409 protein-coding genes, 1 tRNA gene and 6 pseudogenes (1 of these 416 only partly in view) are annotated in these 461,373 nt (G+C 66.9%); 224 read left to right on the plus strand and 192 right to left on the minus strand.

The features are described 5' to 3' along the window. From M3330_RS14155 to M3330_RS14175, 5 genes and pseudogenes are all read left to right on the plus strand, one after another. A protein-coding gene (locus M3330_RS14155) for an IS630 family transposase (RefSeq protein ID WP_255025005.1) crosses the window boundary here: on the plus strand, positions 1-191 show its 3' end. It extends 901 nt beyond the left edge of the window; the window shows 191 of its 1,092 coding nt (coding positions 902-1,092); its start codon lies beyond the left edge, outside the window; its stop codon occupies positions 189-191. A 454-nt stretch (positions 192-645) separates the two neighbouring features. Further along, the gene (locus M3330_RS14160) at positions 646-1,272 is read left to right on the plus strand and encodes an ATP-binding protein (RefSeq protein WP_255025073.1); all 627 of its coding nucleotides are present in this window, start codon (positions 646-648) and stop codon (positions 1,270-1,272) included. Beyond that, complete coding sequence (locus M3330_RS14165; RefSeq protein ID WP_255025075.1) at positions 1,233-1,748, plus strand: hypothetical protein; 516 nt, start codon at positions 1,233-1,235, stop codon at positions 1,746-1,748. The genes M3330_RS14160 and M3330_RS14165 overlap by 40 nt, the downstream gene beginning before the upstream one ends. Then, positions 1,745-1,879, plus strand: coding sequence for a hypothetical protein (locus M3330_RS14170; RefSeq protein ID WP_255025077.1), 135 nt, complete (start codon positions 1,745-1,747; stop codon positions 1,877-1,879). The genes M3330_RS14165 and M3330_RS14170 overlap by 4 nt, the downstream gene beginning before the upstream one ends. A 213-nt stretch (positions 1,880-2,092) precedes the next feature. Further along, positions 2,093-2,272 (plus strand): annotated as a pseudogene (locus M3330_RS14175) (hypothetical protein); the annotation flags it as partial. A 136-nt stretch (positions 2,273-2,408) separates the two neighbouring features. On the opposite strand, the gene M3330_RS14180 reads toward M3330_RS14175, so the two are convergent. The 11 genes and pseudogenes from M3330_RS14180 to M3330_RS14230 form a co-directional block, all read right to left on the minus strand. Further along, the gene (locus M3330_RS14180; RefSeq protein WP_255028911.1) at positions 2,409-2,849 is read right to left on the minus strand and encodes a DUF1931 family protein; all 441 of its coding nucleotides are present in this window, start codon (positions 2,847-2,849) and stop codon (positions 2,409-2,411) included. Between the two features lie 13 nt (positions 2,850-2,862). Continuing rightward, the gene (locus M3330_RS14185) at positions 2,863-4,578 is read right to left on the minus strand and encodes an FAD-dependent oxidoreductase (protein WP_369683121.1); all 1,716 of its coding nucleotides are present in this window, start codon (positions 4,576-4,578) and stop codon (positions 2,863-2,865) included. Next, positions 4,556-4,822 (minus strand): UBP-type zinc finger domain-containing protein, encoded by a 267-nt coding sequence (locus tag M3330_RS14190; RefSeq protein ID WP_006551064.1) that lies wholly within the window; start codon positions 4,820-4,822, stop codon positions 4,556-4,558. Before M3330_RS14190 ends, M3330_RS14185 begins: the two co-directional genes overlap by 23 nt. Next, positions 4,819-5,271 carry a thioredoxin gene (trxA, locus tag M3330_RS14195; protein ID WP_039957929.1) on the minus strand — a complete coding sequence of 151 codons (453 nt, stop codon included), beginning with the start codon at positions 5,269-5,271 and terminating at the stop codon, positions 4,819-4,821. The genes M3330_RS14190 and trxA overlap by 4 nt, the downstream gene beginning before the upstream one ends. A 14-nt stretch (positions 5,272-5,285) precedes the next feature. Next, complete coding sequence (clpB, locus tag M3330_RS14200) at positions 5,286-7,916, minus strand: ATP-dependent chaperone ClpB (protein WP_200358827.1); 2,631 nt, start codon at positions 7,914-7,916, stop codon at positions 5,286-5,288. Beyond that, on the minus strand, positions 7,898-8,227 hold the full coding sequence (locus tag M3330_RS14205) for a chaperone modulator CbpM (protein ID WP_006930777.1): 330 nt from the start codon (positions 8,225-8,227) through the stop codon (positions 7,898-7,900). The genes clpB (M3330_RS14200) and M3330_RS14205 overlap by 19 nt, the downstream gene beginning before the upstream one ends. Further along, the gene (locus M3330_RS14210; protein WP_006930779.1) at positions 8,224-9,144 is read right to left on the minus strand and encodes a DnaJ C-terminal domain-containing protein; all 921 of its coding nucleotides are present in this window, start codon (positions 9,142-9,144) and stop codon (positions 8,224-8,226) included. The genes M3330_RS14205 and M3330_RS14210 overlap by 4 nt, the downstream gene beginning before the upstream one ends. Before the next feature lie 5 nt (positions 9,145-9,149). Beyond that, entirely contained in the window at positions 9,150-9,674 is a 525-nt protein-coding gene (locus M3330_RS14215; RefSeq protein ID WP_200358825.1) for a nucleotide exchange factor GrpE, read from the minus strand. A gap of 8 nt (positions 9,675-9,682) precedes the next feature. Further along, positions 9,683-11,563 (minus strand): molecular chaperone DnaK, encoded by a 1,881-nt coding sequence (gene dnaK / locus M3330_RS14220; protein WP_039584650.1) that lies wholly within the window; start codon positions 11,561-11,563, stop codon positions 9,683-9,685. Between the two features lie 759 nt (positions 11,564-12,322). Beyond that, a pseudogene (locus M3330_RS14225) lies at positions 12,323-12,430 on the minus strand (ATP-binding protein); the annotation flags it as partial. Further along, entirely contained in the window at positions 12,385-12,852 is a 468-nt protein-coding gene (locus M3330_RS14230) for a hypothetical protein (protein ID WP_255029075.1), read from the minus strand. The pseudogene M3330_RS14225 and the gene M3330_RS14230, both read right to left, overlap by 46 nt. A gap of 205 nt (positions 12,853-13,057) precedes the next feature. Here M3330_RS14230 and M3330_RS14235 point away from each other — a divergent pair, with 205 nt between their 5' ends. Genes M3330_RS14235 through M3330_RS14250 form a run of 4 tightly spaced genes read left to right on the plus strand, consistent with a single transcriptional unit; the run spans position 13,058 to position 15,697 of the window. Further along, complete coding sequence (locus M3330_RS14235; RefSeq protein WP_033097545.1) at positions 13,058-13,882, plus strand: IclR family transcriptional regulator; 825 nt, start codon at positions 13,058-13,060, stop codon at positions 13,880-13,882. 35 nt (positions 13,883-13,917) lie between these two features. Continuing rightward, entirely contained in the window at positions 13,918-14,712 is a 795-nt protein-coding gene (locus M3330_RS14240; protein WP_024102200.1) for a 2-keto-4-pentenoate hydratase, read from the plus strand. Beyond that, positions 14,709-15,497 carry a 2-keto-4-pentenoate hydratase gene (locus tag M3330_RS14245; protein WP_255025098.1) on the plus strand — a complete coding sequence of 263 codons (789 nt, stop codon included), beginning with the start codon at positions 14,709-14,711 and terminating at the stop codon, positions 15,495-15,497. The genes M3330_RS14240 and M3330_RS14245 overlap by 4 nt, the downstream gene beginning before the upstream one ends. 2 nt (positions 15,498-15,499) lie before the next feature. Continuing rightward, complete coding sequence (locus M3330_RS14250) at positions 15,500-15,697, plus strand: tautomerase family protein (protein ID WP_255028912.1); 198 nt, start codon at positions 15,500-15,502, stop codon at positions 15,695-15,697. A 414-nt stretch (positions 15,698-16,111) separates the two neighbouring features. Here M3330_RS14250 and M3330_RS14255 read toward each other — a convergent pair whose 3' ends face one another. Both M3330_RS14255 and M3330_RS14260 read right to left on the minus strand, forming a co-directional pair. Further along, complete coding sequence (locus M3330_RS14255; protein ID WP_145690806.1) at positions 16,112-17,137, minus strand: AraC family transcriptional regulator; 1,026 nt, start codon at positions 17,135-17,137, stop codon at positions 16,112-16,114. Positions 17,138-17,503: 366 nt separating this feature from the next. Then, positions 17,504-18,502: a helix-turn-helix domain-containing protein gene (locus M3330_RS14260; protein WP_255025100.1), complete on the minus strand. Its 999-nt coding sequence runs from the start codon at positions 18,500-18,502 to the stop codon at positions 17,504-17,506. A gap of 208 nt (positions 18,503-18,710) precedes the next feature. Here M3330_RS14260 and M3330_RS14265 point away from each other — a divergent pair, with 208 nt between their 5' ends. Beyond that, a complete protein-coding gene (locus tag M3330_RS14265; protein ID WP_006551048.1) occupies positions 18,711-20,216 on the plus strand; it encodes a 4-hydroxyphenylacetate 3-hydroxylase family protein in 1,506 nt (501 codons plus the stop codon). Positions 20,217-20,244: 28 nt separating this feature from the next. Further along, a complete protein-coding gene (gene nphA, locus M3330_RS14270; RefSeq protein WP_033098461.1) occupies positions 20,245-20,772 on the plus strand; it encodes an NADH-dependent flavin reductase in 528 nt (175 codons plus the stop codon). Positions 20,773-20,840: 68 nt separating this feature from the next. On the opposite strand, the gene M3330_RS14275 is transcribed toward nphA, so the two are convergent. From M3330_RS14275 to M3330_RS14295, 5 genes are all read right to left on the minus strand, one after another. Beyond that, positions 20,841-21,266 (minus strand): tautomerase family protein, encoded by a 426-nt coding sequence (locus M3330_RS14275; protein WP_006551045.1) that lies wholly within the window; start codon positions 21,264-21,266, stop codon positions 20,841-20,843. 25 nt (positions 21,267-21,291) lie between these two features. Then, complete coding sequence (locus tag M3330_RS14280; RefSeq protein ID WP_024102192.1) at positions 21,292-22,044, minus strand: SDR family NAD(P)-dependent oxidoreductase; 753 nt, start codon at positions 22,042-22,044, stop codon at positions 21,292-21,294. A gap of 87 nt (positions 22,045-22,131) precedes the next feature. Continuing rightward, positions 22,132-23,610, minus strand: a complete 1,479-nt coding sequence (locus M3330_RS14285) for an aldehyde dehydrogenase (RefSeq protein WP_255025101.1) — start codon at positions 23,608-23,610, stop codon at positions 22,132-22,134. Between the two features lie 14 nt (positions 23,611-23,624). Continuing rightward, positions 23,625-24,611 carry a 4-hydroxy-2-oxovalerate aldolase gene (dmpG, locus tag M3330_RS14290; protein WP_255028913.1) on the minus strand — a complete coding sequence of 329 codons (987 nt, stop codon included), beginning with the start codon at positions 24,609-24,611 and terminating at the stop codon, positions 23,625-23,627. A gap of 65 nt (positions 24,612-24,676) precedes the next feature. After that, a complete protein-coding gene (locus M3330_RS14295; protein WP_255025112.1) occupies positions 24,677-25,555 on the minus strand; it encodes an acetaldehyde dehydrogenase (acetylating) in 879 nt (292 codons plus the stop codon). Positions 25,556-25,777: 222 nt separating this feature from the next. Between M3330_RS14295 and M3330_RS14300 the strand changes: the two genes are divergently transcribed. Further along, positions 25,778-26,872 carry a VOC family protein gene (locus tag M3330_RS14300; RefSeq protein ID WP_039586482.1) on the plus strand — a complete coding sequence of 365 codons (1,095 nt, stop codon included), beginning with the start codon at positions 25,778-25,780 and terminating at the stop codon, positions 26,870-26,872. Positions 26,873-27,271: 399 nt separating this feature from the next. Continuing rightward, entirely contained in the window at positions 27,272-27,454 is a 183-nt protein-coding gene (locus M3330_RS14305) for a hypothetical protein (RefSeq protein ID WP_138941515.1), read from the plus strand. Between the two features lie 603 nt (positions 27,455-28,057). Here the strand turns inward: M3330_RS14305 and M3330_RS14310 are convergent. Together M3330_RS14310 and M3330_RS14315 are read right to left on the minus strand one after the other, a co-directional pair. After that, positions 28,058-29,098 (minus strand): NADH:ubiquinone reductase (Na(+)-transporting) subunit F, encoded by a 1,041-nt coding sequence (locus tag M3330_RS14310; protein WP_019290748.1) that lies wholly within the window; start codon positions 29,096-29,098, stop codon positions 28,058-28,060. A gap of 97 nt (positions 29,099-29,195) precedes the next feature. Beyond that, positions 29,196-30,410: a cytochrome P450 gene (locus M3330_RS14315; protein WP_255028914.1), complete on the minus strand. Its 1,215-nt coding sequence runs from the start codon at positions 30,408-30,410 to the stop codon at positions 29,196-29,198. 1,339 nt (positions 30,411-31,749) lie between these two features. Here M3330_RS14315 and M3330_RS14320 point away from each other — a divergent pair. Both M3330_RS14320 and M3330_RS14325 read left to right on the plus strand, forming a co-directional pair. Continuing rightward, positions 31,750-32,721 (plus strand): LLM class F420-dependent oxidoreductase, encoded by a 972-nt coding sequence (locus M3330_RS14320; RefSeq protein WP_019290753.1) that lies wholly within the window; start codon positions 31,750-31,752, stop codon positions 32,719-32,721. A 133-nt stretch (positions 32,722-32,854) separates the two neighbouring features. After that, positions 32,855-33,772: an alpha/beta fold hydrolase gene (locus M3330_RS14325; RefSeq protein WP_052040164.1), complete on the plus strand. Its 918-nt coding sequence runs from the start codon at positions 32,855-32,857 to the stop codon at positions 33,770-33,772. On the opposite strand, the gene M3330_RS14330 is transcribed toward M3330_RS14325, so the two are convergent. Beyond that, the gene (locus tag M3330_RS14330) at positions 33,742-34,917 is read right to left on the minus strand and encodes an MFS transporter (RefSeq protein ID WP_255025118.1); all 1,176 of its coding nucleotides are present in this window, start codon (positions 34,915-34,917) and stop codon (positions 33,742-33,744) included. The two genes, M3330_RS14325 and M3330_RS14330, sit on opposite strands and share 31 nt — an antisense overlap. Positions 34,918-35,058: 141 nt before the next feature. Between M3330_RS14330 and M3330_RS14335 the strand changes: the two genes are divergently transcribed. From M3330_RS14335 to M3330_RS14400, 14 genes are all read left to right on the plus strand, one after another. Next, positions 35,059-36,456 (plus strand): amidase, encoded by a 1,398-nt coding sequence (locus M3330_RS14335; protein WP_255025120.1) that lies wholly within the window; start codon positions 35,059-35,061, stop codon positions 36,454-36,456. 21 nt (positions 36,457-36,477) lie between these two features. Further along, positions 36,478-37,581, plus strand: coding sequence for an XdhC family protein (locus tag M3330_RS14340; protein WP_006551033.1), 1,104 nt, complete (start codon positions 36,478-36,480; stop codon positions 37,579-37,581). A 54-nt stretch (positions 37,582-37,635) separates the two neighbouring features. Continuing rightward, positions 37,636-39,339 (plus strand): PucR family transcriptional regulator, encoded by a 1,704-nt coding sequence (locus M3330_RS14345; RefSeq protein ID WP_255025121.1) that lies wholly within the window; start codon positions 37,636-37,638, stop codon positions 39,337-39,339. A gap of 177 nt (positions 39,340-39,516) precedes the next feature. Next, positions 39,517-40,965, plus strand: coding sequence for a uracil-xanthine permease family protein (locus M3330_RS14350; RefSeq protein WP_006551031.1), 1,449 nt, complete (start codon positions 39,517-39,519; stop codon positions 40,963-40,965). An 87-nt stretch (positions 40,966-41,052) separates the two neighbouring features. Then, the gene (locus M3330_RS14355; protein WP_019290758.1) at positions 41,053-41,967 is read left to right on the plus strand and encodes a xanthine dehydrogenase family protein subunit M; all 915 of its coding nucleotides are present in this window, start codon (positions 41,053-41,055) and stop codon (positions 41,965-41,967) included. Next, entirely contained in the window at positions 41,964-42,635 is a 672-nt protein-coding gene (locus M3330_RS14360) for a (2Fe-2S)-binding protein (protein ID WP_006551027.1), read from the plus strand. The genes M3330_RS14355 and M3330_RS14360 overlap by 4 nt, the downstream gene beginning before the upstream one ends. Continuing rightward, positions 42,632-45,160 (plus strand): aerobic carbon-monoxide dehydrogenase large subunit, encoded by a 2,529-nt coding sequence (gene cutA, locus M3330_RS14365; RefSeq protein WP_255025122.1) that lies wholly within the window; start codon positions 42,632-42,634, stop codon positions 45,158-45,160. Before M3330_RS14360 ends, cutA begins: the two co-directional genes overlap by 4 nt. Next, a complete protein-coding gene (locus tag M3330_RS14370) occupies positions 45,157-45,834 on the plus strand; it encodes a carbon monoxide dehydrogenase subunit G (protein WP_006551024.1) in 678 nt (225 codons plus the stop codon). Before cutA ends, M3330_RS14370 begins: the two co-directional genes overlap by 4 nt. A gap of 196 nt (positions 45,835-46,030) precedes the next feature. Beyond that, on the plus strand, positions 46,031-48,133 hold the full coding sequence (locus tag M3330_RS14375) for a hydantoinase/oxoprolinase family protein (protein WP_230811178.1): 2,103 nt from the start codon (positions 46,031-46,033) through the stop codon (positions 48,131-48,133). Beyond that, a complete protein-coding gene (locus M3330_RS14380; protein ID WP_006551022.1) occupies positions 48,130-50,082 on the plus strand; it encodes a hydantoinase B/oxoprolinase family protein in 1,953 nt (650 codons plus the stop codon). Before M3330_RS14375 ends, M3330_RS14380 begins: the two co-directional genes overlap by 4 nt. Continuing rightward, a complete protein-coding gene (locus M3330_RS14385; protein WP_255025126.1) occupies positions 50,082-50,930 on the plus strand; it encodes an SDR family oxidoreductase in 849 nt (282 codons plus the stop codon). The genes M3330_RS14380 and M3330_RS14385 overlap by 1 nt, the downstream gene beginning before the upstream one ends. Before the next feature lie 26 nt (positions 50,931-50,956). Next, positions 50,957-51,772 (plus strand): enoyl-CoA hydratase, encoded by an 816-nt coding sequence (locus M3330_RS14390; RefSeq protein ID WP_255025128.1) that lies wholly within the window; start codon positions 50,957-50,959, stop codon positions 51,770-51,772. A 57-nt stretch (positions 51,773-51,829) separates the two neighbouring features. Continuing rightward, on the plus strand, positions 51,830-53,347 hold the full coding sequence (locus M3330_RS14395) for an acyl-CoA synthetase (protein ID WP_064851683.1): 1,518 nt from the start codon (positions 51,830-51,832) through the stop codon (positions 53,345-53,347). A 40-nt stretch (positions 53,348-53,387) separates the two neighbouring features. Then, the gene (locus tag M3330_RS14400; RefSeq protein WP_255025138.1) at positions 53,388-54,539 is read left to right on the plus strand and encodes an acyl-CoA dehydrogenase family protein; all 1,152 of its coding nucleotides are present in this window, start codon (positions 53,388-53,390) and stop codon (positions 54,537-54,539) included. Between the two features lie 30 nt (positions 54,540-54,569). Here the strand turns inward: M3330_RS14400 and M3330_RS14405 are convergent, their stop codons facing one another. The 5 genes from M3330_RS14405 to M3330_RS14425 all read right to left on the minus strand — a co-directional run bounded on the left by M3330_RS14405 (position 54,570) and on the right by M3330_RS14425 (position 58,588). Further along, positions 54,570-55,409, minus strand: coding sequence for an alpha/beta fold hydrolase (locus M3330_RS14405; RefSeq protein WP_033098434.1), 840 nt, complete (start codon positions 55,407-55,409; stop codon positions 54,570-54,572). Positions 55,410-55,484: 75 nt separating this feature from the next. Beyond that, a complete protein-coding gene (locus M3330_RS14410; protein ID WP_024102171.1) occupies positions 55,485-56,084 on the minus strand; it encodes a bifunctional 2-polyprenyl-6-hydroxyphenol methylase/3-demethylubiquinol 3-O-methyltransferase UbiG in 600 nt (199 codons plus the stop codon). Between the two features lie 475 nt (positions 56,085-56,559). Then, on the minus strand, positions 56,560-57,099 hold the full coding sequence (locus M3330_RS14415) for an acyl-CoA thioesterase (RefSeq protein ID WP_019290767.1): 540 nt from the start codon (positions 57,097-57,099) through the stop codon (positions 56,560-56,562). A 33-nt stretch (positions 57,100-57,132) separates the two neighbouring features. After that, positions 57,133-57,612 carry a MarR family winged helix-turn-helix transcriptional regulator gene (locus tag M3330_RS14420; RefSeq protein ID WP_019290768.1) on the minus strand — a complete coding sequence of 160 codons (480 nt, stop codon included), beginning with the start codon at positions 57,610-57,612 and terminating at the stop codon, positions 57,133-57,135. 43 nt (positions 57,613-57,655) lie between these two features. Further along, a complete protein-coding gene (locus M3330_RS14425; protein WP_228045189.1) occupies positions 57,656-58,588 on the minus strand; it encodes a DNA-3-methyladenine glycosylase in 933 nt (310 codons plus the stop codon). Between the two features lie 155 nt (positions 58,589-58,743). Here M3330_RS14425 and M3330_RS14430 point away from each other — a divergent pair, with 155 nt between their 5' ends. After that, positions 58,744-59,262, plus strand: coding sequence for a ribonuclease H (locus M3330_RS14430; protein WP_033098456.1), 519 nt, complete (start codon positions 58,744-58,746; stop codon positions 59,260-59,262). A gap of 12 nt (positions 59,263-59,274) precedes the next feature. On the opposite strand, the gene M3330_RS14435 is transcribed toward M3330_RS14430, so the two are convergent. From M3330_RS14435 to M3330_RS14445, 3 genes are read right to left on the minus strand one after another with little or no spacing between them, the layout of a single operon-like run. Next, the gene (locus M3330_RS14435) at positions 59,275-60,033 is read right to left on the minus strand and encodes an ABC transporter ATP-binding protein (RefSeq protein WP_019290770.1); all 759 of its coding nucleotides are present in this window, start codon (positions 60,031-60,033) and stop codon (positions 59,275-59,277) included. Next, the gene (locus tag M3330_RS14440; RefSeq protein WP_255025158.1) at positions 60,030-61,040 is read right to left on the minus strand and encodes an iron chelate uptake ABC transporter family permease subunit; all 1,011 of its coding nucleotides are present in this window, start codon (positions 61,038-61,040) and stop codon (positions 60,030-60,032) included. Before M3330_RS14440 ends, M3330_RS14435 begins: the two co-directional genes overlap by 4 nt. Continuing rightward, entirely contained in the window at positions 61,027-61,632 is a 606-nt protein-coding gene (locus M3330_RS14445; RefSeq protein WP_308257102.1) for an iron chelate uptake ABC transporter family permease subunit, read from the minus strand. The genes M3330_RS14440 and M3330_RS14445 overlap by 14 nt, the downstream gene beginning before the upstream one ends. Here M3330_RS14445 and M3330_RS14450 point away from each other — a divergent pair. After that, complete coding sequence (locus tag M3330_RS14450) at positions 61,622-61,840, plus strand: hypothetical protein (RefSeq protein WP_006551008.1); 219 nt, start codon at positions 61,622-61,624, stop codon at positions 61,838-61,840. The two genes, M3330_RS14445 and M3330_RS14450, sit on opposite strands and share 11 nt — an antisense overlap. A gap of 127 nt (positions 61,841-61,967) precedes the next feature. Beyond that, complete coding sequence (locus M3330_RS14455) at positions 61,968-62,846, plus strand: amidohydrolase family protein (protein WP_006551007.1); 879 nt, start codon at positions 61,968-61,970, stop codon at positions 62,844-62,846. A 16-nt stretch (positions 62,847-62,862) separates the two neighbouring features. Here M3330_RS14455 and M3330_RS14460 read toward each other — a convergent pair whose 3' ends face one another. Continuing rightward, entirely contained in the window at positions 62,863-64,500 is a 1,638-nt protein-coding gene (locus M3330_RS14460) for a class I adenylate-forming enzyme family protein (protein ID WP_200360261.1), read from the minus strand. Between the two features lie 304 nt (positions 64,501-64,804). Here M3330_RS14460 and M3330_RS14465 point away from each other — a divergent pair, with 304 nt between their 5' ends. The 5 genes from M3330_RS14465 to M3330_RS14485 all read left to right on the plus strand — a co-directional run bounded on the left by M3330_RS14465 (position 64,805) and on the right by M3330_RS14485 (position 70,334). After that, entirely contained in the window at positions 64,805-66,199 is a 1,395-nt protein-coding gene (locus M3330_RS14465; protein WP_255028915.1) for an ABC transporter substrate-binding protein, read from the plus strand. Between the two features lie 65 nt (positions 66,200-66,264). After that, positions 66,265-68,535, plus strand: a complete 2,271-nt coding sequence (locus M3330_RS14470) for an ABC transporter permease (protein WP_247848046.1) — start codon at positions 66,265-66,267, stop codon at positions 68,533-68,535. Continuing rightward, entirely contained in the window at positions 68,528-69,271 is a 744-nt protein-coding gene (locus M3330_RS14475; RefSeq protein WP_006551003.1) for an ABC transporter ATP-binding protein, read from the plus strand. The genes M3330_RS14470 and M3330_RS14475 overlap by 8 nt, the downstream gene beginning before the upstream one ends. Continuing rightward, positions 69,268-69,972 carry an ABC transporter ATP-binding protein gene (locus tag M3330_RS14480; protein ID WP_006551002.1) on the plus strand — a complete coding sequence of 235 codons (705 nt, stop codon included), beginning with the start codon at positions 69,268-69,270 and terminating at the stop codon, positions 69,970-69,972. The genes M3330_RS14475 and M3330_RS14480 overlap by 4 nt, the downstream gene beginning before the upstream one ends. Continuing rightward, entirely contained in the window at positions 69,969-70,334 is a 366-nt protein-coding gene (locus M3330_RS14485) for a hypothetical protein (RefSeq protein ID WP_019290778.1), read from the plus strand. Before M3330_RS14480 ends, M3330_RS14485 begins: the two co-directional genes overlap by 4 nt. Before the next feature lie 71 nt (positions 70,335-70,405). Here the strand turns inward: M3330_RS14485 and M3330_RS14490 are convergent, their stop codons facing one another. Next, positions 70,406-71,719, minus strand: a complete 1,314-nt coding sequence (locus M3330_RS14490; RefSeq protein ID WP_006551000.1) for a bifunctional o-acetylhomoserine/o-acetylserine sulfhydrylase — start codon at positions 71,717-71,719, stop codon at positions 70,406-70,408. 377 nt (positions 71,720-72,096) lie between these two features. Here M3330_RS14490 and M3330_RS14495 point away from each other — a divergent pair, with 377 nt between their 5' ends. After that, positions 72,097-72,936, plus strand: a complete 840-nt coding sequence (locus M3330_RS14495; protein ID WP_006550999.1) for an IclR family transcriptional regulator — start codon at positions 72,097-72,099, stop codon at positions 72,934-72,936. A gap of 106 nt (positions 72,937-73,042) precedes the next feature. Here M3330_RS14495 and M3330_RS14500 read toward each other — a convergent pair whose 3' ends face one another. From M3330_RS14500 to M3330_RS14510, 3 genes are all read right to left on the minus strand, one after another. Next, entirely contained in the window at positions 73,043-73,975 is a 933-nt protein-coding gene (locus M3330_RS14500) for a diiron oxygenase (RefSeq protein WP_006550998.1), read from the minus strand. Positions 73,976-74,093: 118 nt separating this feature from the next. After that, the gene (locus tag M3330_RS14505) at positions 74,094-74,522 is read right to left on the minus strand and encodes a hypothetical protein (protein WP_039586521.1); all 429 of its coding nucleotides are present in this window, start codon (positions 74,520-74,522) and stop codon (positions 74,094-74,096) included. Next, positions 74,519-75,616 carry an adenylate/guanylate cyclase domain-containing protein gene (locus tag M3330_RS14510; RefSeq protein WP_082937593.1) on the minus strand — a complete coding sequence of 366 codons (1,098 nt, stop codon included), beginning with the start codon at positions 75,614-75,616 and terminating at the stop codon, positions 74,519-74,521. Before M3330_RS14510 ends, M3330_RS14505 begins: the two co-directional genes overlap by 4 nt. Before the next feature lie 140 nt (positions 75,617-75,756). Here M3330_RS14510 and M3330_RS14515 point away from each other — a divergent pair, with 140 nt between their 5' ends. Together M3330_RS14515 and M3330_RS14520 are read left to right on the plus strand one after the other, a co-directional pair. Continuing rightward, positions 75,757-76,593 (plus strand): DUF6319 family protein, encoded by an 837-nt coding sequence (locus M3330_RS14515; protein ID WP_255025169.1) that lies wholly within the window; start codon positions 75,757-75,759, stop codon positions 76,591-76,593. Between the two features lie 48 nt (positions 76,594-76,641). Further along, positions 76,642-77,304 (plus strand): hypothetical protein, encoded by a 663-nt coding sequence (locus tag M3330_RS14520; RefSeq protein WP_006550994.1) that lies wholly within the window; start codon positions 76,642-76,644, stop codon positions 77,302-77,304. Positions 77,305-77,338: 34 nt separating this feature from the next. Here M3330_RS14520 and ilvD read toward each other — a convergent pair whose 3' ends face one another. Both ilvD and M3330_RS14530 read right to left on the minus strand, forming a co-directional pair. Beyond that, positions 77,339-79,036 carry a dihydroxy-acid dehydratase gene (ilvD, locus tag M3330_RS14525; protein ID WP_064851672.1) on the minus strand — a complete coding sequence of 566 codons (1,698 nt, stop codon included), beginning with the start codon at positions 79,034-79,036 and terminating at the stop codon, positions 77,339-77,341. After that, on the minus strand, positions 79,033-79,599 hold the full coding sequence (locus M3330_RS14530) for a TIGR03086 family metal-binding protein (protein ID WP_064851671.1): 567 nt from the start codon (positions 79,597-79,599) through the stop codon (positions 79,033-79,035). The genes ilvD and M3330_RS14530 overlap by 4 nt, the downstream gene beginning before the upstream one ends. Positions 79,600-79,713: 114 nt before the next feature. Between M3330_RS14530 and M3330_RS14535 the strand changes: the two genes are divergently transcribed. From M3330_RS14535 to M3330_RS14545, 3 genes are all read left to right on the plus strand, one after another. Continuing rightward, positions 79,714-80,718: an aldo/keto reductase gene (locus M3330_RS14535; RefSeq protein ID WP_064851703.1), complete on the plus strand. Its 1,005-nt coding sequence runs from the start codon at positions 79,714-79,716 to the stop codon at positions 80,716-80,718. Between the two features lie 40 nt (positions 80,719-80,758). Beyond that, positions 80,759-82,033: a nitrate/nitrite transporter gene (locus tag M3330_RS14540; RefSeq protein WP_064851670.1), complete on the plus strand. Its 1,275-nt coding sequence runs from the start codon at positions 80,759-80,761 to the stop codon at positions 82,031-82,033. 172 nt (positions 82,034-82,205) lie between these two features. After that, positions 82,206-82,898 (plus strand): GTP pyrophosphokinase family protein, encoded by a 693-nt coding sequence (locus tag M3330_RS14545; protein WP_006550989.1) that lies wholly within the window; start codon positions 82,206-82,208, stop codon positions 82,896-82,898. Between the two features lie 85 nt (positions 82,899-82,983). Here the strand turns inward: M3330_RS14545 and M3330_RS14550 are convergent, their stop codons facing one another. The 9 genes from M3330_RS14550 to M3330_RS14590 form a co-directional block, all read right to left on the minus strand. After that, entirely contained in the window at positions 82,984-83,913 is a 930-nt protein-coding gene (locus M3330_RS14550; protein WP_255025178.1) for a hypothetical protein, read from the minus strand. Beyond that, positions 83,910-84,437, minus strand: a complete 528-nt coding sequence (locus M3330_RS14555; RefSeq protein ID WP_219129542.1) for an LpqN/LpqT family lipoprotein — start codon at positions 84,435-84,437, stop codon at positions 83,910-83,912. Before M3330_RS14555 ends, M3330_RS14550 begins: the two co-directional genes overlap by 4 nt. After that, complete coding sequence (locus M3330_RS14560; RefSeq protein ID WP_230811164.1) at positions 84,434-85,378, minus strand: hypothetical protein; 945 nt, start codon at positions 85,376-85,378, stop codon at positions 84,434-84,436. The genes M3330_RS14555 and M3330_RS14560 overlap by 4 nt, the downstream gene beginning before the upstream one ends. Next, entirely contained in the window at positions 85,375-86,373 is a 999-nt protein-coding gene (locus M3330_RS14565) for a hypothetical protein (RefSeq protein WP_255025179.1), read from the minus strand. Before M3330_RS14565 ends, M3330_RS14560 begins: the two co-directional genes overlap by 4 nt. Next, a complete protein-coding gene (locus tag M3330_RS14570; protein WP_254707489.1) occupies positions 86,370-86,645 on the minus strand; it encodes a hypothetical protein in 276 nt (91 codons plus the stop codon). The genes M3330_RS14565 and M3330_RS14570 overlap by 4 nt, the downstream gene beginning before the upstream one ends. Before the next feature lie 290 nt (positions 86,646-86,935). Next, positions 86,936-87,784, minus strand: coding sequence for a 3-hydroxybutyryl-CoA dehydrogenase (locus M3330_RS14575; protein WP_006553692.1), 849 nt, complete (start codon positions 87,782-87,784; stop codon positions 86,936-86,938). A gap of 59 nt (positions 87,785-87,843) precedes the next feature. Beyond that, positions 87,844-89,001, minus strand: a complete 1,158-nt coding sequence (locus M3330_RS14580; RefSeq protein ID WP_006553691.1) for an acyl-CoA dehydrogenase — start codon at positions 88,999-89,001, stop codon at positions 87,844-87,846. Positions 89,002-89,124: 123 nt separating this feature from the next. Further along, entirely contained in the window at positions 89,125-89,871 is a 747-nt protein-coding gene (locus tag M3330_RS14585) for a TetR family transcriptional regulator (protein WP_006553690.1), read from the minus strand. A 36-nt stretch (positions 89,872-89,907) separates the two neighbouring features. Then, a complete protein-coding gene (locus M3330_RS14590; RefSeq protein ID WP_255028916.1) occupies positions 89,908-91,488 on the minus strand; it encodes an acyl--CoA ligase family protein in 1,581 nt (526 codons plus the stop codon). A 195-nt stretch (positions 91,489-91,683) separates the two neighbouring features. Here M3330_RS14590 and M3330_RS14595 point away from each other — a divergent pair, with 195 nt between their 5' ends. Then, complete coding sequence (locus M3330_RS14595; protein WP_006553688.1) at positions 91,684-92,544, plus strand: LuxR C-terminal-related transcriptional regulator; 861 nt, start codon at positions 91,684-91,686, stop codon at positions 92,542-92,544. Between the two features lie 16 nt (positions 92,545-92,560). Here the strand turns inward: M3330_RS14595 and M3330_RS14600 are convergent, their stop codons facing one another. Beyond that, the gene (locus tag M3330_RS14600) at positions 92,561-93,340 is read right to left on the minus strand and encodes a 3'-5' exonuclease (protein ID WP_255025186.1); all 780 of its coding nucleotides are present in this window, start codon (positions 93,338-93,340) and stop codon (positions 92,561-92,563) included. Positions 93,341-93,447: 107 nt separating this feature from the next. Continuing rightward, a complete protein-coding gene (locus M3330_RS14605) occupies positions 93,448-94,032 on the minus strand; it encodes a hypothetical protein (RefSeq protein ID WP_033098417.1) in 585 nt (194 codons plus the stop codon). A 58-nt stretch (positions 94,033-94,090) separates the two neighbouring features. On the opposite strand from M3330_RS14605, the gene M3330_RS14610 reads away from it, so the two are divergent. The 9 genes from M3330_RS14610 (at position 94,091) to M3330_RS14650 (ending at position 101,896) form a co-directional block, all read left to right on the plus strand. Next, a complete protein-coding gene (locus M3330_RS14610; RefSeq protein WP_255025189.1) occupies positions 94,091-95,155 on the plus strand; it encodes an ATP-dependent DNA ligase in 1,065 nt (354 codons plus the stop codon). Position 95,156: 1 nt separating this feature from the next. Continuing rightward, a complete protein-coding gene (locus M3330_RS14615) occupies positions 95,157-96,209 on the plus strand; it encodes a DNA polymerase domain-containing protein (RefSeq protein ID WP_255025190.1) in 1,053 nt (350 codons plus the stop codon). A gap of 117 nt (positions 96,210-96,326) precedes the next feature. Next, complete coding sequence (locus tag M3330_RS14620) at positions 96,327-96,878, plus strand: DUF6764 family protein (protein ID WP_006553684.1); 552 nt, start codon at positions 96,327-96,329, stop codon at positions 96,876-96,878. Between the two features lie 106 nt (positions 96,879-96,984). Next, positions 96,985-98,244 carry a serine hydrolase gene (locus tag M3330_RS14625; protein ID WP_006553683.1) on the plus strand — a complete coding sequence of 420 codons (1,260 nt, stop codon included), beginning with the start codon at positions 96,985-96,987 and terminating at the stop codon, positions 98,242-98,244. Between the two features lie 92 nt (positions 98,245-98,336). Further along, complete coding sequence (locus tag M3330_RS14630) at positions 98,337-98,561, plus strand: dodecin (RefSeq protein ID WP_006553682.1); 225 nt, start codon at positions 98,337-98,339, stop codon at positions 98,559-98,561. Positions 98,562-98,686: 125 nt separating this feature from the next. Continuing rightward, complete coding sequence (locus M3330_RS14635; protein WP_071935822.1) at positions 98,687-100,363, plus strand: FAD-dependent oxidoreductase; 1,677 nt, start codon at positions 98,687-98,689, stop codon at positions 100,361-100,363. A 28-nt stretch (positions 100,364-100,391) separates the two neighbouring features. Further along, positions 100,392-100,655 carry a hypothetical protein gene (locus M3330_RS14640; protein ID WP_006553680.1) on the plus strand — a complete coding sequence of 88 codons (264 nt, stop codon included), beginning with the start codon at positions 100,392-100,394 and terminating at the stop codon, positions 100,653-100,655. Beyond that, positions 100,652-100,879, plus strand: a complete 228-nt coding sequence (locus M3330_RS14645; protein ID WP_006553679.1) for a hypothetical protein — start codon at positions 100,652-100,654, stop codon at positions 100,877-100,879. The genes M3330_RS14640 and M3330_RS14645 overlap by 4 nt, the downstream gene beginning before the upstream one ends. A 48-nt stretch (positions 100,880-100,927) precedes the next feature. Then, the gene (locus M3330_RS14650) at positions 100,928-101,896 is read left to right on the plus strand and encodes an LLM class flavin-dependent oxidoreductase (protein WP_255025191.1); all 969 of its coding nucleotides are present in this window, start codon (positions 100,928-100,930) and stop codon (positions 101,894-101,896) included. 26 nt (positions 101,897-101,922) lie between these two features. Here M3330_RS14650 and M3330_RS14655 read toward each other — a convergent pair whose 3' ends face one another. Further along, the gene (locus tag M3330_RS14655) at positions 101,923-102,360 is read right to left on the minus strand and encodes a PaaI family thioesterase (RefSeq protein WP_200358775.1); all 438 of its coding nucleotides are present in this window, start codon (positions 102,358-102,360) and stop codon (positions 101,923-101,925) included. A 57-nt stretch (positions 102,361-102,417) separates the two neighbouring features. After that, a complete protein-coding gene (locus M3330_RS14660; protein ID WP_255025193.1) occupies positions 102,418-103,755 on the minus strand; it encodes a wax ester/triacylglycerol synthase domain-containing protein in 1,338 nt (445 codons plus the stop codon). 140 nt (positions 103,756-103,895) lie between these two features. Here M3330_RS14660 and M3330_RS14665 point away from each other — a divergent pair, with 140 nt between their 5' ends. The 6 genes from M3330_RS14665 (at position 103,896) to M3330_RS14690 (ending at position 110,087) form a co-directional block, all read left to right on the plus strand. Next, positions 103,896-104,525 (plus strand): hypothetical protein, encoded by a 630-nt coding sequence (locus tag M3330_RS14665; RefSeq protein WP_019290804.1) that lies wholly within the window; start codon positions 103,896-103,898, stop codon positions 104,523-104,525. A 211-nt stretch (positions 104,526-104,736) separates the two neighbouring features. Next, positions 104,737-105,678 (plus strand): Ig-like domain-containing protein, encoded by a 942-nt coding sequence (locus M3330_RS14670; RefSeq protein ID WP_006553674.1) that lies wholly within the window; start codon positions 104,737-104,739, stop codon positions 105,676-105,678. 115 nt (positions 105,679-105,793) lie between these two features. Next, complete coding sequence (locus M3330_RS14675; protein WP_052040160.1) at positions 105,794-106,720, plus strand: carbohydrate ABC transporter permease; 927 nt, start codon at positions 105,794-105,796, stop codon at positions 106,718-106,720. 23 nt (positions 106,721-106,743) lie between these two features. Further along, positions 106,744-107,610 carry a carbohydrate ABC transporter permease gene (locus M3330_RS14680; RefSeq protein ID WP_228045187.1) on the plus strand — a complete coding sequence of 289 codons (867 nt, stop codon included), beginning with the start codon at positions 106,744-106,746 and terminating at the stop codon, positions 107,608-107,610. Between the two features lie 24 nt (positions 107,611-107,634). Further along, on the plus strand, positions 107,635-108,963 hold the full coding sequence (locus tag M3330_RS14685) for an ABC transporter substrate-binding protein (RefSeq protein ID WP_039585301.1): 1,329 nt from the start codon (positions 107,635-107,637) through the stop codon (positions 108,961-108,963). Between the two features lie 11 nt (positions 108,964-108,974). Beyond that, positions 108,975-110,087, plus strand: a complete 1,113-nt coding sequence (locus M3330_RS14690; protein WP_006553670.1) for an ABC transporter ATP-binding protein — start codon at positions 108,975-108,977, stop codon at positions 110,085-110,087. On the opposite strand, the gene M3330_RS14695 is transcribed toward M3330_RS14690, so the two are convergent. The 3 genes from M3330_RS14695 to M3330_RS14705 are packed head-to-tail and all read right to left on the minus strand — an operon-like array spanning position 110,053 to position 111,678. Further along, positions 110,053-110,541: an SRPBCC domain-containing protein gene (locus M3330_RS14695; RefSeq protein ID WP_255025194.1), complete on the minus strand. Its 489-nt coding sequence runs from the start codon at positions 110,539-110,541 to the stop codon at positions 110,053-110,055. The genes M3330_RS14690 and M3330_RS14695 overlap by 35 nt on opposite strands. 3 nt (positions 110,542-110,544) lie before the next feature. Continuing rightward, complete coding sequence (locus tag M3330_RS14700; protein ID WP_255025195.1) at positions 110,545-110,886, minus strand: helix-turn-helix transcriptional regulator; 342 nt, start codon at positions 110,884-110,886, stop codon at positions 110,545-110,547. 30 nt (positions 110,887-110,916) lie between these two features. Beyond that, positions 110,917-111,678: a DeoR/GlpR family DNA-binding transcription regulator gene (locus M3330_RS14705; protein ID WP_064060819.1), complete on the minus strand. Its 762-nt coding sequence runs from the start codon at positions 111,676-111,678 to the stop codon at positions 110,917-110,919. Between the two features lie 206 nt (positions 111,679-111,884). Here M3330_RS14705 and fgd point away from each other — a divergent pair, with 206 nt between their 5' ends. Genes fgd through M3330_RS14720 form a run of 3 tightly spaced genes read left to right on the plus strand, consistent with a single transcriptional unit; the run spans position 111,885 to position 114,865 of the window. Continuing rightward, positions 111,885-112,889 carry a glucose-6-phosphate dehydrogenase (coenzyme-F420) gene (gene fgd / locus M3330_RS14710; protein ID WP_138844654.1) on the plus strand — a complete coding sequence of 335 codons (1,005 nt, stop codon included), beginning with the start codon at positions 111,885-111,887 and terminating at the stop codon, positions 112,887-112,889. A gap of 20 nt (positions 112,890-112,909) precedes the next feature. Then, the gene (gene pgi / locus M3330_RS14715) at positions 112,910-114,562 is read left to right on the plus strand and encodes a glucose-6-phosphate isomerase (RefSeq protein WP_255025197.1); all 1,653 of its coding nucleotides are present in this window, start codon (positions 112,910-112,912) and stop codon (positions 114,560-114,562) included. A gap of 3 nt (positions 114,563-114,565) precedes the next feature. Beyond that, entirely contained in the window at positions 114,566-114,865 is a 300-nt protein-coding gene (locus M3330_RS14720) for a WhiB family transcriptional regulator (protein WP_006553755.1), read from the plus strand. 13 nt (positions 114,866-114,878) lie between these two features. Here M3330_RS14720 and M3330_RS14725 read toward each other — a convergent pair whose 3' ends face one another. Then, on the minus strand, positions 114,879-116,282 hold the full coding sequence (locus M3330_RS14725; RefSeq protein ID WP_006553754.1) for a PLP-dependent aminotransferase family protein: 1,404 nt from the start codon (positions 116,280-116,282) through the stop codon (positions 114,879-114,881). Between the two features lie 37 nt (positions 116,283-116,319). On the opposite strand from M3330_RS14725, the gene M3330_RS14730 reads away from it, so the two are divergent. Together M3330_RS14730 and M3330_RS14735 are read left to right on the plus strand one after the other, a co-directional pair. Beyond that, positions 116,320-117,201, plus strand: a complete 882-nt coding sequence (locus tag M3330_RS14730; RefSeq protein ID WP_006553753.1) for a DMT family transporter — start codon at positions 116,320-116,322, stop codon at positions 117,199-117,201. Between the two features lie 125 nt (positions 117,202-117,326). Next, positions 117,327-118,745, plus strand: coding sequence for a DUF4038 domain-containing protein (locus M3330_RS14735; RefSeq protein WP_255025202.1), 1,419 nt, complete (start codon positions 117,327-117,329; stop codon positions 118,743-118,745). A 28-nt stretch (positions 118,746-118,773) separates the two neighbouring features. Here M3330_RS14735 and M3330_RS14740 read toward each other — a convergent pair whose 3' ends face one another. The 5 genes and pseudogenes from M3330_RS14740 to M3330_RS14760 form a co-directional block, all read right to left on the minus strand. After that, the gene (locus tag M3330_RS14740) at positions 118,774-119,424 is read right to left on the minus strand and encodes a TetR/AcrR family transcriptional regulator (protein ID WP_006553752.1); all 651 of its coding nucleotides are present in this window, start codon (positions 119,422-119,424) and stop codon (positions 118,774-118,776) included. Positions 119,425-119,759: 335 nt separating this feature from the next. Then, positions 119,760-119,948: a ferredoxin gene (locus M3330_RS14745; RefSeq protein ID WP_006553751.1), complete on the minus strand. Its 189-nt coding sequence runs from the start codon at positions 119,946-119,948 to the stop codon at positions 119,760-119,762. Then, positions 119,945-121,237, minus strand: coding sequence for a cytochrome P450 (locus M3330_RS14750; RefSeq protein WP_006553750.1), 1,293 nt, complete (start codon positions 121,235-121,237; stop codon positions 119,945-119,947). Before M3330_RS14750 ends, M3330_RS14745 begins: the two co-directional genes overlap by 4 nt. A 369-nt stretch (positions 121,238-121,606) precedes the next feature. After that, positions 121,607-122,011, minus strand: a pseudogene (locus M3330_RS14755) (MFS transporter); the annotation flags it as partial. A 76-nt stretch (positions 122,012-122,087) separates the two neighbouring features. After that, positions 122,088-123,374 (minus strand): MFS transporter, encoded by a 1,287-nt coding sequence (locus M3330_RS14760; RefSeq protein WP_255028917.1) that lies wholly within the window; start codon positions 123,372-123,374, stop codon positions 122,088-122,090. 639 nt (positions 123,375-124,013) lie between these two features. Here M3330_RS14760 and M3330_RS14765 point away from each other — a divergent pair. Together M3330_RS14765 and M3330_RS14770 are read left to right on the plus strand one after the other, a co-directional pair. Further along, positions 124,014-125,348 (plus strand): cytochrome P450, encoded by a 1,335-nt coding sequence (locus M3330_RS14765; RefSeq protein WP_033096344.1) that lies wholly within the window; start codon positions 124,014-124,016, stop codon positions 125,346-125,348. Between the two features lie 359 nt (positions 125,349-125,707). After that, positions 125,708-126,430, plus strand: a complete 723-nt coding sequence (locus M3330_RS14770; RefSeq protein WP_006553745.1) for a M23 family metallopeptidase — start codon at positions 125,708-125,710, stop codon at positions 126,428-126,430. 99 nt (positions 126,431-126,529) lie between these two features. Here the strand turns inward: M3330_RS14770 and M3330_RS14775 are convergent, their stop codons facing one another. Then, positions 126,530-128,500, minus strand: coding sequence for a M13 family metallopeptidase (locus M3330_RS14775; protein ID WP_006553744.1), 1,971 nt, complete (start codon positions 128,498-128,500; stop codon positions 126,530-126,532). 112 nt (positions 128,501-128,612) lie between these two features. Between M3330_RS14775 and M3330_RS14780 the strand changes: the two genes are divergently transcribed. Further along, positions 128,613-129,818 carry a serine hydrolase domain-containing protein gene (locus tag M3330_RS14780; protein ID WP_019290817.1) on the plus strand — a complete coding sequence of 402 codons (1,206 nt, stop codon included), beginning with the start codon at positions 128,613-128,615 and terminating at the stop codon, positions 129,816-129,818. Between the two features lie 242 nt (positions 129,819-130,060). Here the strand turns inward: M3330_RS14780 and M3330_RS14785 are convergent, their stop codons facing one another. The 4 genes from M3330_RS14785 to M3330_RS14800 all read right to left on the minus strand — a co-directional run bounded on the left by M3330_RS14785 (position 130,061) and on the right by M3330_RS14800 (position 133,603). Next, entirely contained in the window at positions 130,061-130,984 is a 924-nt protein-coding gene (locus M3330_RS14785) for a PaaI family thioesterase (RefSeq protein WP_019290818.1), read from the minus strand. A 125-nt stretch (positions 130,985-131,109) separates the two neighbouring features. Then, positions 131,110-131,721, minus strand: coding sequence for a DUF1707 domain-containing protein (locus tag M3330_RS14790; protein WP_006553741.1), 612 nt, complete (start codon positions 131,719-131,721; stop codon positions 131,110-131,112). Between the two features lie 53 nt (positions 131,722-131,774). Beyond that, the gene (locus tag M3330_RS14795; protein WP_019290820.1) at positions 131,775-132,431 is read right to left on the minus strand and encodes a response regulator transcription factor; all 657 of its coding nucleotides are present in this window, start codon (positions 132,429-132,431) and stop codon (positions 131,775-131,777) included. Beyond that, entirely contained in the window at positions 132,428-133,603 is a 1,176-nt protein-coding gene (locus tag M3330_RS14800) for a sensor histidine kinase (RefSeq protein WP_255025219.1), read from the minus strand. The genes M3330_RS14795 and M3330_RS14800 overlap by 4 nt, the downstream gene beginning before the upstream one ends. Positions 133,604-133,746: 143 nt before the next feature. On the opposite strand from M3330_RS14800, the gene M3330_RS14805 reads away from it, so the two are divergent. Together M3330_RS14805 and M3330_RS14810 are read left to right on the plus strand one after the other, a co-directional pair. Further along, positions 133,747-134,280: a hypothetical protein gene (locus M3330_RS14805; RefSeq protein ID WP_039585044.1), complete on the plus strand. Its 534-nt coding sequence runs from the start codon at positions 133,747-133,749 to the stop codon at positions 134,278-134,280. Between the two features lie 118 nt (positions 134,281-134,398). Then, positions 134,399-134,869: a VOC family protein gene (locus M3330_RS14810; RefSeq protein ID WP_255025220.1), complete on the plus strand. Its 471-nt coding sequence runs from the start codon at positions 134,399-134,401 to the stop codon at positions 134,867-134,869. A 9-nt stretch (positions 134,870-134,878) separates the two neighbouring features. Here M3330_RS14810 and M3330_RS14815 read toward each other — a convergent pair whose 3' ends face one another. Further along, positions 134,879-135,898: a sigma-70 family RNA polymerase sigma factor gene (locus tag M3330_RS14815; RefSeq protein ID WP_303627209.1), complete on the minus strand. Its 1,020-nt coding sequence runs from the start codon at positions 135,896-135,898 to the stop codon at positions 134,879-134,881. Between the two features lie 186 nt (positions 135,899-136,084). Between M3330_RS14815 and M3330_RS14820 the strand changes: the two genes are divergently transcribed. From M3330_RS14820 to M3330_RS14850, 7 genes are all read left to right on the plus strand, one after another. Then, positions 136,085-137,521, plus strand: coding sequence for an AarF/ABC1/UbiB kinase family protein (locus M3330_RS14820; RefSeq protein WP_051121662.1), 1,437 nt, complete (start codon positions 136,085-136,087; stop codon positions 137,519-137,521). Positions 137,522-137,633: 112 nt separating this feature from the next. Beyond that, positions 137,634-138,443 carry a crotonase/enoyl-CoA hydratase family protein gene (locus M3330_RS14825; RefSeq protein WP_255025221.1) on the plus strand — a complete coding sequence of 270 codons (810 nt, stop codon included), beginning with the start codon at positions 137,634-137,636 and terminating at the stop codon, positions 138,441-138,443. A gap of 40 nt (positions 138,444-138,483) precedes the next feature. Then, positions 138,484-139,641, plus strand: a complete 1,158-nt coding sequence (locus tag M3330_RS14830) for an acyl-CoA dehydrogenase family protein (protein ID WP_255025222.1) — start codon at positions 138,484-138,486, stop codon at positions 139,639-139,641. A gap of 2 nt (positions 139,642-139,643) precedes the next feature. Further along, positions 139,644-140,675: an AMP-binding protein gene (locus M3330_RS14835; RefSeq protein WP_255025223.1), complete on the plus strand. Its 1,032-nt coding sequence runs from the start codon at positions 139,644-139,646 to the stop codon at positions 140,673-140,675. Beyond that, positions 140,672-141,280 (plus strand): TetR/AcrR family transcriptional regulator, encoded by a 609-nt coding sequence (locus M3330_RS14840; RefSeq protein ID WP_232333390.1) that lies wholly within the window; start codon positions 140,672-140,674, stop codon positions 141,278-141,280. The genes M3330_RS14835 and M3330_RS14840 overlap by 4 nt, the downstream gene beginning before the upstream one ends. Then, complete coding sequence (locus M3330_RS14845) at positions 141,277-142,422, plus strand: acyl-CoA dehydrogenase family protein (RefSeq protein ID WP_006553729.1); 1,146 nt, start codon at positions 141,277-141,279, stop codon at positions 142,420-142,422. Before M3330_RS14840 ends, M3330_RS14845 begins: the two co-directional genes overlap by 4 nt. Further along, positions 142,419-143,459 carry an acyl-CoA dehydrogenase family protein gene (locus M3330_RS14850; protein ID WP_255025225.1) on the plus strand — a complete coding sequence of 347 codons (1,041 nt, stop codon included), beginning with the start codon at positions 142,419-142,421 and terminating at the stop codon, positions 143,457-143,459. Before M3330_RS14845 ends, M3330_RS14850 begins: the two co-directional genes overlap by 4 nt. 113 nt (positions 143,460-143,572) lie before the next feature. On the opposite strand, the gene M3330_RS14855 is transcribed toward M3330_RS14850, so the two are convergent. Next, on the minus strand, positions 143,573-146,185 hold the full coding sequence (locus M3330_RS14855) for an AMP-binding protein (protein ID WP_039958456.1): 2,613 nt from the start codon (positions 146,183-146,185) through the stop codon (positions 143,573-143,575). 224 nt (positions 146,186-146,409) lie between these two features. Then, the gene (locus M3330_RS14860; RefSeq protein ID WP_052039944.1) at positions 146,410-146,832 is read right to left on the minus strand and encodes an STAS domain-containing protein; all 423 of its coding nucleotides are present in this window, start codon (positions 146,830-146,832) and stop codon (positions 146,410-146,412) included. A gap of 293 nt (positions 146,833-147,125) precedes the next feature. Here M3330_RS14860 and M3330_RS14865 point away from each other — a divergent pair, with 293 nt between their 5' ends. After that, positions 147,126-148,352, plus strand: coding sequence for a DICT sensory domain-containing protein (locus M3330_RS14865; protein ID WP_255025227.1), 1,227 nt, complete (start codon positions 147,126-147,128; stop codon positions 148,350-148,352). A gap of 16 nt (positions 148,353-148,368) precedes the next feature. Here M3330_RS14865 and M3330_RS14870 read toward each other — a convergent pair whose 3' ends face one another. The 3 genes from M3330_RS14870 to M3330_RS14880 all read right to left on the minus strand — a co-directional run bounded on the left by M3330_RS14870 (position 148,369) and on the right by M3330_RS14880 (position 151,204). Continuing rightward, positions 148,369-149,379, minus strand: a complete 1,011-nt coding sequence (locus M3330_RS14870) for a DICT sensory domain-containing protein (RefSeq protein WP_006553724.1) — start codon at positions 149,377-149,379, stop codon at positions 148,369-148,371. 134 nt (positions 149,380-149,513) lie between these two features. Then, positions 149,514-150,290, minus strand: a complete 777-nt coding sequence (locus tag M3330_RS14875) for a CoA-transferase subunit beta (protein WP_255025228.1) — start codon at positions 150,288-150,290, stop codon at positions 149,514-149,516. After that, positions 150,287-151,204, minus strand: coding sequence for a CoA transferase subunit A (locus M3330_RS14880; RefSeq protein WP_255025229.1), 918 nt, complete (start codon positions 151,202-151,204; stop codon positions 150,287-150,289). Before M3330_RS14880 ends, M3330_RS14875 begins: the two co-directional genes overlap by 4 nt. A gap of 72 nt (positions 151,205-151,276) precedes the next feature. On the opposite strand from M3330_RS14880, the gene M3330_RS14885 reads away from it, so the two are divergent. Further along, positions 151,277-152,173 (plus strand): LysR family transcriptional regulator, encoded by an 897-nt coding sequence (locus M3330_RS14885; protein WP_255025230.1) that lies wholly within the window; start codon positions 151,277-151,279, stop codon positions 152,171-152,173. A 52-nt stretch (positions 152,174-152,225) separates the two neighbouring features. On the opposite strand, the gene M3330_RS14890 is transcribed toward M3330_RS14885, so the two are convergent. Beyond that, positions 152,226-153,641, minus strand: a complete 1,416-nt coding sequence (locus M3330_RS14890) for an MFS transporter (RefSeq protein ID WP_255025231.1) — start codon at positions 153,639-153,641, stop codon at positions 152,226-152,228. 205 nt (positions 153,642-153,846) lie between these two features. Here M3330_RS14890 and M3330_RS14895 point away from each other — a divergent pair, with 205 nt between their 5' ends. Both M3330_RS14895 and M3330_RS14900 read left to right on the plus strand, forming a co-directional pair. Next, positions 153,847-155,067 (plus strand): CaiB/BaiF CoA-transferase family protein, encoded by a 1,221-nt coding sequence (locus tag M3330_RS14895; RefSeq protein ID WP_019290835.1) that lies wholly within the window; start codon positions 153,847-153,849, stop codon positions 155,065-155,067. Between the two features lie 184 nt (positions 155,068-155,251). Further along, entirely contained in the window at positions 155,252-155,545 is a 294-nt protein-coding gene (locus M3330_RS14900; protein WP_006553718.1) for a WhiB family transcriptional regulator, read from the plus strand. 5 nt (positions 155,546-155,550) lie between these two features. Here M3330_RS14900 and M3330_RS14905 read toward each other — a convergent pair whose 3' ends face one another. Further along, complete coding sequence (locus M3330_RS14905) at positions 155,551-156,243, minus strand: SDR family NAD(P)-dependent oxidoreductase (RefSeq protein ID WP_255025232.1); 693 nt, start codon at positions 156,241-156,243, stop codon at positions 155,551-155,553. A gap of 212 nt (positions 156,244-156,455) precedes the next feature. Between M3330_RS14905 and M3330_RS14910 the strand changes: the two genes are divergently transcribed. The 4 genes from M3330_RS14910 (at position 156,456) to M3330_RS14925 (ending at position 160,613) form a co-directional block, all read left to right on the plus strand. Then, complete coding sequence (locus M3330_RS14910; protein WP_019290836.1) at positions 156,456-157,169, plus strand: dienelactone hydrolase family protein; 714 nt, start codon at positions 156,456-156,458, stop codon at positions 157,167-157,169. 130 nt (positions 157,170-157,299) lie between these two features. Further along, positions 157,300-159,234 carry a 2-oxoacid:acceptor oxidoreductase subunit alpha gene (locus M3330_RS14915; RefSeq protein ID WP_200360254.1) on the plus strand — a complete coding sequence of 645 codons (1,935 nt, stop codon included), beginning with the start codon at positions 157,300-157,302 and terminating at the stop codon, positions 159,232-159,234. Then, on the plus strand, positions 159,231-160,301 hold the full coding sequence (locus tag M3330_RS14920) for a 2-oxoacid:ferredoxin oxidoreductase subunit beta (protein WP_006553715.1): 1,071 nt from the start codon (positions 159,231-159,233) through the stop codon (positions 160,299-160,301). The genes M3330_RS14915 and M3330_RS14920 overlap by 4 nt, the downstream gene beginning before the upstream one ends. A gap of 129 nt (positions 160,302-160,430) precedes the next feature. Beyond that, a complete protein-coding gene (locus M3330_RS14925; RefSeq protein WP_019290838.1) occupies positions 160,431-160,613 on the plus strand; it encodes a hypothetical protein in 183 nt (60 codons plus the stop codon). A 69-nt stretch (positions 160,614-160,682) separates the two neighbouring features. On the opposite strand, the gene M3330_RS14930 is transcribed toward M3330_RS14925, so the two are convergent. Continuing rightward, positions 160,683-161,750: a MaoC family dehydratase gene (locus M3330_RS14930; RefSeq protein WP_255025235.1), complete on the minus strand. Its 1,068-nt coding sequence runs from the start codon at positions 161,748-161,750 to the stop codon at positions 160,683-160,685. A gap of 5 nt (positions 161,751-161,755) precedes the next feature. Then, positions 161,756-162,631 carry a CoA ester lyase gene (locus M3330_RS14935; protein ID WP_006553713.1) on the minus strand — a complete coding sequence of 292 codons (876 nt, stop codon included), beginning with the start codon at positions 162,629-162,631 and terminating at the stop codon, positions 161,756-161,758. A 211-nt stretch (positions 162,632-162,842) separates the two neighbouring features. Between M3330_RS14935 and M3330_RS14940 the strand changes: the two genes are divergently transcribed. The 3 genes from M3330_RS14940 to M3330_RS14950 are packed head-to-tail and all read left to right on the plus strand — an operon-like array spanning position 162,843 to position 165,248. Further along, positions 162,843-163,994, plus strand: coding sequence for an acyl-CoA dehydrogenase family protein (locus M3330_RS14940; RefSeq protein WP_200358751.1), 1,152 nt, complete (start codon positions 162,843-162,845; stop codon positions 163,992-163,994). Positions 163,995-164,020: 26 nt separating this feature from the next. Continuing rightward, on the plus strand, positions 164,021-164,767 hold the full coding sequence (locus M3330_RS14945; protein WP_255025238.1) for a GntR family transcriptional regulator: 747 nt from the start codon (positions 164,021-164,023) through the stop codon (positions 164,765-164,767). Positions 164,768-164,795: 28 nt separating this feature from the next. Then, positions 164,796-165,248, plus strand: coding sequence for a MaoC family dehydratase (locus M3330_RS14950; protein ID WP_255025240.1), 453 nt, complete (start codon positions 164,796-164,798; stop codon positions 165,246-165,248). A gap of 3 nt (positions 165,249-165,251) precedes the next feature. Here M3330_RS14950 and M3330_RS14955 read toward each other — a convergent pair whose 3' ends face one another. From M3330_RS14955 to M3330_RS14970, 4 genes are all read right to left on the minus strand, one after another. Then, on the minus strand, positions 165,252-166,373 hold the full coding sequence (locus M3330_RS14955; protein ID WP_255025242.1) for a sorbosone dehydrogenase family protein: 1,122 nt from the start codon (positions 166,371-166,373) through the stop codon (positions 165,252-165,254). Between the two features lie 56 nt (positions 166,374-166,429). After that, a complete protein-coding gene (locus M3330_RS14960) occupies positions 166,430-166,867 on the minus strand; it encodes a MaoC/PaaZ C-terminal domain-containing protein (RefSeq protein WP_217579460.1) in 438 nt (145 codons plus the stop codon). Further along, positions 166,864-167,310 (minus strand): MaoC family dehydratase N-terminal domain-containing protein, encoded by a 447-nt coding sequence (locus tag M3330_RS14965; protein WP_255025244.1) that lies wholly within the window; start codon positions 167,308-167,310, stop codon positions 166,864-166,866. Before M3330_RS14965 ends, M3330_RS14960 begins: the two co-directional genes overlap by 4 nt. Before the next feature lie 92 nt (positions 167,311-167,402). Continuing rightward, positions 167,403-168,464: an alanine racemase gene (locus M3330_RS14970; RefSeq protein ID WP_024102079.1), complete on the minus strand. Its 1,062-nt coding sequence runs from the start codon at positions 168,462-168,464 to the stop codon at positions 167,403-167,405. A 71-nt stretch (positions 168,465-168,535) separates the two neighbouring features. On the opposite strand from M3330_RS14970, the gene M3330_RS14975 reads away from it, so the two are divergent. Genes M3330_RS14975 through M3330_RS14990 form a run of 4 tightly spaced genes read left to right on the plus strand, consistent with a single transcriptional unit; the run spans position 168,536 to position 172,334 of the window. Further along, positions 168,536-170,356 (plus strand): amidohydrolase family protein, encoded by a 1,821-nt coding sequence (locus M3330_RS14975; RefSeq protein WP_255025245.1) that lies wholly within the window; start codon positions 168,536-168,538, stop codon positions 170,354-170,356. Further along, positions 170,353-170,994 (plus strand): TetR/AcrR family transcriptional regulator, encoded by a 642-nt coding sequence (locus M3330_RS14980; protein WP_006553702.1) that lies wholly within the window; start codon positions 170,353-170,355, stop codon positions 170,992-170,994. The genes M3330_RS14975 and M3330_RS14980 overlap by 4 nt, the downstream gene beginning before the upstream one ends. Continuing rightward, the gene (locus M3330_RS14985; protein WP_019290848.1) at positions 170,984-171,856 is read left to right on the plus strand and encodes an alpha/beta fold hydrolase; all 873 of its coding nucleotides are present in this window, start codon (positions 170,984-170,986) and stop codon (positions 171,854-171,856) included. The genes M3330_RS14980 and M3330_RS14985 overlap by 11 nt, the downstream gene beginning before the upstream one ends. A 4-nt stretch (positions 171,857-171,860) precedes the next feature. After that, complete coding sequence (locus M3330_RS14990; protein ID WP_255025247.1) at positions 171,861-172,334, plus strand: nitroreductase family deazaflavin-dependent oxidoreductase; 474 nt, start codon at positions 171,861-171,863, stop codon at positions 172,332-172,334. A 7-nt stretch (positions 172,335-172,341) separates the two neighbouring features. Here the strand turns inward: M3330_RS14990 and M3330_RS14995 are convergent, their stop codons facing one another. From M3330_RS14995 to M3330_RS24495, 6 genes are all read right to left on the minus strand, one after another. Beyond that, complete coding sequence (locus M3330_RS14995) at positions 172,342-173,163, minus strand: ABC transporter permease (RefSeq protein ID WP_006553699.1); 822 nt, start codon at positions 173,161-173,163, stop codon at positions 172,342-172,344. Then, complete coding sequence (locus tag M3330_RS15000) at positions 173,160-174,332, minus strand: ABC transporter substrate-binding protein (RefSeq protein WP_255025251.1); 1,173 nt, start codon at positions 174,330-174,332, stop codon at positions 173,160-173,162. The genes M3330_RS14995 and M3330_RS15000 overlap by 4 nt, the downstream gene beginning before the upstream one ends. Continuing rightward, positions 174,329-175,069, minus strand: coding sequence for an ABC transporter ATP-binding protein (locus tag M3330_RS15005; RefSeq protein WP_033096325.1), 741 nt, complete (start codon positions 175,067-175,069; stop codon positions 174,329-174,331). Before M3330_RS15005 ends, M3330_RS15000 begins: the two co-directional genes overlap by 4 nt. Beyond that, the gene (locus tag M3330_RS15010) at positions 175,045-176,094 is read right to left on the minus strand and encodes an acyl-CoA dehydrogenase family protein (protein WP_006553696.1); all 1,050 of its coding nucleotides are present in this window, start codon (positions 176,092-176,094) and stop codon (positions 175,045-175,047) included. Before M3330_RS15010 ends, M3330_RS15005 begins: the two co-directional genes overlap by 25 nt. Before the next feature lie 7 nt (positions 176,095-176,101). Continuing rightward, positions 176,102-176,617 (minus strand): DUF4242 domain-containing protein, encoded by a 516-nt coding sequence (locus M3330_RS15015; protein ID WP_016694511.1) that lies wholly within the window; start codon positions 176,615-176,617, stop codon positions 176,102-176,104. Between the two features lie 114 nt (positions 176,618-176,731). Further along, positions 176,732-176,824, minus strand: coding sequence for a putative leader peptide (locus tag M3330_RS24495; RefSeq protein WP_363890111.1), 93 nt, complete (start codon positions 176,822-176,824; stop codon positions 176,732-176,734). Between the two features lie 159 nt (positions 176,825-176,983). Here M3330_RS24495 and M3330_RS15020 point away from each other — a divergent pair, with 159 nt between their 5' ends. Then, positions 176,984-177,514 (plus strand): TetR/AcrR family transcriptional regulator, encoded by a 531-nt coding sequence (locus M3330_RS15020; protein WP_232333447.1) that lies wholly within the window; start codon positions 176,984-176,986, stop codon positions 177,512-177,514. A gap of 26 nt (positions 177,515-177,540) precedes the next feature. Here the strand turns inward: M3330_RS15020 and M3330_RS15025 are convergent, their stop codons facing one another. Then, entirely contained in the window at positions 177,541-178,659 is a 1,119-nt protein-coding gene (locus tag M3330_RS15025; protein WP_255025257.1) for an energy-coupling factor ABC transporter permease, read from the minus strand. A gap of 134 nt (positions 178,660-178,793) precedes the next feature. Here M3330_RS15025 and M3330_RS15030 point away from each other — a divergent pair, with 134 nt between their 5' ends. Together M3330_RS15030 and M3330_RS15035 are read left to right on the plus strand one after the other, a co-directional pair. After that, a complete protein-coding gene (locus M3330_RS15030) occupies positions 178,794-180,020 on the plus strand; it encodes an acyl-CoA dehydrogenase family protein (protein ID WP_033096324.1) in 1,227 nt (408 codons plus the stop codon). A 166-nt stretch (positions 180,021-180,186) separates the two neighbouring features. Then, a complete protein-coding gene (locus tag M3330_RS15035) occupies positions 180,187-180,939 on the plus strand; it encodes a TetR/AcrR family transcriptional regulator (RefSeq protein WP_024102069.1) in 753 nt (250 codons plus the stop codon). 16 nt (positions 180,940-180,955) lie between these two features. Here the strand turns inward: M3330_RS15035 and M3330_RS15040 are convergent, their stop codons facing one another. Then, on the minus strand, positions 180,956-181,768 hold the full coding sequence (locus M3330_RS15040) for an alpha/beta fold hydrolase (protein ID WP_255025258.1): 813 nt from the start codon (positions 181,766-181,768) through the stop codon (positions 180,956-180,958). A 22-nt stretch (positions 181,769-181,790) separates the two neighbouring features. Beyond that, complete coding sequence (locus M3330_RS15045) at positions 181,791-183,326, minus strand: ABC-F family ATP-binding cassette domain-containing protein (RefSeq protein ID WP_039585018.1); 1,536 nt, start codon at positions 183,324-183,326, stop codon at positions 181,791-181,793. A gap of 193 nt (positions 183,327-183,519) precedes the next feature. Here M3330_RS15045 and M3330_RS15050 point away from each other — a divergent pair, with 193 nt between their 5' ends. From M3330_RS15050 to M3330_RS15060, 3 genes are all read left to right on the plus strand, one after another. Next, positions 183,520-185,289: a penicillin-binding transpeptidase domain-containing protein gene (locus M3330_RS15050; protein WP_255025259.1), complete on the plus strand. Its 1,770-nt coding sequence runs from the start codon at positions 183,520-183,522 to the stop codon at positions 185,287-185,289. Positions 185,290-185,367: 78 nt separating this feature from the next. Further along, a complete protein-coding gene (locus M3330_RS15055) occupies positions 185,368-187,047 on the plus strand; it encodes an NTF2-like N-terminal transpeptidase domain-containing protein (RefSeq protein ID WP_050993558.1) in 1,680 nt (559 codons plus the stop codon). Between the two features lie 104 nt (positions 187,048-187,151). Next, positions 187,152-187,826 (plus strand): sulfite exporter TauE/SafE family protein, encoded by a 675-nt coding sequence (locus tag M3330_RS15060; protein WP_255025262.1) that lies wholly within the window; start codon positions 187,152-187,154, stop codon positions 187,824-187,826. A gap of 21 nt (positions 187,827-187,847) precedes the next feature. On the opposite strand, the gene M3330_RS15065 is transcribed toward M3330_RS15060, so the two are convergent. The 5 genes from M3330_RS15065 to M3330_RS15085 all read right to left on the minus strand — a co-directional run bounded on the left by M3330_RS15065 (position 187,848) and on the right by M3330_RS15085 (position 193,314). Next, positions 187,848-189,320: a peptide MFS transporter gene (locus tag M3330_RS15065; RefSeq protein ID WP_033096407.1), complete on the minus strand. Its 1,473-nt coding sequence runs from the start codon at positions 189,318-189,320 to the stop codon at positions 187,848-187,850. A 129-nt stretch (positions 189,321-189,449) separates the two neighbouring features. Further along, positions 189,450-189,830: a DUF3054 domain-containing protein gene (locus tag M3330_RS15070; RefSeq protein WP_006552707.1), complete on the minus strand. Its 381-nt coding sequence runs from the start codon at positions 189,828-189,830 to the stop codon at positions 189,450-189,452. Positions 189,831-189,964: 134 nt separating this feature from the next. Next, positions 189,965-190,519, minus strand: coding sequence for a YceI family protein (locus M3330_RS15075; protein ID WP_039585015.1), 555 nt, complete (start codon positions 190,517-190,519; stop codon positions 189,965-189,967). Between the two features lie 89 nt (positions 190,520-190,608). Beyond that, a complete protein-coding gene (locus tag M3330_RS15080) occupies positions 190,609-191,730 on the minus strand; it encodes a YbhN family protein (protein WP_228044692.1) in 1,122 nt (373 codons plus the stop codon). An 84-nt stretch (positions 191,731-191,814) separates the two neighbouring features. After that, the gene (locus M3330_RS15085) at positions 191,815-193,314 is read right to left on the minus strand and encodes an adenylate/guanylate cyclase domain-containing protein (protein WP_039585012.1); all 1,500 of its coding nucleotides are present in this window, start codon (positions 193,312-193,314) and stop codon (positions 191,815-191,817) included. Positions 193,315-193,488: 174 nt separating this feature from the next. Here M3330_RS15085 and macS point away from each other — a divergent pair, with 174 nt between their 5' ends. The 3 genes from macS to M3330_RS15100 all read left to right on the plus strand — a co-directional run bounded on the left by macS (position 193,489) and on the right by M3330_RS15100 (position 196,054). Continuing rightward, complete coding sequence (gene macS, locus M3330_RS15090; protein WP_006552703.1) at positions 193,489-194,691, plus strand: MacS family sensor histidine kinase; 1,203 nt, start codon at positions 193,489-193,491, stop codon at positions 194,689-194,691. Continuing rightward, positions 194,691-195,317, plus strand: a complete 627-nt coding sequence (locus M3330_RS15095) for a response regulator transcription factor (protein WP_006552702.1) — start codon at positions 194,691-194,693, stop codon at positions 195,315-195,317. The genes macS and M3330_RS15095 overlap by 1 nt, the downstream gene beginning before the upstream one ends. A 62-nt stretch (positions 195,318-195,379) precedes the next feature. Beyond that, positions 195,380-196,054, plus strand: a complete 675-nt coding sequence (locus M3330_RS15100) for a DUF1707 domain-containing protein (protein WP_006552701.1) — start codon at positions 195,380-195,382, stop codon at positions 196,052-196,054. Between the two features lie 57 nt (positions 196,055-196,111). On the opposite strand, the gene M3330_RS15105 is transcribed toward M3330_RS15100, so the two are convergent. Genes M3330_RS15105 through trmB form a run of 3 tightly spaced genes read right to left on the minus strand, consistent with a single transcriptional unit; the run spans position 196,112 to position 200,913 of the window. Continuing rightward, positions 196,112-199,468: an MMPL family transporter gene (locus tag M3330_RS15105; RefSeq protein WP_033096321.1), complete on the minus strand. Its 3,357-nt coding sequence runs from the start codon at positions 199,466-199,468 to the stop codon at positions 196,112-196,114. Positions 199,469-199,477: 9 nt separating this feature from the next. Then, complete coding sequence (locus M3330_RS15110; RefSeq protein ID WP_006552699.1) at positions 199,478-200,170, minus strand: NYN domain-containing protein; 693 nt, start codon at positions 200,168-200,170, stop codon at positions 199,478-199,480. Beyond that, positions 200,167-200,913: a tRNA (guanosine(46)-N7)-methyltransferase TrmB gene (trmB, locus tag M3330_RS15115; protein ID WP_006552698.1), complete on the minus strand. Its 747-nt coding sequence runs from the start codon at positions 200,911-200,913 to the stop codon at positions 200,167-200,169. The genes M3330_RS15110 and trmB overlap by 4 nt, the downstream gene beginning before the upstream one ends. Before the next feature lie 135 nt (positions 200,914-201,048). On the opposite strand from trmB, the gene M3330_RS15120 reads away from it, so the two are divergent. The 6 genes from M3330_RS15120 to M3330_RS15145 all read left to right on the plus strand — a co-directional run bounded on the left by M3330_RS15120 (position 201,049) and on the right by M3330_RS15145 (position 206,315). Further along, positions 201,049-201,693, plus strand: a complete 645-nt coding sequence (locus tag M3330_RS15120) for a hypothetical protein (RefSeq protein WP_039585086.1) — start codon at positions 201,049-201,051, stop codon at positions 201,691-201,693. Beyond that, on the plus strand, positions 201,690-203,075 hold the full coding sequence (locus M3330_RS15125; RefSeq protein ID WP_255025271.1) for a hypothetical protein: 1,386 nt from the start codon (positions 201,690-201,692) through the stop codon (positions 203,073-203,075). The genes M3330_RS15120 and M3330_RS15125 overlap by 4 nt, the downstream gene beginning before the upstream one ends. 38 nt (positions 203,076-203,113) lie before the next feature. Then, positions 203,114-203,491: a DUF6802 family protein gene (locus M3330_RS15130; protein ID WP_255025273.1), complete on the plus strand. Its 378-nt coding sequence runs from the start codon at positions 203,114-203,116 to the stop codon at positions 203,489-203,491. A gap of 280 nt (positions 203,492-203,771) precedes the next feature. Further along, positions 203,772-205,604: a phosphoenolpyruvate carboxykinase (GTP) gene (locus tag M3330_RS15135; RefSeq protein WP_006552694.1), complete on the plus strand. Its 1,833-nt coding sequence runs from the start codon at positions 203,772-203,774 to the stop codon at positions 205,602-205,604. 342 nt (positions 205,605-205,946) lie between these two features. Beyond that, positions 205,947-206,162 carry a hypothetical protein gene (locus M3330_RS15140; RefSeq protein WP_255025276.1) on the plus strand — a complete coding sequence of 72 codons (216 nt, stop codon included), beginning with the start codon at positions 205,947-205,949 and terminating at the stop codon, positions 206,160-206,162. Positions 206,163-206,174: 12 nt separating this feature from the next. Continuing rightward, a complete protein-coding gene (locus M3330_RS15145) occupies positions 206,175-206,315 on the plus strand; it encodes a hypothetical protein (RefSeq protein WP_255025277.1) in 141 nt (46 codons plus the stop codon). 64 nt (positions 206,316-206,379) lie between these two features. Here M3330_RS15145 and M3330_RS15150 read toward each other — a convergent pair whose 3' ends face one another. Then, the gene (locus M3330_RS15150) at positions 206,380-208,137 is read right to left on the minus strand and encodes an AAA family ATPase (protein ID WP_369683122.1); all 1,758 of its coding nucleotides are present in this window, start codon (positions 208,135-208,137) and stop codon (positions 206,380-206,382) included. Between the two features lie 133 nt (positions 208,138-208,270). Between M3330_RS15150 and M3330_RS15160 the strand changes: the two genes are divergently transcribed. After that, the gene (locus M3330_RS15160) at positions 208,271-209,362 is read left to right on the plus strand and encodes an IS630 family transposase (RefSeq protein ID WP_255025005.1); all 1,092 of its coding nucleotides are present in this window, start codon (positions 208,271-208,273) and stop codon (positions 209,360-209,362) included. 99 nt (positions 209,363-209,461) lie between these two features. Here the strand turns inward: M3330_RS15160 and M3330_RS15165 are convergent, their stop codons facing one another. From M3330_RS15165 to M3330_RS15180, 4 genes are all read right to left on the minus strand, one after another. After that, positions 209,462-210,718: an IS701 family transposase gene (locus M3330_RS15165; RefSeq protein WP_006554210.1), complete on the minus strand. Its 1,257-nt coding sequence runs from the start codon at positions 210,716-210,718 to the stop codon at positions 209,462-209,464. 122 nt (positions 210,719-210,840) lie between these two features. Then, positions 210,841-211,317, minus strand: a complete 477-nt coding sequence (locus M3330_RS15170) for a glyoxalase/bleomycin resistance/extradiol dioxygenase family protein (protein ID WP_019290872.1) — start codon at positions 211,315-211,317, stop codon at positions 210,841-210,843. 59 nt (positions 211,318-211,376) lie between these two features. After that, on the minus strand, positions 211,377-212,546 hold the full coding sequence (locus M3330_RS15175; RefSeq protein ID WP_033096319.1) for a zinc-dependent alcohol dehydrogenase: 1,170 nt from the start codon (positions 212,544-212,546) through the stop codon (positions 211,377-211,379). Beyond that, positions 212,546-213,112, minus strand: a complete 567-nt coding sequence (locus tag M3330_RS15180) for an SRPBCC family protein (RefSeq protein ID WP_006552689.1) — start codon at positions 213,110-213,112, stop codon at positions 212,546-212,548. The genes M3330_RS15175 and M3330_RS15180 overlap by 1 nt, the downstream gene beginning before the upstream one ends. Before the next feature lie 461 nt (positions 213,113-213,573). Between M3330_RS15180 and cysK the strand changes: the two genes are divergently transcribed. After that, on the plus strand, positions 213,574-214,509 hold the full coding sequence (gene cysK / locus M3330_RS15185; protein ID WP_033096318.1) for a cysteine synthase A: 936 nt from the start codon (positions 213,574-213,576) through the stop codon (positions 214,507-214,509). 8 nt (positions 214,510-214,517) lie between these two features. Beyond that, complete coding sequence (epsC, locus tag M3330_RS15190; protein ID WP_016932540.1) at positions 214,518-215,096, plus strand: serine O-acetyltransferase EpsC; 579 nt, start codon at positions 214,518-214,520, stop codon at positions 215,094-215,096. 88 nt (positions 215,097-215,184) lie between these two features. On the opposite strand, the gene M3330_RS15195 is transcribed toward epsC, so the two are convergent. After that, positions 215,185-216,633: an aldehyde dehydrogenase gene (locus M3330_RS15195; RefSeq protein ID WP_255025285.1), complete on the minus strand. Its 1,449-nt coding sequence runs from the start codon at positions 216,631-216,633 to the stop codon at positions 215,185-215,187. Between the two features lie 74 nt (positions 216,634-216,707). Further along, positions 216,708-217,229 (minus strand): nucleoside deaminase, encoded by a 522-nt coding sequence (locus tag M3330_RS15200; RefSeq protein WP_064256136.1) that lies wholly within the window; start codon positions 217,227-217,229, stop codon positions 216,708-216,710. A gap of 110 nt (positions 217,230-217,339) precedes the next feature. On the opposite strand from M3330_RS15200, the gene M3330_RS15205 reads away from it, so the two are divergent. Next, positions 217,340-217,756 carry a hypothetical protein gene (locus M3330_RS15205; protein ID WP_006552684.1) on the plus strand — a complete coding sequence of 139 codons (417 nt, stop codon included), beginning with the start codon at positions 217,340-217,342 and terminating at the stop codon, positions 217,754-217,756. Positions 217,757-217,762: 6 nt separating this feature from the next. Here the strand turns inward: M3330_RS15205 and M3330_RS15210 are convergent, their stop codons facing one another. The 3 genes from M3330_RS15210 to M3330_RS15220 form a co-directional block, all read right to left on the minus strand. Beyond that, positions 217,763-218,194 (minus strand): CBS domain-containing protein, encoded by a 432-nt coding sequence (locus tag M3330_RS15210; protein ID WP_024102052.1) that lies wholly within the window; start codon positions 218,192-218,194, stop codon positions 217,763-217,765. Between the two features lie 106 nt (positions 218,195-218,300). Then, a complete protein-coding gene (locus M3330_RS15215; RefSeq protein WP_033096316.1) occupies positions 218,301-219,203 on the minus strand; it encodes an ROK family protein in 903 nt (300 codons plus the stop codon). A gap of 22 nt (positions 219,204-219,225) precedes the next feature. Continuing rightward, a complete protein-coding gene (locus tag M3330_RS15220; protein ID WP_255028920.1) occupies positions 219,226-219,981 on the minus strand; it encodes a class I SAM-dependent methyltransferase in 756 nt (251 codons plus the stop codon). A 166-nt stretch (positions 219,982-220,147) separates the two neighbouring features. On the opposite strand from M3330_RS15220, the gene M3330_RS15225 reads away from it, so the two are divergent. Beyond that, a complete protein-coding gene (locus tag M3330_RS15225) occupies positions 220,148-221,377 on the plus strand; it encodes a glycosyltransferase family 4 protein (RefSeq protein WP_120280375.1) in 1,230 nt (409 codons plus the stop codon). Here the strand turns inward: M3330_RS15225 and M3330_RS15230 are convergent. After that, positions 221,288-223,042 carry a hypothetical protein gene (locus tag M3330_RS15230; protein ID WP_255025292.1) on the minus strand — a complete coding sequence of 585 codons (1,755 nt, stop codon included), beginning with the start codon at positions 223,040-223,042 and terminating at the stop codon, positions 221,288-221,290. The genes M3330_RS15225 and M3330_RS15230 overlap by 90 nt on opposite strands. 120 nt (positions 223,043-223,162) lie before the next feature. Between M3330_RS15230 and M3330_RS15235 the strand changes: the two genes are divergently transcribed. Next, positions 223,163-224,386: a polysaccharide biosynthesis protein gene (locus M3330_RS15235; RefSeq protein WP_230810603.1), complete on the plus strand. Its 1,224-nt coding sequence runs from the start codon at positions 223,163-223,165 to the stop codon at positions 224,384-224,386. A 28-nt stretch (positions 224,387-224,414) separates the two neighbouring features. Here M3330_RS15235 and M3330_RS15240 read toward each other — a convergent pair whose 3' ends face one another. After that, positions 224,415-225,650: a DUF3068 domain-containing protein gene (locus M3330_RS15240; RefSeq protein ID WP_072740554.1), complete on the minus strand. Its 1,236-nt coding sequence runs from the start codon at positions 225,648-225,650 to the stop codon at positions 224,415-224,417. A 246-nt stretch (positions 225,651-225,896) separates the two neighbouring features. Here M3330_RS15240 and M3330_RS15245 point away from each other — a divergent pair, with 246 nt between their 5' ends. After that, the gene (locus M3330_RS15245) at positions 225,897-227,069 is read left to right on the plus strand and encodes an acyltransferase (RefSeq protein ID WP_255025295.1); all 1,173 of its coding nucleotides are present in this window, start codon (positions 225,897-225,899) and stop codon (positions 227,067-227,069) included. On the opposite strand, the gene M3330_RS15250 is transcribed toward M3330_RS15245, so the two are convergent. The 4 genes from M3330_RS15250 to M3330_RS15265 all read right to left on the minus strand — a co-directional run bounded on the left by M3330_RS15250 (position 226,958) and on the right by M3330_RS15265 (position 233,144). Beyond that, positions 226,958-231,244, minus strand: coding sequence for an alpha-(1->3)-arabinofuranosyltransferase (locus M3330_RS15250; RefSeq protein WP_255025297.1), 4,287 nt, complete (start codon positions 231,242-231,244; stop codon positions 226,958-226,960). The two genes, M3330_RS15245 and M3330_RS15250, sit on opposite strands and share 112 nt — an antisense overlap. Further along, positions 231,225-231,398: a DUF2613 domain-containing protein gene (locus tag M3330_RS15255; RefSeq protein WP_006552672.1), complete on the minus strand. Its 174-nt coding sequence runs from the start codon at positions 231,396-231,398 to the stop codon at positions 231,225-231,227. Before M3330_RS15255 ends, M3330_RS15250 begins: the two co-directional genes overlap by 20 nt. 140 nt (positions 231,399-231,538) lie before the next feature. Beyond that, on the minus strand, positions 231,539-232,621 hold the full coding sequence (locus tag M3330_RS15260; RefSeq protein WP_255025298.1) for an isochorismate synthase MenF: 1,083 nt from the start codon (positions 232,619-232,621) through the stop codon (positions 231,539-231,541). 55 nt (positions 232,622-232,676) lie between these two features. Continuing rightward, positions 232,677-233,144, minus strand: coding sequence for a universal stress protein (locus M3330_RS15265; protein ID WP_019290888.1), 468 nt, complete (start codon positions 233,142-233,144; stop codon positions 232,677-232,679). 113 nt (positions 233,145-233,257) lie between these two features. Between M3330_RS15265 and M3330_RS15270 the strand changes: the two genes are divergently transcribed. Beyond that, a complete protein-coding gene (locus M3330_RS15270) occupies positions 233,258-234,436 on the plus strand; it encodes a glycoside hydrolase family 3 N-terminal domain-containing protein (protein WP_024102046.1) in 1,179 nt (392 codons plus the stop codon). 75 nt (positions 234,437-234,511) lie between these two features. Next, on the plus strand, positions 234,512-235,120 hold the full coding sequence (locus M3330_RS15275) for a TetR/AcrR family transcriptional regulator (protein ID WP_006552668.1): 609 nt from the start codon (positions 234,512-234,514) through the stop codon (positions 235,118-235,120). A gap of 114 nt (positions 235,121-235,234) precedes the next feature. Here the strand turns inward: M3330_RS15275 and M3330_RS15280 are convergent, their stop codons facing one another. Together M3330_RS15280 and M3330_RS15285 are read right to left on the minus strand one after the other, a co-directional pair. Continuing rightward, positions 235,235-236,092 carry a MaoC/PaaZ C-terminal domain-containing protein gene (locus M3330_RS15280; protein WP_006552667.1) on the minus strand — a complete coding sequence of 286 codons (858 nt, stop codon included), beginning with the start codon at positions 236,090-236,092 and terminating at the stop codon, positions 235,235-235,237. After that, on the minus strand, positions 236,093-237,439 hold the full coding sequence (locus M3330_RS15285; RefSeq protein WP_019290889.1) for a 3-oxoacyl-ACP reductase: 1,347 nt from the start codon (positions 237,437-237,439) through the stop codon (positions 236,093-236,095). Positions 237,440-237,563: 124 nt separating this feature from the next. Between M3330_RS15285 and M3330_RS15290 the strand changes: the two genes are divergently transcribed. Both M3330_RS15290 and M3330_RS15295 read left to right on the plus strand, forming a co-directional pair. Beyond that, the gene (locus M3330_RS15290) at positions 237,564-238,877 is read left to right on the plus strand and encodes an acetyl-CoA C-acetyltransferase (RefSeq protein WP_006552665.1); all 1,314 of its coding nucleotides are present in this window, start codon (positions 237,564-237,566) and stop codon (positions 238,875-238,877) included. Positions 238,878-239,107: 230 nt separating this feature from the next. Continuing rightward, the gene (locus M3330_RS15295; protein ID WP_255025300.1) at positions 239,108-241,807 is read left to right on the plus strand and encodes a VanW family protein; all 2,700 of its coding nucleotides are present in this window, start codon (positions 239,108-239,110) and stop codon (positions 241,805-241,807) included. Between the two features lie 231 nt (positions 241,808-242,038). On the opposite strand, the gene M3330_RS15300 is transcribed toward M3330_RS15295, so the two are convergent. After that, positions 242,039-243,874 carry an acyl-CoA dehydrogenase gene (locus tag M3330_RS15300; RefSeq protein WP_006552663.1) on the minus strand — a complete coding sequence of 612 codons (1,836 nt, stop codon included), beginning with the start codon at positions 243,872-243,874 and terminating at the stop codon, positions 242,039-242,041. Positions 243,875-243,971: 97 nt separating this feature from the next. Beyond that, positions 243,972-244,580 carry a bifunctional 2-polyprenyl-6-hydroxyphenol methylase/3-demethylubiquinol 3-O-methyltransferase UbiG gene (locus M3330_RS15305; RefSeq protein ID WP_006552662.1) on the minus strand — a complete coding sequence of 203 codons (609 nt, stop codon included), beginning with the start codon at positions 244,578-244,580 and terminating at the stop codon, positions 243,972-243,974. A 163-nt stretch (positions 244,581-244,743) separates the two neighbouring features. Here M3330_RS15305 and M3330_RS15310 point away from each other — a divergent pair, with 163 nt between their 5' ends. Then, on the plus strand, positions 244,744-245,766 hold the full coding sequence (locus M3330_RS15310; RefSeq protein WP_255025304.1) for a beta-ketoacyl-ACP synthase III: 1,023 nt from the start codon (positions 244,744-244,746) through the stop codon (positions 245,764-245,766). Between the two features lie 41 nt (positions 245,767-245,807). Continuing rightward, positions 245,808-246,515 (plus strand): HNH endonuclease family protein, encoded by a 708-nt coding sequence (locus tag M3330_RS15315; RefSeq protein WP_024102037.1) that lies wholly within the window; start codon positions 245,808-245,810, stop codon positions 246,513-246,515. 16 nt (positions 246,516-246,531) lie between these two features. Here the strand turns inward: M3330_RS15315 and M3330_RS15320 are convergent, their stop codons facing one another. After that, the gene (locus M3330_RS15320; RefSeq protein WP_255025307.1) at positions 246,532-248,652 is read right to left on the minus strand and encodes a thiamine pyrophosphate-dependent enzyme; all 2,121 of its coding nucleotides are present in this window, start codon (positions 248,650-248,652) and stop codon (positions 246,532-246,534) included. A 19-nt stretch (positions 248,653-248,671) separates the two neighbouring features. Beyond that, a pseudogene (locus tag M3330_RS15325) lies at positions 248,672-248,914 on the minus strand (cytochrome P450); the annotation flags it as partial. Between the two features lie 85 nt (positions 248,915-248,999). Here M3330_RS15325 and M3330_RS15330 point away from each other — a divergent pair. From M3330_RS15330 to M3330_RS15340, 3 genes are read left to right on the plus strand one after another with little or no spacing between them, the layout of a single operon-like run. Next, the gene (locus M3330_RS15330) at positions 249,000-249,899 is read left to right on the plus strand and encodes an alpha/beta fold hydrolase (RefSeq protein ID WP_006552657.1); all 900 of its coding nucleotides are present in this window, start codon (positions 249,000-249,002) and stop codon (positions 249,897-249,899) included. Beyond that, entirely contained in the window at positions 249,884-250,345 is a 462-nt protein-coding gene (locus M3330_RS15335) for a CrcB family protein (protein ID WP_255025310.1), read from the plus strand. Before M3330_RS15330 ends, M3330_RS15335 begins: the two co-directional genes overlap by 16 nt. Beyond that, complete coding sequence (locus M3330_RS15340; RefSeq protein WP_019290900.1) at positions 250,342-250,710, plus strand: CrcB family protein; 369 nt, start codon at positions 250,342-250,344, stop codon at positions 250,708-250,710. Before M3330_RS15335 ends, M3330_RS15340 begins: the two co-directional genes overlap by 4 nt. On the opposite strand, the gene aroD is transcribed toward M3330_RS15340, so the two are convergent. The 3 genes from aroD to M3330_RS15355 form a co-directional block, all read right to left on the minus strand. Beyond that, positions 250,711-251,481 (minus strand): type I 3-dehydroquinate dehydratase, encoded by a 771-nt coding sequence (gene aroD, locus M3330_RS15345; protein ID WP_064852310.1) that lies wholly within the window; start codon positions 251,479-251,481, stop codon positions 250,711-250,713. A 42-nt stretch (positions 251,482-251,523) separates the two neighbouring features. After that, positions 251,524-253,167 carry an MDR family MFS transporter gene (locus M3330_RS15350; protein WP_255025313.1) on the minus strand — a complete coding sequence of 548 codons (1,644 nt, stop codon included), beginning with the start codon at positions 253,165-253,167 and terminating at the stop codon, positions 251,524-251,526. 117 nt (positions 253,168-253,284) lie between these two features. Then, positions 253,285-253,608 (minus strand): hypothetical protein, encoded by a 324-nt coding sequence (locus tag M3330_RS15355; RefSeq protein ID WP_024102029.1) that lies wholly within the window; start codon positions 253,606-253,608, stop codon positions 253,285-253,287. A 110-nt stretch (positions 253,609-253,718) separates the two neighbouring features. On the opposite strand from M3330_RS15355, the gene M3330_RS15360 reads away from it, so the two are divergent. Then, a complete protein-coding gene (locus M3330_RS15360) occupies positions 253,719-255,293 on the plus strand; it encodes a hypothetical protein (RefSeq protein ID WP_255025316.1) in 1,575 nt (524 codons plus the stop codon). A gap of 4 nt (positions 255,294-255,297) precedes the next feature. On the opposite strand, the gene M3330_RS15365 is transcribed toward M3330_RS15360, so the two are convergent. Together M3330_RS15365 and M3330_RS15370 are read right to left on the minus strand one after the other, a co-directional pair. Next, positions 255,298-255,678 (minus strand): hypothetical protein, encoded by a 381-nt coding sequence (locus M3330_RS15365; protein WP_016696235.1) that lies wholly within the window; start codon positions 255,676-255,678, stop codon positions 255,298-255,300. A gap of 66 nt (positions 255,679-255,744) precedes the next feature. Next, positions 255,745-259,056: a bifunctional proline dehydrogenase/L-glutamate gamma-semialdehyde dehydrogenase gene (locus tag M3330_RS15370; RefSeq protein ID WP_255025319.1), complete on the minus strand. Its 3,312-nt coding sequence runs from the start codon at positions 259,054-259,056 to the stop codon at positions 255,745-255,747. Positions 259,057-259,236: 180 nt separating this feature from the next. Here M3330_RS15370 and M3330_RS15375 point away from each other — a divergent pair, with 180 nt between their 5' ends. Further along, positions 259,237-260,022, plus strand: a complete 786-nt coding sequence (locus M3330_RS15375; protein ID WP_006552648.1) for a DUF1206 domain-containing protein — start codon at positions 259,237-259,239, stop codon at positions 260,020-260,022. Positions 260,023-260,025: 3 nt separating this feature from the next. On the opposite strand, the gene M3330_RS15380 is transcribed toward M3330_RS15375, so the two are convergent. Further along, positions 260,026-260,454: a hypothetical protein gene (locus tag M3330_RS15380; protein WP_006552647.1), complete on the minus strand. Its 429-nt coding sequence runs from the start codon at positions 260,452-260,454 to the stop codon at positions 260,026-260,028. 236 nt (positions 260,455-260,690) lie between these two features. Between M3330_RS15380 and M3330_RS15385 the strand changes: the two genes are divergently transcribed. Beyond that, entirely contained in the window at positions 260,691-261,197 is a 507-nt protein-coding gene (locus M3330_RS15385; protein WP_255025322.1) for a VOC family protein, read from the plus strand. 92 nt (positions 261,198-261,289) lie between these two features. On the opposite strand, the gene M3330_RS15390 is transcribed toward M3330_RS15385, so the two are convergent. Next, entirely contained in the window at positions 261,290-261,712 is a 423-nt protein-coding gene (locus tag M3330_RS15390; RefSeq protein ID WP_064851718.1) for a hypothetical protein, read from the minus strand. 100 nt (positions 261,713-261,812) lie between these two features. Here M3330_RS15390 and M3330_RS15395 point away from each other — a divergent pair, with 100 nt between their 5' ends. Beyond that, positions 261,813-262,055 carry a DUF2630 family protein gene (locus M3330_RS15395; protein ID WP_006552644.1) on the plus strand — a complete coding sequence of 81 codons (243 nt, stop codon included), beginning with the start codon at positions 261,813-261,815 and terminating at the stop codon, positions 262,053-262,055. A 62-nt stretch (positions 262,056-262,117) separates the two neighbouring features. Here M3330_RS15395 and M3330_RS15400 read toward each other — a convergent pair whose 3' ends face one another. Beyond that, positions 262,118-262,255 carry an alpha/beta fold hydrolase gene (locus M3330_RS15400; RefSeq protein WP_255025326.1) on the minus strand — a complete coding sequence of 46 codons (138 nt, stop codon included), beginning with the start codon at positions 262,253-262,255 and terminating at the stop codon, positions 262,118-262,120. Positions 262,256-262,460: 205 nt separating this feature from the next. Between M3330_RS15400 and ahpC the strand changes: the two genes are divergently transcribed. The 3 genes from ahpC (at position 262,461) to M3330_RS15415 (ending at position 265,860) form a co-directional block, all read left to right on the plus strand. Then, a complete protein-coding gene (gene ahpC, locus M3330_RS15405) occupies positions 262,461-263,024 on the plus strand; it encodes an alkyl hydroperoxide reductase subunit C (protein WP_006552642.1) in 564 nt (187 codons plus the stop codon). A 146-nt stretch (positions 263,025-263,170) separates the two neighbouring features. After that, on the plus strand, positions 263,171-264,766 hold the full coding sequence (gene ahpF / locus M3330_RS15410) for an alkyl hydroperoxide reductase subunit F (protein WP_255025328.1): 1,596 nt from the start codon (positions 263,171-263,173) through the stop codon (positions 264,764-264,766). A 287-nt stretch (positions 264,767-265,053) separates the two neighbouring features. Further along, positions 265,054-265,860 (plus strand): hypothetical protein, encoded by an 807-nt coding sequence (locus M3330_RS15415; protein WP_228045173.1) that lies wholly within the window; start codon positions 265,054-265,056, stop codon positions 265,858-265,860. A gap of 161 nt (positions 265,861-266,021) precedes the next feature. On the opposite strand, the gene M3330_RS15420 is transcribed toward M3330_RS15415, so the two are convergent. The 3 genes from M3330_RS15420 to M3330_RS24500 all read right to left on the minus strand — a co-directional run bounded on the left by M3330_RS15420 (position 266,022) and on the right by M3330_RS24500 (position 266,393). After that, positions 266,022-266,092: transfer RNA gene (locus M3330_RS15420), tRNA-Gly, on the minus strand. After that, positions 266,083-266,280: a hypothetical protein gene (locus M3330_RS15425; protein ID WP_024102017.1), complete on the minus strand. Its 198-nt coding sequence runs from the start codon at positions 266,278-266,280 to the stop codon at positions 266,083-266,085. The genes M3330_RS15420 and M3330_RS15425 overlap by 10 nt, the downstream gene beginning before the upstream one ends. Next, positions 266,277-266,393, minus strand: coding sequence for a hypothetical protein (locus M3330_RS24500; protein ID WP_369683123.1), 117 nt, complete (start codon positions 266,391-266,393; stop codon positions 266,277-266,279). Before M3330_RS24500 ends, M3330_RS15425 begins: the two co-directional genes overlap by 4 nt. 108 nt (positions 266,394-266,501) lie before the next feature. Between M3330_RS24500 and M3330_RS15430 the strand changes: the two genes are divergently transcribed. The 3 genes from M3330_RS15430 to M3330_RS15440 all read left to right on the plus strand — a co-directional run bounded on the left by M3330_RS15430 (position 266,502) and on the right by M3330_RS15440 (position 268,914). After that, positions 266,502-267,137 (plus strand): TetR/AcrR family transcriptional regulator, encoded by a 636-nt coding sequence (locus M3330_RS15430; RefSeq protein WP_006552639.1) that lies wholly within the window; start codon positions 266,502-266,504, stop codon positions 267,135-267,137. A gap of 34 nt (positions 267,138-267,171) precedes the next feature. Next, positions 267,172-267,762: a dCTP deaminase gene (gene dcd, locus M3330_RS15435; protein ID WP_016696219.1), complete on the plus strand. Its 591-nt coding sequence runs from the start codon at positions 267,172-267,174 to the stop codon at positions 267,760-267,762. A gap of 87 nt (positions 267,763-267,849) precedes the next feature. Beyond that, on the plus strand, positions 267,850-268,914 hold the full coding sequence (locus M3330_RS15440; RefSeq protein ID WP_255025334.1) for a beta-mannosidase: 1,065 nt from the start codon (positions 267,850-267,852) through the stop codon (positions 268,912-268,914). Here M3330_RS15440 and M3330_RS15445 read toward each other — a convergent pair. The 4 genes from M3330_RS15445 to M3330_RS15460 are packed head-to-tail and all read right to left on the minus strand — an operon-like array spanning position 268,906 to position 275,490. Further along, entirely contained in the window at positions 268,906-270,552 is a 1,647-nt protein-coding gene (locus M3330_RS15445) for a glycosyltransferase family 39 protein (protein WP_217579471.1), read from the minus strand. The genes M3330_RS15440 and M3330_RS15445 overlap by 9 nt on opposite strands. Further along, the gene (locus tag M3330_RS15450; protein WP_033096294.1) at positions 270,549-272,024 is read right to left on the minus strand and encodes a glycosyltransferase; all 1,476 of its coding nucleotides are present in this window, start codon (positions 272,022-272,024) and stop codon (positions 270,549-270,551) included. The genes M3330_RS15445 and M3330_RS15450 overlap by 4 nt, the downstream gene beginning before the upstream one ends. Beyond that, complete coding sequence (locus tag M3330_RS15455; RefSeq protein WP_255025338.1) at positions 272,009-273,493, minus strand: archaeosortase/exosortase family protein; 1,485 nt, start codon at positions 273,491-273,493, stop codon at positions 272,009-272,011. Before M3330_RS15455 ends, M3330_RS15450 begins: the two co-directional genes overlap by 16 nt. A gap of 5 nt (positions 273,494-273,498) precedes the next feature. Continuing rightward, complete coding sequence (locus M3330_RS15460) at positions 273,499-275,490, minus strand: hypothetical protein (RefSeq protein ID WP_255025339.1); 1,992 nt, start codon at positions 275,488-275,490, stop codon at positions 273,499-273,501. A 176-nt stretch (positions 275,491-275,666) separates the two neighbouring features. On the opposite strand from M3330_RS15460, the gene M3330_RS15465 reads away from it, so the two are divergent. From M3330_RS15465 to M3330_RS15505, 9 genes are all read left to right on the plus strand, one after another. Beyond that, positions 275,667-276,809 (plus strand): glycosyltransferase family 4 protein, encoded by a 1,143-nt coding sequence (locus M3330_RS15465; protein ID WP_064060413.1) that lies wholly within the window; start codon positions 275,667-275,669, stop codon positions 276,807-276,809. Positions 276,810-276,892: 83 nt separating this feature from the next. After that, positions 276,893-277,054, plus strand: a complete 162-nt coding sequence (locus M3330_RS15470) for a hypothetical protein (protein ID WP_019290926.1) — start codon at positions 276,893-276,895, stop codon at positions 277,052-277,054. A 218-nt stretch (positions 277,055-277,272) separates the two neighbouring features. Next, positions 277,273-277,599 (plus strand): SelT/SelW/SelH family protein, encoded by a 327-nt coding sequence (locus tag M3330_RS15475; protein ID WP_039584985.1) that lies wholly within the window; start codon positions 277,273-277,275, stop codon positions 277,597-277,599. Between the two features lie 108 nt (positions 277,600-277,707). Next, positions 277,708-278,364 carry a hypothetical protein gene (locus tag M3330_RS15480; RefSeq protein ID WP_039584983.1) on the plus strand — a complete coding sequence of 219 codons (657 nt, stop codon included), beginning with the start codon at positions 277,708-277,710 and terminating at the stop codon, positions 278,362-278,364. A gap of 129 nt (positions 278,365-278,493) precedes the next feature. Continuing rightward, on the plus strand, positions 278,494-279,288 hold the full coding sequence (locus M3330_RS15485; RefSeq protein WP_006552627.1) for a hypothetical protein: 795 nt from the start codon (positions 278,494-278,496) through the stop codon (positions 279,286-279,288). Positions 279,289-279,380: 92 nt separating this feature from the next. Next, positions 279,381-280,895 (plus strand): hypothetical protein, encoded by a 1,515-nt coding sequence (locus M3330_RS15490; RefSeq protein WP_024102007.1) that lies wholly within the window; start codon positions 279,381-279,383, stop codon positions 280,893-280,895. Between the two features lie 118 nt (positions 280,896-281,013). Continuing rightward, positions 281,014-281,172 (plus strand): hypothetical protein, encoded by a 159-nt coding sequence (locus tag M3330_RS15495; protein ID WP_024102006.1) that lies wholly within the window; start codon positions 281,014-281,016, stop codon positions 281,170-281,172. A gap of 73 nt (positions 281,173-281,245) precedes the next feature. Further along, entirely contained in the window at positions 281,246-281,893 is a 648-nt protein-coding gene (locus M3330_RS15500; protein ID WP_024102005.1) for a PhoU domain-containing protein, read from the plus strand. Positions 281,894-281,935: 42 nt separating this feature from the next. Continuing rightward, the gene (locus M3330_RS15505; RefSeq protein WP_024102004.1) at positions 281,936-283,135 is read left to right on the plus strand and encodes a MalY/PatB family protein; all 1,200 of its coding nucleotides are present in this window, start codon (positions 281,936-281,938) and stop codon (positions 283,133-283,135) included. A gap of 16 nt (positions 283,136-283,151) precedes the next feature. Here M3330_RS15505 and M3330_RS15510 read toward each other — a convergent pair whose 3' ends face one another. Further along, the gene (locus M3330_RS15510) at positions 283,152-284,273 is read right to left on the minus strand and encodes a glycosyl hydrolase (protein WP_024102003.1); all 1,122 of its coding nucleotides are present in this window, start codon (positions 284,271-284,273) and stop codon (positions 283,152-283,154) included. Positions 284,274-284,438: 165 nt separating this feature from the next. On the opposite strand from M3330_RS15510, the gene M3330_RS15515 reads away from it, so the two are divergent. Continuing rightward, positions 284,439-285,521 carry a GNAT family N-acetyltransferase gene (locus tag M3330_RS15515; RefSeq protein ID WP_024102002.1) on the plus strand — a complete coding sequence of 361 codons (1,083 nt, stop codon included), beginning with the start codon at positions 284,439-284,441 and terminating at the stop codon, positions 285,519-285,521. On the opposite strand, the gene M3330_RS15520 is transcribed toward M3330_RS15515, so the two are convergent. The 5 genes from M3330_RS15520 to M3330_RS15540 are packed head-to-tail and all read right to left on the minus strand — an operon-like array spanning position 285,522 to position 292,354. Beyond that, positions 285,522-286,631, minus strand: coding sequence for a cellulase family glycosylhydrolase (locus M3330_RS15520; RefSeq protein ID WP_242411662.1), 1,110 nt, complete (start codon positions 286,629-286,631; stop codon positions 285,522-285,524). A gap of 7 nt (positions 286,632-286,638) precedes the next feature. Then, complete coding sequence (locus M3330_RS15525; RefSeq protein ID WP_242411661.1) at positions 286,639-288,186, minus strand: flippase; 1,548 nt, start codon at positions 288,184-288,186, stop codon at positions 286,639-286,641. A gap of 12 nt (positions 288,187-288,198) precedes the next feature. Then, positions 288,199-289,281, minus strand: coding sequence for a glycosyltransferase family 1 protein (locus tag M3330_RS15530; RefSeq protein ID WP_024101999.1), 1,083 nt, complete (start codon positions 289,279-289,281; stop codon positions 288,199-288,201). Next, positions 289,164-290,561: an O-antigen ligase gene (locus M3330_RS15535; RefSeq protein ID WP_144376954.1), complete on the minus strand. Its 1,398-nt coding sequence runs from the start codon at positions 290,559-290,561 to the stop codon at positions 289,164-289,166. The genes M3330_RS15530 and M3330_RS15535 overlap by 118 nt, the downstream gene beginning before the upstream one ends. Beyond that, positions 290,558-292,354, minus strand: a complete 1,797-nt coding sequence (locus tag M3330_RS15540) for an alpha/beta fold hydrolase (protein ID WP_024101997.1) — start codon at positions 292,352-292,354, stop codon at positions 290,558-290,560. Before M3330_RS15540 ends, M3330_RS15535 begins: the two co-directional genes overlap by 4 nt. A gap of 177 nt (positions 292,355-292,531) precedes the next feature. Between M3330_RS15540 and M3330_RS15545 the strand changes: the two genes are divergently transcribed. The 3 genes from M3330_RS15545 (at position 292,532) to M3330_RS15555 (ending at position 296,078) form a co-directional block, all read left to right on the plus strand. Continuing rightward, complete coding sequence (locus M3330_RS15545; RefSeq protein ID WP_051424855.1) at positions 292,532-293,647, plus strand: glycosyltransferase; 1,116 nt, start codon at positions 292,532-292,534, stop codon at positions 293,645-293,647. 357 nt (positions 293,648-294,004) lie between these two features. Then, entirely contained in the window at positions 294,005-295,525 is a 1,521-nt protein-coding gene (locus tag M3330_RS15550) for a sugar transferase (protein WP_024101995.1), read from the plus strand. A 94-nt stretch (positions 295,526-295,619) separates the two neighbouring features. Then, complete coding sequence (locus M3330_RS15555) at positions 295,620-296,078, plus strand: DUF6098 family protein (protein WP_024101994.1); 459 nt, start codon at positions 295,620-295,622, stop codon at positions 296,076-296,078. A gap of 90 nt (positions 296,079-296,168) precedes the next feature. Here the strand turns inward: M3330_RS15555 and M3330_RS15560 are convergent, their stop codons facing one another. The 3 genes from M3330_RS15560 to M3330_RS15570 all read right to left on the minus strand — a co-directional run bounded on the left by M3330_RS15560 (position 296,169) and on the right by M3330_RS15570 (position 300,559). After that, the gene (locus M3330_RS15560; protein WP_024101993.1) at positions 296,169-298,211 is read right to left on the minus strand and encodes a CocE/NonD family hydrolase; all 2,043 of its coding nucleotides are present in this window, start codon (positions 298,209-298,211) and stop codon (positions 296,169-296,171) included. Positions 298,212-298,223: 12 nt separating this feature from the next. Continuing rightward, on the minus strand, positions 298,224-299,516 hold the full coding sequence (locus tag M3330_RS15565; protein WP_024101992.1) for an acetyl-CoA carboxylase biotin carboxylase subunit family protein: 1,293 nt from the start codon (positions 299,514-299,516) through the stop codon (positions 298,224-298,226). A 128-nt stretch (positions 299,517-299,644) separates the two neighbouring features. Then, positions 299,645-300,559, minus strand: a complete 915-nt coding sequence (locus M3330_RS15570) for a manganese catalase family protein (protein ID WP_024101991.1) — start codon at positions 300,557-300,559, stop codon at positions 299,645-299,647. 196 nt (positions 300,560-300,755) lie between these two features. Between M3330_RS15570 and M3330_RS15575 the strand changes: the two genes are divergently transcribed. Both M3330_RS15575 and M3330_RS15580 read left to right on the plus strand, forming a co-directional pair. Next, positions 300,756-301,277 (plus strand): hypothetical protein, encoded by a 522-nt coding sequence (locus M3330_RS15575; RefSeq protein ID WP_024101990.1) that lies wholly within the window; start codon positions 300,756-300,758, stop codon positions 301,275-301,277. Further along, on the plus strand, positions 301,277-301,756 hold the full coding sequence (locus M3330_RS15580) for a DUF421 domain-containing protein (protein WP_024101989.1): 480 nt from the start codon (positions 301,277-301,279) through the stop codon (positions 301,754-301,756). The genes M3330_RS15575 and M3330_RS15580 overlap by 1 nt, the downstream gene beginning before the upstream one ends. A gap of 24 nt (positions 301,757-301,780) precedes the next feature. On the opposite strand, the gene M3330_RS15585 is transcribed toward M3330_RS15580, so the two are convergent. Both M3330_RS15585 and M3330_RS15590 read right to left on the minus strand, forming a co-directional pair. Then, on the minus strand, positions 301,781-302,362 hold the full coding sequence (locus M3330_RS15585) for a hemerythrin domain-containing protein (protein ID WP_024101988.1): 582 nt from the start codon (positions 302,360-302,362) through the stop codon (positions 301,781-301,783). Positions 302,363-302,381: 19 nt separating this feature from the next. Continuing rightward, positions 302,382-302,534 (minus strand): hypothetical protein, encoded by a 153-nt coding sequence (locus M3330_RS15590; RefSeq protein WP_019290944.1) that lies wholly within the window; start codon positions 302,532-302,534, stop codon positions 302,382-302,384. 148 nt (positions 302,535-302,682) lie between these two features. On the opposite strand from M3330_RS15590, the gene M3330_RS15595 reads away from it, so the two are divergent. The 7 genes from M3330_RS15595 to M3330_RS15625 all read left to right on the plus strand — a co-directional run bounded on the left by M3330_RS15595 (position 302,683) and on the right by M3330_RS15625 (position 310,202). Next, positions 302,683-302,880, plus strand: coding sequence for a hypothetical protein (locus M3330_RS15595; RefSeq protein ID WP_006552608.1), 198 nt, complete (start codon positions 302,683-302,685; stop codon positions 302,878-302,880). A 50-nt stretch (positions 302,881-302,930) separates the two neighbouring features. Then, on the plus strand, positions 302,931-303,158 hold the full coding sequence (locus tag M3330_RS15600) for a hypothetical protein (RefSeq protein ID WP_024101987.1): 228 nt from the start codon (positions 302,931-302,933) through the stop codon (positions 303,156-303,158). A gap of 4 nt (positions 303,159-303,162) precedes the next feature. Further along, positions 303,163-304,161, plus strand: a complete 999-nt coding sequence (locus tag M3330_RS15605; RefSeq protein ID WP_024101986.1) for a zinc-binding alcohol dehydrogenase family protein — start codon at positions 303,163-303,165, stop codon at positions 304,159-304,161. 172 nt (positions 304,162-304,333) lie between these two features. Then, the gene (locus tag M3330_RS15610) at positions 304,334-304,747 is read left to right on the plus strand and encodes an SPW repeat protein (RefSeq protein WP_024101985.1); all 414 of its coding nucleotides are present in this window, start codon (positions 304,334-304,336) and stop codon (positions 304,745-304,747) included. A 253-nt stretch (positions 304,748-305,000) separates the two neighbouring features. Then, a complete protein-coding gene (locus M3330_RS15615; RefSeq protein WP_277915644.1) occupies positions 305,001-305,405 on the plus strand; it encodes a GAF and ANTAR domain-containing protein in 405 nt (134 codons plus the stop codon). 217 nt (positions 305,406-305,622) lie between these two features. Then, positions 305,623-309,081 carry an indolepyruvate ferredoxin oxidoreductase family protein gene (locus M3330_RS15620; protein WP_024101983.1) on the plus strand — a complete coding sequence of 1,153 codons (3,459 nt, stop codon included), beginning with the start codon at positions 305,623-305,625 and terminating at the stop codon, positions 309,079-309,081. 35 nt (positions 309,082-309,116) lie between these two features. Continuing rightward, positions 309,117-310,202 carry a Glu/Leu/Phe/Val dehydrogenase gene (locus M3330_RS15625; protein WP_193902621.1) on the plus strand — a complete coding sequence of 362 codons (1,086 nt, stop codon included), beginning with the start codon at positions 309,117-309,119 and terminating at the stop codon, positions 310,200-310,202. A 144-nt stretch (positions 310,203-310,346) separates the two neighbouring features. On the opposite strand, the gene M3330_RS15630 is transcribed toward M3330_RS15625, so the two are convergent. Then, positions 310,347-310,853, minus strand: a complete 507-nt coding sequence (locus M3330_RS15630; protein WP_006553105.1) for an Lrp/AsnC family transcriptional regulator — start codon at positions 310,851-310,853, stop codon at positions 310,347-310,349. A 219-nt stretch (positions 310,854-311,072) separates the two neighbouring features. On the opposite strand from M3330_RS15630, the gene M3330_RS15635 reads away from it, so the two are divergent. Then, the gene (locus M3330_RS15635; RefSeq protein WP_024101981.1) at positions 311,073-312,608 is read left to right on the plus strand and encodes an amino acid permease; all 1,536 of its coding nucleotides are present in this window, start codon (positions 311,073-311,075) and stop codon (positions 312,606-312,608) included. A gap of 104 nt (positions 312,609-312,712) precedes the next feature. Next, a complete protein-coding gene (locus tag M3330_RS15640; protein ID WP_006553103.1) occupies positions 312,713-312,862 on the plus strand; it encodes a hypothetical protein in 150 nt (49 codons plus the stop codon). Positions 312,863-313,289: 427 nt separating this feature from the next. Here M3330_RS15640 and M3330_RS15645 read toward each other — a convergent pair whose 3' ends face one another. Continuing rightward, entirely contained in the window at positions 313,290-313,679 is a 390-nt protein-coding gene (locus M3330_RS15645; RefSeq protein ID WP_024101979.1) for a hypothetical protein, read from the minus strand. Between the two features lie 223 nt (positions 313,680-313,902). After that, positions 313,903-314,577: a PaaI family thioesterase gene (locus M3330_RS15650; protein ID WP_041803454.1), complete on the minus strand. Its 675-nt coding sequence runs from the start codon at positions 314,575-314,577 to the stop codon at positions 313,903-313,905. Positions 314,578-314,990: 413 nt separating this feature from the next. Here M3330_RS15650 and M3330_RS15655 point away from each other — a divergent pair, with 413 nt between their 5' ends. Next, the gene (locus tag M3330_RS15655; RefSeq protein WP_024101977.1) at positions 314,991-316,943 is read left to right on the plus strand and encodes an APC family permease; all 1,953 of its coding nucleotides are present in this window, start codon (positions 314,991-314,993) and stop codon (positions 316,941-316,943) included. Here M3330_RS15655 and M3330_RS15660 read toward each other — a convergent pair. After that, the gene (locus M3330_RS15660) at positions 316,864-317,649 is read right to left on the minus strand and encodes a MerR family transcriptional regulator (protein WP_041803838.1); all 786 of its coding nucleotides are present in this window, start codon (positions 317,647-317,649) and stop codon (positions 316,864-316,866) included. The two genes, M3330_RS15655 and M3330_RS15660, sit on opposite strands and share 80 nt — an antisense overlap. Before the next feature lie 54 nt (positions 317,650-317,703). Between M3330_RS15660 and M3330_RS15665 the strand changes: the two genes are divergently transcribed. After that, on the plus strand, positions 317,704-318,183 hold the full coding sequence (locus M3330_RS15665; RefSeq protein WP_024101975.1) for a DUF6194 family protein: 480 nt from the start codon (positions 317,704-317,706) through the stop codon (positions 318,181-318,183). A 22-nt stretch (positions 318,184-318,205) separates the two neighbouring features. Here the strand turns inward: M3330_RS15665 and M3330_RS15670 are convergent, their stop codons facing one another. From M3330_RS15670 to M3330_RS15685, 4 genes are all read right to left on the minus strand, one after another. Continuing rightward, positions 318,206-318,733 carry a hypothetical protein gene (locus tag M3330_RS15670; protein WP_024101974.1) on the minus strand — a complete coding sequence of 176 codons (528 nt, stop codon included), beginning with the start codon at positions 318,731-318,733 and terminating at the stop codon, positions 318,206-318,208. 82 nt (positions 318,734-318,815) lie between these two features. Beyond that, positions 318,816-319,577: a DUF899 family protein gene (locus tag M3330_RS15675; protein ID WP_024101973.1), complete on the minus strand. Its 762-nt coding sequence runs from the start codon at positions 319,575-319,577 to the stop codon at positions 318,816-318,818. Positions 319,578-319,630: 53 nt separating this feature from the next. Continuing rightward, positions 319,631-320,503: an alpha/beta fold hydrolase gene (locus M3330_RS15680; protein WP_024101972.1), complete on the minus strand. Its 873-nt coding sequence runs from the start codon at positions 320,501-320,503 to the stop codon at positions 319,631-319,633. Positions 320,504-320,789: 286 nt separating this feature from the next. After that, positions 320,790-321,272 carry a helix-turn-helix domain-containing protein gene (locus tag M3330_RS15685; RefSeq protein ID WP_024101971.1) on the minus strand — a complete coding sequence of 161 codons (483 nt, stop codon included), beginning with the start codon at positions 321,270-321,272 and terminating at the stop codon, positions 320,790-320,792. An 89-nt stretch (positions 321,273-321,361) separates the two neighbouring features. Here M3330_RS15685 and M3330_RS15690 point away from each other — a divergent pair, with 89 nt between their 5' ends. Together M3330_RS15690 and M3330_RS15695 are read left to right on the plus strand one after the other, a co-directional pair. After that, positions 321,362-321,796, plus strand: a complete 435-nt coding sequence (locus tag M3330_RS15690; RefSeq protein ID WP_006553096.1) for a PaaI family thioesterase — start codon at positions 321,362-321,364, stop codon at positions 321,794-321,796. A gap of 44 nt (positions 321,797-321,840) precedes the next feature. Continuing rightward, positions 321,841-322,059, plus strand: a complete 219-nt coding sequence (locus M3330_RS15695) for a hypothetical protein (protein WP_051424854.1) — start codon at positions 321,841-321,843, stop codon at positions 322,057-322,059. A 316-nt stretch (positions 322,060-322,375) separates the two neighbouring features. On the opposite strand, the gene M3330_RS15700 is transcribed toward M3330_RS15695, so the two are convergent. From M3330_RS15700 to M3330_RS15715, 4 genes are read right to left on the minus strand one after another with little or no spacing between them, the layout of a single operon-like run. Further along, positions 322,376-323,173 carry an enoyl-CoA hydratase gene (locus tag M3330_RS15700; protein ID WP_024101969.1) on the minus strand — a complete coding sequence of 266 codons (798 nt, stop codon included), beginning with the start codon at positions 323,171-323,173 and terminating at the stop codon, positions 322,376-322,378. A 40-nt stretch (positions 323,174-323,213) separates the two neighbouring features. Further along, positions 323,214-324,683: a CotH kinase family protein gene (locus tag M3330_RS15705; protein WP_024101968.1), complete on the minus strand. Its 1,470-nt coding sequence runs from the start codon at positions 324,681-324,683 to the stop codon at positions 323,214-323,216. Beyond that, positions 324,683-325,360, minus strand: a complete 678-nt coding sequence (locus tag M3330_RS15710; RefSeq protein ID WP_006553093.1) for a DUF4956 domain-containing protein — start codon at positions 325,358-325,360, stop codon at positions 324,683-324,685. Before M3330_RS15710 ends, M3330_RS15705 begins: the two co-directional genes overlap by 1 nt. Positions 325,361-325,388: 28 nt before the next feature. Next, the gene (locus tag M3330_RS15715) at positions 325,389-326,231 is read right to left on the minus strand and encodes a polyphosphate polymerase domain-containing protein (protein ID WP_024101967.1); all 843 of its coding nucleotides are present in this window, start codon (positions 326,229-326,231) and stop codon (positions 325,389-325,391) included. A 133-nt stretch (positions 326,232-326,364) separates the two neighbouring features. On the opposite strand from M3330_RS15715, the gene M3330_RS15720 reads away from it, so the two are divergent. Both M3330_RS15720 and M3330_RS15725 read left to right on the plus strand, forming a co-directional pair. Further along, entirely contained in the window at positions 326,365-327,072 is a 708-nt protein-coding gene (locus M3330_RS15720) for a response regulator transcription factor (protein WP_024101966.1), read from the plus strand. Further along, positions 327,069-328,499 carry a HAMP domain-containing sensor histidine kinase gene (locus tag M3330_RS15725; RefSeq protein WP_024101965.1) on the plus strand — a complete coding sequence of 477 codons (1,431 nt, stop codon included), beginning with the start codon at positions 327,069-327,071 and terminating at the stop codon, positions 328,497-328,499. The genes M3330_RS15720 and M3330_RS15725 overlap by 4 nt, the downstream gene beginning before the upstream one ends. On the opposite strand, the gene M3330_RS15730 is transcribed toward M3330_RS15725, so the two are convergent. From M3330_RS15730 to M3330_RS15740, 3 genes are all read right to left on the minus strand, one after another. After that, positions 328,493-329,857: an MFS transporter gene (locus M3330_RS15730; RefSeq protein WP_024101964.1), complete on the minus strand. Its 1,365-nt coding sequence runs from the start codon at positions 329,855-329,857 to the stop codon at positions 328,493-328,495. The genes M3330_RS15725 and M3330_RS15730 overlap by 7 nt on opposite strands. 36 nt (positions 329,858-329,893) lie before the next feature. Further along, positions 329,894-332,254, minus strand: a complete 2,361-nt coding sequence (locus M3330_RS15735) for a cytochrome P450/oxidoreductase (RefSeq protein ID WP_024101963.1) — start codon at positions 332,252-332,254, stop codon at positions 329,894-329,896. A 174-nt stretch (positions 332,255-332,428) separates the two neighbouring features. Next, positions 332,429-333,109, minus strand: coding sequence for an IclR family transcriptional regulator (locus M3330_RS15740; protein ID WP_024101962.1), 681 nt, complete (start codon positions 333,107-333,109; stop codon positions 332,429-332,431). Positions 333,110-333,623: 514 nt separating this feature from the next. Here M3330_RS15740 and M3330_RS15745 point away from each other — a divergent pair. The 3 genes from M3330_RS15745 to M3330_RS15755 all read left to right on the plus strand — a co-directional run bounded on the left by M3330_RS15745 (position 333,624) and on the right by M3330_RS15755 (position 336,927). Beyond that, a complete protein-coding gene (locus M3330_RS15745) occupies positions 333,624-335,153 on the plus strand; it encodes a sugar transferase (RefSeq protein ID WP_024101961.1) in 1,530 nt (509 codons plus the stop codon). A 171-nt stretch (positions 335,154-335,324) separates the two neighbouring features. Beyond that, positions 335,325-336,383 (plus strand): MBL fold metallo-hydrolase, encoded by a 1,059-nt coding sequence (locus M3330_RS15750; RefSeq protein ID WP_255025386.1) that lies wholly within the window; start codon positions 335,325-335,327, stop codon positions 336,381-336,383. Positions 336,384-336,489: 106 nt separating this feature from the next. Beyond that, complete coding sequence (locus M3330_RS15755; protein ID WP_024101959.1) at positions 336,490-336,927, plus strand: SRPBCC family protein; 438 nt, start codon at positions 336,490-336,492, stop codon at positions 336,925-336,927. Here the strand turns inward: M3330_RS15755 and M3330_RS15760 are convergent. Together M3330_RS15760 and M3330_RS15765 are read right to left on the minus strand one after the other, a co-directional pair. Then, positions 336,918-338,036: a cell wall metabolism sensor histidine kinase WalK gene (locus M3330_RS15760; protein ID WP_024101958.1), complete on the minus strand. Its 1,119-nt coding sequence runs from the start codon at positions 338,034-338,036 to the stop codon at positions 336,918-336,920. The two genes, M3330_RS15755 and M3330_RS15760, sit on opposite strands and share 10 nt — an antisense overlap. Continuing rightward, entirely contained in the window at positions 338,033-338,719 is a 687-nt protein-coding gene (locus M3330_RS15765; protein WP_024101957.1) for a response regulator transcription factor, read from the minus strand. Before M3330_RS15765 ends, M3330_RS15760 begins: the two co-directional genes overlap by 4 nt. 190 nt (positions 338,720-338,909) lie before the next feature. Between M3330_RS15765 and M3330_RS15770 the strand changes: the two genes are divergently transcribed. The 4 genes from M3330_RS15770 to M3330_RS15785 all read left to right on the plus strand — a co-directional run bounded on the left by M3330_RS15770 (position 338,910) and on the right by M3330_RS15785 (position 344,845). Beyond that, positions 338,910-339,569, plus strand: a complete 660-nt coding sequence (locus M3330_RS15770) for a DUF305 domain-containing protein (RefSeq protein WP_024101956.1) — start codon at positions 338,910-338,912, stop codon at positions 339,567-339,569. A gap of 48 nt (positions 339,570-339,617) precedes the next feature. After that, positions 339,618-341,684, plus strand: a complete 2,067-nt coding sequence (locus M3330_RS15775; RefSeq protein WP_024101955.1) for a heavy metal translocating P-type ATPase — start codon at positions 339,618-339,620, stop codon at positions 341,682-341,684. A 268-nt stretch (positions 341,685-341,952) separates the two neighbouring features. After that, positions 341,953-343,392, plus strand: coding sequence for a sugar transferase (locus tag M3330_RS15780; protein WP_024101954.1), 1,440 nt, complete (start codon positions 341,953-341,955; stop codon positions 343,390-343,392). A 532-nt stretch (positions 343,393-343,924) separates the two neighbouring features. Then, positions 343,925-344,845, plus strand: coding sequence for an SDR family oxidoreductase (locus M3330_RS15785; protein WP_024101952.1), 921 nt, complete (start codon positions 343,925-343,927; stop codon positions 344,843-344,845). Between the two features lie 70 nt (positions 344,846-344,915). On the opposite strand, the gene M3330_RS15790 is transcribed toward M3330_RS15785, so the two are convergent. Further along, positions 344,916-345,296 carry a hypothetical protein gene (locus tag M3330_RS15790; protein ID WP_024101951.1) on the minus strand — a complete coding sequence of 127 codons (381 nt, stop codon included), beginning with the start codon at positions 345,294-345,296 and terminating at the stop codon, positions 344,916-344,918. 270 nt (positions 345,297-345,566) lie between these two features. Continuing rightward, positions 345,567-346,370, minus strand: coding sequence for an aspartate dehydrogenase domain-containing protein (locus tag M3330_RS15795; RefSeq protein ID WP_242411658.1), 804 nt, complete (start codon positions 346,368-346,370; stop codon positions 345,567-345,569). A gap of 725 nt (positions 346,371-347,095) precedes the next feature. Between M3330_RS15795 and M3330_RS15800 the strand changes: the two genes are divergently transcribed. Both M3330_RS15800 and M3330_RS15805 read left to right on the plus strand, forming a co-directional pair. After that, the gene (locus M3330_RS15800; RefSeq protein WP_006898371.1) at positions 347,096-347,389 is read left to right on the plus strand and encodes a transposase; all 294 of its coding nucleotides are present in this window, start codon (positions 347,096-347,098) and stop codon (positions 347,387-347,389) included. Next, complete coding sequence (locus tag M3330_RS15805; RefSeq protein ID WP_204650704.1) at positions 347,386-348,270, plus strand: IS3 family transposase; 885 nt, start codon at positions 347,386-347,388, stop codon at positions 348,268-348,270. Before M3330_RS15800 ends, M3330_RS15805 begins: the two co-directional genes overlap by 4 nt. Here the strand turns inward: M3330_RS15805 and M3330_RS15810 are convergent. Then, complete coding sequence (locus M3330_RS15810; protein WP_255025396.1) at positions 348,242-348,700, minus strand: helix-turn-helix domain-containing protein; 459 nt, start codon at positions 348,698-348,700, stop codon at positions 348,242-348,244. The two genes, M3330_RS15805 and M3330_RS15810, sit on opposite strands and share 29 nt — an antisense overlap. Before the next feature lie 230 nt (positions 348,701-348,930). Here M3330_RS15810 and M3330_RS15815 point away from each other — a divergent pair, with 230 nt between their 5' ends. Beyond that, complete coding sequence (locus tag M3330_RS15815) at positions 348,931-349,344, plus strand: hypothetical protein (protein ID WP_255025397.1); 414 nt, start codon at positions 348,931-348,933, stop codon at positions 349,342-349,344. Between the two features lie 162 nt (positions 349,345-349,506). Here the strand turns inward: M3330_RS15815 and M3330_RS15820 are convergent, their stop codons facing one another. Beyond that, positions 349,507-350,472, minus strand: a complete 966-nt coding sequence (locus tag M3330_RS15820; protein ID WP_080678590.1) for a UTP--glucose-1-phosphate uridylyltransferase — start codon at positions 350,470-350,472, stop codon at positions 349,507-349,509. Positions 350,473-351,058: 586 nt separating this feature from the next. On the opposite strand from M3330_RS15820, the gene M3330_RS15825 reads away from it, so the two are divergent. Further along, the gene (locus M3330_RS15825; protein ID WP_080678495.1) at positions 351,059-352,393 is read left to right on the plus strand and encodes a UDP-glucose/GDP-mannose dehydrogenase family protein; all 1,335 of its coding nucleotides are present in this window, start codon (positions 351,059-351,061) and stop codon (positions 352,391-352,393) included. Between the two features lie 34 nt (positions 352,394-352,427). On the opposite strand, the gene rfbB is transcribed toward M3330_RS15825, so the two are convergent. After that, positions 352,428-353,435: a dTDP-glucose 4,6-dehydratase gene (gene rfbB, locus M3330_RS15830; protein ID WP_024101948.1), complete on the minus strand. Its 1,008-nt coding sequence runs from the start codon at positions 353,433-353,435 to the stop codon at positions 352,428-352,430. A 63-nt stretch (positions 353,436-353,498) separates the two neighbouring features. Here rfbB and rfbA point away from each other — a divergent pair, with 63 nt between their 5' ends. The 11 genes from rfbA (at position 353,499) to M3330_RS15875 (ending at position 367,903) form a co-directional block, all read left to right on the plus strand. Next, on the plus strand, positions 353,499-354,371 hold the full coding sequence (rfbA, locus tag M3330_RS15835) for a glucose-1-phosphate thymidylyltransferase RfbA (RefSeq protein WP_024101947.1): 873 nt from the start codon (positions 353,499-353,501) through the stop codon (positions 354,369-354,371). Positions 354,372-354,373: 2 nt separating this feature from the next. Next, positions 354,374-354,973 carry a dTDP-4-dehydrorhamnose 3,5-epimerase gene (rfbC, locus tag M3330_RS15840; RefSeq protein WP_024101946.1) on the plus strand — a complete coding sequence of 200 codons (600 nt, stop codon included), beginning with the start codon at positions 354,374-354,376 and terminating at the stop codon, positions 354,971-354,973. Between the two features lie 922 nt (positions 354,974-355,895). After that, positions 355,896-356,918: a glycosyltransferase family 4 protein gene (locus M3330_RS15845; protein ID WP_080678494.1), complete on the plus strand. Its 1,023-nt coding sequence runs from the start codon at positions 355,896-355,898 to the stop codon at positions 356,916-356,918. A gap of 82 nt (positions 356,919-357,000) precedes the next feature. After that, positions 357,001-358,266: a glycosyltransferase gene (locus M3330_RS15850; RefSeq protein WP_144376951.1), complete on the plus strand. Its 1,266-nt coding sequence runs from the start codon at positions 357,001-357,003 to the stop codon at positions 358,264-358,266. Beyond that, positions 358,263-359,771 (plus strand): lipopolysaccharide biosynthesis protein, encoded by a 1,509-nt coding sequence (locus M3330_RS15855; RefSeq protein WP_041803450.1) that lies wholly within the window; start codon positions 358,263-358,265, stop codon positions 359,769-359,771. Before M3330_RS15850 ends, M3330_RS15855 begins: the two co-directional genes overlap by 4 nt. A 92-nt stretch (positions 359,772-359,863) precedes the next feature. Continuing rightward, the gene (locus M3330_RS24505) at positions 359,864-360,670 is read left to right on the plus strand and encodes a polysaccharide pyruvyl transferase family protein (RefSeq protein ID WP_369683125.1); all 807 of its coding nucleotides are present in this window, start codon (positions 359,864-359,866) and stop codon (positions 360,668-360,670) included. Next, the gene (locus tag M3330_RS24510; RefSeq protein WP_080678491.1) at positions 360,671-362,617 is read left to right on the plus strand and encodes a glycosyltransferase; all 1,947 of its coding nucleotides are present in this window, start codon (positions 360,671-360,673) and stop codon (positions 362,615-362,617) included. Beyond that, positions 362,607-363,980, plus strand: a complete 1,374-nt coding sequence (locus M3330_RS15860) for an O-antigen ligase (RefSeq protein ID WP_144376949.1) — start codon at positions 362,607-362,609, stop codon at positions 363,978-363,980. Before M3330_RS24510 ends, M3330_RS15860 begins: the two co-directional genes overlap by 11 nt. Before the next feature lie 84 nt (positions 363,981-364,064). Next, complete coding sequence (locus M3330_RS15865) at positions 364,065-365,090, plus strand: polysaccharide pyruvyl transferase family protein (protein WP_041803448.1); 1,026 nt, start codon at positions 364,065-364,067, stop codon at positions 365,088-365,090. A gap of 614 nt (positions 365,091-365,704) precedes the next feature. Next, a complete protein-coding gene (locus M3330_RS15870; protein WP_041803832.1) occupies positions 365,705-366,811 on the plus strand; it encodes an IS110 family transposase in 1,107 nt (368 codons plus the stop codon). A gap of 111 nt (positions 366,812-366,922) precedes the next feature. Continuing rightward, positions 366,923-367,903 carry an IS481-like element ISRae1 family transposase gene (locus M3330_RS15875; RefSeq protein WP_080678490.1) on the plus strand — a complete coding sequence of 327 codons (981 nt, stop codon included), beginning with the start codon at positions 366,923-366,925 and terminating at the stop codon, positions 367,901-367,903. A gap of 34 nt (positions 367,904-367,937) precedes the next feature. Here the strand turns inward: M3330_RS15875 and M3330_RS15880 are convergent, their stop codons facing one another. Further along, entirely contained in the window at positions 367,938-369,038 is a 1,101-nt protein-coding gene (locus M3330_RS15880; protein ID WP_080678489.1) for a glycosyltransferase, read from the minus strand. A gap of 58 nt (positions 369,039-369,096) precedes the next feature. After that, the gene (locus M3330_RS15885; protein WP_255028921.1) at positions 369,097-370,878 is read right to left on the minus strand and encodes a DUF4012 domain-containing protein; all 1,782 of its coding nucleotides are present in this window, start codon (positions 370,876-370,878) and stop codon (positions 369,097-369,099) included. A gap of 256 nt (positions 370,879-371,134) precedes the next feature. Here M3330_RS15885 and M3330_RS15890 point away from each other — a divergent pair, with 256 nt between their 5' ends. Together M3330_RS15890 and M3330_RS15895 are read left to right on the plus strand one after the other, a co-directional pair. Next, positions 371,135-389,917 (plus strand): non-ribosomal peptide synthetase, encoded by an 18,783-nt coding sequence (locus tag M3330_RS15890; RefSeq protein WP_255025405.1) that lies wholly within the window; start codon positions 371,135-371,137, stop codon positions 389,915-389,917. Further along, positions 389,917-391,677, plus strand: coding sequence for a polysaccharide biosynthesis tyrosine autokinase (locus tag M3330_RS15895; protein WP_255025406.1), 1,761 nt, complete (start codon positions 389,917-389,919; stop codon positions 391,675-391,677). The genes M3330_RS15890 and M3330_RS15895 overlap by 1 nt, the downstream gene beginning before the upstream one ends. Here M3330_RS15895 and M3330_RS15900 read toward each other — a convergent pair. Continuing rightward, a complete protein-coding gene (locus tag M3330_RS15900; protein ID WP_024101937.1) occupies positions 391,648-392,163 on the minus strand; it encodes a low molecular weight phosphatase family protein in 516 nt (171 codons plus the stop codon). The two genes, M3330_RS15895 and M3330_RS15900, sit on opposite strands and share 30 nt — an antisense overlap. Positions 392,164-392,344: 181 nt before the next feature. Between M3330_RS15900 and M3330_RS15905 the strand changes: the two genes are divergently transcribed. Further along, complete coding sequence (locus M3330_RS15905) at positions 392,345-393,760, plus strand: Hsp70 family protein (RefSeq protein ID WP_255025410.1); 1,416 nt, start codon at positions 392,345-392,347, stop codon at positions 393,758-393,760. A 9-nt stretch (positions 393,761-393,769) separates the two neighbouring features. On the opposite strand, the gene M3330_RS15910 is transcribed toward M3330_RS15905, so the two are convergent. Both M3330_RS15910 and M3330_RS15915 read right to left on the minus strand, forming a co-directional pair. After that, positions 393,770-395,053 (minus strand): YibE/F family protein, encoded by a 1,284-nt coding sequence (locus tag M3330_RS15910; RefSeq protein WP_255025414.1) that lies wholly within the window; start codon positions 395,051-395,053, stop codon positions 393,770-393,772. Between the two features lie 328 nt (positions 395,054-395,381). Continuing rightward, positions 395,382-396,632: a pyridoxal phosphate-dependent aminotransferase gene (locus M3330_RS15915; protein WP_051121643.1), complete on the minus strand. Its 1,251-nt coding sequence runs from the start codon at positions 396,630-396,632 to the stop codon at positions 395,382-395,384. Positions 396,633-396,804: 172 nt separating this feature from the next. Here M3330_RS15915 and M3330_RS15920 point away from each other — a divergent pair, with 172 nt between their 5' ends. From M3330_RS15920 to M3330_RS15935, 4 genes are all read left to right on the plus strand, one after another. Then, positions 396,805-397,008: a cold-shock protein gene (locus tag M3330_RS15920; protein ID WP_006553044.1), complete on the plus strand. Its 204-nt coding sequence runs from the start codon at positions 396,805-396,807 to the stop codon at positions 397,006-397,008. Positions 397,009-397,221: 213 nt separating this feature from the next. Continuing rightward, a complete protein-coding gene (locus M3330_RS15925; protein WP_064256517.1) occupies positions 397,222-398,394 on the plus strand; it encodes an alkane 1-monooxygenase in 1,173 nt (390 codons plus the stop codon). Then, a complete protein-coding gene (locus tag M3330_RS15930; RefSeq protein WP_006553042.1) occupies positions 398,381-398,944 on the plus strand; it encodes an alpha/beta hydrolase-fold protein in 564 nt (187 codons plus the stop codon). The genes M3330_RS15925 and M3330_RS15930 overlap by 14 nt, the downstream gene beginning before the upstream one ends. 94 nt (positions 398,945-399,038) lie before the next feature. Further along, positions 399,039-399,989 carry a hypothetical protein gene (locus M3330_RS15935; protein WP_006553041.1) on the plus strand — a complete coding sequence of 317 codons (951 nt, stop codon included), beginning with the start codon at positions 399,039-399,041 and terminating at the stop codon, positions 399,987-399,989. A gap of 58 nt (positions 399,990-400,047) precedes the next feature. Here the strand turns inward: M3330_RS15935 and M3330_RS15940 are convergent, their stop codons facing one another. After that, positions 400,048-403,236 (minus strand): (Fe-S)-binding protein, encoded by a 3,189-nt coding sequence (locus M3330_RS15940; RefSeq protein ID WP_255025420.1) that lies wholly within the window; start codon positions 403,234-403,236, stop codon positions 400,048-400,050. Between the two features lie 434 nt (positions 403,237-403,670). Between M3330_RS15940 and M3330_RS15945 the strand changes: the two genes are divergently transcribed. The 3 genes from M3330_RS15945 (at position 403,671) to M3330_RS15955 (ending at position 407,294) form a co-directional block, all read left to right on the plus strand. Beyond that, positions 403,671-404,351 (plus strand): hypothetical protein, encoded by a 681-nt coding sequence (locus tag M3330_RS15945; RefSeq protein ID WP_019291010.1) that lies wholly within the window; start codon positions 403,671-403,673, stop codon positions 404,349-404,351. A gap of 532 nt (positions 404,352-404,883) precedes the next feature. After that, on the plus strand, positions 404,884-406,539 hold the full coding sequence (gene istA, locus M3330_RS15950) for an IS21 family transposase (protein ID WP_247848311.1): 1,656 nt from the start codon (positions 404,884-404,886) through the stop codon (positions 406,537-406,539). Beyond that, positions 406,536-407,294 (plus strand): ATP-binding protein, encoded by a 759-nt coding sequence (locus M3330_RS15955; protein WP_007633699.1) that lies wholly within the window; start codon positions 406,536-406,538, stop codon positions 407,292-407,294. Before istA ends, M3330_RS15955 begins: the two co-directional genes overlap by 4 nt. A gap of 230 nt (positions 407,295-407,524) precedes the next feature. Here the strand turns inward: M3330_RS15955 and M3330_RS15960 are convergent, their stop codons facing one another. From M3330_RS15960 to M3330_RS15980, 5 genes are all read right to left on the minus strand, one after another. After that, positions 407,525-408,832 (minus strand): S1 family peptidase, encoded by a 1,308-nt coding sequence (locus tag M3330_RS15960; RefSeq protein WP_255025430.1) that lies wholly within the window; start codon positions 408,830-408,832, stop codon positions 407,525-407,527. A gap of 166 nt (positions 408,833-408,998) precedes the next feature. Next, complete coding sequence (locus M3330_RS15965) at positions 408,999-410,330, minus strand: S1 family peptidase (protein ID WP_200358608.1); 1,332 nt, start codon at positions 410,328-410,330, stop codon at positions 408,999-409,001. 138 nt (positions 410,331-410,468) lie between these two features. Continuing rightward, positions 410,469-412,046: a hypothetical protein gene (locus tag M3330_RS15970; RefSeq protein ID WP_033096239.1), complete on the minus strand. Its 1,578-nt coding sequence runs from the start codon at positions 412,044-412,046 to the stop codon at positions 410,469-410,471. After that, complete coding sequence (locus tag M3330_RS15975) at positions 412,037-414,514, minus strand: LuxR C-terminal-related transcriptional regulator (RefSeq protein ID WP_255025433.1); 2,478 nt, start codon at positions 414,512-414,514, stop codon at positions 412,037-412,039. The genes M3330_RS15970 and M3330_RS15975 overlap by 10 nt, the downstream gene beginning before the upstream one ends. 9 nt (positions 414,515-414,523) lie before the next feature. Continuing rightward, the gene (locus tag M3330_RS15980) at positions 414,524-416,371 is read right to left on the minus strand and encodes an Hsp70 family protein (RefSeq protein WP_255025435.1); all 1,848 of its coding nucleotides are present in this window, start codon (positions 416,369-416,371) and stop codon (positions 414,524-414,526) included. Between the two features lie 237 nt (positions 416,372-416,608). On the opposite strand from M3330_RS15980, the gene M3330_RS15985 reads away from it, so the two are divergent. From M3330_RS15985 to M3330_RS16000, 4 genes are all read left to right on the plus strand, one after another. Continuing rightward, entirely contained in the window at positions 416,609-418,621 is a 2,013-nt protein-coding gene (locus M3330_RS15985) for an IniB N-terminal domain-containing protein (protein ID WP_255025437.1), read from the plus strand. 71 nt (positions 418,622-418,692) lie between these two features. Next, positions 418,693-420,510: a dynamin family protein gene (locus tag M3330_RS15990; RefSeq protein ID WP_064061282.1), complete on the plus strand. Its 1,818-nt coding sequence runs from the start codon at positions 418,693-418,695 to the stop codon at positions 420,508-420,510. After that, positions 420,507-421,970 (plus strand): dynamin family protein, encoded by a 1,464-nt coding sequence (locus M3330_RS15995; RefSeq protein WP_064256526.1) that lies wholly within the window; start codon positions 420,507-420,509, stop codon positions 421,968-421,970. The genes M3330_RS15990 and M3330_RS15995 overlap by 4 nt, the downstream gene beginning before the upstream one ends. 95 nt (positions 421,971-422,065) lie before the next feature. Further along, positions 422,066-422,842 (plus strand): MerR family transcriptional regulator, encoded by a 777-nt coding sequence (locus tag M3330_RS16000; protein WP_255025450.1) that lies wholly within the window; start codon positions 422,066-422,068, stop codon positions 422,840-422,842. 55 nt (positions 422,843-422,897) lie between these two features. Here the strand turns inward: M3330_RS16000 and M3330_RS16005 are convergent, their stop codons facing one another. After that, positions 422,898-423,809 (minus strand): hypothetical protein, encoded by a 912-nt coding sequence (locus M3330_RS16005; RefSeq protein WP_039585586.1) that lies wholly within the window; start codon positions 423,807-423,809, stop codon positions 422,898-422,900. A gap of 388 nt (positions 423,810-424,197) precedes the next feature. Here M3330_RS16005 and dnaK (M3330_RS16010) point away from each other — a divergent pair, with 388 nt between their 5' ends. The 5 genes from dnaK (M3330_RS16010) to M3330_RS16030 all read left to right on the plus strand — a co-directional run bounded on the left by dnaK (M3330_RS16010) (position 424,198) and on the right by M3330_RS16030 (position 429,968). Beyond that, complete coding sequence (gene dnaK, locus M3330_RS16010) at positions 424,198-426,039, plus strand: molecular chaperone DnaK (protein WP_024101921.1); 1,842 nt, start codon at positions 424,198-424,200, stop codon at positions 426,037-426,039. Beyond that, on the plus strand, positions 426,036-426,680 hold the full coding sequence (gene grpE, locus M3330_RS16015) for a nucleotide exchange factor GrpE (RefSeq protein ID WP_006553027.1): 645 nt from the start codon (positions 426,036-426,038) through the stop codon (positions 426,678-426,680). Before dnaK (M3330_RS16010) ends, grpE begins: the two co-directional genes overlap by 4 nt. A 32-nt stretch (positions 426,681-426,712) precedes the next feature. Then, positions 426,713-427,885: a molecular chaperone DnaJ gene (dnaJ, locus tag M3330_RS16020; protein WP_033096234.1), complete on the plus strand. Its 1,173-nt coding sequence runs from the start codon at positions 426,713-426,715 to the stop codon at positions 427,883-427,885. After that, on the plus strand, positions 427,885-428,289 hold the full coding sequence (locus M3330_RS16025) for a heat shock protein transcriptional repressor HspR (RefSeq protein ID WP_024101918.1): 405 nt from the start codon (positions 427,885-427,887) through the stop codon (positions 428,287-428,289). The genes dnaJ and M3330_RS16025 overlap by 1 nt, the downstream gene beginning before the upstream one ends. Before the next feature lie 143 nt (positions 428,290-428,432). Continuing rightward, positions 428,433-429,968 (plus strand): FAD-binding protein, encoded by a 1,536-nt coding sequence (locus M3330_RS16030; protein WP_255025452.1) that lies wholly within the window; start codon positions 428,433-428,435, stop codon positions 429,966-429,968. An 80-nt stretch (positions 429,969-430,048) separates the two neighbouring features. Here the strand turns inward: M3330_RS16030 and M3330_RS16035 are convergent, their stop codons facing one another. The 5 genes from M3330_RS16035 to M3330_RS16055 form a co-directional block, all read right to left on the minus strand. After that, entirely contained in the window at positions 430,049-430,501 is a 453-nt protein-coding gene (locus M3330_RS16035) for a hypothetical protein (protein WP_006553023.1), read from the minus strand. Positions 430,502-430,597: 96 nt separating this feature from the next. Next, positions 430,598-431,587, minus strand: a complete 990-nt coding sequence (locus tag M3330_RS16040; RefSeq protein ID WP_019291024.1) for an LLM class flavin-dependent oxidoreductase — start codon at positions 431,585-431,587, stop codon at positions 430,598-430,600. A gap of 114 nt (positions 431,588-431,701) precedes the next feature. Then, the gene (locus M3330_RS16045) at positions 431,702-432,196 is read right to left on the minus strand and encodes a flavin reductase family protein (protein WP_016695963.1); all 495 of its coding nucleotides are present in this window, start codon (positions 432,194-432,196) and stop codon (positions 431,702-431,704) included. Positions 432,197-432,274: 78 nt separating this feature from the next. Further along, positions 432,275-432,664, minus strand: coding sequence for a nuclear transport factor 2 family protein (locus M3330_RS16050; protein WP_255025456.1), 390 nt, complete (start codon positions 432,662-432,664; stop codon positions 432,275-432,277). A gap of 105 nt (positions 432,665-432,769) precedes the next feature. Then, the gene (locus M3330_RS16055; RefSeq protein ID WP_255025457.1) at positions 432,770-433,672 is read right to left on the minus strand and encodes an LLM class F420-dependent oxidoreductase; all 903 of its coding nucleotides are present in this window, start codon (positions 433,670-433,672) and stop codon (positions 432,770-432,772) included. A gap of 31 nt (positions 433,673-433,703) precedes the next feature. Here M3330_RS16055 and M3330_RS16060 point away from each other — a divergent pair, with 31 nt between their 5' ends. From M3330_RS16060 to M3330_RS16070, 3 genes are read left to right on the plus strand one after another with little or no spacing between them, the layout of a single operon-like run. Next, positions 433,704-434,393: an alpha/beta hydrolase fold domain-containing protein gene (locus M3330_RS16060; RefSeq protein ID WP_255025459.1), complete on the plus strand. Its 690-nt coding sequence runs from the start codon at positions 433,704-433,706 to the stop codon at positions 434,391-434,393. A gap of 47 nt (positions 434,394-434,440) precedes the next feature. Further along, the gene (locus M3330_RS16065) at positions 434,441-436,153 is read left to right on the plus strand and encodes a 3-ketosteroid-delta-1-dehydrogenase (RefSeq protein WP_255025461.1); all 1,713 of its coding nucleotides are present in this window, start codon (positions 434,441-434,443) and stop codon (positions 436,151-436,153) included. Between the two features lie 29 nt (positions 436,154-436,182). Further along, entirely contained in the window at positions 436,183-436,692 is a 510-nt protein-coding gene (locus M3330_RS16070; RefSeq protein ID WP_255025463.1) for a hypothetical protein, read from the plus strand. Positions 436,693-436,717: 25 nt separating this feature from the next. Here the strand turns inward: M3330_RS16070 and M3330_RS16075 are convergent, their stop codons facing one another. Next, positions 436,718-437,509 (minus strand): FAD-binding oxidoreductase, encoded by a 792-nt coding sequence (locus M3330_RS16075; RefSeq protein WP_019291028.1) that lies wholly within the window; start codon positions 437,507-437,509, stop codon positions 436,718-436,720. Positions 437,510-437,706: 197 nt separating this feature from the next. Here M3330_RS16075 and M3330_RS16080 point away from each other — a divergent pair, with 197 nt between their 5' ends. Continuing rightward, entirely contained in the window at positions 437,707-439,260 is a 1,554-nt protein-coding gene (locus M3330_RS16080; protein WP_255025470.1) for an AMP-binding protein, read from the plus strand. Positions 439,261-439,359: 99 nt separating this feature from the next. Here M3330_RS16080 and M3330_RS16085 read toward each other — a convergent pair whose 3' ends face one another. From M3330_RS16085 to M3330_RS16100, 4 genes are read right to left on the minus strand one after another with little or no spacing between them, the layout of a single operon-like run. After that, positions 439,360-439,884: a hypothetical protein gene (locus M3330_RS16085; RefSeq protein ID WP_255025472.1), complete on the minus strand. Its 525-nt coding sequence runs from the start codon at positions 439,882-439,884 to the stop codon at positions 439,360-439,362. Between the two features lie 55 nt (positions 439,885-439,939). Then, positions 439,940-440,218, minus strand: coding sequence for a hypothetical protein (locus M3330_RS16090; protein WP_033096226.1), 279 nt, complete (start codon positions 440,216-440,218; stop codon positions 439,940-439,942). 32 nt (positions 440,219-440,250) lie between these two features. Next, the gene (locus tag M3330_RS16095; protein WP_006553011.1) at positions 440,251-440,952 is read right to left on the minus strand and encodes a hypothetical protein; all 702 of its coding nucleotides are present in this window, start codon (positions 440,950-440,952) and stop codon (positions 440,251-440,253) included. Then, entirely contained in the window at positions 440,949-441,251 is a 303-nt protein-coding gene (locus tag M3330_RS16100) for a hypothetical protein (RefSeq protein ID WP_006553010.1), read from the minus strand. The genes M3330_RS16095 and M3330_RS16100 overlap by 4 nt, the downstream gene beginning before the upstream one ends. A gap of 138 nt (positions 441,252-441,389) precedes the next feature. Between M3330_RS16100 and M3330_RS16105 the strand changes: the two genes are divergently transcribed. The 3 genes from M3330_RS16105 (at position 441,390) to M3330_RS16115 (ending at position 443,243) form a co-directional block, all read left to right on the plus strand. Further along, positions 441,390-441,968, plus strand: a complete 579-nt coding sequence (locus M3330_RS16105) for a hypothetical protein (protein WP_006553008.1) — start codon at positions 441,390-441,392, stop codon at positions 441,966-441,968. Positions 441,969-442,013: 45 nt separating this feature from the next. After that, a complete protein-coding gene (locus M3330_RS16110; RefSeq protein WP_255025478.1) occupies positions 442,014-442,580 on the plus strand; it encodes a hypothetical protein in 567 nt (188 codons plus the stop codon). A gap of 96 nt (positions 442,581-442,676) precedes the next feature. Then, positions 442,677-443,243, plus strand: coding sequence for an ester cyclase (locus M3330_RS16115; protein ID WP_039585569.1), 567 nt, complete (start codon positions 442,677-442,679; stop codon positions 443,241-443,243). Here the strand turns inward: M3330_RS16115 and M3330_RS16120 are convergent. Continuing rightward, entirely contained in the window at positions 443,224-444,384 is a 1,161-nt protein-coding gene (locus M3330_RS16120) for an FAD-binding oxidoreductase (protein WP_255025483.1), read from the minus strand. The genes M3330_RS16115 and M3330_RS16120 overlap by 20 nt on opposite strands. Positions 444,385-444,654: 270 nt before the next feature. Here M3330_RS16120 and clpB (M3330_RS16125) point away from each other — a divergent pair, with 270 nt between their 5' ends. The 4 genes and pseudogenes from clpB (M3330_RS16125) to M3330_RS16140 form a co-directional block, all read left to right on the plus strand. Continuing rightward, positions 444,655-447,210, plus strand: coding sequence for an ATP-dependent chaperone ClpB (gene clpB, locus M3330_RS16125; RefSeq protein ID WP_039585568.1), 2,556 nt, complete (start codon positions 444,655-444,657; stop codon positions 447,208-447,210). A gap of 67 nt (positions 447,211-447,277) precedes the next feature. Beyond that, the gene (locus tag M3330_RS16130; protein ID WP_255025486.1) at positions 447,278-448,207 is read left to right on the plus strand and encodes a hypothetical protein; all 930 of its coding nucleotides are present in this window, start codon (positions 447,278-447,280) and stop codon (positions 448,205-448,207) included. A gap of 29 nt (positions 448,208-448,236) precedes the next feature. After that, positions 448,237-448,896, plus strand: a complete 660-nt coding sequence (locus tag M3330_RS16135) for a hypothetical protein (protein ID WP_006553002.1) — start codon at positions 448,237-448,239, stop codon at positions 448,894-448,896. Between the two features lie 131 nt (positions 448,897-449,027). After that, positions 449,028-449,531 (plus strand): annotated as a pseudogene (locus M3330_RS16140) (SDR family NAD(P)-dependent oxidoreductase); the annotation flags it as partial. A 27-nt stretch (positions 449,532-449,558) separates the two neighbouring features. Here the strand turns inward: M3330_RS16140 and M3330_RS16145 are convergent. Then, positions 449,559-450,443, minus strand: coding sequence for an IS3 family transposase (locus M3330_RS16145; RefSeq protein WP_204650704.1), 885 nt, complete (start codon positions 450,441-450,443; stop codon positions 449,559-449,561). Beyond that, positions 450,440-450,733: a transposase gene (locus tag M3330_RS16150; protein WP_006898371.1), complete on the minus strand. Its 294-nt coding sequence runs from the start codon at positions 450,731-450,733 to the stop codon at positions 450,440-450,442. The genes M3330_RS16145 and M3330_RS16150 overlap by 4 nt, the downstream gene beginning before the upstream one ends. Before the next feature lie 71 nt (positions 450,734-450,804). On the opposite strand from M3330_RS16150, the pseudogene M3330_RS16155 reads away from it, so the two are divergent. From M3330_RS16155 to M3330_RS16180, 6 genes and pseudogenes are all read left to right on the plus strand, one after another. Then, positions 450,805-451,089, plus strand: a pseudogene (locus tag M3330_RS16155) (short-chain dehydrogenase); the annotation flags it as partial. 184 nt (positions 451,090-451,273) lie between these two features. After that, positions 451,274-451,861: a LemA family protein gene (locus M3330_RS16160; protein ID WP_064852465.1), complete on the plus strand. Its 588-nt coding sequence runs from the start codon at positions 451,274-451,276 to the stop codon at positions 451,859-451,861. Between the two features lie 86 nt (positions 451,862-451,947). After that, complete coding sequence (gene pyrE / locus M3330_RS16165) at positions 451,948-452,487, plus strand: orotate phosphoribosyltransferase (RefSeq protein WP_006552999.1); 540 nt, start codon at positions 451,948-451,950, stop codon at positions 452,485-452,487. A 4-nt stretch (positions 452,488-452,491) separates the two neighbouring features. Next, the gene (gene galT, locus M3330_RS16170) at positions 452,492-453,607 is read left to right on the plus strand and encodes a galactose-1-phosphate uridylyltransferase (protein WP_255025492.1); all 1,116 of its coding nucleotides are present in this window, start codon (positions 452,492-452,494) and stop codon (positions 453,605-453,607) included. Continuing rightward, positions 453,604-454,725 carry a galactokinase gene (gene galK, locus M3330_RS16175; protein WP_255025494.1) on the plus strand — a complete coding sequence of 374 codons (1,122 nt, stop codon included), beginning with the start codon at positions 453,604-453,606 and terminating at the stop codon, positions 454,723-454,725. The genes galT and galK overlap by 4 nt, the downstream gene beginning before the upstream one ends. Before the next feature lie 40 nt (positions 454,726-454,765). Next, positions 454,766-455,494 carry a lysoplasmalogenase family protein gene (locus M3330_RS16180; RefSeq protein WP_033096220.1) on the plus strand — a complete coding sequence of 243 codons (729 nt, stop codon included), beginning with the start codon at positions 454,766-454,768 and terminating at the stop codon, positions 455,492-455,494. Here the strand turns inward: M3330_RS16180 and M3330_RS16185 are convergent. After that, on the minus strand, positions 455,485-455,925 hold the full coding sequence (locus M3330_RS16185) for a hypothetical protein (RefSeq protein WP_019291044.1): 441 nt from the start codon (positions 455,923-455,925) through the stop codon (positions 455,485-455,487). The genes M3330_RS16180 and M3330_RS16185 overlap by 10 nt on opposite strands. A gap of 67 nt (positions 455,926-455,992) precedes the next feature. Here M3330_RS16185 and M3330_RS16190 point away from each other — a divergent pair, with 67 nt between their 5' ends. From M3330_RS16190 to M3330_RS16205, 4 genes are all read left to right on the plus strand, one after another. Continuing rightward, positions 455,993-456,775 (plus strand): SDR family oxidoreductase, encoded by a 783-nt coding sequence (locus M3330_RS16190; protein ID WP_024101893.1) that lies wholly within the window; start codon positions 455,993-455,995, stop codon positions 456,773-456,775. A 59-nt stretch (positions 456,776-456,834) separates the two neighbouring features. Further along, positions 456,835-457,443: a hypothetical protein gene (locus M3330_RS16195; protein ID WP_200360236.1), complete on the plus strand. Its 609-nt coding sequence runs from the start codon at positions 456,835-456,837 to the stop codon at positions 457,441-457,443. A gap of 2 nt (positions 457,444-457,445) precedes the next feature. Next, positions 457,446-458,132 (plus strand): RNA methyltransferase, encoded by a 687-nt coding sequence (locus M3330_RS16200; RefSeq protein ID WP_019291047.1) that lies wholly within the window; start codon positions 457,446-457,448, stop codon positions 458,130-458,132. Positions 458,133-458,209: 77 nt separating this feature from the next. Next, the gene (locus M3330_RS16205; protein WP_255025501.1) at positions 458,210-459,352 is read left to right on the plus strand and encodes a glycoside hydrolase family 76 protein; all 1,143 of its coding nucleotides are present in this window, start codon (positions 458,210-458,212) and stop codon (positions 459,350-459,352) included. A 73-nt stretch (positions 459,353-459,425) separates the two neighbouring features. On the opposite strand, the gene M3330_RS16210 is transcribed toward M3330_RS16205, so the two are convergent. Together M3330_RS16210 and M3330_RS16215 are read right to left on the minus strand one after the other, a co-directional pair. Continuing rightward, entirely contained in the window at positions 459,426-460,160 is a 735-nt protein-coding gene (locus M3330_RS16210) for a VTT domain-containing protein (RefSeq protein WP_006552990.1), read from the minus strand. 64 nt (positions 460,161-460,224) lie between these two features. Beyond that, complete coding sequence (locus M3330_RS16215; RefSeq protein WP_255028922.1) at positions 460,225-461,220, minus strand: DUF368 domain-containing protein; 996 nt, start codon at positions 461,218-461,220, stop codon at positions 460,225-460,227. Between the last annotated feature and the right edge of the window lie 153 nt (positions 461,221-461,373).

Consider the following 461,373-nt stretch of genomic DNA (forward strand, 5'->3'; position numbering starts at 1 on the left):
TTGCGGAGCTGACGAACAAGAAGCTTCGCCGCTCCGCCCACCGATCCGTGCGACACCTCAACGCCGACATTCGCGCCTGGATCGATACCTGGAATGAGAATCCGCGACCCTATGTGTGGGTGAAGACCGCGGATCAGATCCTCGAATCCATCGCGAACTACTGCGACCGAATTAACGACTCAGGACACTAGATGACGAGCGCCGTGTGTCCTGTCGGTGTGGGGTGGGGTTCTGCGGGGGCGACGTTACTGCCGGATCGGGTGCTTTATTTCGGGTGCGAAGGGTTGCGTCGGAGGATTCGTTAGTGCGGATGACAAGTCTTCTATGAGGGTGGTGGCGGTTGCGACACTGAGGTGCCGCAGTCCCCTGACAGGGAGCAGGGGCTCGTATAGAGCACTGCGGCACCTCGTTTTGCCTACGGCGTCGGCGTAGCGGGAATGGCTCCGTCCGCAACCAGGGGCATCGCCGCCGCCGACCTCGCTCCAGTCGGGTCAGGCGACGGGTTTGAGCGCTGTGTATCCAGGCACGGTCGGGATTCGGATGGTTCCGGCGGTAGGCACTTCTGCGCGAGATCTCGCAGATCTGTGAGGCGATCCGCGCCCTCCAGGATGGGCGTCCAGGAGCGTGCCGAGCTGATGTCATCTCGTGAATCGGGGACTTTATGGGAAAGTATTGGAAAAGTCCATATCTCTCTATGCTGTTCCATACGGATCTAGAACTGAACCCCTTCAAGCCCGGGTCAGGATTGCGGCCTCCCGCGCTGGAAGGTCGGGACAAACAGATCGGGCGTTCGACTTGCTCGTCGCGCGAAGCAAGCGACGCAACTACGACCGGGGCATGGTCCTGTCCGGCCTGCGTGGAGTCGGTAAAACGACTTTGTTGAACACTCTCGCCGAACATGCCGACCGGGAAGGTTGGCTGACTATCGGCATCGAAGCACGACCCAACGCTGCCGGTACCGCCGCTGTGCGCGCCAAACTGGGCCAGGAACTGACTGTCGGCTTGCGCCGATACAGCCGCAAGCACAAAATTCGGAAGCTCGTCGATCCCCTGATCGAGCTGGCCCGCGGATTCTCCGTCGAAATCGGCCTCGGGCCGGCCACCGTCAACGTCGGCACCTCTCAACCCGCAGCCTCGAGCGGCGACATCGACCTCGACATTGAGGAACTCGTCGAAGCGATCACCGCCGCACTCAAACTCGGGGCAGCGCCTTCGGCCTGTTCATCGACGAAATGCAGGACCTCGACGCGGACCTGCTCTCGGCGCTGTTGACCGTCCAACACCGGGCCAGCCAGCGCGAATGGCCATTCTTCCTCATCGGCGCCGGCCTTCCCAACCTGCCTGCCATCCTGGCCGAGTACCGCTCCTACGCCGAACGTCAATTCCTCTACAGCACAGTCGGCCCCCTCGACAGAGACGCCGCCGCCGATGCGCTGAGGATCCCGGTTCGTCAACACGGAGGTGAGTTCACCGACGACGCGCTCGAAGTGCTCGTCACCGCCAGCGGCGGCTACCTGTACTTCCTGCAGGAGTATGGCAAGGCCATCTGGAACCTCGCACCGGAGGCGCCGTTTCAGACAGAAGATGCAGAACTTGCCGTCGAGGTCGGGCGGCGCCACCTCGATGAAGGTTTCTTTCCTTCCCGGTGGAATCGGGCTACGGACAGCGAACGCCGCTATCTGACGGCCATCGCCGCCACCGGTGAAGATGCACCGCGGTCGGGCAAGGTGGCCGAACTGATGGGGTGACCACCAGCGGTGTCAGCGACGTCCGCGAATCCGCGATCAAGAAAGGCCTGATCTGGGCGCCCGAGCACGGTCGGATCGCGTTCACCGTGCCCGGCATGGCGGATTTCATCCGGCGCCAACCCACCGTCTGACCCGTGCACCCGGCTGCAGAACTGGGACACCCACCGTCGCTCGTTGTGAAAGTTGCTTCATCACAACAGCACAGCGAACGGCAGGAGCAGTCATCAAGCGCACGACCGTCGGTGGAGACGAACGAGACGCCGTCACCCGCGTGAGCCGCTGGGTCACCAACTGCAAGCCTGGAAACGTCACGCCGATAATGGAACGCGCCCACCGCCGGGAACGTCGAGCAATACATCGGCGACTCGAAGATCGACTCGCGGTACGAGAGCACCATGGTCATCCAGGCGCAGGACTTCTTCCGGAAGATCGCCTGCGATCGCGGTGTGGCACGCATCCACGCCGCCGGCGAGATCAGGAAGTTCGTCGACTCGGATTCAGCCGACGCGCGTCGCAAGCCCGAGCATGTCCTGTGGGCCATCGTGTTCGAGGACGCAACGTTGTAGCGGTCCATTCCGCCTTTGTATCTCCGCCAGATCACATCGTCCTCGATGTGTCTGGCACGTTTGTCCGCCATCAGTGCCCGGTCGCTGGCTGGGTTCAGAGGAGTTGATGGAAGATGTCGAAGGCGACGCTCCATTCGGCGGTCCCGGGGTTTTTGCGGTCCGGCTCGACCGTGACGAAGGTATGCGCCAGCGCCACGCTCAGGCCTCCGGCGATCAGCGGCAGTCGTTGCTCGGTCTCCTCGGAGAGAGCCACGTCCAAGGGTGGCCGGGCCGCCAGTTGGTCGAGCAGGGGCTGTAGTTCGATTTCTTCGTCCAGCTTCTCGAACCGGTGGATGCTTTCCTGCAGCCCCTTGGTGATCGGCAGGTCCCACGGTTCGATCACGTCCCGCAGGTTTGCCTTTGCCGAGGCCTTGCCGATGAGGATCACGTCGTAGATCTTGTCGTCGATGAAATCTGTATAGCGTTTGAGATCGTTCCGGTCGACGTGCAGTCCAGCCGCTACCCGGAAGAACCGCTGGAATTTCACGGTGCCCATCACTGGCATGTCGTCAGCTCCTCTCGAAGTATTCATGGATTTGGCGAACCGCCATCGCTCCTTCACCGACAGCGGATGCGACCCGTTTTACCGAGCCGCTGCGGACGTCACCCGCTGCGAACAGACCGGCCCGGTTCGTTTCGAGTGTTCTCGACGGCGGGGCGTCGATTCTCTGGTTGCCGTCCTCACGGGCGGGGACGGCGTCCACGCCCGTGAGGACGAAGCCGTGATCGTCGAGCGCGATCGCGTCGGCCAGCCACCCGGTATGCGGCATCGCCCCGATGAAGACGAACAGAGCGTGCACCCGGATCCTGGCCTTGTCGCCCGTGCGATTGTCCTCGACCACAATCTCTTCGAGGTGCTTCTCGCCGTGGACCTGACGAATCTCGGTGTTCCGGTGCACGGTCACGCGCGGATGGCGTTCGATCTGGTCGACGAGATACCGGGACATACTTTTTCCGAGGTCGTGGCCGCGGATGAGGAGGTGAACGTGGGAAACTTGGTCTGCGAGGAAGACGGTGGCCTGGCCGGCGGAGTTTCCGCCGCCGACGATGGCTACAGGGTCGGTGCCGCACAGCCGCGCTTCCTGATTGGTTGCGGCGTAATACACGCTTCTCCCCTCCAGTGCCTCGATTCCCGGAACCTCCAACTTGCGATATCGCGCCCCGGTGGCGAGCACGACCGCCCGGGCGCGGATCTCGCCGCCGTCCGCCAGTTGGAGCACATGGTGCCCGCCCTCGGATCCCAAACCGGTCACCTCCGCCGACACGAGAAGGCGGGTACCGAACTTCCCGGCCTGAATCACGGCCCGCTCCGCCAATTCGGCACCGGAGATCCCCGCCGGAAAGCCCAGGTAGTTCTCGATCCGGGAGGAGGTGCTAGCCTGCCCACCTGCAGCGATCGACTCCAGTGTCACCGTGTTCAACCTGTCGGATGAGCCGTACACGGACGCGGCCAGACCCGCCGGTCCGGCACCTACGACGACGAGGTCGCATACGTCGTGCGCTGCGTCCGGGACCGGAAGCCCGACGATGCGGGCGAGTTCGGCGTTCGTCGGATTGCGCAGCACCTTCTCGCCGTGCCAGATCACGACGGGAGTGTCCTCTGGGGCGACACCCAGGCTTTGCAGCAGTTGCTCCGCCCGTTCGTCTTGCTCCAGATCGATCCATTTGTGGGGCAGCCGGTTGCGCATCGCGAACTCGCGAAGCCGCAACGTGTCCGGGGAATAGCAGGAGCCGATGATTCGGAACCCCGAACCGAGCCCGATCAGTAGGTGCCGGCGCACCAGGTAGGCCCGCAGGATCAGATCGCTGAGCACGAGGTCGTGGGCGACGAGCTCGCGCACCCGCTCGGCTGGGACGACGAGCACCTCGCCGTCCTCGATCGCCTCGGCGGTGAAGAACGCCACCTGGCCATCCAGCAGTCCGAGCTCGCCCAGGAATCGGCCCGGACCGTGCAGGCGCAATATCCGACGCTCACCGTCCTCGGCGCCCTCGTCGATGATCGCGACCTTGCCGGAAAGGACGACGAAGAAGTCGCTGCTGCGGGTGCCCGCTCGAATCAGCACCTCGCCGGCGTGAACCGATCGACGTGTGCCTCCGGTCTCGAGCGTCGCTACCTGGGCGTCCGTCAACCGCGGGAATGCCCCGACTGCATCCGGAGTCTCGTCGTCGACGAGCTGACCGTCGCCGAGGCGGGGGGCGTCCTCAGACGAAGTTCTGGTCGACATAACACCAGCGCCAATCTTCACCGGGTTCCATCGACTGGACGATCGGATGGCCAAGGGTGTGAGCGTGTGCGCTCGCGTGCTTGCCCGGCGAGGAGTCGCAGCATCCGACGTGTCCGCACGACAGACACAGCCTCAGATGTACCCACGGGGTGCCGAGGCGAAGACATTCCTCGCAACCTTGTGGAGTGCGGGGCGCCACGGCCCGGATCGCGGTCACGTGCGGGTCGGCATGGACCGAGGTCATGGCTTCGCCTCCTTGCCTGCTTTTTCCGAGAGCGCCTGATCGAGCCATGTGCGCAACACCGGTACCGGAGCGGCGCCCGCCTGACGAGCGAGGACTTCACCCCGGTCCATCACCAGCAGCGTCGGTACGGCGCGGACGGTGAACCGTTCGGCCGTCTGGGGTGCAGCGTCCACGTCAACCTTGACGAGCTTGATCTGACCTGCGCGTTCTGTGGCGAGCTGCTCGAGCGCGGGGCTGACCATTCGGCACGGAGCGCACCACGTCGCCCAGAGGTCAACGAGTACAGGCACCGAGGATTTCTCGGCGACCTCCGCGAAGTCGCCATCCCCTGCCGAGGCGATCCAGGGCAGCGGCTCGTGGCAATTTCCGCAGCGGGGTCTCCCGTTCCCGGCCGCCGGTACCCTGTTGACCTTGCCGCAGTGTGGGCACTTCACCTTGTCGGATCCCATGACGACACCCCTTCTCAGGTCGCGATGGCGGGTTCCGTATATGCGACGGACAGTTCGCCGTCATCGACCGTGACATCGATGGTGCCGCCCGGTTCGATTTCGCCGCGCAACAGCGCACGACCTATCCTGGTTTCGACCTCATGGGCGATATACCTGCGCAGGGGTCGTGCACCGTAGACCGGGTCGAAACCGTGTTCGGCGATGAGCCGGCGTGCTTCCGGTGTGATATTCAAGTGTATCTGTCTCTCTGACAATCTGTTCCGAAGATCGGTGAGTTGTAGCTCGACGATGTGCTCGATCTGGGGCAGCGTGAGCGGGGTGAACAACACGATGTCGTCGATCCGGTTGAGGAACTCGGGACGGAAGTGCCCGCGCAGTTCCGCCAGCACCCGCGCCCGGGCGTCCGGCTTGATCTCGCCGTCCGCTGTGACTCCGTCGAGGAGATGCTGGGATCCGATGTTCGAGGTCATGATGATCACCGTGTTCCGGAAATCGACCTGCCTGCCTTGAGAATCGGTGATCCGGCCGTCGTCGAGCACCTGTAGAAGGGTATTGAAGACGTCGGCATGGGCCTTCTCGATCTCGTCGAAGAGCACCACGGAGTACGGCTTGCGACGCACCGCCTCAGTGAGCTGACCCCCCTCGTCATACCCGACGTACCCGGGGGGCGCACCGATGAGCCTACTCACCGTGTGCCGTTCCTGGTACTCGCTCATGTCCAGGCGCACCATGTTGTCTTCGCTGTCGAAGAGGGCGCTGGCCAGCGTCTTTGCGAGTTCGGTCTTTCCCACGCCCGTCGGTCCCAGGAAGATGAACGAACCGATCGGCCGGCGCGGATCACGGATGCCGGACCTCGCCCGGATCACCGCGTCTGCGACCAGTTGCACCGCCTCGTCCTGACCGACGACCCTCTCGTGCAGGATCTCGTCGAGCTTCAACAGTTTCTCCCGCTCGCCTTCCTGCAGTCGAGCGACCGGGATACCCGTCCATGCGGCCACGATTTCTGCGATCTCGTCTTCGGTGACCACCTCGCGCAGCAACGGATTGCGGCCTTGCCTGGTGGCCAATTGCTCCTCCGCCGCCTTGAGTTTGCGTTCGAGTTCGGTGATCTCGCCGTATCGCAGCTCGGCGGCCCGATTGAGGTCGTAATTGCGTTCGGCCTCCTCGGCTTCGTGTCGCAATCGTTCCAGCTCTCCCCGTAGCTCCTGCACCCGACGGATCGCTTGGCGCTCTGCCTCCCACTGAGCGTGCCGGGCGTCGGTCTCGGCCCGCAGATCGGCCAGTTCCTTACGCAACTCCTCGAGGCGTGTCTTGCTGGCGGCGTCCGTTTCCTTGGACAGGGCGGCCTCTTCGATCTCCAGCCGGGTCACTTTCCGGGTGAGTTCGTCGAGTTCGGCGGGCATCGAGTCGATTTCGGTTCGTAGCCGGGCGCACGCTTCATCTACCAGGTCGATCGCCTTGTCCGGAAGGAAACGGTCGGTGATGTACCGGTGCGAGAGGGTCACGGCGGCCACCAGTGCGCCGTCCTGGATCTTCACGCCGTGAAACACCTCGAGGCGTTCTCGAAGTCCGCGCAGAATCGAGATTGCATCCTCGGCACTGGGCTCGTCGACGAGAACGGTCTGGAATCGACGCTCCAATGCTGCATCGGATTCGATGTGCTTGCGATACTCGTCGAGAGTGGTGGCACCGATCATGTGCAGTTCGCCGCGGGCGAGCATCGGTTTGAGCATGTTGCCGGCGTCGAGAGATCCCTCGCCGCCGACCGATCCTGCGCCGACGACGGTGTGTAACTCGTCGACGAACAACAGGATGCGCCCCTCGGCCGCTTTCACCTCGGACAGCACCGCCTGCAGCCGTTCCTCGAACTCGCCGCGGTACTTCGCGCCGGCCACCAGGGAACCCATGTCGAGCGAGAAGATCGTTTTGTCGCGTAGGCCCTCGGGCACGTCGCCGCGGACGATCCGCTGGGCGAGTCCCTCGACGATCGCGGTCTTGCCGACGCCGGGGTCGCCGATCAGCACCGGATTGTTCTTCGTTTTCCGGCTCAGGATCTGCGTTACCCTGCGGATTTCGGCGTCTCGCCCGATGACCGGATCGAGTTTGCCTGCTCGGCCCTCGGAGACGAGGTCGCGTCCGTACTTCTCGAGCGCCTCGTACGCCCCCTCCGGGGTGGCCGAGGTGACGCGCTGGTTGCCGCGCACTGTGGTCAAGGCGGCGAGGAAGGTCTCTCGTGTGACCCCATGGCTGGTGAGAACCCGTCCGGCCGCACTGGTCGACCCCTCCTCGGAGAGGGCCATCACGAGATGCTCCACCGACACGTAGGAATCCTTGAGTCGCTTTGCCTCTCGTTCGGCGGCGTCGAGCAGTCTGGCCAGGCGCTGGGTGATCATCACCTGACCGGGCGTCGCACCGGGGCCGCTGACCTTCGGCCTACGCATGAGTGCCTGTTCCAGATCGGAGCGTAGGGCGTCGACGTTCGCACCGGTCTGCTCGAGCAGTCGCGGTACGAGCCCTTCCTGCTGATCGACCAACGCGAGCAGCAGGTGCTCTCCGTCGACCTCGGTGTGGCCCATTCTGGTCGCGATGTTCTGGGCCTCCTGCAGGGCTTCTCGTGACCTTTCAGTCAGACTGCCGGTGTCCATGGGGGTGTCTTCCTTCCGTGGGACGCTGCTTCGAGTTTCTCGATTCGATCCAGCAGATCGAGCACGAGCCCGATTGCCGAGTAGTTCAGGCCTAGACCCGTCCGCAACCGTTGGATGCGGGCAGCGTGGGCCACTGCTGACGGTTCGAACAATATTTCGCCGCCGGGGTCGCGGCGTGCGTCGATCAGGCCGAGAGCCACGAGTTTTCTTGCCAGGTCGGGGTGCAGCCCGGTACGTTCGGCGAAGACATCCAGCGACATTCCGGTACGGCGAACCAATATGTACTGGGTGCCCGGGGTCGGGGTGCTCATGGCTGTTTCCTCGGGTCGAAGTTCGATTCGGCGGCCAACTGTTCGAACAGCTCGCGTTCACGTGCTGTCGGTTTCGATGGCACCATCACCTTGATCTCGGCGTAGAGGTTGCCGTTGGAGCCTCGCGGGTTGGGCATGCCTTCTCCGCGCAGGCGCAGCTTCCTACCTGTCGACGAGCCCGGTACGACTTTGACTTTCGCCTCACCGCCGGGAGTGGGAACGGCGACCGTCGCGCCGAGTGCTGCTTCCCAGGGGGAGACGGGAAGGTCGACGTAGATGTCCCGGCCCTGTACGCGGAACCGGGAATGCGGTTTGATCCGGACCACGAGGTACAGATCCCCGGGCGGTGCGCCGCCGTTGCCTCGGCCCCCTTGCCCAGCCAGCCGGATTCTTTGGCCGTCGAGGACACCGACCGGAATGTTGACGTCGTATCGTCGTCCGTCCAGACGGAGAGTGCGTTTGCCGCCCCGGTACGCCTCTTCCAGGGTCAGTTCCAGTTCCGCTTCCTGATCGGCGCCGGGAATCGGGCCGTACGCGCCACCGCCGCCGAACATCTGTCCGAAGAGGTCCTCGAAGTCGACGCCCCCCTCGCCGTCTGTGCCGTGTCCGAAGTGCACCCTCCGGCCCCCACCGCTGTACCTTCCGCCGCCGTACCCGCCGGCGCTTGCCCGGACCCGTTCGTCGTAGTCCTCGGGTACCCGACGGAAGTCGTCCCCGAATCGGTCGTAGCGTTTCCGGGTGTCTGGGTCGGATAACACTTGGTAGGCCTCATTGATCTCTTTGAACTTGTCTTCCGCAGTGGGGTCTTTGTTGATGTCGGGGTGATATTTGCGGGCAAGTCGGCGGTAGGCCTGCTGGATTTCGTCGGTGTCGGCGCTGCGCGGGACCCCGAGCGCTTCGTAGTAGTCACGCGCCATGGCGCTCACTCCTCAGGTCGGCTGACGACCACGGTGGCGGGACGCAACTGCTGTCCGTTTTCTCCGTAACCTGGCCGCAAGACCTCGATCACGGTTCCGGAGGGAAGGTCGGGTTGGGTCACCACACTGACTACTTCGTGGAGTTCCGGGGTGAACGGCACACCGACCTCGTCGTGGCGCTCGAAGCCGAGCCGTGACAGTATCTGCACCGCTTGGTCCCGGATTGCCTTCACACCCTCGACGACGGCCTGAGGATCGCTATCCGCATGGGCCAGCGCGAGCTCCAAGTTGTCCAGGACAGGCAGCCACGCCGCCGATACCCTCGCTGTCTCCGCGGCGCGTTCACGGTCGAGATCGTTGGCATACCGCTTGCGCAGGTTGTCCAGATCTGCGAGTGCTCTGCGCCAGCGGTCCTCGAGTCGAGCCAGCTTGGCTTCGGTATCGGTGTGATCAGGCCTCGTCTCGGTCTGGTCCGTGTCAGTACGGTCGGTAGCCTGCTCGGTCGTCGAATGATCAGCAGATCTGTCCATCAGGTGCCTTAGCTCCGATCGAACTCGGCGTCGATCACGTCGTCGTCATCCGACGACGCAGCGTCTCTTCCGCCGGTCTGGTATCCCTCGCCGCCGTTTTGAACCGCTGCAAGCCCGTAGAGCAACTGCTGCAGCTCCGAGGTCAGTGGCTCTACCTCCGAGGGTGGAGCACCGTCTTCTACAGCCTTCCTCGCGTCGGCGATCAACATCTCGGCACGCGCTTTCTCGTGCGGTGGCGCACTGTCACCCAGTTCGGCAAGTCGCCGTTCCACCTGGTAGGCAACCGAATCGAGGGCGTTACGTGCGTCGACCGCCTTGCGCAGCTCCTCGTCCTCACGCCGGTTCCGTTCGGCCTCGGCGAGCATGCGCTCGACCTCGCTCTGGTCGAGGTTGCCCTGTTCGCTGATCGTGATGCTCTGCTCCTTGCCGGTGTCTTTGTCACGGGCGGTGACGTTGAGAATGCCGTTGGCATCGATATCGAATGTGACTTCGACCTGCGCCTCGCCGCGTGGCGCAGGTCGGATGTCTTCCAGCCGGAACCGGCCCAGCACCCGGTTGTCGGCGGCGCGTTCGCGTTCGCCCTGCAGGACTACGACGTCCACGGCGGACTGATTGTCTTCCGCTGTGGAGAACACTTCGCTGCGTCGGGCGGGGATCGTCGTGTTGCGCTCGATGATCTTGGTCATTACCCCGCCCTGCGTCTCGACGCCGAGGGACAGTGGGGTGACGTCGAGCAACAGTACGTCGGAGACCTCACCTTTGAGCACGCCTGCCTGGACCGCGGCACCGAGCGCCACGACCTCGTCCGGGTTGACGCCCATGTGGGGATCCTTACCGCCGGTGAGCCGGCGAACGAGTGCCTGTACCGCCGGAATGCGTGTCGAACCACCGACCAGGATCACCTCGTGGATGTCGTTGGCGGTGATCTTGGCGTCACTCATTGCCTGCTTTACCGGACCGAGGCAGCGTTCCACCAGATCTGCCGTCAGATCCTCGAACTTCGATCGCATGATCGTGGTGGTGAGGTGTTTGGGGCCGTTCGCGTCTGCGGTGACGAAGGGCAGGTTGACCTGGGCTTGAGTTACCGAGGACAACTCGACCTTGGCCTTCTCTGCCGCCTCGAAGAGTCGTTGCAGCGCTTGTGGATCCTTGCGTAGATCGATGTTCTCCGCGCTCTGGAACTCGTCGGCGAGGTAGTCCACCAGGCGCCGGTCGAAATCGTCTCCGCCGAGGTGGGAGTCGCCGGCCGTCGAGCGAACCTCGACTACTCCCTCGCCGACATCGAGCAGGCTCACATCGAACGTGCCGCCGCCGAGGTCGAAGACCAGTACGGTCTCGTGGGTCTGTTTGTCCATGCCGTACGCCAATGCCGCCGCGGTCGGCTCGTTGATGATCCGCAGGACCTCGAGGCCCGCGATCCGGCCGGCGTCCTTGGTGGCGTTGCGCTGCGCGTCGTTGAAGTAGGCCGGAACGGTGATGACCGCTTCCTTGACCTTCTCGCCAAGGAACTTGCTGGCGTCGTCGACGAGTTTGCGCAGCACCAGGGCACTGATCTCCTCTGGTGCGTACTTCTTACCTCGCACGTCGAATCGTGCCTCACCGTTGTCGCCCGGTACGACGTCGAAGCTGACCGCTTTGGCCTCCTCGGAGATCTCGTCGAAATGACGTCCGATGAAGCGTTTCGCCGAGTAGATCGTGCCCTTCGGGTTCAGGATCGCCTGTCGTCGGGCCAGCTGACCCACCAGGCGCTCGCCGCTATCGGTGAATGCCACCACCGACGGCGTCGTCCGCGCACCCTCGACATTGGAGATCACCACCGGTTCGCCGCCTTGCCAGCTTGCGATGACCGAGTTGGTGGTGCCCAAGTCGATGCCTACCGCAGTTGCCATGATTCATTCCTTTCGATTGGTCCGGCCCGGTGAGTCGGCGGACGGCTCGGTCCGCGACTTCGACGTCGGCGAGGACTTCGGAGTGCCGTGGTTGTGTAGGGACATGGTCGTAAGGACTGGGAACGAGGTGAAGTCGCGCTGGCTGCCCTGTCCTGTGATGCGTGCATGAGCAGGCCGAACGGAGCGCCGACAACGGCACCGAAGATCGGCGCGTAGAAGCTGAGATCGAGGCGGGTACACGGCGGCCGGCCTCGGTGGAGTAATCCAAAGATCCAGCCTAATGGTGTAGCTGTCCACGCGCCCGCGGCGGCGCGGGCGCGGTCCAGCGGTAGTTCAGTGTGCCGATGACCTATTCGACGTGTGCTGCCGCTGCCGCGGATGCCTGGGGTTTTGCGTAGGGGCAGTCCCAGTGTCATCCGATGCGGTTCGGCCGCAGTGAGAATTGTCGCGTCAGGATTGCGTGAGTCCTGCATGTACCTGGCCTCTACTCGGTCCGGGGCACTTCTCAGTATCGCCCAGAACGGTGCCTACCGTCATGGAATGGGGGAATCGACGCAGCGGGTTCAAGTATTGGTCGTAACCCTGCTGATTGGAGAGAAGTGTGCGGATGGGACGAAGAGAGCAAGACGGGAGTCGAGTGTCGACAACGCTTGAATTCGAGGCCGATGCGACGGTGGAGAACGAGAGCACCGTGTCGGTGTGTGGCTAGTCTGCCTAATTCTCCATTCTGATCCTGGGAAGACTGTCGATCCCGCGTCCTCAAAGGCGGTAGCCGGCACCTTTGAGCGTCAACACGTCGGCGTGATGGACGATCCGGTCGATCATCGCGGCGGCGACGGCCTGATCACCGAAGACTCGACCTGACCTTCGTCGCCCGGCGGGACCGCTCCGCGGGGCATCGTGGCTTTCGACGCCGCGACCCGATCGGCGAATCTCGCCGAAATATAGCGACGCACAGTTGATTCCGATACCGGGACACCGTGGTCGTCGCGCAGTCGTTGCGCGATCGTTGCTACGGTCACCGACTCGTCGAGCTGGCCTTCGATCCAGGTGTGGTGGGCGGCGATCGCCGGCCAGGTCACCGCCCGCGCCGTCGGGTCCACCACTTCGGGGAACCAGACCGCGATCAACTCGCGCCACAGGTTCTCGTCGAATCTGTAGCCGTCGCCGGGGGCAGCCCCGCCTCCAGCGCAGGGGCCAGGTACTTGCGGATGGGGAATTTCATGACCGCTGACAACCGCAGGAACCGCATGGTTCGATCCGGTCAGCGGAGACGAGGGAAGCGACACGCGGGCCGAGATATCTGTGCGCCTCGGGGGATCGAAGGTCGCGGTTGGTGGCTGTCGGTCGTGAACTCGTGCGCTCGAGGTCATTCATTCGTGCGCTTCAGGACATGTTCGTTCTCTGCTCGGCCACCTAGTGTTCCACCTCACAGCGATGCGACGGGGTTGCTCAACCGTCATCCAGATTGAACTTTGAAAGGTGGCTGTCGGCGTGGCTGGTCTGCAAACAGTGCAAAAGATTGGTCCGGTGCTCGATCTGTTCACAGTTCAGCGTCCGGAATGGGGTGTTTCCGAAGTTGCAGCGGCCATCGACGTGCCCCGGTCGAGTGCTCATGCATTGCTGGCCAGTCTCGTCGACACCGGGTTGTTGCAGTGCCGGAATCGCGGCCGATACCGGCTCGGCTGGCGCATCGTCGAATTGGGGGAAACACTCCGCAGCACTGTGGACGTACGGTCCTGTTCCGCTCCTGTGTTGGAAGAGCTGGTCGAAAACTATGGAGAAACGACACACCTGGCCATCATGGAACGCTGGAGTGTCCTCTACGTCGACAAGGTGATCGGTACGCACAACATCACCGTGCAGGGGGCTCGAGTGGGCACCCGGCTCGATGCCCACTCCACAGCTGTGGGCAAGGTCCTGCTCGCGCAACTCGACAAGACTGAATTGCAGCGGTACTTGACAGCGCGTCCGTTACGTCGATTGACACCGTCGACGACTACGAGTCCGCATGCGCTCGCCGATGCTCTCGAAATGACTCGCATGGCTGGTGTCGCGGTGGACATGGGCGAGACGGTGTCGGAGGTGCACTGTGTCGCCGCACCGGTACGAGACGACATGGGTTCGGTGGTTGCTGCAGTGAGCATAAGTGTTCCGGCCACCCGATTCGCTTCGCGGCGAGCTCAACTCGAGCGTGCTGTGATCGCTGCCGCCAACAAGATCACTCGCTCTATTGCCGAGGCGGCGGACATCGTTCCACTCGAATCCCGGAACCACCCATCGCTGGAGCCGGTCGGTAGCTGTCCCCGAGCGTCCTGACATCTGTATCAACCGCACGACACAACCGAGGAACTATGGATATTGCTGTTCAGAAGGCAGCGGATCGTCTGCTCGACGCGTATCGCACCGCCGAGCCGATCGACCCGCTGACGCCCGAGTATCCCGACGCGTCCCTAGAAGTGGCATACCGCATCCAGCAGGCGCAAGTAGAGCAGTGGACATCGGCCGGCGATGTAGTCAAGGGACACAAGGTAGGCCTCGCGTCGCGAGCAATTCAGCGACAGATGGGGGTCGACCAGCCCGACTTCGGGCATCTCACCCAGAGCATGTTTCATCTGGAGCACCATCCCATCGCCAGCGGCACATTTCTGCAACCGCGTATCGAACCGGAGATTGCATTCGTCCTTGGTCGTCCACTGGCCGGCCCAGGCGTGACTGCCGCAGAGGCAGCGCGGGCAGTGGATTTCGTCCTGCCTGCGCTGGAGATCGTGGATTCGCGGATCAAGGATTGGAAGATCGGAATTTTCGACACCATCGCCGACAACGCTTCATCCGGCGGGGTCATACTCGGCAGTTGCCCGGTCTCGTTGGACCAGCTGGATCTGCGTCTGGCTGGCTGTAACCTGCACATCAACGGCGAGCTCGTCGCAACCGGTGCCGGTGGCGCAGTTCTCGGGTCACCGCTCAGTGCGCTGGTGTGGCTGGCCAACACGGTGGGTCCGCTCGGCGTGACCCTCGAGCCGGGGCACGTGGTGCTGCCCGGCTCGATGACCGGTGCGTATCCTGTCGCACCCGGCGATTCCATCGTTGCGACTATCAGTGGGCTCGGCACCGTCACCGCCGTGCTCGGCGGAAAGGACGAACAGTGACCGAGCAACTATGGAGCCCGGCCAAAGTGGCCGATGTTCTTATACGAGCGGAGGATAGCGGCGTCGCGCAGACGTCGATTCTCGCAGAATGGGACGGTCTCGATCTGGCCGCGGCATATGAGGCTCAGAATATTGCGCTGCAAATGCGGATCTCGCGGGGGGAGAGGGTCACCGGTGTCAAACTGGGTGTGACCTCCAAGGCGAAGCAGCGTCAGGTGGGAGTCGACTCGCCGTCGACGGCGTGGTTGACGGACGCGATGATCCTTCCGATCGGTGAGCCGGTGCCCCGGGAGAAGATGATCCACGCGCGTGCCGAACCGGAGATTGCGTTCGTCATGGGACGTCGACTCGAAGGGCCCGGGGTCTCGGCGGCGACTGCGCTCGCGGCGGTCGACCATGTGGTCGGTGCGATCGAAATCATCGACAGCCGGTTCTCGGGTTACAAGTTCTCCATGATGGATGCTGTCGCGGACAACAATTCGTCCGGCCGGTACGTCACCGGTCCCATCAGTGTGCGGCCGGACTCGCTGGACCTCGGTCTCGAAGCCTGCTTGCTCGAAGTGGACGGAGAGATCGTCGATTCGGCGACAGGAGCTGCTGTGCACGGCCATCCGGCGGAGGCGCTGGCTTTCGCGGCGAACACCCTCGCCGAGCGTGGCCTGGCAATCGAGCCGGGCTGGGTGATCCTCACCGGGGGGATGACGGATGCGGTTCCGGTCCGGCCGGGGGCGCGGATCGCTGCTCACTTCACTCATCTCGGTACCGTAAATGTGTCAGGAGGCTGATGATGCCGCTCATCGAGGTGACTATTTCCGCAGGGCGTTCGCCCGAACAGCTCCGCGCACTGATACATGAACTCACCTTTGCCGCCCAGCGGGCCGTGGACGCGCCGTTGAGCAACATTCGGGTGGTGCTGCGTGAAGTTCCGGCTACTCACTTTGCCGCCGGTGATGTGACGATTGCAGAACGATCTCCTGCTCAATGACTTTCGTTTGATTCTCCCGAACGATTCTCGTGTCAATGCAAGCGAGTCGGGACAAGACGATGAGTGCAAGGGACACGTAGACCGGAGTTGGGGCGGACTGCCCTGTTCCTTTTCTCGTTCGGGGAGTCGCTATGACGACGGCACGTCGTCGCCGGCAATGCCTTGACCGGGGACAGACGAGCAACGTCGCAGATGGCTGCGGTTGGACGTTGCAGGCGAGATCGTCGGAAATCTACGAGGGAGTCGACGAGATTCAACGCTGGTGCTGGCGCGTCCGATTTGCGGACGCGCCAGCACGCCGGGTAGACGAGATTGCTCAACAGCTTGCCGGCGGTTGCTGAACACCGTTGCGGGAGTTCGAAAACCGCTATTGGATACACGATGACGGCTACAGGTCAGAACGTGGCGGTCTGGTCACCTGTTGTCGCTGCTGGTGCTGGTGCCGAGTTGCTGCATGCGGAAATGCAGTGGGCTGGTCCCGAAGCGACGTCGGAACGCTCGACTGAAATGCGAGACATCGCGGAAACCTACGCGGACGCTGATGGTAGAGATCGTGGCGTCGGTGCTCAGCAAGAGTTTGCGAGCTCGCTCGAGCCGTTGTTGATTCAGCCATGTGCGTGGTGTCGTGCCTGCTGCGCTGAATAGTTTGTGGATGTACCGTACGGACATTCCCAGTTCGGCTGCAAGGTCGCTGATCGAGTAGTCGGGGTCTGTCATGTGTCGTTGCATTGCCTGCTGTATGACTCGAAAGTCCTTGTTGTGAACTCGTTTGGTGGTGTTGAACGGAGTTGTGCGTTCACTGATGGCGGATACGAGTAGGTCCATCGCGCACGCGGCAACGGAGGCTGAGGAGTTGGGCGAAAGAAGGGAGTCGTCAGTTGCCATGTCGACGAATAGGCGAGAGACGTATCGGCTGATGCCGCTGCGGCCGGAAAAACCTTCACCGGTAATCTCCGCTACGGCTTCCAGGGGAAGATGTGGCGCAAACACCGCGCGCGGCGCGCGGACGACAATCTGCTCGAACTCGGTCTGGGCGTCGACGATGAACGGCGCCGATGAGTCGAGGATTCCGAACGCCCCGCTTTCGAGCTTTGCGGACCGAGAGTGTTGACCGATGACCGCTGTACCGCTCGTGATCAAGCACAGTAGGTAGTCGTCGTTGGGATCGGACGAGATCATGTTCGGGGTGCGGATTACTGTGTGTGGGTCTGCGCGTACGACACTGACTGTGACGTCGACGAAGGGACGCACCGATAGTTCCGCCCCGAACGAGTCCGATATGTCAGGCCAGTCGACGTCGAGTTCGCAGTATGTCGAGTCGAGTGTGTCTATCCACCGCGAACGTACCTCGCTCGATTCGAGCTCGCGTGTGCTGATTACGACCTTGGCGCTGGCCTTGTCGGTGCAATCGGAGTCATTGTTCTGTGCACTGTCGGTCATGTCGCTGCTCACCTCCATATTTTAGTGTTGCAGATCACACCGGCTTCGAATATAGGAGGTATTCGCTCCCCGGAGTCACGCCCACAGCTTCCGCGTCCGCACTCGTCCCGAACGGAGTAGATCGTGACCCGCGCTGCTCCGCCTGGGGCGATTGGATCACCTGAAGGAGTGACACCGACCGGACCCCATGACGCTCGACTTCGCCGCGAAGCACCCGTGTCCTACGTCCGCGTAGTCGGCATGCATCTGGTGTCGATCTCGCGAACTGTCTCGACGGAAGAGTTCGCGGTAGAGGGCGCAGGACCGGCTCGACTGTCGGCATGAGCCGGGGAGGTGACCCGGAGCGAATCGGGCCACCTGTGTAGGTCAGCGGTGTTCGGTTCGATAACGGCCAGGGCTGGAACCGTATGCGGCGCGGAATGTGCGGCTGAAGTGGGACACATCGCGAAAGCCTGATTGCTCACTCACTTCGGCGACTGTCAGATCGGTGCTCAGGAGGTACTTACGTGCTCGCTCCACCCGTGTGCGGTACAGCCAGGCGCGAGGGGCCGTGCCTTGCTCACGGAAGAGGTTCTGAATGTGTCGCACAGACATCCCCGCTTCTGCAGCGACCCTGGATAGTGATAAAGCGGGATCGTGTAGCTGTCGCTCGACGATCCGCTGCACTTCGGCCAGATCACGCGCGTGACTGATCTTCGTCGGGTCGGTCTCGGTGGCGCTGTCGGTGAGGGCGGTGACCAGCAGGTCGAGAGCGACGGATGATATCGAGACCGCTGACCTCGTCGGCAGTGTCCGGTCCTGTTCGGCGACGTCGAGGAGGAACCTGCTCACGAGTCGGCCCGTTCCCGAGATCCCACTGATGGGCAGCCCGGTTCCCTGCTCGAGTACTCGCTGGGGTAACCGCGCTTCGAGCAGGGGTCTGGGAGTGTCGATGACGACCTGACGAAAATTCGACTCGGCTTCGAATTCGAACGGGGCGGCGCAGTCCAGTAACGCGAACGATCCCTGCTCGAGAACTCCGCTGCGTCCGTTTTGGGTGACGCGGACGTTACCGTCGGTCACCACCAACACGAGGAAGTCTCCCGCGTCGTCCGAACGCACCATCGCCGGCGAACGGATGACCGAGTGGACGTCCGCGCGCATCGTGCTGACATGCAGTTCTCCGATGGGATGACCGCCCCATTCTGCGATGAACGGTTGGCGTGGATTGGGCCATGCCACGTCCGACTCGCAATAGAGGGTGCCGACTGTGTTCGCCCACAGATTACGGCCTTCCGCGGAGTCGAGTCCTCGCGTATCGAGAGATACCACAGTGGGTTTGGTGGATTTACGCGTGGAGTCACTCCATCGTTCGCGCTCAGTCATGTTTATCGGTACCTCCGGAATCTAGTGTTCCGTGTCACAGGGAGCTGGCTCTGTACGGACCGTCGAGTGCGGAATTGCCTCGGAGCGGCGCCTGGATTCGCATCGGCCGAGAACACCGTCTCGGTCTGAGCTCGACAACAGGAGTGAGCACGTGACGACGCCAACTATTCTCGAGACCTCCACCGGAACCCCCAACGATGTCCGGCCGATGACCGGCGCGGAGTACATCGAGTCCTTGAAGGATGGACGCGAAGTGTATTTCCGCGGAGAACGTGTCCCGGATGTCACGACTCATCCGGCTTTCCGGAATTCGGTTCGCTCGATCGCTCGGATGTACGACGCGCTTCATACCCCCGAAGCCCAGGGGGTGCTGGCGGTGCCGACCGATACGGGTAACGGTGGATTCACGCACCCGTTCTTCAAGACCGCCCACAGTTCCGACGATCTTCTTCTGTCCCGCGACGCGATCGTCGCGTGGCAACGTGAGGTGTACGGGTGGATGGGCCGGTCGCCCGACTACAAGGCATCTTTCCTCGGGACCCTCGGTGCCAACGCGGACTTCTACGGTGAGTACAGGCAGAACGCACTCGACTGGTACAAGAAGGCGCAGGAGCGGGTGCTCTATCTCAATCACGCGATCGTCAATCCGCCCATCGACCGTGATAAGCCTGCCGACGAGACCGCGGACATCTGCGTACATGTGGTGGAGGAAACCGACGCCGGCGTGATCGTTTCCGGCGCCAAAGTGGTGGCGACCGGGTCTGCGATCACCAATGCCAATTTCATCGCCCATTATGGACTTCCGCTGCGCAACAAGAAGTTCGGGTTGATCTTCACTGTTCCGATGGACTCGCCGGGCTTGAAGCTGTTCTGTCGGACGTCCTACGAGATGAACGCTGCAGTGATGGGCAGCCCGTTCGATAATCCCTTGTCGAGCCGCTTCGACGAGAACGACGCGATCATGGTGTTCGATCGTGTGCTGGTTCCGTGGGAGAACGTGTTTGCCTATGACGCGGACACCACGAACGGATTTGTGACGAAGTCCGGGTTCATGGCTCGGTTCATGTTCCATGGTTGTGCACGCTTGGCGGTCAAGCTCGACTTCATCGCCGGCTGTGTTCTGAAGGCGGTGGAGACGACAGGTACCAACAATTTTCGTGGTGTCCAGATGCAGATCGGCGAGATCCTCAACTGGCGCGATATGTTCTGGGGCTTGTCGGATGCGATGGCCAAGTCTCCCGATGAGTGGGTGAACGGGGCTGTGCAGCCGAACCTGAACTACGGTCTGGCCTATCGCACGTTCATGGGGGTGGGCTATCCGCGGATCAAGGAGATCATCCAGCAGACGCTCGGTAGCAGCTTGATCTACCTGAATTCGCATTCGAGCGACTGGGGTAACCCCGACATCCGGCCCTACCTCGACCAGTACGTGCGCGGGTCCAACGGCATCACCGCGATCGATCGTGTGCAGCTGCTCAAGCTGCTGTGGGATGCCGTGGGCACCGAGTTCGGAGGTCGGCACGAGCTGTACGAGCGCAACTACGGTGGCGACCACGAGGCCGTCCGCTTCCAGACATTGTTCGCCTACCAGGCCCAGGGACTGGATACCGAGCTCAAGGGCTTCGCCGAGAAGTGCATGTCCGAGTACAACGTCGACGGGTGGACACGTCCGGACTTGATCAGCAATGATGATCTGAAGATCGTGCGTGGTTGAACGGGACGCGACGATGACGAGCACGACCATGACCGACAACACCCCGAACGGCGGGATCGAGGTCACACCCCTACAGATGCGGAAGGCCCTCGGCCGGTTCGCCAGCGGCGTCACCATCGTCACCACCGCCGAAAGCGAGGACGACGCGTCGGTGCACGGTATGACGGCCAACGCATTCACCTCCGTTTCGCTCGACCCCCCGCTTGTTCTGATATCCATCGCGAACCGAGCCAAGATGAACGAGCGGATCAACAAGACCGGCAAGTACGGTGTTTCGATCCTGGCGACAGATCAGGAGCCGTTGTCACTGCACTTCGCAGGAGCTGCCCATCAACCCGATCTGGTGCGATTCGTCTGGCGCCGGGAGGTTCCTCTCCTCGAAGGCGCGCTGGTGCACCTGGCCTGTTCGGTGGACGCCTCGTATCCCGCCGGTGACCACATGTTGCACGTGGGCCGAGTGGAGCAACTGTGGTATGACGACGGACATCCGCTCGTCTTCTACACCGGTAGCTTCCGGTCGCTCGAGTTGCTGCGCGACGACCCGTGGGGGTTCTGAAGTAAACCCCTCGGACAGGGGGTGGGATTGCCGAAGGTCGATCCCACCCCCTTGCGGTGTCGGGTAGATCAGATGGACGATCCGCTGTCCGCGCGAGCGGCGATTTCGTCGGCGCGTACCCCCGCTGCTGAGTGGCCGCCGATGAACCAGTTCGCCGGGTCCACCTCGATGATCCGACCACGGACGGCCGAACGCGGCACCCCGAGTACATCGACGATCAGGTCGGTGAACCGGGCCGCGAGCTCCTCGCGCTGTGCGCGAGGACGACCCGCCAGCACGATGGCTGTAAAGTACGGTGCAGCCGTGCTGCTCTCGGAGGCAACCGCGCCGGCGACCGCGACATCATCGGTGGTGTAGCGGACGATGAAGGTCCGAACTCGCTCGAGCGGGGAGTCGAGAACCTCCGAATAGCAGTGGCTCGCCTCGACAAGCAGACGGTGCCGCTGCTCGACGGTGAACCGTCCGTCGAGCAGATGGAAATGTGCAACAGGCATGAGAGGGCCTTTCGGGAGTGGTGCTCTACTGGACGCCGTGGCGTGTGCCGGCGTCGACGTTGAGGACGCTGCCGTGCAGCACGCTCGCCTCGGGGGCGAGCAGCATCTCGAGGATCCAGCCGAGCTCGTCCAGCGTCGGTAACCGGCCGAGCGTGGTCTTGGCGCGGTAGCGCTCCCAAATGGTGTCGAGATCGCGGCCGGTCTCGGCTGCTTCGGTTTCGACGAATTTGCGGAGCCGTGGCGTGTCGACCGGGCCGGGCGCGATGGTGTGTGTGGTGATGCCCTTCGGTCCGTACAGGGCGCTGAGCTGGCGCATCAGATTGAACACTGCGGCGTTGACGGTGCCCGGCGCGGCGTCGAGCGGGCCGGGTTCGAAACCGAGCGATCCGGCGACGGCGACGAATCGCGATCCGGGGACCAGCTGGCCGCGGACTGCGTGCAGCAGCCGTACCAGCCCGCCGACCTTGATGTTCGCCCCTACAGCAAGCTCGCCGGGGCTGATGGTGTCGGCGGAACCACGTACCGGCAGACCCGCGGCGAACACGGCCATCCGGATCGGCGCGTCGACATAGGCGGAGATCGCCTCGATCGCACTGTCGTCGCTGATGTCGGCGACACAGGGGATGATCAGGCTGTTTTCGGCTGCAAGGGTTTTGAGGTCTTCGGCGTTGCGCGCGACCGCGATCACGCGTAGGCCTCGACGGACCAGGCGTCGGGTGAACTCGGTGCCCATCGCACCGGTGGCGCCGACGACGACACACAACTTGGGGCAGGTCACGGGTGATTACTCCTCGGGGAGAAGCGGGGACGGCCGGTGCAGCACCTACTGCACCGGCCGCCCACGTGGATGAGTCGAAGGACCGGATCAGCCGCGCAGCCGAAGGGTCACGGCGCGCGGTTCGGTGAAGAAGTCGCGGGAGTACTGACCGCCTTCACGTCCCAGGCCGCTGGCGCCTTCGCCTCCGAAGGGGAGACGCAGGTCGCGTTCGAAGAAGCAGTTGATCCATACGGTGCCGGCCTTCCAGCGCGCGGCCATCCGGTGGGCGCGGTCGAGGTTCTGGGTGAACAGCATCCCGGCCAGGCCATAGCGTGAGTCGTTGGCGATGCGCAGTGCCTCGTCTTCTGTGTCGAAACCCAGGACGGTTTCGACGGGCCCGAAGATCTCCTCTTGCGCGGTCCGGGAGTCATTGGTCAGCCCAGTGATGACGGTGGGGGGATAGTAGAAGCCCTTGGCGTGGGCGTCGCCGGTCAGACGGGCGCCGCCGGTGACGGCTTTCCCGCCTTCCTGCTGCGCGAGTTCGACATAGCCGTGGACTTTGTCGAGATGGCGTTGTTCGATGAGCGGGCCGATGAAGTTCGACGGATCCTTCGGATCGCCGACGCTGAGCTTGTTCGCCTCGTCGACGAACCGCTCGAGGAACTCGTCCATGATGCTGTTCTGCACGAGCAGTCGGGATCCGGCCAGGCACACCTGTCCGTTGCCGCCGAAGATCGCACGGATCGACATCGGTACGGCCACGTCGAGGTCGGCGTCGGCGAAGATGATGTTCGCGGACTTTCCGCCCATCTCGGCCGAGACCGGCGTGTGGTTGGGTGCTGCTGCCTGAAGGATCTTGACTCCTGTGGCACTCGACCCGGTGAAGGTGATCCGGTCGACTCGCGGATCGGAGGTCAGCGGGCCGGCGACGGCTTCGCCACCGAAACCGTGTACTACGTTGAGTACTCCGTCGGGCAGTCCGGCTTCGAGTGCGAGTTCGGCGAAGCGGTGTGCAGTCAGTGGGGTTTGGGGTGCCGGTTTGAGGATTGCGGTGTTACCGAACGCCAGGGCGGGCGCGATCTTCCAGGTGGCCAGCATCAGGGGTGCGTTCCAGGGGCTGATCGCCGAGACCACGCCGGCAGGCGGGTAGAGCACGTAGGACAGCAGATCCCCGTCGGGGTAGGCCTCGTTGGCGGCCATCGACGCGTAGTCGGCGAAGAACCGCAGGTTGTGCGCCACGCGCGGGATTTCGGCGTGCAGGGACTGGTTGATGCCCTTACCGCCGTCGCGGGTTTCGAGCTGGGCGAGCTCCTCGCGGTGCTCGTCGACCTTGTCGGCAACCGCGTGCAGGATCTTCGCCCGCTCCTTCGGCGACATCTGCGGCCAAGGCCCGTTGTCGAAGGCGTTGCGGGCGGCGGTGATCGCGGCTTGCCCGTCCTCGGTGGTGCCCTTGGGCACGACACCGAGCAGCGACCCGTCGTGCGGATCGATCGATTCGAAGGTGGCTCCGTCCGATGCCTGCTTCCACTCGCCACCGATAAGATGACGGACATGCGTGGTCAACGGCGCGTTCTGGGTCTGGGTCATGACAGTCTCCCGTGTCAGACTCCGGCGCGAGCCGGGAGTTCGTAGGTGCGGCCGGCGAGTTCGGAGGCGACGTCGATGATCATGTCCTCCTGACCGCCGATAACGCCGCGACGACCGAGTTCGAGCAGGATGTCGCGGGTGGAGACACCGAACTTCTTCGCGGCGCGTTTGGTGGGATGAAAGAACGTCGAGTAGACACCGGCGTAGCCAAGAATCAGGGCGGTCTCGTCGACGATCTGCGGTTCTTTCATCAGCGGCGCGACGACGTGCTCGGCGGTATCGATGAGCGGGAACAGATCGACGCCGGTCTCCCATCCGGCCCGCTCGAACGCAGCGGCCAGTACCTCGGTCTGGGCGTTGCCGGCGCTGGCACCGAGCCCGCGCAGCGACCCGTCGATGAACGTCGCCCCGTTCTCCGCGGCGGTCAGTGCGTTGGCGATACCGACCCCGAGGTTGTTGTGGGCGTGAAACCCGATATCGGCGGAGATCGCTTCACGCAGCGCGGCGACACGCTCGCCGGCGTGCTGCGGCACCATGGCACCGGCAGAGTCGACGACGTAGACGACGTCGGCGCCGTAGGAATCGAGTTTGGCGGCCTGCTCGGCGAGCGGCTCAGCTTCGAGCTTGTGGCTCATCATCAGGAACGTCATGACGTTCAGACCTTGTTCCTTGGCCCATTCGATCGGTTGCTGGCCACAGTCGGCTTCGGTGCAGTGCACCGCCACCCGGACGGTCTTGATGCCCGCGTCGATCGCGCCTTGCAGTTCGGCGAGGGTGGCGATGCCCGGCACGTAGAGCGCGGCGATGTCGGCGTTGTCGACGGCGTCGACTGCGGCGCGCACGTACTCGGGGTCGGTGGCGGCGGCGAAGCCGTACTGGATCGACGACGCACCAAGACCGATGCCGTGGGCGACCTCGATGGTCGGAATCCCGGCCTGATCGAGACCGCGGGCGATGTCGGCGACATTTTCGGGGGTGAACTGGTGCGAGACCGACGACATGCCGTCACGCAGCGTGGTGTCGACGAGGGTGACCTTGCGACGTGCGTCGGTGGTGGCGGTGGTACTCACTGGGCTGCTCCCTTGACGAGATTGCGCTGGGCCATGACGTCGGCGACCTGGACAGCGGCGGCGGTGATGATGTCGAGATTTCCGGCGTAGGTGGGCAGGAAGTCTCCGGCGCCGACGACCTCGAGCATGACGGTGACCAGGTCGCCGTCGACGTCGACCAGGCGCAGGGTATAACCGGGGACGTATTGCTGAACCTTGGCGACCATGTCGATCACCGCGCGCTCGATCGCGACCGGGTCGGGGTTGCGGACCTTGGCGTAGACCGTGTCGCGCATGTTCATCGGCGGTTCGGCCGGGTTGATCACCGAGATGGCCTTGGCGCGATCGGCTCCGGCGACCTGGGCAAGTGCCTTGCCGGTTTTCTCGCTGAATTCGCTGAGGTTCTGCCGGGTGCCGGGTCCGGCGCTGTGCGAGGCGATGGCAGCGACGATCTCGCCGTAGGACGCGTCGGCGACCTCGTTGATGGCATACAGGATCGGGATGGTGGCCTGGCCGGCGCAACTGACCATGTTCACGTTCGGCGCGTCCAGGTGCGTGCTGAGGTTCACGGCCGGCACCACGTACGGGCCCACTGAGGCAGGTGTCAGATCGATCGCGCGGATGCCGGCTTCGGCGTAGCGCGGGGCAGCGGCGGCGTGGACTTTCGCTGATGTCGCTTCGAAGACCACGTCGGGAAGGTCGGGCCGGTTGAGTAGCCAGTCGATTCCCTTTGCGGAGGCCTCGAGGCCTTCCTGTCGGGCTCGTTCGAGCCCCTCGCTGGTCGGATCGATACCGATCATGTACATGGGATCGACGTGCTCGGATCGCAGCAACTTGTACATCAGGTCTGTTCCGATGTTGCCGGATCCGACGATCGCAGCTTTCAATCGACTCATCTGTGCGGCCTTCCCTGAACTCTCGGGTAATGGGCTCGACGCTAGGAAGGGGTTGCTGGTCGGAAGGCGGAAATCCCGTGGTCCTGAACATGTGCGCGGTCGGGAACGTCCCTGTTCGGTTATCCCGGATGTCAGCGACTGCCTGGTTTACATCGCCGCAAGCTCGTGGTCACCACCACGGCCCGGTGCAGCTCGCCCGGACAGCTCAGATCAGGAGTAGCCATGACCGAACTCACTGCTCGATTCGATATCGCGCATCTCGCCCGCACCGAACTGTTCACTCCCAAGCCGCAGGAGACGCTCGACTTCTTCACCAAGTTCCTCGGCATGTATGTCACTCATCGGGAGGGTCAGTCCGTATACCTTCGAGGCTACGAGGATCCGTACCAGTGGAGCTTGAAGGTCACCGAGGCACCCGAGGCAGGAATGGGTCACGCCGCGCTGCGCGCGAGCTCTCCGGAAGCACTCGAACGTCGGGTGGCATCGCTCGAGCAGGGCAACGTCGACGGTAAGTGGAGCGAGGACCAGTTCGGTTACGGCAAGACCTTCGAGTTCCAGTCCCCGGATGGACACAACCTGCAGTTGTTGTGGGAGGTCGAGAAGTACGTCGCCCCGACGGCACTGCAGAGCAAGATCCTTTCGCGTCCTTCCAAGAAGCCGCTGTCGGGTATTCCGGTCAAGCGCATCGATCACCTCAACCTGATGGCGTCGAATGTCACCGCGCTCAAGGAATCGTTCGAGCAGCACCTCGGGTTCCGGACCACTGAACGTGTCGTCGACGGCAACGTCGAAATCGGGGCGTGGATGAGCTCGAACCTGCTCGGTCACGAAGTTGCCTGTATGCGCGACATGACCGGTGGGAACGGCAAGCTTCATCACGTAGCGTTCTACTACGGCACCGGACAGCACCTGGCCGACGCGGTCGAGATGTTCCGTGACTATGACATCCAGATCGAGGCTGGTCCGGATAAGCACGGCATCACCCAGGGGCAGTTCCTGTACGTGTTCGAGCCCGGTGGAAACCGTATCGAGCTGTTCGGTGAAGCCGGCTATCTGCATCTTGATCCTGACGCTGAGACCAAGACCTGGCAGATGTCCGACATCGATACCGGTCTCGCTGTTGGCGGTGCGAAGCTGCCGTGGGAAACGTACTTTACGTATGGCACTCCCAATCCGCTCGCGCTGGATCAGCACATCGAGAAGTTCGCCCACTTCGGTCCCGGCGCGCCGATCGAGGATCCGGATGTGGCTGCTGCCGAGCAGGCCATCCCGGACGACATCGACCACTCGCGGGCGGTTTCCGGTTCGCCCGCCTGATTGGGATCGTGCACCCGCTCAACCGCAATCGTGTGATTGTTGTTGAGAGCCTGAGGTCTCCGATGTGGACAGCGAGTTGAACAACTCTCCACATCGGAGACCTTTGTGTGTACAGGAGCGCTTCCCATACAGAATTGCCGTTGGTGTAGTCGAATCGACGGACTGAGGGGCGATGTCCATCGGCGGGTGGTCTCGAATGAGGTCCGGGGCGGTCGAGTTCTTCCTCTGCTGTGAAGGAAATCGGTGTCGGTTCGGGATGACGGCATTGAGCGTCAACTCCACCCTGGGAAGGGATGCTGGCGCTGATGGCGAAGTTCGCAGGGATACCGTCGCAGCCCAGCTGGGTCCGTTGAGCAGTGCTACCAGATGTCTTGTCTCCCTATCCTGTCAGGAGATGTCATGGAATATCCCATTCGTTATCGAGTATCAGATTCGACGACCGAATCGGTGACCGCACGCGATCTCGAGGTAGTGCTGCAAGCGCTGACCGGTCGCCCTATGGAGGCCGTTGATATCGAGGCTGTCGAGTCTGCTCTCGACCTCGAGAGGATGTCTCGTGTGGGTATCCCGCATCAGTTGTGAAGACATACTGTCGAATTCGATGGTGCATTGCTCTGGTGCACAGTAGAACTGGCCTGTACGAGATGCTTGTGCTCGCCTAGAGCTGTGGCGGGCAGGGGTAGGACTGCGAAAAAGGCCGGCAGTCGCGATACCAAGGATTGTGACGAAGGCCGGGGTGATGGCCGCCCCTGGTTCGGAGGGGCGATTGCCTGTGAACACGGTGGTCAAGACTGATGGACCGATGCCGTTGGTGAACTGCAGCAGAGCGCAGAGCGAGCTGCCGGGCGAGCCAGCCTCCTCGGATTACTCGGGCTGAAGGCAATATTTCCCGCCACTTGCCATGCTCGATAAATCGGGACTCGGAACATCCGAGGACGCGAGCTGGATACGGTGACGCCTAACCGCGCAGGACCGTGCATCCGCCGACGTCACTGAAGTCGCGCAATTGGGGTTCTTGCATGCTCGGCGGTTCACGGGGGCGGGGTTGCAGAACGGCCTTCGGGTCCAGCTTTGCGGAAGATCTGCGGGTTACGTCCCCGGGCGAATGAACTGGCAACGAACAAAGTCTGGGGCAGCGAGTACATACGCGCTGCCCCAGACTCTTGTCGTGGTGGATCCTGAAGGTCAGAGCACTGCCGGCGCTGTGCTGGTTGCGGGCGTGATGGCGAACTCCTCGCGGAAGATCAATCGAGGAGCCATACGCCTGCGCTTGAGTGCCTTGACTGCCGCATCGACCATCGCGGGTGGGCCGCAAAGGAATGCGCTCATCCCCTTGCACGAGGGAAAGTCGCTGACCACGACATCGGTGACCAGCCCGGTTGCCCCTTCCCACTGCTCCTCGCTGAGAACGGGTCGGTAGTGGAAATGCGGGTGCCGGTGTTCGAGATCGCGGAAGAATTCGACATCGTAGAGGTCTTCCCGCCGGCGGCCGCCGTGGTAGAGGAACAGTTCTGGGACGAGGTCCTCGACGAGGGCGTGTTGGACGATCGATTTCAGTGGAGCCAACCCCGTCCCACCGCCGATCAAGATCGCCGGTTCATCCTGTTTCGCGACGAGATTGAACTGCCCGAGGGGGCCGCGCAGCGAGACTCGTTCCCCGAGCGTCATTGAGCGGAAGATCCACCCATCGGTCGACAACCCGCCCGCGGTGAGCTTGATGTGAAATTCCAGCCGCCGAGTCTCGGTCGGAGGATTAGCCATCGAGTACTGCCGCGCCCCTGCGTGCTCAGGAACGATGAGTTCGGCGTACTGACCGGCATTGAACTGCATCGGAGTGTCCAACTCGATCACCAGTCTGCGCGTGTTGGCAGCGATGTCGTCCAACACGACGACGGTGCCTTCATAGTCGCGTAGAGGATGACGAGGCACGCCGTCATCGCTGACGTTGCCGAGCGGCTCGACGGTCAAGTCCGAGCGGGGAGTGGCCATACACCCCAGAGCCAGTCCTTCGGCCCTTTCCTCGACGGTCAGGGTGTACTCCGGGGTCTGACGGTGGTCGACCTCACCGCGCAGCACCTTGAGTTTGCATGTCCCGCAGGTTCCCTGAGTGCACGAGTGGGGCAGCCACTCGTTGGCCCGCAGGGCAGCATCGAGAATGGATTGGGTTTCTTCAACGGCAATGTCCGTGTTCTTTCCCTCTATACGGACCAAATATTGATCAGACATTTCCGGTAGCGCTCCAATTCAATATCGATAACCTCGGGTGTTCCCGATGCTCGCCGTATCTGTGCAGATGATTCAGGAGGGGTGAGGTCGAAGTCGCCTACACTTCCCATTCGACAAACAGCTGCTTGGGGCCGCGGAAACCCCATCCCCAAAAGTCCACCTCGTGGGTTTCGTCTCGTTCGATGTTCGGAATTGCCTCGAGCAATTCTTCGAGTCCGATTCGGACGACTGCATTGGCGAAATAGGTTCCGGCGCATGCGTGTTTTCCGCCGCCGAAGGTCATGTTCGGCACCAGGGCACGATCGAGGTCGTATTCGGTGGGGGCGTTGTACGCGTTTTCGTCCTGATTGGCCGAACCGTACGACAGCATCACGATTGAACCCTCAGGAAGCGTGACCCCGCCCACGGTAACTTCTCTCGCGGCGCGCTTGACCGCGGCGGACCAGATCGGGGCAACCCAGCGCATGCCCTCGGATGCGGCGCGGGGGATCAGAGTCGGATCGTCGATGACACGTTCGAGCTGGTCCGGTCGGCTGAACAGTCCGGCCAAGGTCGTGGCCATGGCATGACCGGGCTCCTGCATTGCTCCGAGCAGGAAGACATACAGGTTGGGGTAGATGACGTCGCGACTGCGGGTCTGGCCCTCCGGCATCCCGTCGTGCAGCCAGTGCGAGATGGCTGAATGGTCCGGTTCGACGATCCACTTGTCGATCTTCGGGTCGACATGCGCGATGATTTCCGCTTTGGCGCGGTCGCCGGGGGCGAACCCTTCGGGGTTGGCGAACTCACCGTTTTCGTCGACTGCCGCATTGGTGAACGACACGCTCAGATTGTGGAACCACTCGCGCAGTTTTTCGGTGCTGACATCCCCGAGACCGAGCAGGTCGCCCAGTGCGCGGACACTCACCGGCTCGCAGTAGGCGGCGACGATATCCGCGTGCCCGTCGTTCTCGAACTCGGCAATGCGCTGTCGCGCAAACGGTCGGACGAGATCGTCGATGTACTTGTCGACGGCTGAGGGCTGCAGGTGTGGTTCGACCATTTCCCTCAGGTTGCGGTGCTCGTCTCCGTTGGTATTCAGCAATGCCTGAGGGCCGAAGGTGCGGCCGCCGGCAGCGGAGATCACCGCAGGCCAGGTTGTGTCGTCTTTGGAGATCTCAGCACACAGTTCTTTCGTCGAGACGATGTGCATGCCGAGGGCGGGAACGTAGGCAATGGGTGCCTCTTTGCGGAGGCGCTCGTAGAACGGGTATGGATCGGCCTCGAGCTCCTCGATGGTGATTTCGTCGATGAAGCTGCGGGTGGAAGTCATCATGCTCCTTCTGATTTCGGGTGCTTTGAGCCGGGAGGCGGGCTGAGGCGGCTGTGAGCTGCTTCGGTTGACCAGGCGGAGGTGATCGTCGGGTCAGCGAAGCGCTGGTAAATGTCTGTGAGCTGGCCGCGACAAACGTCAGTTGGGTGTGCCGATTATCGGGATGTCTGATGGGACCTGATCGCTAGCGTGTGCTGCGCTCGAGAGCGTCGAGAGAGCTGGTACGAAGTGCTGCACGGTCGAGTCGTGTGTCAGGGGCCTCGTTCATCCTCGGACGCCACTGGCGCGGATCTTCGTAGCAGCGCAGACAAGCTGCTCGGACCTCACTATGGGGCCCCGTCCACGCCTAGAAACCGCGTAAAGACGATCTCAGTTCCCCGGGGTTGGAGGCTCAGTGGTTTCGCGTGCGCCAGAGATTGGATATCGAACCGGTCGCGGCGGTCACTCATGCGTCGTTCTCCTTCGTCACCTGCGGCGGAGTGAGAGGTGGTGTGGCGGCCGGCGGGTGGCGGCGCGCACACGAATAGCGTCGGGCATGAGCCCGCAGGATCCGGCTTCCCAACTTCACCGAACCGCGTCGGTTTGTGTCTGATGTCACGAGGATGGTCGGAATCGTCGGCTGTGCGTCGCACTGTTCGGGATAGCCGAACGGAAAGGGTGAATCGTCGGGACATTTTCGGCTGCACCGGAAATGAGACGTGTCAGGGATGATTCGGGGAGCATCCCTGAGCTTCGTTGTTGGGTCCGGTCGAAAAGTGAGCAGCTGGCCCCGAGGTGGTCGCACTCCATCGTGTGCGACACGCACCTGCACATCTGGAGGCTGTGCCGTCGACTCGATATGTCAATAGGGCGCGGGGCGGCGCCCACTGTCTGCCAAACCCCGACGATTCCTCGAGCTGTTTGCCCGCCGATAGGGCGTACACACCGTCGCTCGACAGGTTGGAGCCCGACCTGCCGCCGGGGAGTTGGGCCGACGGCTAAATCCTCGAGTGGGACGGCAGATCGATCACGACCGTCGCCCCACTCGACCGCCTCGTCGTCCGCGAGATCAGTTCCCTCTGTCTGCCCGAAGACTAGCGGATCCAGATCGCGGACCTCCGTCGGGACGGCATCAGCGTGGTCGGAACTGTCCGACTTCCGAGCGCCGTCAACAGGATTTAGCCTCAATGCACCGATCGGCTGATGCGGTCGTCGTGACTTCCTTTGCGCACCTTCGGACAGAGTCTGGACACAGCTGACCGGACACCGAGGACCGGAGTGGGCGCGGGGCGGGCTCGATCGCCCGGGGCGGGACACGCCCGGATATGACCTGAACCACAGTGTGGCTAGGGTGACGGTCATGACGGAGAACACGACACGACGATGGGGCCTGACCGTCCCGCTCGACGGCATCCCCCTGCCCGACCAGCGACGCATCATCGAAGAGCTCCCCGATCTCGGGTACACGGACGTGTGGTCGTCCGAGGCCGGCGCTGCCGATGCGTTCACCCCGCTGACCCTCGCGAGCGTGTGGGCTCCCGGCCTGCGCCTGGGTACCGCGATCGTCCCCGTCTACACTCGCGGCCCCGCGACGCTGGCCATGTCGGCCGCGAGCCTCGCCGCCGCCGCACCCGGCCGCTTCGTGCTCGGGGTGGGCACCTCCTCCGACGTCATCGTGGAGAAGTGGAACGGCATCCCCTTCGAGGAACCGTTCAAGCGTGCCCGTGACACCCTGCGGTTCCTGCGTGCGGCGCTGGCGGGGGAGAAGGTCTCCGAGAAGTACGACACCTTCGCCGTCGACGGCTTCCGGGCCGGCGTCGTACCCGACCCGGCGCCGCCGGTGCTGCTGGCGGCACTGCGCCCGGGCATGCTGCGTCTGGCCGGGCGTGAGGCCGACGGCGCCATCATCAACTGGCTGTCCGCCGACGACGTCCGCACCGTGGCGCCCTACGTCCACGAGGGCGGCGAGAACAAGGAGATCGTCGCGCGGATCTTCGTGCTCCCCGGCTTCGACACCGAGACCGCCCGCGCCATCGGCCGCCGCATGATCGCCGCCTACATGAACGTCCCCGTCTATCGGGCCTTCCACGAATTCCTCGGCCGTTCGGACGATTTCGCCGGCATGTGGAAGGCGTGGGCGGAAGGCGACCGCAAGGCCGCCCTCGAAGCGATCCCGGACCACGTGGTCGACGCCCTCGTGATCCACGGCGAACCCGAGGCCTGCCGCGAGCATGTGGAGCGCTACGTCGAGGCAGGTGTGACCACCCCGGCCATCGCCCTGGTGCCCTCGGGCGATCCCGCACCGATGATCCGGGCGCTCGCCCCGCGCTGACGACCGGACGTCACGATTCGATGTCGGCGGTTAACGGCACCCGAGGGCGACGCGACAACTCCTGCAGATGCGCTGTGCAGGAGGCGAGATGGCCGAGCCGACGTCGAGTACGGACCCGAACACGATCGCTCGTGTGACCGTGGTTGCCGACGACGGAGTGCCGTTGGCCACCACGGTGACCGGATCGCGGGATGCGGGTCTGACCCTCGTGTGCCTGCACGGCCACTGCCAGGACGCCGCGAGCTGGGATGCCGTCTGCGAATCGGTGGACCTGCCGGGTCTGCGCATCGTCCGCTACGACCAGCGAGGACACGGTCGTTCCGGGACCGGCGACGTCACGGCGTGCACGGTCTCCGGGATGGCCGACGACCTCGACGCGGTGCTCCGGACCCTCGCGCCGGACGGACCGGTGGTGCTGGCGGGATATTCGATGGGCGGCATGGTCGCACTGTCCTACGTCCGTCGTCACCCTGACGCCGTCGGCGACCGCATCGTGGGTGTCGGCCTGTTCGCCACCGCAGCATCGGGACTCGCGGACGGCGGTATCGGACGCTATCTGCGGCATCCGGCCGCCTTCATCGTGCACCGGGCGGTGTCGCGTGCACCGCGCGTCATGGAGTTGTCGAAACGCGCCGGGGGCCGGGTGTGCACGGTTGCCGCACGCAGGCGCACGGAGGAATCGTGGCTGCGGGTGGTCGGATCGGCGCTGTCGAACGAGACCTCCGTCGTCACCTGGTCGCGACTGCTGGCCGACTTCGCGGTGCTCGACGAGTCCGCCGCCCTCGATGTGCTCGCCAGAGTGCCGGTGGTCGTCGCGGCGGGCACGGAGGACGTCTTCGTGCCCTTGTCGTTGTCGGAGATGATGACGGCGCGGCTGCCGCACGCGAACCTCGTGCGGTTCGTCGGTGCCGGTCACCGCGTGCTCGCCGACCGTCCCCAGGAGGTCGCCGGTGCGCTGTCGGATCTGCTCGGGCACGTGCGCGCCCTGGACCCCGTCGGCCTGGACCCCGTCGGCCTCGCTCAGCGCGAGCCGACGAGGGTCGCTTCCTGATCGGCGAGCAACTTCCGGGGGACGAGCGCGAGCACGAGCAGTGCCACGGCGACCGCGAAGCATGCGACGAACCCGACGTGGGGTGCGGCGAGCGAGATGACGAAGGGCACCGCGAAACCCAGATAGATCAGGCAGTAGAAGACGGCGACGGTCTGCGCCAGCTCGTCCGGCGGAGCGATGTGCTCGACGGTGACGAGACCGGAGACGAGCAGCATGCCGTAACCCCCGCCGAGAAGGACGGCGGTGACGAGGACGGCAAGCACCGATACCGGGCCGTCGACGAGCACTGCGACGCCGGCGGTCACGAAGCCCAGCACACCGAGACCCACCCCCGTCCAGACGCCACGGTCCTCACCGTGCCGGGTGATGCGCCGGGCCACGGGCTGGATCAACGCACCGGTGAGCAGGGTCAGGGCGGCGACCACGCCGGTGAACGCGACGGCCACGCTGTCCACGCGGTCCGAGACGATCGGCGGCATCGTGGCGAACGAGACGGTCGCGCATCCGAAGACCCACGGGGCCCACGGCACGACACCCCAGCGGAAGCGCGGGGACGACAGCGTCGACAGGCGCCACGAGCCCTGCACGGTGCGGGGCCGGTGGGCGTCGGGGACGGTCCACACCAGTACCAGCGCGACCACCATCAGAGCGATGTGCACGAGATAGGGCAGACGGTCGGGGGCGAGCAGCCACTGCGCGATGAGGCCGGCGAACAGGGCGCCGCTGCCGAATCCCGCCGACAGTGAGACGGCGGCTCGGCGCGCTCCCACACCTGGACCTTCGCTCAGTTCCTTCATCCACGCGGTGCCTGCTCCGAACGCCATCCCGGATGCCAATCCGGCGAGGACCCGGCCGAGATACAGCAACGCCGGGATATCGGCGCCGAGAAGCAGGACGATCGACGACACGATGCTCACCGGGATCATCGCCCGGATCACCGGACGACGCCCGATCCGGTCGGCCACGCGCCCGAAGTAGAGCAGGGCGGGGATCAACCCGACGATGTAGGAGCCGAGCATGGCGGTGAACGAGTCGCTGCCGAGTCCCAGGTGGTCGCGGTAGACGAGCTGCATCGGAGCGAACTGATTGGCGCCCCAGCTCACCGCGAATACGGCGAACGCGAGACGAGCCCAGGACGGAATCATTCCCCGATCCTCTCAGGCCCGTTCCGGCGGGAAAGTATCAACTCTTCACACCGCGGCGACCGGCTTCCTGTGGAGTGTGGACGTAGGAGGGGCCCGGAGCCGGCCATAGCGTTCTCGTCGAACGCAGACCAAGGAGGGCCAGTGGCGGTAGACGGTCGATCCCCGACGCTCGACACCGAGCGCACCGGCACGTGGACCGGCGCCGACGCGCGGTCGATCGCCGCCGTGGTCCGCAACCGCGAGGTCACCGCCCGTCGGGTCGTCGAGGACCATCTCGCCCTGATCGCCGAGCAGAACACGCGCCTCAACGCGATCGTCACCGTCGCGGCGGAGAGTGCCCTCGCCGAGGCCGACGCCCTCGACCGACGCCTCGACCGCGGCGAGGTGGTCGGTCCGCTCGCCGGGGTGCCGTTCACCGTCAAGGACCTCATCGCCACCGCAGGCGTGCGCACGACGGCCGCCTCGAGGGCGCTGGCCGACAACGTCCCCGTCGTCGATGCACCGGCCGTCGCCGCGATGAAGGCGGCCGGCGCGATCCTCGTCGGCAAGACCAACACGCCCGAATTCGGGACCTCCGGGCTCACCGACAACGAGATGTTCGGACCGGCCGTGAACCCGCTCGGCAGCCCCGAGTCGCCGCGCTCACCCGGCGGATCCAGCGGGGGCGAAGCCGCGTCGATCGCGTCGGGCATGAGCGTCCTCGGATTGGGCACCGATTTCGGCGGGTCCGTGCGCTGGCCCGCGCACTGCACCGGCCTGTGCTCGATCCGCCCCACCGTCGGCCGGGTGTCCGCGGACGGCCAGTACCCGGGGGTGCTCGTCGGCGATCATGTGCGTGCCAATCCGACGACGGTGCACGGCGCGCTGCAGACCGTCGGGCCCATGACACGGAACCTCGGCGACCTCGTCCTCGCCCTGCGCATGATCTCCGAACCGCACGTCGCGTGGACCGACCCGGAGACCGTCGACGTCGACACGCTGACGATCACCTGGGCGCCCGGGGAGGGCACCGTGCCCGTCGACGACGAGATCGAGGACGTCGTCCGCGAGAGCGCGCGGCGCCTCGGTGCCTGTGAATACCGCGGGTCGGCCCTGGTAGAGGGGAACGAGTTGTTCGGGCGGCTGAGGGCCACCCAGACCCACGCCGACATCGACGCGCTGGCGAGGACCGACCGCTTCGGTGCTGTCATCCGCGACCTGCTGTCCACGGCCGGTCGCGCCGAACATCGGGAGGTGGAGGGCCTCTGGGCGTGGCGCACCGCGCTGATCCATCGCCTGCTCGACGAGATGGGCGACGTGCTGGTGCTGCCGGTCGCGTCCATCGGGGCGCCTCCGCTCAGCGACGATCGTTTCGCTGTCGGCGACCGGCTGCTCACCTGGCAGGAGGCACTGGCGAGCTGCCGCACGATCAGCGTCACCGGCCTCCCGTCCGTCGTCGTCCCTGTCGGGCGGACGAGTGACGGCATGCCCATCGGCGTGCAGGTCGTCGCGCGCCCCTTCCACGACCACGTCGCGCTGGCCGTCGCCGCGCGTCTGTGACACACCGGTAAGGAGACCGCTGTGCGGGACATTCTCGACGAGCTGTCGCGATGGTTCGACGACGGTGAGACGTTCGCGCTCGCAACCGTCGTGCGCACCTGGAAGTCGTCGCCGCGCGAACCCGGCGCCGCGATGGCCGTCTCGCGGTCGGGCGAGGTGGTGGGCAGTGTCTCGGGAGGGTGCATCGAAGGCGCGCTGTACGACATCGCGGGTGACGTGCTCGCCGACGGGCGTGCACGGACCGAGGTCTTCCGCGTCACTGACGACGACGCCTTCGGAGTGGGTCTGACCTGCGGCGGCACCATCGAGGTGTTCGTGCAGCGGGTCGATGCCGCGACCTATCCCGAGTTCCCCGAGGTGGCACGGCGGATCGGGGCTGGAGAGCCGGTCGCCGTCGTTACCGATCGGGAGTCCGCCGACCATCGTGTGGTCACCCTCGACGGGGACGACGGCACCGACGTCGGGGACGAGGTGCGCCTGCGCCTGTCCTACGGCGATTCGGAGGTCTATGTCGACGAGGGGCGTGCGCAGATCGTGGCGATCTTCGCGCCGCGACCGAGGATGTACGTCTTCGGTGCCATCGACTTCGCGTCCGCCCTGTGCACGCTGGGGAAGTTTGCCGGTTACCGCGTGACGGTGATCGACGCCCGGCCCGTCTTCGCGACGCCCGCCCGATTCCCCGACGCCGACGAGGTCGTGGTGGCGTGGCCGCACGTCTTCCTCGAGTCGGCGCCGATCGACCCCACCACGGTTGTCGCGGTGCTCACCCACGACGAGAAGTTCGACATCCCACTGCTCGAACGGGCCCTCCGCTGCGAGGCCGGATACATCGGGGCGATGGGCAGCCGCTCCACGCACGAGCGCCGGGTCGCCCTGTTGCGCGAGGCCGGTCTGTCCGCCGACGAACTGGGACGGCTGCACTCGCCGATCGGACTCGACCTCGGGGCGCGCACCCCGGAGGAAACGGCCGTGTCGATCTTCGCCGAGGTCCTCGTGAGCACGCGCGGTGCCACCGGACGCAGCCTCGCGACACTGCGCGGACCCATCCACCGGGTCCCGGCGGGACGTGCTGCCCGACCTGCAGCTTGTCCGCCTGCGATTGACGGTGTTGCCACAGCCCTCTAATGTCACGTGTCTCCCACGCAGGGGTGAACGACTGGCAGGTGGACGGGTATTGCTGTGACGGTGCGCAAGGCTGAGAAACCGGGGCCCAGCGCAGCCGAACCGGATCGCAGCGCAGCCGATCCGGAGGACAGCGCAGCGGTCGCATTCGAACCCTGCCCGCTCACGGACGTCGTCTCCTCGGGCTTCCTCGTCGCACCGACGGTGATCGCCGGTGACGTCTCCACGGCGCGAGCCGTCACCGGGGTCGCGGTGATGATGCTCCCCGAGATCGGTCCCTGGTTGCGTCCGGGACTGCTGCTCGTCACCTCCACCACCGTGCTCGCGCGACTCGCCGTGCCGATCGCCGACTTCCTGGCGCGGCTGGACCGGAGCGAGGTCTCGGCTCTGGTGGTCCGACTCGACACCGGACACCCGCTGCCGCAGGGTCTCACGGACGACGTTCCCCTCCCTGTGCTGACGACGCCGGAGGAGGTCGTCGCGGATCACCGTCTCGCGCGGGATCTCCGCGACATGGCTGTCGCTCAGGTGGAAGCGGTCTTCGAGGCGGATCACCTCCGTCGCGGGCTGCTCGAGATCGTCATGGCGGGTGGTGGGCACAGGGCGCTCGCCGAAGGCATCTCGCGCCGGCTCGGCGGGGCGGTTCTGATCACCACGCCCGACGGACGCCAGACCTACAGGGCCGGAAAAGAGTCCGATTTCGCCTGGCTGTCCTCGACGGCGGCTGTCGACGCGACTGGCCGGGTGCGGACCGATTCGATCGAGGGCGGGCTCGGTCTGCACCGATTCGGCAACGAGTACGTGGCGATCGCCGCGATCTCCGCCAATGGCATAGACCACGGCCGGCTCGTGTTCTTCTGTCCCGCACGCGATCTCTCCGCGCCGGATCTGTATCTCGTGGAGCAGGCGGCGACGGTGTGTGCGCTCGTCGTCAGTCGTGAACTCGCAGTGTCGGCGGTCGAGGAGAAGCACCGGGCCAACTTCGTCCGGGACCTGTTGCGCGGCCGCGCCGGTGAACCCGAACAGGTGATCGTGCACGCCCAGATGTTCGGCTGGAATCTCGACCGCCCGGTGGTGGTGGTCGCCGTCGAACCCGATCGCGTGGACGACAATTCCTCGGCGGCACCGGCGCGACTGCCCGTCGTGGAACGGCAGGCCCGCGCGTTCGCGGGTGCGCTCGCCGGCCGCGATTCCGGAGCGTCCGTCACGGCCCTGGCGACCGAGACCGTCGTGCTCATGGGTGAGGGCAGCGACACGATGACCCTCGTGCACGAACTCGTCGCCCAGGTGCGCGGAGCCGGTGGGGGAGGACGTCGCCCGTTCGGTGTGGGGGTCTCGCGTGCGTCGTCGTCCACCGACGACCTGCCGGTGCTCTACGCCCAGGCGCGCACGGCACTCGAAGTGGGGCGCAAGATCTCCGGGCCGTGGGCGGTGACCCATTTCGACGATCTGGGTGTGTACCGGTTGCTGAGCCTCGTCGAGGACACCGAGGAACTCGAGTCGTTCGCGCGCGAGACGCTCAAGGAACTGACCGACGGCACGGCCGAGGCGCAGGACATGTGCCGTACCCTCGAGGTGCTCCTCGCCACCAACATCAACATCGCAGAAGCCGCGCGCCAGTTACATTTTCATTACAACACTCTGCGCTATCGTGTGGCGAAACTCGAAAAGATCCTCGGTCCCTTCACCGAGCAGCCCGAACTGCGGCTGGACCTTTCGCTCGCCCTCAAGATCATCGCGATGCGCGGGATCGATTCCTGACGATCAACCACCGATCTTGCCAATTTCGGAAGGTCGCTCCTGGCAGATTCCTCCCACGCCGGGCCGGAGCTGCTCCGTTAGCGTTTGCGGCTACCGAAGTACACGTGTGATCGGTAACACAGGCGTAACGATCCACGTGAACGCTATCGGCACCCACACTCTGCTGAAAGGTCCGATATGCCCATCTGGACAGTGCACGGAGACGGCAAGAACATAGAACCGGGACAGGTCGTGGCGCCGATGGAGCGCCTGAGTTGGGGCCGCACCATCGGCCTGGGCGGCCAGCACGTGGTGTCGATGTTCGGCGCCACCTTCGTCTTCCCCATCATCATGGGACTCAACCCGCAACTCGCAGTCATGCTTTCGGGCTTCTGCACCCTGTTCTTCCTCGCTGTCGTCAAGGGCCGGATCCCCAGCTATCTCGGTACCTCCGCGGCCTTCGTCGGCGGCATCGCCGCGATCTACGCCCAGGGCGGGTCGCCGTCGGAGGTCACCGGTGCGATCATGGTCTCCGGGCTCGTGCTCGCCGCGATCGGTGTGGTGATCCACTTCCTCGGCGGCTCGCTGGTCTTCAAGATCCTGCCGCCGGTCGTCACCGGCGCGGTGGTCATGCTCATCGGCTTCAACCTGGCGCCGGTGGTGGCCGGTACCTACTGGCCGCAGGATCAGTGGGTCGCGCTGACGGTGATGATCGCGCTGATCGTGGGCAGTGTCGTGCTGCGCGGCTTCCTCGGCCGCGTCGCCATCTTCCTGGCATTGCTGTTCGGCTACGCACTGTCGTGGATCCTCGACCGGATCAGCGGACCGATCACCTCCTACGACGCCGGTGCCGACGCCGTCACCGAACACTTCCGCGTGAACTGGGACGGCGTCGCGTCCGCGCCGTGGTTCGGTCTGCCGCCGTTCACGGACGAAGCCGCCGGTGTCGTCGGCATCCATGCCCCGTCGTTCAGCCTCACCTTCATCGTGCTCGTGCTGCCCGGCGTCATCGCCCTGATCGCGGAGAACGCCGGACACGTCAAAGCGGTCGCCGAGATCACCAAGACCGATCTCGACCCCATGATGGGACGCGCGCTGGCCGGTGACGGTCTCGCCACGGCCCTCGCCACCGGTGTCGGCGGTTCCCCGACGACGACCTACGCGGAGAACATCGGCGTCATGGCCGCGACCCGCGTGTACTCGACGGCCGCCTACGCCGCGGCCGGTGTCATCGCGATGCTCCTCGGCTTCTCCCCGAAGTTCGGCGCGGTCATCTCCGCGACCCCCGGCGGCGTGCTCGGCGGCATCACCGTGGTCCTCTACGGCATCATCGGCCTGCTCGGCGCCAAGATCTGGAAGGAGAACGGCGTCGACTTCGGCGACCCGCGCAACCTCATGCCCGTCGCGGCCGGCCTGATCATCGCCATCGGCGACACCAGCCTCGAGTTCACCGACACGTTCTCGCTGAGCGGCATCGCGCTGGGCACCATCGTCGTTATCGGTCTCTACCACCTGTGCCGGGTCATCGCCCCCAAGGACATCGCCCCCGAGGATCCCGATACCCCCTCCGATCAGGGAGAACCGGTCCGGACGGAGCCCGATCCCGACGGGGAGAGCGGCGCCGGGAGGCTGAAGGAGTTCGCGTGACCTCTATTACATCTGACATTGTCGACCGGTGAGCTTTGTCACTTCTCCACGAAACGCCGATCACACTATGCGGGCAGGATCTGTTCAATGAAACCGTCGCCACTCACCTACCACCGACCGCGGTCGATCGATGAAGCCTGCGAGATCCTCGCGGGGGTCGCGCACGAGGGCAAAGTGCTCGCCGGCGGCCAGTCACTGATTCCACTGCTGTCGATGCGCCTGGCGGCACCGGCTCACCTCGTCGACATCGGCTCGATCCCGCGCCTCGACGCGATCTCCGCTTCACCGGAACTCGGCGTCACCTTCGACGCTCTCACCACCCACACAGCGCTCGAATCCGATTCGACGGTCGCGCAGGTCCAGCCCCTGCTGGGCCGCGCGCTCCGGTTGGTCGCACACCCGACCATCCGCAATCGCGGAACGACCGTGGGATCGATCGTCCACGCCGATCCGTCCGCGGAGATGCCGGCCGTGCTGTCGCTGCTCGGGGGAACGCTCACCGTTCGCTCCGTCCGCGGAGTCCGGCAGATCCCCGCCGCCGAGCTGTTCGCCGGGCCGCTCGAATCGACCCTCGAGGCCGACGAGATCGCCACCAGCGTGACGGTGCCGGCTGCGCGGCCGGGTACCGGCACCGCCATCGACGAGATCGCACGACGCCACGGCGACTACGCACTCGTCGGCGTGGTCGCGCAGGTGGAGGTCGAGGACGGCGCGGTGACGTCCGCCCGGATGACCTACGTCTCCGCGGGAGAACTCGGGCAGGTCGTCGACTACACCGACATCCTGCGCGGAGCCTCGGCGCACGACGAGCGCGACCCGCTCTGGCAGCAGGTCGCGGAGAAGGCACGCGAGACCGTCGAGACGGAGGCGGACATCCACGCCACCGACCGCTACCGGTCGCAGCTGGTGGCGGCACTGACCGGCCGTGTCGGCTTCGCGGCCGCGCAGGACGCGATCCGCGACGACACACGGGTACCGATGCACACGGGAGGAAGTCGATGACGAGCTCGATCCACAAGGGTGGTCGCGATGCCTCGCGGCGGACCGTCGCCGAACAGGTCGACGAGCTGCAGGCGGAGACCGGCGAGCACCACGTCGCCGTGACCTTCACCCTCAACGGCGTGACGCAGACCGTGGTGCTGCCCTCGCGCACGCTGGCATCGGACGCGATCCGTCATCACCTCCGCCAGACCGGGACCCATGTGGGATGCGAGCACGGTGTGTGCGGCGCGTGCACGGTGCTGCTCGACGGCAAGCCGGTGCGGTCGTGCCTCGTGCTCGCTGCGAGCCTCGAGGGCCGCTCGGTGACGACGGTCGAAGGGCTCGTCGAACCGGACGGCACCCTGCATCCCGTGCAGGAGGCGTTCGTCGACTGCCACGGTCTGCAATGCGGTTTCTGCACACCGGGATTCGTCACCACGATCGCCGCCTTCCTCGAGGAGAACCCGTCGCCCACCCACGAGGAGGCGACCGATGCGATCGCCGGCAACCTCTGCCGGTGCACGGGCTACCAGAACATCCGGGCGGCCGTGCTGCGCGCCGCCGAGATCAAGCGCGAACGGTCCGGAGGCTCACCGCTCGGCCCCGACAGCGAGGCGGCACGCGCCTCGCTCGACGCCAAGGTCCGCGGCGCCACCGCTCCGGTCGGAGGAAAGGCAGGACGAGCATGACCAGCGTCTCCGATTCGCCCGTCTCCACCTCGGTCTCGACGAGCACGGCAACCGACCTCGCCCCCGCCGACATCGGTGGTGCCACCGAGTCGGGCAAGTCGTTCGGCAAGCCCATCCCGCGTGTCGAGGACAACCGGCTCGTCAGCGGTAATGGCCGCTATCTCGACGATCTCGGGCACGGCGCGCTCGCCGCGGCCTTCGTCCGGTCGCCGCACGCGCACGCCCGCATCCTCGACATCGCCGTCGATGCGGCTCTCGAACTGCCGGGCGTGCACGCCATCTACACCTACGACGATCTCGAGGCCGACTCGCCCGAGATGGCCGAGAATCTCCCACTGCTCATCCCGCACCCCGCGATCACCGCTCCGCGCAACGGATATCCGCTCGCCAAGGACGAGGTGAACCATGTCGGTGAGGCGATCGTGATGGTCGTGGCCGACAACCGGTACATCGCCGAGGACGCCTGCGCGCTGATCGACATCACCTACGAGGCCCTTCCGGCCGTGGTCGGTGTCGACACCGCACGCAACGCCGAGCACGTCGTCCATCCGGATGTGCCCGACAACGTCGCGGCGCACCTCCAGCACGGGTTCGGCGACATCGAGGCGGAACTCGCCGCGGCACCGCACACGTTGACCCTCGACCTCGAGATCGAACGTTCGGCGTCGATGCCGATGGAGGGCAAGGGCGTCTACGCCCGCTGGGACGACGACGAGAAGGTGCTGACCTTCTGGACGTCCACCCAAACCTCGACGTCCGCCCGTGCTGCGATCGCCGCGCGACTGGGCATGGCGCACAACAAGGTCCATTGCATCGCCCCCGACGTCGGTGGTGGTTTCGGTGTGAAGATCGTCCACCCGTGGCCCGAGGAGGTCATGGTCACCTGGGCCGCCCGCAAGCTGGGGCAGGCCGGGATCTCCAGCGAGGTCAAGTGGGTCGAGGACCGGCGCGAACATTTCATCTCGAGCGCCCACGAGCGCGGGCAGGTCCACGAGGTCACCGTCGGGTTCGACGACGACGGCAGGCTGCTGGCCTTCGACTTCTCGATCTGGCACGACAACGGCGCGTACCTGCCGTACGGAATCATCGTGCTGCTCAACACCTCCACCCAGGTGCTCGGCCCCTACAAACCGCGCGCCTTCCGGGTGGACGCCTATTCGCTGTACACCAACACGGTCATCGTCACGCCCTACCGCGGCGCGGGACGACCCCAGGGCGCGTTCGCAATGGAGCGGGCGATGGACGCCATCGCCAAGCATCTCGGCAAGGATGTCCTCGAGGTCCGCGAGACCAACTTCATCCGCCCCGAGGAGATGCCCTACGACTTCCACCTGATCTTCCAGGACGGCCGTCCCCTCATCTACGACACCGGCGACTACCAGGCCGGAATGGACAAGCTCAAGAAGCTCATCGGCTGGGACGAGTTCGCCGAGTACAAGGAACGTGCCCGCGCCGAGGGCCGCCGCGTCGGAATCGGTGTTGGAGCGTACGTCGAGGGCACGGGACCGGGCCCGTACGAGGGCGCCCACGTGCTCATCGAGACCTCGGGCAAGGTCAAGGCCGCCACGGGCCTGACCACCCAGGGCCAGGGACACCAGACCTCCTTCGCGCAGATCGTCGCCGATGATCTCGGTGTGCCGGTCTCCGATGTCGAGATCGTCACCGGCGACACCCGCCGATTCGGGTACGCGGTCGGCACGTTCGCCTCGCGCGGTGCCGTGATGTCCGGATCTGCCTTCCACGTCGCCGCGCAGATGGTGGCGGAGAAGGCGAAGAAGATCGCCGCGGACCACCTCCACGCCGACGTCGCCGATCTCGAACTGCGCGAGGGGCACGTGTGCGTGGTGGGCACCGAACCCGGCGCGGAGGGTACCTCGATCCCACTCGGTGTCGTGGCCGTACTGTCGAACCCGCTCCGCTACGCCTTCGACGACGCATCCCGTCGCGCAACGGGATTCACGAACGCCGAGACCGACATGTCGGTGCCGCCCGTCCTCGAGGGTGAGCAGCCCGGCCTGGAGGCGACCGGCTACTACTCGCCGCCCACCTCGACGTTCGCGTCGGGAATCCACGCGGCGATCGTCGAGACCGATCCCGTCACCGCCGAGATCCGGGTGCTCCGGTACGCGGTGGTGCACGACTGCGGCAACGTCATCAACCCGCGCATCGTCGAAGGCCAGGTGCAGGGCGCGGTTGCGCAGGGCATCGGCGGCGCACTCTATGAGAAGATCGTCTACGACGAGCACGGGCAGATGCTCAACGCGTCGTACATGGACTTCCTCATGCCCTTCGTGACGGAGATGCCCGGCTCTCTCGAGATGGACCACACCGTCACCCCGTCCGCGCTCAATCCCCTCGGGATGAAGGGCGCAGGTGAGGCCGGTGTCATCCCGACGTCGGCGGTGATCGCCGCGGCCGTCGAGGACGCGGAGGGTATCCCGATCACCAGCATGCCGATTTCCCCCTCGGAGTTGTTCGAGCTGCGTCTGACCCACGCGGCGTCCCGAAACAAGGAGAACGAATGAGAATCGCCGGTACCGCGCAACTGCAGGCACCTCCCGACGTGGTGTACGACAGCCTGCAGGACGGCCGTGTTCTCGCGGCGACGATCCCGGGCGTGCAGTCGCTCGAGCAGATCAACGACAACCACTACAAGCTGTCCATCACCGCCGGAGTGGCCTCCATCAAGGGCACCTACGACGGGGAAGTGGTTCTGTCGCAGCAGAATCGCCCCGAATCGTTCGTTATGACGGCATCGGGATCCGGTGCCCCGGGAACGGTCAAGGCCGATGTGACGGTGCGTCTCGAAGAACGCGACGGCGGCACCGTGCTCACCTACGACGCGGACGCGGTCGTCGGCGGCATGGTCGGTGGTGTCGGACAACGGATGATCACCGGTGTCGCCAAGAAGATGGCCGGTGTGTTCTTCAACGGCATCGACGGTGTGATCGCCGACGGTCTGCCGGCGGCGCCGAGTGCGGCCGAAGCCGAAGTTGTCGCGGGCGTGAACGGAGCCGAGGTGGCCGAGGTCGCCGAGGGTGCGGGTGTGAAGACCACCGCGCTGCCCGTGGCCGCTGCGTCCGCTGCACCGGTACCGGCCGGAACACCTTCGGTAGCAACCGTTCTGCTGTCCGCGGGAGTGGGCGCCGGTATCGCGCTGGCGGGCGTCGCCCTGGGAGCGATCCTCGCCCGACGCTGACCTTCTCGTCGAATCTCCACGGCACCCCCGGGCCATCACGGCCCGGGGGTGCCGTCGTCTGCAGGTGGCAGGTGCACGAACCCCGAACTCCAGGCGACGAGTTCGGCGAGATGTGACAAAGAAACACCGCCGCTCAGGGGGTGGAATGTCATCAGACGTCAGGTGGGACACCGGCGAGACGAACCCAGGAGGAAACATGGGATCCAGGAAGATTCGGGTCGGTATCGATACCGGCGGAACATTCACGGACGTGGTCGCGGTGGACGACGAGTCCGGCGCCATCGTCACCACGAAGACCCCGTCGACACCGCAGGATCCGGCTATCGGCTTCCTCGCAGGCATCGAGAAGGTCCTCGCGCAGCTCGGCGAGACCGGCGACGCGATCGACGCCGTCAGTCACGGCACCACCGTCGCGACCAACAAGCTCCTCGAAGGCAAGGTCGGCACCCTCGGATTCATCACCACCGAGGGCTACGAACACGTCCTCGAGATCGCCCGCCAGTCGGTCCCCGACGGCTACGGCAACTCCTACTTCTGGGTCAAGCCCGACCGCATCGTGCCGGCCGACCGTGTCCGCACCATCCGCGGTCGTCTCGCGTACAACGGCAGCGAGATTCGTCCCCTGAACGAGGACGACGTCCGCGCCGCCGCCCGCTTCTTCAAGGACCGCGAGATCCGCACCGTCGGCGTATGCCTCATGCACTCTTACGCCAACCCCGAGCACGAGCGCCGCGTCCGCGACGTCCTCATGGAGGAGTACCCGGAGGCGACCGTGAGCATCTCCAGCGAGGTGCTGCGCGAGTACCGCGAGTACGAGCGGTCCATCACGACCCTCGTCGACGCCGCGGTCAAGCCCAACATCCGCAACTACGTCAACAACATCGCGAACCGGCTCCGCGAGTTCTCCTCCGCCGAGGGCGAACAGCGCGACATCCCGTTCTACGTGATGAAGTCCAACGGTGGCGTGCTGTCGGCGAAGGAGGTCGTGCACCAGCCGATCACGACCGTGCTCTCCGGCCCTGCAGCCGGTGCCCTGGGTGCGGCCCTGATTGCCGGCGTCGCCGGTGTCGACCAGGTGCTGACCTGCGACGGTGGCGGCACCTCCACGGACGTCACCGTGGTCGTCGGCGGCGAGCCGGCACTCACCACGGAAGGTCGCGTGGGTGTCTACCCGTCCAAGATCCCCATGATCGACGTGGTGACCGTCGGCGCCGGCGGTGGCTCCATCGCGTGGATGACCCCCGAGGGCACCCTGCGCGTCGGCCCGCAGTCGGCGGGCGCCGATCCCGGACCCCTGTGCTACGCCAAGGGTGGCAACGAGCCGACCATCACCGACGCCCACGTCCTGCTCGGTCGCATCCCTCCCCACCTGCTCGGCGGTGAGATCCCGCTCGACACCGAACTCGCCCGCAAGGGCGTCGAGGAGCTCGCACACCGTCTCGGCCTCGAATTCGAGGCGTGCGCCACGGGCATTCTCGAAGTGTCGGCCTGGAACCAGGCCAACGCGCTGCGCCAGATCACCGTCAAGCGTGGTCTCGACGTCCGCGACTTCACCTTGGTGACCTTCGGCGGCTCCGGGTCGCTGCTGGCCTGTCGCCTCATCGACATCCTCGGTCTCAAGGACGTCCTCGTGCCGCTCGAGCCCGGCAACGTCTCGGCCTTCGGGCTGCTGACCGTCGATGTCCGCAACGACTATGTGCAGACGCACGTCAGCCGCCACGACCGGTTGGAGATCGAGAAACTACAGGCCGGACTCGACGCCCTCGCGGCCGAGGCCGAACGTGCCCTGGAGGACGAGGGATTCGGGCCCGATCAGCGGCAGTACGCCCGCTCGGCGGACCTGCGCTATTTCGGCCAGGCCTTCGAGGTGCGTGTGCCGGTCGGCGACGGCCCCATCACCCAGGAACTGATGGACGAGGCGGCCGAACGCTTCCACCAGGCCCATCGCGAGCTCTACGGCTACGACTTCCGCAACGATCCCCACCAGCACGTGGAATGGGTCAACCTCCGCGTCAGCGGTATCGGCCCCATCAAGCGACCGGAACTCGCCGAGATCGCCCCGGGCACGGGGGCGGACGACGCGCTCACCGGCACCCGTCAGGCGTACTTCGACGAGTGGGTCACCACCCGCGTGTACGACCGCGCCCGCCTCGGCGCCGGCGACGAACTCGAAGGTCCCGCCGTGATCGAGGAATTCAGCTCGACCATCCCGGTTCATCCCGGATTCCGCGCTCGCATCGACACTTTCGGCAACATCCGCCTCAGCAAGACGTCCGACTCGAACGGAGCCACCCGATGACTGCGACTCTCGAACCCGCCGCGGCCACGACCCGCAAGCCCTTCCGGCTGACCGACGCTTCGGGTAGCGCTCCCGATCCGGTGCTGGTCGAGATCGTCGCCGGCTACCTCGCCAGTGTCGAGATGGAGGTGGAGACCTCCATCTCCCGGACCTCGCGCTCGCCGATGATCCGCGACGCCCACGACTTCCGTGCCGGCATCCACGACCGCAACCTGCGCAAGCTCACCGGTCGTTCGTACTCGGCGCTCGTGCATCCGGTGGCGCGGGACTTCCCGCTCGAGACGATGAAGCCCGGCGACGTCTTCTTCCACAACGACGTCTACCTCTCCGAAGGCGGCATCGGGCACCTGCCCGACCTGTGCGTCACGGTCCCGGTCTTCGCGACCCGCCCCGGCGACACCGAGCCTTCGGTGGTCGCGTTCGTGCAGGCCTTCGGCCACCACGACGACATCGGCGGTTGCTGCCCGGGCTCCATGCCCTCGGGTGCGACCACCGTGTACGAGGAGGGACTGATGGTCCCGCCGATCAAGCTGTGGGACCAGGGCGTTCCCAACGAGGCGGCGCTGCGGATCATGACCCGCAACTCCCGCATGCCCGATTCGCTCGCCGCCGACCTCGACGCCGAGTGCTCGGCGTGCCTCATGGGTGCGCGTCGACTGTCGGAACTGTTCGAACGCTACGGTGTCGAGACCGTCGAGGCCTGCTTCGACGCGATCCTCGACGCCACCACGGAGACCTACCGCCGCGAGATCCTCAGCAAGATCCCGGTGGGCACGTACACCTGGGAGGACTACGCCGAGCACGACGGTGTGGACGAGCCCATGCTGCACGTGCAGCGCATCACCCTCACCAAGACCTCCCCGGAGGACGAGGGCGGCGAGCGTCTGATCCTGGACTTCAACGGCACCGGTCCGCAGGCGAAGGGCCCGATCAACCACTGCGGTGACTACGCCGACGGCAACTTCCTCATCAAGTGGCTGGCGCCGATCCTCCGCAACCTGGCCGACACCCCGGACCGCATGGCGGAACTGGACGTCAACGAAGGTGTCGTGCCGCTGATCGAGATGAGGTTCCCGGAGCCGGGCACGCTCATCACGCCGATCTTCCCCGCTCCCACCAACGCTCGCACGTTCGTGATCCTGCGTCTGCTCGGTGTGCTCTCCGGTGTGGTCGCCAAGGCGGTCGACGGCAACATGCCTGCCGACCAGGAGACCATCCGCTACACCGGTGTGTACGGCGAGGACTTCGACGGCCACTCCTACCTCATGCGTGAGGTGCTCGGCGGCGGCTCCGGCGGCCGGCACTACGCCGACGGTGAGGACACCATCCACGTGGTGCCCGACTCGCGGAACCTGCCCACGGAGTTCACCGAGAGCCGTTTCCCGTTCATCGTCGAGAAGCTGGGTCTGGCAATCGATTCCGGTGGGGCCGGCCGCTACCGCGGTGGTCTCGGCTACGAGAAGCACATCCGCATGCTCAAGGATGCGAACTTCATGTCCATCGCGGACCGTTCGATCCTCGCCTGCTGGGGCGTCAAGGGCGGCAAGGCCGGCAAGCCGTTCTCCGTCACCCTCGATCCCGGCGGCCCGAACGAGCGCGAGTTCGACGCCCTCACGGACGCCGAGCCGATCAAGGCCGGCGAGGTCGTGCGCATCCGCACCACCGGTGGCGGTGGCTGGGGCGACCCGCTCGATCGTCCGATCGACGAGGTGGTCCGGGACGTGCTGTGGCGCAAGGTGTCCGTCGAGGGCGCCCGCGACGACTACGGCGTGATCCTGAAGGACACCTCGGCGGAGGAGCCCGTCGCCGACGTCGAGGCCACCGAGGCGCTGCGTGCGCAGATGCGCGCCGAGCGCGGCGAGGAAGAGCCCTTCTTCGACCGCGGTCCCGGTTACGCCCGCCTGTCGGGTGGTGCCGAGTTCGCCGAGTACGACTTCATCGGCAACTGATGTCGACGACGGCCACTTTCTCCCGCGGCACCGATCTCGCAGTGATCGGTGCCGCGGGGAAGACCGGAACGGCTGTCATCGCGGCGCTGGAGACAGCAGACACGACCCCCGTCCGCCGAGTGGTGCACACCGCTCGGCAGGCGGGGGATCGTGCTGTCGACCTCGAGACCGGTGCCGGGCTCGTCGACGCCCTGTCGGGCTGCCGTGGCGTCTACTTCATCGCCCCGAACATGCACCCCGACGAACCGGCGCTGTTCGAACGGTTCCTCACGGCGGTGGCCGAGGCAGGTGTCGATCACGTCGTCTACCACTCCGTCGCCTGGCCGTACACGCCGGCGATGCCGCACCACCTCGACAAGGCGCGTTGCGAGGACATCCTGCACGCTTCCGGGGTGCGGTGGACCGTTCTGCAGCCCTGCGCGTACACGGAGAACTTCGCATCCGTCCTCGACGGCTCGGTCGATGCACTCGACGTCCCCTACGACCCCGACGCGCCGTTCTCGTTCGTCGCCCTGTCGGACGTCGCGACGATGGCGGCCCGTGTCCTCGTCGAGGGTACGGACATCCACCACGGCGCCACCTACGAGCTCGGGGGACCGGACTCGGTGAGTGTGCGGCAGCTGTGCGCGGTCGCCGGGCGGTCGGTGGAGATCGAGCAGGTGTCCGTCCCGGTGTGGATGGAGCGCCACGGCCGCGACCTGCCCGCGGATACCCGGGAGCGTCTGGCGGCGATGTTCGACTTCTACGACGATCACGGCTTCGTCGCGGGAAGCGCCGTGACGGCGGCGCTGCTCGGTCGGGCGCCCGCCCGCGTCGCGGATCTCGTCTCGTCGATGCCGCGCCGGTAACCCGCCGGTGGTGTAGGAAAGGGAACGTGACGGATCGCTCTGCGGACGGCCCCGACGCCGTCGACACCCTGCCCCCGCCCGTGCTCATCGCTGTCGACGAGGCCAGCGGTATCGGGGTGCTCACCCTCGACCGCCCGGAGCAGCGCAACCCGCTGTCGGTGGAGACGATGCGCGAGGTCATCGCCGGTCTGACGGCGCTCGCGGCCGACACGAAGGTGATCGTGGTCCGCGCGGAAGGCCCGGTGTTCTCGGCCGGGCACGACCTGCGGCAGATGATCGGACGCACGCTCGACGAGGAACGCGCGATCTTCGAGACGTGCAACGAGATGATGCGGACCGTGCAGTCGATCCCTCAACCGGTGATCGCATCGGTGCAGGGCACGGCGCTCGCGGCGGGATGCCAGCTCGTCGCTGCGTGCGATCTCGCCGTCGCTGCCGGCGACGCTCGCTTCGGTACCCCGGGTGTGCGGATCGGGTTGTTCTGCTCGACGCCGATGGTCGCGGTCAGCCGCGTGATCGGCCGGAAGCGGGCGCTGCAGATGCTGCTGACCGGCGACACCATCGACGCGCAGACCGCCGCCGACTGGGGCCTGGTGAACTACGTCGTCGAACCGGAGACGCTGGAGACCGCGACCACTGAGCTCGCCCTGAAGATCGCCACGTCGTCCCCCGAGACGATGCGGATCGGCAAGGAGGCGTTCTACCGGCAGATCGATCTGCCGCAAGAGACGGCCTATGCCGCAATGGCGGAGACGATGGCGTCGAACGCGATGATCGACGACGCGCAGGAGGGGATGACGGCCTTCCTCGAGAAGCGGGCACCGGTCTGGAAGGATCGCTGATCCCGAGCGATCGCTAGGTCTGGACTAGTTGGTTGGACGTCCTATAAAGTTCACTGCATGACCCCCGACCCGCGTCAGAGCACCGTCGACGGCATCCTCCACCGCACCGCCGCGCGCTATCCCGCCCGCGTCGCACTCCGCTTCGGCGACCGGCAGTTCACCTACCGGGAACTCGACGACGCCGTCACCCGTGCCGCTGCGCACCTGCTCTCGTTGGGCCTGTCCAAGGGCGACCGCGTGGCCGCCTACGGCACCAACTCCGACGGCTACGCGATCGGATATCTCGCCGCTGCCCGCGCCGGCCTGGTGCACGTGCCGATCAACTACGCACTGCGCGGCGAGGAACTGTCGTACCTGCTCGGTCAGTCGGGCGCGAAAGCCGTGCTCGTCGACCCCGTGTTGCGCGACAATCTCGACGCCGTCCTGGCCGACGTGCCGGCCGAGACCGTCGTCCCGCTCCGCGACGCCGACGACTCCCTGGTGACGGTCGCGCAGACCGGCGACGTGCCGACGCTCGACGTCGCCGTGGCCGACACCGACCTCGTCCAGCTCCTCTACACCTCGGGCACGACGTCGAAGCCCAAGGGCGCCATGATGACCCACCAGGCGCTCACCTTCGAATACATGTCGTCGATCGAGGCGCTCGACCTGTCGGCCGGCGACGACCCGCTCGTGTGCATGCCGCTCTACCACTCCGCGGCGATGCACGTCTTCCTCATCCCGTACTTCGCGGTCGGTGCGACCGTGCGGCTGCTGCCCGCACCCGACGTCGCCGAGATCCTGCGGCTGGTGGAGGAGGAGCGCATCGGATCGCTGTTCCTCGCCCCGACGGTGTGGGTGCCGCTGACCAACCATCCCGACCTCGACGAGCGCGACCTGTCGTCGCTGCGCAAGGCGCAGTACGGAGCGTCGATCATGCCCGTCACCGTCCTCGAGCGACTCCGCGGCCGCTACCCGGAGCTCGGCTTCTACAACTGTTTCGGCCAATCCGAGATCGGTCCGCTCGCCACCGTCCTCCGCCCCGAGGAACACGACGCGCGCCCCGCCTCGTGCGGCCGGGCCGTGCTGTTCGTCGAAACCCGCGTCGTCGACGCCGACGGCAACGACGTCCCCGACGGTGAACCCGGTGAGATCCTGTACCGCTCACCGCAACTGTGCCTGGGCTATTGGGAGAATCCCGCCGCGACGGAGGAGGCCTTTCGCGACGGCTGGTTCCACTCCGGCGACCTCGTCACCCGCGACGCCGAAGGCTTCATCACCGTCGTCGATCGCATCAAGGACGTCATCAACACCGGTGGCATCCTCGTCGCCTCACGTGAGGTCGAGGACGCGATCTACACGCATTCGGCCGTCGCGGAGGTCGCGGTGATCGGTACTCCGGACGAGAAATGGATCGAAGCGGTGACCGCGGTGGTCGTCCTCAAGGACGGTCACGAGCTCGACGAGCCCACCTTGATCGACCACGTCAAGCAGCGCCTCGCACCGTTCAAGGTGCCCAAGGCCGTTCGCTTCGCCGACGTCCTGCCGCGTAACCAGAGCGGCAAGCTCCTCAAGCGCGAACTGCGCGGATCCTGACCACTCCGACCGAACACTGCGAAAAGGAAATCCGAACCCGATGCCGAAGAAGCACGTCGCCTCCTGGTACGACGACGAGGTCTCTGCCGTCTACGATCTCGCGCGCGAGTTCTTCGATCGCGAGGTCATGGGCAAGGCCGAGAAGTGGGATTCGCAGCGTCGTATCGATCGTGAGGTGTGGCTCGAGGCCGGCAAACTCGGTCTGCTGTGCTGCTCGATCCCCGAGGAATACGGGGGTGGCGGCGGTACCTTCGCGCACGACCTCGCGGTGTTCGACGCGCAGGGCTACTCCGGCGATCTCGCGTTCGGCAACTCCGTGCACAGCGGCATCGTCGCGCACTACATCCTCGAATACGGCAACGAGGAGCAGAAGAAGACGTGGCTGCCGGGCATGGCCACCGGCGAGATCCTCGGTGCCATCGGCATGACCGAACCCGGCGCGGGTTCGGACCTCAAAGCGATCAAGACCACCGCGGTGCGCGACGGCGACCACTACGTCGTCAACGGCTCGAAGACCTTCATCACCAACGGTTCTTCGGCCGACGTCATCGTCCTCGCCGTCAAAACCGACCCGAAGGCAGGCGCCAAGGGTGTGTCGCTGCTCATCGTGGATCTCCGTGACGCCCCGGGCTTCTCGGTGGGCCGTGTGCTCGACAAGGTCGGCCAGCACGCCGCCGACACCTCCGAGCTGTCGTTCGTCGACGTGCGCGTGCCCGTGACGAACCTGCTCGGCGAATCCGAAGGTCTCGGCTTCGGTCAGCTCATGGCACAGCTCGTGCAGGAACGTCTGATCATCGGCGCGCAGGCCGCCGGTGCGATGGACCGGGCCGTCGAGGAGACCGTCCGCTACACCAAGGCGCGACAGGCATTCGGGCACAGCCTGTTCGAGGTCCAGAACACGGCCTTCGAACTCGCCGAGTGTCAAACCATCGCCCGCACCTGCCGCATCTTCCTCGACCACTGCATCGAGCAGCACCTGAAGGGCCAACTCGATCCGTCCGATGCCGCGATGGTCAAGTACTGGCTGACCGACAAGCAGTGCGAGGTCATCGACCGGTGCGTGCAGTTGCACGGCGGCTACGGCTACATGCGCGAATACCTCATCGCGCGGATGTACGAGGACGCGCGCGTCCAGCGGATCTACGCCGGCGCGAACGAGGTCATGAAGCAGATCATCGCGCGGGCGCTGTAACCGCCGAGTCGTATCCGGATGCGGGACGTCTCAGCGGGCTGTGGCGGTCAAGAACTCTTCGATCGCCGCCGTGAGCTTCTCGGGCTGGTCTTCGGCCAGCAGGGTGTAGCTGTCGTCGATTTCGACCAGCCGCGCGTCGGGGAAGGCCTCGGCGAGGCGTCGCCCGTGATCGCGCGGCATCATGCGGTCCTCGGTGGCCCACACGACCAGCACCGGCCCGGAGAATTGCGCCGCTTTCGCAGCGATCTCGAGCAGCTGTTGCTTGGGCGGGGCCGAGAGTGCGTACTTGGCCAGATCACGCCGGATGTTCCGGTCGACGGTGGCCGGGCGGAACCAGGCGTCCATGACGGGTCCGGGTACCGGACGTTTGCTCATCCATCCCCAGGTGCCGGGGCCACGCCGGCCGAACTTCGTGCCGAGCACCGCCATGAGCAGGCGTACCCCACCCGGAAGCTTGACCAGCGGCAGGAGTCGTTTCACCGGGCCGGGAGGGTAGTTGTCGAATGCCTCGCACGCGGCGAGCACGAGTCGCGAGACCCGTTCGGGATTCGACACGGCGAAGAAGGCCTGGGCGCCGCCCCAATCGTTCTGGATCAGCGTGACGTCACGCAGGTCGAGAGCGTCGAGGAACTCCCCGATGAGATGGCCCATGCCGACGAGGGTGAGGTCTGCCTCCGGGCGCATCGGTATGCGGTGCGAGCCGAGAGGCCAGGTCGGCGCGATGCAGCGGTAGGTGCCGCGGAGTTGTTCCACGACGTTTCGCCACGCGGTTCCGTCCATCAGTAGACCGTGGATGAACACGAGAACCGGTCCGTCGCCACCGGTGTCCTCGTACTCGATCGTTCCTGCCGAAAGCTCGATGTCGAACACGCGATCCCCCTTCGCGTCGAGTCGTCGAGATACTTCCACAGTTCGACGCCGATCACCGGGATTTCACTGATTCCCTCAGAGGGGCTTGGTCCAGTCCAGCGTGTAGCGGTAGTAGAAGCGTCGATGGATACGGCTTCCGGGCAGCACCATCGCGGCCGCGCGACGGATATCGGCGAGTGACTCGCGGGGTTGTTCGGTCGTCATGCCGGGGTAGCCGGATTCGCGGTGGATGGTGCTCGCTACGCGAACGGGAAGAACAAGGGCCCCGGCGACGAGCCGATCGATCACGGTCTTGTTGGCAGACAGCCCCACGATGCGCAGGCTCCCTCCCGGGGCCAGAAGTTCTCGCATGCGTTCGAGCGCGATGATCAGCGGCATGTGATGGAGGGTGGCGACGCACGTGATCAGGTCGAAGCGCCGATCATCGAGTTCCGACGAGGTGAGGACATCTCCCTCGACGACGTGCGCGTCGGGGGTGTCGGCAAGGCGTGCGCGCGCTCGGGCGACAGCCGAGTGATCCGAATCGATGCCGGTGACCGATGCAGCTGCCGTGGCGAGTTTCCGAAGGAGAAGTCCGTCGCCGCAGCCGATATCGAGGACGCTGCTGTCACGGTGCGGAACCGCTGCGAGCAACTCCGAGTGGAAGGCCGTGTTGTGATTCCAATACTCGGTCACGATGCTCCTTTCTCGTCGTCGGGAACGTGTCAGGGTGCATGAGGTCGGGTCCGCGGAATCGCCGACGGTATCGAGCGTGAACTCGACGCATCGGGCTGGGGCACCTGCCACATCGTCGGGAACTCCCTCCGTGGACAGGTCGGGTTCGAACTCGAACGCCATGGCCGTGCACGTTCGCCGGCTGCTGCCAGTCCGAGTCGCGGTCGGAAACGTTTCTCATGGAGGGAGTTCCGTATCGGCTTGTCGTTCATTGCGCAGTTTCCGTTGGCGGCAGCGGCGCGGGTGCTCGGTGAGCGGGCCTGGGCACGGCTCCAACGACCGATCCTCCGGAACGCGAGCCGGCGACTCGACGCCGTACCACCCGAGGATGCTGCGAATGTCGTCCGCGCAGTGTCCCACTGCCCGATCTACCTCACGAGGCTGCTCGCCGGCCTTCGCGACGGGCCGTTGACGGACCTTCACCGGGTGAAGGCACCTACCACGGCCGGCTCGTGGTGAGATACTTCGCCATCTCCTGACTCTGCGCGCGGTGCATGCGGCGGTGCTCCGCCCGCTCGTCACCGGACTCGTTCAGCTTGCGTTCCTCGTCGGATTCGGGCAGCACCGGTGGGACCTGCATGGTTCGACCGCCGTCGTCGACGGCGACGAAGGTGAGGAAGGCGGTGGCGGCGATGCGCCGCTCCCCGCTGCGCAGATCTTCGGCGGTGACCTTGACGAAGACCTCCATCGAGCTACGTCCGGTCCACGTCACGAACGACTCGAGGCACACCGAATCGGACGGACGGACGGGTTCGAGGAAGGCCACGGAATCGGTCGACGCCGTCACAACCGAGGCACGACTGTGACGGGTCGCCGAGATCGACGCGGTCATGTCGATGTCGCTCATCAGCTTCCCGCCGAACAACGTGTTGTGGTCGTTGACGTCGTTGGGAAACACCCTGCTGGTCTTGACGACTCGCGATTCTCGGCAAGGTTTGGCCTGCACGCCGATGGTCCTTTCGTAGATCGTGCTCACGGCGGGATCTCCGCCGGATGCACCTCTACAAGCCTACGACTGCTGCGCGGAAATCGGCGCAGGCCTGGTGTGATACTCGACAATTCTGGTCAGCATGGCGGTGAGCTGTGCGCGTTCGGCCGCGTCGAGGGGAGCGAACGCCTCGTCCTGCGCTGCGGTGAGCATCCGGTCGAGATCGAACAGTCGCCGGCGCCCGCGCTGGGGGAGGGTGATGATGTTGCGTCGCCGATCGGTCGGGTCGGGTGCTCGTTCGACGAAACGCCGGTCGACGAGTGCGTCGACGGCGGCGGCGACGTCGCTGCGATCGAGTCCGCAGCGACGGGCGAGGTCGATCTGACTGGACGGACCGTGTACCTCGAGGGCGGCCAGGATCCGGTAGTGGTGACCTCGGGCATCGGCGGAATCGAGGCGGTCGAACACGACGCGATGCACGTGGCGCGCCGCCAGGGTCATCAGATAGCTCGGGAGGTGTCCGAGCCGATCGGGGCCGGCCGCGTCGTGGGTGGCGGACATGTGACCGAGTCTACGATTACGGGCCCTGTGGATCGAGACCCCGTCACCGCCGACGGTGGTCGGTGATGGGGGTGCGAGGGCCGCGTTTCGGAACCTGCGCGTACCCACCGGACTCCACGATCAGTCGAACCGCCCGATAGCGTTGCGGGCGCAGGGGTTCGAGGTATTCGATCATGCCGGGATCGTCGAGGGGCTTACCGAGCAGCGCCCATCCGACGACCTTCGCGAGGTGGTAGTCGCCGACGGAGAGCGCATCGGTGTCGCCGAACGCGCGCTGGGCGACCTCCGCGGCCGTCCACACGCCCACCCCCGGCACGACCCGCAACTTCCGTCGGGCGTCGGCGGCCGGTTCATGCACGAGGCGCTCGAGGGAGTCGGCGACCTGCGCGCACCGCACCACAGTGCGTGCGCGGCCGGGGTCGACGTTCGCCCGATGGAACTCCCAGGACGGCACGGTCCGCCAGGTCGCCGCGGAGGGCGGCACGCGCATGCCCTCCGGGGCCGGACCGGGCGCCGGATCGCCGAACCACGTGACGAGACGACGCCAGGACGCGAACGCCGCCACCCCGTGCACCCGCTGTTCCAGGATGGCCGGCACCAGGGATTCGAGCACCCGGCCCGTGCGGGTGATGCGCAGGGCAGGCATGCGTCGGTGCGCCTCGACGAGCAGGGGATGCTCGGGTACGAAGCCGGATGGGTCGTCGTCGGCGCCGAGCAGCGCCGGAAGCCGATCGACCAACTCGGATGCGCCCGGACCCCACGCCAGACACCGCGCGCCGTGCGGACCGTCCTGGGTGAGTCGGTACGTCACGGCACCGGTGTTCATCCGGGAGGTACGCCAGACGGCGCCGGCGACGACGCGATGACACGGATCCCACGGCCCGCGCTGCAGCGGGCGCAGGGTGCGCACCACGTCGACCGGCCACGGCACGCGCACGCGGGTGTCGAGGGGTGCTTCGTCCGCCACGCTCGCGATGCGACGGCCTCGCTCGTCGGACACGGTCACCGTCCTACCGTACTCTGTGCGCTGGAGCGGACTTTCGCGACTCTGTGCGCTGGAGCCGACTTTCGCGACTCTGTGCGCTCGAGCCGACTTTCGTGGTGTCGGAGGGTGCGGCTATGGTCGGGCGCATGATCATCGTGAGCACCGACGGATCCTGCCTTCGCAATCCCGGTGGCGCCATCGGGTGGGCGTGGGTCAATCACGAGGGGCCCAGCGCGTCGGGCGGTGAGCGTTCGGGCACGAATCAGATCGCCGAGCTCCGGGCGGTGCTCGAGGCACTGCGCGCGCATCCCGGCGCCGAGCCGATGATCATCGAATCCGATTCGCAGTACGCGATCAAGTGCGCCTCCGAATGGCTGCCCGGATGGAAGCGCAAGGGTTGGAAGACGGCCACCGGCGCGCCGGTGAAGAACCTCGAACTCGTGCGCGCCATCGACCGCGAGCTCACCGACCGCACCGGTCCGGTGCGGTTCCGCTGGGTGCGCGGCCACGTCGGCAACCACTTCAACGAGATGGCCGACACGCTCGCCGGCCAGGCCGCCCGCGAGATCGCGGCGCAGCCCGGACCGATCGAGGTGCCGAGCACGCCCGTGGTCGCGCACAAGCCGCCGAAGTGCGCCGACGACGCCGAATTGACCTTGTTCTGAGCGAAGTTCCGCTCAGCGCGCGTAGACCGCGGTGGGTTGCCCGTTGATCGCGTGGACGGTCACGGGGGTATCGAACACGTCGGTGAGGATCTCGTCCCGCATGATCTCGTCGGACGTGCCGCTGGTGACGATCAGGCCGTCGCGCAACGCGATGATGTGATCGGAGTACGCGGCGGCGATGTTCACGTCGTGGATGACGAGCACGATCGTCTTGCCCAGTTCGTCCGCTGCCCGCCGCAGCTGACGCATCATCAGCACGGCGTGCTTCATGTCGAGGTTGTTGAGCGGCTCGTCGAGCAGCACGTACTTGGTGTCCTGTGCCAGCACCATCGCCACGAAGGTGCGCTGCCGCTGACCGCCGGAGAGCTGGTCGAGGAAGCGGTCTGCGAGGTCGGTGAGGTTGAGGAATTCCATCGCCTCGTCGACGTGCCGCACGTCTTCCGCGGTGAGTCTGCCCTGGCAGTGCGGGAATCGACCGAAGCCGACCAGTTCGCGGACCGTCAGGCGCGCGGTGATGTGGTTCTCCTGCCGCAGGATCGACAGATGCTTGGCCAGCTCCCGGGTCTTCGTGGAATGCACGTCGAGTCCGCCCACGGTGACGGTGCCGCTGATGGGTTGCAGCAGTCGGCCGATGATCGTCATGAGCGTCGACTTGCCGGCACCGTTCGGTCCGATCAGGGAGGTGATGCCGCCCTCGCGGATCGTGCCGGAGACGGGTCCGAGGACCCGCTTGTCCTGGTACGACATCGAGACGTCGTGGAACTCGATCACAGCGTTCCCTTTCTCAGGAGCATGAACAGGAACAGGATGCCGCCGACGAACTCGATGATCACCGTCAGGAACCCGCCCGCGTAGAAGATGTGCTGCATGAAGAACTGGCCGAAGGCGAGGGTGATCACGCCGAGCAGGAACGCCATGGGCATGACGTACTGGTGCTTGTACGAACCGGCGATCTGGTAGGCGAGGGTGGCGACGAGGAAGCCGAAGAAGGTCATGGGCCCGGCCAATGCGGTCGCGAACGCCACGAGCAGCGCGATGAGGACGAGCATCAGCGTCAACTCGCGCTTGTAGGCGACACCGATGTTGGTTGCGGTGTCGCGGCCGAGCAGCAGCGCATCGAGACGGTGGCGACGGCGCCACAGGATCACCCCCACGACGATGCAGATGCCGAATGCGAGGGGCAGATAGTCGCCGGGTACGGACGACAGGCGACCCATCAGCTCGACCGAGAGCATGTCGTACTCGGTGGGGGAGAGCACCCGCTGGATGAACGTCGAGAGACTGTCGAACGCCATTCCGAGTACGACGCCGACGAGCAGCATCAGGAACAGGCTGCCGAAACGGCCGGAGAACAACCAGCGATAGAGCAGCGTCGCCAGTGCCACCATGAGCCCGGTCTGGAGGAGGAGCTTCGGGATGCCTTCGGAGGTCGCGATCGCGGTGGCTCCGAAGAAGAAGACCGTCAGCGTCTGCATCAGCGTGTACAGGGAATCGAACCCGATGATGGACGGCGTGAGGATGCGGTTGTCGGTGACCGTGTGGAACACGACGGTCCCCATGCCGTGCGCGAACGCCGCGACCACCATGGCTCCCAGGGCGGTGAGCCGGCGAGGGAAGGTGAAGTCGAACGAGCCGCGGATGAACAGGAACAGATAGCAGGCGACCGCTACGGCGGCGATCGCGGCGACGATGGCCAGGCGCACTCCCGGCGACAGGCGACGGCGCTCACCCTTGCCGGACGGGACGGCCCGGGCGCGTACGGAATCAAGCACTGACATGACGACGCTGCCTCAGAACGAGAGTGATGAAGACGACGGCGCCGACGACGCCGAGGACGACGGACGCGGGAATCTCCATGGGGGCGACGATCGTGCGGCCGACGAGATCGCACGCGAGAAGTAGTCCGGCGCCGATGACGGCGACCCAGGGCAGGTTCTTGTGCATGTCGTCGCCGAGCATCATCGACACGAGATTCGGGACGATCAGGCCGAGGAACGGGATGAAGCCCACCACCACGGTAGTGACGCCGGTGGCGATCGCGACGAGCATGACGCCGAGGAAGACGACCTGCTCGTACTTCAGCCCCACGTTGGTGGCGAGGTCTCTACCGAGACCGGCGATGGTGAACCGGTCGGCGAGGAGATAGGCGAGGACGGCGACGGCGAGCACCGCCCACAGCGGTTCGTAGAAGCCGCGAACCACGCTGCTGAAGCCACCCGAACGCCACGCCGACATCGACTGCAGCAGGTCGAAGTTGCCGGCGAGGAAAGTGGTGATCGAGCCGACCACGGCACCGAGCATGATGCCGACGAGCGGCACGATGATCGACGACTTCAGCGCGATCCGGCGCAGGACGACGATGAACACCATCGTTCCCGCGAACGGTCTCGATGGTGACGGTCGCGCCGTTCTCGGCGTCGGCGCTGTCGATACCGCTGTCACCGCAGGCGGTCAGGACGAGCGCCCCGGCGCGGGCCGGTGCGAGGAGCAGGCGCTTGAGATTCAGTTTCACGGGGTGACGTCCGAGGAAGGGTCGGACGGCGTGCTGACATGCGCCAAGACGCTCGCGGATCGGTAATTCAAGTTTCACATAGTATTGGTAAGGCAAACCTTTGTCCTGCTGGGGGTATGTGACAACGATCTCCCGGAGCGAATATCAACTACTCACGTCACCCCTGCTGAGGGTCGCCGGATAGGGTCGCGGCATGAACGAAGTCGAGTCGGTCGCACGCTTTCGGAGCACCCACGGTCTCGATCACCTGATCGACGTCCACACGCACTTCATGCCCCGCCAGGTCATGGACAAGGTCTGGGCGTACTTCGACTCCGCAGGCCCGCTCGTCGGACGGCCCTGGCCGATCACCTACCGGCACGACGAGGAGGAACGCGTCGCGCGTCTCCGTGACTTCGGGGTACGCCGGTTCACCGCCATGCTGTACCCGCACAAGCCGGAGATGGCGGCGTGGCTCAACTCGTGGGCGGCCGACTTCGCGGCCCGGACCCCCGACTGTCTCCACACCGCCACCTTCTACCCGGAGGCCGAGGCGAAGGAGTACGTCGCGTCGGCGATCGAGGCGGGCGCGCGCGTGTTCAAATCCCACATCCAGGTCGGCGATTACTCGCCGCTCGATCCGCTCCTCGACGACGTGTGGGGCCTGCTCGAGGACTCGGGCGTGCCCATCGTCGTGCACTGCGGGTCGGGCCCGGCGCCCGGCACGTACACCGGTCCGGCTCCGATGCAGGAACTCATGCGCCGGTACCCGCAGCTGACGGTGATCGTCGCGCACATGGGTCTGCCCGAGTACCGCGAGTTCCTCGACCTCGCGGAACAGTACGAGCGGGTGTATCTCGACACGACGATGGCGTTCACCGATTTCGTCGAGGAGGACACACCCTTCCCGAGGGATCAGCTGCCGCGTCTCGACGCGCTGCGTCGGAAGATCCTGCTCGGCACGGATTTTCCGAACATTCCGTACGACTATCTGCACCAGCTCGAGGTGCTCGAGCGCGTCGCGCCCGACAGCGAGTGGATCCGCGCGGTGTGCCGCGACAACGCCACGTCGCTGTTCGGGCTCGGCGAGTGATCGACGGGTTCGCCGGTCAGACGGTGATCGAGCGTCGGACGATCTTGCCGGTCGCGTTGCGGGGGAGCAGATCCTGCGTGATCCGCCAGACAGTAGGGACCTTGTAGTAGGCCAGTCGCTCGGCGCAGAAGGCTCGCAACTCGTCCTCGGTGATCGTGCTGCCGGGTCGCAGCACGACGACGGCGGCGATCTCCTGTCCCAGATCCTCGTGGTCCACGCCGATCACGGCGCTCTCGACGACGCCGGGGTGCTCGTCGAGGCACTGTTCGATCTCCGTGGGATAGACGTTCTCGCCGCCGCGCAGGATGAGATCGGACCGTCGGCCCGTGAGCCGCAGACGTCCGTTCTCGATCGTGCCGTAGTCGCCGGTACGCAACCATCCCTCCGGGGTGATGGCCGCGTCCGTTGCGGCCGGATCCTCCCAGTAGCCGAGCATTACGTAGGGACTGCGGACGCAGATCTCACCCTCGGTGCCGTCGGGCACCCGTTCGCCGAACGGATCGCGGATCTCCATGCTCACCGTGATGATGGGGGAGCCGAGGGTTCCGGGGAAGGCCTCGATTTCCGGGGCCGTCGCCATGGCGATCGCGGTGCTGCACTCGGTCAGCCCATAGCTGTCCACCAGAGCCTGTCGCGCGAAGGGGAACTTCGCCTGCAGGCGTTGCTTGAACTCGGGGGAGGACGGAGCAGAAGCCAGCGCGAACGCAGTGAGCGAGCCGAGGTCGTACTTGTCGGTGTTCTCGTGCTCGAGCATGCGCGAAGCCATCGTCGGCACCGCACCCCAGTTGGTCACCCTCTCGCGCTCGATGAGCGTGAAGACCTTGTCGACGTCGAACCCGCCTTCCGTCATGACAGCGGCGCTTCCCGTTGCGAGTCGCGGCACCGCAAGGTTGTGCAGGCTCGCGATGTGGAACAACGGTGAGGTCAGGAGATACCGGTTGTCGTTGGGCACCGAGTCGTCATAGGGGCGCTGCTGCATCGCGGCAACCAGCGCGTCGGAGTATCGGTGATAGTCGACGACGGCGAGCACGTTGCGGTGGGAGTGCAGTGCCCCCTTGGGACGCCCACTGGTACCGCTCGTGAACAGGATGACCGCGGGATCGTCCTCCTCCACGTCCGCCGACGGCAGTTCGGCGCCGGACGCCGCGGCCACGATCCGGGGCACGTCCTGCTCGGTGGTGAGCAGATCGAACCCGGAGACCCCCGCTCTCGCCAGCAACGCGGCGCGCTTGGCGTCGGCGACGATCACTTTGGGCCGCACCAGGTTCACGCCGTACGCGATCTCGGGCGGCGTCCACCAGGAGTTCAGGCCCACTGCAATTGCACCCAGGCACTGAGCGGCCCAGAAGGTGATGATCCATTCGGGAGAGTTGGCCGCGAGAAGCGCGACGCGGTCGCCCTTCTTCACGCCGTGCTCGTCGCGCAGGACGGTCGCCAGGGCGGCGACGGCGTCGGCGTGCGCGCTGAACGAGAGGCGGCGATCGGCCGTCACGAGGTAGTCGCGGTCGCCCCATTGCCGGGACGCGGCGACGAGGTCGCCGATGCGGCGGTCGCGGTTGCGCATGACCTGCATCCGGTTGCCGCGCACGTCCTCTTCGACGATTTCGAATCGGCCACCGGGGCCGGTGAGCTGGGAAACGACCATCTGCAACATCTGCTGCAGATCTGCTTGTGCTGTCAAGGATTCGCCTTTCTCGGTCCCGCACGGTTTCGTCGCGCAGCAGGGCGTACACAGGGGGATCGGAGAACTGTTTCGGGTGACGTAGTGCATCGAACACTAGGCGCTGTGTTCACTGTCACAGATTTGTCCCGGTCAGTGAGAGTGGCCCAGGTCTCACTCTGTGGGGTGGCTACCTTCGCGACACCCGGCCTACCGTCCGGCGCCCCGGAATTGCGCTTCAGCCCAGACCGAGACCAAGGAGTCCATCGTCGTGAAACTCAGCGCTGCCTCGAAATCGATGGCGGGTCTGTTCGCCGTCGTAGTAGCGACGTCCGCTTGTGCGTCGGACCGCGGCGCCGACCCGTCGGCGGGCGCCCTCGCTCCGGCGGCAGACGTCGCAGCGGCGGCCCCCACGGCCGAGGAATCGTTCGGAACCCTCGTGTCTCCGTGCGGGCCGGGGGATGCGGCAGGAAGCACCGACCAGGGAGTGTCGGATACCGAGATCCGCATCGGATACGGCGACGACCGGGGCTACTCGAAAAGTCCCGGACTCAACAAGGAGATCGGTGACGCCGTCTCCGCGATGATCGACTGGTGCAATGCCCAGGGTGGCATCAACGGTCGCACGATCGTCGGTACCCACTACGACGCTGCGATGACGCAGGCCAACGCCGTGATGCAGAACGCGTGTGCGAGCGAGTTCATGATGGTCGGTCACGGCTTCGCCATGGACCAGACGTCCGAGCAGACTCGGGTCGCGTGCAATCTCGCCGCTGTCCCCGCCTTCACCGTGTCCCCCGACGCGGCCAACGGCCCGATGACCTACCAGGGCGTCCCGTTCCCGGTCGACTACGCGAACGGCTCGCAGTGGTTCCAGATCGCCGAGATGTACCCGGACCTGGTCGGCGAGTTCGACGTCATCGACAGCACGATGCCCACGATCATCTCGGCGAGCACCAAGATCCGGTCCATCGCCGAGGCCGCCGGCTTCACGCTGAAGAACTGCGGTGTCACGCTCAACTACGAGGGCGAGTCGAGTTACGCGCCCTTCGCCGAGAAGTTCAAGCAGTGCGGCGTCAAGGGCCTGTGGACGTCCCGTTCTCCGGTGCCGGCCGAGTTCAACTTCGTGAAGGCACTCGACCAGGCCGGCATCGACCCGATCCTGCTCGGTGAGGCCACCTGGTACGGCAACGCCGCCCAGGCGTGGAACGGGGAGAGCGGTCTTCTCGACAACCTCCACGCCGGCATGACCTTCCAGATGATCGAGAACGCTGATGCCGTACCGGCCGTGAAGAAGTACGTCGAGCTGGTCACCGAGCAGGACGGCAAGACCGCGCTGCTCGGCATGCAGGCCACCTCTTCGTTCCTGTTGTGGGCTACCGCTGCGGACGCCTGCGGATCGGACCTGTCCCGTCAGTGCGTCATCGACGAACTGTCCCGAATCGACGAGTGGGACGGCGGCGGGCTGCACGCCGTCACCGATCCCGGGAACAACATGCCGGCAACCTGCGGGCTCGTCGTGAGGCTCACCGGCGCCGAATACACCCAGGCGTTCCCCACGGAGGCCGGCACCTTCAAGTGCGACGACCGCTACCGCGTCGCAACCGATCCGAGCATGTGGGGCACCGAACTCGGACCCGACCGCGTCGCGACGAAATACCTGAACCCGAACATCATCAGACCGACCGTCTGATCCGAGCGCCCGGTGCCGGCGAGGCCTGACACGCACTCGCCGGCACCCCGACCAGAGGTACTCGTATGGACACCTTTCTGACCTTCACGATCGTGGGGTTGGTGCTCGGATCGGTTTACGCGATCGCTGCATCGGGCCTCGTTCTCACCTACAACACGTCCGGCATCTTCAACTTCGCGCACGGCGCACAGGCGATGCTCGGTGCGTTCGCCTACTGGCAACTGCGCTACGGCTGGGGGCTGCCCACACCCGTCGCGTTGCTTCTCGTCCTCGGCGTCCTCGGCCCGATGACGGGCCTGTTGCTCTACGTCGTGATCATGCGCGGCATGCGTGACACCGCCGAGGTCACCAAAATCGTCGTCACCGTGTCGATCCTGCTCGGCATGGTCTCGGTGTCGCACTGGTTCTGGCATCCGGAGACCGCACGCACCATGACGATGTTCTTCGGCGACCAGGCAAGGATCGACCTCTTCGGCGTCACCGTTCGCTACCACGAATTGATCTGTCTCGCCGCCGCGGTGCTCATCGCCGTGGGACTGCGGATCATGTTCGTGCGCACCCGCGTCGGAGTGGCGATGCGAGGGGTGGTCGATGATCCCGATCTGCTGCGCCTGAACGGGCACGACCCCGACCGGCTCGCCGCGCTGTCCTGGATGATGGGTTCGACCCTCGCGGTGCTGGCAGGTGTCCTCGTGACACCGATCAACGGTGGCACCCTCGAAGCGAACATGCTGACCCTGCTCGTCATCGACGCGTTCGCGGCGGCGATGTTCGGCCGGCTGCGCAGCATTCCGCGCACCTTCGCCGGTGCGCTGTTCCTCGGCCTGGCAGCCACATACGTGCTCGCCTACTTCCCGACCGCGTGGACGTGGACGTCGAATCTGCGGGTGTCCCTGCCGATGATCGCGCTGTTCGTGGTTCTCGTCGTACTGCCGCAGGATCGGTTGCGCGGTGCCGTCACCCGTACCCGGGAGCGCTACCACGTGCCGTCGGTGCGCAAGGCGATCGCCTGGGCGGTCGCGCTCGTCGTCATCGTCTATGCCATCCGTCTGCTCATGGTGACGTCGGCGGTCACGACCCTCACGATCGGCATGGCCTTCGCGATCATCGCGTTGTCGCTGACCCTGCTGACCGGATACGCGGGCGAGATGAACCTCGCGCCGGTATCTTTCGGTGCCATCGCGACGATCGTGGCGTTCCACTTCGGTATCTCCGGGAGCGGACTGGCTGCCCACCTGAACCTGTGGGGCGTGGCGCTCGGCGTCGCCGTCACGGCCGTGATCGGCGGGCTCATTGCGCTTCCGGCCCTGCGGTTGCGCGGCCTCTATCTCGCCCTGGCCACGATGGCGTTCGGTGTGTTCCTGTCGAACATGGTGCTGCGCGACACCACCCAGCACGAGCTGTTCGGCATCAGGTTCTCGCTGTTCACCGACGGCAACATCGCGATCCCGCCGTTGAAGGTCGGCCCACTCGACCTGCGGAACGAGACGGCCTTCCTCATGACGGTGACGGTGATCTTCGCCGTTCTCGGCGTGGGCCTCATCGCCCTGCGCAACAGCGGCTACGGCCGCCGGCTCGCAGCGATGAAGGACAGCCCCGCCGCGGCGGCGATGCTCGGCCAGAGCCTGGTGCGTCTGAAGCTCGGAGTCTTCACCCTGTCGGCGGGCATCGCCGGACTGGGCGGGCTGTTCATGTCGAGTGCGATGGGCTCGGTGTCGAACGAAAGCTTCTCGATCATGGTGAGCTTGTCGCTGCTGATGCTCACCGTCGTGGCCGGTATCGGTTACGTCTCCGGTGCGCTGTTCGGTGGTCTGATGTCGGGTATCGGCTTCGCCGTCATCATGGTTTCGTTCTCCGATCTCGCTGCGGGACAGCCGGAACTGGCCGGAATGTGGACCTTCCTCGGTCACGTCGCCGCAGTGAGCCCCGCGCTCATCGGTATCGGCGTCGCGGCCAACCCGAGCGGCAGCGTCCACCAGATGGTGGAGGGCTACCGTCACCTGAAGAACGCGGAGCCCGTGCTGGTCGGGGGTGCCGCGGTGGTGCTCGTGTCCTACCTGCTCGCGCTCGTCGGCGTGCTCGACAACTGGTGGTTCGCGTCGATCACCATCGCGACGGTGTTCATGCTTCCGGTCGTGGGACAGTGGCTGATGCCCGAAGCTGTGCTCGGCGCAGAGGAAGCGCAACGTCGCGCGCCGCTGGTTCCCGAACGGATCGGAATCGACGAGCCCTACAACGAGCAGGCACGGGACGAGATCGACCGTGAACTCGGCATCGACGAACTTCTGGCCGCACGTGCCACCGGGTCGGAGAAGGAACTGATTCCTCATGGCTGAGACACCCATTCTGGAAACACGCGGAATCACAGTCCGATTCGGCGGACACGTCGCGGTCAAGGACGTGAGCCTCGGAATCGAACCGGGAACGGTGACGGGCCTGATCGGACCCAACGGGGCCGGGAAGACGACCCTGTTCAACACGATCACCGGCCTGCAACGGCCGACGGTAGGCAAGGTCTTCCTCGATGGTCGTGACATCACGTCGCTACCGCCCTACAAGCGGGCCCGCATGGGTATGGCCCGCACGTTCCAGCGTCTCGAGTTGTTCGTGTCGCTGTCCGTGCGCGACAACCTCCGAGTGGCCGGGGACATCCACAATGCCAACGGACGCAACAAGATCGATCTGGACGAGGAAGTCGACCGGCTCCTCGAGCTGACCGGCCTGGCCGATATCGCGAGCACCGACGTCTCGGACGTACCCACCGGCCGCGCCCGCGTCGTGGAGGTCGCCCGCGCGTTGATGACCTCGCCGCGGGTGCTGCTGCTCGACGAACCCGCCTCCGGGCAGACGGAACAGGAAACGGAGGCGTTCGCCGCCCTGCTCCGCGATCTGGCCGATTCGGGTCTCGCGATCTGCCTCGTCGAGCACGACATTCCGCTCGTGATGAAGATCTGCTCCCGGATTCACGTGCTCGACTACGGCGCGGTGCTGGCCAGTGGCGTCCCGGACGAGATCAAGAACGATCCGGCAGTGATCAACGCCTACATCGGCACCGAGGAGGAAGCGGTATGAGCGTCGAACCGTTGCTCGAACTGTCGGGTGTCCGGGCCGGATACGGTGCGATCGAGGTGCTGCACAGCGTGGATCTCATACTCGAACCGGGCGCGGTGGTCGCCCTGCTCGGGCCCAACGGCGGAGGTAAGACGACGACCCTGCGCGTGTGCTCGGGTATCCATCCGGTCTCGTCGGGTGAGTTCCGGCTGGCCGGCCGTGTCGTCAACGGTGTGTCCGCAGCGGAATTCGCACGTCTGGGGGTGTGCTCGATTCCCGAGGGACGCGGCATCTTCCCCAACCTCACCGTCCGCGAGAACCTGTGGATCGGAACCGGCACCGGTGTTCCTCTCGCAGACCTCGAAGAGGTGGCGTACACGCGATTCCCGGTTCTCGGTGAGCGCCGATCACAGCTGGCCGGTTCGATGTCCGGCGGCGAACAGCAGATGCTTGCGCTGTCGCGGGCGCTCGGTACCCATCCCACGGTGCTGTTGCTCGACGAACTGTCGATGGGTCTGGCACCGCGCATCGTCTCCCGGATCTACGACATCGTCGGCGAACTCGCCGCCGAGGGGGTGTCGATTCTCGTAGCCGAACAGTTCGCGCGAGCGGTGCTCCCGATCGCCACCAGTGCCGCGCTGATGTTGCAGGGCCGGGTGGTGCGCACGGGCGATCCGGCGGAGATCGAAGAAGAACTTTCCACCACCTATCTAGGAGGATGACCATGACCGCACTCGCCGACGAGCGACGTGAACAGTTCAAGAAGGACGTTGCAGCGCTGGGTCTCGACGCTCCCCGCCCGGATTCGGGAGGAAAGGCCCGCATCGTCGGCCTGGCCCTGATGGTGATCGGCGCCATCGCGATCTTCGTCGTCTACATTGCGTCGCTGACCCTCTCCGATACCCGTGACCTGCTGTCCTACCAGTTGCTCGCTCTCGGCTTCGTGGCTGTCACTCTGATCGGTGTGGCGGTCCATCTCGCCGCCGCGGTCACTCGTGTCCTGCGTCTGTGGCTGGTCAGGCAGTTGCTCGAGAGCAGCACGCAGGCCGAGCGGATCGCGCAGGCGCTCGCACGCAACGACTGAGCGCACATACGCCGAACGCGGCGACGGCCCACCCCGAGGGATGGGCCGTCGCCGTTGTCGATGTGCCGGAATCAGCTGCCGGCAGCCTCGAGACCGGTGGTGATGTCGGCAAGGATGTCGTCGATGTTCTCGATGCCCACGGCGAGTCGCACGAGACCCGGGGTGACACCCGCGGCGATCTGCTCCTCGCCGGTGAGCTGCGAGTGGGTGGTCGACGCGGGGTGGATGACCAGCGAACGGACGTCGCCGATGTTCGCGACGTGGCTGTGCAGGGTCAGCGCGTTGACGAAGCGCTTGCCGGCGTCGATGCCGCCGGAGAGCTCGAACACCACGATCGCACCGGCGCCGCGCGGGGTGAGCTGCTGGGCGCGGTCGTACCACGGCGAGGACTTCAGGCCGGCGTAGGCGACGGAGGTGACCTCCGGGCGTCCCTCGAGGAACTCGGCGACCTTCTGTGCGTTCTCCACGTGCCGCTCGATGCGCAGACTCAGCGTCTCGATGCCCTGCGAGATGAGGAAGGCGTTGAACGGGGAGACCGCCGCGCCCATGTCGCGCAGCAGTTGCACGCGCGCCTTGAGTGCGTAGGCCGGAGCGCCGAGGTCGGCGAAGACGACACCGTGGTAGCTCGGGTCGGGGGTCGTGAAACCGACGTGGCGGCCCTGCGTCCAGTCGAACGTGCCGCCGTCGACGATGACACCGGCGATGGCCGTGCCGTGGCCGCCGAGGTACTTGGTGGCCGAGTGCACGACGATGTCGGCACCGTGCTCGAGCGGGCGGAGCAGGTAGGGGGTCGCGACCGTGTTGTCGACGATCAGCGGTAGCCCGTTCTCGTGGGCGACACCCGAGATGCCGGGCAGGTCGAGGATGTGGTTCTTCGGGTTGGCGATCGTCTCGCCGAAGAACGCGCGGGTGTTGTCGCGGACGGCCTCGCGCCACTGGTCGAGGTTGTCGGGATCCTGGACGAAGGTGACCTCGATGCCGAGCTTGGGCAGCGTGTAGTGGAACAGGTTGTACGTGCCGCCGTAGAGATACGGGCTCGACACGATGTGATCGCCGGCCTGCGCCAGGTTGAGGATCGCGAAGGTCTCGGCGGCCTGTCCGGACGCGAGGAGGAGGGCGGCGACGCCACCTTCGAGGGCAGCGATGCGCTGCTCGACCGCGTCCTGCGTCGGGTTCATGATGCGGGTGTAGATGTTGCCCGGTTCGGCGAGACCGAACAGCGCCGCGGCGTGATCGGTGTTGTCGAAGGTGTAGCTGGTGGTCTGGTAGATGGGCAGGGCCCGGGCCTTCGTGTCGCCGCCGGCGGGCTGTCCCACGTGGATCTGCTTGGTCTCGAAGCTCCAGTTCGCGCTGGGATCGGTTGCTTCAGGGGTGGTGTCGCTCATGGCTCTGCTCCGGATTCGGGATGTGTTCTGATCGTCGACATGCTGACCTTCGGGCCCGCTACACGACATCACCGTACGGCGGTGTGGAGGGGGCAGGAACGGGTGCGGCGGTCAGCGGGCCAGGCACCCGCGGATACACGAGAGTTGGGCACGACGGTGCGGCGACCGGCTCGCGCGCTCGTACGTCTTGCTCACGGTCCCGACAATATCCTGTCCGCACGATTCCGACCAGACTCATAGGAATTCGCTCTCGCCAGGAAACTGACTCCGGAGTACCTACAGTCTGTGTGTACCCCTTCCGGTGTGACCTCTGTTACTGCTAACGTTCTGGAACAGATTCCAGTTTCATGAGGCGCGCAGGGTCGTGGCCAGGACTTATGGAGGTGCAGTTGACCGCCGTCGACTCCGCGCTCGAGCCCGTCGGAACCTCGTCGAAACGAGAACTTCCACCATCGATGGTCGATCGGATGACCCTCATCCTGGAGGCCTTCGACAGCCGCGGCGCACTCACTCTCGAAGAGGTCACCTGTCGCTCCGGGTTGCCCCGTTCGACGGTGCACCGCATCCTCGATCACCTCGTGCGTCGCGACTGGATCGAGCACGCATCCTTCGGCTACTGCCTCGGCCCGCGTGCCCTCGGTCTCGGTGGCAGCGACACGGGCCACCGCCGCATCCGGGAGGCCGCTGCGCCGCATCTCCACGACCTGGCGATGCAGACCGGCGCCGTCGTCCACTTGACGGTCCTCGAGGGCAACGAGGTGCTCTACCTCGACAAGGTTGGTGGACAGTTCGCGTCGAGCGTGCCGTCACGGGTGGGCGGTCGGTTCCCCGCCTACGCCACCGCGGCCGGCAAGTCCATCCTCGCGTGGCTCGAGCCCGAACGCATCGACGCGCTGTACGGCAAGACTCTCGTGCCGTGCACCGAGCGCACCATCCGCGATCACGTCGCACTGCACCAGGAGCTCAACCGCATTCGCAAGCGTCGTGGCGTCGCGTTCGAACGTGAGGAAGCTGCGCGGGGCATCGGATGCGTGGGCGTCGCGCTCCGCGGCGTCGACGGCCCGGTCGCCGCCCTGTCGCTGGCAGCGGACGCGCGTTCGACTCGCCTGGAGTGGGTGGCGCCGATCGTCGCCGATACCGCTCGAAAGATCACGCGCACGCTGTTCCCGGAGCAGGAGCGCGATGACAGCCTGCGGGCCACCGAGAAGGTGGGCTGACGCCTTTCGGTTTTCGCCACGAAGGACTGTGCGCAGTTCTCGTCGGAAATCCCTCGAAGAGATCGACGAGAACTGCGCACAGTTCGTTGTATGGCCGTAGGCCGTATCAGAGCAGGTGGACCTTCTTGTAGAGGATCTTCGACGGTCCGCCGATGAGGCCGACGTTGTCGAGGAAGGTCATCAGCTTCGCGCCGGACTTGCGCACGCGATCGTGATAGTGCTTGTTGCCCTTCGCCTCTTGCAGAGCGCGCTCGCGATCGAGGCCCGCATTGGCGTAAACGTCGGGGTGGATCATGCTCTTGACGACGAAGAACACCACGAGCGCGGTGTTGAACCGCTCGAACGCGAGTCGCGTGCGGCTCGCACCGGCGAGTCGGCGTGCGACCTCTTCGCGGGCGAAGCGGATGTGGCGCGCTTCCTCGAGGACGTGGATCTTCGACACCGCGCGGGTGACGGGCTGCACCCGCTCGTCGCGCATGAAGTCGCGCTGCATCATGTCGAGGATCTCCTCGGCAGCCATGACCGATGCATAGGCGTTGGCGCCCTTGAAGAAATGGCCCCACAGGCGACCGAGCTGGTGGATGTAGCGGGCCGGACCGTAGCCCGGCATGTTCAGCCGTTCGCCGGCGCGCGCGAACATCACCGAGTGGCGGCACTCGTCGGCGACCTCGGTGAGGGCGAACTGGACGTGACGCGAATGCTTGTCGCGGTCGTAGACGTCGCGCAGGAGCATCTGCATGAGCAGGATCTCGAACCACAGGCCGACGCTCGAAACGCTCGCGGCCTCATGCTTGGTCAGCTCGATGCGCTGTTCGTCGGTGAGCTCGTCCCACAGTGCGGTGCCGTAGAGCGTGCTCCATTCGGGGGTCATTCCGAACTTGTCGTCGGGGACGGGGGCTTCCCAGTCCACCTCGACGACCGGGTCGTACGACTTACGTGCGGACGAGGCGAGCAGTCGTCCGGCGGTTTCTTCGCGATCGGACAGTGCGACGCCGGGGATGAAGCCCTTGCTGGTCTCGCGGGTGAGCGATGCGGTCATGCCTCCACCTTTTTAGTGTGACGACTAGTAACTGTTATCCAGGTTAGCGTGATCACGCGCACAGCACAATGCCCGCGACCTGCGTCGCGGGCATCGAGAAAGAAAAGAGAGAAGAGGGTTACGAGCGCCGGGGTGGCCAGAAGGCGGAGATCAACGCTCCGACCAGCAAGATCGCGGCGACTGCCCACGATGCCTGTTGCAAGCCGTCGAGGAAGGCGTTCTGTGCGAGTTCGGCGAGTTGCTCGCCCTGCGGACCCGCATGCTCGGCGACCTGTATCGCGGCGGCGAGCGAATCCTGCACGGCGGCCCGGGCCGGCTCGGGGATCATCGGCGCCACCGGATCGATGCCGTGCCCGTAGGCTGCGGCCAGGACGCTGCCCGTGATCGCAACACCGATCGCCGCACCGATCTCGCGGGTCGCGTCGTCGACCGCCGCATGGGGGCGGTACTTCGTGGTCTCCTCGAGGGCGAAGGAGGTCGGAAGAAGTATCAGTGGGTATGAGGGAGTATCGGGCTTCTCGTCGACTGTTGTCAGCCTGCCGGTCACAGACCCATGTCCTCGTCGTGCAGACCCTCCACGCCCACCGCCGCCTTCTTCTCCTCGCGCGGACGACGCAGGACGTACAGCCGCGAATGCTGGAAGTCCCGCAGCCGCAGCGTGCGCACCGTCTGGAAGCGGAACTCCTCGCAGTCGGAGAGGGCGTCGGCGAGGTTCTCGTCGACGAGGATCGTGCCCGGCCGCGCCGCGCCGGTGAGACGGGCCGCGATGTTGACGACCGAACCGAACAGGTCGCCGAAGCGCGGCAACGCCTGGCCCCACGCCAGTCCGATCCGCAGGTCCGGATAGTCCTTCTGGGACCTGAACGAATCCTGCAGTTCGAGGGCGATCCGTGCGGCGTCGACCGGACGTTCGGCCGCGAACATCACCTCGTCGCCGACGGTTTTGATCACCCAGCCGTTGTGCCGGGCGATGACGTCGGAGACCTCCGATTCGAAGTAGTCGAGCAGCTCGCTCAGCGCGGCCGCATCGATCTGCCGGGTCAACCGTGTGTAGCCGACCATGTCGGCGAAACCGACGACCAACTCGTGGAGCTCCCCGGAATCCTGCGGGCGCGCGGCGGCCCGGGCGGTCGTGGCCACCAGGTGCCGACGCCACATGTGGCTCTGGAGGCTCACCGTGAGCTCGGTCGTGCGATCGACGATGTGGTCGATCAGCGCGCGGATCTCCTCTTCCTGCGGGGGAGTCTCCGTTTTCGCGTAGGCGGAGGCCAACTGGGTGAAGACGTGGGTGTTGAGCAGATTCAGTTGCCACTCGGTCAGCCGCGACATCGACTGTCCGATCGACCGGGCCGCGGGCACCTCGAGGCTTTCGTCGATCGCGCCGCTCGCGATGATGGCCGCCGTCGCACGCAGGGCCTCGACGTCGCCGTCGGTGAACATCACGACGTCGGGATCGGGATCGACGGTCAGACCGAGTGCCTGCCACAGCCGGCGCACCCGCGCAGGTGCGAGCCCGCACAACTCGGCCACCTCGTTCAGGGTGTAACGAAGAGGACCACCGAGCAGCGCGTTCTCCAGCTGTGACTGGATCACGGACAGCACGTCGGTTCCTGAGGCAGGTGCCGGATCGGACGGGGTCACTCCTCCATCCTTACCGTGCCCCGGGCCCATGCGCGCGGCAGGTCGTATCGAACAGGTGTACAGGCGTGTCGTACGGATGTGCGACAGTGACCGACATCGAAGCCCTGCCGACCCTTCGGCGAACCGAGAAAGGACGTCGCATGTCGCCCCGCAGACGCGCGGACCACCTGACGGAGGAACAACTCGGAGAGCTCGGTGCCGCTCTCGCCGAGGGGCGCCGCGCGACCGTCTACCTCGTCGAGGGCATTCCGAGTCTCGGCATCGACCCGGGGACGTCGGCGCGGGTGGTATCGATCAGCGGCAGCACCGTGATGGTGCGGCCGAAGGGCGTCGACGACGAGTTGCCGTTCGAGACCGACGAACTGCGCGCCACCCGCGAGCCGGCCGGAACGAAGCGCGCACCGACGAAGACCGCGCGCACGTCCGGTGGTGCGAAGCCCGCTCCGGCGAAGGCAGCTCCCGCGAGGGTGCCACCTGTGCAACCCGCGACCCCACGGGCTACCGCATCCAGGCCTGCTGCACAGAAGCCTGCCCCCCAGAAATCCGAGAGCCCAGCAGTCGCTGCGGTTCCCCGCGCCCAGGAGAAGAAGCCCGTGACCCAGGCGACCCCCGCTTCGTCCGACACTCCCGCCTCCCGGCCGCCGGCACCGGCGAAGCCGAAGGCCCCGGCCCGCAAAGCGAAGAAGGCGCCGTCGATCACGATCACCGTCACGATCGACCCGGAGAACGAGTGGACGGTGGGGGTCGCGCACGGCACCCGCAAGGTCGGTAAGCCCGCAACGGTCGCACCCGACGCCGTCGAACGTGCGGTGAAGGAACTCGGCGATCCCACGGCCACCGAGGCCGTCCAGTCGGTGATCGAGGAGGCGCGTCGCGCGGCCGAGGAGCGGGTCGCGCAGCTCAGCCGCGAGCTCGAGGAGGCCCGTCAAGCTCTGGAAAGCTTGGGCGCAACCCGGAAATCCGGCGGAAACCTCTAGTACGCTCAGCCCGACGGCTGCCGGACGGCGCAGCGCAGGAGGGCCTCCATGTTCAGAAAACTGGTTGTTGCAATCGCGAGCGCGGTCGCGCTGGTCGGCGCGGGTTCCGGGGTGGCCGTCGCGGCTCCTCCGGTCACCCTCGGTGGCGGTTCGGGCATCACTCTCGGAGACAACGGGCAGGACATCTTCGACTGCACGCTCACCACGATCGGCAACGACGCCGCCGGACGCCTCGTGGGTCTCACTGCCGCGCACTGCGGCTCTCCCGGCATGACGGTGAAAGCCGAATACGACCTCGCTGCCGGCTCGGTGGGCCGCATCGTGTCGACCAACGAACGGCTCGACTACGCCGTGATCGAGTTCGACCGGAGCAAGGTCGTTCCGGTCAACCGCGTCGGCAACGTGACGATCACCGGCCTCGGTGCCCCCGCGGGCTTCCCGAACATCGCTTGCAAGGAAGGCCGCACCACGGGCAACACCTGCGGCATCGTCTGGGGCGACGTGTTCGGCTCGCAGGAGACCTGGACGCAGGTGTGCGTCATCGAAGGCGACTCGGGCGCACCGCTCGTGGTGGGCACGACGCTCGTCGCGATGGTCAACGCCTACCTGCTCGCGCCATGCGCCGGCCCCGAGGTCGGAACGAACATCGACGTGATCATGGCCGACATCAACGGTCGGGGCGGGCCGGGCGCAGGTTTCCGTCCGATCTAGCAGCACCCCCGGAGCGGGAGGGTTCACCCGACCCTCATCCGCACACCGCACCGTTCGATGCGGAACCGACCAGCTTCGTGTACTTCGCCAGTACACCCCGGGTGTAGCGCGGCGGCAGTGGCTCCCAGCACTGTCGCCGCGTTTCCATTTCCTTCTCGTCGACCAGCACGTCGAGCAGGCCGTTCGAGACGTCGAGACGGATCCGGTCGCCGTCGCGGACGAAGGCGATGGGGCCGCCGTCGACGGCCTCCGGGGCGACGTGCCCGACGCACAACCCGGTGGTACCACCGGAGAATCGTCCGTCGGTGAGCAGCAGGACGTCCTTGCCTAGCCCGGCGCCCTTGATCGCACCGGTGATCGCGAGCATCTCGCGCATGCCCGGGCCACCCTTGGGACCCTCGTACCGGATGACCACCACGTCGCCTGCGGTGATGGTGCCGTCCTCGAGCGCGTCCATCGCGGCGCGTTCGCGTTCGAAGACCCGCGCCGTTCCCTCGAAGACCGACTCGTCGAAGCCTGCGGACTTCACCACCGCTCCGCCGGGAGCGAGACTGCCCCGCAGGATCGTGATGCCCCCCGTGGGGTGGATGGGGTCGCTCAGGGCACGCAGCACCTTGCCGTCCGGGTCGGGTGGCCTGATGCCGGCGAGGTTCTCGGCCACGGTGTTCCCGGTGACGGTGAGGCAGTCGCCGTGCAGCAGACCCGCGTCGAGCAGCGCCTTCATGATGACCGGGACGCCGCCGATGTGGTCGACGTCCTTCATCACGTGCCGGCCGAACGGTTTGACGTCGGCGAGATGCGGCACCCGCGCGCCCACGCGGACGAAGTCGTCGAGGCTCAGATCCACCTGCGCCTCGTGCGCGATCGCGAGCAGGTGGAGCACGGCGTTCGTGGATCCCCCGAAGGCCATGACCACCGCGATGGCGTTCTCGAACGCCTCCTTGGTGAGGATGTCGGAGGCCGTGATTCCGCGACGCAACAACTCGACCACCGCCTGTCCGCTGCGCCGGGCGAAACCGTCGCGGCGACGATCGGTGGCGGGTGGGGATGCGCTTCCCGGCAGCGACATACCGAGCGCTTCGGCCGACGCGGCCATCGTGTTCGCGGTGTACATGCCGCCGCAGGCGCCCTCACCGGGGCAGATGGCGCGTTCGATCGCGTCGAGATCGGTCTCGGACATCAGGCCTCGCGCACACGCCCCGACCGCCTCGAAGGCATCGATGATCGTCACGTCGCGTTCGGTGCCGTCGGACAGTTTCGCGATGCCCGGCAGGATCGACCCGGCGTACAGGAAGACGGCGGCGAGATCGAGGCGGGCGGCAGCCATGAGCATGCCGGGCAGGGACTTGTCGCATCCCGCGAGCAGCACCGAGCCGTCGAGTCGCTCGGCCTGCATCACCGTCTCGACGCTGTCGGCGATGACCTCACGGGAGACCAGGGAGAAGTGCATACCCTCATGCCCCATCGAGATCCCGTCGGACACGGAGATGGTGCCGAATTCGAGCGGGTAACCGCCCGCGGCGTGCACGCCCTCCTTCACCGATCGCGCGAGGCGTTCGAGCGGGAGGTTGCAGGGGGTGATCTCGTTCCACGACGACGCCACACCGATCTGCGGCTTGCCCCAGTCCTCGTCTCCCATCCCCACCGCACGGAGCATGCCGCGCGAGGCGGCCTTCTCCATGCCGTCGGTGACGTCGCGGCTGCGGGGCTTGATATCGGGTCGGTCCGTCATGACGCCTTCCTGGGGTCGCGGCCGGTGAGGGCGATGAGCCGGTCCTGCGGGGACGCGTCGTCGGGGACCGGGACGGGATCGGCGAACAGACCGCTCGAGGCGAGCATGTTCTTCTGCGGTTCGATGTCGGCGAGCACGGCGTCGACGAGGTCGGCGTCGAGCGTTTCGTCGGCACCGATGGCCCGGGCGAGATCCCAGGTGTGCACGGTGATGTCCGCGACCTGCTGTTTCATGTAGTCGAGGCACGGGACGGTGCCGTAGGACAGGTGGACCTCCTGGGACGGTGACGCCATCGCCCACGCGGCGGTCGCCTGCTCGGCGAAGCGTGCCCATTCGGCGGCGAGATCGTCCCCGATCGGTTCGAGTGCGGCCTTCGCGTCGTCGAGGGAACGGCCGGAGAGCAGCGGCTGGATCCAGCGCTGCTCGTCGACCATGTGCCACACCAGGTCGGTGACGTCCCACTCGGTGTCCGGGGTGGGTGCGTGCCAGTCGCGGATCTGCGCGACACGGTCGTCGAACTCGCGACGCGCGGTTCGTTGCAGGGAGAGCCAGTCGGTCACCATGGATCTCAGCCTAGGGCGCGGGCTGCTCGGATCACGGCGATTTCAACTCCTGCGATCATGCGCGGGATGCGGGACGATCGGGAGTCGCACCGTGTCGTCGTCGAGGAGAAGTACATGCCTGTCCCCACCGTCCAGCTCGCGCCCGGTCTCGTCGTCAGCGCCCAGGGTTACGGCGCGATGTCCGTCGCCCCCGCATACGGCGAGGTGAATCTCGACGAGGCACTCGCGACCCTGCACCACGCCGTGGATCTGGGCATCACCTTCATCGACACCGCCGACGTCTACGGCGACGGCACCAGCGAGAAGGTGGTCGGCACGCTGCTCGCCGACCGGCGGGACGAGGTCCAGCTGGCGACGAAGTTCGGTCTCGTCGGCGCGGTCGGCGGCACGGGCACCGCCAACCGTCGCATCAACGGCCGTCCCGAATACGCGAAGCAGGCCATCGACGAGTCGCTCGGGCGTCTCGGCGTCGACCACGTCGACCTGTACTACCTGCACCGCGTGGATCCTGACGTGCCGGTCGAGGATACGGTCGGTGCCCTCGCCGAACTCGTGCAGGCCGGCAAGGTGCGGCACATCGGACTGTCGGAGGCCACGGGCGACGAACTGCGTCGCGCGCACGCCGTCCACCCGATCGCGGCGATCCAGTCGGAGTGGAGCATCGTCTCGCGCGACGTCGAACGGCACGTGGTGCCCACCGCCGCCGAACTCGGTATCGGCTTCGTGCCGTACTCGCCGGTGAGCCGGGGGCTGCTCACCGACGCCTTCGATCCCGGACAGGTCGCCGAGAACGACCTGCGCAAGCGCTTCCCGCGCTTCGACGCCGACGCCCTGCCGACCAACCTCTCGGTCCGTGAAGAGGTGCGGGCGGTTGCGAAGGAGGCGGACGCGACCATCGCGCAGATCGCCCTGGCATGGCTGGACGCGAAGGGGCGCGAGTTCGGGTTGCCGTCGGTGTCGATCCCCGGCACCCGCTACGCGAATCGCGTCACCGAGAACGCCGGAGCGCTCGACGTGACGCTCACCGACGAGCAGGTTGCACGGCTGGATCGTCTCGCCGGCAAGGTCGCCGGTCCGCGTGCGGCCGACCCGATGTGGGTGTCGCTCGGACGTGAGTAATCAGCACCGTTAACAGACCGACGCGTATCGTCCTTGTGACATGAGGGCATGGCTGGTCTGGGGTATCGGAGTCTTCGCCTACATCGTCGCCGTCCTCCACCGGACGGCGTTCGGCGTCTCCGGACTCGCCGCCACCGAACGCTTCGAGATCTCACCGTCGGTGCTGTCCGGCTTCGTCGTCCTCCAGCTCATCGTCTACGCGGGGATGCAGATCCCGGCCGGTGTGCTCCTCGACAGGTTCGGTTCGCGGCGGATGATCGCGACCGGCGCCGTGATCCTCGCCGTCGGTCAGGCGATCCTCGCCCTCACCGAGTCGCTGCCGGTCGCGTATCTGGCCCGAGTGCTGGTCGGTGTCGGTGACGCCCTGACGTTCATCTCGGTGCTGCGGCTCGTGCCGGTGTGGTTCGCGCCGCGCCGCGTGCCTGTCGTTTCGCAGCTGACGGGCATCTTCGGCCAGCTCGGCCAGGTGCTGTCGGCGGTGCCGTTCGTCCTGCTGCTCACCGGCACCGGATGGACGGCCGCCTACGGCAGTGCCGCGGCGCTCGGCCTGCTCGCGTGCGTGCTGGTGTTCGCGGTCGTGCGCGACACCCCGCCCGGTGAGACGCGCGAAGCCACCGCGTCAGGGCTGCGGGAGGTGATCGGCGGGCTCGGCACGGTGTGGCGGCGCCCCGGCACCAAGCTCGGCTTCTTCACCCACATGGGCACGCAGTTCTCGGTGACGACCTTCGCGCTCATGTGGGGCGTGCCGTATCTGGTCTCCGCGCAGGGCCTGTCACCCGCGGCGGCCGGCTCGATGCTGACCGTCTCGGTGGTCACCGCCATCTCCGCCGGACCCATCCTCGGCGTGCTGTCGGGACGCTTCCCGACCAGACGCTCGTGGCTTGTGCTCATGATCATCCTCGCCAGCGCAGTGACGTGGTCGGCGGTGCTCGCCCTGCCCGGACCCGCACCGCTGTGGCTGCTCGTGGTGCTCGTCGTCGTCATCTCGGTGGGCGGGCCGGGATCGATGATCGGCTTCGACTACGCCCGCACCTTCAATCCCGGGACCGCGCTCGGCACGGCCAACGGCATCGTCAACATCGGTGGCTTCCTCGCGACGCTGCTGGTCGTGCAGACGATGGGCATCGTGCTCGACCGGCTCGGCGGCTACACCTTCGACGCCTTCCGCGTCGCGTGGTTCGCGCAGTACCCGATCTGGGTGATCGCGCTCATCGGGGTGCTCGTGACCCGAGGACGCGCCCGCCGCGAGGCCGGCATCGAAGCGCGTTCGCTGCGGGCGGTCGTGCTCGACCGACTCGGTCGGGGTAAGCGCTGAACTCGGTTGGGGCAAGCACTGGGCTTCGAGGCGTCCGGATGCCTCGATCGACGATCGGCGGGAGTCCTGTTCGAGTGGACCGTCTCGCATCACTGCAGGTCAGGGCGGTCAGAACCGCCTGTCGTGGTCGGACTGGCAGACTCGATCCCGGAAGTGATCGAGGAGGAATCGAGTGAAGACGACGGTGGGCGAACCCGAACCGGGACTACCGACACCGGACGACGTGCAGGCACCGCTGGTCGCAGTGGAGCATCTCGCGCAAGATCTGCGACGCGCACTCATGGTGTACAAGTTCGGCATCGACGAGATGATGACGAAGATCAACATCCTGCGCGAGGAGTTCACCTACGCCCGCGAGTACAACCCGATCGAGCACGTGAAGTCGCGGTTGAAGAGTCCCGAGTCGATCCTCGCCAAGGCGGAACGGAAGGGTGCGCCCGCCTCGCTCGACGGCATCCGCGAGGCCGTCCGCGATATCGCAGGCATCCGCATCACGTGCAGCTTCACGTCGGACGTCTACCGGATCATCGACATGATCACGAGCCAGCTCGACGTGACGGTCGTCGAGATCGAGGACTACATCGCGCGCCCGAAACCCAACGGGTACAGCAGCGTGCACGTGATCGTCCAGATCCCGGTGTACATGTCCGACCGGGTCGAGCGCGTCTACGTCGAACTGCAGATCCGCACGGTCGCCATGGACTTCTGGGCGAGCCTGGAACACAAGATCTACTACAAGCACGATCGCGAGGTACCGGACGAACTGCGCGAGGAGCTCCGCCTCGCCGCGGAAACTGCGCGCGATCTGGACCTGCGGATGGAAGCACTGCACCGCCGCGTCCACGGCCCGAACAACGGAAAATGACCGAGGTACGCAACGTGGGGTGAAGGCTCGCAACGTGGTCGGTCACTGTCGGCGTTGCGAACCCACCACCGGTGTTGCGTGCCCATCACCATTCCCGCTGTTGACGCGGAATCTTCCGCGCGATACGTAAGCGTTCCCGCACCGGGAGGGGACGAAGGAGTTCTGGGGCCTCGGGTGTGGTGACGAGATGGCGATCTTCGGGACACCCATGGAGGCGGTCGATGAGTCCGAGCAGCGTGTTGGGATCGCTCACGAGAACGTACGCCGGCACGGTGAACGAATCCGGCTTGTCGTGCGCCACGCGAGGCGGAGTCGGTTCGTAGCCGGGTACGTGGAGACGGATGAGTGGATTGTGCGTAGACGCCCCGCGGCCCGAGACGGTGTAGACATCGGCATCCACTTCCTGGATCTCGTCCCATCGAACGAACACGTCCGAAACGCCACGCCGCACGAGCCATGTCGTGCGGCGGCGAATACCGTCGGCATGGAGACGGGTGGATCCCCGGGGGTGGATCAAGAAGGGTAGAGCGCACACCGCCACGGTTGCACATGTCGTCCATGCGATGAACGAGCCGGAGTGGGGGAGCTCGTGTCTCGCAAGAAGCATCGCTCCGTCCGGTCGGTTCGACGCACGAATCATGAATGCGCCCGACACTGTGATGCAGGAGAACACAGCGGACAGCTGAACGGGAAGTATTCTCACGTAGGGAATCTCGATGCCGGGGCCGTGAATGTCGTCTCGGCACTGCCGGATCCTCGGATGCAAACCGAATCGGTGGAAGCCGGCCCGCTCGAAGCCCCAGGCCGAACCTAACGCCGTCATCAGAGCGAGACAGAACCCCAGGGCGATGGCTCCGAGGTCATCCGCTCGCCGATCGTCCATGGTCTTCTGCAGCACAAGGATTCCGGCCCCGGCCAGGAACACGCCGAGGCAGAGCGATCCCGTACGAAACCGTTGCGGCCAAGCAGGTTCGGATCGTTCTCCGTACGGGCACGGCTCGATGGAATCGCTCACCGGATTCTCAGTCCCTCGTGGATTGCATGCAGATGAGCGATAAGAGACTCGGCGTTGTCGGAACGTGCGGTTGCCGTCAGTTGCGTCAGGTAGCGATCGTACTCGTGGTCGATCACGAGATATCGCGTCACGGCGGTGTACTCGACGTCGTCCACTCGATAGGAGCCTTGGACGATCACCGATCGGTGCCCGCGGAAATCGGATGTGTCGCGGAACCTCTCCCTCCATGCGGGCAGTTCGCGAACTTCATTCCCCGCGACCTCCAGCAGTTCGTCCGTCGGCCGCCATTTCGACAGTGCGCCGTGGAGGAGTACGGCGTTGGGTGCCCAATCATCCATGACGGACTGGGGAGCTACGAGAACCGTATGTGCGTGCGGAAAGACATCGCGGGGGAGTGTGATCCAGCCTTCCGGCGCCTGGGATTCCGGTTGCGGGTGCCGCGGATCGTCCGGGTCGCAGGGGCTCAGTTCGACTTCGCGTGCTGCGAGGTAGTCGGAGAGCGTCGTCTGAAGCGAAGCATTCATCGAGACGCCTCCTGGTGGCGTGCCATCCGGAATCGCCCTCGCAAAGGCGGTGGTCTGAGAAGTTCGGCCGCGTCCTCCCGAGCGAGGAGTGTGCGGTCGTGTGGACGTTCATGCATTCGTCGGGCCAGGGCCAGGAGTGTGTTGGGTTCTGCGATGAGCCAAGTGCAGACGATGGCGAGAATGTGTTCTTCGTCGTGGGGGATGCGCGCTTCCGGGGGAATCCGTCCGGTCGTGTGGATGTGGATCATCGGAGTCCGGACGTCGCCGTATCCGGAACGGGTCACGATATCCGTTCCGGCGATGCCCTCGATATCGTTCCAATGCACAAATTGCACGGTGGCATTGTTTCGTCGGAGCTTGCGAGAACGTACGACTCTTTCGATTCCGTGTGGATACAACCCCAGTGTGGTGGGAAGTCGGAACCAGATGAACGCCGCCGCCATGAGCAAGAGAACGATCCCACCCACGAGCGCGAAGATTGCAGTGGTTCGGGGGTCGTAACCATGCGGCAACTCGGATCTGTCGGTGATGTAGACGTTCAGAGCAGAGATGGCCAAACCGGTAAGGCCGTTGAAGATAAGCATGGCAACAGCCAGGCTGGGAAGGGTGAGTCCTCCCGGCACAACGATTCCGATTCCGAGTTCAGAATGTTTATTACTCCTGACCCGCTTGGAATGCAATACATTTCGAATCCCGCCGTGCCTGAACGCTGCGACACTCATGAGTAGCATCGACGTTCCGAACACTACCGAGCCGATTGTGGATATCGATTCTTCGTGCCCGACGTTCACCAGTGCATCCCCGAGGGACCATACAGCCAGAACAGCAGCGAAGACCCCGCCCATGCACCACCCGATTCGCAGTTGCTGCGGCCAACGAGGGTCGAAGAACGAATCGATGTGAGTTCGATATCGGTCCGGCGGAACGTTTTCGGTCGTCACCACAACTCCTGGATTTTCTTGGATGCGTACCATGTGGCTGCGCCGCCACCTATGAGGCCGGCAACGAAGCCCGCTGCAGTGCCGACTCCCGGGACGACCGAACCGCCCACTGCCCCGATGAACGCCGCTGAAAGTTTCGATGCGGCTACGGCACCGAGCATGCCGGCAACGGTTCCGGCGCTCTCGGAGACTATTGCCTCGGTGGGATCCATCCCTCCCTTGATGTCGTTGACGATCGCAGGAACGGTGCCTACTGCAGCGGCAGCCGGGTTCATTCCGCGCGCGATGTTGCGTGCGACATCGTCGCCCGAGGCCACCGCCGCGTCGGTCAGGAGTTCCTTGGTAGCTCCGGACATTGCGCTGATGGACGACGCTGCGATGGTGGATGGCCAGTCCGGCCACCAGGAGAACTCGCCGTTCTCGTTCTGCACGACCTTCCCCGGCACCGCGGCATCCCTGGCTGCTTCGAGTACCGCAACGGCGGCGGTGATGCGATCGGCAGTTTCGGTTGCGGCTCGCGACGCCTGTTCGAGAGCGCCGGTGACGGTGTGGGTCAGTTCCGTTGCTTCGTGTTCGAGGCGGACGCGGGCCTCTGCGACGGCTTCGGCCGGCAGCGTCGCCGAGAGGATGTGGATCTGGTCGGAGGGGTCGACGGTGCCGTCGTCGTGCACGGTGAACCCGGACTGTTCGGCGCCACCCACGACCGACAGGAGGTGCAGGCGGGTGCCTTCGACGAGCCACGCGCCGGTGCGGTACGCCTCCGCGACCTGCAGGAGGGCTTCGGCGATGGCGCTGCCCAGCGAGCGTTCGCGGACCACTCGCGCGGCGGCGGCACGCGCGGCGTCGCCGGACCATCGCTCGGCGAGCACATCCTGCTCGGTGAGCAGACCTTTCATGCGGTCGTCGAGTGTGTCGACGAGCACGTCGAGGTGGTCGGCGGTGATTCGCAGCGCGTCGGGATTCCAGGACCGGACCGCAGCGACTCCCGGTCTCATCCGTGCTGATCCATCGCCGAGAGTGCAGCCACGAAGTCCGTCTCTGCGACGACGTAATCGTTCGCGGCGCCGTCGGTGATGTCGACGATCTCGCGCAGGCGACTGCACACGTTGCCGAGTGCTTGATCGGTGGCGGTGAAGGCTCGTGCGCAGACGGCCGCGAATTCTGTTCCGGGAAGTGCTGATTGCGACACGGCATACGGTTCGCCGACGTCCCAGTCGTTCATCGCGTCGGCGGTGTCCGCCACGAAGGCTGCGAATGTGCGCAGCACTTCAGGATCTACGTGCAATGTCACCACTGCCCCCCGACAGAATCCCCCGATACGTCCGGGTGGGGACGATAGCAGACGGCGCCCTCACGGAGCCGGAGCGGACCGTCGGGCGACTTCGAGCGGGGCATCGGTCGTACGCGAGGTACGCAACACGTAGTGAAGGTTCGCAACGCCGGCAGTTGCTGGCCGTGTTGCGAACCCGGAACTGTTGTTGCGTACCTCCCGGCTGTCCGGATGCGCAGACGCCCCCGCCGTTCCGAGAAGGAACGGCAGGGGCGTCCGAGTGAGGCCTACTTGTAGCTGTAGAAGCCCTCGCCGGTCTTGCGACCCAGGCGACCCGCGTCGACCATGCGGCGCAGCAGTGCCGGGGGTGCGTAGTGCGGCTCGGCGAACTCGTCGTACAGCGACTGCGCGGCGTTGAGGGTGATGTCGAGGCCGACGGTGTCGATGAGGGTCAGCGGTCCCATCGGGTAGCCGCAGCCGCCCTTCATCGCGGCGTCGATGTCTTCCTTCGTCGCGTAGCCCGACTCGAGCATGCGCACTGCCGAGCACAGGTACGGGATGAGCAGGGCGTTGACGATGAAACCCGCACGGTCGCCTGCGCGCACGGCCGTCTTGCCGAGGGTGTTCTTCGCGTAGTCGAACACCGTGTCGGCGGTGGCCTCGTCGGTGGTGAGCGCCGAAATGATCTCGACGAGCGGCATCACCGGCACCGGGTTGAAGAAGTGCACGCCCACGACCTTGCCGGGCCGCTGCGTCGCCTGCGCCATCTTGATGACGGGGATCGACGACGTGTTGGTGGCGAGGATGCCTTCGGGCTTCACGATCTTGTCGAGCTCGGAGAAGATCTCCACCTTGAGAGACTCGATCTCGGGGGCGGCCTCGACGACGAGGTCGCGGTCGGCGAACTCCTTCAGGTCGAGGGTGACGCGGATCCGTCCGAGGACCGCGTCGGCGTCCTCCTGCGTGATCTTGCCGGACTTGACGCCACGTCCGATCGACTTCTTCAGACGCTCGCGTGCCGCGGCGGCGAACTCCTCGGTGGTCTCCTTGACGAGGACGTCGCTACCGGCCTTGGCGCACACCTCGGCGATACCGGCACCCATGGTGCCGCCACCGATCACGCCTACCTTTTCCACTGCCACTGCGGTAACTCCTGATCGCTTCGATGTTCCGGGGGTAACCTACGCGACCGGTGTCAGCGCAGCAGCGCGCGCGACATGACGACGCGTTGGATCTGGTTGGTGCCCTCGTAGATCTGCGTGATCTTCGCGTCGCGCATCATGCGCTCGACCGGGAAGTCGGTGGTGTAGCCGGCGCCACCGAACAGCTGCACGGCGTCGGTGGTGACCTCCATGGCGACGTCCGACGCGAAGCACTTCGCGGCGGCCGAGATGAAGCCGAGGTTGGGCTCGCCGCGCTCGGCGCGAGCGGCGGAGGTGTAGACCATCAGGCGTGCGGCCTCGACCTTCATCGCCATGTCGGCGAGCATGAACTGCACACCCTGGTTGTCGGAGATCGGGCGGCCGAACTGCTTGCGGTCCTTGACGTAGGCGGTCGCCGCGTCGAGGGCGCCCTGGGCGAGGCCGACGGCCTGCGCACCGATGGTGGGGCGGGTGTGGTCGAGGGTCGCGAGAGCGGTCTTGAAGCCGGTGCCCGGCTCGCCGACGATGCGGTCGCCGGGGATGCGGCAGTTCTCGAAGTACAGCTCGGCGGTGGGGGAGCCCTTGATGCCGAGCTTCTTCTCCTTCGGTCCGACGACGAAGCCCTCGTCGTCCTTGTGGACCATGAAGGAGGAGATGCCGTTGGCGCCCTTCTCGGGGTCGGTGACGGCCATGACGGTGTACCAGGTGGACTTACCACCGTTGGTGATCCAGCACTTGGAGCCGTTGAGGATCCAGTCGTCGCCGTCGGCCTTGGCGCGGGTGCGCATGGAGGCGGCGTCGGAGCCGGCTTCGCGCTCGGACAGCGCGTAGGAGGCCATCGCGCCGTTGACGATGTCGGGGAGGACCTTGGCCTTGAGTTCGTCGGAGCCGCGGAGGATCAGGCCCATGGTGCCGAGCTTGTTGACGGCGGGGATCAGCGAGGAGGAGCCGCATACTCGGGCGACCTCTTCGATGACGATGCAGGCGGCGATCGAGTCGGCGCCCTGGCCTTCGAACTGCTCGGGCACGTGGATGGCGTTGAAGCCCGACTTGTTGAGGGCGTCGAGGGCTTCCTGCGGGAAGCGGGAGTTCTCGTCGACGTCCTTGGCGTAGGGCGCGATCTCCTTCTCGGCGAGCGCGCGAATGGCCTCGCGCAGCGCGTCGTGCTCCTCGGAGAGCTTGAACAGATCGAAGTCGGGATTGAGGGCCATGACGGCGGACTCCTAACGGCACGCGGTGCCAGATTTGCGAACGTAGCTCCCTCGACGATATCGGGGCGAGGGTTCGCGACGTGACGGAATGAGTCGATTGTAACCACGGCACTCAGTGCCAGGTCAACGGCGCTGCTGTGCGCCTTCGAGTTGGAGCCGAACCTGCTCGGCGATCTCGGCCGGTGTCAGGTGGGCCGGATAGGTCACCACCGCGACCGCCGGCGGAGCCGGCGCGACCTTCCCGTTCGTCGCGCCTTCGGGCACCGGAACCACCCCGTACGTGCGGCGGAGCTCGAGCAGCTCCTGCTCGAGGCGTTCGGCAGTGGCGGTCTCGTCGCCGCGGATCATCGCGCGCAACACGAAATTGTGCGTGGCGGTCATCGCCGCCGCGAAGCTGACGGTGCGCACCGGCTTCTCCGTCGGGACGGCGGCGCGCAGGAAGTCGGTGAACAACCGCTCGTAGCGGTAGGTGGTGACGAGTTCGCGCTCCCGCAGCGCCGGCACCCGCTGCACCACCCGATACCGCCACACCGCCAGCTCGCGCCGGTCCCGGAAGTGACCGAAGACGAGCTTGGCCCCCTCGCAGGCCGCCGCCCACGGATCGTCGAAATCCTGCGAGAGGTACTCGGCGACCTGCTCGAGCAGCGACTCGTGATCGGCGAAGATCACGTCCTCCTTCGACCGGAACTGCCGGAAGAAGGTCCGCCGCGACACCCCTGCGGCCGCGGCGATCTGCTCGACGGTGGTCGACTCGTAGCCGAACTCGGAGAACAAACGGATCGCCTGCGTGACGACATGCACCCGGAACTGGGCGGGATCGGGGCCCGTCGAATCGAGGCGACGGGTGCTGTTACCGGTACCGGATGTCATGGCGTCGAGTATCCAATGCAGTCGTGAGGGGTCGGCTCACCCCTCGGCGGCTTCGGCCGATCGCAGCTCGAACTTCAGGATCTTGCCGGTCGAGGTGCGGGGCAGCTCCAGCGGGAAGACGATGTCGCGCGGCACCTTGTACCCGGCGAGCAGCGTGCGCGTGTAGTCGATGATCTCCTCGGCCGTGACCGATTCGCCCTTCTTCAGGATCACGAACGCCTTGGGACGCTCACCCCACTTCTCGTCCGGAACGCCGACGACCGCGACGTCGAGCACCGCCGGGTGGCTGACGATCGCCTGCTCGACCTCCACGGTCGAGATGTTCTCGCCGCCGGAGATGATGATGTCCTTCGCGCGGTCCTTGAGCTGGATGTATCCGTCCGGGTACATCACGCCGAGGTCGCCGGTGTGGAACCAGCCGCCGCGGAATGCCTCCTCGGTCGCGTCCGGGTCCTTGTAGTAGCCGAGCATGACGTTGTTGCCGCGCAGCACGATCTCGCCCATGGTCTCGCCGTCGGCGGACACGTCGTTCATGTCCTCGTCGACGACCCGCGCGGTCTCGGCCTGCAGCATGCCCACACCCTGACGGGAGAGCAGCGCGGCGCGTTCGTCGGCCGGCTTGTCGTCCCAGCTGTCCTGGTACTCGCAGATCGTGTACGGGCCGTACACCTCGGTGAGTCCGTAGACGTGGACAACCGTGATGCCGATCTGTTCGAGCTGGGCGATCACCGTCGGCGACGGCGGCGCGCCGGCCGTGGTGATCCGCAACGGACGGTCGAGTGGATGAGCCTGCTCGGCGTTCGCGATGGTCGAGCACACCGCGGGCGCACCGCACAGGTTGGTGACACCGAGGTTGTCGATGGCATCCCAGATCGCGTCGGCCCGCACCGCCCGCAGGCAGATGTGGGTGCCCGCCGCAGCGGTCACCGCCCAGGGCGTACACCAGCCGTTGCAGTGGAACATCGGCAGTGTCCACAGATACTTGCTCTGCCCGTCGAAGCTGTTGTGGAAGGTCTCGCCCAGCGAGTTCAGGTACGCGCCGCGATGGGTGTACATCACGCCCTTGGGTTTGCCGGTCGTGCCCGAGGTGTAGTTGAGGGTGATGACGCCGAGCTCGTCGTCGACGCTCCACGGCAGCGGCGTCGCATCGAGCGAGTCGGCCTGCGCGAGGAACTCGTCGTACCGGGCGGTGGCCACCCCGGCGGGTACCTCGGGAGCGGGCACGGTGGAGTCGGGGACCTCGATGATCTCGGCGACGCCCGGAACGTTGTCGCGGACGTTCGCGACCGATCCGAGCAGTTCGGAGTCGACGAACAGCAGCTTCGTCTCGGAGTGGTCGAGGATGTACTCGAGTTCCGGCCCGGCCAGGCGCGAGTTCAGCGCGACCAGCACACCGCCCGCGAGCGGAACCGCGAAATGCGCGATGAGCATCTCGGGCACGTTCGGAGTCAGGTACGCGATCTTGTCGCCCGGCTCGATACGGCTGCGCAGCACGCGCGCGAGCCGCTGCGCCTCGTCGGCGAACTCGGCGTAGGTGTACGTGCGGTCGCCGTGGATGATCGCGGTGCGATCCGGGAACACCGCCGCGGACCGTTCGAGGAAGCGCAGCGGGCTCATCTGGCTGTAGTTCGCGGCTCCGGTCGAGCCGGGACGGACGGGGGCGATGGACACGGATACCTCCGGGGTGGCCTACTCGGATTCCGGCGTCTTCTGTGATCGTTGCAACACCGGGCGATGTGCAGGTTACAAATCGTGGAACTGGCCCCTCTACCCTCGAAAGTGGGTGTTCGGAGGGAAGAGCAGGAGCAATCGATGGATGTCGCCGTGCCGGGTGTGTTGCGTCCCGACGATCTCGACACCCTCCGCGCCACGCTGCGCGACCTCGAGGCGACGACGGAACTACCGGTGCTCTTCGGTGGCGCGGTGCAGGGCTCGGACGTCGTCCTGTCCGGATTCGTCGGAACCCGCGGTCGTGCCCTGCGCAATCTGGTGATCGCCGCCGAACGTGGACTCGGCGGTCGGGTGGTCGTCGAACAACGACCCGGCGCGGTCGCCGACTACTTCACCTCCCCGCACATCACCCACCACTACGACCGGCAGGTCGCCGGGGAGGGAATCGAGTCGTTGCTCGCCGTGCCGGTCGTGGTGCGCGGACGCACCCGGGCGGCGATCTACGGCGGGCTGAGGGTCAACCGGCCCATCGGCGACGTGGTGGCGGAGAAGGTCGTGCGGTCGGCCGCGGAGCTCGCGCGGGAGATCGAGATCCGCGACGAGGTCGATCGCCGCGTGTCGCTGATCGGGAACACGCGGGCCGCGCACGGCGCCACCGTGCCTGCCTCCGTCTCCGAAGCGCTGACGGAAAGCCTCGTGGCGCTGCGGGCGATCGCGGCGCGCACCGACGACCCGGTGATCAGGGAACAGGTGCGGAACGTCGAGGAGACACTGGCCCGGGCGCGCGACGGTGCGTCGCAGCCGCGGACGCATCTGACCGCGCGCGAGCACGACGTGCTGAGTCATGTGGCGCTGGGCTGCCGCAACGCGGAGATCGCCGACAGGTTGTCGCTGCGCGTGGAGACGGTGAAGACCTATCTGCGCAACGCCATGGACAAACTCGATGTGCGCAGTCGGCACGCGGCGGTCGTCGAGGCGCGGCGGCAGGGACTGCTGCCCTGATCGACCGCACTCCTGATCAGCGGCGGCGCAGTCGCCGGAAGAACCCGCGGATCGCGCGCAGCGCGCGCCGGAACCTGGTCTCGGTCGCGGGACGCTCGAGGACATCGGTACCCACCGGCGTGGGGAGCCGGACGGGCCAGCTGTCGTCGACGTCGACGACCTCGCGACCCAGCCCGCGCAGGTACTCGGCAAAGCTGCGTTGCCGTTCGGCGTGCCAGGCGGCCTGATCGGCCATGATGTCGAGTTCGGCGAGCTCGGGGAATCTCCCCACGAGCGCGCGGGTCAGGTGGCCGGCGGCGAGCGCGTCGGCCTCGGCCTCGTGCGGATTCGGCAGCGACACCCCGTACGCCTCGCACACCGCCTGCAGTGTGCGCCTGCCGGGCCGGCTGCGGTCCATCTCCCGGTCGATGACGTACGGGTCGACGACCGTGCCGATGTCGAGCCCCGTCAGGCCGAGCCGGCGTCCTTCGGCGTCGAGGACCGTCAGGTCGTAGCTGGCGTTGAATGCGACGACGATGTGGCCGCGCGCCCACGCGTCGCTCACGGCCTGCCGGATCTGCTTGTATCCCTCGAGATAGTCGAGTCCTTCGGCGCGGGCGTGGGCGGTGGTGATGCCGTGGATCGCGGTGGTCTCCTCGGGTATCGCGATACCCGGGTCGAGCAGCCACGAGCGTGTGCCGATGCGATCGCCGTCGAAGGTCGCGACGCATGCCGTGACGATGCGGGCGTTGCGGGGATCCCGGTCGGTGGTCTCGAGATCGAACGCGCAGATCGGTCTGTCCGGCCAGTGCGTCATGTTCCGTCCTCGCGTCCGTCGGATGATGATCTGTCGAACGCATTGTTGCGGGAGGCACCGACATGCTCCGTCGCGGCCGCGACGGGCATCCGCACAAGGAGAGAACCTCAGATGGTGTCGGTGCAGACCACGAAGTTGCGTTCCCGGTACACGAACCCCCCCTCGGACGTGGAGCAGTCGTTCACGTCGGAGGTGTCGAACAGGATCTCGGTGACCTCCTCGCCCTGGACCGCGGGCTCACCGCAGTCGATGCGCTGCGGATCCTCGCCGCCGAGGTCGATGCAGTCGCCCACCACCCAGTCGATGTCGAGACACAACGCGCCGACCTCGATGCCGCCGAAGGACTCGTAGTAGGTCTGGTCGATGTCGCCGGGGCACATGGCACTGGCATCGACGACGTCGACGACCTTGTAATTCGAGCTCGGGCTGCCGCACACCGCGTAGTCGATGGTCGCGTCGTCGACCGTGCCGCCGAGCGCGACGCATTCGCCGACTGCGACGTCGACGCTCAACTCGGTCGACGACGACGCCGACGGGGTCGTGGTGGGTAGGGAGAAGGACGGCGCCGTGGACGTGTCCAGGGCGTTCGCGGCGGGCACGGCCTGCCCTTCGACCTGGGTCGCGCATCCTCCGAGCACCCCTGCTGCCGCCAACGCCATCGCGGCACCGGCCGCCCCTCGGAGAATGTTCATGGTCGAAGAGCCTACGGAAGTGCTGCCGGTACCCGTACAGGGTGGAACGATGTGCCGCATGGACCTGCCTGTGGTGCCGCCGCTCGCCCCGATGCTCGCCAAGGTCTCCTCCACCGTCCCCTCCCAACCCGAAGACGGTCCCGACGAGTGGTCCTACGAACCCAAATGGGACGGTTTCCGGGCGATCGTCTTCCGCGACGGTGACGAGGTGGTTCTCGGCTCGCGCGGAGGCAAGGACCTCGTGCGCTACTTCCCGGAACTCGCCGACGCCGCGCGCGCCGAACTGCCCCGCAGGTGCGTGGTCGACGGGGAGATCGTCGTCCCGCGCGAACACGACGGCCGCACCCGACTCGACTGGCAGGCGCTGTCCGAGCGGATCCATCCGGCCGCCAGCCGGGTCACGATGCTCGCCGAGCAGACACCGGCCGTGTTCGTCGGTTTCGATCTGCTCGCTCTCGCCGACGAGAATCTCATGGAGACCCCGTTCGCGGAGCGGCGCGCGCGGCTGCGGTCCGAGATCGGCGGGGGTAAGAGCTGTCATGTCACGGTGGCCACGACCGACACCGATACCGCCCGCCGCTGGTTCGAGGAGTTCGAAGGGGCCGGCCTCGACGGCGTGATCGCCAAGCGACTCGACGGGCTCTATGTGCCCGACAAGCGGGAGATGCTCAAGCTCAAACATGCCCGCACCGCCGACTGCGTCCTCATGGGCTACCGCATGCACAAGAGCGTCGAGGGAATCGGGTCGTTGCTGCTCGGGCTCTATCACGACGGCGAACTCGCGATGGTCGGCGGAGCCTCGGCGTTCACGCGGGAGCGGCGCGAGGAACTGCTCGCCGAACTGCAACCGCTGCGACTCGGGGACGACGTCGTCGAGCAGGGTGAACCGACGCGGTGGCGTTCGGCGGTGGACCGCAGCTGGGTGCCGTTGCGTCCCGAATGTGTCGTGGAGGTCGCGTACGACCAGATGGAAGGTGTGTCGGGAGCGGGGATGCGGTTCCGGCACGCAGCGAAGTTCCTGCGGTGGCGTCCCGACCGTGACCCCGAGAGCTGCACGTTCGACCAGCTGGAGGTGCCGGTGCGCTACGACCTGTCGGATGTGCTCGACCGGACGGAGGACTGACATGGCCACGAAGCGTTCGCCCGCGGAGGAGTTGGACGTCGACGGCTCGCCCGTGCGGTTGTCGAACCCCGACAAGATCTACTTCCCGCAGCTCGGCGCCGCGGGTGGCACGAAGCGGCACCTCGTGGAGTACTACCGCAGGGTCGCCACCGAGTTCGACGCACCGATCCTGACGGCTCTGCGCGATCGGCCGACGCATCTGCAGCGCTTTCCCGACGGCATCGAGGGGGAGGAGATCTATCAGAAGCGGGCACCGGTCAAGCGACCCGACCACGTGGCGACCTGCGAGATCACGTTCCCGTCGGGGCGTACCGCCGATGCGCTGCGTGTGTGTTCGGCTGCCGACGTGGTGTGGGCGGCCAATCTCGGGTGCGTGACCTTCCATCCGTGGCCGGTGCGCTGCGGCGACACCGACCGTCCCGACGAATTGCGCATCGACCTCGACCCGCAACCGGGAACCGATTTCGGCGACGCGCGGGCCGTGGCGCTGGAGGTCGTGCGCCCGCTTCTCGACGAACTGGGACTCGCCGGATATCCCAAGACGTCCGGTGGGCGGGGACTCCACATCTATCTGCGGATCGTGCCCGAATGGGATTTCGTCGGAGTCCGTCGTGCGGGGATCGCGCTCATGCGTGAGATCGAGCGGCGCAGCGACGGGCGGGCGACGACGGCGTGGTGGAAGGAGGAGCGCGGAGAGCGGCTCTTCCTCGACTACAACCAGAACGCGCGCGACAAGACGATCGCCTCGGCCTACTCGGTCCGTCGCACCCCGATCGCGACCGTCTCGACTCCGCTGACCTGGGACGAGCTGGTCGACGCCGAACCTGACGACTTCACGATCGCCACGGTGCCGGATCTGCTGGCGAAGCGCGGCGATCCGATGGCGGATCTCGATGCGCATGCGCACTCGCTGGACGTTCTGCTCGAGATGGCCGAACGGGACGAGGCGAACGGTATCGGCGACCTGCCGTATCCGCCGAATCACCCGAAGATGCCGGGGGAGCCGAAGCGCGTCCAACCATCCCGCGACACCGACCGGACAAAGGACACGTGAACCGGAACGTTCGGGGAATCGCGTCCCTGTCGTGACCTCGAGTATGAGTCCTCCCGAGGTGCGAGTCCATAAACTGTCCGAGAGAACAGTCACTCGAGGTTCGGAAGGGTCGATGTCGTGATTCGCTCGTGGGCGTCCGGTCGGGTTCTCGGCGTCGGGGCAGTATTCGCTGCCGCCATCGGGGTCGGTTTCCTCATTCCTCAGACCGCGTCCGCGGCCACGACGTGCACGGCACCGCCGGGTGCCCCGGCCGAGATCGTGCAGATCGACGGGGGCGAAGCGTGTGGTGCGTCCACCGACGGCACCGCCGAGGCGTGGAGCTATGCCGAGCGGGGCGTGGGATTCGCCGATGCCCGCAGTGCCGCACAGGTGGTGGCCGCCGGATTCGACGGCGGTGTCGGCGCCGGGGAAAGCACGTCGGGACGGCTGTTCGCGATCGGCGTGGGGGAGGAGGCCCTGGCGCTCGGTGTGCTCGAAAGTCCGGGCACGGCGGTCGTCGCCGCGGGTCCGCAGTCGCAGGCCTATGTGGGCGACGCCGACGATCCGGTGTTGTGCGAGGGCACGGCGGCGGCCGCGTTCGAACTCGAGGCCGCACGCGGGTGTGTCGTGCTGGGCGACTTCCGGTACTTCACTCCTGGCGCGCAGACGCCGCCGTCGCCCCTGCCGTAGATTCGGCGCGTCTCGCCGGGATCCTCGACAGACAGACTGTACGTAAACCCTTCCTTTACGTTCCGTGTCGTCGTAGCCTGTCGCACATGCCGATGGAGGTGTCGCGATGACGACCGGAGCAGTCTTCGAACCTGCCGGGGCGACAGCGTCGTTCGCACCGGTGCACGTCCCGGGGCGGATCGACGCCCGGCCGGGCCCGGCGGCGCCGACCGAGATGGTCGTCGATGCGCGATTCCTGCGGCTGGCCGACGCGTTCTTCTCGCTGTACAAGCGGCCCCGGGACGGCGGCGGCGCACTCACCGCCTATCTCCACGGTGAGAAGGTCCTCGACATCTGGTCCGGCTGGTCGGCCCCCGACAAGCGGTGGAGCCGCGACACCATGGCGTTGTCGTTCTCGACCGGCAAGGGCGTGGCGTCGACCGTCGTGCACCGTCTGGCCGAGCGCGGAGTGATCGACTACTTCGCGCCCGTTGCACAGTACTGGCCGGAGTTCGCCGCGAACGGCAAAGATGACATCACCGTCGCGGACGTCATGACCCACCGATCCGGCCTGCACCGGGTGCGCGGTCTGGTTCCGGGGACGCGCGGGATCCTCGACTACGAGACGACCGTCGCGGCACTCGAGCAGGCGGCACCGGATCGACGGCGGCGACGCGGCTCGGGCTACCACGCCGTCACCTACGGATGGCTCGTCGCCGAACTCGTGCAGCGGGTGACCGGTCTGCCCTTCGTGGAGGTCGTGGAGCAGGAGATCGCCCGGCCCCTCGGCGATCCCGATTTCTGGTACCGCGTGCCTCACGACGAACGGGGCCGTATCGCGAAGCTCTTCCCGCGGCTCGCCCCGGTCGGCCTGCACTGGGGTGCGAGCGCCGCGGTCCTGTCGCGACTCGAACCGACCCGCGGTCTCGCCGAGGCCGCGATGCCCGACGGCTTCGACAGGCTCGTCGGCGACCCGGCCGTGCACGACTCGGTGATGCCGGGCTGGAACGGTGTGTTCACCGCCCGCTCGCTCGCGCGTATGTACGGGGCGATAGCCGCCGGCGGGACGATCGACGGCGTGAAGTTCCTCGACGCCACCACGATCGACGAGATGTCGCGCGTGCGGGTGCGCAGCCGGGACTACGTGCTCGGTGTGCCGATGGCGTGGCGGCTCGGCTACCACCAGCCCATCTTCGCGAGCATCCAGCGTCCGCGCGGTGCGCTCGGGCACTACGGAGTGGGTGGCTCGGGGGCGTACGCCGATCTCGACACCGGTCTGTCGCTCGCCTTCGTCACCAACCGGCTCGGTGCCGGCGCGATCCCGCTCGGGGACCTGCGTCTGGCGCGGCTGGGCGAACTCGCCCGGTCGCTCGCGCGTCGTGCCTGAATCTTTCTGTCATTTTCGTGGTTCCGGGGACGGGGGTCCCTCGAGGGCGGGACGATCCGAATCGGAGCATCGTCGATTCGAGGAGTTCAGCCATGAGTCATGTCTACCGGGTGATCGAGGTCGTCGGATCGTCGACGACGGGAGTCGACGACGCGATCGCGAAAGCGGTGGCGCGAGCAGCGGAGACCACGCGGCATCTCGAGTGGTTCGAGACGGTCAACATCCGGGGCCACATCGACGACGGCCGGGTGGCCCACACGCAGGTCACTCTCAAGATCGGTTTCCGCATCGAGTCGAGCGCCGAAACGGACATCTGAGGCACCTCGACAGCCGGAAATTCGATGATATGTTTTTGAGAACGTGGTTCTCGACCGAAACTGGAACGTGTACTAGTCTGAGGCTCGTTCGTTGTCCGGAATCGGCACTGTAGGCAGGTACAACTGTGGCTTATGTAATCACCCAGGCGTGCTGCAACGACGCCTCGTGTGTCGAGGTCTGCCCGGTCAACTGCATCCACCCGACACCCGACGAAGCACCCTTCGCGACCACGGAGATGCTCTACATCGATCCCGACACGTGCATCGACTGCGGGGCCTGTGTCGACGAGTGCCCGGTGGATGCGATCGCCGCCGACAACGAACTCACGCCGGCGCAGGAGCCGTATCTCGAGATCAACGCCGAGTACTACCGTCGCTACCCGATCGGACCGGACTGGCCCGAGCTGCGCACGCGCCGCAAGCTGCCCGCCGAGCTGGGCACCCTGCGGGTGGCGATCGTCGGCTCGGGTCCTGCGGCGTGCTATGCCGCGATGGATCTGGTGACGCACTCGGCGGTGCAGGTCGACATCTTCGACCGCCTGCCCACCCCCTACGGGCTCGTGCGTGCCGGTGTGGCCCCCGATCATCAGAGCACCAAGGGAGTCGGCGACCTCTTCCGCAGCGCCATCGGCCACAAGAACACCCAGTGCTATTTCAACGTCGAGGTCGGCACCCACATCACCCACGAGGAACTGCTCGCGCACCATCACGCCGTGATCTACGCCGTCGGTGCCGCAGGCGACCGCACGCTGGGCATCCCGGGAGAGGACCTCGTGGGCAGCCGCGCCGCGACCGAGTTCGTCGCCTGGTACAACGGACACCCTGATTTCGCCGACCACACCTTCGATCTGTCGGCCGAACGCGCGGTGATCATCGGCAACGGCAACGTCGCCCTGGACGTCGCGCGAGCCCTGGTGATGGACCCCGACGAGCTCGCGCGCACCGACATCGCCGAGCACGCGCTCGAGGCGCTGCGGAAGTCGAACATCCGCGAGGTCGTGGTCGTGGGCCGGCGCGGCCCGGCGCAGGCCGCCTACACCAACCCGGAGCTGCTCGCGCTCGGCTCGCTGCCCGGTGTCGATGTGGTCGTCGACCCGGTCGAGGTCGAACTCGACCCGGTCAGCCGCGCGCTGATCGACGATCCGGAGGTCGAACCCCGCCTGACGCTCAAGGTGCGGCAGGTCGAGGGCTTCGCGCAGCGCACTCCCACCGAGGGCAACAAGCGGATCGTGCTGCGCTATCTCGCCTCGCCGGTGGAGATCTCCGGCGACGGTGTTGTCGAATCGATCACCCTCGAGCGCAACGAACTGGTCGAGGTCGACGGCCGTCTCGAGGCCCGCCCGACCGGACAGACCGAAATCCTCGAGGCGGGATTGGTGCTGCGTTCGATCGGTTACCGCGGCACCGCGCCGGCCGGTCTGCCCTTCGACGAGCGGCGCGGGGTCATCCCGAACGAGGGCGGCCGGGTGATCGACGCCGAGGCCGGAGCACCGGTGCCCGGTGTCTACACCGCCGGTTGGATCAAGCGTGGTCCCAGCGGCGTGATCGGCACCAACAAGCAGTGCTCTGCCGAAACGGTCGAGAAGATCCTCGACGATTTCGTCGAGGGCAAGCTGCCCGAGCCGGTCGCCGATCGGGAGAAGCTGGCGGCGCTGGTCGCCGAGCGGCGTCCGGAGCACATCGATTACCGGGGCTGGCTGCAGATCGACAAGCAGGAGAAGGCCCGCGGATCGGCGGCGGGACGCTCGCGCCTGAAGTTCGTCTCGATCGAGGAGATGCTCGCAGCGTCGCGGATCGAGTAATCCCGTCCGGTGGCGGGAACCCGGCCCCATGGCTCAGCACTCCCACCCGGCAGTCGCTGCGTCGGGACGATGGATCGATACCGACGGGATCCGCTACCCGTCCGGCGACACCCACGCATGGACGCCCGGCACCAATCAGACCCTGTGCGGGGTGCCGCTCTCCCGTGCCCGACTCGACCGCTTTCCGCACGTGCCGTGGAGCGACGCGCTGTACCTGGCGGAGCTGGGTGAACACGGAGTCGTCCCGTGTCGTCGCTGCACGGCGGCCACCCGCAACGACCGGCCGCGGTGACAGGGGCGATCGGCACCGGGCGCGTACTCGCCGAGATGGCGATCCGAGCGGGTGATGCCCGCGACCAGGTCGTCGCGGTCGGAGACGCGATCGCCGATCTCCTGCTGTACCTCGCCGATGCACACGGTGTCGCCGCGGCGCAGAAGGCCTCGGAGCACGGGCAACTCCACTTCCACGGGGACCGGATCGCAGCCGGACGCGCTTGGGGTCCCGAAGATCCCTGACCTGCAGGGAAGATCCGGGACGGTCGCGGTGTTGAGACGACCGTGCAGGTGGCGTTGTCGTTGCTGGACCGCTCCCGGACCCGGGAGGGGCAGCCGGACGCTGCCGCATTGCAGCAGACCCTGCGTCGCGCCGAACTCGCCGAGGCGGCCGGCTACCACCGCTTCTGGGTGGCCGAGCACCACGCCGTCCCAGGCATCGCGTCGGGAGCTCCACCGCTGCTCATCGGCACGATCGCGGAGCGGACGAGCCGGATCCGAGTGGGATCCGGCGGCGTCATGCTGCCCAACCATCAACCGATCGTCGTCGCCGAACAGTTCGCGATGCTCGAAGCGATGCACCCCGGACGGATCGATCTGGGTGTCGGTCGTTCCCTCGGATTCACCGCGCCTGTGCGCGATGCGCTGCGGACCCACAAGGCCGACGCGGACGACTTCGCCACCGACATCGAGGAACTGCGCGGTTATCTGCACGGCACCGCCGAAGTGACGGTGCGTCCTCGACTGTCCGAGCCGCCTCCGATCTTCGTCCTCGGCACCGGGCAGGGTATGCGGCTGGCGGCGCGTCTGGGCCTGCCCGTCGTCGTCGCCGGACCGCTTCTGCGGCAGGGATCGGAACCGTTCGACCGTTATCGCGCCGACTTCCGCCCGGCCACACCCGGCGCTGAGCCCTATGTTGTCGTCGGCCTGGACATCCTCATCGCCGATACCGAAGCCGAGGCTCGGGAACTGCAGCTTCCGGAGGCCTGGGCGATGGCCGTCTCACGCGAAGAGGGGGCGTTCCCGCCGCTGTCCCCGATCGAGGAGATCCGCCGGCAGCCGATGACCGAGCGGCGCCGCCGCATCGTCGACGAGACCGCGAAGGGTTCGCTGGCCGGCACCGAGGACCAGGTGGCCGAAGGGCTCGAGAAACTGCTCGCCTCCACCGGGGCGAACGAGGTGCTCAGCTCCGCATCCACTTTCGACACCGACGCCCTGTACGACTCCGATGCGCGACTGACGAGGATCTTCGGTCTCTGAACGGAGGGTGGAACAGATTGTCCCGCTCAACGATTCAGATCGATCAGGCGAGCGCTGCCCTGCGCCGCCGCACACATCTTCTCCGTCCCGTCCTCGGTGACGGCGTAGATCTCGCAACGACACAGTGCCTGCCTGCGACTGGTGCTGACGATCGTGGCGACCGCGCGTAGGAGTGCGCCCCCGGCGGGCCGCAGGTAGTCGAGGCTCATGCCGGTCGTCACGATCGACGGCCCGAGGGCCGTGCCTGCGGCGAACGTGAGCGCATTGTCGGCCGCGTAGGCCAGAACACCTCCGTGCGCGAAGCCGAACTGCTGGAGCAGTTCCTCCCTGAGCGGTATTTCCAGGACTGCCCGGCCGCGCTCGTACTCGGTCAGACGGGCTCCGATCAGGGCGCTGAACGGTTGCGATGCCAACACCTTCCGGGCATCGGCGAGGGTACGGATCTCGGCGATCTCCTCCGACATGCACAGCAAGGTACTCCGCTCCTCGGTTCCCGACCGCCACATCGGAGCGGCCGGCAGTCACTGTGCGGAGGCGACGATCGAGCGGAACTGTTCGCGCAGGGCCTCCGTGAGGTCACGGTGTTCGGGGACGAGATCGGGGTCGACGACGACCGCCACGGTCAGCGTGCCGGCATAGGACAGGGCCGCGAAAGCGACCGCGACGTTGCCCGCGGTGACGATCATCGGCACCATCGACGCGACAGGCACTCCGGCAACGGTGAGCGTCGACGACGGTCCCGGCAGGTCGGACAGGAACGAGTTGACCCGGCGCTGCCGGTCCACGAACCGGCGGAACGCCCCGACGGCCGCAAGGGCGCGGAAGACCGGACCCAGTAGTTCGGCAGACAGGCCCCGCACGTTCGCCTTCTGCAGTCGGGTCGTGCGGGAGACGGATACCGACCGGTGCTCCGGGGTCCCGTCCAGCGGTACCCGGACGGGCATGACGCCGACGCGATTGCCCAGTTGCCCACCCGTGGCAGCGGTGCGGGCGGAGACCGGCACCGAGATCATCAGCTCGGACGGGAACTCGCCGCGCTTGTGCAGGATGGTGGCGAGGGCGCCCCCGACGGCGACCAGCAGCACATCGTTGATCGTTGCGTCCCACTGCCGTCCCGCCCGACGGAGCGTGTCCAGATCCACCTCGACGGTCCTGAGCGCCAGACGAGACCCGATGGGCGCGTTCAACGAACACCGCGGGGCACGTCCGCCGGCGCCCCTCCCGAGTTCTGTCCATGCTGCAGGAAGACGTGCGACGGCTCGCGGTGCCCGGCGGAGCGCCCGCAAGTGACCGATTACATTGTCGTAGAACAACTCTCGTCTGGTTGGTTGCGTTGAAGCGCGCTGTTCGGGCATGGGCGGTGTGCTGTCCATGCCGTCGACGAGATGCGCCAGGATCGACAGACCACCGATCCCGTCGGCCAGGACGTGGTGCAGCACCATCACCAACGCCGTGTGCCCGTTCGGGTCCGCGATGTCGGTGACGAGCAGCGCGCGCCACAACGGTTGCGATCGGGGCAGCGGCCGGGTAAGGGCGTCCGCGGCGAGCGTCAGTGCGGCGTCCCTGTCGCGGGGACCGGGGCACCGCACCTGGGAGAAGTGGGCATCGATGTCGAAGTGGGCGTCGTCGAGCCAGTAGGGACGCCCGAGTCCGAAGGCCGGCTCGATCAGGCATTGCCGCAGGCGTCGAACCCGGACGAGGCGTTCGGCGAGCACGGTCATCAGTGTCGTGGGGTTCGTCAGGTTCTCACCGGCGAAGAAGATCGCAGCACCGACATTCATGGGTACCCGTCCCACGTCCGAGACGAGTTCGATCAGGTCTCCGGGACCGATGCGGTCGATGCCGTTCGAGGCCGCCACCCTTCGAGGATGACAGACGCACGCTGTCCGTCTATTGCCTACGGCCGAGTAGGGGAGCAGTGTGAACACGGGTGGTTTCGGGTGGGGGGTCGCGCCGAAACGACCGGCGACGCCGCGTCGGCGCCGCCCTGAGGAGAGGGGTGCCGATCGTGTTTGCACGCTCCACCACAATTCATGCGCATCCGTCGTACATCGACGCCGGGATCAAGCACGTACGCGACATCGTGATGCCTGCCCTGGCGGACATGAACGGTTGCCTGGGGCTGTCCCTGCTGATCGACCGCGGCTCGGGCCGATGCATCGCCACCAGCTCCTGGCGGGACGAGGACGTGTTGCGCTCCAGCGAAGGCATGGCCCGCATGCTCCGGGACGAGGCGGCCCGGATGTTCCATGCCACCACGGACGTGGCCAACTGGGAGATCGCCGTCATGCACCGCGATCACCACTCGACCCGTGGGTCCTGCTGCAGTGTCACCTGGGTCGACATCGATCCCGCGCAGGTGGATCGCGGTGTGGACATGTGGAAGATGGCCGCGCTGCCGCGGATGGAGGAACTCGAGGGTTTCTGCAGCGCCAGCCTGATGCTCGACCGTGCCGGTGGTCGCGGGGTGACCTCGTTGACGTTCGACAGTGCCGAGGCGATGGACCGCACCAGAGCACATGTCGACGACATCCGCTCCGAGGTGACTCGGGCAGCAGGCGCCAGGGTGCTCGATACCGGTGAGTTCGAGCTCGTCATCGCCCACCTCGACGTCCCGGAAACGGTGTGACCGCGGGTCTGCGGCGCGGGTGATATCCGTTCACCCGCGCCGTAGCCGTCCGCATTCGTAATAGACCACTCGGTCCGCTGAACTGGGAAAACGCCGAGACCGTCCGCATTCGAATTGCCCGTCCGTAACCGTCCTGTGTCTAATGAACGGGTACGAGCACGCCGCGCAGGGGAAGTAAGGCGCGGCGCACCGCTGAACGATGGGTTGTGGAATGTTCGAAAAGCGAGCTTTGTCGAACGGTCGCCGCACGGGCCGCCGATCTGCGCGGATCGGTGCTGCACTCGTGGGCGCAGCCGCCGTGGCACTGGCCACCGCCGGTCCTGCGAGCGCGGCACCGCTGTGGCCCGGTGGGCCCGAGGTGCCGAGTGTCCAAGAGCTGATCGAAGGGCTCACGCCGCCCGGGGTGACGCCGCCGCAGCTTCCGCCCCAGCTCGCTCCCGAGCCGGCCGCCCCGTTCTCCGCTCCGTCCGTCAACCCGTCGAACGGGGAGACGGTGGGTGTCGCGCAGCCGATCATCATCCGCTTCAACGAGGCCGTCGGAGATCGTGCAGCCGCCGAACGCGCCATCCGCATCACCACGCAGCCGCCCGTCGACGGGCACTTCTACTGGGCGTCGAACACGCAGGTCCGCTGGAAGCCGTTCGAGTTCTGGCCCGCGAACACCGCGGTGACCGTGAAGGCCGGCGACACTCAGTCGTCGTTCACCATCGGTGACGCTCTGGTGACGGTCGCCGACAACAACACCAAGACCATCACCGTCACCCGCAACGGCGAGGTCGTCCGCACCATGCCGACGTCCTTCGGCAAGCCCGGCCACGACACCCCGAACGGCACGTACATCGTCGGTGAGAAGTACCGCGACATGTACATGGACTCGTCGACCTACGGGGTGCCCGTCGACAGCCCCGAGGGATATCGCACCTACGTCGAGTACGCGACGCGGATGTCCAACAGCGGAATCTTCCTCCACGCCGCACCGTGGTCGGTCGGCGCTCAGGGCAACACCAACGTCAGCCACGGCTGCCTCAACGTGAGCACCGAGGACGGCAAGTGGTTCTACGAGAACGCCAAGAAGGGCGATCCCGTGATCGTGCAGAACACGGCCGGTGGAACCCTCAACGGCTGGGACGGTCTCGGCGACTGGAATCTCTGACACCGACGCACATCTCCGACGCCCCCTGCTTCCGGTTCGTAACGTTCGTCCGGAATAGCAGGGGGCGTCGCCCTTTCGTAACCCATGGTTCGTTCTGTCGGCACACACTGCTCCGGTGTCACCGAGTCCGGAACGAACCCTGCCGCAACACGAACGCGGCCTCCGCCACCGCCCGTGGCGCGATTACGCGCTCTTCGCGGCATTGGTCGGGCCCAATCTCGCGCTGTTGATCCTGTTCACCTACCGGCCTCTCGCCGACAACATCCGGCTCTCCTTCTTCGAGTGGAACATCGCGAGCCCGAACTCGACCTTCGTCGGACTCGCCAACTACCGAGAATGGTTCACGCGTCCCGACAGTTGGGAAATCGTCGGCAACACCATCGTGTTCACCGTGGCGACCGTTGCCGGTTCGATGGCACTGGGACTCGGGCTCGCACTGCTTCTGGACCGTAGGCTCCATGGACGCAATCTCGTGCGGTCGGCGCTGTTCGCACCGTTCGTCATCTCCGGTGCGGCCGTCGGAATCGCCTTCCAGTTCGTCTTCGATCCGAACTTCGGTCTGGTGCAGGACGTCCTGACCCGGGTGGGAATTCCGACGCCGGACTTCTACCAGGACTCCAACTGGGCGTTGGTGATGGTGACCCTGACGTACATGTGGAAGAATCTCGGCTACACATTCGTCATCTATCTCGCTGCACTGCAGGGACTCCGGCCCGAGTTGAGCGAAGCCGCCGCCATCGACGGTGCCTCCCGAGGAACGAGCTTCCGGCGCGTCGTCCTTCCGCAATTGCGGCCCACCACCTACTTCCTGTCGATCACCGTGCTGCTCAATTCGTTCCAGGTCTTCGACATCATCAACGTCATGACTCGTGGGGGTCCGTTGGGGACCGGCACGACCACGATGGTCTACCAGATCTACGACGAGTCGTTCCGCAACTTCCGTGCCGGCTACGGCGCCACCGTTGCCACCATCATGTTCCTGGTACTGCTCGCGGTGACCGTTTATCAGGTGCGCATCATGGACCGAGGAGGTCACTCGTGACCGCTGTCGCGGAGAAGTCTGTCGTGCACCTGGTCGCACCCGCGGATGAAACGCGTTCGCACCGAAGACGAGAGCGCGCCGTCACGGCTTTGGCCTATGTCGCCATGGTGCTCGTGCTGCTGGTGGTGGCTCTGCCCTTGTACTGGATTGTCGTGACATCGTTCAAGGAGCGGCCCGACATCTACACGCTGCCGGTGACCTGGTGGCCGAGCGTCTTTCATCCGCAGAACTACACGGAGGCAACCGAATCTGTGCCGTTCGGGTTGTTCCTGCGCAACTCGATCGTCATCACGACGATACTGGCGACGGTGAAGTTCGTCCTCGGAGTGTTCAGTGCGTTCGGTCTCGTGTTCCTGCGGTTCCCCGGCAAGAACATCGTCTTCCTCGGCATCATCGCCGCGCTGATGGTGCCGAACCAGATCACCGTCATCTCCAATTATGCGCTCGTCGCGGACTGGGGTTGGCGCAACACCTTCCAGGGCATCATCGTGCCGTTGGCAGGCGTGGCTTTCGGAACGTTCCTCATGCGCAACCATTTCCTGTCCATTCCGGCCGAGATCATCGAAGCCGCACGGATGGACGGAGCGGGCCCGTTCCGGCTGCTGTGGCGCGTGGTCCTCCCCGTATCCGGCCCGACCATGGTCGCGTTCGCGCTCATCACCGTCGTGAACGAGTGGAACGAGTATCTATGGCCGTTCCTGATGGCCGACGACGCATCCGTTGCGCCGTTACCGATCGGGCTGACACAACTCCAGAACAACGACGGTGTCACGAACTGGGGTCCGGTCATGGCCGGCACCGTGCTCGCGATGCTGCCGATTCTCGTGATTTTCCTTGTGCTGCAAAAGCACATGATCAAGGGCCTCACCTCCGGTGCGGTCAAGGGCTGAATCCTCAGGGAGCTGGGAATGGACATCAGGAACATCGACAGGCGTCGTTTCCTCGGGCTGACCGGTCTCGTGGCTGCGAGCGCTGCGCTGACCGCATGTGCAGGGACGGGCGGTGGCTCGTCCCAGACTTCGGGAACGGGATCGGTATCCGGCGATGCATCGCGGATCAGCTTCTGGTCCAACCACCCCGGCAAATCCCAGGACGTGGAGAAGGAGCTGATCCGGCGGTTCCAGGACGCGAACCCGGGCATCACGGTCGATCTCATCGACGGTGGCAAGAACTACGAGGAGGTCTCACAGAAGTTCAACGCCGCGCTCTCCGGCGGCGACCTGCCCGACGTGGTCGTGCTGTCGGACGTGTGGTGGTTCAACTATGCGATCACCGGTGCGATCACCCCGCTCGACGATCTGTTCCGCGAGGTGGGAGTGGACACCGGCGACTACGTCGATTCCCTGCTCGCGGACTATCTCTACGAGGGGAGTCACTTCGCTCTTCCGTACGCGCGGTCGACTCCGCTGTTCTACTACAACAAGCAGGTGTGGCAGCAGGCCGGACTTCCCGATCGCGGACCCGACACCTGGGAGGAGTTCGACGAGTGGGGTCCCCGCATCCAGGGGGTGGTCGGCGACGGCAGGCTCGCGCACGGCTGGGGCAACGCCAAGGATTACCTCGGATGGACCTTCGAGGGCCCGATCTGGACCTTCGGTGGTGCCTATTCCGACGGATGGGACCTGAAGTTCACCGACGAGAAGACAATTGCGGCAGGTGAATTCCTGAAGCGCATGATCCACGACAAGAAGTACGCCGCGGTGACGACCGATATCGCGAACGACTTCTCCGCCGGTCTCATCGCCTCCACGATCGCGTCCACGGGAGACCTGTCGGGTATCACGCAGAACGCGTCCTTCGAATTCGGGACGGCCTTCCTGCCGGCTCCCGAAGGCGTCGCGGGATGCCCCACCGGTGGTGCGGGTCTGGCGATTCCGTCCGGTATCTCCGACGAACGCAAGCGCAATGCCCTGAAGTTCGTCGAGTTCGTCACCAACGGCGACAACACCGCGTACTTCTCACAGAACATCGGTTACATGCCGGTCCGGAAGTCCGCGGTGGACAACCCCGCCATGAAGGAGTACCTCGAGGACAACCCCAACGCACGGACCGCGGTCGACCAGCTGGCCGTCACGCGCTCCCAGGACTACGCCCGGGTGTTCGTCCCCGGTGGCGATCAGATCATCGGGACCGGCCTGGAACGGATCGCACTGCAGAACGCCGACGTCGCAACGACCTTCGCCGACGTGCAGCAGCAGCTGCAGGCGGTCGTCGACAGGCAGATCACCCCCAACCTGAAGTAGAAGGAACACCATTGGCTGCCATCGCCTTCCGCAACGTCACCCATCGGTATCCCGGTGCCGATCGTCCTGCCGTGGACCGACTGGACCTCGACATCGAGGACGGGGAATTCCTCGTCCTCGTCGGGCCCTCGGGATGCGGCAAGTCGACGAGCCTGCGCATGCTCGCCGGTCTCGAGGCGGTCGACTCCGGGCGCGTGGAGATCGGTGGTCGTGACGTCACAGGACTGCCACCGAAGGCCCGTGACGTCGCGATGGTTTTCCAGAACTATGCGCTCTACCCGAACATGACCGTGGCGGAGAACATGGCCTTCGCTCTGCAGAACGCGGGGATGAAGAAGGACGAGCGCACGGCCCGAGTGCTCGAAGCCGCCCGGATGCTCGAACTGGAATCACTGCTGGACCGCAAGCCCGGAAAGCTGTCGGGTGGTCAGCGTCAGCGTGTCGCGATGGGGCGCGCGATCGTCCGTCACCCGGCAGTGTTCTGCATGGACGAGCCGCTTTCGAATCTCGATGCGAAACTGCGGGTCAGCACCCGCGCGCAGATCGCCGAGTTGCAGCGGTCGCTCGGCACCACCACCGTGTACGTGACCCACGACCAGGTCGAGGCGATGACGATGGGAGATCGTGTCGCCGTCCTGGAGAACGGCCGCCTTCAGCAGGTCGCGTCGCCTCGGAAGTTGTACGACGAGCCGGTGAACACCTTCGTCGCCGGGTTCGTGGGGTCGCCGGGGATGAACCTCGTCGAGGCAGCTGTACACGACGGGTACGCCGAACTCGGAGCGCTGCGAATCCGCGTTCCGCGTTCGGTGGATTCCGATCGCGTGGTGATCGGGGTCCGTCCGGAATCGTGGACGACCGTGGGGGCGTGGCGATCCGACTCCTGGTCGCTACGGACGGTCCTGGTCGAGGAACTCGGTGCCGAGTCGTTCGTGTACGCGGTGCCGAAGGACACCGTGGACGGAGATGCCGACAGGATCGTCGTCCGGTGGGATCGGCATGTGCCCGTCTCGTCGGGTTCCGAGATCCACGTGATCCCGAAACCCGACGAGGTGTACTTCTTCTCCGCACGGACCGGGGTTCGGCTCGGTGCTACTGCTCCGCTACCAATGCGTCGATCTGGTTGATGGCGGACGAGGCGCCCTCGACCACGCCCATGTCCAGAACCTGCTGGAGCGCTTCGGCGCTCTCGTAGGTGCTGACATAGGTTGCGCGCGTGCCGCCCTCGAACTCCTCGAAACTGTAGACGCACCGTGAGACGGGTGGTTCCGGCTTCGGGGTGAAGTCCGGCTCCGCGAAGCCGTCCAGGAACGAGAAGCCCGTCGGTTCGTCGACGGTCGTGATATCCCAGTAGCCGGCGTACTTCTCACCATCGGGGCCGGTCATGAAGTAGGTGGTACGGGTGCCGGGCTTCAGATTGTGGTCGACCACCGTCGCGGGGAAGGTCGGGGGTCCCCAGATCTTCTCCAGCTGACGGGGATCGGCGTAGACCTGCCAGATGCGGGACACCGGGGCGGCGAACTCCGCGGTGATGGTCAGGGTCGGCTGGTCGGAGTCGTGCCGGACGTCGGTTACAGGCATTTCTCAGCCTTCCTCGGAGGATTCGGATGCGATGAGTTCGTCGATGCGCGCGATGCGACCGCGCCAGAGCTGCTCCATCTCGGTGAGCATGGACGCCACCGACCGCACTGCCGCCACGTCACCACTGGCCAACTGCTCGCGACCGCTGCGTCGCTTCACGAGCAGACCGGCCTTCTCCAGCACGGCGACGTGTTTCTGTACTGCGGCGAAGGACATGTCGTAGTTCACTGCGAGAGCGGACACCGAGTGCTCCCCGGCCAGGACGCGTCGCATGATGTCTCGTCGGGTCCGGTCGGAGAGCGCGTGGAACAGGGCATCGGCCCGGTCCTCGTCGTCTCCGCTCACATCCCAAATGTACAACCGAATGATTGTATGTCAAGAGTTCGAAGCGATCACGAGTCGGTCGCCGTAGGCTGCCCGCTTCTCCTCGTCGAGGCCGCCGTCGGTGACGATGCACGAGACCTCGTCGAGGCTCGCGACCCGGGCGAGCGCGCGCTCTCCGAACTTCGAACGATCCGCCACGACGATCGTCTTCTCGGCCGACCGGATCATCGCCCGCTTGATCGGGATCTCCAGCGTGTTGGTGTTGGTGATGCCGGCAGTGGGGTGCACGGCGTCGGCACCGAGGAACGCCCAGTCGGCCGAGTAGTCCGAGAGGAACTGCACGGCATGGTCGCCGACCAGGGTGTAGACCGAGCCGAGGAGCTCGCCTCCGGACACGAGAAGCCGGACATCGGGAAATGCCGCAACGTATTTCGCGATACGCAGGTCATTGGTGAGGACCGTCAGTGACGCCTTGTGTCGCAGTGCGACCGCTACCTCGTAGGTTGTGGATCCACTGTCGAGCACCACGCTGTCGCCGTCGGACACCATGGCGGCCGCTACCGCCGCGATCGCCACCTTCTCCTCACGGCGTACGTCCTTCTTGAGGGCGTACGGCACCTCGAGGCCCGCGCCCTCGACCGCTCGGGCGCCCCCGTGCGTGCGCTCGACCTTCCCTTCACGGGCGAGCGAATCGAGGTCGCGACGGATCGTGGACGCGTCGACGCCGAGATCGGCCGAGAGGGTCTTCGCATCGACATATCCGTCGGCGAGGATTCGGTGGAAGATTTCACGTCGCCGTGCGGTCGCTGACACGATTGCTCCTAGGGCTCTGGGCACTCGAATTTCTGGGTACTCGGACGCCGTGGTCGGGGGTCGGTGCACGACCATAACGCACGGGCGACACACCTTTGCGTGGATATTGACACTGTCTGCGCTCAGTGTGCATGATTTCGTGCAGGATTTGCGCGATAGTGCGTGATCGTTTCGCTGGCACCACGTTGTTCGGAGGTTGCACGGTAATGCTGAAGTTGGGATACAAGGCGTCGGCGGAGCAGTTCGGGCCGCGCGAGCTGGTGGAGTTGGGTGTGTTGGCCGAGGCGCACGGGATGGATTCGGCGACGGTGTCGGATCATTTCCAGCCGTGGCGGCACAACGGTGGGCATGCGCCGTTCTCGTTGGCGTGGATGACCGCCGTGGGGGAGCGCACCGAAAGGTTGCAGCTGGGCACGAGTGTGCTCACGCCGACGTTCCGGTACAACCCGGCGGTGATCGCGCAGGCCTTCGCGACGATGGGGTGTCTGTATCCGGGACGGATCTTCCTCGGGGTCGGCACCGGCGAAGCACTCAACGAGATCGCCACCGGCTACGCCGGCCAGTGGCCGGAGTTCAAGGAACGCTTCGCCCGGCTGCGCGAATCGGTGCGGTTGATGCGTGAGCTGTGGCGCGGAGACCGGGTCGATTTCGAGGGCGAGTACTACACCACCAAGGGGGCGTCGATCTACGACGTGCCCGAAGGCGGCATCCCGGTCTACGTCGCCGCCGGCGGCCCGGTCGTGGCCCGCTATGCCGGACGCGCGGGGGACGGGTTCATCTGCACCTCCGGCAAGGGCATGGAGCTCTACACCGACAAGCTGTTGCCGGCCGTCGCCGAGGGGGCGGAGAAGGCGGAGCGGGATGTCGCGGGGATCGACAAGATGATCGAGATCAAGATCTCGTACGACACCGATCCGGACAAGGCGTTGGAGAACACCCGCTTCTGGGCACCGCTGTCGCTCACGCCGGAGCAGAAGCATTCGATCGATGATCCGATGGAGATGGAGGCGGCGGCGGATGCGTTGCCGATCGAGCAGGTCGCCAAGCGGTGGATCGTGGCGTCGGATCCGGACGAGGCGGTCGAGCAGGTCAGGGCGTATGTCGATGCGGGGTTGAATCATCTGGTGTTCCATGCGCCGGGTCATGATCAGAAGCGGTTCCTGGAGTTGTTCGAGCGCGACCTCGCCCCGCGCCTGCGCGCACTGGCGTGACGAAAGGCGTTGGCAGAAACATGGATACGGAAACACAGGATGTGACGACCACGGAGGCCTGGCGAGCCCTCGATGCCCATCGCGACGAGATCGCCGCGGTGTCCCTGCGGGAGCTGTTCGCGATCGAACCGCAGCGCGCGCAGGCGTTGACCTCGCACGCCGGGGATCTGGTGGTCGACTTCAGCAAACAACGTCTCACCGGTCGCACTCTCGAACTGCTCCTCCAGCTGGCGGAGCAGACGGGTGTGGCCGCGGCTCGGGAGGCGATGCTCTCGGGTGCGCACATCAACGTCACCGAGGATCGGGCGGTGCTGCACACCGCCCTGCGTCTGCCACGCGATGCGCAGTTGATCGTCGACGGGGTCGATGTCGTCGCCGATGTCCATGCCGTGCTCGACCGGATGGGCGAGTTCACCGACCGCCTCCGCAGCGGCGACTGGCGCGGCGCCACCGGGCAGCAGATCACCACGGTGGTCAACATCGGCATCGGCGGCTCCGATCTCGGCCCGGCGATGGTCACCCGCGCACTGCGGCGCTTCCACGACGGGCCGGCGACGCGGTTCGTCTCCAACGTCGACCCCGCCGATCTGACCGCGGCACTGGCCGACCTGGACCCGGCGACGACCGTGTTCATCGTCGCGTCGAAGACGTTTTCCACCCTCGAAACCCTCTCCAACGCCACCGCCGCCCGCCGCTGGCTCGTCGACGCCCTCGGGGAAGATGCGGTGGCGAAGCATTTCGTCGCGGTGTCGACGCACACCGAGCGGGTGGTCGAGTTCGGCATCGACCCGGCGAACATGTTCGAATTCTGGGACTGGGTCGGCGGCCGTTATTCGGTCGGCTCGGCGATCGGGCTGGCGGTGATGTGCGCCATCGGACGCGAGCGGTTCGCCGAGTTCCTCGCCGGCATGCACACCATCGACACCCACTTCGCCACCACCGCCCCGGCACAGAACGCACCGTTGCTGGCCGGGTTGATCGGGGTGTGGAATGCGAGCGTCCTCGGCCACCGCTCGCGGGCGGTGGTGCCCTATGCGCAGGATCTGGCGCGGCTGCCGGCCTATCTGCAGCAGCTGACCATGGAATCGAACGGCAAATCCGTGCGCGCCGACGGCACACCGGTGGTGTGTCCGACCGGGGAGGTGTTCTGGGGTGAGCCCGGTACCAACGGTCAGCACGCCTTCTTCCAGCTGTTGCACCAGGGCACCGAGATCGTCCCCGTCGACTTTCTCGGCCTGGCCCGTAGCGGCGACGACCTGCCCGCCCGCGACGGGCGGACCAGCATGCAGGTGTTGTTGCTGGCGAACATGTTCGCCCAGGCCAAAGTGTTGGCCTTCGGGCGTGATGCCGACGAGGTCCGCGCCGACGGCGTCGACGAGGCGTTGGTGGCGCACAAGGTGATGCCCGGGGATCGGCCGTCGACGACGATCCTCGCCCCGGAACTGACCCCGTCGGTGGTCGGGCAGATCATCGCCTTCTACGAACATCAGACCTTCGTCCAAGGCGTCGTGTGGGGGATCGACTCGTTCGACCAGTGGGGCGTCGAACTCGGCAAGACCCAGGCCACCGCCCTGCAGACGGTGCTCGCCGGCGACGAGATCCCAGAGACCGGCGACGCGTCCACCGACCACCTGATCGAGGTCTACCGCACCCTGCGCAACGGAGGGAGGTAAGACATGCCCGCGCTGAAGTTGCTCTATCTGCCGCCTCCCGTTACCGAGGAATGGGATTGGCAGATGGACGCGGCTTGTCGCGACGCAGACGGATCGTTGTTCTTCCACCCGGACAACGAGCGGGGCGACGCGAGGGAGAACCGGATGGCTTCGGCCAAGAAGGTCTGCGCTCGTTGTCCGGTGCGGGAGAAGTGCCTGCAGTACGCCCTCGATTCCGGTGAACGCTACGGGATCTGGGGTGGGCTCACAGAGGACGAACGCACCCGGGTGAGGAAGGCCCGCCGGCGCCGCACGAGCCGGTGACGTCCGCTCGCCCTCACCCGCCGGAGACGACTTTCCCGATGACCCGCGCGGCCTCCCGGAAGGCCGCCGGATTCGGTCCTGCGTAGTTGAGCCGGAGGTACTGACCGGTGGGCTCCGCCGGGAACCACTCGTCACCTGCCGCGACGAGCACCCCGGCGGCCTCGCACTCGTGCGCGACGGCCTCGGCGTCGACGTCGTCCGGGAGCCTGCCCCACAGGTTGAGCCCACCGGACGGTAGCCCGTCGACAGCCACATCCGGTGCGAGCTCACGAAGTTCGCTCACGAGAAGGTTGCGGCGCGATTCGAGCTCGCGCCGCACCGCCCGCAGATGGGTCTGCCATGCCGGCTGGGTGACGACGTCGAGCGCGACCGTCTGGAGAACGCCGCTCACATAGACGGATTCGGCCTGCACGTCGGCGAGGATGCGTTCGCGAGCCGGTCCACGCGCGACGATCGCCGCGACCCGCACCGACGGCGCGACACTCTTGGTCAGGGAGCGGACATAGACGACGTGGCCCGAATCGTCGCGGGCGAACAGCGGAACGGACGAGGCCGAGATCCCGAAGTCGTGGGCCCAGTCGTCCTCGATGACGAACGCTCCCGCATCGCGCACGACGTCGAGGACCCGCTCGCCGGTCGACGACGGCCATTGCGCCCCGGTGGGATTCGCGAAGTTCGGTTGTGCGTAGAAGGCGCGGGCCCGGGTCCGATCGAAGGCGCGGGCCAATTCGTCGGGATCGGGCCCGTTGGGTCCGCTGGAAACCGGTACGAGCTGCACGCCGGCCTTCGTGGCCGCGAGAATTGCACCCCAATAGGTCGGTGACTCCACGATGAGGGGATTACCGGCGCCGACGAGTGCGCGGAAGATCGACCCGAGCCCGCTCTGACTGCCGGGGGTGATGATCACGTCGCCCGCGGACGGCGGGGCCGTGCGCGCGTTCGTCGCTTCCGACAGCTCCGCGGCGAACCACTCCTGCAGTTCGGGAAGTCCTGCAGCAGGTGTCCGTCCTACGGCGGCGTCGCTGCGGGCTGCGCGTGAATATGCTCCGCGGACAAGGCGTTCGGGAAGCAGCGTGCGGTCGGGATAGCCGGAGTGGAGTGAGACCACATCGTTGGACACGGTGCGCAGGGCGGCGGAGGCGCGAGGCAACGAGGGAGCCGTTCCGAGCGCTTCCGTCTGCCAGCTGTGATCGATCGTGTTCGACGTGCGGATCCGGCGGACGAAGGTTCCCACACCGGTGCGACTCTCCACGAGACCCCGGGTCTGGAGTGTCTTCAATGCTTTCTGCACCGTGACGGGGCTGACGCCGTACTGCGCGACGAGCGATCTCGTCGACGGCAACCGGGCGCCGGGTGCTGCGGTGGCGATCCACCGGGTCAGTTCCGCGACGAGCTGGGAACTGCTACTGTTCGACATGAGATTGAAGAGTAGCGCTATCGTGTCCGGCAGGCCAGTGCTATCGTCCGATCCTCGCGGGCTCGCCTGGGGTCTGCTCGGCGTCGCAGGCTTCTCCCTGACCGTGCCGCTCACCCGCATCGCCGTCGAGAACGGGGCGATGTCACCGCTGTTCGTCGCCGCCGGCCGCGCGGTCGTCGCGGCGGTTCTCGCCGCTCTGGCGCTCGCGCTCACGGGGCAACGACTCCCGAACACGCATCAGTGGCGCAGGATCGCCGTCGTCACAGGTGGGGTGGTGATCGGATTCCCCATGCTCACCTCGTACGCCCTGACCATGGCACCGGCGAACCACAGCGCGATCGTCATCGCGATCCTTCCGGCTGCGACCGCGGTGGTCGCGGTGTTGCGGGCCCACGAACGGCCGCCCACCCCGTTCTGGGTCGCGGCGGGTGCGGGGACGGTCGCCGTCATGGCCTTCGCGGGCCTGCGTGGCGGAGGTGCCGCGGGATTCGGTCGAGCCGATCTGCTGTTGCTCGGCGCAGTGGTCGCCGCCGCCGTCGGTTACGCAGAAGGCGGGCTGCTGGCGCGGGAGATCGGTGCGTGGCAGACGATCTCGTGGGCACTGGTGCTGGGGTCACCGTTGATGGTGACACTCACCCTGGTCTCGCTCGCCGACGGACCGCCGCAGGGTGGGGTGACGCACTGGGCGTCGTTCGCGTACCTCGGCATCGTCAGCATGTTCCTCGGGTTCTTCGCGTGGTACCGAGGTCTGGCCATCGGGCCGATGGCTCGGGTCGGGCAGGTGCAACTGACCCAGCCGATCATGACGGTCGGCTGGGCCGCCTGGCTGCTGGGAGAACCATTGACATGGGCAGTGTTTGCGGGCGGTGCCGTCGTCGTGCTGTGCGCCGGCACCGCCGTCCGCGTCCGTCGGAATTGAACGTCGGTCCTTGTCGAGGAAGAAGTCCCCAGCGCGGGTTGTCGCCGACGACGGGTTCCGTGTTTTCGCTCGGAGCCACGATCTCCTCCGTAGCCTGGACGTACCACGGGCGCGGTGGGGTGACGATGAAACAGGCAGTCCTTGTGATGGTGTTGCTGCTGGTCGCGGCCTGTTCGAACGCGGGAGAGCAGGAACAGCGGACGAACGTCCCGGCGGTCGAAGCGGCCTGCGATGCCGCCGACCACCGCTTCGTCTCGTCCGTCGGCGCCGATGGCCGCCATTTCGAGGATCAATACGGTGATCCCGTCCTCGTCCGCGGCGACTCGCCGTGGTCGGGGATGGCCGACTGGTCGCCCGAGCAGGCCGAGTTGTATTTCACCGACCGCGAGATCAACGGGTTCAATGCCTCGATCATGTCGGCGATCGTCGTGCCGGTGAACGGCGGCCCGAGCTACGAAGGCGCCACCTTCGACGGCATCGAACCGTTCGTCGACGGCGACATCACGCAGTGGAACGAGGTGTACTGGTCGCGTGTCGACGACTACCTCCGGATCGCGTGCCGCCACGGGAACACGGTATTCCTGTATCCGATGGACGGATGGAACCTCACCCACGTCTTCGCGTCGACCACGCCGGAACAGGCCTTCGAGTACGGACGGCGGTTCGCGCAGCGGTACGCGGAATTCCCGAACATCGTCTGGATGACCGGCGGGGACTACTCACCGGAGGCGGAGGATCTCGCGGCCGGTGCCGAGTCGGATCTCGTGCTGCACGCGATGCTCGACGGGATCCGTGATGCCGGCTCCGACGCACCGTTCACGATCCAACTGGGGTGGGACAAGCTGCTGTCCACGGATCACCCGTTCTGGGAACCGGTCGTGGACTGGAACTTCGTCTACACCTACGCGCCCACCTATCAGGCCGTCCTGCAGGCCTACGAGCGTGCCGACGGAACCCGCGACCCGCGACCCGCACTGTTCTCGGAGGGCAACTACGAAGGTGAGAACAACCAGGAGGACACGGCACCGACCACCGACGAGACACTCCGACGTCAGGCGTTGTGGGCACTGACCTCCGGTTCGCCCGGCGAGTTCCGGGGTTCCGACGACTGGGAGTTCCCGGACGGGTGGGAAACCCGTCTGGATACTCCCGCTGTCGCACAGCTGCGAGCGATACGTGAACTGTGGCAGTCGTGGCCGTGGTGGGAGCTCGTGCCGGATATCGACGAACCGCTCGTCGTCGCAGGTCGCGGCACCCCGTGGACGAGTGACGAGATGATCGACGTTCTCGACGACGAGTACGTCACCGCTGCCCGGACACCCGACGGTTCACTCGCCGTCGTCTACCTTCCGACGCAGCGCACGATCCGGCTCGATCCTGCGTTGGTACCGGAGGAGGCGACCCTCGAGTGGGTCGACCCCGCCGACGCGACCGGGCCTCGGCAGCCGGCGACTTCCGACGAGAACGGCGACATCCCTATACCGGGGCCGAACACGGATGGAGACGGGGATCGGCTTCTCGTGATCACCGAGCGAGAGGGATGAACTTTGCTGTTCGAGAATGCTGCTCTCGTCAGCGGGCGGCGAATCCCTGCGAGCAGAAACTCCATACCTCGTCGGCCGAGATGAGAAGGGTCGTGGTGTCGTCGCCACCGCTCGACTGGGCAATGGACATCACGGTCTGCATTGTCATGGCGGCCATTCGCTTCGCGTTCGTTCCCTCGCGAAGGCTGCCCTCGGCATCGACCTTCTCCATCAGCTCCGTGAACAGCGTGAGCATCGGTGCGTGTGCGACCTTCACCTCGGCAGGATGGGTGAGCACCAGCTGCGGCGCGAGGTCGGTGAACAGGGGTCGCGGGGCCGCCGGATCGGGTCGGGACGACTCGAACAGCAGTTCCACTGCGACGCGCAGCTGATCGAGAGGATCCTTCTCGTCGACGGCAGCGGCACGGATCTGATCGGCAGAGCGGCTCAGAGCATCCTCGAAGAGTGCCAGCAACAGCTCGTGCTTACCGTCGAATTGTAGGTAGAAGCTGCGAAGCGACTGCTTCGACCGGTCGACAACTTCCTGAACCGTGAAGTCGGTGCTGCCCTTTTCCGCGATGATCGCCTGTGCGGCATCGAGAAAGCGCTGAACGCGCTGCTCGGCGCGCAGCTTCGCGGTCCGGATGGAACGCTCCACCGCGCGCTGCTTCCAGGCCGGCTCTTCGCTGGCGCCCGTCACTGCCCGGATCGCCCTGTGTCGCGTGGAGTGGACATGGGGACACTGTACCGGAGGATAGGGAGGCAACGCGGGGCCGTCCTTCCGCTTTCCGTCCCGACTCGAGACTGTTGCTATCAGAAAAAGAAACCTTGTTCTCATCCCGATACGGCTGATTCGGGGCCGGAAAGAGGCAAGTCGGAATGCGCACCCGGGACGGAATCCGCTGCCGTTCTCGCCATCCGCTGCGGCAATTCGCTGGTTGTCAGGATGGCCGTGAGACATCCTGACAACCAACGCGGGGATCGGAGCGCACCCGGCCGGACGCCGGACCCGTCGAAGAACGGCGCGCTCTGATCTCAGTCGAGCCGGATCGCCCTTTCGGGGCAACCCCCTGCGGCCTCCCGCACGGAGTCCTGGTGTTCGGCCGGGACCTCGGACATCAGGGTGACGGCGTATCCGCCGTCGCTCAGGTCGAAGACCTCCGGGCAGGCCGCGAGGCAGACGCCGTGTCCGCGGCAGGCGTCGTCGTCGACGACGACCTTCACTTCGACTCACCTTCCGCCGGCGTGTACTCGAGGTGCAGGGCGAGCAGGCCGCGCAGGATGAAGGTCGGCAGGTAACCGAACTTCCGGTCGTCCTCGGGGCCGTGCACTTTCTCGGAGATCCGGATCTCGCTGGTGCGCTCGAGCAGGCGCGCGATGCCCACGCGTCCTTCGGTTCGGGCGAGCGGGGCGCCAGGACACGAGTGCACGCCGCGACCGAACGCGATGTGGGTGCGTGCGTTGCGGCGATCGATGTCGAACTCGTTCGGGTCGGAGAACTGGCGCGGGTCGCGGTTGGCGGCGCCGTTGACCAGCATCATGATCGTGCCGGCCGAGACGTCGACCCCGCCGACGGTGGTGGGGGTCTTCGCGAGCCGGAAGTCGCCCTTGATCGGGCTCTCGAAACGCAGCGTCTCTTCGATGAAGTTCGGGATGCGATCGGGCTCGCTGCGCAGGGTCTTCTGAAGTTCGGGCTGCTCGGCGATGATCCGCAACGCGGAACTCAACAGACGCACGGTGGTCTCCTGGCCGGCGGAGAACACGTTCGCGGCGATACGCAGGACGTCGTCGACGGGCGGCAGGGTGCCGTCGGGGAAGGTTGCGGTGGCGAGGCCCGTCAGCACGTCGTCGGTGGGGTTCGCGCGGCGGTCCTCGATGTACTGGCCGAACTTCTTGTACAGGAACTCGAGCGGGTTGAGCTTCAGCGTCTCACCCTCGGTGCTGCCGAGCGAGAAGCCTTTCTCCACTTGGATCTTCAGGCCCTCGATGAATTCTTGATGGTCACTCTCCGGCACGCCCAGCAGGTCGGCGATGACGAGCATCGCGAACGGAGCGGCGAAGCCGGTGATGTAGTCGCCCTCGCCTCGGGCGAGCAGATCGTCGAGGAGGCGGTCGGCGATGCGCTCGATGAAGGCCTCGTTCTCCTTGAGGCGCTTGGGCGTGATGAGCCGCATCAGCAGGCCGCGATGGTCGGTGTGCTGCGGGGGATCCATGGTGGGGAGCTGGTCGTTCATCGGCAGCGAGGGGCGGTGCTCCTCGATGAAGTCGGTGATGTCGTCGCTCTCGGGGCAGGCCGGAAGGCCGGAGAACGGACCGGTCACCGAGATGCACGACGAGAAGGTCTGCTCGTCGCTCAGGACCTGGATCGCCTCTTCGTAGCCGGTGACCATCATGACGTTGTGGTGGGGTTCGCGCGTGACCGGGCATCCCTCGCGCAGGGCGTCGTAGTAGGGGTACGGGTCCTCGACGAGTTCCGGATCGGTGAAGAAGTTCTTCGTCTCGATGTCGGTCATGGTTCCTCCCGGGGCAGGCGGTGGCTGTGATGGAGTTCGGCTTCGCCACGCGGCGTCGCGCGCTCGAGTCCGTATCTCGACCGCACATCCAACCACGGGTTCGAAAGTTGGGCGCGAGAGGATCTTTCGTGCATTTCGGACTTGTGATGGATAACGTGACGACGATCGATGTGCTGTGTTCGATCTTGAAATGTGTGTAACCGCAGAAGCGACAACATGCCCGTACTCGAGCCTCGGAAAGTTCGGGTACGGGCACGGGATGTGTTCATCGTCGGAATGTCCGATGGGTGACTTCACGCCGACGATGGGTCGGTGGAGTCGACGGGAGGAAGAGCGACGCGACGACCTTCGCGTATCGGCGGTATCCGGTCAGCGGCGCAGATCGGCACCGCGAAGGGCCGGCGTGCTCGCCGAGGTATCGGATCGACGGAGCGACCGGACATGGTTGACCGCGAGCGCGGCGAACACGATCACGCTGCCGCACGCCCCGAGGGCGAACGCGAGCGTGATGCCTCCGTCGGTCGGATGCAGGTCGGCGCCCATGTGTGCGGCAAGGACGGCGCCGGACAGGGCACTGCCGAAGGCGCCGCCGACGGTGCGGAGGACCTGGTTGAAACTGACGGCGCTGCCGAGCTCGGTGTCGGCCACGCTGCGTGCGATGAGCGCGGGCATCGCGGCGTAGGTCGTGCCCATGCCGACGCCGAACAGGAACATCCCGACGAGGATCTCCCACAGCCGGTCGTGTTCGAACCACAGCAGGAAGGCCGAGACGGTGCCACCGTCCACATCGACGACCGGGTCGTCGATTCACGAGCCGTCTCCGAACCTCGAACCTCGAACCGGGGCAACATCAGTGATGGGACAAGGCCGCGGGGCGTGCTTCGGTATCGATACCCGGGATACCGCGTCCCCGCAGCGATGCGCCCGCGGTCTCCGCCACGAAGTAGAGGGCGACGAGACCGACCGCGCACGCGCCCATCATGTAGAAGGCCGGCATGAGATCGTTGCCGGTCCGCTCGACGAGCCATTCGTTGATCGCGGGAGCCGTACCTCCGAAGATCGAGGTGGCCACGTTGTACGAGATCGCGAACCCGGCGAACCGGACCTGCGTGGGGAACATCGCGGGGAAGGTCGCCGAGATGGTCGACAACTGCATCACGTACAGCAGGCCGAGCACGGTGAAGCCGAGGATCGCCCAGCCGAAGCCCACCGACATCAACATGTACATCGGCACGGCGAGAACGAACAGACCACCCAGCGACGTCGCCCAGAGGGGCTTGCGCCCGATGCGGTCCGACAAGGAGCCGGAGAACGGGATGACCGCCATCATCGCGAGCTGACCGATCAACACCAGGATCAGTGCCGAAGTGGTCGTCAGACCGATCCGGTCCTCGAGATAGGTCGACATGTAGCTCAGCAACGTGTAGTTGCAGACGTTCAGCGCGATGACCAGACCCATCATCGTGATGATCGGTCGCCAGTAGCGGGTGAGCAGGTCCTTGAACTCGGCGCCGACGCTGGCCTCCTCCTGGTGCGCCTCCTCCAGTTCCTTGAAGACCGGCGTCTCGTCGAGCTTCGAACGAAGGTAGAGGCCTACCAGAGCGAGCGGGCCGGCGACGAAGAACGGCAGGCGCCAACCCCAGGTCGACATGAACGCATCGGTGGACATCAGATCGATCATCAGGACGAGGAACGCACCGACGGAGAAACCACCCAGCGTGCCGAACTCGAGGAAACTACCGTAGAAGCCACGTTTGTGGTCGGGGGAGTACTCGGCCATGAAAGTCGCTGCGCCACCGTACTCACCGCCGGTGGAGAACCCCTGGATCATGCGCAACAGCACGAGCAGCAGAGGTGCCCAGAACCCGATCGACTCGTACGACGGGACCGCGCCGAGCAGAACCGTCGAACCACCCATCAACAGGATGGTGAGCGCCAGGATCTGGCGCCGACCCAACCGGTCGCCGAGTGGACCCCACACGAAACCGCCCAGCGGCCGCATGACGAAGGAGACCGCAAAGACACCCAGCGTGAGCAGTGTCGCGGATTCGAGATCGCCGGGGAAGAACGAATCGGCGATGTAGGTGGCCGTGTAGGCATAGACGCCGTAGTCGAACCACTCGGTGAAATTACCCATGGCCGACGCACCGATGGCGCGCCGTATCTTCGCCGGCGGCTCGTCGTGAGCGTCCGGCTTGGGGTCGACAGAACCGTTCTTCACTTTGGTCCCCCCTGCGATCGAGGTCAGTGCCTCGGCGGATACCCGAGTCGACAGTCAGGCGGACAATCTGCTGAGCGGGCGTACCGACGAGGCATAACCGTGCCCGCTCACGCCGGCCCGCTGCGGAGTCGACGGTTGCGGCGGTGGCCTCCGGGATCGTCGAGATAGCCCTGCATCACGTTGTATCCGCGGATTAGCACCTCGCTGTCGTCGGCGATGCTCACTTCCACACCGTCGCAGGGTTTTCCGACGGTCGTGGCGATCTGTTCGATGCGCACTGGGAGGCGGCCGACAAGGTGCTCTCGCGGCAAGCAGGCGCGCGGAAAATAGGGCACAGGGGAAATCGGGACGGGTAGTTGTCACTGCAGCGCCGAACGTTTGCGCGCCCTGAAGACAGTTGCACGCCGTCCGAAGGCGTGCTTCTGTCCGCGGACCGTGCAAGCCTGCTCGTTCCGGGGTTGCGGTGATCTCCCTCTGCGGGTCCGGACGGACGTTTGGATGTGCTCCCGACGGGAAGCCTTCACAAGTCCTGCCCCTCCGACGCCGGGAGCACCTGTGCCTGCAACGACCGCGACCGTTTCGCCCACCGACGCCGCTCGGCTCCTCGGGCAGGTGGCCGTGCCGTTCGTGGCGGTGGGACCGATCGCTCGTCGGCGTTGGGCGATGAAGCTGCTCGAGAAGAACCAATCCGATGCCGGCGTCGTCCGCCTGGTCGCCGATCTACGGAAGCGGCACGGTGACGGACCGGTGGTCGTGCCGATCCCCGGCCGCACCCTCGCGATCGTCCTGACGCCCGAGGATGTGGACCGGATCCTGCGCACCGACACGGCATCGTTCACTGCGGCCAACAAGGAGAAGGTGGCCGCACTCAGCCCGTTCCAGCCCAACGGTGTGCTCATCTCCCGAGGGAACATCCGCGCCCAGCGACGCGCGTTCAACGAGTCGGTCCTCGAACCGGAACACGCCCTGCACCGTCTCGCGGCCGAATGGGTTCCCGTGATCGAGCAGGAGGCGCAGGATCTGCTCGAGCATGCGAGGTCGCGCGGTGAACTCGACGCCCCGGATTTCGTGAAGACCTGGTGGCGCCTCGTTCGGCGACTCGCGTTCGGCGACGCCGCCCGCGACGACGAGAGCATCACCGACCAGTTGTGGACGCTGCGCTCGAACGGGAACTGGTCGTTCGCGCATCCGCTCCGGCACCGCCTGCGCGATCGGTTCACCCAGAACCTGCACCGTCATGTCACGGCGGCTCCGTCCCAGAGTCTGGCCGGGGTGGTCCGGGACCTCGCAGCGCCGGCGTCCGTCGACCCGATCGGGCAGATGCCGCACTGGTTGTTCGCGTTCGACGCCGCAGGCATGGTCAGCGCCCGAACCCTGGCGGTGTTGTCGACCCATTCCGAGCAGCGTCTGCGCGTCGAGTCGGAATTGTCGGGAACCGAAGCCGGGACACCGCAGGTCTACGAGTACCTGCGGGCCTGCGTGCTGGACACGACCCGGCTGTGGCCGACCACTCCGGTGATCCTCCGGGACTCCGTGGAAGAGACCACGTGGAGCGACGGTGCGGGTGGTACCTCCACGATTCCCGCCGGTACGGGCTTCGTGATCCTGTCCTCGGCCTTCCACCGCTCCGACGACCTGCCGTTCGCCGACACCTTCGAACCCGAGATCTGGCTCGACGGCCGCGCCGAGCGCTATCCCGCGCTCGTGCCGTTCAGCGCCGGACCGACGGTGTGCCCCGGGCGCAGCATCGTGCTGTTCGCGGCGAGCACCTTCCTTGCGACTCTGCTCCGGTCCGCCGAGTTCACCGTGGTGTCGGATATGAAGCCGGATCCGGCGCGTCCGCTGCCCGCGACGTTCGACAATTTCGGTCTGCGTTTCGCGGTGCGGTAGGGCTCTCTCGGCTGGGGCCGCAATACCGCCTCGATACCCCCTCGGAGATTGTTCCCCGTTATCCGATGGCGTGACGTCACTCACGGTTCACCCCGGTTTTGCGACCAACGCGTGAGGTCGATGGTGGCGATGTGAATCGAGTAGGGCAAATCGGGCGCTTTTTGTCCGATACCGGTCGGTTTGGAGTCAAGTCGACACGCTGAGGTCGTCAAAGGTCGAAGTACTCTGTGATGGAATCGTGACCCTTTCGTTACCGAGGGCCTGTCCCAGAGGAAACTGCTGTGATCCGAAATCCTGAATCCACCCACACCCGAGAAGCCACCGATCTGCGACGGCGCGCAACCCGCGCCGGCAGGTGGATGGCAGTCGCGGTCCTCGCGAGCGCCGTCACCGTCGGCGGAACGACGGTCGCGAACGCCGCAGGCGACCGGGTCCGCGTCGAGTCCGCCACCGCATGGACGGGCGCCGGGGAGAACCTCTCGACCGCACCGCAGGTGCTGAAGGTCGCCGGTGTCGACGCATCCCACTACACCGAGAAGCTGAACCGCGCCGCCGAGAGGGAAGCACAGCGTGTCGTCGAGGCGATCGCTGCCCAGGAGGCAGCACAGCGTGCCGAGGCCGAGCGGATCGCCCGCGAGGCCGCCGAGCAGGCCGCTCGTGAGGAGGCCGCGCGTCGCCCCGCGCTCGCCTTCCCCGCTGCAGGAACGCTGACCTCGGGCTACGGTCCGCGCTGGGGGACCAACCACAACGGTATCGACGTCGCCAACTCGATCGGCACGCCCATCCTCTCCGTCACCGACGGCGTCGTGATCGAATCCGGTCCGGCCTCGGGCTTCGGCCTGTGGGTGCGCATCGCGCAGGACGACGGCACGACCGGTGTCTACGGCCACATCGATCAGTCCCTCGTCTCGGTCGGCCAGCACGTCCGCGCCGGTGAGCAGATCGCCACAATGGGCAACCGCGGCCAGTCCACCGGCCCGCACCTGCACTACGAGGTGTGGCAGCCGGGCGGCGCCAAGGTCGACCCCATCCCGTGGTTCCACGCGCGCGGCGTTCCGGTGCCGAGCTCGCACCTCGGCTGATCCGGTAGGCGACAGCCCGAGAACGGCCCCCGAAACGAACGCCCCCGAAACGACCACTGCCCCGACGCTGTCCGCGTCGGGGCAGAGTCGTGCGTGGAGTTACCAGATGCGCACGCGCTCCGAAGGATCGAGATACAGCCTGTCGCCCTCGGTGACGCCGAACGCCTCGTAGAACGCGTCGATGTTGCGGATCACGCCGTTGCAGCGGAACTCCGGCGGCGAGTGCGGGTCGACGGCGAGGCGTCGTGACGCCTCCTCGTCGCGAACCTTCGTACGCCACACCTGCGCCCACCCGAAGAACACGCGCTGCAGTCCGGTCAGGCCGTCGATGACGGGCGCGGGCTTGCCGTCGAGCGCGATCTCGTAGGCCTTCAACGCGATCGACAGGCCACCGAGATCACCGATGTTCTCGCCGATCGTGAAGCTGCCGTTGACACGCTGTCCGGGAAGGGCCTTCGGCTCGAACTCGTCGTACTGCGCGATGAGGGCCGCGGTGCGCTTGCCGAACTCCTCGCGGTCCGAATCGGTCCACCAGTTCTCCAGATTGCCGTCGCCGTCGTACTTCGCGCCCTGATCGTCGAATCCGTGGCCGATCTCGTGCCCGATGACCGCGCCGATACCGCCGTAGTTCGCGGCGTCGTCGGCATGCAGGTCGAAGAACGGGGGCTGGAGAATCGCGGCGGGGAAGACGATCTCGTTCATCCCCGGGTTGTAGTAGGCGTTGACCGTCTGCGGGGTCATGAACCACTCGCCGCGATCGACCGGACCACCGAGCTTGCCGAGATCGCGGTCGTATTCCGCGGCGTACCCGCTGCGGTAGTTGCCCACCACGTCGTCCGGGGTGATCGTCACAGCGGAGTAGTCGCGCCAGGTGTCGGGATAGCCGACCTTGGGGGTGAACTTCTCGAGCTTGCGCAGCGCGGCCTCGCGCGTGGCCGGGCTCATCCATTCGAGGTCGGTGATGGACTGCCGGTACGCCTCGGTGAGATTGTCGACGAGCACCTGCATGCGCGTCTTCGCCTCGGCGGGGAAGTGCCGTTCGACGTAGAGCTTTCCGACGGCCTCGCCGAGCAGGTCCTGCACGAGCGACACACCGCGCTTCCAGCGGTCGCGGATCTCCTGCGTACCGGTGAGCGTGCGGCCGTAGAACGCGAAGTTCTCGTCGACGAACGCCTCGGACAGGTACGGAGCCCGCGCGCGCAGCACCCGCCACACCGCCCAGGCCTTCCAGTCGTCGAGGTCCTCGTCGGCCCACAACGTCGCGAACGTCTCGAGGAAGCTCGGCTGACGAACGACGATCTCGGCCCACTGTTCGGTGGTCGCGCCGGTCGCGGTGATCCATCCCGTCCAGTCGAACTGCGGAAGATCGGTGCGCAGCGAGTCGAGGGTGAGCAGGTTGTAACTCAGGTCGGCGTCGCGACGCTTGACGACGTCCCAGTGCCCAGCGGCCAGCCTCGTCTCGAGCGCGACCACCTTCGCCGCGTCGTAGGGCAGGTCGGCGAGGGCGAACATCCGGCCGATGTGGGCGGTGTACTGGTCACGGATCTCGGCGTAGCGGTCCTCGCGGTAGTACGACTCGTCGGGCAGCCCGAGCCCGCCCTGCGAAACGTGCATCAGGTACCGCTCGGAGTTCTTCGAATCGGTGTCGACGTAGTGTGCGAGCGCACCCGTCACGCCGGCGCGCTGCAACCCGCCCAGTACTGCCGCGAGCGCGGCGCGGTCGGCAGCGCCGGAGACCGCCCGGAGTTCCCCGCGGATCGGATCGAGACCGGCTGCCTCGATCGTCGCGGTGTCCATGAACGAGGTGTACAGGTCGCCGATCTTCTGGGCGTCGGTGCCCGGCTCGGCGCCGGACGCCGCGGCCTCTTCGATGATGGTCCGCACGTCGACCTCGGCCTTGTCGGCGAGCGTGCGGAAGGCTCCGTCGAGCGCGCGGTCGGCGGGGATCTCGTGTTCGGCGAGCCATCGGCCGTTCACGTGTTCGAAGAGGTCGTCCTGGGGGCGGACCCGTTCGTCGACGTGTCCGAGATCGATGCCGGAGCGAATCTCCGAGTTCTGCGCGAGGGTCATGCTCCCATCCTTACACCGGAAGGACAGGTCGTGCAGTCACCCTGCGGACCGGACCGCCGCGGAAGTGGGAGAACACCCTCGGGAGCGTTTACATACTCCTACCATCGCCCTCATGACCGAAGGTTCCACGACGGAGCCGCCCGTGGCGACCCCGTCCACACAGATGCTGGTCGATCCGCGCTTCATGCCTGTCGCGGATCTGTTCTTCCGGATGTTCTACAAGCCGAGCCAGGGCGGCGGCGCTCTCGCCTGCTATCTCCACGGCGAACCCGTCCTCGACATCTGGGCGGGCTGGGCCGCGCGCGACAAGCGGTGGACCCGCGACACCGTGGTGCTGTCGTTCTCCACCGGCAAGGGGGTGGCCAGCACGGTGGTGCACCGCCTCGCCGAGCGTGGCCTGCTCGACTACGACGCAGCCGTGGCCGAGTACTGGCCGGAGTTCGCCGCGGCCGGCAAGGAGACGATCACCCTGCGACAGCTCATGTCGCATCGCGCCGGACTGCACAGGTCCCGCGGTCTCGTGCCCGGCAGGGAAGGACTGCTCGATTCAGAGGCGGTGGCCGCCGCGCTCGCCGCCTCCCCACCCGATCCACGACGTTTCCACGGGCCGGGTTATCACGCCGTCACCTACGGCAACCTCGTCGCCGAGATCGCATCGCGCGTGACCGGGGTGTCCTTCCAGGAACTCGTGCGCACCGAGATCGCCGAGCCGCTCGGCACGGACGAGTTCTGGTACCACGTGCCCGAGGACCAACGGCACCGCATCGCCCGGGTGTTCCCCAAGGTCAACTTCCTGCCGGCACCGTGGACGACGGCGTCGGCGGTGCTGTCGCACGCGCCGGGCGTGCGGGGTCTCGCCGAGGCAGGCATGGCGGAGGGCTTCGACGAGTTGATGCGCAGTCCGTCCGCGCACGACGCCGTCATGCCGGGATGGAACGGTGTGTTCACCGCTCGGGCCCTGGCCCGCATGTACGCGGCGATCGCGAACGGCGGAGCGATCGACGGTGCCCGCCTGTTGAAGGAGGACACCGTCGGCCAGTTGCTCGAAGTGCAGACCCGGCGACGCGACTACGTCCTCGGCATCCGGCCCAACTGGCGGCTGGGTTACCACCCCGGATGGGTCGCCCTGAGGCAGCAGCCGCTGCGGTCGGTCGGCCACTACGGCTTCGGCGGCTCGGGAGCGTTCGCCGACCCGGAGACCGGACTGTCGGTCGCGTTCGTCACCAACCGCATGGGCAACACCTTCACCACGATCTCCGACGGCCGGTTCCCGAGGCTCGGCGCCGCGGCGGTGACGGCCGCGCGCAGAGCAGCGTGATCAGACGTCGACACCCACGTTGACCGCGGCGAGGACCCGGTCACCCTCACGTGCGGTGACCGTCGTCCCCGTCGGGTCGTGGATCGAGTCGGTGTCGTTGCGAGTGTCGCGGCCGCTGTGCTCGGTGTACGGCTCGCCCGTCCTCGTTCATGATCTCTCCTCCGTGCGTCCTCGTTCCGACCATCGTGCGTCCGGACGCTCGAGGCACGGTGCGAGAGAGCTGGGAGATTCCCGCGAATCCGTTACGCGCGGGGGAACAGCTGGACGTTGGCGTGTGCGCGCACGTAGACGGTGCCGTCGGCGGCGCACAGCGTCGTCTCGAAGGACGCGAGTCGCCGTCCGGCCCGCACCGCTTCGGATCGCAGTTCGATGACCGGCCCGGGGACGGCGGGCGAGCGGAGGTAGTCGAGGCCGATCTCCAGCACGCGATAGTCCTGATCGATGCCGGTCAGCGTCTGTGCGGCCAGGCCGGTGACGGCCTCCGCCATCGACACGAGCACACCGCCCTGCACCGAACCGATCACGTTGGCCATCCACTCGCGCGGCGACAGCCGGGCCTGCACGACGCCGCGCTCGGCGGCTGTCACCTCGAGTCCGAGCAGCCCGGCGAGCGGTCCGCGCGGAAGAGTCCCGGTGGAGATGCCCGTGACGATGTCGAGGCCGGGCAGTTCGGCCAGGATCGCCACATCGGACCACGGTTCCGGCTCGTCCCGCTCCGGCACGGCCTCCGACGCCTCGGCGCCGAGTTCCATCGGCGTGCGCCCGACGACGATGGAGCGGCCGACCAGGTGCGCGACGAGAGCACCCTGCTCGTCGCGCACGTCGGTGCCCGACACGGCGGTGGACTCGTCGAAGAACAGGCTGCTGCCGTGACCGACGAGGGCCCCCGAGGCGGGGAAGGGGTGGGCGAGCGTCGCCGTCACGTGCGACAGCACGCTCTGCGGTCGCTCACCGGTCTCCGCGAATCGCGCGATACCGGCGGGTGCGCCCGCGGCGACGTCGGTGAAGACGCCGATGGAGGCGAGCGTGGTCTGCCCGCGGTGGTCGAACAGGTGCGATCCGACGGACTGGGTGACCGAGACCGACGCGTCGTCGGCGACCTCGATGCCGACGCCCATGAAACGACCCGGACGATCGACGGTGAACTGTGCGGTCTCGATTGCCATTCCTTGCTTCTACCAGGAACAGCGCAATAAAGAGCAATCGGGGAGTGGTTCGTCCCGGTCCGCGATCACCGGTCGACCCCGCTCTGCGGTCACCCCTCGGCTCAGCTCCGTGACTGTCGGTCGCTTCAGCTCCGTGGCGTCTCCGGACCGCGACGACCCTCGAGTTCCCGGATCCGCTTCGACGCCTCCTCGAGCCGCTTCTTCCGTTCGGCGGCCTCCGACTTCTTGAGCTCTTCGTAGACCTTCTCGTCGTCGTCGCTGTACTTCAGGATCAACCGCGGAACGCTGAGCGTGACGATCAGCGACGGCCACACGATCCACGCGTAGCTCCAGTCGAGAGCGATCTGCAGGACGAGGAAGGTCACGAGCGTGACGCCGATGATGATCCAGTCCAGCGTCTCGACCATGCTGCCCCGTTCGCGGAGCGAGGCCAGTTCGTCCTCCGGGGACTGGGGTGCCGTCGCAGAGGAGCTGTCGTGGCTGACCGCCGGCGCGGAGGAGTCGTGGGTCATCCGGATGTGACCGTCGACCTGTTCGAGGGGAACACCGCCGGGTAGCCCCCGGAAGGAGGGGAGCAACGCCGAAAACGTTCGCGCCGAAGATATCTCTCCGGATCGTTCGTAGAACTCGGCGCTGTCGAGCCGGCCCGCGGCGTAGTGTTCGCCGAGTGCGTTCAACGCGTGCATGCGTTCGGCGTCGCTGAGCAGCAGGTCGTCGTGATCGGAAGTGCCGGTCATTGTTTTTCCCGCGCTTTCGGAGTCGGTTGTCGAATCCTGGTGCATCCCCGATCCTAGAGCTGATGGTCGGGCATGTCCCGGGCGAGGATGGCCGCCTGGATCCGCGATTGCAGCCCGAGTTTGTGGAGCACCCGGGCGACGTGTGTCTTCGCCGTGTTCTCACCGATGCCGAGGCGAGTGGCGATCTGGCGGTTGGACAATCCCTCGCCCAGGCACGTGAAGACCTCCTGTTCGCGTGCGGTGAGGGCGTCGATATCCGGACCGTCCGGAACATCCTCCCGCCGAGTCGATTTCGAGACAAACGCGTCGATGACGGTTCGCGTGATCTGCGGTGAGAGCACGGACTCCCCGGAGTGCACCGCCCGGATCGCGTCGAGCATGGCATCCGCCGAGGCGGTCTTGAGGAGGTATCCGGCCGCTCCGGCCCGAAGACTCTCGAAGACGTACTCGTCGATCTCGAAACTCGTCAGCACCAGCACCCGGGCACTCGTCTCCTCCGTGATGGTGCGGGTCGCGGCGATCCCGTCGACGTGCGGCATGCGGATGTCCATGAGGACGACATCCGGGGCGAGGGCGCGCGTCTGCGACACCGCGACGGCACCGTCGGCGGCTTCGCCCACCACCTCGATGTCCTCGCTCGTGTGGAGCAGGAGCCGCAGGCCCGCGCGGATGGCGCTGTGGTCGTCGGCGAGCAACACCCTGATCGTCACGTCGTACTCCTGTTCGCGATCGGCAGTTGCACGTATGTCCTCCATTCGTTCCCGTCGCGACCGGAGCGGGCGTGCCCGCCCACCGCGGCGGCGCGTTCGGCGATGTTGCGCAGGCCGTGCCCGGCGCCGCGGGCCGGTGACGGGTCCGGGGTGTCCGGGTCGCCGATCGGGTTCACCACCTCGATCCCGAGGCGGCCGTCGGCGTCGTCGAAACGAAGGGTCACCGGCCGTCCGGGTGCATGCTTGACCGCGTTCGTCAGGGTCTCCTGGACGATGCGGTAGGCCGTGAGATCGACCTCCGCGTCGAGGTCTGCGGGTGGACGACCGTCGATCCGGACGGAGGTGCCGGCGGCGCGTGCGGAGGCGGTGAGCGGTTCGAGGTCGGCGAGGCGACCCGCGGTGGTGATCTCGTCGGTGTCGTCGCTGCGCAGCAGACGCACCATCGACTGCATCTCCTGCAGGGCGGCCACGCTGCCGGAGCGCACGGACTCGAGCACGGTCAGCGCTCGGTCGGGATCGGAATCGCGGAGGCGGAGCGCGGCCTCGCTCTGGATCGCGATCGACGACAGGTGCCCAGCCACGACATCGTGCAGGTCGCGGGCCAGACGCTGCCGCTCGGTGGTGATGGCGGCGCGACGGTCCAGTTCCGCGACCCGCGAGAGAGCCTCGGCGCGTGCCCGTTCGATCTCGGCGGCGTCCCGATGTGTGCGGACGGATCGGGCCCACCAGATCGGGACGACGATCACGAGCGCGGCGATCGACACGGCCCATACGGCGATGCGCAGTTCTCCGAAGTACACACCGAGCGCGACGGCGCCGACGACGATCGGGACCAACGGGGCGCGTTCGAGGAAGCGACTGGTCCGCGCCGAGCCGAAGAGCGTTGCGGTGTACAGCAGGTCGCCGTATGCGATCCAGACCGGCAGCGAAGGGCCGACGACGAGGTCGACCAGTACCGGAACCGTGCCCAGCAGGAGTGCGAGAAGCGGTCGCGTGCGGCGCATCGTCATCGGTGCACACACGCACGCGAGCAGAACCAGCCACACCCACAGCGGCTGCGGCGGCCGATCCTCGACGAGCACACCGAGATCCAGGGCGTACAACAGCGAGCCACCCGCGAAGTACGCGAGGGCGACGAGCAGGGAGTTGTAGCGCGGGTTCACGAATCCCACTCGAATCTCGGATTCACGGTTGTCCACGGCAACGATTCGACCACAACCGGGGGAGGATCAGGGTCGGCGTCACCCGAAGTGATGAGGCATTTGCCGCCCATCGGGCGACGCGCGCGGGGGGATGTGCGCGCGATTCTGAGGTCATGTTCAGCCACATCGCCGCTTTCATCGTCGGGTGCGAGATCGCGTTCTGGGTCGTGCTCGCGGCCGGCCTCGTGTGCCGGTATCTGCTCCGGCTCCGGAGGACGGGCACGGTGCTGCTCGCCCTGATCCCGCTGATCGACGTCGTTCTGCTCGCGGCCGTCGCGGTGGATCTGCACAACGGGGCGGAGGTCGGCTGGGTCCACCGCGCCGCGGGTATCTATCTCGGTGCGAGTGTCGCCTTCGGGCCGAGCGTCGTCCGGTGGGCCGACCGGCGGTTCGCCTATCACCTCGCGGGTGGTCCGAAACCGGAACGCGCTCCGAAGGAGGGCCCGGAGGCCTTCCGCAAGGAATGTGTGGACTTCGGGCGATGGCTGCTCGCGGCCGGGATCAGTGCGGCAGCCGTGCTCGGGCTCGGGTCGACCGTCGCGAACGGCGAACAGGCCTCGGCGCTGTACGGAATCTTCCCCACCCTCGCCACGATCACGGTGATCTGGCTGATCACGGGCCCGGTCTGGGTGCTCGGTAAACAGTGACGACCACACCGCGCCGAGAAATCTCGGGGTGCGCGATGAGTTCTCACGGGGCGGCCGGTCTGTATCGGTGACACCCGCACCGCGTCCCGCACAGGACGGGCCGACCACAGGAGAAACCATGTCGCGCATGCTGTTCGTCAATCTCGCCGTCGAGAACATCACCGCCACCCGCGCATTCTTCGACACGCTCGGATTCACCTTCAACGACATGTTCTGCGACGAGAACACCGCGTGCCTGGAGATCAACGAGCAGACCTACGTGATGTTGCTCGAGAAGCCGCGATTCCGCGACTTCATCAACGACGACATCTGCGACACCACGAAGGCGCATGAGGCGCTGATGTGCGTCTCGGCCGACAGTCGCGACGGCGTCGACGCGCTCGTCGACGGCGCGATCGCGGCCGGCGGCAGCGAATGGGTGACGACCGGGGCCGAGAAGGCGAAGGAGGACATGGGCGACTACGCGTACCAGCGGGCCTTCCGCGACCTCGACGGCCATGTCTGGGAGGTCATGTGGATGGACATGTCGGCTGCGGCGCAGGCCTGGGCTCCGGAGGACGCCGAGGAGAACGCCACCGCAGAAGCCTGACCGCGACCGTCAGCGGGCTGCCGGGTCCTCCGGCAGCCCGAATCGCGCGAACAACGCCGTGGTGTCGTCGGAGAAGAAGACGGTGGCGTGCGCGACCCTACTGTCGACGATGTCGAGCACCTGCAGTTGGAAAGGGTGGTGGCGGCCGTCCTCCCCTCGCATGTACAGCCCGAACGCCGGCTGGCCGTTGGCCACGGTGGGAAGCAGTATCTGGTCGCCGGGACCCTTCGCGGGGCAGTTCTCCTTGATGAGGGTGACGATCGCCTCGGGGCCCTGGTACCAGCCTTCGAAGGGCGGCATCTCCCAGACGGCGTCCTGGGTGAGCATCTCGACGAGCGAATCGATGTCGTACTTCTCGAAGCCGTCGACCCAGCGCTGCAGTAACGCCTTCGTCTCGGCGCTGTCGGGTTCGGCGAGGTCGTCGTCCCGGACCTGGGCGTCCTTCAGCTGCGCACGTGCCCGCTGCAGAAGACTGTTGACCGCCGCCGTCGACGTGTCGAGCGCGGCCGCGACCTCGGTGGCGCGCCACTGCAGGACCTCGCGGAGCAGCAGGACCGCGCGCTGGCGGGCGGACAGGTGCTGCAGAGCAGCGACGAACGCGAGGCGGACGGAATCGCGGGATGCAGCGATGGTGGCGGGATCCGACGGATCGTCGGTGGCGTACCCCACGGGGAACGGCTCGAGCCACGGCACCTCGGGACGGGTGACCAGATCGTCGGTGGGATCGGAACGGGGCGCGCCGAGCCCGGTGGGCAACGGCCGACGGCTACGACCTTCGAGCGCCGTCAGGCACACGTTGGTGGCGATACGGTGCAGCCACGTGCGCAGTGAGGAGCGGCCCCCGAAGTTCTCGTAACCGCGCCAGGCGCGCAGGTAGGTCTCCTGGACCAGGTCTTCCGCATCGTGCAGCGACCCGCTCATGCGATAACAGTGGGCGAGCAGTTCGCGACGGAACGGCTCGGCGAGTTCCATGAAATCGGTCGACGTCGATGTCGAACCGGCAGATTCTTCGAGCAGTTGTTCGGTCATGAGCGCGATACCCCCGGCTGGTCGGACCCGAATCCGCTACCCGTCAGAGAGTAGTCGGGGGCACCGACAGAAGACAGATGATCGCCGGGTCTCGATCGGGGCGCCGGATGCAGGTACCGTGCACGAAGTCGCGCCGAGGTGAGCGCGTGGTGGACGGAGTGGGGACAGGTCGTGCACGAGTACACGCTGCGCGAAGGCGTATCCGGAGCGCGGGGTCACAGCAGGCCCGAGCGCAACGGGCCCGTCGGCCCCTTCGCCGACGTCCTTCCACCCGGGGCACTGGACGTCGAGCGGCCTCCGCTCGACCGGTTCGGGCCGGCCGAGCTCGGACGGGCCGTGGTCGTCGCCGCCGTCCTGATCGCCTTCGTGGTGTGGGCGGTGTTGCGGTGGACCGTCCGGCCCCGGCAGCACAGCGTCGTCGAAGCGGCCGCGCACGGCACCGTCGACGCCTTCGAACATCTCGGGCCGACCTTCGTGAAGCTGGGCCAGCTCATCGCGTCGTCACCCGGACTGTTCCCCGCGGCCCTCGCCGACGCGTGCCTGCGCATGCTCGACGACGTGCCGACCTTCCCTTCCGAGCAGGCCCGCGCGGTGATCGAGGAGGATCTCGGACACCGCATCGACGAGATGTTCGAGTCGTTCGACGATGTGCCGCTCGCCGCGGCGTCCGTGGCCCAGGTGCACGGGTGCGTGCTGCGCGACGGCCGACGGGCCGTGGTGAAGGTGCAGCGACCGGGGATCGCGCACCGCATGCTCGTCGATCTGCGCGCCGCCTACATGGGCGCGAAGCTGCTGCAGCTCTTCGAGTTCTTCCGTATCGCGAACACTCCGGGGATCATCCGCGATCTCTACAACGCGACGATGACCGAGCTCAACGCGGCGGTCGAAGCGGATCGTCAGGATCGTTTCCGCCGCAACATCTCCGCGTTCGGCGACAACGTCTACGTCACGGTGCCCGAGGTGTACTGGCAGTGGTGCGGTCCGCGGGTGATCTGCATGGAGCGCCTGCAGGGCAAGCCCGTCGACCGGGTGGTGCCGGGCCAGGACGATCTCGACACCTCCCTGCTCGTGCGCCGCGGAGTGAAGGTGTGGATGGAGGCGGTGCTCTGTCACGGCCCGTTCCACGGCGACGTGCACGCGGGCAATCTCTGGCTGCTCGACGACGGACGTGTCGCGCTGCTCGACTTCGGCATCGTCGGCGAACTGCCCGAGAAGTGGCGCGCGCTGCTGCGGGCGTTGTTCCGCGCGGCCCTGCTCGACGGGGACTTCACGGCGGTCGCGCAGAGTGTGCGGGCGCTCGGTGTCGCCGCCGACCTCGACGTCGACGACGCGGCGGTCGGCCGGCAGGTTGCCGAGATCTTCGGTCCGCTGCTCGGTCAGGACGTGGGGGAGTTGCGGCTCAGCGAACTGATCGGTGCGCTCGTCTCGCTCGGCCGCAAGTGGAACACGTCGACGCCCGAGGAACTCGTGTTGTTCGGGAAGCAGCTCGGATATTTCGAGCGCTACGCGACCGCGCTGGCGCCGGGCTGGGTGCTCGGCCGCGATCCCTTCGTCTTCCGGAACATCTTCCCGGACGAGGTAGCCATAAGAATCGCCGAATCGAACGTGAGCCTGCCCGACTGAGCCACGAGCCCGTTCGGTCTTTACAGGATCCGACCGGCCCCGTAATTTGAACGATCGTTCGACCAAATTATGGTGCGAGCCACACACTGGCTACCGGAAGGACCGCGACCGCATGGCAACTTCGCAGGACGTCGTACTGAGCACGCGCGACGGAAACGTCGTGACCTGGACGATCAACCTTCCGGAGGCGCGCAACCCGATCTCGGGTGACGACGTCGTCGACCGTCTCGTCGAGCTCGTCGAGGAGGCCAACCGCGACATCGACACCCGCGTCGTCATTCTCACCGGCGCCGGATCGGCCTTCTCCGCCGGCGGCAACGTCAAGGACATGGACGAACGTCGCGGCATGTTCGGCGGCAGCCCCCACGCCCTGCGCGAGGGCTACCGTTACGGCATCCAGCGCCTGCCCCGCGCCATCTACCACTGCGAGGTCCCGATCATCGCCGCGGTCAACGGACCGGCCGTAGGCGCCGGCTGCGACCTCGCGATGATGTGCGACATGCGGATCGCCTCGTCGAAGGCGTTCTTCGCGGAGAGCTTCGTCAAGCTCGGCATCATCCCCGGCGACGGCGGCGCCTGGCTGCTTCCGCGCGCGGTCGGGGCGGCGCGCGCCGCCGAGATGGCCTTCACCGGCGACCGCGTCGACGCCGCGACGGCATTCGACTGGGGCATGGTCTCGCAGGTCGTCGAACCCGAGCAGCTCCTCGACGCCGCGAATGCGCTCGCCGCCCGCGTCGCCGTCAACCCCCCGAGCGCACTGCGGATGACGAAGAAGTTGCTGCGCGAAGGTCAGCGCGTCGATCTCGACACGCTCCTCGAACTGTCGGCCTCCTTCCAGGCGCTCTCGCACCACACCGAGGACCACCGCGAAGCCCTCTCGGCGTTCCTCGAACGACGCACCGGCGACTTCACCGGCAACTGACCTTCCCCTCTCCTTGCCCCCACACCCCGGAGGACAAGCCATGCAGCGGACGATCTTCACCGAAGAACACGAGCAGTTCCGGAAGATGGTGCGCGACTTCATCGAACGTGAGGTCGCGCCGTATCGCGAGGAATGGGACGAGATGGGTCGCCCGCCCCGCGAATTCTTCCGCCGGCTGGGCGAACTCGGCATCCTGGGGATCCAGGTCCCCGAGGAGTTCGGCGGAGGGGGCGAGTCCGGCTTCAAGTTCAACACGATCGTCTTCGAAGAGGTTGCGCGCGCCGGAGTCTCGTTCGGCTCCTACACCGTGCACGCCTGCCTGATCCTGCCCTACCTGCTCGAGTACGCGACCGAGGAGCAGAAGCAGCGCTGGCTGCCCGGCTTCGCCGACGGCTCGATCATGACCGCGATCGCGATGACCGAGCCCGGCACCGGCTCCGACCTCGCCAACATCGCGACCTCGGCGAAGCTGTCCGAGGACGGCAAGCACTACATCATCAACGGCGCGAAGACCTTCATCACCGGCGGCGTCACCGCCGACCTCATCCTCACGGTCTGCCGTACGAGTCCGTTCGATCCCGAGAACCGCCGCGGCGGCCTGTCGATCATCGCGGTGCCCACCGACACCGAGGGCTTCGCGGTAGGCCGCAAGCTCGACAAGATCGGCCTGCACCAGCAGGACACCGCCGAGCTCTCGTACACCGACGTGAAGGTGCCGGTCGAGAACCTCCTCGGTGAGGAAGGCGCGGGCTTCGGCTACCTCACCCACAACCTGCCGCAGGAGCGTCTGAGCATCGCTCTGAACCAGGTCGGCTTCGCCGAGGCCGCCATCGCCCACGCGATCGCATACACCAAGGAACGCAAGGTCTTCGGCAAGCCCGTCGCCTCGTTCCAGAACACCAAGTTCGTGCTCGCCGAGTGCTCGGCCGAGACCCAGGCCGCGCGTGTCTACGTCGACCACTGCCTCGAACTGCTCGACCGCAAGGAACTGACGGTCGCCGATGCGGCCCGCGCGAAGCTGTTCTGCACCGAGGTCTCCGGTCGCGTCATCGACAAGTGCCTGCAACTGCACGGCGGCTACGGCTACATCACCGAGTATCCGATCGCCCGGCTGTACGCCGACACCCGCGTGACCCGGATCTACGGTGGCACCAGCGAGGTCATGAAGACGATCATCTCCAAGGATCTGGGGCTGTAGGCATGTACCCGGGCCGTTACGCCGCCGTCGCCCCGGATCGGCCCGCCGTGCACGAGGCCGCGACCGGCCGGACACTCACCTATCGGGAGCTCGAGGGCGCGTCCGTCCGGTTCGCGCACTGGCTGCGCGCACACGACGTCGGGAAGGGCGACCACATCGCGGTCGTCACCGTCAACGACGCCACTGCGTTCGAACTATACTGGGGGGCAGTTCGTTCGGGCGTCTACGTCACCTTCGTCAACACGCATCTCGCTCCCGTCGAGGCCGCGTACATCGTCGACGACTGCGACGCGAAGGTGCTCGTCGTCTCGGCGCCGCTCGCCGACCTCGCCGAGGCGATCGTGCCGCTCACCCCGAAGGTGACGCACCGTGTCGCCTTCGACGAGAACACCGTCTACCTGTCGCCGGCACCGATCTACCACGCCGCGCTCTTGCGGTACGGCGTGTCGGCGCAGGCGCTCGGTGGCCCGGGCACACTCGGCCTGGCGCGCATCTGCGACGAGAACGGCAATCGGCTACCCACCGGCGAGATCGGCACCGTCTACTTCGAGCGGGACGACTTCTCGTTCGAGTACCACAAGGATCCGGACAAGACGGCGTCCACCAGGCACCCTTTCGAGAAGAACTGGTTCACCACAGGCGACGTCGGATATCTCGACGAGGACGACTATCTGTTCCTCACCGGAAGGGACAAGTTCACGATCATCTCGGGCGGGGTGAACATCTACCCGCAGGAGATCGAGAACGTCCTCGCGCTGCACCCGTCGATCGCGGATGTCGCGGTGGTCGGCGTGCCGGATGCGGACCGCGGTGAACGTGTCGAAGCGTTCGTGCAGCTCGTCCCCGAGGCAGAGGGATCCGACGACGCCGAGGACGACATCATCGGGTTCTGCCGGGAGCGCCTCTCGCGTTTCAAGTGCCCCCGGCACGTGCGGTTCGTCGACGAACTGCCGCGCACGCCGACGGGCAAGATGGTCAAGGGCAGGCTCGGCGAGCTGATCGCGCAGTACGCCGATACCGGAGCGTTGTCGTGAGAGTGCTGTCGCCGAAGCAGCGCGTCTTCATCGAGGCGGGCCGGAAAGAGTTCGTGCGCAACGGATACGGCTCGTCGTCGATCCGGACCATCGCGCAGGAGGCAGGCGTGAGCCTGTCCGCCCTGTACTACCACTACAAGAACAAACAGGATCTGCTGCTGGCGATCCTGCTCGACGGCGTCGACACCTACGACGCGGTCTGTGACGCCGAACTCGCCCGCGTCGGCGACGATCCGGTCGAGCAGATCCGCGCGTTCGTCAAGGGGAACGTCATCTTCCGCACGCAGTTCCCCGAGCAGGGACGCATGATCGCGACGGAGGTGCGCAATCTCGAACCCGAGGGTGCGCTGCTGTACGAGGAAGGCCGGCGCGCCGGCCGAAGGCGGATCCGCGACATCATCGATCGCGGTGTCGCACAAGGTGTCTTCACCACGAAGTATCCCGACGACTGCCGCCGATCGATTCTGGCGATGGTCTCGGCTATCGCCAACTGGTACGACCCCGCGGGTCCGGACGGCCCGGACGAGATCGCAGAACGCTACGCGGACCTGTCGCTGGCGCTGCTGTGTCCCACCATCACCGGTGGAGAAGGAGATCAACGATGAGTGCACGACTCGTGCCGAGGGCGGGCACCCCCGACCCGGCACTGACGGAACTCCGTGCCGAGGTACGGGCGTTCCTGAAGGAACAGATCGACGCGGGCGTGTTCACCCCAGGCATCGACACCTGGCTGACGCGATGGAACCCCGAGTTCACGCGCGCACTCGCCGCTCGCGGTTGGGTCGGCATGACGATCCCCGTCGAGTACGGCGGACACGGACGAACCTTCATGGAGCGCTTCGTCGTCACCGAGGAGCTGCTCGCGGTGGGCGCGCCGGTCGCCGCCCAGTGGGTCGCCGACCGCCAGGCCGCACCGTCGCTACTGAAGTACGGCACCGAAGAGCAGAAGCAGCGGTTCCTGCCGGGCATCGCGGCCGGTGAGATCTGCTGGGCCATCGGAATGTCCGAGCCCGACTCCGGATCCGACCTCGCGAGCGTCAAGACGAAGGCCACGCAGGTGGACGGTGGGTGGCGGATCTCCGGCACCAAGTTGTGGACGTCCGGGGCCCACCACGCCGACGCCTTCTTCGGCCTCGCGCGGTCCGCCCCGCTCGATCCCGCGCACCGCCACGACGGGCTGAGCCAGTTCATCGTGCTGCTCGACTCCCCGGGCGTGACCATCCGGCCGATCCTGTCGATGTCCGGCGACCACCACTTCAACGAGGTGCTGCTCGACGACGTCTTCGTCCCGGACGACCTGGTGCTCGGACAGATCGGCGCCGGCTGGGAACAGGTGACGAGCGAGCTCGGATACGAGCGCAGCGGTCCCGAACGTTTCCTGTCGACCTTCGGGGTGCTCGAATCCCTCGTACACGGTGTGGCCGACGGCAGCGTCGAAGCGGACACCCGCATCGGAGCGACCATCGGGCGCATCGCGGGTCTGCACCGCATGTCCACCGCGGTCTCCGAGTCCCTCGAACGTGGCGAGAACGCCGAACTCGCGGCGTCGGTAGTGAAGGTGCTCGGCACGAAGACCGAAGGGGACCTGGCGGATCTCGCCGACGAGGTCGCGGGATACACCGCGGCCGACGCACATCTGGCCGAGCTCGTCCGGGCAGGAGTCATGCAACGACCGGGCTTCACACTGCGCGGCGGCACGAGCGAGATCCTCCGCGGGGTCATCGCACGAGGATTGGGGATGAGATGAGCGGGCAGGACGCACTGCAGTCGACGGAACTGCGCGACTTCGCACAGATGCTGTCCGAGGTGTTCACCTCGGGCGACGACCACCGCATCGGTGACGTCGTCGAACTCGATCGTGCCCTGTGGAGCACCCTCACCGAGCTCGGCCTCGATCGGCTCACCGGTTCGGAGGACAGTGGTGGAAGCGGCGCGGGATGGCTCGAAGCCGCCCTGCTGCTCGAAGCTGCCGGCAGTGCTGCTGCTGCCGTGCCGGTGGCCGAGAACGATCTGCTCGCGGGTTGGCTCCTCGAGCAGGCAGGCCTCGAGGCGGTGCCGGCCGTGCGTACCGCCTCGGTGCTCGACGCCGACGGCCGCGCACGCCACGTGCCGTGGGCCCGGTTCGCGGACTCGATCGTCGTGTTGTGGGAGTCACCGCAGGGATGGCAGGTCGCCGAGGTCGCTCGCGGCGATGTCGAGATCGTCGAGGCCGTGAACCTGGCGGCGGAGCCCCGCGACCACGTGTGCGTCGACCTGTCGGCACTGTCGGGACGTGACGTTCCGGCGGGCACCGCCGACGAGTTCCGCTACCGGGGCGCGCTCGTCCGTGCGCTGGCCACCGCGGGTGCGATGGATCGGGTTCTCGAGCTCGTCGTCGATCACACCACTGCCCGCGTGCAGTTCGGTCGTCCGCTGGCCAAGTTCCAGGCGGTGCAGGCGCTCGTCGCCGACATCGCCACCGAGGCCTCGCTCGTGCACGCCGCCGCGGATGGTGCGGTCGATGCCGTTCTCGCCGGTGGTTTCGATGACGCGTCGACCCGCTTCGCGATCGCGGCGGCCGCGTCGTGTGCCGGGCATGCGGCGTCGGTCGTCGCCCGCAACGCGCATCAGGCGCTCGGTGCGATCGGCTTCACGATGGAACACGAGCTGCATCGGCACGCCAACCGGATCCTGTCGTGGCGCAGCGAATTCGGCACGGTCGCGTCGTGGGATTCCGAACTGCTCGCCGCGGCCGGTGAAGCCGGGGACGTGTGGGCGTTGATCACGGGTGGCCCGGCACGCTGACGAGCACGAGACATGTCGGTGCATGCTTCAACGCGGTCTTATCGATGTCGTTCACAGGGGCGAGGACTGCACACCACGCGTCCCGGGATCTTCGAACCAGTAGCAGTGACAGTTCACGCCACCGGGGATCTCCCCGGCATCTCCGCAGCGTGGGACGGGGGCGAACCACTGCTGGTACCGGCCGGATTCGGATCGGATTTCGCCCTCGCAGCACCGACCCGTCGACGCAGAGCAAGGGTGACCGTCACGGCTTGCCAGAAGAGAATGCCGACCAGAATCGACAGGGCGAACGCCAACCAGGGATGGTCCTCTCGCAGCGGCAGATACACCTGGAAGTGCGTCAGGTAGATGTAGAGCGACGCGCTCGCCAGCACCCCTGCGATCCGGCTCAGCACAGGTGGGCAGGGAACGGACTCGAGCCACACCAGCAGGCCCAGCCCACCGATGACGAGAAGTTCTCGCTGGAGATCACCCGAGAAGTATCCGGGCACCGTGGCTGCGATCACCGCCGTGACGATCATTCGGTGCCACACGGTCGTCGACGTAGCGGCAGCCCAGCCCAGGGCGAACAACCAGAAGACCATCGACGCGCTCAGAATCAGATTGTTGCCGTCCCCGAGCTCGATCACCCGGTAGCGGGGGAGCAGACCCACACCCACCAAGGCCATCGCGAACCAGAACGAGTGCCTGCGCTCAACACGGTCGATGAGCGGGATGGACAACACCGCGATGACTACGAGCAGGATGTACACGATCGCTTCGATGAACCAGTACCGCCATTCGGGCGTCCACCCGTCGGGGCCGAGAATGCCGTTGAGCAACAACGCACTGGTCACGAGATAGTCCCCGGTCAGTGCGATCACGACGCCGAGCCACACCATGCTGGGTACGGCAATTCGGGCGACGCTGCCCAGGACATGTCGCACCCGTTCGGTACGGGGAGTGGCGAGATGAAAGCGTGCGAAGTTGTATCCGGCGACCCCCAGCAGCACATGCGCGCCGCCGAGAACCCCGAACAACCGGATGTGCGAACCGACGATCAGCACGATCGCAACAGCGCGGAGCAGCACGTTGGTCTCGACCGCCCGCCACCATCGTCGCCGGGGCGTAGGCACGAAATCCTTGATCGCGGTGGTGTGCCAGTTCTGGGGTAGATAGCCGAGCATGCGCTCGAGCCGCAGAGACATCTGCACATAGGACAGCGAGTCGCCGCCCAGGCTCACGAACGAGCTGTCGTCGGTGACCTGCCCACTGTGCAGCACCTCGGCATACAGGGTCCGCAGGGCGGCCGTGTCCACGACGGTGCTCTCTGCCTCGGGTGAATCGGGCGTCGCGTGGTGCACGAGCTCGGCCACTGCCCGAAGGTCGGGTTTGCCCGTGCCGGTCCGCGGAAGCTCGTCGACGAGACACACACGCACGGCCGCGACGGGAAGACCACAGGCCCGTGCGCTCGCGGACCGGATCGCCTCGAGATCGCTCGCACCCTCGACCGCCACGATCATGTCGTCCGTCCCGCCGACACAGCATGCTGTCAGTCCCTGTTCGGCGAGGGTCGACTCGACCTGCTGCAGGTCGATCCGTAGCCCGAAGATCTTGACGAAACGGCTGCGTCGGCCCACCACCTCGTACACGCCGCCGTCGATCTGCCGCGCGAGGTCGCCGGTCCGCAGTTCACCCTCGAGGACGTCCCCGAGACCCAGATCCTCGGGCGTGTGCGCGTAGCCGAGCATCACGTTCGGCCCCGTGTAGATCAGTTCACCGGTGCCGTCCGGAGCGTCCGGTATCGGCTCGAGCCGGAAGGATCCACCGGGAACAGCTCGTCCGATCGACTGCGGATAGTCGGAGGCGAGTTCCGGAGGCAGGTACGCCATCCGTGCGGTCGCCTCCGTCTGCCCGTACATGACGAAGAAATCCCAGCCCCGCTCACGGCCCGACTGCGTATAGGCGCGGACCCGATCCGGTGAGAGTCGACCGCCGGCCTGGGTGATGTAGCGCAGGTCGGGTAGGTCCAGTTCGTCGAATCCGAACCGATCGAGCAGATCGAACGTGTAGGGCACGCCGGCGAAGCTGGTGCCGCGGTGGTCTCGGAACAGCTCCCAGAACGCCGGGTCGGTCACCGAGCGGCTCGTGAGGATCACTGCGGCTCCGCGCAGTAGGTGGCTGTGGATGACAGAGAGCCCGTAGCAGTAATGCATCGGCAGCGTCGTCACTGCCCGGTCGGTACTACGGATGTCGAGGTACTCCGCGATCGACTCTGCATTGGACTGCACGTTGCGATGGGACAGGCGGACGAGTTTCGGGGAGCCCGTCGAGCCGGAGGTGCTCAGCAGCAGCGCCAGGTCGGGGTGCAGTACATGCGCAGAACCGTCACCCCGTTCCTCGATCGTCACGGTCCCGTCGATACTGCGCACCACCACGTCGGGTCGGTATGCGGCGATCAGGCCTTCGAAGGCTGCGGGGTGGTCGCCCGGCGCCAGCAGAACCGGATGTCCGGCGAGTAGGGCTGCAAGGTAGACGACAAGAACATCGATCTCGTTGGCACCTGCGATCAACACCAGTCGGCGGGTGTTGCCCAGCCGGGCAGTTGCCCGATGGACTCGGTCGGCCAGGTCGCTGTAGGTGACGGTTTCCTGCTGGGTGATCAAGGCTGGGGCGTCACCGAAGTCTTCCAGATGGAGGACGAAACGCACGCGAGGATGTTCCTTGCGGAAGAACGGGCTGAGCACCGATAGAGTGTAAGGGCTGCCAAACCTGACAACCGAGGGCTTGAATTGGCCTTTACCACCACCTTATGGGGTTCGCCCCCCCACACACACATGTCGCCGCGGTCGTGGGTGGATCCGATGCTGCAGTCGTGTCCGAGGTGTTGCGACGCGCGCACGTGGCGGGCGCACTGCTACAGCAGTCGGTTGCACGCCGGCCGGACGCCGTCACGCGCCCCTTGCTGTGATCAGGCAGCGGGTGCTGTGCCCGCGTCGCAGGGTGCGGCATCGGCTGTGACGTCGAGGTCGGGAGCGAGGATGTCGAGCAGCATGCGCACCTGGCGTGTGGGTGCGACGACGTGGAAACGGCCGGGCCGGATGTGAACGGCATCGGCGAGCATCGAGGCGACCTCGGAGTACATGAAGGTCACCTCGGACAGGTCGACGACGACGTGGTCGCCCGAGTGTGCGAGGTCGCCGAGAGTGGAGGCGAACTCCGCTCGGGCGGTCATGTCGAGATCTCCCTTCGCCCGCAGGACGCTGCAGCGACGGGAGGGCGAGTGGACGTCGAGACGGTAGCGCGGTGCTCGGGCGACCGTCTCTGCACCGACTCGTGAGAGTGCGCCGGTGTGGGTGACGATCCTGCGGGTGGTGCTCGTACGTGTGCTCATTGCGGTCTCCTGTCGGCGTGGATTTCGTGCCGTCCGGTGCGGGCTGGATCACGAGCAGACGGTCGGCCTGCTGGGGTCGTGGTGAGAACGTCGGGGTCCGGTGAGAACTCGCCTCGGGCTTGCACAGAGCCTGTCCGACGGATGTCGCTTCGCCACCACCCGTTCCATAACGGAACGATAACGAAACATCACAGTTCTGTAACGTAGGCGTTCGGAGCTGCGAAAATATCCTATGTTCCTGGCTCCGTCGGCCCGAGCGGACGATCGGTGGCCGGAGATGCGATGCTGGATCCATGAGCGCTGTTCCTGCCGACGCTGCCGCCGACGCGGAGGCCGCGTTCGGCGGCCTCGTCGTGGAGACGGAGCTCGCCCCCATCCACCGGCTCGGCAGCGGTGCGCTGTCCGCCGTCGAACTGCAACTGCGTGGTCCGGGAGGATCATCGTTGCACGATGCGACCGCTCTGAGCGAGGCCGCCCGGGCGATGCATCAGAAGTCGGAACTGGACCGGATCAAGTGGCGCAGGGCCGGACGGCAAGCCGAGTCGGCGGTTCCGCATCTGGTGACCGTCGATCTCGATTCGCTCGACGAACTCGGCGCGCCCGGGGATCGAGGGGGCCCGACCACGGTCGCTCTCATCACCGAGCAGGCGCTGATCGCCGCCCCTGCCAGGACGCTGCGCACCATTGCGGCGGCGCGCACCGCCGGCATGCTCGTCGCGGTGGACGGTGTGGGAGCGCGTGCTCAGGCCCTCGCGCTGCTGCCGCTCGTCGAACCGGATGTGATCATCACGTCGCCGGCCCTGATCGCGCGTGCGGCCGACGCCTCGACGGCGAGGATTGCCCACGCCGTCGCCGCGTACATCGAATCCAGCAGCGCGGTCGTCATCGCGCAGGGCGTCGATTCGGAACTGCATCGCCGCCGCGCTCTGGGATTGGCCGCCGAATACGGAATGGGCGCGCTGTATCCGACAGTCGGATCGACCGGTGATGCCGCGCAAGCGGATTCGGATGTCGAACCGATATCGCTGCGTCCGCGACGGGCCGTTCCCGGCGGCCCCGAACTCACTCCCTTCGCTCTGGCGTCCGAAGGACGCAGACGCACAAGTAGTTTCAAGCGACTTCTGGTGTCGATGAGCAAGCTGCTCGAGACCAACGCGGTGGGAGCCGGACCGGAGACGATCGTGCTCGGCACCTTCCAGCGCGCCGAGCACTTCACCCCGACCTCCCGGGTTCGATGGGCGCAGCTCGCCGAGCAGGTCGCCTACACCGGGGTCTACGGCGTCGGAATCGATCCCTACGTCGACTCCGCGGTACACCACGCGCCGTTGGACCCGAACGATCCGATCGTCGACGAATGGAACGTCGTCGTCCTCGGTCCGCACTTCGCGTGCGTACTCGCCGCGCTCGACATGCACACCGACGCAGAGGATCTCGACCGCGAGTTCCGCTACGTGCTGTCCTACGACCGCGGCACCGTGATCCGGTGCGCCCACAGCATCCTGGCGCGTTTCGAGGGGTGACCCGAGGGAGAGCGGCTCAGGACGAGGGTGGGACCTCCAAGGGGACCGGTCGGGGACGGGACAGGGTCGCGCGCGCCGCGCGGGCGACGGCCTCCCGGTCGTAGGAGACGACGTACTCGAACTCCCGCTCGCCGCCGGCCGTTCGACGGTGCAGGTCGAGGGCAGAGAGCGCGCACGCGAACGACTCTCCCAGGAGGATGACGTTCCACTCGTCGACGAGGGGATCGTGCGGCTCGATCGGGACGAGGTCCGGGCCCGAGGTGCTCGTGCCGAACCCGACCGCGAAGACCGCGACGTGCGCGAGGGTGTCGGCCATCGACAGCCATCGTCTGCGTGCGGCCCCGGTGAAGTGGTCGTGGTGCTGGAAGGTGCCGAGGGCGATCGTGTCGGGTCCGGCCTCCCCGGCTCGCGCCTCGAGGTCGGCGCTCATGGACACGAGCAGACCCTTGCCGCTCCGCACGCGTTCCCGACCGGCAGACAGGATGCGGAAGGGCGCGGCGGTCGCGTCGTCGAGCGGCGCACTCCAGGTGGGTTCACGGAACAACCCGCCGCGCGGCGACGAAGGGCCGGCTTCACCCTCCGCAACGTGTAGTGCTGTACCGCAACCGAAATCGATACCGTGGGCGAGGGCCGCCTCGCGATGAAGGTCGGAGTCGACGCCCTCGGCGAGAACGACGGAGTTCGTGCGCTCGCAGTGGGCCCGCAACGACAGCAGGGTAGTGGCGGCCCGCAGGTCGGATGCGACGAGCGCCTCGGCCGGTACGACGACCACCTCCGGCTCGACCAGAGCCAGGACGACCGTGGCGCGGGACGCCGATTCCGCGATGCGTACCGCCACGGCGAATCCGCGCTCGCGCACAGCGGCGATCCGGTGCAGGACCGTCGGGGGATCGGCGAACACCTCGTGCTCGTCGACCAGTGCGACGGCATCGCGTCCGGCCACCGGCCTGTGCGCGAGGTCGGTCAACGGCATCACAGCCGCGACGACCGTGCCGTCCACAAGGTCGTGGATCGTGCTCGCGTGCATGACGTGCCGCCTTCCCGCATCACGCGGCGGTCCGTCCGCCGAGCATCACGCCGGACGCGCGCAGGCTCGCAGGATCCGGGGCGTCGTCCGTTGCGGACATCCTGCCAGCCGACACGTCGGTCACGTCGACGGGATCACCGCAGATACAGGCGGACCTTGTCGATCTCGTTGCGCAGCAGGTCGATCTCCTCGGCGGTGGGATCCTCGGTCAGCGTCAGCTCGTCGGAGACCTTCAGATCCCAGCCGGTGGCGGCGCGGACCTGGTCGACGGTGACACCGCGGTGGATGCTGGTCAGTTCGAGTTCGTCGAAGGAATCTTGCCGCGACAGCACGCCCAGACTGGTGAACACCTTCGTCACCCCGCGGCCGCGGGGCATGATGCCGACGCCCGCCTCACGGGCGCGCACCGGGCTCGAGGTCGTGCAGAAGTCCAGTTCGGCGGGGAAGGCACTCGGATCGTGGCGTCGCATGATCACGAACACCTCGCCGGCGTTGGGCATGATCTCGACGGCTCCGCCGCCGCCGGGCAGGCGCACGGTGGGCTTGTCCCAGTCGCCGATGATGCTGGTGTTGAGGCTGCCGTCGCGGTCGATCTGCGCCGCCCCGAGGAACCCGACGTCGACGTTGCCGCCTTGGAGCACGTACCCGAACAGCGACGCCATGGACACCACGGATTCGGCGCCGGAGACCACGACGGAGTCGGCGATGCCCTCGGCCATCGCCTCGGGGTGCGCACCGCAGACCCCGGATTCGTAGATCAGCTCGACGTCGGGGTTCGACGTGCGGGCGGCGAGGTCGACGGCGAGGGTGGGCAGACCCACCCCGGCGAAGACCCGGGCCTTGCCGGCCAGGGCCCGCGCGGCGACGGAGACGATCAGTTCGGTGGTGGAGAAGGTTTCGGTGGTGGTCACTTTCGGCTCCCGTAGTCGACGGTCCCGGAGGGGCGCGGCGCGACCTCGAGGTCGGCCCAGTACTCTTCGCCCAGTTTCTCGAGGTATTCGGCGTGATCGGCGGTGGTGAGGACCCATTCCTTCAACCAGGTGCGCAGTTGCTGGGGGTCCTTGCTGATCGCGGTCCATCGGCGGTAGAACGCGCAGTCGCGGTCGTAGTAACCCTGCGCGTAGGAGGGGTGCGCTCCGCGCGGGCTCAGCACCACCGCGTCCACCGCGTGCGAGGGGACGAGGGTGCGGCTGGGATCGGAGCGGATCACGTCATCGTCGACAATCTCTTCGACCGCCACGATGGCCTTCTTCGCAGCGTAGACCGCTTCCTGCTGCACACCGGCGATGCCCCAGATCTGGACGTTGCCGGAGCGGTCGGCGCGCTGCGCGTGGATGATCGTCACGTCCGGGTTCAGCGGAGGCACAACGTAGACGCTGCCGCCGCTGAAGGGATCCTCGACGAGCCGGATGTTCGGGTTGATCCTCGGCAGGTCGCTGCCGGCATACGAGCGCAGCGGGAAGAAGGGCAGCCCGGCCGCGCCGGCCTGATAGCGGCAGACCATGCCGTAGTGGCTGTACTCCTCGACCTCGAGTGCGACGGGGTCGTGGCTCTCGATGCGCCGGCGGATCTCGTACAGCGACCCGGCCGAGCCGCTGGCGAAGAACGAGGCGACGAGCTTCGACACGCAGTCGGCGGCGATGAGCTGATCGGAGATGATGTCGGGGGTCATGCGGCACAACGCCAGGTCGCGCCTGCCCTGCCGGATGATCTCGTGCGCCGCGGCGAACGGGATGAGGTGCGAGAAACCCTCGAGGGCAACGGTCATGCCGTCCTCGACATAGGTGGCGATCGCCTCGCGCAGGGTCATGAGTTTGTCCGGCATACCCGGTCGTCCTCCGTGTGGTCGGTAATTCGGTGTCGGATATCAGGCGCCCGCAGGCGCAATAATCGACGGGTGGAGATCCAGCAGGTGAAGGCGTTCCTGGCGGTGGCGGAGGAACTGCATTTCGGTCGCGCGGCGCAACGGCTGCACATGGCCCAGCCGCCGCTCAGCCGCACGATCCGCAGGCTCGAGAAAGAACTCGGAGCCGAACTCTTCGAACGCAACACCCACAGCGTGCGGTTGACGGAGAGCGGTCGCGCGCTCGTGGAGCCGGCCCGGAACATCCTCGACGCCTGCCGGCTCGCCGAGATGGCGGTGACCGCCGCGGGGTCGGGTCAGACCGGCAGGGTCCGTATCGGTTTCGCCGGTTCGTCCTCGCACTATCTCGTGGGCCGGTGGGCGAAGCTCGTGCGGCGCACTCATCCCGGTATCGAATTCGTGCTCGACAGTTCGGCGTACGCGAGCGAGGCGCTCAACAAGCTGGCCGCGGGCAAGCTCGACATCGGCATCGTGCGCCTGTTGTTCTTCCCACCGGGGATCGCGTCGCGCGTCGTGGCCCGAGAGAACCTCGTCGTGGCGCTGCCCAAGGAGCACCCGCTCGCCGACCGTGAGCAGGTCCGGCTCGAGGACCTCGCGCACGAGGCGTGGGTGATGCTGCCCGCCGAACCCGGATCGATGCTGCGCGAGCTGTTGCTCCGTATCGCCCACGACGTCGGATTCACGCCCAGAATCGTTCAGAGCGACCCGGATTCGCTGTCGCTGATCGCCCTGGTCTCGGCCGGGGTGGGATGTTCGATGACGGTCTCGTCGGTCGCGGCGAACGTCATCAACCCCGAGGTCGTGTTCGTTCCTCTCGCAGATCATCCCGAGCCGCTCGACGTGCGGCTCGTGTGGCGGGAGGACGACGACAGTGCCGCGCTGCGGGAGGTTCTCCGCCTCTCCGAGGAAGCGCTGCCGACTCCGGATTGACCGGGGCCGGCCGGCGACTGCGCCGGCCGGCCCCGAGTGCGAGCGATCCGTCCTAGGCATGGACGCGATCTCGTGGGGTGTCGTCGGTTCCCGGAGTACGGCGGTCGTGCTCGGCCGCCTCCGACTGCTCGAGGGCGAGTTCGTCGGCGTCGGACTTCTCGGCGACCGAGGGGGCCTTCGGGTCGTATCCGGTGCGCTCGAGCAGTGCCAGGGTGCACACGAGGGAAACCGCTGCGTAGCAGGCCGCCGCGATGGCCACGCCGGTGACGTCACCGGACGAGTTGAGCAGGTACTGGGCGAGAACCGGGGTGCCACCACCGACGATCAGCGAGCACAGCTGGTAGGCGAGCGACAGGCCCGAGTACCGGATGTTTGCAGGGAAGGCGCGGGCCAGGATGCCGGCGATCGCGCCGTAGAACATCGAGTGCGGAATCGTCGCGAGGCACATACCGATCACGGCGACCGCGAAGGTCTCGGTGCGGATCGCGAAGAACATCGCCGGCATGAGGAACAGCTCCGGGACGATCATCAGGAGCATGGCCCTGCGCATGTCGATTTTCGACACCAGCACGGCACCGAACGGCTGCACGATGAACTGCACGACGAGGGCGATCGCGATGATCGCGAGGAAGGTGCCACGCTCGTAACCGAGTTCGCTCGTCGCCCACGACAGGGCGAAGGTGTTCTTGAAATAGGTCACCTGGGCGAGGGGCAGTGCACCGGCGCCGAGCAGGACCAGGACCCAGTGCTTGCGCAGCACTTCCTTGATCGGGAGCTTGACGGTCTTCTTGCGTGCCAGAACGGCTTTCATCGCGTCCGATTCCTCGAGCTCGAGGCGGATCACCATGCCTATGACGACCAGCGCGCCCGACAGCAGGAACGGGATGCGCCAGCCCCACATCATGAACTGCGGGGTGGGCAGCGCTGCGAGGAAGAAGAAGGCCATCGTCGACAGCAGGTTGCCGGCTGGCGAACCCTGCTGCGCGAACGCCGAATACAGGATTCCCTTGCCCTTCGGGGCGTTCTCGCTGGCGATGAGGACGGCGCCGCCCCATTCGCCGCCGACCGCGACGCCCTGCACGATGCGCAGGAAGACCAGCAGGACCGGCGCCCACATTCCGATCTGCGAGTAGGTGGGGAGCAAACCGATGCCCACCGTCGCGATGCCCATCATGACGAGCGTGATGACGAGGGTGTTCTTGCGTCCGAGGCGGTCTCCGAGATGGCCGAAGATGACGCCACCGAGTGGGCGGGCGAGGAAGCCGGCCCAGAGGGTGACGAACGCGAGGAGGGTCGCGACACCGCTCGAGAGTTCGTCCGAGAAGAAGACCTGGCCGAACACCAGCGCGGCGGCCGTGCCGTAGATGTAGAAGTCGTACCACTCGATGGTGGTGCCGATGAAGGAGGCGATACCGGCCTTGCGGGCCTTCCTCGCGATCTCCTGATCGGTGGGTGTGGACGAACTCATGCGCCCTCCGTCTGCTACGCCCCCGGACGAGGCGGGTGGAATGTGGTCTGCGTCTCAGCAGAGAGTGGCAGGGCTCGGATTTCCAGTCCAATACCCAATAGGACTCGAATCGATACCGCAGAGGTATTACTGAGGAGTCCGTGTTCGTCCTGGTAGACATGCAGCGACGCCGGATGGGGGAACCGCGAACGCGAAAGGACATCAGGTGACGAGCGACCGAACCGATCGGACCGAGGTGGAGGTTTCCGCCGGCCTGCCGCTGGAGGGCATCACTGTGGTGAGCCTCGAACAGGCGGTCGCCGCGCCCCTCGCGACGCGCCATCTCGCAGACCTCGGAGCCCGTGTCGTCAAGGTCGAACGCGTCGGCGACGGCGACTTCGCGCGCGCCTACGACGGTGCCGTGCACGGCCTGGCCGCACACTTCGTCTGGCTCAACCGCGGCAAGGAATCGTTCGCGGTGGATCTCAAGGCTCCCGAGGGCATCGATGCGGTGAAGGCGCTGATCCGCGGTGCGGACGTCTTCTTGCAGAATCTCGCTCCCGGCGCGGTGGAGCGTCTCGGACTCGGTGCCGACGACCTGCGTGCCGACCACCCGGAACTGGTGGTGGTCAACATGTCCGGTTACGGCACCGACGGACCGATGCGCGACCGCAAGGCCTACGACATGCTCGTGCAGTCCGAGACCGGCCTGTGCTCGATCACCGGCACGCCCGAGACTGCGGTGAAGACGGGCATCCCCACCTCGGACATCGCCGCGGGCATGTATGCGCTCACCTCCATCCAGGCGGCGCTGTTGCGCCGGCACCGCACGGGCGTCGGCGCGACGATCGACGTGTCGATGTTCGACGCGACCGCCGAATGGCTCGGTTATCCGATGTACCTGCAGATGTATCAGGGACGCCAGGTGCCGCGGATGGGTCTGTCGCACACCTCGATCGCGCCGTACGACAAATACCCCACCTCGGACGGCGAGATCCTCATCGGCGTGCAGAACGACCGGGGCTGGCGCACGCTCACCGATGTGCTCGGCATGCCCGAACTGGGCGATGATCCGCGCTACGCCACCAATCTCGAGCGGGTGCGTCGCCGCGAGGACGTCGATGCGCTGGTCGGGCAGGCCACCAAGCAATTCACCAGTGCGGAGCTCGACGGCAAGCTCGCCGACGCCGGTGTGCCCGCCGCGCAGCTGCGGGATCTGCGCGGGCTCATCGAGCACCCCCAGCTCTCGACGCGCGATCGCTGGCGTGAGGTGCAGACCGAGGCGGGGACGGTGCGTGGCATCCTGCCGCCGATGAACTTCCGCGACGTCGAACTGCCGATGGGCGCGGTGCCGGGGCTCGGTCAGCACACCGACACGGTGCTCGCCGCTCTCGGGCTCACCGACGAGCAGATCGCGGGCCTGAAGAAGGCCGGCATCGTCGGCTGATCCGCCCTGTCTCGTCCGCTCATCAAATGTGCGGCCATAGCGTCCGGTGCTTATAGGTATCCGAAGCGACTGGCATCGTCGATTCTGATGGATCCGCGCTGCTCAAGGATTGACGATCCCCGCCGGGTACCGAAAAATGGCCGTACAAACACTCGTTCGACGAGTGCGGGTCCGCGATGACCCGATGGGCAAGGAGGCGGCGATGTACGGATCCGGCGACCGTGACTGGGTGGTCGCGGCGCGGTGCCGCGGGGTGGACACGTCGATGTTCTTCCCTCAGCCCGAGGACGGCCGTGGTGCGGTGCTCCGGGCCGAGCGGCAGGCGAAGGAGGTCTGTCGCTCCTGTCCGGTGATCGACGCGTGCCGAGTGCACGCCGTGCGCACCGGAGAGACGCACGGCGTGTGGGGCGGCATGAACTACGCCGAACGGCGAGCGTTCGAACGTGCGATGAAACTCGGTCGCCTCCAGTCGGTCTGACGCTGTCAGCCGACATTGGTGACGGGGATCAGACCACCGGTGACGGAGGCGCCCGCATCGGAGATCAGGAACTCGATGACCTTCGCGATGTCGGCCGGCTTCGACCAGCGGCTCGTGTCGGCGTCGGGCATCGCGGCGCGGTTGGCCGGGGTGTCGATGACGACGGGCAGCAGCGCGTTGACGCGGATGTGGTCGTCGCGGTACTCGAGCGCCATCGTCTCGACCAGCGCCGACACCGCAGCCTTGGAAGCGATGTAGGGGGCGCCGCCCGGGAAGGGGTTGAGCGTCGCGGCGGTGGAGATGCAGACGATCGATCCACCGCCGCGGCGGATCAGGTGGGGCAGCGCCGCCTGGCTGACGGAATAGGCGGTGCACAGGTTGAGATCGAGCTGGGAGTCGAGGACCTCGATCGGAGTCTCGTGCACCCGAGGTCCGGAGGTGAAGCCGCCGACAAGATTGACGACGCCGAAGAGGGGAGCGTCGGGGTCGTCGCACGCCAGGTTCAGGGCGTCCTCGAGCTGTTGCTCGTCGGAGACGTCGGCCTGGACGAGTTGGAGGTTCGGATGCGTGCCCACGCGCTCGAGCTCGTCACGGACCAGCCACGGCACCACGACCCGCCATCCGGTGTCGAGGAGATGTTTCGTCACGGCGCTGCCGAGGCCGCCGGTGCCACCACTGACCAATACGGTGCGAGCCATCTGCCGGTATCCCTTTCGAGCGAGCCGTCTGCCGTGCTCCAACCGTACGTCGGTGCGCGAGAGGAACGATACCGCAGATCGGAAATGATGTTCTTTTCTGGTGGGTGGGACGGACGGCCCCTGAGCTGCAGTGACGGGTGGATGTGCTGCCCGCTGAACGACTTCGTACGAAGATCATGACGAACAAACGACGCAAAGTGGAAGGACGGTCGATGACCGACATCGAGGCAGAATTCGTTCACATCGGAGGTCTGCGCGCCTATCTGGCCAGGCCGCTCGGCGGTGCCACCGGAGGAATGCTGCTGCTGCCCATGATCACCGGCATCGACGCCCAGGTCCGCGAGTACGCGCACGACATCGCCGGAACCGGTGTGACCGCGCTCGTCTGGGATCCCTGGCACGGACCGAGCGCCGACGACACCTCGCGCGAGGAACTCGTGGAGTTGATGCGGGGCCTCGACGACGAGAAGTGCCTCGCGGAGATGGCGACCCTGCTCGACCATGCCTTCGGTGAGCTGCGCCTGGAGAAGGTCGGCGTGATCGGATGGTGCCTCGGCGGACGCCTCGCCCTGATCCTCGGCGCCCGCGACACGCGGGTCGCGAACGTCGTGGCCTACCACCCGTCGATCGCGGTGCCGCCCGCCCCGAACCACACGATCGACGCCGTCGAACAGGCAGGTCGCGTCGCTGCACCCGTCATGGTGCTGCACGCCGGCGCCGACACGATCATGAGCGCCGAGACCTTCGCGAACCTGCAGGCGACGCTGCAACAGCGCGAGACCGGCGCGACCATCACCCACGTCTACCCGGGCGCCGAACACGGTTTCTCCTCCCGCGACCGGCACGGCAATCCCGTCAACGCCGACGCCTACGCCGTGTCGTGGCCCCAGGCGTTGAGCTTCATCGGCGACACCGTCCGCTCCTGACGCGTTCGCTACAAAGTTGGCTTTCCGCTGCGGTGATTGCCGGCAATTGCTGTAGCAGAAAGCCGGTCTTGTAGCGGATGAGCAGAATTTTTCGGGAGAAACGGTTGCACATGCGCACGTGAGGGCCACGATGGAGCGCATGGCGTCGAGCGCGAAACTCGAACAGGTCGTCATCCGCATCGCCGGCGACTCCGGCGACGGCATGCAACTCGCCGGTGACAGGTTCACCGCCGAGGCGGCGGCCTTCGGCAACGACCTTGCCACACAACCCAACTTCCCCGCCGAGATCCGCGCACCTCAGGGCACTCTTCCCGGGGTCTCGAGCTTCCAGATCCAGATCGCCGACCACGACATCCTCACCGCCGGCGACCGGCCCGACGTGCTGGTCGCGATGAACCCGGCGGCCTTCAAGGCCAACGTCGGCGACCTGCCCCGAGGCGGCACCGTCATCGTGAACAGCGACGAGTTCACCAAACGGAACCTGAGCAAAGCGGGCTACGACGCCGATCCGCTCGGTACCGACGCCGTGCAGCATCTGACCGTCCACGCCCTGCCGATGAGCACCCTCACCGCCGGAGCCGTCGAACCCGCCGGTGTGGGCAAGAAGGACGCGCAGCGCTCGAAGAACATGTTCGCGCTCGGTCTCCTGTCGTGGATGTACGGGCGGCCGATCGCGCCGGTCGAGACGTTCCTCGAGCGCAAGTTCACGTCGAAACCCGACATCGCGCACGCGAACGTCCTCGCCCTGCGCGCCGGCTGGAACTACGGGGAGACCACCGAGACGTTCGCCACGACCTACGAGGTGGCCCGCGCGTCGCTGCCACCCGGCACGTACCGGCAGATCACCGGCAACACCGCCCTCGCCTACGGTCTCCTCGCGGCGGGTCGCGCGGCGGGGATGGACGTCTTCCTCGGCACCTACCCGATCACGCCGGCCTCCGACATCCTCCACGAACTGAGCAGACTCGGACGCTTCGGAGTGCACACCTTCCAAGCCGAGGACGAGATCGCGGGTATCGGCGCCGCGATCGGCGCGTCCTACGGTGGCGCGCTCGGGGTCACGAGCACGTCGGGTCCGGGAATCGCCCTGCAATCCGAGGCCATCGGTCTGGCGGTGATGACCGAACTGCCGCTGATCGTCGTCGACGTCCAGCGTGGTGGACCGTCCACGGGCCTTCCGACGAAGACCGAACAGGCCGACCTGATGCAGGCGATGTTCGGCCGCAACGGCGAATCGCCCGTCGCGATCGTCGCTCCGCAGTCACCCGCCGACTGCTTCGACGCCGCACTCGAAGCCGCGCGCATCGCCATCACCTACCGCACCCCGGTCATGCTGTTGTCCGACGGTGCGATCGCCAACGGATCCGAACCGTGGCGGATCCCCGACATCGACGACCTGCCCCGCATCGATCCGCGCTTCGCCGCGTCGCCGGGTGACGACGATCCCGGCTACCTGCCCTACGCCCGCCACACCGACACCCTCGCGCGCGACTGGGCGATACCCGGCACCGCAGGTCGCGAGCATCGGATCGGCGGACTCGAGAAGGCCGACGGCACCGGCGACATCTCGTACCACCACACCAACCACGAGCTGATGACCCGACTGCGGGTCGCGCGGGTGGCCGGCATCGACGTCCCGGATCTCGACGTCGACGACCCCACCGGCGACGCCGAGGTGCTCGTGCTCGGCTGGGGTTCGTCGTACGGGCCGATCGGGGAGGCCGTGCGTCGCGCCCGGCGAGCGGGGCATGTCGTCGCCCGCGCGCACCTCCGGCACCTGGCGCCGATGCCGAAGAATCTCGGCGACGTGCTCGGCCGCTACCGGCGCGTGCTGGTCCCGGAGATGAACCTCGGTCAGCTGTCCTTCCTGCTGCGGTCGCGGTTCGATGCCGACATCCAGCCGGTGACGAAGGTATCCGGCATGGCGTTCCGCGCCGACGAACTCCACGACGCCATCGAAGCCGAGTTCGCCGGAACACTCGCCGACACCGAACGATCCCGGACGCCGGCCGCGGTCGCCTCGTCGACGAAACTCGACCCGACAGCAGAGAGGGCACGAGCATGACCGGACTCCTCGGCCACGATCTCGGACTCCGCCCGCACACCGACGCACTCGACGGTGTGCCCCGGACGGACGACCCGCAGAAGGCGAAGGACTTCACGTCCGACCAGGAAGTGCGGTGGTGTCCGGGTTGCGGCGACTACGTCATCCTCGCGACGGTCCGCAGCCTGCTGCCCGAATTGGGTGTCCGGCGTGAGAATCTCGTGTTCGTCTCCGGTATCGGATGCTCGTCGCGCTTCCCCTACTATCTCGACACCTACGGTGTGCACTCGATCCACGGACGCGCCCCGACACTCGCGACCGGTCTGGCGGTGACGCGTCCGGATCTGTCGGTGTGGGTCGTGACCGGCGACGGCGACGCCCTGTCGATCGGCGGCAACCATCTCGTCCACGCCCTGCGTCGCAACGTGAACATGCGGATCCTGTTGTTCAACAACCGGATCTACGGCCTGACCAAGGGGCAGTACTCGCCGACCTCGGAGGTCGGCAAGGTCACCAAGTCCTCACCCGGTGGGTCGGTCGACGCGCCGTTCAACACCCTGTCGCTCGCGCTCGGCGCCGAGGCGTCCTTCGTCGCACGTGCTCTCGACTCCGATCGCGCCGGACTGACGGAGGTCCTGCGCGCGGCGGCACACCATCGCGGTGCGGCCTTCGTCGAGATCCTGCAGGACTGCCCGATCTTCAACGACGGCTCGTTCGACGTGTTGCGCAAGGACGAAGCGCCGTCGCACCTGATCCCGCTGCGGCACGGCGAACCGATCATCTTCGGCGTCGACGACGAGCGGTGCGTCGTCCGAAAGGGTTTCGGTCTGCGTGTGGCGCAACGCTCCGAGGTGGACGCCGCCGACATCGTCGTGCACGACGCGCACACCGACGACCCCGAATACGCGTACGCGCTGTCGCGGCTGTCGGACCAGGACCTTCGTTACGTCGTCACGGGGATCGTGCGGCAGGTCGGGCGGACGACCTACGACGACGCGGAGCGCGCTCGGGTGCGGACCGCGCGGGAGTCCGGCACCGCCGACCTGCAGCAGTTGTTGCGGGGCGACAACACGTGGACCGTGCCCTGATGCCCGTATCCGCTACCGTCCTGGCTATTCGCCGCCGCAATTGCTGTGGCGGATGGTCGAAGTCGTTGCGGATCGGGCATGTGTGAACAATTTGTTGACAACAACTTGCTCACGCGCCGTCCTGGGATCATGTCCGAGGAAGGTTTCACCCCACCCGATCCGCGTCGCGAACGCGCCCATCGTGAGTACGCGGGGCTGTTCCGGATCGCCGAACGGCACGGCAGCACTCCCGAACAACGGGCCAGGCAGTCGCACCCCGAGATGCTCGACCCGCTCGGCGCCATCCGTCTCGTCAAACGAGTCGACGCATAACGACGAAACCGACATTGTTCGCGATTTCCCAAACGATTTCGCGCACAACGTCGGTTTCGGCAGGGGCTGTCAGGCCATGAGTGCGGTGAACCGCCAATCCAGCACGGGCGCCGGCTCGGCACCGCCGCGGTTGCCATTCGCGGCACCGCCGCGGTTGCCATTCGCGGCACCGCCGCGGTTGCCATTCGCGGCACCGCCGCGGTGCGCGTAGACGACCGACCGCAGGTTCAGCACGCCACCGCCCTCGGCGAGGGGCTCGGCGGATTCGATGTGCAGGTCGCTGGTGAGGGTGTCGCCCTCCTGCACCGGACCGGTGTGGTCGCACGCCTTCCAACCCAGCACCGTCACGAGATTCGGCAGCGCGCGCGTCGCCTGCGAGAAGGCCAGGCCGATGGTGTGGCCGCCGTACACGAGACGACCCGACGCGCCGACCCGCTCGTCGTGGTGCGTCGCCGCGATGTTGAGGCTCAGGCGCGCGAGTTCCGGTGCGCTCGAGACGACATCGCCGCTGGACTGCAGCACGGCACCGGCGAGGGACTTGTCGAAGTGCTCGCCCGGCACCTTCGACCGGTAGACATCCAGATCCCAGTCGGCGGGCGCGGACCACTGCGGTTCGTCCTGCGGTCCGATGGCCGAGAGGTCGTCGGAGTGCACGACGCGGTCGGGGTCGGGGTTCTCGCTCAGCGGCAGCATCGCGCAGCGGTAGAAATCGAGGACGGTGTTGCCGTCCTGATCGACCGTGTTCATGCGCAACGCCGCGAGACCGGTGGGCCTGCGTCCGGGCTTCGCCGAATTCTCCTTCAGTCCAACGACTTCGGTGGTGGTGTAGAGGGTGTCGCCGATGTGCGGGAAGCGGCGGAAACGCAGGCCGCGGTAGAAGAGGTTGGCCTTGACGTGGTGCGTGACGAGCGTGGACTGCCCGATCGCGATGTCGGTGACGAAACCGGCGTGCGCGACCGGCCCACCCGCGACGGCGGCCGAGAGGTGCTTGTCGAGCGGAAGACGCAGGCGGTCACCGAGAATGCTCTGGTGCGCGGCGGCGAGGCCGTCGGTGAGCGTCACGGCGGGGGCGGTGTCGAAGACCTGGCCGACGGTCAGTTCGTCGAAATAGGGTCCGCCGACGTACGAGGTGGCCATGGCGTTCAGGCTCCGATCTTCGACAGGGTGCGGCGGGCGGCGACGGCAACGGCCTCGTCGAGCATCTGCCCGTCGAGCTGGGCGGCTCCGGCACCGCGGTTCTCGGCCTCCTCGAGCGCGGCGAGAACCTTGCGGGCGGCGTCGACCTGATCGTCGGTGGGCGTGAAGGCCGCTGCGGCAGAGGTGATCTGCGCGGGGTGGATGACCCACTTGCCGTCGAATCCGAGATCGGACACCCACTGCACCGAGTGACGGAAGGCGTCGTCGTCGGCGATGCCGAGGAACGGGCCGTCGATCGCCTGGACACCCGCAGCGCGGGCGGCGTGCAGCACGCGGTCCTGCACGTAGAGCCAGTGCTCGGGCGCGGCGGTGCGGGCGCGGCCCAGGGAGGCGCCGAGGTCGGCGTAGCCGATGATCACGCCGGCAACCCGGGGCCCGGCGACGATCTCGTCGATGCGCTGCACGCCGGCGGGGGTCTCGATGAGGGCCTGCACCGGGACGGTCGAATCGCCGAGGATGCGGTCGGCCTCGACGAGGTCGTCGGCGCTCTCGACCTTGGGGATCACGATCGAGGCGAGGGCGTCGCCGAGTGCGGCGCACGTGCGCAGGTCGTCCTCGAACCAGGGCGTGCCGCGTCCGTTGATGCGCACGGAGACGGTGCGTGCGGCGCCGTGTTCGCGGACCAGGGGAGCCACGAGTTCGCGGGCGGCGTCCTTCTGGGCGGCGGTGACGGCGTCCTCGAGGTCGAGGACGACCTCGTCGACGGCGGAGGCGAGGGCCTTACCGGCTTTGCGTTCGTCGGAGCCGGGGGCGACGAGAACGGCGCGCCGGCGGAGGTGTTGCTCGGAAGACACGGGGACCTCGGGGAGTTCGGTCGGCAATGACGGCGCTAAATGTACGGCCATTGTTGGCGGTATGCCACCCCACGGAGAGGTGTGCTCATAGGAAGGTGCAGTCGTTCGTATCGTCGAAAACTCTGCAATCACGCCTTCGAATGACGGTCTTTGCGTTGACAACGTCCGAACTCGGTCCACAAAATGGCCGTACAAAGTTGCCGGGTCCGTGTGGCCCGTCCCCAACGAAGGATGCCCCGTGACCTACCTGAACGACGAAGAGACTTTTCTGGTCGAGACCGTCCGCGACTTCATCGATCGGGAGGTCAAGCCGTCGGTGCAGGAGGTCGAGCACGCCAACGAGTACCCCGAGAAGTGGATCGAGCAGATGAAGCAGATCGGCATCTACGGGCTCGCCGTGCCCGAGGAGTACGGCGGCTCGCCGGTGTCGATGCCCTGCTACGTCCAGGTCACCGAGGAACTCGCCCGCGGATGGATGTCGCTGTCGGGTGCGATGGGCGGGCACACCGTCGTCGCCAAGCTGCTGACCCTGTTCGGCACCGAGGAGCAGAAGAGCAAGTATCTGCCCAAGCTCGCCACCGGTGAGATCCGGGCGACGATGGCGCTGACCGAGCCCGGCGGCGGCTCCGACCTGCAAGCGATGACGACGACCGCCAAGCGTGACGGCGACGAGCTGGTCATCAACGGTGCCAAGACGTGGATCACCAACGCGCGTCGCTCGGGGCTGATCGCGCTGCTGTGCAAGACCGACCCCACCGCGCAGCCGCGCCACAAGGGCATCTCCGTCGTGCTCGTCGAGCACGGCCCGGGCCTGACCGTCTCACGCGACCTGCCCAAGCTGGGTTACAAGGGCGTCGAGTCGTGCGAGCTGAGCTTCGATGGCTACCGCATCTCCGTCGACGCGATCCTCGGCGGCGAGCCCGGCAAGGGCTTCGCCCACATGATGAAGGGCCTCGAGACCGGCCGTCTGCAGGTCGCCTCCCGCGCCCTCGGTGTCGCGACCGCTGCACTCGAGGATTCCCTCGCCTACGCGCAGCAGCGCGAGAGCTTCGGTCAGCCGATCTGGAAGCACCAGTCCATCGGCAACTACCTGGCGGAGATGGCCACCAAGCTCACCGCCGCCCGGCAGCTGGCGCGCTACGCGGCGGAGAAGTACGACAGCGGCGAGCGCTGCGACATGGAAGCCGGTATGGCCAAGCTGTACTGCTCGGAGATCGCGATGGAGATCGCCCTGAACGCGGTGCGCATCCACGGCGGCTACGGCTACTCCACCGAGTACGACGTCGAGCGCTACTTCCGCGACGCGCCGCTGATGATCGTCGGCGAGGGCACCAACGAGATCCAGCGCAACGTCATCGCGAGCCAGCTCGTAGCACGCGGCGGACTGTGACGACCGGCCGCTAGGATCGGTCCGTCATGGACTACAAGGTGCGGGAAACGGAACCGGCCTACGCGCAACTCGCGCGCCAGCTCCGGGAGGCCGTCGAGGCGGGACGGTACAGCGACGGCACGCGCCTGCCCACCGAGGCCGAACTCGCCGAGGAACACGGCGTGAGCCGGCAGACGGTGCGTCGCGCCTTCCAGGATCTCGTGGCCGACGGCATCGTCTACCGCGTTCCCGGCCGCGGCACCTTCGCGAACGAGTCGGGCCGGCGCTACCGGCCCCAGCTCGGCTCGATCGAGGATCTGCTCGCGTTGTCGGCCGACACGGTCATGCAGATCGTCTCGCCGCTGCGACGCGGAGTCGACATCGACGCCGCGAGCCGGCTACGTCTCGACACCGACGTGCTGTACACGGCGGTATTCAAGCGCCTGCACGACGGAATCCCCTTCGTAATCACCACGGTTCACCTGCCCGAACCCGTCGCCGCGCACGTACTCGACTCGCCGGAGCTCCAAGCGGGTGCGTCCAGCCGGAACACGATGATCGGGCTGCTCGAACCGCATCTCGACAGTCCCATCGTCGAAGCCGCACAGTCCATCACGGTCGCGCTCGCCACCGAACAGGTGGCGACCGAACTGAATTGTGAAGTAGGACATCCCTTGCTGCGTGTCGACCGGTTGTACTCGAACGACGATGGCGTGCCCACCGAGTTGTCGGTGAGTTACTTTCTGCCCGAGCACTACACCTATCGCGTCACCCTCAGGCGAGCCGGTCTCTGACCGTCGCCGCACATCGACAGGAGCAACAATGCGGGTTCTCAACGGAATCGACGAGGTCGAGAAGGCCGTCGGCGAGCACCTCGGCTACAGCGATTGGCTCGAGATCGACCAGAAGCGCATCGACCTGTTCGCCGAGGCCACCGGTGATCACCAGTGGATCCACGTCGACCCCGAGCGTGCGAAGCACGGCCCGTACGGCAAGACCATCGCCCACGGTTACCTGACCCTGTCGCTGCTGCCGGTGCTCGGCACCCAGATCTTCTCCCTCGAGGGCCTGAAGATGAAGGTCAACTACGGCAGCAACAAGGTTCGCTATCCCGCGCCGGTCCCCGTCGGCTCGCGGATCCGTGCCGGCGCCGAGTTCACATCGCTCGAGCGCACCGCCAAGGGTGCGAACCTCGTCGTCGGATACACCATCGAGATCGAGGGTGGAGAGCGCCCGGCGCTGGTCGCCGAGACGGTGGTCGTTCTCGTCCCCTGATCGTCAGGAGATCTCGATCCGGAGGATGCGGTCGTCGTCGTCGGCCGGGCTGCCGCGACCGTCCCGATTGGACGTCGTCAGCCACAGTGAGCCGTCCGGCGCGGCGACGACGGTCCGCAATCGTCCGTACTCGCCGACGAAGAAGTCGGTCGCGGTGACTGCGGTGTTCTGCACATCAGTATCCGGGATATCGATGCGCCAGAGGCGTTCTCCGCGCAGGCCTGCCATCCACAGGCTGCCGTCGAACCATGCCAGGCCCGATGGCGACGCCTGCGAGACCGGCCAGGTGAGGACCGGATCGACGAATTCGTCGGAGCCCCCGGCCCCTTCGGTCACGGGCCAGCCGTAGTTCGCACCGGCCGTCACGAGATTCAGCTCGTCGACGTCGTTCTGCCCGAACTCCGACGCCCACAACCGTCCCTGATCGTCGAATGCGAGTCCCTGCACGTTGCGGTGACCGAGCGAGTACACCGGCGACGCCGGATCTGGGTTGTCGGGCGCGGGTTCGCCGTCGCCGGTGATGCGAAGAATCTTGCCGCCGAGTGATTCCGGATCCTGGGCGAGTTCGCGCTCGCCCGCCTCGCCGGTCGCGACGTACAGCATCCCGTCGGGACCGAAGATCATCCGCCCGCCGTCGTGGATCCGTCCGGCCGGGATACCGTCGAGGATCACCTCCGGTTCGGCGAGCGTGGTGCCGTCGAAAACGGCTCGGAGTACCCGGTTGTCGCTGCCGGTTGTCACGTACAGGTACACGAAGCGGTCGGTGTCGAAGGTCGGCGACACCGCGATTCCCAGCAGTCCCGATTCGCCCTGCGCGAGGGTCTCTCCGACGCGACCGACCTCGCGGACCTCGCCGTCGGTGATCTCGACGATCCGGCCGGTGTTGCGCTCGTTCACCAGTGCAGAACCACCGGGAAGAAAAGCAACTCCCCACGGAGTGTCGAGACCGGACGCGACGGTGCCGGTCACGCGCGGAGTACCCGTCCCGGGCGTCGAGGGCTCGGTGACGGTACGGCTCACCCGGGCGGTGCCCTCGTCGACGGACGGACTCGACGGGGACGCACATGCCCCGAGGTACACGGCTGTTGCTGCGGCGGCCAAGCCGGCGAGAAGTGTCCGCGACATGGGTCGATCCTCTCTTACCGAGGTCCGTTCCGTCGGCGAATTCCCGGCGCTCGGAGTCAGGACGAGAACGCGAGCCGGACCTGGGTCTTGCCGAGCACCCGCCGGTCGTCGACGGATACGGTGATATCGATCCGTGCGGTGCGCTCCGCCTCGTCGAGGTGGCCGACCTTCGCAGACACCGACAGGACGGCACCGTGCATCGGGTCGACCACAACGGGTCGCGTGAACCGTGTCTCGTAGGAGACGACCACGGTGGGATCGCCGAGCCGTTCCGTGAGGGTCTGCAGGGCGAGGGCTGCGGTGAGCATTCCCTGGCAGAGCACGCCGGGGAGCCCTTCGCCGGCCGCGACGACGTCGTCGTAGTGGATCGGGTTGAAGTCGCCCGAGGCACCGGCGTAGCGGACCAGATCGCTGCGGGTCACCGTCAGTTCGGTCTTCGCGATGACCGCACCGACCTCGAGTTCGTCGAATCGTAGTGCGGTGCCGAGTATCATGCGTCGTCTCCTCGGTGAAGCAGTGTCGAAGTGACCACCGCGACCAGATCGTCCGTGTCGTCCCGGATCTCGCAGATCGTGGACAGGATGTGGTTGCCGGCGCGTTCGGTGACCTCCGTGATGGTGAGCGTCGCGGTCAAATCGTCGCCGGCCACGATCGGGCGCCGGTGCTCGACCTTCTCCGACCCGTGCACCACCCGGTACAGCTCGAGACCGGTACCCGGCGTCTCCAGAAGCTGTGTCACCGACGGACTCTGGACGACGGTGGTGAAGGTCGTAGGAGCCACGACATCAGGGAAGCCGGCGGCCCGGGCTGCCTCCGGGTCGAGATGGATCGGATGCGTCGATCGGACGGCGCGGGCGAATTCCCGGATCTTCTCCCGGCCGACGAGATAGGACGTCGGCGGAAAGATGCGTCCGGCAAGGTCGGGGTTCAGCGGCATCAACGCAGCGTAGCGACGTGCGGGGAGGATCGGTGTCGTGTTCGTGACCTACACGCCGAATTCGAGGTGATCGTGTGGGGACCGTCTCGGGATCACGTGTTGCACCCTCGTGCCGCGACCTTCCATCGCTCGACTACCGCGTCGCCGGAGACCGTGATCAACTCGTCCGCGAGGTTCACGGCATTGCACACGTGGTTGGGGATCACCCGCACCCTGTCGCCGAGTTGTGGGCGGGTCGATGCCTCCGGCCACTGCACCGTCGCGTGATGCTCCGACAGTGCGGTGATGCGCGCGTCCGGTTCCCCGAGGATGCGTCCGTACCCCGTGGCCCACGCGGCTCGATCGGCGCCGAGCGCCTTGGAACCGGCATCGAGCACGATCACCTCGTCGCGAGCGGAAACGACGGTCGCCAGGGCGGTCAGCGCGATGTCGGATTCGCTCACCGCGCCGAGTTCGAGTTGCTGCGCATCACCGAAGACGTACACGCCGGGACGCAACTCGGTTGCAACCGTGGGCACGTCGAGATGTGCCGTGGGGGAGGAACCCCCACTGATCACGGTCGGCTCGATCCCCGCTGCTCGTAGCGACGCCGCTGCTGCCGCCAGTGCGTCGGCTTCCTCCCGTGCTGCGCTGTCGGGCGCGTCGGGTGCGTACGAGTGGCCGGGGAAGGTGAAGACGCCGCGCACGTCGAGGCCCGCCTCGCGGGCCGCCGACGCCACGGTTCCGGCCTGTTCGGGCAACACGCCGGTGCGGTGGTGCCCGCTGTCGATCTCGACGAGCACCCCGATCGCGGTGCCGGCGTGCTCGACGAATTGCCGGGCTCCGGTCGCGGAATCGATCCCGACCGTCAGGCGCACCCGGTCGGTCAACGCGCGCAGCCGTGCACCGCGGGCAGCGTCGACCCACAGCGGGTACGCGACGAACAGGTCGTCGAAACCCTCGTCGGCGAAGACTTCGGCTTCGGAGACGGTCGCGACCGTCAGGCCGCGGGCTCCCGCACCGAGCTGGCGTCGTCCGATCTCGGAGCACTTGTGCGTCTTCGCGTGGGGTCGCAGCGACAGGCCTCGTGAGGCGGCGGACTGCGCCATCCGCGCGATGTTGCGGTCGAGGATGTCGCGGTCGACGAGCAGTGCCGGGGTGGTGTCGAGGTCCATGGCCGAACCGTAGACCGTCGGAACCGGGAATTTAGAGAGTGCGCGGCCTCTTTTTCATGTACCCTCGCGCCATGAGTGGTGTGGATCACAATTATGGGGATTTCGACGTCATCGTCCGAGGTGGTCTCTGGTTCGACGGGACGGGCGCACCCGGCGTCGTCCGCAACCTCGGTATCCGCGACGGAGTCGTCGTCACCGCGACCTCCGACGACCTTCCTGCCGGCCCGGACACCGAGGTCGTCGACGCGCACGGCCGCTGGGTGATGCCGGGCTTCGTCGACACCCACACCCACTACGACGCCGAAGTGCTCGTGGGTCCGGGTCTGTCCGAGTCGGTGCGCCACGGCGTCACGACCGTGCTCATGGGCAACTGCTCGATCTCGACGGTCTTCGTGCCGCCGGTCGACGCTGCCGACCTGTTCGGTCGCGTCGAAGCACTCCCGCGCGAGCACGTCCTCTCAGCCCTCGAGAAGTCCAAGACGTGGAGCACGCCCCGCGAATACATCGAGGCGCTGAACAAGTTGCCCCTCGGCCCGAACGTGACGGCCTTCGTGGGACATTCGGACGTCCGCGCGTCGGTGATGGGGCTCGGACGCTCTACCGAGTCGGCGAACCGACCGACCCGCGCCGAACTCGCCGAGATCGACGCCCGCATCGAGGACGCCCTCGACGCGGGCTTCCTCGGCGTGTCGACGATGACGAACCCGTGGGACAAGATGGACGGCGACCGCTATCGCTCGCGCACCCTGCCGTCGACCCACGCGTCGTGGTCGGAATTCCGCCGCCTGCACAAGATCCTGCGCCGACGCGGTCGCACCCTGCAGGCCGTGCCGAACCTCAACACCAAGTACGACGTCGTGTTCTTCGCCCTCGCCGGCACGGGCATCGGGCGCAAGCCGATGAAGACGTCGGTGCTCGCAGCGGCCGATACGAAGGCCGAACGGTGGGTCAACCGCATCTTCGGTCCGATTGCATTCGCGGCCAACCGGATCGGCAAGGGTGCCTTCCGCTGGCAACACCTGCCCACGACCTTCGAGGTGTACTCCGACGGCATCGACCTCGTCGTCTTCGAGGAATTCGGATCAGGCCGTGCCGCACTGCATCTGCAGGACGAACTCGTCCGCAACGACCTGCTGCGCGACGAGGCCTACCGCCGCTGGTTCCGGCAGGACTTCGAGAAGAAGTTCTCACCGCGCGTGTGGCACCGCGATTTCGACGACACCCGGATCGTCGAATGTCCCGACGCCTCGCTCGTCGGCCGGTCGATCGGCGACGTCGCGCGCGAGAGGAAGCTGCATCCTGTCGACACCTTCCTCGACCTCGTCGTCGAGTACGGCAGGAAGTTCCGGTGGCACACCGTGATCGCCAACGACCGAAGCAAGGTCGCCGACCGGCTCATCCGCACGCCCGGCGTCACCGTCGGGTTCTCGGACGCCGGCGCCCACCTGCGGAACATGGCCTTCTACAACTTCGCGATCTGCCTGCTCCGCCGCGTCCACGACGCCGAGAAGGCGGGCAGGCCGTTCCTCCCGCTGCCCGAAGCCGTCCACAAGCTCACCGGCGAACTCGGTGACTTCTACGGAATCGACGCCGGCCACCTGCGGGTGGGCGACCGCGCCGACTTCGTCGTCGTCGATCCTGCCGGACTGAACGCCGACGTCGATGCCTATCACGAGTCGCCGCTCGAGGAGTTCGGCGGAATCCGCCGCATGGTCAACCGCAACGACCGCGCGGTGACGGCGACGGCGGTCGCCGGCCGGGTGGTCTTCCGCGACGGCGAGTTCGTGCCCGGTTACGGACATACCGTCGGCACCGGCCGGTTCCTGCGCGCCGGGGTGGAGGAGCGCGGACCCGCGCCGATGCGCATCTCGGCGGGTGAGCCCGTCGCGTGAGTGCATCCGTAGTACGCCGTACCCAGCAGGAGCGCAGGGAGGAGACGATCGGCCGCATCCTCGACGCGACCATCACTGCCCTCGCCGAGCTCGGTTGTACCGCGACCACGATCGGTGAGGTGTGCCGGCGCTCGGGGGTGTCGTCGGGTGGGGTGTTCCGGCACTTCCCCACGCGACTCGACCTGATGATCGCGGCGGCCGACGCCGTCCGGGAACGCCAGTTCGCGAACTTCGAAGCGGGTCTCGCGGCGCTCGGTGACGAGCACGCGGACATCTCCGAGTCGCTGCGGGTGTGCCTCGAACTGCTGCGCACCGCCTGCCGGGCCCCGATGAACGCAGCCTGGTACGAACTGCTCGGCGCGGCGCGCACCGACCCGGCGTTGCGGGAGCATCTAACGCCGATGGCCGAGCGCTACCACGCCCAGATCGTCGATCTCGGCAGGTCGCTGCCTGTCGCGGCACGGTTCCCGGCCGACGTCTTCGACACCCTCCTGCTGTCGCTCGTGCACATGTTCGACGGCGAAGCGCTGGCGTCGACGGTGCATCCGCAGCCGGAACTCGAGGTGCGACGGATCGAACTGATGGCCCGGATGTTGGCGCTCGTCACATCTGACATAAGTTCGAATAATGAGCAATAGTGGATCTGCTCCTCAGTGGTTCGTCGACGCCCTGGCCACGCCCGTCGAGACCGGGAAGGTCGAGGCAGCCGGTGCGACCATCGCCTACCGGGCGTGGGGCGAATCCGGTCTGCCGGGCATCGTGCTGGTCCACGGCGGCATGGCGCATTCGGGGTGGTGGGACCACATTGGCCCGCAGCTTGCCGCCGGACGTCGTGTCGTCGCGCTCGATCTGAGCGGTCACGGCGACAGTGACCACCGCGAGCACTACACCCTGGAAGCGTGGTCCGCGGAGGTCGTCGCTGCGGCCCGCGCCGGCGGTATCAGCGGTCCACCGGTCCTCATCGGTCACAGCATGGGCGGGATCGTCTCGTTCGCCGCCTCACATCTCCACGGCGACGAACTCGCCGGTGTAGTGATCATCGATTCGCCGATCCGCGACATGACGCCCGAGGAACTCGAGATGCGCGCGAAGGCCGTCGCGAACGCCGGACCGCCGAAGGTGTACGCCGCGGCGGAGGACGCCGTCGCCCGATTCCGCCTCGTGCCGCCGCAGGACGACGCCGAACCCTACGTGCTCGAGCACATCGCCCGCGGATCGCTGAAGCAGGTCGACGGCGGCTGGTCGTGGAAATTCGACAATCTCCGCATGGGACGTGAGGGGCGCCGTAGCCTCGAGGCGATGAGTCCGGGATGCGCCGTCGCCTACTTCCGCTGCGAACGCGGCATCATCGACGACGCGCTCTACGGGCGGATGGTCGACAATCTGGGTCCTGATGCGTTGTTGATCGATCTTCCGGCCTCGGGCCACCATCCGATGATCGATCAGCCGCTGGCCGTCGTCGCCGCAGCCCGGACGCTGCTGGCAGCCTGGGGGAGATGACCGCATGAATCCGCTCCGACCGGTCGCCGTCCGTATCGGAGCGTTGCCGTGGTTGCCGCGGTATTCACAGCCGATCATCGCGGTGGACAAGACCATCCAACGGGCCACGCGCGGCAAGGTCACCCTGCTCGCGATCGCGGGACTGCCCTCGCTCGTGCTCACCGTGAAGGGCCGCAAGAGCGGGGTGTCGCGGTCCACACCGCTGCTGTGTGTGCCGCACGACGGGGGATGGCTCGTGGTGGGGTCGAACTGGGGACACCCGAAAGCCCCGTCCTGGGCGATCAACCTGCGCGCGGCCGACCAGGCGCAGGTGCTGTACGACGGGCACGAGCACGCGGTGTCGGTGCGGATCACGGAGGGCGACGAACGCGCGCGGCTGTGGCAGGTGCTGCTGGAGACGTGGCCGAACTACGCGCTGTACGCGAAGCGCACCGACCGGGTGCTCCCCGTCTTCGTACTGACGCCGCTCGAGTCCTGATCGCAGGTCAGAGCGGGCGGTCGGCTTCCTCGACGCTCACCGGCCTCCGCCGTTCGCGCAGCAGGTGCCGCGCCGCCCAGTCGAGCCAGAACCCGAGGAAACCGATCACGACGATCACGGCCATGACCTGGTCGTAGGCGAGCTGGTCGCGGGCGTTGAGGATCTGGTAACCGAGACCGGACCGCACGCCGAGCATCTCGGCGGGGACGAGCACGACCCACGCGATACCGAGACCGACCCGCAGACCGGTCTGCACCTGCGCGCGGATGGCCGGCAGGACGACGGTGGTGAGCAGTTCGAGTCGCGTCGCACCGAACGAGCGGGCCACCATCAGATAGCCCTGGTCGATGCCGTGCACACCGGCCGCCGTGTTGATGACGATCGGCCAGATCGCGGCGGCGGCGATGAGGAAGAATACGGGCTGGTGGCCGATGCCGAACAACGCCACGGCGATCGGCGCCCACGACAGCGGCGAGATCATCCGCAGGAACTGCATGATGGGCATCGTCGCGCGCTCGACCAACGGGTTGAGTCCGATCAGCAACCCGAGCGGGATGCCGAGCGTCGCGGCGATCAGCAGACCCACCAGCAACCGCCACAGGCTCGCGAGCGTGTCGGGCAGCAGGACGCCGCGTGCGAACAGGTCGACGATCGCCGGGAAGACGTACTGCGGGGCGAAGTCCCGCACGAGCGAATCCGGCGCGACGAGCACCGTCGTCACCAGCCACCACAAGGCGATCGCGATGACGATGGCGACGGCCTGGGGGACGAGGGGCAGCTGCCGGACGGTGCGGGCCGTCTCCGGCGCCGTGCCGGTCGGGGCGCTCACGAAGGATCGACCTCCTCTGTGCGGGTGAGATCGGCGGGAAGGCCGAAGGCATCGGTGCCGTCGACGCGGGTGAGGGATGTGCGGACGAAGCGGTCGTCGACGAGGTCGTCGTGCACCGTCGCAGGGTCGAGACGAGAGAGGAACCGTGTGTCGCCGTCGACGACGGTGTCGTGCATCGCCTCGATCAGTGCCGCGGTGAAGGTCGGGAAGGGGAACGGCTGGTACCCGATGCGTTGCGGCTGCCACTGCGGGTGCATCGTGCCGGCCTCGCGGTCGGGATAGGTGAGGGCCTTCGTGATCGCGGGCAATGGCTGCGGAAGGTATCCGGCGGACAACATCGCGGCCGCGGCCTGACGGTCGGCGCCGATCTGCAACTGGGCGGAGACCACCGAGTCGGTGAGGGACTGTACGGCGACGGGGTCGCGTTCGATCAGGTCCTCGTGCACGAGCAGGGCGCAGCACGCGTGGTCGCGCCACACATCACCGAGGAAACGGTGGATCCGCCCCACCCCGCGGACCTCCGCGGCGGCGTTGAACGGATCGGCGACGGTGAACGCGGCGATCGAGCCGTTCGCCAGGGCCGGGATCATGTCGGACGGACCCATCACGACGAGGCCCACGGTACGGGCGGACTTCGACGGCGCCTCCCGCACGACCGGTGTCAGTCCGTGCGCCCGCAACAGCTGTTGCAGAGCAATGTTGTGGATCGACCACCAGAACGGGATCGCCACCGTCTGACCTGCGAGATCGCTCAGGTCGGTGATGTGCGGGGCGACCGTCAGCGCCGAGCCGTTGGTGTGGTTCCAGCCGAGGATCCGCACGGAACTACCCAGGCTGTACCGCAACTGGACCGCCATGGGCATGAGCAGGTGCACGACGTCGACGCGCCGGCTGATGAAGGCTTCGGCGAGCGACGCCCAACTGCGGAAGAGCACCGGCTTCGCGGAATCGACGACGCCGGAGGGATACAGGCTCGACCCGTGCGCGACGAGCAGCGGCGCGGCGTCGGTGATCGGCAGGTAGCCGATGCGCAGTTGCCCCGTGCGATTGGCGCGGTCGGTGGTCGCGGTGCGCGCGAGGTCGATCGTGCCGGCAATACCCCCGGCTGCCGCGAGGCCGAGCGCACCGCGCATGAGGGTGCGACGGCTGAACAGAACCGGATCGGTCATGTCGCGGACAGCGACGAATCGCGGTAGTGCGCCAGGATGGCCGGACGCAGCGCGTCGCGGTCGAGCGCAGACATGCCGCCGAGCGCCCATTCCTGCTGCACCACACCCGAACTCCCGAACAGTGCGATGCGGTCGGCGAGTTCGAGCGCCTCGTCGATGTCGTGGGTGACGAGGACCGTCGTGAAACCGAGATCGCGCGCGAGTTCGCCGAGCCACGACCGCAAATCGGAGCGGGTGGCCGGGTCGAGGGCGCTGAACGGTTCGTCGAGCAGCAGCAGTCGCGGACGCACCGCGACGGCGCGGATGACGGCGATGCGCTGGGCCTGACCACCGGACAGCTGGTCGGGGTAGTAGCCGGCGAGCGCGGAGAGGCCGAAACGCTCGAGGAGCGAATCGGCGTAGGCGGTGTCGAACCGCTCGCGGTGCGCGGCGAACCGTCCACCGAAGGCGATGTTCTCGCGCACGGTGAGCCACGGCATCAGGAAGGGCTGTTGGAAGACCATCCCGGTGTGCGGACGGTTGTCGCCCTCGGTGTCGGGCCAGTCGACGGAACCGCGATCGAGGTGATCGAGACCCGCGACGATCCGCAGCAGCGTCGACTTGCCGCTACCGCTGCTGCCGAGCACCACGAGGAACTCGCCGGCCGCGATATCCAGATCCACCCCCTGGAGAACCGGGCTACGGCGACCGGCGAAACTCTTGTATCCGTTCGCTATTCGTACTGCGACAGTTCCCACCGCAGCTGTCCTTCCGACGGCGATTGAATGGGCAGGAAGGCCGCCTCACGGAATCGGCGGTTGGTGGCGCTGGCCGTCGCGTATCCGGCACCGCCGCGCAGTGTCGCTTCGAGGCGGGTCGCGGCGACGGCGACGACCGAACCGTCGAGACGCAGGCGGATGAACTCCGCAGGAGCGATCGAGGTGGGATCGGTGGCGAAGCGGTACAGCCGTTCGCGCAGTGACTCGTACTGCGCCGAAAGCTCTTCGTACTCACCGGTGAACTGCTCGCCCAGTCCGTGCAGACGGCCGACGGCCTCAGTGAGCGATGCGCGTGCCATGCCGACGCAGAACGAGGTCTGCAGCATCATGAAGGTGGGCCGGATCGAACCGCAGAAGTTTGCGAGATCCTCGGTGAGGATGTGCGACTGCGGAATCCGCACACCATCGAGCTTCAGCGAGGTCGACGACGTGGCGCCGAGTGCGAGCAGTTCGGGTGAATCCGCGATGGTGATGCCCTCGGCGTCGGCGCGGACGACGGCGACGAGGCGATCACCGTCGGCGGTGCGGGCCGGGAAGACGATCACCGAGTCGGGAAAGACGTTGGACGCCCAGTGGATCGGGCCGGTGACGGTGATGCCGTCGTCGGTTCGTTCGGCGACGAGGGGGAGCTCGCCGAGACCGGCAAGATGCTTGAGCGCCGCGGCCATGGCGGTGACGCCGATCGTGCGGCCGGACGCGAGGTCGTCCCGGTAACGATCGCGCAGGAACTGCGGTGCGCGATCGATGTATTCGAGCGCCATGCGCTGCGCCCACAGCGAGAAGCCGACGGTGAGCGATTCGGCGGCGACCTCGTCGATGACCGCGACCATCTCGGAGAGACACTCCCCGCTCAGCCCCTTGCGGAGCAGGCCGAGCTCGCCTGTACGGGCGATGTCGGTGCGGATGTCGGTTTCTCCGCGATCGAGAGCAGCTGCGCGATCGCGTACGAACTCTGCGATCGCCGCGCGCTGTTCCTCGCTCGTCCGGTCAATGGCCGCGGTCATCGGATGCTTATCCTTCGAGGGAGTGGAGACGGTCGATGGGCGTGCTGACGACCTCGCGGGCGCGCACGACGGCGGCCTCGTCGGGGGCGTTGTAGAAGCACAGGCACTTGTCCATGTCCTCGCGGACGTAGGTGCGCAGGAAGCTCACCTCGGGGACGTCGGCGTACTTCGGTGAATTCGCCTTCTTGCGCGCGAGGTAGGTCTCCATGTCGATGGTGTCGGGGATGTCCCACTCGACGAGGTAACCGGCCTCGGGGCGGGTGGCCTTGATCTGGTCGAGCTCGGCGCCGACCAGACGGACCTCGTTCGGGCCGACGATCTCGGCGACATCGAGGGAGGCCGACTCGAGCTGGGCGGGGCGGCAGGCGTCGAACTCGGCGATCGCGAAGACACGCGTGCCGCCAGTGGTGACCTGCGATTCGATCAGTTCGCCGCCGGCGGCGACGACAGCATCGTCGAAGGCCTTGATGGCAGCTTCGGCCTGGCCCTCGGTGGGGACGAGTTCGTAGAGATACAGCGACATGGGGTCACCTTCCGGGAAAGCGGGTTGGAACTGTGACCGGTCCGGGCACGGCGGGGCGCCGTTTCGTCTTCGGACGGGGCGACTACGGCATGCGGCGCACGCAGACGAGGCCGGTCAGAGAGAGGAGCGACAACACGCAGCAGTCGACACCCGCACGAGATCCACGTGCAGGCGGCGAGTCAGAAGGCTGTGTGTCACGTGCTCCACCGTACTGTGAATAGAACGGTCTGTCTATCGCGCCCTGTCCGTTACTCTGGGTACGTGCGTACGTTCGTCGAGAGTGAATCGATCGGCACTCCGAAGGGCACGGCCGGTCCGAAGGGGAGAGCCGAGCGATCGCCGTCCAAGCCCTCACCCTCCACACGTCTGCTCGACACCGCGAGCACGCTCTTCGCCGAGCACGGCATCCGTGCGGTGGGCATCGACCGCATCCTCGCCGAGGCCGGCGTCGCCCGCGCGAGCCTCTACTCGTCGTACGGGTCGAAGGATGCACTGGTGCTCGCCTATCTGGAGGATCTCGACCAGCGCGACCGGCAGCGGTGGCACGCCGCCGCCGAACCGCTCGACGATCCGATCGCGAAGATCCTCACCTTCTTCGATCTCGCGATGCAGTCGGCGCCGAAGAAGAACTTCCGGGGATGCCAGTACGCCAACGCCGCGACGGAATTCCCCCAGGAGCCTCTCGAACCGGTGCTCGCGCACCGGGAATGGCTGAATTCGACGCTCGTCGACCTGCTGAATCTCGCCGGGGTGACCGAATCCGAGGTGGTGGCCGGGCGCGTGCAACTGATCTACGACGGTGCCTTGTCCGGCAGCAAGTTCGAGCACTCCGTCGAACCGATCCGGCTCGGCCGCGACATGGCTGCAGCGGTCATCGAGACGCATCTCCCCCGCTGACCCGGGGTCCGCGTCGACCTGTGGACTCAGCCTGCCGAGTTGCTCCGTTGCTGTGTGCGGCGCTCCGTGGTCGCGGAGATTGCCGGCCGCGGCACGAGAGCGCGGAAACACACGCTGGCCAACACGAAGGTGCCGAGCGTCCCCAGCACCGCGGCCACACCCGTCGAACCGGGACGGTCGTCGATGGTGTAGTCGGCCAGTGCGCTGTCGGCGAGCCGATGTTCCTCGACGTCCCGTGCCATGCAGTCGCCTGTGAGATCCTCGGCGAGCGAGTCGATCTCGCAGCCGCGTGAGGTGGCCACCTCGAGAGCGCCGGGGGTGTCGACGGCGAGCGGCGCGAGGATCCCCGCGACGACGAGCGAGGTGAACGCCAGGCCGATGAACAGCGTCCCGCGAGCGCGCGGACGCGGAGGCGGGGGCGGCGAGGCGGTCGTGTCGAGAGGATTGACCGGAAGCCGGGTGAGATGGACGGATTCCGGGGAGATCCGCGCAACGGCGAGCACGACGGCGGCCGTCACCACACCCTCGACCAGCCCGACGGGAATGTGCGTGGCGTAGAGGAATCCGATGTTCGACACCGGAACCGCAAAGGTGCCGCCGAGGGCGTACTCGACGACGAAACCCGTCACCGCCGCGAGGACCGAGACGAACCCTGCGACGAACGAGACCAGACCGAGCATGACGAACCGCCGCACCCCGTGGTGTTCGCACAGTGCGCGCAGCGCCGTCGCGGCGAGGAAACCGGCGGCGATGGCGACGAGCACCATGTTCGTGACGTTGGCGCCCAGTGCCGACAGGCCGCCGTCGGCGAAGACGAAGGCCTGCACCACGAGGACGATCGTCAATGCGACCGCACCCACGAACGGGCCGAGCAGGATCGCCGCGAGCGCGCCGCCCACGACGTGGCCGCTCACGTCCGGCAGCACCGGAACGTCGACCACCTGCAGGGCGAACAACAGGGCGCAGACCACCGCCGCAGTGGGCACCGACCTCTTGCTCAGGTCGCTGCGTGCGTACCAGGCGGCGATGCTGACCCCGATCACGGCGATGACGAAGAACCACGCGGACGCGCGGTCGGCGATCAGGCCGTCGCCCATGTGCAGGGCGAGGACGTCCGTGCCGGCGAACCCACTCGTATCGACCATCTCCGATGTCCCTCCCACCGACGGAGTGCTCTGCGGCGAAGGCTAGTACCGGCATCGGGGGAGGCGGAGCGTTTTCGAGAGCTCGGCGGGACGGGAGCCTGGGCAAAAAGTGAAACCCGTTCTATATTTGCGCCATGTACGAGTGGTCCGACACAGACCTCATGTTCCGCGATGCGCTTCGCGGTTTCATCGAGAAGGAAATCCGCCCGCACGTCGACAGTCTCGAATCGGGAGAACTGCCGCCGTACGACATCATCCGGAAGTTGTACGCGACTTTCGGCATCGACGAGATGGCCCGTGAGTCGCTCGAACGCGCCCTCGCGAAAGAGGAACGCGGAGAGAAGCCTTCGGGGTCGTCCGGTGGTACCGGCGGGTCGCCGGGGATGGCGGCGTTGCTCAACATCGAGATCGCCGGGGTGAGCCTCGGGCTCATCGCCTCGCTGGGCGTCAGCCTGGGCCTGACCGCGGGCACGATCCGCAGCCGCGGCACCCTCGCGCAGAAGAAGCGATGGCTGCCCGAGTTGGTGACCTTCGAGAAGGTCGGAGCGTGGGCGATCACCGAACCCGATTCGGGTTCGGACGCCTTCGGCGGGATGAAGACGACGGTGCGCCGCGACGGGGAGGACTACGTCCTCAACGGCCAGAAGACCTTCATCACCAACGGTCCGTACGCCGACGTGATCATCGTGTACGCGAAGCTCGACGAGGGCGACTCCTCGGTGGATCGCCGCGACCGCAAGGTGCTCGCATTCGTGCTGGACAAGGGCATGGAAGGGCTCACCCAGAGCCCGCCCTTCAAGAAGATGGGCATGAACTCCTCGCCGACGGGCGAGCTGTTCTTCGACAACGTGCGCCTGACCCGCGACCGGCTGCTGGGTGAGACCGAGGACGGCGGTCGCAGCGACGGCAAGGACAGCGCGCGCGAATCCTTCGCCACCGAACGTATCGGCATCGCCTATCTGGCCCTGGGCATCATCGAGCAGTGTCTGAAGCTGTGCACCGAGTACGCGAAGTCGCGGAAGCTGTGGGGCAAGGAGATCGCACAGTTCCAGTTGATCCAGCTCAAGCTCGCCGAGATGGAGATCGCGCGGGTGAACGTCCGCAACATGGTCTTCAGCGCGATCGAACGCACGCAGGCGGGGAAGCCGGTGAGCCTGTCGGAGGCGTCGGCGATGAAGCTGTACTCGTCGCGGGCTGCGACCGAGGTGGCGATGGAGGCCGTGCAGCTCTTCGGAGGAAACGGATACATGGCCGAATATCGCGTCGAACAACTCGCGCGTGATGCGAAATCGTTGATGATCTACGCCGGTAGTAACGAAATTCAAGTAACACATATCGCGAAGGGATTGCTCGCACAGTAAGCCCTGAATACGACCGCTCGAAATTAGCAAAAAGGACAATTTTCGGAGGGGGGATGACAATTCCCCCACTGTGTCGACTATTGTTCGCCATGAGAAAAGTTATGCCGGTCGCCGACGAGGGGAGCGACCGGTCCGGAGGGGAGTCCGAGCGGAAATCGGGGGAGCGATGTACGCGGAACGAAGGGACGGCGAAAAGCCGTCGGTCACGACGGACGGCAGGAGCGCTCGCGCAGAGCGCACCCGGCAGGCCGTCATAGAGGCTCATATCGCGCTCATCAGGGCGGGAGAGCTCAAACCCACAGGGGCGCAGATCGCCTCGCGGGCCGGGGTGTCCCTGCGATCGTTGTGGGGACACTTCGGCGACCTCGAGACATTGTTCGCCGTCACCGGCGCCGAGCTGATGCGGCGCCAGGTCGACGCCTACGAGCCGATCGATCCGTCGCTGCCGCTCGAGGAGCGGATCGACGCCTACTGCAGGCAGCGGGCGGAGATGCTCGAATACATCGCGCCGTTCGCACGGTCGTCCGAGATCCGGGTGCCGTTCTCGCGCGAGTTGCAGCGCAACCGCGTGCGTTATCTCGACCGGGCGCGATACGAGATCGGGGCGTTGTTCTCCGACCAGTTCGAGGGCGTCGACGGCACCGTCCGCACCCACATCGAGAACCTGCTGGGTGTGTCGACGACCTGGCCCACCTGGGTGTCGCTGCGGGACGTACTGCGTTTGCCGGTGCCCGAAGCCGTCGAGGTCATGAAGCGGTCGGTGTCGGCGCTGCTCGCGGAGGCATCCGGAGCCGGCCGGCAGCAGGCGGTGGCCCGTGTTGCGCAGGAGAAGGCCGCGGTCGCACCGCACCGGAGGGCGCAGCAGTCCCGGCCGGTGCCGGCGATGACACCGCGGGAACAGGTCGTCGTCCCGGCCTGAGCGCCCGGCCTGAGCATCAGAGCGTGTCGGTCGGTTTCCGACCGGCGCGTGCCGAGAGAAAGGTCTCGACCGCAGGCAGCGCGGCCGAGACCGTCTCGGCATGGTCCACCCCGCGCAGGATCGCGAGTCGCGCACCGGGGACGGTGCGCGACAACGCGCGGGTGTCCTCCACGCGCAGGCGATCGTCCGACCCGACGACGGCGAGTACGGGCACGTCGATGTCGGCGAGCATCTCGTCGTCGATCCCCGGTTCCCGATCCGACCGGCGGAAATAGGCGGCGAGAGCCTGCGCGTCGTTCTTCAGGAAGGCCGAGCGCGTCGCGGGATCGACCGGCGTGCGACGCCGCTCCTCCCAGGCACGGACGAAACCGTCCATGCCCTCGCGCTCGAGCACGTCGACGGTGCCGGGGAAGAACATCGCGTCCATCGATCCCGCCTGGGGGCGTGCGCTCCCGCCGAGCAGCGTCAGACTCGACAGTCTGTCCGGAGCGTCGACGGCGAGCGCGACTCCCGCACGGGCGCCGAACGAATAGCCGACGTAGTGCACCCGGTCGACCCCGGCCGCATCCAGGACGGCCAGCAGGTCCCCGACGATCGCGTCCATCGCGTAGGCGTCCTCGTCGTGAGGGGTGTCGCTGCGGCCGTGCCCACGCAGGTCGGGCATGACCAGCCGGAAATCCCCGCTGAGTGCCTTCACGTAGCCGAAGGCCCGCCACACCGCCGACGACAGGGCACTGCCGTGGACCAGCAGCACGACCGGTGCCCCCTCGGGACCTGCCGTGGTGAACCGGATCCGGGTGCCGTCGGCGGGATTCGTCGCGTGGCTCATCCCAGCAGTATCGCCGAACGGCTCACCGCCCGAGCTCGACCGACCGATCCACCTCCACCTCCTCCAGGAATCGTTCGTCGTGCGAGACCACCACGAGCGCACCGCTGTAGGCACGCAGGGCCTGGGTCAAGTGCGCGAGACCGGCCAGGTCGAGGTTGTTGGTGGGCTCGTCCAGCAGCAACAACTGCGGAGCGGGATCGGCCGCGAGCACGATCGCGAGCGCGGCCCGCAGTCGTTCCCCACCCGACAGTGCCCCCACGGCGACCTCGGCGTGCCGGCCGCGGAACAGGAAGCGCGCCAGACGTGCCCGCACCTGCTGCGGAGTCAGGTGCGGCGCACGATCCTCGGCGTTCTCCGCGACCGAACGATCGTCGTCGAAGATGTCGAGCCGCTGCGGGAGCAACGCGAAGGGAACGTGGGGTTCCGCCTCGACGATGCGGTGCAGCAGGGTCGTCTTCCCCGACCCGTTGGGGCCGCGCAGCGCGATCCGTTCCGGCCCGACGATCTCGAGCGGTGCGTCCGCCACACGCCGGCCGGGTGGAACCGCGGTTCCGGGCAGGTCGATGCGGATCTCCGGATCGTCGCGCACGGCGTCCTTCGCGCGATCGAGGTTCTCCCGTGCAGTGGTCAGATCCTCCTCGTGCTCACGGCGGAATCGCCCGGCGGATTCCTGCGCCTGCCGTTTGCGCGCGCCCATGACGATCTTGGGTTCGCGCTTCTGCTCGTACATCTTCTGCCCGTAGCGTTGCCGCCGGGCGAGCGTGACGTGCGCCGCCGCCAATTCGCGTGCCTGGCGCCGCACGTCGTTACGGGCGTCCCGCACTGCGGCCCGTGCCGCCTCCTGCTCCTCCGCGACGATCCGTTCGTACTCGCCGAATCCGCCGCCGAACAGGCGCAGAGCCCCGTTGCGCAGTTCGGCGATCGAGTCCATGCGGTCGAGCAGTTCCCGGTCGTGCCCGGCGACGAGCACCGTGCCGGGGAACCGGTCGAGCGCATCCTGCAGGCGCGCACGTCCGTCGGCGTCGAGATTGTTCGTCGGCTCGTCGAGCAACAGCGCGTCCGGCTCGTCGAGCAGGCGTGCGGTGAAGGCGAGCAGCACCGTCTCCCCGCCGGAGAGCTGACCGACGGTGCGGTCGAAATCCCCGACGTCGTGCAGGATCCGGTCGAGGCCGACGCGATGCATGAGCGCAAGAGCGCGGTCCTCGATGTCCCACCGATCGGCTACGACCTCGAAGTCCCGATCGTCGAACGATCCTGATTCGATGCGGCGCAGGGACTTTCGGATATCTCCGATGCCGAGGACGGAATCGACCGGCACCGTCGGATCGAGGGTCACGTCCTGAGGGAGGTAGGCGACCCGTCCCCGCACCGTCGACGAACCGGAGGTCGGGCGGAGTTCACCCGCGATCAACCGGAGCAGGGTGGTCTTCCCGCTTCCGTTGCGTCCCACCAGGCCGATCCGCCCCGCCGGGACGACGGCGTCGAGATCCTGCACGGCGACGGTGCCGTCCGGATGGGCGTAGGAGAGTGCGGACAGCGTGATACCGGATGAAGACATGATGGCTCCCGAAGGGTGAGGGTCGATTGCGCGAGTGCGCGGGGGACGGGACCTCTCACAGGAGCAACGGACTTCTCCGATCGACGGGTACGGGATGCGAACACCATGGTGAGCCCGCACCGTCCGGGATGCAACCGAATATTTCACCCCGACTCCTACCTGCGATAACAGGCACGGGCTCGAAAGTGCAGGCATGATCGGGACCGTGTGGATCCGACTGATCGGTATGGGAGTCGCGACAGTCACGGTGCTGTCGCTGTCGGCGTGTGCCCTCGGCCCCGATCAGCCCGAGACGATCGCGGAGGAGTTCGCTGCCGCTCTCGACGCCGGCGACGTCTCCGGAGCGGCAGCGCTGACCACCGATCCGGTAGCCGCGGAGTCCGCGATCGATGTCCTCTTCGCCGGCCTCGGCCACGACGACCCGACCGTGAGTGTCGCGGGGACGGGCGACGGCGACACCTTCGACCTCGACGTGACGTGGAGCTTCGGGGAGGGCCGCGACTGGTCGTACCGCACCACCGGCAGCGCGACGGAGGACCCCGAGGCCGACGCGTGGCGGGTCCGCTGGGACCCCACGGTGCTGTCACCGGAACTGGCGGGCGGCGCGTCGCTGGAGTATCTGACCACCGTCGGCGCCCCGCCGACGATCTTCGACCGGGCCGGGCGGCCGCTCATGGGGGAGCAGGTCGTCACCGTCGTGAACCTGGATGCCACCGCCGATCCCGCCGCGGTCGCTCCCGTGCTGGCCACGGTCGTCCCGACGATCACGGCGGAGAGTCTCGCCGAGCAGGTCGCGGTGGCCGCCGGCGGCGCTGCGGGAGTGATCACACTGCGTGAGGAGGACCTCGCACCGATCGAGGATCGTCTCGCCGCGCTGCCCGGCGTGACGCTCGTGCCGCAGACCCGTCTGCTCACCACCGAGCGCGACCTCGCCTCGCCCGTGTGGTCCGGCCTCGCCGAACTGTGGCAGGAGGGGCAGGACGCCTCGGCCGGCTGGGTGATCCGGCGGGTCGCGGCGGACGGCACGACGAGCCAGGTCGCCGGCGAAGCCGGACCGGAGGCACCCGACCTGACCAGCACGATCGACCTCGACCTGCAGCGACGGGCCGAGGAGGTCCTCGCGGGTTTCGACACGCCCGCGGTGATCGTCGGGATCGAACCCTCGACGGGCGCGATCCGCACGATGGCCCAGAACGACGCGGCCGACGCCGAGGGGCCGATCGCCGCGACCGGCCTCTATCCGCCGGGGTCGACGTTCAAGGTGGTGACGACGGCGGCGGCGCTCGATGCCGGGCTCGCCGAACCCGACACCGTGCTGCCGTGCCCGGGCGTCGCCTCGGTCGGCTCACGAACGATCCCGAACGACGAGAACTTCGATCTCGGCCCCGTGCCGCTGCACACCGCGTTCGCGTTCTCGTGCAATACGACCATGGGGCAGCTCGCTCTGGACCTGCCGCCCGACGCCCTGCGCGCCACCGCGGAACGCTTCGGTCTCGGCATCGATTACGTCACGCCCGGTCTCGTCACGGTCACGGGTAACGTGCCGGTCGCAGACACCGATGCTGCCCGCGTGGAGGCAGCGATCGGACAGGGTCGGGTGACGGCGTCGCCTTTCGGGATGGCGCTGGTCGCAGCCTCGGCGGCGAACGGCCGCACGCCGGTTCCGACGATCGTGGAGGGGCAGCCGGCGACCGCGGATCGGGAGGCCGAACCGATGCCCGAGAACGTGCTGACGGCACTGCGAGAGATGATGCGCGAGACTGTGATCGAGGGTACAGCCGGCACGTTGCGCGACATTCCCGATCTGACGGGGAAGACGGGGACGGCGGAGTACGGTGACAACGTCGGGGCGCACGGCTGGTTTATCGGATCACAGGATAATCTTGCCTTTGCGGTGTTCGTGTCGGGGGCGGACGGCTCCGCCCCTGCCGTCGAGGCGGCGGGTCGATGGCTGAGGGGGTAGGACGCGTGGCGCAATTGTGATGTGTTCGTGCACAACGCGTGCTGGCATCTCGTGTGACTGAAGTGAAGGTTGTTACATATGAGATTTCGTGATTGGCGGGGGAAGCGGGGGCGCATCGTCGCGCTGGCCGTGTGCCTCGTCGTGGCTGTCGTCGCTCTGACGACGGTTGTGTTCTCGGATTCTCGAAGCGAGGCGCAACGCCTCGTCGACGACTTCGTTGCCGCCCTCGACGATCGTGATGCGGGCGCAGCGGCGGCCCTGACCTCCTACCCGAACGCGGCGGAGGAAACGATCTCGCAGATGTACGACGGTCTGTCCGACGGCACCGTCGACTACGACGTCACCCAGCTGGTCGAACTCAACGACGACTCGGGATACTTCACGCTCTCCGCCGGCTGGAATTTCGGTGAGGGCAAGGACTGGTCGTATCAGGTCACCGGTTCGGTGCGGAAGCTCGCCGTCGGCTGGCGTGTGTCCTGGGACCCGGAGGTCGTCGTCCCCGACCTGTCCGGCGGACGCACCGTCCACCACGTGCGCACCGACGCCGCGCCGCCGAAGATCTTCGACCGCACGGGCCGCCTCCTCATGGAGGAACAGACCATCAACGCCGTGGTGCTCGACCCGGCGGCGATGCCCGACCCCGTCGACACCACCACTCGTCTCGCGGCGGTTCTCGAGCCGGTCGCACCCGTCATCACCGCCCAGCTGATGCAGGAGCGGATGGCGGAGAACCCCGGAAACCGGATCACCGCGGTCAAGCTCCGCGACCAGGACTACCAGTTCCTCGAGGGCGGCATCGTGTCGATCCCCGGGGTCGAGGTGCTCACGACACCCACCCTGATCAGCGCCGATCGGCGGATCTCCACGCCGCTGCTCGACTCGCTGCGCTCGGCCTGGCAGCTCGAACGCGACCGGACGGCAGGCTGGGCGGTCACCCTCGAGGATCCCGAGGAGGGCCCGATCCAGGTGGCGGGCTTCCAGGGCCCGCCGCCTCCGGACCTGCAGGCGACCGTCGACTCCCAGGTGCAGCTCGCCGCGAAGGAAGCGGTCGTCACCGCAGGTACCCCGGCCGCGGTGGTCGCCATCCAGCCCTCGACCGGTGGCATCCTCGCCGCCGACGTCAACAACTGGGCCATGGAACTCGGTCCCGTCATCACCCACGGTCTCTACCCGGCCGGCGGCGTTCTCGATCCGGTCCGGCTCGCGGCCGGCCTCGAGCACGGCGTCGATCCGAACGACGTGGGATCCGATGACGTCGCCTCGACCGCCCGTCGCCTCGGCCTCGGCGTCGACTACGACGTGCCGGGCTTCGAGTTCGAGACCTCGCAGATCGGGCACAACCGCTCCGGAGTTGTCCAGTTCGCCGGATCGGATTCCGACGAGAACCTGATCACGCCGCTCGGCGCCGCGGTGCTGGCCGCCTCGGTCGCACGGGGCAGCGTCGCTGCCCCGACGATCGTGCAGGGCCAGGAGACGGTCGTCCACGACGCCCCCGAGGCGCTGCCCGGTTCTGTGATCGACGCCCTGCGCGGCATGATGATCGACAACGTGCAGAACGGTCCGGCGTCCTTCCTCCGCGGACACGCCGGTCTCGCGGGTATCGCCGCGGCGAGCGGTGAGGACCGCTGGTTCTTCGGCTACACCGGCGGCGACCTGGCCTTCGCGGTCTTCGTCGCCGATGCCGACGGCGGCGACCGCGCGATCAAGATGGCCGACACCTTCCTGCGCAAGCTCGGAGAACCCCTGCTCGGGGAGTGATCGGCCGGAGGCCGGTCCATGGTGCGCTGATCGGCCGGAGGCCGGTCCATGGTGCGCTGATCCGCCGGAGGCCGGTCCGCGGCGTACAGGTACGTTGAGCGACCGTGACCGTCCTCGACCTGGCACTGCTCGTGGTTGCCGGATTCTTCGCGGGTGTCGTCGGGTTCGTCACCGGCCTGGCGTCGATCGTCTCGTATCCGGCGTTGCTCGCCGTCGGCCTCCCGCCGGTCGCGGCGAACGTCACCAACACCGGCCCCCGCGTGTGGTGGTGGACGCTCTACGCCGCGCTCGGCGGCGTGGTCGGCGCGGCTGTCCTGCTCGTCGCGCCGCCCGACTCGTTCGAGGCGATCGTTCCGGGTTTCGTCGCGCTCGCCGCTCTCGCGCTGCTGCTCCAACCACGCATCCGCACCCTGGCCGGCGGTCGCGACCTGCCGCGGGTGTTCTCCGTGGCGGTCTTCGTCGTCGCGGTCTACGGCGGATACTTCGGTGCCGGCGCCGGCGTCGTCTTCTACGCGCTGGTGCTTATCTGCACGTCCGAGCAGATTTGGCGCGCGAGCATCCTCAAGAGCTACCTGCTCGGCGTCGCCAACCTGGTCGCGGCGATCGGGTTCGCAGTCTTCGGACCCGTGCACTGGGGTGCGGCGGCCGCCATGGCCGTCGGCGCGTTCGCGGGTGGCTACTGCGGTCCGCCGCTCGTGCGGCGCATACCCCCGAACCTGCTGCGCGTGGGTGTCGCGCTCGCAGGGTTCGGGTTGGCGGTATGGCTCGCTCTCCGCTGAGCAGCGTCCTGTGCAGTGGTGCTACTGCACGCCGTGCATGAGCTTCTTGATGTGCGGCGCGAAGAGGGCCAGCACGATGCCCACTGCGATCGACGCTCCGCCGATCCACAGGTAGTACGGCACCTCGTTGTTCTCGTCGTAGAACCCCGCGAGGGTGCCGGCCATGGCCGTACCGCATGCGACGGACAGGTAGAACAACGCGACCATCTGCGTGTGGAAGTTCTTCGGCGCGAGCTTCGTCGACAGCGACAGTCCGACGGGGGACAGGAACAGCTCGGCGAAGGTGAACAGCAGCAGGATGAAGACCAGTCCGAGCAGCGGAGCGCTGTTGGGGCCGCCACCGGCCATGGGGATGAAGCACAGGAAGGCGATGCCCATGATGATCGTGCCTGCGGCGAACTTGATGGGCGACGAGGGCTGACGCGGTCCGAGTTTGGTCCACACGGCGGCGAAGACACCCGCGAACAGGATGATGAAGACCGGGTTGATCGACTGCACCCAGGACGGCGGGAACTCCCACCCGAACAGATTACGGTCCAGGCGTGTGTCGGCGTAGACGGCGACCATCGTGAACTGTTGCTGGAAGAGCGACCAGAACACCGCGCTCGCGATGAACATCGGGATGAACGACAGCACCCGGCTGCGCTCGACCGGCGTGATCTGCTTGCTCGACAGCATGAGGACGAAGTAGGTGATCGTCGCGATGATGGTCAGGGCGACGACGATGTCGGACATGTTGCTCGTCGTGACGAGGCCGGTCAGCGCGGCGACCGCGATGAGGACCACGGCGACCAGACCGATCCCGGCGGCTTTCGTGCGCGTCTCGGCGGGAAGCGGATGGGGTGGCACCTTGCCGATGTCGCCGAGATGCTTGCGGTAGATCGTGTACTGCAGCAGGCCGAGGAACATGCCGACCGCGGCGAGACCGAAGCCCCAGTGGAAGCCGTAACGCGTCTGTAGGAAGCCGGTGAGCAGCGGGCCGACGAGCGCGCCGATGTTCACGCCCATGTAGAAGATGGAGAAACCGGCGTCGCGTCGCGGGTCCTGCTCGTCGTAGAGATCGCCGACGATCGACGTCGCCGTGGCCTTCAGACCACCGCTACCGAACGCGACCAGCACCAGGCCGATACCCACCCCGACGAAACCGGGCAGCACCGCGAGCGCGATGTGGCCGAACATGATGAGCACGGCGCTGTAGAACAGGGTCCGTTCGGAACCCAGCAGCCGGTCGGCGATCCACGCCCCGAGAATCGTCGACAGGTAGACCGTGCCGCCGTAGGCGCCGACGATGGAGGTCGCAGCCCCCTGGCTGATCCCCAGCCCGCCCTCGGATGCCGAGTAGTACAGGTAGTAGATCAGGATGCCCTGCATGCCGTAGAAGGAGAATCGCTCCCACATCTCGACACCGAACAGGTTGGCCAGGGGTAGTGGCTGACCGAAGAACCGATGGTCGGATCGCGACCCGGTCAGAGTAGGTGGTTCCAGCGTGGACATGATCTCCACTGTTCCACCGCACGGGGCGCGAGCGCGAAAAATTCGCGTATCCCGCGGTCGCAGATCACACTTCGCGTGCGAGTGCGAGAGCTGCGACCGGAGGGTCGGTACTGGTCGACCTCGGCGAGGTCAGTGAGCGTCGACCTTGCGGTGCTGGAGCAGTCCGACGACCACGCGCCAGCCCACCAGGAACAGGCCCAAGAAGATCGTCGCGACGATGATGAAGGCGGTTGCGGTGCCCTGACCGGTGACGGCCCGTAGCAGCATCCCCACGACGAGGGTGCTCACCCACACGAGCAGTCCGGTGGGAACGGCCGCGAAGGCGTCGAACTTGTCGCGGTAGAGCCACGCGGTGAAGAACCATCCGACGGTGAGTCCGCCGAGGAACGGCCACGCCGTTCCTGCGAGCCCCACGAGATCGAGCACTTCGTCGTGACTGGAACGACCGAGCACGGCGAATACGACGACGAGAACGACGTCGATCGCCAACGCCGGGATGTACTTCTTCACGGGTCCAGAGTAGCGGCGGCGCGGGGCGCGTCGGAATCTCCGGCGCGTGCTCTCGAGCACGATCCGGACCGGTAGAGCGGGTGGAACGCGGCAGCGCCCCTGCCGGAGCAGGGGCGCTGTCTGTGCGAGAGGGGTCAGGCCTGCAGGCCGGCCTCGATCTCGAGGGTGATGGTGATCTTGTCGCCGACGACGGCTCCGCCGCCTTCGAGCGGCATTTCGATGCTGATGCCGAAATCCTTGCGGTTGATGACGGTGGTGGCCTCGAAGCCGGCGACCGGGCCCTGGCCCATGCCGGGGTTGACGCCGTTGAACTCGAGCTTCAGGTCGACCGGGCGGGTGACGCCGTGGAGCGTGAAGTCGCCCGTGACGATGTAGTTATCACCGTCGGCACGCACGTCGGTCGAGGTGAAGGTGGCGACGGGGAACTGCTCGGCGTCGAAGAAGTCGGCGGAGCGGACGTGCGCGTCGCGGTCGGCGTTCTTGGTGTTGATCGACTTGACGTCGATCTCGGCGTTCACCGATGCGGTGCCGTCCTCGGCGACGGTGATGGCGCCGGAGAAGTTCTCGAAGGTGCCGCGAACCTTGCTGACGACGAGGTGCCGGACGGTGAAGCCCACGTTCGAGTGGACGGGATCGATGGCCCAGGTGCCGGTGGTCAGGCCGGGGAAGGTGGTGGTGGCGGTCGTCATGGTGGTCCTCCTCGATGGTCAAACTTTCAACTGCCTGTCGACAACCATGCCACCAAATAGTTGCATGCGCAACTACATCGTGAGGTGGATCACGCCGGCTCGGGATTCTCGACCGGACGCCGCCGCCGCTCCAGGGCGCTGCGCTCGTGTTCTGCGCGCTCGGCGATCGGATCGATCTCGTCGGGTCCGTTGCCCCGGTACATCGCGGCGACGGTGGCCCAGCCCGCCAGGGCCACGAACGCGAAGCTCACCATCCGATACACGAAGACCGCTGCCAGCGACTGCGACGCGCTCAGCCCGGCAGCGGTGAGCGTCGCGATGAGGGTGCCGTCCACGAATCCGAGGCCGCCCGGTGCGAGCGGCACGCTGCCCACGGCCTTCGCCGCCGCGAACGCGATGAACAACCCCGCCACCGACGGGGAGCCGCCGACAGCCCAACACGCCAGTCCGAGGCACGCGACATCGGCTGCACGGTGCACGGCCGACCACGCCACCGCGGCCACACCGTCGCGACGCGCGAGTTCGACGGACTCGAGCTGCGCGAGGGTGCGTTCGAAGACGTCGAAGCCGGTGTCCCTCGGCTTCCTCGTGATGCGGTTGACCCGACGGAGCACCCACGTGCCCGCCGCCTCGATCGACGTGGGGTTCTTCGCGACGTACCGCAGGCCGAAGATCAACGCGATCGCGCCCGCGAGCGACAACACGAGAGTGACGGGGCTGATCCGGCTGCCGACCGCGAACGCACCGATCATGCCCACCGACGCCAGGGTCACGGCCGCGATGACGCCGGAAACCGCGAGTTGCCACGAGGCGACCACGGGGGTCGCACCCCACTTGCGGGTCTGCTTGTAGGTGAAGGCCGTGGAGAAGACCGGACCTGCGGGCAGGGTCACCGCCATCGCCGTGCTGCCGTAGATCACCGACGCCGAACGCCAGTGCCCGACGCGCACCCCGCCGGCGCGGAGCAGTCGCTGCTGCACTCCCGCGAAGCCGCTGAGGGAGATCATCTGCGCCAGCACGGCCGCCGCGAACCAGCCCCAGTGCATCTCCGTGACCGCGCGCCACGAGTCGCTCATCGTCGGCCACAGGTAGATCGCCTCGACCGTCAGCAGAGCCACGAGGGCGATCGCCGACACCCACTTGATCCACCGGAACGAGCCCCGACGCGGCGTGGCGTCGGGGCATGGAGGATCGTCGTGCGGCTGCGCCACGCTGTTCACCGTAACCGACCGTCGGGTCACGAAGAGGGCGCTGTGGCCGTTCCGCGTCGTTCGCGGGTGTCGCGGGACGGACCGTCACTCGTCCGTCGAAGTGTCCGTCCCGTTCGCTTCTCCGGGGGCTCCGGGATAGCGAACCGGCCATGCGAGATGGGTCATCCGCCGCCGGCCGCGAAGCTGCACCTCGTCGCCGAGTTCCCAGTGGCTGCGCTCCTCGTCGTCCGCGAAGTACAACGCGCTCGACGACGCGAGAACCCTACTCGGACGCAGTTTCGCCAGCTCGGTCAGGCGCGAGGCCTCGTTGACCGGGTCGCCGATCACCGTGTACTCGAAGCGCTCCGCCGCGCCGATGTTGCCGGCCACCGCGAGTCCCGCCGACACGCCGATCCCGACATCGAGTCCGGTGATCTCGTCCAGAGCGAAACGCAGTTCGCGGGCCGCCGCGAGCGCCGCCGTGGGGGCGTCCGGCCGGTCGAGGGGAGCGCCGAAGATCACCAATGCCGCGTCGCCCATGAACTTGTTGACGAAGCCGTGATGATGGTCGACCACCTCGACGACGACACGGAAGAACTCGTTGAGCAGTTCGACGACCTCGCTCGGCGGGCGCTCGGCGGCCGTCGCCGTCGAACCCACCATGTCGACGAACAGCACCGCGACGTAGCGCGTCTCACCACCGAGCTCGGTGCCGTACTGCAGGGCCCGGCGCGCGACGTCCTCACCGACGTGCTGACCGAACAACTCCCGCAGACGCCGGCGTTCGTCGGACTCGGCCATCATGCGGTTGAAGCCGACCTGTAGGCGTCCGATCTCACTGCCGTCGAACACCTCGACCTGCACTCCCGAGGCGCCGCGCTGCACGCGTTCGATCGCCCAGCGCAACTGCTTGATCGGGTCGGAGATCTGCGCCGACGTCAGCAGCGACAACACGAGCGCGAGACCGATCGACGTCACCGCGAGAGCGAGCACGGACAGGGCGAGCGCGTCGGCGTCGAAGTCGGTGTTGGCGCTCAACTGCGTCACGCACAGCAGCACGATCCCGGCGACCGGCATGAGCGTGCCCAGGCCCCAGGTCATGGCCAGGCGCGTGCCGACGCCGGGAGCCATCGTCCGGTCGAAGTTCCCCTCGCTCAGCGCCCGCGCGGCGACCGGCCGCAGGATGCGTTCACCGAGCATGTAGGTGAAACCGAAGGTGCTGGTCGCGGCCATTGCGACGGTGACCGAGACCGCCACCGCGAGCGACGGCATCTCCTCGGCGGTGAGGAAGACGAAGAGCACGCCGCCGAGCAGCCACAGACCGAGGTGCACGATCGCCTGTCGCAGCGGGGCGTGCAGGGCCGCCATCTGTTCGGCCCGGGTGGGCGGGCCGCCGCGGAGCTGCCACCGGACGACAGAGCGCAGCGTGATCGCTGCGGCGCCGAGGCTCACGATGCCGGCGAAGACCAGGTACACCGCGAAGACCGCGAAGTTGCGGACCCGATCCGCGATGATGGCGTCGGTCTCGGCGATGGGGATGCCGTACCGGACGAAGGCGAACACGAGCATCGCACCGAACAGGTTCGACGCGCCCATGGAGACCATGTAGAGCGGCCAACGACTCCGCAAGGTGGCGGCGACAGCTCGGTACGACCTCAGCACGACTTCAAATCAAACCACTGTGCGGACGGTCACAGGATGGGGCGGTCACTGTTGGAGGCGCGGAGTGGTTGGATTCACTCGCCCCACCTACTGTGACGAAAGGTGCGAAACGTACACATGAGGCCGCCTCCGACCGGTCCCGACGCGGATGCACCCCTGTGGCGGGCCGCCCAGGTCTTCCGGCTCGTGACCGTCGCATATGCGGTGGGATCGCAGTTCTCGACCGTCGTGAACTACACCCGTCCGGGCTTGTCGTGGTTCTTCACCGGGGTGCTCGTGACGTGGTCGCTCGTCTCGGCGGTGTTGCTCTCCCGCGAGGCACGACTGCGCCGCACGGTCACCGTGGTGGACCAGATCCTCGCCGTCGCGTTGATGGCGGCGACCCGGCTGGTCGCCGACCACGACTGGTACAGCAACCACCAGACCATGCCCACCACGCTGTGGGTCGCCAACGCCGTGCTGTCGGCCGCGATCCTCGGCGGTCCGCTCACGGGCATCGGCTCGGCGCTGCTGATGTCCGTCGTCAGCGCGGTGGTGCGCGACCAGATCAACCTCGACCTGTGGCGCGACGCGACGGCGCCGGTGCTCGTCGCGTGCGGTGTGGCAATGGGTTTCGCCACCACCACCGCGCGCAGTGCGCACCGGCAACTCGAGCAGGCCGTGCGCGTGGCAGCGGCCACCGAGGAACGGGACCGGCTCGCCCGGCAGGTGCACGACGGCGTGCTGCAGGTGCTCGCGCTCGTGCAGCGGCGCGGACTCGAGCTGGGCGGTGATGCGACGGAACTCGCCGAGTTGGCCCGCGAACAGGAGACCGCGCTGCGCCAGCTGATCTCCGAACAGGACACCGACGTCGACCGCGGCGGTGAGCATGCCGACCTCACCGCCCTCGTCCGGGCCAGGGCCGGGACCGGTGCGACGGTGTCCGCGCCCGCCGGCCCGATCATGATCCCGCGGGATCGAGCGGAGGAACTCGCGGCGCTCACGACAGCGGCGCTGTCGAACACGCAACTGCACGCCGGCGCCGGTGCCGCCGCCTACATCCTCCTCGAGGATCTCGGCGACGAGATCGTACTCAGCATCCGGGACGACGGCGTCGGGATCGAACCGGGCAGACTCGACGAAGCTCGCGAACAGGGACGCATGGGGGTGTCCAAGTCGATCGTCGGGCGAGCGGAATGGCTCGGCGGCGTCGCACTGCTCGACAGCGATGTAGGCGAAGGAACCGAATGGGAGATCCGGGTACCGAAGGGGAATGAGTGGCCGAGCTCAGCGCGGAAACACACGAGAACAGCACAGAGGAACGCAGCACCGTCAGCGTGATGGTGGTCGACGACCACCCGATCTGGCGCAACGCCGTCGGACGTGACCTCGAGGAGGCCGGGTTCACCGTCGTCGCCGAGGCCGACGGTGTCGCGAGCGCCGCGCGCCGTGCCGCCGTCGTCCGCCCCGACGTCGTGCTCATGGACATGGCGATGCCCGACGGCACCGGCACCGAGGCGACCCGCGCGGTCCTCGAGGTCTCCCCGGACAGCCGGGTGCTGGTCCTGTCGGCGTCCTCCGAACGCGACGACGTCCTCGGCGCGGTCAAGGCGGGCGCGTCCGGCTATCTCGTGAAGAGCGCCTCGGTGCACGAACTCGTCGACGCCGTCCTCGCGACCGCGCGGGGACAGGCCGTCTTCACCCCCGGACTGGCCGGGCTCGTGCTCGGCGAGTACCGCCGGATGTCGAACGACGTCGCCGACCGGAGACCCCCACCGACCCTGACCGGCCGGGAGACCGAAGTGTTGCGTCTCGTCGCGAAAGGGTTGTCGGCGAAACAGATCGCAGCGCGACTGACGCTCAGCCACCGCACGGTGGAGAACCACGTCCAAGCGGCGCTACGCAAACTGCAGCTCGCCAACCGCGTCGAACTCACCCGCTACGTCATCGAACAGGGCCTCGAATAGCGCCCCGCACAGTGGCTCCGACGACTTCGGAGGCATACCGTTCGTCCCGTTAAGCTCAAGGCATGGAACCGAAGGATCTGCGGGTGTCGGACGCCGAGCGCGAGCACGTCGGCGAACTTCTGCAGCGGGCGGTCGGGCAGGGAATGCTCTCGCTCGGGGAGTTCACCGAACGGATGGACACCGTCCTCGCGGCCAAGACCCGAGGCGACCTGAACCAGGTGCTCGTCGACCTGCCCGGTATCCAGATCCGGCCCGAGTTCCAGGAGCAGAATCTGCCGGGCATGTCGCAGGCGCACTATCCGGCGCCGAGTGCGGCCGGCTACCCCGCGCCGAGTGCAGCTGCTTTCCCCGCGACCGGCCAGGGCGCTCCTCTCGTGATCAAGGGCCGCGTCTCCGGCATCGAACGCAAGGGTCGCTGGCACGTGCCGCCCGCCGTCGTTCTCGACACCGTCGCGTCCTCCGTGACCCTCGATTTCACCGAAGCGGTGATGCAGACGCAGGTCGTGCGGATCGACGTGAGCGACTACCTCAGCTCGATCAACATCGTGCTCCCCGCCGAGGCCACGGCCGACGTCAACGGCGTCGAGAACGTCGCGTCGAGCGTGTCGTCGAAGGTGCGCGGCGGAGCGCCGTACGGACCGCTGCACGTCGTGGTGACAGGCAAGGTCCGCGGCGGGAGCTTCAACGTCACCCATCCGCTGTCCACGCGGCTGCGGAAGTTCTTCAACGGCAGCTGACCCCGGAAACACCCGAGGCGACCCGCTCTGCGGGTCGCCTCGAGTTCGTTCGTCAGATCAGTCGCGACGCTGCCGGGCGATCAGCTCACTGACGCTGATCGAACGGCCGCTGTCGGGACCGTGGCGTCCACGCCTCCGCGACTCCGCGTCGTTCTGCTCCGGCTGCGATTCGTCCGCTCGCGCTTCCGGCCGCTCGCCGGCCGGGCGGGGCGGCTGCTCCGGACCACGGGACCGGGAGGGCAGAGGCGGACGGGGACCGTTCTGTGTCGGCGGCTGCATGCCCTGCGTCGGCGGCTGCTGAGTGCCCGGCACGGGCGGTCGGGCAGGTCCCTGCGCCGGAGGTCGCTGGGCCTCCGATGTCGGGGGACGTTGCGAGTCCGGCGCCGAGGGGCGCGGTGCGTCGGAAGTGGGCCTCGGTCGCTGGGCCGAAGACTCCCCGCCGGGCGACGTACGGCGCAACTGCGACAGCCAGTTCTCGATCGCCTGCGGATCCCGTCCACGACCGGTGCCGGGTTCGCTCGGACGCGGAGCCGGGGCACCGGGCAGAGCTTCCGCATCGCCCGGGACAGCGGGCGGTCGGATGAAGGACTGCGGCAGCGGCGGCGGAACCTCCCCGCGCTGACGGCGGGGGAGCGGAGGCACCGACGACGGCGACGACGGGTCGGACGCACCGCGCTGTGTGGCATCGAGCGCACCGCGCTGTGTCTGATCGAGCGCACCGCGCTGTGTCTGATCGAGCGCACCGCGCTGCGTGACATCGCGCTGCGGCATCTCGGGGGCACGACGTTCGGGCTTCTCCGGGACACCCTTCTCCGGGCCTCCGAGCCCCGGAAGAGCCGAGCCGTTGCGCTCGTCCACCGGCGGCCGACCCTCCGGGCGACGACGCGGCTCCGGGATCGGACGCGACGGACGCCCCGGACCCGTACCGGGCTGCACCGGACGGCTCGCCGGCATCGGACGCCCGGCTGCGGGCGGCACCCGTTCGCCGTTCCGCGGAGCAGCAGGGGGACGACCGGACGCGGGCGCGGCCGGACGGACCGGGGGGCGGCCCGGGGCCTGCCGTCGCACCGGCGGCGGCGTGAGATCGCGGAGCTTGCGCTGTTCGGCGGCCGGCCTCGGCGGAGCGATCTTGGGCAGCGGCTGCGTGAGGTCGGAGCCGCCCTCGAAGGCACCTGCCGGGAAGCGGTGCGCGCCCGTGGCCGCGACCGTCGCCGGCCCGAACATGCCGACGGTGATGAGCTCGGGAACGTCCTCGGGCATCAGTTCATCGGCGAGGATCGGCTCGCCCAAGCCGATCTTCTCCTGGATCCGCTTCATCCACGCCGGAGCCCACCAGCAGTCGTCGCCGAGCAGTTTCATCACGGCGGGCACGAGGAACATGCGGATGACGGTCGCGTCGATGATCAGCGCGGCGATCATGCCGAACGCGATGTACTTCATCATCACCAGCTCCGAGAACCCGAAGGCACCGGTGACGACGATGAGGATCAGGGCGGCCGCGGTGATGATGCGACCGGTGTGGGCGGTACCGATACGGATCGACTCGGTGGTGCTCGCCCCCATCGATCTCGCCTCGACCATTCTGGAGAGCAGGAACACCTCGTAGTCGGTCGACAGGCCGTACACGATCGCGATGATCAGCACGAGCACCGGCGACATGATCGGCCCCGGGGTGAAGTTGAGCAGGTCGGCGCCGTTGCCGTCGATGAAGATCCAGGTGAGGATGCCCAGCGTCGAGCCGAGACCCAGGGCGCTCATCAACACGGCCTTGACCGGCAGCACGAGCGAGCCGAACGCCAGGAACATCAGCAACGTCGTCAACAGCACGACGACCACGACCATCAGCGGCAGGGTCTCGAGCAGGGCCCCGATGGAGTCCTGCTCGATCGCCGGGGTGCCGCCGACGAGCACTTCGACACCCTCGGGCCATTCGGCTGCGTGCAGGTACTCGACGGTGTCGGCGGACTCGTTGCGGTCGGTCAGACCGGCCTTGAGCACACGGACGCCGTCCTTCGCGGGGCCGGTGATCTGGAACTTCTCGACGAGGCCGGGAGCTTCGCTGGCCGTCGTGATGATCTTGTTGAGGTCGCCGCCCTCGGCGCCGCGGACCACGAGCTTGACCGGCTCGGCGCGCTGGCCGGGGAACAGTTCGTCGAAGGTCTCCTGCGCGACGCGCGTGGGGTGCTCGGGCGGCAGGTAGGTCTCGTTGATGCCGCCGAACTTGATGCCGGTCAGCGGCATGATGAGCAGCAGCAGGCCGATGACCGTCGGGATGGTCACCTTCATCGGGTTGACCATCACCCAGCGGCACAGGCGGCCGAGGAAACTGTTCTCGACCTGCTCGTTCGACTGGATCTGCCCGAAGCGTTTCATGCCGAACTTGTCGATGCGCCTGCCGAGGATGCTCAGGATGGCGGGCAGGATCGTGATCGACAGCAGGGCAGCCAGTGAGACCGCCGAGATCGCGCCGTAGGCGACCGACTTGAGGAAGCCCTGCGGGAACAGCACGAGACCACCGAGGCTGGTGACGACCATCGTCGCCGAGAACACCACCGTGCGACCTGCGGTGACGACGGTGCGTCGCACCGCCGCCGGGGTGTCGTAACCCTCGGCGAGTTCCTCACGGAACCGCGACACCATGAACAGGCCGTAGTCGATCGCCAGGCCCAGGCCGATCAGTGAGACGACCGGTGCGACGAACGAGTTGACCTCGGTGAAGTTGGTGATCAACCGGACGATGCCGTTCGCCGCGACGATCGTGAGACCACCGGTGATCAGCGGGAGAGCGGCCGCGACGACGCCGCCGAAGACGAAGAACAACAGGATGCCGACGGCCGGGATCGCGAGGATCTCCATGCGCTTGATGTCGTTGGCCATCGTGTCGTTCAGTGCGCCGGAGATCGGCTGCAGACCGGCGAGCTGCACGTCGACGCCGTCGATGTAGAAGGCGTCCTTGATCTCGCGGAAGTTGCCGGTCAGCTCCGTGTCGTCCTCGCCGGCGATCGCGACCGACGCGATCGCGTGCTGACGCGACGGATCGGCCAGCGACGGCAGCGACGGCGCGTCGTCGGTGGGCCAGTACGCACCGTTGATCTTGAGGATTTCGTCGGGATGCTCGGCGACCAGCGAGTTCAGGCTGTCGGTGACCTTCGCCGCGAACTCGGGATCGTCGACCGTGCTGCCCTCGGGTGCCGTGTACAGCACCAGCACGTCGCCCGCGGTGTCGCGGCCGAAGGTGCCGTCGGCGAGCTTGGCAGCGGCGACGGACTCCGAACCGGGATCGTCCCAGCCGCTCTGGCTGAGGTGATCGTTCAGGCTCAGCCCGTACCCGGCGAGCGCGAGCAACCCCGCGACCATCACCGCAATGACGGTGAAGCGCGCGCGGTAGACGAGCTCTCCCCAACGGTCGAACACGTAAGTCTCCTATTCGGCGACGCTCTTGCGCCCCACCAGGAGAGCAGAAAGCGGTCGGAACGGCTGCAGCCAGGCACCCTCGTCGGGCAGCGATTCCAGGCTGACGCGGGGCAGCGGTTCGCGGAACACACCGGGAATGTCCTCGAGATCGAGGAACTGGATGATCTCGGAGGTCACCGCCCAGCTGGCGTGCTCGCGGAAACCGAGCACCTGGGTCGCGATGCCCTCCTGTGCGAGCCGCTCGAGGGGTTCACGGAACGCCTGCCCGTCGGCGGAGGCCACCATGACACCCGCGAGACCTTCCCGGTGCCTCAGCTCGATGTGGTCCAGCATGTCGGAGTCGACATCGCTGTCCTCGTCGATCTTCGGCTTGGCGAACACCGCGAAGCCCACATTACGCAAGGCCTCGACCCAGGGGCGGACGACGTCCGCGCTGCCGGGGGCGATATTGGTGAACACCGTGGCTTCGGGTTCGAGGGTCGCGGAGTGCAGACGCGACAGTTCGGCGGTGCGTCCGAGCAGCCACCGGCCGAGAGCGTCGAAGCGCGGGCGGTAGGCCGCGGTGGGCCGGCCGCCGAGGATCGCGCCGAGGCCCATGTCGAGGTTGGGTGCGTCCCAGACGAGCAGGACCTTTCGGACCGGCTCGACACCGTCGATCGCGGAGGGGTCGGTCACGCCGGGAAGCTCTTCATGGACACTCATGCTCCGATCTTCCCCCAGACGAACTCGTTGATAGCGCTACCCACCTGGTGTGCCTTGTCCTCGAACTTGGTGACGGGGCGTTCGAGGCTGATCGGGGAGGTGCCGGTGAAGCGGGCGAGGCGCGGTTCGGCATCGCCCACCTCGGCGATGGCCTCGGCGTAATCGGCGTGGTCGGTGGCCACGTGCAGCACTCCACCGGGCTTCAATCGGTCGGCGATCAGGGCGAACGTCGGGGCCTGCAGGAGTCGGCGCTTGTGGTGGCGGGCCTTGGGCCACGGATCCGGGAAGAACACCCGCACGCCGGTGAGTGACGCGGTGGTCAGCATCTTCTCGAGCACCTCGACGGCGTCGCCGCGCAGGATCCGCAGGTTCCGGATCGGCGCGTCGGTGTTGCAGCTGCGTTCGATGTTCTGCAGTGTCTGGGCGATGCCGGGCTTGTAGACCTCCACGGCGATGAGGTTCACCTCGGGCTCGGCTTGGGCCATAGCGACCGCGGCGGTTCCTGTTCCGGATCCGATCTCGAGGACGAGGGGCGCGGAGCGACCGAACCAGGCGTCGACGTCGAGCGGTTCGTCGCCGACTTCCTTGCCGAGTTCGGGCCAACGACGGTCCCAGCACTGCTGCTGGGGGTCGGTCAGCGATCCACGGCGGGACCGGAAACTCGTCACCCTGGGGTATAGGCGGTTCCCGCGGGTCGGGCGCTCCTCGAGCGTCTCGGTGGTGTGCTGATCGGCTTCGTTCACCGGTCCATTGTCGCGTATTCCGAGAGTGTGTGGCGGGAGTGACCTGAGTGGCCACAGTGTTTTCTCAGGGAAGCATTCGTTCGGCTGCCTGTCAGCGATCTCTCTGCGACAATTTCCGCCGACGATCGGGGGATCATGACGGGGGAGTTGTGGCACCACCTCGCCGCGCAGGTCGAACAACTGGATGCGCAGGCAGGGCGGTTGATTCGCAGGGCGCTGACCGAGCATACGGCCGCGCTGCGGGTGCAGGTCGCGGGGCGGGCCGGGACCGGCCGGGAGAGCGTCGAGACGCAGGTGCGCGAACTGCTGCTCCGCAGGGTCGATATCGAGGGTGGGCGAGTAGACGCGGCCGTGGGCGGAGTGGCAGTGGACACGCCGGACGGTCCCGACCCGGTCCTCGACGGTGACGTCGTCGTCTACGTCGTGCCGCGTCGTCTCGACCCGGCCGTCGCCCATCCGGCCGACCGCGCCGCGCTGACGGCCGTGGATCCTTGTCGCCTCGTCCTCGTGGTGACGGGTGGGACGGATGACAGCGAGTGCGCTCTCGTCGCGCGTGCGACGGGGGTGCCGCCGGATCAGGTGGTCGCGGTCCGCGATGAGGAACTGCTCGGGGAACGGCTCGCCGCGCGTGCGGTCGTGGCGCGCCGCCTACGTGACGAGGAGCTCGCCCGGGTCGTGGCGGGTGTCCCGGCGGCACCGCAGGTGCGCGAACTCGTCGAACAGACACTCGACCTGGTCGGGCTGGACCCGATGGAGTCCGTCGCCGCGGGACTACGGTGACACCGCCGAGCGGACTCGTGGATCCGGCCGACGACGTCCTGCGCCGATGGAACCCGCGCGGATGGATGGGACTGCACCGGCCGGCCGCGACCGGCGTGCGGGTCGTCGGAGTGCCCGGTTCCGGCGCCGGCACGCTGGCAGCGGAGCTACGACCTCTGGGCGGGCTGGACATCACGGACGATGGCCGCGCCGTCACCCTCGTGGTGTTCGACCCGTCGGCGACGATCGGCCGCACCGAACTCGACCTCGTCCGCTCGGCGGCAGCCGAGTCGATCGCGGTCGTCTGCGCACTGACGGGCATCGACCGCTTTCCCGACTGGCGTGCGGTCCGCGACGCCGACGTCGAGATCCTGCAGCGGCACGCATCCTGGCTGCCGAGGGTCGTGGTCCTGCCCGTGAGCGCCGCGGCCGCTCGGCGGGCACGCGAACTCGAGGACGACGCGAGCGAGGCGGTCCGGCAGACCCTGCTCACCGCGTCCGGACTCGTCGAACTGCGGGACGTCCTGGCCGCCACGGTCCGGTCGTCACACGACCCGCGACGAGCACGCGCCGCGGTCGTCGCCGCCACCCGGCCGATGATCGAGGAGGAGATCGGACGACTGAGCGCGGAGGACGAGGAAGGGGGCCTGCGTGCGGAGCGCTCCCGCCTCACAGCCGCAGCACCACCCGCGACCTCCGGCCCCGACCTGCGCCGGCTGCAGGTGACGCTGTTGCAGGAGGTCGCGATGCGCGTGCGGGCGGCGTCCACCGCCGCGGGCGAGGTGCTCGAGACCGCGGACGCGGATGCGGTGGTCACGACGATCGACACCCACGTCGACGACCTGTGTGCGCGGCTCACCGACGAGACGGCCCGGATCGCACCGGGCACTCCGGCGCCGGAACCCACGCGCACCGCCCGCCCACCGCAGACCGCGCGGTCGATGGAGGACACGCTGACGGTGGTCTTCGGTGCGTCGGCAGGCGCGGGTCTCGGCAGACTGCTCCTCACCCCGTTCGGGGACCTGCCGGGCTGGATGTCGCTGGTGGTCGCGATCGCGTGCGCGGTTCCGGCCGCCGGATGGCTGATGCGGATCCGTAGGCGAATCGCCTACCGCGACCGGATGCGGCGGTGGATCGCCGACGAGCTCGCGACCGTACGGGCGGAACTCGACACCTGGATCCGCACCCGCATCCACGAGACGGAACTGCAGTCCACCGCGCTCGCGGTCGCTGCGCGCGACCGGCACGCGACCCGCGTGCGGGAACGCGTCGCCGCGATCGACGCGGAGATCACCCGTCGCCGGGGCGAGCGGCGTGCCCGCACCGCCGCGTGCGAACGCGACCTGGCGGCACTCGGACACATCCCGGAACCGCAAGGTGCCGGGGTGCGTCCAACCGGATAGGAGCGATCCGGCGCGTGCCGGGTCGGAAAGGGGAGACGATGGCCGAGTTCGCCGGCTCGGGTGGCACACCCCAGCCGTTCACCGATCCCTTCGATCCGTCCGGGTTCGATCCGTCCGAGTTGGCCGCCTGGGCCGACGAGCTCGCCCCGATGACCGACCTCGACGGTGACGGCGCCGCCGAGACGGTCGTCGCCGATACCGAGCACTGGGGAGTCGGTGGCGACTGGGGCGACGGTCTGGTGGTGGCCACCGACACCGATCTCGACGGCAGCAGCGATCGCCTCTCGGTGATCGCGGACGACGGCCGTTACGGCGTGTGGGAATACTGTCGCGAGCTGGACGGATCGGGTCGGTGGAGTCGACTGGACACAGGTAGCCTTGAATACGACGTACACCACGGAGAAGAGTCGAAGTGATTCATATCCGGCTGCGCAGCAGGGGGAGGGGACGGTATTGTGCGCAAGTTCTGAATCGTTTCTGTGAGATTTCCGACCGGCCCCGAGTGACGCCGGTCGGCATTCCGACGTTAACCTCTATGAAAAGGACATCCGGCGCCTACTTCGCCTGTTCGGCCACGGACGAAGTAGGTGGTACCCCTGCCGAGAGGGGCAAGCCCGGGTCTGCCCTCGTCCGCACAGAAAAACGTGCAGGTCGGAGGTGGGATCCCGGTTCCGGGCACACCCCAGGAGAGTTTTGATGACCTCAGCGACCATTCCCGGTTTGAACGGTACCGACGACAAGCTCCCGACCCAGCATGCCGAGTTGCTTGCCTGGGTCCAGGAGATTGCCGAGCTCACCCAGCCCGATCGTGTCGTATGGGCCGACGGATCCGATGAGGAATGGGACCGTCTGACCTCTCAGCTGGTCGAGGCAGGCACCTTCACGCGTCTGAACGACGAGAAGAAGCCGAACTCGTTCCTGGCCAATTCCGATCCGTCGGACGTCGCACGCGTCGAGTCGCGCACCTTCATCTGCTCGAAGAACGAGATCGACGCGGGCCCGACCAACAACTGGGTCGACCCCGACGAGATGCGTGCCACGATGACCGAGCTGTACCGCGGCAGCATGCGCGGACGCACCCTCTTCGTCGTGCCCTTCTGCATGGGCCCGCTCGGAGCCGAGGACCCGAAGCTCGGCGTCGAGCTGACCGACTCGGAGTACGTCGTCGTCTCGATGCGCATCATGACCCGCATGGGCAGCGCGGCTCTCGAGAAGCTCGGCACCGACCGTCCGTTCGTCAAGGCGCTGCACTCCGTGGGTGCGCCGCTCGAGGCCGGTCAGCAGGATGTCCCGTGGCCGTGCAACGACACGAAGTACATCACCCACTTCCCCGAGACCCGTGAGATCTGGAGCTTCGGCTCCGGCTACGGCGGCAACGCCCTGCTCGGCAAGAAGTGCTACTCGCTGCGCATCGCGTCGGCCATGGCGCACGACGAGGGCTGGCTGGCCGAGCACATGCTGATCCTCAAGCTGATCTCGCCCGAGGAAAAGGCCTACTACATCGCCGCGGCGTTCCCGTCGGCCTGTGGCAAGACCAACCTCGCGATGATCCAGCCGACCATTCCGGGCTGGCGTGCCGAGACCCTCGGCGACGACATCGCGTGGATGCGTTTCGGCAAGGACGGCCGCCTCTACGCCGTGAACCCCGAGTTCGGCTTCTTCGGCGTCGCGCCGGGCACCAGCGCCGACTCGAACCCGAACGCGATGGCGACCATCGAGGCCGGCAACACCATCTACACCAACGTCGCGAAGACCGACGACGGCGACATCTGGTGGGAGGGCATCGGCGGCGAGACCCCGGCGCACCTCACCGACTGGCTGGGCAACGACTGGACCCCCGAGTCCGGCACCAACGCCGCGCACCCGAACTCGCGTTACTGCACCCCGATGTCGCAGTGCCCGATCCTCGCCCCCGAGTGGGACGACCCGCAGGGTGTGCCGATCTCCGCGATCCTGTTCGGTGGCCGCCGCAAGACGACGGTGCCCCTCGTCAGCGAGTCCTTCGACTGGCAGCACGGCACCTTCCTCGGCGCGACCCTGTCGTCCGAGCAGACCGCCGCGGCAGAGGGCAAGGTCGGTAGCGTCCGTCGCGACCCGATGGCGATGCTGCCCTTCCTCGGCTACAACGCCGGCGACTACCTGAACCACTGGATCACGCTCGGCAAGAACGCCGACGAGGACAAGCTGCCGAAGATCTTCTACGTCAACTGGTTCCGTCGCGGCGACGACGGCCGCTTCCTGTGGCCCGGCTTCGGCGAGAACTCGCGCGTGCTCAAGTGGATCGTCGACCGCATCGAGCACAAGGCCGGCGCGCAGTCCACGCCGATCGGCTACGTGCCCAGCGCCGCCGACCTCACGCTCGACGGTCTCGATGTCGATCCCGCCGACGTCGACGAGGCCCTGAAGGTCGACGTCGAGGAGTGGAAGTCCGAGATCGACGGCATCGCCGAGTGGTTCGAGTTCCTCGGTGAGAAGGTGCCCTCGGGCATCCGCGACGAGTTCGAGGCCCTCAAGCAGCGCCTCGGCTGAGTCCGTACACGACGACGAATGCCGTTCCCGGTTTCCCGGGGGCGGCATTCGCCGTCTGTGAGGTGAAATCCGGGAAATCGTTCACAGCGGGTATCTCGGTTGTGCCACGCCGACCGGTGACGTAGTTCGACGATGCACGGCAACTACTTCCGTCGGCGAGCGGGTCGTCTCGTGCGTGGTTCGAGTCGTATCGGTCGGAAGTGTGCGGCACTGGTGGGGGCGACGGCGCTGGCCAGGGCGCTCCTGGCGGCGCCCGCCACCGCACAGAGCGAAGAGCAACTTCGTCGGCGGACGTCGTTCTTGGCGAGAAGACCACGGTGGCAGCGGCTTACGCGCTGGCAGTTGCCCCGGTACTCGGAACTTCCCCGAACGGCCCCGCCGCCGAGGCGCGGCGGCCTCCGGGTTCCGTGGGGTGTGGTCGTCGACGGCAACGACAACATCTGGGTTGCGAACTTCGCCGGCCGGGCCGTCTCCCAGTTCTGCGGCAGCAGGGCAGTCGCCTGCCGTCCCGGAACCGCCACGGGCGCACCGATCTCCCCGGACGTCACCGGCTACTGACTCGACGGCCTCGTGCGCAACACCGGCATCACGATCGACCAGGCCGGGAACGTGTGGGTGGCGAACAGTTGGAAGAAGATCCCGATCCAGACCAATCCCGGCGGCTCCGAGATGGTGGCCTTCGTCGGGGCCGCCGCGCCGGTGGTGCCCTGACCTCGACGTCTAGACCGCTGCCGAGGCAGAGGTCCAGTGCAGGTCGTCGTCAACCTCGGCTGGTTCAATCCGACACGAGTTCCATGACGTGGGGAAAGCGTTCGCGAACGGCGCGGTTCACATCCGATTCTTCGATGCGTGCGAGTTGCTGTGCCGAAAGGGCTTTCAAGTCGGTGTAGGTCGAGACGATGCGTAGGTCCCGCTCTTCGATAGCCGATTCCAGGAGGTTGCGGATGAACCGAGCGTTGCCTTCGCGGTCGATGAGAGAACGTGTAGAGCCCTTGGTCGACGTCTCGTTCGCCGTACACAGCACTGCGGCGATACGTTCGATCTCTGTGGCGGCGGACGGATCCAGATCGGCGCCGTAGACGCCGCCGGCCATCCGGTTCGCGATCTCTGCCAGCTCTGTCGCAGAGTACGAAGGAAACCTGATGTGTCGCGAGAACCTGCTCTTCAGACCCTCGTTTCGGTTCAGAAAAGTGGTCATGGCATCTTCATAGCCTGCCACAATGACCACCATGCGGTCGCGATTGTTCTCCATCGTCGCGAGTAGTCCGTCGATCACCTTGCCTCCGGCTGCGTCTCCACCGATCCAGCCGTCGTGGTACAGCGAGTACGCCTCGTCGATGAACAGGACGCCGTCGACTGCGCTTGCGAAGATCTCTCTCGCCAGCAGTTCCGGGGAACCCGATCCGGGCGCGAAGAAGTCGTTCGGCGCAACTTCCACGACTGTGTCGGTCGCGAGAATGCCGAGTCCGTAGTACATCTGTGCCAGCGCGCGGGCTACAACGGTCTTGCCGACTCCGGGAGGCCCGGTGAACACCAGGTGGCGTGAGCGTGCGGAGGGACGAACGACATCGGTAGCGTGATCGCTCTGAGCGTTCGCGAGAAGAGTCGAGGCAGTGAGCTTTTCGATTTCCCGCTTGACGGACTGGAGGCCGACCATGGCATCGAGTGCGCGACGTGCTCTCGAACAGGCCTCGGCGCGCTTCGATCGATCGGTGTCATCGGAGATTCGACTGCCGGAGGGCTCGGTGGCCGGATCCCAGGGGTCGGTACGTCGTGAGATACGTTCCGCGCTGGTCAGAGCGAGACGGTGATCGGGGTTGTGTAGTGCCTCGGCGTAAGCGGCGTCGTTCGGTCGCGTGGCGTACACGCGCTCCAGCAGGGTGCGTGCTCTCGGCTCGTCCCCCGATTCGCGTGCGATCAGTGCCCGGATGTACATGGCGTACGCAACGAGCCACGGAGTATCGGACTTCTCGGCCAACCGGAGGCGGCGGTCGGCTTCTTCGAAGAGTCCGAGAAACGCACAGGCGACCCCGACCATCACGTTCGCTCCGACGCGGAGGTATCCGTCGGCCCACTCTCCGACAGGACCCAGAACGGACAGCACATCGGTCCATCGGCGGGTCTCGTAGTGCAGGGCCCCCATCATGTAGGTGGCGAGTTGTGAGGGAGGCTGCATGGTTTCGAGCAGCGCGAAGGCGTCCTGAAAGTGGCCTGCGTCCATACGTGCCTGGGCTGCGGCAGCCCAGATCTCGGGACCTGTCGAGAGACGATGCGACGCGAATCTGCCTGCCTGGAAGGACCCGGACAATGTTCCGGGACGTAACCCCGCCCGCGTTTGTTCCCGGAAGAGACTCTGGTGCGCAGTGCGCATGAGATTCTCGATCACAGCTTCGTTCACGAGACCGGTCGTTGCGAGGCCGAGCCATGCGTCGCACATCATGGGGTCGATCGCCAGCGCTTCGTGAAAGCATTGCCGGGCGACGGCGAAGTCCGTGCGCTGTCGCCTTCCCTTGACGAAATAGCCCAGGGCCATCACGCCGTCGTCGAATCGCTTCTGCGCACGCCTCTTGTCGAACACTGATCCCCCCGGCTCTCGTACAGAACATCCGGGAGGAAGATCCTAGTGTCCTGAGTCGTAAATTATCCACCAGTTGATACTGTTGGGTATGGCGACTCGGGGTCCGCGTGCTGCGGTGATTGTTCTCAGTGACGCGGAGCGGGCCGAGTTGGAGGGCTGGGTTCGCCGTCGTACGAGTGCGGCGGGGTTGTCGGCGCGGTCGAGGATCGTGCTGGCCTGCGCGGACGGTGGATCCAATTCTGAAGTGGCGCAACGACTCGGTGTGGACCGTTCGACGGTGCGGCGATGGAGGGATCGGTTCGTCGAGGCTCGCTGCGATGGGCTCCTCGACGAACCGCGCCCGGGCCGGCCGAGGACGGTGAGCGACGCAAAGATCAAGGACCTGATCACCGCGACGCTCGAATCGACACCGAAGGATGCGACGCATTGGTCGACACGGTCGATGGCGGATCATCTCGGCATGTCGCAGTCCACTGTCTCGAGGGTGTGGCGAGCGTTCGGCCTGGCTCCGCACAAACAGGACTCCTGGAAGCTGTCGAAGGATCCGCTGTTCACCGAGAAGGTTCGTGACGTCGTCGGCCTGTACCTGAACCCGCCGGAGCGGGCTTTGGTGCTGTGCGTGGACGAGAAGACCCAGATCCAGGCGTTGGACCGGACGCAACCGATCTTCCCGATGCTGCCAGGCACGCCGCAACGCGCCAGCCACGACTATGTCAGGAACGGAACGTCGAGCCTGTACGCGGCGCTCGACATCGCCAGTGGGAAGGTGATCGGCTCCCTGCACGCCCGGCACCGTGCCACCGAGTTCTTGGCGTTTCTTCGCAAGATCGATGCCGAGGTGCCCGCAGATCTCGACGTGTGCCTTGTGATGGACAACGCCTCGACCCACAAGACCCCGGCCGTCAAGCGCTGGCTCACAGCGCATCCCAGATTCGTTATCCACTTCACGCCTACGAGTTCATCGTGGATGAACTTGGTGGAGCGGTGGTTTGCGGAGCTGACGAACAAGAAGCTTCGCCGCTCCGCCCACCGATCCGTGCGACACCTCAACGCCGACATTCGCGCCTGGATCGATACCTGGAATGAGAATCCGCGACCCTATGTGTGGGTGAAGACCGCGGATCAGATCCTCGAATCCATCGCGAACTACTGCGACCGAATTAACGACTCAGGACACTAGTAGTACTTTGTTAGGTTGGGAAGGTGTGATGGCAGGTCGGGCAGGTACCGATCCAATAGGCCAGTGTGCGTTGGAGTTCGCGCACAATGCCGTAGAGGGTCAGTCCCGCCCGATCGCTTTTGGGTCGGTCAGCCGCAGGGTGGTGAGAAACAGGTGTGCGGCGGTGACGAGGATGACGTGGTGGTGCCAGCCGAGCCAGGAGCGGCCCTCGAAGTGGTCGAGTCCGAGACCGGTTTTCAGTTCCCGGTAGTCGTGTTCGATGCGCCAGCGGATCTTGGCCAGGCGCACCAACTCTGACAGCGGGGTGTCCTCGGGCAGGGTGGCCAGCCAGAAGTCGGTGGGCTGCGCCGCGCCCGCCGGCCATTCGGCGAGCAGCCACGCCTGCGGCAGGGTTCCATCCTCGTCGCGGGGAATGGTGCGGTTCGCGGGGCGGATCCGCAGCGCCACGAACCGTGAGCGCATCACCGCGGTCGGGTTGCCCGGACCGGTCTTGGTTCCGCGGCGCCAGGTGACCTCGGTCAGCGCGCCTACTCCGGCCGCCAGAACGAGATCCCTGCAGGTCACGGCCGGTGGGTAGCGTCGGGTCGGAGGCCGCCCGCGCCCGGAGTACGCGGCGGCGGCCGGGACTGCATCGGCGGGGTGCGCGAGGGTGGCGCCCTTGACCGCCACGACATAGACCAGATCGCGGTCGGTCAGGCCCTGCCGGAAGGTCGCCGAGTCGCCGTAGCCGGCGTCGGCGACGATCACCGGCGGGATCCGGCCCCACGCGATCAGCTCGTCGAGCATCTCGAGAGCCATCACCGCCTTGGTGCGATAGCGCTCCTCGGTCGGGATCGCGTTGCGTCGCCGGCGAGCGGTGATCGCCGAGGCCGTCTCCGGATCGTCGCACCGCTGATCGTCCCAGCTCTCAGGCAGATACAGCCGCCAATCCAAGGGTGCGGACGCGGTATCGGTGGCGGCGTGCACACTGACCGCGACCTGGCAGTTTCCGACCTTGCCGAGGGTGCCCGAATACTGCCGGGCCACACACGGCGAGGCGTCACCGTCCTTGGCGAATCCGGTGTCGTCGATCACCCACGCATCCGGGGAGATCAAATCACACGCTTTGCGGGACAGTGTTTTCCGGACCGGTACCGGATCCCACGGTGAGGTGGTGACGAACTGCTGCAGGCGTTGGTGATCGATCCCGAGGCGGTCGGCCATCGGCTGCATCGACTTGCGGCGCCCGTCGAGCATCAACCCTCGCGCATATACCCCGGCCGTTGCTCGCTGGTCCTTGCGTTTGAGCGAGGAGAACACCTCGCCGATGAACGCATCGAGACGTTCACCGACATCGGTCAGGGCTGCGGCATCCACCTGGTTATCGTCTCGGACATCTCGCCGAATCTCGAGGCCTCACACCAGGAAGTGGTGAACCTAACAAAGTCCTACTAGTCAGCGTGCACCGAAGGGTGCTCCGTGGGCAACTGCTTTACACCTCACGCGTTCTGCGTTGCCGCCCACTCGTCGAGCCGTCGCTTCGCTTCCTCCGCGGGCACGTTCTCGACCCGCGTCATCACGGCCCACCGATGACCGAACGGATCGAGGATCGACGCGAACCGGTCGCCGGTGACGAAGGTCGACGGTTCCTCGAACACCCGGGCACCGAGGGCGACGGCCCGCGCGAACACGGCGTCAGCGTCCGCGCAGTACAGCACGTACGAATGGTCGACGTCGTTCGTTCCGCTCGGCGCGTGCAGGCCGATGCCGGGATGGGGATCGCTCAATTGCAGTCGGCCGTTGTCGAAGTCGAGCTCTGCGTGCATCACCGTCCCGTCGGGGCCGTCCATCCGCTCGACGACGGTCGCTCCGAACGCGTCGCAGTAGAAGTCGATCGCGCGGGAGGCACCGTCGACGACGAGGAAGGGGGTGAGGGAGGTGTATCCCTCGGGGATGGGGTTCACCGAATTCGTCATGGCGCCAGTGTCGGACGCCGACCGTGCGCTCGTATTGAAGAAATCCGACCGGTGACGACCTAGGGGCGGAAGACCGCGCGCAGGCAGTCGTCCTCCTTGTTCTTGAACATCTCGTAGCCGCGTACCGCGTCGGTGAGCGGAAGGTCGTGCGTCATGAGCCAACTCGGGTCCAACCTGCTCTCGAGGACGTGTTCGAACAGGGTGGGCATGTACCGCTGGCCGTGTTGCTGCGCCGTCCGCAGGGTCAAGCTCTTGTTCGTCAGCACCGCCATCGGGAACTTGTCGGTGACACCGTAGATGCCGAGCACCGACACGACTCCGCCCTTGCCGCAGGACAGGATCGCCTCGCGCAGGGAGGTCGCGCGGTCGCTCTCCATCCGCAGCGCCTGCTTGACCTTGTCGTAGGCCTGCATGACGCCGGTTCCGTGACCCTCCATGCCCACAGCGTCGATGCAGGCGTCCGGTCCGCGTCCGCCGGTGCTCTCGCGGAGCGTCTCGTAGACGCTGTCGACCTCGGCGTAGTCCACGGTTTCGGCGCCGACCTTCTTCGCGGCGCGGTCGAGGCGGTCTCGGAAACGGTCGATCACGATCACCCTGTCGGCGCCCATGATCTTCGCGCTTGCCGCGGCCATGAGACCGACGGCGCCGGCGCCCCAGACCGCCACGGTGTCGCCCGGGGTGATGTCGCAGAAGTCGGCGCCCATGTAGCCCGTCGGTACCGCGTCCGACAGGAACAGGGCCTGTTCGTCGCCGACACCGTCGGGGATCTGGAAGCAGTTGACGTCGCCGAAGGGCACGCGGATGTACTCGGCGTGCGAACCCTGGTACCCGCCGAAGGGATGGGTGTAGCCGTAGATTCCGCCGGTGGGATAGCCCAGCACGGGTTGCTGCATCGCGGCGTTCGGGTTGGTGGTGTCGCACACCGCGTGCAGGCCGTCGGCGCAGTACGGGCACTTCCCGCATCCGATGAACGACGGCACGACCACCCGGTCGCCGACCCGCACGTTCGTCACCTCCGGGCCGGTGTCGACGATCTCGCCCATGAACTCGTGGCCGATCACGTCGCCCTCCCGCATCCCCGGCAGGTACCCGCCGAGGAAGTGCAGATCGGACCCGCAGGTCGTGGTGAGGCGGACCGCCACGATCACGTCGTGCGGGTTGACCAGGCCGGGATCGTCGACCGTCTCCACCGACAACTCGTTCACCCCCATCCAGCACAGGGCTCGCATCACGCGTCTCCTTCCGATGCACGGGCACTCGGACTGCCCTGCAGGGTGGGGATCTCACCGGTCTGCATGAGAGCCCGCGCACGGTAGAGCGCAGTGAAGGTCAGGGCGCCGGTGACGAGATCGGGGACGGGAACCTCGGCGCGCAGGGTCATCTCGGTGCCGCCCCGGGGCGCGTCGGACACCGCGAGCACTACGCGAGGACCCGGGGTGTCCGCGTCGTCCTCGCCGACGAACGCGAGTCCTTCCGAGGTGACGTCGACGCGGGTGTCCCAGGTCGTCGTCCCGCCGGGGCTCTCCCAGGTCCAGCGCAGCCGGTTCGCTTCGACCGTCTCCACCCGGACGTGGTCGCCGAAGACTCTGCTCAGGTTCTCGGGATCGCGCCAGAACTGCATGACCTGTGCGCGCGGAGCCGCGACGGTCACCGTCTGCGGTTTCCGAGCGTCGACGGGCCGGTCGACGGCGCGCCGGACGAATCCGCCCACCGAGCGACCGGCGTCGTCGATCGCCCTGTTCGCGTTCTCCACGACTCGGCTCGCGTTCTGCACGACTCTGTTGAAGTCGACCACGGTCGTCTCCTTGCTCGGATGCTCGGGTCGGTGTTCGGTGTTCGGTGTTCGGTGTTCGGTCTAGTCAGGGTCTTCCGCGTTTCGGCGTCTGTTCGGCGACACCGTGCCGTAGCGGGGGTGATCGTCCACTGTGCTTCGTCGAGTGCACGGATCCTCGGCGCGAGCGTGCCCGGCGCCAGTTCGTCGTAATCGGGGACGGGAAGATCGTGACGACTCATATGATCGGCTACCCGTGCTCGGTGGCCGGGCAAACCCGGTCGAGCCGGTCCGAAATCTCGCGGGGCACGAACCCGTCGAGGCCGGGCCGGGCGACGACACGCCGACTCGCCGGGGAATAACGACGGCGTACGGATACGTTCGTACATCGATGGGCCCGCCGAGTCGTCCGATGACGGCGAAATGGTGCAATAGACCGAGACCGCGACCCGAGCCGCCGTGTGTGGCCATGAGGAGGATCGAGCATGAGCAGGATCTACGACAACGTCACCGAGCTGGTCGGACGGACCCCGATCGTCAAGCTCAACCGTCTGACCGAGGGAGCCGGCGCCACCGTCGCCGCGAAGCTCGAGTTCTACAACCCGGCCAACAGCGTCAAGGACCGCATCGGTGTCGCGATCGTCGACGCCGCCGAGAAGTCCGGTGAGCTGAAGCCCGGCGGCACCATCGTCGAGGGCACCTCCGGCAACACCGGTATCGCGCTCGCCATGGTCGGCGCTGCGCGCGGCTACAAGGTCATCCTCACGATGCCCGAGACGATGTCGACCGAGCGTCGCGTCATGCTCCGCGCCTACGGCGCCGAGATCGTCCTCACCCCCGGCTCCGAGGGCATGAAGGGTGCCGTCGCGAAGGCCGAGGAGATCGTCGCGAACACCGAGAACGCGATCCTCGCCCGCCAGTTCGGCAACCCCGCGAACCCGGAGATCCACTACAACACCACCGGTGAGGAGATCTGGAAGGACACCGCCGGTGAGGTCGACATCTTCGTGGCCGGCATCGGTACGGGCGGCACCATCACGGGCGCGGGCCGCAGGCTCAAGGAGTACAAGCCGGACGTGAAGGTCGTCGGTGTCGAGCCGGTCGACTCGCCGATCCTCAACGGTGGCGAGCCCGGACCGCACAAGATCCAGGGCATCGGCGCCAACTTCGTGCCCGACGTGCTCGACCGCGAGGTCTACGACGAGATCGTCGACGTGTCGTTCGAGGATTCGATTCGTATCGCGCGCGATCTGGGCACCCAGGAAGGCATTCTCGGAGGCATCTCGTCGGGTGCGATCGTCTGGGCGGCCCTCGAGCTGGCGAAGCGTCCCGAGAACGCCGGCAAGCTGATCGTCGCCGTCGTCTGCGACTTCGGTGAGCGGTACATCTCCACCCCGCTGTTCGAACACATCCGGGACTGATCGCCGTCGTGGGTATCCTGCACACTCTGCGGGAGGATCTGCAGTCTGCGCGCGGCCACGATCCGGCCGCGCGCAGCGACGCGGAGAACGCCGTCGTCTACTCGGGGCTGCACGCGATCTGGTCGCACCGCATCGCGCACCGGATGTGGCAGGTGCCCGCCCTGAAGGGACCTGCGCGGATCCTCGCGCAGTTCACCCGGTTCCTCACCGGCATCGAGATCCACCCCGGTGCGACCATCGGCCGGCGCTTCTTCATCGACCACGGCATGGGCGTGGTCATCGGTGAGACGGCCGAGATCGGCGACGACGTGATGCTCTACCACGGCGTGACGCTCGGCGGCCGGTCGCTGGCGAAGGAGAAGCGTCATCCGACGCTGGGCAACCGGGTCACCGTCGGGGCGGGGGCGAAGGTCCTCGGCCCGGTGGTGATCGGGGACGACAGCGCGATCGGCGCCAACGCCGTGGTCACCCACGACGTGCCGGCGGATTCGATCGCCACGGGTATCCCCGCGACCGTCCGGTCCCGCAAGAAGCACGAACCGCTCGTGGATCCGACGACGTACATCGATCCCGCGATGTACATCTGAGGTCGCGTCCTCCCGAAACACGAAAGAGGGGAGGATATGTGCGAGTTCTCCGTCGAGAACGCACATATCCTCCCCTTTCTTTCCGGGATCAGCCCTCGTAACCGAGCGGGTACAGCACCGACTTGGTTTCGCAGTACGCCTCGACGCCCTCGGGACCGTTCTCGCGGCCGATGCCGGAGTTCTTGTAGCCGCCGAACGGTGAACCCGGATCGAATGCGTACCAGTTGATTCCGTACGTGCCGGTGCGCACGCGCGAGGCGATCTCGAGGCCCTTCTCGACGTCGGTGGTGTACACCGAACCGGCCAGGCCGTAGTCGGAATCGTTGGCGATCTTCACGGCCTCGTCGACGCTGTCGTAGGGGATCACGCAGATGACGGGTCCGAAGATCTCCTCGCGGGCGATGGTCATGGAGTTGTCGACGTCGGCGAAGATCGTCGGTTCGACGAAGTAGCCCGTCTCGATGCCCTCGGGGCGACCACCGCCGAGCACGAGACGCGCGCCTTCCTCCTTGCCCTTGGTGATGTAGGACTCGACGCGATCGCGCTGCTTCGCGGAGATCAGCGGACCGAGTTGTGCGCCTTCGGTATCGGGCAGTCCGACGGGGAAGAAGGCCGCGGTCGCGGTCATCTTCTCGATCACCTCGTCGTAGCGCGACCGCGGCGCGAGGACGCGGGTCTGCCCGACGCAGGCCTGACCGGTGTTCATCAGGCCGGACATCACCAGCATCGGCATCGTCGAGTCGAGGTCGGCGTCCTCGAGGATGATCGCTGCCGACTTGCCGCCGAGTTCGAGTGAGCAGCGCTTGAGTCCGCGCGCGGCGATCTCACCGATGTGACGACCCACGGCCGTCGAACCGGTGAAGGTGATCTTGTCGACGTCGGGGTGCGAGACCAGGTACTCGCCGGTCTCGGCGCCGCCGGGCACGAGTGAGAGGACGCCCTCGGGAAGTCCTGCCTCCGTGAAGATCTCGGCGAGGACGTTCGTCGTCAGCGGCGATTCGGGAGCGGGCTTGAGGACCACCGTGCATCCGGCGAGCAGGGCGGGTCCGAGTTTGTTGAGCATCAGGAACAGCGGCACGTTCCACGCGATGACGGCGGCGACGACGCCGACGGGTTCGCGGCTGACGCGGCTGCGACCGAACAGGCCGGTGCGCTCCTCGGTCCACGGGAACGAATCGGCAAGCCCCGCATAGTAGTCGAGTGTGGCCAGGCCCGACGTCAGCTGCATCATCTCGACCGAGGCCGGCGGCTGGCCCATCTCCGCGGTGAGCGAGGCGCCGATCTCCGCACGACGCTCCTCGATGAGCTTTGCTGCCTTGCCGAGGATCTCGGCGCGCTCGCTCGGGGTGGTGCGCGACCACGGGCCTTCGTCGAAGGCCGTGCGGGCGGCGGACACCGCGGCATCGATGTCCTGCGGTCCCGCGACGGGCACGGAACCGACGCGCTCTTCCGTGGCGGGGGAGAACACCTCGAGTCTCTCGTCGGTCGACGGTGCCACCCATCGGCCGCCGATGAACAACTTGTCGTAGTCGGTCATGTCGCTTCCTCACCTGGCTGTGCTCGTGTTGTCGACCGTATTCGTGTGACCTCGAACACTAGAACACGTTACAACTATTGACCAGGGGGTGACCAGACCGGACGGGACGGGAAGGCTCGATCTCCGAGATGGCAGCGACGGTGCAGGAGCCGAATCTCCTGCTCGAACTCGGGAACGGGCCCGTCGACGACGGCCTCCGGCACGACCTCGCGGATCGGCAGCGGACGGACCGGTGCCGGCGGCACGCCCATCTCGCCGAGCCACCGGACCAGTTGCTCGGAGGACGCCGCGTAGACGATCCGCCCCAGGCCCACCCAGCCGTGCGCGGCCGCGCACATCGGGCAGTGCTCACCGGAGGTGTAGACGGTGGCGGTGGCACGCCGGTCGGGTTCGAGATGTTCGGCCGCCCACCGCGCGAGCGCGAACTCGGGATGCCGGGTGCGGTCGCCGCCGGCGATGCGGTTGCGGTCCTCGGCCAGGACCGTGCCGTCCGCGTCGACGAGCACCGACCCGAACGGCTCGTCACCTGCCGCGACCGCCTCCTCCGCGAGTTCGACGCACCGCCGCAGATGCTGCAGATCCGTGTCGTTCACCATGGACGTCTCCTTCCTCCCCCGACTGCACCGTAGGGCGAGGGAGGAGCCGGGTGGCGCGAATCGGCGACCGTCACCACACTGGAGGGTGCCCAACGGTCAGGAGACATGTCATGGCGGAGAACAATCCGTTCGGGTTCGACCCCGAAGATCTCGACCGCGTGGTGCGGGAAGCCGGTGAGGAACTGCGGGAACTGAAGGACCGTATCTTCTCCTTCCTCGAACCGCCGGTGGCGCCGACGCGCACGCAGCCGCGGCCCGAGACCACCGGTGAGAAGGGCGACGGCGTCTGGGTCGTCTACACCACCGAGGACGACGGCGTGGCCCGCGTCGACCAGGTCCATCGCACCGAACTCGACGCGCTGCGCACGCTCAAGGGCAACACCGACCCGCGACGCTCGGTGCGGTTCCTGCCCTACGGGATGAGCGTGAGCATCCTCGATCGCCCGAGCGCCACCGAGGGCGGTGCCGCAGAGGAGAGTGCCACCGGCGACACCGCTCCCGACGACGCCGCGACCGGCGAGAACTGATCAGTTCTAGCCACCATCGTGGATGTAGGAGGCGAGCTGGTCGCGTTCGGTCTGTAGTTCGTCGATGCGGCTCTTGACCACGTCGCCGATACTGACGATTCCCACCAGCCGAGCGTCCACCACGACCGGTAGGTGCCGGATCCGTTGTTCGGTCATGGTCTCGGCGAGACTGTCGACCGAATCGGTGGGCAGGCAGGTCGTCACCGTCCGCGACATCAGTTCGTGTGCCGGGGCGGCGAGGATCGACGGTCCGCGTTCGTGCAGGGCGCGTACGACGTCGCGTTCGGTGACGATCCCGGCGACGGTCTTGCCCTCGCACACCACCATCGCGCCGATGTTGAACCGCGCGAAGTCGCCGATGAGCTCGCACACCGTGGTGTCGGGCTCGACCGTGTGCACCGCCGAGCCCTTGTTCCGCACAATGTCAGCAATCCGCATCCGGTACCGCCGATCTGCTCGCAGAGCATCCCGGCGGCACCTCACCGGTTTCCGCCGGGACTCCGATGTGGTCCTCAGGGTAGGCCGGAAAACCGGGTGTGCCCGGTCAGGTTATCCAGTCGTGACCTGCGGCGACGATCGATGCGCCGGTGAGGGTGCCCAGTGCGCCGAGCTCGGCGGGGACGATCTGCAGGTCCTGCACGAACCGTAGGCGGGCGTGCCGGGCCGCCGACGCGAGCATCGGCCGCCACAGGTGCCCGCCCGATTGCGCGAAGCCGCCGCCGACGACCACGCGTCCCACATCCGTCAGTGCTGCTGCCGACGCGATGACCTGGCCCAGTGCCGTCCCGGCCCGTTCGAGGGCCGCGGCGGCGACGCCGACCCCGGCCTCGGCGTCCGTGGCCAGCGCGACACCGTCGGCGCCTTCCCAGCCGTGGGCACGGGCCCAGCGCACCGCCGACGGGCCGCTCGCCACGGTCTCGATGCAGCCGACGCCTCCGCACGCGCACACCGTCGTGCCGTAGGGCGAGACGACGTGCCCGATGTGGCCGGCGTTTCCGGTGCGGCCGCGCACGATCCGGCCGCCGAGCACGAGACCGCCGCCGATGCCGGTGCCGAGCACGACCCCGAGCAGGTCGGCGACGTCGCGTCCGGCACCGAAGCGCTGTTCGGCGAGGGTCGCGGCCGCGCCGTCCATCACCGGATCGACGCGGGCGTCGGGGAACACCGAACGCACGGCGTCGACGAGTGCGAAGCCGGAGCTCCACTCGGAGATGTTGATCGGACCGATCGTCCCGGCGTTCGTGTCGACCGGTCCTGCGGCGGCGATACCCACGGCGGTCACCGGTCCCTCGCCGATCTCCGCGACCTCCCGCAGCAATCCCGCGCACGCGCCCCACACGTCCTTCCGGGGGACCGGCACGGATCGGGCTTCGAGTGGGGTGCCGTCGTCGGCGGCGACGGCCGCGGCGAGCTTGGTGCCGCCGACGTCCAGGGCCAATGCGGTCATGACGACGACACTAAGCGACGGGTCAGCGCCGCCGCAGGACCAGTACCAGGTTGCTGACGAGGAACTCCCGGACGCCGGGCACGTTCACGAGCCACCACGCCCAACTCGGGTGGTAGCGGGGGAAGGCCGCGAGCAGTTCACCGTCGGGCGTCGAACGTGCCCAGCGCAGACCGTCGCTCGCGCCCACGTCGAACAGCGACACCCCGTACCGGTTCTTCGGCTCCCGGCCGTGCTTGCGGGCGTAGCGTCGGGCCGCATACTCGCCGCCGAAGGCGTGCCACGGACCGGTCTCGTGCCCGCCGAACGGTCCCCACCACAGGGTGTACGACAACACCATCAGTCCGCCGGGCCGCGTGACGCGCAGCATCTCGTCGGCCATCACCCACGGCGTCGCGACGTGTTCGGCGACGTTCGACGAGAAGCACACGTCCACCGAGCCGGTACGCACCGGCAGTGCCAGGCCCGAGCCGCGGATCGCACCGCCGACCTGCAGGCCGGCGGCGTGCATCTCGGACGGGTCGGGCTCGATCGGCACGTAGCGCGACCCCACCTCGGTGAACGCGTCGGCGAAGTAGCCCGGTCCGCCACCGACGTCGACGACCGTGGTGCCCGTCAGATCGGCGCCGGTCAGACCCGAGTAGAGATCGCCGATGAGATCGACGGTGTCGCGCGCGAGACTACCGTAGAACTTCTCGGGTGCCGTCTGCTCGAAGCGGAAGCTGCCGAGCAACCCCACGGAACGGCGCAGTGTGGCGCGGCGGGCGAACAGCCGGGTCACGTCGGTGCGGGGTCGGGTCGTCGATGGCACGTCCAGTCACCTTAGTGCGGGCCGCGCACTCGTCCCTCACCTGTCGCCGACCGGCACCCGCTACTGTGTCCCTGTCATCGTCCGAGTCACATCTGCCCGGCCGGGTGGTCGAGTCGACATACAGGGGGGTCACCGCGTGCGGGAGGTTCTGCTGCTCTGCTGGCGCGATACCGGGCATCCGCAGGGCGGTGGCAGCGAGCGGTATCTCGAGCAGGTCGGGGCGCAACTCGCGGCGCGCGGCGTCCGCGTCGTCCTGCGGACCGCTTCCTATCCCGGAGCTGCCGAGCGAGACCGGATCGACGGCATCACCGTCAGCCGCGGCGGGGGACGGCTCACCGTCTACCCGCGCGCGCTCGCCGCGATCCTCGCGGGCAGATTCGGTGTCGGCCCCCTCGCCGGTATCCGCCCCGACGCCGTCATCGACACCCAGAACGGCATCCCGTTCTTCGCCCGGCTCGTCGCCGGCGCGCCCGTCACGGTGCTCGTGCACCACTGCCATCGTGAGCAGTGGCCGGTCGCGGGCAGGCTGATGGCCAAGCTCGGCTGGTGGATCGAGTCGTCGCTGTCGCCGCGCGTACACCGCCGCAACCAGTACCTCACCGTCTCCCTTCCGTCCGCCGACGAGCTGCGCGCTCTCGGCGTCGATCGGGAGCGGATCGCGGTGGTCCGCAACGGTGTCGACGCCGTCCCCGCGGGCGTCGCGGTGGGCGGCGACGACACGCGCACGGCCCACCCGAGCGTGTGCGTGCTCTCGCGGCTGGTGCCGCACAAGCAGATCGAGGACGCCCTCGCCGCGGTCGCGACGCTGCGCGGCACCGTCCCGGGCCTGCATCTCGACGTCATCGGCGGCGGCTGGTGGGAGCAGAACCTCCGCGATGCGGCCGCCGAACTCGGCATCGGCGACGCCGTCACCTTCCACGGCCACGTCGACGAACAGCGCAAGCACGAATTGCTCTCCCGCGCCTGGGTTCACGTGATGCCCTCGCGCAAGGAGGGGTGGGGTCTCGCGGTGGTCGAGGCCGCCCAGCACGGTGTGCCCACCATCGGTTACCGCAGCTCCAAGGGACTGACCGACTCGATCATCGACGGGGTGACCGGTCTGCTCGTGGACTCACCCGCCGAACTGACCGCCGCCGTCGCCGATCTGCTCGCCGACGCCGACCGTCGTCGTCAGCTCGGCAACAAGGCCCGCATCCGCGCCGGCGAGTTCTCATGGGAGGCCACGGGAGAGGGCGTGCACGAGGTCCTGTCCGTCACGACCTTCGGGCACACCGTCTCAGGACTGTTCCCGCGCGCCGACGAGCCGTCGATGCTCGCCGACCCGCTGCCCGAGCGCGCAGCCAGCGCCGCCGGCCAGTACCAGTAGCCACACCACGTGCGCCCCGATCGCCAGGGCGCGATGGGGTGACGGGGTCGAGGTGACCCCCTCCACCCGGTACAGGCTCAGATCCTCGTCCTGATAAGCGGGTTCGACGGCTCCGAGCGTGCTCTTCGCGGCGCCCGATTCGCCCGGTGTGCCGTGCTCGACGAGCACCCAGCCCACCCCGCGGGCGGCGAGCGCACTCGGATCCGCGCCGGACAACAGCAGGGTTTCGACGTCTTCCGCGCGGCGACCCTCCCCGGCGACACTGCCCTCGGCGACGATCAGGGTTCCGGTCTGCAGGACGTCGGCGCGCAGCATGCGCGGGGACGGATCGAGCACCGGCACGGGCCCGGAGAAGTCGAAGACCCGGAACATGCCGGCGGGCAGCACCGCCACGTCGCCGCCGTCGGCCGTGACGATCTGCGACACCTTCTCCCAGCCCGCCGGATAGCGCACAGGCCGCAGTTGCCCGCCCACACCCCACACCAGGTCGGGCAGCGCGACCAGCACGGCGGCGATCGCGGCCGTCGCCCACACCGGTTCGGGCGCCGCGAAGCGCCGGGCGAGGACGGTCGTGCCGGCCGCCGCGGCGAGCGCGTATGTGGGCATCGCCCACGCGACCCACTTCTGGGTGTCGCGCAGCAGTCCCGCGCCGGGCACGTTCACCATCGCCCATTCGCCGACGGCGAGTCCCGGGCCGGTCGCGGCGAGGGCGATGACGAGCACCGCAAGGACGGCAGGCACCGCGACCGCGACGATCACGGAGTTCCTACGTCGCCGCCACAGTGCCGGCACCCCGCACGCCACCACCGTGAGCAGCAGCAGCAGGGTGCCCATCAGCGCCCATGCGGTAGTGCGCGAGGTGGGGACGGATTCGGCGTTCCAGATCCCGCCGAGCCCTGCCACCGAACCGATCGTGCCGAGCAGTGGTTCGGCCCGGGCGGCGAAGGCGCGCACACCGGCCGGGTCCGCTTCGGTACCGCCACCGGCGAGCGCAGTCGCGATCAGCCACGGCAACGACACCGCGACACCCAGCGCGAGTGCGCCGCCCACGCGCGGCAGCACCCGCGTCCGCCCACCGGGCGCGACGAGGACGGCGCAGGCCGTCACGATCGCCAGCAGGGCACCGGTCGGGGTCAGCCCCGCAGCGGCCAGGCAGACCGCCAGCGACGCCCAGCCGCCGCGTCTCCGTCGCCGGATCGCGACGGCCGCACAGATCGTCCACGGCAGCGCGGCGTACCCGGCGAGCAGACTCCAGTGGCCCTGCAGCAGCCGCTCGGCGACATAGGGATTCCAGATCGCGACCGTCGCCGCGACGAGCCGGGCGCCGGTTCCGCTCGTCGGCAGCACCACCGCGACCAGCCGTGCCGCACCCCATCCCGCCGCCCACAACGACGCGACGAGCAGCGCCGTGACCGCGACACCACCGTCGACGACGGTGCTCACCCACGCCAGCAGGGCGTCCTGCGGCACCGCGCGGGCGGCGGCGTCGGACAGACCGAGCGCAGAATCGGTGAGGAACGATCGGGGAGTGCTCACCGCGTCGCGGAAGAGCAGGTAGCCGGGGGAGACGAGGAACGGACCGAGCACCGCGACCGTCAGGACGAGGGACCAGACCGCCGGGAGAGCCGCCGTCGTGGACATGCGGGACGACTCCGGGCGGGACATGGCGGCAGAATACGGTGTCGTTCCGGATGGGAGGATGAGCGGATGCCGCGAACACCCCGACCCGCGTCGGAGGGAACCGAGACCACTCGTGGTTCGACGACGGGAACCGCCGTCACCGGCATGACACTGGTGACGGTCGGCGCGATGACCGCGAACCTCGCGTCCTATCTGTTGCACCTGCCGGCGGGACGCTGGCTCGGGCCCGCCGGATACGGCGAGTTCGCGAGCCTGCTCGCCGCGCAGCTCGTCCTCGCCGTGCCGGCACTGGCGTTGCAGACGGTCGTCGCCCGGGAGGCCGTGCACGGCACCGGCGCCGCGGCGCTGCGTCGTCTCGGTTACCGCTGCGCCGTGCTCGCCATCGTCGTCGCGATGCTCCTCGTGCCCGTCGTGGCGTGGGCGCTCGACACGAGTGTCGGCGGGGCGTTCGGGTCGCTCGTCACCGCGCCGCTGCTCGTCCTCCTCGCCGCCGAACAGGGCCTGCTGCAGGGGCGGGGCAGGTTCGCAGCGCTCAGCGTCGTCCTGTCCGCCGCGGGCGTCGCGAAGGTGGTGCCGGCCGTGGCGGTGCTCGCCGTCGGAGGCGGCCCCGGTGCCGCGCTGTTCGCCGGGGCGCTCGGCACGGGTGCGGTCGCGCTGGCCGCGAGTGTGCTCGTGGGCCGGACGTCGGGTGGACGGACGGAACCGGTCCCGACCGCCGGGGCGGTGCTGCGTGCCTCCCAGGTGCAGCTGGCCCTCATCGCGCTCACGTCGCTCGACCTGCTGCTCGCCCGCATGCTGCTCGATCCCGATTCCGCCGGGTTGTACGCGCTGGGGGCGGTGGCGACGAAGGTCGCCTTCTGGTTGCCGCAGGCGGTCGGTGTGGTGCTCTATCCGCGGATGGCGAATCCCGCCCAGTCGGCGGCCGCGGTGCGGTCGGCGCTCACCGTCCTCGTCGCGATCGGCGCGGTGCTCGTCGCCGGCGCGGCGATCTGCGCACCGATCGTCCCGATGCTGGTCGGCGACGCCTACGGGCCGGTGCAGTCGCTGCTGTGGCTGTTCGCACTGCAGGGCGCGTGTCTGGCCGTCCTGCAGGGCGCGCTGCTGTCGGCGATCGCCGGGGAACGTACCCATCTCGCGCTCGTCGCGTGGGTGGGCCTCGCCCTCGAGGCGGTGCTGATGTTCACGGTGGCGTCGACCCTGCGGCAGTTCATCGCCGTCGCTGTCGGTGTGGCCGCCGCGACGGCCGCGGTGGTCGCGGTGCTCGCTCTGCGCGGTGCTGCAGTGGCCCGGTCGTCCACGGACGACGCGGTGACGCCGTCCACCGACGAGTCACCCGCGAACGACACCGCCCCCCACCGGGATCGGTGAGGGGCGGCTCGGTTCGTCTACCGGACGATCACTCCTGCGTCGGAGGCTTCCGCAGATCGGTGCGCGGGATCTCCTGCGTTCGATCCGTCGTCCAATCACGCTGCTGCGCGTTCGGATCGGTCTGGCGCGGGATGACCTCGGTGCGGTCCTCGGTGTGATCGCGCTGCGCGCCGCCCGAATGCGCCGGGCCGACCGTGGTCGTGGCCGGACCTGCCGGGGCGGGACCGCCGGTCGCGGTGGCCGGACGACGGTTGCCGCCACCGCGGATGCCGAGCACGAAGCCGACGATCAGCAGGATGACGCCGAGGATGCCGAGGATGATCGGCAGGGTGCGGCCGAACAGCGAGATGGTGTCCTGGCCGTCCTTGGCCTGGCCGATCTGGTACTCGATCGTCTCCTCGTCGAACGGCAGCGTCACGTTGAGGACCGTCACCTCGGGCTTGTCGGCCTCGCGGGCGTAGTACTGGTCCTGCTGCTCCTGGCCCTTGACGACGACACCGGTGACCGGGTCGACCCACAGGTCGCGGATGTTGTTGTACCAGCGGGTCATCGTGATCGGCTCGTCGCCCTCACCGACACCCCAGGTGGAGGCGGGCAGGCTGAGCTTGTAGGTCGGGACCTCGGGGTCGGCCTTCGAGAGGTCGACCGGCCCGATCTCCTGGCTGAAGTGGTAGACCTTCATGCCGTTGATCTCCTCCTCACCGACGAAGTCGATGGGGAAGTTCTCGCGAGCGTTGATGTCGTAGTACGGGTACGACTCCTGCTGGACGTCGAACGGGAACTTGTACTGCAGTCCGGCGCGGTTGTCGATCTCCACCGGCGGCTTGTCGGCGCTCACCTGGATCGTGCTCACGCGCTCCGGGAACTCCTCCTCCGAGACGGGCATGGAGGTCTTCCGGTCGATCGTGAGACGGTCGACGACGGCCGAGACCAGGCCCGTGTCCCCTTGCATGTCGAGTCGTCGCACGGTCTGGCCTGCCTGCAGCGTCATGACCTCGGCGTTCGAGGGATCCTCGACGGTGACGAAGCGCTGCGCGACGATCGGCACGTCGCGATCGACCTGCGCGTTGCCGGCGAGCAGCTGACGGGAATTGAGGATGTCGCCCGTGCCTTCGGCGACCGTGGTCACCTCGAGATCGAGCGGTGTCGTTCTCAGCTTCCCGAGCGTGTACGTCGGCACGAGAATCGCGATCACCAGGAGGAAGGCCCCCAGGCCCACCAGAATCATTGCCAGTATCCGGCCGGAGCTCGAACGCTCAGCCATGCTTTCTCCTCACTCAACGGTCGTCATCGAGTACCCCCACCGGCAGCAGCAGGGCTGCACGGATCGCCTGGCATCCGGCCCGCGAACACCACGTGAGCTCAGACACTAACAGCCCGGTATGGCAATATGCGCGTCCGCTCGCCGCTGGGACGGATCGGTAGTCGATCTTCGTCGCTGCCGGGATCGTCCCGTTCCGGGTGATCCTGCTCTGTCCACCGCTCCCGCGACACGGCACACTGGTGCCCGATGACCACTACCACCGACCGGAACCGCAGCATGAGCGGATTCCTTCCGGCACTCGAAGGAATGCGCGGTTTCGCCGCAGTGGGCGTGTTGATCACCCACGTCGCATTCCAGACCGGCGCGGTGCACGACTCGGTGATCGGCCTGGTGTGGGCGCGGTTCGACCTCGCCGTCGCCCTGTTCTTCGCCCTGTCCGGTTTCCTGCTGTGGCGACCGCACGCCGCCGCGGCCCGCGCGCTCGGTCCGTCCCCCTCGACGACCCGCTACTTCCTCTCCCGCGCGACCCGCATCCTCCCCGCCTACTGGACCGTCGTGATCCTGGTGCTGTGGTTGCTGCCCGACGCGGGCGGCGGCGCGACGGTGTGGTGGTCGAATCTCGCGCTCGTGCAAGTGTTCGTCCCACTGACCCTCACCGAGGGCCTCACCCAGATGTGGAGTCTGTCGGTGGAGGTGGCCTTCTATCTCGTGCTGCCGCTGCTGGCGCTGGCGGTGAGCGGGCTGCGCGGGGACGCCGCCCGTTACCGCGTCCCGCTGCTGCTCGCCGTGAGCGCACTGTCGCTGCTGTGGGCGTGGCTACCGGTCGGCACCCCCGACCACATCAACCACACCAACTGGCTGCCCGGCTACCTGCCCTGGTTCGCGGCGGGAATGATCCTCGCCGAACTCGTCACCGGCCCCGAGACGTGGATGCACCGCTTCGCGGCGCGGCGCACGGTGATGGGAGCGATCGCCGTCGCCGCCTTCGCTGCCGCCACCACCCCGCTGGCCGGACCGGAGACGCTCACCGATCTCGCACCCACCGAATATCTCGCCAAGATCGCCCTGGGCGCGATCATGAGCTTCGCCCTGCTCGCCCCGCTGACCCTCGCACCGCGCCGGCAGCACCGCGTCCTGGCGAGCCCGGCCGCACTGGCCGTCGGGCGCTGGTCGTACGGCGTGTTCATCTGGCATCTCGCGGTGCTGTCGATCGTCTTCCCCGTCTTCGGGATCCCGGCTTTTGCGGGGCACTTCTGGTTCGTCCTGACGGTGACGGTCGTGCTGAGTCTGGCCGTCGCGTCCGTCAGCTACGCCCTCGTCGAGGAGCCGGCGCGGGCCGCCTTCCACCGCTGGGACAAGGCCCGGCGCGGTACCGCCGCCAGGCCCACCGCGACCACGCCGACGAGCGCCGCGAACTGAATCAGGAACGAGTGCCCGACATATCCGTCGGGTGATCGCCACGGCCCGGTGGACAGCAGCGCCATCGCCAGCATCGTCGCGCCACCCGCGGCGCCTACGAGCACACGCGACGCCAGGACGGGGCCGTGGCGCACCGCGAGCGCACCGATCCCCACCGCGCCGGCGACCGCGACGGCGGCACCGGCCCATCCCGCGAGGAGCGTCGCGGCGACCAGCACACCGGTCAGCGCGAGAACCGACGAACCCCAGGTGCGCGGCATCGGACCCGGATCTTCGACCCGCCGCCGCGGCCACACGGCCGCCGCGAACAACGGGACGAGCAACAGCAACCCGCCGAAGATCCCGAGCCGGTACCAGCGGTCGGTCGCGAACTCGAGTGTCAGCGTCTGCTCCGGCCCGGCCGGCACGATCCAGCCCTGCTGCCAGCCGTCCACGACGACCGGCGTCGCCACGGCACCGTCCGGGGTGCGCGCCACCCAGCCGACGTTGGTGCTCTCGGGCACCACCACGAGCCGGTCCTCGTCGCCCGCCGGAACCATCACTTCGCGCAGGTTCTCCGTCCAGCGGCCCTTGTCGAGTTCCGTCGGCTCCGCGACGGGCGCGTCGGGACCGGGGACGTCGAGCCGAAGGCCCGAGACGACGAAGGCCGCACCGGGATCGACGTCGATGTCGACCCGGCCCGGGTTCATGCCGACGACGTCGGTGCCGCACAGTGTCGCGGGGACCTCCACGCCCGCCGCGAGATCGGCGACCCGCGCGGTGAGCGACGTGCGGTAGCTGCGTCCGTCGATCTCCACGACGGGTCCGCGCTCGCAGTCGACGGTCACCGTCTCGTCGTAGACGGATCCCTGTGCCCCGATCGGCCCGTCGTCGCCGAGCACCGACACCTCGGCGAGCCCGGGCGGGGTGAGTTTCGAGAAACCCAGCACTGTGCGATCGAGGGTGTCGCGCCAGTGCACCACGGTGAGTTCGATCCGGTCCGTGACGTGCGGGGTCAGATCGACGATCGTGTCGTCACCGTCGAGTTCGCGCACCTGCGGTCCGTTGCCGAGATTCACCGCGACCCGCGACGGCGCGACCGGCAGCGCTCCCAGCGCCGTCCTGATCTCCAATCCCGTGACGCGTTGTTCCTCAGGAAGCTCCAGCGTGAGCGACGGCCGCGGCGCACCCGCTTCGAGCGAGCTCTCCTCCGCGGTCCACGACGTCCGCGGGTCGCCGTCGGTGAGGGCGAACGCCGAGCCATGCAGGTCGACGACGTCGGCGTCACCGCGCGCGACGACCCGATCCGAACGGTCCGCGAGGTCCTCGAGCGCCGGCCCGGGGCGCGCGCGCAGGAGCAGTTCCGGGCGGACCCAGGTCTCCTGCGGCACGTCCAGGGTGCGGGTGAACATGCCGGGTTCCTCGGCGGAGGTGGCGAGTCCCCGCGCGCAACGGACACGGTCGTCGGTGTCGACGCAGCTGCCGCGGCCGGGGAATTCCTGGCCGAGCTGCCATCCGCCCACCGCGGCGTCCTCGACCGGGCCCGGCACCACGATGCGGCGACGGATGTCGATCGGGCGTGGTTCGTTCCGGTCGGTGAAGTCCTCGACGACCACCTCGGTGAGACCGAACTGGTTGCCGACCGTGCCGCGTTCGGTGTGCACGGACGTGATGCGGATCCACGAGGTGGTGCCCAGCGGCAGCGCGACCGTCTGTTCGCGTCCCGGTTCGTCGACGCGCACCGCCGTGCTGCCCCGGTCGGTGGACACCTCGAGCCACTTGACGGGATCGCCGAGAGCACCGGAGCTGGTCGTCAGGTGCAGCAGACCCGCTTCGATCGGCCGGTCGAGGTCGAGCTGCAGCCACTGGCCGATCGCCGATTCGAGTCCGTTGCTGTGCCAGCCGGTCGTCGGATCGCCGTCGACCACCGCGGCCGGGCTGCTTGCGACCGACGTGCCACCGAGCTGGGTGGCATCCGACGCCGCGCTGGACACGCTGATGCGGGCGCCTTCCCATTCGGCCCGGACGAGTTCGGTGTCGGGCACCGGATAGTCGGGGACGGCGTTGTGGGTGCGACGCGGGTCGTCGGCGGTCCGGATCGTCGACGAATGATGGTCGACCTGCCCGTAGTCCGTCTCGCGGTCCGTCGGGGTGTCGGTGACCGTCACCTCGTCGACGGGCAGACCCGCGCGGGCCGCGTCGGCGGCGAGGAGCGTGGGACCGACGAACTCGGGCTGCGCGGTGTTGCGGCGCAGCAGCGCTTCGGGGCCGCCCTGCACGACCGGCACGTCGGCGATGTCCACGACGTAGGGACCGACGGGTGCCGCGGCGGGTTCGGCGACGCGGTAGATCTCCACGGCCGGATAGGCAGGTCGCAGGTCGGCGTCGGTGACGAAGTCGTCGGGGTTGTCGAAGACGATGTCGTCACCGAACTCGGCGACCCGCTCGATGCCCGGCGAACCGTCGAGCGCGCGATGCACGAGTGCCGGTCGCGCGGCGGGAGAGGTGTCGGGATCGAGGTCGTTGCGCACCACCAGGAAGCCGATGCCCTGACCGCGCAGGGTCGCGGCGAGACCGTCGGACGGGCGGCCGTCGGCGATGTCGCGTTGCACGGCGTCGAGGGCACGGATGGCGCCGGGTGGCACGAGCGGGACGGCGTCGCGCACCGCCCACGGCGTCGATGCGAGTGCCTGCAGCGGTTCGTCGCGGGTGAGCCCCCACATCTGGCTGCCGAACGGCGCGCCGGGAACGATGAGGGCGCGTTCGCCGCGCTCGCTCGTGTTGTCCTCGAGCCAGGCCGCCGTGGCGTGCCAGTGCTCGGGGACCTCGTCGAAAGCGCCGCGCGGAGCGAGCCGCCCGGTCCACGCGAGTGAGGTCGCGAGCGTCATCGCGACGAGGATCAGCGTCGTCACCGCGACCATAGGATTGCGTTCGGGATGCGCGAAGGCGTTCCGGGCACGCGTCCACGGCACCGATCCGGGCAGAGGAACGGCGCGCAGTAGGTGCGCGATCCCGAGCACGATCGGCAGTCGCACGAGCGGCTCGAGCTTGTGGACGTTGCGCAGCGGCGCACCGGCGGTGTCGAGGAACAACCGGACCTGCTCGGCGAACGGCGAGTCGAGCTGGCCGACGTAACCGACGCCCATGCCGACGAGACCCACCACGAGGATCAGGGTGAAACGACCGCGCGCGGGCATCGACCGCATCGCGAGACCGGCGAGACCGACCGCGGCCAGGGCGCCGGTGACGAGGACCGCGGCCGGTTGCGTGACGAGCACGGCGCCCGCGATGCGTTCGGGGGAGACGAAGGGCGTCCAGCTGCTGGTGCCGCGCAGCACCTCGGCGAGCGACGTCCATTCGGTGGTGACACCGGACGATTCGATGAAGTCGAGGAAGGGCGGACTGACGCGACCGAGCAGCAGCAGCGGCACCATCCACCAGGTCACCGCGACGACGCACAGCGGCAGCCACCACAGGGTGAAGCGCCACCAGCGCCGGTTCGGACGGTGCGCGGCCCACCACAGCGCCGCGACGAGACAGGCCGCGGCGGTCGCGACCGCGTTGATCGCGCCCATGAGCGCCACCGCCACGGCGGACTGCGCGGCGAGCCGGCGGGCCGAGCCCGGATTCTGCGTGTTCAGATACCGCACCAGCGGCAGCAGCACCCACGGCGCCAACATCATCGGATGTGCTTCCGACGAGATGGAACCGAGCGTCGTGAGGACGCGCGGGGACAGCACGAACACCGTCGCCGCGATCAGACGGGAGCTACGGCTCCCGATACCGAGGGCTTCGGCGAGGCGGACGAGACCCCAGAATCCGGCGACGAGCAGCAGCACCCACCACACCCGCTGGGTGATCCACGGGGGGATGTGCAGCAGTTGACCCGCGGCGAAGAACGAGCCGTGCGGGAAGAAGTAGCCGTACGCCTGGTTCTGCACCTGCCCGAGCGGCGCCACACTGCTCCACTGGTGAGCGGCGCGCGTGAGGAATCCGATCGGGTTCTGCGTCAGGTCGTACTTGGTGTCGGCGACGACCAGGCCCGGAACCTGGGCGAAGGACAGGACCACCGCCACCGCGGTGACTGCGTACAGCCACCGGCGGGACAGCGGTTCGGCGGACGGGAGCTCCGTCTCGCCTCGGTACGTGCGTGAACTCGAAGCGTTGCCGGCGCCGTCAGCGGCTGCCGTACTCAACCTGGTTCAGGAGGGACGAATCGGCGTTGCCACTGCGATCGATCTGAGGGCGCGAATTCTCCTGCACAGCGGCCGTTACGCCGAAGACCGCCACGGCGCCGAGTACGGCACCGACGACCACGCTACCCAGGCCCGGTCCCAGGAACTTCCCCATTCCGTCTCCCCATCTCCAGTGACGCAGGCAGTCATCGCCGGCCGCCACGCTGTCTATCGGTCCGCGCCAAACTATCACCCCGGAAGGCGGTGGTGGACGGTGCGAGCCTCCGAGTCGATCTTTACCGTCGCCGCGGTGCGCTAGACGCCCAGTGCGCCGAGCAGTGTGCGCAGTTTCGCGGTGGTCTCGTCGAGTTCGGCGAGGGGGTCGGAGTCGGCCACGATGCCGCCTCCTGCCCAGGCCACGGCGCGTCGGCCGTCGGAACTGAGCTCCGCGCACCGGATGGCGACGAACCAGTCGCCGTCGCCTTGTTCGTCGCACCAGCCCACCGCGCCGCCGTAGAAGCGCCGGTCGCCCTCGACCCGGGAGATGACGTCCAGCGCGGCCTCGGTGGGGGTGCCCGCCACGGCCGGGGTGGGGTGCAGAACGTGGGCGAGGGTGAGCGCGTCGGTGTCGGGGTCGCGGAGGGTGCCGGTGACCGGCGTGGCGAGATGCCAGACATCGGGTGTCGCGGTGAGCTCGGGCTTGTCGGGGATGTCGAGGTCGCTGCACAGCGGGGCCAGTCGCGTGCGGATCCAGTCGACGACGTAACCGTGCTCGGTGAGGTTCTTGTCCGAGGTCAGCAGATCCTCACCGGCGCGGCGGTCCTCGCCCGGATCGGCCCGGCGCGCGGCGGTCCCGGCGAGGGGACGGCACGTGACGGTCTCGCCACGGCGGCTCACGAGCAGTTCGGGCGTCGCCCCGACCAGCGTGTGACCCCAATAGCGTTCGCCCGCCGCGCTCAGATCCAGCGCGTACGTCGCCGCGTCGGGATGGCGTTCGATCATGCGGGCCGCGAGAGCGAGCGGGTCGAGCGGTGCGTCGGCCTCGAGGGCGACCCGCCGGGCGGCGACGACCTTCTCCATCTCCCCGAGGGACATCTGCTCCACGAGCCGGCGCACCCGCTCGACGTGCACGCGGGGCAGTGGCAGTTCGGCGGAGATCCGCACCGGCGGCAGGTCCGACAGGTCGGGCGGGGCCTGCCACGGGCCGTCGAGGATCTCGACGTCGTCGGGCTGCGCGAGGGCCACCGGACGGTGCCGCGAGAACGGCAGTGCACCGACGACGATCGTCGCCTTACCGCTGCGGAGTGCCTGCGTGGCGGAGTGGACGTCGTCGAAGAACCGGCGGGTGCCGGTGGCGTGCACCGAGCGTTCGGTGCGCGAGAGCAGGAATCCGTCCATGGTGGATCGACAATATCCCTGCCCGCACCCGGCGCCGGTGACCCGGTGCGGGGCGTCAGCGACCCGGCGGCACGATCAGGACCGGCCGGTGACTGTGCCGGAGCACGTGATCGGCCACCGACGACTGCAACAGGGACCGCAGACCGGTGGTGCCGCGGGTGCCGGTGACGATGATGTCGACGTCCAGCTCGTCGGCGGCCTCGATGATCGCCGACCACACCGCGTTGACGACCTCGACGGTGCGGCCCTCGGCGTGCAGACCCACCGAGCGGGCCATCTCGAGCCCCTCGTCGTTGGTGATGCGCGCGTCGGACAGGGCGACGTCCTCGCTGTCCTCGTCGGGCACCCAGTCGGGTTGCATGACACCGGACAGGCCGGACATGCGGGCGGCCTGCCGGACCATCGGCTCCCAGGCGGTGACGACGACGGCACGGCACGACTCGAGGAAACGACCCGCATACTGCACGGCACGCTTCGAGTTCTCGGAACCGTCGTAGGCGATGAGGATCAGATCTGCGCCCACCGCGTACCCCCTGGGTCGGATTCGGATGCTCGGGTGCACCTTAACCCGCCGGAGCGTCCCCGGGGGAGGTTCGAGCTGTGGATCCGCGAGGTTCGTCCGCTACCGTCGGCACCATGCGGATCCGTCACACTGTCGCCGCCGTGCTCGCGGTCGCCCTCACCACCGCGGGATGCGGTTCGTCCGATTCGGGCGGCGACGACCCGGTCGAGACGACGTCCGACACCGCGCCCGCCTCGTCCACCACAGCGACCGCCACGACCACCGAGGCGACCGCGGCCGCGACGTCGGCGACCTGCGGCGACGATCTGCTCGCCCGGTTGACGCTGCGGCAGAAGCTCGCCCAGTTGCTCAACGTCGGGGTCACCGGAGCCGCCGACGCGCAGGCCGTCGTCGAATCCGAGCAGATCGGTGGCATCTTCATCGGCAGCTGGACCGACGCGTCGATGCTCACCGACCGTCTCGTGCCGCAGGTGGCCGCGCGGAGCGCATTGCCGCTCATGGTCACGATCGACGAGGAGGGCGGCCGCGTGTCGCGCGTGGGCGACCTGTTCGGGCCCGATCCGTCCGCGCGGGTGACGGCGCAGACGATGACGGTCGACGAGACCTACCGAATGGCGTTCGAACGTGGACAGGAACTGAAGTCGCTGGGCATCACGGTCGACTTCGCGCCGGACGTCGACGTGAGCAGCCAGCCCGACGACTCCGTCATCGGCGACCGCTCGTTCTCCGACGATCCCGAGGTCGTCACGCAGTACGCCGGCGCCTATGCGCGGGGACTGATCGACGCGGGCATCATGCCGGTGCTCAAGCACTTCCCGGGACACGGCTCGGCCTCCGGTGATTCGCACACCGGTGCCGTGACCACCCCACCGATCGAGCAACTGCAGCAGAGCGATCTCGTGCCGTACCGCAGCCTGGTCTCGCCCGAGGTGGGCGTCATGCTCGGCCACCTCGACGTGCCGGGTCTGACCGGCGGGCTGCCCGCGAGCATCAGCCCGGCAGCGGTGGACCTGCTCCGCTCGGGTGCCTACGGCGGCCCCGCCTTCGGTGGCGTGATCTTCACCGACGATCTGTCGGGGATGCGCGCGATCACCGACACCTACGGCATCACCGAGGCCGTCGAGGCCGCGATGGTGGCGGGCGTGAACCAGGCACTGTGGCTGACCACCGACGAGGTGCCCGCCGTGCTCGACCATCTCGAGCAGGTCGTCGCGGAGGGCACGCTCTCACCGGAATGGGTCGACGAGTCGGTACGGACCGTGACACGCGCGAAGGGCGCTCTGGACTGCTGAAATGTCGCAGGTTGCTTCGACCCCAGGCTTCCTACCGTAGAGTAAGAACTTCATTCGAGGAGTCCGGGAGGAGTCATGGCGGGCGGAACCAAGCGACTGCCGCGTGCGGTCCGCGAGCAACAGATGCTGGACGCCGCCGTCGAAGTGTTCTCCGAGCACGGTTTCCACAACACATCCATGGACGCCATCGCGGCGCGGGCGTCGATCTCCAAGCCGATGCTCTACCTGTACTACGGGTCGAAGGACGAGTTGTTCGCGGCGTGCATCGCCCGCGAAGGGCAGCGGTTCGTCGAGGCACTCACACCGGCGGGCGACCCCACCCTCGCCCCGCGTGAACAACTGCGGGTCGCGCTCGAGTCGTTCCTCGGCTTCGTCGACGAGCACCGGCCGTCGTGGATGGTCCTCTATCGTCAAGCGCTGTCGCAGCAGGCCTTCGCGCCCCAGGTGCAGGGCAGCCGCGACCGGCTGATCGAACTCACCGCGCACTTGCTCGAATCGAGCACGCGCGATCCGGAACCCGACACGAACTTCACGATCATGGCCGTCGCGCTCGTCGGTGCCGGTGAGGCCGTCGCCGACCGCATCGCCGGCGGTGAGATCGATGTGCAGCAGGCAGCGGATCTGCTCGAGAACCTCGCGTGGCGCGGTCTCGCGGGACGCAAGCGCTCCGATCAGATGCACTGACCTGTCCCATCGGGAACACCTCGGCCACAAGAATATTCACCACACGAGGGTTCGGGCGGGGCGGGACGCCCCCATCGCGTCCCGCCCCGCCCGAAATCTCGGTGGTTCCCCGCCCTACCGCAGGGTGGCGGTCAGGTGCGGGTACTGCTTCTTCGGATGCCGCAGTGCCAGATCCCATCCGTCGGCGACGTGCTGCGCGTACAGGCTCAGCGACGACGGCAGCAGGACCGGCTTCCCGAATCGCACCGCGTAGGTCACCTTGCCGGGGATCCGTCCCTCGACGGCCGAGAGGGTGGCCGCCGCGCTCCACATGCCGTGGGCGATGGTCTTCGGGAATCCGAAGGCCTTGGCGCCCAGGGTCGACACGTGGATCGGGTTGCGGTCACCGGAGACCGCCGCATAGCGGTCGATGACCTTCTGGTCGACCCGCAGTGTGGAGGTGGGGACCGGGGGGATCTCCTCCTCCTTCGGCTCCGGCTTGGGCTGACCCGACAGCGACGTGCGCTGCTGGTGCAGGAAGGTCGACGTCTGCCGCCACACCAACTCGCGTCCGACGTTGACCTCGCTGACGAGATCGACGAGCAGGCCCTTACGGTGTTCGCGCATGTTCTCCGCGTGCACCGCGATGTCGAGCGGCTCGGTGACCGAGATCGGCCGGAACTGCTCGATCACGTTCTCGGCGTGCACCGAACCGACGGCGGCGAACGGAAAGCCCTTCGACACCATCAGTTTCATCACGAGCGGGAACGTGAGGATGAACGGATAGGTCAGCGGCAGGCTGTCGCCGAACCGCAACCCGCACACCTTGGTGTACTCGGCGAGATCGTCGGGATCGACCTTCAGCGACCGCAGGACCAGGACGTCGTCGGGCAGGCTGTCGCCCGACGCACCCACGACGGGCAGTGCCCCGAGCACGGCCCGGCTGTAGATGTCGAAGGTCGACGGCAGCGAGGACAGTTCGATCCGTGCCATCTAGGCCCCCAGCATGGACTGGCCGCACACGCGCACGACCTGCCCGGTCACGGCGCTCGACGCGGGGTTCGCGAACCACGCGACGGTCTCGGCGACGTCGACGGTCTCACCGCCCTGCTGCAGCGAGCTCATCAGACGACCGGCCTCGCGGGTGGCGACCGGGATCGCGGCCGTCATGGCGGTCTCGATGAAGCCCGGAGCGACGGCGTTGACGGTGATCTTCTTGTCGGCGAGCGCCTCGCTGGTCGCCTGGACGAGGCCGATGACACCGGCCTTCGAGGCGCCGTAATTGGTCTGGCCGCGGTTACCGGCGATACCGGCGATCGACGACACGTCGATGACCCGGCCACCCTCCTTCAGCGCGCCCTTCTCGACGAGCACGTCGGTGATCTTCCGCGGGGCGATCAGATTCACGCCCATCACGGAATTCCAGCGAGCGGCGTCCATGTTGACGAGCAGCTTGTCGCGGGTGATGCCGGCGTTGTGGACGATGATGTCGGCGCCGCCGTGACGCTCGAGCAGGTGAGCGGCGAGCTTCTCGCCGGCGTCGGGGGCGGTGACGTCGAGCGCGAAGGCGGTGCCGCCGACCTTGTTGGCGGTCTGCGTCAGCGCGTCGCCTGCAGCGGGGACGTCGGCGGCGACGACGGTCGCGCCGTCGCGGGCGAGGACCTCGGCGATCGTCGCGCCGATGCCGCGGGCCGCGCCGGTGACGACCGCGACCTTGCCGGCAAGCGGGCGCTCCCAGGACTCGGGGGCGGTGGCGTCGCCCTCACCGATACGGATCACCTGGGCGTCGACGAAGGCCGACTTCGCCGAGAGCAGGAAGCGCAGCGTCGACTCCACGCCGGACAGGCCGGTCGCGGCCTTCGGGGAGACGTAGACGAGTTGCACGGTGGCACCGCGACGCAGTTCCTTGCCGACGCTGCGCGTGAAGCCCTCGAGGGCGCGCTGGGCGATGCGCTCGTCGACCGACCCGGCCTCCTCGGGCGTGGTGCCGAGGACGACGACGCGGCCGCTCGGGGCGAGATTGCGCAAGGTGGGCTGGAAGAACGTGAAGAGCTGTTCGAGCCCCGCGGGGTCGGTGATGCCGGTAGCGTCGAAGACGAGTGCGCCGAACTTCGTGTCGGACGGCTCGGCGAACGTGTAGTCGCTCAGGAGGTTGCGGATCGGTTCGACCAGGCGGCCGTTGCCGCCGAGCAGGACGGGGCCGGGGAGCGGGGGCTCGCCGGGCTGGTAGCGCCGGAGCTTCTCGGGCTGTGGCAGACCGAACTGCTTGGCGAGGAACGCTCCGGGTGCGGACGAGATGAGCTGGGCGTAGAGCTTGGGTGCGCCCTTGGCTTCGGCCACGATTCCACCTTCTTCGATTCGGTCGTCGGTGCAGTGTTCGACAGCAAGCGTGTTCGACAACAAACTTACCCGTGAGTAAGAATAGTAGCCAGAATTCGAATCCGTCCGAAACCGGGAGACACCAGTGACCACCAAAGCCCGTTCCACGCAGCAGCGCCGTGTCGCCGTTCTCGGAGGCAACCGGATCCCGTTCGCCCGGTCCGACCGCAAGTACGCCCGCGCGTCCAACCAGGACATGTTCACGGCCACCCTCGACGGTCTCGTCGGCCGCTTCAACCTGCAGGGTGAGCGCCTCGGTGCCGTCGTCGGCGGTGCGGTCCTCAAGCACGCCCGCGACTTCAACCTCGTCCGCGAGAGCGTGCTCGGCAGCGCGCTGAGCCCCTACACCCCGGCCTGGGATCTCCAGCAGGCCTGCGGCACCGGCCTGCAGTCGATCATCGCGGTCGGCGACGCCATCGCCGCCGGACGGATCGAGGCGGGTATCGGCGGCGGCGTCGACACCACCTCCGACGCCCCGATCGCCGTGAACAACCAGCTCCGCGAGTTCCTGCTCTCCCTGAACCGGGCCCGCACCACGGCCGACCGGGTCAAGCTGCTCGGCAACGTCCGCCCGTCCATGCTCGGCATCGAGATCCCGCGCAACGGCGAGCCGCGCACCGGCCTGTCGATGGGTGAGCACGCCGCGATCACCGCCAAGGAATTCGGTGTCTCCCGCGAGGCGCAGGACGAACTGGCCGTGGCGAGCCACCGCAACATGGCCGCCGCCTACGACCGGGGCTTCTTCGACGACCTCGTCACCCCGTTCCTCGGGCTGACCCGCGACGACAACCTGCGTCCCGACTCGTCGGTCGAGAAGCTGTCGACGCTGAAGCCGGTCTTCGGCACCAAGCTGGGCGACGCCACCATGACCGCCGGTAACTCGACGCCGCTCACCGACGGCGCGTCGGCCGCGTTGCTGGCGAGCGAGGAGTGGGCCGCCGAGCGCAAGCTCCCCGTGCTCGCCTACCTCGTCGACTCCGAGACCGCCGCGGTCGACTACATCCACGGTGGCGACGGGCTGCTCATGGCACCCACCTACGCCATCCCGCGCCTGCTGCAGCGCAACGGCCTGACCCTGCAGGATTTCGACTTCTACGAGATCCACGAGGCGTTCGCTTCCGTGGTGCTCGCCACCCTCCAGGCGTTCGAATCGGAGGAGTACTGCAAGGGCAAGCTGGGCCTCGACGCCCCGCTCGGCTCGATCGACCGCAGCAAGCTCAACGTCAACGGCTCGTCGCTCGCGGCCGGCCACCCGTTCGCCGCGACCGGCGGCCGGATCGTGGCCTCGCTGGCCAAGATGCTGCACGAGAAGAAGCAGGAGACCGGCAAGCCCGTCCGCGGCCTGATCTCCATCTGCGCCGCAGGTGGACAGGGTGTGACGGCGATTCTCGAGGCCTGATCGACACCCCTCGGAAGTCGTTGAGAGAAATAGTTCCGTTCGGTGTGTAACGCTCCGCGACGGACAGCGATAGACCCATCGACCCCGCGCTGCTGCCTGACCCCCGACCTGGTAGCAACGCGGGGTCTTCGCATTCCGGGCGCAGCCGCTCTGAACCGGGGCACTACCCTTGAAAGCAGGTAGTCGGCGCGCGAATTCGAAGGCGTGCCCAGCTTTGCGAAGGGATCTGGGTGAGCGGCAGCAACGGGACCGACGAGTCCCCTCACGAGCACGACGACGCACGGACCGAGAACATCGGTTCGTCGCCGGAATCCGCTCGTGAGGGTGAAGGCGCGTCGGCTCCTACCGAGCGGTTCGAAGCGGTCGATCCTCACCGGGAGATGGCCGAGGCGCAGGCGAGCAGTGTCACCGAGTCGCAGGCGAGTGATGTGACCGAGTCGCAGGCGAGTGATGTGACCGAGTCGCAGGCGAGTGATGTGACCGAGTCGCAGGCGAGTGATGTGACCGAGTCGCAGGCGAGTGATGTGACCGAGTCGCAGGCGAGCAGTGTCACCGAGTCGCAGGCGAGCAGTGTCACCGAGTCGCAGGCGAGCAGTGTCACCGAGTCGCAGGCGAGCAGTGTCACCGAGTCGCAGGCGAGTGATGTGACCGAGTCGCAAACCGAGGCCCCGGCTGCCTCGCAGGCTCCCACAGAGGTCCGAGCCGATGGCACGAACCAGGCGGCTCCCACCGGTGCTGACGAACCCCCGACCCAGAAGGTCCATCCCTCGGAGGAGCCCACCGCGGTCATCCCGGTCGTCGCGCCGGGAAACCGGGCACCGGGTGACGGATCGTCCGCCGCCACCGATCGGCTCCTCCGTTTGCAGGGGGAACAGAACCCGGCACAGCCCGGTCCCGAAGAGGCGGGGGCTCCCGTCCCACCCACGTCGACGGCAATGCCCTCGGCCGCCCACCCACCGCAGGGCGACCAGCAGACCCAGCAGATGCAGGCGGGTCCGCCGCCGCAGGGACCGCCTCCTGTCACTCCTCCGCCCACCGGCGGACCGCGAGGTTCCGGCGGAGACGGCGACGAACCGGGCAAGCCTGGATCGAATCTGCCCCGGCGCACGATCGCGCTCGTCGTCGGTGGCGTCGTCGCACTGTTCGCCGTGTTCTACGTGGCCGATCTGGCGTTGTCGTCGGGCAAGGTGCCGCGCGGTGTCACCGTCGCAGGTGTCGAGATCGGCGGCATGTCGCTCGACGCGGCGGAGGCAGAGCTCACCGAACAACTGACGCCGCGGCTCGACATGCCCGTCGACGTCACCGCCGGCGACACTCAGGGGCAGATCGTGCCCTCGGAGGCCGGGATCGGGATCGACTGGCCCGCGACCCTCGACCAGGTGGGTTCGCAGCCGCTCAATCCGTTCACGCGACTCGCGTCGTTCTTCGGGAACGACGAAGTCGGGGTGGTCTCCACACGCGACGAGGTCGCCCTGTCCGCAGCCATCGAAAAGGCCGCCGCTGCCGCCGCGCACGAACCGCGCGAGGGCAACATCGTCTTCGAGGACGGCACACCCGTTCCGGTGACGCCGCAGCCCGGCCAGCAGCTCGACGTCGCAGTCGCGGGCGACGTCTTCGCCGAGCGCTGGCCGTACGGTGATGTCTCGCTGCCCGTCGAGAGCGTCGACGTCACCGTCACCCGCGAGGGCCTCGACCGGGCGCTGGCGGAGGTCGCCGTTCCGGCCGTGGCACAGGATCTGGTCGTCCGGGGACTCGACGGGGCCGTCGGTGTGCTGCCGCGCGATGCGGTGGGCGCTGTCCTGTCGTTCGTGCCGGACGGTTCGGGCGGACTCGAACCGCAGTACGACACCGAGGCCGCGATCGGCATCCTGGCGCCGCAGCTCGCCCCGTCGGAGACCGAACCGAAGGATGCGCGGATCGTCCTCGACGGTGGTCGTCCGACGATCGTGCCCAGCGAGACCGGCGAGATGGTCGACTGGCCCGTCACCCTCGAGAGGTTGCCCGACCTGCTGAAGGAAGCGGGCGACCGCAGCACCGACGCGGTGTACAGGAAGGCCGAACCCGAACTCACCACCGAAGGCACCGAGAAGCTCGGCATCAGGGAGGTGGTCTCGGAGTTCACCACCAGCGGCTTCGAATACGCTTCCGGCGTCAACATCCGGCTGGCCGCGCAGGAGATCAACGGCGCCATCGTGAAGCCGGGGGAGACCTTCTCCTTCAACGACTACACCGGTCCGCGCGGTGCGGCGCAGGGGTACATCGAGTCGGGCATCATCGAGGCCGGACGTCCCGGTAAAGCCGTGGGCGGTGGCATCAGCCAGCTCGCGACCACCCTCTACAACGCGACCTACTTCGCCGGGATGGAAGACGTCGAGCACACCGAGCACAGTTACTACATCTCCCGGTACCCGGCGGCCCGCGAGGCCACGATCTACGACGGCGCCATCGACCTGAAGTTCCGCAACCCGTTCGACACGGGCGTCCTGATCCAGACGATCGGCACGAGCTCGGACATCACGGTGCGCATCTGGGGCACCAAGACCGTCGACGTCCAGTCGGTCACCGGCAACCGCACGAACTTCACCTCGCCCAACACGATCACGTTGCCCGCCGGTTCGGCCTGCATTCCGTCGAGCGGCGCGCAGGGCTTCACCGTCACCGACACCCGGATCGTCACCGACGCACGGACGGGCGCGCAGATCTCGAGCGCGACCCGCACGGTCCGGTACGACCCGGTCCCGATCGTGAAGTGCATCAGCCCCGAACCGGAACCGAGCGACGAGCCCTCGGGCGGCGGCGACGCGACCTCCGGCGACACCGGATCGGAGGACGCCGAGGCCGAGGACGCACCGGCGCCCGCACCCGAATCGCCTGCGGCCGAAGCGCCGGCAGTCGAGGCACCTGCAGCGGGTGGAACCGAAGAGGAGTAGCGGACGTCCTCGAAACTTCGGGGAGGTTGTGTGCGGTTCCGGTGAAGGAACACGCACACAACCTCCCCTTACTTCGTCACTCCGGAAGCGGCACCACGTCGGGGATCTGGCCGTCGAGGAGGCGGAGCTGCTCCCGAGAAACGACGAGACCGACGTCGTGTGCGAGATCCGTGGGGGAAATCGCGCACAACGTCGGTCTCGTCTATCGCGCTACCGCCGTGAGCGGTTCGATCAGAACGCTGCTTCGTCGAGCTCCATGATGTCGAGGTCGACGTCGGTGATGATCTGACGCGCGACGCTCAGCTCCGGCAGGACGTTCTTGGCGAAGAAGGACGCGGCCGCGACCTTGCCCTCGTAGAACGCCTTGTCCGAGGCATCGACGCCGGCGTCGAGCGCGGAGAGAGCGATCTCGGCGTGCTCGAGCAGCAGCCAGCCGATCATCAGGTCGCCGAACGCCTCGAGGAAACGGACCGAACCGAGGCCGACCTTGTACAGCTCGGTGGGCTGTTCCTGCGCACCCATGAGGTACTGGGTGAGCGTCGCGACCATCGTCTGGGTCTCGCCGAGCGCGGTGGCCAGGAGCGTGCGCTCCTTCTTCAGACGCTGGTCGGCGTCGTCGCGCTCGACGAACTTCTTGATCTCACCGGCGATGTGGGCGAGCGCCACGCCACGGTCGCGGGCGATCTTGCGGAAGAAGAAGTCCTGCGCCTGGATGGCCGTGGTGCCCTCGTACAGCGAGTCGATCTTCGAGTCGCGGATGTACTGCTCGATCGGGTAGTCCTGCAGGAAGCCCGAACCGCCGAGGGTCTGGAGCGAATCCTTCAGGTACTGGTAGGCCCGCTCGGAGCCGCAACCCTTGACGACCGGCAGCAGCAGGTCGTTGATGCGGTGCGCGAGAGCGGCGTCGGCACCCGAGACCTGCTCGGCGACGACGTCGTCCTGGTGCGCCGCGGTGTACAGGTACACGGCGCGCAGGCCCTCGGAGTAGGCCTTCTGCATCGCCAGCGAACGCCGCACGTCCGGGTGGTGCATGATCGACACGCGCGGGGCGGTCTTGTCGGACATCTGGGTCAGGTCGGCGCCCTGGATGCGCTCCTTGGCGTAGTCGAGGGCATTGAGGTAGCCGGTCGACAGGGTCGCGATGGCCTTCGTGCCGACCATCATGCGGGCGTGCTCGATGACGTCGAACATCTGTGCGATGCCGTTGTGGACCTCGCCGACGAGCCAGCCCTTGGCCGGAACGCCGTGGCCACCGAAGGTGACCTCGCAGGTCGCGGAGGCATTGAGGCCCATCTTGTGTTCGACGTTGGTGACGAACACGCCGTTGCGCTCGCCCAACTCGTCCTTCTCGAAGTCGAAGTGGAACTTCGGGACGAAGAACAGCGACAGGCCCTTGGTGCCGGGGCCGGCACCCTCGGGGCGGGCGAGGACGAGGTGGAAGATGTTCTCGAACAGGTCGTCGGAGTCGGCCGAGGTGATGAACCGCTTGACACCTTCGATGTGCCAGGAGCCGTCGTCCTGCTTGATCGCCTTGGTGCGACCGGCGCCGACGTCGGAACCGGCGTCGGGCTCCGTGAGGACCATGGTGGCGCCCCAGCCGCGCTCGACGCAGGTGGCGGCCCACTTCTTCTGCTCATCGGTGCCGTTGTCGTAGAGCACGCCTGCGAAGGCGGGGCCGGCCGCGTACATGAAGGCCGCGGGCTGGGCGCCGAGCATCATCTCGTTGACGGCCCACAGGAGGCTGCGCGGTGAGTCGGTGCCGCCGAGCTCCTCGGGGATGCCCATGGACCAGTAACCGGCGTCCCACCAGGCGCGGAACGACTTCTTGAACGGCTCGGGAAGCGACACCGAATGGGTCTCGGGGTCGAAGACCGGCGGGTTGCGGTCGGCGTCGGCGAAGCCTTCGGCTGCCGGCCCTTCGGTCAGTGTCTTGACCTCGGCGAGGATGCCGCGCGCGGTGTCCTCGTCCAGGTCGCCGAACTTGCCTGCTTCGAGGACCTTCTGAATCTTCAGGAACTCGAAGAGGTTGAACTCGAGGTCGCGGAGGTTGCTCTTGTAATGGCCCATGTCGTCGGTGTCTCCCAGTGTGGTGCGGTCCAGCTGGCTTCAAGTACCGCCCAAGTTATTACTCGTCGGTAACATCTCCATGTTACTCGTCGGGCAACTAACTGCCAAGAGGTGGTTTGCTCGCCACGACGAGCGCGTCGATCGCGGTTCCTGCATCGGTTTCCCGATATCGCCGTTCGGCAATCCTGATGTCCAATCTGCCGTCGATTTCCTCGACGAGATCGGTTGGTGTGTAGAGGATTTCCTTGTCCTGGGGTCCGCCCACTCCTTCGTCGGGATTTATTGCGTCGTGCCCCAGGAATATGAGGATTCCTTCAGGTTTCAGTGAATTGATCGCGTGGTCGAGAAGCGCCTTCCGCTGTGGCGGAGGAAAATGCAGGAAGACCGAGAGGATCAGGTCATACTCTCCGTCGAACGAGTCGGTCGTCACATCCGCGCGGACGTAGCGGAGCCGGTCTCGTGAGCGGGACGGCGCCTGCGCAGCGACCTGCCGGGCCTTGTCGAGGGCGACCTCGGAGAAGTCGACGCCCACGACTTCCCATCCGCGCGTCGCCAACCACAGGGAGTGACGACCTTCACCGCAGCCGAGATCGAGGGCGCGACCGTGCGGTAGCGACGTCACGTGTTCGACGATCACCGGATTGGGCGGCGCGCCCCAGATCAGTTCCGACGCCGCGTACTTCTCGTTCCAGGCCTGTGCATCCATGACCGCGACGCTAGCCTCGCGTGGCGATTGGGACCCCCGCTTGCGGTGAGGGTTACGGAAGCGCATCGTCGGGGTAGCGCTGTGACGAAATCGTGACCTGCGATATCGTTGACCGGATGCGATGTGCCGACACGCGGTACGTCGAGGAGGAGGAGTTCGTCTGATGGGTGCACAGATCGCTGTCCCTGCCCCGCTGAGGAACAGCGCGCTGCTCGGTCTGGGTGTGCACCGCCCCGAGCGCATCGTCACCAACGACGAGATCTGCCAGCAGATCGACTCGAGCGACGAATGGATCCAGTCGCGCTCCGGCATCAAGGAGCGCCGCTTCGCGAAGCAGCATCCGGAGGAGTCGGTCGTCGACATGGCGACGAGCTCCGCCGAGCGGGCCCTCGTGGCCGCCGGCCTCACGGGTGCGCAGATCGACACCGTGATCGTCGCGACCTCCACCTACCCCTTCCAGACCCCGCAGGCCGCGGCTCTCGTCGCCGACCGCATCGGCACCGGCGGCGCCGCGGCGCTCGACATCCAGGCCGGCTGCGCGGGCTTCTGCTACGCCCTCGGTGTCGCCTCCGATCTCGTGCGCGCCGGAACGGCCGAGCACGTGCTCGTCGTCGGTGTCGAGCGCATGAGCGACACCACCGAGCCCACCGATCGCTCGGTGCGCTTCATCTTCGGCGACGGGGCCGGTGCCGTGGTCGTCGGCCCGTCCGACGAGGTCGGCGTCGGTCCCACCGTCTGGGGCTCCGACGGTTCGCAGGCCAACGCGATCCGTCAGGAACCCGACTGGGTCGATTTCGCCACCAACCCGGACCAGAAGCGTCCCTGGATCATCATGGAGGGCACCGCGGTCTTCCGCTGGGCCGCCTTCGAGATGAGCAAGTTCGCCCGGCAGATCGCCGACAAGGCCGGCGTGGCCCTCGCGGACCTCGACGCCTTCGTCCCGCACCAGGCCAACCTGCGCATCAACGACGTCATCGTCAAGCAGCTCGAACTGCCCGAGACCGTCGCGGTCGCCGACGACATCATCGAGACCGGCAACACCTCCGCCGCGTCCATCCCGCTGGCGATGGAGAAGATGCTACGCACCGGCCAGGTCGGGGTCGGATCCACCGCGCTGCTCCTCGCGTTCGGTGCCGGCCTGTCCTATGCGGGCCAGGTCGTGAAGATGCCCCCGCTCGGGAAGTAGGAAGCAGCGGTAGCAATACGACTTCGTAGCAGTATCGACATATGGCGAGTATTCGCACGTCGTCCGTTCCCCGTTGGGTCTGGATCCTGTGCTTCGTCGTGGTCTCCGTGGCCGTCGTCCTCCTCGAACCGATGGGGGACGACGAGCCGGGCGGTACCGGCGGGGGCACGGTCGAGAACCCCTCCGAAGCCCTCGAGGCGCTGGAGGCACTGCCCGTCCGGCCCGCCGAATCGCAGAGCGGCTACGACCGCTCGCTGTTCGGCTCGGCGTGGACCGACGAAGTGACCGTCGACCTGGGGCGCAACGGCTGCGACACTCGTAACGACATCCTGCAGCGCGATCTCGTCGACGTCTCCTTCGAGCCCGGGAAGAAGCAGTGCACGGTCACTGCCGGCACGCTCGAGGACCCGTACACGGGGAAGACGATTTCCTTCCGTCGCGGGGTCGAGACCTCGTCCGCCGTGCAGATCGACCACGTCGTCGCCCTGTCGGATGCGTGGAAGAAGGGCGCCCGCCATCTCGACGACCAGCAGAAGCGGAATCTTGCGAACGATCCGCGCAACCTGATCGCCGTCGACGGCCCCACCAACCAGGGCAAGGGCGACTCCGACGCGTCGGAGTGGCTGCCGCCGAATACCGCCTTCCATTGCGAGTACGTCGTGCGGCAGATCGAGGTGAAGACGACCTACGAACTGTGGGTCACCCAGGCTGAACACGACGCGATGTCGCGGATCCTCTCCTCCTGCTGATACCGCTTCCTGCTGATCACGCCTCCAGCAGGGCCCGCGCGATGTCGTCCTCCGACATCAGTACGTGCGCCGCGGCCGGCCCGAGGGGCACGTAGCTGTCGTGGGAGGTGACCCGCGTGATCCGGCCCTGCCACGCATCGTCGACGAGCGTCGCGACGACCGATTCCGCGACACCTCCGCTGCGGCGCGTCTCGTCGACCACCACCACGCGCTCGAAGCGGCGGACGTGTTCGAGCAGCGCGGTCGTCGGCAGCGGCGACAACCACTGCAGGTCGAGGACGGTTGCCGCGACTCCCGCGCGACGGACGGCCCGCAGACTCATCGGCACCCCGTTCCCGAAAGTCACCACCAGCACGTCGCGTCCGTCGCCGTAGACGCACACCGATCCCGGTGGAAGCCCGGCGGTGTCGGGGATCTGCTGCCACAGTCCGTCGCCCTCGTCGTAGAGGTCGCGCCGGTGGTACAGCGCGATCGGTTCCAGGTAGACGCACACCCGGCCCTCCTGACGAGCCAGCTCGACGCACGTGCGCAGCAGGGCGCCGGCCGTGGCGGGTGAACTCGGCACGGCCAGCACGAGACCGGGGATGTCGCGCAGCACGGCGACGGAATCGTCGTTGTGGAAGTGCCCGCCGAAGCCGCGCTGGTAGGGCAGGCCAGCGATGCGCACGACCATCGGATTGCGGTACCGCCCGTCGGAGAAGAACGCCAGACTCGCCGCCTCCCCGCGCAACTGGTCCTCGGCGTTGTGCAGGTAAGCCAGGTACTGGATCTCCGGGATCGGCAGCATGCCCGCGACGGCGAAGCCCAGCGCGGTGCCGAGGATCGTCTGCTCGTCGAGCAGGGTGTCGAACACGCGCAGGTGCCCGAAGCGCTCCTGCAGCCCTCGGGTGACGCCGTAGACCCCGCCTTTGAGGCCGACGTCCTCGCCGAACACGCAGGCGTGGGGATCCTCCTCGAGGAGCTGTCCGAGCGTGCGGGTGACGGCCCGGGCGAGCGTGAGCGGTTCACCGGCAGGATGCGGATCGTCGTCGACGAGCACGAGCCCGGATTCGAGCGGGCGCATCACGTCGGCGGCGGTCGCCAGTCGCGGCGGCCGGGTCAGTGAGTCCGCGACGGAGCCGACCTCGACCCGTATCCGCTCGTACCGGTCGAGAACCCCTGCCGCATCGAGCATTCCGCGTGCGACGAGTTCACGGGCCGTACCCACCAGTGGGTCCCGCTCGTGGTCCGCGGCAAGATCCGACGGGCTGCGGTAGGCCGACTCGACGTCGGAACCGGCATGGCCGAGGAAACGCACTGCCCGCACGTGCAACAGGACCGGAGCCCGGGTCGTGCGCACCGTCTCCGCGGCATCGGTTGCGGCAGCGAGCATCTCCACCGCATCGGCGCCGTCCACCGACCGGTACTCGATCCCCGGATACGACGACAGCGACCGCTCGAGCCAGCCGGGCGGGGTGGGCACACTGATGCCGAGTCCGTTGTCCTCACACACCAGCAGCAACGGCAACGGCAACCCGCGGTGCCGGCAGTAGGCGGCCGCGTTCAGGGCGCCGACGGCCGTCGAATGGTTCGCCGAGGCATCACCGAAACTGCACACCACCACCGAATCCCACGGCCACGCCGCGTCGAGCCCGAGTCGCTGCATCCGCGGTAGCGCGAGGGCGAGACCGACGGCCCGCGGCATGTGCGAGGCGATGGTCGACGTCTGCGGCAGGATGTTCAGGCCGGCGTTGCCGAACACCTTGTGCCGGCCCGCCGAGATCGGATCGAGCGTGGACGCCGCACATCCGGCGAGCACGTCGCGGATCGGGGTGCTGTCCTCGACGAGCGACGCGCGAGCCGCGTAGAAACCGCCCGAACGGTAGTGCAGCAGAGCGGGATCCGTCACCCGCGTGCACAGGCCCAGCGCGGCGTTCGATTCGTGGCCCGCCGATGCGATGGTGTAGAAGCCTTCGCCGCGTCCCTGCAGGGTGCGGGCCGCGACATCGAGGTGCCGCGACTGCACCTGGGCGTCGAAGTACCGCGCCAACAGGTCGTCGTCGACCTGCCGGTCGACCGGACGCGTCGGCGGTGCGTGCCCGGGCAGAGCGCGCACCGCGGTGACGAAACGTTCGTCGAGTTCGTCGGCGGCGGTCACTCCTTCTTTCTACGCCCGATCACCTCGGAAGGAGGTGGATCGGCCCCCCGTCGTTCGGGAACGGCAACGACGTGAAGTTCATCGGCGCGACGTCGTCGGCCGGCACGTGCCAGCGGAAACGCAACAGCAGATGGTGCAGCACCGTCTTGATCTCCGCTCCCGAGAAATGCATGCCCAGGCACCGATGCGCGCCACCGCCGAAGGGCGCCCACGCGTACTTGTGCACCTTGTCCTCGCGGCGCTCCGGCGAGAACCGCTCGGGAAGCGTGCATCACATCTCGGTTGCGTCGATTCGTCCCACGGGACGGTCGCTGGTCGGGCGTGCGGGTGCGTGCCATGCTGGCGCCATGGACGTCGAACGCCCCAAGCTCGAAGGCACCGTCGCGGTCGGGGAGGGCCGCCGGCTCGGTTTCGCCGAGTTCGGGTCGGCCCAGGGCCGCACGGTGTTCTGGCTGCACGGCACGCCGGGTGCGCGCCGCCAGGTTCCCATCGAGGCCCGCGCCTTCGCCGAACGGAACCACATCCGCCTCATCGGGATCGACCGCCCGGGGATCGGCTCGTCTACACCGCACATCTACGAGAACGTCCTCGCGTTCAGCGACGACCTGCGCATCGTCGCCGACACCCTCGGGGTCGACCGCATGGCCCTCGTCGGACTGTCCGGCGGCGGCCCCTACACCCTCGCCGCGGCCTATGCACTGCGCGAACGGGTCGTCGCGGCTGCGGTCCTCGGCGGTGTGGCACCGGTCGTCGGTCCCGAGTCGATCGACAGCAACCTGATGAAGCTGGGCGCCTTCGTCGCGCCGGCACTGCAGACCGCGGGCGTCCCCATCGGCGTGGCGATGAGCGCGGCGATCCGCGTGGTGCGCCCGTTCGCGTCGCCGATCATCGACCTGTACGGACGGTTCTCACCCGAGGCCGACCGCCGCCTGCTCGCCCGTCCCGAGTTCAAGACGATGTTCCTCGACGACCTGCTCAACGGCAGCCGACGTCAGATCTCCGCGCCGTTCGCCGACATCGTCGTATTCACCCGCGACTGGGGTTTCCGCGTCTCCGACGTGAAAGTGCCCGTGCGGTGGTGGCACGGCGACACCGACCACATCATCCCGATCGAACACGGCCTGCACATGGTGGACCTGCTGCCCGACGCCCAGTTCCACCACCTGCCCGGCGAGAGTCATCTCGGGGGTCTCGGTGCGTCGGAGGAGATCCTCACTACGGTTCTGAAGTTGTGGGACCAGGACTGACCGAGGGCGAACGCCCGCTGCCGAGAGCGCTGCACCTGCGACCGTCGGCGCTGGCGGCGGTCGCCGTGGGCGGTCTGCTCGGGACGAGTGCCCGCTACGGCCTCGGCCGGTGGTTCCCCGTCGAGTCCGGGGGCTGGCCGGTCACGACCTTCGCGATCAACGTCCTCGGTGCGCTGCTGCTCGGATTCCTGCTCGAGGCACTGATCCGCATCGGTCCCGACACCTCCTGGCGTCAGGTGGTCCGGCTCGGGGTGGGCACCGGTGCGCTGGGCTCGTTCACCACCTACAGCGCGCTCGCGGTCGACACCGACCTGCTGCTGCGCGACGGTGAACTCGTCGCCGCGGCAACCTATGCGCTCGGCACGATGCTCGTCGGCCTTCTCGCGACCGGCATCGGTGTCGCGCTGGGCGCGTGGTTCGGGAGTCGCCGAGCGGCACGGCGATGATCGCGGTGTGGGTGGCGTTGGCAGGCAGCGCCGGTGCGGTGACGCGGTTCGTCGTCGACAGTGCTCTGCGTGCCCGCTCCGGATCGTCCCTGCCGTGGCCGACCGTGCTGATCAACGTCATCGGTTCGTTGCTGCTGGGGCTGCTCACCGGTGCGGTGCTGTTCCACGACGCCGCCGCGGAGTTGCTCGCCGTCGTCGGGATGGGGTTCTGCGGCGGGTTCACCACCTTCAGCACGACCAGCGTCGACTCCGTCCGCCTGATCGTGGCGCGCCGCTACGGTGCCGCCTGCGCGATCGCGCTGGGCACCCTGGCGACCACGCTCATCGCGGCGGCCGCCGGGCTCGCTCTCACCGCCGTGTGGTGATCAGCGAGCGCGGTCGATGAGGCCGAGCACCGAGCGCAGTTCGTCGGCGTCGACCTGCCCGGGTGCCGAGGCGGTGCCGACCATCCCGAACGTCGCCGCCGATCCGAAGACCTGCCCGGCGATCCGCGACACCACGCCGAGGCCGCCCATCGACATGGTGATCAACGGGCGGTCGGCGTGGTCCTCGTGCATGGTGCGGGTCGCGTCGAGCAGGGTGAGCACGTCGGCCGTCGACTGCGGCATGACGGCGATCTTGCAGATGTCGGCGCCGAGTTCCTGCATCTCGCGTAGCCGCGCGACGATCTCGTCCTTCGGCGGAGTGGCGTCGAAGTCGTGGTTCGACGCCACCACCGCAACACCGCAGGCGTGGGCCGCCGCGACGATCCGCTCGACGGCGGCACGGCCGCGGCGGTACTCGACGTCCACCAGATCCACCGCGCCGCTCTCGGCGAGCGCGACCGTCAGATCGGCGTACGCCTCGTCGTCGATCGCGATCTCGCCGCCCTCGTCGGCGGTGCGGCAGGTCGCGAGCAGGGGAGTGCCCTGCAACTGCTCGGACAACGAGCCGGCCTGCGCGACCACCGAGGCGACGTCGTCGACGGTGTGGAAGAAGTCCACGCGCCATTCGACGACGTCGGCCCGCTCGGCGACGGCCGCGATCTGTTCGCGCAGCACCTCGGGGGTGCGGCCGGTGACGGGGACGAGGATCGTGGGTGCGCCTTCACCGATCACCACGTCCTTGACGCGAACCGGTGTGATCGTTCGTCCCACGTGCCGTCTCCGTTCCCTCGTCCGATGATCGGCCCTATTCGATCACGACCGCTTCGAACCGCTGTCCGCAGTGTCCGCACCGGACTCGGTCCCCTCGACGACCACGACGGCGTCGTCCTTCGCCGCCTTCGACGGGTCGGCGATCGCCTCGCCACGCGCGACCATGAGTGCTTCGTCGGAGAGCGGGATCTCCTTGATGAAGCACGCCAGGACGAATGCGATGAGCAGGAACGGGATGAGGTACCAGAACACCGGCGCCAGCGAGTCGGCGTAGGCGTCGACGATGCCTTCGCGGACGGGATCGGGCAGCAGCTTCATCGCCGCCGGATCGACGGTCGCGGTGGCCTGGCCGGCCTGCTCCGGTGTCGCACCGGCCGCGGTGAAGACCTCGACGAGCTTCTCCGCCAGTCGGTTGGTGAAGATGGTGCCGAAGATCGCGACACCGAGCGCCGCACCGACCTCACGGAAGTAGTTGTTCGAGCTCGTCGCGGTGCCGATCTCGTCGGCGGGCACCGCGTTCTGCACGATCAGGATGACGACCTGCATGATCAGGCCGAGACCCAGACCGAAGACGAACAGCATCGAGCAGATCACCCACAGCGGGGTGTCGCCCTCGAGGGTGGTCAGCCACAGCATGCCCGCCGCGGTGATGAGCGAACCGACGATCGGATAGATCTTGTAGCGCTGGGTCTTGGTGATGGCCAGACCCGAGCCGATCGAGGTGATCATCAGACCGGCCATCATCGGCAGCAGCAACAGACCCGAGACCGCGGCCGAGGTGCCCGACGACATCTGCAGGAAGGTCGGCATGAACGCGATCGCCGAGAACATGCCGAGGCCGAGGACGAAACCGATGGCCGTGGCGTTGACGAAGATCGAGTTGCGGAACAGCGACAGCGGGATGATCGGATCCTGCGCCCGCGACTCGACGAGCACGAACAGGCACACGAACACCACGAGTCCGGCGCCGAACATCCACGTGAGCGGAGCGGTCCAGCCGCGATCGGCGTCGCCACCGAAATCCGTGAAGAAGATCAGGCAGGTCGTGGCGAGGGAGAGCGTGAGCACGCCGAGGATGTCGATCCGCTTCGTCGGCTTCTTCACCGGCAGGCGCAGCGCGAACCAGGTGATGACGAACGCGATGATGCCGACCGGCACGTTGATGTAGAAGCACCACTCCCACGTCAAGTGGTCGACGAAGAAGCCGCCGATCAGCGGGCCACCGACGGCCGACAGACCGAAGATCGCGCCGAGCGGGCCCATGTACTTACCGCGTTCGCTCGCGGGCACGATGTCGGCGATGATCGCCTGCGACAGGATCATCAGACCGCCACCCCCGAAGCCCTGGATCGCGCGGAAGACCACGAAGGTCCAGAAGTCGTCGGTCATCGAGCACGCCGCGGAGGCGAGGGTGAACACGCCGATCGCGATGAGGAACAGGTACCGGCGCCCGAAGACGTCGCCGAACTTGCCGTAGATCGGCATCACGATGGTCACCGCGAGCAGGTAGGCGGTGGTGATCCACGCCTGGTGTTCGACGCCGCCGAGTTGCCCGACGATCGTGGGCATGGCAGTGGAGACGATCGTCTGGTCCAGGCTGGCGAGCATCATGCCCGCGATGAGCGCGGAGAAGATGATCCAGATCCGTCGCTGGGTGAGAACCAGAGGTTCCGAAGTGGTGATCACGGTGTTCCTGTCGGAATAGGAATATCGAGCTGTCAGGCGAAGGTGGCCTGCACAGAGGTGAGGCGATCGGAAATTGTTGCACTCGGTAACTTCTGCTGCAAGGCAATTTCCTCCAGGTCACTCGAACCAGGACCGCACGGGCGGTTTGACCCACATGATCTTCTCGTCCTCGTCGGTGCGGACCGCTGCCGGATGATCCGGGTGCTTCTGCGCCCACGCCGTCTTCTCGTCCATCAATCTCGCGGCGAGTTCCCAGGTCTCCATCGTGCGCGGCGGATGCGCATCCGCGGCCCGCGCCAGCTTGCGTCGCGTCTCGTCGGTCATGGCGAGCAGTTCGGCTCCCGAGATGCCGCGGTTCCATGCATACCGGGCCAGGGTCACGGCCTTGTCCCGCCGGTTCTTCTCGGCGCGATCGGTGTGGGCGAAGTCGGCGTCGCTCATGCTCCGAAGGTACGCGCCGGCCCGGATCGGGTTCACCGTCGACGATCCCGGATCCGGCCACGACGGTGCTGCCGTCTGTCTACCCTCGATGAGGGGGCCGAGGAGGCGTGATGACGGCCGACGAGATCCCGGAGGGCACACCCGACACGGTCGTGGCCCGTGCCGCCCGGCCGCCGCGGGTGCCGGTGTTCGACCCGACCCTCGGCATCGACGTTCCCCGGTCCTTCCGCGGCACACCGCCACACCGATTGGTGGCGCTCGGCGACTCCCTGCTGCAGGGCTTCCAGAGCGGCGCGATCTACAACACCGACGTCTCCGTCCCGGCGATCGTCGCCCACGAGCTCGGCGCCGATCTCCGATACCCGCGCTTCGGTGGACCGGGCGGACTGCCGTTGAACGTCGAAGTGCTGTTGCGCCGGATCGAGGAGCGGCACGGATCGACGCTGCAACCGTGGGAGCTGCCGACGGCGCTGTTCACGGCGCGCGGCTTCATGGACGAGGTCGAGGACTACTGGGAACGCGGACCCGGCGCGACACCACCGCTCGTCGGATATCTCCACAACCTGTCGTGTTTCGGCTGGGATCTGCGCGACGCGCTGCAGAAGACCGCCCGCGTCTGCGCCGAACGCATCGCAACACCCCGCGACGATCTCGTGCGGCAACTCGTCGAGAACAACGGGGAGCGGGCGGCGCTGCACGTCTATCCGAACACCGACGACCGGCGCCGCGAGATGACACTGTTCGACGTCGCGGCCGAACTCGGTGCCGAGCACGACGGCGACACCGAGGCGGGCATCGAGACACTCGTCGTCTTCCTCGGTTCGAACAACGCGCTGCAGACCGTCACCGAATTGCAGGTCGTGTGGAGCGGCGACGACTTCCGCGACCTCGACGCGAAACAGGCCTACACGATCTGGCGGCCCGAACATTTCGACAGCGAGTTCGCGGCGGTCGTCGCGAAGCTCCGCGACATCGACGCGCGGCACGTGGTGCTGTGCACCGTCCCGCACGTCACCATCGCCCCGATCGCCCGGGGGATCGGGACGAAGAACGGCTCGCCGTACTTCCCCTACTACACCCGGCCGTGGGTGGACGCGCGCCGCTTCGATGCGAGCCGCGACGAACACATCACCGGTGCGCAGGCCCGCATGGTCGACGCCGCGATCGACCTGTTCGACGAGACGATCACCGAAGCGGTCGCCGACGCGCGACGTGCCGGACTGGACTGGTATCTGCTCGACACCGCGGGCATCCTCGACCGCCTGGCCGCGCGCCGCTACGTCGACGACCTCGATGCGCGACCCGCGTGGTGGCAGCCGTACCCGCTACCGCCGACGCTCGCCGCGCTCGACCCGGTACCGGACACGCGTTTCCTGTCGGCCGACGGTCACGGCGGTCGCGACAGCGGGGGATTGTTCTCCCTCGACGGTGTGCACCCGACGACGGTCGCCTACGGGATCCTCGCCCAGGAGATCATCGACGTGATGGTGCGTGCCGGCGTCGAATTCCGGTCGCCGAACGGAACGGTGCGAAACGGTCCTGTCGCCGTGGATTTCGAGCGTCTGCTCCGGCACGACACCCTTGTGCGTACGCCACCGCAGAACATCGATTCGACGCTGTCGATCCTGGGGTGGGTCGACGAGGTGCTCGACGTGTTCCGGGTGCAGTTGCGTTTCGGTCTGTGAGGGATCAGGTCAGGTTGATGACGTGAGCGTGTGTCGCCACGGCGTCCTGCATCTTCTTCCGCGACAGCGAGCGCGGACCGCACGCGCATCCCGACGGAATGGCGTCGTCCTCGAACTGCGTCACCTCCAGGGTGTCCACATACTCCGAATTGAGTGATGTGCCGTTGTGCGGTGTCGCTTCGCGGTCGCGGTTGCCGCGGCCGCCGGGACCGCTGCGGGAGACCACGACCTGACCCTCGGTGGTGTTGTACACCGCCGCTACGGTGTGGCCCTTGGGACAACGAACCTTGAGGACGGCCTTCTCGGTGCGCTGGGGTCCGAGTTCCTTCACTGCGGCGAGTGCGAGCTTGCGACGTTCGGTAGGGGGTGTCGTGGCGATATCCATTTTCCTATTCCACCTCACAGTGTCGGGGTTCACAGGGCTTCGGCAGAACCGCTTCGGGGTTTGTTTTCAGATGATCTCGTCGGTGAGCCGGTGCGGTGTGCCGAATCGATGAGCGGTGATCGTGACGGACTGTTCGGCCAGGAACGGCAGCATTTCGATTCGTCCGGATCCGGTCACCGGATGGTCGAACACCGCGATGTCGCATCGGGTGTTCCATTCGGCGGGCGGCGCTGCGCCGATCAGGCGGACACGCGCCGGGATCGTGTCGACGATCCGTTCCTCCCATTCCACATCACTCTCCACGCGCACGCGACCGCCGAAACGTGCTGTATTCGAGCATCTTACGAGATCGACGGCGAAAGCCGAAGAGATTTCCACCGGCGCGCCCGCCCGGGCCGCGGCACCGAGCACGCGCACGAGTTCGTCGGGCCGCCCGGCCTCACCGAGGCGTACGTGTGTGCGAACGGGCCGGTACCGGAACAGGTTCCGCTCTGCCGAGAGTCCCGTGATATCTTGTTCCACAGCGAATTCCGACGTCCATGCTCGCTCGTCGTCCTCGAACGCCCGGCGCAGCGTGTCCTCGTCCCAGGCGCACGGTTCCCAGGAACCGAAGCCGAAGAGATAGTTCGGCCCGCCCGCCTTGAAGCCCGCTCCCACCGACGACTTCTTCCAACCCCCGAAGGGTTGCCGTCGCACGATGGCACCGGTGATACCGCGATTGACGTACACATTCCCGGCCTGCACCCGATCGAGCCAGCGGGCGATCTCGTCCGAATCCAGCGAGTGCAGACCCGCCGTGAGCCCGTAGTCCACCTCGTTCTGGATCGCGATCGCCTCGTCCAGATCGGCCGCGGTCATCACCCCCAGCACCGGACCGAAGAACTCGACGAGATGCGTGCGCGACCCGCGTCGCACCCCGGTGCGCACACCGGGCGTCCACAGCCGGCCCTCCTCGTCGAGCCGGCGCGGTTCGACGAGCCACGACTCGCCGTCGTCGAGTTCGGTGAGCGCGGTGAGCAGTTTGCCCTGCGCCGGTTCGATCAACGGCCCCATACGTGTTCGCGGATCGTGCGCAGGCCCGACCGGCAGTGACCGCACCGCGTCGACGAGCTGGTCGCGGAACCCGCGGGAGGTCGCCACGGAGCCGACGAGGATCACGAGCGACGACGCCGAGCACTTCTGCCCGGCATGCCCGAACGCCGACTGCGCGATGTCGCGCACCGCCAGATCCGGATCGGCGCTCGGCGTCACGACGATCGCGTTCTTGCCGCTCGTCTCGGCGAGCAGTCGCATCCCCGGACGCAGCGAACGGAAGAGTTCGGCGGTCTCGTAGGCACCGGTGAGCACCACCCGGTCGACGCGCGGGTCGGAGACGAGCTTCGTGCCCAGCGACCGTTCGTCGGCGTGGACGAGGTGCAGGACGTCGCGGGGCACGCCGGCATCCCACATCGCCTCGGCGAGCACCGACCCGCACCGAGCCGTGAGCGTCGCGGGCTTGAGGACCACCGCCGAACCGGACGCCAACGCCCCGAGCGTCGACCCCGCCGGGATCGCGACCGGGAAGTTCCACGGCGGCGTCACGACGGTGAGGGTCGACGGCACGAACCGCGCACCGTCGATCTCGTCGAGCGCGCGGGCCCGCTCGGCGTAGTACCGCGCGAAGTCGATCGCTTCCGAGACCTCCGGATCGGACTGGTCGAGCGTCTTACCGCCCTCGGCCGCCATCACCTCGAGCAGATCGGCGCGCCGCGCCTCGAGCACATCGGCCACCTGTTCGAGAATCCGTGCGCGTTCGGCACCGCTGCGGGCACCCCAGACACGACCGGCCGCGTTCGCGTCGACCAGCACGCGCTCGAGGTCGTCCTCGGAGGAGAGGGTGTGGGCGCGCACGGTGTCGATACCGAGTTTCGACGACGGCACCCGCTCGAGGATGCGGCGCCCCCACTCCCGGTTCTGCGGCAGGGACGGATCGGTGTCCGGCGTGTTCGTGAACACCGGCGGCGCAGGGGTGGGAGGACCCTGCCGGTGCTGCGTGCGGTTGGGGGAGGGGACGCTGTCGTCGAGCGCCGCCACCGACGCACGGAACCGCTGCTCCTCGCGTCCGAACAGGGCGGGATCGTCGGCCAGATCGAACACCGCCGACATGAAATTCTCCTGCCCCGAACCCTCGTCGAGCCGACGCACCAGATACGAGATCGCGACGTCGAACTCGTCGGGGCGGACGACGGGTGTGTAGAGCAACAGGCTGCCGACGTGTCGACGGATCACCTCGGCCTGGCTCTGCGCCATGCCGAGGAGCATCTCGAAGTCGATCCCGTTGCGCACCTGCCGGCGACCGGCGAGCTCCCACGCGTAGGCGATGTCGAAGAGATTGTGCCCGGCCACCCCGATCCGCACGTTCTCGATCCGCTCGGGCGTGAACGCGTAGTGCAGCAGCCGCTTGTAGTTCGTATCGGTCTCCTGCTTGGTGCTCCACGTCGCGAGCGGCCATCCGTGCAGCGACGCGTCGACCCGTTCCATCGGCAGGTTGGCGCCCTTGACCACCCGGATCTTGATCGCGGCGCCGCCGCCTGCGCGTCGCGCCGCCGCCCACCGCTGCAGTTCGATCATGGCGGTCAGGGCGTCGGGCAGATACGCCTGCAGCACGATTCCGGCCTCGAGATGGAGGAACTCGGGACGGTCGAGCAGCGTCGTGAACGCCGCGACCGTCACGTCCAGGTCGTGGTACTCCTCCATGTCGAGATTGACGAACTTCGGCGTCGGCGAGGTCGCGGCGAGACGGTACAGCGGGGTGAGCCGCTCGACGATGTCCGCGACGGTCTCGTCGAACGCCCATGGCGAGTGCGGCGCGACGGCCGCCGAGACCTTGAGCGAGACGTAGTCGACGTCGTCACGTGCCAGCAACGCATGGGTGCCCTCGAAACGGCGACGCGCCTCGGCCTCGCCGAGGACGGCTTCGCCCAGCAGGTTGAGGTTGAGCCGGATGCCGGGGCGTTGCAGTCGTGCGATGGCCCGGCCCAGCGCGGCATCGTCGGTGTCGACGACGAGGTGCCCGACCATCGTCCGGAGCGCGCGACGCGCGGCGGGGACGACGAGGTGCGGGAAGCGGGGACCGATCGCGCCGCCCGCCCGCACGGCCGCGCGGAGGTGGACGGGAAGGAAATCCGGTATGTTCCGCGACAATTCGGCAAGGGCATGCGCTGCGGTCGCCGGATCCTCGGGGCGGATGACCTCGTCGACGAAGCGCACGGTGAACTCGAGTCCGTGGGGATCCTTCAGAACGTCGGCGAGGTGGCGGGCCGCACGGTCGGGTGCGACCTTCGACGATTCCTCCACCCACCGGCGGGCCAGGGCGACAGCATCCTCGACGATCCGCACGATGCGCCTCCGATCGACGGCGTTTCGAACCTGACGCCAATCTACCCACCGGAGCCGGTTCGCGTTTGCGGTCCGCGGTGCCGGGAATACAGCGTGAAGGGGACAGTCCCGACCGATGAGGAGACGAGAGTGAACCGTCAGGCCCCCGCGTCACGTGGCGCGGCGTCATCCGCCGAGCGCATGGCGCAGAACGGTGTATTCGAGAAGTTCGCACGTGCCGGCTACGTCGGCAGTGGCATCGTGCACCTGCTCATCGGCTACCTCGCGATCAGGGTCGCGTTCGGTCGCGGCGAGCAGGAGGCGTCGCAGTCCGGTGCGATGGCGGAACTGGGCGAGCAGCCCGGCGGGAAGATCGCGTTGTGGATCGCCGTCGTCGTCTTCGTGATGATGGGCCTGTGGCGGTTCGCCGAGGCTACCTTCGGCAAGGCGTCCGAACCGGAACAACCCGACGCCGACATGAAGGACAAAGCGTTCGACCGGTTCAAGGCCGCCTGCGTCGGTGTCGTCTATCTCGCCTTCGCGTACACCGCGTTCGGGTTCGCCCGCGGCAGCGGCAAGTCCAGTGGTGAACAGAACGCGGGTCTGACGGCGAAGCTGCTGCAGTCCGGTGCCGGCAAGTTCGTCCTCGTCGTCGCGGGACTCGTCATCCTCGGTGTGGGCGCCTACCACGTCTACAAGGGCGCGTCGAAGAACTTCGTCGACGATCTGAAGAGCCACCCGAGCACGTTCGTGAAACGTCTCGGGCTTGTCGGTTACGTCGCGAAGGGTCTCGCGCTCGGTCTCGTCGGTGTTCTGGTGATCGTCGCGGTCTTCCAGGCCGACCCGCAGAAGGCAGCGGGCCTCGACGGTGCTCTGAAGACGTTGGGCTCGCAGCCTTTCGGTACGGTGCTGCTCGTTCTCATGGGCCTCGGCATCGCGGTCTACGGCCTCTACAGCTTCGTCATGGCCCGCGACGCGAAGATGTGACGCTCAGTCGTCTGCGTCGTCGAACCAGAACGACTCGGTCGCGACGTAGTGGAGGGTCGGTGGGCCGGGCAACTCGAACTCGATCGCGCCCACCGGCCGCAGCTCCCCGTCGTTGTCTTCGCAACTGGCGGTCGCGATGTTGAGTCCTGCGGCGATCCCGGTGAACTCGAGGGTCTGGTAGTTCGCTCCGAAGATCTCCGCGATTCCGGACTCGCCGGTGCCGAGCGCCGCGACGCAGATGAAGGGGTGGTCCTCGTCCGGTGGGGACGTGTACATCAGCTTCACCAGCACGGTGTCTCCGCGGGTGCTGACCGTCCACAATCCTCGGGTGTCCGTATCCGCCGCTGCGCTCGCGGCGGGTGCGAAACCGGCGAGCAGTGCGAGCGGTGCGAGCAACGAGACCGTCGCACGCAGGGTCCTACGATGGTTCATGGGATCTCCTCGGAACCGCGGTGAGTCCCCGACATATTCATCGTCCGCACTCGATATCCGGGGAACGGGCGAATCGGATGTTCGTGAAGAAGACGTGACGGCGACGAGATCGTCGTACCCGGTCCGTGACTCCCCGGGTCACGAAGAGCTACCGCCTCGACCCAACTAGTTGACAACGCAACTAGTTGGGATCATCCTGGTTGAGAAAGCAACCACATCGGAAAGAAGGTGGATCGATGATCGCCGACGAGCAGCAGCGCTACGAAGAATTCGAGCGTCGGCGTGCACTCATCCGCGACGCACACCTGAAGTCTGCCGACGCGCGCCCGCAGTCGTCGGCGCGGGGGCTGCACCACACTGCGCTGATCAGCAGCGACGTCGAACGGACCGTGCGCTTCTACCAGGATCTCCTCGAGTTCCCGCTGACGGAGCTGATCGAGAACCGCGACTATCCCGGCTCCTCGCACTTCTTCTTCGACATCGGCAACGGCAATCTGCTGGCTTTCTTCGACTTCCCCGGTCTCGACGTCGGCCCCTATCAGGAGGTCTTCGGCGGTCTGCACCACATCGCGATCAGCGTCGCCCTTCCCGCCTGGGAGCGCTTGCGCGACAAGCTGATCGACGCAGGTGTCGAGCTCGTCGAACACAGCGACGTCTCGTTGTACTTCCGCGACCCCGACGGAGCCCGCCTCGAACTCATCGCCGACCCGCTCGGCGAGATGTACGGCTCGAAGGTGCTCTAGCGCGAAGCTCTAGCACGGGGTGAGGGGAGGTTGTGTGCGTGTCCGTCTACCGGACACGCACACAACCTCCCCTTCGTCTGTTCGCCGAACTCCTACTCGACGATCGGGAAGATCGACTCCCCGTCCTCGGGGGCGCCGCTGATCTGGCCGCGGTCGACACGCGAATCCTGCACGATCACCCCGTCGACCTCGTCGGCGAGTTTCGAGTCCTCGGGGGCGCCGGTGGTGGCGTCGTCGATCACCTCGTCGACGTCCTCGGTGAGCTCGTCCTCCGGTGTCGCCGCGACAGGCTTGTCCAGCGGCTCGGCGGGTTCGACGTCGGGTTCCTCCTCGGCGAGGCGCTGGTCCAGCGACTCGCCTTCTTGCTCTTCACGCTGGGTCGTTCCGAACTTGTCGGCGCCGCTCCAGTCCTCGGGCGGGTCGACGACCTCGTCGCCGTCGTCGTTCCGCACTTCGTCGGCGTCGAGGCCTTCGCTGGGGCTGAGGGTGTCGCCGGGACCGTCTTCGATGCTCATGTCGAGGAGATACCCGGCCGGCCCGGTGCGAAACCGGCGGCGGTTTCACTCCTGCCGGATGAGGCTATGCCGACGGAACACCACATCGAGGGAGTTTCCCATGGACGAGAACGAACTCTTCCAGCACATCGAGAAGCTGGTGGACGAAGAGAAGACACTGCGCTCACGAACCGGCGCGGACGGTCCGAGCGACGAGGACCTGCAGCGGCTGGCCGCTGTCGAGAAGAGGCTCGACCAGTGCTGGGACCTGCTGCGGCAGCGTCGCGCGAAGGCCGAGTTCGGCGACGACCCGGACGACGCCCAGGCGCGGCCGGTCGACGAGGTCGAGTCCTACCGACAGTAGGGCGCCGACGGTGGGTCGACCGTTCTGCTTCGGCGACGAACCGTAGCCGGGTAGTTCGGCGTTCAGCACGTGAAGTGCTCGGCGAGGTGCGGGACGAGGGTGGAGAATTCGTCCATCGTGGCGCCGATCCCGTGCAGGAGGGGTAGGGGTTCACCGGATCCGGTGCGGCGGTAGCTCGGTCGTGAGTGCACCGGTTCCATCTTTCCCTTCCGGACGGGCCGGAGTGCTCTGTCGCAAAGGCTGTGTGTTCTGTCACATTCGTGAGGAAGGAAAAGCAACGACCTGGCCGAATGCCGTGTTATAGCCCTTGCTTATCGAATTTCTAGAAACTATCGATTGGCACAATTAATAGTTCGCGGATAACGTCGAAGCCGTCAACCCCATCGAGACGAGTGAGGTTTCTACATGTCGCTGATCAACAAGAAGATCAAGCCCTTCAAGGCCGAGGCTTTCAAGGACGGCGCCTTCGTGACCGTGTCCGACGAGGACATCAAGGGCAAGTGGGCGATCTTCTTCTTCTACCCCGCAGACTTCACGTTCGTCTGCCCGACGGAGCTCGGCGACCTCGCGGACCACTACGAGGAGCTGCAGAAGCTCGGCGTCGAGGTCTTCTCCGTCTCGACCGACACGCACTTCACGCACAAGGCATGGCACGGCTCGTCCGAGACCATCGGCAAGATCAAGTACGCCATGATCGGTGACCCGACCCTGCAGATCAGCACCGACTTCGAGGTCCTCCGTGAGGACCAGGGCCTTGCCGATCGCGGCACCTTCCTGGTCGACCCGGACGGCGTCGTCCAGTTCACCGAGGTCACCGCTGAAGGCATCGGCCGCAACGCCGCCGAGCTCGTTCGCAAGGTCAAGGCCGCCCAGTACGTCCGCAGCCACCCGGGCGAGGTCTGCCCGGCCAAGTGGGAAGAGGGCGACGACACCCTCGCTCCGTCGCTGGAGCTCGTCGGCAAGATCTGATTCGTCGACGGAAATTCGTTCCGGTGGCACGGGATCGAACGTCCCGTGCCACCGGGCACCGTCCGGGTCCGCTCGGCTCGAGCTGAGAAGTTCGCCGACTCCCATCTCTTCCGGTCACAGTTCTTCCACCTCTGGAGTGAATCCTCATGCTCGACGCCTCCCTCGCCGCCCAGTTGAAGTCCCTTCTCGAAAAGGTCACCCAGCCGATCGAGCTCGTGTCGTCCCTCGACGACCGGCCGAAGTCGAAGGAACTCGCCGATCTCCTCGATCAGATCGCCGGCATGTCCGATCTGGTCACCCATGTGCGCGACGGTGAAGCCACCCGTCGCCCCTCCTTCCTGATCCGCCGGGTCGGCACCGACATCGCGGTCGAGTTCGCGGGCATCCCGCTCGGCCACGAGTTCACCTCCCTCGTGCTCGCCCTGCTGCAGGTCGGCGGCCACCCCTCGAAGGAGGCCGTGGATCTGCTCGAGCAGGTGCGCGACCTCGAGGGCGACTTCCACTTCGAGACCTACTTCTCACTGTCGTGCCAGAACTGCCCCGACGTGGTGCAGGCCCTGAACGTGATGTGTGTGACCAACTCGCGCATCAAGCACACCGCGATCGAAGGCTCGCTCTTCCAGGACGAAGTCGACGCACGCCAGGTGATGGCAGTGCCGACCGTCTTCCTCAACGGTGAGCTGTTCGGCTCCGGACGCATGAACCTCGAGCAGATCGTCGGCAAGCTCGACAGCGGTTCCGCCGAGCGCACCGCCGCCGCGATCAGCGAGAAGGATCCCTTCGACGTCCTCGTCGTCGGTGGCGGCCCCGCCGGCGCGACTGCCGCGATCTACGCCTCCCGCAAGGGAATCCGCACCGGCGTTCTCGCCGAGCGCTTCGGTGGCCAGGTGCTCGACACCATGGCCATCGAGAACTTCTCCTCCGTCCCCTACACGGAGGGCCCGAAGTTCGCTGCCGAGCTCGAGAACCACGTCCGCCAGTACGACGTCGACATCATGAACGTCCAGAAGGCCTCGAAGCTCACCCCGGCCCCCACCGAGGGCGGCCTCGTCGAGGTCGAGCTCGAGAGCGGCGCCCGGTTGCTTTCGCGCAGCGTCGTTCTCGCGACCGGTGCCCGCTGGCGCGCGATGAACGTTCCGGGCGAGCAGGAGTACCGCAACAAGGGCGTCACCTACTGCCCGCACTGCGACGGCCCGCTGTTCAAGGGCAAGCGCGTCGCGGTCATCGGTGGCGGTAACTCCGGTGTGGAGGCCGCGATCGACCTCGCCGGCGTCGTCGCCCACGTGACCCTCATCGAGTTCGACTCGGTCCTGCGCGCCGACGAGGTGCTGCAGCGCAAGCTCCGCAGCCTGCCCAACGTCGACATCATCGTCAGCGCCCTCACCACCGAGGTCCTCGGCGACGGTTCGAAGGTCACCGGCCTGACCTACACCGACCGCACCACCGACGAGTCGCGCACCCTCGAGCTCGACGGCGTGTTCGTCCAGATCGGTCTGCTGCCGAACACCGAATGGCTCACCGGCACGGTCGAACTCAGCCCGCGCGGCGAGATCGTCGTCGACGACCACGGCCGCACCTCGGTGCCCGGCGTGTTCGCCGCCGGCGACTGCACGACCGTCCCGTACAAGCAGATCATCGTCTCCGCAGGTGCGGGTGCGACGGCCGCGCTCGGCGCGTTCGACCACCTCATCCGCACGAGCGCCCCGGCCCAGGCCGAGGAAGCGGTCGCCGCGACCGTCTAGGCGTCACTGCAGCCCTGTGGCCGTCACCCCTTCCGGGTGGCGGCCACGTTGCTTCCTCGGGGAGGTTGTTGTCGAAGATTCTGCGGAAATCGCCCATATCCTCCCCCAATTCACCCAGCACAGGCATTGACGCGCTCTTTACCCCGGCGCTTCACTGAAATGCCTATGTGTGTCCCCATCGCGACGGTGTCCCAGGAGGTCGACCTATGCGCAGCACACGGAAGTCCGAACGGCGGCGCAGACGCGAAGGACGCCTGTATCGCAGAGCCGCCACGGCGGTGGCGCTCATGGGACTGGTCGCCCTGTGGGTGAATCCCGCGGCGTCGGCGGACGAGTCCACGGGATTCTCGCTTCCCTTCTCCGGAGCACCGGCCTACGAGCATCTGGCGCCGACGCAGGTCACCGACCCGTCCCGGTTGCACGCTCCGCTCGGTCGGGAATGGGCCGAGGACATCGCCCGGCAGATCGGGCTGAAGCCGGAAGATGCGTTGTCCGAGCAGCAGGCCCGTGATTTCACCACCGGCGGGGGAGTGGGCGGCAGCAAGGAGGCCGCCGAGATCATCCAGGGTTCCATCGACATCCTCATCAATACGACCGGCCACCCCCTGTACTCCGACGTGAACGGTGTCTCCACCCCGACGGTGCTGGGCAGTTACGGCCTCTACGTGACGCCCGACGGGATGCTGCAGAGCCCGGCCAACGCGTCGGCGCCGACGAGGCAGGTGAACACGCTCATCGCGCCCGGCGGGTACGTCGACACCTGGCTGCGGAACAACGACGCGACGGACACGCTGGTGGCGCTGTACCGGTCGGCGTACCCGATCGAAGCGACCTTCGGTTTCGCGGCGCAACAGATATCCGGCGCCGCACAGCTGGTCACCAATACGAAGGGCGACGTCGTCTCGACCGTCGGCATGTCGATGGCGCCACCGCTGTGGATCGTGAACTTCGCTCTCATCTACGCCGTGAGCCCTTCCCTCGCGGCCGCGATGCCGGCCTACTGGGCTCCCATCCCGCCCGAGGTTGCCGAGGCCATCGAGGCGAGCCCCACGGGTCAGGTGCCCTACGCCGATTACGCGTCGTACCTCCAGTGAACTTCGGGGAGCCGCGCGTACCTCGAAGGCTGCCGGTAGGGCTGTCGAGGTAGGTGTTGTTGTCGAAGAACGCGGGAAAATCGACAACAACGTCGGCCCCGATACGACGAAGGCCCCGCATACGACGAAGCCCCGACCGTATGGTCGGGGCTTCGTGTGAGAGCCGATGACGGGAATCGAACCCGCGTATTCAGCTTGGGAAGCTGATGTTCTACCATTGAACTACATCGGCACGCTGGGCTTTTGCCGATTCTCATCGACTCCGGCCCGAGCTTTCGGAGCAAACTGTAGCAGACTCTCCGGGTCGATCGCGGGACCCCTGGACCACACCGAGAGCCCGCAGACGCGGTCGAAGCGACGCTGGTCGCGCGGCGTCCACGGCAGCAGCATCTGCTCGAAAATCGTGTCGTCGATCTTCACCTTGTGGAGGTTGTCCTCCCAGTACTGCTTTCCGGGTCCATCGCGTTGTATTCGGCCGGGCTCGACTCGGTGGAGCGCACCTGCGCGTGTGCCTTGTCGACGGGCGTCGTCATCGAATGTCCCGCATCGTCAGAGGTGACCACGACTGTCACCCAGATGCGCGCCGACGGTAAAGACCGGAGGTTGCGCGGCACGGAAGCGGACGCTGCGAAGATAGAGGCATGGCAACTGGACGGCTCTACGGTGGACGCGCAGGCGAGGAACGACAGGCCGATCGGCGAGCGCAGCTGATCGAGGCCGGTCTCGATCTCCTCGGAGCTGCCGACGGCGAAGCCACCCTGTCGGTGCGCGGTGTCTGCAAGCGCGCAAGTCTGGCCTCGCGCTACTTCTACGAGAGCTTCGCCGACCGCGACGAGCTCACCGGTGCCGTCTACGACCACGTCGTCCAGCGCATCGCCGAGAGCACGCTCGCCGCCGTGGCCTCGGCACCGGCCGACGACGACCGCGCGATCGTGCGGGCCTGCGTCGAGAACATCGTCCGCGAGATCGACGAGGACCCGCGGCTCGGCCGCATGCTGTTCTCCGTCAGCCAGGCCAACACGCAGCTCGCGAAGCGGCGCCTCGACTCGACCCGCATGTTCGCCGGGCTGGTCACCGCCCAGGCCGAGAACATCTACGCCATCACCCCGAGCCCCCGGCTCGACCTGGCGGCGCACTACGTCGTCGGCGGACTCGCCCAGGCGCTGACGGCCTGGCTCGACGGCACCGTGCCGCTGAGCCACGACGACGTCGTCGAGGAGTGCACCGAACTGCTGATCACGATGTCGGCCCAATTGCGACGCGACTCGGCCACGTAGAACCCCGCGGCCGCGCGATTGTTAACCTCTACGCGTGCTGCTCTCCGATCGCGACATCCGCGCCCAGATCGCCTCCGGGCATCTGGGCATCGACCCGTTCGATCCGGAGCTGGTGCAGCCCTCGAGTGTCGACGTCAAACTCGACAGCCTGTTCCGCGTCTTCAACAACACGCGTTACACGCACATCGACCCGGCGAAGCAGCAGGACGAACTGACGTCGCTGGTGCAGGTTCCCGAGGGTGAGCCGTTCGTGCTGCACCCCGGCGAGTTCGTGCTCGGGTCGACGATGGAGCGGTGCACCCTGCCGGCCGACCTCGCCGGTCGCCTCGAAGGCAAGTCGTCGCTGGGCCGGCTCGGTCTGCTCACGCACTCGACGGCCGGGTTCATCGACCCGGGTTTCGACGGGCACATCACCCTCGAGCTGTCCAATGTCGCTAACCTGCCGATCACGCTGTGGCCGGGCATGAAGATCGGTCAGCTGTGCCTGTTCCGGCTGACGAGCCCCGCCGAGCACCCGTACGGCAGCGCGAAGGTCGGGTCCAAGTACCAGGGCCAGCGCGGGCCTACGCCGTCGAAGGCGTACCTGAACTTCGTGCACAAGCATCCCGACGCGCGTCCCAGCTAGTTCGTCCTGCGCACGTCGCAGACGAACCCCGGGGTGAATCTCGTCCGTGCGGGTCGGGCACCCTCTCGCCCGGGTTAATCTCTGCATGTGCGCGTCGCTGCGGTCGCCACCACACTGCTGCTCCTGCTCGCGGCCTGCGCGCAGGACACCTCGTCGCGTCCCTCGCCTCGCGAGGATCTTCCGGTAGTGCGTGCCGACGGTGACCGGCTCGTCCTCGACGGCCGGACGTGGTGGCCCGCCGGACTCAACGCATACCAGCTCGGTACCCGCTGGGAGGTCAACCACGGATGCGGTGCCGAGGTGGACCTCGACGACTTCTTCGGCACGCTGGCGCCGCGTTCGATCGTGCGTTTCGACGCCTTCCAGTCCCACGCTGTCCACCGGATCGGCGGCACGCTCGACTTCACGGCGCTCGATGCCGTCTTCGACGCCGCCGAGCGGCACAGGGTGTACCTGATCCCGGTGCTCGCCCCGCAGGACAGTGATTGCGACGCGGGTGGATACAAGCAGGCGGACTGGTACGACGCCGCTTGGCACGACCCGCTGCCGGGTCATGTGCTCGCCTACGACGACTGGGTCGCGACCGCCGTCGAACGGTGGGGTTCGTCACCGGCGGTCGCGATGTGGGAGCTGATCGGCGAACCCGAGACCGCGACCTGCACCGACGACGAGTGCGCCCTCGAACGACGCGAGTGCTTGCCCGGCGGTGCTCGGCTGCTCCGCAACTGGATCGACGAAGCAGCCGGCATAGTCCGCGAGCACGACCCGGACCGGCTCGTCACCGTCGGCACCATCGGAGGCGACCAGTGCGGTTCCGCCGGCGACGATTTCGCGACCGTCACCGACGCCGAGCAGCTCGACGTGGTGCAGTACCACGACTATGACGACGCACAGTTCCTCGAACGGCGGCTCGACGGATTGTCGAAGCCGATGCTCGTCGCCGAACTCGGTGTCCGGGCCGGTTCGTGCCGCGCGGTGAGCGAACGTGCCGATATCGTCGACCGCACGCTTACGCGGTACCGCGATCTCGGGGCCGATGGCGCACTGATGTGGTCGTTCGTCCCCGACCCGCGACCGGACGAGTGCACCTACGACATCGGCCCGGACGACCCGGTCCACTACGTCCTACGGCGTCACCACGGCTCAGGGTGACGTCCGGTCGAGTACCCGGAAGAGTCGCCAATCGGGTTGGTCGGCACCGTCGTTGGGGATTTCGAGTTCGAGTACCGCGATGTCGCTGCCGGTCTCGTAGATGGTGGGGTAGCGGCGGTTGACGGCGTCCGATGTTCCGCGGCCCTCGTTGGGGACGGTCAGGATGTACTCGACCCCGGAGGCGGAAGGGCGGTTGAGCACGGCCGTGAAGTCGGAGTCCGAAGGGATGACGAACGTCTCGGGGCGTTCGGTGGCCGAGAAGATCGCGAACCCGTAGACCGTGTCCATCAGCACCGAGCCCGGCGGTAGGTCCATCGCGTCGAGGTATTCGGCGATGCGCCGTTCCGTGGAGAATGCCGCGATCACCTGTCGCTGCTTCTCACGCACCTCGGACGGATCGTTGTCGTCCGGGAACAGGACCGTGCGCAGCGCGTGCTGTTCCTGCGACAGGGTGGGCGAGCCCATCGCGACGAACGTGACGGGCAGGCTGCACACCAGGAGCACCGCACCCAAGGGTGCTGCGCCGCTGGGGTCCTCCGTCCTCGGAACGGCATGCGGCCCGGGGCGTCGTGCCGTGAGCAGTCCACGTCGCGGAGCCAGTTGTACGACCCACACCGCGAGCAGCGGGATCGCGCAGATGTAGAAGCGCAGGAACGGGAAGGTCATTCCGCGTGCATAGGACAGGGCCGCGAAGCCCAGGACCGCGCCGAAGACGACGAACGGCACGAGCGGTTCGAGATCGCGTCGTCGCCATGCGAGCACCGCCACGACCGGGATCAGCAGCGGAAGCGCCGGCCCGAGCACGACGGTCTCGGCGAGCGAGAAGGCGATCGCACCGAGCCCGCCCGACGACCCGCCACCGCTCTGCTCGAGGATGGCGGCGTTGCCGTAGGCCGAGGTGAACTGCGCGAGCCATTCACCGGTGACGAGCCAGCTCGTCACGACGAACGCGACGAAGGCCAGAGCGAGGGGAGCGGCGACGAGGATCGCGTCCATGATCGCCGGCTGCCATCCCGAGCCGGGAGCGTACCGTCGCGATCGGTACCGGACGAGCAGTGCGACGAAGACCGTCACCGCCCCGCCGACGGCCAGCGCGTCGTACCGCGCGAGATACGCCAGTGCCAGGGCGATTCCGGCCAGCGCCAGGTCGTGGATGTCGTCGGTGCTGCACCAGCGGATCAGGCGACGCGCGGCCCAGCACAAGGCGAACAGGAACGGCGCCTCGCTCATCCCGTTCGCGCCGTAGTAGACGATCATCGGGTTCAGGGCGAACACCGCCGTCACCGTCCACACGAACCACGGCGTGCAGCCGCGATCGCACGCGATGCGGTGGATCTGCACCGCCGCGCCGGCCATGAACGGCGCCGACATGAGCACGGCCGTCACCGCGTAGGCCGACAGTCCCGGGAACCACGCCGACAGTCCTGTGAGGGGCACCTGGACGAGCGCGGTGAGGGGTGTGAACACGAAACCGATGGCGGCGAGGTGCGGGTCGCGGCTGAGCAGCACCGACCGCGCAGCGCTGACACGGCTGAGCGAATCACCCTGGTAGTACTGCACGTCCAGCGCGAGCCACAGTCCTACCACCAGATAGATCAGGCAGGCGGTCCAGAACACCCACGTGCTGCGGGTCCTCACGACGACAACCCGTGGAAGGTCTTCTCCCAGTAGGAAGGATTACGGATGAGCTGATAGGTGCCTTTGATCGCCGCGATCGACATGAGGACCCAGTAGAACGGCACGGTCAGGCACGGCCACCACAGGTTCGAGTGGCCCGTCTCGCGGCACGCCACGAAGTTCATGTACATCACGGCGACGTTGCCGAACACGAGCGAGATCAGCGCGGGGAAGTAGGCGTACCAGGGGAAGATCTCCTCGATCAGTTCCGCCTGGCCGAGCAGCCACGCGAGCGTTGTCATCCAGAACACCATGTTCAGGCACGCGATGATCGGCGTGCCCGCGAGCAGGGTCGTGAAACGCAGCATCCCCGCGGTGCCGATCACCCGCCACAACCGGACGGGCCGGCGCATGTGGACCAGCCAGGTCTGCAGATAGCCCTTGTACCACCGGGATCGCTGCCGCACCCAGTTGATCGGATCGCTGTTCGCCTCCTCCAGCGTGGTCGAGTCGAGAACCGCAGTGGAGTAGCCGGATTCGGCGATCCGGACACCGAGATCGGCGTCCTCGGTGACGTTGTACGGATCCCACGCACCGATCTCGTCGAACACCGATCGGCGGATATGGTTCGACGTCCCGCCGAGCGGGATCGGCGAGTGCGACTTCATCAGTCCGGGCAGGATGAAGTTGAACCACAGCGCGTAGTCGGCGGTGAACCAGCCGGTCAGCAGATTCTGGGTTCCGTTGTGGAAAGCCAGCTTCGCCTGTACACATGCCACGTCGTCGCCGAGACGGTCGAAGACGACGACCACCCGGCGCAACTGCAGGGGCTCGGGGAGGTCCTCGGCGTCGAAGATCGTCACGATCTCGCCCGTCGTGAAGTGCAGTCCGTAATTGCACGCCTTCGGTTTCGTCCGTGGGTCGGCGGCCGGGACGAGCAGGATCTCGACGCTCTCGCCGAGCCCGGCCTTCTCCGCGGCCTCGATCGTGACGGTGTCGTCCTCCTCGAGCAGCAACAACACCTGGAGCTTGTCGGCCGGATAATCGAGCGCGGCCATCGCGGCGAGCAGGTCGCCCACCACCTCGGGTTCGTTGTAAGCGGGGACGAGCACCGTGTACGGCGGCAACTGGTCGTCGGTGAGGGCGAGAGCTTCCTCGTCGTCGACGATGAACTGCGCGTCGCGTGCCATGCCGCGGGTGAACAGCAGCAGCCGGTCGGCGAGGGTCGCGATGTACCCGAAGGTGCACAGCACGGTGAAGACGATCAGGGTCGGTTTCGTCGCCACGACGAGCGCGAGCACGAAGGCCCCCGCGAGTGCGAATCCGAGGTATTTCTGCCACGGCACGAAGGCGACCGACGCCGACGAGACGGGGCTGCGTTCGCGCAGTCCGTGCACCGCTTCGTGCAGGGCCGCGGTCCGGTAGGCGTCGAACTCGACGGTGTCTTCGGGCGGAACATCGTGTCCCGAGCCGACGTTCACTCGCCCTGCCATTGCGCCTCCACGAGTTCGCGACCCACCTCGATGAGCATGGAACGGTCCTTGTACTCGGGATCGGTGTCCTCGACGGTGCCGTTGCCGCGCAGCAACACTCGCATCAGAGTGCGTGCGTTGGCGACAGTGTTCGGCTCGGGCTGCGGGAACGGCGCATCGAGTTCGTGGTTGTCCACCGTCAGCAGGCTCACCCGCTGGGCGACGGTGTCGCTGCGGGTCCACACGAAGCTGAGCAGGCTCCACGTCAGGAGCAGGTTGTCGTCGACGACGGTGAAGTACTCGGCGGTGACGCCGCGACCCAGATCGACATATTCCTTCGGGCTCACCCGTGATTTGCCCAGTGCGTACATCGATTCGGTGGGGTACACCGCGAACGAACCGACACGACGCACCTGCAGGGTCTGCACGGCGACGGTGCGGGGACGCAGCAGCCGATCCCATTCCGGGTTCGGTTCCTCCGCCCGGAGCATCTGCCGCCGCAGCACCGATCCCTGACGGAAGTATGCGCGGGGCCAGTCGTAGTCGACGGACGACAACTGCACCCATCCGGATGGGACGATCTGGGTGGCGGTGCCCGAGTAAGGGGGCCCGACCGAGACCGGCGTCAGGCGCTGGTCGGGAAGCGGCAGGAGTGCGGCGAGCAGGGTGGCCACCGCGACGCACATCGCTCCGCGCACGGCCTGGGGAACCGACACCGGATTCGGTGGCAGCGTGCGTGGCGCGAGCCCGCGGTAGGTCCACAGATAGGCACCGGCCCCGACGACCACCGTCGCGACCACCGCCGGCACGTACTGCGACACGGCGATGGGTGCGTCCGGCCACCGCTGATCGACCAGGACGAGCACCACCAGACCGGTCACGAATGTTGCGGAGCCGTAGAAGAATCCGCGGGCCCGGGTGCGCCGCGTCGCGAGTCCGACAGCCGTGGCGGCGAGCACGAGCGTGACCTGTCCCGCCGCGAGCTTCGTGCCCCCGGCCTCGACGAGCACGATCCGGTAGAGCACGGGTGAGCTCAGGAAGAGCATCGCCCACGCCTGCCAGTACGCCGCGGTCACGCGCAGGCCGAACATCGCGACGCACGCCCCGCACACGAACACCCACGCGGCGAGCACGTCGAGGTGCATCACCTGATAGTTCGTCGCGTAGCGCGGCATCAGCAGCCCCTTGATCGCGAGCGCGATCAGCAGCAGGAGCACCGACGTGATGATGTCGGTCTGCCGGTCGTGGATCGGCAGTTCGTTCTTCCGCTGCCGCGTGATGCCGATCGCAACGATCGCGACGAGAGGCGGCACGATGAGGACGTAACCACCCGTGGTGCCGGTGCGGATCTCGTCGAGCAGCTGCAGCCAGGTGGAGTGGAAGCCGATCAGGGTTGCGGCGACTATCGCGATCCACCGATTGGCGGTGTGCAGCATCGCGTTCGTGAAGAACCGCTCGATGAACGACGGATGCTCGGTTGTCGTGGTCATCGTGTTCACCGCGACTGCGGACGGCGCCGACGGGTGAGCGACCACACCGCGGCGCCCGCCGCACCGACGACGAGCAGGACGATCCCCGCGACGACCACTGCGGTCACCGTGCTGTCCGATTCCGACGACGCCGCGTCGACGTCGTCGTCCCGGGTGCGGGGATCGATGAGGGTGATCGGTTCGCGGTCGGGCGCGGTGAACAGCACGCTGCCCTCGAGTTCGAACCAGCGACCGGGCTCGGCGGCGAGCCAGTCGAGCGTCCGATCGAGTTCCTCGGGAGCACCGGTCGACGTGGCGACCAGCACGGTGCGTCCGTCGTCCCGCACGACCTGCAACGAGGCGAAGTCCACCTCGGTGCCGAAAGTGAGGCTGGTGCTCTCGCCGTCGGCGTTGCGGACCTCGAACCGGCGGTCCTCGGTGCGGACGAGCGGCAGCTGCGACTGCAGATCTTCGGGCAGGAGACCGTTCGCGGCTACGATCACTGCCGGTCCCGACGAGGCGAGCGCTTCGTCGATCGTCACCCATTCGGGGTCGAGCGGACGGCTGGTGAGCGACTGGAGCCCGGCGACGAGCTCGACGGCACGGGCGACGTCGACGAGGCTGCGATCGGAGGTGGCGACGTCGACCTTCGGCATCAGCGTCTGGGGCAGCGACGGGAAGCCGACGGGCAGCGGCGGATCCGCGAGGGTGCTGAAGACACGACTGCCGCCGTCGATGCGCAGGGTGACGGGTTGCTGCAGACCGCACTGCTGCTGCGCGCCGGTGGTGCGGAGTTCGACACTGATGTCGGTGAGCCGCCCGAGGGCCGAGTTCGGAACCGTGACGACACGGTCGATGACGCCGCTCGCGTCGGCGGCCCACGAATCGAGCATGATGTCGCCGACGGAGACGGTGATCGACCCGCCCTGGGTGGCGGGGAGCGGGGTGTAGGTGCCCTTCAGGTCGATGCGCACATCGCGCACCGGCCGCCCGAATTCGGTCTGGTCGAGGAAGAGGTGTACGTCGGCGAGGCCGAGACCGCTCGTCTCGAGGTCGGACACGCGTAGGTCGTACAGGGTGGTCGAGTCCGGAGCGAGGATGGGCGGGACGTCGAAGGTGCCGACGGCGACGTCGGAACCGACGGCAAGACCGGACAGGATGCTGTTCACCAGGCCTACCTGGTCGAGGAGGGTCTGGGCGTCGCCTCGGACGTACAGGGCGGGCGGCCCGTCGGGCACCGGCACGACCTCCGCACCCGTCTGGTCGCCCTCGCTGACGACGATCTGCCGGACGAGCGGGGTGTCGGCTGCGGGGGGTAGGCCGTTCGCCGGGAGTTCACGTACGTCCACGGGCACCTGCCGCCCGGGATACCGGGCGCTCACGGTCGCTGCGAGGTCGAGGGCGACGCCCGCTTCGGCGTCCGTGGGGTCCTCGGCCAGATACAACTCGAGGCGATCGAGGACCGGCGGGAGGTAGTCGGCGACCGCTTGCGGCGCCGCGGGTGTGCCCGCGTACCGGACCAGACCGTCGCGCAGACGTACCGAACCCAGCGTCCAGTCGTCGGGGCAGATGTTGTCGACGGCGACCAGGTGCAGATCGAGCGAGACCACCGCGGCGCCGTTCTCCACCTTCGCCCCGGCGAGCGGAATCGTCAGGGGCACGATGGCGCCACCGGGCGGCAGTTCCACGCGGGTGAGCAGGCGCCCGTCCGAGACGACGTCGATCCATCCGCGCGCGACATTCGTGGGCAGTTCGGCGGTGGTGTCCAGGAAGGCGGGAGTATTTCCGGCCGGGACAGGAAATGCGAGTGTGACGACATCGGAATTGCCACGGAATTCGATGTTCGGCCCGAGCCCGAGCTTGCGGGTCGGGAATGCGACCTCGCCCGGAGGAGTCGGTTCCGTCGGTTCGAGATCCTGCGCTGCAGCGGTAAGCGGGTTCGCGCACAACGTCATCGAGGCGGCAAGAGCCAGCACGAGGGTGCGACGGGAACGGCGACCGGTTCTGGGCGATGTCACTCGAGCAGCGTATTGCGTCCGATCACGAGAATATTGCAGACGCGGCAACAATTCGGTGTGACGTTGCGCTGTTGTAACGGAACGACGGCCGGCCTCGATTTCAGCCGACGACTCGAATCGGACGAATCAGGAGGCCCCGTGGCGGAAGCAGCGAGGGATCGGACGGTTGCGGCGCCGTGAGCGATCCGCTGTTGTTCGTCGCGCACACCGGTGAGCGGTCGGGTGCCGAGAAGGTCATGCTGATGCTCGTCGACGTCGCTCTCGCGCAGGGGCGTCGGGTCGTGGTGGCGTGCCCTGACGGGCCGCTCGCCGACGCCCTCCCGGCCGGATGCGTCCGTGTCCGGTTGCCCCGGCTGGGCATGTGGGGTCAGAGGGGAGTCGGGCGGATCGCGGGCCTGGCGGGTCTTCCGGTGCGGTGGCTGGTGGGAGCGCGCAGGCTCCGTCGCGTGCTCGCCGCGGAGCGGCCGCGGGTCGTGTGCAACTCGTTGTTCGCATTGCCGTCCCTGCGGCTCGCCGTGCTCGGCACGTCCCACCGTGAACGTACCGGGTGGCTGGTGCACGACACTCTGTCCTCCCGTAAGCAGCGCATCGTCGCCCGGATGGGCAGGGGTGCCGTGGGTGGAGCGGTCGCCGTCTCGCGGGCCTCGGCCGTGCCGGTCCGTGAATGCGGATATCCGGTGGTCGTCGCACCGCACGGCGTCCCGATCCCGCCTGTTCCGTCCCGGTCGACATCTCCCGATGCCTCGACTCCCGAGGACTCGACTCCCGATGCCTCGACCGTGCGGGTGGGCATCCTCGCGTCGGTGACGGAATGGAAGGGACACCGTGTCCTTCTCGAGGCGGTGGCCGAGGTGCCCGGGATCCGTCTCGATGTGGCGGGGGAACCGTTCCCCGGCGACGAAGCCTTCCTCGACGAACTGCGGCGTCGCGCACACGCCCCCGACCTGCGCGGACGAGTGTCGTTCCTGGGTCGGGTCGATCCCGCCGAGGTCTTCGCGGTGTGGGACGTGATGGTCTCCGCGAGCACCTCGCCGGAGGCGGGGCCGCTGGTCGCACTGGAGGCGATGGCGCACGGTGTGCCCGTCGTCGGCACCGATCACGGAGGGACCGCCGAGCATCTGGCCGACGGCGCGGGACTGCTCGTTCCGCCCGGCGATGCGAAGGCTCTGGCAGAGGCGTTGCGGCGACTGATGTCCGCTCCCGACCTGCGGAACGACATTGCCGTCACCGCGCGTCGCCGGGTGGAGGAGCGCCACGACATCGAAGTCACGTTGCCGGCCATGGTGAACGCCTTGTGGGCGACGGGCGTCACATCGTGAGGCGGCCTCGAGTATTGCTTTTGCAACCATGTTGTGATCGCCGATGTTTGGTGTTCCCGGCGGATTCGCGCACACTGTGAGCCATGTGGGTGTGGATCGCATCGGCGCTGGCGGCGTGGCTGGGCCTCTCGGCTCTCGGCGCGCTCGCGGTCGGTCGGTTCCTGTTCGTCTCCGAGAGGGAGGAACAGCTCGTCGAGATGCAGCGGGAGCAGCGCGATCCTGCGAATCCTCCCGTCGCTTCCTGACACGCCGGACGTCCGCCTGCGCGATACTCGCGAGTAACAATTTCTCGTGTCTAGACTCGGTTCCGCGTCGTCCTCCTGTCCCCCCATGTGAGGACGGCCGCACGGGTCGGCTACCCCCCATCGCCGGTCCGTGCAGAAGCCCCGGCCGATCCACCACCACGATTGCCGGGGCTTCACCTATTCCCGGGCCTGTTTCCGGCGGAGATATCCTGTCGCTCATGACCGAGCAGGCTCCCCGCGTCGCGGTCACCTTTTGCACGCAGTGCAAGTGGCTGCTGCGCGCCGGATGGATGGCGCAGGAAATGCTGAACACCTTCGGTACCGCTCTCGGCGAGGTCGCGCTCGTTCCCGGGACGGGGGGAGTGTTCCGCATCGTTGTCGACGACACGGTCGTGTGGGACCGCAAGGAGGACAAGGGCTTTCCCGAGATCGTCGTGCTCGAGCAGCGAGTGCGTGATCTCGTGGAGCCGGATCGTGATCTCGGGCATGTGGATCGGGCCGCCCGGGCCGATGCCCCACCTCGTCGCGACAGCAACGACATCTAGCGGTAACGTTCTCGTATATGTGCCCGCGTTCTACGCGCGTCGGGCACGGTCGACGGCGTGCCGCTCACGAAAGTGGTCGCCGACATCGAAATACGGGGAGGAAAATCGATGAATTCTGTTGCGAAGAAGGCTGCAGTCGCGGCCTCCGGTGCCGCACTGCTGGCACTGGTCGTTCCGGGCGTCTCGTCCGCTGCGGGTCCGAGCGTCTCGGCGAAGGCGGAGAACGGCGCCATCGTCGTCGACTTCGATCTGACGCGCGCCGACGTCGACCGCGGCGTCACCTGCGTCACCTACGTCCTGAAGCCGGGCACCGTCGACACGGCCGATCCGTCGGGCCGCATCGACGCGCAGCCCGCCGGCACGAGCTTCTCGGTGACCAACACGAGCACCTCGAGCGCGCTGTACATCAAGGACGGCGCACCCTCGCAGGCCGGCCCGGAGTCGATCACCGACGGCACCTACAACGTCTTCTGGGGCTGCCAGGACGCCTCGGGTGCGCAGTACGAGAACATCTTCGACGCGTCCGGTCGCCCCTTCACCGGTGGCATCTCCGTCACGGTCGGCGGCGGCGAGTCCGCACCGCAGGGCGAGTCGGCTCCGCAGGCACAGTCCGCGCCGCAGGCCGAGTCCGCGCCCGCACCGCAGGGCGAGGCCGCGCCCCAGGCCGACAATGTTCCGCCGGCCCCCCAGTCGCAGCCGGAGCCGGTCGACCCGCTCCAGTTCGCGATCAAGTTCCTGCGCGACTTGATCGGCGCCTACCTCTGATCGGAGTCCACACTCCGATCCACACGTGACGGCATCGGCGGCACCCATCGGGTGCCGCCGATGCCGTTTTCGTGCCGACCCTGTAGATGTGATCCGGGGTCGATTTCTGTGGCAGTGGAAGGAGAAGGGGTGGACGCCGCCTCGATCGCGACGGTTCTCGCATCGTCGCTGCAACTGCGACGTGCGTACGGCGCGAGCATGCGGCCGCTGACGTCCGGGGGCCACTGGTCCGAGGGTGACGGCTGGTGGATCGGCATCACCGCAGCCCCCGACCCCGACTACAACCTCGCGCTCGTCCACGGCGGCGACGTGACCGCTCACGCCCAGCATGTCTACGAGACGCTGACGGAGGCCGGTCACCCGTCGATCGTCCTGCTCGCCGGAGACGGCCTCGGCGCCGCCCAGGTTCTCGCCGACCACGGCTGGGTGTGTGCAGGTTCGCTGGACCTGACCTACCTCGTCGCCCACGACGCTCCGATCGATCCGGGCCTCCGGGTTCTCGGCGAGGACGACATGGTGCATGCCCGCGAACTCGCCGCCGCGACCTTCGGGATCGCCCCGGGGACCGCCGCGGTCGCCTACGCCGACGTCGTCGCCCGCACCACCGGCGTCGAGGTGATCGGGATCTTCGACGACGCGGATGCGGACGACGGGGCTGCAGCTCTGCAGTCGTGCACCCTGCTCGTCGACAGCGGACCGATCCGGACGGTGTGGTCGCTCGGCACCCGCACCGGCCGGCAACGTCGCGGATACGCGAACCGGCTGATCCGAGCCGGCGCCGCCCACACCCACACGCAGCGCGGCCCGGTCGCGATGTGCGGACTCACCAGGCCGCGTGTCACCCCGCTCTATCTCGCGGCCGGAGCGCGCGTCGCCGAGACCTGGCAGATGTGGTCCCGTCCGCGCTGGCTGCTCGGCAGCTGACGGACGTTCGGGTCGGTAACATTTGCCCGATTCGTCGCGACACACTGGCGACGTGCCCACTCCCCGGGGCGACAGCGAAAGGCCTGTGCATCGTGTCCGAACGAAGCATCCGCGACGCCGAACTGCGTCGTGAGCTCGGTGTTCCTCCCACCGTCGATCTTGTGGGGCATGCCCGCGATCTCGCTCGCGTGGCCGTGCCCGCCGCACTCGTCGCCGCGCTCGCCGCGGTCGCGGTCTTCTTCGTCCGTGACAGCGGCCCCGGGGTGTACGAGTCGTCGCTCGTCGCGGAGATCCGCTCGTCGGCATCCGTGTCCGGCAACGACGCGACCCTCGGGCAGCTCATCGCTCCCTATGTCGCGCTGTCGCAGGACTCGGCGGTCGTGGCCGCGATCGCAGCCGAGACGAACGAGGACCCCGCGAAGCTGCCGTCGAGGATCGACGTCGGCTACGGCTCGTCGCCCACCCTGCTCACCGTGACCGCCCGCGACGACTCGCAGGCAGACGCCGACCGGCTCGCGCAGACGGTCGTCACGCAGCTCGACCGCGCGCAGACCGAACGCAATCGCGTCGCCCTCGACGCGCGCATCGCCGAGCTGGACGCGGTCGTCGCCGGTCTGCGTGCCGACCTCGCCGCGAGTATCGCCACCGACGAGGAGGGCGTAGCCGATCCGGTGGTGCAGGCCGAACTCGATGCGCGGCTCGAGCAGCTCCGGCAGGCACGCTCGGGCGCGAGCCTCGAATACCTCCAGGTGCTGTCGATGCCCGCCGGTACCGGGACGAAGGTGTCCCCGATGCCGCGCGCCGAGGCCGCGGTCGCCTTTCTCGCCGTGTTCGTCCTCGTCGCCGAGTTGCTGGTCGCGCTGAACGGACGCTTCGGAGCGTCGAACAGCCCGGCCTGGGCCCGGCGGGTCGCGCGTCGCCACCGGACAGCTGTGCAGATCGAGCGCGACGATCGGGAGACGCTTCCTCTCGACACGATCGTCATGCTCGGACAGCGCGCTTCGCTCGGCGACCACATCCTCCTCCTCACCGGCGAGGGCGTGACCGTCGAGACCGACGCCTTCGGCGATGCCCGCGACCGGATCGTGTGCTGCGGAGTCGGGGAACAGTGGTGGATCCGCGCGAAGACCGAGGGGCTCGCGCTCGCCGTGATCGTGCTGCAGGCCGGGGCCGAGGAGCGAGCGCAGGCGGAGGACACACTGCGTGCCCTGGCCGAGATCGAGGTGCCCACGCGTCTCGTCCTGCTCGGTGCAGGACGCGAGTTGGTGCCCGTGCTTCCGGCCCGGCGCCGCGAAACGGCCGTGGAGGCGGCTCCCGAGCCCCCGGCTCCCGTCCCGGCCGCCGCACCTCAGCCCGCACCTGCACCTGCACCTGCACCTGCGGCGCCTGCACCGCGACCGGTGCCCGACGACCGTCACCGGGCTCCGCAGCCGGTGCCGTCGCAACCCGAGTCGCTGTTCGTCCCGCCCCAGGATTCGGCCTACCGGCAGTACCGCTACGACGAGGGGCACGACTACGGATACGCCGACCAACAGAGCTACCGGGACGGGCACGCTCATCCCGAGCAGAACGGTTACGGCGAATCTCGGGAGACGTCGCGCTACTGACCGTGTTCCCGCCCGAGTTGAAGCTTCGCGCCGACAGGCTATAGTGATGGCGGTCACTCCAGGGGATGGGTTTGGCCTGCGCAGCCGAGCATATCGGCGTCACGACGAGGAAAATGATTTGTCTATCTGCATTGCCGGCACACCGCAGCACAGCACCGCGACGCCGGGAAGCACCGAATGGATCAAGGCTCATCTCGCCCGCATGGACGACGGTGCGGGCTCCGCATCGCCCTCCGAGGACATCGCCACCGAGAGTGTCGTCGACGCGCGCCGTTAGGCTCATCTCCAGGACTGCACAGAGGACCAGCCGGGTACACGTGCCGTGAACCGGGCGACGGAGGGAGCGAGACATGAGGGAGTTGTTCCGAGGACAGCTCGACGACCTGGTCGAACGTCTCGGTGAGCTCGCTGCGGTCGCAGCCGAAGGGCTCGACCTGGCCACTCGCGCCCTGTTCGACACCGATCTCGACGCAGCCCAGGCCGCCCTCGATCTCGATGCACGGATCGCCGAACTCGACACCGACTGTGCCGAGCGAGCGGTGCGGATCCTCGCCCTGCAGGGTCCCGTGGCGGCCGACCTGCGGTTGGTCTTCTCCGCGGTTCGTATCACGGGCGATCTCACCAGGATGGGCGAACTGAGCCTGCACATCGCGCGGGTCGTACGGCGTCGCCATCCCGAGTCGCTGGTGTACGACCTCCTGCGCGACGATCTTCGCCGGATGGCCGAACTCGCCGCGCAGATCGTCGCGATCCTGCGCGACGCGTTCACCGACTTCGACCTCGAGACGATCAAGGGCACACACGCCATCGAGACCGAACTCGATGCGGTGCACTCGCGACTGCTCACCCTGCTCGAGAGCCCCGAATGGGACGGCGACATCCGGACCGCGGTCGACACCGCACTCCTCGCGCGTTTCTACGGGCGGTTCGGCGACCAGGCCGTCGACGTCGCCGATCGGTTGATCTTCTTCGTCACGGGCCAACGACCGGCTGCCTGACTTCGCCGCGCGCACTGCCGCGAACCGTGCGATTCTCTCACCATGACCCGCGACGAGCGCCTCTCGGTCGGCGGTCCTGGGGTGCCCGGGTTCGACGACCTCGACTTCGATGCTCTGTCGGTGCGGTCCGGTGCCAAGTGGGCACGGGCGGCCGCCGACGGGCTGGCCCCCGCCTGGGTCGCCGACATGGATTTCCCGGTCGCACCGCCGATCGCGCGTGCGCTGCACGAGCTGGTCGACCGTAGCGATCTCGGCTATCCCGACTGGTTCCACGGGACGCCGCTGCGCGAGGAGTTCGCACAGCGCATGCGAACGCGCTACGGATGGGAACCCGATCCCGGAGCCGTGCGCGAGCAGACGGATCTCATCCAGGCGTTGCAGCTCGTGTTGCACCTGAGCACCACGCGCGGCGATGCGGTGGCGATCCAGACACCGAACTACCCGCCGTTCCTCGCGTCAGTGCGACGGATGGGTCTGCAGCAGATCGACTTTCCGTTCGTCGACCGGGGCGACGGGTGGGTGCTCGACTTCGATGTGTTCGAGCTGTTGGCGGCGCGTCGTCGTCCGCGGGTGCTGGTGCTCGTCAACCCGCACAACCCCACCGGACGGGTGCTCACGCGTGAGGAACTCGAGCGGATCGCCGATCTCGCCGAACGGCTCGACATGCTCGTCGTCAGCGACGAGATCCATGCCGAACTGATCTACGAACCGCACCGGCATATCCCGTTCGCTTCGCTCGGGCCGGAGACCGCTGCCCGCACGGTGACTCTCACCTCCGCCAGCAAGGCGTTCAATCTCGCGGGGATGCGGTGCGCGGTGGTGCACTACGGCTCCGAGGCCCTGTTGAAGCGCCGGGACGCGGAGCCGTTCGACCTGTACGGGACGGTCTCGGTGCCGGGCGTGGTCGCGACGCTCGCCGCGTGGCGCGAGGGCGGTGCATGGCAGCGCGACCTGCTGCAGGTCCTCGACCGGAACCGTCGACGGGTGGACGAGGTTCTGCGCGAACGGATTCCGGATCTGCGGCACCACCTGCCGCAGGGTACCTACCTGACGTGGTTGAACACCGGGCCGCTCGGCATCGACGATCCGGTGTCGACCGTCCGCGATCGGGGACGTGTCCTCGCCGACGGTGGGGTGCGGTTCGGGTCGGGCGCACGCAACGTCCTGCGCATCAACTTCGCGACGTCGGGGCCGATCCTCGATCGCATCCTCGACGGGATCACCGACGCGCTCGGTGCCTGATCGTCAGCACACCCCGTCACCACACCGCGTCGGCCGGGGTGTTCGTGGACTCGAGTGTGTCGTTCGCGGCCGCGCATCCGGAGGTCGCCGAAGCGACCACGGCGCGTGAGGGCTTGGCCGAGAAGTTCTGGTAGAGCAGCCCGAAGTTCTGCTCGACGTCGGCCTGGTTCGTCCCGCGGTCGCGCATCGAGTAGACGAAAACCTTCTGTACCCAGCCGAGCCGGCGGGCCTCTGCGATACCGTCGGCGATGATGTCGGCCTGCCGTTGCGTGCTCACCGCGTTCGCGGCGGTGCCGGTCGGGGCGCCGAACTCGGTGGCCCACACCGGTGTCGCGGCGTCGCCGTACTGCACCATGGTGTCGCGCATCAGACGCATGCGGTAGAAGGTGTTCCAGCTCTGCGTGCTCACATCGGACGGCAGTGCCGGATAACTGTAGGGGTGGACGGAGAGGATGTCGAAGTACTGGTGCGCCCCGCGCGCGTAGAGCTGCTGCACGTAGGTGACGGGGGAGATGTCGGAACCGTTGTCCACCGCCGGTGCGAGTCCGCCGTTGAGGATCCGGGCATTCGGTTGCACGGACTTGACGGCCGGAGCGGCCGCGGCGAGCAACTCGACGTACTTGCCGACGTCGGGACGGGGACGGAAGAAGTTCGTCAGGTTCGGTTCGTTCCAGATCTCCCAGTGCGTCACGCGGGTCGAATAGCGCTGTGCCGCCTGCCGGGCGAAACCGGCGAAGGCTGCCGGGTCGGCGGGGTATCCGTGAGTGTCGCCGCCGCCCGCGACGCGCGCCCAGGCCGGGGTGTACGCGACGATGCCGACCACCTCGAGTCCGCGGGCCCGAGCACGATCCACCACACGGTCGGGCACCGACCAGTTCTGTTGTCCGCGGTTCGGTTCGATCACCGACCAGTCGATGTCCACGCGCAGCCACCGGGCGCCGACCGCCCGGATCGTGTCGAGTTCGCGGTCGAGTTCGGAGTCCGGCAGATACATCAGCGGTGCGCCGGCGGCGATGCCGATGTCGTCGGTCGCGCAGGTGGTCGGCGGAGGGGGTTGGGGCGGTGGAGCGCACGCTGCGAGTGCGGCGAGGGTGCACGAGAGGGCTGTGGCCAGTGCAACGTGTGCGAGACGACCCATCGACTCTCCTGATGTACCATTCGGACAATTCAGGCATCGGTCGTAACGTCGCGCCGCCGACCTGCGATTCTTGCGGTGGAGCGAGCGGCAGACCGACGCCGCGAATTCACTGTAACGAGCAGGAGGCCGGAAGATGCGGGATTCGTGGACCGAAGGTTTCGGTGCATGCGCACCGTGAATTTCGAGATCCACGACGAAACATCCGCAGTCCGGCTCTCCGCGGAATGGGACGATCTCGCCCAGGAGGTGGGTCGGCGCGTCGCGACCCGCCCCTCCTACCTACTGGCCTGGAATCGGATGGGGCGCGGCCGATCGGCCGTGTGCACCGTCCGGCGCGACGGGCGCCTCGTCGGACTCGCGCCCCTGCACGCCCGCACCCGTCTCGGGGTCACCGCTCTACGACTCCCGGCTCACGGCCTCGCCACGATAGGAACCTTCCTCGCGACCGACGAGGCCGCGCTCGCCGACCTGCTCGACGGCATCGCCGATCGGAACATGGCACTGCAACTCGACCACGTCGATCTCACCGACCCTCTCGTCGAGATGCTGCATGCCTCGCCTCGCTGGAGCATCGACATCGCCGGAACCGAGCGGTGCCTGACTGTCGATGTCGCCACCGGTGCCGGCGCCGAATCGCTGCGTGGTCGGCGCACACTGAGAACACTGTCCCGGCTCGAACGCTCGCTGGAACGCGAAGGCACCCCGGTCTCCGTCGAAGTGGTGCGCGATCCGGACCATCTCGCGCAGAGGTGGCGCGATATCACCGCGGTCGCCGCGGCCGCCGACGCACACAGCGGGCGCGACAACTTCTGTGCGCCGCCGTTCACCGCGTTCACCCGGCCGCTGCTCGACGCCGAGGCCCGCGCCGGCCGGCTGCTCATCGTGGGCCTGCTCGTCGGCGACCGATGGACGGCACACGAGATCATGTTCCGCACCGGGACCACGGCCGAGATGTGGTTGAGCCGCTTCCATCCCGAGGCACGCCGCTACCAGCCCGGCCAGTTGCTGCAGCGCCACCTCGCCGACCGCCACGACGAGCTGGGCATCGACCGCTTCGACTATCTGCTCGGCACATCGGAATTCAAGGAGCAGTGGTCGAACGGTGACTACCGGGTGGGGCGGATCGTCGCCGTCCCCACCTCGCGACCGCACCACCGATGGACCCTCCGCGCCGCGGATCTCGGAGCCGACCTCGTCCGTCCCCTGCGCCTGGCGGCGCGCGATGCTCTCACGTCGAATCGCTGCTGATCAGAGGCAACCGGGAGTGACCGCGGCCGTGCGCAGCACGTCCCAGGCCGGCTTGGGCGACCCGTCGTGTGTGAGGACCCCGAAGTTCTGTTCGCGATCGGCCACCTCGGTGCCCCGGTCGAGGAGGCTGTAGACGAACAGCTTGTCGACGAAGCCCAACGCGCGTTGCTCGGTGATCCCGTCGCGCAGGATGTCGGCCTGCTCCGTGGGCCCGACCGCGTCGGTGTCCGTGCCCGTCGGTGCCCCGAACTCCGTTGCCCAGATGGGCTTGTCGGAATCCCCGTGCTCGACCATGACGGTGCGCATCTCGCGCATGCGGTAGAAGGAGTTCCAGTCGGAGGTCGAGGCGTCGGACGGGAGAGCGGGATAGCTGTAGGGATGCATGCCCACCACGTCGAAGGCCGGCGACACGCCCTGATCGTACAACTCGGTGAGGAAGGTCGTCGGGGCGATGTCGGAGCCGTTGTCGGTGCCGGGGGACAGGCCGCCGGTGATCACCACCGCCCCGGGGTCGACGTTGCGGATCGCCTCCGACGCCGCCACGAGCAGGTCGGCGTACGCGCCGACGTCGGGTTGCGGGGTGAAGAAGGCCGTCAGGTTCGGCTCGTTCCAGATCTCCCAGTGCGTGACACTGTCCGAGTAGCGATCGGCGACGTCGCCTGCGAAGCGCCCGAATTCGCCGGGGTCGGCAGGCATCCCGTGCGGATCGCCGGGGTCGGCCTCCGACGTCCGCGCCCAGTGCGGAGTGTGGGTGAGCAGGCCCAGCACCTGCAGGTCGTGCGCGTCGGCCGCGGCGACGACCCGGTCGGTGCCCCTCCAGTCGAAGCGTCCGCGCGCGGGTTCGATGATCGACCAGTCCATGTCGAACCGGATCCAGCCGGCGCCGCTGTCGGCGACCTTCGACATGTACGCGTCGAGGTCGTCGGCGTCGAGGGAGTCGAGACCGGCTCCCGTCGCGACCCCGAGACTGTCGGCGGTCAGATCTGTTCGGCAGTCGCGTGCCTCGGTGCTCTGGGTACACGACAGAGCGAACACACCGACAAGGGTGAGAACGGCGCGGAGCGGCATGGACCGCGACACGCGACGCGGCATCGACCGCGAAAGGGACACTGCAACCTCAACGGGACTTGACGAGACCGGCGAGGCCGAGCCCGCCGGTGATGGGAAGGACATGGGTTCCGGCCAGAACACAGACAGCCGAGAGGACAGCGGTGACGGGCCAGGGAAGATCGTAGCGTTCCGCGAAGAGCGACATCCACACGGCCACCGAAACACCCAGCATCGCGATCGCCATGGTCTGGGTGAAGGGGAACAGACCCCTGATCCGGACGCTCCGGACCACCACGATCCAGATGGCGACGAGCATCGCAGCCTCGGTGAGCACCGTCGCCAGCGCCGCCCCGTCGAACGACATGCGGGGGATGAGGACGAGGTTCGCACCGATGTTCCCGGCGAGCGCGGCCAGTGCCACCCACGGGTAGACGCGGTGGCGTCCGGTCGCGATGAGCACCATGAGACCGAGTTCGGTGAGCATCGACAGAGCGCTGCCGAGCACCAGCATGCGCGAGGCGCCGGCCGCCTCGGCGAACCGCTCGCCGTAGAGGAGGGACAGCACGCCGTCCGCCGACGACCAGAAGGCCGCGGTAGCGGTCGCGCCCAGCACCGCGAGGAGCATCGCCGCCTCCCGCGTGCGCTGCCGGAACATCTCGCTCTGCGCCGGCCAGGTGGCGACCAGCAGCGTGGTCACCGGACCCACGACGGTCGACGACACCATCGACAGCAGATCGGCGAACTTGTATCCGACGGTGTAGAGACCTACCGAGTCGAAAGTGTCCATCCGCCCGAGCATCAGCACGTCGATCTTCGACAGCAGGGTGAGCAGAGCGAAACCGATGCTGAGGGGGACGGCCTCGACGAGCATCTCGCGCCACCGCCACAACTGGGCACGTGCGGCGGGCAGGGGACCGGCCTTGCCCGCTCGCACGCCGCGCACGAGGATGCCTGCGCCGACGACCTCGTTGATCACGGCCGGCACGACGAGCACGAGCAGCACCGGATTCCACAGCACCGCGGCGATGGTGGCGATCAGCTGCGCGAGCTGGCCGAAGGTCTCGGCGACCGCGACCGATGCCATGCGTAGTCGACTCTGGTACATCACCGACAGGGCGTTGTTGGGCGTCGCGATCACCACGACGAGACCGGCGATCACCGTCGCCCAGACGACATCGGACGAGTATCCGAGCAGCAGCACGTACCCGATGGCCAGCGCGTACCCGAGCAGACCGAGCACACCGCGCAACGCGATGAACGCGGTGGTGACGTAGGAGACCTCCCACGGATTGCACTCGACGAGCTTGGCGAGCACCACTCGGCCCACGCCGAGATCGGTGACGACGGACAGCAACCCGAGCAGGCCGAATACGAAGGAGAACTTGCCGAAGTCGTCCGGTGCCAACGCGCGGGCGACGATCATCGAACCGGCCCAGCCCATCGAGGCGACGGCCAACCGGCTGCCGAGCATCACGACGGTGTTGCGTCGCGCGGCCCGCCCGTCGAGCTCCAGGGTCTGCGGTTCGTGGAGAGTACCGCCGGGGTCGTGCGCCGCGACGATCCGCTCCATCACGACGGTTTCGGCCATCCGGTCGGCCAGCGAATGTCTACCCACGCGACGGCCTCGTCAGATTCTCAGGCCCGCGGAGCGGTAGGCATCGCGCGTGAGCTCGGCGGTGCGCGTCCATGTCGAGGTCGCGGCGACCTCGCGTCCACGGGTACGCAGCGCATCCGCGGTATCACGGTCGTGGACGACGACGCGCAGGGCCGCGGTCCACGAGGTCACGGTGTGTTCGGTGACGAGCAGCGCTCCGTCGTCGACGACGTCGGGCAGTGCACCGACAGCGCTCGTCACCACCGCCCCACCACACGCCATCGCCTCGAGCGGCGGTAACCCGAAACCCTCGTAGCGTGAGGCGTATGCGACGGCGGTCGCTGCGGCGTACAGCGCGGGAAGGTGTGCGGTGGGAACGTAATCGAGACCGATCGAACCGGCCGGTGCGTCGGGTCCGGTGGATCCGGCTCCGGCGAGCACCAGCGGGACGTCGAGGATACGGCACGCGTCGGCGACGAGCGCGACGTCCTTGCGGGGTTCGACGGTGCCGACCTGCAGGACGAACCGTTCGGCCAGCCCGTAGACCCGGCGGATGTCCCGCACCTCCTCGGGAGTGGGAGGTTTCGCCCACGCCGCGGGGGCGAGCGGGGTGACCGCCGCGTCGCGGCCGCACAGCGCGTGGAGACGTTCGGCGGTGAAGTTCGAGACCGCGACGAGCACGTCGGCCCGTCGCATGGCATCGCGCAGCAGCGCGCGCTCACCGGCGGCGCGGTACTTGCTGAACGCCCACGGGGTGTCGAAGACGGCGAGATCGTGGAACGTCGAGACGGTGACACCGGAACACAGGACGGGCAGGTCGACGTCGAGGCTGTGGAACAGGTCGACCCCGCGGACGGGCATCTTGGCGTACAGCATCCGCCGCACCCCGTCGGCGACCGGTCGTACCGACGGGGTCACGCGAGGGGGCAGTTCACCCACGGCATCGCACTGCACCGTCGCGCGCAGCGCAGCCGAGGGGAACAACGGGTCGAGCGCGGTCAGCAGCTCGCGGACGTAGGTCTGGACTCCACTGCCGGACGGACGGAGTGCGAGGGCGCCGAATCCGATGCGGTGAGCGAGCTTCGGTGAGGTGACCAGTGTTGCGTCAGTGCGCATCCGACAGTTCCTAACAGTAGCCAGAAATAGACGTCGAGAGGGAAGATCTCGAGATAGGTCGCCACGGTGGAGGCGACCGCCGCCGCGACGATCGTGCCGCTCACCCCGAGTGCGAGTGCGGCGTCCTGCCCGCTCAGCACCCGGGATGCACGCAGCGTCGAGACCGCGGCGCACACGAGTACGAGGACGAACAGCCACACGCCGATCGGGCCGAGTTCCACGGCGAGCTTCATGTAGTAGTTGTCGGGCTGATAGGGCATGAACCCGAACTGCACGGCCGCCGTGTACGACAGTTCCGACAGCATCGGGTTGCTCTGGGCCACCGTGTCGGCGGCAGCCGAGCCGGTCGCGCCGAGACCCTGACCGAAGGGGTGCACCCACAGCGACGACAGGGTCTGCGACCAGCCGTCCCCGCGCTCACCGAGGCTCGACGAGGAGAACAGTGGAGCGAGAATCGAACTCGGCACGGCGAAGAGGACGAGCGGTGCGAGCGCCGCGGTGGCGCCGAAACCGAGGAGCAGGGTGCGGTAGCGGTGGACCGCCAGCCACAACAATGCGACGGCGAGACCGATGTAGCTGGCGCGCACGATCGTCACACCCATGCCCAGCACCATGATCGGTGTCGCGCACAGGAACAGTCTGTTGCGGAGCCGGTGCGGATCGGCGAAGGAGACCGAGCACCCCACGATCAGTCCGATCATCACGAACAGGCCGAAGGCGAAGGGTGTCGTGAACGTGCTGAAACTGCGCAGGATTCCGCCGCTGATGCGCAGATGCTCGTCCCAGCGGTAGCCGAGTTCGGCGAGTCGCTCACCGCCGATCACCTGTTGCGCGAGTCCGATGACGGCGGTGACGGCCGTCGTGCCCATGAGGATCGTCACCAGGTGGTCGCGGTCGCGGGCGTCGAACGGTGCACGCCACAGGATCACCGGGATGACGAGGTAGAAGTAGGTAATCTTGATGGCGATGATGCCGGCGAGCCCCGAGACGAGCAACGCCGACAGGACTCCGATTGCCACCCATGCGACCACGGCCGGCCACCACGGATAGGACGGTGCCGGCAGCCGCCGTCGGTAGGGGCTGACGAAGGTCGCGGCGAGAGTGAGGAGCAGCAGCCCCTCCTTCCACGGCGACAGTGATTCACCGCCGGGGACGATCGCGAGCAGGCCGTGGAACGGCGTGAGCGCGGCGATCGCCAGCAACCCGCGTTGGGGTCGCCGCCAGAGCAACACTCCCAGCACGAGCACGACCGGAACGGCGAGCATCAGCAGGGGAGTCATGAGACGTACTCGCCTGCAGCGGGATCCGCGGTGCGGGACCCGAAACGGGAGAGCACGGTCGAGGTGACCGCCGTGCGGAGGAACTCGCGCCCGTCCCGCTGCCGACCGCTGTGCTCACCGACCTCCCTGGTGAGGATGTCCCCGGTGAAGCCCCGTCGGCGCAGGCGGCGAAGTCCTTCTTCTCCGCGCTGGGTCAGGAACCACCGGTGGTCCTCGGCGGACAGCACGACCGTGGTCGACACACCCGCGCGACGCAGTGCCTCCAACCCGACCTCGGGAACCTGGGTCACGCCGATTCGGCCCAGCAGCAGCCACAATGGATAGGGCAGGTACTTCTGCGCCCACGGTTTGATGCGGGCTCGCAGGGAGATCGTCTGCGGTTCCGCCGGGGCTGCGATCGCCGGAACATCGGGTGCGTTCGGACCGAGATCTGCGCGCAACGACTTCCGGCGGTGGGTGCACCACAGGATCACGTTCACGAGCACGGCGGAGTGTGCTGCACCCCGGAGGGCGACCCACGACGAGTACCACGCACCCGAACACAGGCCGATCACCACCAGGTCCTGCGGATCGATGCCGAGGGCGGCGACAGCATCGAGGGCGTCGCGGTCGGAGTCGTCGGAGTACAGCGGCGTGGGCGTCGCCCCGTGTGCCGTGCCGGTATCGCCGACCCCGGTCCGGTCGAACCGGATAGTGGAGATGCCGTGCGCGGCGAACTCGCGTGCGAGCTCGACCCAGAGACGACTCGGGCCGAGTCGGTGCTCGTAGGCGGTGCCGAAGAACAACACCGTCGGGGTGGACCGGCGCGGGGCGCCGAACCTGCCGGTGTCGAACCCCTCGGTGTCGAACCCCTCGGTGTCGAACCCCTCGGTGTCGAACCGTTCGGGGGCGACCCCGTGCGTGCGCAGCGCGAACATCTCGTTCGGGCCGAGATATTCGACGCTCTCGTGGATCGGGAGCCCGGAGTCGGTGGTCGCGACGACCGCGCGGCCGCACTCGGGGAAGTGGACCTCGCGGGTGGCAGCCGGCGCGCCCGCAACTACCCAATCGGCGATCCGGGTGAGCTGCTCGATCGGGATCGCGGAGTGGAGTGTGCTGGGGGTGACGAAGGATTCGTGGGCGTCGAGGGAGAGCTCGTCACCGCCGAGTGCGGTGGCGAGCGCCGACACCGCGGCGGTCTCGCGGGCTGTGGGTCGGGTCGCGAGCAGGGTTCGTGTGCCGTTCAGCGACCTCGGATCGATCTTCAGGGCGCCGAGCGCGTCGGCAGCTTCGGGGGCGAGAACCCCGCCGACGATCGAAACCCGGGGGTCTTCGGGATCGTCGGCGCCGAGGGCGAGACGGTAGAGGGCGCGTTGTTCGCGCAACATCGCTCGGCCCGAGACGATCGGATCCCACAGCACGACGGCGTCGGCCCGTCCGCACTCGGGCAGTGCCGTCGCCGCGATCAGTGCGCCGGCGCGCAGTCCGACGACGGTGATGTGCTCGGCGCCGCTCGCGCGGGCCGTCTCCACTGCGGTGACGACGCTGCGCTGCCATGCCGCGACCGCGTCGGGCGAATCCTGATCGCCGGCCGAGTCTCCGGTGCCCGTGTAGTCGAAGCGCACTGCCGCCAGTCCCCGCTCGGCGAGTTGCTCGGCGAGAGCCTTGACGCCTCGATAGGTGTCGAGGTGTTCCTTGCCGAGGGGTGGGCACAGCACCACCGCGCCGCGCGCGCGGCGGTCGGCGGGAAGGTGGACGTGCCCGAGGATCGGGGACGCAGGGTCGCCGAACCACGACGCGTGTCGCACATCCACTCCGTGACCTCCACTGTCGAGGGGGTGAAAGAGGGGGTGATTTCCCGCCCCGTCTCGGACCCTGAATCTTCTTGCCGTTCGGACGCATTCGTATCGAGGGATTGTGCCGACCCGTTACCTCTCGGCGTCGGCAGGGTCATAAAGTACCCTCCCGATCGGCTCGGGGTCTTCGGAGGGATGGCTGTGCCTGGAATCTTGGTGCACGAATGGATCGCACGCGACGGAGGTTCGGAGAAGGTTCTCGACGAGTTCGTCCGCACCTTTCCCGACGCCGACGTCCTGTGCCTGTGGGACGACGCCGACCGGTATCCGGGGCGGACGGTGCACGAGAGCGGTCTGGCACGCACACCTCTGCGTAGGAGCAAGGCGCTGGCGTTGTCGGCCATGCCGTACGTCTGGCGTCGCCGACCCGGTTCGTACGACTTCGCCCTGGTCAGCTCGCATTGTTTCGCCCACCACGTGACCTTCCGGGGCGCACCGAGCGGGTTCGAGAAGTTCGTCTACGTACACACTCCGGCGCGCTACCTGTGGAATCCGGAACTCGACGATCGGGGTGCCTCGCTCGCGGTGCGGTGCGCGGCACCTCCGTTGCGTGCCCTCGATCGGCGTCGCGCGCGGGAAGGTGCACACTTCGCCGCGAACAGCGATTTCGTGCGTCGTCGCATCGAGCGGGCCTGGGGTGTCGAGGCGCGTGTGATCTTCCCTCCCGTCGAGACGGCCCGCATCTCGTCGGTGCCCGACTGGCGTGACGAACTGTCCGCCGCCGAATCCGCCCTGCTGGAGGGGCTTCCGGAGACCTTCGTGCTGGGGGCGTCGAGGTTCGTGCCGTACAAGCGACTGGATTGGGTGATCCGGGCAGCCGACCTCGCCGGGGTGCCGGCGGTGATCGCGGGATCGGGGCCGGAGGAGGGCCGGCTGCGGCAGCTCGCCGACGAGGCGACGGTGCCGGTCCACGTGCTCGCTCGGCCGTCGGACGCCCTGCTCTACGCGCTCTACCAGCAGGCCCACGTCTACGTCTTTCCTGCGCTGGAGGACTTCGGGATCATGCCCGTCGAGGCACGTGCGGCAGGGGCGCGTGTGGTCGTCAACGCGCTCGGAGGTGCTGGTGAGACGGTTGCCGAGGGGGTCGACGGGTTGTGTTTCCGCGAGGACAGGGTGGAGGCGGTCGCCGAGTGCATCGCGGCGATCGACGGTGTGCCGAAGGGCCGTAACGAGGCCGTCGCCGCGCTGTCCTCGGAAAACTTCCGGCAGCACATCCGCGACTGGGTCGGGGAGGGGATCGGAACGGCGTGACTCACATCATACTACCGACGAGTAGACGAACTCTTGTCGCCGGTTCGTCTCTGTTGTACCTTTCTCCCGGGTCGGGGGCCTGCTGATGGGGTTCGATGGGGGATCGTCATGGCTCACTGCCGCCGGCCGGGCTGCGTTCGTCGCCGCTTCATGAATGTGTTCTTTGCTGAAGTAACTACGCGCACAAGTAATTCGAGTTACGCGTAGCTTCTTCGCTTCAGGGTGGAATCACCCGCGTCACTGTGATCCGTTGCACTGAAACAGGATTCGCGTTCCTTCGAGAGAACGGACATAATCACCGAATCGTTCATCTGGCTGTCGGGGCCACTTCGCGTGGAGTAGGCAAGCAGGAGAAGTATGGGGATCGGACCCGAGTTGGCGCGCCGCAACGCGCCGACCCACGACACGAGCGACGGTCACGGAAGTGTCCCGCGCAGACAATGGCAGCGCACCTATCTCCGGTCGCTGGCGATCACCGACACGACGATCGTCGTCACTACCGTCGTCCTGGCGCAGGGGGCCGGAACGATGATCGGTGGACCGGTCGACCCGGGGTCCTCGGTGACCCGGGGACTCGCCTCGGCGATCGTGGTGGCCGGCCTGTGGCTTGCGATTCTGGCACTCAACGGAACTCGCAAGAAGCCGATCGTGGGCAGCGGCGAGGAGGAGTACCGGCTCGTCACGAGGGCGACCCTGCAGACCTTCGGTCTGCTCGCGATCGCCTCGTTCCTCGTCGACTCGTTCGCCACCGACCTCGACACGATCCGGGTCTACGTGTTGCTGGCCATGCCGGTCGGCCTGGTCGTTCTGCCGCTCGGACGTCGATGGTGCCGTCGTTCGATCGAACGCCGGCGTGTGCGGGGCGAGTTCCGGACCTCGGTGCTCGTCGTCGGCTCCGAACGCGCGGTGGATGCGATGGTCGGATCGTTCGTCCGCGACACCTCGGCCGGATACCGCGTCGCCGGTGTGTGCACCACCGGGTACACGGGGGAGAGCGGGCGCACCATCACCGTCGCCGGACAGGAGATCCCGGTACTCGGTGCGGAAACCGACGTGATCAACGCCGTCAAGCTCTCCGGCGCCGACACCGTCGCGATCGCTGCCGGAACGCACTGGGGGAACGGTGATATCGGCGAGCTCGCATGGGAACTCGAGCCGTATCGCGTCGATCTCGTGGTGGCTCCCGGCGTCACCGACATCGCCCTGCCGCGACTGTCGATGCATCCCGTGGGTGGGTTGCCGTTCGTGCACGTCGAGGAGCCGCAGTACCGCGGGTCGCATCGGATCGCCAAGACGACCTTCGACCTCGTGTGCGCGGTCCTCGCCCTCACGATCGCGGCGCCGGTCATGCTTGTGGTCGCCGCGCTGATCAAACTCCAGGACGGCGGTCCGGTCTTCTATCGGCAGGAACGCGTCGGCCTGGGCGGCACCGTCTTCCGGATGTGGAAGTTCCGATCGATGGTCGTCGATGCCGACCGGATGGTCGATACGGTCCGCGCGCAGACCGGTCAGGAGGACGCGACCTTCTACAAGTCCGCCCGCGACCCGCGGATCACGCAGGTGGGACGGTTCATCCGCCGCACCAGCATCGACGAACTGCCACAGCTGTTCAACGTCCTCGCCCGCGACATGAGTCTCGTGGGGCCGCGTCCCCTCGCGGTGGGTGAGGGCGAGAAGATCCCGGGCTTCGTTCCGCGCCGCATCCTGGTGCGACCCGGCATGACGGGATTGTGGCAGGTCTCCGGGCGATCCGATCTGTCCGAAGCCGACCGCATCCGCCTCGATCTGTTCTATGTGGCGAACTGGTCGATGGTGCAGGATCTGCTCATCGTCGTGAAGACGGTGCGGGCGGTGCTCGCGAGCGACGGCGCCTACTGACCCGACCGCGCTGACCCGACCGCGGTGCGGGGTTTCGCGGCAGGGGAGCGGGGAACTCTTCGAATTCGTCCTGGAGTATCGGCAGGAGGAGAAGGTGAGCACGTCCGTCCGAAGTTTCCATCCCGACCCCGACGACATCCCGCTGATCACCTCACTCGACCAGCTCGCCGATCTGGCGACGGATCCGCTGCTCTACCTGCGGTACTCGAAGGGGCCGGCGGCGGACGCCGAGGACGGACCGAGCCGCGACTACGAGGCGAACGTGACCTTGCCGGGGCTCTCGGCCACCACGCTCTCTCCCGAACCGTGGTGGCGACGACCCGTCAAGGACTGGGTCGCCCGTCGCGTCTGCAAGTACTCGGAGCTCGCCGAGGAGGACGGGCGGTTCGCGTGGCTTCTGACCGGCAGGATGGCCGGGCGCGGTCCCGACCACGAGCCGCTGCTCGTCGACGTCCGGCCCCATGCCCGCCTGAGCAAGGGTGTGCTCGACGAGGCGAAGAAGTGGTACGACGAGCACTTCGACGTCGGCAACGATTCGCGCAGGAGCGCCTGAACACTGTTCGCGCAGAACGCAGGAAGCCCACCCCGCGCCACGTCGCAGGGTGGGCTTCCGTTGTGATTCCGTCAGGCCGGATCGCCGTCGTCAGACCAGATCACGCGGGATCCGTCGCTGCCAGCTCTCCGAGTGGACCCGTCGATCGCCGTGATCGTCGTCGAGTTCGAAAGCGTCGAGCTCGGCGTTGATCACGAACTCCTCCGTGGTGGACGTGAGGATCGTGCGGGTACGGACCTCGGTGCGCCAGTCGTCCCTCTCGTAGCGGCGCAGGGTCTGCGTCTCGCCGCGCACCGAGTTGGGATCGTTACCCCCGAAACTGAACCACTCCTGGGTGCGACGCCGGATGACCGTACCGGTCTCGTCGATCCGGAACGACCCCTGGTCGTCGAGGATGTCGAGCGTCGACACGCCGGTCGCGAGGTCGCGGGTGGTCCGCCAATGGTGCTCGCCCGGCTGCAGCAGGGTGATCCCGAGCTCCGGAGCCGCTTCCGGTTCACCGAATTCGCGGAGATGCGCATCTTCCGCTCGGGACGGGCGCACCGGCAGATACAGACCGCCACCGGTGTACACCGTCACCTCGGCGGGTGTCGGCGACGGCCACGCCAGCGGGAAGTAGGAGGTGGACAGCGACAACCGCAGACGGTGACCTGCCGGGAACACGTGGCCCATGCCGTTGAGCTCGATCCGGACGCGATAACGCCGTCCCGGTTCGAGAGCTTCCGGTTTCTCGCTGCTGTCGCGATGCGTGAGATTGAGCAACCCGTAGGTCACGCGTGTCGCCTCGCCGTTGGGCGCGACGTCGGACAGCCGGGCGGCGAGCATCGCCACCGGTCTGTCGGGCGAGACCTCGAGCTCCAGCTCGGGACGGCCGAGAACCTCCGTCGTGGTGTCGAGCGCCTCGGTCTCGAAGACGAGCGCACCGCCATCCTCCTCGCGCTGATCCGACGGCAGGTCGGGAGTCGCGGCGTAGGACGCCCACTTGCCGGCGAACATGCCGACACCCAACGGGGATTGCAGTGCCAGGGGCCGTTCGTCGACGGTGAGGGTGCCGTCGTCGTCGGGATGCAGCGCGTACCGGTCGAAGGTGTAGCGGCGGTTCTCGATATTCGGCGACGGCCACGACGGTTCGGCCACCCAGCGGCCCGGACGTTCCGCGTAGGACGGGTTCGGTTCGATGGAATCCTGCATCCAGGCGCGCACCATCGGTTCGTCCATCACTCCGGTGTCGACGCCCTTGAGCCAGTGGTCCCACCACCGCACGACCTCCTGCAGGAAACCGATCTCCGGGCCGGGGACCCCGAGATGCGGGTACTTGTGGCCCCACGGTCCGATCAGCCCCTTGCGGGGGACGTCGAGATGTTCCATCAACCGGAAGATGGCATTGGTGTAGCCGTCGGCCCAGCCACCCACAGCGAGGACCGGGCACTGCACGGAGGAGTAGTCCTCATTGACGGAGGCGCGCTTCCAGTAGTCGTCCCGGTGCTGATGTTCGAGCCACTTCTCGATCCACAGGCCGCTGCCCTCGAGACGTTCGTGCCACATCTCGCGCCAGCGATCGCCGACGATGGCGGGATCGGGAGGCAGGCTGTTGAAGGCGAACATCACCGTCGCCTCGGACAGGTTGTCGGACAACAGGCAACCACCCATGTAATGCATGTTGTCGACGTACAGGTCCTCGGTGGCGGAAGCGCTGACGATGGCCTTCAGGGCGGGTGGCCGGCGTGCCGCGACCTGCAGGCTGTTGAAGCCACCCCACGAGATGCCCATCATGCCGACCGAACCGTCGCACCACGGTTGCGCCGCAAGCCATTCGATGACCTCGCAGGCGTCGTCGTGCTCGTCGGCGAGGTACTCGTCGCGTAGCACCCCGTCGGAGTCGCCGCTGCCGCGCATGTCCACCCGCACGCAGGCGTAGCCGTGGCCGGCCATGTAGGGGTGGTTCAACGCGTCACGTCCGCGCGTGGAGTCCCGCTTGCGGTACGGGATGTATTCCAGCACAGCGGGTACCGGATGTGCTTCGGCGTCGACGGGCAGCCAGACCCGCGCCGCGAGCCGAACGCCGTCGCGCATCGTGATGAAGACGTTCTCGATGACACGGACCTCATGGGGGAGGTCTGTGATCGTGCGCATGTAGTGCTCCTCCTAGTCCTCGGGTGCCGGATCGAAGGCGAACGGAAGTGTCTCCAGGCCTTCGTGATAGCGCTGCTCGAGCTGTTCGACACTGTCGGCGCCGATGTACATCGTGCCCAGTTCGTAGCGGTAGGCGTCCTGGTTGGGCAGATCGGCGAGCCGGTCACCGGGAGCGACGTCGATGCACACCAGCGCGCCGGGGATCCGTTCGCGGAGACGGGCGATGTCGGCTTCCGAAGGCACCGAGGTGACGATGCCGTCCTCGTAGTGCGGGATGATGCACTTCGCCGCGACGGCGTATTCGCCCTGCCGGTACGGCATGCGGGGCTGCCGGCCGAGGGCGATGTCGATGGCCACCTCGTGGTTGGAGCTGCCGTCGACCTTGGCGAACAATTCGCTGTGCGACTGGGAGATCCGGGTGTTGACCTCGATCAGCCAGAGCTTGTCGTTCTCCTCGTCCCACATGAACTCGGAGTTGAAGCAGCCGTTGTCGAAGCCGACGTGGCGCAGGTAGCGCTCGGTGATGTCGATCATGCGTGCCTGCACTTCTTCGGGCACGGTGCTCGCTGGGTAGTCGAGACGTTCGAAGCTGTGCCCGGCGGCGTCCTTGCGCATGTCGAACACGCCGTGGACGTTGAACTGTCCCTGGAACATCGTGCCCTCGGGGGCGGCCTGGATACCGCTGACGACCTGCTCGGCGAGGCAGGTGGTGCCCGAGCTCTTCCCGATCTCGTCGGGGAGGTCGACGCGGCGCAGGACCTCGTCGAAGGCGTTACCGACGAGTCCGATCTTCTCGCGGATCTCGACGAGGGCGTCGGCGAACTCCTGCTCGTTGTGGATCTCGAATCCGAGTTGCGACGAATGCGACTTCACCGGCTTGACCCAGAACGGGAAGTCGAGCTCGATGCTGTCGAGGGCGTTGTCGTCGAAGGGGTCGAACGAGTTGAACTGCGGGACGCACTCGGGAACCGATTCCTTCTGGGCGAGACGGCTCCAGTACTTGTGTTCGGTGGCGACGATGCTGCGCAGCGACGGCGAGGGGATGTTCCGTTCGGCGGCGAGGATCGGGGCGAGGACGCTCGTGGGGAAGTCCCAGTGGGCGATGATCCCGTCCACGCTGCCGGGGAAGTCGTCGAGTTCGCGCCGGCAAGCGTCGAGAAGATCGTCGAACACGTATTCGTCGGGCTCCACCAATGTTTCGTAGTCGAGGAGGCCGTGGAAGCTCAGCTGGTCGGCGCCGCGTACGGTCTCCAGTTCCTTGCGCTGGATGTCGGTGAGTCCGAGGACGAAAATGTTGGTGCTCATTGATGAAGCCTTCCCGCTCCCTCACGTCACAAAACAAACCGGTAACGAAACAAACCGTCGGGAAGGTACTTTCACGCGCAACCGCCCCGGCTCACGGGGAGCCGGGGCGGTTGCATCGGAAGGAAGTATCAGGGATTGTCGGGGTCGAGGGCGTCCTTCATCTTGCCCATGAGTCCCTTCTCCGTTCCCATTGCGGCAGAACGGGGCTTGCCCTGCGATCCGTCGTAGCTCGCGTACAGCTTCGGGTCCGGCGGCGGTGCGCTCGCCACATCGCCCAGCGGGACCGGGTCGGCGAGGAACGACATGGGTGTCGTGCCGTCGGGACCGGTGCCGTGCGCCCAGCGACCCTGATCGGAGGCCGCGCCGTCGGACAGGTGCCACAGGCTCGATGCGTGCTCGGAGTGCTCCTCGTCGAACAACGCGTTCGGTGCGATCGGGCTGGGCTCGATACCGTCGGCCTTCAGTTCCTCGATGGCCGCGAGCCACAGGTTCTGGTGGTAGGTGTCGCGGGCGAGGTTGAACCGGAGCATGTCCTTGACGCCCGGATCGTCCGTCATGTTGTACAGGCGTGCGGTCTGCACCCTGCCCTGCGCTTCGGCGGCGACGTTGGCCTGGAAGTCGGCGAGGAGATTACCGCTGGCCACGATGAAACGCCCGTTCCAGGGCACACCGTTGCTGTCGGAGAGGGTGGGGCCGCCACCGGAGATGATGGCCTGCTGCGGATCCATGCCACCGAGTACCGCTGCGACCACCGGGTCGGCGGCGGCGTTCTTGGTGGACTCCGTGGCGGGTGCGCCTTCGAGGAGACGCGCCACCATGGTGGCGATCATTTCGACGTGCCCGATCTCCTCGGTGGCGACGTCCATGATCATGTCCTTGTACTTGCCGGGCATTCGACAGTTCCAGCCCTGGAACAGGTACTGCATGGTCACGGTCATCTCACCGTACGCGCCGCCGATCAGCTCCTGGAGCTTGCGGGCGTAGACGGGATCGGGCTTCTCCGGCTTGGCGTCGAACTGCAGATGGTCTGTGTGACGAAACATGTTGCTCCCTCGAATGCCGATTGTCGTGCGAAGACGCGTTGCGCATGAAGACGCGCCCGTGAAGACACCCCGTGGCGCCTGGTCTCGACGCCGCCTCGGTTGGCCCGTGGTGCTATGTGCGGCTACCCCTGCTCGAGCAGCTCAAACGCCTGGGGATATCCACCGTTTGTCACCGGTTGTGTGTCAACGTGGACAGATGGAGAACGGGCCGGAATCCACCCTCGACGATGTCGGGAAGGTGGCTCGCAGCAAGGGCGTGGCGCGGTTGCGGACCGCTGCAGCGGCCGTGCTCGTGATCGTGCTGGTGGCCGGGGTGCTGGGCTTTCTCGGCGTCCGGAGTTCGACGGCCACCGTGCAGGGCGGCGGGTACGAACTCGACCTGACCTATCCGCGCATCGCGCGTTCCGGTCTCGACGTTCCCTGGGAGGTGACGGTGCGCCGTGACGGCGGTTTCGACGGGGAGATCGTCCTGGCGATCGACACGTCCTATTTCGAGGTCCTCGAGATGCGGGGCCGGCTGCCCGAGCCGTCCTCGGAGACCGCGGGCGAGGGGCTGGCGTACCTGACCTTCGACCCGCCACCCGGCGACGAGTTCACCTTCGCGCTCGACGTGCGGATCCGGGCCGGGAGGCAATGGGGCGAATCGGGCTCCGTCTCGGTGATGGACGGCGAGAAATCGGCAGTGACAATCTTTTTCGAGACCTGGTTGGTGCCCTGATGGAAATCGTGATCCGCGCGCTCGTCCTGTTCCTGTTCCTGTGGGGGATCACCCGCCTCGTCGGCCGGTCGAGTGTCGGCGAACTGAGCACCTTCCAACTCGTGCTGTTCGTGGCTATGGGTGATCTCGTGCAGCAGGGGATCACCCAGGACGACGTGTCGATGACGAGTGCGGTCCTCACCATCGGTGTCTTCGCGGTGCTGACCCTGGCCCTGTCGATGATCAACGCCCGATTTCCGCGGATGCGCGGCATCACGCACGGGGTCCCCGTGGTGATCGTCCAGGACGGTGAACCCGACCTGCAGAACCTGAAACGGGAACGTCTGTCCCTCGACGACCTCATGGCCGCCGCGCGTCAACAGGGCATCCGGCGGTTCGCCGACATCGACCTCGCGGTGCTCGAGACGAACGGGAGGATCTCCTTCTTCGCCCGGACGAGCGCTCAGGACGGCGCGCCGGAGGAACCCGACCCGGCGTGACGGGGTGCCGCGCCGTCCTGACGCTCAGGTATTGCGTCCGGTCAGTGCGTCGCGCAGTCGGTCCACCATGCCGACCCCCGGTCCGACGGTCTTGTGGAACAGTTCGGAATGCGGCGCGGACGGATGCGGTCGGGTCGGGGCCAGCTTCTTGGCGGCCTGTACCTTGGTGCCGACCTCCACGAGGGTGTCCTGCCCGAGATGCGTCCTCAACGCCGGGAACTGGTCGGATTCTTCGTCGTTCGCGTGGTGGCGCAGAAGATCCTGCAACTTCTTCACCAACGTCGTGAACTCCGCACTCGATGCTTCCGCGCCCTCGAGTTGCTTCATCACCTGCACGATCTCGTCGTGCTCCTCCTTGTCGTGTTCGACGGCGTCCGTGCCGCCGGGGAGGTGCTTCTCCATCTCGGGATAGACGAACATTTCCTCGGCGACCGAGTGCCTCATCACCTCGGCGATCGCCGCATCGGTGAGATCGCGGCGCTCCTCCGCGTCGAGCGTGGTCTCCGCTCGGCCCAGAAGTTCGAGCATCTCCCGATGGTCCTCGGTGAGGATGGTGACGACATCCGTGCCGCCGGAATTCGGTCCCTCGTGGGCGGTTTCGGTCATCGATGTCTCCTTCGAACGGTCAGGATCGTCCGGTATCGCCGGTCTCGTCCGGTTCGTCCTCGCCCTCCGCCTGGTCGGGCTGCTGCGGAGCCTTGGAGAGGAGGTTGTCGGGATCGGCGTCGGGATCTTCGGCTGCGTCGTACGGATCGGCAGAACCGTCTGTGCTGCTCATGTACCAAGGGGTTCACCACTACCGGCGAGGGCAAACACTCCGGCGACCGACGGGGATTCGCATCCTGCCGGGGTAGGTGGTTCGGGGAGCCGGGCGGGGGTAGTCCTAGGGAGACCGCCTTTCACCGAGAAATGTTCGGAGGAAGATCATGACCGGACCGCACGACACTCCCGATCTCGACGACGTGATCGACCCGACCGAGTCCGCGCCCAAGGATCGGCGCGAGCACGGCAAGTCGCCGGACCGCGTCGACGACGACTATCTCGAGTACCGCACGGAGCAGGAACGCATTGCCGCCGGCGTCGAGGACTACGACCCCGACCACGTCCCACCCGCAACCGAGTAGCCGCTGCGTTACAGACGGATTCTCGGCGAACCATCGGAAGGAGCAGAGAGATGGAACGAGGGAGCGACAAGCACGGTCCGAAGAAGGACGACGCGCTCGCAGAGGAAACCGAAGGAATGATCCGCGCCAACCGTCCGACCCGCGCCGACGAGGCACGCGATCCGGAGCCGCCGGCCGACGACGATCCGGATGTGCGGCCCTGGCACACCGAAGGTCCGGGCGGCGGAGCTTCGGAGGGCGGGGGTCCGGAGGGCGGGGGTTCGGCGGGCTCTGCCTGAGTCGATGCGAGCGTGGCGCGTGGTGGAGCCCGGCCCCGTCGCCGGTCACCCTTTGCGGTTCGAATCCGTCCCGCTTCCCGAGACCGGACCGAACGATCTTCTGGTGCGCGTGCTGGCGTGCGGTGTGTGCCGCACCGACCTGCACGTCGCCGAGGGCGATCTCCCCGTCCACCGGGCGGGTGTCGTCCCGGGGCACGAGGTGGTCGGGGTAGTCCATCGAGCGGGGGAGGCGGTCGAAGGGTTCGCCGACGGCGACCGCGTCGGCGTGGCCTGGCTGCGTTCGACCTGTGGGCAGTGCCGCTACTGTCGTCGTGGCGACGAGAACCTGTGTCCGGATTCGAGATACACCGGTTGGGACGAGGACGGCGGGTACGCCGAGTTCGTCGCCGTACCGGCGGCGTACGCCCTCCCGCTGCCCGACGGATACGAGGACATCGAACTCGCTCCGCTCCTCTGTGCCGGCATCATCGGCTACCGCGCGCTGAAGCGCGCCTCGGTCCCCGACGGCGGGAGGCTCGGCATCTACGGCTTCGGCGGCAGCGCCCACATCGCGGCGCAGGTCGCCCTGGCGCGAGGTGCCGAGGTGCACGTCATGACGAGGAGTGAGGACGCGCGGAATCTCGCTCGCGAACTCGGGGCCGCGTCGGTGCAGGGCGCCGCGGACGCACCACCGGTGCCCCTCGACGCCGCCATCCTCTTCGCACCGGTCGGCGACCTCGTGCCGCCTGCACTCGAAGCACTCGACCGCGGCGGCATCCTCTCGATCGCCGGCATCCACCTGACCGACGTTCCGCAGCTGAACTACCAGCGGCACCTGTTCTACGAGCGCGAGATCCGGTCGGTGACCGCCAATACCCGTAAGGATTCCCGGGAGTTCCTCGCGTTCGCGGGGCAGCACCGCATCAGGGTCGCGACGATGCGATACGGGCTGGACGACGCCGATCGCGCGCTGGCGGATCTCGCCGGCGACCGCGTGCGCGGCGCTGCCGTCCTCGTCCCCTGATGGTCCGGATCGATACGGTGCGCTCCGCCCGAGATCACCAAGTCGGGACTTTCTACCCTACGGGAACATCCCGCCCGGGACGACGATAATAGTGTCGGACCCAGGAGGGCCCCTCGGACTTCTCACCCACGAGGAGATGAGGACAATGTCGACATCATCGGCTCATTCTGCAATGCACACCCATCCCGACATCGTCGAGATGCGCGAACGCTACGACCGGATGGGCGAACAGCCCACAGTCCAGGTCACCGACGGATTGATGATGGTTGCCGGTCTGTACGCGGCGGCATCCGCCTGGATCATCGGCTTCGCCGATCAGACGGCACTCGCCACCACCAATCTGATCTGCGGCCTCGCGGTCGCACTGCTCGCCATGGCGCTCGGTTCGGCCTACGGCCGCACCCACGGCCTGGCGTTCGTCGCGCCGCTGCTCGGTCTGTGGTTGTTCGTCTCGCCGTGGCTGGTCAGCGGAGTAGATACCAGTACGTCCATGATCTGGTCCCACGTCATCGTGGGTGCGATCGTGTTCGTCCTGGGCGTGGCCGCGGCTGCGATGGGAACCGGCCTGATGGACCGTTCACGCTGACCGGTTCGGTGCAGTAGCCCCGGGCGGTGCTGCCGGCTGCATGTCTGAACCGGCAGCACCTCACCGGGTGCGGCGTCCGGACACCGATTCCGGCTACCGAGGGCAATACCCCTCGGTCGAACGCTGCAACCCCGTCGCCGTTTCGATGCCACGATGCAGTATGGACACCGGTGAAGGCCGCGGCGCTCGTAGTGCGAACTCGGTGAGGTTCGAACGACAATTGCGAGAATCCATCGAGGAACTCGCTCGTGAGATGCACGACGACCGATGGCCCGCGTTCGCTTCCCGAGCGGCCCGTCTGGGTGTTCGCTCCATGCTCGCGGTCCGGCTGTACACGACGGACGACACGATCGGAGCCCTCAATCTGCACAGCTCGCACGCGGGTGCGTTCGACGACGGCAGCATCGACATCGCCTCGACCCTGGCGACGCATGCGGCCTTCGACGCGGTGGCCGCGGTGCGCGAGGAGCAGTTCCGCGCGGCCCTGGCTTCGAGGGATGTCATCGGGCAGGCGAAGGGCGTTCTCATGGAACGCTTCGGCATCGACGCGGAGAGCGCATTCGAAATGCTGCGCAGGTTGTCCCAGGAGCGCAATCAACTCGTGCGCGACCTTGCCGTCGAAGTGGTCGAGACCGCCCGACCTCCGCGTGAACGGTAGAGCGAATCCTCCCCAGGCGGATGCGCCGGATCGTCCGGAACTGAGCACCGTGCGCATCCATCCAGTGTGTCGTGCATCACATCTAATCAAAATGATGCGCTGGAAAATCTTATGTTGACGAGTTCGCCTAGCTCAATCAACTATTGCTGTACCAAATGACGCGATCGAAGTGGCGCAGACACAATCGGACGCCGCGACGAAGGACGGGTGGTACGCAATGACCGAGACCGCAATCCGGGAGAGCGAACGACTTCCCTACGACCTCGACGACCGATATCGCTCGGGCTCCGGCACCGTGCTGCTCACCGGCGTGCAGGCCATCGCCCGGCTGTTCGTCGAACAGCAGGTACGGGCCATGCGGGACGGTCGCCGGGTGGCGACCTTCGTCTCCGGATATCAGGGCAGCCCCCTCGGTGGTCTCGACAAGATGCTCCACGGCATGCCGAAGGTCCTCGCCGAGCACGACATCACCTTCGTGCCCGGATTCAACGAGGAACTCGCCGCCACCGCGGTGTGGGGCAGCCAGGGACAGCTCGGCGCCGGCACACCGACTCACGACGGCGTCGTCGGCGTCTGGTACGGCAAGGGCCCCGGCCTCGACCGCGCCACCGACGCACTGCGTCACGCCAACATGTACGGCGTGAACCCGAACGGCGGCGTGCTGCTCATGGTGGGCGACGACCCCGCGTCGAAGTCGTCGACCGTGCCCGCCGTCAGCGAGCGATCCCTCGCCGCCCTCGGCATCCCAGTCCTGTTCCCGCGCAACGCCGCCGAGATCGTCACCCTGGGCCTGCACGGCGTCGCGCTGTCGCGTGCCTCGGGCTGCCTCGTCGCCCTCAAGATCGTCGCGGACGTCGCCGACGGCGCCTGGTCCGTCGACGGCTCCATCTCCGACCTGCCCATCACGGTCCCCGAGATCGAATGGGAAGGACGGCCGTTCGTCTACAAGCAGCGCCCCATGGCCGCGCCCGGCGACAGCGTCATCGCCGAGGCCGACCTCTACGGCCCGCGCTGGAAGATCGTCCAGGAATACGGTCGCCTCAACGGCCTCGACGTGATCGAGGTCGACCCGCCGCAGGCCCGCGTCGGCCTCGCCGCCACCGGCACCACCTTCGACGCCCTGCGCCAGGCCCTGCTCGACCTCGGTGTCGACGACGCCGCGCTGCACCGCGCCGGCATCCGCCTGCTGCGCATCGGCATGCCGTACCCCATCGGTCCCGAGATCGTCCGCGAATTCGCCCGCGGCCTCGACGAACTGATCGTGGTCGAGGACAAGACCGCCTTCGTCGAGACCCAGATCCGCGAGATCCTCTACGGCACCGCGAACGCCCCGCAGATCGTCGGCAAGAAGGACGCCGACGGCCGCCCGCTCGTGCCCGTCGACGGTGAGCTCACCGCCGGTCGCCTGCGCGGCCCGCTGCGTCGCGTGCTCCGCGGCCACGTCGAACTCGGCCCCGCACCGCTGCCGCAGTTGTCGCTCGAGGTGCTGTCGACCCAGCGCACCCCCTACTTCTGCAGCGGCTGCCCGCACAACCGATCCACCGCACTGCCGGAGGGTTCGATCGGCGGCGGCGGCATCGGCTGCCACACCCTCGTCACCCTGTCCGGCCGCAAGGACAGCGCCGTCACCGGCCTGACCCAGATGGGTGGCGAAGGTGCGCAGTGGATCGGCCAGGCGCCGTTCACCGACATCGGCCACATGTTCCAGAACCTCGGCGACGGAACCTACTTCCACTCCGGTCAGCTCGCCGTCCAGGCGTGCGTCGCCGCCGGCGTGAACATCACCTTCAAGCTGCTCTACAACGACGTCGTGGCGATGACCGGCGCGCAGGACGCCGAAGGCGCCCTGAAGATCCCGGCGCTGACCCACAAGCTCACCACCGAGGGTGTCCGCAAGATCATCGTCTGCTCCGACGAACCGAAGCGCCTCCGCAAGCGCACCCTTGCCCGCGGCACCGAGGTCTGGCACCGCGACCGGCTCGACGAGGCGCAGAAGCTGCTGCGCGAGATCGAGGGCGTCACCGTGCTCATCTACGACCAGCACTGCGCCGCCGACGCACGCCGTCAGCGCAAGCGTGGCACCCTGCCCGCCCGCACGACCCGCGTCGTCATCAACGAAGCGGTGTGCGAGGGCTGCGGCGACTGCGGCGTCAAGAGCAACTGCCTGTCGGTGCAGCCGGTCGACACCGAATTCGGTTCGAAGACCCGCATCGATCAGACCTCCTGCAACACCGACTACTCGTGCCTCGACGGCGACTGCCCGTCCTTCGTGACCGTCGAGACGTCGCCGGAGAAGCCCAAGCGCCGCAAGGCTCCGACCCCGCCGCGCATCCCGGACGCCGCCATCGACACCCCGAAGGGCACCCGCAACGTCTTCCTCGCGGGCATCGGCGGCACCGGCATCGTCACCGTCAACCAGGTGCTCGCCACGGCCGCGCTACGCGCCGGATTCGAGGTCGAGTCGCTCGACCAGATCGGCATGAGCCAGAAAGCCGGCCCGGTGGTCTCCCACCTGCGCTTCGCCGCCGACGGACTCGAGCCCGGCAACCGCGTCGGCCCGGGCGGTGCCACCGCTCTGCTCGCGCTCGACCTGCTCACCGCGACCGAGCCGAAGAACCTCGCCTACGCGAACCGTGAGGAGACCGTGGCAGTCGCGTCGACGAGCCGCGTCCCCACCGGCGACATGGTCTACGACCGCTCTGTCCGGCACCCCGACGAGCACGACCTGCTCGCCCGCCTCGACACCGCGACCCGCACGACCGTCTCGTTCGACGCCCTCGCCGCAGCCCAGGCGCTGTTCGGTGAGACCTCGGCCGCGAACTTCCTCGTCGTGGGCGCCGCCCATCAGCTCGGCGGACTCGAGATCCCCGCCGACGCCATCGAGGAGGCCATCGAGATCAACGGTGTGGCCGTCGCGACCAACATCGCCGCCTTCCGCTGGGGCCGGGTGGCCGTCGCGGATCCCGCGGCCTTCGCCGCCGCGACCGCACCGGCCCCCACGGAGCGCGCCGCCACCGTCGCACCGGAGCGTCTGTTCGCCGGCACCACCTTCACCGGCGAGGTCGAGCGGCTCGTGCGGATCCGCGCCGCGTCGCTGATCGACTTCCAGAGCGAAGCCCTCGCCGCCCGCTACATCGCGCAGGTGCAGGCGGCTTGGGAGGCCGAGCGTCGCGTCACGAACCGCACGGACTTCAGCGAGGCCGTCGCCCGCGGACTGTTCAAGTTCACCGCCTACAAGGACGAGTACGAGGTCGCCCGCATGCTCGTCGACCCGGCCTTCCTCGACGAGGTGCAGGGCCAGGTCCCCGGTGGGCGCAAGCTCACCTACCGCCTGCACCCGCCGGCGCTGCGTGCACTCGGCCGTGAGAAGAAGGTCGGCTTCGGACCGAAATCGCATGTCGCGTTGAAGGCTCTGGCCAAGGCGAAGCGTCTGCGCGGCACGAAGCTCGATCCCTTCGGCTACGCCCACGTCCGCCGCGTCGAGCGTGCTCTGCTCGCCCACTACACCGCCACGATCCAGCGGCTCGCCGCCGGCCTGGACGTCGACTCCTACGACCGCGCCGTCGAGATCGCGGCCCTGCCCGAGATGGTGCGCGGCTACGAGGACGTCAAGCTCCGCTCCGTCGAGCAGTACCGGGCCCGCCTCGCCGAGCTCGGCATCGACACCGACTTCTGAAGCACGAACACCCTCTGCTGCAAAGGAACCCACCGATGACCACCTCTGCCCTCGACCTCCCCGAGTTCACCACGTCCGACGGCGTGTTCGGCCGCTCGGCCCGTCTGACCGACCGTCCGCACGAGCAGGTCGTCTTCCATCACGACGCGGCCACCGGCTTGCGCGCCATCGTCGCGATCCACTCCACCGCACTCGGACCCGCCCTCGGCGGCACCCGCTTCTACCCCTACGCGGACGAGATGTCGGCACTCGAGGACGTGCTGCGACTGTCGTGGGGCATGACCTACAAGGCCGCGGTGTCCGGTGTGAACCTCGGTGGCGGCAAGGCCGTCATCATCGGTGATCCGAAGATGGACAAGAACGACGAACTGCTCGCCGCCTACGGACGATTCGTCGAGTCACTCGGTGGTCGCTACATCACCGCCGCCGACGTGGGAACCCGCGCGGAGGACCTCGACGTGGTGGGTCGGCACACCGCCCACGCCGTGGGGCGCACCGTCGCCGCCGGCGGATCCGGCGACAGCTCGCCGCTGACCGCACTCGGTGTCTTCCAGGCCATGCGTGCCGGCGCTCGGACGGTCTGGGGCGAAACGACTCTCGCGGGTCGCACGGTCGGTGTCGAGGGTCTCGGCAAGGTCGGCTACGAACTCGTGAAGCTGCTCGTCGCCGACGGTGCCGAGGTGATCGTCTCCGACGTGAACCCCGCCGCGGTCGCCCGCGTGGTCGACGAGTTCCCGGCGCAGGTCACCGACAACGTCGTCGCCTCGTCCGCCGACGTCTACGCCCCGTGCGCTCTCGGCGGCACGCTGACCTCGACCACCGCTGCCCACCTCGACGCACGTCTCGTGTGCGGTGCGGCCAACAACCAGCTCGCGCAGCCCGAGGTGGAGGGCCTGCTGGGCAAGCGCGGAATCGTCTGGGTGCCCGACTATGTCGCGAACGCGGGCGGACTGATCCAGGTCGCCGGCGAGGTCGACGGATCCGCCGCCGACGTCGTCCGCACACGAGTGGAGTCGATCTTCGAGCGCACCGCCGAGATCTTCGACGTCTCCAGCACTCTCGGCGTCACGCCGGGCGCAGCGGCCAACCGGATCGCCGAGCGCCGCATCGATACTGCCTGATCCGTACAGGGGAACTGATCCGCACAGGGGAACTGATCCGCACAGGGGAACTGATCCGCACAGGGGAACTGATCCGCACAGGGGAACTGATCCGCACAGGGGAACAAGGGGAGGCGCCGCGAGGTGCCTCCCCTTCTCGTGTCTTCAGGAGTTTCCGGCCGACGAGGAACGCCCGTGCCCCGCATTGCGGGTGATGTGCTCGACGAGTGGCTGCGTCCGGTACTCGATCGGCGTGGTGAGCGCGAGCGTCGTGGTGGTGTGCGCGACGCCCTCGATGGCGTGGAGCCGTTCGAGGACCAACAGGAGGTCCTCCTGGGACTGCGCCGCCATCCGGATCAGGAGATCCTCCCGGCCCGTTGTCGCGTGGACTTCCAATACCTCTGGGAATCGGCCTAATTGGGCGATCACATGCCCCATCTGTGCCTGGACGAGCTCGGCGCCGATGAACGCCTGCAGCGGCACACCCAGCTTCGGCAGGTCGACGACCGGTCGGTATCCGGTGACGGCACCGGACTCCTCGAGTTTTCTGATGCGCGACTGCACGGTGTTGCGGGCGATGCCGAGCTTCGCCGACAGGTCGACGATTCCTGCCCGGGGGTTGTGCGTGAGCTCTCCGAGGAGAGCTGCGTCGAGCCGGTCGAGACTGAACACGATGACACCCTTTCCGTTGTGATGCGCGTCACCACTCGAGCATAATGCTCAGCCGAACAGAAAGATATTGACACTTCACGAGCCAGTGCCATGATTGCTACATCAAATGCTCACGCAAACACTGCTTGCTGCAACGTAATGCGCGCGAAGTGAGCGACATGCCTACCCCTCGCCCGGACCGGGCGTGGCGGGCGCCGCAATCACCCCGAGGAGCACACAATGCCCGGAGTCGGCATCTGGCGGACCAAATCCGTCGAACAGTCGATCGCGGATACCGATGAACCCGGTTCGCGGCTACGACGAGAACTGACCGCCAAGGATCTGACCGTGTTCGGCGTCGCCGTCGTGGTCGGAGCCGGAATCTTCACCCTCACCGCCCGCACCGCCGGCAATCTCGCCGGACCGTCCATCTCGCTGGCGTTCGTCCTCGCCGCGATCGCGTGCGGTCTCGCCGCACTGTGTTACGCGGAGTTCGCCTCTGCGGTACCGGTCGCCGGCAGCGCCTACACCTTCTCCTACGCCACCTTCGGTGAGTTCGTCGCCTGGATCATCGGATGGGACCTGATCCTCGAGTTCGCCCTCGCCTCCGCGGTCGTCGCCAAGGGATGGTCGATGTATCTCGGGGGCATGTTCGGCGGGGACGCGTCGATCGACCTCGGACCGATCACGGTCGACTGGGGGTCGCTGCTCATCGTCGGCGCCATCACGATCATCCTCGCGATCGGCACCAAGGTCTCGTCGCGGGTCTCCGCCGTCGTCACCGCCATCAAGGTCGCGGTGGTCCTGCTCGTCATCGTCGTCGGCATCTTCTACATCGACAAGTCCAACTACTCGCCGTACGTCCCGCAGGCCGAAGAGGCGGAGAGCGCCGCATCCGGTCTGCATCAGTCGCTGTTCTCGGCGCTCACCGGCGCGGGCGGCAGCACCTACGGCTGGTACGGCCTCCTCGCCGCAGCGAGCCTGGTCTTCTTCGCCTTCATCGGCTTCGACGTCGTCGCCACCACCGCCGAGGAGACCAAGAACCCCCAGAAGGCCCTACCCCGCGGCATCTTCGGTTCGCTGGCGATCGTCACCGTCCTCTACGTCGGCGTCACGCTCGTGCTCACCGGCATGGTGAAGTACACCGACCTGCGCACCGGCAGCGAGCTGGTCGGTGACGGCAGTGCCACGCTGGCCACGGCCTTCGAGGCACACGGCATCACCTGGGCGCAGATGGCCATCAACATCGGTGGCCTCGCCGGCCTCACCACCGTCGTGATGGTGATGATGCTCGGCCAGACCCGCGTGCTGTTCGCGATGTCCCGCGACGGACTCGTCACCCGCAAGCTCGCCGTCACGAACCACAAGGGTGTGCCCGTGCGCATCACCCTGATGGTCGGTGGTGTCGTGGCCGTCCTCGCCGCGGTGTTCCCGATGGGTGTGCTCGAGGAGATGGTCAACATCGGCACGCTGTTCGCCTTCGTCCTGGTCTGCGTCGGCGTGATGGTACTCCGCCGTACCCGCCCCGACCTGCCCCGCGGATTCCGGGTGCCGCTCGTGCCGCTGGTCCCGATCCTCGCGGTCCTCGCCTGCGGCTGGCTCATGCTCAACCTCTCGGTCGAGACGTGGATCCGCTTCACCGTCTGGATGATCCTGGGAGTGGCGATCTACTTCGTCTACGGTCGCCGCAAGTCGGTGCTCGGACAACGCCTGAAGCTCGAGGCCGCGCAGCAGGAAGCCGCGAAGCACGAAGCGAGGGAACCTGAACCGGTATAGATCCGTCGTCCACGAGCCCGCCCGCACCGAATCGGTGTGGGCGGGCTCGTGTGTTCCGGCGGTTCCGGGTACCCGACCGGAAGGAAAGCAGACACCGTCCGATCGTGACGCCGGAAGAGGAGGAGATGGCGCCGCAGTGCGCCCACTGTCACTGCCGCATCCTCGGGCACGGCGTGGAGTCGGCGGATGCCGTCTTCTGCTGCGCGCATTGTGCTCGTCAGGCCGGGCACGCCGAGCTGGCGGATCGTGCCTGACGGAAGAGTGCGAAGCGCGCGAAAGCGGCAGAACGGACTCTGCGAGTTGATCTTTCGGTGAACTCGAGAAAGACCTATGCACGCGAGTGAGCAGATTGCTCTATGCTGTGGACAGCGCCGCAGAGACGAAGGTCACAAGGGTTACCCGGCGTTTCGTCCGAACGCAGGACGAATCGGACATCGGGACCTGATTACCATCGATCTGCCCCTGTCGTCGGGGAGGCCGACAGGGAAGGGCCCCCGCCAGCGATTCGAGGGGAGGAGCCGGCGGGGGCCTCGCGCTGTATCTCCTGTGTCGGGGAGGACTCTAGGGAGACACGGCCACCTACGCCGTGGCCGCTTTGGAGCTTAGGTGACAGCTGGGCACTCGTCCAGAGTCGATACTGAAACGAGACCTGAGAATCTTCTCGGGGTCGAACCGAGACGTTCATCCTGCTTTGCGGCGGATGGGGCCCGTTTCGACGTCGCTTTCCGCCGGAAAGACGGGGGTCGGCATGGCTCTGGACCGGTCGGGATGCCTGCGGTACGACGCCGGTCGCTGCGAACGCCGCCGTCGCCGACGGTTCCGCGTCGTCCAGAAACCCCAGGCTGCGATGCACACGCCCACTCCCGAGAGCAGGTCGGCCTCGGTCAGTCCGTGGTTCGGCGTCACCGAGTGCAGCACACGGCCCTCGAGAGGTCCGTTCATCAGCACCCAGAGCCCGGAGGCCACGAACGCGGCCGAGCTCGACAGCAGGTGGGGGCGCGAGAGGCACCACGTCGACGCGGCGAACAACGAACACATCGCGACGAGCGAGTAGAACACGGCGTTCTGCACGGTCGACTCCTCTCGCTCCTGCCGGATATCGATCAACTGTACTGGCGGAGGAGCCGGACCTACCGAGTCGCAAGTCGTGACCCTCGCAACAGGAGCATCAGCTCAGGCGTTGCAGGGTGACGGTCATCAGAGCAAGCACCTGATCGTCGGCTCCGGCGTCCGGAGGTTCACAACACACGGGTGAGGCTCACAACCCTGATGGTCGACCATGGGCGTTGTGAGCCTATTCGGGTCTCGGTATCTCCGCGAACGAGTCGCGCTGCTGAACCATCCACACCGGAGCGATGAAGATGCCTTCCGCTTCCACGCAGATCCCCTCCGGGTCGGCGATGTGCCCCACGACGAACGCCTTACGTCCCTCGACGCGGTCGAGTTTCGCCTCCACGCGCAGAGCGCCGAGGGGAATGCGCTTGCGGTAGCGGATGGTGAGCGTGCCCGTCATTCCCGGATGTCCCGAGATGCGCGCGGCGTCGCCGAGGATCTGGTCGAGCAGCAGTGCGGAGACCCCGCCGTGCACGTGCCCGGCCGGCCCCTCGTAGACGGGACCGAGGTGGATGTCCGCCCACACGCGGCCGTCGTCGTCCTCGTGGATGTCGCCGATCGGGGCGATGGCGTTGCGCAGGCCTATTGCGGCGTTTCCCCAGTTACGGAATCGGCCCGAATCGTTGAACCGGGTGCCGTACGGCCCGTCCTCCCGGTCGCGTTCGAGGATCTCGCGCGCAGCTGCGAGATGTTCCCGCGCCCGCGCGACGTCGTCGGCATCCACACGCGTCTGCAGTGCGAGCTGGATCAGCTCGCGCACGTCCTCGGTGAGCGGACCGTAGGTGGCCCTCTGCTGATCGATTTCCTCGTCGGACAATCCGTCGTTGACGTAGAGCTCGAGGATGGAATCGGTCATCAGGGTTCTCCGGATCGTGAGCGTGGTGAAAGAAAGTAGTCGACCGCGCGCACTGTGGACGAGTCAAGTTCTGCTGCCGCTGTCCGGGATCGCCGCAAAATCCGTAAAACGGACCGTTCTGTACGAAAACGTGTGAACCGCGGCATAGACGGGAACCAATGAGTGAACCCCGTCGGCTCAACGAGGGGAGGGGCCGACGGGGTCCGTTCGTGCCGTGTCAAAGGGGAGGAGACACGGCACGCTTTGTTGCGAGGAGCAACAACGACTCCACGCTACCCACGATTCTTTCATCTGCCAACGTTGCCGACGGGTGATCGACGGGGTGAATTTGCCTATCTGCACCCATGGCGAGCGTGGTAATACAAGCGTACCGTTCCCTTCTGCGTGCGCGGGTATGCGCCGGACAGGAGTCGATGGTCGTGGCCGTAACCATCCACAAGGGCCGTGACAACATCACCAAACGGATGTTGCTGGGAAGGCCGCTGCGAAGCGACACGCTCGGCCACACGCTGTTGCCGAAACGGATAGCCCTGCCGGTCTTCGCGTCCGACGCTCTGTCGTCCGTCGCCTATGCGCCGGAGGAGATCTTCCTCGTGTTGTCGGTGGCGGGCCTGTCCGCCTACGCATTCTCCGGGTGGATCGGTCTCGCGGTCGCCGTCGTCCTCGTCGTAGTGGTCGCGAGCTACCGGCAGAACGTGCATGCCTATCCGTCGGGGGGCGGCGACTACGAGGTGGCGACGAAGAACCTCGGTGCGATCGCCGGCCTGACGGTGGGCAGCGCGCTGATCGTCGACTACGTGCTGACGGTCGCCGTGTCGATCTCGTCGGCCGCCCAGAACATCGGGTCGGCCGTCCCCTTCGTCGAACACCACAAAGTGCTGTTCGCCATCACCGCGATCACACTCCTCACCGCGGTCAATCTGCGCGGACTCCGCGAAGCCGGAACAGCTTTCGCCGTGCCCACCTACGCCTTCATGTTCTGTGTCGGGGTGATGCTCGTCTGGGGCTTCGTGCGTCTCGTCGTGTCCGACGTCCCTCTGCGCGCCGAGTCGTCGCACTACGAACTCCCCGCCGAACAATCCCACCTGGCCGGGCTGGCCTTCGCCTTCCTCCTCGCCCGCGCGTTCTCGTCGGGATGTGCGGCCCTGACGGGAGTGGAGGCCATCAGCAACGGGGTGCCGGCCTTCCGGAAACCGAAATCGCACAACGCTGCCACCACCCTGCTCCTGCTGGGCGCCATCGCGATCACGCTGCTGATGGGCATCATCGTCCTCGCCGAGCGACTGGGGGTCGTCGTCGCCGCAGATCCCGCGACACAGTTGAGCGGGGCACCGGCCGACTATCACCAGAAGACACTGATCGCGCAGGTCGCCGAGACGGTCTTCACCGGTTTCCCGCTCGGTTTCTACCTCGTCACCGCCGTGACCGCGTTGATCCTCGTCCTCGCCGCGAATACGGCATTCAACGGGTTCCCGGTTCTCGCGTCGGTACTCGCGCAGGACAAACACCTGCCGACCCAGCTGCGCACCCGGGGCGATCGGCTCGCGTTCAGCAACGGCATCGTCTTCCTGGCTCTCGGAGCGATCGTGCTGGTATGGGTGTTCGACGCCGAGGTCACCCATCTCATCCAGCTCTACATCGTCGGAGTGTTCGTCTCCTTCACGTTGAGCCAGACCGGAATGGTTCGTCACTGGACACGGCTGTTGGCCACCGAAACCGACTCGCGTCACCGCCGGAGAATGCAGCGTTCGCGCGTCGTCAACGGTGTGGGTCTGGCGATGACGGGGACCGTCCTGATCATCGTGCTCATCACGAAATTCCTCGCCGGCGCGTGGATCGCGATCCTCGCCATGGTGATCGTCTTCGTGACGATGCGGGCCGTCAACCACCACTACCGACGCGTGGCGGCCGAACTCGACGCCGGCAAATGGGACGGTCTGCTGCCCAGCCGCACGTATTCGATCGTGCTCGTGGCCAAGCTGCACCACCCGACACGTCGCGCGCTCGCGTACGCCTCGGCCACTCACCCCGACACCCTCGAAGCGATCACCGTCGACGTCGACGAGGAGGACACCCGCGCTCTCGTGCGCGAATGGGAAGCCAGCGACATCACGATTCCGTTGAAGGTGCTGGAGTCGCCGTACCGGGAGATCACGCGACCGGTACTCGACTACGTCAGGCGGGTGCGCGGCAACTCGCCGCGCGACGTGGTCACCGTCTTCATCCCCGAATACGTCGTGGGGCACTGGTGGGAGAATCTGCTCCACAATCAGAGCGCGCTGCGACTCAAGAGTCGTCTGCTGTTCCAGCCCGGGGTGATGGTGACGAGTGTGCCGTGGCGGTTGCACTCTTCGGATTCGAGTTAGACGAGCGCGGAGTCCGGTTCTCGATCAGGTTCGCGATGTCTGCACCGGCTCGCAGCAACGTTTCGGACTGCACTGCGATGGTGTGCAGGCGCTCGTGGAGTGCGTCCCGAGCAGTATCGGTGTCATTGTCGGTTCCGATCGCTGCCATCACCGCCCGGACCGCCGGGATGCGGTAGCCACCCGCGCGTAGTGCGGCAACGATCCGCGCATCCCGCGCCGCGGCGGGGGAGTAGCTCCGCGCAGCGTTACGGTCGATCCGTTCGGGCGCGACCAATCCCTCCTTCTCCCAGAACCTCAGGGTGGACGATCGCACTCCGATGGCGTTCGCCAGCTCGGTGATGCTCATGGCGTCGCCGGGTAGTGGAGGCGCGTCGTGGGCGGCCTCGTCGACGATGGTGTCGAGTGCGCGGAGTGCGGTGAGACTCTCGGCGCGTGCCCGCGCGAGCCCACTGTGGAGTTCGACGACACGGGCGAGTGCCTCGTCGTAGGGGAGGACCTGCACATCGTGCATGACACTGCGCGCCTCGACGGGACCCACCGCGACAGCCAGTGCGCGGTACGCACGCAGGGCCGTGACGTGTTCGGGACCGAATCTGCGATAGCCGTTGGGCATTCGTACGGCGGAAGGAATCACTCCGAGGCGTTCGAGATCGCGCACCTGCTGCACGGAGTATCCGGTGGCTGCGGCCAGGCGCCCCGTCGTCATCGTGTGCTCCACTGCTCGAACCCTCCATAAACACTTCAAGGTGACACTCGAAGTATGACCATGGAACAGATCCTCGCGCAGATCAGAAGCTTCAGCGGTGTCCTCGAGCTCGCACCACAGGATGGGAACGGGCTCCCCGAGATTTCGTGGGGCGACCATTTCTTCTACTACGCCCCGGACGGCGAGATCCCGCACAATCGGCAGCCCTACGCGACGATCGTGACGAAGAACTATCCGAACGATGGGGATTCACGCCTCGACGAGCCGGGCCGATGGCGCATGAACGTGCATGCGGGGACGCAGCTGTTCACCGAGTTGCTCGGCTACCCACCCCGGTCCGTCGACCCCTCGACGATCGACTTCGCCGAGACCGACGTCTTCATCCCTCATCCGCTCTACGGCTCACTGGGATGGGTCGCGGTCGTCGAACCCGGCGAGCGGACCACACCGCGTCTGCTCGAAGTGCTGCGCGACGCCCACCTGGCCGATCGGCGCCGGGTCGAACGCAGGAGCGCATTGCGCGACACGGAGTGATCGTGCGAAAAAGCTTCTGCTGTCACCCATCCCGATCCGGATTGCTCTCGAAGAACGACGTCACGGTGTCGACGGTGAAGCGGTGACGCAGGCGGCATGCCGAGTTCTGGTTCGCGAACAGGCCCGGGATGCGGAAGGCATCCTCGCGCGCGACGGTGTGCGTCCACTGCACCGGCACGATCCACTCGCGGTGGTCCTCGTGCGGGTCCGTGCTCTCGCTCTCGTGGATGTACGGCGCCTTCAGGTCGAGGCTGCGGAACGGCACCGCGCGACCGTCGACGACGAGCGTCGCCTCGTCGGCCGGAACCGCCGGGCCGGTCACGACGCCGATGCCGACGTATCCGCTCTTCGGGATGTAAACGAAGACGCGGCCACCGACGGGCAACTCCTGCAAGGAATCCGAATACCAGCGGCCACCGCCGGCGGCGACGAAGCCGTAACGGCGGCCGTCGTCCCAATTCCGTGACGGGCTGCGCTCACCGAAGTTCACATACCAATCCCGGCCGTTCCATTCGGACTCGGGACGATTCGACCCGGACGATTCCGCCACGCACACTCCTTCGTCGGGAACACCTCGTTCCACGGTAGGCGCGAGCGGAACCGCCGGTGTGATCAGTGCCGGTCGCAGATGATCAGTGCCAGCTGCCCTGCCTGCCGAGGGTTTCGACGGGAGTCGCGCCGGGCCGGGTCCACTGCGGCACCGGCCGGCTCGTCTCATCCCATGTCGCATTGCCGTCGGCGTCGGTGCGCCAGAACCAGCACGGATCGTCGCCCTCCGGCCAGCCCTCGGGTTTGTCCTCCCACCTCTCGCCGCGTCCGTACGGGGTCATGTCGAGCAGGCCGGCGGAGCTGTTGGCCCGTTCGGTGCCGCGACCCGTCGTGGAGTAGGTGAGGAAGGTCCGGTCTCCGTCGCGGAGGTAGGAGGTGAGATAACCCATCGCTCCGCCCACGGGTTCGTCGAGGTCGCGCACCGAATACCAGGGCTGGGTGTAGCCCATGAACTCGACGAACGCTGCCACCTCCTCCCACGGGCCGGTGGTGACGAATGCGAGCGACACCCCGCGAGCATTGAGGTAGACGGCGTCGCGGACGTGCCAGGCCGTGGTCGTGCATCCCTCGCACTGCCCTTGCGGAGGTGCACCGTCGTACCACATGTGCTTGTAGACGACGAGTTCGTTGCGACCCTGGAAGAGGTCGAGGAAGGGGACCGGGCCGTCGGGCCCGACCACCTCGACCGTTCCGTCGAACTCCACCATCGGGAGTCGTCGGCGAGCCGCGGCGATGGCGTCGCCTTCCTTGGTGTGGGCTTTCTCGCGAACGAGGAGTTCGTCGCGCGCGGCCTGCCAGGTCGCGAGGTCGACCACGGGTGGACGGCCGGAATGCGGTTCGGTCATGGTGACCTCCGGAAAGCGGGAACCGCGACGCGCGCGGGAGCGGATCGGACGGATTACACGCGGCTCGGTTGGAGCACGTCGCGGAGCACGGCGGCGAAAGCTTCAGGATCGCCGGGCATACCCTCTGCGGCACCCATGAAGCCACCGTGATCGCCAGGGAACAGCGTCGGAGTTGTGCCGAGCCGGTCGGCGAGCGCTGCCGAGGCGCGGCCGCACAGCTGGCGTACCGACTCGCGACCACCTGCGACGACGATGCGCGTGGACGCGTTCGCGAGAGCGTCGAGATCGGGGTGGTAGCCCGTGCACGACATCCAGTTCTGGCCCAGCAGCACGTCGTCGCGGGTCCCGTCGTCCTCGGTGGGCAGGCCGAAGTCGGACGGGTTCGGAGCGGGCCGATCGAGATAGTCGGAGGTCAGTTCACCTTCGTAGCTGACCAGGGCGATGAACTTCGCCATGGCCGGTCCGAGGCCGCTGCGCTGATAGGTGTCGCGGATGTCGTCGCGCACCGCTTCGGCCCCGATGCGATCGGGCAACAGTTCCATGATCGGCGGTTCGTGCGCGACCAGCGTGCGCACCTGCTCGGGGTGGCGCGAGACGAGTTCGAGGGCGTTGACTGCGCCGCCGCTGCTGGCGAAGACGTCGACGGGACCGAGATCGAGTTCGACGAGGATCCGGTGCAGGTCGTCGGCGTGCAGAGCGGGAGTGGACTGCATCGACGTGTCGGTGCGCGTACCGCGGCCCGTGCCGCGCGGGTCGTAGGTGATCACCGTCCGGTCGTCGAGGTAGGAGGCGAGGCTCGTGAAGCCGCTCGCGTCCATCGGGGATCCGGCGAGCAGCAGCGGGGTGGCGTCGCCGGGGACGGTGCGGACGTCGTAGACGAGAGTCGCGCCGGGGACGTCGATCGAGTGGGTGACGAATTCGGGCATGTCGGCTCCTTCTGGGGTCGGTGACCATACCGACTCGCGCCACCCGGAAAACTCATCGCACATACGACCGCGTCCGCACCCATCACGGATGCGGACGCGGTGTGCGCTGGCTCAGTGGGCGATGCCCGGTTTCGCAGGCAGTCCGCCGAGGAGCGCAAGAGATCCGAAGTGCATATGTGTTCCTCCTGTCGTTCGGTTATCCGGACTGCGTCCGCACCGGGACGCTGACCGAGGAGTACCCGCCGCCTCGGTGAGAAACACTGCCGCGGACCGAAAATTCACTTCGTTATGTTTTCGTGCCCTCGGGGAGTTTTCGCGCGGTCGGACCCGGCCGGGTCTGCGACTCGCTCGGCCGCAGCGGACCGTGGCCGTGGGCGCATTGCACGACCGCTTCGACCGGAGCGCCACAGTCGCGGTGTTCGATGAGCAGTGACGGGCCGTCGGGATCTGCACAGTATTTGTCCCCCCACTGGAGCAGGGCGACGAGGATCGGATAGAGATCGCGACCCTTGTCGGTGAGCCGGTACTCGTTGCGCGTGCGGCGGCCTTCCTCGCGGTAGGGGACGGTGTCGAGGATCCCGGCCTCGACGAGGGTGCGCAGTCGGGCGGACAGCACGGGGTCGGAGATGCCGGTGTGCCGGCGCATCTGCTCGAAACGTCGCACGCCGTTGAACACTTCGCGGAGAACGATCATCGTCCATTTCTCGCCGATGACGTCCATCGTGCGCTGGACCGAGCAGTTGTCGGTGCTGTAGTCGAGCCACTGCATGCCCACAGGGTAGCTGACTTAATCCTTGACAGTCAGCCTAGGCACTGGCTAACTGTGGATATCGAAGTCAGCGTGAACGAGGAGTTGTCATGACCGGAACTACCGAGGCCCGTCCGACCATCGAGGACTACGGCCAGAAGCCGCCGAGCCGATTCGTCGAGGCGAGCGGCTTCGTCGTCGAGGAAGCCACCGGAACGAAGGTCGCCGGATACGTCGACCTGGGCCCCGACCATCACACCCCGTGGGGAGTCGTGCACGGTGGGCTCTATGCGACCATCGTCGAAACTGCCGGCAGCATCGGCGCAAGCGCCGCGGTACTCGAGCGCGGCCAGTTCGCTGTCGGCGTCAACAACTCGACCGACTTCCTGCGTTCGACGACGGGATGCCGCGCGTCGGTCACGGCAGAACCGTTGCAGCAGGGGAGGACTCAGCAACTGTGGCTGGTGATCATCACCGACACTACGACCGGCAAGGTCCTCGCTCGCGGTCAGCTGCGACTGCAGAACGTTCCGTTGCCGGAGTAGTTGTTTGCGCGCATCGGTGTCGGGAATCCGTATCCATGGCAAGCATGGAACCGTTTCTCCCGATCAAGCACACCGGCTCCGACGAGATCGACGCGGCCGATCCCGGTCAGGGCGCACCGGCTACAGATCCCGGACCCGTCCCGGGTGAGGACGTCGACCCCGAGATGGCGCAGCGCGAGAAGGACGAACTCGAGAAGAGGATGTCCGAGAAGCGTAGTGGGGGCACGGTTTTCCGGACGCCGGAAGTGAATCCGTCCGAATAGACCGAACCGCGCCCGCACGCAGGGGGAGTGCGGGCGCGGAGTCGATCGTCTGGCTGTCAGAGAATGATGCCGAGAGCGGCGAGCAGTCCACCGAGGGTCAGTGCGAGAGATCCGAGCAGCATAGGAATACCTCCATGTTGTTGTGGATGGGCACGCCCGCGAACGGGCGCGGGAAGTGAATGGATCCGCAAGATCAATTCACTTCCGTCCCATACTTCGCGAAGGCCCCAAAGCCTGTTACCTGCCGTCACTAGTTGTTATATTTCTGTGATAAAAGTGTCCGATTAGACCGAAATGCCCTCTGGTCATGGGCGTTTCAGGACTTGGGATTCACGGCGTTCTGGGACTTTCCGCGTTCGATCACCGCAGCCCGTCGCTCGGCGACCCGCGACGGCGAGAACTCCCGCATCCACTCTTCCGAGGTCTGCTGCTCCACCCGTAGGGCCGGTTCGACGACATGCTCCTCGGCCCGGCGGTACGACGCGAGCAACGCCCGCACACCGGATTGGTCGTTGCCGGCGATCGTCCGCGCGACCTCCACGGCCGTGCCGAGCAGTTCGTCATGCGCGACGACCTGCGTCACCAGACCCGCACGCAGCGCCTCCTCGGCACCCACGAAGTTGCCGGACAGGCTCATGCGACGCGCGAAGCCCGGACCCACCGCCGCGGGCAGGCGCTGGGTGAGTCCCCAACCCGGCAGGACGCCGACTCGCGCGTGGGTGTCGGCGAAGCGGGCGCGCTCGGACGCGATGAGGAAGTCGCACGCGAGTGCCATTTCGAGACCACCGGTGATGGCGGCGCCGTTCACCGCGCCGATGATCGGCTTGGAGATGGGCTTCCACGGATGACCGACGGGGAGGTCGGCGCCGGACACCAGCGACAGGTTGCCTCCACCTTCCCCGAGTTCCTGCAGGTCGAGTCCGGCGCAGAAGGCCGGGTCGGTGCCGGTAAGGACCACGACGTTCGTCTCGTCGTCCGCCTCCGCTGCAGCGATCTCGGTGCGCAGGGCATCGATGAGCGCCGAGCTCAGCGCATTCCGCGCCTCCGGGCGGTTGAAGGTGAGAATGCGGACGGAATCGCGCTGCTCGACGAGCAGGATTTCTTCGGAAGTCATGGCCCGACAGTATCCGTAACTTCGGTGGATCCGACCTCGCTCAGCGGGGCTGAATCCACTGAACTTGTGCCTGCGTACGTTCCCCGATCCAGGAGCGCATCGAGTCGACGCTCTCCTGCAGCGCCTCGGCGGTGAGTCCGTCGGAGGTCGGCACCGACGCCGCCACCTCGTCGAGCACCTCGAGCGCCAGACCGTTGCCGTAGATCTGTTCGGACAGCTCCTGATACACCCGGTGGTAGATCTCCGTGAAGGCGTCGGAGTCGAGGAAACGGGTCTTCAAGGTATTGCCGCCGCCTGGTCCGCGACTCTCACCTCCAGGCATTCCAGGTGGCATGGCCTGAGGCATCCCCTCCGGTGGCGCGGCGCCCGCCATGCCCTGCGGGCGACCGCCCGGTCCCATGCCGCCCATCATGGAGATGGAGTCGTCCGGGCCGGCGGAAGTATCACCCTGCATGGCCATGTTCAGATCCCACGAGACCACCGAGAGCTTCTTCGTGTCGAGGTCGTACCAGAGGTAGTAGTTCTGACCGGGTCCGGCCATGTCGTCGAAGTTGACGAGCAGGTTCTGTGTGGCGACGTACCGGGCGAAGGACTCGACGTCGACCCAGTCGGCGAGGTGCGCGTCGAACTCTGCGTCGTCGGCCGAGTCCATCCACTTCAGGAAGCTGATGATGGGTTGCAGCGTCCCGGAGTCGGCGGCATTGATCTCCTCGAACTGGTCGGCGTAGTCCGACTGGTCGTCGCCGACGTACTCGAACCGCGACGACGCATCGGCCTTGTAGAGATAGCCGGGGGAGTCGAACAGCGAGTTGGCGTACTGCTCATCGGGATGCTCGAGCACCAGTCGCGTCGCGGTGGCGCTGTCGTTGACCGAGTACACCGTGTACGCGTACCGCTGGGTCGGTTGATCGGTCTCGGCGGTGAGCGACAACGCCATCGCCTCGTTGATCACCGGCGAGCCGGGCCGCACCGACAGTTCTGTCATGCCCTGATACGCGCGACCGTCGACGTACTCGTCGAAACGGATCAGCAAGGGCAACGAGGTCGGATCCTCCGGATCCACCTGAACCGTGCCCTCCACCCCGGGCGGGCCTTGTGCCTGATCGAAACCCTCGCCCTGCAGGCCGCGCAGCGTCGAGTTGCCCTTCAGGCGCACACCCACGTCGTCGATGCGGGTGCCGTCGATGACCACATCGGCGACCACCCACTCCTTGTCGCCGTCCTTCTCGTATGTGGAGATCATGTCGTCGTACTCGGCGTCGCCGATCTCGAGCGACAACTCGTGTGTGGCGGAGGTGTCGAACAGATCGACTGTGCCGGCGACGTTCTGGGTGATCTCCGAGGAGATGATCGTCGGGTCGCCTGTGATGTAGGGCCGCACGCGTGTCGCTCCGAAGGCCGTGGCCACGATCGCGACGAACGCGATGAACGCCACTGGCAGTTTCCAGTGCCGCCGCAGCGAGGTCGGTATCCGGTGCCGCAGACGGCGCCGCGGGGTGGGTGCAGTCATCACAGGTCGGTCTGGTCGTATCCGGTCAGGACGCTCACCCGCTGGCCGGCATTGACGGCGCTCAGTGCCGCGATCAGGTCGTTCGAGCTCGTGCCCTTCTTCAGCTGCGCCGTGTAGTACAGCTCCACCAGAGCGCCGGCGCGGACGGATTCGGTGGACACCAACTCGTATTCACTGCAGTGCTTGATGAGAATGTCCTCGACGGTGCTGGTGTAGGCAGGCTCCGGCGGCACCTGCACCTTGACCACCTGACGCTGCACGTCGAGCGTGAACCAGTTGAACTTGTTCATGATCAGCAGTACGAGGCAGATCGCGACGGTCGCTGCGATGGCGAGCACGTAGAAGCGGGTACCGGTGGTCATGCCGATGGCCATCACCAGGAAGATGAACCCGACATCGCGAGTTTCTTTGATGGCGTTGCGGAATCGCACCACCGAGAGCGCGCCGACGAGAGCGAACGCCCGGGCGATGTTCGATCCGACCACCAGCATGATGAGCGCGATGACCATGCCGACCAGCACCAGCGTCTGCACGTAGGACTGGCTGTAGGAGACGTTCTTGTGCGTGTAGCGGTAGACCCACGCAATGACGCTCGACAGCACGAACGACAACGCCAGCGACACCACGATGTCGAAGGTCGTGAACGTGCCACTGAGATCTTGGAAATCGAAGTTCATATCCGTCCTTGTTTCGGAGAAGGGAAGGTCAGCGAGCCGGAATCGGTTCGGTGGACAGAAGATCGGTGGGTACCCGCGCGTCGGAGCCGTCCGGCGACACCAGTTCCGGTGCACCGAAACGGGACCGGGGTGCGAGCCCGAACGCCTCGACCGACTGGCAGTACTTCGACACCCGGATCACCGACATGTCCAGCCGGGCCGTCAAATCAGTCGCCCAGTAGGGCACCCGCTCGTTGGCCTTGAGCTCTACGACGGCCAGCTTCGGCGGGATGATGAAGCGGTTCTCTGCGCCGGACGCGAAGTGGAAGTCGCGGTCGCGGCCGTGCACCTTGTGGTCGATCGTCACGCGCAGGCCGAGGTCGGCGTCGCGTCCGACGAACGCCTCGCGCAGATAGCCGGTGGTCACGATCGGTCGCAGATCCAGATTCCCCACGAGACCGGAGACCTCGTCGACGAACGGCCGCTGCGAGTCGTCGCACTCGATGTCCTCGCGTCCGTTCAGCCATCGCAGGGCGACGCCGTACGGGAGGGCAGTGCGACGCTTCTGGGTCACCCGGTTGACGCGCTGCTTGATCTCGACCTGCACGGCAGAGTCGTCGGTGCATGCGGCCGGATCGCCGTACAGCCGCATGCGTACCTTGCGGCGGAACTTCAGGCCCTCGATCTTCTCCCAGTAGAACCGCAGATCCGGGGTGTCGTAGTACAGCGACGTCACCGGATAGCCCCCGTGTGGGGAGTACGGATCGGTGTCCATCCGGGCGGCGAGCTCGCGCCGTAGTTCGGGCACCTTCATCTCGTCGACGAAATACTTGATCTCGTACCGGTTGAACGCGTGCAGTCTGCTCGCGGTCTGTTGATAGCCGTTGTTCACCCCCACAGCACACACTCGTGATCTCGAGGTTCCGTGGAGTTCTCCTGGCAACTTCCTGACAATCGGAAAGCTCACAGGAACCTGCCAGGAAATCTCGAGCGCGGTGCCAGCCCTACCCGCGACAATCGAAGTCGTGACCGACCGGATTCCCGAAGCGCGCGTGCTCGTCGTCGACGACGAGCCGAGCATCGTCGAACTGCTGTCCGTGAGCCTGAAGTTCCAGGGCTTCGAGGTGGAGACCGCGAGCAACGGCGCCGAAGGACTGGACAAGGCGCGACGCTTCCGGCCCGACGCAGTGATCCTCGACGTGATGATGCCCGGGATGGACGGCATGGGCCTGCTGCGCCGCCTGCGCGCCGACGGCATCGACGCGCCCGTGCTGTTCCTGACCGCGAAAGACGCGGTGGAGGACAAGGTCGCGGGCCTGACGCTCGGCGCCGACGACTACGTCACCAAACCGTTCAGCCTCGAAGAGGTCATCGCCCGGCTGCGCACGATCCTGCGCCGCGCCGGCAAGGTGTCCGAGACCGAACGCAGTTCCCGCATCACCTTCGCCGACCTCGAACTCGACGAGGACACCCACGAGGTGTTCAAGGCCGGCAAGCCCGTGTCGCTGTCGCCGACCGAGTTCACGCTGCTGCGGTACTTCATGCTCAACGCCGGGACGGTGCTGAGCAAGCCCCGCATCCTCGAGCACGTGTGGAACTACGACTTCGGCGGTGAGGTCGGGGTTGTCGAGTCGTACGTGTCGTATCTGCGACGCAAGGTGGACATCGGCGACGTCCCCCTCATCCACACCGTTCGCGGGGTGGGCTACGTGATGCGGGAACCCCGCACATGAACCGGCTGCGGGCGCTGCCACTCCGTTGGACGCTGGTGGCCGCCCTGGTGCTCCTGGCCGGCATCGGTCTGCTCGCGTCGGGTGTTGCCGTCACCTCGGCTCTGCAGAACTCTCTGCTGTCGCGCGTCGACCGGGACCTCGAGGAGGCCGCACGGACCTGGGCGCGACCCGACAAGCCGCCACCGACGCCACCGCTGGACGCCCCCACCTCCCGGCGACCACCGAGCCCCTTCTACGTTCAGGTCGTCGACGCCGACGGACAAGTGCTGTTCGTCGTCAACGACGAGTCGACCGCACCGGATGTGCCTGAGGATCCGGCCGGTAGGCCCGTCACCGTCGGATCCGTGGGCGACGACGGTCCGCACTGGCGGGTGATGAGCACCGAGAACGCGTCGGGTGTCGTGACCACCGTCGGGATGAGTCTGGCCGAGGCCGACGAGACGGTGGACAGCCTCGTCGTGCTGCAGACGGTGATCGGTGCGGTCGTGCTGGTCGCACTGGCGGTGGGCGGCGGTGTCGTCGTGCGGATGAGCCTGCGTCCCCTCGACGAGGTCGAGCGCACCGCCGCCGCGATCGCTGAAGGCGACCTCAGCGAGCGGGTGCCCGAGGGCGATCCCCGAACCGAGATCGGGCGGTTGTCGGTGACCTTCAACGCCATGCTCGGCAGGATCGAATCGGCCTTCGCGGCGACCGCAGCATCCGAGGAGTCGGCGCGACGCTCGGAGGAGAAGATGCGTCGCTTCGTCGCCGATGCCAGCCACGAACTCCGAACCCCGCTCACCACCATCCGCGGTTTCGCCGAGTTGTACCGGCAGGGCGCGAGTACCGACACCGGCATGCTCATGGACCGCATCGAACGCGAGGCCCGCCGCATGGGCCTGCTCGTCGAAGACCTGCTGATGCTTGCGCGACTCGACGAACAACGCCCGCTCGACCGTTCCCCGGTGGATCTGCTCGCGGTCGCCGCCGACGCGGTGCACAACGCGCGTGCCGTCGCACCCGAACGGACCATTACCCTCGACATCATCGACGGCCCAGGCACTCCCGAGGTTCTCGGCGACGACGCCCGTCTGCGTCAGGTGTTGAGCAATCTCGTCACAAACGCCCTGACCCACACCCCACCAGACGCCGATGTCACGGTGCGGGTGGGCACCGCAGACACCGATGCGATCTTGGAAGTCGCCGACACCGGCCCCGGCCTCGACCCCGACGACCGCGAGCGCGTCTTCGAACGCTTCTACCGCGCCGACACCTCCCGCACCCGCGCGTCGGGTGGGAGTGGTCTGGGCCTGTCGATCGTCGCTGCGCTGGTCGCGGCGCACGGCGGGAAGGTGGAGGTGGAGTCCGAGAAAGGTGTCGGCTCTACCTTCCGTGTACGCATCCCCCGCCTACTTCCACGCCACTTCTCGATGAGGCGTGCTCAGTAGAGATCGTCGAGCTTGTCGAGATCGACGCCCCTCGTCTCGCGACTGGTGGCCACGGCGATCACGGTGATCGACATGGTGATCACCAGATAGACGATGACTGCGGTGGCACTGAAGCGGTCGACCAGCCACACCGCGATGAACGGGGCAGGAGCCCCGGCGATGATCGACGAGCCCTGGAACACCAGCGACGAACCGGCGAAGCGGTACTTGGTGGGGAAGAGTTCCGTGATCCATGCGGCTTCCGGGCCGGCGAGCATGCCGTGCAGCAGCGCGCCGACGCACACACCCACACCGAGCGCGGTCATGTTCTCGGTGTGCACCAGGGAGAAGAAGATCGGCGCCCAGATGACGAGCGAGACGGCCGGGACGAGCATGGCGATCTTGCGTCCCACCCGGTCGGACCACCATCCGCCGCCGATCATTCCGAGGAACTGGCAGACCGACGCGAAGGCGACGGTGGTGACGATCGCGCCGCGGGTGTAGTCGAAATAGGTCGTGGCGTACGCGATGACGAAGATCGTGTAGACGTAGAACGCGATGTTCTCGCCCAGGCGCATGCCGAGGCCGTGGAGCAGCGGGCGCGGCTTACGCAGAGCCTCGATGATGCTGGACGATTCCTTGCGGGCAGCCTTGTCCTCGGCGGACTCGGCCTTCTCCTGCGCGGCCCGGTAGACCGGAGATTCCTCGACGCCCCGACGGATCAGGAAGCCGATGACGAGCAACGGCACGGCGAGGAGGAAGGCGACGCGCCAACCCCAGTCGTCGAAGGCGTCCCCGGGGAAGACGACCGCGAGTATGCCCACCGTGACGGTGGCCAGGACGGTACCGGCCGGAGCTCCGGACTGCGGCCATGCCGCCCAGAATCCCCGGCGCTTGGGTTCGCCGTATTCGCTGACCAGGATCACTGCGGCGCCGAACTCGCCACCGAGGGCGAAGCCCTGGATCATGCGCAGGACGACCAGGGCGACGGTGGCCCAGATGCCGATCTGGCCGTAGGTGGGGAGCAGTCCGATCGCGGCGGTCGCGCCTCCCAGCATGAGGAACGTTGCAACCAGAATGGGTTTGCGTCCGAACTTGTCACCGAGATGACCGAAGACGATGCCGCCGAGAGGACGGGCGACGAACCCGAGTCCCTGTGTCGCAAGGGCCATCAACAACGAGGCGACCGGGTTGCCGCTGGGGAAGAACAGAGGGCCGAGGACGGTCGCGGCGAGGATGCCGTAGATCGCGAAGTCGTACCACTCTAGGACGGCGCCGGCCATGCTGCCGGCCAGAACCCGTTTGAACGGCGTTCTGGTGGTCGGTGTGCCGGAGTCCGGTGGGACGGACGGCGTACCCGACTGCTCGATGGTGGTCATGTCGTGCCTTTCGGATCAGTTTCGAGGGTTGCTGTGTCACAGCTGGAGGGTCAGCTTGTCGCCGCATGCGCGGGAGCAGCAGGTCATCATGGTTTTTCCGGCTGCGCGCTCGGCCTTGGTGAGGACCAGGTCGCGGTGGTCGACCTCGCCGTCGAGGACAGGTACCTCGCATGCGCCGCAGATGCCTTCCTCACAATCGCTCTGGGCGTCGATGTTGGCGGCTCGAAGTGCCTGGAGCACTGTCTGATCGGCAGCGACCGGGACGGTGATGCCGGAATCCTTCAGCACCACCTCGAAGCCGTGCTCCTTGGACGGATCGAGTTCTTCGAGCGTGGAGGAGAAGTGTTCGACGTGCAGGGTGTCGTCGGGCCAATGTGCGGTGGCCTCGCCGAGTGCGGAGAGCAGACGCTCGGGACCGCACGAGTACACCTGCGTGCCCTCTTCCGGTTCGGCGAAGAGAGCGGAAAGGTCCATGCGGGTGCCTTCGTCGCCGGGATAGAGCCGGACCCGATCGCCGTGGTCGCGTGCGAGACGGTCGAGAAATGCCATCGAGGTGCGTGAGCGTCCGGCGTAAAGGATCTCGTAATCGCCTCCGGCGGCCTTGACCTGATCGGCCATCGCGATCACCGGGGTGATGCCGATGCCACCGGCGACGAAGACATACCGTTTCGCGTCGGGGTCGAGCTTGAAGTGGTTGCGGGGACCCCGCACCCGAAGCGTGTCGCCGACAGAAAGTTCGGTGTGGATCCACCGGGACCCACCCCGGCTCTCCTGATCGTGGAGAACGGCCACCTGGAACGTGTTGCGATCGTTCGGGTCACCGCACAGTGAGTACTGTCGCGACACTGCACTGCAGTCGACGTCGATATGCGACCCGGCGGACCATTTCGGCAGCGGCCGCCCGCTCGTGTCGCGCAGGGTGATCAGCAGGGTGTCGTCGGCAACGCGTTCCAGCCCGGAGACGGCCATGGTGCGAGCGATCGTGTTCTTCGACGGTTCGCCGATCTTGACCGGCTGCTGAAGGGACAGCAATTCCGGATCGGCTCGTTCGGGGTTGCGTGTCGGATCCCAGCGAACCCACACATGATCGGGTCCGCGGAACGAGGTGTTGGGCAGATAGGTGAATTCCTGATCCGGGACCAGCTCCATGTGTGGCAGGCGTCGGGTCAGTTCTTCGAGGAAGATCTGGATCTCCATGCGTGCGAGGTTTTTTCCCATGCACTGGTGGCTGCCGTACCCGAAGGTGAGATGGTCGCTGGCGTTGTCGCGCCGGATGTCGAAGTCGTCGGCCTGGTCGAAGTGGCGTTCGTCGTGGTTCGCGGACGAGTTGACGATCAGCAGTTTTGCCCCGGCAGGAATGGCGACACCGTTGATCGTGGTGTCCGCGGTGACGAGACGCCGCCACGCTGCTACCGATCCGGAATGACGCAGGCATTCTTCGACCGCGTTGGGGATCAGGCTCGGGTCGGCGCAGATCTCTTCCCACACGTCGCGATGTTCGAGCAACAGCCGCAAGGCATTCGCAGAGGCGTTGGCGGTCGTCTCGTGCGCGGCGACGATGCCGGCCATCATCATCGAGTGCAGGTAGGAGTCGGTGACGACGTCCGGCTGTTCCTGCTGAACGCGGATGCCGAAAGGCATCCAGCCGTGCCCGTGGGGATCCTTGCGCATCTTGTCGAGAACGGTGCCCGCGAACTGCCAGAACTTACCAACGGCATCGGCGACGGCGACCTGCTGCTCGGGAGCCGGACGTCCCCACGTGTTGACGGTGTGTGCGATCGAGTACTCGCGCAGGGTGTCCATGTCCTCCTCGGGCACGCCGAGGAAGTGCAGGGCGACGGTGAGCGGAACCTCCCAGAGCATCTCGTCGACGAGGTCGACGTGACCGGCATCGATGAAACGATCGACGTATTCGCGGGTCAGTCGGCGCACCATCGGCTCGTGGTGGGCGAGCGCGGCGGGAGTGAAGGGCTCCATCAGCGCTCGCCGTCGCGGCATGTGCGCCGGTTCGTCCTCGTTGACGAGAGTGCGGTTCATGGCATAGCCGTATCGGGCCAGAACAGCGTTCGCCTCGTCGGAGGTCGGGGTGATCTTCTCGAGAGCGATCGAAGGCGAGAAGAGTTCGTTGTCGCGGAAGACGGCTTTGACGTCTTCGTAGCGCGTGACCACCCAGTACCCGAGTTCGGGGCTGTAGAAGACGGGCTCTTCGTCACGCGACCAACGCAGAGATGCGGCGGGGTCCACCTGGTACGGCCCGGTGAAGGGATCGAACGATGCGGCGCGCGGGGAGACGGGGCAGCCGGTAGGGGAGGTGACGGCGGTGTGGTCGATGGGGCAGCGGCTCTCCGCGGCGGGTTGCGGGGTGTCGAGGACGGTGCCGATCGACTGACTCGTCATGATGCTCTCCATCTGCGAACTGCGAATTTACTTTTAATGAACACATGTGTTCGTTGAACGCACATTCAGACGGTAACGGTGGTCACACTCGGCGTCAATGCCGGGGTTGGATCTCTGTGCTGAGGGCAAAAAAAGGACGCCCTCAGCGGGCGTCCTCGAGCGCGGCTGTACTGGTCAGGTATCGAGCAGGCTGTTGATCCGTGCGGCGGTCGCCACAACGGCGGTTGCCGCAGTGTCGGTATCGAGACCTTCGATCGCGACGACGCCGACGCTCGCCTCGAATCCCATGCCCTCATGGTCGACGGGAGAGCGCACGCCGGCTGCCACGCCGACAGCGCCGTGTTCGAGTTCGCCGGCGGTGATGCTGAAGCCGTCCTTGCGTGCGCGTCGGATCGCGTCGGTGTCGGACTCCGATGCGGGGCGACCGGCAAGGATGGCGATACCAGCCGCGCCCTTGGACACGGGATGTCTGGTGCCGACTCGGTAGCCCACTCGGAGGATGCCCGAATCGGGTTCGGCCACCGCGATCACTACGCACTCGTCGCCCTCGAGGGTCGACAGGAAAGCAGTGGCCGATGTCTGCTGAGCCAGGTCTCGCAGGAGCGGTTGCGTCACCTCGCGCAAGCGGGGACGGAAGCGCGAACCGAGTAGTGCGGCTCCCACCGCCAATCTGATCCGGCCGTCGTGCATTCGGGCTACGAGCGAGTGTGCTTCGAGAGTCGCGACGATTCGATAGCCGATGGCCCGAGCGACCTCCAGCTCGGCCGAGAGTTCCGCGATCGAGATTCCCCCTGGTCGCTGCGACACGATGTCCAGCGCGCGTAGACCGCGATCAAGGGTCTGGAGGGTGCTCAACAGTTCTCCTCGGGGCTCTCGCTAGCGATACCGAAGCCTATCCCGACCACATCTCCGGCTATCGGCATGGCGGTCGGGTTGCGCGGGCCGCGTGGTGTCCTCACCACCCGGCAGGGGGCGCTTGATGTTTCGGAAACTCGAAGTAACACTATTCGGCGCCCGGCCTTCTTCGATCTCGGGAAATCGATCGGGTCCCGGGTTGGAAAGAACGTCACATAAACGTGATTATCATCACTTACCGTATTCCCACCGTTCGGACTACGCCCAGGTAGATGCACTCGAAGACCAAGGGATTCAACCGAACACACGACACGATCCCATGACCGGCTACCGAACAGGGTCTGGATTTCCCGGCTGATCTGCGACAAGACTTCGATTCACACGTAACGCTCAGTTATTTCTCAGGGATAGTTCGGGTAACGCTCGCTCGAGTCCGGTTCCAGCGCCGGGGCCGGATTCGTCGGGAAATAGTTTTGTCTCGGGGAGGAGACACATTCATGGGGAGGACTGCGGGATGACGACGGTCGATGATCGAGGGCTCGACCCGTCCGACGCTCCGCGGCGCGCACCTGACCGTGCGCCCGCGGACGCGTCGCCCGGCACCGGTGTCAACCGGTGGAAGTGGCAGAACGTGTACGTGAAGAGGCTGTGCCTCACGGACGCGATCACCGTGGTCCTCTCCGTGATCCTGGCGCAGACCGTCCGCTTCGGCTACGAGGATCTACTCCGCGCCGGAGGTGGCGGTCAGCTCGATTACACGGTGGTATCTGCCGTCCTCATCGTGGCCTGGCTGGGCGCGCTGAGCGTCTTCCGTACGCGGTCGCGTCGCGTGATCGGTGCCGGCTACGACGAGTATCAGCGGGTCATTTCGGCGACGCTCGCCGTGTTCGGCGCCATCGCCATCATCGCGCTCATCACCAACGAGCAGATCGCGCGCGGATTCCTTGCCATTGCGTTGCCGGTCGGCCTCGCCGGCTTGCTGCTCACTCGGTGGGTGTGGCGGAAGGTGATCGCGCGCAAGCGTGCTCGGGGCGACTTCCAGACGTCGGTACTCGTTGTGGGCGGTGCCCGGGCGGTGCGGCACATGACCCGCACCTTCTCCCGTCAGGACGGGGAAGGCTATTGCGTTGTCGGTGTCTGCGTGCCCCGCTATTCGGGTGCGCCCGGTGACGTGATCGATGTCGACGGCCGGGAGATCACCGTCTACGGCGACGAACACTCCGTCGTCGAAGCGCTCGAGCTGTCGGGGGCGGACACGGTGGTGGTCACTGCCACCGAAACCTTGGGCAGCGAGGGGTTGCACGATCTGGTCTGGCAGCTCGAGCCGCTCGACACCGACCTGGTGGTCGCCACGGGTGTGGTGGATGTGGCCGGTCCGCGTATCGAGATGCGTCCGGTGGCCGGTCTGCCGCTGATCCACGTGGAAAAGCCCAGCTATCACGGGGCGAAGCGCTCGGGGAAGCGGATCTTCGATCTCGTCTTCGCCGGTGCGGCGCTGGTGGCCCTGGCTCCGGTGTTCGCGGTCGTCGCGCTGCTGATCAAGCTCGAGGATCGGGGTCCGGTCTTCTACAAGGCGGAGCGCATCGGTATCGACGGCACGCCGTTCGGGATGATCAAGTTCCGGTCGATGGTGACCAATGCCGACAAGATGGTCGACACCTTGCTGGCGCAGAACGAGGGCGCCGGCCCGCTGTTCAAGATGAAGAACGACCCGCGGGTCACCCGTATCGGCAAGGTGATGCGGCGGTTCAGCATCGACGAGTTGCCGCAGTTCCTCAACGTTATTCGCGGGGAGATGAGTGTGGTGGGTCCGCGTCCGCCGTTGCGGCGTGAGGTCGAAGCCTACGACGGTCGGGTCAAGCGCCGGCTGCTGGTGCGCCCGGGCGTGACGGGTCTGTGGCAGGTCTCGGGCCGCTCGGATCTGTCCTGGGACGAGTCCGTGCGACTGGACCTGTCGTATGTGGAGAACTGGTCGATGGTGAGTGATGTGCTGATCATCGGCAAGACCGTCAAAGCCGTGCTCGCCAGCGACGGTGCCTACTGACACAAGCTCGAAAAAGAACGGCCTCGGGGTTTCGACTCCGGGGCCGTTCTCGATCTCCGACACCCAACCGTGATTTGACTTTCCGCTGTGATGACCCGCACAGTATGTACGCACAGCGTTCGTGACGTACGCAGTGCGTACGAATTTCGATTCCTTCGGAAGGAACCTCCGGTGTCACGACGCTCATTCGAATTCGGCCGACTCCGCACTGCGGCAATAGTGGGGTCGGGTGTGCTTGCGCTCGTCCTCGCAGGCTGCAGCACCGGAGAATCCGCTGCTCAGGAGACTGTGCAGGAAACGGCGGCGTCGGACGGCTCTGCCTCGGACTCCGCCCACCCCGCGGCCGACGCCCCTGCCGAGGGCGAAATGCGCGTGACGCTGCTCGGCACGGGCAGCCCGGTGCCGAGCACCGAGCGTTACGGCATGTCCACGCTGGTCCAGGCCAACGGCCTGAACCTCGTCTTCGATGCGGGACGCGGAGCCACGGTGCGCCTGACGCAGGCCGGCGTTCCGGTCGGTCAGGTCGATGCCGTCTTCCTCACCCACTTCCATTCCGACCACATCAACGGTCTGTCCGACCTCTGGATGAGCAGCTACGTCCCGGCACTCGGTGGGCGCGAGGGCGCCTTCCAGCTCTACGGACCCGTCGGCGTCCGGAACATCGGCGACGGAATGCAGAGCACCTACCGCAACGACATCGACGTGCGCGTCGCGGACAAGGAAGTCGATCCCGCGACCACGCCGATCGAATCGCACGAGTTCGCAGAAGACGGCGTCGTCTTCGACCAGGACGGCGTCACCGTCACGATGTTCACCGTGGAGCACGATCCGGTCGGTGCGATCCAGCCGGCGGTCGGCTATCGCGTCGACTATGCGGGCAAGTCGGTGCTCCTCAGCGGCGACACCGTTCCCACCGAGAACGTCCTGAAGTTCGGTGAAGGCGTCGACGTGCTGGTGCACGAGGTCGCCGACTTCGAGGATCCGTCGGCGCTCCCCAGCGTGTACGCGCATCACACGAACCCGCAGCAGGCAGGCGACATCTTCGAGCAGACCCAGCCGAAGATGGCGGTCTACAGCCACATCGTCAACGGCATCCCCGGCCGCGTCCCCGGCATCTCCGATGAGATGCTCGTCGAACGCACCCGCGAGAACTACGACGGCCCGCTGACCGTCGGCACCGACCTGATGACCTTCCTCATCACCGGCGATGAGGTGCGCGTCGACAGCTGATCGACAGCACGGACCGAACCCCGCCGGCACCGCCGGTGGGGTTTCGCCGTGCGGTATCCGGGGTCATCTGGTCGATGTACCGCGTTTCCGACGAGGAGGATCCGACATGGCGGCCAGCGTCTCCGACCGTTTCGACATCGACGCCACACCCGAGCAGGTGATGCGCGCCCTCGAGGATGTCGAGCGCATCCCCGAGTGGTCGTCGGCCCACAAGAGCGTCGAGGTGCTCACCCGGGACGACGACGGCCGGCCGCTCCGGATCCGCATGACCCTGTCGCTGCTCGGCTTCTCCGACACCCAGACGATCGAGCATTCGTGGACGGAGAGTTCGACGTCGTGGACGCTTGTCGAGAGTGGGATGCAGCGCAGCCAGGACGGGGAGTACGCCCTCGAACAGATTACGCGCGGCACCCGGGTGCACGTCACCATGTCGCTCGAACCGAAGGTTCCGGTTCCCGGCTTCGTGCTGAAGCGCGGGCAGAAGCATGCGGTCGAAGCGGTCCGGAAGGGGCTGACCGAGTTCGTCCTGTCCAATTACGCCTGACTCGCCGTCGGCAGTTCCAGAGTGAACCGGGCTCCGCAGCCCGGTCCCTCACTGTGCGCGTGGATGCGACCATCGTGGGCTTCGACGAGTGCCCGCGCGATCGTCAGGCCGATGCCGCTGCCGCCGTGATTCCGGTCGCGGGCGGTGTCCGCGCGGTAGAACCGGTCGAAGAGGTGGTCGAGGTGATCGGGCGCGATGCCGGCGCCCGTGTCGGTCACGGTGATCTCCGTTCGGCCGCGGCCCAGGATGCGAGTGGCGACGGTGACGTTTCCTCCTGCCGGTGTGTGCCGTAGGGCGTTGTCCAGCAGGTTCGCCAGCACCTGTCCGAGCCGGTCGGGATCGACCGTCACCGGCGCAGATTCGACGACCTCGGCCTGCAACGTCACGCCTTTGCCGTCGTACTGCTCGCGCACCGCGTCGACCGCCGTGGCGACGAGGGTGCCGGTGGTAGTGGGCACCCGATGGATGCGGGTGAGGTGCTCTTCCGCCCGGGAGACCGCGGTGATGTCCTGTGCCAGGCGGTTCAGCCGGTGGGTGGCGGCTCGCAGAATCTGCCGGGTGTCGTCGTCGAGAGTGCGGACGCCGTCCTCGAGTGCTTCCAGATAGGAGTCGAGTGTGGCGATGGGTGTGCGCATTTCGTGCCCGAGGTCGGCAAGCATTCTGCGCCTTGTGGTTTCGGTGGCTTCGAGGCGTCGTGCCAGCTCGTTGAAACTGGTTGCCAGTTCGTCGAATTCGTGGCCGAGGTCGGGGCTGGGGACGCGGGTGTCGTAGCGACCTCCGGCGATCTGCGCGGTGGAGGTGGTCACCGTGTCGAGCGAACGCTGGATACGACGCGCGATGTACCAACTGACCGCCGAGGCCAACAGCACTGCGATCGCGACCGCCAGACCCCACGCGAGGACGATGGCCCAGGTGAAGGCTTCTTCGACGTGGGCGGCCTGGCTCGAATCGTGATCGATGCCCGCCTGTCCGAGATGGTCGTGGAAGATCCCGGGGGCGAGAGCGGACGCGACCAGCCATGCGCTGACGGCACATCCGACGACGACGGCGACGAGCGCGAGGAACAGGCGGGTGCCGAAACTCGTCGCGCTGGGGGAGTGGGACGTCATCGCCCTGTTCCCATCCGGTAGCCGACGCCGCGGACGGTGCGCACGAAACGTCCCTGGTTCGCGTCGTCGCCGAGTTTGCGGCGCAGATGGCCGATGTGCACGTCCACGAGGTGTTCGTCGCCCACCCAGTTCTGCCCCCAGACGGCCGCGATGAGCTGAGCACGGGTGAACACGACTCCCGGGTCCTGCGCCAGGGCAGCGAGGACGTCGAACTCGGTGCGGGTAAGTGCGACCGGCGTGCCGCGCACGGCGACCTCCCGTCCGTCGACGTCGAGGGACAGCTCCCCGAACGTCCGCGCCTCCCGCCTCGCGGACGCTACGACCCGCGCGGTGGTCCGGGGACGACGCAGCATCGCTTGGATGCGGGCCATGAGTTCGCGCGGGCTGAACGGCTTCGTCAGGTAGTCGTCTGCCCCGACGGACAGACCGATCAGGGTGTCGACTTCCTCGGTGCGCGCGGTGAGCATCACGACGTACGCGTCGGAGAAGGTTCGCAGCTGCCGGCACACCTCGACACCGTCGAGTCCGGGTAGACCGAGGTCGAGCACCAGGATGTCGGGGTCGACCTGCCGCGCGAGGGTCACGGCCTCGGATCCGTCGCCGGTGACCGTCACGTCGAAGCCGTCGCGTTCGAGATACGAACCCACCAGCTTCGCCAACGACCCCTCGTCCTCGACGACCATGGCTCGCATCCGGGCGGTCGAGCTCGGGACGGGTGCGGATCCGCCGGAAGGTCCCGTCACACGGGCAGAAGAAGGCATGGGATCCATCATCGTCACCCGCAGAGGTGCTGACGATGCGCCCGCAGATCTTGAGCAAATCTTCATGCGATCTCCATCGGATCCCGGGAGCACACCCGCGAGGGTGGACATCATGAACAAGAAGACTCTGGCTGCCGGTGCGATCGCGCTGGCGGTGACGTTCGCAGCGTCGGCGTGCAGTGATTCCGGTGGCGACGAAGCAACCACGGCGACCGCCACTTCGGTCCCGACATCCGCCGAGGCGAACTCCGCGCGGTTCGACCAGGACGATGTGATGTTCTCGCGCATGATGATCCCGCACCATGCGCAGGCCATCGAGATGAGCGACATGCTGCTGGCAAAGGACGGCATCCCGGAGCCGGTGAGGGCGCTGGCCGAGCAGATCAAGGCAGAGCAACAACCCGAGATCGAGCAGTTCGAGGCATGGCTCGAGGAATGGGGCATGTCCATGCACGGGGACGACGCTCCTGGAATGAACGGCCACATGTCCGGCATGCCACCTGTCTCGGACATGCCGGGTATGGACGACATGCCGCACATGGACGGGATGATGAGCGAGCAGGACATGCAGGCACTGTCCGACGCGCAGGGCGTCGACGCTGCCCGCCTGTTCCTGGAGCAGATGATCGTCCACCATGAGGGAGCGATCGAGATGGCGCAGGACGAGATCGAGGACGGGCAGTATCCCGAGACCGTCGAGCTGGCCCGCACCATCGCCGACACGCAGCAGAAGGAAATCGACACGATGCGTCAGTTGTTGACCACTCTGTAGCCGATCCGCGTCGTAGGTTCGTCCCGTCGGCCGAGTCAGGAGCTGTCGATGTCCCAGCAGGTGCACGAACACACGCACGAGCACGAGCACGCCGGTCACGATCGTCACGCGGGACACGGCGCCCACGGCGAGATGTTCCGGCGACGGTTCTGGGTCAGTCTGATCCTGTCGGTGCCGGTCGTGGTCTTCAGCCACATGGTTGCCGAGCTCTTCGGCTACCACCTCCCGGATGTTCCGGGTACCGAGTGGATCCCACCGGTGCTGGGCACCGTCATCTTCTTCTATGGCGGCGTGCCGTTCCTGACCGGAGGCTGGGCCGAACTGCGTTCCCGCCAACCGGGGATGATGCTGCTGATCGCGATGGCCATCACGGTGGCCTTCGTCGCGTCGTGGGCCACGACTCTCGAGGTCGGCGGTTTCGACCTGGACTTCTGGTGGGAACTGGCGCTGCTGATCGTCATCATGCTGCTCGGTCACTGGCTCGAGATGCGGGCGCTGGGTTCGGCGTCCGGTGCACTCGAAGCACTGGCCGCGATGTTGCCGGACACCGCAGAGAAGGTCACCGACGATGGTGTCGTCGAGGTGCCGTTGCACGAAGTGTCCCTCGACGATGTGGTGCTCGTGCGTGCCGGAGCGCGCGTGCCCGCCGACGGCACCGTCATCGACGGGACCGCCGAGGTCGACGAGTCGATGGTCACCGGTGAATCCAAGACCGTCACCCGCGACGTCGGCGACACGGTGGTCGCGGGCACCGTCGCCACCGACAGCGCGCTCCGGGTGCGGATCACGGCGGTGGGAGAGGACACCGCGTTGGCCGGCATTCAGCGCATGGTCGCCGATGCCCAGGCGTCCTCGTCCCGCGCGCAAGCGCTGGCGGATCGCGCCGCGGCCTTCCTCTTCTATTTCGCCGCAATCGCGGGTGCTCTCACCTTTGTCGTGTGGACGTTGCTCGGCAATCTCGACGAAGCCGTGGTGCGTACCGTGACCGTCCTGGTGATCGCCTGTCCCCATGCGCTGGGTCTGGCGATTCCGCTGGTGATCGCAATCTCGACCGAACGCGCGGCTCGCGCGGGTGTGCTCGTCAAGGATCGGTTGGCACTCGAACGCATGCGCACCGTCGACGCAGTGCTGTTCGACAAGACCGGCACCCTCACGCAGGGCAAGCATCAGGTCACCGGTGTCGTCGCGACGGCGGGAATCGACGAGGAACACCTACTCGCCCTGGCAGCTGCGGTCGAAGCCGACAGTGAGCACCCGGTCGCGCGAGCCATCGTGGCTGCCGCCGATGCCCGCGTCCCGTCGGCCGAGCGGATGGCGGTGACGGACTTCCGCTCGTTGCCCGGCCGCGGCGTGCGCGGACTGGTCGACGGTGTGGAGGTGACGATCGGCGGACCGTCCATGCTGTCGTCCCTGCAGTTGTCGGTGCCCGACGACGTCGCCGCAGTAACCGACGGATGGGTACGACGCGGTGCATCGGTGCTGCACGTTGCCTCCGACGGTCGGGTGCTCGGAGCCGTGGCGCTCGAGGACACCGTGCGCGACGAATCGCGGCAGGCCGTCGACGCCCTGCATGCGCGGGGCGTGAAGGTCGCGATGATCACCGGTGATGCCCAGCAGGTGGCCGACGCCGTGGCCGCCGATCTCGGCATCGACGAAGTGTTCGCGGAAGTGCTCCCGGAACACAAGGACGCGAAGGTCGCCGAATTGCAGAAGCGCGGGCACACCGTCGCAATGGTCGGCGACGGGGTCAACGACGCGCCTGCCCTCGCGCGAGCCGACGTCGGTATCGCGATCGGAGCGGGCACGGACGTCGCGATCGAGTCGGCCGGTGTCGTCCTCGCCGCGAACGATCCGCGAGCAGTGCTGTCGATCATCAAGCTCTCGCACGCGAGTTACCGCAAGATGTGGCAGAACCTGCTGTGGGCAACCGGATACAACGTCGTCGCCGTTCCGTTGGCGGCCGGTGTGCTGGCCTTCGCCGGTGTCGCGATCTCGCCGGCCCTCGCCGCGGTGCTGATGTCGGCGTCGACGATCGTCGTCGCGCTCAACGCGCAGACGCTCAGGCGCCTCGATCTCGACCCCGGGCACGCTACCGACGGACGAGTTTCCCGATAACTTCTCTTTTGTTGACGCGCGCGAGCGACACTTCTGTGAGACGATCTCAATCGCATAACGTATCGGAGTCGCTACGGAGGACGCGGCATCGATATACGGGGTTGTCGACGTCCGAGTGCAGGGAGGTGCTCGAGCGTCGAAGCGTCTCGGGGAGGAGACACACTATGAGGGTTCTTCCGTCATGACCACAGTTCGTCACACGAACGACGATGCTGCACATGACCTTTCGCTTATCGACACCAGTACCGGCGCTCCGGCCGGTGCTCGGATGTCCACCAGATGGGGATGGCAGAAGTCCTACGTCAACACTCTGTTCGTCACCGACGCTCTGGTCGTCGTGCTGGCTGTCACGCTCGCGCATGTGATGCGGTTCGGACAGGATTCGCTCGTCACCATGGACGGCGTCGGAACGCTGAGTTACACGCTGATCTCCGTTGCGTTCGGCGCGGCGTGGATCGCATTTCTTTCCCTGTTCCGTACCCGCTCGAGGCGGGTCATCGGCGCCGGCTTCGAGGAATATCAGCGCGTCGTTTCGGCGACGCTCAATCTTTTCGGTCTCGTTGCCATCGTGGCGCTCATCTTCCGGATGGAGCTTGCGCGCGGCTATCTCGCCATCGCTCTGCCCGTGGGTCTCGCGGGACTGCTGTTCTCCCGGTGGGTCTGGCGACGAGCTGTCGCACGTCGGCGCCGGAAGGGTGAGTTCACGACGTCGGTGCTGGTGGTGGGTGGCGCCCGCGCAGTTCGCCATATGGCCGGCACGTTCCAGCGCCGCAGTGGTGAGGGTTATCGCGTGGTGGGTGTGTGCGTGCCGCGGTATTCCGGTGTGCCGGGCGAGAGTATCGATGTGGACGGACGGAAGATCCCGATCCACGGCGACGAGAGCACCGTCGTCGAAGCGTTGCGTGCTTCGGGTGCTGACACCGTCGCGGTGACCGCCACCGAGACCCTCGGCCACGAAGGCATCCGCGACCTGCTGTGGCAGCTCGAACCCGAGCGCGCCGATCTGGTGGTGGCGACGGGCGTCGTCGATGTCGCCGGACCGCGCATCGAGATGCGCCCGGTGGCCGGGTTGCCACTGATCCATGTGGAGAAGCCGAGCTATCACGGTGCGAAGCGCAGCGGGAAGCGTCTGTTCGACCTCGCGTTTTCCCTCGCCGCGTTGCTGTGCCTGGCCCCGGTCTTTGCTGTCGTTGCGCTGTTGATCAAGCTCGAGGACGGCGGCCCGATCTTCTACAAGTCCGAGCGCATCGGTATCGACGGCACCCCGTTCGGAATGATCAAGTTCCGCTCGATGGTGCAGAACGCCGACAAGATGGTCGACAAGCTGCTCGATCAGAACGAGGGCGCCGGCCTGCTCTTCAAGATGAGAGAGGATCCGCGCGTCACTCGTGTCGGCCGGGTCCTGCGCCGGTTCAGCATCGACGAGCTGCCGCAGTTCATCAACGTTGTGCGCGGGGAGATGAGCGTGGTGGGTCCGCGTCCGCCGCTGCGTCGCGAGGTGGAGAGTTACGACGGCCGGGTCAAGCGTCGTCTGCTGGTACGCCCCGGCGTCACGGGCCTCTGGCAGGTCAGTGGCCGCTCGGACCTGTCGTGGGACGAGTCGGTGCGTCTGGATCTGTCGTATGTGGAGAACTGGTCCATGGTCTCCGACGTGCTGATCATCATGAAGACCGTGAAGGCGGTCGTCGCCAGCGAAGGCGCGTACTGACCTTCGATCGAGCGATTCTCGCCCCAAGATCAACTTCACGGTAGTGTCTCAGGCTGTCGCCGTCCCCTGCACGGTGACATCGAACCCCGCCGGAAGGTTACTCGCATGGCCTTCCGGCGGGGCTTCTGTTGTCTGTGGGCATACTTCCGCTGGTCCGGGGCAGGTCTATGCCTCAAGCGGCAGGGTGAATTCATCGGGTGATATCCGGCTCGTCAGGCTACGAAACACGAAGTTGGACCGTTGTCCAACTTGTGCAGTGGATTGTGTTCTTGCTCCTCGGTTGGGTTGTCGTGTCGATCGCCGTGGCCGTGATCTTCGGGCGAATCATTCGGGCTCGTGACCAGCGCGAGGTCCCGCCACCGTTTCCCGAAGACGGTGATACGCGATGGGAGGACGCCGGTTGAGCCGGTGATAGCTGCCTCGACGGTCTTCGGGCATCCGGCGGCGTTTGCGAGGCGGGTCTGGCGGGAAGCCGACTGTCAACGAGATCTGCACAGTTCGATGACTCCACCGATGTACAGGACGGTATTTCATGCCTGAGGAAGACGTACACACCACTAAGACCGATCAACTGAAGTTTCAGGATCCGACCACTCGCTACCCGTCCATCTCGCCTCCGAAGCAGGACCAGCCCGAGCCGGGCCTCGATGCCGACATGGTGCCCAAGGCCGACATCGGCGAGTTCTCGTATCGAGGCACGGGCCGGCTCGAAGGACGTAAGGCACTGATCACCGGTGGTGACTCGGGCATCGGTGCCGCCACGGCCATCGCCTTCGCGCGGGAGGGTGCCGACGTCGCGATCTCGTACCTGCCGGACGAGGAGCCCGACGCCAAGAACGTCGCTCGCATCATCAGCGAGAGCGGCCGTAAGGCCATCACGCTTCCCGGTGATCTGACGGATGCTTCGTTCTGCTCCGACGTCGTCGACCAGGCAGTCGAACAGCTCGGCGGACTGGACATCCTGGTCAACAACGCCGGCAAGCAGATTGCCGTCGAGGGATTGGACGACCTGCCCGACGATCAGCTCGAACAGACGTTCCAGGTGAACATCCTCGCGATGTTCCGCACCACGCGTGCTGCCTTGAAACACCTGCAGCCGGGTTCGACGATCATCAACACCACATCGATCGTGGCGTACCAGCCGTCGCCGGCGTTGATCGACTACTCGTCGACGAAGGCCGCGATCAACAACTTCACGAAGAACATGGCGACCCAGCTGGCGGAGAAGGGCATCCGCGTGAACGCGGTTGCGCCCGGACCGATCTGGACGCCATTGCAGCCCTCGGACGGTCAGCCGAAGGAAGAGCTGCCCGAGTTCGGGCAGAACACTCCGCTCGGACGGGCGGGGCAGCCGACCGAGTTGGCGCCCGCCTACGTGTTCTTGGCGTCGCCCGAATCGAGCTACGTGGTGGGGGCGACGATCCACGTCAACGGCGGTATGCCCTCGCCGTAGAACGAGCCGAAATCAACGAGTCGTGCGCGCCAGTGAATCTCCACTGGCGCGCACGACTCGTTCTGGAGTTTCAGACTGCGCTGGATACAGCGTGCCGGTAAGTGCTTCCCCGGGCTGTCGAGATCGGCACGACAGAAGCAACGTCGGCCGACGTTTCCGCCAGCGCTGCGAGGATCTGCTCGGGGCCGGCGGCGCATGTGCTTGCGCATGTGATCCCACGAGCACGGAGCTTCTGAAGAATGAGAGCTTCGACGGCGGTGCAGTAGCCGTCGAGGATGTCCTCGGTGAGGATCGCGTAGTCCACTTCGCCTTCGAAAGCGGTGGTGGTCTCGATGCCTGCGAGGTCGAGGCGCTCCTGCAACTCTGTCCACCGGTCGAGTGCGACAGCGTTTGAGGGAGTGCCGAGGAAAAGTACCCGTGCCGGTCGGTCCGAAAGCGATGATGTCGTCACAGGCTGCTCCAGGGTGCGAGTAGGTCAGGTGAAACCGAATTGCCACTCCCGGTAGGGAGTTACACCTTCACCTGTGAAATGTGTTGTTTCACACTGTGTACAGGACTCGTTCACCCTCCGCTACCCGGGCAACTATCAGGAAACACGAATGTGACAGAAGTGGTTACGATTCCGCCCAGGCGTTGGGGACTTTCGTCCCGAAATTCTGGTCCAAACACGCGAAAGCGACAATCTCCCTCGTTGAACGTTCGGGACCTCTCGGGTCGGCTACTACCTACGGGGAGGTCCGAGCGCGACCGCGCCGGGGCCGATCCCGAGCGGTAGCGCAGCGAGAACCTCGATCACCGACCAAGCAGTGATCGCAGACGTGCGTCCACTCGACGCCGGGTCGATCGCGTTCTCGAACGTCAACTTGTACCGGCCGAGCGGCGACTCCCACTCGACGACGTGCCGCGTGCTCGCAGCGGCGGGGTCGGCAATGACCACCACCTCGACCCGATCGAGTCCGAGCGTCGCGAGGGCGAGAGCCACCGACGAGTTCGAGGTTCGCGGAAAGGTCAGCGCAGCCTCTCGGGCAGATCCTCTGAAAACGGTGCGTTCTGCGTCCAGATGTTCTTCGATGCCGAGCGCGCCGGGTCGTTTGATCGTGGTGTGGGTCAGGCGTGCACCGCGGGTTCCCGCACGTGTCGCTGCGGCCAGAACATCGAAGCCGCCGATCGCGCCCGTCGGGAGCAATACACGTCCTGGTCCGGAGCCGAACGATTCCACATCGAAGCCGCGCTCGGCGAAGACGCCACACGAACAGACGATGATGTCCTTCCCGCGTTTCACCACCTCAGGTAGCAGCGTCCGAGCGGCGTCGACCGTGGCAGCTTCCACCACGATGTCGGCCGTGTCGAATGCGGCGGAGACCTCTTCAGGGCTGCTTCGTGAGTCCAACACGGCCGTGAGGCTTACGTCCGGCACCGAGCCGGCGTGCAGAGCGTCGATCACCGTCTGCCCGATCGCGCCGGCTCCGACTACGCACACTGCGATCGGACGATGTTCGATTTCCTCGGGTGCCAGTTGCCTCACGTCCTCCGCGGCATGCCGCCGCTCGTTTCCACGAAATACGGGCCCATGGTACCGAGAGAAGGAATCGGCGGTGCCTGATTCGCGACGTCGTCGTATCGCTCGCATTACCGTTCAAGGCTCGGAATGTGTTGCTAAGAGGGCAATTACGGCTTCAGTGCATTGCCGACAGCGGCAAGTGCGCTCATGCTGCCAAGAGCATCGTCTCCTGAGGTGAAGTGGGAATCCTGTGCGACGCCACTTGGCGGCATGGGCATCGCACTGCACGTCCGAGTTCGTCGTCGGGCAACCAGCCATATTCGTCGCATCGACCGCATCGTGGCGGGAGTTTCGGGCGGGGTGGTTGCAGCGACTGCCAGATCGGGATCCATGCTGCTGCGGAGCGAGCTGGGTCCCACGGTCGATGACGTTCGAGCGCGGCGCGGACAAGAGCATCTACGCCGTGAGTGCTGATCGATTGCTCGACGAGGGTGCACTTCGTCGGCGTCAGGGTGTCGAACCGTGCAGACAGGCCGGCCCGGCGGCACGCTGTGGCCAATCGGTCGATGGGAGAGGGCTGCTGCTCGCGTGTTGCATCGCGGGTCCGATTTGTCGGGTGGGGGAGTGCAGCAGGTTCATTTGTTGGTTCAAGGACGGTTCGGGTGACCTGGGTGTCACCTGGACCGTTCCCGCTCTGGTGGACACCCGGAGATGAGCGGTGAGTTCCCCCAAGATAGAGGGAGCGGATTATGGGATCTACTCGTCGGAGCTTCACTGCCGAGTACAAGGCCAACGCGGTAAGTTTGGTCATCGATGATGGCCGTGCGATCGCCGAAGTTGCACGCAGTATCGGCGTTCACGAGATGACGTTGGGGAAATGGGTGAAGAAGACTCGAGACGAGGGAAACGGTGAGTCTGACCGCCCGTTGAATGAGGACGAGCGGGCGGAACTCGAGCGCCTTCGCGAAGAAGTGAAGCACGCCCGGATGGAGGTGGAGTTCGCAAAAAAAGTAGCGACCTGGTTCGCGAAAGACCCGCGGTGAAATTCGCGGCTATCGCGGACTGGGCTGAATCCGATTCATATCCGGTCACGTTCATGTGTGCTCAACTCGGCGTATCGACTTCTGGCTACTACAAGTGGCGCGGCAAGTCGCGCTCAGCTCGAGACCTCCGAGACGACGAGTTAACAGCGCTGATCGAGTACCACTACGAGCACCTCAACGGCCGTCCCGGCGTTCGGCGCATGCGTGCGGAACTCGCCGCCGGCGGCCACCGGGTCTCGCACAAGCGGGTGTGGCGGCTCATGAAGGTCGCAGGTCTGGAAGGCCGCCACCCGAAGGCGTGGAAACGCACCACCGTCGCCGGAGACAGCCCCGTTGGGGCACCTGACCTCATCGGCCGCGACTTCACGGCGGCCGAGGCGAACACCAAATGGTGCGGCGATATTACTTACGTACGGACCTGGAACGGCTGGGCGTACCTGGCCACCGTCATCGATCTGCACTCCCGGATGGTCGTCGGATGGGCCGTGGCCGACCACATGCGAACCGAGCTGGTCACCGACGCACTGGACATGGCCATCGCTCGTCGTCGACCACCCGGAAAAGTCATATTCCACAGCGATCGCGGAACTCAATACACGTCCACCGACTTCGATAAGTACTGCACGAAAAACAATATCCGACGATCATTGGGGCGCACTGGCATTTGTTTCGACAACGCGGTCGCAGAATCATTCTTCGCGAGCTACAAGAAGGAACTCATTCACACGCGCCCGTGGCCCACTCTAAAAGCACTCAAAAAGAGCACATTCACCTGGATTGAGGAGTACTACAATAGGGCCCGACGACATTCCACACTGGGCTATTTGACACCAGCCGAGTTTGAACTAGGATTCAGAGACATATACGAACTCGCCGCTTAATTGCAGTGGCCACTTTAGCGGGAACACTCCAACCCCGCTCGGTTGTTCCTGTCACCCCGTGGCGCTTCGTCTTGGCACCTCGTTCAGAGCTGCGGGGTGACGACGTGTCACCCCGCTTCATCGACAGGTTGTACAGGACGGGCCGGCGGTCTTCGCGAGGGATTGTCGCCGCAATTCGGGCTTGATCGCCTTTGGAAATGAGGCCGAGAGCAACAAGCGCTTTCAAACAACGCTGCACCTGACGTTCACTGATGCGGGCGTACCCGGCGAGCTTCCGCACGGATGGATACGCATCCGCGCCATGCCGGGACGCATGATTGGCCAGGCCGAGCAGCACCACTGTCAACGCCGGCGCCGATGGCATGCCGGGAGGAGTTGGGGACGGAATGTCGGCGCGTTCGAGCGCCCAGGTGATCGCTTCGATGCTCACGATGTCACCTGCGCATGAGTATGCTGACGCATGTTCGACTCCTTCACAGTCGGACATCCGGCCCGTCGCGATGCCAGTCGCGGCGGGCCATCTGTTTTGAATTGTTCGCACACCCGTTCGGGTGTGGTTGATCATCTTGGCATTGGGACCGAGGGGGCGTCAACGGTCTCCGGTATGGACGACGCGTCTCAGGAAGGCGCAGATTGTCCCTCGTTCGGATGAAGATGTGAGTGATTCAAGAAAATGACGTAACGGAAGAATCGGACGCGGCGAAGATGCAGTGTCAGTGCATCTCCGATTGGGGTTCCATGAGTGAGCATCCATTGGTCGACCACACGGCCGATACGATCCAGTTCCAGCGCGTCGATGACGGTACGTTACGTCGCCACGCCCGTGCGTCTGTCGGGCCGGGGGTCGATGGTGCGGACCGGCTGCGATCGTCGGCCGGTCGTCCAGCTTCGAAGCGGGTCGTGTTCAAGGAGAGGAATGGCCCAAATTTGTGGCTTATCACCGCGATCGTCGCGTTGATGGCAGCAGTTGCGTTGTTTGTCGGAGGCGTGGCCGTGAATCACGCTCGTGATTCGACACCGACGTATCAGTCTGTCTACGTTCCGGAGAACGTACTGGGCGGATCGCAGAAGTAGCTACGCCAACGCCAAGCGTAGCGAGACCCGCCGGCAAAGGGAGGAGCCAGCGGGTCTCAGTTGCCGCCAATTCCCCGAGAGGGGAAGAGGCGTGTTGCGGGGAGGCAACACATTTGAGAGTTTAAACCAGAACCGGTGCCATGCGGCACATCGAGGTAGGACCTAAGTCCCATCGTTAGGACTTGACCGCATCTCGCTCAGTTTGGCGCCTGAGGTATCCAGATCCAGCCGCTCTTGAAGCCACTTCCGGAGTCCATCGCCGTATTCCTCGCTGTCAAGTGCCGCATCGACGGCTGCGCGGAGGTAGCCACCCGGGTTCCCTAGATCGTGGCGGGTGCCTCGATGTACGACGACGTGAACCGGATGCCCTTCTTCGATCAGAAGGGCGATTGCGTCGGTAAGCTGAAGCTCTCCGTCGGCACCGGGCTCGATGCGACTCAGTGCATCGAAGACCTCGCGGTCCAGGAGGTATCGGCCCGCGGCGGCCAACGTTGACGGAGCGTCGGCGAGTGCCGGCTTCTCTACCATTCCACGGACCCGCAGAACATCCGGATTCGCGGCATTAGGTACTTCCTCGACCTCGAACACGCCGTACGAACTCACCTGACTCTTCGGAACGTCGATAGCGCATAACACGCTTCCACCACGCTTGGCACGCACGCGAGCCATGGTTTGCAGGATGCCGCTCGGATGAACGACGTCGTCCGGTAGAAGAACTGCGACAGCGTCCTCGTTCGGTTCGAGCGCAGCTTCCGCGCAGCTGACCGCATGGCCCAAACCGAGCGGTTTCTCCTGGACCACCGACTCCACTGTTAACAGATTGGGCGCACGCCGCACCTTTTCAAGAAGTTCGATCTTGCCTTTCGATTGAAGGTGTGACTCGAGGTCAAAGTCGTCGACGAAGTGCGCTATGACGCCGTCTTTTCCAGGAGAGGTCACGATGAGAAGTCGTTGAGCTCCCGATTGGGCCGCTTCTGTCGCAACGAGTTCGATGCCTGGAGTGTCAACGACCGGCAGCAATTCCTTAGGTACTGTCTTGGTCGCAGGCAAGAAACGGGTCCCCATACCAGCAGCGGGCACGATCGCAGTACGGAACCCTTTAGGTGCCTTCAAGGCGCTTTCCACAATGAGTAGCCCTTCCTTTGAGTACTCAGCTGAGCTGAGCTTCCCGAATCGAGTACCTTTCAAACCTGATGAGGCTAGGGTTCGCTCATTTGTCATGTTGAGGGAGCAATTCTGAAGCCGGGCAACTGGATGGGAGAATGATAGCGCCGATTGCAAGTGATCGCGACTCGGGCTCCCATGTAACTGCAAAGGTCGTGTTGATTTCAAAAATCAGATTCTCTCAGGAGAATATAAGCGCAGTCGCTAACTTGAAATTTCGTAAGAACTTCGACACTGTTGCGAAATTTTCCGCAGATTGAACGAAATTAAACGGCGATAGATGTCCACATGGGATGAGCTTGTGTAAGCACGAACATTATCGCGTGATATGGCCGAAGGGAGGGCGAAGTTGTCGAGGGAGCGCCGGAGGGGCGCGCCAAAGTTGCGGCAGGGTCTGCGTCCCCTGAGCGAGCTTGTTCGTATCCCAGGCGCCGATGCTGCGTTCACTCTCTTTGGTGAGACGGAACAGATTTCCTTTTGATTCCGAGAAGTTTACTCGAAGTCAGCGAGGGTATACGTCCTGATCACTCGCGAAAGGTACGAAGTCCTCATGCGCTGTACAGTCTTTGGAACCGGGTATCTCGGCGCAACGCATGCAGCGTGCATGGCCGAACTTGGGCACGAGGTGATGGGTGTTGACGTCGACCCGAGCAAGATCTCCAAGTTGGAGGTGGGAGAAGTTCCCTTCTACGAACCGGGGCTGCAAGATATGCTGCAGCGCAACGTCGACAGTGGCCGCCTGTCCTTTTCTACTTCGTATGAGGAAGCTGTAGGTTTTGCAGATCTTCACTTTATAGCCGTAGGTACACCGCAGAGGCGGGGTGAATACGCGGCAGACCTCACACAACTTCTGTCGGTGGTCGACCGCTTGGCGCCCTTGCTTACCGAACCTGCTGTACTTGTGGGAAAATCAACGGTTCCGGTCGGTACGGCTGAAATGATTGCGGAGCGCGCGCGCAAACTGGCGCCTGTCGGCGGTGCTCTTGAAATCGCTTGGAACCCGGAGTTCTTACGGGAAGGATTCGCCGTACAGGATACTTTGACGCCCGATCGACTAGTGATCGGGCTTGCGTCAGGTCTCTCTGGGCGTGCCGAAGATTTATTGCGTAAGGTCTATCAGAAATTGATCGACGAAGAAGTTCCGATAATAATAACCGACCTCGCGACGGCCGAGCTTTCCAAGTCCGCGGCCAACGCGTTCCTGGCGACGAAAATCTCTTTTATCAACGCAATTTCCGAAATTTGCGAGCCAGCAGGTGCGAACGTAAGTGATTTGGCAAATATACTCGGATTGGATCCTCGGATCGGGCGCAGTTTCCTGACCAGCGGATTGGGTTTTGGTGGCGGGTGCCTTCCAAAGGATATCCGTGCCTTGATGGCTCGTGCAGGTGAGCTGGGTGCCAGTGAAGCCCTTCACTTCCTTCGCGAAGTAGACAGCATCAACATGCGTCGTAGAACAAAGATGGTGGAGCTTGCACGCCACGCATGCGGAGGCTCGGTGCTCGGTGCTCGACTCGCAGTTCTGGGTGCCGCTTTCAAACCTCGGTCTGACGACGTTCGTGATTCCCCTGCTCTAAGTGTAGCCGGGCAACTTCAACTCGAGGGGGCTGCCGTCTCCATATTCGACCCGCAGGCAATGGATAACGCACGTCGGGTTTTTCCTACACTGAATTATGCTACGAGTTCGTTTGAGGCGTGCGAGAGGGCGGACGCCGTCCTTGTGCTAACTGAATGGAGCGAGTTCAAAGATCTCGATCCTTCCGAATTAGCGACGACCGTGCGTTCACGCGTAGTGCTTGATGGTCGGCAGTGTTTGGAGCAAGCGCGGTGGGAGGATGCTGGATGGAGGTATCTCGCTATGGGGCTGCCAACCATCAACCGATAGGTACGTCGGCCCAATCTCCATACACCCCAATCGATTAGATCTCAAGAACGCGCTCGGTGCGGCTGTAGGCGGCCTCGGTGGCCCGTTTCTGTGGCGTCCACCACTGCTCGTTGGCGCGGTACCAGTCGATGGTCGCGGCCAGGCCCTCACGGAAGTCGCGGTAGCGGGGCGCCCAGCCCAGTTCGGTGCGCAGGCGGGTCGCGTCGATGGCGTAACGCAGGTCGTGGCCGGGGCGATCGGTGACGAAATCGAACTCGTCACGGCCCTTGCCGCACAGCTCGAGGACGGTTTCGACGACGGTGCGGTTGTCGGTCTCCCCGTCGGCGCCGATCAGATAGGTCTCGCCGAGCCGGCCGTGTTCGATGATCGTCCACACGGCGCTGTTGTGGTCGTCGACGTGGATCCAATCCCGCACGTTGGTGCCGGTGCCGTAGAGCTTGGGGCGCACACCGGTGAGCACGTTGGTGATCTGGCGGGGGATGAACTTCTCCACGTGCTGATACGGGCCGTAGTTGTTCGAGCAGTTGGAGATGGTCGCGCGGACGCCGAACGAGCGCACCCAGGCGCGCACCAGCAGATCCGAGCCGGCCTTGGTCGACGAATAGGGGCTCGACGGGTTGTAGGCGGTGGCCTCGGTGAAGCGGGCGGGGTCGTCGAGGGCGAGGTCGCCGTAGACCTCGTCGGTGGAGATGTGGTGATAACGCACGTCGTACTTGCGGACGGCCTCGAGCAGCGTGAAGGTGCCCACGAGATTGGTCTGCACGAACGGTGCGGGGTTCGCCAGCGAGTTGTCGTTGTGGGATTCGGCGGCGAAGTGCACCACCAGATCGGTGTCGGCGACGAGCCGGTCGACGAGGTCGGTGTCGCCGATATCACCTTCGACGAAGGTGATCGTGTCGGCGACCGGGTCGAGGGAGGCGCGGTTGCCGGCGTAGGTGAGCTTGTCGAGCACGGTGACCTGCGTGTCGGGTCGTTCCGCGACGGTCTGATGGACGAAGTTCGCGCCGATGAAACCGGCACCACCAGTCACAAGCACTCTCATGTTGCCAACCTCCATCTGTTGCCTCAACTCGCCGGTATCAATCCGCAATGAAAGACTGCGTGTATGCGTGGAATCATTCTCGCCGGGGGGACCGGATCGAGACTTCATCCGATCACTCTTGGTCTCAGCAAGCAACTTGTACCAGTGTTCGACAAGCCGATGATCTATTATCCATTGTCGACTCTCATGCTGGCTGGCATTCGTGACATCTTGATCATCACTACCCCGCACGATTCCGACCAGTTCCGGCGCCTTCTTGGAGACGGATCTAGGTTCGGGGTCAACCTGACCTATCGTGTTCAACCCGAACCAAACGGGCTTGCACAGGCTTTCGTCCTTGGTGCCGAGCACATTGGCAACGACTCAGCAGCGCTTGTGTTGGGTGACAACATCTTCTATGGGCCGAGAATCGGTTCGCAGCTCGCTCGATTCGAGTCAATTGAGGGTGGTGCTGTCTTTGCATACCGTGTATCGGATCCAAGCGCATACGGTGTGATCGAATTCGATGATCGTGGCCGCGCGATCTCTCTAGAAGAAAAGCCCAAGACACCCAAGTCGCCATATGCGGTACCTGGCCTCTACTTCTATGACAACGACGTGGTTGACATCGCCCGCAATCTGACTCCCTCCGATCGCGGTGAGTACGAAATCACCGATGTTAACCGCGCCTATTTAGAGGCAGGAAAACTGCAGGTCGAGGTTTTGCCGAGAGGAACTGCATGGCTCGACACCGGAACCTTCGATTCGCTGCTCGACGCGTCCAACTACGTGCGTACCATCGAGGACCGGCAGGGACTGAAGATCGGCGCGCCTGAAGAAGTCGCGTGGCGTCGAGGATTCATTACAGACGACCAATTGCGGAGGTTGGCCCAGCCGTTGGTCAAGTCGGGCTACGGAAAGTACCTCCTAGAACTCCTCGACCGAGAAGGGCGATGACGATGCGTTACCGCGAACTATCAATTCCAGGCGCGTACGAGATTACGCCTCGACAGTTCGGTGACGACCGGGGCGTGTTCCTCGAATGGTTCAAGCAGGAGACCTTCACCGACGCCGCCGGCCGTCCCCTGGAGTTGGCGCAGGCGAACTGCTCGGTCTCCGCCGCCGGGGTGCTGCGCGGCATCCACTACGCGGATGTCCCTCCCGGACAGGCGAAGTACGTCACGTGCGTGTCGGGGTCGGTGCTCGACGTCGTCGTCGATCTGCGGGTGGGGTCGCCGACCTTCGGGCAGTGGGATTCGGTGCGGCTCGACACGAAGGACCGGCGCGCAATCTTCCTGTCCGAAGGCCTCGGCCACGGTTTCCTTGCACTCGAGGACAACTCGACCGTCGTCTACCTGTGCTCGACGGGCTACAACCCCGACCGGGAGCACGAGGTGCACCCCCTCGATCCTGACATCGGCATCAACTGGCCTACGGTCGGATCTGGGGGCTCTTCACTTGAGTTCGAACTGTCCGCCAAAGACAAGAGTGCACCAGGGCTAATGGAAGCACGGGACGCCGACCGCCTACCGTCGTGGCCAAAGTCACCTGAGCGTTGAGAGTAGCGGCTCCGCGAACCGCAGGCTGGCGCGCGCGACAGTGCAGTCGGACGCAATCGATATCGTCTCGAACCGGGCCGAGCGACGGACATGGCGAGGAACAAAAGCGGCGCGAGCTTCTGGCAACGAGCGCTTCCCTGCGCTGCTTGAAGTTCAGATCTCCCAGGCTGCCACAGCTGGTAGGCGACTGCACCGCTGGCGAGTATGGGTGATGTCCACTCGCGTCACCAAGGCACAGGTTCTTGTGACATGGGACACTCTGTAACCTGTATGCCCACTCAAGAAAAAATCTAACCGCTAACGTCGGTGCAAAAGTGCCATTTACATGCGGTAATGGCGCCCTCGAAGCCTCCGCTTATCGTTCCTGCTCTGCGCTCAAGTTGCCAAACGCTCCGACCCCCACAATGCTGGTATCTAGTGCACACTACCAGCAGGTAGATGCATGAGCAGTGGGCGTCATCTGAACCCTGCGCATACTCCTGGGGAGGAAGTGTGTGCAGCCACACAGAGTGGCGCAATCAGTCCACGAGGTCGGAAGTACCGTTTCGGGGAGGGAACACATGGCAGTCGACGTTCTGCCAACTTGGAGTATTTCTCGGGCAGAGGTGGAGCCTCGGAAGGCATCGCGCTATTGCGGAACCCGCGTCCTCGGCGAGCCTGCCAACGGATGTGCCGTCGCGCAGGTGCGCAGGATAGGGGTGCCAGGTAGGACTAAGACGCCGCGTATAGCAGCGTGTGTCCGATTCATACGGAGGGAACAACCCGAACGGGCTCGGCCTTTGCTCCGCCTACTCAATGTATCGCGGTAGTTCGTCTTCATGGCTCTCACCTGCTCACCGACCGTTCCTTTGTGCAAGCACAATCGTGCAAAAATTTTGTCTTTGGGGCGAGATGTGCTCCATCACACGGCGAAGGCTTCTACGTGACTGACCTAATTACAGTGGTTTATCCCGACGACCGTGGGGTTCGGATCTGGGGCGACCTTGCGTCAAATACTGAGGTGCCGGGACAGTGGCCTTATGGACTGGAGGCCATGAGGACTGCCGCGAGCCAGGTCACCTACAAAGATGTCCCCTCCGTCCCATCTACCGGGAAAATCGCCGCAATATTCGGTATGTACCCAAACGCTCGACGAGTCCCTTCTGGGACTACTTCGCTCACTTGGGATGAAGGGGCTGCGCAAAGGATGCTCTATCATGCGCCGGCCGAGAAAATGTACTCGGGCGTTATCTGGTCAACTGACGAGATAATGCGGAAAGAAAACAAACTCCGGAACAAGGCTATGAGAAGCGGGCTTCGGCGGATGGACGGATTGTGGTGTCTGTCCAAAGCACAAGTTCATCCATTAGCTGACTGGCTCGACGTGTCCCCTCAGAAGATCGAGTACCTACCTTTTGGCATCGATCACGAATACTTCAAACCGGACCTTTACCCTCCGGAACCAATGATTCTAAGCGTAGGAAACGATGCTGATCGAGACACAAGAACGCTTTTTCAAGCGATGTATAAGATCCACAGCAAGTTTCCTGATATCCGTATTGTTGTACAGACGAACAGTAATTTGACCGCCCCCGAGGGTGTGCAAAAAATTGCCCGCGTGCCTCATGCCGATCTCAAGAAATTGTATACACGCGCCGCAGTCGTCGTTGTCGCGACGCGAATGAACCTTCACGGTTCAGGCATGACAGTTGCGCTTGAGGCAGCAGCAAGCGGACGACCGGTAGTAATTACCGCAACCCCTGGAATCGACGACTATGTTGACGATGGGGTTACGGGATACCTAGTTCCTCCTGAAGACGCAGATACGCTGGCCAACAAGGCAATTTCGATCCTTCGTGACCCCGCCGCAGGGGCACAAATGGGGCTCCAGGGTCGCCGACGGATCGAAGAGTATTTCAATACCCGTAGGATGGCGAAGGACCTTGTCGCGATGGTGGGAGTTTAAGGTGCGATTTCCCACGCGATGGTGCAAGTGGGCGAGTGGTGCTCCGTTTCCGAAAAAGATAATTGATACGCGAACGTCTAGCGTGGCCACCGAAGTCGCTGATTCGAATGAACGAACTCCGCAAACACGAGTTGTTTCCATTTCCATGTACGTGCCGTATGAAGGCATTCAGAACGCGGGGGGCGAATATATCCGCCGGCACCTAGACGAGGTGTCAAAGGGGTCGAAAACCAGTGTTATCGCGTTCGCAACGCCGGAGAACATTCAAGGGGCTTCCAAGGTCGACCCGCCTTCACTCGATGTGATCTTAGTAAACCAGCCGCTATGGGGAAAGGGCCTCCTGACGCGAGCGTTAAAGAGAGTTATCCGCAAGCTTGCGCCTATCCTACCTCCCCTCGATTTCGCAATCCGATTCATGCTTTCGCCGGACGTGCGTGCCGCGTTGCGGGAAGCTGACGTCGTGGAATTCCAACACACGGAGCTATTTGTATTCGTTTACTTCTCTCGAATTTGTGCTCCTGATGCTAGATTCGTCGGAGTTGTTCACGACGTCATCAACGAACGTCTTGTTCGGCTCATGGAAACAAAGGGGTTGTACGGAAGAACGATCGGGAAAGCGGTGACAGCTTTCTGCCACACTATAGAACGAGTAACATGCTCAAGCATGGACGAGCTATTGGTGTTTAACTCTGATAGTAAATCAAAACTCGAAAATCTAGGTGTGAATTCGCGTTTTGTTATCGCTCCACCTCCGCTGGACACGCCGGCAATGCCGCTCCTCGAAGGACCGACGCAGCGTAGTGCCTCCGCTCCCCGCATACTATTCGTCGGGGCATTCGATCGCGCCGAGAATCAGCAAGCGGCCTTATGGCTTATGGACTCTATTTGGCCGAAAATCCTCCAGAAGTTGCCGGAAGCGCATTTGGATATCGTAGGAGCAAAACCATCTACCGAAATGTTGCAAGCGGGTAGAAAATCCCCAAACGTTACAATTACCGGATACGTGGACACACTTGACCCGTATTACCAATCAGCATCCGTGACTGTCGTCCCTCTACTGAGAGGCGCGGGTGTCAAGTTTAAGACAATTACTGCCATGCTGTGGGCAGTTCCCGTGGTATCGACACCAATCGGTGCAGAGGGAATCCTGAACAGTGATTGCTATCTCGCCGTGACCTCGGACACGGTGACGTTTGCCGAAGCCGTGGTAAGAGCCCATATTGATCGGGAGCACGCGACAAAAACTGCTGAACGCGCGCTGCTCCAAGCAAGAAGTATCTATACGCAGCAGGCGCACGCGTACGCCATTGCGGGAATTTACCCCAACATAAAGGCGTCTCTCTTATGAGCGCACCGAATACTCCCGAGAAGAACGACACGACCGTCTCTAGTGGGTCGGCGTCGCGATTATCTCTTGGACGGCTCGCCACCCGTGGCGCAGTAGTAAGTGGCGGAGCGCAGATTGGGCGCTTCGTCCTTCAATCGCTGGGGATAGTTCTGTTAGGTCGGATCCTTACGCCGGCCGACTACGGTATATTGGCAATGATTATCGCAATTGTCGGGATCGGGGAAATTATTCGAGATCTCGGACTCTCCTCCGCGGCCGTCCAAAGCAAAGAGTTGAGCCAAGATCAACAAAGCGTACTTTTCTGGATCAATACAGCGATTGGCTTCGTCCTCTTCGTAGCCCTGTTTATTTCGGCACCTTTAATCGCTGCCTTCTATAATCATCCTGAGATATCTGACGTTGTGCGACTGATATCGTGCACTTTCGTGATTAATGGAGTCGCGTCGCAGTATCGTGCGGGTCTTGTCCGTGACATGAAATTCGGGAGAATTTCGGGCATTGAAGTAGTCGCGCAGAGTGTTGCCCTTGGTCTGGCTGTGGTGATGGCTTTAAGTGGCTGGTCGTATTGGTCCCTGGCTTGGCAGCAGATCATCCAAGCGGGTGTGATCCTAGTGGGGCTAATTTTCGTTGCTCGTTGGCGCCCGAGTTTTCCGTCGCGAGGCACCAAGATCGCTACCCAGTTGCGCTACGGAACCAACTTCGCGCTGACACAATTGGTAATTTATACGAGCACCAATATTAGTTCGGTTCTTCTTGGAAAAAGGTTTGGTGCGGAGCCGCTGGGACTTTATAACCGTGCATATCAATTATTCTCGTTGCCAATGAATCAATTGACTGCACCTGCGACGAATGTTGCGCTCTCAACGTTGTCGAAAATCCAGGACGAGACGGACAGATTTAATCAGTTCGTACTACGAGGGCAGCTGGTACTCAGCAGCCTTATCATCTGTGGTTACGTGTGGGCATTCACTCAGGCCGATTCGCTTGTAAGCTTAGTTCTTGGCGACAAATGGAGCGGAATGACACCTCTGCTGCAAATATTCATTATTGGCGGCGTATTCCAAATCTTGAGCTTTTCGTCTTACTGGATATTTTTGTCCAAGGGATTGACGGGGTCAAACTTGAGGTTTGCGCTACTGACCAGAAGTGGCCTCATCGTGCTGGTGGTCCTTGGGTCATTGAACGGGATACATGAAGCGGCAGTCGCGTACGCGATTGGCGTTGCGATTATTTGGCCCTTGGGGCTCACTTGGTTGCGTGTATTGCACGGAGTCAGTGTATGGCCCTTGTTCTTGACAGGTGTTCGAACCGTCACCGCCTACGCCATGGGTGGGCTCGGCGCGTATGTTGGATCAACGGTTTTCGAAACTGATCTGGTGAGTCTTCTCATGTCGCCCCTTTTCATGGCCGTGTCACTACTTGCTGTCGCGGCTGCGTGGCCAGCCTTCCGCCGGGATGTGTCGATGATTTTCAAGACGACAACGCTAATTGGCCGGAGCAAGTAAATGGCGGGTAGGAGGTTGTTGTGAAAGCATTTTGGTGGTCACCAATTCGTATGCCTAGGACGATTCGGGAGGAGGTCCGCGGGTCCTCTGTGATGTGGGCCCGTCAGTCCGCCCGGACTGGCCGGCCTTTCACGAACTTTGGCGATGAACTTTCGAGGTACGCCCTTGAGTACGCATTCAGAACAAAGATTTCTTGGTCTCGTCCCCAGTCCGCGGATATATTGGGCATTGGATCGATTTTGGATTTCTACCTCCTCGCTGGTGCGCGAGGGGCAGTAGTCTGGGGAACGGGTTCCCGAGATGGAAACGTGTCGCACGACGGTGAGGCGCGTGCGTTGCAATTTTCGAAAGTGCTAGCTGTACGTGGTCCCCGGACACGAGACGCTCTGGGGTGTTCTGACCGCCTGCCGATGGGCGATCCCGGTGTTCTTGCGGCGAAGCTGGCAGCTGATGGACGGCGGCGTAGCAAGGTTGCTCGTCGCACTCTCTTACCGCACTTTAGGTCTTGGTCGTCGCCCGAGGGTGTCGCGTGCATCAAGGAAGCGTCGAAGGAGGGGTTCAGTATTATCTACCCCACAGATTCACCGACGCGAGTGATCCGAAAGATCATGGACTCGGACGTACTTCTATCCTCTAGTTTACATGGGATCATTGTTGCGCACTCAGTGGGAACTCCCGTGATTCCTGTCAATTTGGAGCGCGACGGCAGCGAATCTCGCTTCAAATTTGAGGATTATTTCGCTACAGTTAGAAGCGAGTATAAACCGCTCGACTTGAAGGAAGTCCTGAGTCCGCGGTTCGTGAAATATGCCGAGGAAAGCGTAGCGTCGGCTCCCGATTTTGAGGAGATAACCTCGCAAATTGCTGACGCGCTTATTTCCGTCGCAAGGAGGGCATAAATGAAGTCTTCGTATCTCGATTCCGAATCTCGATTGAACGTTTCGGACTCCGTAGCTGCGGTAGTAGTCCACCATAAGAGCCTTGCGACTATCGGCGACACAATCGGCGCACTGACTCAGGCAGGTTTGTCGCCACAAAATATTGTGGTTGTCGACAATAGCGAAGACCAGACGACGTTCGACAGCCTGAAGCTCGAGCTCCCGGATGAGGTTCTCCTCGCTGCATGTCCAAATGATGGGTACGGCGCGGCTGTGAACTTTGGAGTGCGCTACCTCGACGCGGTAGGGCGGAGACTTCCGTTTACACTTATATCGACACACGAATCGCTGCCTGACGAGGATGCAGTCGCAGTTCTGGCAAGGGTGCTGGCTGACGATGACACGTTGGGGGTTGTAGGCCCGCTCCTCATAACCGGCTCCGACAGAGACGTTGTCTGGTCCGCCGGCGGGTACCTCAGTCGGCTATTGCGAGTTCCTCGACATAGGCGCCACCTCGAAGCCGTGGAACATGTGTGCGGAAGCGGTGGTGACGCCGTCCGACGTGTGGACTGGCTCGATGGAGCCTTCTTGATGTACCGCTCGTCGGTGCTGAAAGCATGTGCCGTGGACGAGGACTACTTCCTGTATATGGAAGAGGTTGACCATCATCTCTCCCTGGCCCGCCACGGGTATGGGGTGGCGATTGCGACGGATGCGCGCGTCTGGCAATCGTCCGCCGGACTCCCACCGTATTGGTCCGCGAGGAACACCTACCGCTTTCAGCGTCGCCACGGTTCGCCGCTTAGCCGTCTGCTCACTCCTCGTTATGCATACGCGCGGACCGCACTCGCGGGGTTGCGTCATTTCGATCAGCGGACCGTCTTGCGCTTGCGACGCTTACGAGAAGGTTGGAATGTACGGGACATGGCGCCCAAGGAGGCGGGTCTTGTCATCGTCAATCCACTAGAAAAAGCTCTTGCTCACTACGTCGGCGAACTTGAGGCGACTGTAAACAAGCTCGGAGTAGATACCTCCGTACTTGCAACCTGCGAGCCGTCAGCCACGGGTGGCGGACGTGTAAGGTGGCTCGCTCGTTACGTCGCTCTCTTGATGAAATCGCGAAAGATCGCGCGAAAGAATGGCGTCCGTGCTCCGGTTATTGTGACATGGCCAGTTCTCGGTTACATAGATGTGCTACTTGTGCGAGTACTCGCTGGCCCACATGCTTGGGTAGTTATGCATGACCCCCGCCCCCTCGTAAGAAGCGCGGGATACGGACGAGTGGTGCGGTGGTGCGTGCGGCTATACGGCGCACGATGGAAGATGATCGTGCATAGCGAGCGCGCTCTTGCACATGTCAGAGAAGATTCCGGAACGCAGAATGCAATTAATTTACCGCATCCAATTCTGCACAACTCTCGCGGAAGTGATGTTACAAGGACGCGAGATGTACGAGTTTTCGGGCAATTCAAGCGCGACCGAGACTTGTCCGCCCTTGAACATATTCCCAAACATTGTCCAAGCGAAATCTCATTCGAAATACATGGCCGTGGATGGCCTGAAATATCAGGTTGGAGGGTGAGGGACAAGTTTATCCCAGAAACAGAGTTGGATGAACTCCTGCGGAGTTCCGGAGCTGTATTGATCCCGTACAAAAGGTTCTATCAAAGCGGAATTGCAATACGATGCTTAGAAAACGAGGTGCCGTTCGTCGGTCCCGCAGATAGTTCTCTGTCTGATTTGCTCGAGGAGTGCTCACCCCTTCTCGTGGCGAATGGTGACTGGGTGTCCGCGGTGCAGGCTGCTCTGAACCTTCCCAATGACTCTATGAGAAAGTTTTCTCGCAGGTATGGTGAGCGGTGCTTATATGGCTGGCAAGCATGGCTGCGGATCGTCGACGGGAGGCCGCCCAGTGTGGTCGGTCGAGAACCCCGGAACACCGAAGTAGAGGCTTCCAATGATTACTGAGCTATTCGAGCTTGCGCTACTGGCCGCGGCAGTTCTGGCGGTTGGCATTTTCGCCTATGGTGCGCGGCAGCTTCCTGCTTTCGTGCTTGGAGTATTCTTCCTGTCGATATTTGCATTTTCGCGTAGCATATTTCGTATCGGTGCGCCTACAAGCCACGTTGGGATTACCTCTAGCGTGCCAAGTGTATGGATTTATTCCTTAGTCCTGGTGGCTGTGGCGCTCGTCTCCTTCGCGGCTGCGCGAAAGATAATTCCAGCTCCGTGGGTGCCGGCAATACTATTTGTTACTCTCGGTGCCGCATTTGTGTGGCCCGCAAGTCCGGCCGTCATTTCGGGTAGTCTGCACTATCTGTGGGCTGGCCTTGCGGCTGGTATGGGAGGGCTTTTCGCTGGGCGATTATTGCGGGGGTACGCCGAACTTGCGTGGGTCATCTTCGGGGTAGCGGTGGTCGAGGCTGCGTTTTCCGTTTTTCAAATGTTTGGGACGGCGACTGCGCTTACTCAACTCTTCGCTGTGAATGAAGTTACTTCGGAAACAACTGCAGGACGGATCTCGGGTACAACGGACCATCCTGGGACGCTGGGAAAGCTGGTCTTCCTGCTCATCATGGTTGCTCTTCCTTTGTTGGGAGCCGAGCGACGCGATATTCGGCGGCTTGGTGCAGCATCACTCGGCCTGTTCGCGATTCCTCTCGTTTTTTCCGAGGGACGGGCGAATTTTGTTGCTGCCTTAACGCTGCTATTGGCATGGCCCATCGTATCGGCTGTTACCAAAGCGAAATCTAATTTTGGACCTAAGAAGGCGGTTGTCGCGTTCTTTGCGGGACTCGTTGCGATTTCATCGTTGGGTATCTACCTCGCTCGGTTCAGCGCAGATCCCATGGGCGGCCCCCGTGAACATCTTATGGAAGTCGCGTTGAAGCAGATCGAATTGCGTCCTTGGATCGGTACGGGTCCGAATTTATATATTCCGGTTGTCGGCGCATATGATCCGTTGACCGCGAACGGTTGGCCAGTTCACAATGCGGTGATATTGGCGGTTGCTGAGCTTGGATTGATAGGCGGATTTCTCGTCTTCGTCCCCTTTCTTATAGTAACAGGTAAGGCATTTAAGTTGAGGGCAGCGTCGGGTTATTCGGGTGAATATGCACGGGTATGGTTATCAGCGATACCGGGGTTTGCGGTCATTGCGTTCACCGGATGGGGACTCTTGGGAGGGTCCACCTTTGTCCTATTTTCCTTCGTCACGGGATTTTTCTGGGTCGTTTTGAGTCGAGAATGGAGTGGAGAGAGTTATCTTAATTCTTCCCCAAATTTGACGCGGGGCCGCCATGAGGGGGAGCCCTCTGCGGCGCGCTCCTAAGCAGGCTACTGCTGTTCCGGGCTGATTGTATAACTTGACTTGCTTTGTATAACTTGACTTGCTCGCTCTAGAGAGGTTGCAGGGATGACCACTGATTTCGACGATGCGATTTCTGGGATTCAAGAACATACTTTGAACGTTCTTAAGGAGTTTATAGATCCGAGCCAGGAAGTCGCGCTATTGGATTTTCCAAACCACCAGAATGCCGGTGACTCCCTAATATGGCAAGGAACTCGACGTTATCTCAAGAGACTCGGTGTTAAGGTTGGATATGTTGCCGACTCCTCTCGTTACGATCCGAGTCTCCTTCGAAGGAAGGTTCGCGTAGGTCCGGTTCTGATACAAGGGGGAGGGAATCTTGGTGACCGGTGGACGCATATGCAGCGCTTCCGTGAGCGTGTCATTGAAGATTTTCCTGATCGAACGATTATTCAGTTGCCGCAGAGCATCGATTTCGGTCCAGGATATGCTCTCGAGCGAGCTCAGAGAATATTTTCTGGACATCCTGATCTTACGCTGCTCATTCGTGACAGAGTCGGAGTGGAGCGAACTAAGGAACTATTTCCGACAGCGACGGTGAAGTTTTGCCCAGATCTCGCATTTGGAAACGGCTCGATCCAACAGTCGTGTATTCGGAAACCTCAAAGTCCAAGACGGGATTTGGTTTTGCTTCTTCGACAGGATAACGAAGCTAAGTCCCACGGTTTTCCAACTCCAGAGAAAGCAAGTTACTTGAAGGCGGAGTGGGGTCTCCGTGGAAAGGCTGGGCTTCTTTGGAAAGTTTTACATGTCCCTGGCGCAATCTCGAAGAGGATTCCGGGTGTTGCTCCCTTGCTCTACCCCGCCGTTGCGGCGGCGTACGAGTACCAGGCGAACCTCAACGTTCGGACGGCGTGTAAGATTTTGCTTTCAGGACGAGTGGTCGTGACTGATAGGTTGCACGCCACTGTGCTCGCCTCGCTATTGCAAATACCGGTCGTTGCGATGGACAACGAAACGGGCAAGGTGGGTGCGATCTATCGCGATTATCTGCACAAGATGCCGAAAGTGAGTTTTGCAGGGAGTTCGGATGAGGCATTGGCCCTTGTGGAGAGGATGTCTTGCCCCTGATTTCCTTCCGCTTATCGATCGTGAATTGCATGAACCTAAATAGGGAAAGCCTGTGATTCGGAAGACGGTCGTGCAGTATACGCGTCGGTATGTCGGATCAAGAGACGTTGGATCTGGAGTCCGGCCCGTCGATATGCCATACCCTCCTTGCGGGTGCTATCCGGCTCCGTCCGCTAGCAGGCCGGTCAGCTGACAGGTCTGCCAGCTTATGGGGTATGAACCCCGTGGAGCCGGCGTACCCACGTCTTCCTGAATGAGTTCACTAGCTGTTGCGGGTCATGACGTTGTAGACACCACCAGGGGCTGACGAAGGCGGACGGGCCTTCCGACGGCAGGATGGGAAGTACCACCAACTCATCCGCCGAACGAAAGAACCCGTCCGTGCTCCACCAACTTGTTCAATTTGGTGCAGGCGTCGTGGTCTGCAGCCATGATGTCCGAGGCGGTGGTCGGGCAACGCTCATGCTCCACCTGTCGCCCGTTGCGGGTCGACTCAGTTACGGCATGCGGTCCGGCCATCTCCGCCGCGGGGAGTGGCTCGAGAGAGGTCTGCATAGCCGGAAGTTGGTGTGCCCTCCTCGCTCATCGAATCGAATCGAGTCGAGGGAGTGGTGATGACGCAGGAACTCAACAACTGCACAACTCCGGTGGTGATCGCCATCGACCCGCACAAAGTGTCGTGGACCGCAGCTGCGGTCGACGCCTCGCTGCGGCCGTTGGCCACCCTCCGAGTTCCGGTCAGCGACGACGGATACCGAAGGCTACGCCGATTCGCAGGGCGCTGGTCGGACACCGGATGGGCCATCGAGGGAGCTACCGGTCTCGGGGCCCCGCTGACCAGGCGCTTGAATGCGGACGGCATGGACGTGGTCGACGTCCCCGCCAAGCTTGCCGCTCGGGTGAGGTTGCTCTCCACCGGCCACGGCCGTAAAAGCGACGATGCCGACGCCATATCCGTCGGGGTCGCTGCGTGGACCGCACAGGGCCTGGAGACAACCCGGATGGACGCCGCGGTTATCGCGCTACGGGCGATCGTCGAGCACCGCGACGACCTGGTCAAGACGCGCACCCAAACCGTCAACCGGCTCCACGTCGTGCTTACACACCTGATCGCTGCGGGCGCTCCCCGGGGACTGACCGCCGACCAGGCCGCCAACATGCTGCGCCGGGTGCGTCCGCGCGACGTCGCCGATAGAACACTTCGCGGGTTGGCGGTGGACCTGGTCGCTGAGGTGCGACAACTCGACCGGCGGATCTCCAAGGCCGCCAGTGATATCGAATCTGCAGTCACTGAATCCGGCAGCTCACTGACCGAGCTGTGCGGGATCGGGAACTTGACCGCGGGCAAGATCGTCGCCCGGGTCGGATCGATCCACCGGTTTCGGTCCGCGGCCGCGTTCGCCTCGTATACCGGTACCGCTCCGATCGAGGCGTCCTCCGGCGATGTCGTTCGGCACCGGCTCTCCCGCGCCGGTGACCGGCAATTGAACTGCTGCCTGCACATCATGGCCATCACCCAGATCAGCCGAGACACCCCCGGCCGCGCCTATTACCAACGGAAAAGAAAAGCCGGTAAGAGCCACCGGGAAGCGTTGCGCTGCTTGAAGAGAAAACTGTCCGATGTCGTCTACCGACAGCTCCTCCGCGATGCGGCAACGGCGCTGGCGGCAGATCCGGGAGGACAGTCGGGGGCGGCTCTCATGTCCTGCGCGGCCGGCTGACACCCCGCACACCGGCACTTCGGATCGGTCACTTCCCGGACCCACCACAGGCAACTCTACAACCCCGGACGCAGCTTCCCGGTTGACACAGAGAGGTGCCGTAACGCCCCGCTGTCCGTCGAAGGTCGCCGCCGTCTCGTCGAGCGGTGCCAGACTCGTCCGCTGTCCCATGTCGCCGCCGAGATGGGGATCTCCCGGGCCTGCGCCAGCAAATGGATGGCCCGCTACCGCGAACACGGTGAACTCGGCCTGCTCGACCGCCCCAGCGTCCCGCACCACCAGCCCACCGCGACCCCGGCCGAGACTGTGGCGCGGATCGAGACCCTGCGACGGAAGCACAAGTGGTCCGCGGCTCGTATCGCACACGAGCTCGCCGCCGACGGCATCAGCATCTCGGTACGCACCGTCAGTCGGCACCTCGCTCACCTCGGCTTGAACCGGCGCAGGTTCCTCGATCCGAACGGCGAGAACAACCGCCAGCCACGCCGGATCATCGCCCGCTGGCCCGGCCACATGGTGCACGTCGACATCAAAAAAGTCGGCCGAATCCCCGACGGCGGTGGCTGGCGGGTCCACGGCAAGGGCTCGGATCAGGCCAAGAAAGTCGAGCGCGCCAAGACCGCCGGTGCCCGCGCCGGCTACGTCTACCTGCACTCGGCGGTCGACGGGTTCTCCCGCCTCGCCTACACCGAGGCCCTGGCCGACGAGAAAGCCGCCACGGCAATCGGGTTCATGCACCGGGCGAGGGTGTTCTTCGCCGCCCACGGCATCGTGCACATCCACCGGGTGGTCACCGACAACGGGTCCTGCTACCGGGCGAAGGACTTCGCGAAAGTGCTCCACGGTGGCCGGCATCAACGGATCACCCCGTACACCCCTCGTCACAACGGGAAGGTCGAGCGCTACAACCGGATTCTGGCCGAAGAGTTCCTCTACGCCCGCGTCTGGACCAGTGAACGGCAACGCGCCCAGGCGCTACAGGTGTGGAATGTGCACTACAACTATCATCGCCCGCATACTGCCGTCGGTAACCGGCCGCCCGCGAGCAAACTCCGGACCGGTGTCACCAACGTCATGGCCTCATACAACTAGCGCGTAGAACAACTCAGCTCTTGCCCTACGTTAACTATCTCAAGGTTGCCTGAAGGAGTGAGGATTCGTAGCTCTTGCAGACGATCTCCCAGGTATATTCGGCTTCTTGGCGGCTATAGGCGTTCATACGCAATTGCTCCTGCGTTTCCGTATTGCTTAGCACCGAGCGCAATGAATTGGCGATGTGATGCGGTTCCGGAGCAACGAACAGTCCTCGAGGCCCCAGAACCTCGCGATTAAAGGCCGTGTCGCGGGCAACGATAGGCGCTCCACACGCCATCGCCTGCACCAACGCTGGGTTTGTTCCTCCTACGCTGTGTCCGTGGAAGTATGCCCCAGCGTGCTGCCATAAGGAGAATAGTTTGTTGTCGTCGCTCACGTGACCCATCCAGCGAATCCGAGGCGAGCTTGTTGCCAATTGTTCGGCTTTGGCATCGAGTTCGCCCCCATATCCTGAGGAGCCCACGATGACGACGTCCCATTCCTTCGAAAGTTCTTCTGCTGCAGTGAAGAACTCTTCGACGGAATTTTCAGGTACGAACCTTGCGACCATGAGCGCATAAGATCCGGGTGTGAGGCACTCTACAGGCGCGAGAGTGCCGGGGCGCGAGCCACCATACGGGATGAAGTCACCATATCTGTGGAATTCGTCCTCCCAGCGTTGGCCGATGGCGCGGGAATCGACTACAAGCCTATCGGCGAATTTCGCGGTGAGGCGAGCTCCCGTTTTGAAGGCTGTCTTAGCTTTTTTGCCCCACTTCGCACGTTCCCATTCGATTCCGTCGACGTTGACGACGGTAGGAATTCCACGAGCCTTGAGGATAGGTAGCCAGTAGCCGTTGGCTACGTTCATAACGAGAGCGACGTCGGGTTTCCTGAAGGCGGCATGAAGGCTTGATGTGAGACCGTAAGAAAGGGTACTGAGCGATTTAGACTCGATACCTTTCGTCACGACGGTTCTAACGGACACATCCTGATCTGGGTCGTCCGTTTTGGTGGCCCCGTCCCGACCGTAAACTGTAACGTCCCATCCTTGGCTTACGAGGTAAGGGGCGAGCTGCCTGACGAGGGTTTCAAATCCGCCGTAGTAACTGGGATACCCGCGGGTTCCGATGATGGCTACGGAATTGTTCATGTTCTTCCTTGTTCTAATCTCGATTTAGATGCTGCTTAGTCAGTATCGCTAAGGTCGGTTAGCCGCATAGCGGTGCATCGATACGAACACTGGGCTGATCGACGAGCGGCTGAAGAGGTACGCGTGTGATGCCCTCCGCAGTGGGTTCTTCGAGTTCGTAGACAATCACGACTGTCTCGCCTTGAGGAACCGGCGCCTGCACGTTGAAAAGGGGGTGGCCGCGCTCCTGTCCGGTGTAGCCGAACGCGGGGATACCGTTGATTGTAACCTTCTTTAACTTGGCCCCTTGGGTTGCGAGCAACCCGACGTCAGTGAGGTTTGTGCCTACAGGAGCGCCGACAGGATTGTCGAACATTCCTGCAACGTAATTCGTGTAGTTTCCTGCAGGAAGACCGTTGGTCAGCCGTACCGTCACCTTCGATTCACGGGTGTCTCCGTCACACGACCCGGCTGTGTACTCGATCTCGCGTTCCAAGTAGTAGTCCAATTTGTTCCCGCCGAGGTTGTTGATCACCACGTGCGCATATGGAGCGGGGTCATCGGGAACCACGTGGCCCAGCGGTGTCGTGGCCAGAACGTCCTGTTCTTCAGGGACGGAGCTCCATACGGCTAGCCGACCTTCACCGGCTGCCCGACCGAGTGCCTCGAGGAGTGCCCGCGGTTTGGAGATGCTGCCGGTCAACTTCTTCACCACGGTTTGTGCGACCGTTTCCAGGTACGCCTTACGTGCCGCCTGGTCGTCGCCGAAACGTGAGTAAGCGGTGGACTCGGTCAGTTCCACGACGTTCTCCGCGGTGATCTTCTCTCCGTCTGGAAGGGTGACGTCACCGACCACATCGAGGACATAGCTCAACGCCACCGGATCGGTCGCGATCGCTCCGTCCACGCGTTGGCCCGTCTCCTGCTCCCACATCGACTGCCAGATCTGGCCCGCGTAAGGGAAGTGCGGACTCACATTGCTGTTGCGGAAGTCCTGAGTGGGCCGGCTGTGCCCGTAGGCACGCTGGAAATCGGGGCCGAGGTCGATGGGGTCGTAGTCGAACCGGAATTCCCGGTTGCTCGTGACGTCGTCGACGGAGACAGCGCCATCGTTTGCTCGGATCACCGTGAAACCGCCGAGTAGGCCGCCTGTACCGCGTGCCTCTGCGTTCGTCTGGAAACCGACGAAGTAACTACGCGGACCGTCGGCACCCAGCATGGCCGGCGCGATCTGGGCTGCGAGCGAAGTGTTGTTCAGTAGTCCGGACAACTCGGACACCTGGTCCTGCAGATCGACCCGCGCGTCGTCGATCAGTCCCAACCACGTGCTGTCGACGTTCTGGGCCTGCTCGTCGAGGTCACTGATCGCCGCAGAGGTCGTCTCGAGGACGGGCGCGGCATCGCGGAGAGCCGCAAGATTGATTCGTGCGCCGTCCAAAATCAACTGATCGGGAGACACGGCACTACCTGCGTCGACCGCCGGAAGGAGAACCTGCTCTGTGAGACCACTCACAATGGTGGTCATCTGGCGAGTGGAATCGAACGGGCTCCCCAAGAATGGAACGGCACCGGCAATACGCCACGGCACCGAGTCGACCGAACTCTGGGCGTCCTGGGCGTAACGATCGGCGTCGCCCGCGACGATGCGGGCCCTGTCGGTATCGCCTGCGAGCAGTGCGTCTTTCGCCTGCGTCGCGAAGTTCTGAGCCTTCTCCAGATTCGACTTCGTCTGCAGGCCTTCGTAACCCAGCCAGCCGATGAATCCGACGACGACGAGCGCGCCTACGCCGCAGCCGATCTGCACGCGCCGGCGCTTCCTCCGCTGAGCTGCGATCTCCTCGTCGGACAAGCGCCTGCGCACCTTGCGCCTACGCCGTTCGGGCAAATCTGACTCACCGGTAACATCGTTCACGCCGCTTGTGCCCCCTTCGTGGTTTCCGTCGAGACGATAACCCGTTTCCGAACTGGCCGACCGTTCAAGTGGTGGGTAACCGTGACTGTAAGTAAACTTCTGCACGGATCGTGACCGCGGAGTTGGGAGGCTCTGTCCACGATCGCATGACGGGGAGGATTCTGCACTCCTGCGTCCTGTATTTGTCGGGTGAGACGAGGGGAGCGTGGTGCATCTACTTCCGCTGTCCCCGAGTCAGCGGGGCCTGTGGTTCGCGCAGCAGCTGAATCCCGACATACCGTTCACCACGGCTCAGTACGTCGAGTTCCATGGCGATCTCGACGTGGACCTGGCCCGAAATGCCTGCGAGCAAGCTGCGCGCGACGTCGAATCGGGCACATTGGTGCTGGTCGAGCAGGACGGCGAGCCGTTCCAGCAGGTGGTCCTCGATATCGAGGACGCTCCCGGTTATCTCGATCTACGGTCCGAGAAGGATCCAGAAGCTGCAGCTCATCGCTGGATGACCGAGCAGTACACGAAGCCCCTCGACCTGCTGAGCGATCGGCTCATCGCCACCACCGTGCTGCGCATCGCGGACGACCGCTATTTTCTGTCGAGCTACGTCCACCACATCGCGCTCGACGGCCAGGGCGCGGTCAACATGCTCAACCGCGCCGCCGAGTTGTATTCGGCGTGGGTCTCGGGCTCCGACGCGCCGCCGCTCAAGGCGATGCCGATTGCCGACATTCTCGAAGTCGAGGCCGCCTATGTGGGCTCGAAGCGTCAGGACACCGACCGACAGCACTGGCTCGAGCGCCTGGCCGACCTGCCCGAATCCGTGTCGTTCGTCGATCACGAAGCCCCTCTAGGGGTGCCGGCGCGGCGGACGAACTCCGAACTCGACGCCGACACGGCTGCCGCGGTCTCGGCGCTCGCCCACGACGCGAACTCCACCGACGTGCCGATCGTCCTCGCGGCGTTCGGCGCGTTCCTCGCCCGGACGACGGGCGTGGTCGACGTCGTACTCAGCCTGCCCGTCTCCGCTCGCACCACCGCCGCGCTGCGTCGGTCTGCAGGTGTGCTCGCCAACGTCGTGCCGTTGCGCCTGTGCGTGGATCCTGCAACCACACCCGTCGAGCTCATCCGCGACGTGCAGGTGGAACTGAGCAGCACCCTGCGCCACCAGCGGTATCGGTACGAAGACATGCTCGCGGATCTGCGCAGCCTCGGCCGCTCCCGCGACGAGGCGGCGAGCCCGTTCGGCCCCACCGTCAATCTGATGATGTTCCATCCCGAGATCGCGTTCGGCGAGGTGACGGGGGAGTACCACCACCAGTCGAGCGGTCCGATCGACGATCTGGCCGTGAACGTCTACCCGGGCGTCGCCGGCCGCACGATGCGCGTCGACTTCGAGGCCAACCCCAATCTCTACAGCGACGAGCACCTGTCGTCGCTGCACAGCCGTTTCCGCGGATTCCTGAAGGAGTTCGTGCAGAACGCGGGCGTCGCGGTCGGCGATCTCGCCCTCGCCGACCCGGCCGAACGCGACGGCCTGGCTCCCGCCCGCGGACGCACCGCGCCCGAGCCGGAACTGCTGCCCGACGTCCTCACCCGCCACGCCGCGAGCGACACCGTCGCCGTGGTGGACGGACACGACAGCATCACCTACCGCGAACTCGACGCTCGCTCCGGCGCGCTCGCTCATGCGCTGGTCACGGCGGGTGCGGGCCCCGAAGAGCGCGTTGCGGTGCTGCTGCCTCGCTCGATCGATTCGGTGGTCGCGCTGTGGGCCGTCGCCAAGACGGGTGCCGCCTACACCCCGCTCGACCCCGAACTTCCCGCCCGTCGCCTCGAGCAGGTGCTGCGCGACGTGCGGTTCGCCGTCACCCACGATCACCCGGCGCTGCCCGAGCACGTCACCCGCATCGCGCCGCCCACCGACGGTTCCGGCGAGACCTTCACCGCCGAGCATCGCCTGCGGCCGCTGCACGTCGACAACACGGCGTGGGTCATCCACACATCCGGTTCCACCGGCACCCCGAAGGCCGTCGCGGTCGGCCATCGCGGTGTATCGGCGCTCGTGTCGACGCTGCGCGATCGCTACCGCGCCGACGAGACATCGCGCGTGCTGCACCTCGCGTCGCCGTCATTCGACGCATCGCTGCAGGAACTGCTCCTCGCCTTCGACGCCGGCGCCACCCTGGTGATCTGCCCACCCGACGCCGTCGGCGGACCGGCGCTGGCCGCTCTGCTGCGCAACGAAGCCGTCACCCACGCGATCACCGCACCGGCGATCCTCGCCGTCACCCCCGACGACGGCCTGCCCGACCTGCAGGTTCTCGACGCCGGTGGCGAAGCACTGCCGCAGGCCGTGGCCGATCGCTGGTCCACCGGCCGCATGATGTTCAACGCCTACGGGCCCACCGAGACCACGATCCTCGCGACTCTCAGCGACCCGCTGCAGCCCGGCGCGGGGGTGCCGATCGGCCGACCGATCGACGGCATGACCGCCGTCGTCCTCGACTCCCGCCTGCATCCCGTGCCCGCCGGCGTGATCGGCGAGCTGTATCTCGGGGGACCGGGCGTCGCGCGCGGCTACCTCGGCGCACCGGCCCTCACCGCCGAACGCTTCGTCGCCTCACCGTTCGGTGGGCGCATGTACCGCACGGGCGACCGCGCCCGCTGGACCACCGACGGCCACCTCGAATTCCTCGGCCGCGCCGACCAGCAGGTGAAGATCCGCGGCTACCGCATCGAACTCGGCGAAATCGAAGCCGCGCTCGTCGCCTTCGACAAGGTGCAGGCCGCGACCGTCACGGTCCACGGCGAGCACATCGCCGCCTACGTCGTGGGCGACGTCGACCCCGCCGACCTCACCGTCCGTCTCGCCGACGAACTGCCCACCTATCTGCGTCCGTCGTCGATCACCGTGCTCGAGGCGCTGCCGCTCACTCCAGGTGGCAAGGTCGATCGGCGCGCGCTGCCCGCACCCGAGCGCGCCGTGGCCGTCGGATCGCGGCCGCCCAACGGCCCGACCGAGAAGATCGTCGCCGAGCTGTTCGCCGAACTCACCGGCATCGACGACATCGGAGCCGACGACGACTTCTTCGCACTCGGCGGTCACTCGCTCGGTGCCGCCCAGCTCGCCGCTCGTCTCGGTGCCGCACTGGGCCGCGACGTGCAGTTGCGCGACGTGTTCGCCCACCCGACCGTCGCCCGCCTCGCGGCCGCCGCCGCGAAGCGACCCGAATCGGAATCGCGACCTGTCGCCACCCCCGACACCGGGCCGTCGCCGCTCGCTCCCGCACAGCGCCGACTGTTCCTGCTCGCCCGGGCACATGGCGACCCGGCCGCTTACCACCTGCCGTTCGCGTTGCACCTCGACGGCGCCCTCGATCTGCCGGCCCTGCAGGCCGCGGTGGTGGACGTCCTCGACCGGCACGAAACCCTCCGCACGCTGTTCCGCCTCGAACTCGACGGCCCGGTGCAGGACGTGCTGCCGCTCGAGCGTGCCGTCGCCGGACTGGCTCTCGAACCGGAAACCGTCGAGGGGGACGTCGAAGCGCTCATCACCGAGTGGGCGGCCGAACCGTTCGACCTCACCGCGCAGATCCCGTTCCGGATCCGCCTGCTGCGACTCGCGGACGACAAGCACGTGCTCGCCGTCGTCGCCCACCACATCGCGCTCGACGGTGCGTCGTTCGTGCCGCTCACCGCCGATGTCGCCACCGCCTATCTCGCCCGCACGACCGGGGAGGTGCCCGCGTGGACGCCGCTGCCGCTGCACTACCGGCACTACTCGCAGTGGCACCTCGATCGCCTCGGTGATCCGTCGGCACCCGACACCCGCGCCGGTCGCGAGATCGACTACTGGACACGCACACTCGACGGCCTCGTCGACGCGGCGCCGCTACCCACCGACCGTCCCCGCAACGGCGGCTTCGGTCCCGCTGCGGCCGTGGACTTCACGGTGCCGGCCGAGCAGGTCGCGGCACTGCGGTCCGTCGCCGCCGCGCACGACGCCACCACCTTCATGGCCGTGCACGCCGCCGTCGCCGTGTGGCTGGCCGCCTGGACGTCCGGGCACGACATCGCCATCGGCACCGGGACGGCCGGTCGCGACCACCCCGACCTCGACGCGCTCGTCGGCATGTTCGTCGGCACCGTCACACTGCGGACGAATGTCGACCCGGCACAGCCGTTCACGTCGCTGCTCGCACAGGCCCGCGACACCGACCTCGACGCCTTCGCGCACGCCACCGTGCCGTTCGATTACGTCGTCGACGCCCTCGGTTTCTCGCCCTTCCACGTGATGCTCGCCTACGACAACGTGGACGTGCCCGACCTCGAACTGCCCGGCCTCACCGTGCGACCGCAGGAGATCGCCTCGTCGCAGGCACGATTCGACCTCGAGATCTCGCTGCGCGAACTGCGCGACGGATCGCTCACCGGCCGCCTCGTCTACGACACGAAACTGTTCGACGACGACACCATCGCCCGCTGGGTGACCCGCCTGAGCGGAGTGCTCGAGCAGGTCGCGCAGCATCCGTCGCTGCCCGTCGGCGACCTCGACCTCGGCACCCTCTCCGTCGAACCGGCCGAACCCGGCCCGGAGGCGACCTTCGCCGAGATCATCGACCGCTCGCCGGCCTGCGTGACCGAACCCGGGGGACAGGCCGCCGAGATCCGCACGGCGGCACGCCCGCTCGCGTGGACGCTGATCGAGCGGGGCATCGGCACGGAAGACCGGGTGGCCGTCGTGCTCTCGCGGTCGACGCGTTCGGTGCTCGCCGCCGCGGCGGTCGCGCTGAGTGGCGCGGCCTTCGTGCCTGTCGACCCCAACCAGCCCGCCGCGCGCATCGCCCAGCTGCTCGGCGCATCCGGTGCGCGGTACGCGATCGTCGACGGCGACGTCGCGCTGCCCGACGGGGTCGAGCCGATCACCTTCACCGTCGAGGGCGAGACCCGCCCGATCACCGACGCGGATCGTGTGCGGCCGCTGCATGTCGACAACACGGCTTACGTCGTCTACACCTCGGGCTCTACCGGCCGGCCCAAGGGCGTGGTGGTCTCGCACCGTGGACTCGGCCCGCTCGCGCAGTCGTTCGTGGAACGTTTCGACCTGCCCGCCGTCTCCGACACCGCCACCGAAGCGCGGGTGCTGCACTTCGCTACACCTGCCTTCGACGGTGCGGTGCTCGAATACGTCCTGGCGCTCACCTCCGGCGGCACGCTGGTGGTCGCGCCCGCCGACCTGTTCGGTGGCGACGAACTCGTGGAACTGCTTCGCACCGAAGGCATCACCCACTGGTTCTCGACGCCCTCGGTGCCCACCCAGCTCGACCCCACCGGACTCGGCGCCCTGCGCACCATCGCGATCGGCGGTGAGGCATGGCCGGTCGAGACCGCCGAACGCTGGGCACCCGGACGCACCCTGCTCAACGTCTACGGACCCACCGAGACGACGGTGCTCGCGACGTCGAGCGAACCCTTCGAACCCGGAGACCGGCTCACCATCGGCACCGGCCTCGTCGGCGTCACCGCGGTGGTGCTCAGTGAACGCCTGCGGCCCGTGCCCGAAGGTGTGACCGGCGAGCTGTATCTCGGGGGACAGGGCGTCGCCCGCGGCTACCTCGACGCTCCCGCGCTCACCGCCGACCGGTTCGTCGCCAACCCGTTCGGCGCCGGACGCCTCTACCGCACAGGCGATCTCGTGCGCTGGACGGGACACGACGACGACCGCGCCCTCGAATTCGTCGGCCGCAGCGACCACCAGGTCAAGATCCGCGGCTTCCGCATCGAACTCGGCGAGATCGACGCGACCTTACAGACCCACCCGGGCATCGGCACCGCCGTGACCGTGGTGCGCGGCGACACCCTCGCCACCTACGTGCACAGCCGCAACGGCCGCCTCGACCCGCACGAGATCCGCGAGTGGGCCGCCCAGCGGCTGCCCCGGCACATGGTGCCCGCGACCGTCACCGTGCTCGACGCATTCCCGCTCACCAGCACCGGCAAGATCGACCGCGCCGCGCTACCCGAGCCGGAGGTCACCGCGACCCGCACCGACGGATACCGCAGCGCCACCGAAGAACTCGTCGCCGGTGTCGTCGCCGACCTGCTCGACCTGCCGAGCGTCGCCGGATCCGACGACTTCTTCGCCGTCGGCGGCAACTCGCTGCTCGCAACCCAGCTCGCCGCGCGCCTGCGGGGAGTCGCGGGTCGCCGGGTGGGTGTGCGCGACATCTTCGAGCACCCCACCGTCGCCGAACTCGCGAACCTGCTCGCCGAGGAACCCACCGGCGAGCACCTGCCGCTCGTGCACATCGACGACGACAGCGACGCGCCGCTCGCCCCCGCGCAGCAGCGCATGTGGCTGCTCAACCGGTTCGACGTGGCCGACGGCATCGACGGCGGCGACCACATCGCCTTCGCGCTCGATCTCGACGCCGACACCGATCTCGACGCCGTACGTGCGGCCGCCGCCACCGTGCTGTCTCGCCACGACTCGCTGCGCACGGTCTTTCCCGACAACCCGTCCGGCCCACGCCAGCACGTGCTGTCGTCGGTGACGCTCGACCTCGAGCCCGTCGACGCCGGCACCGACCTCGATGCGGAGCTGACCGAATTCGCTAGCGCGCGTTTCGATCTCACCGTGGACCCGCCGATCCGCACCCGGCTGTATCGGACAAACTCCAGCTACGTGCTCGCCGTGGTGATCGACCACATTGCCGCCGACGGCTTGTCGCTGCTGCCGCTCGGACGTGACGCCGTCGCCGCTTACCGCGCCCACCGCGACGGGGAGACGCCGGAGCTGCCGGCACCGTCGGTCACCTACCGCGACTACGCGCGCTGGCACCGGGCCGTGCTCGGCGACGAGAACGATCCCGACAGCCTCGCGGCACGGCAGCTCGCCTTCTGGAAGCAGACCCTCGACGATGCGTCGCCGCTGCTCGCGTTGCCCACCGACCGTCCCCGCAGCGCGGCGACCACCGGTACCGCGGGTCGCGCGAGTTTCACGATCCCCGCCGAACTGCACGCCGCGGTCGACAAGCTCGCCCGCGCCCACGACGTCACGCCGTTCATGGTGATGCACGCGGCCTTTGCGATCTTGCTGTCGGCGCTTGCCGCCACTGACGACGTCACCATCGGCACGCCCGTCTCCGGACGCAGCGACGCCGCGGTCGATGACGTGGTGGGCATGTTCGTCGGCACCGTGCCGCTGCGGTTGCGGGTGCATCCGCGCCGCACCTTCGCGGACCTGCTCGCCGATACCCGTCGCGCCGATCTCGATGCCTTCGCTCACGCCGACGTGCCGTTCGATCGGATCGTCGACGCGGTGGGTGCCGGCACCGACGCGCACCACCCGTTGTTCCAGGTCATCCTGGCGTACGAGTCGTTCTCGCTCGACGAGTTCACGCTCCCCGGCAGCTCCACGACGATCCGCGAAATCCCGGTGGGCACGGCCCGCGTCGACCTCGAACTGACCGTCCGCGAACGCCGTTCCGAGACCGGTGTACCCGCCGGTTTGGAAACGGTCCTCACGTACGCGGACGAACTTTTGGATTCGCACACGATTGTGCGGTGGCAGTCGTGGTTCGTGCGTATCCTCGATGCCGTTACCGCCGACCCGGCTGTGTCGGTCGGCGGTATCGAGTTGGGCGACGCCGACCTCACCCCCGTCGGCGTCGCGCAACAACTTTCGGCAGAGTCGCTGCCCGAGCTGGTCGCGCAGCGCGTGGCCGACGATCCGGCGGCCGTCGCCGTGGTGGGGGACGGGTACTCCCTCAGTTACGGCGCGCTGTGGTCGCGTTCGGGCGCGCTCGCCAAACTCCTCCGCGAACGCGGCGTCACCGCCGAGGACGTCGTCGCCGTCGCGCTGCCGCGCACCCCCGACCTCGTCGTCGCGATCCTCGCCGTCTCCCGCGCCGGTGGCATCTACCTGCCCGTCGACGTCACGCATCCCGCGACGCGCCTGCAGGCCCTGTTCGACGACGCGCAGCCCTCGCTGGTCGTCACCGACAGCGACTTCACCGACGTCCGCGTGCCGACGCTGCGACTCGACGACCCGGAGGTGGCCGGCCGCCTCGACGACGGGGCCCTGTTCGACTTCCCGCTCGTCGCGGATTTCGGCGCCTACATCGTCTACACCTCCGGTTCCACCGGAACCCCCAAGGGCGTGCAGGTGACGCACCGCAGCGTGCTGTCGCTGCTCGCCGCGACCGTCGACGAATTCGGGCTGCGCGCCGACGACGTGTGGACGATGTTCCACTCGCCGGCCTTCGACTTCTCCGTGTGGGAGATGTGGGCACCGCTGGCCACCGGCGCTCGTGTGGTCGTGGTCGACCACCTCACCGTGCGCGACCCGGCCGCCTTCGTGGACGTGCTCACCAGCAACCGGGTGACGGTGCTCAACCAGACCCCCACGGCCTTCTACCAGCTCGCCGCCACCGATCACGCGCCGCTCGAAGACCTGCGGCTGGTGATCTTCGGCGGCGAAGCCCTCGACCCGGAGCGCGTGCGCCCGTGGGCCGCAAGCCATCCGCATGTGCGGACGATCAACATGTTCGGCATCACCGAGACCACCGTGCACGTGACCTTCGGAGACGCCACCGCGACCGGCATCGGTGCGCCGCTGCCCGGTCTCGCCGTGGATGTGCTCGACTCGTCGCTGCGACCCGCACTGCCCGGTGCGATCGGCGAACTGTACGTGCGCGGAGACCAACTCGCGCGCGGCTACCGCGGACGTTCCGGTCAGACCGCGACCCGCTTCGTCGCCGCTCCCGGTGGCACCCGCCGCTACCGCACCGGAGACCTCGGCCGCCGCGACACCAGCGGTGCCCTGCACTATCTCGGTCGCGCCGACCAGCAGATCGAACTGCGCGGCTACCGCATCGAACCCGGCGAGATCGAAGCCGCCCTGCTGCGCAGCAAGGGCGTGCGCCAGGCCGTCGTGCTGCTGCGCGACGACCGCCTCGTCGCCTATCTCGTCGGCGGCGACGCCACCGCGGCCCTGTGCGACCTGCGACGTAGCCTGCCCGACTACCTCGTCCCGTCGGCCGCCGTGGCTCTCGACGCGCTGCCGCTCACCGCCAACGGCAAGCTCGACCGCGCCGCGCTGCCCACCCCCGACGTCACCGCCGATGGGGGAGCGGCACCGCACGGACCGGTCGAGGAACTCGTCGCGGACGTGTGCGCCGAACTGCTCGGCATCACTGCCGGCACCCTCGGCGCCGACGACGACTTCTTCCACCTCGGCGGCAACTCGCTGCTCGCCACGCGCCTCGCCGGTCGCCTGTCGGACGTGCTCGACGCCGACGTCACCGTGAGAGACATCTTCGAGAACCGGACCATTACAGCCCTAACTTCACACATAACCAGTGGAAGCGATAAGCCCTCTCGCCGTGCGCGTCTCGTCGCCGACCCCGACGCACCCGCCCCGTTGTCGGCGGCCCAGCAGCGCCTGTGGTTCATCAACCGCTTCGACCCGGCCTCCCCGAGCTACAACCTGCCCTTCGTGGTGCGGCTCGACGGGAACCTCGACGTCGATGCCCTCACCGCCGCCGTGGCCGACGTGCTCGAACGGCACCGCACGCTGCGCACCGTCTACCCGGCCGCCGACGAGTACACCGTGCTGCCCCCGGCACGCCCCGATCTCGACCCGGTGGCCGTGCCGGAGGACGCCCTCGACGAATTCGTCCGCGACTACGCCACCACCGGATTCGACCTCACCGTCGAACCCCCGGCCCGCATGCGCCTGTACCGGACGGCACCGGATCGGCACGTGCTGCTCGTCGTCCTGCACCACATCGCAGCCGACGGCTGGTCGCTGACGCCGCTACTGCGCGACATCGCCGTCGCCTACGACGCCCGCCTCACCGGCGCGACCCCCGAACTTCCGGTGCTGCCCGTGCAGTACACCGACTACGCGCGGTGGCAGCGCAGCGTCGCCGACGAACAGATCCCGTACTGGCTGGGCGAACTCGCCGACCTGCCCGACGAGGTGACCCTGCCCGGCGACCGGCCACGCCCCGCGCAGCCCACCGGACACGGTGCCGCCCACACCATCTCGCTCGACGTCGACCTCGTCCGAGGTTTGCACACGCTGGCACGTGAGGGTCGCGCGACGGTGTTCATGGTGCTGCACGCCGCACTCGCAGCTCTGCTCGCGCGGCACGGTGCCGGTCGCGACATCCCCATCGGCACCGCCGTCTCCGGTCGCGGCGACCCGCAGCTCGACGACGTCGTCGGCATGTTCGCCGGCACCCTCGTGCTGCGCACCGACGTCGACCCCGACGCCACCTTCACCGAGCTGCTCGCGCAGGTGCACCGCCGCGACCTCGCCGCCTACAGCAACCCGGACGCACCGTTCGAGACGCTCGTCGAGAAGCTGCAGCCCGCCCGCAGCGAAGCACGGCACCCGCTGTTCCAGATCGCGCTGTCGCAGGCACGACCCGTCGCCTCGACCTTCGCGCTGCCCGGCCTGAACGTCACCGCCGCGCCTGTCGACACCGAAACGGTCAACGTCGACGTGCAGGTCACCGTCACCGAGCAGCAGGACGGCATCGACCTCGAATTCTTCTACAGCACAGACCTGTACGACGCCGACACCGTCGCCGGCTACGCCGACCGCCTGCGAACGATCCTGAGCGCGGCCGTCGCCGATCCGGACGTGCGGGTCGGGGAGATCGACCTGCACGGCGACGCCGGCCTGCCCACTGTCGGCGCTGTGCCGGGCGCACCCCGGTCGCTGCGCCAGTGGCTCGCGCAGGGCGCGGCTGCCGGCGGCGAGGAACTCGCGATCGTCGACGACGACCGCGAACTGTCGTATCCCGAACTGCTCTACTATTCCGACGCTCTCGCCGCGCGTCTCCAGCTCGCCGGGGTGCGCCCGGGCGACCCGGTCGCATGCGCCTACCCGCGCTCGCTCGAATCGGTGCTCGCCGTGTGGGGCATCATCGGCGCCGGCGCCGCACCGATGCTCGTCGACCCCACCGCCCCCACCACGCGCCTGGCCGAGATGCTCGCCGACGTGCGTGTGGGAGTCGGTGAAGCGCCGACACTTCCGGCGACCGTGCGGTGGCTCGAGGTGACCTCCGACGACGAGGAACCGCTCGCCGACGTCGTTGATCCCGCACCCGACGCCCCCGCCTACTTCGTCTTCACCTCCGGCACCACCGGACACCCCAAGGCCGTCACCGTCACCCAGCGCGCCGCGAGCGCGTTCGCCGAGGACATCGGCGAATACCTCGCAGCCTTCCCGGGCGATCGCGTCCTGCACGTCGCGGCACCGTCGTTCGACGCCGCGATGCTCGAGATGCTCACCGCCGGCATCTCCGGCGCGACGCTCGTGGTGGCCGACGCCGACAGCTACGGTGGCGCAGCCCTCGGCGACCTGCTCGACAGTGCCGCGATCACCCACGCGGTGATGACGCCGTCGACGCTCGCGACCGTGCCGGTGCGCGACCTACCCGCCCTGCGCACGCTCGTGCTCGGCGGCGACCGGCTCACCTGCGAGATCGTCGACCGCTGGGGAGACGGGCGCACCCTGATCAACAGCTACGGCCCGGCCGAGGCCACGATGTTCGTCACCAACTCGCAGCCGCTGCGACCGGGCGACGACATCGTCATCGGCACCCCGGTCCGCGGCGTCACCGTCGAGGTCCTCGACGAGCGACTGCGTCCCGTGCCCGCCGGCGTGGTCGGCGAACTGTACGTCTCGGGACCGCGACTCGCGTCGGGCTACCGGGATGCCGCTGGGCGCACCGCCTCGCGGTTCGTCGCCGGACCCGACGGCCGTCGCTACCGCACCGGCGACCTCGTGCGCTGGACCCGCGCCGGCGCCCTCGAATTCGTCGGCCGTAGCGACAACCAGATCAAGCTGCGCGGCGTGCGCATCGAACCCGGCGAGATCGACACCGCCCTCACCGCACTCGACGGCGTCGACCGCGCCGTGACGCTCGTGCGCAGCGGCCGCCTCATCTCCTACGTCACCGGCGAGAACCTCGACGGCGATAACCTGGACGACGCAGGCCTGCGAGCGCAGCTGCGCACCGTCCTGCCCGCGCACCTCGTGCCCACCGCGATCGTGCCGCTGGCCGCAATCCCGCTCACCTCCCACGGCAAGGTCGACGCCGCCGCACTGCCCGAACCCGCAGCCGGGGAAGGCAGCGAACCCCGCACGGGGACCGAAGCACTCGTCGCCCGCATCATCGGCGACGTCCTCGGCGACGGCACCACGATGGGACGCACCGACGACTTCTTCGCGGTCGGCGGCAACTCGCTGCTCGCGACCGTCCTCGTCGGACGCCTGCGCGACGAGACCGGCACCGACGTGCCGCTGCGCACCGTCTTCGCGAACCCCACCGTCGACGCACTCGCCGCCGCCCTCGACGCCGGTGGTTTCGATACCGACGCCGGACCCGTCGCCGTGTCGCCGCGACCGGAACGGATCCCGCTCAGCCGCGCCCAGCGTCGTCTGTGGGGACTGAGTTCGCTTGCCCCCGATGCCTACCGGCTGCGCAGCGAGGTCAACCTGAGCGGACCGCTCGACCTCGGTGCCCTGCAGGCCGCGCTCGGCGACGTCGCGCTGCGCCACGAGATCCTGCGCACCGACTACATCGTCGACGGCGACGGCGTGTACCAGCAGGTCCACGAAGCGCCGCGCAGCGACCGGTGGCGTGTGCGACTCGAACGCACCGGCCCCGACCAGCACGTGCTGTATCTCGACGTCGACCATTCGATCGCCGACGGCACGTCGCTGCGGCCGTTGCTGCGCGACCTCACCATCGCCTACCTCGCCCGCGTGAACGGTGCGGCACCGCAGTGGGAACCGCTGCCGCTGCAGTACGCCGACTACGCCCTGTGGGAAGCCGAGCGCGGCATCCCCGAACGCGACCTCGAACATTGGCGACGCGCCCTCGACGGACTCACCTTCACCGAACTGCCCGCCGACGCCACCGGAACCGACACCGGTGCGCGCAGCGTCGACTTCACCGTGCCCGCCGAGGTACGCGACGCACTCGCCGACCTCGCCCGCGCACACGGCGCCACCGAGTTCATGGTGCTGCACGCCGCGCTGTCGGTGCTGCTCGCGCGACTCGGCGGCAGCGACGACATCGCCGTCGCCGCCGTGGTGGGCGGACGCCGTTGGGCGCAGCTCGAAGACCTCGTCGGCCCGTTCCTCGACACCCTCGTGCTGCGCGCCCGCGTGGCCGCCGACATGTCGTTCGCCGGACTGCTCGGCCAGGTCCGCGATTTCGACGTCGCCGCTTTCGATCACGTCGCCGTGCCCTACGAGCAGCTGCTGTCGGAGCGGCAGAGCGGTGCACCGCAGGTCGCGCTGGCATTGCAGGACTTCGGCTTCGACCCGATCAGCCTCGGGGAGCTCACCGTCGAGGCCCGCGAAGTCCTCGACGACACAACGAAGTTCGATCTGCAGTTCACGCTCGCCCCGCGCCCCGACGGTTACACCGGCACGCTCGTGTTCGACGCCTCCCGCTTCGCCGGCCGCACCGCCGAACTGCTCGTCAGCCGTTTCGTCGCGCTGCTCGGCAGCCTGGCGAGCGCACCCGACAGTGTTGTCGGCGAACTGGCGGTCGACACCCCGGCTCCCGCCCTCGACGGTGGCGAACCGGCCCCGGCACACACACTCGCCGAGATGTTGCGCGCCACCGCCGCCGCGCATCCCGACCGTGAGGCCCTGCGCGGCGACGGCGAATCGCTCACCTACCGCGAACTCGACGAGCAGTCCGACGCCCTCGCCGAGGAGTTGCGGGCCGACGGCGCGCGGGACGGGAAGATCGTGCGCATCGACGCACCGCGCAGCGTCGACTACATCCGCACCCTGTGGGCCATCACCAAGACCGGTGCGGCCTTCACACATTCGCGGCAGGCAGGGGAGACGTGCCTGCCCGGCACCGCCTACGTCGTGTCCACCTCCGGCTCCACCGGCACCCCGAAGCGGGTCGCGGTGACGCACCGCGGACTCGCCCCGCTCGCCGCCGAAGCGGCCGAGCGTTACCGGGTCGAGCCCGGAGACCGCGTGCTGCACGGCTATTCACCCGAGTTCGACGCGGCACTGCTCGAACTGCTGCTCGCCCACACCACCGGTGCGACGCTCGTCGTCGCACCCCCGGACGTCTACGCCGGGCAGGACCTGCACCGCTACCTCGCCGAACAGCGCATCACCCATTACCTGTCGACCCCCACGGTGCTCGGCACCCTCGATCCCGAGGGACTGCCCGACCTGAAGGTCGTCGCCTCCGGAGGCGAATCGCTGTCGCCGTCGCTCGCGGCGCGCTGGGCCGACGGCCGCGTGATGCTCGACGCCTACGGACCGACCGAGGCCACGATCGTCGCGACCCTCGTCGACATCGAACCCGGCACCCGACCGAGCATCGGCAAGCCCGTCCCTGGCACCGTCGCCCACGTGCTCGACGCGCGCTTGCGTCCCGTGCCCGCCGGAGGCGTCGGCGAGTTGTACCTCGCGGGTGAGGGCCTCGCCGCCGGATATCTCGACGACCCGGCCCGCACCGCCGAACGCTTCGTGGCCGCTCCCGGTGGTGCCCGCATGTACCGCACCGGCGACCGCGTCCACCGCCGCGTCGACGACACCCTCGGCTATCTCGGCCGCACCGATCGCCAGCTCAAGGTGCGCGGCGTGCGCATCGAACCCGGCGAACTCGAAGCCACGCTGCTCGCCCAGCCCGGTATCCGGCAGGCAGCGGTGGTCGCGGTGAGTGGCACGCTCGTCGCGTTCGCGGCCGGACCGGATCTGTCGGCCGACGACATCACCGCGCGAGTCGCGCTCGTCGTGCCGCCGCACCGCATGCCGACCCGCGTGCACGCGCTCGACCAGCTGCCCCTCACGTCCAACGGCAAGCTCGACGTCGCAGCGCTCGAACTGCACGACGCCGCGGCCCTCGACGACGACGCCGCCCTGGACCGTCCGCTCACCGACGCCGAGGATCTCGTCGTCACCGTCGCCGAGGACGTGCTCGGCGCCCGTCCGGCCGCGCACCGCGGGTTCTTCACCGCCGGCGGCGACTCGCTGTCGGCCGTCGTGTTCGCCGCGCGGCTGAGCGAGGCGTTCGGTACCGACGTGCCGGTGCGCGAGGTGCTCGCCGCCCCCACGCTCGCCGCGCTCGCCGCCCGCATCGAATCCGGCGACGACCAGCGCGTCGCGCTGCGGCCCTACGACGATGACACCCCGGCACCGATCGCTCCCGCGCAGCGCCGCCTCGGCATCGTCGCGCGGTCCGAGACCGGCACCGCCGGCTATCTCGTGCCGGTCGTGCTCACGCTGAGCGGCGACCTCGACGTCGACGCCCTCACCGCCGCGGTGAGCGATGTCGTCGACCGCCATCGCGTGCTGCGCACCGCCTTCACCGACGACGTGCAGGTACCCGTCGACCCGCCGGTGCTCGAACACTCCGCGCCGGAGGACGTCGCCGCGGCCGTGACCGCCACGATCACCACGCCCTTCGACATCACGATGCAGGCCCCGATGCGGATCCGGTTGTTCGACGTCGAACCCGGCCGCTGGGTGCTCGCCGCCGCCGTGCACCACATCGCGTTCGACGGCGCGTCCGTCGGACCGCTGCTCACCGATCTCGCCGTCGCCTATGCCGCGCGTCGCGGGGCAGAAGCGCCGGTCTTCGAGTCGCTGCCCGTCACCTACGGCGACTACGCGCGCTGGCAGCACGAACTGCTCGGCGACCCCACCGATCCGGGCTCGCTCGCCGCCCGCCAACTCGACTACTGGACAACCACACTCGCCGGCCTGCCCGACGGCCCGCTGCCGCTGCCCGCCGACCGGCCGCGCCCCGCGCAGCCGACCCACCGTGGCGCGCAGATCGTCTCGACCCTCGACACCGAGACCCACCGACGCCTCCGGGACGTCGCGCGCAGCCACGACGTCACCGTGTTCATGCTCGTCCACGCGGTGCTCGCCGCGATGCTCGCGCGTCGCAGCGGGCGCACCGACATCGCCGTGGGCACGGCGATCGCGGGTCGCACGGATGCCCGCCTCGACCGGCTCGTCGGCATGTTCGTCGGCACCGTCGTGCTGCGCACCGCCGTCGACCCGTCGCGGCCGTTCACCGACCTGCTGCGCGACGTGCGGGCCACCGACCTCGGCGCGCTCGCGCACGCCGACGTGCCGTTCGACGAGGTCGTCGCCCGCCTCGCGCCGCGGCGCGACCCGTCGTACAGCCCGCTCTTCCAGGTGCTGCTCACGCACCGCGTCGAGGCCGGCGAGGTGCTGCCGCAACTGCCGGATGTGCAGATCGCCGAGACCGACGCCGGGGAACCGGCCGCGCAGTTCGACGTGGTCGTCGAACTCGTCGAGCGCGAGGCCGGACTCGACCTGCGCCTGGTCTATGCGACGGATCTGTTCGACGACACTACCGGCGACGCGATGCTCACCGACCTCGTGGCGATGCTCGCCGCCGCCCTCGCCGAACCCGACCGCGCCGTCGGCGATCTCGCCGTGCCGGTGCCCGCACCGCTGTCGGCTCCCGCCGTCGCACCGCGCACCCTGCCCGAGATCTTCGCGACCGCCGTCGAGCAGCATCGCGGACGCATCGCGGTGCGCTCCGGCACCGTCGCCTGGACGTACGGCGGACTCGACGCCCGCGCCGACGAGATCGCCTCCGTGCTCGCCTCCCACGGCGTACGACGCGGAGACCTCGTCGCGATCGCCGTGCCGCGCAGCGAGTACTGGCCGCTCGCCGTCTGGGCGATCACGAAACTCGGTGCGGCATGGGTGTCCGTCGACCTCACCCAGCCCGACGCGCGCAGCGCCGCGATCCTCGCCGGCTCCGGTGCTCGCATCGGCCTGACCGTCGGCTACCGCGAACTCGGCCACGTGACGTGGCTCGACCTCACCGCCGACCGCAGCATCGACTTCGACGCCGTCGAACCCCCGCGTCCCGCAGTCACATCCGGCGACCTCGCCTACACGATCTACACGTCCGGCACCACAGGCACGCCGAAGGGCGTCGACGTCACCCACCGTGGGCTCGCGGCGCTGCTCGACGTGCAGACCGCCCTGCTCGACCTCGGGCCGGAATCGCGCGTGCTGCAGGTCGCCTCGCACACCTTCGACGCCGCGGTCTTCGAACTGATCTCCGCCCACGCGCACGGCGGTGCCCTCGTGATCGCCCCCGACCACACCTTCGCCGGGGAACCCCTGCAGGAGCTGATCGTCGACGAGCGCGTCACGCACCTCAACCTCACGCCCACCGTGCTCGGCACCCTCGACCCCGAGGCATTCGAGCCGACGACGATCGTCGCCGCGGGTGAGACCCTGCCCGGTGCACTGGTGGGCCGCTGGTCGCGGCACCGGATCGTCAACGGCTACGGACCCACCGAATTCACCGTCGCCGTCTCGTATTCCGCGCCGCTCACCGATGACGAGAAGCCGAGCATCGGCACGCCTGTCGCGGGAGCTACCGCCTACGTGCTCGACTCGCGTCTGCACCCCGTGCCGCGCGGCACCGTCGGCGAGCTCTACGTGACCGGTGACAGCACCGCCCGCGGCTACCGCTACGAATCCGGCCTCACCGCAACGCGATTCGTCTCGAGCCCGTTCGGCGACGACGGGTCGCGGCTGTACCGCACGGGCGACCTGGTTCGGATCCTGCCGAACGGGGTACTGGATCACGTGGCCCGCATCGACGACCAGGTGAAGATCCACGGCATCCGCGTCGAACCCGCCGAGGTCGACGCCGCGCTGCTGAACCGTCCGGGAGTCGCGGCGGCCGTGACCGTTCCGCATCCCGGACGTGACGGCGACACCGTGCTCGTCTCCTATATCCAGCCCGAGACCGGCACCGCACCCGACACGGCAGCATTGCGTCGCGCGCTCGTCGCCGACCTGCCGCGTCACCTGCGGCCGGTGAGCATCACCGTCGTTGACGCACTGCCGCTGATGGCATCCGGCAAGGTCGACCGCGCGGCGCTGCCCGCCCCCGACACCGCCGTCGACGAACCATATGTGGCGCCGCAGGGACGCATCGCGCAGACCGTCGCCGCGGTGTTCGCCCGCCACCTCGACCGGCCGATCGACGAGATCTCTGCTGACCGAAGTTTCTTCGACCTCGGTGGCAGTTCCATCGCGGCCGTCACCGTCGCAGGTGAACTGCGCGACGAGCTCGGCGCCGACGTTCCCGTCGAGTGGCTGTTCACCAGCCCGGATCTCGCGTCGCTCGCCGACCGCATCGACCACGGCCGCAGTAATGACGAACGCGACCCGCTCGGCAGCCTCGTCGAGATCGCCGGTCGCGGTGACGAGAAGCCGCCGTTGTTCTGCGTGCACCCCATCAGCGGACTCGCATGGATGTACGCCGGTTTCGCGCAGCATCTCGACGGCCGTACCCTCTACGGTCTCCAGGCAACGGGCTTCGACGACATTCCGGACAGCATCGGCGAACTCGCCGCGCGGTATGTGGCCGAAATCCGTAAGGTGAGGGCCGATGGTCCCTACCACCTGCTGGGCTGGTCGGTGGGCGGCACCATCGCACACGAGATGGCCGTGCAGCTCCGCGAGCACGGAGAGCAGGTCGGTGCGGTAGTGCTGCTCGACACGCTCACGCCCGAGACTGTGCCTGCCGAGCCCCACCCGACGGCAGAGAACGTACCCGACATCGCCGGGCTGCCCGAAGAACTCGTCGCCGAGGTCCGGCGCCGCACCGACGCCGCCGCGCAGGCCGTCGAAGACGCGGTGCGCCGACACACCCTCAGCGAATACGACGGCGACATCGACCTGGTGGTCGCCGAACCCGATCTCGACCGGCACCCAGATATCGCCGCCACCTGGCAGCGATATGTGCGCGGTCTCGTCGTCGAACATCCGGTGCCGTTCACGCACTCGGAACTGGCCGATCCGGACGCGGTGCGTGCGATCGGCCCGGTGCTCGACAGCGTGCTCGAGCGCCACGACGACCCCCACACCGCGCCCGCCGGGTGCGCACGCAGTGTTACCGCAACGAGGGAGACGCCCTGATGGAAGTACATGATTACCTGCGAATTCTGCAGGCGAGGTGGAAGATCGTCGCCGTCACGACGGTGGTGGCGGTTCTTGCCGCCCTCGGCGCCTCCCTGCTGACCACGCCCCAGTACGAAGCCAAGACACGCCTGTTCGTGTCGACCTCGTCGGGCGCATCGGTGCAGGAGATCTATCAGGGCAACCTGTTCTCGCAGCAGCGAGTCACCTCCTACACCGAACTGCTCGAGGGCACCACCCTCGCGCAGCGCACCCTCGACAAGCTCGGTCTCGGCGAGATGTCGGCCGTCGATCTCGCCGGCAAGGTGACCGCCTCGTCGACCCCCGACACGGTGCTCATCGACACCGCCGTCACCGACGAGTCGCCCGAGCGTGCCCGCGACCTCGCCAACGCACTGTCGGACGAGTTCGTCGTCATGGCACGCGAACTGGAGACCCCCGAGGACGGCGGCCCGCCGACCGCCCGCGTGGTGGTCGAGCAGTACGCGGCCACGCCGTCGGCGCCGGTGACGCCGAAGACCACACGGAACGTCGCGCTGGGTCTGGCCGTCGGTGTGCTGCTCGGCATCGCCCTCGCGGTGCTGCGCGATCGCCTCGACAACACCATCAAGGACCGCAACGCCGTCGAGGAGCTCGCCGGCACCGGTGTGGTGGGTGTGATCCCGCTCGAGAAGGCCCGGCACGAAGAGCCGGCGATCGTGTTCGCGGACGCCAACAGCGGCGACGCCGAGGCCTACCGGGAGATGCGGACCAACCTGCAGTTCCTCGAGGTCGACAACCCGCCGCGCGCGATCGTTATCACCAGTTCCCTGCCCGGCGAGGGCAAGACCACCACGGCCGTCAACCTGGCCCTGGTGCTCGCCGAGGCCGGTCACTCCGTCGTGCTCGTCGAAGCCGACCTGCGCCGCCCGCGTGTGACCAAGTACCTCGGCACGCTCGGCGACGCCGGCCTGTCGAACGTGCTCGCACACACGGCTGCACTCGAGGACGTGCTCCAGCCGACGCGCTTCGACGGCATGTGGGTGCTCGCGGCCGGCGGTCTGCCGCCCAACCCGTCCGAGCTGCTCGGTTCCGCGCATGCGCGGGAGGTCGTCGAGGACCTGCGGTCGCGCTTCGACTACGTCATCATCGACGCGCCGCCGCTGCTGCCCGTCACCGACGCGGCGATCCTCACGAACATCGCCGACGGTGCGCTGCTCATCGCGCGTTACGGCAAGACCACCCGCGAGCAGTTCGCGCGGGCCGTCGGCAACCTGCGGGCGGTCAACGCGCCCGTGCTGGGCACGATCCTGGCGCTGACCCCGACCAAGGGACGCGGCACGGCCTACGAATACCGCTACTACTACAGCTCCGACAAGGACGGTGCTGCTCCGGCAGCCGCCCAGACGAGCACGCCGGCGACGCAGCGTGTCGGAGCGCCGGCACCGACCGCACCGACCGCACCGGCCGCCCAGCCGGCTGCGCAGGCGCAGACGACCGCGTCGGCACCCGTCGAGGGACCGGCCCGGCCGCAGAACGGTCAGCATCATGTCGAGCCGCCGGCCACGCAGGCCCACCCGGCGCCGAGCAACGACGCCTACCACTACCGCGCTGCGGAGCAGTTCCCGCCGGCGCCGCAGCCGGCATCGGAGCGATACGGCAGCGAGCCCTACCAGGCGCCGCAGGCGTACTCCGCCGCCGAGCCGCTGTCGCGACCCGTGGTGCACGCACCGCGACGCCCGGTGAACGACTCAGGCTCGGAGAGCGGCGAGGAGAGGTAGCAACAGATCGGCGATCTCGGATCCGACCGTGACGAACGTCTCCTCGTCTCGGCCGATCGGGTCGACGATGTCCTCCGGCCCGGGTGCAGACATCTGCGCCCGGGCCGTCGTCAGTTCTGCGATGGTCCGCGCACCGGTGGCGTTCTGCAGCCGGGCGGCCTCGCGCAGCGTGAACGTCACCCGCATCCTGCGCGGTGCGAGCTGGATGACCTTGGCGCGGTGCCGCTCGCTCATCGTGATGATCATGTCGGAGTCCTCCGCGATCGGCGGGGTGATCCGACGCGCAGCGAATCCGTCCGGATCGCCTCCGAGCTGCTGCAACACGAGTGCCGCGGTGGGTTCCATGCCGTAACCGACCATCGCCCGGGTGCCGGCGCTGTGCGCCGAAAGGTCCTCGCGACCGGCCTCGGCCGCGTATGCGGTGGTCAACCTCTCTGCGGTGGGTGATCGGCAGATGTTTCCGGTACACACATAGAGAATCCGCATTCGGCGATCCTATGGGAGACGCTATCCAGGCGCTCAGGAGCCATCTCCGGGGTGCCCGGTCCCGGCGTACGTCATACGAACGGCCCTCGTGACCCGCCGGTAACGTTCTGTACCATCGTCGGTGATTTCGGGCGCCGGGGGAAGCTGACGCGGCTGGCGCATCCAACGTCGAAGGCGGCTGATGAGTTCTATTCTCGGTGTGACCGTGGGGGAGAGCGCCGTTCGGGTGGTGCGGCCGGTGGATCGAACGACCCCGACGGCGGGGTTCCAGTTCCAGGTGGTCGAAACCGGTAAGGACGATCCGGCGCGGCTGGCGGCAGGCACCCTCGGGGTGCTCTTCCAGACCGGTGTGGCGGGCGATCCGATCGAGCGGGTGGGACTGGTCTATCGCGACCAGGCCCAGGGCGAGCGCCTGCGCGCGGCAATGGCCGTCGAGCACATCGACCGTTACCTGCTCGTCTCCGAACCCGAAGCCGCCGTCACCTATCTGCAGGCCACCGGCGAGCTCGGCAGCAACACCGCCGTCTTCTACGACCTCGGCGACGCCGGGCTCACCGTCACCGTCGTCGACCTCGTCTCCCGCGAGGTGCTCGCCGAACGCACCGACAGCATCGGCGGCCGCGTCTTCGACAACGTGATCCGCGACCACCAGCTCGACACCAACGGTGTGTGGCGCCCCGACGACCCCGCCACCGACGACGAATTGTCGGCCCAGTGCCGCGAGGCCAAGGAGAAGCTCTCGCAGAGCGAGACCGTGGCCGTGCCGGGCGCGGCAGGGGTCGTGCTCATGTCGCGCGAGACCTTCGATCCGCTCATCGCGCAGTGCGTCGAGTCGTCGGCGCAATTCGTGCACCAGGTGATCTCCCGTGCCGGTCGCAACCCCGAGGCCGTGGTCCTGCTCGGCGGCGGCGCGCACATCCCGCTCGTGCAGGAGGTGCTGCGCTCCTGGCTCGGCCTGCCCCTGGTGGTGCCGCACGAGCCCGAACTCGTCCTCGCCAAGGGCGGGGCCCTGGCCGCCGCGCAACCGGCCACCTCGCAACCGGTGAGCACCCTCACGCGCATCGTGCCGGGTCAGCCCCCGTCGACGAGCGCCGACACCGAGCAGATCCCGGTCGTCGCCGCCGCGGCCACTGCGCCCACGGCTGCCGCCACCGGTGCGGAGTCCGCCGACGCGAAGAAGCCGTGGTGGTCGTCGCTGGCCGGTCGCGGTCCGTCGGTCAGCGGCAGGCAGATCTCCGGCGCCGGGATCGCGGGCACGGCTCTCGCGGTCGTCGCGGTCATCGGCGTGGCGCTGAGCACCGGCTTCACGAGTTCGTCGACCGACGAGACGAGCCCCACCCAGTCGTACATCCCGACGACCACCAACGCGCCGCGGCAGAACCCCGCGCCGGCGGTAGCGCCCACGCAGGTCACCACGACCACCACGGTCGAGCAGGAGCCGGCTCCGACCACCCATTCACCGCGCCCGGTTCCGCCGGCCCCCGAACCTCCGCCCGCTCCGGCTCCGACCATCCCGGGGCTGGGAGTGCCGGTCCCGACGCTGCCGCCGCTGCCGACGATCGAGCTGCCGCCGCTGCCGCAGATCCGGCTTCCCTGAGTCACCCGCTCACGCGCGTCGCGCGTGCCGGCCACCCGTCTGCTGTCCGGGGGCGTCGGTACGCGCGAGCACGGCGGCGATCGCCGTGGTGAGCGGCACCGACAACGCGAGCGCGATGCCGCCGACGCATGCGCGGACCAGCTCGATCGCCACGGCGTCGCTCGTGATCACATCGGTGATCGACCGCCCGGCCACCGAGAACAGCAGCAGGAGAGGCAGCGCGCCGCCCGCGTAGGCGAGGACGAGCGTGTAGACGGTGCTGGCGATGTGGTCGCGGCCCACGCGCATCGCCGCCGAGAAGATCTCACGACGCGACGACTCGGGATCGAGCCCGGCGAGTTCGAAGGCCGACGACGCCTGCGTGATGGTGACGTCGTTGAGCACACCGAGCGAGCCGATGATGAATCCCGCCAGCAGTAGGCCCGAGATCGACACGTGCCCGATGTACAGCTGCACGTCGGTGTTCTGTTCCTCCGACAGACCGGTCAGATGTGTCATGCGGATCGCGACGTAGGACAGCAGGGCCGCGACGACCATCGAGGCGAGCGTGCCGAGCAGCGCCGAACTGGTCCTCAGATTCACACCGTGCGCCAGATACAGCACCGCGTAGAGGATCAGTGCACCGCCGACCAGTGCGACCGGCACGGCGGGTTTGCCGTCCAGGAGCGCCGGGAGCATGAACGCCACCAGCACACCGAACGCGACCACCAGGCCGATCAGGGCCCGCAGACCGCGCCAGCGGGCGATCGCGACCACCACGACAGCGAACACCGCGACCACCAGCGCGAGCGGGAAGCCGCGGGCGTAGTCGTAGAAGGAGTACTGGGTGGCGCCCGCCGGATCGGTCTGGCGGACGAGACGGATCTCGTCGCCGGCCTGTAGATCGGGCTGACCCGGGCCGGGGATCACCTCGAGGAGCGTCCGGGCACCGTCGTCGGGACCGGATTCGATGGCGACGATGCTGCGTTCGCAGTCGAAGGCGTTGCTCGAGGGAGGGGACGGCTCACCGGTGAAGACGCGCCCGAAGGACGCGCTGCCGCACGGGCCGGTGTTCTGCTCGACGACCGTTCCGGCCTCGGTGACGACCGCGCCGCCGCTACTCGTCTGAAAGGGGGCGGGGATGTCCACGGCACGGCTGCTCGGCCATAACAGGGCGGTGCCGAAGAGCACCAGGAGACCGATCGCAGCCAGCAGGCCGACCACGATCTTCGCGGCGATGGGTCCGAGTGGGATGGGACTTTCGTCCTGCCCGTGGCCGTGTCCGTGGCCGAAATGGCCGTGTCCGTGATTCACCCGGACAGGCTAGCCAAGAGGCGAGATGGTTGGGGCTGGTGGTGGCGGGGAGCAGGGGGGTGTCCCCGCCACCGTCACCTGATCTCGCACAGGGGGGATGGCGATCGATCAGGGAGCCCGGCACAGTGCGTAGTGCTTTAGTGCCATAGGACAAATTACTGGTTCCGACCCCGGATTGGGGAGGGGTTGGCATGTGTCGATGGTCACGAAGCCGACAAACTGTCCGTTCGGGTAGGTCGACCGTGCCTCTAAACAGGGACTTTGGTCCCGAAAGGGGCAATGTAACTGTTCGGCAACGATTGCCCGCCTGGGGTCGGAAGCCCTGTTCCTACTGTTTGTAGGAGGACAGGAAGTTGCCGATCCGCTCGATCGCCACCGCCAGATCGCGTGCCCACGGCAGCGTGACGATGCGCAGATGGTCGTGGTTCGGCCAGTTGAAGCCCGTGCCCTGCGTGACGAGGATGCGCTCCTGCAGCAGCAGATCCTGCACGAGCTTCTCGTCGTCGTGGATGTCGTAGACCTCCGGATCCAGACGCGGGAAGGCGTAGAGCGCACCGCGCGGCTTCACGCAACTCACGCCCGGGATGGCGTTGAGGCGCTCCCACGCGACGTCGCGCTGCTCGAGCAGGCGCCCACCGGGCCGTACCAGGTCCTCGATGCTCTGATAGCCGCCGAGCGCCACCTGGATGGCGTGCTGGGCCGGCACATTGGGGCACAAGCGGGTCGAGGCGAGCAGGTCGACGCCCTCGAGGAAGCCCTCTGCGTGATCCTTCGGGCCGGTGATGACCATCCAGCCCGACCGGTAGCCGGCGACCCGGTACGCCTTCGACAGGCCGTTGTAGGTCAGGCAGAGCAGGTCGGGGGCCAGCGACGCGAGGGAGACGTGCTTCGAATCGTCGTACAGGATCTTGTCGTAGATCTCGTCGGCGAGCAGCAGCAACTGGTGCTTGCGGGCGAGGCGCACGATCCCCTCGAGCACCTCGTGCGAGTACACGGCGCCCGTCGGGTTGTTCGGGTTGATCACCACGATCGCCTTGGTGCGGTCGGTGATCCGGGACTCGATGTCGTCGAGATCCGGGTTCCAGTCGTTGGTCTCGTCGCACAGATAGTGCACGGGGGTGCCACCGGCGAGCGAGGTCATCGCCGTCCACAACGGATAGTCGGGTGCCGGGATGAGCACCTCGTCGCCGTCGTCGAGCAGGGCCTGCATGGTGATGGTGATGAGCTCGGAGACTCCGTTGCCCAGGTAGACATCGTTGATGTCGAACTTCGGGAAGCGCGGCACGAGCTCGTAGCGCGTGACGATCGCGCGACGGGCGGAGGCGATGCCCTTGGACTCCGAGTAGCCCTGCGCGTGGGGCAGCGCCGCGATCATGTCCTGCACGATCGTGTCGGGCGCCTCGAACCCGAACGGTGCGGGGTTGCCGATGTTGAGCTTGAGGATGCGATGCCCCTCGGCCTCGAGCCGCGCGGCGTGGGCGTGCACCGGCCCGCGGATCTCGTAGAGCACGTTCTGGAGCTTCGACGACTGCTCGAGCCGACGGCTGATGTGATGGTGAAGTTGGCCTTGCTCCTCGATAGTCACGGCTTACATCGTGCCACCGTGCCGCAACAGGATTTCATCCGCGTTTTGCCGGTTGCGGTAACGAGTTGGGAAACAAGGCGCGACGAATGTCCGGATCAATGCGATGATCGAGGTCCATCTAGGCCTCACGTCGGGGTGACGTGGGGGAATGCAAGGAGCAAGTGGTATGGCGCAGGGCACTGTCAAGTGGTTCAACGCGGAAAAGGGCTTCGGCTTCATCGAGCAGGATGGTGGGGGAGCAGACGTTTTCGTCCATTACTCCGAGATCCAGGGTTCGGGCTTCAAGACCCTGGACGAGGGGGCACGAGTCGAGTTCGAGATCGGCCAGGGGCAGAAAGGCCCGCAGGCTCAGGGTGTGCGCGCCATCTAGGTCGCACTCTTTCGAGAATTCCGCGTTCGACGGCGTCGCACTTCCGGTGCGGCGCCGTCGTCGTGTGCTCTCCGTCACAGCCGGGAGGCGTAGGCCTACCCGTCGGTAAGTACTGCTTGTAAGGTATATCCGGTTCGTGGGGTAACAGTTTGTTTTCTCCGGTTCGTGGGGATTCGTACCGGACGGTTTTTCCTTCCTGGGGGATTGGTGTTTGTGGATTCGGCTACTCCTCGCAGTGCGACGCACGATCGATGGACCGACCCCAAGAAACGCCTCTGGCTGTACGGACTCGTCGTCCCCCTGAGCCCCTTCATCGCCTACTTCCTCGTCGAATACCTCCACCTCGGCGTCTTCTGGGCCACCGGTGCACTGGTCATCGCCGTCGTCTGCCCGTTGGTCGACGCGTTCGCGAGGCTGGACACGAGCAATCCGCCCGAGAGCGTGATGCGGACGCTCGAGAACGACCGGTACTACCGCTACTGCACCTATCTCTATCTCCCACTGCAATACGCGGGCCTGACATTCGGGTGCTGGATGTGGGTGTCGCAGCCCATGGGCGGCGCCGAACGATTCGCGATGGCCGCCACACTCGGCATCGTCGGCGGTGTCGGCATCAACGCGGCGCACGAACTCGGACACAAGCGCACCACCATCGAGCGGCGCCTCGCGAAGATCGCGCTCGCCCAGTCGTTCTACGGCCACTTCTACGTCGAACACAATCGGGGGCACCACGCCCGTGTGGCGACCCCGGAGGACCCGGCCACCGCCCGCATGGGAGAGAGCTACTGGCGCTTCCTGCCCCGTTCGGTGTTCGGCAGCCTCCGTTCCGCGATCCGTTACGAGAAGGGCCGGCTCGAACGTCGCGGCACGTCGTTCTGGAATCTGCGGCACAACGACATCCTCAACGCATGGGCGCTGAGCGTCGTCCTCTACGCGGTGCTCATCGCCGTGTTCGGCTGGTCGATCGCCCCGTGGCTCGTCGTCCAGGCCGTCATGGCGATCATGTTCCTCGAAGGCGCCAACTATCTCGAGCACTACGGGCTGCTGCGCGAGAAGCGACCGGACGGCAGCTACGAACGCGTGCAGCCCCAGCACAGCTGGAACAGCAACCACGTGTGCTCCAACCTGTTCCTCTACAACCTGCAACGGCACAGCGACCATCACGCCAATCCGCTGCGCCGCTACCAGACCCTGCGGTCGATGCCGCAGGCGCCGCAGCTACCCGCCGGTTACGCGGTATTGATCATCCTGGCTCTGTTCCCGCCGCTGTGGCGGCGCATCATGGACCCGCGACTGCTCGAGCACTACAGTCACGATTTCTCGCGAATCAATATTGAGCCTGAGAAACGAAATGCGATTCAGGCACGATACGGTGGTCGCAGTTAGGCGCCATGTCGGGGAGACCGGCGACGGTTTCCCGCTCTCGTCGGCCCAACGCGGGATCTGGTTTGCCCAGCATCTGCTCGGCGACATTCCACTGACCATCGCCCAGTACGTCGACGTCCGAGGCGAATTCGATCCCGAGATCTTCGCCGACGCCGGCGCCGCCACCGCCCGCTTCTTCGGCAACCCGCTCAACATGTGGGGTCCGTTCGACGACCCCACCTGGGTCGCCAATGATCCCTACGTCAACGCCGAGAAACTGCGCGGCACCACCTTGTACCTGTCGTCGCGCACCGGCCTGCCCGGCCGCTACGACAATCTCGAATCCGAGTGGATCAAGGACGAGGAAGACCTTACCGACGTGGTCATCAAGGGCGGACTCATCGAAGCCGCAGCGGCCGACTGCACCCGACGCATGGCGACGCGCCTCGACGAACTGGGCATCCCCGCCACCATCGACATCCACGACGACGGTACCCACAACTGGGGCTACTGGCAGGACGACCTGCACAACTCGTGGCCCGTCCTCGGTCCCGCGATCGGCGCGTCCTGACGGTTCATCCACAGGCGGTCGGTTCATCCACAGATCCGGCCGATTCGTCCTCGTAGGCACCTGCGGCCCGGGTCGACGGGCGATGCTAGGCGCCATGGGGGAGTTGATTCTGCGGCGCGAGGCAAATGCGCGCGGCGTCACCGATGCGGAGATCCGACGTCTGGTGCGGAACGGAACGTGGACTCGGCTCGCGTCGGGAGTCTTCGTCCAGTCCGACCAATATGCGGGGGCCGACGATCACGCTCGACATGCTCTTCGGGCACGGGCGTTCATCGCCAATGCAGGACCGACCTCGGCGCTGAGCCACGTATCGGCCGCGGTGCTGCACGGGCTCGACGTCTGGCAGATCCCACTCGATGATGTGCACCTCACCCGCAACGCGCCGAGTGGAGCGCGGAGGACACCCGGCCGCGCCATGCACGCGGCGCTCTTCCGTGAGGCGGACGTCGTGGACCGGAGGGGAGCGCGGGTGCTGTCGGTCGCACGGACGATCACGGATGTGGCCGCAACGGTGCCGGTGGAGCAGGCCGTCGTACTTGCCGACAGTGCGCTGCGAGCGGGGCTGGTTGCCTCCGACGAGCTGACCCGTGCCGTGGAACGGATGGGGAGTCATCCCCGCATCGCGCATGCGCGTCGTGCCGTGCAGCTGTCGAGCGGGTGCAGCGACAGCGCCGGCGAGTCGCGGAGCAGGGTTCTGTTCGTCCGTGAGCAGATCCCGATGCCGCTCACGCAGGTGGACGTCTTCTGCGCCGACGGCAGGTGGCTCGCTCGCGTCGACTTCCTGTGGCCGGAGCACGGTGTGATCGGCGAGTTCGACGGTCGGATCAAGTACCGCCGCGACGGGGTCGCGACCACCGCCGCCGAGGACGTGGTCTACCGCGAGAAGCTGCGGGAGGACGCACTGCGTCACGCGGGGTGGACGGTGGTGCGGTGGACGTGGCAGGACCTCGGGACCCGCGGCGCCGTCGCAACGAAGGTGCGGGAGGCGTTCGCACGGGCGGCGCGGGGGAGCGGGCCGACGGGGAGGTACGCAACAAAGAAGTAAGGCTCGCAACGCCAGCAGTCACTGCCAGCGTTGCGAGCCTCAACCTCGCGTTGCGTACCTACTTGCGGCCAGGTGCCTTCGCGCCGGGCTTGAAGCCGAGCGCGCCCGGCTTCGCCTTCGGTGCCTCGACCTCCGGCTTCGCCGCGGTCGCGGGCGCCTCGGGCTCAGCCGGAGCCTCGGCGACCGGCTCGGGTTCCGGCGTCGGCTCCGCCTTCGCCGGAGCGGCAGGCGCAGCCTTCTTCGCGCCCGGACCCTTCAAACCGCTCTTGAGCTGCAGTCCGCCCGGCTTCGCCTTCGGGATCACCGACTCCTTCGGCTGCTCCGCAGCAGGCGCCTCGGCCGTAGACGACTCCGCCGCGGGAGCCTCGGCAACAGGTGCCTCCTCGGCAGGTGCAGCCGGAGCTGCGGACGCCGCCGGAGAAGCCTTCTTGGCGCCCGGTCCCTTCAGGCCGCTCTTGAGCTGCAGTCCGCCCGGCTTCGCCTTCGGCACCGCGGGTGCTTCGGCAGCGGGAGCGTCCGACGACTCGGCAGGAGCGGCGGGAGCAGCAGGTGCGGCCGGCTTCGCAGCGCCCGGGGCCTTCGCGCCCGGTGCCTTCAGACCGCCCTTCATCTGCAGGCCGCCCGGCTTCGCCTTCGGCGCTGCCGGCGCCTCGGTCTCAGGAGCAGAAGAAGCCTCGGACGACGCGGCCGGTGCGGCCGGAGCCGCAGCCTTCTTCGCGCCCGGACCCTTCAGGCCGCCCTTCATCTGCAGGCCGCCCGGCTTCGCCTTCGGCGCTGCCGGCGCCTCGGCAGCTTCGGCAGCAGGAGCCTTCGCGCCCCCGGGAGCCTTCGGTCCGCCCGGAGCCTTGAGGCCGCCCTTCATCTGCAGGCCGCCGGCCTTCGGGGCGCCGGTGGTCTTCGGAGCAGCCGGCGCTGCCGCTGCCGCCTCGACCTCCTCGACGCGCTCCTTCTCGACCTCTTCCGCGGTCTCCTCGACCTCGACCGGAGTCTTCGGCTGCTGGACCACCTTGAGGTTGTCGCTGAGCTTCGCAGCCTCGACGCGAGAGATCGACTCGAGCATGAGCTGCGCAACGTCGATGACCTCGACGCCCTCGCCCTTGCCCTCTTCCTGACGCGCCGTCACACCGTCGGTGAGCATGACGCGGCAGAACGGGCAGCCCGTCGCGATCTTGGCGGGATTCGTGGTGAGCGCTTCGTCGACACGGTCGATGTTGATGCGCTTACCGATCTTCTCCTCCATCCACATGCGGGCACCACCGGCACCACAGCACATGGACCGCTCGCCGTGACGCGGCATCTCGACGAGCTTCGCACCCGACGCCGCCATCAGCTCACGCGGAGCGTTGTAGACCTTGTTGTGCCGTCCGAGGAAGCACGGGTCGTGGTAGGTCACGTCCTGGCCGACGGCCTTGACCTGGACCAGCTTCTTCGCCCGCACCAGACGGTTGAGCAGCTGCGTGTGGTGGACGACCTCGTAGCTGCCACCCACCTGCGGGTACTCGTTGTTCAGTGCGTTGAAGCAGTGCGCACACGTCACGACGATCTTGCGCTTGCTCTGCTCGACGCCCTCGAACACACCGTTGAGGACCTCGATGTTCTGCTGCGCCAACTGCTGGAACAGGAACTCGTTGCCCGCGCGGCGAGCGGAGTCGCCGGTGCAAGTCTCCTCGGCGCCGAGGACCATGAACTTCACGCCGGCGGTCGCGAGGAGCTCGGCGACGGCCTTCGTGGTCTTCTTGGCGCGGTCCTCGTAGGCACCGGCACAGCCGACCCAGAAGAGGTACTCGTAGCCGTCGAAGCTGTCGGCATCCTGGCCGAAGACCGGGATGTCGAACTCCATCTCGTTGATCCAGTTGAGACGGTCCTTGGCGTTCTGCCCCCAGGGGTTGCCCTTGTTCTCGAGGTTCTTGAACAGACCCGCGAGCTCGGACGGGAAGTCCGACTCGATGAGCACCTGGTAGCGACGCATGTCGATGATGTGGTCGACGTGCTCGATGTCCACCGGGCACTGCTCGACGCACGCACCACAGTTGGTGCACGACCACAGGGTCTCGGTGTCGATGACGGGAGCGAGCTCGCCTGCTTCCAGCAGTCCCTCGGTCTCGCCGACGAGCTTGCGACCCGACTCCTCGCGAGCCGACGCCGGGATCTTCGCCAGCTTGGCCTCGTCCGGGTTGCCCTCGGCGTCGACCAAGCCGACCTCGTCGCCACCGAGATCGGTGCGACCACCGGCGAGCAGGTAGGGAGCCTTGGCGTAACCGTGGTCGCGCAGCGACGTGATGAGCAGCTTCGGCGACAGCGGCTTACCGGTATTCCAGGCGGGGCACTGCGACTGGCAACGACCGCACTCGGTGCAGGTCGTGAAGTCCAGCCAGCCCTTCCACGTGAAGTCCTCGATGCGGCCGGCACCGAAGGTGTCCTTGTCCGGATCGGCGTCTTCCATGTCGACGGGCTTGCCGCCGGACATCATCTGACGTGCGGCACCGAGGGCGGGACCGCCGTCGTCCTCACGCTTGAAGTAGATGTTGAAGAAGGCCGAGAAGCGGTGCCATGCGACACCCCACGTGATGTTGCGGCCGACGATGTAGAGCCACACCATGCCCGACATGAGCTTGATGAACGCGAAGACCGACACGAGTTCAGGGCTCTCCGGAAGGATCCGGGCGACCTGCATGGTGAAGAAGTCGGTCGACAGGTGACCGCCGCCGTAGGTGGCGATCTTGCCGGCCTTCACCAGGATCATTCCCAGGCCCTCGAGCAGCACGACCGCTTCGACGAAGTAGGCGGCCTTGAAGTTCGAGCCGCTGAAGCGCGACATCCGTCCGGGCTGACGTGGATGATTGCGCTGGCGGATGTAGATCAGCGTCAGGATGCCGATCACTGTGCCGAGGCCGAGGATCTCGTCGATGAAGTGATAGACGGCGGTGTTGCCGATGATGGGCCAGTGGAAGCTCGGGTCGAACGTCTGGCCGTAGGCCTCGAACCAGACGATCGCGCCGAGCATGAAGCCGACCATCACCAGCCAGTGCGCCCAGCCGACGGTGCGGAACTTGACCATCTTCGTGTGCGCGAGGAATTCGACGACCATCTGCTTGAAGCGCGGGAAGAACGGCCGCCAGCGGTCCGGGGCCGGCTGGCCGATACGGATCGTGTTGACCATCTTCAGCGCGCCGCTGATGAACGCGAACCAACACACGAGGCTCAGCAGCACGCCGATCGTGCCCAACGTAATCGTCAGGGCATTCATACGTGGCCTTTCGTGTCGGGGGCGGCGTCGTGCCGCCTGGTATGAGTCACCGCATCGTAACGCAAGCTAAGTTACCCACCGGTAACTTGGCCTGAACTGGAGTTACCCGCCAGTAGCAAAATCTGCGTCGAATCGGAGACCGTGTGCCCGGACACGCTAGAGGTCAAACGCGATACCGCCGTCGCGCAGGATGTCCTAACTCGCCCGAAACGAGGCGTGTGTCACACGAAGGTCACGACACGCTCTACCGGCCACGATGCGGTGTCCATTCGGGCAAAGGGGTATAACGCTCCGGATGTGATGTCGGTTATGATTTGCCCGGTACGTGGGGTTCGCACGTGGGATGTACACGTCGGGGGACGTAGAACTCCAGGTCGATACAGCAGAATGGGGGCGTCTTAACAGGCGTGCGCCATGTCACAGAACGGAAAAGTATGAAGCTGAAGAAGCTTGCCGCTGTGGCGACGATGACGATCGCCGCCATGGGCATCACAGCCGGTACCTCGTACGCGGCGCCCGCTGCGCAGGACGAGATCAACTACGAGTCCAAGGTCGAGGGCGACTCGGTGGTCACCGTCATCGACGCAGGCGAGTTCCAGGTCTCCGGTGACGGCGAGAGCGTCGAACTTCAGGACAACGCCGGCAACACTGTTCTCAGCCTGCCTCTGGCCATCCAGCTCGGCGATCTGCAGCTCCCCTTCGAGCGTCAGATCAGCGAGGACGGCAAGACCCTCACGCTGACCCCGGTCACCGACCTGTCGAAGGCCACCCCCGTCGACCCTGAGGACAAGGTCGGCGCGAGCCTCACGCCGGTCGCCCTGAAGCTGACCGATGTCGCTTCGCCGGACGAGAACCTGAAGGCTCAGCAGAACTTCGCGTCGCAGCTGGGTATCGCGACTGCGGTCGGCGGCCTGGCCGGAACCATCATCGGCGCCGTGGTGGGCGGTCTCGGCCTGCTCGGCGGCCCTGTGGGCCTGGCTTCGATCCCGCTGGGTGCCGGTATCGGCGGCGTCATCGGCACTATTGTCGCCGGTGGTCCGACGTTGATCGTTGCAGGCATCGGTCTCATCCAGACCCTTGCCGCGCCCCCGGGCACCACGGTCTACGCCAACTGATTCCAGTCGGCTAGGCATTCGAACTCGAACGGCCGCTGTAAGGACGAGCTCCTTACAGCGGCCGTTCTCTGTCCGGGCGTCGGAACGCGCACAGAAAAGCCCTGTCCGGAAGTACGGACAGGGCTTTCAGCTCGAATCGGGTGTCTTTAGATGGACCCGATGAGTCGGCTGCCGTGGCGGATGATGTCCCAGACATAGCCAAGGATGTCGAAGCCGAGTTCGAGGCTGGTCATCAAGATCTCGCTGCTCAAGTGAAGTCCTTTCGAGGGATGGCGCTATCGGCCGGGGTGCGAGGATCGTAACCCACGCTAAACAGACATTCGGCGCAACATCCCGGACGTGGTCAGCTTCCTGGGAATCGCAGCTCGGAGACGTTTTACCCTCAGGTGTTAGGGACGTGCTTCGGAAAGCAGGGTTCTGATGATCGGGTAGCGCGAGTATGAGCATCGGATAGCGGTGCCGGTCCTCGTGTGCTCGTGTCGGTTCTACGCGTGGCAACAAGGCTGCGCGTGGATCCGAACAGGAGGCACGGGTGACTGATTACCGATTGGTGATGTCGCTACTGCTGCAGGACAGGTCCTACCGGGACATCGAGGCGATCGCGGGTTGCTCGCATCGCACTGTCGCGAAGGCGAAGAAGGTCTGCCACGAGCACGGGTTGACCGCCACGAGCCAGGTCGAGGCGCTCAGCGGCGAGGAGATCGACGTCTTGTTCGCAGATGGGCGCAAGACGCCGTCGAAGGAGTTCGTCGCCTTCGACGTGGCGGCGACCGTGAAGAAGCGCACGGGCAAGAACAAGCTGCCGCTGCGGGTGCTGTGGGCCAACTACCTCGACAGCGACGGATCGCCGGGGCAGCGGCACTACAGCTATCAGCGGTTCTGCCAGATCGTCGGCGAGTACGTCGAGGTCAACGAGCTGACGATGCGGATCGCGCACGTGCCCGGGCACACGATGCAGGTCGACTGGGCGGGCACAAAGATGGCGATCTTCGACCCCGTCCTCGGTACCAAGACCACGGTCTCGGTGTTCGTTGCGTCGCTGCCGTACTCGGGGATGGTCTTCGCGTGCGGCTGCGTGGACGAGAAGATGGCGAACTGGCTCGACGCGCACCTGCAGGCCTTCGAGTACTTCGGCGGCGCGGCGCAAGTGATCGTCCCGGACAACGCCTCGACGGCATCGAACCAGATCGCCCGCGGCGACCGGGCCCGCGAGGTCAACCGTGAATACCGTGACTTCCTCGAGTACCACCACACCGCCGCCGTGCCCACTCGGCCGGTGCGCCCGACGGACAAGGGCAACGTCGAGGCCGGGGTGAAGGTGGTGACGAACTGGGTGATCGGACGGCTGGCCGATCGGCGCTTCGCCAGCCTGGACGATCTGAACGAGGCGATCGCCGCCGAGGTGGAGGCGATCAACGACCGGATCCCGTTCCGCGGCCAGAAGACCAGCCGCCGCGAGCTGTTCACCGAGCACGAGCAGTCGGAGCTGATCGCTCTGCCCGAGGTCCGCTGGCAGCCGGTCATCTGGAAGAAGTCCAAGGTCAACCGGGACTATCACGTGGAGATCGCCACGGTGAAGTACTCGGTGCCCTACACCTTCACCGGCCAGCACGTCGACGTGAAGATCACCGGCCCCACACTGGTGGTCATGGCTGGCGGCGAGATCATCGCCTCCCACACCGTCTCCGGTAGGCGGCACGCCTTCGTCACCGATCCCGACCATGTTCCCGCGCAGCATCTGCAGTCATCGGACCTGTGGTCGCGGGCGTATTTCGTGCGCCAGGCCCACAAGATCGGACCGCACACCGTGGCTGCGATCAGTGAGGTCCTGGATCGCCAGCGGATCGAGGCTCAGGGCTACCGTTCGTGCCAGAACATCCTCGCCCTGGCCCGCGGGGACAACAAGATGCTGCTCGAGCGGGCCTGTGGCCAACTCGTCTCCGAGACCTCACGCCGGGCGATCAGCTACACCGCCGTCAAGCAGCAGCTGGCGGCCCTGAGGACCCAGGCCGCCGCCCGGCCCACCACCACGCAGCCGGCGGTGGCGGCTACGACGGACCGGCTGGAGCCGCCGCCGGGTCGGCGAGATACCACCGGGGCGCATCTGGCCGGGCCCGAGCAGTTCAGCCTCGCCGCCCTCACCGGAGGCCCGAGCAGCGGCACTGCGGGGCAGGAGGAGCTGCAGTGACTGATCGTCATCTCACCGACGCCGACATGCCGCTGTTCACGCAGCTGCGGATGACCGCGTTCGGCCAGACCGTCATTGACCTGGCCAACGATCCCGCCTGCGACGAGTGGACCTTCTCGGAGAAGATCTTCCACGCCCTGGACAAAGAGATCACGGCCAGGCAGGAACGCCGGACCCAGAAACTACTCAAGGCCTCCAGATCGCCAAACCCTGACGCCTGCGTAGAAGAGATCCGCTACCTGCCTGACCGCAACGTCAACCGCGAGCTAATCGCACGACTTTCCAGCTGTCAATGGATCGACGCCACTCGCAATCTCGTCGTGCTCGGCCAATCCAGCGTGGGCAAGACCTACCTCGCCCAGGCGCTTCTCAATGCCGCGTGCCGAAAGTACTACACCGCGAGGTTCTTCCGGCTCGACGACCTGGCCAACCGGCTCGCCGTGCTGGAGCCGACCTCGCAGCGCAGGCTGGACTTCCTCACTGATCTGCACAACTGCGACCTGCTAGTGCTGGACGATTTCCTGACCACGCCGGTGGCCCCGCACACCGCGGCGGAGCTGCTCAACATCCTTGCCGCTCGGGAGGGGCGGGGCTCGACGCTGGTGACCTCGCAGTTCGATCCGCCAGATTGGTACAAGTCGCTCCAAGACGCGGTCATCGCCGAATCGATCCTCAACCGGATCGTCGCCGGCGCCGAGATCATCGCCCTCGACGGCCCGAACATGAGACGACACCTCGCCACGGCAACGCCATAGCGGCCCAGCGGTCGGACGGGTGAACTCCGCTATCCGATACCCGTCCGACCGCTACCCGATCATCAGAACCGCGCTTTCCGAAAGGCGTCCCAAACACCTCAGGATTCAGGACCATTCCGGGGCTTCCGCAAGCAGCCCCCGAGCCCGCGTCGACCGGCACGGCCGTACGCCCCGACGAACGACGAAGGTCCGCTCCCCGTGGGAAGCGGACCTTCGTGATGTTCTGGGGATTACCAGGTGCGGACCTTCAGGCCCGGGTTCTCGGCCAGGACCGTCTTGATCGGCGTGGCGAACAGTTCAGGGCTCTCACCGAGCAGGCCGCTGACGAACCCGGCGATCTCGCACATGCCGTACTGGCCGACGTTCGAGGCGCTGGAGATGCCGAGGGCGAGAGTGCCGGTGACGAGGGTGCCACCGCTGTCGCCCTGCAGGGCGCACAGGTTGGTGGAGAAGCCGTTCTCGAGCACGCGGTGGCCGATCTCGACGTTCTGATTGGCGGCCGTCACGACGCCGCAGCTGTAGCCGGTGCGCAGACCCGACTTGCAGACCGGAGCGCCGACGACGGGATCCGCGACGCCAGTGATGGGCAGCGGAGCGGCGAACGGAACGCGCACGCCGTTGTTCTCGAAGCGACCCGCGGCAGCGGAGGCGGGGCGAATCAGCGCGTAGTCGCTGCGGTCGAGCACCGTCTTCTCGAACGAGCCGAGGTGCTGGCCGAGGTTGTCGCCGACGAGCTGGTGGACCTGGGACGCCCATCGCGTACCGGCCTGGGCGCGGTTGGGGTCGCAGTGGCCGGCGGTGATGTTCACGGGCTGTCCGCTGCCGTCCTCGGCGTTGAAGCCGAGCGAGCAGCGCAGGCCCTCGCCGGCACCGAGCGCGGCGTAGGCGTCGCCACCGAAGAGAGCGTCGGGGGCGTCGAGGCCACCGGCGATGGGCTGCAGGTCGGTTGCGCCCTCCGGGGTCAGTTCGGCGGGAGCGAACAGCACGCGCACGCCGTCGAGGAAGTCGGGGAGCTCGACGCCGGACACGTTGTCGGTGCGCACGACGACATCGTTGTTGACCACGTCGACAGCGATGCCGCGGATGACATCGGCGACGGCGGGCGGCTGGGTATCGAGCCAGTCGCCCAGCGCGCCGAGCTGATCTTCGAGGGCGTCCTCGCTGCGCTCGGTCTCGGCGACGGTGAATCCGGCATCCTCGGCGGCCTTGCGGGCCTCCTCGAAGCCGTCACCTTCGGTGAGGCCGACGGTGGCGGTGCCCTGGTCGTCCAGCCACACACCGGCGAAGACGGCTTCGAACTGCTCCCGTGCCTTCTCGGCGAACGCGGCGAGATCCTGGCTGCGCTGCGCATCGGCGAGGAAGCGCTCGGCATCGATGTTCAGGTCGCGCTGCAACGCCTCGACGAGCTCGGCCGGCAGAGACGATGTCTGCGCCGGTTCGGTCTCGGGTTCGGCCTGCGCGATGGCAACGGCAGGGCCGAGGAGCAGCAGTGCGGTCGAACCGATGACGGCCGTCCGACGTGCGAAGGTGCGTCGCATGGATACCTTTCTCGTTCCTTCGCGCATGCACGCGCGAAGGCGCCGTTCCCCCGCGGATCGGCGTCCGTCCGATCCTAAGGGGTGATCGCGGAAGTACGTAGCTACTTCTCGGTTACGTATGAGACTCGTGTGACTGTTGTGACGAACGGCCCAGGTGTTCCGGGCATTATGACGGGTTCGCCGCAGTACGGACTCGGGCGCCGGTGGCGTTCTCGATCTCTTGGATCGGGATGCCGAGGCTGGAGGTGCCACCGTTGGGCGCGAGTACCAGATTCGCCTCGACGCAGTTCGGTGCGCCGGCGCTGTTCGATCCGCTGATCACGCCGAGGGCGAGGGTGCCGGTGACGATGGCACCACCGCTGTCACCCGCGAGGGTGCAGGCGGAGGTCGCGAAGCCGCGGATGGTGCTCGAGAAGCCCGAGTCGTAGGTCAGCTGGGTCTCGATGCGATCGGCGACGACGAGCCCGCACGTGAACGACGACGACTGTCCCGACTTGCAGACGGGCGCGCCGACGACCGGAACGGCCGTGCCGGTGACCGTGAGGGTCGAGCCGTTGCCGCCGCGAACCGACGGGCGGTCCAGGCCCGCGTCGACGCCGGCCTTGTCGAGCGAGACGATGCCGTAGTCGAGGGTGCTGTCGGTACCGACCGTGGACTCGGTGAACTTGCCGATCCGGACGCTCTCGTCGATGTTGGCGCGGTTGGGCAGGTAGACCGTCGAACCACCGTCGGAACGAGCGACCGCGTCGCAGTGACCGGCGGTGAGGTTGACGGCGTCGCCGTCGGCGTCGACACCGTTGAAGCCGAACGAGCAGATGCCGATGCGCTCGATGGGCGTGGCGCGGACGTCGCCGTCGGCGGTGATGTAGGTGTCGCCACCCATCGGGGCCGGATCGTTCGGCGGCATGCCCGGCGACAACTGGACCTGCACGTTCGCCACCAGCGACGGCAGGTTCAGTGCGCGCCCGATCGGCGAGTTCACGATGTCGAGGACGATCTGGTTGTTGAGCACATCGATCGACGCGGAGTTGATCTGCGACGACACCTCGCGCGGGAGCCCCGCCACCCAGCGGTTCAGTTCGGCGAGGGCCTGCTCGAGTCCGTCGGCCGAGACCGGCGCGACCGTCGCCCGGTAGCCGTCCTGGGCTGCCTTCTCTGCGGCCTCGGGGTTCGTGACGGCGATGACGGGCTTGCCGTCCTCGCCGAGCCAGGCGCCTGCGAACTCGGAGGGACGCTCGGAGCGGAAGTCGCGGGCGTAGTCACCGAGTTCCTGCGCCCGCGCGGCGCGATCGAGGTATTCCTCGGGCGTCAGACCCAGGTCGCGCTGGATCGCTTCGACGAGCTCGGCGGGAAGTTCAGCGGAAGGCAACTGTTCGGCGGGCGCGGCGTTCGCTGTGGCGCTCAGAGGCACAGCCAGCAGAACCGCGGAGGCCGCTGCGACTGCGACGCGGCGGGTGGTGGAACGGACTGCGGCGCGCGACGCCGACGAGAGACGCATGGAGGCCTTTCATGTGTGCTCGATGTGCTCTTGAACAGGTGCTTCGTGGAATCGGCGAGCCGACCCGCGGGACAGCCTACGGGACGGCCCGGCGACCGCCGATAGTGCCGTAGGTCACCACTCGGATAGCCGCGCTGTCTAGCTGCCGGTCTCAGTCTCTGTCGTTTCCGGAATGTCCGTCGAGGGCGGTTCCTCAGAAGGGTCGGGATCGGTCGGGGCGGTCGTCGGCTGGGTCGTCGTGGTGGTGGTACTGCCACCGCTCCCGCCACTGCCACCACTGCCGCGTCCGCCACCCGAGGAATCATCGGGCTGGTTCCGCCGCGACCAGCCGGTGCTCGAGGTGGTTGAGGACGTGCTCGAGGTGGTCGAGCCGGGCGACGACGACGAAGAGGACTGTTCGCTCGTGCCGGTGGTGGGATCGACCCAGGTCTGCTGCACGACCGGCGGGGCCACCGGGACCGCCTGCTCGGCGGTGGCCGGCTCGGTCGACTCCTCGGTGGTGGTCTCCTCGGTGCTGCGGGGAGCCGGCGGCTTGCTCGACTTCGAGGTCGTCGTGGTTGCGGGAGCGGTCGGGGTCTCGGCGACCTGCGTGCCCGCGGTGGCCGTCGGGGAGTCCCGCAGCCCGAACACCAACGCGCCGACGCCTACCAGCAACGCGATCGCCGCAGCCGCCGCGATGGCCGTGACCTTCGACGAGCGACCCGAGGGCTTCTCGTCGGCGGCATCTCCGGCTGCGACGGCGGCGACCGTCGCCTTCGGCGTGTTCGCCGCGGCGGCAGCGGGCGTGGCGCCCGGAGGGGGAGTCGCGGTGATCTTCGAGATCACCGCGGTGATCTCGGGGTCGAGTTCGCTGCGTCGCGGTTCGGTGAGCTTGGCGGTGGGCAGGATCTGCGTCGAACCGAGGAGGTCGACCGAGCCGGCGGCCGCGGCGAGAGCGGCGCCCCGCACCATCGTCTGGTGCGGGGCGGGCGCCAGGGCACACCGCACACCGAGACCGGTCTTCACCGACTGTGCGACGAGCTGCGCGGCGCTCGGATCGACTGCTTCGTCGATCGTGACGACGATGGCGTCGAGGTTGCTCACGAGCCAGCCGAACGCGCCGAGCGCCGACGAGAGCTGCGCGGCGACCGACGGAGCGTCGTCCTCAGGGAATCGGAAGGCCTTACCCGCCGCGACTCCAGAGCGCACGAGCGTGACGGTCGAGCCCTGCGGGTCGATGTGGTAGACCGCGAGGAGCCGTCCGGTCTGATGCGCGACCTGCGATTCGAACCATGCCGCGGCGGCCTCGGCGTCGGAGACGAGCGAGACGTGACGCAACCCGACGTAGTCGAGGGCGTTGCGCAGCACCGCGACCGTCGAGCTCGGCCAGTCGGTGGGATGCGTCGCCACAGCCGTGTACGGGGTGTCGCCGATGAGGGAGGCTGCGTCGGCGAGGAGACATTCCATGGCCGTTGCGACCAGGTCTTCGGCGCGGGAGAGTGACCCGTCGTTGGCGCGGACACCGCCGGAGTGGCCGAGGCGGTCGACGAAGCCGGTGAAGGAACTGGTGTGCCCGTCGACGACGTCGTGGTCGCCCAGCGTCGCGGTGCCGTCGGAATGCAGGTGGACGGCGGTGAACCGCTCGATCGGTGCGGGGTCCGGCCGTCCCGGCGTCGGTGAGGTGACCGCAACCGACGACACGGTGGTCCCCACCCTCAGGCCTACGCCTACGGACATGCCGGCTTTCCTCCATTCCGGTCGGAGTGCATGTGACGGGATACATCTGCGCCGTGCCCCATGGCTCGGAGCAGTGACAGGAGCTCCGAGCGGGAACCGGCACCGAGTCGGCGCCGGATACGGGCGACATGATGTTCCACGGTCTTCGCGGAAATGTACAGGTGGTTCCCGACTTCTCGGTAGGTGAGGCCCGAAACCACCAGGTCGGCCACCTGCGCCTCGCGCTCGGACAGTGCGCCCGGTTTCTCCCGTGCGCCGAGGGGTGATTCGTCCGGAACGCTCGGGGGAGCGGCGGGGGCGACGTCGACCGGTGCGCGACCGGCCGGGCCGTCCTGCCGGATCGTCCGCGCGACCTGCAGCAATCCGGTGGCGACGGTGGTGTCGTCCGTCCGGAGCGCTGCTTCTCCCGCGAGCTTCGCGCCGTCCCACGGGAGACCCACGGACGCGAGGGACTCGGCCGCCTCGCGGATGCGCGTCGCGTCGACTTCACCGCGCAGCACCGAGAGCCATGCATGCCCGGCCCGCGCGAGCACCGCGGCGTAGGCAGTGGTCTCCGCGGCCAGGGCGAGCGCGCGGGCGTGCGGGACAAGGTCGGCCGGACGGTCCGCGGCGATCGCGGCCTGCACTCCGTACCAGTGCAGCGCCGCACCCCACAGCGGTGGCTCGCCGAGGGTGGTGAGCAGCGCACGGGCACCGACGACGAGGTGCGCGACCCGCGCGGACTCCCCGAGGCGGACGGCGGCCAGCCACAGTTCACCCAGGGGCAGCAATCCGAACAGGTCGACGGAGTACTCGGCGACGACCGCCTGCGCAGCCTGCCATCGCACCGTCAACGCTCCGAGGTCGGCGTTGCGTCGCGCCAGCCCGACCTGCAGGGCGTGGAAGAAGAGGAGATTGCGTTGCCCGGTCACCTCGGGAGCGACGGCTTCGGCGGTCGCCGCGGCGGCGGTGAGATCACCGCCGAGCATCTCTGTCCACGCCACCAGGATGCGATTGCGCACGGTGGGAGTCTCCGGACGGTCGAGGATCGCGCGTGCGTACCCGAGTTCGCCCGAGTGCAGACACAGCAGTGCGGCGACGGCGTCGACCGTGTCGGGCCAGGCGCGCAACGAACCGTCGGATCCGAGGCTCGTCAATGCGCGGGCGAGGTGATTCATCGCGATCCGGCCGTCGCCTCCGACGGATTCGCGCAGGCCCTCCTCGAGCAGTCGTGCGGCGGAGGCCGCAGAGGTCGGCGCACCCGAGACGGCGGCACCGCGGAGACGTTCTGCGGCCGAGGGGCGTCCGGCGGCGAGCAGCACTGTGGCGGCGAGAGGAGCGTCCGTACCGACCCGTTCGGGGCCGAGCCATTCGAACAGGTCGGCGCTGCGGTCGAGCATGCCGCGATGCGCGGCGATACTCGCGGAGATCCGGGTGGCGGCGCGCACGTCGTCGAAGTCCACCGTGTCGGCGCGGTCGAGCAGCCGGTCGGTGACCTGCTCGGCTCGCTCGAGATCCCCTGCCGCAAAGGCGACTTCGGCGCGCCGCACTGCGAGGGCATCGGGATCGGCTCCCGCCGGTACCGCGGCGTCGAGAAGATCGGCGGCCTCGCGCGGCGTTGCGTCGACCGCGAACTCCACGAGCCGTCGGGCGAGATGCGGATCGGTGAGGCCGATCGTGGCGAGCCCCCGGGCGAGGTGCGGCGTGAGTGTTCCGGCGTCGATGCGTGTCGCGAGGAGGCGGCGGGCGACGGCGAACAGGTTGTGTCTCCCGAGGACCGCGGCGGGCACGCCGCTCGCTCCCGCAGTGAGACTCGCTGCATCGGCCCCGAGCAGACCGCTCGCGCGGGCCGCGTCGACGAGATCGAGGGCCCGCTCGGCGGGTACCTCGAGTACGGCGGAGAGTTCGCCGGGATCGAGCGCCGCCCCGAGATCGACGAGCGCGAGGGCTGCGGTGAGATCGAGATCGGCGAGGAGCTGCCGGCGGATCCCCTCCTCGACGGCCTGCCGGACATCGGCCTCCGTCCGCACGGCTTCGAGGGCGATGTCGACGAGATGCGGTACGCCGCCCGTCAGGCGGTGCAGGGCACGCACTTGGGGTGGCGCGAGCCGAAGCTCGAACGATGCCGCGCGACCGGCGATCTCACGGGGCGTCCACGCACCCAGTTCCACCACTGTCCCGTTTCCCGCGAACGCTGCGGTCAGCGAACGCATCTCGGCTCGGTGGGGTCGAGCTTCGGTGGCCACGACGATTCCGGTCGGCGCATTCCGGACGTGGTCGACGAGCTCGTGCAGTTCCGCGGCGGTCATGCGGTGCGCGTCGTCGACGGTGCGGGTGTCGCCGAGATCGGTTCGGAGCGAAGCGAGTACGGCGGACTTCCCGCTTCCGGTGCCGCCGACGAGCAGCAGTCGCGGGGGAGTGGCCGCGGTCAGGGCACGCGTGACCTCCCGGGGGACCGGGCGTCGCGGAGGAGCGGGAGCGGACGTCATCGGGATCGGTCAGCGTCCGGTTCCGAGCAGTCCGCCGACGACCTGCCCCGTGCCGTCGAGGACACCCCCGACCACGTTGCCGGTGCCGTCGAGCACCCCGCCGACGCCGTTACCGACACCCTCGACGACCGCACCGGCACCCTGACCTGCGCCGGACAGGGCGTCGCCGACGCCGCTGCCACCCGTGCTCGGCGGGGTCGGTTGCGGCGCAGGCTGAGGGGCGGGCGCTGGGGCCGGAGCAGGAGCGGGTTGCGGCGCAGGCTGGGGTGCCTGCGGGCTTTGACCGGGTGCTACCGGCGCGGGTGCGGTCGGGTCCGGCGCAGGTACAGCGCCGGTGGGTGCGGCGCCGGAAGCGGGCGTCGCGGCGACCGGGACAGCGGTCACGGTGCCGTCCGGTCCCTGCACCCCGATCGGGACGGTGGTTCCCGCCTCGGACGGCTGCGCGCCGGTCGTGCCGGGAACGGTCGTACCGGGGACGGTCGCGGTGGTGGTCGAGTTGCCGGCCACGACCTCGCTCGACGGACCCACCTCCGAACCGGGTGTCTCGGCCTCCGACGACAGGGTGCCGATCGCCAGTCCACCCCCGGCGAGGACGACGACGGCAGCGACAGCGGCACCCACCAGCGCGAACGAGCGGGCACGGGCGCGTGAGGGTGTGCCGGACCCGGTGTCGACGACCGCAGGCCGATGCGCGGCGGCGACCGGCGGCGCCTCAGCGGCGGGCACCACCGGGAGCGCGACGGTCTCGGGCTCGTCGTCGACGACAGATGCAGGAGGCGTCATCGGCACCGCGGCAGTCGGGGCACCGTCCGCGGCTGCTGCAAGCGCGGCCCCATGCGCTGCGGTGAAGGCCGGTCGCGCCGACGAGACGATCGGCAGACCCAGCTCCGACGAGATCAGTTCGGCGACGAGCGGGGTGGACGAGCCACCACCGATCAGCAGTACGCGTCCGATGTCCGCACGATCGAGCCCGGCCCCGCGGATCGCGTCCTGCACCACGGCGAGCGACGCCCCGAGCGGTTCCCGGGCGAGTTCCTCGAACTCGCTGCGCACCAGACGCAGGTCGCGGTGCAGGCCGGGCAGCGCGACCGGCACCACCGTCTCGGTGTCGCTGGACAGTGCCTCCTTCGCCGCGCGGCACCGACCGCGGAAGTCGGCGAGTGCCGCGACGGTCGCGGAATCGAACGGATCGAGGCCGGTCGAGTCCCCGCCGAGCGTTTCCAGCAGATAGGTCGTGACGAGATGGTCGAAATGGTCGCCGGAGACGTCGTCGCTGCTCAACGGGCGGCCCAGCAGCATGGGATGGGCGCCGCCCTGCACGACGGTGACGTCGAGGCTGCGCGCACCGAGGTCGTAGACCACCGTCACGTCGTCTCCCAGCGGCCCGTGTGTGGCGTCGAGCCAGCGCACCGCCGCGATCGGTTCGGGGATCGTCCGTGCAGTGACGCCCGCCCGGACGAGCGCGGCGCACAGGGCCTCGACGGTGTGAGCCGACCACGCGGCGGGATGTGCCAGCATCGTCGGCACATCGGAGGTGCCGGTGCGGTACTGCAGGCAGGCCACGGTCGACGCGACGAGATCCTCACCGAGATAGGTGGAGCCGTCGTCGGCGAGGATGCCGACCGGATCGCCGACCCGGGCCGCATAGCCGGAGAACACCTGCGCACCGGGGGCCGGGGTACCGGCGCCGAGGACGAGGGCTCCGCCCTCGGGGAGGTGGAGTTCGGTGGGGACCGACAGAACGCTGGGATCGCCGGCTCGGGGCTGGTCGAGCACGGTGAGGGCCACCGAGTTGACCGCCCCGATCGTGACGCCGAGTCCTGAATACATGCACGCTCCCGTGTTCTGGGCGGACATCGGTCCGCGATCTCGTTCCACCGTTCGGTCTCGATGAGCCTGTCGTTCCCGCCGCGCGGCCCGTTAGCGCCCACGCCGCCACCGGCCCGATCGTAGGGACTGTCCCCTAACGACCCCCACGCCCCCGAACCCCGATCCCCTAACGGGTGACGGCGGACAGGGGGCCGCACCCCCTGTGCCCGCGACCGGCCGTTTCGTAGCGTCGTCCGTAGATCCCGACGACTCAGGAGACACGCGATGGCCACCAACGCCGTACTCGACTTCATCCTCAGCCTGTTCCGTGACGAGAAGGAACTCGCCCGGTACTGCAACAACCCCGAGGCCGTCCTCGCCGAAGCCGGATTGGACAGCGTGTGCCACGCCGACATCGTCGCCGTCGCCCCGCTCGTTGCGGACAGTGGTCTGTTCGCCGGAACCGCCGCCGAACTGACCGCAGCGCTGAACGGTGCGGCGAACGTCGGGGCGTCGATCGTAGGCACCGCCGCAGCCGGTCTGGGCGGAGCAGCGGGCCTCGGTGGCGCAGTGGGCCTCGGTGGCGCCGCCGGCCTGGGCCTCGGTGTCGGAGCAGGCCTCGGTGGGGGCCTGGGTCTCGGTGGTGGACTTAACCTCGGCGGCGGACTGGACCTCGGCGGGACCGTCGGCGCGCAGACCGGGATCGTCGTCGACCTCGGTGCGCAGCTCGGAGCGGCGCTCGAAGCCGGTGGCGAACTCGGCGCTTCCCTGGGTGCAGCGCTCGGTGGTGCTCTCGACGCAGGCCTCGAACTCGGCGGATCCTTCGACGTCGGAGGTGCCGTGGCCGGAGCGCTCGAAGGTGGGCTCGGCCTGGGCGTCGGTGCCGCTGCAGACCTGGCCGCGGCGATCGACGCGGCCGTCGAGGCCTCGGGCGGCCTCGGCGCAGATCTCGCCACGACCCTCGAAGGAGCCTTGGGCATCGGCGGCACCCTCGGCGCCGACATCGGGCTTGCCCTCGGTGGCCTGCTGGAATCGGCCGTCGACGTCGGCGGCACCTTCTCGACCGAACTCACCGCGGCCCTCGAGGGCGGCGCCGAACTCGGTGCCGCACTCGGCACGACCCTCGGTGGCGTTCTCGGCGTGGGCACGGAACTGACCGGCGCGCTCGGCACGAGCCTGGGCGGCGTCCTCGGTGGTGTGGCCGATCTCGGCGCCGGACTGGGAACCGACCTTTCCGCCGGTCTCGACGCCGGTGTGGGCGCGACGCTCGGCCTCGGTGCGTCCCTCTCGGCCCTGCTCGGAGCGGGCGGTGGAGCTGCGGCCGATCTCGGCGCCGCGCTGGGGACCGTCATCGAGAACAGCGCGCAGGGCGGTCTGCTCGGCGGTGTCGACCTCGACGCGGTCCTCTCGGGTGGCGGTGAGATCGACGCTGAGGCCGGGGCGGGCGTCGAACTCGGCACGCTGGTCGGCGGGGTGCTCGGAGGTGCGCTCGGCCTCGAGACCACCGCGGCCACCGAACTGTCGTCGGCGCTGAACGTCGCCATCGGCTCGACCACCGGTATCGGCGCGACCGTCGATTCGACCGTGCAGGCGGGGACGAACCTCGGATCGGATCTGTCGTCCGTCCTCGGCTCGACCTTCGCGACCGGCGGCTCGGCCGGCGCCGAGCTCGGCCTGCAACTCGGCAGTGCACTCGAGACGGCCGCAGGGTCGGCGTCCCTCGATGCGGGGGCCGATCTCGGCACGCAGCTCGCGTCGACGATCGGCGGCAGCCTCGATGCCGGTGCCGAAGCCACCGGTCAGCTCGGCTACGCCCTCGACGGCGCACTGGACGCGGCGGCGGAACTCGGGGCCGGAGTGAACGTGGGAGCGGACCTCGGCGCGGCGATCGGCTCGGGGATCGGCGCGGCCGGTGGACTGGGAACGTCCGTCGATCTGGGTGCAGCCACCGATGTCGAGAACGGGTTGGATCTCGGTGGTGCAGCAGACCTGGGCGCGGCTGCCGACCTCGGTGTCTCCGGCGGTCTGGAGAGCGCAGCCGACCTCGGTGCCGAGCTGTCCACGCAGGTGGGGACGGCCCTGTCGGGCGGGGTCGATACGGCCCTGTCGGGCGAGGTCGATACGGCCCTGTCGGGCGGTGCGGACAGCTGGGCATCGGTCGGCGAGGACGTCTTCGGCTCTGCCTCGGGAGCTGCGGGCTTGTTCGGCGAGGGTGGTCTCACCGCGACCTCCGGTCTCGGCGGCGACTCCTCTCTCGGCGCCACCGACTCCACCGAGCTCGACGAACTGCTGCCCTGACCCGCAGCGGTGCGGGCTCCGGGACATAATGTCCGGAGCCCGCACCGACGGAAGGCGAGTCGACGCAGCCCATGCAGCATTCACCGGATACGCAGCATCCATCCGATCCTTCGAGACGCCGAGCGCTCCTCGACCTGATCGACTCCGCGATCGCGCGATCTCGCAGCGCCAGGCGCAACGATCTCACCGACCGGTTGACGGCCGCCCGTACGAAGGTCTCCGACCCGCGACTGCGGGTGGTCGTCGTCGGGGGTCTGAACCAGGGCAAGAGCCGGTTCGTGAACGCTCTGCTCGGCCTCGAGGTGTGTTCCGTCGGCGACGACGAGACCACCGCGGTCCCCACGCTCGTGCAACACGGGCAGGAGCCGTCCGCCGAACTCGTCCCGACCGGTTCGGCGCCGCGCATCGCCGTGCCCTTCGACGACCTGCAGCAGGTCGCGCCGCGCAGCGCCGGCCGGGACGTCGACCGGCTCGAGGTGAGTGTGCCGAGTCCGCTGCTCGCCGACGGACTCGTGTTCGTCGACACCCCGGGTGTGGGAGGCCACGGAAATCCGCACACAGCAGCCACATTGACGCTCCTGGCCACCGCGGATGCGGTCTTCGTCGTCTCGGATGCGAGTCAGGAGTTCACCGCACCGGAGATGTCGTTCCTGCGACAGGTACAGACGTTGTGCCCGGCGTCGGCGGTGCTCGTCACCAAGACGGACGTGTATCCGCACTGGCGAGCGATCGTCGACGCCGACCGCGAACACCTGCAGCGAGCGGGGATCGACCTGCCGCTGCTGCCCGTCTCGTCCCTGCTGCGCGAGTACGCCCTGCGCACCGAAGACGCCTCGCTGCAGCAGGAATCCGGCTTCGACGCGATCTACGACTTCCTGCGCGAACAGGTGGTCGCGCGCAACGCCGACTCGGCGCGACTGTCGGTGGCGCACGACGTGAAGACCGTCGTCGACCATCTCGCGCTCGGATGCGAGAGCGAACTCGCCGCCCTGCGCGACCCCGACTCCGGGAACGCCGCGATCGAGGACCTGCACCGGGCACGCGCCGCGACCGAGGCATTGCGGACGCGGGCGGCGCGGTGGCAGATCACGTTGTCGGACGGCATCGCCGATCTCGCGGCCGACATCGACCACGACCTGCGCGACCGGCTGCGCACGGTGACCCGCGACGCCGAAGCGTCCGTGGACGACTGTGATCCGGGCAAGGAATGGCCGCGGCTGGGGCAGTGGCTCGCCGAACAGGTCGCCGAATCCGTCGGTGACAACTTCGTGTGGGCGCACGAACGCGCCGAGGCGCTCGCAGGCAAGGTCGCCGAGCACTTCGCACTCGACGACGACTCCTTGCCGTCGTTGCATCTCGGCGACCTGTCGAGACTGCTCGAGCCCGTCGAGAACCTGTCCGATCTCGAATCGGGCCGGATCGGTATCGGTCAGAAGGTACTCGTCGGCATGAAGGGTTCTTACGGTGGCGTGCTGATGTTCGGTCTCGTCACCACCCTGATGGGGATGGCGCTCGTGAACCCGATCTCGGTAGGAGCCGGAGTCGTCCTGGGTACCAAGGCGTATCGCGACGACAAGCAGGTGCGGCTCGCCAAGCGCCGCGTCGACGCGAAGAGCGCGATCCGCGCCTTCACCGACGACGTGAGCTTCCAGGTCGGCAAGGAATCGAAGGACCGGCTCCGGCTCATCCAGCGTCAGTTGCGCGATCACTTCACCGAGATCGCAGAGCAGACACTACGTTCGCTCGACGAGTCGCTCGAAGCGGCCCGCCAGGCCGCGACCGTGCAGGAACAGGAACGCCGCCGTCGGATCGGTGAACTCGACACGCAGGTCGCGGAACTGGGCCGATTGCGCGAGCGCGCCGCGGAACTCGCGGGAGTGTCGGCGTGACCCCGACTCTCTCGCGCGCCCGCGACCTGCTCGACCGGGCACGCGCATCGTACGGCGGGAACCCGGCCGTCGCGGACCGGCTCGACCACTGCGCCGCGCGACTCGATCAGCCGTTGCGGATCGCGCTCGCCGGATCGCTCAAGGCCGGCAAGTCGACCCTACTCAATGCGCTTGTAGGACAGGACATCGCGCCCACCGACGCGACGGAGTGCACGCGCGTCGTCACCTGGTACCGCAACGGACCCGTGCCGTCGGTGAACGCCTGGTACGACGGGAACCGCCGCATGCCGGTGCCCGTGCAGCGTCCCGACGGCCGTTTGACCTTCGACCTCGGCGAACTCACCGCCGACCGCGTCGACTTCATCGACGTCGAATGGCCGGCCAGCGCGCTGGCGCAGACCACCATCATCGACACCCCGGGCACGTCGTCGTTGTCGCAGGACGTGTCGGCGCGGACCCTGGCGCTGCTCACCCCGGAGGAATCGGCCTCCGGTGCCGACGCCGTCGTCTACCTGATGCGTTCGCTCGGAGCCGCCGACGTCGAGTTCCTCGAACGGATCGGCCGGCACGTCGGCGGGGGATCGGGACCGCTCGGCATCGTCGGGGTGGTATCGCGCGCCGACGAGGTCGGTGCGGGTCGTGCCGACGCGATGATGTCGGCGAAGCAGGTCGCGGCGAGGTTCACCGACGAACTCGAACGCACCGGACTGTGCCAGGCGGTCGTGCCGGTCGCCGGGTTGCTCGCCCTCGCCGCACGGACCCTGCGGCAGAACGAGTTCGCGGCCTTCGAGGCGCTCGCACAGGTGCCGGTGGAACAACTGCAGGTCGCGATGCTGTCGGCCGACCGTTTCGCGCGGCCCGACGTCGACCTGCCCGTCGACCCCGGGATGCGGGCACGTCTCGTCGACCGGTTCGGTCTGTTCGGCATCCGCACCGCAGTGCTGCTCGTGCAGCTCGGCGCGCGCGATTCACCGTCCCTCGCCGCCGAACTCGTCGCGCGCAGCGGGCTCGACGAGCTGCGTCAGGTCATCGACGTGCAGTTCGGTCAGCGTGCCGATCAGCTCAAGACCCATTCGGCGCTGCTGGCGCTCGAGCGGGTGTTGCACGCGTGCGGCGACCACGAGCTGCTGGGAGCCGTGCGACGCGAACTGGCCGACGACCACGGCTTCGCCGAACTCCGCCTGCTGGGCAGACTGCGGTCGTCGTCGGTGTCACTGCCCGACGAGGAGGTCCAGGCGCTGCAGCGCGTGGTCGGTGGATCCGGGATCGGCGCCACCCGGCGCCTTGGTCTCGCCGACGACGCGTCACCTGCCGAGATCCGCGCTGCGGCCGTCGATGCGGTGCGGCACTGGCGATCCCGCGCCGAACATCCGCTGCTCGATCCGTTCACTGCGAAAGCCGCAGCGGTGGCGGCGCGCAGTGCGGAAGGGCTGGTCGCGGGAGCCGGCCGACAGATGTGAGCTGTAGCCGAACGATTCGGCTTGCACCTCACGTAACGTGAGGTCATAGCGTCGATCGTGCCGGCGCACGGAGTGCCGGTGGAAGTGGGTGGACGATGCCGGCGACTGGTTCCGGGCAGCAGACACGTTCCGGACAGCACTGGAAGGTGGGGCGTCTCGCAGCGGAGACAGGCCTGACCGTGCGGACCCTGCATCACTACGACGACATAGGCCTCGTGCGGCCGTCGGGTCGGACGGCGTCGGGCCATCGGCTGTACGAGGAGTCGGACGTCGAGAGGCTGTACCAGGTGCTGGCGCTGCGTCAGCTCGGGCTGTCACTGGACGCGATCGCCACGGTCACCGACGGCGACACCTCGCTGTCGGAGATCCTCGACGCGCACTGTGCCTACCTGGACGATCAGCTCGCGGCGACCCGCACGCTGCGTGCGCAGGTCGAGATGCTCTCCCGCACGGTCCGAACGTCGCCGGATGCATCGGTCGCCGACTTCCTTCACGTGATCCGAGGAGTGATCGAAGTGGACGACATCTTCGAAAGGTATTTCGACAAGGGACAGATCGCAGACCTCGCGGAACGACGCGCGATGCTGGGCGACGACGTCATCACGGCGGCAGAGACGTCGTGGCAGGAACTCATCCCGCGTGTCGACGCTGCGCTGAGTTCGGGGATGGATCCGGCCTGTTCGGAGGCCCAGGAGATGGCACGGCAATGGATGGATCTGCTCGAGCAGTTCCACGGCGGCGACGAGGGCCTACGCGACAGCCTCTACCGCATGCACGAGGACAACGCGCAGCAGATCGAGCAGGAGTTCTGCGGGCCGAGTCGCGAACACATCGAGTTCATCACGAAGGCGAACGAGGCGCGATCTACGTAAGCACAGGGACGGATGCTCGATGTCGTCATCGAGCATCCGTCCCCGAATCGTGCAATCAACGTCGACGGGCTCTGCCGGCGGCGCGAACCAGGCGGGCGTGGACGGCCTCGAAGCGGAACAGATCCGCCCACGTCCATCGCACGACCTCGAAGCCCAGAGCCCGGATCGCATCCTCCCGCAGCTTCTCGCGATGGACGGTCTCGGCCGTCGCGCCGGGCTCGTCCGAGCCGTACTTGCTCCTTCCGTCGAATTCCCCGACCACGCCTTCGTCCTCCCAGAGGAAGTCGGGACGAGCGACGAATGCTCCGGAAGGGGTCCGCAGCTCGTGCTGCAGCTTCGGCGCCGGTAACCCCGCCGACCGGATCCGTAGTCGGCTGAGCGACTCGCCGGGACTTTCGCTGCGACCGTCGAGGAAAGCAACGGTCCGCCGGGCAGCGGCGATCCCGTGCCGCATGCCGGACGATGCCAGCGCATCGAGGAGCAGGGGCGCGATATGGGGATGCGCCCGCAGCGCCGCGTCGCCGGCGATGACTGCCGAGTCCACCGACAGTGTTCGTGCCAGGTCGACAACCGTCCGCGCGACGGTCGTGGTGCGCAGACCCGCGACGACGCAGACCTCGTCGGGTTGATAGGTGCACCTGTGTACATGGAGGGTCGGGGTGCGGCGTCCGCTCGACGGCCGTTCGCGGCTGATGTGCACCGGGGAGAGGTCGACGTCCCAGAGAGGAAGGCCGTGCAGCACCGCAGCGGAGACATGGCTGACGACGGCGTCCGGGGTGATCCGTCCCCGTCGCGCCAGTACGCGCGCATGGTGCAGGGTGAGCGGGTCGAGGTCCGCGCCACCGTCGACGTACACACCGCGCGTGACGTTCCGCAGTCGTCCCACACGGACAGCCTGACGGATCTCGTCCGAGGTCGTCCCGCCGGCCAGCAGGTCGGAGCGCAGAAGGAAGTTCGGTTCGTCCATGCAGTGAGGGTCGTGTACGGCGACGACGGACCCGGAGCATCGAAGCCCTCGACCCGACCACCTGTGGATCGACGGGGTCCCTGTGGACAACCCGTCCTCGCGCACCGGTGCGGACAGTGGCGCGTTGTCGACATCGGGTATCGGTCCCCGAATCGAGCAGATGCGACCGATCGAAGTGATGTGCGCCACCCTCGGAACAAAAGTCCACGACCTGCCGTTGGACGAGTCAGACAACTTGAGCGCGTAAGACTCAACTTCACTTGACGGCGTGGACCGCTCGGGTGCAGGCTTGAGTCGACCGCGCTCACCTGAGCCGAACGGGCTCAGGTCGGGCATGGAACGTTTTCGCGGCGCGCACGCGTCGCGGCAGGAACATTGGAGGAAAATTATGGCTCGTGCGGTCGGCATCGACCTCGGAACCACCAACTCGGTCGTTTCCGTTCTGGAAGGCGGCGAGCCCGTTGTGGTCGCCAACGCCGAGGGGTCCCGCACCACCCCGTCCGTCGTCGCATTCGCGAAGAACGGTGAGGTTCTGGTGGGTCAGCCCGCCAAGAACCAGGCGGTCACCAACGTCGACCGCACCATCCGTTCGGTCAAGCGCCACATCGGCACGGACTGGACCGTGGCCATCGACGACAAGAAGTACACGCCGCAGGAGATCAGCGCCCGCACGCTGATGAAGCTCAAGCGCGACGCGGAGGCCTACCTCGGTGAGGACATCACCGACGCGGTCATCACCGTCCCGGCGTACTTCAACGACGCCCAGCGTCAGGCCACGAAGGAAGCCGGCACCATCGCCGGTCTCAACGTCCTGCGCATCGTCAACGAGCCCACCGCGGCTGCCCTCGCCTACGGTCTCGACAAGGGCGAGAAGGAGCAGACCATCCTGGTCTTCGACCTCGGTGGCGGCACCTTCGACGTCTCCCTCCTCGAGATCGGCGACGGCGTCGTCGAGGTCCGCGCGACCTCCGGCGACAACCACCTCGGTGGCGACGACTGGGACGAGCGCATCGTCAACTGGCTCGTCGACAAGTTCAAGGCACAGCACGGCGTCGACCTGACCAAGGACAAGATGGCCATGCAGCGTCTGCGTGAGGCTGCCGAGAAGGCCAAGATCGAGCTGTCGTCCTCGCAGTCGACCTCGATCAACCTGCCGTACATCACCGTCGACGCGGACAAGAACCCGCTGTTCCTCGACGAGCAGCTCACCCGCTCGGAGTTCCAGAAGATCACCGGCGACCTCCTCGAGCGCACCCGCGCTCCCTTCCAGCAGGTCGTCAAGGACGCCGGCATTTCCGTCGGCGACATCGACCACGTCGTACTGGTCGGCGGCTCGACCCGTATGCCCGCCGTCACCGACCTGGTGCGCGAGCTCACCGGTGGCCGCGAGCCCAACAAGGGCGTGAACCCCGACGAGGTCGTCGCCGTGGGTGCAGCCCTGCAGGCCGGCGTCCTCAAGGGCGAGGTCAAGGACGTGCTGCTGCTCGACGTCACCCCGCTGTCGCTGGGTATCGAGACCAAGGGCGGCGTGATGACCAAGCTCATCGAGCGCAACACCACGATCCCCACCAAGCGGTCGGAGACCTTCACCACCGCCGACGACAACCAGCCGTCGGTGCAGATCCAGGTCTTCCAGGGCGAGCGTGAGATCGCGGCGCACAACAAGCTGCTCGGCTCGTTCGAACTCGGCGGCATCGCGCCGGCTCCGCGTGGCGTCCCGCAGATCGAGGTGACCTTCGACATCGACGCCAACGGCATCGTCCACGTCACCGCCCGCGACAAGGGCACCGGCAAGGAGAACACGATCAAGATCCAGGAAGGCTCCGGCCTGTCCCAGGAAGAGATCGACCGGATGGTCAAGGACGCCGAGGCGCACGCCGAGGAGGACCGCAAGCGTCGCGAGGAGGCCGAGGTCCGCAACCAGGCCGAGTCGCTCGTGCACCAGACCGAGAAGTTCATCAAGGAGAACGAGGACAAGGTCCCGGCCGACGTCAAGGAGAAGGTCGAGGCTGCGATCAAGGAAGCCAACGACGCCCTCGCCGGCTCCGACATCAACGCGGTCAAGGCCGCCGTCGAGAAGCTCGCGACCGAGTCGCAGGCCCTCGGCCAGGCCATCTACGAGGCGCAGGGCGCCGAGGGTGCCGCTGCCGGTGACGGCGCGGCCGCAGGTGCCGACGACGTCGTCGACGCCGAGGTCGTCGACGAGCCGAACGATTCGGAGAAGAAGTGAGTGCCGACAAGCCCGAGCAGGAACCGGTGACCGTCACCGACAAGCGACGGATCGACCCTGAGACCTTCGAGGTGCGCGACCCCGCCGAGGAGTCGCGCGCCGAGGAGGGCGAGGTGATCGAGTCGGTTCCTGCGGAGGGCGACGCCGAGAAGGCCGAGCGGACCGAAGGACAGTCGCAGGAGGCGAAGGAACTCGCCGAGCGCACCGCCGACCTGCAGCGCGTGAGCGCGGAGTACGCGAACTACCGTCGCCGCGCCGAGGCGCAGCGCACGGCGATCGCGGAGGAGGCCAAGGCCTCCGTCGCGGCGAAGTTCCTCGACGTCCTCGACGACCTCGACCGGGCACGCGCCCACGGCGACTTGGAGACGGGTCCGCTGAAGGCACTGTCCGGCAAGCTGACCGGTGTGTTCGACAGTGTCGGACTCGTCGCGTTCGGTGAGGAAGGCGACGCCTTCGATCCCGAGTTGCACGAGGCCGTCCAGATGGAAGGCGACGGTCACCACCCGGTGCTCGGGACGGTGCTCCGCAAGGGTTACCGCTTCGGCGACCGCATCCTGCGGCACGCGATGGTGACGGTCACCGACGGCGATCCGGCGGACACGCCGGGTGACGCGCGGTCGGCGGAGCCGGGCACAGAGTAAGAACAAGAAAACGCGAGAGGAGGAGACGCCCGGTGAGCCAGCGGGAGTGGATCGAGAAGGATTTCTACAAGGACCTGGGCGTCTCCCCCGACGCAACGCAGGACGAGATCAAGAAGGCCTACCGGAAACTGGCGCGGGACCTGCATCCCGACGCCAACCCCGGTGACGCCACGGCCGAGGAACGCTTCAAGGCCGTCAGCGAGGCCAACGCCGTCCTGTCGGATCCCGCCAAGCGCAAGGAATACGACGAGACCCGGCGCCTGTTCGCCTCCGGCGGCATGCCGGGGGGCTTCCGTCCCGGCGCCGGCGGATTCTCCGGTGGTACCGGAGCGACCTTCGACATCGGCGACCTGTTCGGCGGTGGCGGCGACGGTGGGCTCGGCGACCTCTTCGGTGGCCTGTTCAACCGCGCCGGTGGCGGCACTGCTTCCACCGCCGGCCGTTCGCGTCCACGCCGCGGATCCGATGTCGAGACCGAGACGACGCTCGACTTCCGCGATGCCGTCCAGGGCGTCACGGTTCCCCTGCGGATGACCAGCCCGGCGCCGTGCACCACCTGCCACGGCAGCGGTGCCCAGCCGGGAACGAGTCCGCGGGTCTGTCCGAACTGCAACGGAAGCGGTGTGGTCTCCCGTAACCAGGGCGCCTTCGGATTCTCGGAACCGTGCGACGACTGCCGGGGCAGCGGATCGATCATCGACAACCCCTGCAGCGACTGCCGCGGTACCGGCGTGCAGAACCGCACCCGCACCATCACCGTGCGGGTCCCCGCAGGCATCAAGGACGGTTCGCGCATCCGCCTCGCCGGTCAGGGCGAGGCCGGTCTGCGCGGCGCCCCGTCCGGCGACCTGTTCGTGACGGTGCACGTCCGTCCCGACCGCGTGTTCGGGCGTGAGGGCGACGATCTGACCCTCGTGCTGCCCGTCAGCTACGGCGAACTCGTTCTCGGCGGCACCGTCTCGGTGCCGACCCTCGACGGCCGCGTCGGGCTGAAGATCCCGCCGGGAACGGCCGACGGCCGGGTCCTGCGGGTCCGCGGACGCGGCGTCCCCAAGCGCGGGGGCGGCGCCGGTGACCTTCTCGTCACGGTGAAGGTCGCGATCCCGCAGAATCTCGACGAGAAGGCGACGGAAGCGCTGCACAACTATCTTCGTGCAGAAGAGGCAAGCGGCTTCGATCCTCGAGAGGGATGGGCAGGTGCGTGATGAGCGAGACGAGAATGCCACGGAATCTGTCACCGGATCCCGATGCGCGCGTCTACGTCATCTCGGTGGCAGCAGAACTCGCCGGGATGCATGCGCAGACGCTGCGTAACTACGACCGGCTCGGACTCGTCACCCCGCACCGCACCAGCGGCGGCGGCCGCCGGTACTCGCCGCGCGACGTCGAACTGCTGCGCGAAGTGCAGCGCCTCTCCCAGGACGAAGGTGTCAACCTCGCCGGGATCAAACGGATCATAGAGCTGACCAACCAGGTCGAGGCACTGCAGCAGCGCGTCGCCGAACTCAACGCCGAGGTCGCCCAGTTGCGTTCGACACGCGGCGATCTGGTGCCCATTCCGCGCAGCAACGCCCTCGTCGTGTGGAAGCCGCGCAACAGGCGCGACTGACCGCACCGCGGTCGAGCGTGACTGATCCGCCGGATCGGTCGAGAACGAAAATCTCCCGCCCAGCGAGACGATCGCCCTGTGGAGCCTCGACGTCTGCCTAGTGTGGCGTGTTCCACACGAACGGTCGACGGAAGGCAACAGTCATGGCGGAGTGGGCGGAAGAATGCGACGTCCTCGTGGTGGGGTCGGGAGCCGGAGGGTGCTGCGGTGCGTACACCGCTGCGCGCGAAGGACTGTCGGTGATCCTCGTCGAGGCATCCGAGTACTTCGGCGGCACCACGGCGTACTCCGGGGGCGGCGGCGTCTGGTTCCCCACCAACGCGGTCCTGCAGCGTGCCGGTGACGACGACACCCTCGAGGACGCACTGACCTACTACCACGCGGTCGTCGGCGACCGCACCCCGCGCGAACTGCAGGAGGCGTATGTCCGCGGCGGCGCCCCGCTGATCGACTACCTCGAGTCCGACGACGATCTCGAATTCATGGTCTACCCGTGGCCCGACTACTTCGGCAAGGCGCCCAAGGCCCGTGCCCAGGGACGTCACATCGTCCCGTCGCCGCTGCCCATCGCCGCCGATCCCGAGCTCAACGAGTCGATCCGCGGCCCGCTCGGCCGCGAACGCAACGGCGAACCCCTGCCCGACATGCTCATCGGCGGTCGCGCGCTCGTCGGACGATTCCTCATCGCCCTGCGCAAGTACCCGAACGTGAACCTGTACCGGAACACCCCGCTCGAGGAACTGATCGTCGAGGACGGAACCGTGGTGGGCGCGATCGTCGAGCACGACGGCGAGCGACGGGCGATCCGCGCGCGCAAGGGCGTCGTCCTCGCCGCCGGTGGCTTCGATCAGAACGACGAGATGCGCGGCAAGTACGGGGTGCCCGGCGCCGCGCGGGACTCGATGGGCCCGTGGTCGAATCTCGGCAAGGCCCACGAGGCGGGCATCGCCGTCGGCGCCGACGTCGACCTGATGGATCAGGCCTGGTGGTCGCCGGGACTGACCCACCCGGACGGACGTTCGGCGTTCGCGCTGTGCTTCACGGGAGGCATCTTCGTCGACCAGGACGGTGCGCGGTTCACCAACGAGTACGCACCCTACGACCGTCTGGGCCGCGACGTCATCGCCCGCATGGAGCGCGGCGAGATGACGTTGCCGTTCTGGATGATCTACGACGACCGGAACGGTGAGGTCCCACCGGTCGGGGCGACGAATGTGCCGCTCGTCGAAACCGAGAAGTACGTCGACGCGGGACTGTGGAAGACCGCCGACACCCTCGAGGAACTCGCCGATCAGATCGGTGTGCCAGCCGAATCCCTGAAGGCGACCGTCGCGCGGTGGAACGACCTGGCCGCGAAGGGAGTCGACGAGGACTTCGGCCGCGGGGACGAGCCCTACGATCTCGCCTTCACCGGCGGTGGGTCCGCGCTGGTCCCGATCGAACAGGGCCCCTTCCACGCGGCGCAGTTCGGCATCTCCGACCTCGGCACCAAGGGCGGTCTGCGGACCGACACCGTCGGGCGGGTGCTCGACAGCGAGGGTGCTCCGATCCCCGGCCTGTACGCGGCGGGCAACACGATGGCCGCACCGAGCGGCACCGTCTACCCCGGCGGCGGCAATCCGATCGGCGCGAGCGCACTGTTCGCGCACCTGTCCGTGATGGACGCGGCGGGACGCTGACACACAGAGGCGGGACGCCGACGCACATACGAACCGGGCCCGGAGGATACGCAGGTATCCTCCGGGCCCGGTCCGTCGTCTCAGGGTCGGGTGACGGCGAAGTCCGCTGTCATGAACGGATATCCGTCCTCTACGGTGGTCGCGACCTCGAAGCGGTGCCGGTTGGCACCGCCGATGTGGGTGCCGTCGCCGTTCGCGACGCCCGTGCCGTAGTTGTTGGCCATGAGCGCCACGGTCGCGTCGCCGGGCATCGTGTAGTCGATCTGGATGCCGAACCCGCGCCGGTCGGCGCTGCTCGCCGAGACCGTCTCGGTGGAGCGGGCCGGCACCACGGTGGCCGGCTCGTCCACCCATGTTCCGTAAGGGTTCTCGGTCGACGTGAGCACCATCGGCGCATCGGTGTCGTTGCGGATCGTCAGCGTGATGGTGGGCCCGTCGGTGGGCAGGGAATCGGCGGCCGCAGTGGCGGGTGCGGTGATCGCCGCTGCAGCGGTCAGAACTGCCGCTGCGACAGCGCGGGTGCGGTACTTCATCGTGCTCCTGGCGGTTGACGACTCGTGGTTCTCAGCCGTGCCTGGCCGGCCGCTGAAGTGTACCCGTCGGTAGCCCGATCCGTCGGTCTTCGGCGATCAGGCCGGGACGAGGTCGCTGACCTGCGCAACAAGCTCCAGCGAACGCAGCCACGCGTCGCGTCCGGGAGCCGACGACACGACGATCAGCTCGTCGGCCTGCGCGCGCTCGGTGAACCGGTCGAGGTAGTCGCGCACCTCCTGCGGCGTACCCACGGCGGTGTACCGAAGCATCTCGAGCACCTGCATGCCGGCGGGGGAGTCGAGCAGCATGTCGATCTCCTCCTCGCTGAACGTGCGCCCGCGTCCGACCATCTGGACGACCCGCGCCCGCTTGGTCGCCTCGAACAGCGACTGCGCCTCCTCGGCGGTATCGGCGGCGATCACACCGACACCCGCGATGACGTACGGCTCCGAGTGGTCGGGGGAGGGCTGGAACTCGCGGCGGTACAGCCGCACCGCGTCCTCGAGGGCCTGCGGCGCGAAGTGCGACGCGAAGGCGTACGGAAGACCGAGCAGAGCAGCGAGTTTCGCGCCGAACAGCGACGAGCCCAGGATGTACAGCGGCACATCGGTGCCCTTACCGGGGATCGCGTCGACTCCAGGGATCCGCGACTCACCCTTCAGGTAGGCCTGCAGTTCGAGGACGTCCTGCGGAAAACTGTCGGCCGACGTCGGGTCGCGGCGCAGCGCCCGCATGGTCTTCTGGTCGCTGCCGGGAGCGCGGCCGAGACCGAGGTCGATGCGGCCGGGATGCAGCGTGGCGAGAGTTCCGAACTGTTCGGCGATGGTCAGCGGCGAGTGGTTCGGCAGCATGATGCCGCCGGCGCCGAGACGGATCGACGAGGTGTGCGCGGCGACGTGCGCAATGAGTACGCTCGTCGCCGACGAGGCGATCGTCGGCATGTTGTGGTGTTCGGCGTACCAGATGCGCCGGTAACCCCACTGCTCGGCGAGCTGGGCCATCTTCACGCTGGCGTCGAAGCTCTCACGGGCGGTCTCGCCCTTGCCGATGTGTGCGAGGTCGAGGATGGAGAGGGGAACGGTCACCGGTAATCCTTCGCGTCGGGGCCCGGTATCGGCCGCCGGGCACACCTTCGGAGCAACCTCGACCGGTGACCGTCTATTCCCTCACCCGTCGTTCCGCATCGCCGACGTTCGGTGTCACCGCCGTTCGAAACCGCCGTAGGTGCCCTGGAAGAACAGGAGCGGACCGCGGGAGTGCAGCGACGTCAGCCCCGTGACCCTGGCCAGCACGATCGTGTGGTCGCCGGCCTCGTACTCGGTCTCCACGGTCGCCTCGACCCGCGCAAGGGCTCCCTCGAGCGCCGGAGCGCCGTTGTCGCCCGGCTCCCACCGCACCCCGCGGAACTTGTTACCGCCGCTCACCGCGAACGCGCCGCACAGGGTGCGCTGGCTCTCGGACAGGACGTTGACTGCCAGGGTGCCGACCTCGCGGATCTTGGGCCAGGTCGTCGACGTGCGGGCGGGACAGAACGAGATGAGCGGCGGGTCCAGCGAGACCGACACGAACGACTGGCATGCGAATCCGAGGGGTTCGTCGCCGTCGAGCGCGGTGATCACCGTGACACCCGTGCAGAAGTTGCCCATCACGTCGCGGATCCGTCGGGGATCCAGTACCGCGTGTTCCGCTGTCATCGAAGCTCCAATCGATCGGCGTTCGTTCCAGTGTCCGTCACCGTGGCGGGGGCTGGCGAACCGTGCCCCGTCCACCGGTCAGCGAACACGCATGTCGCTCGGTGCCCAGACCGCCCGCATGCTGGTGATTCGCCCCTCGTCGTCGAACGTCATGATGTCGATGGGTTCGATCTCGTAGGTCTGCTCGCCCGCCTTCGTGACCACACGGAAGTGGAAGGCCGCGGTCGACCCGCCGATCCGGAGCGTGAGCAGTTCGGTGGTGTTCTCGGTGGCCTCGACACCCTTGTAGAACTCGGCGATCGCGGCCCGGCCCACGCGCGGTTCGCTGCCGACGGGATCCTCGAGGGTGGCGTCGTCGGCGTAGAGGGCGGCGATGTCGGCGCGCACGCCTGCGGCCACTGCATCGAGATAGGCGTGCACGGTGGTGCGGATGCGCTGAGTGCGGGCGTCGGTGTCGGAAACGGTCACGGTCGCTCCTGTGTGGTGCGGGACGAAAGGTGTCGCGTCGACGCTGGCTAGCGACCCGCTGGCGCACCGCATCGCCGTTCTCCCGGCCAGCGGGAGATGCCGACCTCACCCCACCCCGAGATCGCCGAATTCCCTGCCGAACAGGTCGGCGAGGGCGACGAGCTGGTCGCAGTAGTGGTCGGCGGATCCGGCGTCCACACCGGCACCGACGATCGTCGCGCCCGCTGCGATCGCGCGGCCGAGTCGTCTGCGCGTCGCGTCGGGGTCACCGAGCGGGTCGAGCCGCGTCACCGACAGCACGACCTCGAAGCCGGGCGGCGGCTGCCTCTTCGCGAGCATCGTTTTCACGTCGTCGAAGGGGAGCCCGAAAGGTACCCAGCCGTCACCGAACTCGCACGCGCGTCGCAGCGAACGCGGGGTGCGGCCGCCGATCCATAACGGAACTCGCGGCTGCACGGCGCAGGGATCGACCACCACATCCGAGTACTCGAAATACTCTCCGTGATAGGAGGGTTCGCGTGTCGATAGAGATCCGCGCAGGGCGGCGAGAGCATCGTCGGCGCGTGCGCCGCGATCAGTGAAGGGGGCTTCGAACAACGCGAACTCCTCCTCGAGCGAACCGACGCCGAGACCGAGGGTCAGGCGTCCACCGCTGACCGTGTCGAGCGTGCCGTAGCGCTTCGCGATCTCCAGAGGATGGTGGTAGCCGAGGACGAGAACCTGGGTGACCAGTCGGATCCGGTCGGTGCGCGCTGCCAGGAAGCCGAGGGTCGCCAGCGGATCCCAGTACGTCCCACCGCGCGTCGCGGCCACGGGCGCCGGTACGGCGACGTGTTCACTGCAGGTGAGGTGGTGGAATCCCGACCGATCCGCGGTGACCGCGATCTGCGACAGTTCCTCGATGCCCGCGCCGGCCTCCCAGTCGCCGGAGGCCCCGGGGACCCGGGTGACGACCGGGCTGGTGATCCCGATGCGTACTGCCGGCATGCGGTTCGATCCGTCGGTCATACGCTCTCCTTCGTCGATCGGTCCGTCAGGAGTGTGCGCTCGGACGGGCTCGCGGAGCACGTCCGGTCCCGCTCGCCGATACACGACCAGTGAGGTACACGATCTCGTCGTCGACGGACCGGGAGGCGGCCTCGCGTTGCGCCTCTACCGTCTCGAGTCCTCCGAGGCCGCGCGCCCGGTCGTCGTGTTCGCGCACGGTGGAGGGTTCGTCTTCTGCGATCTCGACAGTCACGACGAGTTCTGCCGGTCGATGGCGATCGCCACCTGCGACAGGGGCGGACCGGCGGTGCTCGGTCAGGCGTTGTTCTATCCGGTGATCGACGACGACTTCGACACCGAGTCGTACCGGAAGTACGGGGTGGGCTACTACAACTCCGCCGCGGCGATGCGGTGGTACTGGGAGCAGTACGCACCGGACGGCACCGACGATCCCCGCCTGATCCCCACCCGCGCCGAGTCGCTCGCCGGGCTGCCCTCGGCGGTCGTCGCCACCGCCGAACTCGATCCGCCGTGTTCGTCCGGCGACGACTACGCCGACCGTCTCGCCGCGGCCGGGGTGTCCGTGCAGCACCGCAGATTCGACGGCCTGTTCCACGGATTCCTGACCTTCCCCGCGTTGTCGCTCAGCGAGCCGGCGCGGCAGGAGGTGCGGAAGATGGTGCGCGCCCTGGTCGACGGGCCGGATCTCCCGGTGACCGGGACGAGCGGCTTCGCGTCCTGAGCAACTGTCCTAGCGTCCCGCAGACAACGACGAGAAGGAGACTGTCGATGGCGCCGACATCCGTACCGCCCGGGGCACCCGCCCAGGACACCACCGTCGACCTGCTCGTGATCGGGTCCGGTACCGGCATGGCCGCCGCACTCACCGCGCACGAGGCAGGACTGTCCGCCCTCCTCGTGGAGAAGTCGGCCTACGTCGGCGGATCGACCGCCCGTTCCGGCGGTGCGTTCTGGGTGCCGGCCAATCCGGTACTCACCGCGGCGGGAAGCGGCGACACCGTCGAGCGCGGCCACACCTACGTGCGGACGGTCGTCGACGGCACGGCGCCGGTCGAACGGGGCGAGGCTTTCGTCGACAACGGTGTCGCCACCGTCGAGATGCTCCAGCGCACCACCCCCATGAAGCTGTTCTGGGCTGAGGGCTACTCCGACTATCACCCCGAACTGGCGGGTGGTTCGGCGGTCGGCCGCAGTTGCGAGTGCCTGCCCATGGACCTGTCGGTCCTCGGTGAGGAGCGGGGTCGACTGCGTCCCGGCCTCATGGAGGCGAGCCTGCCGATGCCCACCACCGGTGCCGACTACAAGTGGATGAACCTCATGTTGCGCGTGCCGCACAAGGGTTTTCCGCGTATCTTCAAGCGGCTCGCACAGGGGGTCGCCGGTCTCGCCGTCAAGCGTGAATACGTCGCCGGTGGGCAAGCGATCGCCGCCGGCCTGTTCGCGGGTGTGCTGAAGGCCGGTGTGCCGGTGTGGACCGAGACGTCGCTGGTGCGTCTGCTCACCGACGGGGATCGTGTCACCGGTGCCGTCGTAGCGCAGAACGGACGTGAGGTGACGGTGACCGCTCGTCGCGGGGTGGTGCTTGCCGCGGGGGGGTTCGACCACGACATGGAGATGCGGCGCAAGTTCCAGTCCGAGCGTCTGCTCGACCACGAGAGCCTCGGGGCGGAGACCAACACCGGCGACGCGATCAAGGCGGCCCAGGAGGTCGGTGCCGATCTCGCCCTCATGGATCAGGCATGGTGGTTCCCCGCCGTCGCGCCGACCCGTCCGGGCAAGCCGCCGATGGTCATGCTCGCCGAGCGTTCGCTGCCCGGCTCGTTCATCGTCGACCAGACGGGACGCCGGTTCACGAACGAGTCGTCCGACTACATGTCGTTCGGACAGCTGGTGCTCGAACGCGAGCGTGCCGGCGATCCGATCGAGTCGATGTGGATCGTCTTCGACCAGAAGTACCGCAACAGCTACGTGTTCGCGGCCGGGGTGTTCCCGCGCCGGCCGCTCCCGGAGGCCTGGTACGAGGCGGGCATCGCCCACCGCGGCACCACCGCTGCGGAACTCGCGGCGTCGATGGGTGTGCCGGTGGACACCTTCGCCGCGACGTTCGGAAGGTTCAACGAGGACGCCGCGGCGGGAACGGATTCCGAGTTCGGACGTGGCGGCAGTGCCTACGACCGCTACTACGGTGACCCGACCGTCCAGCCGAACCCGAACCTGCGACCCCTCACGCACGGCCCGCTCTACGCGGTGAAGATGACGCTGAGCGATCTCGGCACGTGCGGTGGCGTGCGCGCCGACGAGCGGGCGCGGGTCCTCCGCGAGGACGGCAGCCCCATCGCCGGTCTCTACGCCATCGGCAACACCGCGGCCAACGCGTTCGGCCACCGCTATCCCGGTGCCGGTGCCACCATCGGGCAGGGCCTGGTCTTCGGGTACATCGCGGCACGCGACGCAGCATCGTCGGACGCACCGGTCGCCTGAGTGGACGATCCGAAAGGTAGGGAGGGCATGTGACGATCACGAACGGGGACGTCCGTTCCCTCCCGACCGTGCTGTCCCTCTGGGGAGCCGGGCCCCGTCTCGAAGACGGCCCGGTGGACGAAGTGGACATCGTGTTCTTCGCGCCACCCACCACCGAGGCGCTGGCCTGCCGGTCCCGCGACAACCGCGACGAGGCGTCCGGTCGGCTCGACCGGACACTCGGATACGTCGATGAGATCGGGCGGTTGGTCGCCGAGGTCTACGTGTCCGGATCGGCGCGTCCGGTCGGTGAGCACGGTGCGTCCGTCCCGCTCGCCGACGAATTGCTGCATTCGGTTGTCGAACGGTTCGACCTCGCCGATGTGCGGCGGCTCCGGATGCGGTTCTACGGACATTCCGCGGGGCCTGGATCACCGACCTGGTCGGTGACCGTGTTGCAGCGTTACCGCACCGATCACGAGGATGTCGAGGACGTCGCGCTCATCGGCACGGATCCTTCCGGATCCGTCGTCGCTCGTGCCTGGGTGACCGTCGCATAAAGAGCCGGCCGGACGTCGGGCGCACTCAGTACGGGTCGTAGCGGATGTTCTCGACCGGGGTGCCCGTCTCGATCAGCCGCTGAGCGGTGGTGCGCACCATGGCCGCCGGGCCACACACGAGCACCTGGTGGTCGCCGAACGCACCGTAGGACGTGACGACCTCGTCGACGCTGCCCTCGAGCAGTTCGTCGGGGTCGGGTCCGAACTCGTCGATGCGCGGGGCGATGCGATCGAACCAGGGGTCGGGGATGTCGGGGATCTCGAGGGTCTCCACGACCGGCACCACCGTCAGCCACGGCAGCGCCTCGGACAGGAGCATGAGCATGTCGGCGGCGTACAGGTCGCGCGGGTTGCGGGCGCCCGTGAACAGGAAGGTGCGGGGCGGATCCGGGTGACGCGCCGTGTCGAGGATCAGCGACCGCAGCGGCGCGAGGCCCGTGCCGCCGGCCACCATGATGACGATGCGGCCGGTGTCGTCGATGTGGAGGTCGCCGCCGCGGGCGGCGCCGATCTGCCACACGTCGCCCGGTTGGGTGTCGGCGACGATCGCGCCGCTCACCCAGCCACCCGGGACCGTGCGCACGTGGAACTCGAGCTTGCCGTCCAGCGACGGTGGCAGCGCGGGGGAGAGGCGACGCGGCAGCGTGGGACGCTGCGGCACGGCCACGTCGACGTACTGCCCGGGGCGGAAATCGACGATCGCGTCGTCGCATTCGAGACGCACGACGGCGAGGTCGTGCCGGAGCCGATGATGTTCGACGACGGTTGCGGTGACTGCCGTTTCGGTCTCGCTCGGTGACGGCGTGGCCGACTGCATGCGTGATCCCCCGGTGGTGTGCTGTGACGTGCCCAAGACTCTAGGCGAGAAGTCGCCGAAAAGGCAGAGTGGAACGTGTTTCAGTTTTCGGTCTCGGGCAGTTATCGTGACGAACGGCAGGTGATGGTCACCACAGCGGAGAACGCCAACCGGTGACGTCACACAACGGACCGTCACAGCACACCGGAAGGACGACCATGCCCGAGGAGTACGCCGACCTCTACCGCCCCGCATTCACGCCCGATCTCCTCATCACCGCGCTCGACCGCAGCGCCGACCGGCCCGCCCTGCACCTCGGTGACGTCGTCCTCACCGGAGCCGAGATGCGCGCCGCCATCAGCCGGTTCCAGCAGGCGCTCGCGTCCGTCGGGGTCGGCCAGGGATCGGCGGTCGCGATGCTGTCCAAGAACCGGCCCGAGGTGCTCATCTCGATGGGCGCCACGATGGTCGCCGGCTGCCGCAACACGGCCCTGAACCCCATGGGCTCGCTCTCCGACCACCTGTACATCTCGACCGACGCCGAGATCGAGACCCTGATCTTCGATCCCCGCCACTTCGAGGAACGCGCCGCGGAGCTGCGCGAGCAGGTGCCGACCCTGAAGAACCTGTTCTCCCTCGGCCCGTCCTCGGTGGGCACCGACATTCTCGCCCTGTCCGAGGAGTTCACCGAGCAGCGCCTCGTGTCCGCGCCTGTCGACATCGAGGACACCTCGTCCATCGTCTACACCGGCGGCACCACCGGGAAGCCGAAGGGCGTGATGGGCTCGTTCCGTTCGGGCGCGGCCCTGAACCAGATCCAGATGGCCGAGTGGCAGTGGCCCGAGCAGCCGCGCTTCCTCGTGTGCACCCCGCTCTCGCACGCGGGTGCGGCGTTCTTCGTCCCCACGCTCCTGCGCGGCGGATGCCTCTACGTGCTGCCGCACTTCGATCCTGCGCTCGTGCTCGAAGCGATCGAGAAGCATCGCATCAACGCGACGATGCTCGTGCCGACGATGATCTACATGCTGCTCGACCATCCCGATTTCGACAGCCGCGACCTGTCGAGCCTCGAGACCCTGTTCTACGGTGCGTCGGCGATGTCGCCGTCCCGCCTGCGCGAAGGGATCGAGCGGCTCGGCCCGGTCTTCTTCCAGTTCTACGGCCAGTCCGAATGCGGCATGACCATCTCGGTGCTGCGCAAGGAAGAACACCTCCCCGACGATCCGAGCCGCCTCGCGTCGTGCGGCCGCCCCGTGCCGTGGCTCGACGTCCGCCTGCTCGACGACGACCTGAACGAGGTGCCGCAGGGCGAACTCGGCGAGATCTGTGTGCGCGGCCCGCTCGTGATGAAGGGCTATCTGAACAAGCCGGAGGAGACCGCCGAGGCGCTGCGCGGCGGATGGCTGCACACCGGCGACGTCGCGCGCGCCGACAAGAACGGCTTCATGACGATCGTCGACCGCAAGAAGGACATGATCGTCACCGGCGGCTTCAACGTCTTCCCCCGCGAGATCGAGGACGTCATCTCGTCGCACCCGGCGGTCGCGTCCGTGGCCGTCGTCGGTGTGCCGGATACCAAGTGGGGCGAGGCCGTCAAGGCGTGTGTCGTGCTGCGCGACGGTCAGTCGGTGCCGGTCGAGGAACTGATCGAGAAGGTGCGTGCCGCAAAGGGTTCGGTGCACGCCCCCAAATCGGTCGACTTCCTCGACGCCCTGCCGTTGACGCCGCTGGGCAAGCTCGACAAGAAGACGCTGCGGGCGTCCTATCGCTGACCTCGTTCGCGTGGCGGTCGGTCCCGGCAACCGGTCGTGGTTGCCGGGGCCGGCTGTTTGTCACCAGGACTCGTGGATTCGGAATGCCGCTGTCCTGCCTCACCACTGGTGCGCGACGTCCAGCACCACCCGTGAACCGCTACCGGGACCGTCGAGGGTGAACACCCGGAACGGCAGCCGGGCCCGTACCCCGACACCGAGGGTGGTCTGGCCTTCGAAACTGTTGGCCCACGCCACCTTTCGCAGGGTGCGGTATCCGCTCACGTCGACGACCTCGCGCCGGTTCGCCGGTACGTAGTAGGCGGGCGCGAGGACGACCACCTGGAGGTAGGCGCCTCCGCGCAGCGGGACCTCGAACCCCGATCCGTCCTCGTGGACGGCGGGGACGTAGCCGACGCGGTAACCCGCGGCCGGCCCGGCGAGATCGACGACGATCCGGTCGAAGCACTCGTGCCGTCCTGCCCGCACGGCGGTGAACGGTGAGGCGACCATCGTCGGGTTCACCTTGTCCAGCGAACCCCAGTGGATGCCGCAATAGGGCGTTGCGGCCGACGCGGTCGGGCCCGTCAGCCCGATCCCCGCGATGACGACGATCATCGCGAGCCACACGTGAATCCTGCTCATGTCCGTTCCTCTGTGTGTGGCTGATGATGGATCATCGCGAGGAGTGTGATCCGCGTTACATTTGAGGGTCGGGACGCTCCTCGACGAGGTCCTCGAAGGTCGTCTCCTTCAGCGACTCGAAGACCGGGGCGACCAGACGGTCGAGCATCGACGAGAACACTTCTGTACCGGCGAGTTCCCGCACCCCCAGCTCACCCGACGTCACCTGCTCGACGAGCTTCGCGAAGGCCGGGTCGCCCGTGGCATCGGCGATCGACCGCAATGACGTGACGATCTCGCGGGACAGGGTGGTATCGCCGCGCGCGACGTCGACGACGATCTCGGATTCGTCCATGTCTTCTCGATTCCTGTGCGGCACCGTGGTGCTTAGACTGCGGGGAGGGTGGGGATCTCGATGTTCTCGATCTGTGTGAGGTGACCGACGAGCAATCCCATGGATCCCTGGACGGTCGTCCATACGGCGGTGTGGATGCTCATCGCTCGGCTCCACGAATCGGCGATGAGCTTGAGTTCCCGCAGTGAGGTGCCCGCCACCACCACGGAGGCGATGGCGCCGACCCCGGTCGCGCCGACGACACCCGCCGCGGCCCACTTGACGAGGGCGATGATTGCGGCATCCGTTATGACGGAGAGAATTTCGGCGAAGGCCTGGTTCAGTTCGTACATGGCCAGGGCTACCTGTTCGAGTTGCCTACCGATGCCGTGGACGGCCTGCGCCTGCTCGTCGAGAACGGCCGCGAGATCGGTGAGGTACAACCCTGCGGCGTGTGCGGCCGACCCACTCCAGGGGGCGACCGTGCCGTGGACCTCCTCGACGGCGGTCGCGTACTCGCGGTGGAAGGTGGCGAGTCTGTCGACAGCATCGCTCGCGCGCAGCACTGTCGCCCAATCCCCGGCGTAGTACTGGGCAGCCCATGCCCACGGATCGGTACCCACCACGAACTTGCACAGTTCGGCGACGTAGAAGCTCGGGGAGAGGTAGTACAAGCCGAGGGTGCGTTCGAGCAGGTCCGGTATGGGATCGGAGGCGGTGGGTTCGACAAGCGCTTCATCGGGACGGGCGCTCACCAGCCGACGTCCGGGTTCGTGCGCTCGAACTGTGTCGAAGTGGCGACTTCGGTGTCCTCGTACGTCCGTGCGGATTCGGTCATCGCCGTCGCAGCCCGGTCGGTGGCCACGCCCAGTTCCCCGTAGAGCGAGGTCAGCCGGGAGCGGACGGTATGCACACGCTCGGCGACGTCGAGGAAGACGAACCCCCCGATCTCGGGTGCCGTCAGCCATCGGTCTACGTAGCGGCGCGCGCTGTCGGCCTGATCGGCCAGATCCTGCAGATCGCGTGCCGCTGTGCGCAGATCGTCGGGATCCACGTGTAGATACGGTTGTGTCAAGACATCCCCCCTGTCGTGATCGGACGAGAGTGTAGGGCATGGCGACGCGCCTCCAGACGGCCCGCTACAGTGCTCGGCGTGAAACATGGGGGGATCACGAAATCGGACCGTGCACATGTGCGTTTCGAGTTGAAGTGCCGCGACGACGTGAAGTCGGCGCCGGATGGAGCATCGAACCCCCTGCTGACCGTGAAGGATCCACTTCCGCCCTTGTGTCCCGTGCACGGTGTGCCGGAGATCGAACGAGTGAGGACATGGGTCACCACGAGCCGGAAGGTTCGGCACACCCGTGGTCAAATTCGGATCCTCGGCACCGAGGCCGGAGCTCAGGCGAGCACCTGGCGCGCCCGCGCACAGCACGTACCGCGCCACATCTCGTTCGACGTGCCGATGTGTGCGCACTGTGTGCGGGTGGATCGGGTGGCGCGATGGGCGATCAAGTTGTTCCTGTTTGCCGGGTTGTTCTGTCTGCTCGCCGTGGTGAATATGGCGATCATCGGGTTGGGGCGTGAACATCCCGGCGTGGCGACACTGCTGGTGTTCGGTGCCATTCTCGTTCCGACCCCGGCGATCTTCGTCAGACAGATGCGTCAGGGCTGGTGGGGTTTCGAGGCTCCGATCGACGGGTCGGCCCTCGTTGTCGCGTACGCCCACCCGAATTTCGTGGCCGAGACGGAGAGGCGACGCGGCCGATAGATCCTCGGCTTTCACCGGGGAGTGCGGCCTGACATACTCCCTCGCATGGTGAACGGGGACGCCCAGCGGGTCGAGGTGCGGTTGGCAGTCGAATATCCGGGCTCGGGAGCGACGAGCACGCTCGGAGACGGTTCGATGCGACCGATCGATCCCATCCCCCCGATCTGCCCGCGCCACGGAGAGCCCGAGACCGGACGTGTCCGGGTGACGGTCGCGGCCGACGCGTCGGAGCCCCGCCAGGGATCGAACCGGTTCGGTTCGGCGCTCGAGGCCGCCTACACGGTGCAGGTCGCCGCGGTGGACTGGCCTGTGTGCGCTCGCTGCGTCGCCGTCCGCACGCGGTGGCAGATCGCCGCCGCCGCGACCTGCACGGTCCTCGGCGTCATCTTCCTCGCGCTGGTGTTCGCGCTCGTGCAGGGCGCTCCCGAGATCTACGGTCTGGCGCTGCTCGGTGTCTTCGGTCTGTCGTTCCTCCCGATCTACGTCGCCTTGCGGGTGCTCGAACCGAAGCGGGCGTCGCTGGGAATGTCCGTGGCCGAGGACGGTTCGGAACTCGTCATCTCGCAGGCGCATCCGGAGTTCGCGCGGGCGGTCGCGGCGCAGCGGATGTAACCACCGTTCCCTTCTCCTGCGGCGTTGACTTCTGGACCGGCCGGTTCATACTCGAACCGGGGGTCGATCGTCTCGTTTCACAGGCAGGAGAGTGCCGTGAAGATCGAACATTCCACTCCGGCGTCCACCTCGGAACTCGGTTCGGAGGAGAAGAGGGCTCTCGCCGTGCGGTCCATGATGATCATGGTCGACGGTGACCGCAGCGTCTTCGAGGAGGTGGTGTCCGCCGATGCGGTCAACCACGAGGCGAAGGACGAACCGCCGGCCGCGAGAGCGCCGGGGCCCGAGGGTTTCTTCGCGACTGCACTGTGGTTGCGCGAGGCCTTCGCGGACCTGAGGTTCGAGGTGAGGCACGTCGTGGAGGAGGACGGTCTCGTCGTCGTCGACTCCGTCATGTCGGCCCGGCACGAAGGTCCGTTCGTGACCTACGACGAGTACGGGCGCGTCGATCAGGTGTTCGCGCCCACGGGGAAGCGGTTCTCGGTGCGGCAGACCCATTGGCTGCGGGTGGCCGACGGCAAGGTGGTCGAGCACTGGGCCGTACGCGACGATCTCGGAATGGCGAAGCAGGCCGGATGGGTGCCACCGAACCCCATCTCGCTGACGCGGAACGTTCTCGCAGCACGGAAGCTGCGCAAGCAGATCAGAGCGGGTCGAAGCTGATGTTCTGACGCGGGGTGCCTGCCGCCGACAACGCGTACAGCGTCGTGCGGATCATCGACGGCGACCCGGCGATCTGGATCTGACGGTCGGCCCACGTGCCGAACTGCCCGGCGACCTTACCGAGCTTGCCGTACATCGGCCGGTTGAGGCCGGTGGGCGGTTCCTTCACAGGAACCGGGTGCCACCAAGGGTTCTCCTTCTCCTCGAGCACCGGCACGATGGTCAGCCACGGGTTGGTCGTGGCGATCTGCCACAGCGTCTCGAGGTCGTACAGGTCGCACGGATACTTGCCGCCGTAGAACAGGTGGACGCGCGGGTTGTCGCCGCGCATCGCCATCTCCATGATCTGGGCGCGCATGGGGGCGAGTCCGGTACCGGACGCGATCATCAGCACGTCCTGGCCGCTCTCGCGGTCGACGTGCAGGCCACCGAGCGGTGGGCCGATCGTCCATCGGTCACCGACGGCGGTCTCGCCGACGAGCGCCGGGCTCACCCATCCGGTGGAGACCCGTCGAACGTGGAATTCGATCTGCCCGTACGGATTCGGCGGGATCGCTGCCGACAGGTACCGCCACATGTGCGGGCGCTGCGGGATCTGCACGCTCATGTACTGGCCCGCGTAGTAGGGGATCGAGCTGTCGGCCTCGAGCCGGATGATGGCCAGATCGGGGAGCACGCGTTCGTGGCCGACGACGGTGGCCCCCCACGAGGCAGGCAGGTCGTCGGTGGCCGCGGCGGTCGCCATCGTCTCGACGACTCCGTCGACGACCTCGGCCCAGGTGCGTTCGAGCGCGGCCGTCCACAGGATCAGGGGAGTGCATTCGCGGACCGCGGCGAGCAGTGCGTTGCCCGCGACGCGGTAGTGCAGCGGCTCGACCCCGTACTTACGGTGGTCGCGCGCGAGCTGGGCGAGGAACCTGTCGACGGTGCCCGGTTCGTGGAGGCGGGCGACGACCCAGCCGACCGCGGTCGCGAACCGCTGCCGCATCGACTCCATGCCGGCGGGGAACAGTGAGCGGATGCCGGTGGACTCGCTCCACATGGCGTTGTAGAACGCCGTCGCGAACCGTTCGGCTCCGGTGGGGGTGGCGATGATCGACGCGAAGCTGAGCTGAACCCGGGCGATGGCGAAAGCCTCCACGCCATCCTCCCTGTATCCGTGCTGCGCGAACGCCGCCACTGTAGTCGGTTGCAGGGCGCCCGGCCACTGGCCGCCGGGTCCGTCACAATCTGCGAGCGGTTTGTGAGCAGAATCACTACACTCAGGAAAGTTGAGTGGAACAAACTCAACTTATGATCCGTTGAAGAATTCGACATCACCGAGACCTGCCCGAGGCAGGGAATCGGCTGCAGAATCGACATGGGGCACTCGCCTGCGCGTGGGGTGCACCGAGAAAGAAAGGGGCGCGCAGTGGACTCGTTCAATCCGACGACCAAGACCCAGGCCGCACTCACCGCTGCACTTCAGTCGGCGTCCGCTGCGGGCAACCCGGAGATCCGTCCGGCACACCTGCTCGTGGCACTGCTCGACCAGACCGACGGCATCGCCGGCCCGCTGCTCGAAGCGGTGGGCGTCGACCCGGCCGCGGTGCGCAGGGAAGCCGAGGACCTCGTCCGTCGTCTTCCGCAGACCAGCGGGGCGACCACCACACCGCAGCTCGGGCGTGAGGCGATCGCGGCCATGACCGCGGCACAGAAACTCGCCACCGAACTCACCGACGAATTCGTCTCCACCGAGCACGTCCTCGTCGGCCTCGCCGGTGGCGACTCCGATGTCGCGAAGCTCCTCGCCGGGCACGGCGCAACGCCGGCCGCCCTGCGCGACGCCTTCACGACCGTCCGCGGCAACCGCCGCGTGACCTCCGCCGATCCCGAGGCCAGCTATCAGGCCCTGGAGAAGTACTCCACCGATCTGACGGCGCGGGCGCGTGAAGGCAAGCTCGACCCGGTCATCGGTCGCGACAACGAGATCCGCCGTGTCGTCCAGGTGCTCTCCCGCAGGACCAAGAACAACCCGGTCCTCATCGGTGAGCCAGGCGTCGGTAAGACCGCCATCGTCGAGGGCCTCGCCCAGCGCATCGTCGCCGGGGACGTGCCCGAGTCGCTGCGCGGCAAGACCGTCATCTCGCTCGACCTCGGCTCGATGGTCGCGGGCGCGAAGTACCGCGGCGAGTTCGAGGAACGCCTCAAGGCCGTGCTCGACGAGATCAAGGAATCGGCCGGGCAGATCATCACCTTCATCGACGAGCTCCACACCATCGTCGGCGCCGGCGCGACCGGCGAGTCGGCGATGGACGCCGGCAACATGATCAAGCCGATGCTCGCCCGCGGTGAGCTGCGGCTGGTCGGTGCCACGACCCTCGACGAGTACCGCAAGTACATCGAGAAGGACGCGGCCCTCGAACGTCGTTTCCAGCAGGTCCTGGTGGGGGAGCCGAGTGTCGAGGACACCGTCGGCATCCTGCGCGGCCTCAAGGAGCGCTACGAGGTGCACCACGGCGTGCGCATCACCGACTCCGCGCTCGTCGCGGCGGCGACGCTGTCCGACCGGTACATCACCTCGCGCTTCCTACCCGACAAGGCGATCGACCTCGTCGACGAGGCAGCCTCGCGCCTGCGGATGGAGATCGACTCGCGTCCCGAGGAGATCGACACCGTCGAACGCGTCGTCCGTCGCCTCGAGATCGAGGAGATGGCGTTGCAGAAGGAGAGCGACGAGGCCTCGAAGGAACGCCTCGAGAAGCTGCGCGCCGAACTCGCCGACGAGCGGGAGAAGCTCAACCAGCTCACCACGCGCTGGCAGAACGAGAAGACCGCGATCGACTCCGTGCGGGAGATCAAGGAACAGCTCGAATCCCTGCGCGGTGAGGAAGAACGCGCCGAACGCGACGGCGACCTCGGCAAGGCCGCCGAGCTGCGCTACGGCCGCATCCCCGAGCTGGAGAAGAAGCTCGAGGCGGCCGCCGCCGCGTCGGGTACCACCGCCGGTGGCGACCTGATGCTCAAGGAGGAGGTCGGCCCGGACGACGTCGCCGACGTCGTCGCGGCATGGACCGGCATCCCCGCCGGCCGCATGCTCGAGGGCGAGACCTCCAAGTTGCTGCGGATGGAGGACGAACTGCGCAAGCGGGTCGTCGGCCAGGACGTCGCGGTGCAGGCCGTCTCCGACGCGGTGCGTCGTGCACGTGCCGGTGTCGCCGACCCGAACCGTCCGACGGGGTCCTTCCTGTTCCTCGGCCCGACCGGTGTCGGCAAGACGGAGCTGGCGAAGGCGCTCGCCGACTTCCTGTTCGACGACGAACGTGCCATGGTGCGGATCGACATGTCCGAGTACAGCGAGAAGCACTCGGTGGCACGCCTCGTCGGTGCGCCTCCGGGCTACGTCGGCTATGAGGCCGGCGGTCAGCTGACCGAGGCTGTGCGGCGTCGCCCCTACACGGTGGTGCTGTTCGACGAGGTCGAGAAGGCACACCCGGACGTCTTCGACACGCTGCTGCAGGTGCTCGACGACGGTCGTCTCACCGACGGTCAGGGCCGCACGGTCGACTTCCGCAACACCATCCTGATCCTCACATCGAACCTCGGTGCGGGTGGCGATCGGGAGCACATCATGGCGGCGGTGCGGGCGGCGTTCAAGCCGGAGTTCATCAACCGGCTCGACGACGTCGTGATCTTCGACCCGCTCTCGGAGGAGCAGCTCGAGAAGATCGTCGACATCCAGCTCGACCAGTTCGCCGACCGCATGTCGGCGCGGCGACTGACACTGGACGTCTCGAGCACCGCGCGGTTCTGGCTGGCGGTGCGCGGCTACGACCCGCAGTACGGTGCACGTCCGTTGCGCCGCCTGATACAGCAGGCGGTCGGCGACCAGCTCGCCAAGAAGCTGCTCGCCGGTGAGATCAAGGATGGAGACACCGTCCACGTGGGCGTCAGCGAGGACGGCGACCACCTCGTGATCAGCGCCTGACGGCGCCCGTGCGCGGCCTCGGTGGCAGGAGCCGCCGGGGCCGCGCGCGCCTACTCTGGAAGGCGCTATGAAGAATCCCCAGGATCCGCGCACCCCGCAGGAACGGGCCTACGCACTCGACGAGTCGTCGAACGGGACGGACCCCGACGCGACCCGCGTGCTGCACACCGACGACGCGACCGAGGCGTACGGGCGGCCGGTCACCAACCCGACGGTCGCGTACACCCGCTACGAGCAGTGGGGCGCGCAGGGGAGCGAGTACCAGCCCACCCAGGCCTATCCCTCCCCGCAGGGTCCTCCGTCGCAACAGGGTCCTCCGTCGCAACAGCCGTATCCGCCTCAGCCGGGCTACCCGCCCCCGCACGGCTATCAGCCCACACAGGTGCTCCCCGGATACGACCCCGGTAACCCGCAGACGGCGATGAACCCGGGACCGGGAACGCGGGGGCACGGAATCCCCGGGCAGCCACCCACGGATCCGGCGCCCGGCACGGATGCCGGGAAGCCGCGCGGCCCGCGCTGGGGACTGATCACGCTCGCCGCGGTGGTCCTCATCGCGCTCGGCGGCACCATCGGGTTCCTGCTCAGCCGGCCCGACGACTCCACCTCGCGGGTCGCGTCGGATCGCGCCCCGGCCACCGTCGCGCCCCCGCCGACGGCGACTCTCCCGCCGGCACCCGAACCGACCACACCGGGACTGCCGCTCGACCGAATCCCCGGGGGACTCGGCGAGGTCATGGGCGACGCGGGCGCGGTCGTGGGCACGATCACCGCTAACGACGGCGGCAGCATCACCCTCGGCGTCATCGGTGGTTCGACGGTCACCGTCGTCCTCACCCCCGACACCGAGATCATCACCCTGACCGGCGACACCGCCGAGAGCCTCGAGGTCGGAGCGACCGCCGTGGCGACCGGCAGTGCCGTCGAGCAGGGACGGATGACCGCCGAGACCGTCGTCAGCGCGTCCCTCCCATCCTTCGGTGGTTCGGGCCGCTGACCCGCTAGGCTGACTCGACGATGACTGCCATGTGGTTCTCTCTGGCCGCGGTCGCACTGCTGGGTGCGGTCGCGCTGCTCTACGTCGACCGGACGCGGCGAGAACAGTCGGGTCGTATCCGGGAGATCTGGGCTAAAGCGCAGGGCTACAAGTACACCTCCGCCGAGGACCACCTGCCGTCCACCTGGCACCGCGCGGCGCTCGCCAAGCAGGAATATCTCGGCGCGATCGACATCGTCCGTGGGGTTCGCCGCGGCGAGGAGTTCGTCCTGTTCGACATCGAGGAGACCGCGACGATCATCGCGGTCCGGCGCAAGGTCGGCTCCGACGTCGACATCGATCTGCGGCTCAAGTCGACGCCGCCGCCGAAGGACCCCGACATGAACCTGCTCGGTTCGATCGGCCCGCGCATCGTCTTCGCCACCGACCTCGAGATCGCGCGACGCGTGTGCGACCAGCGGATGGTCGCGTTCACCGAGTCCATCCCCGACCACGTACAGATGCTGTGGAGCGAAGGCGAGTGGACGCTCGGCTCGATCCCCGTCGGCAGCTCCGGACGCGAATGGGACTCGGCCATCGAGACCGTCGCGCGTTTGTCGGGCATCCTCCACGTGCTGCCGCCCGTCGTGGAACCCGAGGAACTGGACCGGGGTTCGCAGGATCCGGGCCGGCCCTCCGCCCGTCACTGAGGCGGAACGCCGAGGATTGTCACTGAGGCGGAACGCCGAGAATTGTCACTGAGGCGAAACGCCGAGAATTGTCACTGAGGTAGATCCTCGGGAGGTGGTCGCGCGCGTCGCGTGTCGTTAGTGTGGCGGCCATGACTTCCGTCCGCCCCGTCGCGCTCGTGACCGGACCCACCTCGGGAATCGGTGCGGGTTTCGCCCGCACCCTCGCGAGTCGCGGTTACGACCTCGTGCTCGTCGCCCGCACCCGTCCCGCCCTCGACGAACTCGCCGCCGAGCTGAAGCAGAAGTTCGGGGCGGCATCGGAGATCATCGTCGCCGATCTGGCGGCCGTCGACGGTCGCGATCTCGTCGTCGAACGCCTCGGTCGCGGTGTCGAGATGCTCGTCAACAACGCCGGCTTCGGCACGACCGGCGAGTTCTGGACCGCCGATCCGGGCCTGCTGCAGGCGCAGCTCGACGTCAACGTCACCTCGGTCGTCGCGTTCACCCGCGCCGCGCTCCCGTCGATGATCGAGGCGGGCAGGGGCGACATCGTCAACGTCGCGAGCGTGGCCGGTCTGCTGCCCGGTCGCGGTTCCACCTACTCCGGCAGCAAGGCCTATGTCGTGTCGTTCACCGAAGGGCTGGCCGGTGGAGTGTTCCCGCTAAAGTGGCCACTGCAATTAAGCGGCGAGTTCGTATATGTCTCTGAATCCTAGTTCAAACTCGGCTGGTGTCAAATAGCCCAGTGTGGAATGTCGTCGGGCCCTATTGTAGTACTCCTCAATCCAGGTGAATGTGCTCTTTTTGAGTGCTTTTAGAGTGGGCCACGGGCGCGTGTGAATGAGTTCCTTCTTGTAGCTCGCGAAGAATGATTCTGCGACCGCGTTGTCGAAACAAATGCCAGTGCGCCCCAATGATCGTCGGATATTGTTTTTCGTGCAGTACTTATCGAAGTCGGTGGACGTGTATTGAGTTCCGCGATCGCTGTGGAATATGACTTTTCCGGGTGGTCGACGACGAGCGATGGCCATGTCCAGTGCGTCGGTGACCAGCTCGGTTCGCATGTGGTCGGCCACGGCCCATCCGACGACCATCCGGGAGTGCAGATCGATGACGGTGGCCAGGTACGCCCAGCCGTTCCAGGTCCGTACGTAAGTAATATCGCCGCACCATTTGGTGTTCGCCTCGGCCGCCGTGAAGTCGCGGCCGATGAGGTCAGGTGCCCCAACGGGGCTGTCTCCGGCGACGGTGGTGCGTTTCCACGCCTTCGGGTGGCGGCCTTCCAGACCTGCGACCTTCATGAGCCGCCACACCCGCTTGTGCGAGACCCGGTGGCCGCCGGCGGCGAGTTCCGCACGCATGCGCCGAACGCCGGGACGGCCGTTGAGGTGCTCGTAGTGGTACTCGATCAGCGCTGTTAACTCGTCGTCTCGGAGGTCTCGAGCTGAGCGCGACTTGCCGCGCCACTTGTAGTAGCCAGAAGTCGATACGCCGAGTTGAGCACACATGAACGTGACCGGATATGAATCGGATTCAGCCCAGTCCGCGATAGCCGCGAATTTCACCGCGGGTCTTTCGCGAACCAGGTCGCTACTTTTTTTGCGAACTCCACCTCCATCCGGGCGTGCTTCACTTCTTCGCGAAGGCGCTCGAGTTCCGCCCGCTCGTCCTCATTCAACGGGCGGTCAGACTCACCGTTTCCCTCGTCTCGAGTCTTCTTCACCCATTTCCCCAACGTCATCTCGTGAACGCCGATACTGCGTGCAACTTCGGCGATCGCACGGCCATCATCGATGACCAAACTTACCGCGTTGGCCTTGTACTCGGCAGTGAAGCTCCGACGAGTAGATCCCATAATCCGCTCCCTCTATCTTGGGGGAACTCACCGCTCATCTCCGGGTGTCCACCAGAGCGGGAACGGTCCACGGTGGCCTCGCCGGCACGGGCGTGCGGGTGCAGGCACTGTGCCCGGGCTTCGTGCGCACCGAGTTCCATCAGCGTGCCGGGATCGACATGTCGTCCACCCCGAACCTGATGTGGCTCGACGTCGACGAGGTGGTGCGCACTTCGCTCGCCGACCTCGACAAGGGCAAGGTCCGCAGCATTCCGGGGCTGCAGTACAAGGTGCTCGCCACGGCGGGACGACTGGTGCCGCAGAACCTCGTGCGGAAGCTGACCAACACCTTCGGCAACGGTCGCGGCCGGACCTGATCGGCTGCGGCCGCGACAGCACCCGATCGCCACGGACGAACTGACGGCGGGCGTTGCCAGATCACGGTACGGATACACCGCGCAGGACACGCCGGGTGCAGTCTTCGACGCGGTTCGTGCGCTCGGTACATTTCTGCGCGTGACGTCTGTGGCTGTGGTGCTCTGTGTTGCTGTCGTGGTTGCGGTGGTGCTGTGGTTGCGCGCAGGCGTGCGCCGTCTTCAAACGTTGCAGCAACGCCACCGGGAGAGCCTGCGCCTGCTCCTCCACGAGCTCGACGACCGCTACGATCTCGTGCCCGCGCTCATCGCGGCGTCGGCCGGCGCCGGTGTAGAACGTGAGCGCATCCGGCCCGTCGTCGGCGCCCGCTCGCTCGCCATCGGTGTGCGCGACCAGCGCCTGGGTCTCACCGAACGCGCCGGTGCGGAGAACGCGCTGTCGGCGACGCTCCACGAGCTGATCGGTGGACTCGGAGGGGTCAACCACTCGCCGTTCATCCGGGTCGCCCGGGAACTGCAGACCCGCGAGCAGCGCATCGCCGGAGCCGTCCGCGTACACAACGACCTCGGTGGCGCACTGAACACCGCGGTCGGCGGATTCCCCACCTCGCTGTTCGCGAAGCTCGCGGCCGTCGGACCTGTCGTGCTGTTCGAGGCGCCCACGCCCGTCGCCGCATCCGAGCCGGCCCGCAGGCACGAGACCGTCGATGCGAAGGTTGTCGAGAACGACGTCCGGTCGGAGTCCGAGGCGACCTCCGACACCGTCGCTGCCTGACCTGCGACCCGCAGCGACTAGGCTCGTTCCCCGACACGAGCGCGACCGCACCGGCGTCGCGCCGCCGAACGACGGGTGAGGACGCAATGAGTGACCGCGACGAACTGGCAGCACTGGTACGCGAGCTGGCGGTGGTACACGGCCGCGTGACCCTGTCGTCCGGTAAGGAAGCCGACTATTACGTCGACCTGCGCCGCGCGACCTTGCACCACAAGGCCGGCCCGCTCATCGGCACGCTCCTGCGCGAACTCGTCTCCGACTGGGACTTCGACGCCGTCGGAGGCCTGACCATGGGTGCCGACCCCGTCGCCCTCGCCGTCATGCACGCCCCCGGCCGGCCCATCGACGCCTTCGTCGTCCGCAAGGCCGCCAAGGCCCACGGCATGCAGCGGCAGATCGAGGGACCGGACGTCACCGGCAAGCGCGTGCTCGTCGTCGAGGACACCACCACCACCGGCAACTCGCCGCTCACCGCCGTCAAGGCGCTGCGCGATGCCGGCGCGATCGTCGTGGGTGTCGCGACCGTCGTCGACCGCGCGACCGGCGCCGACGAGGTCATCGCCGCCGAGGGCGTCGAGTACCGTTCCCTGCTCGGCCTCGCCGACCTGGGTCTGGACGACAAGTAGCCGCGTGGGGGCGCGGGTCCGGCAGACCGTCACGCATCTCGCGGACGGCCGGGAACTGATCTATTTCGACGACACCGAGCCGTTCGTCTCCGGTGCCGCGACCCGCGACCTCCGCGACCGCCGCGACCTGCCGCCGGTCGCGGCGACCTCCGAGATGCGCGGCGACCCGCTGACGGGGGAGTGGGTCACCTTCGCGGCCCACCGCATGGACCGCACCTTCCTGCCGTCGGCCGTCGACTGCCCGCTGTGCCCGAGCAGGGCGGACGTGTGTACCGAGATCCCGGCCGACGACTACGACGTCGTCGTGTTCGAGAACCGTTTTCCGTCGCTCGGGGCGCCGTCGGCCGGTGAGGATCTCGTCGACGACGAAGGTCTGTGGCCGCGACGACCGGCGACCGGCCGCTGCGAGGTCGTCGCGTTCACCCCCGACCACGACGCCCGATTCGCCGACCTCTCCGTGCCGCGGGCGCGCACCGTCATCGATGCGCTCGCCGCCCGCACCGCCGCGCTGTCGAAGCAACCGGATGTCGAGCAGGTCTTCTGCTTCGAGAATCGCGGCGTGGAAATCGGTGTGACACTGCAACATCCACACGGGCAGATCTACGCCTACCCGTTCGTCCCACCGCGCTCACGCGCCCTGCTCGACCGCGCCCGTGAGTATCGGCAGCGGACCGGCAGGTCGCTGCAGGGCGCCATCCTCGACGCCGAACGACGCGCGGGCACCCGACTGGTGGTCTCCGGCGACGCGTGGTCGGCCTATGTCCCCGCCGCGGCACGCTGGCCCGTCGAGGTGCACCTCGTCCCGCACCGCGACATCCCGGATCTCGCCGCCCTCGACGAACACGAACGCGACGAACTCGCCGCCGTCCAGCGCGACCTTCTCGGCCGCGTCGACCGGTTCTTCCCCGGCGTCGACCGCGCCCCCTACATCGCTGCCTGGCACCAGGCGCCGGTCGGTGCACCTCGCGGGGACATGCGGCTGTTCTGCCAGATCTTCTCGTTGCGGCGGGCCCCGGACAAGCTGAAATATCTCGCAGGGTCCGAATCCGCGATGGGCGCGTGGATCAGCGACACCACCCCCGAACGGATCGTCGAACGCCTGCGTGAGGTGGCGCCATGACGCTCGCAGAGACCGCCCGCGCACTGTTCGCGACCGAGTTCGGCACCGAACCCGAGGGCTGCTGGTGCGCCCCCGGGCGCGTCAATCTCATGGGCGAGCACGTCGACTACGCCGGGGGTCTGTGTCTGCCGATGGCGATCCCGCAGATCACCGTCGTCGCGGTGCGTCGGCGCTCCGATCATGTACTGCGCGTGCGCAGTTCCGGTTTCGACGGCGTCGACCTGGATCTGCGCGACCGGCACGTCGACGGCTGGGCCGCCTACGTCGCCGGCGTGATCTGGACGCTCGACCCGCCGGGATTGACCGGTGCGGACATCGCGGTCGCGTCGGACGTGCCCGTCGGAGCGGGACTCTCGTCGTCCGCGGCGCTCGAGACGTCGGTCGCGGTGGCGCTCGCCGACCTGTGCGGGCTGCCCCTCGGCGACGACGGCCGTGATCGACTCGCCGCGGCGTGTGTGCGCGCGGAGAACGATTACGCCGGTGCCCCCACCGGTGGGCTCGACCAGCGGATCGCCCTCCACGCACGTCCGGGCCACGCGCTGCTCCTCGACTTCGCCGATGGCAGCAGCGAACACATCCCGTTCGACGCGGAAGCCGGCGGGCTGACCGTGCTGGTCGTCGACACCGGGACCGGGCACGAGCTCGCCGACGGACAGTACGGACAGCGTCGCCGTGAGGTCGAAGACGCCACCCGGTTCCTCGGCGTGGAGAGCTTGCGCGACGCCTCGTCGGCGGACCTGATCGACGATCCCGTCCTACGTCGCCGCGCCCGGCACGTGATCGACGAGATCGCCCGCGTTCAGAAGGCTGCGGAGTTGTTGCGGGCAGGGCGGATCCGGGATCTCGGACCATTGCTCGATGCGTCGCACCGCTCGTTGCGCGACGACTTCGAGGTCAGCTGCCTCGAACTCGACACCGCAGTCGACGCGGCCGTCGCTGCCGGTGCACTCGGCGCCCGGATGGTGGGCGGCGGTTTCGGCGGGTCGGCGATCGCGCTGTGCGAGGACGACCGCGTGGACTCGGTGCGGAAGGCCGTCGCCGACGCCGCTGTGCAGCGCGACCTGCCGGCGCCGACCTTCCTGCGCGCCACGGCGTCCGGCGGTGCGCGCCGCTGCTGAAGCTTGCGGGACGATCGATGCAGCCGGGTACTGTGCGCGCATGGGTTGGTTCAGTCGCAAGAGGTGGGGCGTCGAGCACGCGGTGTTCGCGGCGGCGTCGGCCGCCACCGTCGTCGGGGGAGTGTCGGGGAACGAGAAGTTGCAGCAGATCGCCAAACCGCTCATCGCACCCGCGCTCGCCGTGCGGGTGCTGCGCCGCTCCCGCGACACCGATCGCGCCGACACCGCCCTGCTTGTCGCAGGTCTCGCAGCCGCCACCCTCGGTGACATCGCCATGATCCGCTCCGACGAGGACCGCCGGATCCTGAGCGGTGCAGCCTGTTTCGGTGTCATGCAGACCGCCTACTCGAGCATCCTCGTCCGGCGCGGTGCGCGGGTGTCGAAGCCGGTCGCGGTGCAGCGTGCCGGTGCCCTGGCCGGTGCGGCCGGTCTGCTCGCCGCCCGCAACCGCTCGGTGGCCGCGCCGCTGACCGGATACGGCGCCCTGCTCGCCACCACTGCGATCCTTGCCGGAGACCCCGCCCTCGCACCCGGTGCGCGAGTGCGCGCAGGGCTGGCCGTGCCGGGTGCCGACAGGCGCAGTCGGCTCGGTCTCGGCGGCCTGATCTTCACGCTGTCCGACGGATCGATCGTGGTGCGCCGCACCCTCCTGAAGGACGAGAAGATGCGCGCGGCAGCGGAAGGGTTCGTGCTCGCCACCTACACCGTGGCCCAGCTGTTACTCGTGGAAGGGCTCCTTGCTCTCACGAGCCGGAACAGTCAGGGATAGAGGACGATCCGGTCGCGGTCGAGCGGGTCCACCCAGATGCTCACGACCTCCCCGGGCGCGTAGCGCTGCAGGTTGCGACGGTCGACCTCGTAGACGACCGTGCCGCGATAGGACTCCGAGCCGGGCACCGTGAGCTCGAGATCGAGCCGGGTCAGCTGACCGGTCGAGGTCAGATCGAGCGGTGTCGCGGAACGGATGGTCGCCCATCCCTCGTACCCTTCGCGTTCGATACGGCGCATGACCTTCGAGCGGCGACCCGCGAGCGCCATCGACAGACCGAGCACGGTGCCGTACAGGCAGACGAGGAAGACCACCTGGAAGCCCTCGGTGCCGGGTTCGGAGATCGGCAGGAACAGGTGCATCCACAACGCGAGAACGACGACATATCCCACGGTGACGAACGCGACGGTGGCAACGATACGACGATTCACAGCTCCTCCGATCCCAGCCTATCCCCGCTGTGCGCCGTCGGCTCCCGCCCGTGACTAGGGTGATGCCATGTCTGCTCCCAGCGTGGTGATCACCGGAGCCGCCGCCGGTATCGGCCGCTCCACAGCCCTGCTCTTCGCCCGTCACGGTTACCGCGTCGGCGCCTTCGACATCGACACCGCGGGGCTCGCGAGCCTCGCCGAGGAAGGCGCCTCGGTCACCGCGGGGCAGATCGCCACCGGTGCCCTCGACGTCACCGACACCTCCGCGTGGACCCGCGTACTCGAGGAGTTCTGCACCGACGGCCGGCTCGACGTCCTCGTCAACAACGCCGGGCTGCTGTCGTCCGGGCCGTTCGAGGACACCCCGGCGAGCCGGCACCGGCAGCTCGTCGACGTCAACGTCACCGGTGTCGTCCTCGGCTGCCACGCGGCCTTCCCGTATCTCCGCGACACCCCTGGCGCGCACATCGTGAACATGTGCTCGGCGTCGGCGCTCTACGGACAGCCCGAGCTCGCCACCTACAGCGCCACCAAGTTCGCGGTGCGCGGCCTGACCGAAGCACTCGAACTCGAGTGGGCCCGCCATGACATCAAAGTGCAGGCGTTGTGGCCGCTGTTCGTCGACACGAACATGGTCGACGGGATGGACATCGGCTCGCGACGCTCCCTGGGCGTGAACCTCGGCGCCGACGACGTCGCCCGCGCGGTGTTCGACGCGACTCGTCCCACGCGGCGCTCGGGACGGGTGCATCGGCCCGTGGGCCGGCAGGCGACCGTGCTCGCCACGCTCGCCCAGGTGTCGCCCGGATGGATGAATCGCCTGGTGAACCGGCGCCTGACCGGCCACTGACGCCGCTCGATAGAGTGACACCCGCACGTCGTCGGGAAGGGTGTTGCGTGAGAATTCGGATGTGGCCGGTCGCAGTCGTCGCGGGTGTGGCACTGTTCGTCGCAGGATGCGGAGGCTCCGCGGACGGGCCGGAGGCCGACTCCGGAGCGACGTCGACGACGACCTCCGCGGCTGCCTCGACGACCCCCTCCACGACGGTCGCTGCGAGCACCACCGAGGAGGCGACCCCGTCGACGACCGAACCAGCTTCCGAGCCGGAGACCTCCCCGGAGGAACCGGCTCCGCTCGCGCAGGTCGAGTACCAGCGCAACGAGTCGTACTACTTCAGCAGCCCCGACGGCACCTTCGAATGCGGCATCGTCCGGCTGCCCACCCGCACCGAGGCGGGCTGCGAAGGACCGACCGATCCGATCCCGCCGCGCCCCGAGGACTGCATGGTCAACTGGGGACTCGGCATCCGCGTACAGGACTCCGGAGAAGGCGAGTTCGTGTGCTCGGGCGGACCGGTCTACCTCTCGCCCGACGGGGCGAGCCCCGTCCTGCCGCCGGGATCGTCGTTGTCGCAGCTCGGCTACACGTGCGCCACCACGGCAGCCGACGTGACCTGCACCAACGACGCCACCGGCCACGGTTTCCGTGTCGCAGCAGGTTCGAACGAGACGTTCTGACGGTGACCGACACGCATTCCGAACCGGCCGTCGAGGACGTGGCGGGCCCCACCGAATGGGGTGAGCACCCGCACGGCGTCGGACCGTGGATCGAGGAGTTCGGCACCGAGCCGCCCACCGACCCGCGCTACGACCCCGAGCTGCTCGCCCACGGCGACCGGCGCAACGTCGTCGACGCCTACCGCTACTGGACCCGCGAGGCGATCGTCGCGGACATCGACCGTCGCCGGCACCCGCTGCACGTCGCCATCGAGAACTTCGCCCACGACGCGAACATCGGGACGGTCGTTCGCACCGCCAACGCGTTCGCCGTGGGCACCGTGCACATCGTCGGGCGACGCCGATGGAATCGGCGCGGAGCGATGGTCACCGACCGCTACCAGCACCTGCTCCACCACTCGGATGTCGACGCGCTCGTCGCGTGGGCGGCCGAACAGGACCTCGAGATCGTCGCGGTGGACAACACCCCCGGCTCGGTCCGGTTGGAGACGGCGACCCTGCCGCGCCGCTGCCTGCTGCTGTTCGGGCAGGAGGGTCCCGGCGTCACCGAAGCGGCCCGCAACGTCGCCTCGATGACGGTCTCCATCGCCCAGTTCGGCTCCACGCGGTCCATCAACGCGGGTGTCGCCGCGGGGATCGCAATGCACGCGTGGATCCGGCAGCACGCCGATTTCTCGGACGCCTGGTAACACCTGCCCCGCAATCCGGGATGAAAGTCGCGCGGACCGTCGTCGGGGCGGCCGCCGGTCGGGCAGTGTGGAGGGTGATGAACACCGCAGCAGGACAGCGTTCGGACGGAGTCGAGGCCGCCCGGTGGTCGGAGCGGGCCGACGCCGCGGAGGGTGCGATCGTGTCGCGGCACATCCGTCGTCTCTGGGCACTGCCCGGCACCGCGCTCGGGGTGGTCGGATGGCCCGCCGTCCGACGTGAGCGACTGTTCCTCTCCTGGCACTACTGGTGGCAGGCGCACCTGATCGACGCCGCCGTCGACGCCGCCGAGCGCGACGCCACCCCGCGCCGCCGGCGCCGTGTCGTGCGGCTCGCACGCACCCACCGCATCCGCAACCTCACCGGCTGGACCAACAACTACTACGACGACATGGCGTGGCTCGGCCTGTCGCTCGAACGGGCCGAACGGCATCTCTACGTCGACCACCGCGGCGCGATCGCGACCCTCGTCGACGAGCTCGTCGACGCCTGGCAACCCGAGAGCGGCGGCGGCATCCCGTGGCGCCGGCGGGACACCTTCTTCAACGCCCCCGCGAACGGTCCGGCGGCGCTGCTGCTCGCCCGCACCGGCAAGGTCTACCGCGCCGAGGAGATGGCCGACTGGATCCACGACGTGCTGCTCGACCCCGAGACGGGCCTCGTCCTGGACGGCATCCGTGATGGCGTGCACGAACGCGCGATCTACAGCTACTGCCAGGGGGTGACGCTCGGCCTCGAGACCGAGCTCGCCCTGCAACTCGACGAATCCAGGCATCGCCACAGGGTCCACGCGCTCGTCGCCGCGGTCGACGATCACCTCACCGAGCGCAGCGTCGTCACCGGCGGGGGAGGCGGCGACGGGGGACTGTTCAACGGGATCCTGGCCCGCTACCTCGCGATGGTCGCCACGACACTGCCCGTCGCCGACCGCGACGACATCCGCGCCCGCAACGTCGCGGCACGGATCGTGCTGGCGTCGGCGGAGGCCGCCTGGGAGAACCGGCTGCAGGTCGAGGAGCTGCCGGTCTTCGGCCGCGACTGGTCGCGGCAGGCGCGGCTACCCGGCCTGGGCACCTCGGTCGCGCGGTTCGCGGGCGGCACCGTCCGCGAGTCGGCCGTCGCCGAACGCGATCTGTCGGTGCAGCTCGGCGGGTGGATGCTCATGGAAGCTGCCTACGCCGTCGCGGCCTCGCGGTCCTGAAACGGAAGAAGGTGGATCCCGACCCGTTCGTTCGACGGGCGGAATCCACCTTCCGCGGTGCGAGGGTCGTTTCCTACGTGGACTCGATGCGGTTGATCGGCATCGTCGCGGCGTCGGCCTCGGCGGCCTGCGCCTCACCGTTCTTGGCTGCGCGACGCGCGCTGAGCATGCGCTTGCCGACCTCGGTGATGATCGGGATGACCGAGACGAACACGATGCCCAGGAAGATGATGTCGATGTTGTCGGCGATGAAGCCGATCTGTCCCAGCAGGTAGCCGAGCAGCGTCACGCCGGCGCCCCACACGATGCCGCCGATGATGTTGTAGGTGATGAACACGCGGTAGGGCATCTTCGCGGCGCCCGCGACGAGCGGGGCGTAGGTGCGCACAATCGGCACGAAACGTGCCAGGAAGATCATCGCGGGTCCGTGGCGCAGGAAGAAGCGGTGCGCTTCGTCGATGTAGGCCTGCTTGAAGAGCTTCGAGTCCGGCTTGAACAGCCTGGTTCCGCCCTTCGCGCCGATGAGATAGCCGACCTGGTCGCCGAGGACCGCCGCGATGGGGATCGTCACCATCAGCACCCACAACGGGGCGAACGGTTCGACCTCCGCCGACTTGGCCGCCGCGATCAGGCCGGCGGTGAACAACAGCGAGTCGCCGGGCAGCAGCGGGAACAGCAGGCCGGATTCGATGAACACCACGAGCAGTAGCCCGATGAGCATCCAGGTCCCGAACGAATTCAGGAGATTGACAGGATCGAGAAACCCCGGAAGCAGTGCCAGGTTGGTCGTGGGGACCGAAGTAATCACGACGTGCGAGAGTACCGATTCACGAACCGATCCTCCGACCCGGTACAGCGTTCGGCGTCGTTCTTCAGCGTTGTTCGATACTTCGTGCTTGCTCCGCTGCCTCCACGGATGCGCGGGCATCAGCGGCATAAACCCGGCGTTGGACCAGAGCGACCACGCCGACCACAGCGGCACCGGCCACGAACAGACCCGATGCGAGTGGCCAGCCGTCGCCTACGCCGAGGAGTGCTCCGGTATCCGTCTGCCACGGCCACAGCGCACGTAGTGAGCCGAGCATCAGACCCGCTGCGGCGACCATGGCCGCGGTGTGATGGCGTTCCAGCAGCCATTCGAGTACGCGCACGAACGTCACCACACCCACCAGTGCCCCGAGCGCGAACACGCCCAGGTATTGCACGTTCCGATCGTCGACGGCGGCCATCGTCGGCGCGTAGAGGCCGACGACCAGCAGGAAGAACGATCCCGAGACACCCGGCAGCACGAGAGCGCAGACTGCCACGGCCGCGGCGCCGAAGACCAGGATCAGAGACGGATCGGTAATCTCGCTGCGAGGCAGCGACGTCAGCGCGAACACAGCGGCGGCCATCAGTACGAACAGAGCGCACGCGCGGCCCTTCGCTCCCCGTGCACGTAGGGCTCCGCGTTCGATTTCCAGGAAGGGGACGATCACCGACGTCGCGATCATTCCCATGAACAATGCCCGGGAATAGACGGGCTGGTTGCTCACGAACGACTCCATGACCCCGGCGATCGAGAACACGGCGACCACCATGCCGACAGCGACCGGAATCAGAAGCCACCAGTCGACACGTCGCAGAGCGGTCCGCCAACCCGCTCCCCCGACCATCGCGCGGGGGACGTCCGTGATGTGCTTGCCGGACGCGATCAGGCGACTGTAAATCCCTGTGACCAGGGCCACTGTACCGCCCGACACGCCGGGTACCGTCTCTGCAACTCCGATCAGGCCGCCTCGCGCGACGTTGGCGAGCATCTCGGCCGGCTTCGGTTGGGCGGTGCGGTCGTCGTCCTCGGGTTTCGCCTCCGAGCGGGCCTCCGTCATCACGGCTGCCATCGTAGTGGCACTCGGCCGGGCACAGCCGCACGTGACTTCGCGGATGCACTCAAGCGTTCGACGTCCGGAGTTGCCATAATGCAGGGACAACGCGCCGCCGCCCACATCGGCCGAGCGCACAGACACGTCGACATGGAGGTC

This window comes from Rhodococcus sp. GA1, assembly GCF_024321955.1.
GTDB lineage: Bacteria > Actinomycetota > Actinomycetes > Mycobacteriales > Mycobacteriaceae > Rhodococcus > Rhodococcus pyridinivorans.

Bases quoted from the DNA above. Each gene is read 5' to 3' on its own strand.
- M3330_RS15230 (WP_255025292.1), bottom strand. From the start codon at position 223,042: ATGTCCCGCCCGGAGTCGTCCCGCATGTCCACGACGGCGGCTCTCCCG.
- M3330_RS14320 (WP_019290753.1), top strand. From the start codon at position 31,750: ATGACGGAGAACACGACACGACGATGGGGCCTGACCGTCCCGCTCGAC.
- M3330_RS14775 (WP_006553744.1), bottom strand. From the start codon at position 128,500: ATGACCCTCGCGCAGAACTCGGAGATTCGCTCCGGCATCGATCTCGGA.
- M3330_RS16085 (WP_255025472.1), bottom strand. From the start codon at position 439,884: ATGAGCAGGATTCACGTGTGGCTCGCGATGATCGTCGTCATCGCGGGG.
- M3330_RS14330 (WP_255025118.1), bottom strand. From the start codon at position 34,917: ATGATTCCGTCCTGGGCTCGTCTCGCGTTCGCCGTATTCGCGGTGAGC.
- pyrE (WP_006552999.1), top strand. From the start codon at position 451,948: ATGAGTGACCGCGACGAACTGGCAGCACTGGTACGCGAGCTGGCGGTG.
- M3330_RS14255 (WP_145690806.1), bottom strand. From the start codon at position 17,137: ATGACCGACAGTGCACAGAACAATGACTCCGATTGCACCGACAAGGCC.
- M3330_RS15100 (WP_006552701.1), top strand. From the start codon at position 195,380: ATGGAACCGAAGGATCTGCGGGTGTCGGACGCCGAGCGCGAGCACGTC.
- M3330_RS14295 (WP_255025112.1), bottom strand. From the start codon at position 25,555: ATGAGTCGATTGAAAGCTGCGATCGTCGGATCCGGCAACATCGGAACA.
- macS (WP_006552703.1), top strand. From the start codon at position 193,489: ATGAGGCCGCCTCCGACCGGTCCCGACGCGGATGCACCCCTGTGGCGG.
- M3330_RS15550 (WP_024101995.1), top strand. From the start codon at position 294,005: ATGGGGATCGGACCCGAGTTGGCGCGCCGCAACGCGCCGACCCACGAC.
- M3330_RS14640 (WP_006553680.1), top strand. From the start codon at position 100,392: ATGGCTCAGCACTCCCACCCGGCAGTCGCTGCGTCGGGACGATGGATC.
- nphA (WP_033098461.1), top strand. From the start codon at position 20,245: ATGACCGACAACACCCCGAACGGCGGGATCGAGGTCACACCCCTACAG.
- M3330_RS15705 (WP_024101968.1), bottom strand. From the start codon at position 324,683: ATGACTGCACCCACCCCGCGGCGCCGTCTGCGGCACCGGATACCGACC.
- M3330_RS15980 (WP_255025435.1), bottom strand. From the start codon at position 416,371: ATGTCCGCCCAGAACACGGGAGCGTGCATGTATTCAGGACTCGGCGTC.
- M3330_RS15475 (WP_039584985.1), top strand. From the start codon at position 277,273: ATGACCGAGCAGGCTCCCCGCGTCGCGGTCACCTTTTGCACGCAGTGC.
- M3330_RS15380 (WP_006552647.1), bottom strand. From the start codon at position 260,454: ATGAACCATCGTAGGACCCTGCGTGCGACGGTCTCGTTGCTCGCACCG.
- M3330_RS14535 (WP_064851703.1), top strand. From the start codon at position 79,714: ATGCCTGTCCCCACCGTCCAGCTCGCGCCCGGTCTCGTCGTCAGCGCC.
- M3330_RS15785 (WP_024101952.1), top strand. From the start codon at position 343,925: ATGCCTGAGGAAGACGTACACACCACTAAGACCGATCAACTGAAGTTT.
- M3330_RS15150 (WP_369683122.1), bottom strand. From the start codon at position 208,137: ATGGCCCTGGGCTATTTCGTCAAGGGAAGGCGACAGCGCACGGACTTC.
- M3330_RS15765 (WP_024101957.1), bottom strand. From the start codon at position 338,719: ATGGTCGTCGAGGACGAGGGGTCGTTGGCGAAGCTGGTGGGTTCGTAT.
- M3330_RS15600 (WP_024101987.1), top strand. From the start codon at position 302,931: ATGGAACGAGGGAGCGACAAGCACGGTCCGAAGAAGGACGACGCGCTC.
- M3330_RS15560 (WP_024101993.1), bottom strand. From the start codon at position 298,211: ATGCGCACGATCACAGACCTCCCCCATGAGGTCCGTGTCATCGAGAAC.
- M3330_RS15035 (WP_024102069.1), top strand. From the start codon at position 180,187: ATGTACGCGGAACGAAGGGACGGCGAAAAGCCGTCGGTCACGACGGAC.
- M3330_RS15055 (WP_050993558.1), top strand. From the start codon at position 185,368: ATGAGATTTCGTGATTGGCGGGGGAAGCGGGGGCGCATCGTCGCGCTG.
- M3330_RS16190 (WP_024101893.1), top strand. From the start codon at position 455,993: ATGTCTGCTCCCAGCGTGGTGATCACCGGAGCCGCCGCCGGTATCGGC.
- M3330_RS14260 (WP_255025100.1), bottom strand. From the start codon at position 18,502: ATGACTGAGCGCGAACGATGGAGTGACTCCACGCGTAAATCCACCAAA.
- M3330_RS14975 (WP_255025245.1), top strand. From the start codon at position 168,536: ATGAGTGGTGTGGATCACAATTATGGGGATTTCGACGTCATCGTCCGA.
- M3330_RS15210 (WP_024102052.1), bottom strand. From the start codon at position 218,194: ATGCGGATTGCTGACATTGTGCGGAACAAGGGCTCGGCGGTGCACACG.
- M3330_RS15215 (WP_033096316.1), bottom strand. From the start codon at position 219,203: ATGACCGCATTGGCCCTGGACGTCGGCGGCACCAAGCTCGCCGCGGCC.
- M3330_RS15985 (WP_255025437.1), top strand. From the start codon at position 416,609: ATGGCCACCAACGCCGTACTCGACTTCATCCTCAGCCTGTTCCGTGAC.
- M3330_RS15160 (WP_255025005.1), top strand. From the start codon at position 208,271: ATGGCGACTCGGGGTCCGCGTGCTGCGGTGATTGTTCTCAGTGACGCG.
- M3330_RS15880 (WP_080678489.1), bottom strand. From the start codon at position 369,038: ATGAACAATTCCGTAGCCATCATCGGAACCCGCGGGTATCCCAGTTAC.
- M3330_RS14450 (WP_006551008.1), top strand. From the start codon at position 61,622: ATGAACACCATCGTTCCCGCGAACGGTCTCGATGGTGACGGTCGCGCC.
- M3330_RS15455 (WP_255025338.1), bottom strand. From the start codon at position 273,493: ATGACCACGACAACCGAGCATCCGTCGTTCATCGAGCGGTTCTTCACG.
- M3330_RS15200 (WP_064256136.1), bottom strand. From the start codon at position 217,229: ATGGTGAACGACACGGATCTGCAGCATCTGCGGCGGTGCGTCGAACTC.
- M3330_RS14815 (WP_303627209.1), bottom strand. From the start codon at position 135,898: ATGACCGAACAACTGCTCGAAGAATCTGCCGGTTCGACATCGACGTCG.
- M3330_RS15920 (WP_006553044.1), top strand. From the start codon at position 396,805: ATGGCGCAGGGCACTGTCAAGTGGTTCAACGCGGAAAAGGGCTTCGGC.
- M3330_RS15695 (WP_051424854.1), top strand. From the start codon at position 321,841: ATGGAACCGTTTCTCCCGATCAAGCACACCGGCTCCGACGAGATCGAC.
- M3330_RS14970 (WP_024102079.1), bottom strand. From the start codon at position 168,464: ATGGACCTCGACACCACCCCGGCACTGCTCGTCGACCGCGACATCCTC.
- M3330_RS15905 (WP_255025410.1), top strand. From the start codon at position 392,345: ATGAGTTCTATTCTCGGTGTGACCGTGGGGGAGAGCGCCGTTCGGGTG.
- M3330_RS14165 (WP_255025075.1), top strand. From the start codon at position 1,233: ATGCAGGACCTCGACGCGGACCTGCTCTCGGCGCTGTTGACCGTCCAA.
- M3330_RS14370 (WP_006551024.1), top strand. From the start codon at position 45,157: ATGAGAATCGCCGGTACCGCGCAACTGCAGGCACCTCCCGACGTGGTG.
- rfbB (WP_024101948.1), bottom strand. From the start codon at position 353,435: ATGAGAGTGCTTGTGACTGGTGGTGCCGGTTTCATCGGCGCGAACTTC.
- M3330_RS15650 (WP_041803454.1), bottom strand. From the start codon at position 314,577: ATGACCGATTCCATCCTCGAGCTCTACGTCAACGACGGATTGTCCGAC.
- M3330_RS15075 (WP_039585015.1), bottom strand. From the start codon at position 190,519: ATGACGACCGCCACCACCACCTTCCCCGGCCTGACCACCGGCACCTGG.
- cysK (WP_033096318.1), top strand. From the start codon at position 213,574: ATGAGCAGGATCTACGACAACGTCACCGAGCTGGTCGGACGGACCCCG.
- M3330_RS15970 (WP_033096239.1), bottom strand. From the start codon at position 412,046: ATGTCCGTAGGCGTAGGCCTGAGGGTGGGGACCACCGTGTCGTCGGTT.
- M3330_RS15895 (WP_255025406.1), top strand. From the start codon at position 389,917: ATGGAAGTACATGATTACCTGCGAATTCTGCAGGCGAGGTGGAAGATC.
- M3330_RS15360 (WP_255025316.1), top strand. From the start codon at position 253,719: ATGACGGCCGACGAGATCCCGGAGGGCACACCCGACACGGTCGTGGCC.
- M3330_RS14185 (WP_369683121.1), bottom strand. From the start codon at position 4,578: ATGTCGACCAGAACTTCGTCTGAGGACGCCCCCCGCCTCGGCGACGGT.
- M3330_RS16180 (WP_033096220.1), top strand. From the start codon at position 454,766: ATGGGTTGGTTCAGTCGCAAGAGGTGGGGCGTCGAGCACGCGGTGTTC.
- M3330_RS15310 (WP_255025304.1), top strand. From the start codon at position 244,744: ATGGGTGCACAGATCGCTGTCCCTGCCCCGCTGAGGAACAGCGCGCTG.
- M3330_RS14750 (WP_006553750.1), bottom strand. From the start codon at position 121,237: ATGACCGACATCGAGACGAAGAACTTCTTCACCGATCCGGAACTCGTC.
- M3330_RS14915 (WP_200360254.1), top strand. From the start codon at position 157,300: ATGGAGCGCATGGCGTCGAGCGCGAAACTCGAACAGGTCGTCATCCGC.
- M3330_RS15800 (WP_006898371.1), top strand. From the start codon at position 347,096: ATGGGATCTACTCGTCGGAGCTTCACTGCCGAGTACAAGGCCAACGCG.
- M3330_RS15050 (WP_255025259.1), top strand. From the start codon at position 183,520: ATGATCGGGACCGTGTGGATCCGACTGATCGGTATGGGAGTCGCGACA.
- M3330_RS14455 (WP_006551007.1), top strand. From the start codon at position 61,968: ATGAACGAAGTCGAGTCGGTCGCACGCTTTCGGAGCACCCACGGTCTC.
- M3330_RS14870 (WP_006553724.1), bottom strand. From the start codon at position 149,379: ATGCACGCGAGCACGATCCACGACCTTGTGGACGGCACGGTCGTCGCG.
- M3330_RS15120 (WP_039585086.1), top strand. From the start codon at position 201,049: ATGACGGGGGAGTTGTGGCACCACCTCGCCGCGCAGGTCGAACAACTG.
- M3330_RS15965 (WP_200358608.1), bottom strand. From the start codon at position 410,330: ATGCGTCTCTCGTCGGCGTCGCGCGCCGCAGTCCGTTCCACCACCCGC.
- M3330_RS15745 (WP_024101961.1), top strand. From the start codon at position 333,624: ATGACGACGGTCGATGATCGAGGGCTCGACCCGTCCGACGCTCCGCGG.
- M3330_RS14475 (WP_006551003.1), top strand. From the start codon at position 68,528: ATGGCTGAGACACCCATTCTGGAAACACGCGGAATCACAGTCCGATTC.
- M3330_RS15770 (WP_024101956.1), top strand. From the start codon at position 338,910: ATGAACAAGAAGACTCTGGCTGCCGGTGCGATCGCGCTGGCGGTGACG.
- M3330_RS14810 (WP_255025220.1), top strand. From the start codon at position 134,399: ATGTCGCGCATGCTGTTCGTCAATCTCGCCGTCGAGAACATCACCGCC.
- M3330_RS14300 (WP_039586482.1), top strand. From the start codon at position 25,778: ATGACCGAACTCACTGCTCGATTCGATATCGCGCATCTCGCCCGCACC.
- M3330_RS14360 (WP_006551027.1), top strand. From the start codon at position 41,964: ATGACGAGCTCGATCCACAAGGGTGGTCGCGATGCCTCGCGGCGGACC.
- M3330_RS15110 (WP_006552699.1), bottom strand. From the start codon at position 200,170: ATGAGTGTCCATGAAGAGCTTCCCGGCGTGACCGACCCCTCCGCGATC.
- M3330_RS15870 (WP_041803832.1), top strand. From the start codon at position 365,705: ATGACGCAGGAACTCAACAACTGCACAACTCCGGTGGTGATCGCCATC.
- ilvD (WP_064851672.1), bottom strand. From the start codon at position 79,036: ATGACGGACCGACCCGATATCAAGCCCCGCAGCCGCGACGTCACCGAC.
- M3330_RS16205 (WP_255025501.1), top strand. From the start codon at position 458,210: ATGAACACCGCAGCAGGACAGCGTTCGGACGGAGTCGAGGCCGCCCGG.
- M3330_RS15725 (WP_024101965.1), top strand. From the start codon at position 327,069: ATGAACCGGCTGCGGGCGCTGCCACTCCGTTGGACGCTGGTGGCCGCC.
- M3330_RS15590 (WP_019290944.1), bottom strand. From the start codon at position 302,534: ATGAGCAGCACAGACGGTTCTGCCGATCCGTACGACGCAGCCGAAGAT.
- M3330_RS15635 (WP_024101981.1), top strand. From the start codon at position 311,073: ATGCCCGGAGTCGGCATCTGGCGGACCAAATCCGTCGAACAGTCGATC.
- M3330_RS14790 (WP_006553741.1), bottom strand. From the start codon at position 131,721: ATGACCGGCACTTCCGATCACGACGACCTGCTGCTCAGCGACGCCGAA.
- M3330_RS14380 (WP_006551022.1), top strand. From the start codon at position 48,130: ATGACTGCGACTCTCGAACCCGCCGCGGCCACGACCCGCAAGCCCTTC.
- cutA (WP_255025122.1), top strand. From the start codon at position 42,632: ATGACCAGCGTCTCCGATTCGCCCGTCTCCACCTCGGTCTCGACGAGC.
- M3330_RS16065 (WP_255025461.1), top strand. From the start codon at position 434,441: ATGGCGCCGACATCCGTACCGCCCGGGGCACCCGCCCAGGACACCACC.
- M3330_RS15685 (WP_024101971.1), bottom strand. From the start codon at position 321,272: ATGCAGTGGCTCGACTACAGCACCGACAACTGCTCGGTCCAGCGCACG.
- M3330_RS15665 (WP_024101975.1), top strand. From the start codon at position 317,704: ATGACCATGGAACAGATCCTCGCGCAGATCAGAAGCTTCAGCGGTGTC.
- M3330_RS14395 (WP_064851683.1), top strand. From the start codon at position 51,830: ATGACCCCCGACCCGCGTCAGAGCACCGTCGACGGCATCCTCCACCGC.
- rfbC (WP_024101946.1), top strand. From the start codon at position 354,374: ATGCGTTACCGCGAACTATCAATTCCAGGCGCGTACGAGATTACGCCT.
- M3330_RS14265 (WP_006551048.1), top strand. From the start codon at position 18,711: ATGACCGGCGCGGAGTACATCGAGTCCTTGAAGGATGGACGCGAAGTG.
- M3330_RS15095 (WP_006552702.1), top strand. From the start codon at position 194,691: ATGGTGGTCGACGACCACCCGATCTGGCGCAACGCCGTCGGACGTGAC.
- M3330_RS15865 (WP_041803448.1), top strand. From the start codon at position 364,065: ATGACCACTGATTTCGACGATGCGATTTCTGGGATTCAAGAACATACT.
- M3330_RS15400 (WP_255025326.1), bottom strand. From the start codon at position 262,255: ATGGAACCGGTGCACTCACGACCGAGCTACCGCCGCACCGGATCCGGT.
- M3330_RS15375 (WP_006552648.1), top strand. From the start codon at position 259,237: ATGGCGCAGAACGGTGTATTCGAGAAGTTCGCACGTGCCGGCTACGTC.
- M3330_RS24500 (WP_369683123.1), bottom strand. From the start codon at position 266,393: ATGACGACGCCCGTCGACAAGGCACACGCGCAGGTGCGCTCCACCGAG.
- M3330_RS14825 (WP_255025221.1), top strand. From the start codon at position 137,634: ATGGCAACTTCGCAGGACGTCGTACTGAGCACGCGCGACGGAAACGTC.
- M3330_RS14460 (WP_200360261.1), bottom strand. From the start codon at position 64,500: ATGTTGCAGATGGTCGTTTCCCAGCTCACCGGCCCCGGTGGCCGATTC.
- M3330_RS15960 (WP_255025430.1), bottom strand. From the start codon at position 408,832: ATGCGACGCACCTTCGCACGTCGGACGGCCGTCATCGGTTCGACCGCA.
- M3330_RS14950 (WP_255025240.1), top strand. From the start codon at position 164,796: ATGCGGGTTCTCAACGGAATCGACGAGGTCGAGAAGGCCGTCGGCGAG.
- M3330_RS14240 (WP_024102200.1), top strand. From the start codon at position 13,918: ATGGATATTGCTGTTCAGAAGGCAGCGGATCGTCTGCTCGACGCGTAT.
- M3330_RS15625 (WP_193902621.1), top strand. From the start codon at position 309,117: ATGACCACCTCTGCCCTCGACCTCCCCGAGTTCACCACGTCCGACGGC.
- M3330_RS15680 (WP_024101972.1), bottom strand. From the start codon at position 320,503: ATGCCCGAATTCGTCACCCACTCGATCGACGTCCCCGGCGCGACTCTC.
- M3330_RS14930 (WP_255025235.1), bottom strand. From the start codon at position 161,750: ATGGCCACCTCGTACGTCGGCGGACCCTATTTCGACGAACTGACCGTC.
- M3330_RS15660 (WP_041803838.1), bottom strand. From the start codon at position 317,649: ATGACGACGGGGCGCCTGGCCGCAGCCACCGGATACTCCGTGCAGCAG.
- M3330_RS16150 (WP_006898371.1), bottom strand. From the start codon at position 450,733: ATGGGATCTACTCGTCGGAGCTTCACTGCCGAGTACAAGGCCAACGCG.
- M3330_RS15480 (WP_039584983.1), top strand. From the start codon at position 277,708: ATGAATTCTGTTGCGAAGAAGGCTGCAGTCGCGGCCTCCGGTGCCGCA.
- M3330_RS15620 (WP_024101983.1), top strand. From the start codon at position 305,623: ATGACCGAGACCGCAATCCGGGAGAGCGAACGACTTCCCTACGACCTC.
- M3330_RS14250 (WP_255028912.1), top strand. From the start codon at position 15,500: ATGCCGCTCATCGAGGTGACTATTTCCGCAGGGCGTTCGCCCGAACAG.
- M3330_RS14655 (WP_200358775.1), bottom strand. From the start codon at position 102,360: ATGTCGGAGGAGATCGCCGAGATCCGTACCCTCGCCGATGCCCGGAAG.
- M3330_RS16045 (WP_016695963.1), bottom strand. From the start codon at position 432,196: ATGACAGCGGAACACGCGGTACTGGATCCCCGACGGATCCGCGACGTG.
- M3330_RS14990 (WP_255025247.1), top strand. From the start codon at position 171,861: ATGAATCCGCTCCGACCGGTCGCCGTCCGTATCGGAGCGTTGCCGTGG.
- M3330_RS14580 (WP_006553691.1), bottom strand. From the start codon at position 89,001: ATGGCCCTCAATCCCGACTTCGATCTGTTCAAGCTCTCCGAGGAGCAC.
- M3330_RS14310 (WP_019290748.1), bottom strand. From the start codon at position 29,098: ATGTCTGATCAATATTTGGTCCGTATAGAGGGAAAGAACACGGACATT.
- M3330_RS16215 (WP_255028922.1), bottom strand. From the start codon at position 461,220: ATGACGGAGGCCCGCTCGGAGGCGAAACCCGAGGACGACGACCGCACC.
- M3330_RS24510 (WP_080678491.1), top strand. From the start codon at position 360,671: ATGAAGTCTTCGTATCTCGATTCCGAATCTCGATTGAACGTTTCGGAC.
- M3330_RS14770 (WP_006553745.1), top strand. From the start codon at position 125,708: ATGGCAGTCGCGGTCCTCGCGAGCGCCGTCACCGTCGGCGGAACGACG.
- M3330_RS15395 (WP_006552644.1), top strand. From the start codon at position 261,813: ATGGACGAGAACGAACTCTTCCAGCACATCGAGAAGCTGGTGGACGAA.
- M3330_RS15015 (WP_016694511.1), bottom strand. From the start codon at position 176,617: ATGTCGCTGTATCTCTACGAACTCGTCCCCACCGAGGGCCAGGCCGAA.
- M3330_RS15415 (WP_228045173.1), top strand. From the start codon at position 265,054: ATGGGACTGGTCGCCCTGTGGGTGAATCCCGCGGCGTCGGCGGACGAG.
- rfbA (WP_024101947.1), top strand. From the start codon at position 353,499: ATGCGTGGAATCATTCTCGCCGGGGGGACCGGATCGAGACTTCATCCG.
- M3330_RS14615 (WP_255025190.1), top strand. From the start codon at position 95,157: ATGGCCACGAAGCGTTCGCCCGCGGAGGAGTTGGACGTCGACGGCTCG.
- M3330_RS14955 (WP_255025242.1), bottom strand. From the start codon at position 166,373: ATGTCGCGGACACTTCTCGCCGGCTTGGCCGCCGCAGCAACAGCCGTG.
- M3330_RS14925 (WP_019290838.1), top strand. From the start codon at position 160,431: ATGTCCGAGGAAGGTTTCACCCCACCCGATCCGCGTCGCGAACGCGCC.
- M3330_RS15255 (WP_006552672.1), bottom strand. From the start codon at position 231,398: ATGGGGAAGTTCCTGGGACCGGGCCTGGGTAGCGTGGTCGTCGGTGCC.
- M3330_RS14630 (WP_006553682.1), top strand. From the start codon at position 98,337: ATGAGTCATGTCTACCGGGTGATCGAGGTCGTCGGATCGTCGACGACG.
- M3330_RS14890 (WP_255025231.1), bottom strand. From the start codon at position 153,641: ATGAGTTCGTCCACACCCACCGATCAGGAGATCGCGAGGAAGGCCCGC.
- M3330_RS14465 (WP_255028915.1), top strand. From the start codon at position 64,805: ATGGCGGGTCTGTTCGCCGTCGTAGTAGCGACGTCCGCTTGTGCGTCG.
- M3330_RS14850 (WP_255025225.1), top strand. From the start codon at position 142,419: ATGAGCGGGCAGGACGCACTGCAGTCGACGGAACTGCGCGACTTCGCA.
- M3330_RS15675 (WP_024101973.1), bottom strand. From the start codon at position 319,577: ATGACCGAACCGCATTCCGGCCGTCCACCCGTGGTCGACCTCGCGACC.
- M3330_RS15775 (WP_024101955.1), top strand. From the start codon at position 339,618: ATGTCCCAGCAGGTGCACGAACACACGCACGAGCACGAGCACGCCGGT.
- M3330_RS14420 (WP_019290768.1), bottom strand. From the start codon at position 57,612: ATGTCCGCCACCCACGACGCGGCCGGCCCCGATCGGCTCGGACACCTC.
- M3330_RS14845 (WP_006553729.1), top strand. From the start codon at position 141,277: ATGAGTGCACGACTCGTGCCGAGGGCGGGCACCCCCGACCCGGCACTG.
- M3330_RS14735 (WP_255025202.1), top strand. From the start codon at position 117,327: ATGAAACAGGCAGTCCTTGTGATGGTGTTGCTGCTGGTCGCGGCCTGT.
- M3330_RS15450 (WP_033096294.1), bottom strand. From the start codon at position 272,024: ATGGCAGGGCGAGTGAACGTCGGCTCGGGACACGATGTTCCGCCCGAA.
- M3330_RS14540 (WP_064851670.1), top strand. From the start codon at position 80,759: ATGAGGGCATGGCTGGTCTGGGGTATCGGAGTCTTCGCCTACATCGTC.
- M3330_RS15610 (WP_024101985.1), top strand. From the start codon at position 304,334: ATGCACACCCATCCCGACATCGTCGAGATGCGCGAACGCTACGACCGG.
- M3330_RS14590 (WP_255028916.1), bottom strand. From the start codon at position 91,488: ATGAGCCCGCTGCGCTTCCTCGAACGGTCCGCGGCGGTGTTCCCGGAT.
- M3330_RS15510 (WP_024102003.1), bottom strand. From the start codon at position 284,273: ATGGGTCGTCTCGCACACGTTGCACTGGCCACAGCCCTCTCGTGCACC.
- M3330_RS14180 (WP_255028911.1), bottom strand. From the start codon at position 2,849: ATGGGCACCGTGAAATTCCAGCGGTTCTTCCGGGTAGCGGCTGGACTG.
- M3330_RS14905 (WP_255025232.1), bottom strand. From the start codon at position 156,243: ATGGCTCGCACCGTATTGGTCAGTGGTGGCACCGGCGGCCTCGGCAGC.
- M3330_RS15700 (WP_024101969.1), bottom strand. From the start codon at position 323,173: ATGACTTCCGAAGAAATCCTGCTCGTCGAGCAGCGCGATTCCGTCCGC.
- M3330_RS16055 (WP_255025457.1), bottom strand. From the start codon at position 433,672: ATGACCGACGGATCGAACCGCATGCCGGCAGTACGCATCGGGATCACC.
- M3330_RS14780 (WP_019290817.1), top strand. From the start codon at position 128,613: ATGACCGAAGGTTCCACGACGGAGCCGCCCGTGGCGACCCCGTCCACA.
- M3330_RS14920 (WP_006553715.1), top strand. From the start codon at position 159,231: ATGACCGGACTCCTCGGCCACGATCTCGGACTCCGCCCGCACACCGAC.
- M3330_RS15330 (WP_006552657.1), top strand. From the start codon at position 249,000: ATGGACGTCGAACGCCCCAAGCTCGAAGGCACCGTCGCGGTCGGGGAG.
- M3330_RS14945 (WP_255025238.1), top strand. From the start codon at position 164,021: ATGGACTACAAGGTGCGGGAAACGGAACCGGCCTACGCGCAACTCGCG.
- M3330_RS15585 (WP_024101988.1), bottom strand. From the start codon at position 302,362: ATGACCGAAACCGCCCACGAGGGACCGAATTCCGGCGGCACGGATGTC.
- M3330_RS15990 (WP_064061282.1), top strand. From the start codon at position 418,693: ATGCAGCATTCACCGGATACGCAGCATCCATCCGATCCTTCGAGACGC.
- M3330_RS15595 (WP_006552608.1), top strand. From the start codon at position 302,683: ATGACCGGACCGCACGACACTCCCGATCTCGACGACGTGATCGACCCG.
- M3330_RS16025 (WP_024101918.1), top strand. From the start codon at position 427,885: ATGAGCGAGACGAGAATGCCACGGAATCTGTCACCGGATCCCGATGCG.
- M3330_RS14830 (WP_255025222.1), top strand. From the start codon at position 138,484: ATGCAGCGGACGATCTTCACCGAAGAACACGAGCAGTTCCGGAAGATG.
- clpB (WP_200358827.1), bottom strand. From the start codon at position 7,916: ATGGACACCGGCAGTCTGACTGAAAGGTCACGAGAAGCCCTGCAGGAG.
- M3330_RS15275 (WP_006552668.1), top strand. From the start codon at position 234,512: ATGGCGGGCGGAACCAAGCGACTGCCGCGTGCGGTCCGCGAGCAACAG.
- M3330_RS14515 (WP_255025169.1), top strand. From the start codon at position 75,757: ATGTCGCCCCGCAGACGCGCGGACCACCTGACGGAGGAACAACTCGGA.
- pgi (WP_255025197.1), top strand. From the start codon at position 112,910: ATGGATACGGAAACACAGGATGTGACGACCACGGAGGCCTGGCGAGCC.
- M3330_RS14865 (WP_255025227.1), top strand. From the start codon at position 147,126: ATGAGCGCTGTTCCTGCCGACGCTGCCGCCGACGCGGAGGCCGCGTTC.
- M3330_RS14275 (WP_006551045.1), bottom strand. From the start codon at position 21,266: ATGCCTGTTGCACATTTCCATCTGCTCGACGGACGGTTCACCGTCGAG.
- M3330_RS14805 (WP_039585044.1), top strand. From the start codon at position 133,747: ATGTTCAGCCACATCGCCGCTTTCATCGTCGGGTGCGAGATCGCGTTC.
- M3330_RS14205 (WP_006930777.1), bottom strand. From the start codon at position 8,227: ATGAGCACCCCGACCCCGGGCACCCAGTACATATTGGTTCGCCGTACC.
- M3330_RS15500 (WP_024102005.1), top strand. From the start codon at position 281,246: ATGAGGGAGTTGTTCCGAGGACAGCTCGACGACCTGGTCGAACGTCTC.
- ahpC (WP_006552642.1), top strand. From the start codon at position 262,461: ATGTCGCTGATCAACAAGAAGATCAAGCCCTTCAAGGCCGAGGCTTTC.
- M3330_RS14625 (WP_006553683.1), top strand. From the start codon at position 96,985: ATGACGACCGGAGCAGTCTTCGAACCTGCCGGGGCGACAGCGTCGTTC.
- M3330_RS15735 (WP_024101963.1), bottom strand. From the start codon at position 332,254: ATGACGAGTCAGTCGATCGGCACCGTCCTCGACACCCCGCAACCCGCC.
- M3330_RS15575 (WP_024101990.1), top strand. From the start codon at position 300,756: ATGGAGAACGGGCCGGAATCCACCCTCGACGATGTCGGGAAGGTGGCT.
- M3330_RS14190 (WP_006551064.1), bottom strand. From the start codon at position 4,822: ATGACCTCGGTCCATGCCGACCCGCACGTGACCGCGATCCGGGCCGTG.
- M3330_RS15470 (WP_019290926.1), top strand. From the start codon at position 276,893: ATGTGGGTGTGGATCGCATCGGCGCTGGCGGCGTGGCTGGGCCTCTCG.
- M3330_RS15505 (WP_024102004.1), top strand. From the start codon at position 281,936: ATGACCCGCGACGAGCGCCTCTCGGTCGGCGGTCCTGGGGTGCCCGGG.
- dmpG (WP_255028913.1), bottom strand. From the start codon at position 24,611: ATGTCGTCGGTCTCGCACCAGTTCACCCCCGAAAATGTCGCCGACATC.
- M3330_RS16130 (WP_255025486.1), top strand. From the start codon at position 447,278: ATGAAGAATCCCCAGGATCCGCGCACCCCGCAGGAACGGGCCTACGCA.
- M3330_RS14530 (WP_064851671.1), bottom strand. From the start codon at position 79,599: ATGGTGACCGACTGGCTCTCCCTGCAACGAACCGCGCGTCGCGAGTTC.
- M3330_RS15305 (WP_006552662.1), bottom strand. From the start codon at position 244,580: ATGGATGCACAGGCCTGGAACGAGAAGTACGCGGCGTCGGAACTGATC.
- M3330_RS15655 (WP_024101977.1), top strand. From the start codon at position 314,991: ATGGTCGTGGCCGTAACCATCCACAAGGGCCGTGACAACATCACCAAA.
- M3330_RS14725 (WP_006553754.1), bottom strand. From the start codon at position 116,282: ATGTCGAACAGTAGCAGTTCCCAGCTCGTCGCGGAACTGACCCGGTGG.
- M3330_RS15515 (WP_024102002.1), top strand. From the start codon at position 284,439: ATGCGCACCGTGAATTTCGAGATCCACGACGAAACATCCGCAGTCCGG.
- M3330_RS14355 (WP_019290758.1), top strand. From the start codon at position 41,053: ATGAAACCGTCGCCACTCACCTACCACCGACCGCGGTCGATCGATGAA.
- M3330_RS15270 (WP_024102046.1), top strand. From the start codon at position 233,258: ATGCGGATCCGTCACACTGTCGCCGCCGTGCTCGCGGTCGCCCTCACC.
- M3330_RS15065 (WP_033096407.1), bottom strand. From the start codon at position 189,320: ATGTCCACGCTGGAACCACCTACTCTGACCGGGTCGCGATCCGACCAT.
- M3330_RS14910 (WP_019290836.1), top strand. From the start codon at position 156,456: ATGACCGACATCGAGGCAGAATTCGTTCACATCGGAGGTCTGCGCGCC.
- M3330_RS14785 (WP_019290818.1), bottom strand. From the start codon at position 130,984: ATGGCAATCGAGACCGCACAGTTCACCGTCGATCGTCCGGGTCGTTTC.
- M3330_RS15315 (WP_024102037.1), top strand. From the start codon at position 245,808: ATGGCGAGTATTCGCACGTCGTCCGTTCCCCGTTGGGTCTGGATCCTG.
- M3330_RS16110 (WP_255025478.1), top strand. From the start codon at position 442,014: ATGGTGAACGGGGACGCCCAGCGGGTCGAGGTGCGGTTGGCAGTCGAA.
- M3330_RS15000 (WP_255025251.1), bottom strand. From the start codon at position 174,332: ATGACCGATCCGGTTCTGTTCAGCCGTCGCACCCTCATGCGCGGTGCG.
- M3330_RS14210 (WP_006930779.1), bottom strand. From the start codon at position 9,144: ATGGCGCGTGACTACTACGAAGCGCTCGGGGTCCCGCGCAGCGCCGAC.
- M3330_RS14490 (WP_006551000.1), bottom strand. From the start codon at position 71,719: ATGAGCGACACCACCCCTGAAGCAACCGATCCCAGCGCGAACTGGAGC.
- M3330_RS14610 (WP_255025189.1), top strand. From the start codon at position 94,091: ATGGACCTGCCTGTGGTGCCGCCGCTCGCCCCGATGCTCGCCAAGGTC.
- M3330_RS14385 (WP_255025126.1), top strand. From the start codon at position 50,082: ATGTCGACGACGGCCACTTTCTCCCGCGGCACCGATCTCGCAGTGATC.
- M3330_RS15135 (WP_006552694.1), top strand. From the start codon at position 203,772: ATGACCTCAGCGACCATTCCCGGTTTGAACGGTACCGACGACAAGCTC.
- M3330_RS14720 (WP_006553755.1), top strand. From the start codon at position 114,566: ATGCCCGCGCTGAAGTTGCTCTATCTGCCGCCTCCCGTTACCGAGGAA.
- M3330_RS16135 (WP_006553002.1), top strand. From the start codon at position 448,237: ATGTGGTTCTCTCTGGCCGCGGTCGCACTGCTGGGTGCGGTCGCGCTG.
- trxA (WP_039957929.1), bottom strand. From the start codon at position 5,271: ATGGGATCCGACAAGGTGAAGTGCCCACACTGCGGCAAGGTCAACAGG.
- M3330_RS15235 (WP_230810603.1), top strand. From the start codon at position 223,163: ATGACACTGGTGACGGTCGGCGCGATGACCGCGAACCTCGCGTCCTAT.
- M3330_RS15825 (WP_080678495.1), top strand. From the start codon at position 351,059: ATGCGCTGTACAGTCTTTGGAACCGGGTATCTCGGCGCAACGCATGCA.
- M3330_RS16090 (WP_033096226.1), bottom strand. From the start codon at position 440,218: ATGGACGAATCCGAGATCGTCGTCGACGTCGCGCGCGGCGATACCACC.
- M3330_RS15025 (WP_255025257.1), bottom strand. From the start codon at position 178,659: ATGGTCGATACGAGTGGGTTCGCCGGCACGGACGTCCTCGCCCTGCAC.
- M3330_RS16035 (WP_006553023.1), bottom strand. From the start codon at position 430,501: ATGAAGTACCGCACCCGCGCTGTCGCAGCGGCAGTTCTGACCGCTGCA.
- M3330_RS14285 (WP_255025101.1), bottom strand. From the start codon at position 23,610: ATGACCCAGACCCAGAACGCGCCGTTGACCACGCATGTCCGTCATCTT.
- M3330_RS15730 (WP_024101964.1), bottom strand. From the start codon at position 329,857: ATGACCACCATCGAGCAGTCGGGTACGCCGTCCGTCCCACCGGACTCC.
- M3330_RS14760 (WP_255028917.1), bottom strand. From the start codon at position 123,374: ATGGGTAATTTCACCGAGTGGTTCGACTACGGCGTCTATGCCTACACG.
- M3330_RS16075 (WP_019291028.1), bottom strand. From the start codon at position 437,509: ATGCAGTCGGCCACGCCGTCACCGAGCGAGACCGAAACGGCAGTCACC.
- M3330_RS15260 (WP_255025298.1), bottom strand. From the start codon at position 232,621: ATGGACGGATTCCTGCTCTCGCGCACCGAACGCTCGGTGCACGCCACC.
- M3330_RS15340 (WP_019290900.1), top strand. From the start codon at position 250,342: ATGATCGCGGTGTGGGTGGCGTTGGCAGGCAGCGCCGGTGCGGTGACG.
- M3330_RS15205 (WP_006552684.1), top strand. From the start codon at position 217,340: ATGGCGGAGAACAATCCGTTCGGGTTCGACCCCGAAGATCTCGACCGC.
- M3330_RS16080 (WP_255025470.1), top strand. From the start codon at position 437,707: ATGCCCGAGGAGTACGCCGACCTCTACCGCCCCGCATTCACGCCCGAT.
- M3330_RS14305 (WP_138941515.1), top strand. From the start codon at position 27,272: ATGGAATATCCCATTCGTTATCGAGTATCAGATTCGACGACCGAATCG.
- M3330_RS14485 (WP_019290778.1), top strand. From the start codon at position 69,969: ATGACCATGACCGCACTCGCCGACGAGCGACGTGAACAGTTCAAGAAG.
- M3330_RS14585 (WP_006553690.1), bottom strand. From the start codon at position 89,871: ATGACATCCGGTACCGGTAACAGCACCCGTCGCCTCGATTCGACGGGC.
- M3330_RS15170 (WP_019290872.1), bottom strand. From the start codon at position 211,317: ATGACGAATTCGGTGAACCCCATCCCCGAGGGATACACCTCCCTCACC.
- M3330_RS15040 (WP_255025258.1), bottom strand. From the start codon at position 181,768: ATGAGCCACGCGACGAATCCCGCCGACGGCACCCGGATCCGGTTCACC.
- M3330_RS15615 (WP_277915644.1), top strand. From the start codon at position 305,001: ATGCACGACGACCGATGGCCCGCGTTCGCTTCCCGAGCGGCCCGTCTG.
- M3330_RS15565 (WP_024101992.1), bottom strand. From the start codon at position 299,516: ATGAGCACCAACATTTTCGTCCTCGGACTCACCGACATCCAGCGCAAG.
- M3330_RS15760 (WP_024101958.1), bottom strand. From the start codon at position 338,036: ATGACGTCCCACTCCCCCAGCGCGACGAGTTTCGGCACCCGCCTGTTC.
- M3330_RS15975 (WP_255025433.1), bottom strand. From the start codon at position 414,514: ATGACGTCCGCTCCCGCTCCTCCGCGACGCCCGGTCCCCCGGGAGGTC.
- M3330_RS15605 (WP_024101986.1), top strand. From the start codon at position 303,163: ATGCGAGCGTGGCGCGTGGTGGAGCCCGGCCCCGTCGCCGGTCACCCT.
- M3330_RS15755 (WP_024101959.1), top strand. From the start codon at position 336,490: ATGGCGGCCAGCGTCTCCGACCGTTTCGACATCGACGCCACACCCGAG.
- M3330_RS14670 (WP_006553674.1), top strand. From the start codon at position 104,737: ATGTTCGAAAAGCGAGCTTTGTCGAACGGTCGCCGCACGGGCCGCCGA.
- M3330_RS15945 (WP_019291010.1), top strand. From the start codon at position 403,671: ATGAAGCTGAAGAAGCTTGCCGCTGTGGCGACGATGACGATCGCCGCC.
- M3330_RS14375 (WP_230811178.1), top strand. From the start codon at position 46,031: ATGGGATCCAGGAAGATTCGGGTCGGTATCGATACCGGCGGAACATTC.
- M3330_RS15355 (WP_024102029.1), bottom strand. From the start codon at position 253,608: ATGAGCGACGCCGACTTCGCCCACACCGATCGCGCCGAGAAGAACCGG.
- M3330_RS14595 (WP_006553688.1), top strand. From the start codon at position 91,684: ATGGATGTCGCCGTGCCGGGTGTGTTGCGTCCCGACGATCTCGACACC.
- M3330_RS16000 (WP_255025450.1), top strand. From the start codon at position 422,066: ATGCCGGCGACTGGTTCCGGGCAGCAGACACGTTCCGGACAGCACTGG.
- M3330_RS14985 (WP_019290848.1), top strand. From the start codon at position 170,984: ATGAGCAATAGTGGATCTGCTCCTCAGTGGTTCGTCGACGCCCTGGCC.
- M3330_RS14480 (WP_006551002.1), top strand. From the start codon at position 69,268: ATGAGCGTCGAACCGTTGCTCGAACTGTCGGGTGTCCGGGCCGGATAC.
- M3330_RS16030 (WP_255025452.1), top strand. From the start codon at position 428,433: ATGGCGGAGTGGGCGGAAGAATGCGACGTCCTCGTGGTGGGGTCGGGA.
- M3330_RS15030 (WP_033096324.1), top strand. From the start codon at position 178,794: ATGTACGAGTGGTCCGACACAGACCTCATGTTCCGCGATGCGCTTCGC.
- M3330_RS15010 (WP_006553696.1), bottom strand. From the start codon at position 176,094: ATGACCGCGGCCATTGACCGGACGAGCGAGGAACAGCGCGCGGCGATC.
- M3330_RS14960 (WP_217579460.1), bottom strand. From the start codon at position 166,867: ATGATACTCGGCACCGCACTACGATTCGACGAACTCGAGGTCGGTGCG.
- M3330_RS14965 (WP_255025244.1), bottom strand. From the start codon at position 167,310: ATGCCGCTGAACCCCGACCTTGCCGGACGCATCTTTCCGCCGACGTCC.
- M3330_RS15245 (WP_255025295.1), top strand. From the start codon at position 225,897: ATGACCACTACCACCGACCGGAACCGCAGCATGAGCGGATTCCTTCCG.
- M3330_RS15300 (WP_006552663.1), bottom strand. From the start codon at position 243,874: ATGGGCCATTACAAGAGCAACCTCCGCGACCTCGAGTTCAACCTCTTC.
- M3330_RS16005 (WP_039585586.1), bottom strand. From the start codon at position 423,809: ATGGACGAACCGAACTTCCTTCTGCGCTCCGACCTGCTGGCCGGCGGG.
- M3330_RS15900 (WP_024101937.1), bottom strand. From the start codon at position 392,163: ATGCGGATTCTCTATGTGTGTACCGGAAACATCTGCCGATCACCCACC.
- M3330_RS15935 (WP_006553041.1), top strand. From the start codon at position 399,039: ATGGGGGAGTTGATTCTGCGGCGCGAGGCAAATGCGCGCGGCGTCACC.
- M3330_RS14215 (WP_200358825.1), bottom strand. From the start codon at position 9,674: ATGGACAGATCTGCTGATCATTCGACGACCGAGCAGGCTACCGACCGT.
- M3330_RS15530 (WP_024101999.1), bottom strand. From the start codon at position 289,281: ATGCGCACTGACGCAACACTGGTCACCTCACCGAAGCTCGCTCACCGC.
- M3330_RS14520 (WP_006550994.1), top strand. From the start codon at position 76,642: ATGTTCAGAAAACTGGTTGTTGCAATCGCGAGCGCGGTCGCGCTGGTC.
- M3330_RS15280 (WP_006552667.1), bottom strand. From the start codon at position 236,092: ATGGCACGGATCGAACTGTCCTCGCTGCCGTCGACCTTCGACATCTAC.
- M3330_RS15690 (WP_006553096.1), top strand. From the start codon at position 321,362: ATGACCGGAACTACCGAGGCCCGTCCGACCATCGAGGACTACGGCCAG.
- M3330_RS15045 (WP_039585018.1), bottom strand. From the start codon at position 183,326: ATGTCTTCATCCGGTATCACGCTGTCCGCACTCTCCTACGCCCATCCG.
- M3330_RS15570 (WP_024101991.1), bottom strand. From the start codon at position 300,559: ATGTTTCGTCACACAGACCATCTGCAGTTCGACGCCAAGCCGGAGAAG.
- M3330_RS14470 (WP_247848046.1), top strand. From the start codon at position 66,265: ATGGACACCTTTCTGACCTTCACGATCGTGGGGTTGGTGCTCGGATCG.
- dnaK (WP_039584650.1), bottom strand. From the start codon at position 11,563: ATGGCAACTGCGGTAGGCATCGACTTGGGCACCACCAACTCGGTCATC.
- M3330_RS15710 (WP_006553093.1), bottom strand. From the start codon at position 325,360: ATGAACTTCGATTTCCAAGATCTCAGTGGCACGTTCACGACCTTCGAC.
- M3330_RS14500 (WP_006550998.1), bottom strand. From the start codon at position 73,975: ATGACCGCATCGCTCACCCGCGAGACCAGCAAGGGCTTCATCCCCGGC.
- M3330_RS14900 (WP_006553718.1), top strand. From the start codon at position 155,252: ATGGGCAAGGAGGCGGCGATGTACGGATCCGGCGACCGTGACTGGGTG.
- M3330_RS15855 (WP_041803450.1), top strand. From the start codon at position 358,263: ATGAGCGCACCGAATACTCCCGAGAAGAACGACACGACCGTCTCTAGT.
- M3330_RS15545 (WP_051424855.1), top strand. From the start codon at position 292,532: ATGGCTGTGCCTGGAATCTTGGTGCACGAATGGATCGCACGCGACGGA.
- M3330_RS14555 (WP_219129542.1), bottom strand. From the start codon at position 84,437: ATGAATGCTTCGCTTCAGACGACGCTCTCCGACTACCTCGCAGCACGC.
- M3330_RS15780 (WP_024101954.1), top strand. From the start codon at position 341,953: ATGTCCACCAGATGGGGATGGCAGAAGTCCTACGTCAACACTCTGTTC.
- M3330_RS14600 (WP_255025186.1), bottom strand. From the start codon at position 93,340: ATGACGCACTGGCCGGACAGACCGATCTGCGCGTTCGATCTCGAGACC.
- M3330_RS15430 (WP_006552639.1), top strand. From the start codon at position 266,502: ATGGCAACTGGACGGCTCTACGGTGGACGCGCAGGCGAGGAACGACAG.
- M3330_RS14695 (WP_255025194.1), bottom strand. From the start codon at position 110,541: ATGCCTGTAACCGACGTCCGGCACGACTCCGACCAGCCGACCCTGACC.
- M3330_RS14440 (WP_255025158.1), bottom strand. From the start codon at position 61,040: ATGTCAGTGCTTGATTCCGTACGCGCCCGGGCCGTCCCGTCCGGCAAG.
- M3330_RS24505 (WP_369683125.1), top strand. From the start codon at position 359,864: ATGTGGGCCCGTCAGTCCGCCCGGACTGGCCGGCCTTTCACGAACTTT.
- M3330_RS15390 (WP_064851718.1), bottom strand. From the start codon at position 261,712: ATGAGCATCGAAGACGGTCCCGGCGACACCCTCAGCCCCAGCGAAGGC.
- M3330_RS14605 (WP_033098417.1), bottom strand. From the start codon at position 94,032: ATGAACATTCTCCGAGGGGCGGCCGGTGCCGCGATGGCGTTGGCGGCA.
- galK (WP_255025494.1), top strand. From the start codon at position 453,604: ATGACGCTCGCAGAGACCGCCCGCGCACTGTTCGCGACCGAGTTCGGC.
- M3330_RS15175 (WP_033096319.1), bottom strand. From the start codon at position 212,546: ATGCGAGCCCTGTGCTGGATGGGGGTGAACGAGTTGTCGGTGGAGACG.
- M3330_RS15940 (WP_255025420.1), bottom strand. From the start codon at position 403,236: ATGAATGCCCTGACGATTACGTTGGGCACGATCGGCGTGCTGCTGAGC.
- M3330_RS15130 (WP_255025273.1), top strand. From the start codon at position 203,114: ATGGCCGAGTTCGCCGGCTCGGGTGGCACACCCCAGCCGTTCACCGAT.
- M3330_RS14350 (WP_006551031.1), top strand. From the start codon at position 39,517: ATGCCCATCTGGACAGTGCACGGAGACGGCAAGAACATAGAACCGGGA.
- M3330_RS14495 (WP_006550999.1), top strand. From the start codon at position 72,097: ATGGAGGTGCAGTTGACCGCCGTCGACTCCGCGCTCGAGCCCGTCGGA.
- M3330_RS14860 (WP_052039944.1), bottom strand. From the start codon at position 146,832: ATGAGCACACGTACGAGCACCACCCGCAGGATCGTCACCCACACCGGC.
- M3330_RS15535 (WP_144376954.1), bottom strand. From the start codon at position 290,561: ATGACTCCCCTGCTGATGCTCGCCGTTCCGGTCGTGCTCGTGCTGGGA.
- M3330_RS14835 (WP_255025223.1), top strand. From the start codon at position 139,644: ATGTACCCGGGCCGTTACGCCGCCGTCGCCCCGGATCGGCCCGCCGTG.
- M3330_RS14430 (WP_033098456.1), top strand. From the start codon at position 58,744: ATGATCATCGTGAGCACCGACGGATCCTGCCTTCGCAATCCCGGTGGC.
- M3330_RS15860 (WP_144376949.1), top strand. From the start codon at position 362,607: ATGATTACTGAGCTATTCGAGCTTGCGCTACTGGCCGCGGCAGTTCTG.
- ahpF (WP_255025328.1), top strand. From the start codon at position 263,171: ATGCTCGACGCCTCCCTCGCCGCCCAGTTGAAGTCCCTTCTCGAAAAG.
- M3330_RS15240 (WP_072740554.1), bottom strand. From the start codon at position 225,650: ATGGCTGAGCGTTCGAGCTCCGGCCGGATACTGGCAATGATTCTGGTG.
- M3330_RS15085 (WP_039585012.1), bottom strand. From the start codon at position 193,314: ATGGTCTCCATGGGCGCGTCGAACCTGTTCGGTGCGATGCTCGTGTTC.
- M3330_RS15580 (WP_024101989.1), top strand. From the start codon at position 301,277: ATGGAAATCGTGATCCGCGCGCTCGTCCTGTTCCTGTTCCTGTGGGGG.
- M3330_RS15385 (WP_255025322.1), top strand. From the start codon at position 260,691: ATGATCGCCGACGAGCAGCAGCGCTACGAAGAATTCGAGCGTCGGCGT.
- M3330_RS14315 (WP_255028914.1), bottom strand. From the start codon at position 30,410: ATGACTTCCACCCGCAGCTTCATCGACGAAATCACCATCGAGGAGCTC.
- fgd (WP_138844654.1), top strand. From the start codon at position 111,885: ATGCTGAAGTTGGGATACAAGGCGTCGGCGGAGCAGTTCGGGCCGCGC.
- dnaK (WP_024101921.1), top strand. From the start codon at position 424,198: ATGGCTCGTGCGGTCGGCATCGACCTCGGAACCACCAACTCGGTCGTT.
- M3330_RS15365 (WP_016696235.1), bottom strand. From the start codon at position 255,678: ATGGATATCGCCACGACACCCCCTACCGAACGTCGCAAGCTCGCACTC.
- M3330_RS14565 (WP_255025179.1), bottom strand. From the start codon at position 86,373: ATGAGACCGGGAGTCGCTGCGGTCCGGTCCTGGAATCCCGACGCGCTG.
- M3330_RS15195 (WP_255025285.1), bottom strand. From the start codon at position 216,633: ATGACCGACTACGACAAGTTGTTCATCGGCGGCCGATGGGTGGCACCG.
- M3330_RS14400 (WP_255025138.1), top strand. From the start codon at position 53,388: ATGCCGAAGAAGCACGTCGCCTCCTGGTACGACGACGAGGTCTCTGCC.
- M3330_RS14880 (WP_255025229.1), bottom strand. From the start codon at position 151,204: ATGCCGGACAAACTCATGACCCTGCGCGAGGCGATCGCCACCTATGTC.
- M3330_RS16195 (WP_200360236.1), top strand. From the start codon at position 456,835: ATGTGGCCGGTCGCAGTCGTCGCGGGTGTGGCACTGTTCGTCGCAGGA.
- M3330_RS14445 (WP_308257102.1), bottom strand. From the start codon at position 61,632: ATGGTGTTCATCGTCGTCCTGCGCCGGATCGCGCTGAAGTCGTCGATC.